This window comes from Streptomyces sp. MMS24-W38, from assembly GCF_059889265.1.
In genome coordinates this window covers 4,847,576-5,304,341 of record NZ_JCBCPP010000001.1, presented here as the reverse complement: position 1 = coordinate 5,304,341, position 456,766 = coordinate 4,847,576, and the positions used below count along the sequence as shown (strand labels likewise).

393 protein-coding genes, 1 tRNA gene, 11 pseudogenes and 3 riboswitches (1 of these 408 only partly in view) are annotated in these 456,766 nt (G+C 71.6%); of the genes and pseudogenes, 176 read left to right on the top strand and 229 right to left on the bottom strand.

Annotated features, from left to right (window positions below; genetic code table 11):
* Positions 1 to 67: 67 nt before the first annotated feature.
* The gene (locus AC6F7H_RS23105; RefSeq protein WP_109380062.1) at positions 68 to 562 is read right to left on the bottom strand and encodes an Asp23/Gls24 family envelope stress response protein; all 495 of its coding nucleotides are present in this window, start codon (positions 560 to 562) and stop codon (positions 68 to 70) included.
* An 88-nt stretch (positions 563 to 650) separates the two neighbouring features.
* Between AC6F7H_RS23105 and AC6F7H_RS23100 the strand changes: the two genes are divergently transcribed.
* Positions 651 to 1,415, top strand: a complete 765-nt coding sequence (locus AC6F7H_RS23100; RefSeq protein ID WP_500758820.1) for a nucleopolyhedrovirus P10 family protein — start codon at positions 651 to 653, stop codon at positions 1,413 to 1,415.
* 68 nt (positions 1,416 to 1,483) lie between these two features.
* Here AC6F7H_RS23100 and AC6F7H_RS23095 read toward each other — a convergent pair whose 3' ends face one another.
* The 3 genes from AC6F7H_RS23095 to abc-f form a co-directional block, all read right to left on the bottom strand.
* On the bottom strand, positions 1,484 to 2,287 hold the full coding sequence (locus AC6F7H_RS23095; RefSeq protein ID WP_500758819.1) for an enoyl-CoA hydratase/isomerase family protein: 804 nt from the start codon (positions 2,285 to 2,287) through the stop codon (positions 1,484 to 1,486).
* A 150-nt stretch (positions 2,288 to 2,437) separates the two neighbouring features.
* A complete protein-coding gene (locus AC6F7H_RS23090) occupies positions 2,438 to 2,659 on the bottom strand; it encodes a helix-turn-helix domain-containing protein (RefSeq protein WP_029385158.1) in 222 nt (73 codons plus the stop codon).
* A gap of 397 nt (positions 2,660 to 3,056) precedes the next feature.
* Positions 3,057 to 4,655, bottom strand: coding sequence for a ribosomal protection-like ABC-F family protein (abc-f, locus tag AC6F7H_RS23085; RefSeq protein ID WP_500758818.1), 1,599 nt, complete (start codon positions 4,653 to 4,655; stop codon positions 3,057 to 3,059).
* Positions 4,656 to 4,941: 286 nt separating this feature from the next.
* Between abc-f and AC6F7H_RS23080 the strand changes: the two genes are divergently transcribed.
* Positions 4,942 to 5,355, top strand: a complete 414-nt coding sequence (locus AC6F7H_RS23080; RefSeq protein WP_500758817.1) for a VOC family protein — start codon at positions 4,942 to 4,944, stop codon at positions 5,353 to 5,355.
* Positions 5,356 to 5,440: 85 nt separating this feature from the next.
* On the opposite strand, the gene AC6F7H_RS23075 is transcribed toward AC6F7H_RS23080, so the two are convergent.
* The 3 genes from AC6F7H_RS23075 to AC6F7H_RS23065 form a co-directional block, all read right to left on the bottom strand.
* On the bottom strand, positions 5,441 to 6,865 hold the full coding sequence (locus AC6F7H_RS23075; RefSeq protein ID WP_500758816.1) for a hypothetical protein: 1,425 nt from the start codon (positions 6,863 to 6,865) through the stop codon (positions 5,441 to 5,443).
* 192 nt (positions 6,866 to 7,057) lie between these two features.
* On the bottom strand, positions 7,058 to 8,185 hold the full coding sequence (locus AC6F7H_RS23070) for an alpha/beta hydrolase (protein WP_500758815.1): 1,128 nt from the start codon (positions 8,183 to 8,185) through the stop codon (positions 7,058 to 7,060).
* Between the two features lie 61 nt (positions 8,186 to 8,246).
* Positions 8,247 to 8,915 carry a class II aldolase/adducin family protein gene (locus AC6F7H_RS23065; protein ID WP_500758814.1) on the bottom strand — a complete coding sequence of 223 codons (669 nt, stop codon included), beginning with the start codon at positions 8,913 to 8,915 and terminating at the stop codon, positions 8,247 to 8,249.
* A 241-nt stretch (positions 8,916 to 9,156) separates the two neighbouring features.
* Here AC6F7H_RS23065 and AC6F7H_RS23060 point away from each other — a divergent pair, with 241 nt between their 5' ends.
* The 15 genes from AC6F7H_RS23060 (at position 9,157) to cobC (ending at position 28,527) form a co-directional block, all read left to right on the top strand.
* Positions 9,157 to 10,419 carry an inorganic phosphate transporter gene (locus tag AC6F7H_RS23060; protein ID WP_500758813.1) on the top strand — a complete coding sequence of 421 codons (1,263 nt, stop codon included), beginning with the start codon at positions 9,157 to 9,159 and terminating at the stop codon, positions 10,417 to 10,419.
* Between the two features lie 31 nt (positions 10,420 to 10,450).
* The gene (locus AC6F7H_RS23055) at positions 10,451 to 10,672 is read left to right on the top strand and encodes a hypothetical protein (protein WP_363035146.1); all 222 of its coding nucleotides are present in this window, start codon (positions 10,451 to 10,453) and stop codon (positions 10,670 to 10,672) included.
* Between the two features lie 151 nt (positions 10,673 to 10,823).
* Positions 10,824 to 10,962: riboswitch (cobalamin riboswitch) on the top strand.
* Positions 10,963 to 11,087: 125 nt separating this feature from the next.
* Complete coding sequence (locus tag AC6F7H_RS23050; protein ID WP_500758812.1) at positions 11,088 to 12,044, top strand: cobalamin biosynthesis protein; 957 nt, start codon at positions 11,088 to 11,090, stop codon at positions 12,042 to 12,044.
* A complete protein-coding gene (locus AC6F7H_RS23045; protein WP_500758811.1) occupies positions 12,041 to 13,576 on the top strand; it encodes a cobyric acid synthase in 1,536 nt (511 codons plus the stop codon). Before AC6F7H_RS23050 ends, AC6F7H_RS23045 begins: the two co-directional genes overlap by 4 nt.
* Complete coding sequence (cobN, locus tag AC6F7H_RS23040) at positions 13,573 to 17,241, top strand: cobaltochelatase subunit CobN (RefSeq protein ID WP_500758810.1); 3,669 nt, start codon at positions 13,573 to 13,575, stop codon at positions 17,239 to 17,241. Before AC6F7H_RS23045 ends, cobN begins: the two co-directional genes overlap by 4 nt.
* Before the next feature lie 169 nt (positions 17,242 to 17,410).
* Entirely contained in the window at positions 17,411 to 19,420 is a 2,010-nt protein-coding gene (locus AC6F7H_RS23035; RefSeq protein ID WP_500758809.1) for a putative cobaltochelatase, read from the top strand.
* Positions 19,420 to 20,019, top strand: coding sequence for a cob(I)yrinic acid a,c-diamide adenosyltransferase (cobO, locus tag AC6F7H_RS23030; RefSeq protein ID WP_363035156.1), 600 nt, complete (start codon positions 19,420 to 19,422; stop codon positions 20,017 to 20,019). The genes AC6F7H_RS23035 and cobO overlap by 1 nt, the downstream gene beginning before the upstream one ends.
* Positions 20,013 to 21,389, top strand: coding sequence for a cobyrinic acid a,c-diamide synthase CobB (locus AC6F7H_RS23025; RefSeq protein ID WP_500758808.1), 1,377 nt, complete (start codon positions 20,013 to 20,015; stop codon positions 21,387 to 21,389). The genes cobO and AC6F7H_RS23025 overlap by 7 nt, the downstream gene beginning before the upstream one ends.
* Positions 21,386 to 22,135, top strand: coding sequence for a precorrin-2 C(20)-methyltransferase (gene cobI / locus AC6F7H_RS23020; RefSeq protein WP_500758807.1), 750 nt, complete (start codon positions 21,386 to 21,388; stop codon positions 22,133 to 22,135). The genes AC6F7H_RS23025 and cobI overlap by 4 nt, the downstream gene beginning before the upstream one ends.
* A gap of 89 nt (positions 22,136 to 22,224) precedes the next feature.
* Positions 22,225 to 23,043, top strand: coding sequence for a precorrin-4 C(11)-methyltransferase (gene cobM / locus AC6F7H_RS23015; protein ID WP_500758806.1), 819 nt, complete (start codon positions 22,225 to 22,227; stop codon positions 23,041 to 23,043).
* A complete protein-coding gene (gene cbiE, locus AC6F7H_RS23010) occupies positions 23,040 to 24,287 on the top strand; it encodes a precorrin-6y C5,15-methyltransferase (decarboxylating) subunit CbiE (RefSeq protein WP_500758805.1) in 1,248 nt (415 codons plus the stop codon). Before cobM ends, cbiE begins: the two co-directional genes overlap by 4 nt.
* The gene (gene cobJ / locus AC6F7H_RS23005) at positions 24,284 to 25,975 is read left to right on the top strand and encodes a precorrin-3B C(17)-methyltransferase (RefSeq protein ID WP_500758804.1); all 1,692 of its coding nucleotides are present in this window, start codon (positions 24,284 to 24,286) and stop codon (positions 25,973 to 25,975) included. Before cbiE ends, cobJ begins: the two co-directional genes overlap by 4 nt.
* Positions 25,972 to 26,559 (top strand): precorrin-8X methylmutase, encoded by a 588-nt coding sequence (locus tag AC6F7H_RS23000; protein WP_500758802.1) that lies wholly within the window; start codon positions 25,972 to 25,974, stop codon positions 26,557 to 26,559. The genes cobJ and AC6F7H_RS23000 overlap by 4 nt, the downstream gene beginning before the upstream one ends.
* Positions 26,556 to 27,470: a sirohydrochlorin chelatase gene (locus AC6F7H_RS22995; protein WP_500758801.1), complete on the top strand. Its 915-nt coding sequence runs from the start codon at positions 26,556 to 26,558 to the stop codon at positions 27,468 to 27,470. Before AC6F7H_RS23000 ends, AC6F7H_RS22995 begins: the two co-directional genes overlap by 4 nt.
* Complete coding sequence (cobC, locus tag AC6F7H_RS22990; protein ID WP_500758800.1) at positions 27,460 to 28,527, top strand: Rv2231c family histidinol phosphate aminotransferase CobC; 1,068 nt, start codon at positions 27,460 to 27,462, stop codon at positions 28,525 to 28,527. Before AC6F7H_RS22995 ends, cobC begins: the two co-directional genes overlap by 11 nt.
* Positions 28,528 to 28,658: 131 nt before the next feature.
* On the opposite strand, the gene AC6F7H_RS22985 is transcribed toward cobC, so the two are convergent.
* Both AC6F7H_RS22985 and AC6F7H_RS22980 read right to left on the bottom strand, forming a co-directional pair.
* Positions 28,659 to 29,633 (bottom strand): SCO1860 family LAETG-anchored protein, encoded by a 975-nt coding sequence (locus AC6F7H_RS22985; protein ID WP_500758798.1) that lies wholly within the window; start codon positions 29,631 to 29,633, stop codon positions 28,659 to 28,661.
* Between the two features lie 196 nt (positions 29,634 to 29,829).
* The gene (locus AC6F7H_RS22980) at positions 29,830 to 30,927 is read right to left on the bottom strand and encodes an amidohydrolase family protein (protein WP_500758797.1); all 1,098 of its coding nucleotides are present in this window, start codon (positions 30,925 to 30,927) and stop codon (positions 29,830 to 29,832) included.
* A gap of 159 nt (positions 30,928 to 31,086) precedes the next feature.
* On the opposite strand from AC6F7H_RS22980, the gene AC6F7H_RS22975 reads away from it, so the two are divergent.
* The 5 genes from AC6F7H_RS22975 (at position 31,087) to thpD (ending at position 35,920) form a co-directional block, all read left to right on the top strand.
* Complete coding sequence (locus AC6F7H_RS22975) at positions 31,087 to 32,190, top strand: pyridoxal-phosphate-dependent aminotransferase family protein (RefSeq protein WP_500758796.1); 1,104 nt, start codon at positions 31,087 to 31,089, stop codon at positions 32,188 to 32,190.
* A gap of 448 nt (positions 32,191 to 32,638) precedes the next feature.
* Positions 32,639 to 33,145, top strand: a complete 507-nt coding sequence (gene ectA / locus AC6F7H_RS22970; RefSeq protein WP_500758795.1) for a diaminobutyrate acetyltransferase — start codon at positions 32,639 to 32,641, stop codon at positions 33,143 to 33,145.
* Positions 33,146 to 33,233: 88 nt separating this feature from the next.
* The gene (gene ectB / locus AC6F7H_RS22965) at positions 33,234 to 34,505 is read left to right on the top strand and encodes a diaminobutyrate--2-oxoglutarate transaminase (protein WP_500758794.1); all 1,272 of its coding nucleotides are present in this window, start codon (positions 33,234 to 33,236) and stop codon (positions 34,503 to 34,505) included.
* Between the two features lie 98 nt (positions 34,506 to 34,603).
* The gene (locus tag AC6F7H_RS22960) at positions 34,604 to 35,002 is read left to right on the top strand and encodes an ectoine synthase (protein WP_279336742.1); all 399 of its coding nucleotides are present in this window, start codon (positions 34,604 to 34,606) and stop codon (positions 35,000 to 35,002) included.
* A gap of 6 nt (positions 35,003 to 35,008) precedes the next feature.
* Positions 35,009 to 35,920 (top strand): ectoine hydroxylase, encoded by a 912-nt coding sequence (gene thpD, locus AC6F7H_RS22955; protein ID WP_500758793.1) that lies wholly within the window; start codon positions 35,009 to 35,011, stop codon positions 35,918 to 35,920.
* 136 nt (positions 35,921 to 36,056) lie between these two features.
* Here the strand turns inward: thpD and AC6F7H_RS22950 are convergent, their stop codons facing one another.
* From AC6F7H_RS22950 to AC6F7H_RS22935, 4 genes are all read right to left on the bottom strand, one after another.
* Positions 36,057 to 37,109 (bottom strand): aminotransferase class V-fold PLP-dependent enzyme, encoded by a 1,053-nt coding sequence (locus AC6F7H_RS22950; protein ID WP_500758792.1) that lies wholly within the window; start codon positions 37,107 to 37,109, stop codon positions 36,057 to 36,059.
* A gap of 283 nt (positions 37,110 to 37,392) precedes the next feature.
* A complete protein-coding gene (locus tag AC6F7H_RS22945) occupies positions 37,393 to 38,103 on the bottom strand; it encodes a DsbA family oxidoreductase (RefSeq protein ID WP_500758790.1) in 711 nt (236 codons plus the stop codon).
* Positions 38,104 to 38,178: 75 nt separating this feature from the next.
* Positions 38,179 to 38,685: a GNAT family N-acetyltransferase gene (locus AC6F7H_RS22940; RefSeq protein ID WP_500758789.1), complete on the bottom strand. Its 507-nt coding sequence runs from the start codon at positions 38,683 to 38,685 to the stop codon at positions 38,179 to 38,181.
* A 118-nt stretch (positions 38,686 to 38,803) separates the two neighbouring features.
* Positions 38,804 to 40,333 carry an aldehyde dehydrogenase (NADP(+)) gene (locus AC6F7H_RS22935; protein WP_500758788.1) on the bottom strand — a complete coding sequence of 510 codons (1,530 nt, stop codon included), beginning with the start codon at positions 40,331 to 40,333 and terminating at the stop codon, positions 38,804 to 38,806.
* A gap of 150 nt (positions 40,334 to 40,483) precedes the next feature.
* Between AC6F7H_RS22935 and AC6F7H_RS22930 the strand changes: the two genes are divergently transcribed.
* The 3 genes from AC6F7H_RS22930 (at position 40,484) to AC6F7H_RS22920 (ending at position 42,792) form a co-directional block, all read left to right on the top strand.
* The gene (locus AC6F7H_RS22930; RefSeq protein WP_109379962.1) at positions 40,484 to 41,257 is read left to right on the top strand and encodes an IclR family transcriptional regulator; all 774 of its coding nucleotides are present in this window, start codon (positions 40,484 to 40,486) and stop codon (positions 41,255 to 41,257) included.
* Positions 41,258 to 41,461: 204 nt separating this feature from the next.
* Complete coding sequence (locus AC6F7H_RS22925; protein WP_500758787.1) at positions 41,462 to 42,040, top strand: SigE family RNA polymerase sigma factor; 579 nt, start codon at positions 41,462 to 41,464, stop codon at positions 42,038 to 42,040.
* Entirely contained in the window at positions 42,037 to 42,792 is a 756-nt protein-coding gene (locus tag AC6F7H_RS22920) for a hypothetical protein (RefSeq protein ID WP_500758786.1), read from the top strand. The genes AC6F7H_RS22925 and AC6F7H_RS22920 overlap by 4 nt, the downstream gene beginning before the upstream one ends.
* Positions 42,793 to 42,846: 54 nt before the next feature.
* Here the strand turns inward: AC6F7H_RS22920 and AC6F7H_RS22915 are convergent, their stop codons facing one another.
* From AC6F7H_RS22915 to AC6F7H_RS22850, 14 genes and pseudogenes are all read right to left on the bottom strand, one after another.
* Positions 42,847 to 43,920: a dienelactone hydrolase family protein gene (locus AC6F7H_RS22915; RefSeq protein ID WP_500758785.1), complete on the bottom strand. Its 1,074-nt coding sequence runs from the start codon at positions 43,918 to 43,920 to the stop codon at positions 42,847 to 42,849.
* Positions 43,917 to 45,044 (bottom strand): pectinesterase family protein, encoded by a 1,128-nt coding sequence (locus AC6F7H_RS22910; protein WP_500758783.1) that lies wholly within the window; start codon positions 45,042 to 45,044, stop codon positions 43,917 to 43,919. Before AC6F7H_RS22910 ends, AC6F7H_RS22915 begins: the two co-directional genes overlap by 4 nt.
* 102 nt (positions 45,045 to 45,146) lie before the next feature.
* On the bottom strand, positions 45,147 to 46,487 hold the full coding sequence (locus AC6F7H_RS22905; RefSeq protein ID WP_500758781.1) for a pectate lyase family protein: 1,341 nt from the start codon (positions 46,485 to 46,487) through the stop codon (positions 45,147 to 45,149).
* Between the two features lie 350 nt (positions 46,488 to 46,837).
* Positions 46,838 to 47,644 (bottom strand): rhamnogalacturonan acetylesterase, encoded by an 807-nt coding sequence (locus AC6F7H_RS22900; RefSeq protein WP_500758780.1) that lies wholly within the window; start codon positions 47,642 to 47,644, stop codon positions 46,838 to 46,840.
* Positions 47,645 to 47,787: 143 nt separating this feature from the next.
* A complete protein-coding gene (locus AC6F7H_RS22895; RefSeq protein ID WP_500758778.1) occupies positions 47,788 to 49,149 on the bottom strand; it encodes an ABC transporter substrate-binding protein in 1,362 nt (453 codons plus the stop codon).
* A gap of 156 nt (positions 49,150 to 49,305) precedes the next feature.
* Positions 49,306 to 49,560 (bottom strand): annotated as a pseudogene (locus AC6F7H_RS22890) (beta-xylosidase family glycoside hydrolase); the annotation flags it as partial.
* 62 nt (positions 49,561 to 49,622) lie between these two features.
* Positions 49,623 to 50,468: a DUF6807 domain-containing protein gene (locus tag AC6F7H_RS22885; RefSeq protein ID WP_500758776.1), complete on the bottom strand. Its 846-nt coding sequence runs from the start codon at positions 50,466 to 50,468 to the stop codon at positions 49,623 to 49,625.
* Positions 50,465 to 51,691, bottom strand: coding sequence for a Gfo/Idh/MocA family protein (locus AC6F7H_RS22880; protein ID WP_500758774.1), 1,227 nt, complete (start codon positions 51,689 to 51,691; stop codon positions 50,465 to 50,467). Before AC6F7H_RS22880 ends, AC6F7H_RS22885 begins: the two co-directional genes overlap by 4 nt.
* A complete protein-coding gene (locus AC6F7H_RS22875; RefSeq protein ID WP_500758773.1) occupies positions 51,688 to 52,590 on the bottom strand; it encodes a carbohydrate ABC transporter permease in 903 nt (300 codons plus the stop codon). The genes AC6F7H_RS22880 and AC6F7H_RS22875 overlap by 4 nt, the downstream gene beginning before the upstream one ends.
* Entirely contained in the window at positions 52,587 to 53,522 is a 936-nt protein-coding gene (locus AC6F7H_RS22870; RefSeq protein ID WP_500758772.1) for a carbohydrate ABC transporter permease, read from the bottom strand. Before AC6F7H_RS22870 ends, AC6F7H_RS22875 begins: the two co-directional genes overlap by 4 nt.
* Before the next feature lie 135 nt (positions 53,523 to 53,657).
* Positions 53,658 to 55,415, bottom strand: coding sequence for an L-arabinonate dehydratase (araD, locus tag AC6F7H_RS22865; RefSeq protein ID WP_500758771.1), 1,758 nt, complete (start codon positions 55,413 to 55,415; stop codon positions 53,658 to 53,660).
* Positions 55,412 to 56,320, bottom strand: a complete 909-nt coding sequence (locus tag AC6F7H_RS22860; RefSeq protein ID WP_500758770.1) for a dihydrodipicolinate synthase family protein — start codon at positions 56,318 to 56,320, stop codon at positions 55,412 to 55,414. Before AC6F7H_RS22860 ends, araD begins: the two co-directional genes overlap by 4 nt.
* On the bottom strand, positions 56,317 to 57,051 hold the full coding sequence (locus tag AC6F7H_RS22855; protein ID WP_500758769.1) for a GntR family transcriptional regulator: 735 nt from the start codon (positions 57,049 to 57,051) through the stop codon (positions 56,317 to 56,319). Before AC6F7H_RS22855 ends, AC6F7H_RS22860 begins: the two co-directional genes overlap by 4 nt.
* A gap of 289 nt (positions 57,052 to 57,340) precedes the next feature.
* Positions 57,341 to 57,940: a TIGR03086 family metal-binding protein gene (locus tag AC6F7H_RS22850; protein ID WP_500758768.1), complete on the bottom strand. Its 600-nt coding sequence runs from the start codon at positions 57,938 to 57,940 to the stop codon at positions 57,341 to 57,343.
* 142 nt (positions 57,941 to 58,082) lie between these two features.
* Here AC6F7H_RS22850 and AC6F7H_RS22845 point away from each other — a divergent pair, with 142 nt between their 5' ends.
* On the top strand, positions 58,083 to 59,348 hold the full coding sequence (locus AC6F7H_RS22845) for an MFS transporter (protein WP_500758767.1): 1,266 nt from the start codon (positions 58,083 to 58,085) through the stop codon (positions 59,346 to 59,348).
* On the opposite strand, the gene AC6F7H_RS22840 is transcribed toward AC6F7H_RS22845, so the two are convergent.
* Together AC6F7H_RS22840 and AC6F7H_RS22835 are read right to left on the bottom strand one after the other, a co-directional pair.
* Complete coding sequence (locus AC6F7H_RS22840; RefSeq protein ID WP_500758766.1) at positions 59,285 to 60,451, bottom strand: hypothetical protein; 1,167 nt, start codon at positions 60,449 to 60,451, stop codon at positions 59,285 to 59,287. The two genes, AC6F7H_RS22845 and AC6F7H_RS22840, sit on opposite strands and share 64 nt — an antisense overlap.
* Positions 60,448 to 61,389, bottom strand: a complete 942-nt coding sequence (locus tag AC6F7H_RS22835; RefSeq protein ID WP_500758765.1) for a 5-dehydro-4-deoxyglucarate dehydratase — start codon at positions 61,387 to 61,389, stop codon at positions 60,448 to 60,450. Before AC6F7H_RS22835 ends, AC6F7H_RS22840 begins: the two co-directional genes overlap by 4 nt.
* Positions 61,390 to 61,622: 233 nt before the next feature.
* Here AC6F7H_RS22835 and AC6F7H_RS22830 point away from each other — a divergent pair, with 233 nt between their 5' ends.
* The 8 genes from AC6F7H_RS22830 (at position 61,623) to AC6F7H_RS22795 (ending at position 69,672) form a co-directional block, all read left to right on the top strand.
* Positions 61,623 to 62,432 (top strand): NAD-dependent epimerase/dehydratase family protein, encoded by an 810-nt coding sequence (locus tag AC6F7H_RS22830; RefSeq protein WP_500758764.1) that lies wholly within the window; start codon positions 61,623 to 61,625, stop codon positions 62,430 to 62,432.
* Positions 62,433 to 62,777: 345 nt separating this feature from the next.
* A complete protein-coding gene (locus AC6F7H_RS22825; protein ID WP_500758763.1) occupies positions 62,778 to 63,548 on the top strand; it encodes a DeoR/GlpR family DNA-binding transcription regulator in 771 nt (256 codons plus the stop codon).
* Positions 63,549 to 63,716: 168 nt separating this feature from the next.
* Positions 63,717 to 65,090, top strand: coding sequence for an ABC transporter substrate-binding protein (locus AC6F7H_RS22820; protein WP_500758762.1), 1,374 nt, complete (start codon positions 63,717 to 63,719; stop codon positions 65,088 to 65,090).
* A complete protein-coding gene (locus AC6F7H_RS22815) occupies positions 65,087 to 66,028 on the top strand; it encodes a carbohydrate ABC transporter permease (RefSeq protein ID WP_500758761.1) in 942 nt (313 codons plus the stop codon). The genes AC6F7H_RS22820 and AC6F7H_RS22815 overlap by 4 nt, the downstream gene beginning before the upstream one ends.
* On the top strand, positions 66,025 to 66,876 hold the full coding sequence (locus AC6F7H_RS22810; protein ID WP_500758759.1) for a carbohydrate ABC transporter permease: 852 nt from the start codon (positions 66,025 to 66,027) through the stop codon (positions 66,874 to 66,876). Before AC6F7H_RS22815 ends, AC6F7H_RS22810 begins: the two co-directional genes overlap by 4 nt.
* Positions 66,873 to 67,862, top strand: a complete 990-nt coding sequence (locus tag AC6F7H_RS22805; RefSeq protein ID WP_500758758.1) for a zinc-dependent alcohol dehydrogenase family protein — start codon at positions 66,873 to 66,875, stop codon at positions 67,860 to 67,862. Before AC6F7H_RS22810 ends, AC6F7H_RS22805 begins: the two co-directional genes overlap by 4 nt.
* 302 nt (positions 67,863 to 68,164) lie before the next feature.
* Positions 68,165 to 68,386 (top strand): hypothetical protein, encoded by a 222-nt coding sequence (locus AC6F7H_RS22800; protein ID WP_500758757.1) that lies wholly within the window; start codon positions 68,165 to 68,167, stop codon positions 68,384 to 68,386.
* Positions 68,387 to 68,460: 74 nt separating this feature from the next.
* A complete protein-coding gene (locus AC6F7H_RS22795) occupies positions 68,461 to 69,672 on the top strand; it encodes a TerD family protein (protein ID WP_500762002.1) in 1,212 nt (403 codons plus the stop codon).
* A 161-nt stretch (positions 69,673 to 69,833) separates the two neighbouring features.
* Here the strand turns inward: AC6F7H_RS22795 and AC6F7H_RS22790 are convergent, their stop codons facing one another.
* Both AC6F7H_RS22790 and AC6F7H_RS22785 read right to left on the bottom strand, forming a co-directional pair.
* On the bottom strand, positions 69,834 to 71,291 hold the full coding sequence (locus AC6F7H_RS22790) for an alkaline phosphatase PhoX (RefSeq protein WP_500758756.1): 1,458 nt from the start codon (positions 71,289 to 71,291) through the stop codon (positions 69,834 to 69,836).
* Between the two features lie 177 nt (positions 71,292 to 71,468).
* The gene (locus tag AC6F7H_RS22785; protein ID WP_500758755.1) at positions 71,469 to 72,917 is read right to left on the bottom strand and encodes a hypothetical protein; all 1,449 of its coding nucleotides are present in this window, start codon (positions 72,915 to 72,917) and stop codon (positions 71,469 to 71,471) included.
* Positions 72,918 to 73,211: 294 nt separating this feature from the next.
* Between AC6F7H_RS22785 and AC6F7H_RS22780 the strand changes: the two genes are divergently transcribed.
* Positions 73,212 to 75,038 (top strand): DUF8508 domain-containing protein, encoded by a 1,827-nt coding sequence (locus AC6F7H_RS22780; protein WP_500758754.1) that lies wholly within the window; start codon positions 73,212 to 73,214, stop codon positions 75,036 to 75,038.
* Between the two features lie 85 nt (positions 75,039 to 75,123).
* Here the strand turns inward: AC6F7H_RS22780 and AC6F7H_RS22775 are convergent, their stop codons facing one another.
* From AC6F7H_RS22775 to AC6F7H_RS22760, 4 genes are all read right to left on the bottom strand, one after another.
* Positions 75,124 to 75,525, bottom strand: coding sequence for a DUF3618 domain-containing protein (locus AC6F7H_RS22775; RefSeq protein WP_500758753.1), 402 nt, complete (start codon positions 75,523 to 75,525; stop codon positions 75,124 to 75,126).
* Complete coding sequence (locus AC6F7H_RS22770) at positions 75,522 to 75,953, bottom strand: phage holin family protein (protein ID WP_500758752.1); 432 nt, start codon at positions 75,951 to 75,953, stop codon at positions 75,522 to 75,524. Before AC6F7H_RS22770 ends, AC6F7H_RS22775 begins: the two co-directional genes overlap by 4 nt.
* A gap of 218 nt (positions 75,954 to 76,171) precedes the next feature.
* Positions 76,172 to 77,629, bottom strand: coding sequence for an IS607 family element RNA-guided endonuclease TnpB (tnpB, locus tag AC6F7H_RS22765; protein WP_500758751.1), 1,458 nt, complete (start codon positions 77,627 to 77,629; stop codon positions 76,172 to 76,174).
* On the bottom strand, positions 77,626 to 78,204 hold the full coding sequence (locus AC6F7H_RS22760) for an IS607 family transposase (RefSeq protein ID WP_500758750.1): 579 nt from the start codon (positions 78,202 to 78,204) through the stop codon (positions 77,626 to 77,628). Before AC6F7H_RS22760 ends, tnpB begins: the two co-directional genes overlap by 4 nt.
* 64 nt (positions 78,205 to 78,268) lie before the next feature.
* On the opposite strand from AC6F7H_RS22760, the pseudogene AC6F7H_RS22755 reads away from it, so the two are divergent.
* Positions 78,269 to 78,571 (top strand): annotated as a pseudogene (locus AC6F7H_RS22755) (dihydrodipicolinate synthase family protein); the annotation flags it as partial.
* Positions 78,572 to 78,602: 31 nt separating this feature from the next.
* Here AC6F7H_RS22755 and AC6F7H_RS22750 read toward each other — a convergent pair.
* Positions 78,603 to 79,340, bottom strand: a complete 738-nt coding sequence (locus AC6F7H_RS22750; RefSeq protein ID WP_500758749.1) for an SAM-dependent methyltransferase — start codon at positions 79,338 to 79,340, stop codon at positions 78,603 to 78,605.
* A 211-nt stretch (positions 79,341 to 79,551) separates the two neighbouring features.
* Positions 79,552 to 80,526 (bottom strand): helix-turn-helix transcriptional regulator, encoded by a 975-nt coding sequence (locus AC6F7H_RS22745; RefSeq protein ID WP_500758748.1) that lies wholly within the window; start codon positions 80,524 to 80,526, stop codon positions 79,552 to 79,554.
* A 79-nt stretch (positions 80,527 to 80,605) separates the two neighbouring features.
* Here AC6F7H_RS22745 and AC6F7H_RS22740 point away from each other — a divergent pair, with 79 nt between their 5' ends.
* Entirely contained in the window at positions 80,606 to 81,340 is a 735-nt protein-coding gene (locus AC6F7H_RS22740) for an alpha/beta fold hydrolase (protein WP_500758747.1), read from the top strand.
* 1,021 nt (positions 81,341 to 82,361) lie between these two features.
* Here the strand turns inward: AC6F7H_RS22740 and AC6F7H_RS22735 are convergent.
* Positions 82,362 to 82,871 (bottom strand): annotated as a pseudogene (locus tag AC6F7H_RS22735) (DUF4158 domain-containing protein); the annotation flags it as partial.
* A 45-nt stretch (positions 82,872 to 82,916) separates the two neighbouring features.
* Positions 82,917 to 83,492, bottom strand: a complete 576-nt coding sequence (locus AC6F7H_RS22730) for a M15 family metallopeptidase (protein WP_500758746.1) — start codon at positions 83,490 to 83,492, stop codon at positions 82,917 to 82,919.
* Positions 83,493 to 83,854: 362 nt separating this feature from the next.
* On the opposite strand from AC6F7H_RS22730, the gene AC6F7H_RS22725 reads away from it, so the two are divergent.
* Positions 83,855 to 84,196 (top strand): DUF6980 family protein, encoded by a 342-nt coding sequence (locus AC6F7H_RS22725; RefSeq protein WP_500758745.1) that lies wholly within the window; start codon positions 83,855 to 83,857, stop codon positions 84,194 to 84,196.
* A gap of 173 nt (positions 84,197 to 84,369) precedes the next feature.
* On the opposite strand, the pseudogene AC6F7H_RS22720 reads toward AC6F7H_RS22725, so the two are convergent.
* From AC6F7H_RS22720 to AC6F7H_RS22665, 12 genes and pseudogenes are all read right to left on the bottom strand, one after another.
* Positions 84,370 to 84,669, bottom strand: a pseudogene (locus AC6F7H_RS22720) (septum formation family protein); the annotation flags it as partial.
* Positions 84,670 to 84,780: 111 nt separating this feature from the next.
* Positions 84,781 to 85,770, bottom strand: a complete 990-nt coding sequence (dapD, locus tag AC6F7H_RS22715) for a 2,3,4,5-tetrahydropyridine-2,6-dicarboxylate N-succinyltransferase (protein ID WP_500758744.1) — start codon at positions 85,768 to 85,770, stop codon at positions 84,781 to 84,783.
* 53 nt (positions 85,771 to 85,823) lie between these two features.
* A complete protein-coding gene (locus AC6F7H_RS22710) occupies positions 85,824 to 86,366 on the bottom strand; it encodes a TetR/AcrR family transcriptional regulator (RefSeq protein WP_500758743.1) in 543 nt (180 codons plus the stop codon).
* Positions 86,366 to 86,686, bottom strand: a complete 321-nt coding sequence (locus tag AC6F7H_RS22705; protein WP_500758742.1) for a DMT family transporter — start codon at positions 86,684 to 86,686, stop codon at positions 86,366 to 86,368. Before AC6F7H_RS22705 ends, AC6F7H_RS22710 begins: the two co-directional genes overlap by 1 nt.
* 131 nt (positions 86,687 to 86,817) lie before the next feature.
* Positions 86,818 to 87,150, bottom strand: a complete 333-nt coding sequence (locus AC6F7H_RS22700) for a metal-sulfur cluster assembly factor (RefSeq protein ID WP_109380001.1) — start codon at positions 87,148 to 87,150, stop codon at positions 86,818 to 86,820.
* The gene (gene sufU / locus AC6F7H_RS22695) at positions 87,147 to 87,611 is read right to left on the bottom strand and encodes a Fe-S cluster assembly sulfur transfer protein SufU (protein WP_109380002.1); all 465 of its coding nucleotides are present in this window, start codon (positions 87,609 to 87,611) and stop codon (positions 87,147 to 87,149) included. Before sufU ends, AC6F7H_RS22700 begins: the two co-directional genes overlap by 4 nt.
* A gap of 17 nt (positions 87,612 to 87,628) precedes the next feature.
* Complete coding sequence (locus AC6F7H_RS22690) at positions 87,629 to 88,885, bottom strand: cysteine desulfurase (RefSeq protein WP_500758741.1); 1,257 nt, start codon at positions 88,883 to 88,885, stop codon at positions 87,629 to 87,631.
* Positions 88,882 to 89,646, bottom strand: a complete 765-nt coding sequence (sufC, locus tag AC6F7H_RS22685) for a Fe-S cluster assembly ATPase SufC (protein ID WP_363035289.1) — start codon at positions 89,644 to 89,646, stop codon at positions 88,882 to 88,884. Before sufC ends, AC6F7H_RS22690 begins: the two co-directional genes overlap by 4 nt.
* Before the next feature lie 7 nt (positions 89,647 to 89,653).
* Positions 89,654 to 89,983 carry a non-heme iron oxygenase ferredoxin subunit gene (locus AC6F7H_RS22680; RefSeq protein ID WP_109380005.1) on the bottom strand — a complete coding sequence of 110 codons (330 nt, stop codon included), beginning with the start codon at positions 89,981 to 89,983 and terminating at the stop codon, positions 89,654 to 89,656.
* Positions 89,980 to 91,161, bottom strand: a complete 1,182-nt coding sequence (gene sufD / locus AC6F7H_RS22675; RefSeq protein WP_500758740.1) for a Fe-S cluster assembly protein SufD — start codon at positions 91,159 to 91,161, stop codon at positions 89,980 to 89,982. Before sufD ends, AC6F7H_RS22680 begins: the two co-directional genes overlap by 4 nt.
* A gap of 58 nt (positions 91,162 to 91,219) precedes the next feature.
* Positions 91,220 to 92,641, bottom strand: a complete 1,422-nt coding sequence (gene sufB, locus AC6F7H_RS22670) for a Fe-S cluster assembly protein SufB (protein ID WP_500758739.1) — start codon at positions 92,639 to 92,641, stop codon at positions 91,220 to 91,222.
* Entirely contained in the window at positions 92,638 to 93,450 is an 813-nt protein-coding gene (locus tag AC6F7H_RS22665; RefSeq protein ID WP_500758738.1) for a helix-turn-helix transcriptional regulator, read from the bottom strand. Before AC6F7H_RS22665 ends, sufB begins: the two co-directional genes overlap by 4 nt.
* A 217-nt stretch (positions 93,451 to 93,667) precedes the next feature.
* Here AC6F7H_RS22665 and AC6F7H_RS22660 point away from each other — a divergent pair, with 217 nt between their 5' ends.
* The 3 genes from AC6F7H_RS22660 to AC6F7H_RS22650 all read left to right on the top strand — a co-directional run bounded on the left by AC6F7H_RS22660 (position 93,668) and on the right by AC6F7H_RS22650 (position 96,577).
* Entirely contained in the window at positions 93,668 to 94,591 is a 924-nt protein-coding gene (locus AC6F7H_RS22660; RefSeq protein WP_500758737.1) for an ABC transporter ATP-binding protein, read from the top strand.
* A gap of 182 nt (positions 94,592 to 94,773) precedes the next feature.
* Positions 94,774 to 95,490, top strand: coding sequence for an ABC transporter permease (locus tag AC6F7H_RS22655; RefSeq protein WP_363035316.1), 717 nt, complete (start codon positions 94,774 to 94,776; stop codon positions 95,488 to 95,490).
* 70 nt (positions 95,491 to 95,560) lie between these two features.
* On the top strand, positions 95,561 to 96,577 hold the full coding sequence (locus AC6F7H_RS22650; protein ID WP_500758736.1) for a COX15/CtaA family protein: 1,017 nt from the start codon (positions 95,561 to 95,563) through the stop codon (positions 96,575 to 96,577).
* Between the two features lie 70 nt (positions 96,578 to 96,647).
* Here the strand turns inward: AC6F7H_RS22650 and AC6F7H_RS22645 are convergent, their stop codons facing one another.
* The 3 genes from AC6F7H_RS22645 to AC6F7H_RS22635 form a co-directional block, all read right to left on the bottom strand.
* Positions 96,648 to 97,757: an amidohydrolase family protein gene (locus tag AC6F7H_RS22645; protein WP_500758735.1), complete on the bottom strand. Its 1,110-nt coding sequence runs from the start codon at positions 97,755 to 97,757 to the stop codon at positions 96,648 to 96,650.
* A gap of 141 nt (positions 97,758 to 97,898) precedes the next feature.
* Entirely contained in the window at positions 97,899 to 98,279 is a 381-nt protein-coding gene (locus tag AC6F7H_RS22640; RefSeq protein WP_500758734.1) for a hypothetical protein, read from the bottom strand.
* Between the two features lie 106 nt (positions 98,280 to 98,385).
* Entirely contained in the window at positions 98,386 to 99,339 is a 954-nt protein-coding gene (locus tag AC6F7H_RS22635; protein WP_500758733.1) for a heme o synthase, read from the bottom strand.
* 342 nt (positions 99,340 to 99,681) lie between these two features.
* Here AC6F7H_RS22635 and tkt point away from each other — a divergent pair, with 342 nt between their 5' ends.
* The 5 genes from tkt to pgl are packed head-to-tail and all read left to right on the top strand — an operon-like array spanning position 99,682 to position 106,425.
* Positions 99,682 to 101,784 carry a transketolase gene (tkt, locus tag AC6F7H_RS22630; RefSeq protein ID WP_500758732.1) on the top strand — a complete coding sequence of 701 codons (2,103 nt, stop codon included), beginning with the start codon at positions 99,682 to 99,684 and terminating at the stop codon, positions 101,782 to 101,784.
* Positions 101,785 to 101,821: 37 nt separating this feature from the next.
* Positions 101,822 to 102,940: a transaldolase gene (tal, locus tag AC6F7H_RS22625; protein ID WP_500758731.1), complete on the top strand. Its 1,119-nt coding sequence runs from the start codon at positions 101,822 to 101,824 to the stop codon at positions 102,938 to 102,940.
* A 4-nt stretch (positions 102,941 to 102,944) separates the two neighbouring features.
* Positions 102,945 to 104,468 carry a glucose-6-phosphate dehydrogenase gene (gene zwf, locus AC6F7H_RS22620; protein ID WP_500758730.1) on the top strand — a complete coding sequence of 508 codons (1,524 nt, stop codon included), beginning with the start codon at positions 102,945 to 102,947 and terminating at the stop codon, positions 104,466 to 104,468.
* Complete coding sequence (gene opcA, locus AC6F7H_RS22615) at positions 104,465 to 105,643, top strand: glucose-6-phosphate dehydrogenase assembly protein OpcA (RefSeq protein ID WP_500758729.1); 1,179 nt, start codon at positions 104,465 to 104,467, stop codon at positions 105,641 to 105,643. Before zwf ends, opcA begins: the two co-directional genes overlap by 4 nt.
* A complete protein-coding gene (gene pgl / locus AC6F7H_RS22610; protein ID WP_500758728.1) occupies positions 105,640 to 106,425 on the top strand; it encodes a 6-phosphogluconolactonase in 786 nt (261 codons plus the stop codon). The genes opcA and pgl overlap by 4 nt, the downstream gene beginning before the upstream one ends.
* Positions 106,426 to 106,499: 74 nt before the next feature.
* On the opposite strand, the gene AC6F7H_RS22605 is transcribed toward pgl, so the two are convergent.
* The 5 genes from AC6F7H_RS22605 to AC6F7H_RS22585 form a co-directional block, all read right to left on the bottom strand.
* A complete protein-coding gene (locus AC6F7H_RS22605; protein ID WP_065003010.1) occupies positions 106,500 to 107,339 on the bottom strand; it encodes a carbohydrate ABC transporter permease in 840 nt (279 codons plus the stop codon).
* Entirely contained in the window at positions 107,336 to 108,706 is a 1,371-nt protein-coding gene (locus AC6F7H_RS22600) for an ABC transporter permease (RefSeq protein ID WP_500758727.1), read from the bottom strand. The genes AC6F7H_RS22605 and AC6F7H_RS22600 overlap by 4 nt, the downstream gene beginning before the upstream one ends.
* 5 nt (positions 108,707 to 108,711) lie before the next feature.
* Positions 108,712 to 110,040, bottom strand: a complete 1,329-nt coding sequence (locus AC6F7H_RS22595) for an ABC transporter substrate-binding protein (RefSeq protein WP_500758726.1) — start codon at positions 110,038 to 110,040, stop codon at positions 108,712 to 108,714.
* An 86-nt stretch (positions 110,041 to 110,126) separates the two neighbouring features.
* The gene (locus AC6F7H_RS22590) at positions 110,127 to 111,749 is read right to left on the bottom strand and encodes a glycoside hydrolase family 13 protein (protein ID WP_500762000.1); all 1,623 of its coding nucleotides are present in this window, start codon (positions 111,747 to 111,749) and stop codon (positions 110,127 to 110,129) included.
* 359 nt (positions 111,750 to 112,108) lie between these two features.
* Positions 112,109 to 113,383: an ABC transporter substrate-binding protein gene (locus tag AC6F7H_RS22585; RefSeq protein ID WP_500758725.1), complete on the bottom strand. Its 1,275-nt coding sequence runs from the start codon at positions 113,381 to 113,383 to the stop codon at positions 112,109 to 112,111.
* A 184-nt stretch (positions 113,384 to 113,567) separates the two neighbouring features.
* Here AC6F7H_RS22585 and AC6F7H_RS22580 point away from each other — a divergent pair, with 184 nt between their 5' ends.
* Genes AC6F7H_RS22580 through AC6F7H_RS22570 form a run of 3 tightly spaced genes read left to right on the top strand, consistent with a single transcriptional unit; the run spans position 113,568 to position 117,166 of the window.
* Positions 113,568 to 114,083 (top strand): PadR family transcriptional regulator, encoded by a 516-nt coding sequence (locus AC6F7H_RS22580; RefSeq protein WP_500758724.1) that lies wholly within the window; start codon positions 113,568 to 113,570, stop codon positions 114,081 to 114,083.
* Positions 114,080 to 114,829 carry an ABC transporter ATP-binding protein gene (locus AC6F7H_RS22575; RefSeq protein ID WP_109380022.1) on the top strand — a complete coding sequence of 250 codons (750 nt, stop codon included), beginning with the start codon at positions 114,080 to 114,082 and terminating at the stop codon, positions 114,827 to 114,829. The genes AC6F7H_RS22580 and AC6F7H_RS22575 overlap by 4 nt, the downstream gene beginning before the upstream one ends.
* 54 nt (positions 114,830 to 114,883) lie before the next feature.
* Positions 114,884 to 117,166, top strand: coding sequence for an ABC transporter permease (locus tag AC6F7H_RS22570; protein ID WP_500758723.1), 2,283 nt, complete (start codon positions 114,884 to 114,886; stop codon positions 117,164 to 117,166).
* A 26-nt stretch (positions 117,167 to 117,192) separates the two neighbouring features.
* Here AC6F7H_RS22570 and AC6F7H_RS22565 read toward each other — a convergent pair whose 3' ends face one another.
* The 11 genes from AC6F7H_RS22565 to uvrC all read right to left on the bottom strand — a co-directional run bounded on the left by AC6F7H_RS22565 (position 117,193) and on the right by uvrC (position 129,969).
* On the bottom strand, positions 117,193 to 118,137 hold the full coding sequence (locus tag AC6F7H_RS22565; protein WP_500758722.1) for a hypothetical protein: 945 nt from the start codon (positions 118,135 to 118,137) through the stop codon (positions 117,193 to 117,195).
* Positions 118,138 to 118,226: 89 nt separating this feature from the next.
* Positions 118,227 to 119,882, bottom strand: coding sequence for a glucose-6-phosphate isomerase (pgi, locus tag AC6F7H_RS22560; RefSeq protein WP_500758721.1), 1,656 nt, complete (start codon positions 119,880 to 119,882; stop codon positions 118,227 to 118,229).
* A gap of 504 nt (positions 119,883 to 120,386) precedes the next feature.
* Positions 120,387 to 120,722, bottom strand: coding sequence for an RNA polymerase-binding protein RbpA (locus AC6F7H_RS22555; RefSeq protein WP_078649359.1), 336 nt, complete (start codon positions 120,720 to 120,722; stop codon positions 120,387 to 120,389).
* A gap of 221 nt (positions 120,723 to 120,943) precedes the next feature.
* Positions 120,944 to 121,174: a preprotein translocase subunit SecG gene (gene secG / locus AC6F7H_RS22550; protein ID WP_181383631.1), complete on the bottom strand. Its 231-nt coding sequence runs from the start codon at positions 121,172 to 121,174 to the stop codon at positions 120,944 to 120,946.
* A gap of 113 nt (positions 121,175 to 121,287) precedes the next feature.
* Positions 121,288 to 122,043 carry a triose-phosphate isomerase gene (tpiA, locus tag AC6F7H_RS22545; protein ID WP_219933638.1) on the bottom strand — a complete coding sequence of 252 codons (756 nt, stop codon included), beginning with the start codon at positions 122,041 to 122,043 and terminating at the stop codon, positions 121,288 to 121,290.
* 39 nt (positions 122,044 to 122,082) lie between these two features.
* Positions 122,083 to 123,294: a phosphoglycerate kinase gene (locus AC6F7H_RS22540; protein WP_500758720.1), complete on the bottom strand. Its 1,212-nt coding sequence runs from the start codon at positions 123,292 to 123,294 to the stop codon at positions 122,083 to 122,085.
* A gap of 158 nt (positions 123,295 to 123,452) precedes the next feature.
* Complete coding sequence (gap, locus tag AC6F7H_RS22535) at positions 123,453 to 124,460, bottom strand: type I glyceraldehyde-3-phosphate dehydrogenase (RefSeq protein ID WP_500758719.1); 1,008 nt, start codon at positions 124,458 to 124,460, stop codon at positions 123,453 to 123,455.
* Between the two features lie 298 nt (positions 124,461 to 124,758).
* Positions 124,759 to 125,748, bottom strand: a complete 990-nt coding sequence (whiA, locus tag AC6F7H_RS22530) for a DNA-binding protein WhiA (RefSeq protein WP_279336663.1) — start codon at positions 125,746 to 125,748, stop codon at positions 124,759 to 124,761.
* The gene (locus tag AC6F7H_RS22525) at positions 125,739 to 126,809 is read right to left on the bottom strand and encodes a gluconeogenesis factor YvcK family protein (RefSeq protein WP_500758718.1); all 1,071 of its coding nucleotides are present in this window, start codon (positions 126,807 to 126,809) and stop codon (positions 125,739 to 125,741) included. The genes whiA and AC6F7H_RS22525 overlap by 10 nt, the downstream gene beginning before the upstream one ends.
* Positions 126,806 to 127,816, bottom strand: coding sequence for an RNase adapter RapZ (gene rapZ, locus AC6F7H_RS22520; RefSeq protein WP_500758717.1), 1,011 nt, complete (start codon positions 127,814 to 127,816; stop codon positions 126,806 to 126,808). Before rapZ ends, AC6F7H_RS22525 begins: the two co-directional genes overlap by 4 nt.
* Positions 127,813 to 129,969: an excinuclease ABC subunit UvrC gene (gene uvrC / locus AC6F7H_RS22515; protein WP_500758716.1), complete on the bottom strand. Its 2,157-nt coding sequence runs from the start codon at positions 129,967 to 129,969 to the stop codon at positions 127,813 to 127,815. The genes rapZ and uvrC overlap by 4 nt, the downstream gene beginning before the upstream one ends.
* 164 nt (positions 129,970 to 130,133) lie before the next feature.
* On the opposite strand from uvrC, the gene AC6F7H_RS22510 reads away from it, so the two are divergent.
* Both AC6F7H_RS22510 and AC6F7H_RS22505 read left to right on the top strand, forming a co-directional pair.
* Positions 130,134 to 130,340: a hypothetical protein gene (locus tag AC6F7H_RS22510; RefSeq protein WP_500758715.1), complete on the top strand. Its 207-nt coding sequence runs from the start codon at positions 130,134 to 130,136 to the stop codon at positions 130,338 to 130,340.
* Between the two features lie 285 nt (positions 130,341 to 130,625).
* Positions 130,626 to 131,573, top strand: coding sequence for a hypothetical protein (locus tag AC6F7H_RS22505; RefSeq protein WP_500758714.1), 948 nt, complete (start codon positions 130,626 to 130,628; stop codon positions 131,571 to 131,573).
* A 43-nt stretch (positions 131,574 to 131,616) separates the two neighbouring features.
* On the opposite strand, the gene AC6F7H_RS22500 is transcribed toward AC6F7H_RS22505, so the two are convergent.
* Positions 131,617 to 132,036 carry a Rieske (2Fe-2S) protein gene (locus AC6F7H_RS22500; RefSeq protein WP_500758713.1) on the bottom strand — a complete coding sequence of 140 codons (420 nt, stop codon included), beginning with the start codon at positions 132,034 to 132,036 and terminating at the stop codon, positions 131,617 to 131,619.
* A gap of 228 nt (positions 132,037 to 132,264) precedes the next feature.
* On the opposite strand from AC6F7H_RS22500, the gene AC6F7H_RS22495 reads away from it, so the two are divergent.
* Together AC6F7H_RS22495 and AC6F7H_RS22490 are read left to right on the top strand one after the other, a co-directional pair.
* A complete protein-coding gene (locus AC6F7H_RS22495) occupies positions 132,265 to 133,386 on the top strand; it encodes a LacI family DNA-binding transcriptional regulator (RefSeq protein ID WP_500758712.1) in 1,122 nt (373 codons plus the stop codon).
* On the top strand, positions 133,383 to 134,291 hold the full coding sequence (locus AC6F7H_RS22490; protein WP_500758711.1) for a carbohydrate kinase family protein: 909 nt from the start codon (positions 133,383 to 133,385) through the stop codon (positions 134,289 to 134,291). The genes AC6F7H_RS22495 and AC6F7H_RS22490 overlap by 4 nt, the downstream gene beginning before the upstream one ends.
* Before the next feature lie 88 nt (positions 134,292 to 134,379).
* Here AC6F7H_RS22490 and uvrA read toward each other — a convergent pair whose 3' ends face one another.
* Entirely contained in the window at positions 134,380 to 137,373 is a 2,994-nt protein-coding gene (gene uvrA, locus AC6F7H_RS22485) for an excinuclease ABC subunit UvrA (protein WP_500758710.1), read from the bottom strand.
* Positions 137,374 to 137,595: 222 nt separating this feature from the next.
* On the opposite strand from uvrA, the gene AC6F7H_RS22480 reads away from it, so the two are divergent.
* Complete coding sequence (locus AC6F7H_RS22480) at positions 137,596 to 138,291, top strand: maleylpyruvate isomerase family mycothiol-dependent enzyme (protein ID WP_500758709.1); 696 nt, start codon at positions 137,596 to 137,598, stop codon at positions 138,289 to 138,291.
* Between the two features lie 10 nt (positions 138,292 to 138,301).
* Entirely contained in the window at positions 138,302 to 138,955 is a 654-nt protein-coding gene (locus AC6F7H_RS22475; RefSeq protein ID WP_500758708.1) for an MBL fold metallo-hydrolase, read from the top strand.
* Between the two features lie 82 nt (positions 138,956 to 139,037).
* On the opposite strand, the gene aroQ is transcribed toward AC6F7H_RS22475, so the two are convergent.
* The 7 genes from aroQ to AC6F7H_RS22440 form a co-directional block, all read right to left on the bottom strand.
* Positions 139,038 to 139,511 carry a type II 3-dehydroquinate dehydratase gene (gene aroQ / locus AC6F7H_RS22470; RefSeq protein ID WP_500758707.1) on the bottom strand — a complete coding sequence of 158 codons (474 nt, stop codon included), beginning with the start codon at positions 139,509 to 139,511 and terminating at the stop codon, positions 139,038 to 139,040.
* A gap of 267 nt (positions 139,512 to 139,778) precedes the next feature.
* A complete protein-coding gene (locus tag AC6F7H_RS22465) occupies positions 139,779 to 140,900 on the bottom strand; it encodes a calcium:cation antiporter (protein WP_500758706.1) in 1,122 nt (373 codons plus the stop codon).
* Between the two features lie 370 nt (positions 140,901 to 141,270).
* Entirely contained in the window at positions 141,271 to 142,254 is a 984-nt protein-coding gene (locus tag AC6F7H_RS22460; protein ID WP_500758705.1) for a TerC family protein, read from the bottom strand.
* Between the two features lie 317 nt (positions 142,255 to 142,571).
* A complete protein-coding gene (locus AC6F7H_RS22455) occupies positions 142,572 to 144,578 on the bottom strand; it encodes a TerD family protein (RefSeq protein WP_500758704.1) in 2,007 nt (668 codons plus the stop codon).
* A gap of 34 nt (positions 144,579 to 144,612) precedes the next feature.
* Positions 144,613 to 145,191 (bottom strand): TerD family protein, encoded by a 579-nt coding sequence (locus AC6F7H_RS22450; protein ID WP_109380045.1) that lies wholly within the window; start codon positions 145,189 to 145,191, stop codon positions 144,613 to 144,615.
* A 158-nt stretch (positions 145,192 to 145,349) separates the two neighbouring features.
* The gene (uvrB, locus tag AC6F7H_RS22445; protein ID WP_500758703.1) at positions 145,350 to 147,485 is read right to left on the bottom strand and encodes an excinuclease ABC subunit UvrB; all 2,136 of its coding nucleotides are present in this window, start codon (positions 147,483 to 147,485) and stop codon (positions 145,350 to 145,352) included.
* Between the two features lie 62 nt (positions 147,486 to 147,547).
* A complete protein-coding gene (locus AC6F7H_RS22440) occupies positions 147,548 to 148,426 on the bottom strand; it encodes an MHYT domain-containing protein (protein WP_500758702.1) in 879 nt (292 codons plus the stop codon).
* A gap of 326 nt (positions 148,427 to 148,752) precedes the next feature.
* On the opposite strand from AC6F7H_RS22440, the gene AC6F7H_RS22435 reads away from it, so the two are divergent.
* Complete coding sequence (locus AC6F7H_RS22435; RefSeq protein WP_500758701.1) at positions 148,753 to 149,625, top strand: glycerophosphodiester phosphodiesterase; 873 nt, start codon at positions 148,753 to 148,755, stop codon at positions 149,623 to 149,625.
* A 90-nt stretch (positions 149,626 to 149,715) separates the two neighbouring features.
* A complete protein-coding gene (locus AC6F7H_RS22430) occupies positions 149,716 to 150,279 on the top strand; it encodes a methylated-DNA--[protein]-cysteine S-methyltransferase (RefSeq protein ID WP_500758700.1) in 564 nt (187 codons plus the stop codon).
* An 18-nt stretch (positions 150,280 to 150,297) separates the two neighbouring features.
* On the opposite strand, the gene AC6F7H_RS22425 is transcribed toward AC6F7H_RS22430, so the two are convergent.
* Positions 150,298 to 150,726: a VOC family protein gene (locus tag AC6F7H_RS22425; RefSeq protein WP_109380050.1), complete on the bottom strand. Its 429-nt coding sequence runs from the start codon at positions 150,724 to 150,726 to the stop codon at positions 150,298 to 150,300.
* Between the two features lie 108 nt (positions 150,727 to 150,834).
* On the opposite strand from AC6F7H_RS22425, the pseudogene AC6F7H_RS22420 reads away from it, so the two are divergent.
* Positions 150,835 to 151,203: pseudogene (locus tag AC6F7H_RS22420) on the top strand (pseudouridine-5'-phosphate glycosidase); the annotation flags it as partial.
* Between the two features lie 4 nt (positions 151,204 to 151,207).
* On the opposite strand, the gene AC6F7H_RS22415 reads toward AC6F7H_RS22420, so the two are convergent.
* Together AC6F7H_RS22415 and AC6F7H_RS22410 are read right to left on the bottom strand one after the other, a co-directional pair.
* Positions 151,208 to 151,636 carry a CBS domain-containing protein gene (locus AC6F7H_RS22415; RefSeq protein WP_500758699.1) on the bottom strand — a complete coding sequence of 143 codons (429 nt, stop codon included), beginning with the start codon at positions 151,634 to 151,636 and terminating at the stop codon, positions 151,208 to 151,210.
* Positions 151,637 to 151,810: 174 nt separating this feature from the next.
* Positions 151,811 to 152,443 carry a nucleoside/nucleotide kinase family protein gene (locus tag AC6F7H_RS22410; protein ID WP_500758698.1) on the bottom strand — a complete coding sequence of 211 codons (633 nt, stop codon included), beginning with the start codon at positions 152,441 to 152,443 and terminating at the stop codon, positions 151,811 to 151,813.
* Positions 152,444 to 152,634: 191 nt separating this feature from the next.
* Here AC6F7H_RS22410 and AC6F7H_RS22405 point away from each other — a divergent pair, with 191 nt between their 5' ends.
* Together AC6F7H_RS22405 and AC6F7H_RS22400 are read left to right on the top strand one after the other, a co-directional pair.
* On the top strand, positions 152,635 to 153,123 hold the full coding sequence (locus AC6F7H_RS22405; protein ID WP_500758696.1) for an anthrone oxygenase family protein: 489 nt from the start codon (positions 152,635 to 152,637) through the stop codon (positions 153,121 to 153,123).
* A 167-nt stretch (positions 153,124 to 153,290) separates the two neighbouring features.
* Complete coding sequence (locus AC6F7H_RS22400; RefSeq protein WP_500758695.1) at positions 153,291 to 154,814, top strand: glutamate synthase subunit beta; 1,524 nt, start codon at positions 153,291 to 153,293, stop codon at positions 154,812 to 154,814.
* A 74-nt stretch (positions 154,815 to 154,888) separates the two neighbouring features.
* Here AC6F7H_RS22400 and AC6F7H_RS22395 read toward each other — a convergent pair whose 3' ends face one another.
* The 3 genes from AC6F7H_RS22395 to AC6F7H_RS22385 all read right to left on the bottom strand — a co-directional run bounded on the left by AC6F7H_RS22395 (position 154,889) and on the right by AC6F7H_RS22385 (position 156,985).
* A complete protein-coding gene (locus AC6F7H_RS22395) occupies positions 154,889 to 155,692 on the bottom strand; it encodes an SAM-dependent methyltransferase (protein WP_500758694.1) in 804 nt (267 codons plus the stop codon).
* 120 nt (positions 155,693 to 155,812) lie between these two features.
* Positions 155,813 to 156,094: a DUF397 domain-containing protein gene (locus tag AC6F7H_RS22390; protein ID WP_202278730.1), complete on the bottom strand. Its 282-nt coding sequence runs from the start codon at positions 156,092 to 156,094 to the stop codon at positions 155,813 to 155,815.
* Between the two features lie 30 nt (positions 156,095 to 156,124).
* Positions 156,125 to 156,985 (bottom strand): Sco1979 family transcriptional regulator, encoded by an 861-nt coding sequence (locus tag AC6F7H_RS22385; RefSeq protein ID WP_363035887.1) that lies wholly within the window; start codon positions 156,983 to 156,985, stop codon positions 156,125 to 156,127.
* Positions 156,986 to 157,209: 224 nt separating this feature from the next.
* Between AC6F7H_RS22385 and AC6F7H_RS22380 the strand changes: the two genes are divergently transcribed.
* Entirely contained in the window at positions 157,210 to 157,929 is a 720-nt protein-coding gene (locus AC6F7H_RS22380) for an ATP-binding protein (RefSeq protein WP_500758693.1), read from the top strand.
* Between the two features lie 14 nt (positions 157,930 to 157,943).
* Positions 157,944 to 158,354, top strand: coding sequence for a hypothetical protein (locus AC6F7H_RS22375; RefSeq protein WP_500758692.1), 411 nt, complete (start codon positions 157,944 to 157,946; stop codon positions 158,352 to 158,354).
* On the opposite strand, the gene AC6F7H_RS22370 is transcribed toward AC6F7H_RS22375, so the two are convergent.
* On the bottom strand, positions 158,344 to 158,550 hold the full coding sequence (locus AC6F7H_RS22370) for a DUF8839 family protein (protein WP_500758691.1): 207 nt from the start codon (positions 158,548 to 158,550) through the stop codon (positions 158,344 to 158,346). The genes AC6F7H_RS22375 and AC6F7H_RS22370 overlap by 11 nt on opposite strands.
* A gap of 147 nt (positions 158,551 to 158,697) precedes the next feature.
* The gene (locus AC6F7H_RS22365; protein ID WP_500758690.1) at positions 158,698 to 160,581 is read right to left on the bottom strand and encodes an FUSC family protein; all 1,884 of its coding nucleotides are present in this window, start codon (positions 160,579 to 160,581) and stop codon (positions 158,698 to 158,700) included.
* A 647-nt stretch (positions 160,582 to 161,228) separates the two neighbouring features.
* Here AC6F7H_RS22365 and AC6F7H_RS22360 point away from each other — a divergent pair.
* A complete protein-coding gene (locus tag AC6F7H_RS22360) occupies positions 161,229 to 161,693 on the top strand; it encodes a DUF3592 domain-containing protein (protein ID WP_500758689.1) in 465 nt (154 codons plus the stop codon).
* 90 nt (positions 161,694 to 161,783) lie between these two features.
* On the opposite strand, the gene AC6F7H_RS22355 is transcribed toward AC6F7H_RS22360, so the two are convergent.
* The 4 genes from AC6F7H_RS22355 to AC6F7H_RS22340 all read right to left on the bottom strand — a co-directional run bounded on the left by AC6F7H_RS22355 (position 161,784) and on the right by AC6F7H_RS22340 (position 165,077).
* Entirely contained in the window at positions 161,784 to 162,587 is an 804-nt protein-coding gene (locus AC6F7H_RS22355) for a hypothetical protein (RefSeq protein WP_500758688.1), read from the bottom strand.
* A gap of 507 nt (positions 162,588 to 163,094) precedes the next feature.
* Positions 163,095 to 163,559, bottom strand: a complete 465-nt coding sequence (locus AC6F7H_RS22350; protein WP_500758687.1) for a hypothetical protein — start codon at positions 163,557 to 163,559, stop codon at positions 163,095 to 163,097.
* A gap of 215 nt (positions 163,560 to 163,774) precedes the next feature.
* Positions 163,775 to 164,245, bottom strand: a complete 471-nt coding sequence (locus AC6F7H_RS22345; RefSeq protein WP_500758686.1) for a hypothetical protein — start codon at positions 164,243 to 164,245, stop codon at positions 163,775 to 163,777.
* Between the two features lie 19 nt (positions 164,246 to 164,264).
* Positions 164,265 to 165,077, bottom strand: coding sequence for a hypothetical protein (locus AC6F7H_RS22340; protein ID WP_500758685.1), 813 nt, complete (start codon positions 165,075 to 165,077; stop codon positions 164,265 to 164,267).
* 209 nt (positions 165,078 to 165,286) lie between these two features.
* Between AC6F7H_RS22340 and AC6F7H_RS22335 the strand changes: the two genes are divergently transcribed.
* Both AC6F7H_RS22335 and AC6F7H_RS22330 read left to right on the top strand, forming a co-directional pair.
* Positions 165,287 to 166,402 carry an ISAs1 family transposase gene (locus AC6F7H_RS22335; protein ID WP_500758684.1) on the top strand — a complete coding sequence of 372 codons (1,116 nt, stop codon included), beginning with the start codon at positions 165,287 to 165,289 and terminating at the stop codon, positions 166,400 to 166,402.
* A gap of 285 nt (positions 166,403 to 166,687) precedes the next feature.
* Positions 166,688 to 166,992, top strand: a pseudogene (locus AC6F7H_RS22330) (UvrD-helicase domain-containing protein); the annotation flags it as partial.
* Between the two features lie 3 nt (positions 166,993 to 166,995).
* Here the strand turns inward: AC6F7H_RS22330 and AC6F7H_RS22325 are convergent.
* Positions 166,996 to 167,784: a nucleotidyltransferase family protein gene (locus AC6F7H_RS22325; RefSeq protein ID WP_500758683.1), complete on the bottom strand. Its 789-nt coding sequence runs from the start codon at positions 167,782 to 167,784 to the stop codon at positions 166,996 to 166,998.
* 381 nt (positions 167,785 to 168,165) lie between these two features.
* Here AC6F7H_RS22325 and AC6F7H_RS22320 point away from each other — a divergent pair, with 381 nt between their 5' ends.
* The 3 genes from AC6F7H_RS22320 to AC6F7H_RS22310 all read left to right on the top strand — a co-directional run bounded on the left by AC6F7H_RS22320 (position 168,166) and on the right by AC6F7H_RS22310 (position 172,840).
* Positions 168,166 to 171,726 (top strand): S8 family serine peptidase, encoded by a 3,561-nt coding sequence (locus AC6F7H_RS22320; protein WP_500758682.1) that lies wholly within the window; start codon positions 168,166 to 168,168, stop codon positions 171,724 to 171,726.
* A 221-nt stretch (positions 171,727 to 171,947) separates the two neighbouring features.
* Positions 171,948 to 172,367, top strand: a complete 420-nt coding sequence (locus AC6F7H_RS22315) for a RidA family protein (protein WP_500758681.1) — start codon at positions 171,948 to 171,950, stop codon at positions 172,365 to 172,367.
* Positions 172,367 to 172,840, top strand: a complete 474-nt coding sequence (locus tag AC6F7H_RS22310; protein ID WP_500758680.1) for a GNAT family N-acetyltransferase — start codon at positions 172,367 to 172,369, stop codon at positions 172,838 to 172,840. The genes AC6F7H_RS22315 and AC6F7H_RS22310 overlap by 1 nt, the downstream gene beginning before the upstream one ends.
* A gap of 9 nt (positions 172,841 to 172,849) precedes the next feature.
* On the opposite strand, the gene pip is transcribed toward AC6F7H_RS22310, so the two are convergent.
* Genes pip through AC6F7H_RS22295 form a run of 3 tightly spaced genes read right to left on the bottom strand, consistent with a single transcriptional unit; the run spans position 172,850 to position 174,772 of the window.
* A complete protein-coding gene (gene pip, locus AC6F7H_RS22305) occupies positions 172,850 to 173,815 on the bottom strand; it encodes a prolyl aminopeptidase (protein WP_500758679.1) in 966 nt (321 codons plus the stop codon).
* A 37-nt stretch (positions 173,816 to 173,852) separates the two neighbouring features.
* Positions 173,853 to 174,605: a uracil-DNA glycosylase gene (locus AC6F7H_RS22300; RefSeq protein WP_500758678.1), complete on the bottom strand. Its 753-nt coding sequence runs from the start codon at positions 174,603 to 174,605 to the stop codon at positions 173,853 to 173,855.
* 35 nt (positions 174,606 to 174,640) lie between these two features.
* Positions 174,641 to 174,772 carry a hypothetical protein gene (locus AC6F7H_RS22295; protein WP_500758677.1) on the bottom strand — a complete coding sequence of 44 codons (132 nt, stop codon included), beginning with the start codon at positions 174,770 to 174,772 and terminating at the stop codon, positions 174,641 to 174,643.
* Positions 174,773 to 174,984: 212 nt separating this feature from the next.
* Here AC6F7H_RS22295 and AC6F7H_RS22290 point away from each other — a divergent pair, with 212 nt between their 5' ends.
* Positions 174,985 to 175,452: an RNA-binding S4 domain-containing protein gene (locus AC6F7H_RS22290; RefSeq protein WP_500758676.1), complete on the top strand. Its 468-nt coding sequence runs from the start codon at positions 174,985 to 174,987 to the stop codon at positions 175,450 to 175,452.
* A 47-nt stretch (positions 175,453 to 175,499) separates the two neighbouring features.
* Here the strand turns inward: AC6F7H_RS22290 and AC6F7H_RS22285 are convergent, their stop codons facing one another.
* A complete protein-coding gene (locus AC6F7H_RS22285) occupies positions 175,500 to 176,198 on the bottom strand; it encodes a class I SAM-dependent methyltransferase (protein WP_500758675.1) in 699 nt (232 codons plus the stop codon).
* 120 nt (positions 176,199 to 176,318) lie between these two features.
* Here AC6F7H_RS22285 and AC6F7H_RS22280 point away from each other — a divergent pair, with 120 nt between their 5' ends.
* Positions 176,319 to 176,582, top strand: coding sequence for a DUF6343 family protein (locus AC6F7H_RS22280; RefSeq protein WP_500758674.1), 264 nt, complete (start codon positions 176,319 to 176,321; stop codon positions 176,580 to 176,582).
* A gap of 31 nt (positions 176,583 to 176,613) precedes the next feature.
* Here the strand turns inward: AC6F7H_RS22280 and AC6F7H_RS22275 are convergent, their stop codons facing one another.
* The 4 genes from AC6F7H_RS22275 to rpsA all read right to left on the bottom strand — a co-directional run bounded on the left by AC6F7H_RS22275 (position 176,614) and on the right by rpsA (position 180,389).
* Entirely contained in the window at positions 176,614 to 176,994 is a 381-nt protein-coding gene (locus AC6F7H_RS22275) for a tetratricopeptide repeat protein (RefSeq protein ID WP_109380614.1), read from the bottom strand.
* Between the two features lie 50 nt (positions 176,995 to 177,044).
* Positions 177,045 to 177,665, bottom strand: a complete 621-nt coding sequence (gene coaE / locus AC6F7H_RS22270; protein ID WP_500758673.1) for a dephospho-CoA kinase — start codon at positions 177,663 to 177,665, stop codon at positions 177,045 to 177,047.
* Positions 177,666 to 177,714: 49 nt separating this feature from the next.
* Complete coding sequence (locus AC6F7H_RS22265) at positions 177,715 to 178,653, bottom strand: PAC2 family protein (protein WP_500758672.1); 939 nt, start codon at positions 178,651 to 178,653, stop codon at positions 177,715 to 177,717.
* Positions 178,654 to 178,889: 236 nt separating this feature from the next.
* Entirely contained in the window at positions 178,890 to 180,389 is a 1,500-nt protein-coding gene (gene rpsA / locus AC6F7H_RS22260; protein WP_109380611.1) for a 30S ribosomal protein S1, read from the bottom strand.
* Positions 180,390 to 180,804: 415 nt separating this feature from the next.
* Between rpsA and AC6F7H_RS22255 the strand changes: the two genes are divergently transcribed.
* Together AC6F7H_RS22255 and hrpB are read left to right on the top strand one after the other, a co-directional pair.
* Positions 180,805 to 181,626 carry a class I SAM-dependent methyltransferase gene (locus tag AC6F7H_RS22255; RefSeq protein ID WP_500758671.1) on the top strand — a complete coding sequence of 274 codons (822 nt, stop codon included), beginning with the start codon at positions 180,805 to 180,807 and terminating at the stop codon, positions 181,624 to 181,626.
* Positions 181,627 to 181,630: 4 nt separating this feature from the next.
* A complete protein-coding gene (hrpB, locus tag AC6F7H_RS22250; protein ID WP_500758670.1) occupies positions 181,631 to 184,180 on the top strand; it encodes an ATP-dependent helicase HrpB in 2,550 nt (849 codons plus the stop codon).
* Positions 184,181 to 184,188: 8 nt separating this feature from the next.
* Here hrpB and AC6F7H_RS22245 read toward each other — a convergent pair whose 3' ends face one another.
* A complete protein-coding gene (locus AC6F7H_RS22245) occupies positions 184,189 to 186,006 on the bottom strand; it encodes a lytic transglycosylase domain-containing protein (RefSeq protein WP_500758669.1) in 1,818 nt (605 codons plus the stop codon).
* A gap of 274 nt (positions 186,007 to 186,280) precedes the next feature.
* Between AC6F7H_RS22245 and AC6F7H_RS22240 the strand changes: the two genes are divergently transcribed.
* The gene (locus tag AC6F7H_RS22240) at positions 186,281 to 187,141 is read left to right on the top strand and encodes a DUF4184 family protein (protein ID WP_500758668.1); all 861 of its coding nucleotides are present in this window, start codon (positions 186,281 to 186,283) and stop codon (positions 187,139 to 187,141) included.
* A gap of 798 nt (positions 187,142 to 187,939) precedes the next feature.
* Here AC6F7H_RS22240 and polA read toward each other — a convergent pair.
* Positions 187,940 to 190,663 (bottom strand): DNA polymerase I, encoded by a 2,724-nt coding sequence (gene polA, locus AC6F7H_RS22235; RefSeq protein ID WP_500758667.1) that lies wholly within the window; start codon positions 190,661 to 190,663, stop codon positions 187,940 to 187,942.
* 186 nt (positions 190,664 to 190,849) lie between these two features.
* Here polA and AC6F7H_RS22230 point away from each other — a divergent pair, with 186 nt between their 5' ends.
* From AC6F7H_RS22230 to AC6F7H_RS22195, 8 genes are all read left to right on the top strand, one after another.
* Positions 190,850 to 193,147, top strand: a complete 2,298-nt coding sequence (locus tag AC6F7H_RS22230) for an FdhF/YdeP family oxidoreductase (protein ID WP_500758666.1) — start codon at positions 190,850 to 190,852, stop codon at positions 193,145 to 193,147.
* An 86-nt stretch (positions 193,148 to 193,233) separates the two neighbouring features.
* Positions 193,234 to 193,737, top strand: coding sequence for a PaaI family thioesterase (locus AC6F7H_RS22225; protein WP_500758665.1), 504 nt, complete (start codon positions 193,234 to 193,236; stop codon positions 193,735 to 193,737).
* A 301-nt stretch (positions 193,738 to 194,038) separates the two neighbouring features.
* On the top strand, positions 194,039 to 194,278 hold the full coding sequence (locus tag AC6F7H_RS22220) for a hypothetical protein (protein WP_500758664.1): 240 nt from the start codon (positions 194,039 to 194,041) through the stop codon (positions 194,276 to 194,278).
* A 700-nt stretch (positions 194,279 to 194,978) separates the two neighbouring features.
* Positions 194,979 to 196,211, top strand: a complete 1,233-nt coding sequence (locus AC6F7H_RS22215) for a branched-chain amino acid ABC transporter substrate-binding protein (RefSeq protein WP_500758663.1) — start codon at positions 194,979 to 194,981, stop codon at positions 196,209 to 196,211.
* 108 nt (positions 196,212 to 196,319) lie between these two features.
* A complete protein-coding gene (locus AC6F7H_RS22210) occupies positions 196,320 to 197,252 on the top strand; it encodes a branched-chain amino acid ABC transporter permease (RefSeq protein ID WP_500758662.1) in 933 nt (310 codons plus the stop codon).
* Between the two features lie 5 nt (positions 197,253 to 197,257).
* Complete coding sequence (locus tag AC6F7H_RS22205) at positions 197,258 to 199,081, top strand: branched-chain amino acid ABC transporter permease (protein WP_500758661.1); 1,824 nt, start codon at positions 197,258 to 197,260, stop codon at positions 199,079 to 199,081.
* A gap of 5 nt (positions 199,082 to 199,086) precedes the next feature.
* Positions 199,087 to 199,986, top strand: coding sequence for an ABC transporter ATP-binding protein (locus tag AC6F7H_RS22200; RefSeq protein ID WP_500758660.1), 900 nt, complete (start codon positions 199,087 to 199,089; stop codon positions 199,984 to 199,986).
* On the top strand, positions 199,983 to 200,699 hold the full coding sequence (locus AC6F7H_RS22195) for an ABC transporter ATP-binding protein (protein ID WP_500758659.1): 717 nt from the start codon (positions 199,983 to 199,985) through the stop codon (positions 200,697 to 200,699). The genes AC6F7H_RS22200 and AC6F7H_RS22195 overlap by 4 nt, the downstream gene beginning before the upstream one ends.
* A gap of 76 nt (positions 200,700 to 200,775) precedes the next feature.
* On the opposite strand, the gene AC6F7H_RS22190 is transcribed toward AC6F7H_RS22195, so the two are convergent.
* Positions 200,776 to 201,432, bottom strand: a complete 657-nt coding sequence (locus AC6F7H_RS22190; RefSeq protein WP_361450721.1) for an ANTAR domain-containing response regulator — start codon at positions 201,430 to 201,432, stop codon at positions 200,776 to 200,778.
* Between the two features lie 104 nt (positions 201,433 to 201,536).
* On the opposite strand from AC6F7H_RS22190, the gene AC6F7H_RS22185 reads away from it, so the two are divergent.
* Positions 201,537 to 201,611: transfer RNA gene (locus AC6F7H_RS22185), tRNA-Leu, on the top strand.
* A 105-nt stretch (positions 201,612 to 201,716) separates the two neighbouring features.
* Positions 201,717 to 202,472, top strand: a complete 756-nt coding sequence (locus tag AC6F7H_RS22180; protein ID WP_500758658.1) for a helix-turn-helix domain-containing protein — start codon at positions 201,717 to 201,719, stop codon at positions 202,470 to 202,472.
* 18 nt (positions 202,473 to 202,490) lie between these two features.
* Here the strand turns inward: AC6F7H_RS22180 and pyk are convergent, their stop codons facing one another.
* The 3 genes from pyk to AC6F7H_RS22165 form a co-directional block, all read right to left on the bottom strand.
* Positions 202,491 to 203,927, bottom strand: coding sequence for a pyruvate kinase (pyk, locus tag AC6F7H_RS22175; protein ID WP_500758657.1), 1,437 nt, complete (start codon positions 203,925 to 203,927; stop codon positions 202,491 to 202,493).
* Positions 203,928 to 204,146: 219 nt separating this feature from the next.
* Positions 204,147 to 206,660 (bottom strand): aminopeptidase N, encoded by a 2,514-nt coding sequence (gene pepN, locus AC6F7H_RS22170; protein ID WP_500761996.1) that lies wholly within the window; start codon positions 206,658 to 206,660, stop codon positions 204,147 to 204,149.
* 104 nt (positions 206,661 to 206,764) lie between these two features.
* Positions 206,765 to 207,127 carry a chorismate mutase gene (locus tag AC6F7H_RS22165; RefSeq protein ID WP_500758656.1) on the bottom strand — a complete coding sequence of 121 codons (363 nt, stop codon included), beginning with the start codon at positions 207,125 to 207,127 and terminating at the stop codon, positions 206,765 to 206,767.
* Between the two features lie 139 nt (positions 207,128 to 207,266).
* Between AC6F7H_RS22165 and AC6F7H_RS22160 the strand changes: the two genes are divergently transcribed.
* The 3 genes from AC6F7H_RS22160 (at position 207,267) to AC6F7H_RS22150 (ending at position 210,195) form a co-directional block, all read left to right on the top strand.
* The gene (locus AC6F7H_RS22160) at positions 207,267 to 208,184 is read left to right on the top strand and encodes a hypothetical protein (protein WP_500758655.1); all 918 of its coding nucleotides are present in this window, start codon (positions 207,267 to 207,269) and stop codon (positions 208,182 to 208,184) included.
* A 179-nt stretch (positions 208,185 to 208,363) separates the two neighbouring features.
* Entirely contained in the window at positions 208,364 to 209,293 is a 930-nt protein-coding gene (locus AC6F7H_RS22155) for a rhomboid family intramembrane serine protease (RefSeq protein WP_500758654.1), read from the top strand.
* 59 nt (positions 209,294 to 209,352) lie between these two features.
* A complete protein-coding gene (locus tag AC6F7H_RS22150) occupies positions 209,353 to 210,195 on the top strand; it encodes a chitosanase (protein WP_500761994.1) in 843 nt (280 codons plus the stop codon).
* Between the two features lie 160 nt (positions 210,196 to 210,355).
* Here AC6F7H_RS22150 and AC6F7H_RS22145 read toward each other — a convergent pair whose 3' ends face one another.
* The 3 genes from AC6F7H_RS22145 to AC6F7H_RS22135 form a co-directional block, all read right to left on the bottom strand.
* A complete protein-coding gene (locus tag AC6F7H_RS22145; RefSeq protein WP_500758653.1) occupies positions 210,356 to 211,819 on the bottom strand; it encodes a glutamate synthase subunit beta in 1,464 nt (487 codons plus the stop codon).
* Positions 211,812 to 216,431, bottom strand: coding sequence for a glutamate synthase large subunit (gltB, locus tag AC6F7H_RS22140; protein ID WP_500758652.1), 4,620 nt, complete (start codon positions 216,429 to 216,431; stop codon positions 211,812 to 211,814). The genes AC6F7H_RS22145 and gltB overlap by 8 nt, the downstream gene beginning before the upstream one ends.
* Before the next feature lie 468 nt (positions 216,432 to 216,899).
* On the bottom strand, positions 216,900 to 217,631 hold the full coding sequence (locus AC6F7H_RS22135; RefSeq protein ID WP_500761992.1) for a VIT1/CCC1 transporter family protein: 732 nt from the start codon (positions 217,629 to 217,631) through the stop codon (positions 216,900 to 216,902).
* A 283-nt stretch (positions 217,632 to 217,914) separates the two neighbouring features.
* Here AC6F7H_RS22135 and AC6F7H_RS22130 point away from each other — a divergent pair, with 283 nt between their 5' ends.
* Genes AC6F7H_RS22130 through AC6F7H_RS22115 form a run of 4 tightly spaced genes read left to right on the top strand, consistent with a single transcriptional unit; the run spans position 217,915 to position 222,677 of the window.
* A complete protein-coding gene (locus AC6F7H_RS22130; RefSeq protein WP_500758651.1) occupies positions 217,915 to 218,952 on the top strand; it encodes an ADP-ribosylglycohydrolase family protein in 1,038 nt (345 codons plus the stop codon).
* Positions 218,949 to 220,088, top strand: a complete 1,140-nt coding sequence (locus AC6F7H_RS22125; RefSeq protein WP_500758650.1) for an ADP-ribosylglycohydrolase family protein — start codon at positions 218,949 to 218,951, stop codon at positions 220,086 to 220,088. The genes AC6F7H_RS22130 and AC6F7H_RS22125 overlap by 4 nt, the downstream gene beginning before the upstream one ends.
* A gap of 7 nt (positions 220,089 to 220,095) precedes the next feature.
* A complete protein-coding gene (locus AC6F7H_RS22120; protein WP_500758649.1) occupies positions 220,096 to 221,277 on the top strand; it encodes an ADP-ribosylglycohydrolase family protein in 1,182 nt (393 codons plus the stop codon).
* Positions 221,265 to 222,677 carry an ADP-ribosylglycohydrolase family protein gene (locus AC6F7H_RS22115; RefSeq protein WP_500758648.1) on the top strand — a complete coding sequence of 471 codons (1,413 nt, stop codon included), beginning with the start codon at positions 221,265 to 221,267 and terminating at the stop codon, positions 222,675 to 222,677. Before AC6F7H_RS22120 ends, AC6F7H_RS22115 begins: the two co-directional genes overlap by 13 nt.
* A gap of 130 nt (positions 222,678 to 222,807) precedes the next feature.
* Here the strand turns inward: AC6F7H_RS22115 and lgt are convergent, their stop codons facing one another.
* From lgt to hisI, 11 genes are all read right to left on the bottom strand, one after another.
* Positions 222,808 to 223,908, bottom strand: coding sequence for a prolipoprotein diacylglyceryl transferase (lgt, locus tag AC6F7H_RS22110; protein ID WP_500758647.1), 1,101 nt, complete (start codon positions 223,906 to 223,908; stop codon positions 222,808 to 222,810).
* Positions 223,909 to 223,985: 77 nt separating this feature from the next.
* Positions 223,986 to 224,765: a DsbA family protein gene (locus AC6F7H_RS22105; protein WP_500758646.1), complete on the bottom strand. Its 780-nt coding sequence runs from the start codon at positions 224,763 to 224,765 to the stop codon at positions 223,986 to 223,988.
* A gap of 158 nt (positions 224,766 to 224,923) precedes the next feature.
* A complete protein-coding gene (trpA, locus tag AC6F7H_RS22100; protein WP_500758645.1) occupies positions 224,924 to 225,742 on the bottom strand; it encodes a tryptophan synthase subunit alpha in 819 nt (272 codons plus the stop codon).
* Positions 225,739 to 227,061 (bottom strand): tryptophan synthase subunit beta, encoded by a 1,323-nt coding sequence (gene trpB, locus AC6F7H_RS22095; RefSeq protein WP_500758644.1) that lies wholly within the window; start codon positions 227,059 to 227,061, stop codon positions 225,739 to 225,741. The genes trpA and trpB overlap by 4 nt, the downstream gene beginning before the upstream one ends.
* A gap of 59 nt (positions 227,062 to 227,120) precedes the next feature.
* Entirely contained in the window at positions 227,121 to 227,372 is a 252-nt protein-coding gene (gene trpM / locus AC6F7H_RS22090) for a tryptophan biosynthesis modulator TrpM (RefSeq protein ID WP_500758643.1), read from the bottom strand.
* Between the two features lie 22 nt (positions 227,373 to 227,394).
* The gene (trpC, locus tag AC6F7H_RS22085; protein WP_500758642.1) at positions 227,395 to 228,204 is read right to left on the bottom strand and encodes an indole-3-glycerol phosphate synthase TrpC; all 810 of its coding nucleotides are present in this window, start codon (positions 228,202 to 228,204) and stop codon (positions 227,395 to 227,397) included.
* Positions 228,205 to 228,384: 180 nt separating this feature from the next.
* Complete coding sequence (locus tag AC6F7H_RS22080) at positions 228,385 to 228,837, bottom strand: DUF2752 domain-containing protein (protein ID WP_500758641.1); 453 nt, start codon at positions 228,835 to 228,837, stop codon at positions 228,385 to 228,387.
* Between the two features lie 78 nt (positions 228,838 to 228,915).
* Complete coding sequence (locus AC6F7H_RS22075; RefSeq protein ID WP_500758640.1) at positions 228,916 to 229,164, bottom strand: HGxxPAAW family protein; 249 nt, start codon at positions 229,162 to 229,164, stop codon at positions 228,916 to 228,918.
* A 145-nt stretch (positions 229,165 to 229,309) separates the two neighbouring features.
* Positions 229,310 to 229,957 carry a TIGR02234 family membrane protein gene (locus AC6F7H_RS22070; RefSeq protein WP_500758639.1) on the bottom strand — a complete coding sequence of 216 codons (648 nt, stop codon included), beginning with the start codon at positions 229,955 to 229,957 and terminating at the stop codon, positions 229,310 to 229,312.
* A 74-nt stretch (positions 229,958 to 230,031) separates the two neighbouring features.
* Complete coding sequence (locus tag AC6F7H_RS22065; protein WP_500758638.1) at positions 230,032 to 231,540, bottom strand: anthranilate synthase component I; 1,509 nt, start codon at positions 231,538 to 231,540, stop codon at positions 230,032 to 230,034.
* Positions 231,541 to 231,551: 11 nt separating this feature from the next.
* A complete protein-coding gene (gene hisI / locus AC6F7H_RS22060) occupies positions 231,552 to 231,959 on the bottom strand; it encodes a phosphoribosyl-AMP cyclohydrolase (RefSeq protein ID WP_500758637.1) in 408 nt (135 codons plus the stop codon).
* Between the two features lie 225 nt (positions 231,960 to 232,184).
* Here hisI and AC6F7H_RS22055 point away from each other — a divergent pair, with 225 nt between their 5' ends.
* Entirely contained in the window at positions 232,185 to 232,820 is a 636-nt protein-coding gene (locus AC6F7H_RS22055; RefSeq protein ID WP_500758636.1) for a TIGR03085 family metal-binding protein, read from the top strand.
* A gap of 63 nt (positions 232,821 to 232,883) precedes the next feature.
* Positions 232,884 to 233,282 carry a VOC family protein gene (locus tag AC6F7H_RS22050; RefSeq protein WP_363036000.1) on the top strand — a complete coding sequence of 133 codons (399 nt, stop codon included), beginning with the start codon at positions 232,884 to 232,886 and terminating at the stop codon, positions 233,280 to 233,282.
* A gap of 87 nt (positions 233,283 to 233,369) precedes the next feature.
* Here the strand turns inward: AC6F7H_RS22050 and hisF are convergent, their stop codons facing one another.
* The 8 genes from hisF to hisD are packed head-to-tail and all read right to left on the bottom strand — an operon-like array spanning position 233,370 to position 239,198.
* Complete coding sequence (hisF, locus tag AC6F7H_RS22045) at positions 233,370 to 234,146, bottom strand: imidazole glycerol phosphate synthase subunit HisF (protein ID WP_109380572.1); 777 nt, start codon at positions 234,144 to 234,146, stop codon at positions 233,370 to 233,372.
* Positions 234,143 to 234,574, bottom strand: coding sequence for a Rid family hydrolase (locus AC6F7H_RS22040; protein ID WP_109380571.1), 432 nt, complete (start codon positions 234,572 to 234,574; stop codon positions 234,143 to 234,145). Before AC6F7H_RS22040 ends, hisF begins: the two co-directional genes overlap by 4 nt.
* Before the next feature lie 16 nt (positions 234,575 to 234,590).
* The gene (gene priA, locus AC6F7H_RS22035; protein WP_500758635.1) at positions 234,591 to 235,313 is read right to left on the bottom strand and encodes a bifunctional 1-(5-phosphoribosyl)-5-((5-phosphoribosylamino)methylideneamino)imidazole-4-carboxamide isomerase/phosphoribosylanthranilate isomerase PriA; all 723 of its coding nucleotides are present in this window, start codon (positions 235,311 to 235,313) and stop codon (positions 234,591 to 234,593) included.
* Positions 235,314 to 235,317: 4 nt separating this feature from the next.
* Positions 235,318 to 235,959: an imidazole glycerol phosphate synthase subunit HisH gene (gene hisH, locus AC6F7H_RS22030; RefSeq protein ID WP_202280713.1), complete on the bottom strand. Its 642-nt coding sequence runs from the start codon at positions 235,957 to 235,959 to the stop codon at positions 235,318 to 235,320.
* 2 nt (positions 235,960 to 235,961) lie between these two features.
* Positions 235,962 to 236,120, bottom strand: coding sequence for a CG2302 family histidine operon protein (locus AC6F7H_RS22025; RefSeq protein ID WP_500758634.1), 159 nt, complete (start codon positions 236,118 to 236,120; stop codon positions 235,962 to 235,964).
* Between the two features lie 2 nt (positions 236,121 to 236,122).
* Positions 236,123 to 236,716 carry an imidazoleglycerol-phosphate dehydratase HisB gene (gene hisB, locus AC6F7H_RS22020; protein WP_109380568.1) on the bottom strand — a complete coding sequence of 198 codons (594 nt, stop codon included), beginning with the start codon at positions 236,714 to 236,716 and terminating at the stop codon, positions 236,123 to 236,125.
* A complete protein-coding gene (locus AC6F7H_RS22015; RefSeq protein ID WP_500758633.1) occupies positions 236,713 to 237,861 on the bottom strand; it encodes a histidinol-phosphate transaminase in 1,149 nt (382 codons plus the stop codon). The genes hisB and AC6F7H_RS22015 overlap by 4 nt, the downstream gene beginning before the upstream one ends.
* The gene (gene hisD / locus AC6F7H_RS22010; protein ID WP_307825179.1) at positions 237,858 to 239,198 is read right to left on the bottom strand and encodes a histidinol dehydrogenase; all 1,341 of its coding nucleotides are present in this window, start codon (positions 239,196 to 239,198) and stop codon (positions 237,858 to 237,860) included. Before hisD ends, AC6F7H_RS22015 begins: the two co-directional genes overlap by 4 nt.
* 249 nt (positions 239,199 to 239,447) lie before the next feature.
* Here hisD and AC6F7H_RS22005 point away from each other — a divergent pair, with 249 nt between their 5' ends.
* The 4 genes from AC6F7H_RS22005 to ybaK all read left to right on the top strand — a co-directional run bounded on the left by AC6F7H_RS22005 (position 239,448) and on the right by ybaK (position 243,544).
* Positions 239,448 to 241,025 carry an oxidoreductase gene (locus AC6F7H_RS22005; protein WP_500758632.1) on the top strand — a complete coding sequence of 526 codons (1,578 nt, stop codon included), beginning with the start codon at positions 239,448 to 239,450 and terminating at the stop codon, positions 241,023 to 241,025.
* Between the two features lie 152 nt (positions 241,026 to 241,177).
* A complete protein-coding gene (locus tag AC6F7H_RS22000) occupies positions 241,178 to 242,251 on the top strand; it encodes a hypothetical protein (RefSeq protein WP_500758631.1) in 1,074 nt (357 codons plus the stop codon).
* A gap of 11 nt (positions 242,252 to 242,262) precedes the next feature.
* On the top strand, positions 242,263 to 243,003 hold the full coding sequence (locus tag AC6F7H_RS21995; protein WP_500758630.1) for an LON peptidase substrate-binding domain-containing protein: 741 nt from the start codon (positions 242,263 to 242,265) through the stop codon (positions 243,001 to 243,003).
* 40 nt (positions 243,004 to 243,043) lie between these two features.
* The gene (ybaK, locus tag AC6F7H_RS21990; RefSeq protein ID WP_500758629.1) at positions 243,044 to 243,544 is read left to right on the top strand and encodes a Cys-tRNA(Pro) deacylase; all 501 of its coding nucleotides are present in this window, start codon (positions 243,044 to 243,046) and stop codon (positions 243,542 to 243,544) included.
* 354 nt (positions 243,545 to 243,898) lie between these two features.
* On the opposite strand, the gene AC6F7H_RS21985 is transcribed toward ybaK, so the two are convergent.
* From AC6F7H_RS21985 to AC6F7H_RS21970, 4 genes are all read right to left on the bottom strand, one after another.
* Positions 243,899 to 244,654, bottom strand: a complete 756-nt coding sequence (locus AC6F7H_RS21985) for an AAA family ATPase (protein ID WP_500758628.1) — start codon at positions 244,652 to 244,654, stop codon at positions 243,899 to 243,901.
* 34 nt (positions 244,655 to 244,688) lie between these two features.
* Positions 244,689 to 245,510: an ABC transporter permease gene (locus tag AC6F7H_RS21980; protein ID WP_500758627.1), complete on the bottom strand. Its 822-nt coding sequence runs from the start codon at positions 245,508 to 245,510 to the stop codon at positions 244,689 to 244,691.
* A 134-nt stretch (positions 245,511 to 245,644) separates the two neighbouring features.
* Positions 245,645 to 246,619, bottom strand: coding sequence for an ABC transporter ATP-binding protein (locus AC6F7H_RS21975; protein WP_109380650.1), 975 nt, complete (start codon positions 246,617 to 246,619; stop codon positions 245,645 to 245,647).
* A gap of 200 nt (positions 246,620 to 246,819) precedes the next feature.
* Positions 246,820 to 248,022 carry an NYN domain-containing protein gene (locus tag AC6F7H_RS21970; protein WP_500758626.1) on the bottom strand — a complete coding sequence of 401 codons (1,203 nt, stop codon included), beginning with the start codon at positions 248,020 to 248,022 and terminating at the stop codon, positions 246,820 to 246,822.
* Positions 248,023 to 248,244: 222 nt separating this feature from the next.
* Here AC6F7H_RS21970 and AC6F7H_RS21965 point away from each other — a divergent pair, with 222 nt between their 5' ends.
* A complete protein-coding gene (locus AC6F7H_RS21965; RefSeq protein ID WP_500758625.1) occupies positions 248,245 to 248,409 on the top strand; it encodes a hypothetical protein in 165 nt (54 codons plus the stop codon).
* 159 nt (positions 248,410 to 248,568) lie between these two features.
* Here the strand turns inward: AC6F7H_RS21965 and dnaE are convergent, their stop codons facing one another.
* Positions 248,569 to 252,108, bottom strand: a complete 3,540-nt coding sequence (dnaE, locus tag AC6F7H_RS21960; protein ID WP_500758624.1) for a DNA polymerase III subunit alpha — start codon at positions 252,106 to 252,108, stop codon at positions 248,569 to 248,571.
* 206 nt (positions 252,109 to 252,314) lie between these two features.
* Here dnaE and AC6F7H_RS21955 point away from each other — a divergent pair, with 206 nt between their 5' ends.
* From AC6F7H_RS21955 to AC6F7H_RS21940, 4 genes are all read left to right on the top strand, one after another.
* A complete protein-coding gene (locus AC6F7H_RS21955) occupies positions 252,315 to 253,640 on the top strand; it encodes a DUF2252 domain-containing protein (protein ID WP_500758623.1) in 1,326 nt (441 codons plus the stop codon).
* A gap of 101 nt (positions 253,641 to 253,741) precedes the next feature.
* Complete coding sequence (locus tag AC6F7H_RS21950; protein ID WP_500758622.1) at positions 253,742 to 254,449, top strand: hypothetical protein; 708 nt, start codon at positions 253,742 to 253,744, stop codon at positions 254,447 to 254,449.
* Between the two features lie 97 nt (positions 254,450 to 254,546).
* Complete coding sequence (locus tag AC6F7H_RS21945) at positions 254,547 to 255,359, top strand: DsbA family protein (protein WP_500758621.1); 813 nt, start codon at positions 254,547 to 254,549, stop codon at positions 255,357 to 255,359.
* Between the two features lie 90 nt (positions 255,360 to 255,449).
* Positions 255,450 to 257,135: an alkaline phosphatase D family protein gene (locus tag AC6F7H_RS21940; protein WP_500758620.1), complete on the top strand. Its 1,686-nt coding sequence runs from the start codon at positions 255,450 to 255,452 to the stop codon at positions 257,133 to 257,135.
* Between the two features lie 10 nt (positions 257,136 to 257,145).
* Here AC6F7H_RS21940 and AC6F7H_RS21935 read toward each other — a convergent pair whose 3' ends face one another.
* Positions 257,146 to 257,721 (bottom strand): dienelactone hydrolase family protein, encoded by a 576-nt coding sequence (locus tag AC6F7H_RS21935; protein WP_109380649.1) that lies wholly within the window; start codon positions 257,719 to 257,721, stop codon positions 257,146 to 257,148.
* Positions 257,722 to 257,872: 151 nt separating this feature from the next.
* Between AC6F7H_RS21935 and AC6F7H_RS21930 the strand changes: the two genes are divergently transcribed.
* A complete protein-coding gene (locus AC6F7H_RS21930) occupies positions 257,873 to 259,066 on the top strand; it encodes a mechanosensitive ion channel family protein (protein ID WP_500758619.1) in 1,194 nt (397 codons plus the stop codon).
* 17 nt (positions 259,067 to 259,083) lie between these two features.
* On the opposite strand, the gene AC6F7H_RS21925 is transcribed toward AC6F7H_RS21930, so the two are convergent.
* The 6 genes from AC6F7H_RS21925 to AC6F7H_RS21900 form a co-directional block, all read right to left on the bottom strand.
* A complete protein-coding gene (locus tag AC6F7H_RS21925; protein ID WP_500758618.1) occupies positions 259,084 to 259,830 on the bottom strand; it encodes an SDR family NAD(P)-dependent oxidoreductase in 747 nt (248 codons plus the stop codon).
* A 41-nt stretch (positions 259,831 to 259,871) separates the two neighbouring features.
* A complete protein-coding gene (locus AC6F7H_RS21920; RefSeq protein ID WP_500758617.1) occupies positions 259,872 to 261,458 on the bottom strand; it encodes a Na+/H+ antiporter in 1,587 nt (528 codons plus the stop codon).
* A gap of 87 nt (positions 261,459 to 261,545) precedes the next feature.
* Entirely contained in the window at positions 261,546 to 262,025 is a 480-nt protein-coding gene (locus AC6F7H_RS21915; protein ID WP_500758616.1) for a GNAT family N-acetyltransferase, read from the bottom strand.
* Positions 262,022 to 262,966 (bottom strand): RluA family pseudouridine synthase, encoded by a 945-nt coding sequence (locus AC6F7H_RS21910; RefSeq protein WP_500758615.1) that lies wholly within the window; start codon positions 262,964 to 262,966, stop codon positions 262,022 to 262,024. The genes AC6F7H_RS21915 and AC6F7H_RS21910 overlap by 4 nt, the downstream gene beginning before the upstream one ends.
* 55 nt (positions 262,967 to 263,021) lie before the next feature.
* The gene (gene lspA / locus AC6F7H_RS21905) at positions 263,022 to 263,642 is read right to left on the bottom strand and encodes a signal peptidase II (RefSeq protein ID WP_500758614.1); all 621 of its coding nucleotides are present in this window, start codon (positions 263,640 to 263,642) and stop codon (positions 263,022 to 263,024) included.
* Positions 263,643 to 263,730: 88 nt separating this feature from the next.
* Complete coding sequence (locus AC6F7H_RS21900) at positions 263,731 to 264,666, bottom strand: TraR/DksA family transcriptional regulator (RefSeq protein WP_500758613.1); 936 nt, start codon at positions 264,664 to 264,666, stop codon at positions 263,731 to 263,733.
* Between the two features lie 642 nt (positions 264,667 to 265,308).
* On the opposite strand from AC6F7H_RS21900, the gene ileS reads away from it, so the two are divergent.
* Positions 265,309 to 268,485, top strand: coding sequence for an isoleucine--tRNA ligase (gene ileS, locus AC6F7H_RS21895; RefSeq protein ID WP_500758612.1), 3,177 nt, complete (start codon positions 265,309 to 265,311; stop codon positions 268,483 to 268,485).
* A gap of 256 nt (positions 268,486 to 268,741) precedes the next feature.
* On the opposite strand, the gene AC6F7H_RS21890 is transcribed toward ileS, so the two are convergent.
* From AC6F7H_RS21890 to rsmH, 16 genes are all read right to left on the bottom strand, one after another.
* Entirely contained in the window at positions 268,742 to 269,944 is a 1,203-nt protein-coding gene (locus tag AC6F7H_RS21890) for a DivIVA domain-containing protein (RefSeq protein ID WP_500758611.1), read from the bottom strand.
* A 52-nt stretch (positions 269,945 to 269,996) separates the two neighbouring features.
* Positions 269,997 to 270,287, bottom strand: coding sequence for a YggT family protein (locus AC6F7H_RS21885; RefSeq protein ID WP_109383520.1), 291 nt, complete (start codon positions 270,285 to 270,287; stop codon positions 269,997 to 269,999).
* Between the two features lie 50 nt (positions 270,288 to 270,337).
* Positions 270,338 to 270,979, bottom strand: coding sequence for a cell division protein SepF (locus AC6F7H_RS21880; RefSeq protein ID WP_109383519.1), 642 nt, complete (start codon positions 270,977 to 270,979; stop codon positions 270,338 to 270,340).
* A gap of 127 nt (positions 270,980 to 271,106) precedes the next feature.
* Complete coding sequence (locus AC6F7H_RS21875) at positions 271,107 to 271,838, bottom strand: YggS family pyridoxal phosphate-dependent enzyme (protein WP_500758610.1); 732 nt, start codon at positions 271,836 to 271,838, stop codon at positions 271,107 to 271,109.
* Between the two features lie 6 nt (positions 271,839 to 271,844).
* On the bottom strand, positions 271,845 to 272,552 hold the full coding sequence (gene pgeF, locus AC6F7H_RS21870) for a peptidoglycan editing factor PgeF (RefSeq protein ID WP_500758609.1): 708 nt from the start codon (positions 272,550 to 272,552) through the stop codon (positions 271,845 to 271,847).
* Between the two features lie 17 nt (positions 272,553 to 272,569).
* Positions 272,570 to 273,763, bottom strand: a complete 1,194-nt coding sequence (ftsZ, locus tag AC6F7H_RS21865; protein ID WP_500758608.1) for a cell division protein FtsZ — start codon at positions 273,761 to 273,763, stop codon at positions 272,570 to 272,572.
* Positions 273,764 to 274,042: 279 nt separating this feature from the next.
* Positions 274,043 to 274,837 carry a cell division protein FtsQ/DivIB gene (locus tag AC6F7H_RS21860; RefSeq protein ID WP_500758607.1) on the bottom strand — a complete coding sequence of 265 codons (795 nt, stop codon included), beginning with the start codon at positions 274,835 to 274,837 and terminating at the stop codon, positions 274,043 to 274,045.
* Between the two features lie 49 nt (positions 274,838 to 274,886).
* Entirely contained in the window at positions 274,887 to 275,981 is a 1,095-nt protein-coding gene (gene murG / locus AC6F7H_RS21855) for an undecaprenyldiphospho-muramoylpentapeptide beta-N-acetylglucosaminyltransferase (protein ID WP_500758606.1), read from the bottom strand.
* Between the two features lie 6 nt (positions 275,982 to 275,987).
* A complete protein-coding gene (gene ftsW, locus AC6F7H_RS21850) occupies positions 275,988 to 277,340 on the bottom strand; it encodes a putative lipid II flippase FtsW (protein WP_500758605.1) in 1,353 nt (450 codons plus the stop codon).
* An 80-nt stretch (positions 277,341 to 277,420) separates the two neighbouring features.
* Complete coding sequence (gene murD / locus AC6F7H_RS21845) at positions 277,421 to 278,848, bottom strand: UDP-N-acetylmuramoyl-L-alanine--D-glutamate ligase (protein ID WP_500758604.1); 1,428 nt, start codon at positions 278,846 to 278,848, stop codon at positions 277,421 to 277,423.
* Positions 278,830 to 279,921 (bottom strand): phospho-N-acetylmuramoyl-pentapeptide-transferase, encoded by a 1,092-nt coding sequence (gene mraY / locus AC6F7H_RS21840; protein ID WP_109383523.1) that lies wholly within the window; start codon positions 279,919 to 279,921, stop codon positions 278,830 to 278,832. The genes murD and mraY overlap by 19 nt, the downstream gene beginning before the upstream one ends.
* Positions 279,921 to 281,351, bottom strand: a complete 1,431-nt coding sequence (locus tag AC6F7H_RS21835) for a UDP-N-acetylmuramoyl-tripeptide--D-alanyl-D-alanine ligase (RefSeq protein WP_500758603.1) — start codon at positions 281,349 to 281,351, stop codon at positions 279,921 to 279,923. Before AC6F7H_RS21835 ends, mraY begins: the two co-directional genes overlap by 1 nt.
* Positions 281,352 to 281,355: 4 nt before the next feature.
* The gene (locus tag AC6F7H_RS21830; RefSeq protein WP_500758602.1) at positions 281,356 to 282,876 is read right to left on the bottom strand and encodes a UDP-N-acetylmuramoyl-L-alanyl-D-glutamate--2,6-diaminopimelate ligase; all 1,521 of its coding nucleotides are present in this window, start codon (positions 282,874 to 282,876) and stop codon (positions 281,356 to 281,358) included.
* 254 nt (positions 282,877 to 283,130) lie between these two features.
* On the bottom strand, positions 283,131 to 285,107 hold the full coding sequence (locus AC6F7H_RS21825; protein WP_500758601.1) for a peptidoglycan D,D-transpeptidase FtsI family protein: 1,977 nt from the start codon (positions 285,105 to 285,107) through the stop codon (positions 283,131 to 283,133).
* The gene (gene ftsL / locus AC6F7H_RS21820; protein ID WP_109377873.1) at positions 285,104 to 285,607 is read right to left on the bottom strand and encodes a cell division protein FtsL; all 504 of its coding nucleotides are present in this window, start codon (positions 285,605 to 285,607) and stop codon (positions 285,104 to 285,106) included. Before ftsL ends, AC6F7H_RS21825 begins: the two co-directional genes overlap by 4 nt.
* Positions 285,608 to 285,710: 103 nt before the next feature.
* Complete coding sequence (gene rsmH, locus AC6F7H_RS21815; protein WP_500758600.1) at positions 285,711 to 286,694, bottom strand: 16S rRNA (cytosine(1402)-N(4))-methyltransferase RsmH; 984 nt, start codon at positions 286,692 to 286,694, stop codon at positions 285,711 to 285,713.
* 434 nt (positions 286,695 to 287,128) lie between these two features.
* Here rsmH and AC6F7H_RS21810 point away from each other — a divergent pair, with 434 nt between their 5' ends.
* The 4 genes from AC6F7H_RS21810 (at position 287,129) to AC6F7H_RS21795 (ending at position 292,757) form a co-directional block, all read left to right on the top strand.
* Positions 287,129 to 287,677 (top strand): beta-class carbonic anhydrase, encoded by a 549-nt coding sequence (locus AC6F7H_RS21810; RefSeq protein WP_500758599.1) that lies wholly within the window; start codon positions 287,129 to 287,131, stop codon positions 287,675 to 287,677.
* A 255-nt stretch (positions 287,678 to 287,932) separates the two neighbouring features.
* A complete protein-coding gene (locus tag AC6F7H_RS21805) occupies positions 287,933 to 289,006 on the top strand; it encodes an AAA family ATPase (protein ID WP_500758598.1) in 1,074 nt (357 codons plus the stop codon).
* Positions 289,006 to 290,370, top strand: a complete 1,365-nt coding sequence (locus tag AC6F7H_RS21800; RefSeq protein ID WP_500758597.1) for a DUF58 domain-containing protein — start codon at positions 289,006 to 289,008, stop codon at positions 290,368 to 290,370. Before AC6F7H_RS21805 ends, AC6F7H_RS21800 begins: the two co-directional genes overlap by 1 nt.
* Positions 290,367 to 292,757, top strand: a complete 2,391-nt coding sequence (locus AC6F7H_RS21795) for a transglutaminase TgpA family protein (protein WP_500758596.1) — start codon at positions 290,367 to 290,369, stop codon at positions 292,755 to 292,757. Before AC6F7H_RS21800 ends, AC6F7H_RS21795 begins: the two co-directional genes overlap by 4 nt.
* Before the next feature lie 198 nt (positions 292,758 to 292,955).
* On the opposite strand, the gene AC6F7H_RS21790 is transcribed toward AC6F7H_RS21795, so the two are convergent.
* The 3 genes from AC6F7H_RS21790 to AC6F7H_RS21780 form a co-directional block, all read right to left on the bottom strand.
* Complete coding sequence (locus AC6F7H_RS21790; RefSeq protein ID WP_500758595.1) at positions 292,956 to 293,369, bottom strand: SCO2097 family morphological protein; 414 nt, start codon at positions 293,367 to 293,369, stop codon at positions 292,956 to 292,958.
* A gap of 293 nt (positions 293,370 to 293,662) precedes the next feature.
* Positions 293,663 to 294,433, bottom strand: coding sequence for a methyltransferase (locus AC6F7H_RS21785; protein WP_500758594.1), 771 nt, complete (start codon positions 294,431 to 294,433; stop codon positions 293,663 to 293,665).
* 195 nt (positions 294,434 to 294,628) lie between these two features.
* A complete protein-coding gene (locus tag AC6F7H_RS21780; protein ID WP_500758593.1) occupies positions 294,629 to 295,231 on the bottom strand; it encodes an SAV_6107 family HEPN domain-containing protein in 603 nt (200 codons plus the stop codon).
* A 192-nt stretch (positions 295,232 to 295,423) separates the two neighbouring features.
* On the opposite strand from AC6F7H_RS21780, the gene AC6F7H_RS21775 reads away from it, so the two are divergent.
* Both AC6F7H_RS21775 and AC6F7H_RS21770 read left to right on the top strand, forming a co-directional pair.
* On the top strand, positions 295,424 to 296,053 hold the full coding sequence (locus tag AC6F7H_RS21775) for a TetR/AcrR family transcriptional regulator (protein ID WP_500758592.1): 630 nt from the start codon (positions 295,424 to 295,426) through the stop codon (positions 296,051 to 296,053).
* A gap of 436 nt (positions 296,054 to 296,489) precedes the next feature.
* Positions 296,490 to 298,022 carry a phytoene desaturase family protein gene (locus tag AC6F7H_RS21770; RefSeq protein ID WP_500758591.1) on the top strand — a complete coding sequence of 511 codons (1,533 nt, stop codon included), beginning with the start codon at positions 296,490 to 296,492 and terminating at the stop codon, positions 298,020 to 298,022.
* Positions 298,023 to 298,062: 40 nt separating this feature from the next.
* On the opposite strand, the gene AC6F7H_RS21765 is transcribed toward AC6F7H_RS21770, so the two are convergent.
* The 6 genes from AC6F7H_RS21765 to AC6F7H_RS21740 all read right to left on the bottom strand — a co-directional run bounded on the left by AC6F7H_RS21765 (position 298,063) and on the right by AC6F7H_RS21740 (position 303,191).
* Entirely contained in the window at positions 298,063 to 299,082 is a 1,020-nt protein-coding gene (locus AC6F7H_RS21765; RefSeq protein WP_500758590.1) for an SCO2102 family sporulation regulator, read from the bottom strand.
* A 56-nt stretch (positions 299,083 to 299,138) separates the two neighbouring features.
* A complete protein-coding gene (gene metF / locus AC6F7H_RS21760) occupies positions 299,139 to 300,062 on the bottom strand; it encodes a methylenetetrahydrofolate reductase [NAD(P)H] (protein WP_500758589.1) in 924 nt (307 codons plus the stop codon).
* 106 nt (positions 300,063 to 300,168) lie between these two features.
* Entirely contained in the window at positions 300,169 to 300,867 is a 699-nt protein-coding gene (gene thiE / locus AC6F7H_RS21755) for a thiamine phosphate synthase (protein ID WP_500758588.1), read from the bottom strand.
* Between the two features lie 216 nt (positions 300,868 to 301,083).
* The gene (locus AC6F7H_RS21750) at positions 301,084 to 301,449 is read right to left on the bottom strand and encodes an Rv2175c family DNA-binding protein (RefSeq protein ID WP_109377886.1); all 366 of its coding nucleotides are present in this window, start codon (positions 301,447 to 301,449) and stop codon (positions 301,084 to 301,086) included.
* A 117-nt stretch (positions 301,450 to 301,566) separates the two neighbouring features.
* Complete coding sequence (locus AC6F7H_RS21745; RefSeq protein WP_500758587.1) at positions 301,567 to 302,808, bottom strand: NAD(P)/FAD-dependent oxidoreductase; 1,242 nt, start codon at positions 302,806 to 302,808, stop codon at positions 301,567 to 301,569.
* Positions 302,805 to 303,191, bottom strand: coding sequence for an avidin-fold protein (locus AC6F7H_RS21740; RefSeq protein ID WP_500758586.1), 387 nt, complete (start codon positions 303,189 to 303,191; stop codon positions 302,805 to 302,807). Before AC6F7H_RS21740 ends, AC6F7H_RS21745 begins: the two co-directional genes overlap by 4 nt.
* A gap of 49 nt (positions 303,192 to 303,240) precedes the next feature.
* Positions 303,241 to 303,352, top strand: a riboswitch (TPP riboswitch).
* On the opposite strand from AC6F7H_RS21740, the gene thiO reads away from it, so the two are divergent.
* The 5 genes from thiO (at position 303,350) to AC6F7H_RS21715 (ending at position 308,776) form a co-directional block, all read left to right on the top strand.
* On the top strand, positions 303,350 to 304,534 hold the full coding sequence (thiO, locus tag AC6F7H_RS21735) for a glycine oxidase ThiO (protein WP_500758585.1): 1,185 nt from the start codon (positions 303,350 to 303,352) through the stop codon (positions 304,532 to 304,534). Its footprint overlaps the riboswitch before it by 3 nt.
* Complete coding sequence (thiS, locus tag AC6F7H_RS21730) at positions 304,531 to 304,779, top strand: sulfur carrier protein ThiS (RefSeq protein WP_500758584.1); 249 nt, start codon at positions 304,531 to 304,533, stop codon at positions 304,777 to 304,779. The genes thiO and thiS overlap by 4 nt, the downstream gene beginning before the upstream one ends.
* Before the next feature lie 2 nt (positions 304,780 to 304,781).
* Positions 304,782 to 305,576: a thiazole synthase gene (locus tag AC6F7H_RS21725; RefSeq protein ID WP_363041641.1), complete on the top strand. Its 795-nt coding sequence runs from the start codon at positions 304,782 to 304,784 to the stop codon at positions 305,574 to 305,576.
* Positions 305,577 to 305,926: 350 nt separating this feature from the next.
* A complete protein-coding gene (pknB, locus tag AC6F7H_RS21720; protein ID WP_500758583.1) occupies positions 305,927 to 307,843 on the top strand; it encodes a Stk1 family PASTA domain-containing Ser/Thr kinase in 1,917 nt (638 codons plus the stop codon).
* Between the two features lie 48 nt (positions 307,844 to 307,891).
* Complete coding sequence (locus AC6F7H_RS21715) at positions 307,892 to 308,776, top strand: deoxyribonuclease IV (RefSeq protein ID WP_500758582.1); 885 nt, start codon at positions 307,892 to 307,894, stop codon at positions 308,774 to 308,776.
* A 34-nt stretch (positions 308,777 to 308,810) separates the two neighbouring features.
* Here the strand turns inward: AC6F7H_RS21715 and AC6F7H_RS21710 are convergent, their stop codons facing one another.
* A complete protein-coding gene (locus AC6F7H_RS21710) occupies positions 308,811 to 309,458 on the bottom strand; it encodes a sulfite oxidase-like oxidoreductase (protein WP_500758581.1) in 648 nt (215 codons plus the stop codon).
* Positions 309,459 to 309,642: 184 nt separating this feature from the next.
* On the opposite strand from AC6F7H_RS21710, the gene bfr reads away from it, so the two are divergent.
* A complete protein-coding gene (gene bfr / locus AC6F7H_RS21705) occupies positions 309,643 to 310,161 on the top strand; it encodes a bacterioferritin (RefSeq protein WP_109377894.1) in 519 nt (172 codons plus the stop codon).
* A gap of 11 nt (positions 310,162 to 310,172) precedes the next feature.
* On the opposite strand, the gene AC6F7H_RS21700 is transcribed toward bfr, so the two are convergent.
* Both AC6F7H_RS21700 and AC6F7H_RS21695 read right to left on the bottom strand, forming a co-directional pair.
* Positions 310,173 to 310,400 carry a (2Fe-2S)-binding protein gene (locus AC6F7H_RS21700; RefSeq protein ID WP_500758580.1) on the bottom strand — a complete coding sequence of 76 codons (228 nt, stop codon included), beginning with the start codon at positions 310,398 to 310,400 and terminating at the stop codon, positions 310,173 to 310,175.
* A 162-nt stretch (positions 310,401 to 310,562) separates the two neighbouring features.
* Entirely contained in the window at positions 310,563 to 311,915 is a 1,353-nt protein-coding gene (locus AC6F7H_RS21695) for a class II 3-deoxy-7-phosphoheptulonate synthase (RefSeq protein WP_500758579.1), read from the bottom strand.
* 118 nt (positions 311,916 to 312,033) lie between these two features.
* Between AC6F7H_RS21695 and AC6F7H_RS21690 the strand changes: the two genes are divergently transcribed.
* Together AC6F7H_RS21690 and AC6F7H_RS21685 are read left to right on the top strand one after the other, a co-directional pair.
* Positions 312,034 to 312,120: a trp operon leader peptide gene (locus AC6F7H_RS21690; protein ID WP_500761989.1), complete on the top strand. Its 87-nt coding sequence runs from the start codon at positions 312,034 to 312,036 to the stop codon at positions 312,118 to 312,120.
* Positions 312,121 to 312,231: 111 nt separating this feature from the next.
* On the top strand, positions 312,232 to 314,175 hold the full coding sequence (locus AC6F7H_RS21685; RefSeq protein WP_500758578.1) for an anthranilate synthase family protein: 1,944 nt from the start codon (positions 312,232 to 312,234) through the stop codon (positions 314,173 to 314,175).
* On the opposite strand, the gene AC6F7H_RS21680 is transcribed toward AC6F7H_RS21685, so the two are convergent.
* From AC6F7H_RS21680 to AC6F7H_RS21665, 4 genes are all read right to left on the bottom strand, one after another.
* The gene (locus AC6F7H_RS21680; protein ID WP_500758577.1) at positions 314,127 to 315,122 is read right to left on the bottom strand and encodes a 2-hydroxyacid dehydrogenase; all 996 of its coding nucleotides are present in this window, start codon (positions 315,120 to 315,122) and stop codon (positions 314,127 to 314,129) included. The genes AC6F7H_RS21685 and AC6F7H_RS21680 overlap by 49 nt on opposite strands.
* An 88-nt stretch (positions 315,123 to 315,210) precedes the next feature.
* Complete coding sequence (locus AC6F7H_RS21675) at positions 315,211 to 315,909, bottom strand: response regulator (protein ID WP_500758576.1); 699 nt, start codon at positions 315,907 to 315,909, stop codon at positions 315,211 to 315,213.
* The gene (macS, locus tag AC6F7H_RS21670) at positions 315,906 to 317,147 is read right to left on the bottom strand and encodes a MacS family sensor histidine kinase (RefSeq protein WP_500758575.1); all 1,242 of its coding nucleotides are present in this window, start codon (positions 317,145 to 317,147) and stop codon (positions 315,906 to 315,908) included. Before macS ends, AC6F7H_RS21675 begins: the two co-directional genes overlap by 4 nt.
* Before the next feature lie 36 nt (positions 317,148 to 317,183).
* Positions 317,184 to 317,957 carry a lysophospholipid acyltransferase family protein gene (locus tag AC6F7H_RS21665; RefSeq protein ID WP_500758574.1) on the bottom strand — a complete coding sequence of 258 codons (774 nt, stop codon included), beginning with the start codon at positions 317,955 to 317,957 and terminating at the stop codon, positions 317,184 to 317,186.
* 230 nt (positions 317,958 to 318,187) lie between these two features.
* On the opposite strand from AC6F7H_RS21665, the gene AC6F7H_RS21660 reads away from it, so the two are divergent.
* The gene (locus AC6F7H_RS21660; RefSeq protein ID WP_500758573.1) at positions 318,188 to 318,985 is read left to right on the top strand and encodes an alpha/beta hydrolase; all 798 of its coding nucleotides are present in this window, start codon (positions 318,188 to 318,190) and stop codon (positions 318,983 to 318,985) included.
* The gene (locus AC6F7H_RS21655) at positions 318,978 to 319,610 is read left to right on the top strand and encodes a hypothetical protein (RefSeq protein ID WP_500758572.1); all 633 of its coding nucleotides are present in this window, start codon (positions 318,978 to 318,980) and stop codon (positions 319,608 to 319,610) included. Before AC6F7H_RS21660 ends, AC6F7H_RS21655 begins: the two co-directional genes overlap by 8 nt.
* A gap of 24 nt (positions 319,611 to 319,634) precedes the next feature.
* Here AC6F7H_RS21655 and AC6F7H_RS21650 read toward each other — a convergent pair whose 3' ends face one another.
* The 7 genes and pseudogenes from AC6F7H_RS21650 to AC6F7H_RS21620 form a co-directional block, all read right to left on the bottom strand.
* Positions 319,635 to 320,393: an endonuclease/exonuclease/phosphatase family protein gene (locus tag AC6F7H_RS21650; RefSeq protein ID WP_500758571.1), complete on the bottom strand. Its 759-nt coding sequence runs from the start codon at positions 320,391 to 320,393 to the stop codon at positions 319,635 to 319,637.
* 310 nt (positions 320,394 to 320,703) lie between these two features.
* Positions 320,704 to 321,234 (bottom strand): annotated as a pseudogene (locus AC6F7H_RS21645) (VOC family protein).
* A 186-nt stretch (positions 321,235 to 321,420) separates the two neighbouring features.
* Positions 321,421 to 322,374, bottom strand: a complete 954-nt coding sequence (locus AC6F7H_RS21640; protein WP_500758570.1) for an ROK family glucokinase — start codon at positions 322,372 to 322,374, stop codon at positions 321,421 to 321,423.
* A gap of 102 nt (positions 322,375 to 322,476) precedes the next feature.
* A complete protein-coding gene (locus AC6F7H_RS21635) occupies positions 322,477 to 323,037 on the bottom strand; it encodes a DUF5304 domain-containing protein (RefSeq protein ID WP_500758569.1) in 561 nt (186 codons plus the stop codon).
* A 57-nt stretch (positions 323,038 to 323,094) separates the two neighbouring features.
* A complete protein-coding gene (locus AC6F7H_RS21630; RefSeq protein WP_500758568.1) occupies positions 323,095 to 324,309 on the bottom strand; it encodes an ArsA family ATPase in 1,215 nt (404 codons plus the stop codon).
* Between the two features lie 57 nt (positions 324,310 to 324,366).
* Positions 324,367 to 324,846, bottom strand: coding sequence for an SRPBCC family protein (locus AC6F7H_RS21625; protein ID WP_500758567.1), 480 nt, complete (start codon positions 324,844 to 324,846; stop codon positions 324,367 to 324,369).
* Between the two features lie 146 nt (positions 324,847 to 324,992).
* Positions 324,993 to 325,790: a metallophosphoesterase family protein gene (locus AC6F7H_RS21620; RefSeq protein ID WP_500758566.1), complete on the bottom strand. Its 798-nt coding sequence runs from the start codon at positions 325,788 to 325,790 to the stop codon at positions 324,993 to 324,995.
* Positions 325,791 to 326,088: 298 nt separating this feature from the next.
* On the opposite strand from AC6F7H_RS21620, the gene AC6F7H_RS21615 reads away from it, so the two are divergent.
* Complete coding sequence (locus tag AC6F7H_RS21615; protein WP_500758565.1) at positions 326,089 to 327,912, top strand: AMP-dependent synthetase/ligase; 1,824 nt, start codon at positions 326,089 to 326,091, stop codon at positions 327,910 to 327,912.
* A 134-nt stretch (positions 327,913 to 328,046) separates the two neighbouring features.
* Here the strand turns inward: AC6F7H_RS21615 and AC6F7H_RS21610 are convergent, their stop codons facing one another.
* Positions 328,047 to 329,189, bottom strand: a complete 1,143-nt coding sequence (locus AC6F7H_RS21610) for a glycosyltransferase family 4 protein (protein ID WP_500758564.1) — start codon at positions 329,187 to 329,189, stop codon at positions 328,047 to 328,049.
* A 409-nt stretch (positions 329,190 to 329,598) separates the two neighbouring features.
* On the opposite strand from AC6F7H_RS21610, the gene AC6F7H_RS21605 reads away from it, so the two are divergent.
* Positions 329,599 to 330,837, top strand: a complete 1,239-nt coding sequence (locus tag AC6F7H_RS21605) for a glycosyltransferase 87 family protein (protein WP_500758563.1) — start codon at positions 329,599 to 329,601, stop codon at positions 330,835 to 330,837.
* A 34-nt stretch (positions 330,838 to 330,871) separates the two neighbouring features.
* Here the strand turns inward: AC6F7H_RS21605 and AC6F7H_RS21600 are convergent, their stop codons facing one another.
* The 5 genes from AC6F7H_RS21600 to AC6F7H_RS21580 all read right to left on the bottom strand — a co-directional run bounded on the left by AC6F7H_RS21600 (position 330,872) and on the right by AC6F7H_RS21580 (position 336,438).
* Positions 330,872 to 332,062: a hypothetical protein gene (locus AC6F7H_RS21600; protein WP_500758562.1), complete on the bottom strand. Its 1,191-nt coding sequence runs from the start codon at positions 332,060 to 332,062 to the stop codon at positions 330,872 to 330,874.
* A gap of 33 nt (positions 332,063 to 332,095) precedes the next feature.
* Positions 332,096 to 333,112 (bottom strand): C40 family peptidase, encoded by a 1,017-nt coding sequence (locus tag AC6F7H_RS21595; protein ID WP_500758561.1) that lies wholly within the window; start codon positions 333,110 to 333,112, stop codon positions 332,096 to 332,098.
* A gap of 220 nt (positions 333,113 to 333,332) precedes the next feature.
* Positions 333,333 to 334,418 carry a C40 family peptidase gene (locus AC6F7H_RS21590; protein WP_500758560.1) on the bottom strand — a complete coding sequence of 362 codons (1,086 nt, stop codon included), beginning with the start codon at positions 334,416 to 334,418 and terminating at the stop codon, positions 333,333 to 333,335.
* Between the two features lie 365 nt (positions 334,419 to 334,783).
* The gene (locus tag AC6F7H_RS21585; protein WP_500758559.1) at positions 334,784 to 336,133 is read right to left on the bottom strand and encodes an NYN domain-containing protein; all 1,350 of its coding nucleotides are present in this window, start codon (positions 336,131 to 336,133) and stop codon (positions 334,784 to 334,786) included.
* 65 nt (positions 336,134 to 336,198) lie between these two features.
* A complete protein-coding gene (locus AC6F7H_RS21580) occupies positions 336,199 to 336,438 on the bottom strand; it encodes a hypothetical protein (protein WP_109377913.1) in 240 nt (79 codons plus the stop codon).
* A 157-nt stretch (positions 336,439 to 336,595) separates the two neighbouring features.
* Between AC6F7H_RS21580 and AC6F7H_RS21575 the strand changes: the two genes are divergently transcribed.
* The 4 genes and pseudogenes from AC6F7H_RS21575 to AC6F7H_RS21560 all read left to right on the top strand — a co-directional run.
* On the top strand, positions 336,596 to 337,330 hold the full coding sequence (locus tag AC6F7H_RS21575; RefSeq protein WP_500758558.1) for a rhomboid family intramembrane serine protease: 735 nt from the start codon (positions 336,596 to 336,598) through the stop codon (positions 337,328 to 337,330).
* Positions 337,327 to 337,608 carry an Lrp/AsnC family transcriptional regulator gene (locus AC6F7H_RS21570; protein ID WP_500758557.1) on the top strand — a complete coding sequence of 94 codons (282 nt, stop codon included), beginning with the start codon at positions 337,327 to 337,329 and terminating at the stop codon, positions 337,606 to 337,608. Before AC6F7H_RS21575 ends, AC6F7H_RS21570 begins: the two co-directional genes overlap by 4 nt.
* A gap of 99 nt (positions 337,609 to 337,707) precedes the next feature.
* A pseudogene (locus AC6F7H_RS21565) lies at positions 337,708 to 338,177 on the top strand (SLC13 family permease); the annotation flags it as partial.
* Positions 338,150 to 338,320 (top strand): annotated as a pseudogene (locus AC6F7H_RS21560) (glycerate kinase); the annotation flags it as partial. The pseudogenes AC6F7H_RS21565 and AC6F7H_RS21560, both read left to right, overlap by 28 nt.
* On the opposite strand, the gene AC6F7H_RS21555 reads toward AC6F7H_RS21560, so the two are convergent.
* The 6 genes from AC6F7H_RS21555 to ctaE all read right to left on the bottom strand — a co-directional run bounded on the left by AC6F7H_RS21555 (position 338,275) and on the right by ctaE (position 345,634).
* Positions 338,275 to 339,759: an aminotransferase class V-fold PLP-dependent enzyme gene (locus AC6F7H_RS21555; protein ID WP_500758556.1), complete on the bottom strand. Its 1,485-nt coding sequence runs from the start codon at positions 339,757 to 339,759 to the stop codon at positions 338,275 to 338,277. The pseudogene AC6F7H_RS21560 and the gene AC6F7H_RS21555 overlap by 46 nt on opposite strands.
* A 201-nt stretch (positions 339,760 to 339,960) precedes the next feature.
* A riboswitch (SAM riboswitch) is annotated at positions 339,961 to 340,077 on the bottom strand.
* 135 nt (positions 340,078 to 340,212) lie between these two features.
* Positions 340,213 to 341,277 (bottom strand): anthranilate phosphoribosyltransferase, encoded by a 1,065-nt coding sequence (gene trpD / locus AC6F7H_RS21550; protein WP_500758555.1) that lies wholly within the window; start codon positions 341,275 to 341,277, stop codon positions 340,213 to 340,215.
* Positions 341,278 to 341,426: 149 nt separating this feature from the next.
* The gene (gene qcrB / locus AC6F7H_RS21545; RefSeq protein ID WP_500758554.1) at positions 341,427 to 343,079 is read right to left on the bottom strand and encodes a cytochrome bc1 complex cytochrome b subunit; all 1,653 of its coding nucleotides are present in this window, start codon (positions 343,077 to 343,079) and stop codon (positions 341,427 to 341,429) included.
* The gene (qcrA, locus tag AC6F7H_RS21540) at positions 343,076 to 344,134 is read right to left on the bottom strand and encodes a cytochrome bc1 complex Rieske iron-sulfur subunit (RefSeq protein ID WP_500758553.1); all 1,059 of its coding nucleotides are present in this window, start codon (positions 344,132 to 344,134) and stop codon (positions 343,076 to 343,078) included. Before qcrA ends, qcrB begins: the two co-directional genes overlap by 4 nt.
* Complete coding sequence (gene qcrC, locus AC6F7H_RS21535) at positions 344,131 to 344,943, bottom strand: cytochrome bc1 complex diheme cytochrome c subunit (RefSeq protein WP_500758552.1); 813 nt, start codon at positions 344,941 to 344,943, stop codon at positions 344,131 to 344,133. Before qcrC ends, qcrA begins: the two co-directional genes overlap by 4 nt.
* A gap of 79 nt (positions 344,944 to 345,022) precedes the next feature.
* On the bottom strand, positions 345,023 to 345,634 hold the full coding sequence (gene ctaE, locus AC6F7H_RS21530; RefSeq protein WP_109377921.1) for an aa3-type cytochrome oxidase subunit III: 612 nt from the start codon (positions 345,632 to 345,634) through the stop codon (positions 345,023 to 345,025).
* 200 nt (positions 345,635 to 345,834) lie between these two features.
* Between ctaE and AC6F7H_RS21525 the strand changes: the two genes are divergently transcribed.
* A complete protein-coding gene (locus AC6F7H_RS21525; RefSeq protein WP_500758551.1) occupies positions 345,835 to 346,236 on the top strand; it encodes a response regulator in 402 nt (133 codons plus the stop codon).
* Between the two features lie 37 nt (positions 346,237 to 346,273).
* On the opposite strand, the gene AC6F7H_RS21520 is transcribed toward AC6F7H_RS21525, so the two are convergent.
* The 4 genes from AC6F7H_RS21520 to ctaC form a co-directional block, all read right to left on the bottom strand.
* Positions 346,274 to 347,533, bottom strand: coding sequence for a L,D-transpeptidase (locus AC6F7H_RS21520; protein ID WP_500758550.1), 1,260 nt, complete (start codon positions 347,531 to 347,533; stop codon positions 346,274 to 346,276).
* Positions 347,534 to 347,662: 129 nt separating this feature from the next.
* Entirely contained in the window at positions 347,663 to 348,061 is a 399-nt protein-coding gene (locus AC6F7H_RS21515) for a cytochrome c oxidase subunit 4 (protein WP_109377924.1), read from the bottom strand.
* Positions 348,058 to 349,794, bottom strand: coding sequence for an aa3-type cytochrome oxidase subunit I (gene ctaD, locus AC6F7H_RS21510; RefSeq protein WP_500758549.1), 1,737 nt, complete (start codon positions 349,792 to 349,794; stop codon positions 348,058 to 348,060). Before ctaD ends, AC6F7H_RS21515 begins: the two co-directional genes overlap by 4 nt.
* Positions 349,791 to 350,780, bottom strand: a complete 990-nt coding sequence (ctaC, locus tag AC6F7H_RS21505) for an aa3-type cytochrome oxidase subunit II (RefSeq protein ID WP_500758548.1) — start codon at positions 350,778 to 350,780, stop codon at positions 349,791 to 349,793. The genes ctaD and ctaC overlap by 4 nt, the downstream gene beginning before the upstream one ends.
* A 363-nt stretch (positions 350,781 to 351,143) precedes the next feature.
* On the opposite strand from ctaC, the gene AC6F7H_RS21500 reads away from it, so the two are divergent.
* Positions 351,144 to 352,544: a cysteine desulfurase/sulfurtransferase TusA family protein gene (locus AC6F7H_RS21500; RefSeq protein WP_500758547.1), complete on the top strand. Its 1,401-nt coding sequence runs from the start codon at positions 351,144 to 351,146 to the stop codon at positions 352,542 to 352,544.
* A 39-nt stretch (positions 352,545 to 352,583) separates the two neighbouring features.
* On the opposite strand, the gene AC6F7H_RS21495 is transcribed toward AC6F7H_RS21500, so the two are convergent.
* Entirely contained in the window at positions 352,584 to 353,558 is a 975-nt protein-coding gene (locus AC6F7H_RS21495) for a carbohydrate kinase family protein (protein ID WP_109377463.1), read from the bottom strand.
* Between the two features lie 131 nt (positions 353,559 to 353,689).
* On the opposite strand from AC6F7H_RS21495, the gene AC6F7H_RS21490 reads away from it, so the two are divergent.
* Together AC6F7H_RS21490 and AC6F7H_RS21485 are read left to right on the top strand one after the other, a co-directional pair.
* On the top strand, positions 353,690 to 353,899 hold the full coding sequence (locus AC6F7H_RS21490; RefSeq protein ID WP_109377462.1) for a hypothetical protein: 210 nt from the start codon (positions 353,690 to 353,692) through the stop codon (positions 353,897 to 353,899).
* A 179-nt stretch (positions 353,900 to 354,078) separates the two neighbouring features.
* On the top strand, positions 354,079 to 356,406 hold the full coding sequence (locus tag AC6F7H_RS21485; RefSeq protein ID WP_500758546.1) for a hypothetical protein: 2,328 nt from the start codon (positions 354,079 to 354,081) through the stop codon (positions 356,404 to 356,406).
* A 116-nt stretch (positions 356,407 to 356,522) separates the two neighbouring features.
* Here the strand turns inward: AC6F7H_RS21485 and AC6F7H_RS21480 are convergent, their stop codons facing one another.
* Entirely contained in the window at positions 356,523 to 356,879 is a 357-nt protein-coding gene (locus tag AC6F7H_RS21480; RefSeq protein ID WP_109377461.1) for a HesB/IscA family protein, read from the bottom strand.
* Positions 356,880 to 357,239: 360 nt separating this feature from the next.
* On the opposite strand from AC6F7H_RS21480, the gene nadA reads away from it, so the two are divergent.
* A complete protein-coding gene (nadA, locus tag AC6F7H_RS21475) occupies positions 357,240 to 358,424 on the top strand; it encodes a quinolinate synthase NadA (protein ID WP_500758545.1) in 1,185 nt (394 codons plus the stop codon).
* Positions 358,425 to 358,513: 89 nt separating this feature from the next.
* Here the strand turns inward: nadA and AC6F7H_RS21470 are convergent, their stop codons facing one another.
* Together AC6F7H_RS21470 and AC6F7H_RS21465 are read right to left on the bottom strand one after the other, a co-directional pair.
* Complete coding sequence (locus AC6F7H_RS21470; protein ID WP_500758544.1) at positions 358,514 to 359,626, bottom strand: DMT family transporter; 1,113 nt, start codon at positions 359,624 to 359,626, stop codon at positions 358,514 to 358,516.
* Positions 359,623 to 360,213 carry a TetR/AcrR family transcriptional regulator gene (locus tag AC6F7H_RS21465; RefSeq protein ID WP_500758543.1) on the bottom strand — a complete coding sequence of 197 codons (591 nt, stop codon included), beginning with the start codon at positions 360,211 to 360,213 and terminating at the stop codon, positions 359,623 to 359,625. The genes AC6F7H_RS21470 and AC6F7H_RS21465 overlap by 4 nt, the downstream gene beginning before the upstream one ends.
* Before the next feature lie 231 nt (positions 360,214 to 360,444).
* Here AC6F7H_RS21465 and AC6F7H_RS21460 point away from each other — a divergent pair, with 231 nt between their 5' ends.
* Both AC6F7H_RS21460 and AC6F7H_RS21455 read left to right on the top strand, forming a co-directional pair.
* Entirely contained in the window at positions 360,445 to 361,857 is a 1,413-nt protein-coding gene (locus tag AC6F7H_RS21460) for an amino acid permease (protein ID WP_500758542.1), read from the top strand.
* A gap of 58 nt (positions 361,858 to 361,915) precedes the next feature.
* Positions 361,916 to 362,113: a DUF397 domain-containing protein gene (locus tag AC6F7H_RS21455; protein ID WP_500758541.1), complete on the top strand. Its 198-nt coding sequence runs from the start codon at positions 361,916 to 361,918 to the stop codon at positions 362,111 to 362,113.
* Between the two features lie 63 nt (positions 362,114 to 362,176).
* Here the strand turns inward: AC6F7H_RS21455 and AC6F7H_RS21450 are convergent, their stop codons facing one another.
* From AC6F7H_RS21450 to AC6F7H_RS21430, 5 genes are all read right to left on the bottom strand, one after another.
* Positions 362,177 to 365,293: an efflux RND transporter permease subunit gene (locus AC6F7H_RS21450; protein WP_500758540.1), complete on the bottom strand. Its 3,117-nt coding sequence runs from the start codon at positions 365,291 to 365,293 to the stop codon at positions 362,177 to 362,179.
* Between the two features lie 179 nt (positions 365,294 to 365,472).
* Positions 365,473 to 366,159: a response regulator gene (locus AC6F7H_RS21445; RefSeq protein ID WP_500758539.1), complete on the bottom strand. Its 687-nt coding sequence runs from the start codon at positions 366,157 to 366,159 to the stop codon at positions 365,473 to 365,475.
* A gap of 25 nt (positions 366,160 to 366,184) precedes the next feature.
* Positions 366,185 to 367,423: a sensor histidine kinase gene (locus AC6F7H_RS21440; protein WP_500758538.1), complete on the bottom strand. Its 1,239-nt coding sequence runs from the start codon at positions 367,421 to 367,423 to the stop codon at positions 366,185 to 366,187.
* Between the two features lie 91 nt (positions 367,424 to 367,514).
* Complete coding sequence (gene pspAA, locus AC6F7H_RS21435) at positions 367,515 to 367,796, bottom strand: PspA-associated protein PspAA (protein WP_500761987.1); 282 nt, start codon at positions 367,794 to 367,796, stop codon at positions 367,515 to 367,517.
* A gap of 59 nt (positions 367,797 to 367,855) precedes the next feature.
* Positions 367,856 to 368,653, bottom strand: a complete 798-nt coding sequence (locus AC6F7H_RS21430) for a PspA/IM30 family protein (protein ID WP_500758537.1) — start codon at positions 368,651 to 368,653, stop codon at positions 367,856 to 367,858.
* Between the two features lie 255 nt (positions 368,654 to 368,908).
* Here AC6F7H_RS21430 and AC6F7H_RS21425 point away from each other — a divergent pair, with 255 nt between their 5' ends.
* Both AC6F7H_RS21425 and AC6F7H_RS21420 read left to right on the top strand, forming a co-directional pair.
* A complete protein-coding gene (locus AC6F7H_RS21425; protein ID WP_500761985.1) occupies positions 368,909 to 369,544 on the top strand; it encodes a DUF3043 domain-containing protein in 636 nt (211 codons plus the stop codon).
* Between the two features lie 140 nt (positions 369,545 to 369,684).
* A complete protein-coding gene (locus AC6F7H_RS21420; RefSeq protein ID WP_500758536.1) occupies positions 369,685 to 370,398 on the top strand; it encodes a class I SAM-dependent methyltransferase in 714 nt (237 codons plus the stop codon).
* A gap of 51 nt (positions 370,399 to 370,449) precedes the next feature.
* Here AC6F7H_RS21420 and AC6F7H_RS21415 read toward each other — a convergent pair whose 3' ends face one another.
* Positions 370,450 to 370,674: a hypothetical protein gene (locus AC6F7H_RS21415; RefSeq protein ID WP_109377633.1), complete on the bottom strand. Its 225-nt coding sequence runs from the start codon at positions 370,672 to 370,674 to the stop codon at positions 370,450 to 370,452.
* 378 nt (positions 370,675 to 371,052) lie between these two features.
* Between AC6F7H_RS21415 and AC6F7H_RS21410 the strand changes: the two genes are divergently transcribed.
* A complete protein-coding gene (locus AC6F7H_RS21410; protein ID WP_363043973.1) occupies positions 371,053 to 372,252 on the top strand; it encodes a bifunctional adenosylcobinamide kinase/adenosylcobinamide-phosphate guanylyltransferase in 1,200 nt (399 codons plus the stop codon).
* A gap of 13 nt (positions 372,253 to 372,265) precedes the next feature.
* Here the strand turns inward: AC6F7H_RS21410 and AC6F7H_RS21405 are convergent, their stop codons facing one another.
* Complete coding sequence (locus AC6F7H_RS21405; RefSeq protein ID WP_500758535.1) at positions 372,266 to 373,384, bottom strand: class I SAM-dependent methyltransferase; 1,119 nt, start codon at positions 373,382 to 373,384, stop codon at positions 372,266 to 372,268.
* A 240-nt stretch (positions 373,385 to 373,624) separates the two neighbouring features.
* On the opposite strand from AC6F7H_RS21405, the gene cobT reads away from it, so the two are divergent.
* On the top strand, positions 373,625 to 374,674 hold the full coding sequence (cobT, locus tag AC6F7H_RS21400; protein ID WP_500758534.1) for a nicotinate-nucleotide--dimethylbenzimidazole phosphoribosyltransferase: 1,050 nt from the start codon (positions 373,625 to 373,627) through the stop codon (positions 374,672 to 374,674).
* 201 nt (positions 374,675 to 374,875) lie between these two features.
* On the opposite strand, the gene AC6F7H_RS21395 is transcribed toward cobT, so the two are convergent.
* The gene (locus AC6F7H_RS21395) at positions 374,876 to 375,622 is read right to left on the bottom strand and encodes a hypothetical protein (protein ID WP_500758533.1); all 747 of its coding nucleotides are present in this window, start codon (positions 375,620 to 375,622) and stop codon (positions 374,876 to 374,878) included.
* A 60-nt stretch (positions 375,623 to 375,682) separates the two neighbouring features.
* On the opposite strand from AC6F7H_RS21395, the gene AC6F7H_RS21390 reads away from it, so the two are divergent.
* The 11 genes from AC6F7H_RS21390 (at position 375,683) to AC6F7H_RS21340 (ending at position 393,203) form a co-directional block, all read left to right on the top strand.
* Positions 375,683 to 376,474, top strand: coding sequence for an adenosylcobinamide-GDP ribazoletransferase (locus tag AC6F7H_RS21390; protein WP_500758532.1), 792 nt, complete (start codon positions 375,683 to 375,685; stop codon positions 376,472 to 376,474).
* A gap of 385 nt (positions 376,475 to 376,859) precedes the next feature.
* Positions 376,860 to 378,425: a leucyl aminopeptidase gene (locus tag AC6F7H_RS21385; protein WP_500758531.1), complete on the top strand. Its 1,566-nt coding sequence runs from the start codon at positions 376,860 to 376,862 to the stop codon at positions 378,423 to 378,425.
* A 320-nt stretch (positions 378,426 to 378,745) separates the two neighbouring features.
* Positions 378,746 to 380,134, top strand: a complete 1,389-nt coding sequence (gene lpdA / locus AC6F7H_RS21380) for a dihydrolipoyl dehydrogenase (RefSeq protein WP_500758530.1) — start codon at positions 378,746 to 378,748, stop codon at positions 380,132 to 380,134.
* 61 nt (positions 380,135 to 380,195) lie between these two features.
* Positions 380,196 to 381,947, top strand: a complete 1,752-nt coding sequence (gene sucB, locus AC6F7H_RS21375) for a 2-oxoglutarate dehydrogenase, E2 component, dihydrolipoamide succinyltransferase (RefSeq protein WP_500758529.1) — start codon at positions 380,196 to 380,198, stop codon at positions 381,945 to 381,947.
* A 319-nt stretch (positions 381,948 to 382,266) separates the two neighbouring features.
* Positions 382,267 to 382,905: a GntR family transcriptional regulator gene (locus AC6F7H_RS21370; RefSeq protein WP_500758528.1), complete on the top strand. Its 639-nt coding sequence runs from the start codon at positions 382,267 to 382,269 to the stop codon at positions 382,903 to 382,905.
* 230 nt (positions 382,906 to 383,135) lie between these two features.
* The gene (locus tag AC6F7H_RS21365; protein WP_500758527.1) at positions 383,136 to 387,722 is read left to right on the top strand and encodes a cation-translocating P-type ATPase; all 4,587 of its coding nucleotides are present in this window, start codon (positions 383,136 to 383,138) and stop codon (positions 387,720 to 387,722) included.
* Between the two features lie 57 nt (positions 387,723 to 387,779).
* Positions 387,780 to 387,911 (top strand): hypothetical protein, encoded by a 132-nt coding sequence (locus tag AC6F7H_RS21360; protein WP_500758526.1) that lies wholly within the window; start codon positions 387,780 to 387,782, stop codon positions 387,909 to 387,911.
* Positions 387,912 to 388,047: 136 nt separating this feature from the next.
* Positions 388,048 to 388,443, top strand: a complete 396-nt coding sequence (locus tag AC6F7H_RS21355) for a hypothetical protein (protein ID WP_500758525.1) — start codon at positions 388,048 to 388,050, stop codon at positions 388,441 to 388,443.
* Between the two features lie 347 nt (positions 388,444 to 388,790).
* The gene (gene aceE / locus AC6F7H_RS21350) at positions 388,791 to 391,493 is read left to right on the top strand and encodes a pyruvate dehydrogenase (acetyl-transferring), homodimeric type (protein WP_500758524.1); all 2,703 of its coding nucleotides are present in this window, start codon (positions 388,791 to 388,793) and stop codon (positions 391,491 to 391,493) included.
* A 73-nt stretch (positions 391,494 to 391,566) separates the two neighbouring features.
* Positions 391,567 to 392,637: a helix-turn-helix transcriptional regulator gene (locus AC6F7H_RS21345; protein ID WP_500758523.1), complete on the top strand. Its 1,071-nt coding sequence runs from the start codon at positions 391,567 to 391,569 to the stop codon at positions 392,635 to 392,637.
* 47 nt (positions 392,638 to 392,684) lie between these two features.
* Positions 392,685 to 393,203, top strand: a complete 519-nt coding sequence (locus tag AC6F7H_RS21340; protein WP_500761983.1) for a DUF4240 domain-containing protein — start codon at positions 392,685 to 392,687, stop codon at positions 393,201 to 393,203.
* Here AC6F7H_RS21340 and AC6F7H_RS21335 read toward each other — a convergent pair.
* Entirely contained in the window at positions 393,170 to 394,057 is an 888-nt protein-coding gene (locus AC6F7H_RS21335; RefSeq protein WP_500758522.1) for a peptidoglycan recognition protein family protein, read from the bottom strand. The genes AC6F7H_RS21340 and AC6F7H_RS21335 overlap by 34 nt on opposite strands.
* 285 nt (positions 394,058 to 394,342) lie before the next feature.
* On the opposite strand from AC6F7H_RS21335, the gene AC6F7H_RS21330 reads away from it, so the two are divergent.
* Complete coding sequence (locus tag AC6F7H_RS21330) at positions 394,343 to 395,527, top strand: MarP family serine protease (protein WP_500758521.1); 1,185 nt, start codon at positions 394,343 to 394,345, stop codon at positions 395,525 to 395,527.
* Between the two features lie 25 nt (positions 395,528 to 395,552).
* Here the strand turns inward: AC6F7H_RS21330 and AC6F7H_RS21325 are convergent, their stop codons facing one another.
* Positions 395,553 to 396,044: a GNAT family N-acetyltransferase gene (locus tag AC6F7H_RS21325; RefSeq protein ID WP_500758520.1), complete on the bottom strand. Its 492-nt coding sequence runs from the start codon at positions 396,042 to 396,044 to the stop codon at positions 395,553 to 395,555.
* A 70-nt stretch (positions 396,045 to 396,114) separates the two neighbouring features.
* Here AC6F7H_RS21325 and AC6F7H_RS21320 point away from each other — a divergent pair, with 70 nt between their 5' ends.
* Both AC6F7H_RS21320 and AC6F7H_RS21315 read left to right on the top strand, forming a co-directional pair.
* Positions 396,115 to 397,059: a TIGR01777 family oxidoreductase gene (locus AC6F7H_RS21320; protein ID WP_500758519.1), complete on the top strand. Its 945-nt coding sequence runs from the start codon at positions 396,115 to 396,117 to the stop codon at positions 397,057 to 397,059.
* A 274-nt stretch (positions 397,060 to 397,333) separates the two neighbouring features.
* Positions 397,334 to 398,728, top strand: coding sequence for an NAD(P)/FAD-dependent oxidoreductase (locus tag AC6F7H_RS21315; protein WP_500758518.1), 1,395 nt, complete (start codon positions 397,334 to 397,336; stop codon positions 398,726 to 398,728).
* A 102-nt stretch (positions 398,729 to 398,830) separates the two neighbouring features.
* Here AC6F7H_RS21315 and AC6F7H_RS21310 read toward each other — a convergent pair whose 3' ends face one another.
* Positions 398,831 to 400,291: an NsdA family TPR-like regulatory protein gene (locus tag AC6F7H_RS21310; protein WP_500758517.1), complete on the bottom strand. Its 1,461-nt coding sequence runs from the start codon at positions 400,289 to 400,291 to the stop codon at positions 398,831 to 398,833.
* Between the two features lie 383 nt (positions 400,292 to 400,674).
* Between AC6F7H_RS21310 and lipB the strand changes: the two genes are divergently transcribed.
* The 4 genes from lipB (at position 400,675) to AC6F7H_RS21290 (ending at position 403,885) form a co-directional block, all read left to right on the top strand.
* Positions 400,675 to 401,472 carry a lipoyl(octanoyl) transferase LipB gene (gene lipB, locus AC6F7H_RS21305; RefSeq protein ID WP_500758516.1) on the top strand — a complete coding sequence of 266 codons (798 nt, stop codon included), beginning with the start codon at positions 400,675 to 400,677 and terminating at the stop codon, positions 401,470 to 401,472.
* A gap of 128 nt (positions 401,473 to 401,600) precedes the next feature.
* Entirely contained in the window at positions 401,601 to 402,566 is a 966-nt protein-coding gene (lipA, locus tag AC6F7H_RS21300; RefSeq protein ID WP_457458106.1) for a lipoyl synthase, read from the top strand.
* A gap of 355 nt (positions 402,567 to 402,921) precedes the next feature.
* Positions 402,922 to 403,125 (top strand): SCO2195 family GlnR-regulated protein, encoded by a 204-nt coding sequence (locus AC6F7H_RS21295; RefSeq protein ID WP_202279534.1) that lies wholly within the window; start codon positions 402,922 to 402,924, stop codon positions 403,123 to 403,125.
* A gap of 55 nt (positions 403,126 to 403,180) precedes the next feature.
* On the top strand, positions 403,181 to 403,885 hold the full coding sequence (locus AC6F7H_RS21290; protein ID WP_500758515.1) for a DUF4191 domain-containing protein: 705 nt from the start codon (positions 403,181 to 403,183) through the stop codon (positions 403,883 to 403,885).
* A gap of 131 nt (positions 403,886 to 404,016) precedes the next feature.
* On the opposite strand, the gene AC6F7H_RS21285 is transcribed toward AC6F7H_RS21290, so the two are convergent.
* Entirely contained in the window at positions 404,017 to 404,487 is a 471-nt protein-coding gene (locus AC6F7H_RS21285; RefSeq protein ID WP_500758514.1) for an RDD family protein, read from the bottom strand.
* Between the two features lie 235 nt (positions 404,488 to 404,722).
* Between AC6F7H_RS21285 and glnA the strand changes: the two genes are divergently transcribed.
* Positions 404,723 to 406,132, top strand: a complete 1,410-nt coding sequence (gene glnA / locus AC6F7H_RS21280) for a type I glutamate--ammonia ligase (RefSeq protein ID WP_500758513.1) — start codon at positions 404,723 to 404,725, stop codon at positions 406,130 to 406,132.
* A gap of 154 nt (positions 406,133 to 406,286) precedes the next feature.
* Positions 406,287 to 406,559, top strand: a complete 273-nt coding sequence (locus tag AC6F7H_RS21275) for an SCO2583/SCO2584 N-terminal domain-containing protein (RefSeq protein WP_361448630.1) — start codon at positions 406,287 to 406,289, stop codon at positions 406,557 to 406,559.
* 47 nt (positions 406,560 to 406,606) lie between these two features.
* On the opposite strand, the gene AC6F7H_RS21270 is transcribed toward AC6F7H_RS21275, so the two are convergent.
* Positions 406,607 to 406,921, bottom strand: coding sequence for a hypothetical protein (locus AC6F7H_RS21270; protein ID WP_109381839.1), 315 nt, complete (start codon positions 406,919 to 406,921; stop codon positions 406,607 to 406,609).
* A gap of 240 nt (positions 406,922 to 407,161) precedes the next feature.
* Between AC6F7H_RS21270 and AC6F7H_RS21265 the strand changes: the two genes are divergently transcribed.
* The 7 genes from AC6F7H_RS21265 to AC6F7H_RS21235 all read left to right on the top strand — a co-directional run bounded on the left by AC6F7H_RS21265 (position 407,162) and on the right by AC6F7H_RS21235 (position 414,506).
* Positions 407,162 to 407,536, top strand: a complete 375-nt coding sequence (locus tag AC6F7H_RS21265) for an ArsC/Spx/MgsR family protein (protein ID WP_500761981.1) — start codon at positions 407,162 to 407,164, stop codon at positions 407,534 to 407,536.
* 114 nt (positions 407,537 to 407,650) lie between these two features.
* Positions 407,651 to 408,340, top strand: coding sequence for an SCO2207 family protein (locus tag AC6F7H_RS21260; RefSeq protein ID WP_500758512.1), 690 nt, complete (start codon positions 407,651 to 407,653; stop codon positions 408,338 to 408,340).
* A gap of 482 nt (positions 408,341 to 408,822) precedes the next feature.
* On the top strand, positions 408,823 to 409,509 hold the full coding sequence (locus AC6F7H_RS21255) for a winged helix-turn-helix domain-containing protein (RefSeq protein ID WP_500758511.1): 687 nt from the start codon (positions 408,823 to 408,825) through the stop codon (positions 409,507 to 409,509).
* Positions 409,510 to 409,589: 80 nt separating this feature from the next.
* The gene (locus AC6F7H_RS21250; protein ID WP_500758510.1) at positions 409,590 to 410,609 is read left to right on the top strand and encodes an NAD-dependent epimerase/dehydratase family protein; all 1,020 of its coding nucleotides are present in this window, start codon (positions 409,590 to 409,592) and stop codon (positions 410,607 to 410,609) included.
* Positions 410,610 to 410,706: 97 nt separating this feature from the next.
* Positions 410,707 to 411,966 carry a sensor histidine kinase gene (locus AC6F7H_RS21245; protein WP_500758509.1) on the top strand — a complete coding sequence of 420 codons (1,260 nt, stop codon included), beginning with the start codon at positions 410,707 to 410,709 and terminating at the stop codon, positions 411,964 to 411,966.
* Positions 411,951 to 412,604: a LuxR C-terminal-related transcriptional regulator gene (locus AC6F7H_RS21240; protein ID WP_500758508.1), complete on the top strand. Its 654-nt coding sequence runs from the start codon at positions 411,951 to 411,953 to the stop codon at positions 412,602 to 412,604. Before AC6F7H_RS21245 ends, AC6F7H_RS21240 begins: the two co-directional genes overlap by 16 nt.
* A 348-nt stretch (positions 412,605 to 412,952) precedes the next feature.
* Entirely contained in the window at positions 412,953 to 414,506 is a 1,554-nt protein-coding gene (locus tag AC6F7H_RS21235) for a DUF1996 domain-containing protein (RefSeq protein ID WP_500758507.1), read from the top strand.
* A 95-nt stretch (positions 414,507 to 414,601) separates the two neighbouring features.
* Here the strand turns inward: AC6F7H_RS21235 and AC6F7H_RS21230 are convergent, their stop codons facing one another.
* On the bottom strand, positions 414,602 to 415,045 hold the full coding sequence (locus AC6F7H_RS21230) for a hypothetical protein (protein WP_500758506.1): 444 nt from the start codon (positions 415,043 to 415,045) through the stop codon (positions 414,602 to 414,604).
* A 169-nt stretch (positions 415,046 to 415,214) separates the two neighbouring features.
* On the opposite strand from AC6F7H_RS21230, the gene AC6F7H_RS21225 reads away from it, so the two are divergent.
* Positions 415,215 to 417,179, top strand: coding sequence for a hypothetical protein (locus AC6F7H_RS21225; protein ID WP_500758505.1), 1,965 nt, complete (start codon positions 415,215 to 415,217; stop codon positions 417,177 to 417,179).
* A gap of 64 nt (positions 417,180 to 417,243) precedes the next feature.
* Complete coding sequence (locus tag AC6F7H_RS21220; RefSeq protein ID WP_500758504.1) at positions 417,244 to 417,939, top strand: TetR/AcrR family transcriptional regulator; 696 nt, start codon at positions 417,244 to 417,246, stop codon at positions 417,937 to 417,939.
* Between the two features lie 31 nt (positions 417,940 to 417,970).
* Here AC6F7H_RS21220 and AC6F7H_RS21215 read toward each other — a convergent pair whose 3' ends face one another.
* The 3 genes from AC6F7H_RS21215 to AC6F7H_RS21205 all read right to left on the bottom strand — a co-directional run bounded on the left by AC6F7H_RS21215 (position 417,971) and on the right by AC6F7H_RS21205 (position 425,379).
* Positions 417,971 to 418,333 (bottom strand): 5-carboxymethyl-2-hydroxymuconate Delta-isomerase, encoded by a 363-nt coding sequence (locus AC6F7H_RS21215; RefSeq protein WP_500758503.1) that lies wholly within the window; start codon positions 418,331 to 418,333, stop codon positions 417,971 to 417,973.
* A 53-nt stretch (positions 418,334 to 418,386) separates the two neighbouring features.
* On the bottom strand, positions 418,387 to 423,801 hold the full coding sequence (gene pulA / locus AC6F7H_RS21210) for a pullulanase-type alpha-1,6-glucosidase (RefSeq protein WP_500758502.1): 5,415 nt from the start codon (positions 423,799 to 423,801) through the stop codon (positions 418,387 to 418,389).
* A 204-nt stretch (positions 423,802 to 424,005) separates the two neighbouring features.
* Entirely contained in the window at positions 424,006 to 425,379 is a 1,374-nt protein-coding gene (locus tag AC6F7H_RS21205; protein ID WP_500758501.1) for an alpha-amylase, read from the bottom strand.
* Positions 425,380 to 426,513: 1,134 nt separating this feature from the next.
* On the opposite strand from AC6F7H_RS21205, the gene AC6F7H_RS21200 reads away from it, so the two are divergent.
* The 3 genes from AC6F7H_RS21200 (at position 426,514) to AC6F7H_RS21190 (ending at position 427,996) form a co-directional block, all read left to right on the top strand.
* Positions 426,514 to 426,942: a hypothetical protein gene (locus tag AC6F7H_RS21200; RefSeq protein WP_500758500.1), complete on the top strand. Its 429-nt coding sequence runs from the start codon at positions 426,514 to 426,516 to the stop codon at positions 426,940 to 426,942.
* Entirely contained in the window at positions 426,942 to 427,334 is a 393-nt protein-coding gene (locus AC6F7H_RS21195; protein WP_500758499.1) for a hypothetical protein, read from the top strand. Before AC6F7H_RS21200 ends, AC6F7H_RS21195 begins: the two co-directional genes overlap by 1 nt.
* Before the next feature lie 116 nt (positions 427,335 to 427,450).
* A complete protein-coding gene (locus tag AC6F7H_RS21190) occupies positions 427,451 to 427,996 on the top strand; it encodes a hypothetical protein (RefSeq protein ID WP_500758498.1) in 546 nt (181 codons plus the stop codon).
* A gap of 284 nt (positions 427,997 to 428,280) precedes the next feature.
* Here AC6F7H_RS21190 and AC6F7H_RS21185 read toward each other — a convergent pair whose 3' ends face one another.
* On the bottom strand, positions 428,281 to 428,490 hold the full coding sequence (locus tag AC6F7H_RS21185) for a DUF397 domain-containing protein (protein ID WP_500758497.1): 210 nt from the start codon (positions 428,488 to 428,490) through the stop codon (positions 428,281 to 428,283).
* Complete coding sequence (locus AC6F7H_RS21180; RefSeq protein ID WP_500758496.1) at positions 428,466 to 429,314, bottom strand: Scr1 family TA system antitoxin-like transcriptional regulator; 849 nt, start codon at positions 429,312 to 429,314, stop codon at positions 428,466 to 428,468. Before AC6F7H_RS21180 ends, AC6F7H_RS21185 begins: the two co-directional genes overlap by 25 nt.
* Before the next feature lie 119 nt (positions 429,315 to 429,433).
* Between AC6F7H_RS21180 and AC6F7H_RS21175 the strand changes: the two genes are divergently transcribed.
* Positions 429,434 to 429,718, top strand: coding sequence for a hypothetical protein (locus AC6F7H_RS21175; RefSeq protein WP_500758495.1), 285 nt, complete (start codon positions 429,434 to 429,436; stop codon positions 429,716 to 429,718).
* A 73-nt stretch (positions 429,719 to 429,791) separates the two neighbouring features.
* Here the strand turns inward: AC6F7H_RS21175 and AC6F7H_RS21170 are convergent, their stop codons facing one another.
* Complete coding sequence (locus AC6F7H_RS21170) at positions 429,792 to 431,474, bottom strand: glycoside hydrolase family 13 protein (RefSeq protein ID WP_500758494.1); 1,683 nt, start codon at positions 431,472 to 431,474, stop codon at positions 429,792 to 429,794.
* 152 nt (positions 431,475 to 431,626) lie between these two features.
* On the opposite strand from AC6F7H_RS21170, the pseudogene AC6F7H_RS21165 reads away from it, so the two are divergent.
* Positions 431,627 to 432,823, top strand: a pseudogene (locus AC6F7H_RS21165) (RNA-guided endonuclease InsQ/TnpB family protein).
* A 160-nt stretch (positions 432,824 to 432,983) separates the two neighbouring features.
* On the opposite strand, the gene AC6F7H_RS21160 reads toward AC6F7H_RS21165, so the two are convergent.
* The 3 genes from AC6F7H_RS21160 to AC6F7H_RS21150 all read right to left on the bottom strand — a co-directional run bounded on the left by AC6F7H_RS21160 (position 432,984) and on the right by AC6F7H_RS21150 (position 436,280).
* Complete coding sequence (locus AC6F7H_RS21160; RefSeq protein WP_500758493.1) at positions 432,984 to 433,895, bottom strand: sugar ABC transporter permease; 912 nt, start codon at positions 433,893 to 433,895, stop codon at positions 432,984 to 432,986.
* A 13-nt stretch (positions 433,896 to 433,908) separates the two neighbouring features.
* The gene (locus AC6F7H_RS21155; RefSeq protein WP_500758492.1) at positions 433,909 to 434,913 is read right to left on the bottom strand and encodes a carbohydrate ABC transporter permease; all 1,005 of its coding nucleotides are present in this window, start codon (positions 434,911 to 434,913) and stop codon (positions 433,909 to 433,911) included.
* A 95-nt stretch (positions 434,914 to 435,008) separates the two neighbouring features.
* Positions 435,009 to 436,280 carry an extracellular solute-binding protein gene (locus tag AC6F7H_RS21150; RefSeq protein ID WP_500758491.1) on the bottom strand — a complete coding sequence of 424 codons (1,272 nt, stop codon included), beginning with the start codon at positions 436,278 to 436,280 and terminating at the stop codon, positions 435,009 to 435,011.
* A 470-nt stretch (positions 436,281 to 436,750) separates the two neighbouring features.
* Between AC6F7H_RS21150 and AC6F7H_RS21145 the strand changes: the two genes are divergently transcribed.
* Positions 436,751 to 437,785 (top strand): LacI family DNA-binding transcriptional regulator, encoded by a 1,035-nt coding sequence (locus AC6F7H_RS21145; RefSeq protein ID WP_109381824.1) that lies wholly within the window; start codon positions 436,751 to 436,753, stop codon positions 437,783 to 437,785.
* A 130-nt stretch (positions 437,786 to 437,915) separates the two neighbouring features.
* On the top strand, positions 437,916 to 438,932 hold the full coding sequence (locus tag AC6F7H_RS21140) for a phosphatase PAP2 family protein (protein WP_500758490.1): 1,017 nt from the start codon (positions 437,916 to 437,918) through the stop codon (positions 438,930 to 438,932).
* Here AC6F7H_RS21140 and AC6F7H_RS21135 read toward each other — a convergent pair.
* The 4 genes from AC6F7H_RS21135 to AC6F7H_RS21120 all read right to left on the bottom strand — a co-directional run bounded on the left by AC6F7H_RS21135 (position 438,929) and on the right by AC6F7H_RS21120 (position 447,145).
* The gene (locus AC6F7H_RS21135) at positions 438,929 to 441,940 is read right to left on the bottom strand and encodes a bifunctional [glutamine synthetase] adenylyltransferase/[glutamine synthetase]-adenylyl-L-tyrosine phosphorylase (RefSeq protein WP_500758489.1); all 3,012 of its coding nucleotides are present in this window, start codon (positions 441,938 to 441,940) and stop codon (positions 438,929 to 438,931) included. The genes AC6F7H_RS21140 and AC6F7H_RS21135 overlap by 4 nt on opposite strands.
* A 389-nt stretch (positions 441,941 to 442,329) precedes the next feature.
* Complete coding sequence (locus AC6F7H_RS21130; protein WP_500758488.1) at positions 442,330 to 443,076, bottom strand: response regulator transcription factor; 747 nt, start codon at positions 443,074 to 443,076, stop codon at positions 442,330 to 442,332.
* Positions 443,077 to 443,134: 58 nt separating this feature from the next.
* Positions 443,135 to 443,977 carry a helix-turn-helix transcriptional regulator gene (locus AC6F7H_RS21125; RefSeq protein WP_500758487.1) on the bottom strand — a complete coding sequence of 281 codons (843 nt, stop codon included), beginning with the start codon at positions 443,975 to 443,977 and terminating at the stop codon, positions 443,135 to 443,137.
* Positions 443,978 to 444,346: 369 nt separating this feature from the next.
* Positions 444,347 to 447,145 (bottom strand): helix-turn-helix transcriptional regulator, encoded by a 2,799-nt coding sequence (locus AC6F7H_RS21120; protein ID WP_500758486.1) that lies wholly within the window; start codon positions 447,143 to 447,145, stop codon positions 444,347 to 444,349.
* 350 nt (positions 447,146 to 447,495) lie between these two features.
* Here AC6F7H_RS21120 and AC6F7H_RS21115 point away from each other — a divergent pair, with 350 nt between their 5' ends.
* Together AC6F7H_RS21115 and AC6F7H_RS21110 are read left to right on the top strand one after the other, a co-directional pair.
* Positions 447,496 to 449,988, top strand: coding sequence for a helix-turn-helix transcriptional regulator (locus AC6F7H_RS21115; protein WP_500758485.1), 2,493 nt, complete (start codon positions 447,496 to 447,498; stop codon positions 449,986 to 449,988).
* Positions 449,985 to 452,570, top strand: coding sequence for a LuxR C-terminal-related transcriptional regulator (locus AC6F7H_RS21110; RefSeq protein WP_500758484.1), 2,586 nt, complete (start codon positions 449,985 to 449,987; stop codon positions 452,568 to 452,570). The genes AC6F7H_RS21115 and AC6F7H_RS21110 overlap by 4 nt, the downstream gene beginning before the upstream one ends.
* A gap of 4 nt (positions 452,571 to 452,574) precedes the next feature.
* On the opposite strand, the gene AC6F7H_RS21105 is transcribed toward AC6F7H_RS21110, so the two are convergent.
* Complete coding sequence (locus AC6F7H_RS21105; RefSeq protein ID WP_500758483.1) at positions 452,575 to 453,300, bottom strand: helix-turn-helix transcriptional regulator; 726 nt, start codon at positions 453,298 to 453,300, stop codon at positions 452,575 to 452,577.
* A gap of 862 nt (positions 453,301 to 454,162) precedes the next feature.
* Here AC6F7H_RS21105 and AC6F7H_RS21100 point away from each other — a divergent pair.
* A complete protein-coding gene (locus AC6F7H_RS21100) occupies positions 454,163 to 455,101 on the top strand; it encodes a TauD/TfdA dioxygenase family protein (RefSeq protein ID WP_500758482.1) in 939 nt (312 codons plus the stop codon).
* A gap of 144 nt (positions 455,102 to 455,245) precedes the next feature.
* On the opposite strand, the gene AC6F7H_RS21095 is transcribed toward AC6F7H_RS21100, so the two are convergent.
* Together AC6F7H_RS21095 and AC6F7H_RS21090 are read right to left on the bottom strand one after the other, a co-directional pair.
* Positions 455,246 to 455,614 (bottom strand): helix-turn-helix domain-containing protein, encoded by a 369-nt coding sequence (locus AC6F7H_RS21095; RefSeq protein WP_500758481.1) that lies wholly within the window; start codon positions 455,612 to 455,614, stop codon positions 455,246 to 455,248.
* Positions 455,611 to 456,009, bottom strand: a pseudogene (locus AC6F7H_RS21090) (type II toxin-antitoxin system RelE/ParE family toxin). Before AC6F7H_RS21090 ends, AC6F7H_RS21095 begins: the two are co-directional and overlap by 4 nt.
* Positions 456,010 to 456,298: 289 nt before the next feature.
* On the opposite strand from AC6F7H_RS21090, the gene AC6F7H_RS21085 reads away from it, so the two are divergent.
* Positions 456,299 to 456,766: the 5' portion of a DUF5753 domain-containing protein gene (locus tag AC6F7H_RS21085; RefSeq protein ID WP_500758480.1), read on the top strand. 408 nt of this gene lie beyond the right edge of the window; the window shows 468 of its 876 coding nt (coding positions 1-468); it begins with the start codon at positions 456,299 to 456,301; its stop codon lies off the right edge, out of view.

Genomic DNA, 456,766 nt, shown 5'->3' with positions numbered 1-456,766 from the left:
CGACTCCCCGACCCCTCGATCCCTCGCCTCATCGACTCATCGACTCATCGACTCATCGAGGGTTGCCTCACTGGAGACGGGTCTCCGACTCCTCTTCCTCCTCCTCCGGCAGCTTCACGTCGCTCACCGCGATGTTGACCTCCACCACCTCGAGGCCGGTCATCCGCTCGACCGCCGCGACGACGTTCTCCCGCACGTCCCTGGCGACATCGCTGATGGACACGCCGTATTCGACGACGATCTCCAGATCCAGCGCGGTCTGTACCTCGCCGACCTCGGCCTTCACTCCACGGGTCACCGATTTCGACCCGCCCGGTACCCGGTCGCGCACGGCCCCGAAGGTCCGGGACAGGCCGCTGCCCATGGTGTGCACGCCGAGCACGTCCCGCGCGGCGAGACCGGCGATCTTCTCCACGACGCCGTCGGCGATCGTGGTGCGGCCACGGGTGGCGGGTTCGCCTCCGCCGCGCCGGGTGCCCGGCCCCTTGCGCGTGGAGGTGTCCGGCACGGTCTTCTCGATGTCGGTGGCCCTCGTCGAGCCGCCCTCCGTCATGTCGGTCATCGGCGCACGCCCCTTCCGGTCGTCGTCCACGTGCCCACCGTATGCGCGGTTGCGTGATAGCGCGCCGTGGATGCGGCAGGCTGGAGGAATGACGGCGGACCGGTGGGCTCGGACAGTGCGACAGCAGTTGGGGCTGGGCAGACTTCTGCCCCTGGGCGGAGCACGGGACGGCGCGTGGATCTCCGAAGCGGCCGCCGGGGACGCCCTGCGGCGTGCGGTGGAGCGGGACGAACCGGGCGTTCGTGTGGACGGACTGCGGATCGCGCTCGCCGACCCCCAGGAGACCGGTGAACCGGTGGTACCGCCCCCGCCGAGCGCCCTGCCACCGGGCGCGCTGCGGGTGGCGGCCCGGTTCGCGGCCACGGCGGCAGAGCCGCTGCCGGTGACGGCGGACCGTCTGCGGGCGGTGCTGTCGCGGGCCGCGGCGGAGCGGATCGGGCTGGTGGTGGCGGAGGTGGACCTGCGGGTGACCGAACTGCTGGACCCGCAGGCCGGGCCGCCTCCGGGTCCGGTGTCAGGTGCGGGGTCGGCGGGCGGGTCCGCGGACGGATCGGCCGACGCCTCGCCGTTCGGCGCGCCGGAGCCCGGTGACTCCGACGGGAGCCGGGTGGCCGCCGCGGCGCTCGCCGTCCCGGGGGTGTCCCGGCTGACGGGCACCCTGGGCCGCCCGGTGCACCTGACGGCTCACCAGCAGCCCGGCGGAGCCTCCCTGGCCCGCCGCCACGCGCGCGTGGACCTCGCCGCCCTGGCGGACCACCGGACGGTGGACGTGGCCCGAGCGGTCCGCTCGGCGGTGTCGGCCGCCCTGCCGGATCATCCGACGGTGGCGGTACTGGTCACGGCGCTCGACTGACACTCCCCCGCGACTCCCCGCGCCCCACCGGCGCCTCACCGGTTCTTCATCGGTGAGGCGCCGGCTCCTCACTCGCCGAGACCGGCCAGATCCCGCAGCCTGCGGCCCTGGGCCGCGCGCTCGGCGATCCGCTGCTCCTCGTACGTACGCTCCTGGGCGCCGCTCAGGAGCGCCTTCGTCTCGATCACGGCGTCGCGGGGCGCGGCCAGCAGCGCCGCCGCGAGGTCGCGCACCGCCGAGTCCAGTTCGTCGCCCGGCACGGCGAGGTTGGCCAGTCCGGTGCTCACGGCCTCCTCGGCCGTGACGAACCGCCCGGTCACGCAGATCTCCAGCGCGCGGGCGTACCCGACGAGCCCGACCAGCGGATGCGTGCCGGTCAGGTCCGGCACCAGCCCCAGGCTGGTCTCGCGCATGGCGAACTGGACGTCGTCCGCGACGATCCGCAGGTCGCAGGCGAGGGCCAGCTGGAAACCGGCCCCGATGGCGTGCCCCTGCACGGCCGCGACGGACACGAGGTCGCTGCGCCGCCACCAGGTGAACGCCTCCTGGTACCCGGCGATGGTCGCGTCGAGCTCGGCCTCCCCGCCGCGCGCGAGGTCGACGAACGAGGTCTCGCCCTCGATTCCCTCGGGCGTGAGCATCCGCCGGTCGAGCCCGGCGGAGAAGGACTTGCCCTCACCCCGGAGCACCACGACCCGGACGGAGCCCGGCAGCAGCCGGCCCGCCTCGGTCAGCGCGCGCCACAGAGCGGGGCTCTGCGCGTTGCGCTTGGCCGGGTTGGTCAGCGTCACCGTGGCGATCGCGCCGTCGACGGTGAGCCGTACGCCGTCCTTGTCGAGTACCGGACCGAGGTCCTGGGCGGACGAAGCCATGGAGCGCCTCCGATGAGTGCGGTCGTCTTCCGCGCCGCACGACGGCGTCGAGCCGTCCTGCGGCACAGCCAAGTGACTGCACAGTAACCACCCGGCCGGTCAGTCGGCCGACCGGGTGGCCACCATCGGGTCGAGAGGCGGCGCCCGGAATCAGGCCGAAGGGGCCTTCTTGCCTCGCGTCGCCCCGCCACGCCCTCGGAGCGTGACACCCGACTCGCTGAGCATGCGGTGCACAAAGCCATACGAGCGGCCGGTTTCCTCGGCCAACGCCCGGATGCTCGCACCGGCGTCGTACTTCTTCTTCAGGTCTGCCGCGAGCTTGTCGCGCGCGGCGCCGGTCACCCGGCTGCCCTTCTTCAGAGTCTCGGCCACCCGTGCCTCCTCATGGGAAGTGCGCTCTGGTCTCCTCATGATCACCCCTCTCGGGCCCGATGGCCACCCATTCGGCAAGGTCCGTACGACAAGGTTGTGACGACAGGAGCGCATCCCCACAAACGGAGTCAAGGATTCCATCGGATGCCGACGACACCACCGCACGGGTTGTCCCGCGAATTCCCAGGTCAGAAAGGCGTCGCGGCCGAGCCCCGGTGGATCAGGGACTCGGCCGCGAAACACGTGGAGAACACACTTCGGTACGAGGAGATCTCACACGAATGATGGATCACCGATGGGCCGAATGATCCATGCGCGGTGGATCACGCCGCCGGCCATGTCAGGAGTCACTCCCGCGGTCGCACCTGCTGTCACGCGCGCGGCGGCCCGAGGCCGCTCAGGCGAGGGCGACGAGGTCCGCGTAGTCGGCGCCCCACAGGTCCTCGACGCCGTCCGGCAGCAGGATGATCCGCTCCGGCTGGAGCGCCTCGACGGCGCCCTCGTCGTGGGTGACCAGGACGACCGCGCCCTTGTAGGTGCGCAGCGCGCCGAGGATCTCCTCGCGGCTGGCCGGGTCGAGGTTGTTGGTGGGTTCGTCGAGGAGGAGCACGTTCGCCGAGGAGACCACGAGGGTCGCGAGCGCGAGACGGGTCTTCTCGCCGCCGGAGAGGACACCGGCGGGCTTGTCGACGTCGTCGCCGGAGAACAGGAACGAGCCGAGCACCTTGCGGACCTCGACGAGGTCCATGTCGGGCGCGGCGGAGCGCATGTTCTCCAGCACCGTGCGGTCCTGGTCGAGGGTCTCGTGCTCCTGGGCGTAGTAGCCGACCTTGAGCCCGTGGCCGGGCACGACCATGCCGGTGTCGGGCTGTTCCACTCCGGCGAGGAGGCGCAGCAGGGTGGTCTTGCCCGCACCGTTGAGACCGAGGATGACGACCCGGGAGCCCTTGTCGATGGCCAGGCCGACGTCGGTGAAGATCTCCAGGGAGCCGTACGACTTCGACAGGCCCTCGGCGGTCAGCGGGGTCTTGCCGCAGGGTGCCGGGGCGGGGAAGCGCAGCTTGGCGACCTTGTCCGACTGGCGGACGTCCTCGAGACCGGACAGCAGGCGCTCCGCGCGGCGGGCCATGTTCTGCGCGGCGACCGTCTTGGTGGCCTTGGCCCGCATCTTGTCGGCCTGGGCGTTGAGGGCCGCGGCCTTCTTCTCGGCGTTCTGCCGCTCGCGCCTGCGGCGCTTCTCGTCGGCCTCGCGCTGCTGCTGGTAGAGCTTCCAGCCCATGTTGTAGATGTCGATGGTGGAGCGGTTGGCGTCCAGGTAGAACACCTTGTTGACGACCGTCTCGACCAGGTCGACGTCGTGGGAGATGACGATGAAGCCGCCGCGGTAGGTCTTGAGGTAGTCGCGCAGCCAGACGATCGAGTCGGCGTCGAGGTGGTTGGTCGGCTCGTCGAGCAGCAGGGTGTCCGCGTCGGAGAACAGGATGCGGGCCAGTTCGACACGGCGGCGCTGACCGCCGGAGAGCGTGTGCAGCGGCTGGCCCAGGACCCGGTCGGGCAGGTTCAGCGCGGCGGCGATGGTGGCGGCCTCGGCCTCGGCGGCGTATCCGCCCTTGGTGAGGAACTCCGTCTCCTGGCGCTCGTACTGCCTGAGTGCCTTCTCGCGGGTGGCGCCCTGGCCGTTCGCGATGCGCTGCTCGTTCTCGCGCATCTTGCGGATCAGGACGTCCAGACCGCGGGCGGAGAGCACGCGGTCGCGGGCGAGCACGTCGAGGTCGCCGGTGCGGGGGTCCTGGGGGAGGTAGCCGACCTCGCCGGAGCGGGTGACGTTGCCGGCGGCGGGGATGCCCTGGCCGGCGAGGACTTTGGTGAGCGTGGTCTTGCCGGCGCCGTTGCGGCCGACCAGGCCGATGCGGTCGCCCTTGGTGACGCGGAAGGTGGCGCTTTCGATGAGGACACGGGCACCGGCACGCAGCTCGATGCCGGAGGCGGAGATCACGGGTCAGACTCCAGGCGTTGGGGTCCCCTGCTCGAACGGAGCCCGGGGGAAGTCGGCGGTGGTCGGCTGAGGGCGTTCCCGCCGTCTAATGCACAAGGAGAATGGCCATGCGAGCCATTCTAACGGGGCCGCGCAACCACTTTTCCGGTGTGCGGGTGTGCGATGCCCCGCACCCGGCCGGGTCACGGGGCGTTGTCAGTGGTCGGTGCCAGACTGGCGGAAGGTCGATTTTCCGGCGATTTTCCCGTTGCGGGGCTTCCGGCTGCGGGAGGTGAGGAGTGGGGCCATGGCGGGTACGGGTGGCGGGCGTCCCAGCATCTTCCCGACGCTTCTGTACGGGGACGCGAAGGCGGCGATCCGGCAGCTCACGGAAGCCTTCGGCTTCACGGAGCTGTCGGTGTACGAGGGCGAGGACGGCTCGGTGATGCACGCCGAGCTGGTGCAGGGAAACGGCTCGGTGATGCTGGGGTCCCAGGGCCGCGGCGGCGTGTTCGACACCGCGATGAAGGATGCGGGGCCGACCGGGGTGTACGTCGTCGTGGACGACGTCGACGCACACCACCGGCGGGCGGTGGAACAGGGCGCGGAGATCCTGATGCCCCCGGCGGACCAGGACCACGGCTCGCGGGACTACCTGGCCCGGGACCTCGAGGGCAACATCTGGAGCTTCGGCACGTACGCGCCCGAGACCGGGGCCTGAGCCCGGTCCCGGGCCGCGGAGCCGGGATGCCGCCCTCGCGGGCCGTTGGGACCTCGCGGGACTCTGCGGGACGGCGGCGGTGGTGTCAGCCTCCGGTGTGCACCTGGAAGGCAGCCCGCCGGACGGCCTTGGCCAGGGCCGGGTCGGGGTGCGCGGCGGCGAGCGCGACCAGTACCTGCACGGTGCGCGGGTGTCCGACCGCGCGCACCTCGTTCAGCAGCGCGGGCACGGTCGGCTGGACCGCGGACTCCAGGTGTCGTACCAGCAGCGGGGCCTCACCGTGGTCGGCGACCGCGGCGGCGGTGTCCACCCACAGCCAGGTGGCCTCGTCCCGGGTGAGGACCTGGTGGGCGTCCTCGGGGTCGGCGCCGTCGTACTCGGCGAGCCACAGCAGGGCGTAGGGCCGCAGCGTCGGCTCGTCGTGCACGGCGCGGACCTCGGGTTCGGCGGGAGCGCCGACCACGCGCAGCGCCTCGAAGGCGAGGCCGCGCAGCAGGGCGTCCTCGCCCCGGGCGGCGTCGAGCAGTTCGGTGACGGCGCCGGCGACCGGCCGGGCGGCGAGCCAGGCGCGGTACTCGGCGCGGGCCGCGTTGGGGCGCAGCTGGGCGCAGCCGCGGAGCATGTCCTCGGCGCTCTGCTCGATGTTCCCGGCGGGGCTCTGCGCGGCGACGCAGATCTGCTCCAGCTTGACCCAGACCGCCCAGCTGCCGAGCGGGGTGAGCGTGGCCTGTCCCTCGCCGTAGGTGAGGGCGCCCACCGCGGCGAGGGCGCGCAGGGCCCATTCGAGGAGCGGGGCGAGCGGGGCGTCGGCGGCGCCCGGCTCGACGGGCGCGGGCGCGGGGCCGGGGCGGACCGTGCCGGCGGGGTGGGGCGCGTAGTCGACCTCGCAGCGCTCCGTGCGCAGTTCGGTGACCCGTTGCTGCAGGAGGTCGAGGAGCTGGGGCACGGGGACGGACCCGGCCGAGAGCTGGAGGAAGGAGAGCACCTGCGGCATGGCCGAGACGACCTCGCCGACGGTGGCGGGTTCGTGGCCCTCGGGTTCCGGGTGGGCCAGCGACCAGGCGTCGAAGAGGGCGACCCAGCCCCGCAGCACGGCACTGTCGTCGCGGTCCCAGGCGCGCAGCCGCCAGCCGGGACGGGCCGTGCCGCCGTGCACCTCGACCAGACCGGCGAGCCGGGCCGTGTCCCAGTCGGCCCGGATCTGAGCCGGGGTCAGGCCCAGATCCTCGGCCGCCCATTCGGCGGTCGCGGCGGAGAGGATCGCCTTGCCGGCGGCGGTGGCGCTGCCCCGGCCGGGGCCGAGGGCGGCGTCGGCCCAGCGGGCGACGCGGGCCGCGCCGGCCAGACCGGAGCGTGCCATCCTGGCCAGCTCCGCGGGGGCCGGTGTGCCTTCCGGAGGGCGCGGCGCAGGGCGGCGCGAGCGCTGCTGGTTCATTGCCCTGGGGGCGGCGGCCAGGGGTCGCGGGCGGACAAGTCGGAGCCTGGAGTCGCGCGGGATACGGGACGTCACGGGTGCAGTCTTGCGGTTGACGGTCCGAAAACCCAAACGGAATGTCACGGGCGGCGACGGAGAGGGCCAACGCACCGGGTCGCGCGGGCGGTCGAGGGGCGGGAACAAGCCGGTGCCACGACCCCGAGCGGAATCCCCGACGAGGCCCCGCGCCGCCGACCGCCCGGCGGGGCGCCCGGCGGGGTACGGCGGTCACACGAGAGGGGTGAGGAAGCGGCGCAGGGCCTCTTCGTAGGTGTCCTGGTCGGCGTTCCACATGGCGCCGTGCGGAGCGTCATCGACCGTGAGCAGGGTGACCATGTTGGGCTGGGCGGCGGCCAGGCGGCGGGAGAGCCCCCAGGGGGCCACCACGTCGCCGGGGCCGTGGATGATCAGGGTGGGGACGTCTACGCGTTCCGCCCCCGCGGTGCCGGGGTGGCGGTCACCGTGGCGGCCGGTGCGCCCCTGGGCGGCGCGGACCGCCAGTGGCAGCAGCGCGCCCGGGGTGTGGCGGGCGGCGGCGAGGGCGCGCAGGGTCGATTCCCAGCTGAGCACCGGGGAGTCGAGGACGAGCCCGGCGATGCGGTCGCGCAGGGTGGAACGGGCTGCGGCACGCAGCGCCATGGTCGCGCCGGTGGACCAGCCGAGCAGGACGACCTGCCGGGCGCCGGCGTCCAGCGCGTGGCGGATCGCCGCGTCGAGGTCGCGCCACTCGGTCTCGCCGAAGTGGTTGAGGCCGTCGGGCGAGCGCGGCGCGCCCGGATCGCCCCGGTACGAGGGGGCGAGTACCGGGAAGTAGCGGCGGTGCAGGAACTCCATGACGTTCATGGGGTGTTCCCGGGTGGTGCCGAGGCCGTGCACCGCGAGTACCCAGGTGTCCCGGACGCCCGGCAGGAACCAGGCGGGAAGGGGGCCGAGTTCGCCGGGGACGTCGACGTCGGTGTGGTCCAGGCCCAGTGCGGTGCCCGGGTCTCCCACGTACAGGTTCGGGGTGAGCCACGCCCGGTCGCCGGGCTTCAGGTTGCCCCGCACGACGCGTTCGAGACGGCGTACGACGGTGTCGGCGGAGTCCGACAGGCCTTCCAGCACGGGGCCGACGACCGCGTGGGAATCGTCACCGGTGAGGCCGTAGCGGCCGGGGCGCAGCGTGGCGAGATCCCGGGTGAGGCTGACCTGGCCGGCGGCGGTGGCGTGCACGGTGAGCCGGGGCTCGGTGGGCAGCGGTCTGCCCGGCGGCGCCTTGAGGGCCGCGTCGCTGGCGAGCCGGCCGGCCGCCACCGCGGCGGCTCCGGCACCTATCACGGCGGTGACGGCAGCGGCCGTCGCTCTGACAGTGCGCACGGAACCCAGTGTCCCGGCGGAGCGGTCACCCGGCCAGTGGACGTCCCGCCCGAAGTGAGACTCAGTCGCGCTGCCCGTAGCCCCGCAGGCGGTCCGCGACCTCCGCCAGCTGGTCGGGCGACAGGAGGGCCGGGGAGCGGCCCGGGACGGACGAGGCGGTCAGCCAGAGCCTGCACATCCACTCCAGCTGGGCGGTGCGGTCATAGGCCTGGTCGAGGGTGGTGCCGTGGGTGAGGGTGCCGTGGTTCTGAAGGAGGCAGCCGGTGCGGCCGTCGAGGGCGCGCAGCATGTGCTCGGCCAACTCGTCGGTGCCGTACGTCGCGTACGGGGCGACCCGGACGGGCCCGCCGAGCGCGGCGGCCATGTAGTGGACGAGCGGGAGTTCGTCGACGAGCGTGGAGACCGCCGTCGCGTGCACGGCGTGCGTGTGCACCACGGCGCGGGCTCCGGTCGTGCGGTACACCGCGAGATGCATGGGCAGCTCGCTGGTCGGGACCAGGGTGCCGAGGACCTGCCGGCCGGTGAGGTCGACACCGGTCACGTCGTGCGGGGTCAGCCGGTCGTAGGGCACTCCCGACGGTGTGACCAGCACGGTCGAGCCGACCCGCACCGAGACGTTTCCGGAGGTGCCGACGACGAGCCCGTCGGAGACGGTCCGGCGGGCGGCCTCGACGAGGCCGGTCCAGGCGCGCGTCTCCTCGTCACTCACGTCCCGTCGCTGCTCGGTCATGCCGTGATCCTGCCGGGTGACGAAGGTCTCTTCAACGGCTCCGCGGTCGGCCGCGAACGCCCGTCGACGGAGCACGGCCCTTCAGCCGCACCGCCACGGGCGGGCCGTGGTGGACGTACGACCGTCCGACGGAGCGGCCACACCCATCACGGTCATCCCGACGCCCATCCCAGTTCATCTTCCGTTCACTCAGGTTACCTACGTTCAACGCGCCAATGACTTCGAACGATTGCCTGGGTAAATGGAAAGCTTCTCGCTGATCCTCGCGATTGTGGTGGTAACCGCACTCGCGTTCGATTTCACGAACGGTTTCCACGACACCGCGAACGCGATGGCGACAACCATTTCGACCGGTGCCCTCAAGCCCAAGGTCGCGGTGGCCATGTCCGCCGCACTGAACCTGGTGGGCGCCTTCCTCTCCGTGGAGGTCGCCAACACGATCTCCAAAGGCCTCGTCGACGAGGCCGGCATCCGTCCCGAGGTCATCTTCGCCGCACTGGTCGGCGCGATCCTCTGGAACCTCCTGACCTGGCTGGTCGGTCTGCCGTCCAGCTCCTCGCACGCCCTGATGGGCGGTCTGATCGGCGCCACCGTCGCCTCGGCGGGCTTCGGCGCGGTGCACGGTGACGCCCTGGTCACCAAGGTGCTGATCCCCGCGATCGCCGCGCCGCTGGTCGCCGGCCTCGCCGCGATGTTCGCGACGCGGCTGACCTACCGTCTGGGCAAGAAGGCCGACGGCAAGGCGTCCGAGAAGGGCTACCGGGCGGGTCAGATCGCCTCCGCCGGCCTCGTCTCGCTGGCCCACGGCACCAACGACGCGCAGAAGACGATGGGCATCATCACCCTGGCCCTGGTCGCCGGCGGCACCCTCGCCCCGGACTCCGACCCGCCCCTGTGGGTCATCGTGTCCGCGGGCGTCGCCATCGCGCTCGGCACCTACCTCGGCGGCTGGCGCATCATCCGCACGATGGGCAAGGGCCTGACGGACCTCCAGCCGCAGCAGGGCTTCGCCGCCCAGACCAGCGCCGCGACGGTCATCCTGGCCTCCTCCCACCTCGGTTTCTCCCTCTCCACCACGCACTCGGTCTCCGGTGCCGTGATGGGTGCGGGCCTGGGCCGCACGGGCGGTGTCGTCCGCTGGTCGACGGCCACCCGGATGTTCGTCGCCTGGGGCCTGACGCTGCCGGCGGCGGCCCTGGTCGGGGCCATCGCCGAGCTGGTCTGCCGGGCCGGCAGCTGGGGCACCGCCGTCGTCGCCGTCTTCCTGGTCGCCTCCAGCGCGGCGATCTGGAAGATCTCCCGGCGGGAGGTCGTCGACCACACCAACGTCAACGACCACGATGCCGCCGACGGTTCGGCCGCCACCGCCGAGGAGCCGGCCGGCGTGGTGACCGCCGCCATGGCCGCGGTGACCCCGCCCCCGGCCGGCAGCCCGGCCGAAGACCTCTCGGCCACCATCCCGGCCCCGGCCGCCACCGACCCGGCCGCCAAGACCACCGTCTGACCGCGCCCCGGTACGAAGGAAGAAGAGCACCATGAAGATCGACTGGGCGGCCCTCGGTTCCGTCTTCGGCGTCAGCCTCGTGGTCACCGTGGCCCTGGTGGCCCTGTTCACCCTCGGCATCGTCGGCCTGTCCCGCCACGAGCGGGCCGCGGCCCAGGGCCGGTCCGCGGCCCTGGCGGTCACCGGCGCCTACGCCTGCTTCGCGGCCTGCACGGCGGCAGTGGCGTACGGGATCTATCTGATCATGGCCTGATCCTGACCTGATCACGGCCTGATCAGAGCCGTCTCCGTCCGACGGGCGGTGCGGGGCTTCGCGCCCCGCACCGCCCGTTCGCGTTCCCCCACCGGAACCCCTCTGTGGGCCTCAGCACACTTCAGCCTCGCAGGTCAAAGGCAGGTTGACGGTTCTTCCGGACCGTGGTGGACTGCCCGATGCCAATGCGGCGGCAGGAGAGGAAGCCGGTGGAAGTCCGGCGCGGTCCCGCCACTGTCACCGGGGTGAACACCCCGGGAGCCAGGAACTCTCACCGCCGGTCTCGTCGAACCAGGGCGCGGACACCCTGAGTGAGGACATATCGCCATGCCCGGCTGCCCGTCGAGGTCGACCAGCGACGCCCCACCCCGGCTCGGGGCGGACGTTTCCACCGGATCCCCCACCGGCTGAACCCATGGGTGCCGATCGCGAGTTCGCGTACGGCGCCGCCGCCGGCCTCCTCGGCGACCTGCTCCTCGGCGATCCCCGCCAGGGACATCCGGTCGCCGCTTTCGGGCGGGCCGCGGCTGCCGTGGAACGGATGCTGTGGCGGGACGACCGCGGCCGGGGCGCGTTGCACACCGCCGTCTGCGTCGGCGGGGCCGTCGCCCTGGGGAGCCTTGCCACCCGGTGCGTACGGTCCTCCCCCGCCGCCTCGGTCGCCCTGACCGGCGCCGCCACCTGGGCCGTCGTCGGCGGGACGTCGCTGGCGGCCGAGGCCCGCACCATCGGGCAGGCCCTTCAGGCCGGGGACCTCGATGCGGCGCGGGCGCGGCTGCCGCACCTGTGCGGGCGGGACCCGCAGGCGCTGGACGCCGACGGGATCGCCCGCGCGGTGGTGGAGTCCGTCGCCGAGAACACCTCCGACGCCGTGGTGGGCGCCCTGGTGTGGGGCGCCGTCGCCGGGGTGCCGGGACTGCTCGGGTTCCGGGCCGTCAACACCCTGGACGCCATGGTCGGCCACAAGTCCCCCCGGTACCGGCGCTACGGCTGGGCCTCCGCCCGCCTCGACGACGTCACCGGGTGGCCCGGGGCGCGGCTGACCGCCGTACTCGCCGCGGTCGCCGGGCCGGACCCGCGGGGCGCCGTCCGGGCGTGGCGTGCGGATGCCGCGAAGCACCCCAGCCCCAACGCCGGCCCCGTGGAGGCGTCCTTCGCGGGCGCGCTCGGCGTGCGGCTCGGCGGAACGCTGTCCTACGCCGGGCGGGTCGAACACCGGCCCGTCCTGGGCGGCGCCGGCCGTCCCGTGGCCGTGGCGGACATCGAAAGGGCGGTACGGCTCTCGCGGCGCGTCGGCTGGCTGGCGCTCGGCGTCGGTGCCGCCGCGCGGATCGTCGCCGCGCGGATCGTCGGGAAGGGGCGCAGGTCATGAGTGGTGGGGGGCTGCTGGTCGCCGGTACCACCTCGGACGCCGGCAAGAGCGTCGTGACCGCCGGGATCTGCCGGTGGCTGGTACGGCAGGGCGTCAAGGTCGCGCCGTTCAAGGCGCAGAACATGTCGCTGAACTCGTTCGTGACGCGCGAGGGCGCCGAGATCGGGCGGGCGCAGGCCATGCAGGCCCAGGCCTGCCGGGTCGAGCCGACCGCACTGATGAACCCCGTGCTGCTCAAGCCGGGCGGCGAGCGGAGCAGCCAGGTGGTGCTGCTGGGCAAGCCGGTCGGCGAGCTGAGCGCGCGCGGCTACCACGGCGGACGGCAACAGCAGTTGCTGGGCACGGTGCTGGACTGCCTCGCACAGTTGCGGGGCACGTATGACGCGGTGGTCTGTGAGGGGGCCGGGAGCCCGGCCGAGATCAACCTGCGGCGCACCGACATCGTGAACATGGGGATCGCCAGGAACGCCGGGCTCCCCGTCCTCGTCGTCGGCGACATCGACCGCGGCGGGGTCTTCGCCTCCTTCTTCGGCACCGTCGCCCTGCTCTCCCCCGAGGACCAGGCGCTGGTCGCCGGGTTCCTGGTGAACAAGTTCCGGGGCGACGTGACGCTGCTGGAGCCGGGCCTCGACATGCTGCACGGCCTGACCGGGCGGCACACGTACGGCGTACTGCCCTTCCGGCACGGGCTCGGCATCGACGAGGAGGACGGGCTGGCCGTGTCCCTGCGCGGCGCCGTGCGGGAGTCGGCCGTCGCCCCGCCGGTCGGTGAGGACGTGCTGCGGGTCGCCGTGTGCGCGGTGCCGCTGATGTCCAACTTCACGGACGTGGACGCGCTGGCCGCCGAACCGGGCGTCGTCGTGCGGTTCGTGGACCGGCCCGAGGAACTGGCAGACGCCGACCTCGTCGTCCTGCCGGGGACCCGCGGAACCGTGCGGGCCCTTCAGTGGCTGCGCGAGCGGGGGCTGGCGGACGCCCTGAAACGGCGGGCTGCCGAGGGTCGGCCCGTACTGGGGATCTGCGGGGGCTACCAGATCCTCGGCGAGCACATCGAGGACGAGGTCGAAAGCCGCGCCGGGCACGTCGACGGGCTCGGACTGCTGCCCGTGCGGGTGCGGTTCGCGCGGGAGAAGACGCTGACCCGTCCCGTCGGACAAGCCCTCGGGGAGCCCGTCGAGGGGTACGAGATCCATCACGGGGTCGCCGACGTACAGGGAGGCACGGCGTTCATCTCTGACGACAGTGGACACAGCCTGGACGGCTGCCGGGTCGGCCAGACCTGGGGCACGCACTGGCACGGCTCGCTGGAGTCGGACGGTTTCCGCCGGGCCTTCCTGCGCGAGGTGGCCGCCGCCGCGGGTCGCCGTTTCGTGCCGGCCCCCGACACCTCGTTCGCCGCGCTGCGCGAGGAGCAGCTCGACCGGCTCGGCGACCTGATCGAACAGCACGCGGACACGGACGCGCTCTGGCGGCTCATCGAGTCGGGCGCGCCGCAAGGACTGCCTTTCATTCCACCGGGAGCGCCCGCATGAGCACAGTGTTGTTGTTGTCGACCGCCGACACGGATCTGCTGGCGGCCCGCGCCGCCACCGGCGTCTCCTACCGGATCGGCAACCCGACCCGCGTGGACGTGGCGGCCGAACTGCCCGCGCTGCTCGACGGCGCGGACCTCGCCGTCGTACGGCTGCTGGGCGGCAAGCGCGCCTGGGAGGACGGGCTCGCGGCGCTGAGGGCGTCCGGCGTCCCGACGGTGCTGCTCGGCGGCGAGGCGGTGCCGGACGCGGAGCTGATGGCCGAGTCGTCGGTGCCCGCGGGTGTCGTGGCGGAGGCACTGAAGTACCTGGTGGAGGGTGGCCCGGACAACCTGGCCGAGCTGGCCCGGTTCCTGTCCGACACCGTGCTGCTCACCGGCGAGGGCTTCGAGGAACCGCGCAGGATGCCGGAGTACGGGGTGCACGGCTCCCGTACCGTGTCGCCGGACCGTCCGACCGTCGGCGTGCTCTTCTACCGCGCCCACGAACTGAGCGGCAACACCGCCTTCGTGGACACGCTCTGCGAGGCGATCGAGGCACACGGCGCCAACGCCCTGCCGGTGTACTGCGGTTCGCTGCGCGGCGCCGACCCCGGGCTGTACGAGATCCTCGGCCGGGCGGACACCCTGGTCGCCACCGTGCTCGCGGCCGGCGGCACGCACGCCTCGCAGGCGTCGGCCGGCGGCGACGAGGAGGCCTGGGACATCGGGGCCCTCGCCGACCTGGACGTCCCGGTGCTGCAGGGGCTGTGCCTGACCTCGTCACGCGCCGCCTGGGAGGAGTCGGACGCCGCCCTCTCCCCCATGGACGCGGCGATGCAGGTCGCCATCCCGGAGTTCGACGGACGGCTGATCACGGTCCCGTTCTCCTTCAAGGAGCAGGGTCCCGACGACGTCCCGGTCTACGTCGCCGACCCCGGGCGGGCCGCGCGCGTCGCCGGGATCGCCGTACGGCACGCCCGGCTGAAGCACCTGGGCAACGCGGAGAAGAAGCTCGCGCTGGTCTTCACCGCCTACCCGACCAAGCACTCCCGCGTCGGCAACGCGGTGGGGCTCGACACCCCCGCCTCGGCGGTGCGGGTGCTGGACGCGCTGCGGGACGCGGGGTACGGGGTGCACGGGTACCCGGACAACGGCGACGAGTTGATCCACCGGCTCATCGAGGCGGGCGGCCACGACGTGGAGTGGCTGACGGAGGACCAGTTGGCCGCCGCGCCCGCACGGGTGCCGCTCGCGGACTACCGGGCCTGGTTCGAGAAGCTGGACCCGGCGCTGCGGGACGCGATGACCGAGGCGTGGGGCGAGCCGCCGGGCTCGCTGTACGTCGACGGCGACGACATCGTGCTGGCCTCCCTCCAGTTCGGGAACGTCGTGGTCATGATCCAGCCGCCGCGCGGCTTCGGCGAGAACCCCATCGCCATCTACCACGACCCCGACATGCCGCCGTCGCACCACTACATGGCCGCCTACCGGTGGCTGGAGGCTGCGACATCGGAGGGGGGTTTCGGCGCCGACGCGATCGTGCACATGGGCAAGCACGGCACCATGGAGTGGCTGCCCGGCAAGGGCCTCGGGCTGAGCGCGGGCTGCGCGCCGGACGCCGTCCTCGGCGACCTCCCGCTGATCTACCCGTTCATCGTCAACGACCCCGGTGAGGGCACCCAGGCCAAGCGGCGCGGGCACGCGACGGTGGTCGACCACCTCGTCCCGCCGATGGCCCGCGCCGACACCTACGGCGACCTGGCGAAGCTGGAGCAGCTCCTCGACGAGTACGCCCTGGTCTCCGACCTGGACCCGGACAAGGCCCCGGCGGTACGGGCGCAGATCTGGACGCTGGTGAAGGCGGCCGAACTCCACCACGACCTGCACGTGGACGACCAGCCGGACGACGACGACTTCGACTCGTTCGTCATGCACATCGACGGCTATCTGTGCGAGATCAAGGACGTGCAGATCCGCGACGGCCTGCACGTTCTCGGCGGCGGTCCGGTCGGTGAGCCGCGCGTCAACCTGGTGCTCGCGGTGCTGCGCGCCTCACAGGTGTGGGGCGGACAGGCGAACGCGCTGCCGGGCCTGCGGGCCTCGCTGGCCGAGCACTTCGGGCTGGTGGAGAAGGAACTGCTGGCCGAGCCCGGTGCCCCGCTGAAGGTGCCGGCCGAGCTGACGGACCTGGTGGACGGTCCGGCGCGGTCGGCCTCCGACGCGATCGACCTGCTGGAGCAGCTGTGCCGGCGGATCGCGGAGGGCATGGAGGAGCGCGGCTGGGCGGTCGAGCAGAGCGCGCCGCTGGTGCGCGAGGTGCTGGGCGTCGAACTCCCGGACGCGGTGGCCGTGGTGGAGTTCGCCTGCGCCGAGGTCGTCCCCCGGCTCGCCCGGACCACGGACGAGATCGGACACATCCTGCGGGCATTGAACGGCGGTTACGTCCCGGCGGGCCCGTCGGGTTCACCGACGCGCGGGCTGGTCAACGTGCTCCCGACCGGCCGGAACTTCTACTCCGTCGACCCCAAGGCGATCCCGTCCCGGCTGAGTTGGGAGGTCGGGCAGTCGCTGGCGGACTCCCTGGTGCAGCGGTACCTGCAGGACACGGGTGAGTATCCGAAGTCCGTCGGCCTGACGGTGTGGGGTACCTCCGCGATGCGCACCCAGGGCGACGACATCGCCGAGATCCTGGCACTGCTGGGCTGCCGTCCGGTGTGGGACGACGCCTCACGCCGGGTGACCGGCTTCGAGGTGGTCGGGCTGGAGGAGCTGGGCCGGCCGCGCATCGACGTGACGGTGCGCATCTCGGGCTTCTTCCGGGACGCGTTCCCGCACGTCGTCGGGCTGATCGACGACGCGGTACGGGCGGTGGCGGAACTGGACGAGCCCGCCGAGCAGAACTACGTCCGTGCCCACGCCGACGAGGACACCGCCGAGCACGGCGACCGGCGCCGGGCCACGGCCCGCATCTTCGGCTCCAAGCCGGGCGCGTACGGCGCCGGTCTGCTGCCGCTGATCGACGCGCGCAACTGGAGAAGCGACGCGGACCTGGCCGAGGTGTACGCGGTGTGGGGCGGCTACGCCTACGGGCGCGGGCTCGACGGGCGGGCGGCGCGCGGCGACATGGAGACGGCGTTCCGGCGGATCGCGGTGGCGGCGAAAAATGTCGACACGCGTGAGCACGACCTCGTCGACGCGGACGATTATTTCCAGTACCACGGCGGCATGGTCGCCATGGTGCGGCACCTGACGGGGGCCAGCCCGGAGGCGTACGTCGGGGACTCGGCGACACCGGACCAGGTGAAGACGAGGACCTTGGGCGAGGAGACGCACAGGGTGTTCCGGGCGCGAGTGGTCAACCCCCGCTGGATGGCCGCGATGCGCAGGCACGGCTACAAGGGCGCTTTCGAGATGGCGGCGACCGTCGACTACCTGTTCGGGTACGACGCCACGGCCGGGGTCGTGGACGACTGGATGTACGAGAAGCTCAGCGCGGAGTACGTCTTCAATGCCGAGAACCAGGATTTCATGCGGAAGTCGAACCCCTGGGCCCTGAGAGGCATCACCGAACGCTTGCTGGAGGCGGCGGACCGAGGCCTCTGGGCGGAGCCGGACCAGGAGACCCTGGACCGGCTCCGGGCGACCTACCTCGAGCTCGAGGGCGATCTGGAGGGAGACGGGTGATCTCCCTGGATATCCCCGCGAGTGCGGGGAGCACAGGAGCTGCGGTCGCAGCTCTCCTTCGTCCGGCGGACCATCCCCGCGTCGGCGGGGAACAGGCGTCCACCATCGCTGACCGCCATGTGAGTCGCGCGCGTTTCTCGACTGAGCCATCCGAAGGAGTGATCACCGCGTGAACCGGCCCTATCCGTTCACTGCAGTCGTCGGACAGGACGACTTGCGTCTGGCGCTGCTCCTCAACGCCGTGAGCCCAACCGTCGGTGGCGTCCTTGTGCGTGGCGAGAAGGGGACCGCGAAGAGCACCGCCGTGCGTGCCCTGGCGGCCCTGCTGCCGGAGGTGGACGTCGTCTCCGGGTGCCGGTTCTCCTGCGACCCGGCTGCCCCCGACCCGACCTGCCCCGACGGCCCGCACGAACCGGGCGCTGCCGCGTCGCGTCCCGCCCGCATGGTCGAGCTGCCCGTCGGTGCCTCCGAGGACCGGCTCATCGGAGCGCTGGACATCGAGCGTGCCCTCTCTGAGGGTGTCAAAGCATTTGAACCCGGTCTCCTGGCCTCCGCGAACCGGGGCATTCTCTACGTCGATGAAGTCAACCTGCTTCATGACCACCTCATTGACGTCCTGTTGGACGCCGCAGCCATGGGCGCCTCCTACGTCGAGCGCGAGGGTGTCTCCGTGCGGCACGCGGCGCGCTTCCTGCTCGTCGGGACCATGAATCCTGAGGAAGGCGAATTGCGTCCCCAACTGTTGGACCGCTTCGGCCTCACCGTTGAGGTCGCTGCCTCCCGCGATCCCGAGCAGCGCGTCGAAGTCGTCAAGCGGCGTCTGTCCTATGAGGACAACCCCGAACAGTTCGCCGCGCGCTGGGCCGACGAGGAGGCCGCCGTGCGGGCGCGGATCGTGGCGGCACGGGAGCTGTTGCCGTCGGTGCGCCTCGGTGACGGGGCGCTGCGGCAGATCGCGGCGACCTGTGCCGCCTTCGAGGTGGACGGCATGCGGGCCGACATCGTGATGGCGCGTACCGCGACCGCGCTGGCGGCCTGGGCCGGGCGCACCGACGTGCTTGCCGAGGACGTGCGGCAGGCCGCGCTGCTGGCGCTGCCGCACCGCAGGCGTCGTTCGCCGTTCGACGCGCCCGGACTCGACGAGGACAAGCTCGACGAGACGCTGGAGGAGTTCGGCGGCCCTGGTGAGGACGGGGGCGAGGACGATCCCGACCCGGGACCCGGCGGTGGCCCGGGCGGGCAGCCGGCGCCCGATGAGGGCCCTCAGGTCGATGGTGACACCGCGGCCCGGCCCGAGGCCGGTGAGGGCGGGGAGCCTCAGGCGGGGCCCGGTGCCGGGGAGCAGTCCGCCGTACGGGCCGGGGAGCCGTTCCGGACGAAGGTGCTGAACGTGCCGGGCATCGGCCAGGGCGCCGCCGGGCGGCGTTCCCGTGCCCGGACCGAGCAGGGGCGGACCACCGGGGCACGGCGGCCGCAAGGGACGCTGACCAAATTGCACCTCTCGGCGACCGTGCAGGCGGCGGCCCCGCATCAGCGGGCCCGGGGGCGCAGTGGCCCGGGGCTGGTGGTCAGGCGGGACGATCTCAGGCAAGCGGCGCGAGAGGGCCGCGAGTCCAATCTGGTGCTGTTCGTGGTCGACGCCTCCGGGTCGATGGCGGCGCGGCAGCGGATGAGCGCCGTGAAGGGTGCCGTGCTGTCGCTGCTGCTGGATGCCTACCAGCGGCGGGACAAGGTGGGGCTGGTCACCTTCCGGGGATCGGCAGCCGACGTCGCCCTGCCGCCCACGTCGTCGGTGGACGCGGCGGCGGCCCGGCTGGAGTCGCTGCCGACGGGTGGGCGTACGCCGCTGGCGGCCGGGCTGCTCAAGGCGCACGACGTGCTGCGGGTGGAGCGGTTGCGGGACCCGGCGCGGCGGCCGCTGGTGGTCGTGGTGACGGACGGCCGGGCCACCGGCGGACCGGAACCGGTCGCCCTCGCCGGGCGGGCGGCGCGGCTGTTCGCCGCCGACGGGACCGCGTCCGTGGTCGTGGACTGCGAGTCGGGGCCGGTGCGGCTGGGGCTCGCCGGGCAGCTCGCGGGTGAGCTGGGCGGTACGGCGGTGACGCTGGACGAACTGCGGGCGGACTCGATCGCCGGGCTGGTCAGGGATGTACAGGGGACTTCGAGGAGGGCCGCGTAATGCCGAAGGGGCAGCCGAGTGTCGTACCGGACGACGGGCTGACGACGCGTCAGCGGCGCAACCGGCCGCTGGTCGTGGTGCACACGGGCATCGGCAAGGGCAAGTCGACCGCCGCGTTCGGGCTGGCGCTGCGGGCCTGGAACCAGGGGTGGCCGATCGGGGTGTTCCAGTTCGTCAAGTCGGCGAAGTGGAAGGTCGGCGAGGAGAACGCGCTGCGGGTGCTCGGTGCCTCCGGCGAGGGCGGCAGCGTCGACTGGCACAAGATGGGCGAGGGCTGGTCCTGGGTCCAGCGGGACGCGCAGATGGACAACGAGGAGAAGGCCCGCGAGGGCTGGGAACAGGTCAAGCGCGACCTGGCCGCCGAGACGTACAAGCTGTACGTGCTCGACGAGTTCGCGTACCCGATGCACTGGGGGTGGATCGACACCGACGAGGTCGTGTCGGTGCTGCGGGACCGGCCGGGGACGCAGCATGTCGTGATCACCGGGCGGAACGCGCCCGACAAGCTCGTGGAGTTCGCCGACCTGGTGACCGACATGTCCAAGGTCAAGCACCCCATGGACGCCGGGCAGAAGGGGCAGAGGGGCATCGAGTGGTGACCTCCGTACCCCGGTTGGTGATTGCCGCGCCCGCTTCGGGCAGCGGCAAGACCACCGTCGCCACGGGATTGATGGCCGCGCTCACCGCGCGGGGGCTCTCGGTGTCCCCGCACAAGGTCGGGCCGGACTACATCGACCCCGGGTACCACGCGCTGGCCACGGGACGGGTGGGGCGCAACCTCGACGCGTACCTGTGCGGTCCGGAGCTGGTCGGTCCCCTGTTCGCGCACGGTGCGCGCGGGTGCGAGATCGCGGTGGTCGAGGGCGTGATGGGGCTGTACGACGGGGCCGCAGGGGAAGGGGAGTTGGCGTCCACGGCCCATGTGGCGAAGCTGCTGCGGGCGCCGGTGGTCCTGGTCGTCGACGCCTCGTCGCAGTCGCGGTCGGTGGCGGCGCTGGTGCACGGCTTCGTGACGTGGGATCCGGAGGTGCGGGTCGGGGGCGTGATCCTGAACAAGGTCGCGTCGGACCGGCACGAGACGTTGCTGCGGGAGGCGCTGGACGCCGTCGGCGTGCCCGTGCTGGGTGTGCTGCGGCGGACCGCGCAGGTCGAGACGCCGTCGCGGCATCTGGGGCTGGTGCCGGTCGCCGAGCGGGGGGCCGCGGCGGTCGGGGCGGTTGCGGCCATGGCCGCGCAGGTGGAGGCGGGGTGCGATCTGGAGGGGCTGGTCGCGCTGGCGCGGGGTGCGGGTGCGTTGTCGTGTGCCGCGTGGGATGCGGCCGAGGTCCTGGGTTCCTCGCCCCGGGGGGCTGCGCCTGCGGACCCGCTGATCCGGGTCGCCGTCGCCGGTGGGGCCGCGTTCACGTTTTCCTACGCCGAGCACTCCGAGTTGCTCGCCGCCGCCGGAGCCGAGGTCGTCGTCTTCGATCCGCTGCGGGACGAGGAACTGCCCGCCGGAACCGGCGGGTTGGTGATCGGCGGCGGGTTTCCCGAGGTGTACGCCTCCGAGCTGTCGGCCAACGAGGCGTTGCGCAAGGCCGTTGCCGAACTGGCGCTGAGCGGTGCGCCGGTCGCCGCCGAGTGTGCGGGACTGCTGTATCTGTGCCGGGAGTTGGACGGGCTGCCCATGTGCGGGGTGCTGGACGCCTCCGCGCGGATGGGCGAGCGGCTGACCCTGGGCTACCGGGACGCCGTGGCCGTGACCGACAGTGCGCTGGCCGCCGCCGGGACGCGGATGCGGGGGCACGAGTTCCACCGGACGGTCGTGGAGCCGGGGGCGGGGGCCGCTCCCGCGTGGGGGATGCGTGCGCCCGAGCGGCGCGTCGAGGGTTTTGTACAGCGAGGTGTGCACGCGAGCTTTCTGCACACGCACTGGGCGTCCGAGCCCGGTGTCGCCCGTCGGTTCGTGGAGAGGTGCCGGACGTCATGAGCAGCAGGCTGATCGGAGTCGGGGTGGGCCCCGGGGACCCCGAGCTGGTGACCGTCAAGGGTGTCAACGCCCTGCGCGCCGCGGACGTCGTCGTCGTACCGGTGATGGCCTCACCCGATGGGAAGGACGGCGGGGAGCCGGGGCGGGCCGAGGCGACCGTGCTGCACTACGTGTCCGAGGAGAAGGTCGTCCGGGTGGTGTTCGCGTTGAACGAGCGCACCGACCGGGCGCGGCGCGAGGCGGCCTGGGACGCTGCCGGTGAGCGGGTGGCCGGGTTGCTGCGGGAGCGGGGCCATGTCGCGTTCGCGACCATCGGCGACCCCAACGTGTACTCGACGTTCACGTATCTCGCCCAGACCGTCGCGGAGTCGGTGCCGGGGACGGTGGTCGAGACCGTGCCGGGGATCACCGCGATGCAGGATCTGGCGGCGCGTTCCGGGGCCGTGCTCACCGAGGGGACCGAACCGCTCACCCTGGTGCCGGTGACCGCCGGGGCCGCCGTGCTCAAGGAAGCGCTGGCCGGGCCCGGCACGGTCGTCGCCTACAAGTTCGGGCGCCGGGCGGGCGAGGTGGCCGAGGCGCTGCGGGAGAGCGGGCGGCTCGGTGACGCCGTGTGGGGGTCGGCGCTCGGGCTGCCGGAGGAGTTCGTCCGGCCGGCCGCCGAGTTGGACGGGTCGCCCCTGCCCTATCTGTCGACGCTCATCGCGCCGCCCCGGCGTGACGGCGGGCGGGGCGGCAAGCTGTGAGCGGGCAGCCGGGCGAGGGCGTCCGGCCGCCCGGCCCCTCCGTAGACATCACACGAACCGCAGGAACCGCAGGAGAGGATCGTTTCCCCATGGCCGATGCCCCCACCGGCAAGGTGACCTTCGTCGGTGCCGGCCCCGGCGCCGCCGATCTGCTGACGTTGCGCGCCGCGCGCGCGATCGCCGAGGCCGACATCGTGATCTGGGCCGCCAGCCTGGTCCAGGCAGAGGTCCTCGAGCACGCTCGGGAGGGCGCCGAGATCCTCGACTCGGCGACGATGTCGCTGGAGGACGTCGTGGCCGTGTACGAGCGGGCCCGCGCTCGGGGGCTGAGGGTGGCCAGGATCCATTCCGGGGACCCGGCGCTCTGGGGCGGCACGCAGGAGCAGCTCGACCGGTGCGTGGAGCTCGGCATCGCGACCGAGATCGTGCCGGGTGTGTCGTCCTTCTCCGCCGTCGCTGCGCTGGCACAGCGGGAGTTGACCATTCCCGAGGTGGCGCAGTCCGTGGTGCTGACCCGGCTCGGCGGCGGCAAGACGCCGATGCCGCCCGGGGAGGAGGTCCGCGAGTTCGCGCGGCACGGCACCACCATGGCGATCTTCCTGTCGGCCGCGCGCAGCGGGCAGCTGGTGCGGGAGCTGCTGGAGGGCGGCTATCCGACGAGCACGCCGGTGGTGGTCGCGTACCAGGCGACCTGGCCGGAGGAGCTGGTCGTGAAGTGCACGATCGGCACGCTGGAGGAGACGGTCAAGGAGCACAAGCTCTGGAAGCACACGCTGTTCCTGGTCGGCCCCGCCCTCGACGCGCGCGGCACCCGTTCGCACCTGTATCACCCCGGTCACTTCCACGGCTACCGCAAGGCCGACCCTCAGGCCCGCAGGGCGCTGCGCACCCGGGGTGCGAGCACGTGATCACGGTCGTCGGTACGGGGACCGGGGCGCCGGTCGAGGAGGCCGTGCTCGCCGGGGCGGAGCTCGTCGTGGGCGGGCGGCGGCACCTGGACTCCGTTCGGCTGCCCGAGGGAGCCGAACGGGTCGTCCTCGGGGCGCTGGCTCCCGCGCTGGACACCGTCGGGAAGTACGTCGCCGAGGAGCGTCCGGTCGTCGTGCTGGCCTCCGGTGACCCGGGGTTCTTCGGGATCGTACGGGCGCTGGCCGAGCGGTTCGGGTCCGAGCGGCTGGACGTGCGGCCGGGCGTCTCCTCCGTCGCCACCGCCTTCGCGCGGGTCGGGTTGCCCTGGGACGACGCCGTGGTGGTCAGTGCGCACGGCCGGGATCCGCGGACGGCCGTCAACCTGTGCCGGGCCCACCCCAAGGTCGCCGTGCTGACGGGGCCGGGGGCCGGTCCGGCGGAGCTGGGGGCGGCGCTGGCCCGGCACTCCCCCGGCCGGGTCCTGGTCGTGGCCTCCGCGCTGGGCGATCCCGGGCGGGAGCGGGTGGAGCGGGTCACGCCCGCCGCCGCGGCGGCACGGGACTGGGGTCCGGCGGTCAGTGTCGTGCTGTGTCTGGACGAGGCGCGGGGTCTCGGTCCCGTACGGACCGTCGCGGGCGCCTGTGCGCCGCCCGCCGGCTGGGCGCTGGACGAGGCCGGGTTCGCCCACCGGGATTCGATGATCACCAAGTTCGAGGTGCGGGCGCTGGCCCTGGCCCGGCTCGGGCCGCGCCCCGGCGAACTGGTGTGGGACGTCGGCGCGGGTTCGGGGTCCGTGGCCGTGGAGTGCGCCCGGCTGGGCGCCGCCGTCACCGCGGTGGAGAAGACCGCGGACGGGGTGGGGCGGATCCGCGCCAACGCCCTCGCGCACGGGGTGGACGTACGCGTGGTGCACGGGGCGGCGCCGACCGTGCTGTCCGATCTCGACGACCCCGACGCCGTGTTCGTCGGCGGGGGCGGGCGGGAGCTGCCCGCCGTCGTCACCGCGTGCGCGCGGCGGGCGCGGCGCACGGTCGTCGTCGCCCTGGCCGCCCTGGACCGGGTGCCGGCCGTGCGCGAGGCGCTGGCCGGTGCCGACTTCACCTGCGACGGGGTGCTGTTGCAGTCGTCGCGGCTGGCGCCGCTGCCCGGGGACGTGACCCGGCTGGCGGCGACCAATCCCGTTTTCCTGCTGTGGGGTTCCAGACCCCCGGCACGTACCGACATCGAAGGAGCCGCCCTGTGATCGGCCTCATCTCCGCCACCGCGGCGGGAGCCGCCGCGCGGGACCGACTGGCCGCCGCGTGGCCGGACCGTACGCGGGTGTACGAGGGTCCCGTCGGGGACGCCGTGCGGGCCGCGTTCGCGCAGTGCGAACAGCTCGTGTGCTTCCTGGCCACGGGTGCCGTGGTGCGGCTGGTGGCACCGTTGCTGGACGACAAGGCGAGCGACCCGGGCGTGGTCTGCGTCGACGAGGGCGGCCGGTTCGCGGTCTCCCTGGTGGGCGGGCACGGCGGCGGGGCGAACGATCTCGCACGGGAGGTCGCCGAGGTGCTGGGCGCCGAACCGGTGGTGACCACGGCGACCGATGCTGCGGGGCTGCCCGGTCTGGACACGCTGGGCCTCCCGGTGGAGGGTGACGTGGCCGCCGTGTCGCGCGCCCTGCTGGACGGTGAGCCGGTGGCGCTGCGCACCGATGTGGCCTGGCCGTTGCCCCCGCTGCCGGTCGCGGACGAGGGTGCGTACACGATCCGTCTCACGGACCGGCTGGTCGAGGCGGGGCAGCGGGAGGCCGTCCTCCGGCCGCCCACCCTCGTGGTCGGGGTGGGTGCCTCGAAGGGCGCCTCCGTCGACGAGGTCCTCGCGCTGGTCGAGGGCACCCTGCGGGAGGCCGGGCTGTCGGCCGCGTCGCTCGCCGAACTGGCCACCGTGGACGCGAAGTCCGACGAGCCCGGCATCGTGGAGGCGGCCCGGCGCCTGGACGTGCCGCTGGTGGCGTACACCGCCGGGGAGCTGGCGCGCGTCGAGGTGCCGAACCCCTCCGACGCGCCGCTCGCCGCCGTGGGCACCCCGTCGGTCGCGGAGGCCGCGGCGCTGGTGCGCGGGGGCGAACTCCTCGTGCCCAAACGGAAGTCGCAGCGTGCGGACGGGCAGCCGGCGATGGCGACCTGTGCCGTCGTGCGGCGGCCGGGGCGCGGAAGGCTCGCGGTGGTCGGACTCGGGCCGGGTGCCCGGGACCTGCTCACCCCGCGGGCGAAGGCGGAACTGCGGCGCGCCTCCGTGCTGGTGGGGCTCGACCAGTACGTCGACCAGATCCGCGATCTGCTGCGGCCCGGCACCCGGATCCTGGAGTCCGGGCTCGGTGCGGAGGAGGAGCGGGCGCGCACGGCCGTCGAGGAGGCCCGCCGGGGACAGGCGGTCGCGCTGATCGGAAGTGGGGACGCGGGCGTGTACGCCATGGCCTCCCCGGCACTCGCCGAGGCGTCCGACGACATCGACGTGGTCGGGGTGCCCGGGGTGACGGCGGCACTGGCGGCCGGGGCGATCCTGGGCGCGCCGCTGGGCCACGACCACGTGTCGATCAGTCTGTCCGACCTGCACACGCCGTGGGAGGTCATCGAGCGGCGGGTGCGGGCGGCGGCCGAGGCGGACATCGTGGTGACGTTCTACAACCCGCGCAGCCGGGGCCGTGACTGGCAACTGCCGAAGGCGCTGGCGATCCTCGCCGAGCACCGGGAGCCGACGACGCCGGTGGGTGTCGTACGGAACGCGTCCCGCGCCGACGAGTCCAGTCGCCTGAGCACGCTCGCCGCGCTCGACCCGGCGACGGTCGACATGATGACCGTCGTGACCGTGGGCAATACGGCCACCCGTGAGATCGCGGGGCGCATGGTCACCCCGCGCGGCTACCGCTGGCAGGAGGAGTCCCGGTGAAGCGTGTGGTCCATCCCATCGAGCAGGAGTCCTTCCGCCGGTTGCGCGCCCGTCTGGACACCGGGCACTTCCCGCCGCTGACCCGGGCGGTCGTGGAGCGGGTCATCCACTCCTCGGCCGATCTGGCGTACGCGGACGACCTCGTCATGGACGAGGGCGAGCTGGCGAAGGCGCACACGGTGCTGCACGCCGGGGCGCCCGTCGTGGTGGACGTGGAGATGGTCGCGGCCGGGATCACCCGGCGCGGGACCGTCTGCCGTCTCAAGGATGCCGAGGCCGGGCCCGAGCTCACGCGTTCGGCGCACGCGATGCGCCTGGCGTACGAGGAGGTCGGCCCCGGGGCGCTGTGGGTGATCGGCTGCGCGCCGACCGCCCTGGAGGAGTTGCTGACCCTGGACGCCTCCCCCGCGCTCGTCATCGGGCTGCCCGTCGGTTTCGTCGGAGCGGCCGAGTCCAAGGCCGCGTTGCGCGAGAGCGGGTTGCCCGCGGTGAGCAACGTGTCCGAGAAGGGCGGTTCGGCGGTCGCCGCGGCCGCGCTCAACGCCCTGCTCTACCACCCCATTTCGCTTGAGGAGACCCTGTGACCACCCCGCCCGCCCTGCTCATCGCCGGACACGGCACCCGGGACGAAGCCGGAGCGCAGGCGTTCCGCGACTTCGTAGGGGAGTTGGGGCGCCGTCACCCCGAACTGCCCGTCGCGGGCGGCTTCATCGAGCTGTCCCCGCCGCCGCTGGGCGAGGCCGTCGCCGAGCTGGTCGGCCAGGGGGTGCGGCGGTTCGCCGCCGTGCCGCTGATGCTGGTGTCCGCCGGGCACGCCAAGGGCGACATCCCGGCGGCGCTGGCCCGTGAGAAGGAGCGCCACCCCGGGATCTCGTACACCTACGGCCGTCCGCTGGGCCCGCACCCCGCCCTGCTGAGCGTGCTGGAGCGGCGGCTTCAGCAGGCGGCGGATCCGTCCTGGGACCCCGCCGAGGTGACGGTGCTGCTGGTGGGGCGCGGTTCGACGGACCCGGACGCCAACGCCGAGGTGTTCAAGGCGGCGCGGCTGCTGTGGGAGGGGCGCGGCTACGGGGCCGTGGAGACGGCGTTCGTGTCGCTGGCGGCGCCGGACGTGCCGAGCGGGCTCGACCGGTGTGCGCGGCTCGGCGCCCGGCGGATCGTCGTCCTGCCGTACTTCCTGTTCACCGGCATCCTGCCGGACCGGGTGCGGCACCAGACCGAGCAGTGGGCGGCGGCGCACCCGGAGACGGAGGTGCGGTCGGCGGACGTCATCGGGCCGGAGCCGGAGCTGCTGGACCTGGTGATGGAGCGGTACACGGAGGCGGTGCGGGGCGATCTGCGGATGAACTGCGACAGCTGCGTGTACCGGATCGCGCTGCCGGGCTTCGAGGACAAGGTCGGGGCGCCGCAGCAGCCGCACTTCCACCCGGACGACGACGGCCACCACCATCACGGCCACCACGGGCACGGTCACGCGCATTCCCATGCGCACTGAACCGGAGGCCGGCGCGCACGACCTGCGGCACCACGGGGACGCCGAGGTCCGTGACGACGGCGCCGCTCTGGTCGACCTCGCCGTGAACGTCCGCGCGGACACGCCCCCGGCGTGGCTGCGGGAGCGCATCGCCGCGTCGCTCACCGGCCTCGCCGCCTACCCGGACGGGCGGGCGGCGCGGGCGGCGGTGGCGGCGCGGCACGGGCTGCCGGTGGAGCGGGTGCTGCTGACGGCGGGGGCGGCGGAGGCGTTCGTGCTGCTGGCGCGGGCGTTGACGGTGCGCCGGCCGGTGGTGGTGCATCCGCAGTTCACGGAGCCGGAGGCGGCGCTGCGGGACGCGGGGCACACCGTCGAGCGGGTGCTGCTCCGCGCGGAGGACGGTTTCCGGCTGGACCCCGCGGCGGTCCCCGAGGACGCGGACCTGGTGGTGATCGGCAACCCGACGAACCCGACGTCGGTGCTGCACCCGGCCGCGGCGATCGCCCGACTGGCCCGTCCCGGGCGGACGTTGGTCGTGGACGAGGCGTTCCTGGACGCGGTGCCGGACGAGCGGGAGGCGCTGGCCGGCCGGACGGACGTACCGGGCCTGGTGGTCCTGCGCAGCCTCACCAAGACGTGGGGGCTGGCGGGGCTGCGCATCGGTTACGTCCTGGCCGCGCCGGAGACCGTCACGGTGCTGGAGCGGGCACAGCCCCTGTGGCCGGTGTCCACCCCCGCGCTGGCGGCGGCCGAGGCGTGCGTGGGGGTCAGGGCGCTGGCGGAGGCGGCCGGGGCGGCCCACCGCATCGCAGCGGACCGTGACCATCTGCTCGCGGGGCTGGAGAAGTTCGCCGCGCGCGGTCTGAGTGTCGTGCGTCCCGCCGAGGCCCCGTTCGTCCTGCTCCGGCTGGAGCACGCGACCGCCGTACGCCGCCGGCTCCGCGACCTCGGCTTCGCGGTGCGCCGCGGAGACACCTTCCCGGGGCTGGACGAGCGGTGGCTGCGCCTCGCGGTACGCGACCGGCAGACGACCGACGCGTTCCTGGGGGCCCTGGAACGGGTACTGGACGCAGACTGACCTGCCCTGCCCTGCGCGCCCGCGGGGAGGGGCCGGCCGTCGGTGTGCCGACGGGTACGACGGGGACCGGCGGTGGGAGCGCCGGTCCCCGTCGATGTGGTCGATACGGTCGATGTACCCGGTGTACAGCGTCAGTTGCGGCGGCCCCGGCGGGAGAGGGCGACTCCCGCGCCGCCCGCCGCGAGGAGCGCGACGGCGGCGCCCGCGATGTACGGGGTCCGCGAGTCGCCGCCCGTCTCGGCCAGGTCCGCCCCGGCCGGCTGCTCGGCGGGGGCCGCCTGCTCGGCCCGCGCGCCCTGGGGCTGCACGTCGGCGGTCCTGGGCTCCTCGGACTCCGCCGGATCCGCCTGCTCCTCGGCCGGGGCGGCGGGCTGCTCGGCCGGAGCGGCGGGGGCCTCGCACTTCGCTTCGGCCAGGGTGACGGTGCCGTTGACCTCGGCGACGTTCAGCTTCGACGGGTTGACGGCGACCTTGAGCCGGAGCGCGGTGGCGGCGGCGGTGCGGGACGTGGTCTCCGTCCTGGACAGGTCCAGGCGGACCTCGCCGACGCCCGGCACCGTGACCTCGGTGGTGCCCTCGGAGGTCAGCGTGACGCGTTTGCCGAGCACGGTCACCGAGCCGGGCAGGGTGGCCGAGGCGAGCGGGGTCCGGCCGGTCTCGCAGACGGCCTTGGAGGTGACCTTCTCGAGCTCGATCAGCGACAGCAGCGGCAGTCCGGGCACATGGACCCGGGCCTTGGCCAGGGTCGTGGAGGACTCGGCCCGCTCCCCCTCCACCGTCGCCTTCGCGTCTGCCACCTCCGCGCGCAGCACGCTGAAGGGACGGCCCTTGTCGACGCCCTCCAGGTCCGCGGTGAGGGCGGTCTTCTGCGCGCTCTGCGGCGCGTGGACCTCGTTGAGGGAGACGGTGAGCGGGGCGTTCACGCTCTTGTCGAGCAGGGCCACGTCGAGCCCGGTGCGCAGGACGGCCGCGCTCGCGCTGCCGTGTTCCCCGGTGGCCTGCGCGGCGCCCGCTCCGGCCAGCGCCGCGGGACCTGCGGCGAGGGCGGTGGCCGCGGCGACGACGGCCAGACGGCGTACGGGCATGCGGAAGTTGGTGCTGTTCAAGGTGGTGGGACCCCCATGAGACTTGAGTGGGACCCGGAAAGAATGACCGCCCCGGGAGACGACCGTCAGCGATCCGAGGACACTTCACTCCTTCGTGGCAGGCCCGCCGACACATTCGAATCTCGGGGCACTACTGTTCCCCACCGCCACCCACGCGTCACCCGGTAGGCGGGTTTCGCCCGCCGGGCAGCGGTCCCTAGCCGACCACGCGCCCGTTCAGTACCACCCGGCGCGGGTCGGTGAGCACCCGTACGTCCGCGCGCGGGTCGGACGCGTAGACCACGAGGTCGGCCGGGGCGCCCTCCTCCAGGCCGGGCCGCCCGAGCCAGGCCCGGGCGGCCCAGGTGCCGGCCGCGAGGGCGTCGACGGGCGGGATGCCGGCGGTGACCAGTTCGGCGACCTCGGCCGCCGCCAGGCCGTGCGGGAGGGTGCCTCCCGCGTCCGTACCGACGAAGACGGGGATGCCGGCGTCGTAGGCGGAGCGCACGGTGTCGTAGCGGCGTTCGTGGAGCCGGCGCATATGGGCCGACCAGCGCGGGAACCTGGACTCGCCGCCGTCGGCCAGTTCGGGGAAGGTGGCGATGTTGACGAGGGTCGGGACGATCGCCACGCCCCGTTCGGCGAACAGCGGGATGGTGTCGTCGGTCAGGCCCGTCGCGTGCTCGACGCAGTCGATGCCGGCCTCGACCAGGTCCCGCAGGGAGTCCTCGGCGAAGCAGTGCGCGGTGACACGGGCGCCCAGCCGGTGCGCCTCGGCGATCGCCGCCTCGACGGCGCCGCGCGGCCAGCAGGCCGACAGGTCGCCCAGGTCGCGGTCGATCCAGTCACCGACGAGTTTGACCCAGCCGTCGCCGTGCCGGGCCTCCTGGGCGACGTGGGCGACGAGGTCGCCGGGTTCGACCTCCCAGGCGTAGCCCCGGATGTAGCGGCGGGTGCGGGCGATGTGCCGGCCGGCCCGGATGATCTTCGGGAGGTCGTCGCGGTCGTCGATCCAGCGGGTGTCGGAGGGTGAGCCCGCGTCCCGCAGCAGCAGGGCGCCGGCGTCCCGGTCGGTGAGCGCCTGCTTCTCCGCGACCTCGGCGGGGACCGCGCCGTGCCGGTCGAGGCCCACGTGGCAGTGGGCGTCGACCAGGCCGGGCAGCACCCAGCCCTCGACGGTCCGGACGTCACGGGCGGTGCCGGGGCGGTCGTAGGAGATCCGCCCGTCGACCACCCACAGCTCGTCGCGGACCTGGTCCTCGTCCGGTCCGACGAGGATCCGGCCCTTCACGTGCAGCACCGCGCGTTCGCTCATACACCGCACCCTAGTGAGCCGCCACCCGGACGGGCCTACCCGGTCCGGGGTCCCCGCCTCCCCGTCCGGCCTGGGAATCCGGCGTCGGACGGGCTCCCGTACGCTCGCACCTGTACCCCCCACGACCTCGTGAAGCCGCGATCTGGAGAGAGCACCGCCGTGAGCACCCACCCCTTCCTCGGTCTGGCCCCGCTGAGCGCCACGCACTTCGCCTCGATCGAGGACCGCGTGGCACGGCTGCTGCGCACCACGCAGGACGTCGTGATCATGCAGGGTGAGGCGCTGCTTCCGCTGGAGGGCGCGATCCGCGCGGTCGCGGGCCCCGGCACGACCGCCCTGAACGTCGTCACGGGCCCTTACGGACAGACCTTCGGGGACTGGCTGCGGGACTGCGGCGCCACGGTGATCGATCTGTCGGTGCCGTTCCACACGGCGGTGACGGCCGGGCAGATCCGCGAGGCCTTCGCCGGGCATCCGGAGATCGACTTCGTCTCCCTGGTGCACGCGGAGGCGGCCACCGGGAACACCAACCCGGTCGCGGAGATCGGCGAGGCGGTGCGGGAGCACGGGGCGCTGTTCTATCTGGACGCGGTGGCGTCGATCGGGGCGGAGCCGGTGCTGCCGGACACGTGGGGCGTGGACCTGTGCGTGATCGGGGCGCAGAAGGCGATGGGCGGTCCGGCGGGCGTGTCTGCGGTGTCGGTGAGCGAGCGGGCGTGGGCCCGGATGGCGGCGAACCCGCGGGCGCCGCGCCGCTCGTACCTGTCGCTGCTGGACTGGAAGGAGCGCTGGATCGACGGGGGCCGTACGGCGCTGCCGCACGCGCCGGCGCAGTTGGAGATGCTGGCGCTTCAGGCGTGCGTGGAGCGTATCGAGGCGGTGGGCCTGGACACGGTGACGGCGCGGCACGCGGCGGCCGCCGCGGCGACGCGGGCGGGGGCGCTCGCGCTGGGCGGCGGCCTGGTGCCGTACGTCCACGAGGCGTCCGAGGCGGCTCCGGTCGCCACGACCTTGCGGGCCCCGTCGGGCACGGTGGCCGCGGAGCTGGTGGCCCACGCCCTGACCGTGGACCCGGCGCTCCCGCTGGCCGCGGGGGGCGGGGCACTGGCCAAGGAGATGATCCGCGTCAACCACTACGGCTCCGACGCGACCCGGGGCGCGGTACGGGCGAGCCTGGCGGCCCTGGGCACCGCGCTGGCGGAGCAGGGCCTGACGGTGGACGTGCGAGGCGCCCTGAGCGCGGCCGACGACGCCTGGCGGTAAGCCCGCGCGAGGCGGCTCCGAAGCCGAGCGGGAGTGCGTCGACGGCGCGACGGGGACACGAGCGGCCGCCCGGCCACGGGCGACCGAAATCATGAATTCCATAGGCTTACCGGAAGCAATCGGGGGCATTCTCACCCGGCATTCTCCCGCTTATTTTAATACAACCTTCCAGAGCAGCTTCCCACTTCCTTCTGCCCTCTTTCTTCGAACCTAAACGCAACGATTCAGCGGGGCGGGAAGCGGCACATCCAGGGCCCTCTCGCGGGAGTTACACACTTGTGACCGATCCCACAACGCGACCGATTTGCGCCTTGTATTCACTGCAAAACGGGGCATCCCGCCCACCTTCCGCTTGCGGCTTCACGCCCGCGCGATAACATAGTTCAAGCCACCAGGTAACCCCGGCAGCCGATGCAATTTCGTATTTACCTGGGTAAGTTCAATTCACATGAGTGCCGCTCAAGCAGACCCGCAAATGGATCGCCCCGCCCCGGCGGACGGAGCCGCGCTGTGGCGGATAGCGAGGGACTCGAAAACCCTCGACCTGAACTCGTCGTACAGCTATCTCCTGTGGTGCCGGGACTTCGCCGCCACATCGGCCGTCGCACGCGACGCCGGCGGGGAGCCGATCGGCTTCGTCACCGGCTACGTACGGCCGGACAGCCCGCACACCCTGCTCGTCTGGCAGGTCGCGGTGGACGAGGCGCACCGCGGCCGAGGTCTGGCCGCCGCTCTGCTCGACGGTCTGGCCGCACGGACCACCGCGGAACACGGAGTGACCACCGTGGAGACCACCATCACCCCGGGGAACACCGCCTCCGAGCGCCTGTTCACCGCGTTCGCCGAACGCCACGGCGCCCGGCTGGAGCGCGAGGTGCTGTTCGCGACCGACCAGTTCCCCGACGGACCGCACGACCCCGAGGTCCTGTACCGCATCGGTCCCCTCGCCCCCTGACCTTCGGTCCCCCGCGCACGCAGAAGTACGTCACTGCGCCGATCCCCGACTCCCTCCGACCTCCCACGCCAACGAGGAGCGATTCGTCGTGACCATCACCCAGCCCGATCTGAGCGTCTTCGAGACCCTTGAGTCCGAGGTGCGCAGCTACTGCCGTGGCTGGCCCACCGTCTTCGACCGCGCGCACGGCAGCCGCATGTACGACGAGGACGGCCACGAGTACCTCGACTTCTTCGCCGGAGCCGGTTCACTCAACTACGGCCACAACAACCCCGTACTGAAACGGGCGCTGATCGACTATCTGGAGCGGGACGGCGTCACCCACGGGCTCGACATGTCGACGACGGCCAAACGCGCGTTCCTGGAGTCCTTCCAGAACTGGATCCTGCGCCCGCGCGACCTGCCGTACAAGGTCATGTTCCCGGGCCCGACGGGCACCAACGCCGTCGAGTCGGCGCTGAAGCTGGCGCGGAAGGTGAAGGGTCGCGAGTCGATCGTGTCGTTCACCAACGCCTTCCACGGCATGTCGCTGGGCTCGCTCGCCGTGACCGGCAACGCCTTCAAGCGGGCCGGGGCCGGCATCCCGCTGGTGCACGGCACGCCCATGCCGTTCGACAACTACTTCGACGGCACGGTCGAGGACTTCCTCTGGTTCGAGCGGCTGTTGGAGGACCAGGGCTCCGGCCTCAACAAGCCGGCCGCCGTGATCGTCGAGACCGTGCAGGGCGAGGGCGGCATCAACGTCGCCCGGCCCCAGTGGCTGCGTGCCCTGTCCGAGCTGTGCGAACGTCAGGACATGCTGCTCATCGTCGACGACATCCAGATGGGCTGCGGCCGTACCGGTGCCTTCTTCTCCTTCGAGGAGGCGGGCATCACCCCGGACATCGTCACCGTCTCCAAGTCGATCAGCGGCTACGGCCTGCCCATGGCGCTGACCCTGTTCAAGCCCGAGCTGGACGTCTGGGAGCCGGGTGAGCACAACGGCACCTTCCGCGGCAACAACCCGGCCTTCGTCACGGCGACCGCCACCCTGGAGGCCTACTGGGCCGACGGGTCGGCGATGGAGAAGCAGACCCGTTCGCGCGGCGAGCAGGTCGAGCAGTCGCTGATCGCCATCGCCGAGGAGAACCTCGCCGACGTGAAGGAGTACCGCGGTCGCGGGCTGGTGTGGGGCCTGGAGTTCCACGACAAGGAGCGCGCGGGGCGGATCGCCGAACGCGCCTTCCAGCTCGGGCTGCTGATCGAGACCTCCGGCCCCGAGAGCGAGGTCGTCAAACTCCTCCCGGCACTGACCATCACCCCGGACGAGCTGGACGAGGGGCTGAGGACGCTGGCCCGCGCCGTCCGCGAGACCACCTGAACCACCTGCTGAACCGTCCGGGCCCCCGGCTTCGGCCCCGGGGCCCGGACGGCCCGCAGGCGCCATCACCGCCATCACCAAGGAGGCATCGCAGCACCGTGATTGTCCGTTCCTTCAAGGAGCTCGAGGGCACCGACCGGCATGTGAAGTCCGCGTCGGGCACCTGGGAGAGCAAGCGCATCGTCCTCGCCAAGGAGAACGTCGGGTTCTCCCTGCACGAGACCGTCCTGTACACCGGTACGGAGACGTCGATGTGGTACGCCAACCACATCGAGGCCGTCGTCTGCGTGGAGGGAGAGGCAGAGCTCACCGACCACGACTCCGGGCTGACGCACACGATCACGCCCGGGACCATGTACCTCCTCGACGGGCACGAGAAGCACACGCTGCGGGTGAAGAAGGACTTCCGCTGCATCTGCGTCTTCAACCCGCCCGTGACCGGACGGGAGGACCACGACGAGAACGGCGTATACCCGCTGCTCACCGAGGAGGTGTGAGGTTCCATGACCACCGTGATCCCCAGCACCGGGACTCACGTCCCCGACCTCTATCCGACCCGCGGCTCCGCCGAGGTCGTCACCCCGCGACAGGACCCGGTCGTCTGGGGCGCCCCGGACGCGCCCGGCCCGATCTCGCCTGCCGACCTCGGGGCGTTCGAGCGTGACGGCTTCCTCGCCGTCGATCAGTTGATCACCGAGGACGAGGTCGCCGTCTACCGGGACGAACTGAACCGGCTGGTCGCCGACCCGGCGATCCGGGCCGACGAGCGGTCGATCGTCGAACCGCGGTCCAAGGAGATCCGCTCGGTCTTCGAGGTCCACCGGATCAGTGAGGTGTTCGCGCGGCTGGTGCGTGACGAGCGGGTGGTCGGCCGGGCCCGGCAGATCCTCGGCTCGGACGTGTACGTCCACCAGTCCCGGATCAACGTCAAGCCGGGCTTCGGGGCCAGTGGCTTCTACTGGCACTCGGACTTCGAGACCTGGCACGCCGAGGACGGTCTGCCGCGGATGCGGACGGTGTCCGTGTCGATCGCGCTGACCGAGAACTTCGACACCAACGGCGGACTCATGATCATGCCGGGGTCGCACAAGACGTTCCTCGGGTGTGCGGGGGCCACACCGAAGGACAACTACAAGAAGTCGCTGCAGATGCAGGACGCGGGCACGCCCTCCGACGAGGGGCTGACCGCGCTGGCGTCCGAGCACGGCATCAGGCTGTTCACCGGCGCGGCCGGCTCGGCGACGTGGTTCGACTGCAACGCCATGCACGGCTCCGGGGACAACATCACACCGTTCCCGCGCAGCAACGTGTTCATCGTGTTCAACAGTGTCGACAACACGGCCGTCGAGCCGTTCGCGGCGCCGGTCCGGCGTCCCGAGTACATCGGGGCACGGGACTTCACACCGGTGATGTGAGCGCGGTACCCGGAACGGGTGCCGCGAACGCGTGACGTGCGCGCGACGGTGACTGCGGGCCGGGCCTCCTCGTGTGGGACGGGAGGCCCGGCCCGCTGCCGTGCGCGTGACCGGGCCGGCGTGGGTCCCGGCCTCCTCAGCCGGACAGGGCGTCCAGCAACCGGTCCACGTCGGACGGTGTGTTGTAGAGGTGGAAGGACGCCCGCAGATGGCCGGCCCGGTTGGACAGAGCGAGGCCGGCCCGGCCCAACTCGGGCTGGACACGGTCCAGTTCCGGCACGGAGACGATGGCCGAGCCGGGTGCGGGCACGGGCTCGTGGCCCAGTGTGGCAAGCCCCGCCCGGAAGCGGTCGGCGAGGGCGAGGTCATGGGCGTGGATCGTCTCCACACCGATCTCCTCGACGAGTTCGAGGGAGGCGCGCAGTCCCGCGTAGGTGAACAGGGCAGGACTCACGTCGAACCTGCGGGCCGAGTGGGCGAGTTCGGTGACGGGTCCGTAGCAGCTGTCCCAGGGCCTCTCCCCCGCGACCCACCCCGCCTGCACCGGGGTCAGTCCGCCGAAGTCCTCCGGCACCACGAGGAAGGCCGCCCCGTGCGGGCCGAGCAGCCACTTGTAGGTGATGGCGACGGAGTAGTCGTGGGCGCCGGCGTCGACCGGCAGCCAGCCGGCCGCCTGGGAGAAGTCGACGTAGGTACGAGCACCGTGCTCCCCGGCCGCCTCCCGCAGCGCGGGCAGATCGGCGATCCGGCCGTCGGCGGACTGCACGGCGCTCACGGCGACCAGGGCGGTGTCCGGACGGACGGACTCGGCGAGCCGCTCCAGGGGCACGGCCCGCACCTTGAGGTCGCCGCGTACGTGGAACGGGTTGAGCACCGAGGTGAAGTCGCCCTCGACGGTGAGGACTTCGGCGCCCGGCGGCAGTGCGGCCGCGATCAGGGCGGTGCAGAGAGCGGCGGTGGCACCGGCCGCCACGCGCCCGACGGGGACGCCGGCCAGCCGGGCGTAGGCGGCCCGGCACGCCTCGACATCGTCGAAGAGCGGATCCAGCGGGCCGCCCTCGGCCCTCAGCCGCACGGCCTCCTCGAGGGCGGTCACCGTACGCGCGGGCAGCAGGCCACTGCTCGCGGTGTTGAGGAAGGTGTTCTTCGGGGTGAACTCGGCACGGACGAGACTTGCGAAGATCTCCATCAGTCTCCTCGCGAGGGGACCCTCGGCTTCAGGCGGAGGGAGTCGCTTGCCCAGCCATGGTAGTTTCCGTCCACTCCGAAAGGGGTCGGTTCGGGCTGGACCGCAGCCTTCGGGTTGGAAGCCCGCCGCCTTCAGCGGTGGATGGAGTCACGGGACCACTCTGCGGCCGGGCTCGGGGAACTCCCGTCTGTCGCCGCATTCTGCGTGGTACTACCTGGGAGAACACCCATGCACCCCCACTGACCTGCGAGCTTGCAGGCCGGCGGGGGTGGGCGCGGACGGTTCAGCTCTGCGGGACCGCGCAGCCGTCGGGGCCGCAGGCCTCCGCGTCGCCGTCGACGATCTCCAGCGGCGACCGCTCGCCCCACGCCTGGGTCAGCGCCTGGGTGAACACCTCGGCGGGCTGGGCGCCGGAGACGCCGTACTTGCGGTCGAGGACGAAGAAGGGCACGCCCCGCGCGCCGAGTTCCGCGGCTTCCCGCTGGTCCTCGCGCACCTCGGCAGCGTACGCGTCCGGGTCGGCCAGGACCGCGCGGGCGGCGTCGGTGTCGAGGCCGGCGGCGGTGGCGAGTCCGAGGAGGCGTTCGTCGTCGCCGAAGACGGACCGCTCCTCGGCGAAGTTCGCCTTGTAGAGGAGGTCCAGCAGCTCCACCTGGCGGCCCTGGGCGCGGGCGAAGTGCAGCAGTCGGTGCATGTCGAAGGTGGCGCCGTGGTCACGGCCCCGGGTGCGGTACGGCAGCCCCTCGGCCGCGGCCTGGGCGCCGAGGTTGTCCTCACCGGCCTCGGCCTGTGCCTGGCTCATGCCGTACTTCTTGGTCAGCATCGTGAGCACGGGCTGGATGTCGTCCTTGGCCCGGCCGGGGTCCAGCTCGAAGGAGCGGTGCACCACCTCGACGTCGTCACGGTGCGGGAACTCGCCGAGCGCCTTCTCGAACCGCGCTTTGCCGACATAACACCAGGGGCACGCGATGTCCGACCAGATTTCGACACGCATCGTTCAGGCACTCTCCCGGTCGTGGGGACACGGAGACTCCCTCCGCTGTGTGCGTGAACGTTCAACCAGTGAGGTTCATTCCCCCGGCACGGCGAAGCGCAGGTGGAGGTGGTGGTCGTCCTCGGCGGGCGGATGTCCCGGGTCCGGGATCCAGCCGTGGCGGGCGTAGAAGGCCTGGGCCCCCCGGTTGCCGGCGTGCACCTCGAGCACGGCGGTCCGTCGGCCGTTCGCCCGCCACTCCTCGACGCAGGCGGTGTGCAGGGCCGTGCCGACGCCGGCGCGCCAGTGCCCCGGGTCGACGTGGAACTGGAACAGCTTGACCGTGTCGGCGGGGGCGCCCGGCGGGGTGCGGAACGAGGCGATGCCGGCCAGGTGGCCGTCCCGCACCGCGCACAGCACCTGCACCTCGGGGTGTTCGACGGCCTCCCGCCAACGCGCCCGCCAGTCGGTGCCGTCGTCGGGGAGGCCGTCCGGGTAGTACGTGGACCGGGCGCGCAGGTGCAGTGCGGCGATGTCCGCGACCTCGGCCGCCAGGGCGGTCCTGATCACTAAGGAGTCCATGGTCCGGTGCGATTCGATCATGCGCTGCAGGACGTTCCCCGGCGGGCGGTGGTTCCCGGTGTGCCGGCTTCCGTCGCGCGGGGCCCGTCCGGCGAATCGTGCCGAACGGGCCCCGCGTGCCGTGCGGTGCCGGGCGTGCTCAGCGCTCCAGGCCGCCGTTGAAGCGGCGCGGCAGTTTCTGCGGGTTGTCGTCGCGCAGTTCCGGCGGCAGGAGGGCGGCCGGGCTGTTCTGGTAGGCGACGGGACGCAGCCAGCGCTCGATGGCGGTGCCGCCGACCGAGGTGGAGGTGGAGGTGGTCGCCGGGTACGGGCCGCCGTGGTGCTGGGCCGGGGCGACCGCGACACCGGTCGGCCAGGCGTTGACGAGTACCCGGCCGGCGAGCGGGGTCAGTTCGGCGAGGATCTCCGCACCCCGGCCCTGGCCGGCGCCCTCCTCCTCGGACAGGTGAACGGTGGCGGTGAGGTTGCCGGGCAGGCGGGTCAGGACGGAGCGGACCTCGGTGTCGTCCTCGTAGCGGGCCACGACGGTGACCGGGCCGAAGCACTCCTCCAGCAGCAGGTCGTGCTCGCCGTCCGTGGTGAGTCTGCTCGCCGGGACGGTGAGGAAGCCGGCGCTGACCGTGTGCTCGCCGCCCGAGCCCGGGGTCACCGGGGATCCCACATCGGGCAGTCGGGCGCGCTCGGCGACTCCGGCGACGAAGTTGTCGCGCATGCGGTGGTCGAGCAGGACACCGGCGTCGGTGTCGCTGACGGCGTCGGTCAGGGACTTGACGAGGCGGTCGCCGGCCGCGCCCGCCGGGGCGAGGACGAGGCCCGGCTTCACACAGAACTGGCCGACGCCCAGCGTCATCGAACCGGCGAGACCGGCGCCGATCGCCTCGGCGCGCTCGGCGGCGGCGGCCTCGGTGACGAGGACCGGGTTCAGCGAGCCCAGCTCGCCGTGGAACGGGATCGGGACCGGGCGGGCGGCCGCCGCGTCGAAGAGGGCGCGTCCGCCGCGCACCGAGCCGGTGAAGCCGGCCGCCGCGACCAGCGGGTGCCGGACCAGTTCGACGCCGGCCTCGAAGCCGTGCACCAGGCCGAGCACGCCCTCGGGGATGTCGTGCCGGGCCGCCGCGCGGCGCAGCACCCTGGCGACCAGCTCGGACAGGCCCGGGTGGTCGGGGTGGGCCTTGACGACCACCGGGCAGCCGGCCGCCAGCGCGCTCGCGGTGTCGCCGCCGGGGACGGAGAAGGCGAAGGGGAAGTTGGAGGCCGAGTAGACGGCGACGACGCCCAGCGGGACCTTGTAACGGCGCAGGTCCGGGACGGGCGGGGTGGCAGTGTCGTCGGGGTGGTTGATGACGACGTCGAGGAAGGCGCCCTCGTCGACGATGTCGGCGAAGGCCCGCAGCTGGTAGCAGGTGCGGGCGAGTTCGCCGGTCAGCCGGACCGGGCCGAGGGCGGTCTCGGCGTCGGCGGCCTCGACGAGCCGGTCCCCGGCCGCCTCGAGCTCGTCGGCGGCGGACCGCAGGAAGGCCGCACGGGCGGTGCGGTCGGCCAGGGCGCCCCGCGCGTCGTGCGCGGCCCGGACGGCGGCGTCCACCTCCTGGGCCGTGGCCTCCACCGCAACCTGTTCCCGCTGCTTCCCGGTTCGGGGGTCGACGCTCCAGACTGGTGCTGCTGCCACCGCGAGTCCCTCCACTTGACTGCCGCCCTCAATGCCGCAGTATGTACGTCACCCATCGGCGGCGTTCGATATACTGAACACTGTCTCTGATGATGAATGTGCTGCTGGAGACTATAACTTCAGCTTCTCGTCGAACGAAGGGCCAAGGGGATGTCGGCTGGCGAGACGGGCGGCGGCGCGCAGGTCAAGTCCGCGGTGCGGACCGTTGAACTGCTCGAGTACTTCGCCGGGCGCCCCGGTATGCACTCCCTGGCGGCGGTCCAGGAGGCCGTCGGCTACCCCAAGTCCAGTCTCTACATGCTGCTGCGCACCCTTGTCGACCTCGGCTGGGTGGAGACGGACGCGACGGGCACGCGGTACGGCATCGGTGTGCGGGCGCTGCTCGTGGGCACGTCCTACATCGACGGCGACGAGGTGGTGGCGGCGGCCCGTCCCACCCTGGACCGGCTCTCGGACGACACCACGGAGACCATCCACCTGGCCCGGCTCGACGGCACCAACGTCGTCTATCTGGCCACCCGGCAGTCGCAGCACTACCTGCGCCCCTTCACCCGGGTCGGCCGCCGGCTGCCCGCGCACTCGACGTCGCTCGGCAAGGCGCTGCTGAGCACGTACACGGACGAGCAGGTGCGCAAGATGCTCCCGCAGACCCTGCCCGCCCTCACCGAGCACACCATCACGGACCGGGAGAAGCTCATCGAGGAGCTGCACCAGGTGCGCGAGCAGGGCTTCGCCGTGGACCGCGAGGAGAACACGCTCGGGCTGCGCTGCTTCGGGGTGGCGATCCCCTACCGCACGCCCGCACGGGACGCGATCAGCTGCTCGGTGCCGGTCGCCCGGCTCACCCCCGCGCACGAACAGATGGTCAAGGACGCCCTGTTCGACGCACGCGACCGGCTGACCCTGGCCACCCGGAGGCTCTGACCGCGCAGACCGCCCCGCGCGCGGTGCCGTACGACGGCGGCCCGTCTCCCCGCCCGCCACGCCTCGTTCGGGTGCGCCTCGTGTTCCGGATCCGGGTGACGACCGGTCGTGCGCCGTTCGGCCGGCCGTGCGAACTGACGGGTGCTCACTGCTACGCTCCGGGGCTCGCGGGGCCCCCGACACCGCTGCGAGGGGAGGTGGCCCGTGGGTGCGCTCGTCGACGACGCCGCCTCCGCGGAGTTCCACGCCTTCTTCGAGCGTCACTATGCCGGACTGTCCCGTCTCGCCTGGCTGCTGACGGGTGAGGCGGACGCCGCCGACGACCTGGCCGCGGACGCGCTGCTGGCGTTGTGGCACCGCTGGGACCGGGTACGCGCCGCCGAGCATCCGGTGGCGTACGCGCGGGGCGTGGTCGCCAACATGGCGCGTACCCGCATCCGCGGCGCGGTGCGCGAGCGGCGCCGGATCGCCCTGTTCTGGTCGCAGCGTGAGGAGCGGGTCGAGAATCCGGACGTCGCGGGTGTGGTGGATGTGCAGGAGGCGCTGCGCAGGCTGCCGTTCCGCAAGCGGGCGTGTGTGGTGCTGCGGCACGCCTTCGACCTGTCGGAGAAGGAGACCGCGCTGGCCCTGGGCGTCTCGGTGGGCACGGTGAAGAGCCAGACCTCGAAGGGGATGGCCGAACTGCAGCGGCTGCTGGGCACGGCGGAGGTGCCCCGAAGGGTGCACGCCGCGGCGGGGCGCCCGGGGAAGCCCGCCGGCGAGGACGCGGGAAGGGACCGATGACCATGCGGCGGGACGTGCACGACGAGCTGCGCGCCCGGCTGCACGAGGCGGCCGGGGAGCACGAGCCCGACCGGGAACGCGTCCTGGCCCGGGTCGAACGCGGCATGGCCGGAACGGTCCGTCCGCTCCGGCCGGCCTCGCGTCCACCGGTGCCGGGCTGGGTGCGGGTGGCGGGCGCGACGGCCGCGGTGGCCGGTGTGCTCGCGGTGGGCGGTCACACGGTGACATCAGCGGTGCGGGGCGACGAGGCGCCCCCGCAGCGACAGGTGGCCGTCTCCCCGGCGCCCGCACCGACGCCGGCACCGGACGCGCCCGGCACGGTGGGGCCGCCCGCCGGTGTCGAGGACGGTCCCCTGCGGTCGGACGGCGCGGTGAACCCGCACAGCAACGAGTTCTGGGCGCAGAGCGACGTCACCCTGCGGACGAGCGAGCCGCTGGCCGCGCTGACCGTGCGGCTGCGGATCGCGCAGACCGGCGGGGTCTCCTCGACGGGGGCCTGGCGGTCGCTGCCCGAGGAGGACTTCGCGCTCACAGTGGACGAGCGGGACGGTCACCTCGTCTACATCTGGACGCTGAAGGGGGGCCGCACGGTCCCGCCGGGCGAGTGGGTGTTCGCCGGGCAGTACAACCATGCCCGCGGCGGCCGGGACGCGCGGAGCGACACCTATGCGGCGACCGCCGCCGGGGGGTCCGGACGGCTCTCCGTGGGCGGCGGCTTCGCGGCCGACGACGGTGCGCGACGGACTTCGTGACGGGCTTCGCGACGGGTTTCCCCGATCAGGTCGAAAGGGCGGGGCGGGTGGTCCTCACAGGACGGAGCCGAGCCAGGCGTACACCTCGTCCTGCATCGCGTCGTCGAAGACGTGGCCCCTGTCCGGCCACGTCTTCAGCCGCAGCCGGTCCTCGGCGCCCTGTGAACGCCAGACGGCACGCAGCTTGTCGTGGGCGGTACGCACCCCGTCGGCGGGGAACAGGACGTCGAGCCCGCCGTGGAAGAACAGCATCGGCCGGGGTGCGGCGATGCTCGCCACGTCGGGGATGTCCAGGTGCCGGGCGAGCCCGGGGTGGAGCATGTGGAACGCCGACTGCCCGCGCAGCGTGTTGTTCCCGGGCACCATCATCTCCTTCAGCCCGGTCATCCAGCACACGCTCGCCGCCGCCGCGACGTGGTCGCTGAGCGCGGCCACCTGCCAGGCCCGGTAGCCGCCCATGGAGAAGCCGAGGGCGGCGACCCGGCGCGCGTCCACCCGGTCGAGGCCGGCCAGGAAGGCGGCGGCCCGCTGGTCCTCGCGGGCGTGGAGTCCGGCGAGTGAGGAGCCGAGGTGGAAGAGGTTGCTCGCCAGTTCCTGCTGCCGCTCGTGGACCAGCGGCCCCCGCTCCCCCCAGCCGAGGGCGTCCGGGCAGAGCACCACATGGCCGCGCCGGGCGAGTTCGTCGCCGACGAAGCGCCCGGCGAAGTACCGCTCGGCCCACTGTTCGGCGGAGGCGAGCCGGGTGTCGTCGTCCCAGGGCCGGACGCCTTTCTCCCTGCCGATGTCGAAGCGGGAACCGTGGTCGTGCAGGAGCAGCACGGCCGGGAAGGACCCGGTGCCCCGCGGGGTGAGCAGGGCGCCGCGGACCCTGCCGTACCGGGTGAGCGAGAGCTCCACGCGCTCGCGGGTGTAGCCGTCCCCGGGAGGGCCCGCGGTGAACTCGGGCGCGTACGGTGTGCCGTCCTGGTCCGCCACGACGAGCAGTTCCCCGACCTTGTCCCGGGCCGCCCGCCGCCATGCCGGGAAGTCCCGGACGGGTGAGGTGCCCCAGGCCAGCGGGAACGTCAGGTCGTCCTTGAGCGCCGGATGGAGGCCGGGCGGGCCGGGCAGGTCCGGGGCGGGGGTCACGTGCCGGTCCGGGGGTGCCAGTCGCCGAGGTGGCTCTCGCGGGTGTGGGCGGCGGCCTGGGCTCCGGTGAGCTGGGGCCGGTTCTCGGGGACGGTGACCACGGCGCCGGGACCGGAGTTGCGGTACTCGGCGAAGCGCTGGTCCTGCCAGGGGTGGCCGCTCGCCATGTCGGTGTACGGCGCGACGGCGTCGATGCCGGGGCCGAGGTGGGTGTCGCGGACGGTGAGCATCGGGCGGGCGGTGGGGTCGGAGCCGGGCACCCAGGGGCGGGCCAGTTTGTAGTGGCCGTCGGGTGCCTCGCTGCTGATCCTGCTCCTCGTGACGAGGTAGCCGCGCGGGTTGGCGCCGGCCGTGGAGGGCGCGAAGACGAAGCCGTGCGGGGGGCCGGTCAGGTCCGGGCGGATCAGGGTGCGGAAGTGGCAGTGCTCGAAGACGGCGGTCGCCCGGCCGAACACGAAGTCGACGTCGCCCTCGGCGTAGCAGTGGGAGAAGTACTGGCGGGCGAAGGTGCCGAGCGCCGTGGAGTCGGCGTACAGGGTGTCCTGGTGGCCAAGGAACCGGCAGTGGGTGAAGGCGCTGCGGTCGCCCTGCACCTTGAGGGCGACGGCCTGGGTGCCGCTGGTGCCGGGGAGGTCGGTGCGCAGCCAGTCGTTGGCGAAGGTGATCCAGCGGGCGGTGAAGCCGTCGGGGCGCACGGTGGTGGTGGCGGAGCCGGAGGTGCCGTGGTTTCCGGAGCCGTCCGGTTTCGGGGTGCCCGCCGCGTTGTCGTACACGATCACGACGTCACGGGGGTTCCGCGAGGCGCCGATCCAGGTCATGTCGGTGCGGTCGGCGGCCACGGACACCGTCTCCCGGTAGGTGCCCGGGGCCAGGACGAGAACGCGTCCGGTGCCGGTCGCGGCGGTCACGGCCGCCTGGACGGAGGTGAAGTCACCGGCGCCGCCGGGGTGGACGTACAGGGTCCCGGGGGTCAGGCGGTCGGCCGGCGAACCGTACCGGCCGAAGGGGCGGCGCGGGTGGTGGGCCGCCCGGGCGGGTGCCTCGGCCGCCAGGGCGAGCGCGGTGGCGGCCGAGGCACCCGCCAGCAGCAGACCCCTTCTGGACACGGGCAGCGAGGAGGGCATGCGGGGCTCCTTCGGTACGGGGAGGACCGGGGCGGGCGCGCGCCGCAGTGGGGGTGGAGCGCGCCCGCCCCGGCGAACGGGGGTGCGGGGGTGTCAGGGGTGTCAGCGGACGCGGCCCGCTCCCGCGCCGTGCTCGACCAGTGCCGGGACCGCCTGCGCCGGGTGCACGGCGGTGCGCAGGGCGGGGGTCCAGCCGGCGCCGGAGCGGAGGGTTCCCTCGGGGTTCTCCGCGTTGTGCACGGCGATCAGGTCGACCCGCTTGCCGTTGACGCGGTTGTCCCGGGCGGTGAGCGGCGAGTCGTTCCACCGCTTGAGGACCTTCGCCGGGCTGACGCCCTTGGCCAGCGTGAACGCGTTGTGCTCGGCGACGAGCTGGGACTCCTTGCCGACGCCGAAGCTGTAGCCGTAGCCCTGGCTGGCCACGAAGTGGTTGTTGTAGACGTCGACCTGTCCGAAGCGGACGCGCGGCGCGCGCTCGACCAGCTTCGAGAACAGGTTGTGGTGGAAGGTCACCTTCAGCCTGCCCCGGTCGCCGACGGCCGTGGACTCGCTGTCGCTGTTGCCGATCAGGATCGTCTTGTCGTGCTCGGTGAAGACGTTCCAGGAGGCGGTGACGTGGTCGGCGCCCCGGACGATGTCCAGCTCGCCGTCGTGCTGCTGGTACAGCATCCCGAAGTGGGTGGGGGCCTCGCTGTCGGGGTGGTCGCCGTCGGTGAAGGTGTTGTGGTCCAGCCAGACATGGGTGGAGCCGTACACGACGGCGGTGTCGTACTCGGAGTTCCAGTTGCCCCGGTCGCCGTCGGTCGGGTCCCACTGCGGGAAGCAGTCCACCGGGCTCTCGAGGGTGAGGTTGCGGACGATGACGTTGTCCACGCCCTTGATCTGCAGGCTGGCGCCCTTGAACCCGGCGTCGCGGCCGATGCCGATGATCGTGGTGTTGGGTGGGATGCTCGCCTTGATGACGGTGTCCTGGTTGGCGGCCGAAACCCTGCGCAGGCCCTCGGGGCTGTCGTCGGGCTCGTCGGTCAGGTCCTGTTCCAGGCCCCAGGTCTCGGGCGCGTACTTCGCGAGGTAGTCGTCGAAGTCGTAGCCGGGGGCGGCGAGCGCGTCGCAGCCGTCGGAGACCGCGTTGATCGTCCCCCGCACCTTGATGATCTTCGGGGCGCTGCCGCCGTCCGCCAGGGCCGCCTTGAATCCGGCCCAGTCGCTGACGGTGCGGACGTGCTCGGCGGTGGCGTCGGCGCCTCCGGTGGTGCCGGTTCCGTGGGACGCCCAGCCGTCGTTCGCGCCGAGCGTCTGCCGGGCGACGTCGCGGGGGTGGCCGGGGTGATGGCCGGAGTGGGCCTGGACGCCGGTGCCGGTCAGGACCAGCACGAGAGCGGTGCAGCCGGCCAGCGAGGCGGCTCTCATCATGGCATGACCCTGCCATATTGGTCTGTTCATCAGGTCTCTCCGTACAGGGGGAGTCGGGTGGATTGAGTGGTGGAGTCGGCTTCGCCCGGCTGGTGAAAACCAAGTCAGTCGGGCCTACCGCCGGGCTGGCGGGATGTCAGGTCCGTGGAGCCGGCGCAAGACCGATGGCTGGTACACCAGCCCCTGCCGTTTGTTCGGGTCGGCTGCTGTCGATGAAGCAGAAAGCTCAACCCGCGAGGGCTGAATCCCCCTGCTTCAGCTGGGAGAGATGTCGAGGTGCGGCTCTCCCTTGTTTCTCGTTTTTCTCGTTTTTCTCGTGGTCCTCGTGGTCCTCGTGGTCCTCGTGGTCCTCGTGGTCCTCGTGGTCCTCGTCAGACCGGTCAGCCGGCGGTGGCGGCGTCCGGCCAGGTGATCCAGGACTCGGGGATCGCCTCGTCCAGCCGGCGCACGTCCCGCGGCGCGAGCACCCGGGTGCGCAGCAGCTCCCGGGCGACCAGCCGGGCCACGGCGATCGCGCCGGGCGGGTTGAAGTGCGTGTTGTCCTGCTCGGTCGCCGTCCAGTTGAAGTACTTCTTGGTCTCCTCGACGCCCAGCTCCTGCCACAGCGCCAGCGACAGGGCCTGGATGTCGAGCAGCGCGACCCGCTCCTCGTCGGCCAGCGCCCGCATCGCCGCCGGGTACGCGCCGTGGCTCGGCACGGCGTCGCCGGCCGTGTCGAACCTCCGGCGCTCCACGGCGGTGGCCAGCACGGGTCGCGCCCCGCGGGCCCTGGCCCCGGCGACGTACAGCCGCAGGTACTCCCGGTACGTCGTCCAGGGCTCGGTGTAGCGGCTCGGGTCGGTGGCCTTCTCGTCGTTGTGCGCGAACTGGATCAGCAGGAGGTCACCGGGCCGGATGGCGCCGAGGACGGCGTCGAGCCGCCCCTCGTCGACGAAGCTCTTCGAACTCCGCCCGTTCACGGCGTGGTTGGCGACCACGAGGTCACGGCGGAGCAGGAAGGGGAGCGCCATGCCCCACCCGGTCTCCGGTGCCGCGTCGGCGTACTTCTGGGCCGCGGTGGAGTCCCCGGCGATGTGAAGGGTGCGGGGCCGGGGCCGCCGGGGCGCGGCCCGGGCGGTGCCGGTCACCGTGAGGGCGAGGGGGAGACCGAGACCGGCGGCGGAAACCTGTCTGCGAGTGAGCGACACAAGCCTGTGCCTTTCAGCAAGGGTCCGGGAAAGCGCCTCGCGGGGCGCGGGACTGTACCTGTGTGCGGGCGGCCACGGCGCGGGGACGGCCGCGCCCGGAGCGAACGGGCCGGCGGCCACCCCGCGGTGACACCGGGAACCGCTCAGGCCATCTGCTCCTGCCACTCGGCCTGGGCCTCGTTCAGCTGCTCGGCCAGGTTGTCGAGGAAGTCCTTCGCGCTCATGTCCCCGAGCAGCACCTTCTGGAAGTTCGGCTCGTTGTCGGCCTTGGAGACGGTGTTCCAGTCCGGCAGGTAGTACGGCAGCTGGACGATGGTCGTCGACCCGTCGCTCAGCGCGTCCGCGGCCAGCTTGGTCGGCTCCGCCTCGGCGATCCAGTCGTCCTTGGCGGCGTCCAGGTTCGAGGGCACCTGGCCGGCGGACTCGTTGAACTTCGAGTTCGCCTCGGCCGAGACGGCGTACTCGATGAACTTCCAGGCGGCGTCCTTGTTCTTGGAGCTCTGGAACACGCCGAGGCCGTCGACCGGGTTGGAGACCTGGACCCGGCCGCCGTCGGGGCCGGTGGGCTGCGGGATGCCCCGGAACTTGTCGGCGCCGAGCGCCTTCACGTGGTCCTGGTACGACCCGAGGTTGTGGTTGAGCATGCCGATCGTGCCGGAGTCCCACTGCGCGACCATCTTGGTGAAGTCGTTGTTCAGGTCGGCGGCGGGGGTGACCTTCTTGAACAGGCCCGCGTACTTCTCGAGGGCGTCGACGTTCTTCGGGTCGTTGACCGTGGTCTCCTCACCGGTGGAGTCCCAGAACGTGGTGATGCCGGACTGGCCGTACATCGCGTCCAGGGCCTGGGCGATGGAGCCGGCGCCACCGCGGATGGTGTAGCCGAACTCGTTCTTGCCCTTGTCGCTGAGCTTCTCCGCGGCCTTGAAGAAGCGCTCCCAGCTGGTCGGTTCCTCGAGACCCGCCTTCTCGAACAGGTCGGTGCGGTAGTAGAGGACGCCGTTGTTCGCGGAGGTCGGGACCGAGTACAGCTGGTCGTCACCGCCGCCGGCGGCGCGCAGCGACTCGATCATGTCCTTGTTGAGCTTGCCGTCGAGGGACGACCTGCCCAGCCGGTCGTCCAGCGGGGCGAGCGCCTTCTGGGCGGAGAAGCCCGCGAGCATCGACGCGCTGATCCCGCCGACGTCCGGCAGGCCGCCGCCCTGGATGGCGGTGTCGACCTTGGACTGGTACTCGGTGGCGGCGATCCCGACGTACTCGACGTCGATCTCCGGGTTGGCCTTCTCGAAGTCGGCGATGATCTCCTTCCAGATCGCGGTGCGGACACCGCCGTTGTTGTCCCAGAAGGTGATCTTGCCCGTGCCGCTGCCCTCGGCACCCTTGTCCCCGCCGGCTCCGCTGCCGTCGTCGCCGCAGGCGGTGACGGTCAGCGCGAGCACGGCGCCCAGGGCGACGGCGGCCGACGTCCGGCGCCTGCCTGTGCTGCTTCTGCGATTGCTGATCTTCATGGTCGGCTCTCTTCTTCTGGTTCCGACGGGATGTGCGGGTATGGGTGCGTCTCGCGGTCGTCCGGTGGCGCTCAGCCACGTGGGGGCGGTGTCGGCAAGCGCTTGCCGTGGAGGTGCGTCATTGCGGCTCCCGACAGGCTTGACGGAGAAGGGTGGTTACGCGGCGCTGATCCTGAACTGCGTGAAGGTCGCCGTCCCGGCGTGCCCCCGGCCCGTCGGGGTGAGGGCGACCAGGCCGAGCAGGGCGCCGACCCAGCGCCACGGAGTGGCGGCGAGGACCTGTCCAAAGGAGCGGAAGCCGTCCCCGGTGTCGTACGAGAAGCGGCAGCGGGCTCCGGCACCGGCCTCGATCCGCAGCCTCACCCGGCCCTCGGGGGCGAGCCGCGGGTGGTCGGCGTCCCGTTCCTTCTCGGGGTCGGACCAGTCGGCGTCCAGGACCGGGTTCCGGTAGGTGGTGTCCGCCGGCGCGGCGCTCATGGGCTCACCGCCTTGCGGACCAGGGCGGCGGCGTCGTCCCGGCCGAGCCGGCCGTCGGCGACGACGGTGACGACACGGCGGACCACCGTCTCCCCGGGCGGGATCGGCAGCCGTTCGTCGTGGGCGAGGGAGGAGCCGACGCCGGGGTACTCGGCGGTGCGCACGAACCAGGGGTCGCGGCGGGTCGGTCCGGTGGCCCCGGCGAAGACCAGCGTCCAGCGGGCGCCGGCCAGGGCGAGCCAGTCGGCCCGCCGGCCGTGCGCCGCGGCCTCTCCCTCGGTGGAGGCGGTGAAGACGTCCGGCGCCGTCGCCTCCTTGCGGGCCCGCCAGAAGAAGCCGCCGTAGGCCGCGCCGGGGCGGCCGTTGGTGGCCGGACTGCCGATGGAGAGCGGCAGCCCGGTGGCGTTGGTGAGGGAGAAGGTGAAGTCCAGCGCCCAGGCGGTGTCGGTGAGTTCGGTGGCGGTGACCGTACGGCGCTCCCGCAGCAGCTCGCCCGGAGCGGCGATCCAGCGCAGTTCCTCCACGAAGCCGTCGGGGTCCCGCAGTTGGAAGGAGGCGTGCCTCTGGGAGCCGTGGTTGTCCAGTTCGGTCGGGCCCCGGTCGCGGACGTAGGTGCGTCCGCCCCAGAAGTTGTGCCCCTCGACGTCGGGAACGGCGACACCGACGCCGAGGTGGTGGGTGTGGTCCGCGGGGGACAGTTCGGTGACCGCCGTGCCGGCCAGGGTGGTGACGGGGTGCAGATAGGGGCGCGGGGAGAGCCTGCGGGGCAGCTCGGGCCGGGAGACGTACCGGCCGACCGGCCGCCCGGCGACGCGCAGGACCGTGGAGTCGTCTCTGGTCATCGGGTGTTCACCTCTTTCGGCGGGTGCTGTGCGGAACGCTGGGCGGGCGGCGCCCAGGGGGCGCCGAGTTCGGAGTAGAGGGACAGGGCCTCGGCGGCGGCCTCGACGAGCCGGTCGATGCCGGGTACGACACGGCGGTTCTCGCCGGGAACGCGGTGCCAGGCGCCGTCGGGCAGCGGAGCGGGGTCGGGCGCCTGCCGGATCGCCTCGACGACCTTCATGAAGGCGCCGGTCGCCTCCGGGGGGACCAGCAGGGGGGTGCGGGTGGTGAGGTGCTCGACGAGGTTCTCCAGCAGGTCGGTGCGGCCGAAGTGGAGTTCCTCGGGGCCGTGGCCCGCGCGCTGGACCAGGACGCGGTCCTGCTTGTACCAGAAGGTGATCCGGCCGCTGGTGCCGTGCACCATGACGTACGGCTCGTCGGCCCGCTCCGCGCACAGGGTCGCGGCGACGGTGACCGGCCGGCCCTGTGCGGTGGTGACCCGGACGCAGGAGGTGTCGTCGGACTCGATGTCGTTGGCGCGCAGCAGTTCGGTCTCGATGCCGGTGACGTCCTCGGCGCGGGTGCTGTCGCCCAGCGCCAGCGCGGTGGCGACGGCGTGGGCGAGCGGGTTGGTCAGCGCCCCGTCGACCACGTCGACGCCGTTCAGCCGGCGCCGGCCCGCCCAGGGCGCCCGCCGGAAGTAGTCCTCGGCGCGCACCCAGGCCCCGGCGCCGCCGATCCCGGTGACCCGGCCGATCGCACCCTCGGCGACCAGTTCGCGGATCGCGGGCACGGCGTGCGAGCCCAGCGACTGAAAACCGATCTGGCAGGCGACACCGGCCGCGGCGACCCCGTCGGCCATCCGGCGGAACTCGGCGTAGGACGGCGCGGGCGGCTTCTCCAGCAGGAGGTGCGCGCCCCGTTCGGCGGCGGCGAGGGCGAGGTCGGTGTGGGTGGGGATCGGGGTGCAGACGACGGCGATCCGGGCTCCGGTGGACTCCAGCAGGGCGCCGAAGTCTGCGGACTGCTCGGGCGGTTCGCCCCCAAAATCGCCCTCGAACTCGTCCTCGGTGAGCGGGGTGAGCTCGCAGACGCCGGCCAGCCGGACGAGTCCCGCCTCCTGGAGCCGGCGGATGTTCGCCAGGTGCCAGCGGCCGTGGCCGCGGGCACCGGCGAGCACGACGGGGATCGGCCGGGACACGGACCGGGGCGTGGACCGAGGCGTGGACCGGGACGCGGTCATCCCTTCACCGCCCCCGCGCTGAAGCCGGTGATCAGCCACTTCTGGATGAAGGCGAACACGATCACGACGGGCACGGCCGCGATGATGCCGCCCGCGGCGAGGGCGCCGAGGTCGACGCTGTCCGCGCTCATCAGGGTGTTGAGGCCGACCGGGATGGTCTGCTTCTCCTGGTTGTTGAGGAACATCAGGGCGAACAGGAAGTGGTTCCAGGAGTGGACGAAGGCGAACGAGCCGACGGCGATCAGACCGGGCCGCAGCAGCGGCAGGACGACCACCCGGAACGCCCGCATCCTGCTGCACCCGTCGACCCAGGCGGCCTCCTCCAGGGAGTACGGCACGTTCTTGATGAAGTTGCTGATGAGGATGATCGACAGCGGCAGCTGGAAGACCGTCTCGGCGATGATGACGCTGCCCAGCGAGTTGATCATCTGCAGCCCGGCGAAGATCTCGAACAGCGGGACCAGGAGCAGCGCGCCGGGCACGAACTGGGAGCACAGCAGGGCGAGCATGAAGACCCGCTTGACGCGGAAGTCGAACCGGGCGAGCGCGTAGCCGCCGGCCAGCGCGACGAGCGTCGTCGCGAGCAGGGTGGCGACGCCCACGAGCACGCTGTTCTGGAAGAAGGTGCCGAAGGCGCGGTCCGTCCAGACCTTCTCGAAGTGGACCGTGGTCATCGGCCAGGGCACCAGCGAGGTCGAGCCGGCCGGGCGCAGGGCGAAGAGCAGGATCCAGTAGAAGGGGATGAGCGTGAACAGCAGGTAGATGCCCAGCGGGAGGTAGATGTGCCAGCGGGGCACCTCGTCCCAGGCGCGGTGCTTCTTCCTCGCGGGGCGGCTCGGCGGCTCGGCGGCGGAGCGCGCGGGGGCGGGGGCGGCCGGGGCCGCCTCTTCGGTGATCACTTGCTTTCGCCTCCGAACTTGCTCAGCCGCAGGTAGACGATCGAGCAGAAGAGCAGAATCACGAACGCGACCGTGGTGAGCGCCGAGGCGTAACCGAAGTCGTGGGCGTCGACGCTGGTGTTGGCGATGTAGAGCGGGAGCGTCGTGGTCACGCCGGCCGGTCCGCCGCCGGTCAGGGTGTAGAGCAGGTCGACGTTGTTGAACTCCCACACCGCGCGCAGCAGCGTGGACAGGATGATGGCGTCCTTGAGGTGGGGCAGGGTGATGTGCGTGAACTGCTGGAAGCGGCTGGCCCCGTCGACCTCGGCGGCCTCGTACAGCTCCTTGGAGACGGACTGGAGGTCGGCCAGGATGAGGATGGCGAAGAAGGGGACACCGCGCCACAGGTCGGCGACGACCACCGCCGAGAAGACGGTGGAGGTGTCCGACAGCCAGCTGGTGCCGTAGTCGCCGATGCCCATGTCGGCGAGGTAACGGGTGATGCCGGTCTGGGAGTTGTAGAGGAGCACCCAGATCGCCGAGGTCAGTACGCCGGAGACGGCCCACGGGGAGAAGACCAGGGCGCGGCCGATGCCCCGGCCGACGAAGGTCTGGTTGACGATGAGGGCCAGCGCGAGCCCGAACATCAGCTGCAGGCCGACCTCGACGAAGACCCACTTGGCGCTGAAGACCAGCGTGTCCCAGAACAGCGGGTCCTCGGTGAAGAGGTGGACGAAGTTGTCGAAGCCCGCGAATCCGTTCCGCCACGGCTTGGTCGGGTTGTAGTGCTGCAGGCTGTAGTAGAAGACGCTGATGACGGGATAGGCGATGAAGCCCAGCATGAGCAGCCCCGCCGGGGCGATCAGCAGGTACGGCAGCCTGCGCGGCGTGGCGGAGGCACGGCGCCGCCTCGGTGGCGTGGGCGGTTTCGCCACGGCTGCGGCTCGGGCCATGACTGTTCTCCGTTTCTCGGTACGTCGTGCTGTGCGGTGCGTTCTCGGGGCGGCGCGTTCCCGGTGCGGTGCGTTCTCGCTGCGGGGTGAAGCGCTTTCTACATGGGTGTGCGGACAGGCCCGCGGCCCGGCGGATCAGCCCGCGTAGGGGTCCTGCACCGCGCCCGGCCGGGCGAGGAACTCGAAGTCGCAGCCGGTGTCGGCCTGGGTGATCTGCTCGTTGTAGAGCGCGCCGTAACCGCGCTCACAGCGCACCGGCGGCGGCGTCCACTCGGCCCTGCGCCGCGCCAACTCATCTTCGTCCACGTTGAGTTGCAGCTTCCGCTGCTCGACGTCGAGGGTGATCGAGTCACCGGTGCGTACCAGCGCCAGCGGCCCGCCGACGTACGACTCGGGGGCGACGTGCAGCACGCAGGTGCCGTAACTCGTGCCGCTCATCCGGGCGTCGGAGATCCGCACCATGTCCCGCACCCCCTGCTTGAGCAGGTGGTCGGGGAGGGGCAGCATGCCGTACTCGGGCATCCCGGGCCCGCCCTTGGGACCGGAGTTGCGCAGCACCAGCACATGGTCGGCGGTGATGTCCAGCGCCGGGTCGTTGATGGTGCGCTGCATGGTCCGGTAGTCGTCGAAGACGACCGCGGGTCCGGTGTGCCGCAGCAGGTGCGGCTCGGCGGCGATGTGCTTGATGACGGCGCCGTCCGGGCAGAGGTTGCCGCGCAGTACGGCGAGCCCGCCCTCCTCGGCGACCGGCTTGTCCCGGGGCCGGATGACGTCGTCGTGGTGCACCTGCGCGCCGGCGATCTGTTCGCGCAGGGTGTCGTGACAGACGGTGGGCCGGTCCAGGTGGAGCAGGTCCGGTATCCGGGAGAGGAAGCCGGGCAGACCGCCCGCGAAGTGGAAGTCCTCCATCAGGTGCGTCCGGCCGCCGGGCCGTACGTTGGCCAGCACCGGGACGGTGCGGGCGATGCGGTCGAAGTCGTCGAGGGTGAGTCCGACGCCCGCGCGGCCGGCCATCGCGATCAGATGGATCACGGCGTTGGTGGAGCCGCCCAGGCCCAGGACGGTCGTCACCGCGTCCTCGAAGGCCTCCGCGGTGAGGATGTCGCTCAGCTTCCGGTCCCGGTGGACCAGTTCGACGACGCGCAGGCCGGCCGCGGCGGCCATCCTGTCGTGCCCGGAGTCGACGGCGGGGATGCTGGAGGCGCCCGGGACCGTGACGCCGAGGGCCTCGGCGGCGGCGGTCAGCGTGGAGGCCGTCCCCATGGTCATGCAGTGACCGGGCGAGCGGGCCAGGCCGCTCTCGATCTCCTGCATCTCGCAGTCGCCGATGACGCCGGCCCGCTTGTCGTCCCAGTACTTCCACATGTCGGTGCCGGAACCGAGCACCTCGCCGCGCCAGTGGCCCGGCAACATGGGCCCGGCCGGGACGAAGACCGTCGGCAGGTCGGCGCTGGCCGCGCCCATGAGCAGGGCGGGCGTGGACTTGTCGCAGCCGCCCATCAACACGGCGCCGTCGACCGGGTAGGAGCGCAGCAGTTCCTCGGTCTCCAGGGCGAGGAGGTTGCGGTAGAGCATCGGGGTCGGCTTCTGGAAGGTCTCGCTGAGCGTGGAGACCGGGAACTCGAGCGGGAAGCCGCCGGCCTGCCAGACACCCCTTTTGACCGCCTGCGCGCGGTCGCGCAGGTGGCTGTGGCAGGGGTTGATGTCGGACCAGGTGTTGAGCACGGCGATGACGGGCTTGCCCAGGTGCTCCTCGGGCAGGTAGCCGAGCTGGCGGGTGCGGGCGCGGTGACTGAAGGAGCGCAGCCCGTCCGTGCCGTACCACTGGTGGCTGCGCAGTTCCTCGGGCCGCTTCCTCGGGGCGTTCCTCGAGGTGTTCACCGGTGTGCTCATACGGCCCACCCCGCGGCTATCGCGGCGACCTCGGCCCGCTCGTGCTCGGCCAGCTGTCTGCTCGGCGGGCGGACCTCGCGGCGGCACAGGCCGAGGGAGGCGAGGGCCTCCTTGACGACGGTGACGTTGTCGGCGGAGCCGTTGGCGCCGCGCAGTTCCTCGAAGCGGCGGATCTGCTCCCAGACCTTCATGGCGGTCGCGTAGTCACCCGACCGCAGCGCCCCGATCATGTTCAGCGACACCGACGGGGCGACGTTGACCAGTCCGGAGGTGAAGCCGGTGGCGCCCGCAGAGAAGTAGGAGGGGGCGTACGGCTCGGCCAGCCCGGCGACCCACACGAACCGCTCGATGCCCGCGTCCCGCGCGAAGGCGGCGAACTTCGCCGCGTCCGGCACGGAGTACTTCACGCCGATGACGTTGGGGCAGGTGTCGGCGAGTTCGGCGAGGCGGGCGCCGGTGAGCCGGGCGTTGCGGATGTAGGGGACGACGCCCAGTTCCGGCACGGCCTCGGCGACGGCGCGGTGGTAGTCGACCCAGCCGCTCTGGGAGACGTAGGGGTGGACGGGCTGGTGCACCATCACCATCCGCGCGCCGAGGTCGCGGGCGTGCCGTGCGGAGGCGACCGCGGTCGGTACGTCGTGACCCACGCCGACCAGGACGGACGAGCCGTCACCGGTCTCCTGCATGGTCAGCTCGGCGACGGTGCGCCGCTCCTCGGGCGTCAGGGCGTAGAACTCGCCGGTGTTGCCGTTGGGCGTCAGGGTGGTGATGCCGGCGTCGAGGAGGCGGCGCAGCAGGGCCCGGTAGCCGGCCGGGTCGACGGAGCCGTCCTCGGCGAACGGGGTCACCGGGATCGCCACCACGTCGGCCAGGGCCGCCCGTTGGGCCTCGAACGTCGTCGTCATGCCTGACCGTCCTCGCTCTTCTGGTTCTGGGCTTCCGGCACTTCCTGCGGTTCCTGGGCTGCCCGGGGTGCCTGGGTCTCGAGGTCCGCGTCGAGGTCCGCGTCGGGAAAGGCCCGGCGCACGAAGGACGCGATGTGCGCGTGCAGGGCGCGTGCCGCGCCGTCCGCGTCCTTGTCGAGGGCGAGCCGCAGGATCTCGCGGTGCTCGCTCGCCTCCCGCTCCCAGGAGGGGTCGGCGGCCCAGGCCACGGCGGAGACGAGTGCCGCCTGGTCGCGGACCTCGTCGAGCATCCGGCCGAGCAGCGGGTTGCCGCACGGCATGTACAGCGCGCGGTGGAACTCGCGGTTGCTCAGGGAGCGCTCGGCGGTGTCGGTGGCCTCGTCGGCCCGGGCCAGCGCGTCGCGCGCGGCGTCCAGGGAGGCACCGCGCCGGACGGTGCGCCGGAGCGCCTCGGGTTCGAGGAGGAGGCGCACGTCCTGGACCTCGCGCGCCATGTCCGCGTCGACCATGCGCACCGTGACGCCCTTGTACTGGCTCATCACGACCAGCCCGGTACCGGCCAGGGTCTTGAGGGCCTCGCGCACCGGGGTCTTGGACACCCCGAACTGCGCGGCGAGGTCGGTCTCGACCAGGGCCTGGCCCGGTGTCAGCCGGCCGGTGAGGATGCGTCGTTTGATCTCCTCCAGCACGTACTGCGTGCGGGAGGGGATCGGCGTGGGCACAGAGGTCATGCGCGCCTCTCGGATCTCACATATCGCGTCTCATATATGACGTACGAAGTACGACGCGATGAAACTAGAAGCGGCCCGGGGTTTCGTCAATGCTTCCGACAAAGGAAGTTCTGGTGGCCGTTCCCGCACTCCGGGAAGGGCTGTCCACGCCGCTCCCGGCCTCCCCGTGGCCGGATTCACGGCCGGGCCCGTGTGCTTGCGCAACCTCGCGAACGCGGCGCGGCCGGGTGCCCGTCGCTCGGAGGTGACGGGCACCCGGCCGCTCGGAGGGTCCCTGGGGCTTCCCTGGTCAGGCCTTTCGCGTCCACTCCGGATCGCGGCCGCTCAGTCCCACGGTCCGGTCCAGCAGCGGGGCGTCGGACGGCACCGGCACCACGGGGCCGAAGATGCCCCCGCCGCCGTCCCGGCCGGGTTCCGCCGCGGCGGCGAGGAGGAAGGCGTGCGCGGCATCGAGGGCGGCGGGGTCGGGGGCGTAGTCCTGGCCGGTGGCACGGGCCAGGTCCCAGCCGTGGATCACCAGTTCGTCGACTGCCACGGCTCCGGCCACCTCGCCCGGCAGCTCCACTCCCCCGGCCCTGGTCATGCCGGTCCAGGCCCCGGGGTCCCGCCAGGCGCCGGCGAGTTCGCCGAGCACCCGGGGCAGCTCCTCGCGCCAGCCGGGTTCGAGGTCCGGCACGGCGGCGTCCGGGCCGGTGTCGGTGGTGGCGCCGAGGTCCTTGCGCCCGGCGTCGCGGAAGGCGACGGCCAGTCCCACGAGGTGGCCCAGGATGTCGCGCACCGCGTACCGCGGACAGGGCGTTCCGTCCGCGAGCTGCGCCTCGGCGACCCCCTCGGCGAGTCGCGCCACGACCCGCGCCTGCGGTCCGAGGTCGAGGATCGGGTCGGTCATGGGCTGCTCCTCCGTGGTCGTGGTGGGTGTGCCTCCTGGGAAGCAGACCTATGCCGCACCCGGAACTCATCGCTCCTCCCTCCCCGTTCTACGGCACCTGCCCGATCCCCACGGCCGGTCCTCAGCCCCACGATGACCGGGTATGACGACGAACGGGACGACGGGCGAACCGCCGAACGGCACGACGTGGGCACTGGTGCGCGTGCTCCGGGACCCCGATGCCGGGCTCCTTCTCGCCGGGGTCGTGGTCTCCGGCTTCGGCACCTCCGCGCTGTGGCTCGCCTCCGGGATCTGGGTCAAGGACCTCACCGGCTCGGACGGCCTCGCCGCCCTGTGCCTGCTGGCCATGTGGGCGCCCACCCTGGCCGGCCCGCTGCTGGGCACACTCGCCGACCGGGTCCGCCGCAAGCCCCTGCTGATCGGCACGAGTCTGCTGATGGCCGCGCTCCTGCTCACCCTCGTCACCGTCGACTCGCCGCAGGCCCTGTGGCTCCTCTTCGCCGTCCTGTTCGTGTACGGCGCGGCAGGCGTCGTGAACGACGCGGCCGAGTCGGCGCTGGCCGCCACCGCTGTGGACCGGTCGCTCCTCGGTGACCTGGGCGGACTGCGCATGACCGCCACCGAGGGCATGAAACTGCTGGCCCCCCTGGCGGGCGCGGGCCTCTACACGGCCCACGGCGGACCGGGAGTCGCCTTTCTGGACGCGGTCACGTTCGCCGTCGCGGCGGTGCTGTACCTGTTTCTGCACGTCCGCGAGAAGCGTCCCGCGCCGCCGACCGCCGGCCAACGTGGCCGGACCGCCGAGGGCGTCCGCTTCCTCCGCGCGCACCCTGTCCTGTGGCCCCTGGTCCTGGCGGGTGGCGCCACGATGCTGTGCGCGGGGCTGAACGGTGCGCTGGTCTACGCCGTCGTCGACGGCCTCGGCCGCTCCCCCGCGTACTCCGGTGTGCTGTACGCCGTCCAGGGCGCCGGGTCGGTGGCCCTCGGCCTGTGCGCGGGGCCCGCCCTGCGCCGTCTGGGCGAGCGGCGGTTCGCGGCGTACGGCATCGTCCTGCTGGCCGGTGGGGTGGCGCTGCGGGCGGTGCCGTCCGATCCGGTGGCGTGGGCGTGCAGCGCGGCGATCGGTGCGGGGCTGCCCGCCCTGCTGATCGCCGCGCTGACCGCCGTGCAGCGCGAGACCCCGGGCCCGCTGCTGGGCCGGGTCACCGCCACCGCCAACACGTTGGTGTTCACCCCGAACGTGATCGGGCTGGCGGTCGGCGCGGCACTGGTGGAACTGATCGACCACCGGCCCGTACTGGCCGTCCTCGGACTCGCCCTGCTGGTGCCGGCGGCGGGGCTGTTTCAGAGCGCGGCGAGCGCCGCGCGTATCGCCTCCAGGTCGCCGTCCGATGCCAACCCGGCGTGATAGAGCCGTAGTTCCGTCGCGCCGAGTCGGCGGGCCTCGGTCGCGTCCGCGGTGAGGGTGCCGGGGCTGCCGCCCATGCCGGAGACCACGGTGAAGTTGGCGGCGAGGACGCCGCCCGGGTGGTTCTCCTGTGCGAACGGCGTCAGCAGGCCGGGGCCCCCGGTACAGGGGACGACCACGCCGTCGGCGACGGAGAGGATGTGCGCGGGGTCGACGCCGGCGTTGGCGCCGCAGTGGTACGACACCGGGTCCGCGTGCAGCAGGACCTGGAAGCCCTCGGGCGCCGCGTCGCGTACCGCCCGGACCGCCGCCTCCTGGAGCGTGCGGGCCGTTTCCTCGCGCCACGCGCGCGTGGCGGCCGCCGTCTTCGCGCCGAGGAGCTTCTCGACGCCCGTCCAGCCTCCCCCGCCGGAGGCCGCCCCCCGCCACACCGGCTCCAGCGCGGTCCGCACGGACGCGGCGAGTTCGCCGGCGCCCAGGCCCTGGGCCCCGTAGCCCTCGCGGCAGGACGGGCAGAAGCACAGGGACATCAGGTACTGCCCCGCGTCCCCGAGGCCGACCCCTGCGGTCTTGTCGTGGGCGTGCAGATGGGCCAGCCCGTACCAGCCGAGGGACTCCAGTTCGGTGCCGCGCGCTCCGGGCCGCACCGCCGCCTCGGCGGCCAGGTCGGTCAGGTAAGCGCGCGTGGCGGGCTGCGCGATGCACGGTGCCCAGGGGTAGCGGTCGCCGTAGGCGTTGACGACCGAGGTGTCGGGGTGTTCGGCGCCGAGTCGCGAGTTGTGCGCGAGCACGACCCAGGTGTGCACCTCCAGGCCCGCCTCCGCGAGCGCCGTCGCGGCCTCGCCGTAGGCGTCGCCGGGGGCCCAGTACCCGGCCGGGTGGGGGCGCGGGGTGCGGCCCGACCAGTGGGCGCCGGCCGGGTAGAGCACGGCCGCGTGCTCGGCGGTGACGACGCGGTGGCGCGGGTGGCGGGGGGTCAGCGCGCGGGTGGAGTGGTAGGCGGAGGCGAGCGTCACCTGCGCCACGCCGAGCGCGGCGATCCGCGCGGGGGCCTCCGGGTCCCCGTTGACGTCCCAGGGGTAGACGAACGCCGATGCCTTCATTTGGCCTCCTTGAGCAGCGCGAGCCCTCGCTCGATCAGCCGAGCGAGTTGTTCGACATGATCCCCGGACGGCTCGTTCAGCGGCGGCCGCACCTCGCCCACATCGAGCCCGCGCAGCCGCACCCCGGCCTTGACCAGGGAGACGGCGTACCCGGGGCCCTGGTCGCGCAGTTCGACGAAGGGCCGGTAGAAGCCGTCCAGCAGGCGGTCCACGGTGGCCCGGTCGCCGGTGCGCAGGGCCTGGTGGCAGGCGAGGGCGACCTCGGGCAGGAAACAGAACACCGCGGACGAGTAGAGGGTGACGCCGATGCCCCGGTAGGCGAGCTGGGTCAGTTCGGCGGTGGGCAGCCCGTTGAAGTAGAGGAAGCCGCCGGGAGCCTCGGTGCGTACGGCGCTGACGGTCCGCTGCAGGAGGTCGAGGTCGCCGTGGCCGTCCTTGAGGCCGATGATCCCGTCGGTGCGGGCCAGTTCGACCACGCTCGCGGGGGTGAACACGGCGTTGTCGCGCTGGTAGACGATCAACGGCAGGGCGGTCGCCGCGGCGAGCTCCCGGTAGTGCCGCAGCAGCCCCTCCTGGCCGGCCCGCACCAGGTAGGGCGGCATGGCGAGCAGCCCGTCCGCCCCTGCGCGTCGGGCGAGTTCGGCCCAGTGCACCGCGAGCCTGGTGCCGTAGCCGGCGCCCGCGACGACCGGGACGCGCCCCTCGGCCGCTTCGACGGCGGCCCGCACACAGGTCTCGAACTCCTCGGGCGTCAGGGCGTGGAACTCCCCGGTCCCACAGCAGGCGAAGACGGCGGCGGCCCCGGCCTCGACCCCGCGTCGTACATGGAGCCGGTAGGTGTCGAGGTCGATGGAGCCGTCGGTTCCGTAGGCGGTGACCGGGAAGAACAGCGGTCCGCTGGGGTTGCCGAGTCGGGTGGCGAGAGGGGCTGGCGTCACAAGCTCTCCCTGGTCCATATTCGTGATCAATGTCTACATCCCTGAATCGTGTCACGCTAAGGCGCCCCGGGGACGCCGGTCAAGCGCGCGAACCCGGCAGGCACCAGCCGATTCCCCCGTTCCACGGGAAGACGCGGGATACTTGACGGGTCACGGCCCACCTCCTTAGCGTGTCCACGAATATGAATGCCGTGCGCACATATGCACGGCCGGTGATGCAAGGAGATCCCTGGATGCCCGCTCCCCGCACCGTTCTGCTCACCGGCGCCGCCGGCGGCCTCGGCACCCTGATGCGGGGCCTGCTCCCGGACTACGGCTACCGGTTGCGCCTGCTCGACCTGCACCCGGTCGAGGGCGAGCCGGACGCGATCGTCGCGGACCTGGCCGACAAGGAGGCCGTGCGCGAGGCGGTCCGCGGTGTCGACGCGATCATCCACCTCGCGGGCATCTCCCTCGAGGCCTCCTTCGAGAAGATCCTCGCGGCGAACATCGAGGGCACCTACCACCTGTACGAGGCCGCACGCGAGGAGGGCGTCGGGCGCATCGTCTTCGCCTCCTCCAACCACGCCGTCGGCTACACACCCCGCCCTCCGGCCGACGACCCGCTCATCCCCGTCGACACCCCGCACCGCCCGGACACCTTCTACGGCCTGTCCAAGTGCTTCGGCGAGGACCTCGCCCAGCTCTACTGGGACAAGCACGGCCTGGAGACCGTCTCCGTACGCATCGGATCCTGTTTTCCCGAGCCGACCAGTGTGCGGATGCTCTCGATCTGGATGAGCCCCGCCGACGGCGCCCGCCTCCTGCACGCGGCCCTGACCGCCGAGCACGTCGGACACACGGTCGTCCACGGCTCGTCCGCCAACACACGCCTGTGGTGGGACCTCACCTCCGCGCGTGCGCTCGGTTACGACCCGCAGGACGACTCCGAGCCGTTCGCCGCGAAGCTCGTCGCCGAGCAGGGCGAACTGGATCCGGACAACGAGGCGCACGCGCGCATCGGCGGCCACTTCGTGACCGACCCGCCGATCTGGCCGTACTGAGACCACGGGCCCGACGCGCCGCCGAAGCCGCGGGCTCGGCACCGGCACCGGCACATCGACGGCACGCGCGTGCGTGGCCGCGGCGGAAATCCGACGCCCCACCGGCGGGCGGGCACCGAACGGGCCCGCCCGCCGCCGCATTCGGGCACGCGCGACGCCCGTTTCCGCACCCCGGTCCGTCCCCGTGCAGGTCCGAGCCGGACACGGCCGGAGGCGAACGGGCGGAAACGGGCAGTACCGGTTCCACAACAGGCCTGGTCAGCCGCGCGGACCACCTGTACAACTGCCTGCAAGGACCCCACAGGGCCCGAACGGGCAGCGAGATCAGGAAGCAGGTGTTCGGCCATGCGCGACAGAACGGCCGAAGAGCGCCAGCGGGAGATCGTCCGGGTGGCGCGCGCCACCGGCTCGGTCGACGTCACGGCGCTCGCCACCGATCTGGGCGTGGCCAAGGAGACCGTGCGACGGGACCTGCGCGCCCTGGAGGACCACGGCCTGGTGCGCCGCACCCATGGCGGCGCCTATCCCGTGGAGAGCGCCGCCTTCGAGACCACGCTCGCCTTCCGCGCCACCAGCCATGTGGCCGAGAAGCGCAGGGTCGCGAACGCCGCGGCCGAGTTGCTCGGCGACGCGGAGACGGTCTTCGTCGACGAGGGCTTCACCCCGCAGCTCATCGCCGAGGCACTGCCCCGGGACCGGCCGCTCACCGTGGTCACCGCCTCCCTTCCGGTCGCGGGCGCGCTCGCCGAGACCGGCACCGTGTCCGTGCTGCTGCTCGGCGGCCGGGTCCGCTCCGGCACCCTCGCCACCGTCGACCACTGGACGACGAAGATGCTCTCCGGCTTCGTCGTCGACCTGGCGTTCATCGGCGCCAACGGCATCTCCCGCGAACACGGTCTGACCACGCCCGACCCGGCGGTCAGCGAGGTCAAGACGCAGGCGGTCCGGGCCGCGCGCCGGGTGGTGTTCGCGGGCGTCCACACCAAGTTCGGGGCGGTCAGCTTCTGCCGGTTCGCCGAGGTCGGCGCATTGGAGGCGATCGTCACCAGCACGCTGCTCCCGGCGTCCGAGGCCCATCGCTACTCCCTGCTGGGGCCCCAGGTCATCCGGGTCTGACCCGGTAAAACCGCACCACGGCACACCCCCGCGCGCCCCCGCACCACGGCGTACCACGACGCACCGCGCGCCGTTCCCACCCCACACCGTTCCACTCCCCCGCGGGCCGAGCCGTCCAAGCAACGTCTGATACCCCCCTGAACCTCCCTATACGTGCAGGAGCGATCCATGCGAACCCAGAGCCGACGGAGGCCGCCGCGAGCCGCACTCGCCGCGGCCGCCGCAGGGACGCTGCTCGCCCCGCTGCTCTCCGGCTGCTGGGTCGGAGCGGGCGGGGCCGGATCCGGCGGTGGCGCCGTCAACGTCCTGATGGTCAACAACCCGCAGATGGTGACGCTGCAGAAGCTGACCGCCGCGCACTTCACCAAGGACACCGGCATCAAGGTGAACTTCACCGTGCTGCCGGAGAACGACGTCCGCGACAAGATCAGCCAGGACTTCGCCAACCAGGCCGGCCAGTACGACGTCGCCACCCTGTCCAACTACGAGATCCCGATCTACGCCCGCAACGGCTGGCTCCGGGAGATGGACTCCTACGTCGACGAGGACACCGCCTACGACGAACAGGACATCCTGGGGCCGATGCGCCGGTCCCTCACCGGGGACGACGGCAAGCTCTACGGCCAGCCCTTCTACGGCGAGTCCTCGTTCCTGATGTACCGCAAGGACATCCTCGAGCGGGAGGGCCTGACGATGCCGGCCGCCCCCACCTGGGAGCAGGTGGCCGACATCGCCGCGCAACTCGACGGGGCCGAGCCCGGCATGAAGGGCATCTGCCTGCGCGGTCTGCCCGGCTGGGGCGAGGTCATGGCCCCGCTGACGACCGTGGTGAACACCTTCGGCGGCACCTGGTTCGACGAGGACTGGAACGCCCGCCTCGACTCCCCCGAGTGGCAGCGGGCGACGAAGTTCTACGTCGACCTGGTCCGCGAGCACGGCCAGGCAGGCGCCGCCCAGTCCGGCTTCGCCGAGTGCCTGAACAACACCACTCAGGGCAAGACCGCCATGTGGTACGACGCCACCTCCGCGGCCGGCTCCCTGGAGTCCGCCGACTCTCCCGTCAAGGGCAAGATGGGCTACGCCCCCGCCCCCGTCGAGAAGACGGAGTCGGCCGGCTGGCTCTACACCTGGGCCTGGGGCATCCAGAACGCCTCCCGGAACCCGGACAACGCCTGGAAGTTCGTCTCGTGGGCCTCCGGCAAGGAGTACGAGCAACTGGTCGGCGACGAGATCGGCTGGTCCGACGTCCCGGCCGGCAAGCGCGCCTCCACTTATGCCGACCCGGACTACCGCGCGCAGGCCGCGGCCTTCCAGGAGATGACCAGGAAGGCCATCGAGCAGGCCCGCCCGGACGACCCGGGTGTGCAGCCGCGGCCCGCGCCCGGCATCCAGTTCGTCGGCATCCCCGAGTTCACGGACCTCGGCACCCAGGTCTCCCAGGAGATCAGCGCGGCCATCGCCAAACGCCAGTCCGTCGAGTCGGCCCTGAAGAAGTCCCAGCGGCTCGCCGAAGAGATCTCCGAGGAGTACGAGGGACGATGACCGCCACGACGACGGCCCCCGTGGCCGCCCCGGACATCCGCCCGAGCGGTGGCCTGCGCTCCGACCGGCTGCGCGGCTGGGCCACCAGGGCCCCGCTGCTGCCCGCCCTGATCTTCATGATCGCGGTCACCCAGCTGCCCTTCGTGGCCACGCTGGTGATCTCCTTCTTCGACTGGAACTCCCTCTACCCCGACGCCCGGAAGTTCGCCGGCTTCGAGAACTACGGAGAGGTCCTCGGCGACCCCGACCTTCGCCGGTCGGTCTGGACGACGATCCTGCTGACGGTGGCGGTCGTCCTCACCAGCCTGGTCCTCGGGCTGCTGCTCGCCCTGCTGCTCGACCGGAGGTTCCGCGGCCGGGGCATCGTCCGCACCCTGCTCATCGCACCGTTCCTGGTGGTGCCGGTGGCGGCGGCCCTGCTGTGGAAACACGTCCTCTACAACCCCGAGTACGGCCTGCTCAACGGCCTGCTGCGCTACGTCGGCGGCCCGCAACCGGACTGGATCTCGGGCGCCCCGCTCCTGGCGGTTCAGGCCGCGCTGGTGTGGCAGTGGACACCGTTCATGATGCTGATCCTGCTCGCCGGGCTGCAGAGCCGGGACCAGGAGCAGATCGAGGCGGCCCGGGTCGACGGCGCGGGCGACTGGCAGATCTTCCGCCACCTCACGCTGCCCCACCTGCGCCGCTACCTCGAACTGGGCGCCCTGCTCGGCTCGATCTACATCGTGCAGAACTTCGACGCGGTCTTCACGATCACGTCCGGCGGCCTGGGCACCGCCAACCTCCCCTACACCGTCTACCAGACCTTCTACCAGGCCCATGAGAACGGCCTGGCCTCGGCCGCCGGCGTCCTGGTCGTCATCGGCTCGATCATCATCGCGACCTTCGCCCTGCGCGTCGTGTCGTCCCTGTTCCGCGAGGAGGTGTCCCGCGCATGAGCACCGTCGCCGTACGCACCCGCGGCCGGATCCGCAAGGGAGCGGGTCTCGGCCTGGTGGCCTGGCTGGCCGGGATCGTCTTCTTCCTGCCCATCGCCTGGATGGCGCTGACGTCCTTCCACTCCGAGCAGGACGCGGCCACCAACCCGCCGTCCTTCACCGCCGCCCTCACTCTGGACGGCTACCGCGAGTTCTTCGGCGCGGGCGGCGGCGCGAGCCCCTGGCCGTCCCTGATCAACTCGACGGTGGCGTCCGTGGCCTCGGTGGTCCTGGTCCTGCTGCTCGCACTCCCGGCGGCGTACGCCCTGTCCATCCGTCCGGTGAAGCGGTGGACGGACGTCCTGTTCTTCTTCCTCTCCACCAAGATGCTGCCGGTCGTGGCCGGCCTGCTGCCGATCTACCTGTTCGCCAAGAACGCCGGGATGCTCGACAACGTCTGGCTGCTGGTCCTGCTCCACACCTCCATGAACCTGCCGATCGCCGTGTGGATGATGCACTCCTTCCTCTCGGAGATCCCGGTCGCGGTGATCGAGGCCGCCCAGATCGACGGGGCCCGGCTGCCGACGGTGCTGGCGCGCGTGGTCGCCCCGATGGCGCTGCCCGGCATCGCGGCGACGGCCCTGATCTGCTTCATCTTCAGCTGGAACGAGCTGCTGTTCGCCCGGGTGCTGACGGGTGTGGTCGCCGAGACCGCCCCCGTCTTCCTGACCGGCTTCATCACCAGCCAGGGCCTCTTCCTGGCCAAGGTGTGCGCCGCGTCGCTCGTCATCTCCCTGCCGGTGCTCGCCGCGGGGTTCGCCGCTCAGGACAAACTCGTCCAGGGCCTGTCGTTGGGAGCCGTGAAATGAAGGCCGCCGTCATCGAGTCCGTGGGCCGCGCAGTCGTCGCCGAGGTCCCGGACCCGACGCCAGGGCCCCGCGAGGTCGTCGTCGAGGTCGCGGCCTGCGGGCTGTGCGGGACGGACCTGCACATCCTCCAGGGCGAGTTCGCGCCGAAGCTGCCCATCGTCCCCGGCCACGAGTTCGCGGGCGAGGTCGTCGGCGTCGGCTCCCAGGTCACCGAGGTGTCGCTCGGCGACCGGGTCGCCGTGGACCCCTCCCTGTACTGCTACGAGTGCCGCCACTGCCGCACCGGCCACAACAACCTGTGCGAACGCTGGGCCGCGATCGGCGTCACCACGGCGGGCGGGGCGGCCCAGTACGCGGTGGCCCCGGTGGCGAACTGCGTCAAGCTGCCCGAGCACGTCCGCACCCAGGACGCCGCCCTGATCGAGCCGCTCTCCTGCGCGGTGCGCGGCTACGACGTCCTGCGGTCCCGCCTCGGCGCGCACGTCCTCATCTACGGCTCCGGAACCATGGGCCTGATGATGCTGGAACTGGCCAAGCGGACCGGCGCGGCAAGCGTGGACGTCGTCGACATCAACGCCGACCGCCTCGCCACCGCCCACCAGCTCGGCGTCTCCGCCTCGGCGACCGACGCGGACGAGCTGGACCGGCCGCAGGGCTGGGACCTCGTCGTCGACGCCACGGGCAACGCGGCGGCGATCCAGGACGGGCTGGAGCGGGTCGCCAAGGCCGGCACCTTCCTGCAGTTCGGCGTCGCCGACTACGCGACCCGCGTGACGATCGACCCCTACCGCATCTACAACCAGGAGATCACCATCACCGGCTCCATGGCCGTCCTGCACAGCTACGAGCGCGCGGCCGAACTCTTCGCGACGGGCGTCCTGGACCCGGACGTCTTCATCAGCGACCGCATCCCGCTCGACCGCTACCCGGAGGCACTGGAGCAGTTCGCCCGGGGGGTGGGGAGGAAGACCGTGGTGGTTCCGTAGGTTTTCCCCGCCCCCGCCGCCCCTGCCCGTTCCCGTCCCCCGGGGCTGCGCCCCCAGCCCCCCTTCGGCCCTGCGGGCCTCGTCCTCAAACGCCGGAGGGGCTGAAAACAGCCCCTCCGGCGTTTGAGGACGAGGTCTGGGGCGGAGCCCCGGGGTCGATGGGGGTCCCTCCTGCTCATGGGGTCCCCCCTGTTCGAGCGGAGCCGAGAACTCGGGGGAGAAGCCGAGAGCTTGGGGGAGGGAAGGGCGGCGGGGGCGAAATCCCCTGGGCCGCCCCACCTCTGCCGCCGTAGCATCCGCGCATGCCCCGACCCCACGGCTTCGCCTACGAGGCCCACCCCAACGGCACCGTGCACATCACCCACCACAACCGCCCCGCGACCACCCTGAACGGTGACCGCGCCGCCCGTTTCCTCACCGAGGTCACCAGCAGCGACCCCCAGCTCGTCATGGCCCGCTGGACCGGGAACTACAAGCGCGGCAACGAGCGCACCGCCCGCAACCACCCCCGCAACCGACGCTGAGAGCCACTGCCCCATTCGGGCCACAGGTAAGGGAACGGTAAATCGCCTCCGCTCGTTCACCCGGCATGACAGCTATGACCCCCGGCTCGAACATCTCCCTCCCCACCGCCCGTGTGACGGTGGACGTCGCCGCCCCGGTGCGGCTCGACGTATCGGGCCTGCTGCTCACCTCCGACGGCAAGGTGCGCTCCGACGACGACTTCATCTTCTACAACCAGCCCGCGGGTCCCGGTGTGACCTACCGTTCCGGCGGCGGCACGGCCCCCGACGCCATCACCGTCGACACCGCGGCGGTCCCGCCCGGCATCGAGAAGATCGTCGTCACCGCGAGCCCCGACGCCCAGGGCCAGACGTTCCAGGGCATCGAACCGACGGCCACCATCCGGAGCGCCGACGACAACGCGGTCCTGGCCACCTTCACGCCCCCGCGCCTCGGCACCGAGACCGCCCTGGTGGTCGTCGAGATCTACCTGCGCAACGGCGCCTGGAAGGCCCGCGCGGTCGGCCAGGGCTACGCCAACGGCCTGGCCGGCATCGCCACCGACTTCGGAGTCACGGTCGAGGAACCGGCCGCTCCCGCCCAGCCGGCCGCCCCCGCCCAGCCGGCCACTCCGCCCCCGCCCGCCACGCAGCCGCCGGTGAGCCCGCCGGCCCCGCCGATGTCCGCCCCGCAGGCCCCGCCGGCGCCCGCCGCCGCGCCCGGCACCGGGAAGATCAACCTGGACAAGGGCCGGGTCAGCCTCCAGAAGAACCAGACCGTCTCCCTGATGAAGGGCGGCCGCCCGCTGCTCTCGCGGGTCCGGATGGGCCTCGGCTGGGAGCCCGCGTACCGGGGCAAGGACATCGACCTCGACGCCTCGGTCATCGCCTACGGCCCGCAGCGCAACCACGTCGACAGCTGCTACTTCGGCAAGCTCCAGATCGTGGGCGGCGCGATCCAGCACTCCGGCGACAACCTCACGGGCGAGGGCGCCGGGGACGACGAGACGATCACGGTGGACCTCGGCCGCCTCCCCCAGGACGTCACCGGTCTGGTCTTCACGGTCAACTCGTTCTCCGGCCAGAAGTTCACCCAGGTGGCCAAGGCGTACTGCCGTCTCCTGGACGCCGGCACCGGTGAGGAACTGGTCCGCTTCGACCTCACCTCCGCCGAGCCGCAGACGGGCGTGATGATGGCGAAGCTGATCCGCCAGTTCTCCGGCGAGTGGGAGATGACCGCGATGGGCGAGTTCGTGAAGTCCCGCACGGTACGGGGCATGGTCAAGCCGGCCGCCCAGTCCCTCTGACCGCGCGGGCGGACCCGGGGGCGCCCCTGTCCGCAGGGGCGCCCCCGAGCACCCGGCCCCGGACCGGAGGGCTACGGCCGCAGTCCTCCCTCAGCAATCCCGGACACCGGCGCGGGCGCTGCCCTCACCACCGTGATGGCGGGTGGCCCCGGTAGGCTGGTTCAGCCGCGCTTCTGGCGCTTCCAGGGGCCGGTGACGGCGAGCATGATGCCCGGTTCCTGGATGTTGGCGTACAGGGTCTTTCCGTCGGGCGAGAAGGTGACGCCGGTGAACTCGCTGAACTCCGGCTCCTGTTCGGTACCGATGTTCAGCTCGTTGCGGGCGATGGGGTAGGTGCGTCCGCTGTCGGTGGCGCCGAACAGGTGCTGCACGCCGTCGCCGTCCTCGGCGATGACCAGCCCGCCGTACGGGGAGACGGTGATGTTGTCGGGGCCGTCGAGGGCGCCGTCCTTGGAAGGGTCGGGGTTCACGCCGAGCAGGACCTTGAGGGTCACCGTGCGGCGCCGGGGGTCGTAGAACCAGACCTGGCCGTCGTGCCGGCCGGGGCTCTCCTCACGGGCGTACGAGGAGACGAAGTACGCCCCGCCGTCGCCCCACCACATGCCCTCCAGCTTGCGGCCACGGGTGATCTCGCCGGGTCCGAACTGCTCGCGCACGGAGACGGTCCGCGCGTCGCGGTCCGGTACGTCGACCCAGTCGACGCCGTACACCGTACCGGTCCTCGTGGCGCGGGAGAGGTCGTCGACGAACCGGCCGCCGGAGTCGTAGCACTTGGGCGCCTGGAGGACGCCCGCGTCGTCGGCGAGGACGCGGAACCTGCCGGGGCCGTGGCGGAAGTCCTTCGGCGGGGTCCAGCGGAAGAACAGGCCGTTGGGCTCGTCGGCGTCCTCGGTGAGGTAGGCGTGGCCGCGCCCCGGATCGATGACGACGGCCTCGTGGTCGTAACGGCCGAAGAACTTCAGCGGCTTGGGGTCCCGGTTGGCGCGCCGGTCGGCCGGGTCGACCTCGAAGACGTAGCCGTGGTCCTTGGTCATGCCGTTCTCGCCGGCCCGGTCGGAGTTCTCCTCACAGGTGAGCCAGGTGCCCCAGGGGGTGCTGCCGCCCGCGCAGTTGTCGGCGGTGCCGGCGATGCCGACCCACTCGGCGACGCTGCCGTCGGGACGCACCTCGACGACCGTGCAGCCGCCGGGGGCGCCCGGGTCGTAGACGAGGCCCTCGGCGAGCGGGACCGGGTGCTCCGCCTCGTCGCGCGGGCCGTCGATCTCGTGGTTGTTGACCAGGAGGGTGGTGCCGCGGGGGCCCTCGAAGGCGGCGGTGCCGTCGTGGTCGGACGGGGTGAACTCGCCGGACTCGAGCCTGGTCCTGCCCGTGTACGTGAGGATGCGGTACGAGAAGCCGGCGGGCAGGGCGAGGATGCCGTCGGGGTCGGGGACCAGGGGGCCGTAGCCGACCGCGGGGTGGCGGTGCCGGTCCTGTTCCCGCTCTTCCTCCGCGCTCTCGGCGTCGTGGGACGCGAGGGCGTTGGGTGCGGAGGCGAGGGCGCCGACACTGCCGACCAGTGCGACACCGGCACCGGCGACCGCGGATGTTCTGGCGAAGTCCCTGCGGGTGAGCGACATGGAGTCTCCTGTGGCGGTGAGTTGCCGTGGGGCCGACCTCGTACGTCGCCACGCTTCCGCCCACGCCTGAACGCCGGTTGAACTCCGCGGGGCACCCCGGCGGCCGCTTCGGTGAACCGCACGGGGCCACCCGGCCCCGTGCGTGCCGCACGGCCTGCCCCGAGCGGGGAGGACTCCTCAACCTCCGTGCTGCGACCGGGCCTTGAAGGCCGCCTTGCGGGCCTCCTTGGCGATCTTCTTGTCCGGGTGCAGCCGGCCCATCGCCTCCAGCACGTCCGCCGTGGCCGGGTGCTCCACCCGCCAGGCCGTGGCGAAGAAGCCGCTGTGCTGGCGGGCCAGTCCCTCCACCAGGGCCCGCAGTTCCTCGGAGTTGCCCTCGGCGGCGAGCTGCGCGGCGACCGTGTCGACGGTCAGCCAGAAGATCATCGCCTCGGAGGGCGGCGGGACGTCGGTGGCCCCGTGCTCGGTCAGCCACACCCGGGCCAGCCCGCCGAGTTCCGCGTCGTCGAGCACCTCCCGCAGGGCGGGCTCGGCCGAGAGGCCGACCAGCGACAGCGCCTGCTGGCACTGCAGCCGCCGCAGCGGGGCACTCTTGTCGCTCCCGCGCGCCGCGTCCAGCAACTCCCTTGCCGCGGCGAGGGGTTCACGCCGGGCGAGCCACTGCTCGGTCTCCGCGTGGGCCGCCGCCGGCGGGAACACGGCCGTGCCGTCGAGCAGCGCGTCGGCGCCCTTGTCCGCGAGGTCCCCGACCGCCGGTGCCTCGAACCCGGCCTCCAGCAGCCGGGCGCGCAGCCCGTACAGCCCGAGCGGGGTCAGCCGCACCACGCCGTAGCGGGAGACGTCGGTGTCGTCCTGCGGCTCCGCGGGCTCCTCGTCGCTTTCGACGTCCCCTTCGACCAGCAGCGCCTCGTCGACCGGCTGGTACTCCACGAGTCCGACCGGCGCCAGCATGCGGAACTGGTCGTCCAGTCGCATCATCGCGTCGGACACCTGCCGCAGGACGTCGTCGGTGGGCTCCGGCATGTCGTCGGGGACGAGCACGGACGCGGCCAGCGCGGGCAGCGGCACCGGTGCCCCGGCGGGGCCTTCCTCGCCGACGGTCAGCAGGTAGAGGTTGCGGAGCACCCCGTCCAGGAACTCCGCCTCGGCCTCGGGGTCCCAGTCGAGCGAGGAGAGGTCGAGTTCGCCGGATCCGTCCCCGGCGGCGATGGCGTCGACGAGCCCCTCCAGGTCGGGCACGCTCGCGTCGGCGAGCACCGTCTCCAGGGCGGCGAGCCAGACCGTGAGGACGTCCTGCGGCGAGCCTCCGGTGAGCAGCGCGAGGTCTGCACCCGCGGTGACGGTGCCCTCCTCCTCGTCGACCACGTCGACGAGGCCGGCGTCCACCGCGACACGCCATGCCTCACCGGCGTCGGCGGCGGCCTCCTCCCCGCTCAGGCCGAGCGCCTCGGCTGCCGCGGGCAGCTGCTCGTCGACGAGCCCGCCGCCGGCGTCGACCCGGGTCGCGGGTCCGGCCCAGCGGGCGAGCCGGACCGCCCGGAACAGCAACGGCGTGGACAGTGCTTCACGCGCCAGCTCCGCGTCGGGGTGCAGCCGCGCCGGCGGCAGGGGAGAGCTGTCTGACATCGGCTGTTTCTCCTAGGTGCTGTCCTCGGCGCCTCTTGCGACTCAACCGCTCAGCCTAGACGGATTCCCACCCAAGCCGCCCGCTTCACCTCTCCTTCAGCCGCCGTACATGGCCGAAACCTTGACAAGTGGCCTGGCCAGGCTGGAGATTGACGCGCGTAGAAAACGGCGGACGGCCGCGCACCGGGCCTGCACGCCCCGTACACCCCGCACGCCCCGCACGCCCCGCACGCCCCGCACGTCACACCTGCCACCCTCGCCCCGGCACTCATCACGTTTCCCGGAGGGAATCCGTTGCCGAGCAAGTCGTCCACGCGCCTCGCCGCGCTCACCGTCGCCGCCGTGTGCGCGGCGACCACCGTCACCCTCGCTTCGCCCGCGCACGCGGGGTCCGTGCGCATCCATGACATCCAGGGCGACACCCGGATATCGCCGTACGCCGGACAGCAGGTCACCGACGTGACCGGAATCGTCACCGGCATCCGCACCTACGGCTCGTCCCGCGGCTTCTGGATCCAGGACCCGAACCCGGACACCGACCCGGCCACCAGTGAGGGCGTCTTCGTCTTCACCGGTTCGACCCCCCAGGGGGTCGCCGTCGGCGACGCCGTCACGGTGTCCGGCACGGTCACGGAGTTCGTCCCCGGCGGTACGGCCTCCGGCAACCAGTCGCTGACGGAGATCACCCGCCCCACGGTCAGCGTCGTCTCCCGCGGCAACCCGGTCCCGGCCGCCACCAGGATCGACGCACGGTCCGTCCCCGCCGCCTACGCCCCGGCCGGCGACCCCGCCGCGAACGGCTCGGTCAACGCGCTCCCGCTGCGTCCCGACCGGTACGCCCTGGACCTCTACGAGTCCCTGGAGGGCATGAACGTCCAGGTCTCCGACGCCCGGGTGGTCGGCGCCACCGACCCGTACACCGAACTCTGGGTCACCGTGAAGCCGTGGGAGAACCGCAACCTGCGCGGCGGCACGGTCTACGGCTCCTACGACGCCCAGAACACCGGCCGCCTGCAGATCCAGTCCCTGGGCCGGGCCGCGGACTTCCCCGACGCGAACGTCGGCGACACCCTCGCCGGCCCCACCGCGGGCCCGCTGGACTTCAACCAGTTCGGCGGCTACACGCTCGTGGCGGGCGAACTCGGCACGCTGAAGAGCAAGGACCAGCGGCGCGAGTCCACCCGCCGGCAGCACACCGGTGAACTGGCGATCGCCACCTACAACGTGGAGAACCTCGACCCGTCCGACGACACCTTCGCCGCGCACGCCGACGCGATCGTGCGCAACCTGAAGTCGCCCGACATCGTGTCCCTGGAGGAGATCCAGGACAACAACGGCTCCACCGACGACGGCACGGTCGCCGCCGACGAGACGATGGCCGAGCTGATCGACGCGATCGAGGCGGCCGGCGGCCCGCGCTACGACTGGCGCTCCGTCGACCCGGCGGACAAGGCCGACGGCGGCGAACCGGGCGGCAACATCCGTCAGGTGTTCCTCTTCGACCCGCAGCGGGTCTCCTTCACCGACCGTGCGGGCGGCGACGCCACCACGGCCGTCGGCGTCACCAAGGTGCGCGGCAAGGCGGCCCTGACGCACTCCCCCGGCCGGATCGACCCGATGTCGAAGGCCTTCGAGAACAGCCGCAAGCCGCTGGCCGGCGAGTTCGTCTTCCGCGGCCGCACGGTCATCGTGATCGCCAACCACTTCGCCTCCAAGGGCGGCGACCAGAGCCTGACCTCGCAGAACCAGCCGCCGTCGCGCAGCTCCGAGACCCAGCGCCACCTCCAGGCGAAGGCGGTCCACGACTTCACCGCGAAGATCCTCAAGACGCAGAAGAACGCGGACGTCATCGCCCTGGGCGACATCAACGACTTCGAGTTCTCCCGGACGACGAAGATCCTCGAGGGCGACGGCACCCTCTGGTCGGCCGTCAAGTCCCTGCCGAAGAGCGAGCGCTACTCCTACGTCTACCAGGGCAACAGCCAGGTCCTCGACCAGATCCTGGTCAGCCCGTCGATCCGCCGCGGCGGCGCGTTCTCGTACGACAGCGTGCACATCAACGCCGAGTTCCACGACCAGATCAGCGACCACGACCCGCAGATCCTGCGCTTCCGCCCGTAGGGCGTGCACCGCCGCACCGAGGGTCGGCCGGACATCCCGTCCGGCCGACCCTCGGCCGCACCCGCCCGGCCCGCTCGGTCGGCTCTCAGTGCGTCCCGCGCCGCCGCAGCACCTCCATCCCGGCTGTCGCCGCCAGCCCGGCCACCGCCCCGCCTGCGATCATCACCGGCCACGGCTTCCGCGTCCCCACCCGACGGGCCTGCGTGGCGCTGCTCCGCAGCTGTACGGTCATCGCCCCGGCCCGGTCCCGCAGCTCCTCCACGCGGGCCCTCGCCTGCCCCTTGACGTCCATCTTCCCGGCCAACTGCTCCACCGTGTCCCCGAGTTCGTGACGGGTCCGTTCGATCTCCTGCCGCAGCTCGTCCGGCCCCTTGACCCCGCGGGCGGCATCCTGACGGCCCCCGGGCTCGATGTGGGACCCGGAACCGGTTGCTCCGGACCCCTCCACCTGTGCAGGCGCGCTCACGCCCTTCACGTCCCGCGTCATCGGTGCGCCCTTCCCTTGATCTCCTCCACGTCGGCCTTCACGCTGTCCAGCGTCCGCTCCGGCGTCGCGGGTACGGCCTTCCGCAGCTGTCCCCGGCCGAGCACGGCCAGCACGCCGGCGATCACGAACAGCACGGCCGTGATGATCAGCGCCCCCGCCCACACCGGCAGAACCAGCGCGAGCGCCGCCGCACCGGTGGCGGCCGCCCCGAGCAGTCCCGCGTACGCGAAGGCGCCCGCGGCGCCCAGCATGCCGCCGCCGCGCCCGGCACGGCGGCCCTTCTCGGCCAGCTCCACCTTGGCCAGGGCCACTTCCTGCCGTACCAGCCGGGAGACCTGCTCGGTGGCCTGCCCGACGAGCTCGCCCACACTGTGCTCGTCACGGCTTTCCGTGGCGCGGACCGGCCGTCGCTCGATGGTTGCGGTCACGGTGCTCCGCCTCCTCTCGGTCGGGAACACCCAAGTACCCACCCCGCACGACGGCTATCAAGCTCACCCATCCATCACCGATACTTAACAGTGGTCTGTAACAATTTTAAGTAGTGCTACACGATTGCTCAGGCGGACACTACCGCCATGACCGTTGCTTTGATCGTCAAGTGATCTCAGCAATCCCGGCGTTTCCGCCGGAATGGTCCGTAACGGTCTCACCCGAGCGCGAGTTGCGCGCCGGTGCCCTGTTGACGGTCTCCCGTTTCCGCCCCGGCCCGGGGGCCGGGGATTGCGCCACCTGCCCGCCCCGCCCCGGCCTCGCGGCGCGGTCGGGTGCTGCGGGTCTTCCGGTCGGCTCCACGGGGCTTCGACTCCGCCTTGGCGGGGTCCAGGTCTCCGGCCACTCCGGTACCTGCGGTGCGGGCCGCGAGAGCGACCAGGTTGCGTCCGGCGTTCGCATCCCGGTCGATGACCAGTCCGCAGTTGTCGCACTCGAAGACACGCATGCCGAGGGGCAGCTTGGCTTTCACCACACCGCAGCGGGAGCAGGTCTTCGAGGAGGGGAACCAGCGGTCGGCGACGACAAGTCGCGTGCCGCGCCGACGGGTCTTGTAGGCGAGCTGGCGTCGGATCTCACCGAACGCGGCATCCGCGACGCGGCGGGACAGGCGCCGGTTGCGGCCCATGCCGACGATGTTGAGGTCTTCGACGACGATCGTGCCGTACTCGCGGGCGAGACGGGTCGTCATCTTGTGGAGGGTGTCCTCGCGGAGGTTCGCGACCCGGTGGTGGATCTTGTTCCGCGCCCGGTTGGCCTTCTCCCAGCGCTTCGACGCCTGCTGCCCGGTGCGCCGGTCGGGGCCCTGCCGGCAGGAGACGACGCGGCTGGCGCGGCGCAGCTGCTTCTGCGCGCGGTCGAGGTGGCGTGGGTTGGGTTCTGCAGCGAGGACACCGTCGCTGCCCGCGAGGACGGCCAGGGTCTTGATGCCGAGGTCGATACCGACCGCCGCGTCCGGACCGGCGACCTTCACCAGCCGGTGCTTCTCCTCCACCTGCAACGACACGAACCAGCGGCCCCGGTCCAGACGCACCGTCGCGGACAGGATCCGCATCTGCCCGGCATCGACGAGGGCCCGCAGGCGAAAGGCACTCTCATGGAGGCGGACGCGGCCGATCCTGGGCAGGGTGATGTGTCGTCCGTCAGGCTCGATACGGATCGTTCCGGTGGTGAACCGGCAGGTCAGGCGCGCTTTCCGCTTCGACTTGAAGCGGGGGACGCCCATCTTGCGGCCCTTGCGCCTGCCGCTCTTCGACTTCGCGTAGTTGTCGAACGCCGCCGACGCGCCTGCCAGGCCGGTGTTGTATGCCTCCTTGGAGTTCTCCTCCCACCAGCCGGCGAAGCGCAGGCTGGTGCGCTTGTCCTCGTTGAACGCCTTGCGCAGCGAGGGCAGCGACCACGACCGCCACGGTGTCAACTCGTCCTCGGCAATGCCGTACGACTGCTCGGCCCTGCGCTGCCACCACACGGCGGTGATGTACGCGACCGCCCAGTTGTACGCTGCCCTCGCGGCACCCGCGTGCGAGTGCAGGCGACGGCCGGCGGTGGCGTTCGGGTCCAGCGCGAGCTTGTGCGCGAGGACGGTGAAGCCCGGTTGCGGCTTGAACTTCTTCATCCGGCCACCTGCGGGCCGATGGCGACGGCGACGGCCCGGGCGGCACGGTTCTTCGCCAAGCGCCGGCTGTACATGCGTGCGCACATCAAGGTCAGGACCTCGGTCATGTCCCGTACGAGGTCGTCGGCGGTCCCCGCCGGGTCAAGGACGAGCAGACGCCGCCCCGAGGCCGAGAGGGCGGCCTCCAGGTGCTCGACACCGAACCGGGCGAGACGGTCACGGTGCTCAACCACGATCGTCCCCACATCCGGGTCGGCGAGCAGCCGGTGCAGCTTGCGCCGGCGCCCGTCCACGCCGGAGCCGACCTCCGTCACCACGTCGGCGACCACCAGACCCCGGGACGTTGCGCCCTGAACGGTCCGGGCGACCTGGCGCTCCAGGTCAGCTTTCTGGTCACCGGACGCGACACGGCAGTACGCCACGACTCGCCCGGCGGCCTGCGGCACGGACTCGGTCACGAGCCATGTACCCGACGGCGTCTGGACGACCGGGACCGGCATACGACCCTCCCTCGCCCAGGTCCACGCGGTCTGGTAATGCACGCCGTTGCGCGCCGCCCACTCGGAAAGCTTCACAACATCAGGATATTCCCTGATGATGACTGATATCCACTGAAAGAAATAGGAACTGCCGTTCACCCTGTACGCGGTCGGCGGCTCGGAATACGTCAGTACGGTCGCGAACGTGGTCCCGGGCCACCTGCGCGGCATCCTGGACGCGTTCGACGCGGGCGACACGGCCCGCGCAGCCGACCTCCAGCAACGGGCCACCCACCTCATCGAGGCGATGATGGCGAACGGCCTCCCCGGCACGGTCACCACCAAGGCCCTCCTCACCACCCTGAACCTCCCCGCAGGCCCGGTCCGCCCACCCCTGCGCCCCGCGCCCCCCGAGACGACCGCCACCCTCAGGTCCCTCTACGAGGCCCTCGCGACAGACTGACCACCACCACAGGCGCAGCCCCGCCCAGAGTTCAGTCCCGCGTCGGACGCAGGACGAGGCAGACGAAGCCCAGCACGTCCCGGTAGACGCGCAACCACTGGTCGCGGTGGGTGGTGGCTGCCTCGAGCGCCTGGGTGCTGTCCGGATCGTCGGGATGGTCCAGGGCCCATGAGGCCAGCGACCCCGTCCAGGCCCACTCGTAGGCGTCGAGTTCCTGACGGGTGCTGATATGCCCCTGGACAGGCGTCCACCCGTCCGCGGCGATCCGGTCCAGCGTGATCGGCAGGTCGGCGAGGTCCCCGAACAGCTCGACGGCCTCGGGAGAAGGCTCACGGTCCCAGAATCCGTCACCGACCAGAACGCACCCCCCGGGGGCCAGGTGCTCACGCGCCGCCGCAAGAGTGGGGAGCAGGCCGCCGAAAGCGTGCGTGGCTCCCACGCAGAGCACCAGGTCGAAGGCGTGGGAGGCGGCGAAACGCGCAGCGTCCTGATGGTGGAGGGCCAGGCGGTCGTCCACGCCGAGCCGACTCGCGGCCTGACGCGCGTGTGCCAGCGAGCTCTCGGAGATGTCGACGCCCTCGGCCCGCAGCCGCGGATGCACGGCCAGGGCCCGCAGGAGCCACTCTCCGCCGCCGCAGCCGAGGTCGAGTACGCGCTCGGCACCACGTGAGAGACCACGTTCCAGCAGTCGGCGCACCGAGTCGTCATCGAGTGGGGCTGCGATCGGATGGTCCGCATGAGCATGCCTGGAGATCTGTTCCCGGTCCACGGGCGGAGCGTGACATGCCGGCGATGCACACGCACCTGATTTCCGCCCGCCCACCGGACCGGAAGCGGGATTCGACCATCCTCACACCGTTCTCCACGAGCGAGGTCATCGTGACGGAGCGTCAGGAGTCCGGCGATGACCCATCGGGCTCTGGCACCTTCACCTGCCGCGCCGTCTGCCGGTGTGGGCTCTGCCGCAGTAAATCCGGCATTTACTGCGGTAGTTCTTCCGGTCTCCGCTGGGCGGCTGCGGTGAGCTGGGCGGCCAGATCCTTGAGCGCCTGCCGTAGTTCGTCGGGATGGTGGATGGTGAAGGGCCACTCCAGGGAGGCGAGCATGTGGGCCATGCCGTCCAGCCGTTCTGCCCGTGCGTGCATGAGAACGCCGGTGGGCTGGGCGGTGAGGGTCACCGCTGAGCGAGGCAGCCGGCGAGCGATCTCATCGAGGGGGCCATGGATCGTCACCTCGACCTGCCAGCGGTAGGGCCCCTGAGCGAGGGTCGAGGTCAGGTGGGCCACGGGGTCGAAGCCGTCGGGTGCGGTGAAGCTGTCGGCTCGGGAGGTGACGGAGGCGATGCGGTCGATGCGGAAGGTACGCAGGCTGTCGCGGAGGTGGTCGTGGCCGACGACGTACCAGCGGCCGGTGTGGAAGACCACGCCGTATGGGTCGATGTCGCGTTCGGTGTGTTCCTGGCGCCAGGACTGGTGGCTGATACCGACGGTCGTGTGGGCGCGGGAGGCCTGGGCCAGTGCCAGCAGAACGCCGGTTCCGGGTGCCTGCCCGATCACGGCGTTGGCGGTGAAGGACAGGGTCTCCCGCATGGCGGCGAGCGGTTCGCGCAGGGCGTGCGGAAGCACCCGCTCGATCTTGGCCAAGGCACCGGCACTGGCCGGCGCGGCAGTGCCCATGCCCAGACGTTCTGCCGCGAGCAGGCCAAGAACGACGGCGAGGGCCTCGTCATTGGTGAGGACCAGAGGTGGCATGCGGTAGCCGCGGGCCAGTCGGTAGCCGCCGTAGCGGCCGCGTTCGGCCTCCACGGGGATGCCCAAGTCGCGAAGGTGGGCCGTGTAGCGGCGCACGGTGCGGACGTCGGTCTCCAGGCGGTCTGCCAGCTCCGCCCCGGTGAGCCGGACGTTGGACTGGAGGAGTTCCAGCAGGGTCAGCACGCGGGTGAGGGGATGCGACATGGATCACTCGGCATTTCAGGGCGGATTCTGTCCTGTATCGACCTTACGCTCCCCGCAGCACCTACTTCTGGGAGATCACATGACCACCTTCGTACTCGTTCCCGGTGCCTGGCTCGGGGCGTGGGCCTGGGAAGACACCGCCCGCGCTCTGCGCGAGCGCGGCCACGCGGCGCTGCCGCTGACACTGACGGGCCTGGCCGAGCACGCAGACCAGGGCGGACCCGAGACGGACCTGGACACGCACATCGCGGACATCACCGGCTTCGTCGAGCGGAACGATCTGCGCGGCGTCACGCTGGTCGCCCACAGCTATGCGGCTGCTCCGGTGACCGGGGCAGCCGGACGTCTCGACGACCGGCTGGAGCGCGTGGTCTATGTGGACAGCGCCCCGTTCGCCGCGGGCATGTGCATGCTGGACCTCATGCCACCGCAGGCAGCGGACCAGCTGCGTCACCAGGTCTCCGCTTCCGGTGACGGGTGGCGGCTGCCGATGCCGCCGTTTGAGGTCCTGGGCTTGTCCAGCAGCCTCGACGGGCTCGATGAGGGCCGGCGGGACGCTCTGCGCTCGCGTGCCACCCCTCAGCCGTTCGGCACCTACGCCCAGCGTCTTACCGGCCCGGCCGAGCCCGGTCCCGGTGTGGACCGTGTCCTGGTCGCGTGCCATGACTTCACGGGGCTGCTGGATGCCGGGGTGCCGATGCTGGCCTACCTGAACCAGCCGCCGTGGCGGCGCTTCGACCTGCCCACCGGGCACTGGCCGATGCTGTCCGCACCCACCGAACTCGCCGACATCCTCGACAAGGCCGTCTCCTGACCGCGCTGGCTGAGAGGCACAGCCCGATGCTTGACCACGAGAACGTCCGCCGGCTGCGGGCCCACGCCCAGGCCCTGGCCGGCGGAGCACGGGAGGACTCTGCCGAGGCGGTCGTCCAACGGGTCTTCGCCATCCAGGCCCAGGACGCCACAGCCTCCGACCTGGGCATCCGCGTACGCGGCCGGGACATCACCGCCCGGTCCCGGCCGATCTGCCCGTACAGCAGCACTTCCCAGAAGTTGCCGTGGTGGGCAGAGACCTTCTCAATCTGCTCGTACTGCTTCGTGAATCCACCGAAGCCCTCCACCGCGCGGGTGACCGCACCGAACCCGCCGGCCTGCACCACCTGGGCCTTCACCAGGGCGAGGACCGCCGGGGAGACCCTGCCCTCCAGCCGCGTCGCGACCTCGTCCACCGACGCCTCCTCGTCCAGGCCATCCAGGGCCCGGCGGACCTCGGCGGTCATGACCGCGGCCCTCGTGAGCGCCTCCTGGGCCGGGCCGCCCTCGTCGATGTGCTTGAGCACGGTGCGGTAGTTCCCGATCAGGGCCTCGACGATCTCCCGCTCCGCGAGCCGAATCTCCTCCAGCTCCGCCTTGGCCTTCTTGATCTTCGTCGCCACACGCTTGCAGAACATCGTCGCCAGGTCGTCCCGCACCCGCACCCGCACCTTGTGCGTCAGGCCCGCGACCAGCGCGATGCGCTTGACAGGGACGAAGTCCCGCAGCTCCGAGGCGTCCGCCTCTCCGGCGAAGTCGGTGACCTTCCCCGCGGCGACACCCTCCATCCACACATCGGTGTCGCCCAGCTCGTCCAGCCATTCCAAACGCCTGCTCAGGTTCTTGAAGTGCGACCAGGTCGGGCCCTTGGCGGGCTTCTTCAGCCGGTTGAACAGCGTCGTCCCGTTGCTGTCACGGTCCTCCAGCAGCCGCATGGGCCCCGCCCGCTGAGCAGCGCTCATGCGATCGTGGATGCCTGCGCAGATCGAGGCGTTCACCTCGGTGCGGATCTTCGAGGCCATCTTGTCGAAGGTCGAGAACCCCGGCAGCTCCAGACCGGCCTCCACCACCTTCTCCAGCGCGATGTTGATCAGGTCCGCCGGGCGATTCTTCGCCGCGGCCTCCTTGCGGATCGACTGCTCGATGATCCCCCGGGCCTTGGCCTGGTCGTACGTCACGCCGGCCTGCTTGCGGACCAGGCCCCGGTGGTGCTTGGCGGTCCGTTGCGCCCGGTACACCGGCAGCGTGCCCTCCGGCAGCTCCACCGCCCGCCGGACGAAGTCCACCACCATCTCCGGGACGTCCTCCAGCGCTGGGAAGCACCCCATACGCCGGTATGACTTCAGCATCAGCAGCAGGGCCAGCAGATGCTCATCGCAGTCCGTGGCATTGGCCGCCCACTCCAACTCATCGCGACTCGGGGAGAAGAACAGATGCAGCTCATGCGCGGTGATGAGCCGCTTGAACCGGGGATACGCGGTCCGTTCAATCGATGTCACAACCCACCCCAGGCCCCAGACGACGCTCAACATCACCACCAACGACACTGAGCCGAATGGGTGATGGTCGACTGGCGCTCAGGGCTTCAAGATCATCCCGTTGCCCCTTTGACGCGTATCTCGGTCACACCCCAGCACCCGCCGGTTGGCCCGCGCCTCGGAGCCGACTCCGCCGGCGTCCGTGTAACAGGCGCCGTCACTCTCCTCCGGGCTGGCGTTCACCCGGGTTCCCATGTCGAGTCCACGCCCGTCGGCGGAGATCAAAGTGAGGTCTACTGCGGCGCCGGCGCTGTGCGGCGCGATCTCCGGTGGCGAAACGTACCGGCTCGCGGCCTCTCGAACCTGCGTCGGTGACCAGTCCGGATTGCCGGCTCGCAGATGGTCGGCGTACCGCTCGAAGTAGAAGCGCTGCAGCGCGGGCGGCCTGTACCCCTCGACGAACAGCAGACGCACGCCGTCCGGAAGCAGTTCCTGTGCCTTGAGAAGACGGGTCAGAACTCCTTCCCGAAGATGCGCGAACGCCCCTGATTGATCGGCCTTACGGGAGTCGACGGCGAGGGATTCCTGGAGCCGGACGTCGACAAGCGGTTCACCGCAGTCGACCACCGGGATCGCCGCGATCTTCGGATCGGACATGAGCACGATCTCGTTCATGCGCTGATCATTGCCGCTCACCCCGCTCAACGGTGGTGCTCCTGCTCACCCTTGGCCAGAAGCCGTCGGCCCGTCCCCTCATGACGGCCTTCGCTACGCCATGTCTCGGACGACGCTGCACTACTCGTCCACCGACCCGGCTCTGAGGGTGGCCACAGGTCATCACCCAGCAATGGACGATCGTGGTTCATCGCGTGAGGGGATCTCACGGACGAAGGCCGGCCGGGCTTCTCCCCCCTTCGGCAACAGCCCCTTCAGCACCGCCCATTGCGCGTCTGTCAGTTCTCCACGTGCCACCCGGTGATCACCACAGACCGTGATCTACTTCTGGTCACGATGCCGATCGACGAGAAGCCGAGGTCATGACCGATCACTGCTGCGAGGCGATGGCCAGCCACGTGAACGTGTGCTGCGACCGGCACGACGACCCCTTCGCCTGCCCGGACACGCTGGTTGACTTCAGCGCCAAGTTCCAGGAGTACGGGCTGATCATCCATGACGGCGGCACGTCGAGCATCACGATCGACTTCTGTCCCTGGTGCGGACGACGCCTCCCCGAGTCGCAGCGGGACCGATGGTTTGACGAGCTGGAGCGCCACGGGATCGATCCTTGGGAGGACGAGGTCCCTCTGAATTCCAGGACGACCGCTGGCTCGCCCCTCTGCGGCAGGAGTAACGAACCAGCGGCCTCGGGCCGCTGCTGAAAACCGCCCCGGCCTTTCCGGCAAACCATGCCGCACACGAGGGGGCCGGCACACCCTCCCCAAGTTCTTCGAGCAGGGGACCTCCATCGCCCTGCTCGCCCGCGCTGATGAGGCACCGCCGATTTTCTGCGACCTGATCCGCCGAACAGGCCCTGGGCAGCGGGGCGGCAGCTTGCCCAGACCTCGGCCTCGTCCGCCGGGACGGTGGTGGCCAGGCCCAGTTCCTTGCGGGCGGCGACCGACTCGTTCGGGTCGATGTCGGTGAACGCCGGGTCGTAGGCGGTGTGGAACGCGTCGACGCCGGCGGCGTTCGCGGCCTTCGTCCAGTTCCCGGCCGCCTTCGTCAGCGTCGCGCGGAGCTTGCCGACCTCGGTGCCCTCGATGCCGCCCAGGCCCTCGACGTGCGCGTCGAGGGCGGCCGCGACGGCCTTGGCCTGCGCCTTGTGGCCGGCCAGGTCGTCCTCGACGGTGGGAGCCCGGCCCCTGTCCGCACACGAGCGCCCTCCCGGGCCGTTCTGGGGCCGTGGGAGGGCACTCGGTGCTGACCCGGTGCGGGACTGGTCAGGTGGGCTGGCTGCCGGTGGTCAGTTGTGGTTGTGCAGGACGTCGTTGAGGCCGCCCCAGACCGCGTTGTTCGGGCGGGCCTCGACCGTGCCGGTGAGCGAGTTGCGGCGGAAGAGGATGTTGGAGGCGCCGGACAGCGCGCGGGCCTTGACGACCTCGCCGTCGGGCATGGTCACGCGGGTGCCCGCGGTGACGTACAGGCCTGCCTCGACCACGCACTCGTCGCCGAGCGGGATGCCCACACCCGCCTCGGCGCCGATCAGGCAGCGCTCTCCGATGGAGATGATCACGTTGCCGCCGCCGGACAGCGTGCCCATGGTGGAGGCGCCGCCGCCGATGTCCGAGCCGTCGCCGATGACGACGCCCGCGGAGATGCGGCCCTCGATCATCGAGGTGCCGAGGGTACCCGCGTTGAAGTTGACGAAGCCCTCGTGCATGACCGTGGTGCCCTCGGCGAGGTGGGCGCCCAGGCGGACCCGGTCCGCGTCGGCGATGCGGACGCCCTTGGGGGTGACGTAGTCCGTCATCCGGGGGAACTTGTCGATGGACGTCACGGCCAGGTGCAGGCCCTCGGCACGGGCGTTCAGCCGCACCTTCTCGACGTCGTCGACGGCGACCGGGCCGAGCGAGGTCCAGGCGACGTTGGCGAGGAAGCCGAAGATGCCCTCCAGGTTCTGGCCGTGCGGCTTCACCAGGCGGTGCGAGAGCAGGTGGAGGCGCAGGTAGGCGTCGTGGGCGTCGACCGGCTTCGCGTCGAGCGAGGAGATGACCGTGCGGACCGCGACCACCTCGACGCCCCGGCGGGCGTCCGGCCCGATCGCCGCGGTCGCGCCGCCGCCGAGCAGCTCGGCGGCGCGCTCGGCGGACAGCCGCTCGGTGCCGGACGGGCCGGGCGCGTCGGAGAGTTCGGGGGCGGGGAACCAGGTGTCGAGGACGGTGCCGTCGGCGGCGAGGGTGGCGAGGCCGGCGGCCACCGCGCCGGTGGTGCTCTGAGCAGTCGTGTCGGTCATGAGGGCAACCTAACCAGGGAGGGCCCGGCGATGCGAACCGGCGTCGTGCCGTCTCAGGTACCGGAAATGACCCGGTCCAGCATCTCCCGCGCGTACGCCTCGTCGTACGGCGTGTCGGTCAGCAGTACCTGGAGGCAGATGCCGTCCATCAGGGCGACCAGGGCGCGGGCCGTGACCGGGTCCGTGCGGCGGGACAGCAGCACGGTGACGTCCTCGCACCACTCGGCCGCCACGGGGCGCAGCGCGGGCCGGCGCAGGGCGGCCAGATACAGCTCGTACTCCAGCTCGACGCCGGTGCGCTCACCGGCGAGCCATTCGCCGAGCAGTCCGGCGAGTTCGGTCGCCAGGTCGGTGCGCGTGTCCTCCAGGCCGCCGCGTGAGGCGACGGCCTTGGCGAAGCCCTCGTTCGCCTGGCGCAGCGCGGCGACCATCAGCTCGTCGAGGGTCTTGAAGTGGTACGTCGTGGAGCCGAGCGGCACGTCGGCCTCGGCGGCGACGCTGCGGTGGCTGAGCCCCGCGATGCCGCTCCTGCCGACCACCCGGATCGCCGCATCGATGATCCGCCGGCGCCGCTCGGGGTCGTACCGCCGTGCCATCAGTGCGCGCCGCCGAGGTTGAGCACGACCACGCCCACGATGATCAGCGCGATGCCGAGGGCCTTGACCGCGGTGAGCCCCTCCCCCATGAACAGGACGCCGATCGCGGCGATGGCGGCGGTGCCCACCCCGGCCCAGATGGCGTACGCCGTGCCGATGGAGAGGGTGCGCAGTGTCTGGGCGAGCAGGCTGAAGGAGACCACGTAGCCGAGCAGGGTCAGCAGCGAGGGCCAGAGTCTGCTGAAGCCGTCGCTGTACTTCATGGCGGTGGTGGCGCCCACCTCCGCGGCGATCGCCCCGGCGAGCAGCAGGTATCCCATGTGTACGAGCGTACACAGCGGACGGCCGCACAAGCACGGAGAAAGAAAAAGAGGAACGGCGGGTGATCCCCACAGGGGGATCACCCGCCGTTCCTCCGACGTGCGTGCGGCCGGGTCGGCCGTGTGTCGTCTCAGACGTTGAAGCCGAGCGCCCTCAGCTGCTCACGGCCGTCGTCCGTGATCTTGTCGGGGCCCCACGGGGGCATCCAGACCCAGTTGATGCGCAGCTCGTTGACCAGGCCGTCCGTCGCGGACTTGGCCTGGTCCTCGATGACGTCCGTCAGCGGGCAGGCCGCGGACGTGAGGGTCATGTCGACGGTCGCCACATTGCCGTCGTCGACGTGGACGCCGTAGATCAGGCCGAGATTGACGACGTCGATGCCCAGTTCGGGGTCGACGACGTCCATCAGGGCCTCGCGGACCTCCTCCTCGGAGGCCGGTTTCATCTCCACGGTCTCGCTCATGCCGTTGTCCTTTCGGCGTCGGTGCCCAGCGCCTGGGCCGTCGCGTCCTTCCACGCCATCCAGCTGAGGAGGGCGCACTTGACCCGGGCCGGGTACTTGGAGACCCCGGCGAACGCGACCGCGTCCTCCAGGATCTCCTCCATCGCGTCGTCGGGCTCGATCTTCCCCTTGGACTGCATCAGTTCCAGGAAGGTCTCCTGGATCGTCTGCGCCCTGGCGAGCTCTTCTCCGACCAGCAGCTCGTTCAGCACGGAGGCGGAGGCCTGGCTGATGGAGCAGCCCTGCCCCTCGTAGGAGACGTCTCTGATCGTCGTGCCGTCGTACTTCACGCGCAGCGTGATCTCGTCGCCGCACGTCGGGTTGACGTGGTGCACCTCGGCGTCGCCATCCCGCAAGCCCCGCCCGTGCGGGTTCTTGTAGTGGTCCAGGATGACTTCCTGGTACATCGAATCCAGCTTCATGCGATCGCGCCAGCCCCTCAGCCGAAGAAGTTCCGTACGTGCTCCAGTCCGTCGACCAGAGCGTCGATCTCGGCCGGCGTGGAGTACAGATAGAACGACGCTCGCGTGGTTGCGGGAATTCCGTACCGGAGGCAGACCGGCCGCGCGCAGTGGTGGCCGACCCGGACCGCGATGCCCTGCTCGTCGAGGACCTGGCCCACGTCGTGCGGGTGGATGTCCCCCAGCGTGAAGGAGATCGCGGCGCCGCGCTCCTCGGCCGTGGCGGGGCCGATGATGCGCAGGTCCGGGACCTCGGACAGGCGCTTGACGGCGTACTCGGTGATGGCGTGCTCGTGGGCGAGGATCTTGTCCATGCCGATGGCGCTCAGGTAGTCGATCGCCGCACCCATGCCGACCGCCTGCGCGACCGGCGGGGTGCCCGCCTCGAACTTGTGCGGGGCCGGGGCGTACGTCGACGAGCTCATCGACACGGTCTCGATCATCTCGCCGCCGCCGAGGAACGGCGGCAGGTCCTCGAGCAGTTCCTGGCGGCCCCACAGGACGCCGATGCCGGTCGGAGCGCACATCTTGTGGCCGGTGAAGGCCACGAAGTCGGCCTGGAGGGCCTGGACGTCCAGCGGCATGTGCGGCGCGGCCTGGGAGGCGTCGATGCACACCAGGGCACCGACCTCCTGGGCGCGGCGCACGATCGCCTCGACCGGGTTGATCGTGCCCAGGATGTTGGACACCAGCACGAAGGAGACGACCTTCGTCCTCTCGGTGATGACCTCGTCGATGTTGGACAGGTCGAGCCGGCCGTCGTCGGTGAGGCCGAACCACTTCAGCTTGGCGCCGGTGCGCTGCGCGAGCAGCTGCCACGGCACGATGTTGGAGTGGTGCTCCATCTCCGTGATGACGATCTCGGTCTCGTGGTCCACCCGGTAGGGCTCGTCGGCCCAGCCGAGCATGTTCGCCACGAGGTTGAGCGACTCGGAGGCGTTCTTGGTGAAGATCACCTCGTCGCGGCTGGGCGCGTTGATGAACGCGGCGACCTTGTCGCGCGCGCCCTCGTACAGCGCCGTGGCCTCCTCGGCGAGGACGTGCACGCCACGATGGACGTTGGCGTTGTGGCGCTCGTAGTACTCGCTGAGCGCGTCCAGTACCTGACGGGGTTTCTGGCTGGTCGCCGCGTTGTCCAGGTAGACCAGTTTCCGCCCGTCGTGGAGCTGGCGGTCCAGGATCGGGAAGTCCTTGCGGATCGCCTCGGTGTCGAGGAGGCCCGGCAGCTGTGTCACTCGGATGCGCCACCCTTCACGTAAGCCTCGTAGCCCTCGTTCTCCAGCTTGTCCGCGAGCTCGGCGCCGCCGGACTCGGCGATCCGGCCGTCGGCGAACACGTGGACGTAGTCGGGCTTGATGTAGCGCAGGATGCGCGTGTAGTGCGTGATCAGCAGGGTGCCGACCTCACCGGACTCGCGGACCCGGTTGACGCCCTCGGAGACGATGCGCAGCGCGTCGACGTCCAGGCCGGAGTCGGTCTCGTCGAGGATCGCGACCTTGGGCTTGAGCAGCTCCAGCTGGAGGATCTCGTGGCGCTTCTTCTCACCGCCGGAGAAGCCCTCGTTGACGTTGCGCTCGGCGAAGGCGGGGTCCATGTGGAGGCGCTCCATGGTCTCCTTGACCTCCTTCACCCAGTGGCGCAGCTTGGGCGCCTCACCGCGGATGGCGGTGGCGGAGGTGCGCAGGAAGTTGGAGACGGAGACACCGGGGACCTCGACCGGGTACTGCATGGCGAGGAACAGTCCGGCGCGGGCGCGCTCGTCGACGGACATCTCCAGGACGTCCTCGCCGTCGAGGGTGACGCTGCCGCCGGAGACGGTGTACTTGGGGTGACCGGCCAGGGCGTAGGCGAGGGTCGACTTGCCGGAGCCGTTGGGGCCCATGATGGCGTGCGTCTCGCCCTGCTTCACGGTGAGGTCGACGCCCTTGAGGATCTCCTTCGTGGCGTTGTCGGCCTCGACGGTGACGTGCAGGTCTCGGATTTCAAGCGTTGCCATGGGTGCCTCAGGACTCCTGGGTGAGGGAGGCGCGTACGTCAACAAGGACGCTGCCCCCTTCGATCTTTACGGGGTATACGGGGACGGGGCGCGTGGCCGGAAGACTGTCGGGCTTGCCCGAACGGAGGTCGAAGCGCGAGCCGTGCAGCCAGCACTCGATGTGGCAGTCGTCGACCTCGCCCTCCGAGAGGGAGACGTTGGCGTGCGAGCAGATGTCGTTGATCGCGAACACCTCGCCCTCGGTGTGCACGATGGAGACCGGCGTGCCGTCGAGTTCCACCCTTTTCGGGGTGTCCTCCTCCAGCTCGCTCAGCCCGCAGGCGCGTTGGAAGGTCATGCGACCGCCGCCTCCAGCTCCTCCTCGATCTTGGCGATCAGGCGCTCCTCGATGTCCGGGACGCCGATCTGCTGGACGAGCTCGGCGAAGAAGCCGCGGACCACCAGACGGCGGGCGTCCTTCTCGTGGATGCCGCGGGCCATCAGGTAGAAGAGCTGCTCGTCGTCGAAGCGGCCGGTCGCGGAGGCGTGGCCGGCGCCGACGATCTCACCGGTCTCGATCTCCAGGTTGGGCACGGAGTCGACGCGGGCGCCGTCGGTCAGCACCAGGTTGCGGTTCATCTCGTAGGTGTCGGTGCCCTCGGCCTTGGCCTCGATGAGCACGTCACCGATCCACACGGCGTGCGCGTCGTCGCCCTGGAGCGCGCCCTTGTAGGCGACGTTCGACTTGCAGTGCGGAACGTTGTGGTCGACCAGGAGGCGGTGCTCCTGGTGCTGGCCGGCGTCGGTGAAGTACAGGCCGAACAGCTCGGCCTCGCCGCCGGTGCCCGCGTAGGCCACCCGGGGGTGCAGCCGGACCAGGTCGCCGCCGAAGGTGACGACGACCGACTTGAAGGAGGCGTCGCGGCCGACGAGGGCGTTGTGCTGGGCGACGTGCACGGCCTTCTCGTCCCAGTCCTGGATGGAGACGACGGTGAGCTTGGCGCCGTCGCCGAGGACGTACTCGACGTTCGCGGCGAGCACCGCGTCACCGGTGTGGTCGATGACGACGACCGCCTCGGCGAAGGCGCCGAGCTCGATCACCTGGTGTCCGTAGGCGGCGCCGCCCTCGCCGTGCACCGCGATGCGGATCGGCTCGGTGAGGACGGTCTCCTTCGGCACGGTCACGACCGAGGCCTGCTCGAAGGCGGAGTACGCCTGGGCGGCGACGCGGTCGACCGGCTTGCCCGCCCGGCCGAGCCGCGCGTCGTCGCGGCCGACGGTCTCGACGCGGACGCCCTCGGGCACGTCGATGGCGACCTTGACGCCTTCGCCGGTGGCGGCGGTGCCGTCGTGCAGACCGCGCAGCCGCTCCAGCGGGGTGAACCGCCACTCCTCCTCACGGCCGTGGGGGACGGGGAAGTCCGCCACGTCGAAGGACGGGGGCGCGCTCATGCGGGTGGCGACGGTCGACTCGGCGGCCACCGCGATCGAGCCGGCGGTGGTGGAACCCACCGGGATGTTCTGAGCCTCAGCCATGGCTGTCGTAGTGCTCGCTTTCCTTTGCGTAAGGGGCTTGACGGAACGGCGTGGGGTGTTAGCCGACCGCGCCTTCCATCTGCAGCTCGATCAGCCGGTTGAGCTCGAGCGCGTACTCCATGGGCAGTTCCTTGGCGATCGGCTCGACGAAGCCGCGCACGATCATCGCCATCGCCTCGAACTCGGACATACCGCGGCTCATCAGGTAGAAGAGCTGGTCCTCGGAGACCTTGGAGACGGTCGCCTCGTGGCCCATGGACACGTCGTCCTCGCGGACGTCGACGTAGGGGTAGGTGTCGGAGCGGGAGATGGTGTCCACGAGCAGCGCGTCGCACAGCACGTTGGACTTGGCGCCGGGAGCGCCCTCACCGATCTCGATCAGACCGCGGTAGGAGGTACGGCCGCCGCCGCGCGCCACCGACTTGGAGACGATGTTCGACGAGGTGTTCGGGGCCATGTGGACCATCTTGGCGCCGGCGTCCTGGTGCTGGCCCTCGCCGGCGAAGGCGATGGACAGGGTCTCGCCCTTGGCGTGCTCGCCCATGAGGTAGACGGCCGGGTACTTCATCGTCACCTTGGAGCCGATGTTGCCGTCGACCCACTCCATGGTCGCGCCCTCGTAGGCCACGGCGCGCTTGGTGACCAGGTTGTAGACGTTGTTCGACCAGTTCTGGATCGTCGTGTAGCGGCAGCGGCCGCCCTTCTTGACGATGATCTCGACGACGGCGCTGTGCAGCGAGTCCGAGGTGTAGATCGGGGCGGTGCAGCCCTCGACGTAGTGGACGTAGGCGTCCTCGTCGACGATGATCAGCGTCCGCTCGAACTGGCCCATGTTCTCCGTGTTGATGCGGAAGTAGGCCTGCAGCGGGATGTCCACGTGGACGCCCTTGGGGACGTAGATGAACGACCCGCCGGACCACACGGCCGAGTTCAGCGACGCGAACTTGTTGTCGCCGACCGGGATGACGGTGCCGAAGTACTCCTGGAAGAGCTCCGGGTGCTCCTTCAGCGCGGTGTCGGTGTCGAGGAAGATGACGCCCTGCTCCTCCAGGTCCTCGCGGATCTGGTGGTAGACGACCTCGGACTCGTACTGCGCGGCGACACCGGCGACCAGGCGCTGCTTCTCCGCCTCGGGGATGCCGAGCCGGTCGTAGGTGTTCTTGATGTCCTCGGGCAGGTCCTCCCAGGAGGCCGCCTGCTGCTCGGTGGAGCGCACGAAGTACTTGATGTTGTCGAAGTCGATGCCCGACAGGTCCGAGCCCCAGTTCGGCATGGGCTTCTTGTCGAACAGCCGCAGACCCTTCAGCCGCAGCTTCAGCATCCACTCAGGCTCGTTCTTCTTCGCGGAGATGTCGCGGACGACGTTCTCGTTCAGACCGCGCTTGGCCGCGGCGCCTGCCTCGTCGGAGTCGGCCCAGCCGAATTCGTACTTACCCAGGCCCTCGAGTTCGGGGTGGGCAGTCTCCGTGGGGAGAGTCATGCGGGGTTCCTCCCGGCCGTGCTTGCAGATGCGTTGTGGGTGTGCGGCGAAGTCTTCTTCGCAGAAGTCTTCGAAGTCTGTGAGGTGCGTGCGGTCCTGGCGGACCGCGGCGCGGGCGTCGCCGCCTGCGAACCCTTCGGGATGAAGGTGGTGCAGACACCGTCACCGTGCGCGATGGTGGCCAGCCGCTGCACATGGGTACCGAGCAGCTCGGCGAAGAATTCCGTCTCCGCCTCGCACAGCTGCGGGAACCGCTCGGCCGCGTGGGCGACCGGGCAGTGGTGCTGGCACAGCTGCTCGCCCTGCTGCGGGTCGGGGGCGCTGCGCGCCATGGCAGCGTACCCGTCCGCGCTGAGCGCCTTGGCCAGCGCCCGGGTCCGCTCCTCGGGGTCCGCGGCCTCGACCGCCTCGCGGTACGCGCCCGCCTGGGCGGCGATCCGAGCGCGGGCGAACGCCGCGATCGCCTCGTCGCCGCCCCCCTGCTCGCCGATCCAGCGCAGGGCGTCCACGGCCAGTTTGTCGTACGACTGGTCGAAGGCGTCCCGCCCGCAGTCCGTGAGGGCGAAGACCTTGGCCGGGCGCCCGCGGGTGCGTGCCCCGTAGACCCGCCGTTCGCGTGCCTCCACGATTCCGTCGGTGGCCAGGGCGTCGAGGTGGCGGCGGACGGCCGCCTGGGTCAGCCCGAGCCGCTCGGCGAGTTCGGAGACGGTCGACGGGCCGTGGTCCAGCACGGACCGAGCGACCCGGTTGCGGGTGGACCGCTCACCGGTCGCAAGTTCCTCCTGGGGAGCCTCGCCAACCTTTTTCACAACGCCATTGTTGCGTAATTCATCAGGGCCGGGCAAGCCGCGTCCGATCACCCCCCGGGTGCACTGCATCACTTAGGTGAACCTAATCCGACCTGCGGAAACGATCTTTGACCGATCGGATCAGTGACTTCCGGTGCCGCTTCCGGCACCCTCCCGGGCATGCCCGCACCCTCCCCCGGCGTCCGGGGGCCCCGGCGCGTCCCTAGACTCGTGACCCATGCGAAGTGAGCCCGTGGTCCAGGTGCAGGCCCTGGTGAAGCGGTACGGCACGAAGACCGCGGTGGACGGCCTCGACCTGGTGGCACGGCAGGGCGTGACGGCCGTGCTCGGACCCAACGGGGCGGGCAAGACGACCACGGTCGAGACCTGCGAGGGATACCGGCGGCCGGACTCCGGCACGGTGCGCGTCCTGGGCCTGGACCCGGTCCGGCAGTCGGCCGCGCTCCGGCCCCGGGTCGGCGTGATGCTCCAGTCCGGCGGCGTCTACTCGGGCGCGCGGGCCGACGAGATGCTCCGCCACACGGCGAAACTGCACGCCCACCCCCTGGACGTGGACGCGCTGATCGAACGCCTCGGGCTCGGCTCCTGCGGCCGTACGACGTACCGGCGGCTCTCCGGCGGCCAGCAGCAGCGGCTCGCGCTGGCGATGGCCGTGGTCGGGCGCCCGGAGCTGGTGTTCCTGGACGAGCCGACCGCCGGGCTCGACCCGCAGGCCCGCCGCGCCACCTGGGACCTCGTACGGGATCTGCGCGCCGACGGGGTCTCCGTCATCCTCACCACGCACCACATGGACGAGGCCGAGCAGCTCGCCGACGACGTCGCGATCATCGACGCCGGGCGGGTGGTGGTCCAGGGCAGCCCCGAGGAGCTGTGCCGGGGCGGCGCCGAGAACACCCTGCGCTTCTCGGGCCGGCCGGGACTGGACGTGGCCTCCCTGCTCAAGGCCCTGCCGCCCGACTCCCAGGCCGCCGAAACGACCCCCGGCTCGTACCGGGTCGTCGGCGAGGTGGACCCGCAGCTGCTCGCCACGGTCACGTCCTGGTGCGCACAGCACGGCGTGCTGCCGGACCGGATCTCGGTCGAACGGCACACCCTCGAGGATGTCTTCCTGGAGCTGACGGGCAAGGAGCTGCGTTCGTGAATCGGGCATACACCAGGACCGGCCGGGGGTCCGGGGGTCGCCCCCCCGGGACGGCACAGCCTGGAGCTGACGGGCAAGGAGCTGCGTTCGTGAATCCGGTGAATCAGGCCGATCAGGTGAATCAGGCGGCCACGGGGACCGGCGCCCACGCGCCACGGCCGGGCGCGGCGCCGCTCCCCCGCATGATCGCGGCGCAGGCCCTGCTCGAGACGAAGATGCTGCTGCGCAACGGCGAGCAGCTGCTGCTCACCGTGGTCATCCCCACACTGCTGCTGGTGCTGTTCAGCACCGTGGACATCGTGGACACCGGCGAGGGCGAGGCCGTGGACTTCCTCGCTCCCGGGGTCCTCGCCCTGGCGGTGATGTCGACGGCGTTCACCGGGCAGGCCATCGCCACCGGCTTCGAGCGCCGGTACGGGGTGCTCAAGCGGCTGGCGTCCTCACCGCTGCCGCGGTGGGCGCTGATGACCGCGAAGACCCTGTCGGTGCTGGTCACCGAGGTGCTCCAGATCGTCCTGCTCACGGTGATCGCGTTCGCGCTGGGCTGGTCGCCGCAGGGCAACCCGCTCGCCGTGCTTCTGCTGCTGGTGCTGGGCACGGCCGCCTTCTCGGGGCTCGGCCTGCTGATGGCGGGCACCCTGAAGGCCGAGGCGACGCTCGCCGCCGCCAACCTGGTGTTCCTGCTGCTGCTCGTCGGCGGCGGGGTCGTCGTGCCGCTGGACACCTTCCCCGAGTCCGCGCAGAACGTCCTCGGCCTGCTGCCCATCGCGGCCCTGTCGGAGGGCCTGCGGGACGTGCTCCAGCACGGGGCGGGGCTGCCCTGGGGCGACCTGGGGATCCTCGCCGTGTGGGCGGTGGCGGGGCTCGCGGCGGCGGGCCGCTTCTTCCGCTGGGAGTGAGGAGGCTCCCCGGTACTGCCGGCCTGCCGACCGGGACCCTCGTGAAAGCGTGCACAAGCGGCGCCCTACGATGGGACACGTGCCAAACGTGACCCGCGCCGACGCCCAGGCGGCCCTGCGCAACCCGCTCGCCTTCATCGCCGCACGCTGGACCCCGGACCCCCGGACGGTCCGGCGGGCGGCCCTCGCCGCACTCGTCATGGCGGTGGTCATCGTGGTCACCGGTGGAGCCGTCCGGCTGACCGGCTCCGGCCTGGGCTGCCCCACCTGGCCCAAGTGCACCGACGACTCGCTCGTCTCCACCCGGGAGATGGGCCTGCACGGGGTCATCGAGTTCGGCAACCGCCTGCTGACGTACGTGCTGTGCGCAGCCGTCGGCTGGGCGATCATCGCCGTGCGCTCCCAGAAGCCGTACCGGCGCAGCCTGACCCGGCTGGGCTGGGCGCAGTTCTGGATCGTGATGGGCAACGCGATCCTCGGCGGCATCGTGGTCCTCGTCGGCCTCAACCCGTACACGGTCGCGGCGCACTTCCTGCTCTCCTCGGCGCTGATCGCGGTGGCCACGGTGATGTGGCAGCGCGTCCGCGAGGGCGACGGGGAGCCCCGGCCGCTGGTCGGCGCAGCCGTGCGGCAGTTGGTGTGGTTCCTGGTGCTGGCGTCCGTCCTGGTCATCGCGGTCGGCACGGTGGTGACCGGCTCGGGACCGCACGCGGGTGACTCCAGCGAGGTCCCGCGGATGCCGCTGGACTGGGAGATGGTCAGCAAACTGCACGCCGTGCTGGCGTGGATCGTGGTGACGCTGACGTTCGCCCTGTGGTTCGTCCTGAAGGCGGTCGACGCGCCCGCGGGTCCGCTGCACCGCACCCGCGGGCTGTTCCTGATCCTGCTCGCGCAGGGGGCGGTGGGTTACGTCCAGTACTTCACCGACCTCCCCGAGGTCCTGGTCGGTCTGCACATGTTCCTCTCCTGCGTCATGTGGATCTGGGTGGTGCGGGTGCTGCTGTCCCTGCGTGAGCGGCCCGAGGCCGGGGCCGCTCTGCCGGGTCCGGCGGATGCGGCGGCCGAGACGAAGCTGACGACCGCCTGAGCCGCGGGGCCGTGGCCGCGGGGCCCCGCCCCTTGGTCCGGCCCGTGGTCGCCACTCCGGCCCGTGGTCGTCAGTCCAGCCCGTACACCCGGCCCGCGTTCCCCGACGCGATCATCCCGGCCACCCGCTGCGCGTCCTCCGGGGACCATGCCCCCTCGGCCACCCAGGCGCCGAGCACCCGGCCGAGCGCCTCACGGAACAGCCGGGCGCCCACGACATGCAGTTCGGGCAGGCCCTGGGCGCCGCTGGAGAAAAGGATCTTGCCGAAGGGGGCGAGTTCCAGGACCTCCTGGAGGACGGTCGCCGCGCGGGCGCCGGTGCGGGCCAGGGCGGCGCCGGAGTCGACGTAGACGTGCGGGTGGACGCCGGCCAGGTGGGCGGCGTGGCGGTGGTCCGGGTAGCCGTGCAGCAGGACGAGGTCGGTGCCGAGCCCGGCGGTGGCCCGGACGAACCCGTCGAGGAACCCCGGGTCGGTGCCCTGTGCCCGGGAGCTGCCGGGCGCGCCGAGCCCCGCGTGCAGTTGCAGGGGCCGGCCCGAGGCGACGGCGCTCCACAGCAGGTGCCGCAGCAGCACCGGGTCGCTCGGCTCGTCCCCGACCCGGCGTGCGGCCAGCCACCGCGCGGCCGCGCCGCGCACCTGGCCGGGCCCCGGCGGCTCGGGCGCGAGCACCGTCCCGTGCCGTGTGCCGGCGACGGAGGTGAAGGCGACGGTGTGCGCGGCGGCTCCGTGCACGGACTCGGCGAGGTTGGTGAGGAAGGACTTCACGGTGCCGGAGGTGTCGGCGACCTGCTGGGCCAGCTGTTCCAGGCGCACGATCTCGTGGGCCTCGGCGGCGCCGGCCGTGGCCAGCTCGGCCGTGCCGGTGAGGTCGCCGGGCAGTCCGGTGTCGACCAGGTAGGTGGTGATGCCGCTGGCCCGCAGCAGTCGGCGGGCCGCCTCGGCCACGCCCAGTTCACGGCGCCGGGCGAGGTAGCGGGCGGGCGGACAGTGCGGCTCCAGGCCGAGCAGGGGCGGGCACCAGCGGCGTACGGCGAAGCCGGTCTGGGTGTCGAACAGGGTGGTCCCCGGGGCGGGCGGGCCCTCGGTGCGGACCAGCTGGGCCTCGAAGGTGCCGAGGCCCAGCTCGGTGCGCAGGACGCCGTGGCAGTACTGGTCCACGAGGGACGGCATGTCGATCATCCGGGCTCCCCGCGAAGGACGCTGTGCCTGCTTCCACAGGTACCTAACGGGTGAACCGGGGTCGAGGTGTTGCGACACGCCCGACGCGGTGCCTGCCGCGGACGGTCGGTGGACGGGGACGCCGGGCGGGCAGGCCCCCGGTCAGCCGTTGGCCGGGCCGCCGATCTGGCTGCCCGCCATCCGGGTCCACTCGTACGGGCCGGTCCTGACCTTGGCCGCGAACTCGCCGTCGAAGTCCTCGTGGAGGGTGATGCCCGCCCTCTCGACCGCCTTCTCGGCGATCGCGTAGGAATGGGCGACCAGGTCGCCCCAGTTGCCGTCCTCGCCGACGAGCACGATCCGGGCGCCGCGCTGTCCCAGGTAGGCGATCTGCCCCTCGGCGCCGCCGTGGGCCGTGGCGAAGCCGTTGATCCGCTTGGTGAGCCGGGCCACCTTCCGCTCGGCCTTGCGTTCTGCCTTCTGTTCGGCCCGCTGCCCGCTGTTCTGCTCGGCCGCCGGGTCCGCCTGCTGCTTGTCTGCCATGAACAGGATGCTACCGACGGGTAGATCGAACGGCGACGGGCGGGGTCCGTGGCCTTGGCCACGGACCCCGCCCGTCGGAATGTCTCTGAGGCCGCCTACCGCGGGCCTACCGCAGGAAGGGATCCACCGCGACGGCCACGAAGAGCAGCGACACATAGGTGATGGACCAGTGGAACAGGCGCATCTCCTTGAGCTTGCCGCCGGTCACCTCGGACTTGGCTCGGTTGAGGAGCGCGTGCGCCTCCCACAGCCACCAGCCGCCCGCGGCCAGCGCCACCGCGGTGTAGAACCAGCCGGTGTAGCCGAGCGGGGTGAGCAGCAGGGAGACCGCGACCATGACCCAGCTGTAGAGCACGATCTGCTTGGCGACGACCTTGTTGCCGGCGATCACCGGGAGCATCGGCACGCCCACGCGCGCGTAGTCCTCCTTCACCTTCATGGACAGCGGCCAGTAGTGCGGCGGCGTCCAGAAGAAGATGACGAGGAAGAGGATGACCGGTGCCCAGGACATCGAGTTGGTGACCGCGGACCAGCCGATCAGCACCGGCATGCAGCCGGCGATGCCGCCCCACACGATGTTCTGCGCCGTACGCCGCTTGAGGATCATCGTGTAGACGACGACGTAGAAGAGGAGCGCCCCGAGGGAGAGCCAGGCGGACAGCCAGTTGACGGTGAGGCCGAACAGCAGCGTCGAGACGACGGCCAGGGTGATGCCGAAGGCCAGGCACTCGCGCGGGCTGACCATGCCGGTGACCAGGGGGCGCTGCGAGGTGCGGTCCATCAGCGCGTCGATGTCGCGGTCGAGGTACATGTTGAGCGCGTTGGCGCCGCCCGCCGACAGGTAGCCGCCGAAGCAGGTCAGCAGCACCAGTCCCAGGTCGGGCACACCCCGCTGCGCCAGGAACATCACCGGGACCGTGGTGATGAGCAGCAGTTCGATGATCCGTGGCTTGGTCAGCGCCACGAACGCCCCGACACGGGCCCCGAACGGCCGGTGACTCGGGCTCTGGCTGGTCCCGACAATCCCCGCAGGACGGGATTCAACGGCCGTCACTCGCACCCCTGACAGAGTTCCCAGCAAGCCCTCCCGTATGAGGTGTCGGTAAAGGCTCGCGCGTACCACGCCACCTTAGACGTTGCCCAGACCCGGACAATCGCGGGGGTCCGGTCGTGTTGGCGGCGACCGCTCACAACGGAGTTCCGAGCTCGATTGAGCAACCGGATGAGCGGCTCCGTATTCATCTGCCGAACAGGAAGACTTCCCGGTCAGGAGGCGGATCGCCGGGACTCCCGGCACTCTGGAACGGCTCGGGGGATGCACGTCCTACGGGGGTAGGCTCGACCTCGCCGGTGAGTACTCATCCGGCATCCGAAAACATGTGGAGAGGAGCCCTGACTCAGGGTGAGCACCAAGCCGACCACCACAGACCTCGAGTGGACCGAACTGGACCAGCGGGCCGTGGACACCGCCCGCGTCCTGGCCGCCGATGCCGTACAGAAGGTCGGCAACGGCCATCCCGGTACGGCGATGAGCCTGGCACCCGCCGCGTACACCCTCTTCCAGAAGGTGATGCGGCACGACCCCGCGGACGCCGACTGGGTCGGGCGGGACCGTTTCGTCCTGTCCGCCGGCCATTCGTCCCTGACTCTCTACACCCAGCTGTACCTGGCCGGTTTCGGCCTGGAGCTGGACGACCTGAAGGCGTTCCGCACCTGGGGTTCGAAGACACCGGGCCACCCGGAGTACGGGCACACCACCGGCGTGGAGACGACGACCGGGCCGCTGGGCCAGGGCGTCGCCAACGCGGTCGGCATGGCCATGGCCGCCCGCTACGAGCGCGGGCTGTTCGACCCGGAGGCCGCCCCGGGCGAGTCCCCGTTCGACCACTTCGTCTACTGCATCGCCGGTGACGGCTGCCTGCAGGAGGGCATCTCCGCGGAGGCGTCCTCGCTGGCCGGCCACCAGAAGCTCGGCAACCTGGTCCTGCTGTGGGACGACAACCACATCTCGATCGAGGGCGACACCGAGACGGCCGTCTCCGAGGACGTCACCAAGCGGTACGAGGCCTACGGCTGGCACGTGCAGCGGGTGGCCCCGAAGCCGGACGGCGACCTGGACCCGAACGCGATCTACGACGCCGTCCAGGAAGCCAAGAAGGTCACCGACCGGCCGTCGTTCATCGCGATGCGCTCGATCATCGCCTGGCCGGCCCCGAACGCGCAGAACACCGAGGCCTCCCACGGTTCGGCGCTCGGCGACGAGGAGGTGGCGGCCACCAAGCGGGTGCTGGGCTTCGACCCGGAGCAGACCTTCGAGGTGACCGACGAGGTCCTCGGCCACACCCGTGGCGCGCTGGAGCGCGGCAAGCAGGCGCGGGCCGAGTGGGAGAAGTCGTTCCAGGAGTGGCGGAGCAACAACGCGGAGCGCGCGGCCGAGTTCGACCGGATCGCGGCCGGTGAGCTGCCCAAGGGCTGGGAGGACACGCTTCCCGTCTTCGAGCCGGGCAAGGCGGTCGCCACCCGTGCCGCCTCCGGCAAGGTGCTCCAGGCGCTCGGCGCGGTCGTCCCGGAGCTGTGGGGCGGCTCGGCCGACCTGGCGGGCTCCAACAACACGACGATCGACAAGACGTCCTCGTTCCTCCCGGTCGGCAACCCGCTGCCCGAGGCGAACCCGTACGGCCGCACCATCCACTTCGGTATCCGCGAGCACGCCATGGCCGCGGAGATGAACGGCATCGCGCTGCACGGCAACACCCGGATCTACGGCGGCACCTTCCTGGTGTTCTCCGACTACATGCGCAACGCGGTACGGCTGTCTGCCCTGATGCACCTGCCGGTGACGTACGTGTGGACGCACGACTCCATCGGTCTGGGCGAGGACGGCCCGACCCACCAGCCGGTCGAGCACCTGGCCTCGCTGCGCGCCATCCCCGGTCTGAACGTCGTCCGCCCGGCGGACGCCAACGAGACCGCGATCGCCTGGCGGGAGATCCTCAAGCGCTGGACCAAGGAGTTCGGCAAGGGCCAGCCGCACGGCCTGGCCCTCACCCGGCAGGGCGTACCGACGTACGAGCCCGACGAGGACGCGGCGCGCGGCGGCTACGTGCTGTTCGAGGCGGAAGAGGCCTCCGGACAGAGCACGGAGCCGCAGGTCGTGCTGATCGCCACCGGTTCCGAGGTGCACGTCGCCGTCGAGGCCCGTGAGCGGCTCCAGGCCGACGGGGTGCCGACGCGCGTGGTGTCCATGCCGTCGGTGGAGTGGTTCGAGGAGCAGGACCAGGGGTACCGGGACAGCGTCCTGCCGCCCTCCGTGAAGGCGCGCGTCGCGGTGGAGGCCGGTATCGGTCTGACGTGGCACAAGTACGTCGGGGACGCCGGGCGCATCGTGTCCCTGGAGCACTTCGGCGCGTCCGCCGACGGCAAGGTGCTGTTCAAGGAGTTCGGCTTCACCGCCGAGAACGTGGCGGCCGCGGCCCGGGACTCACTCGCCGCAGCCCAGCGCTGACGCTCACATACGACACGTAGTAGGAGATGGAATTTCCATGACAGACGCACTGAAGCGCCTTTCCGACGAGGGCGTCGCGATCTGGCTGGACGACCTGTCGCGCAAGCGGATCACGTCCGGCAACCTCGCCGAGCTGATCGACCAGCAGCACGTCGTGGGCGTCACCACCAACCCGTCGATCTTCCAGAAGGCGATCTCCGAGGGCGACGGCTACGAGCAGCAGCTCGCCGACCTCGCCGCCCGCGGGGTCACGGTCGAAGAGGCCATCCGGATGATCACCACGGCGGACGTCCGGGACGCCGCCGACATCCTGCGCCCGGTCTTCGACGCCACCGACGGCAAGGACGGCCGGGTCTCCATCGAGGTCGACCCGCGTCTGGCGCACGAGACGCGCGCCACCGTCGCCGAGGCCAAGCAGCTGGCCTGGCTGGTGGACCGGCCCAACACCCTGATCAAGATCCCGGCGACCGAGGCCGGCATCCCGGCGATCGCCGAGGTCATCGGCCTGGGCATCAGCGTCAACGTCACGCTGATCTTCTCCCTGGAGCGGTACCGCAAGGTCATGGACGCGTTCCTGACCGGCCTGGAGAAGGCCAAGGAGCGCGGCCTGGACCTGTCGAAGATCCACTCGGTGGCGTCGTTCTTCGTGTCCCGCGTGGACACCGAGATCGACAAGCGGATCGACGCGCTCGGCACCGACGAGGCGAAGGCGGTGCGCGGCAAGGCCGCCGTCGCCAACGCGCGCCTGGCCTACCAGGCGTACGAGGAGGTCTTCGCCACCGACCGCTGGAGCGCGCTGGAGCGGGAGGGCGCCAACCGGCAGCGTCCGCTGTGGGCCTCCACCGGTGTGAAGGACAAGGCGTACAAGGCCACGATGTACGTCGACGACCTGGTGGCGCCGAACACGGTGAACACCATGCCGGAGGCGACGCTGTTCGCCACCGAGGAGCAGGGCGAGATCAAGGGCAACGCCGTCGCCGGCACCTACGAGCAGGCCCGCGCCGACCTCGACGCCGTGGAGCGGCTGGGGATCTCGTACGACGACGTGGTGCAGCTGCTGGAGGAGGAGGGCGTCGAGAAGTTCGAGGCGTCCTGGAACGACCTGCTGAAGTCGACCGAGGCGGAGCTCGCGCGCCTCGCCCCTTCGGAGGGCTGACACCTTGTCGAGCAGCAACCCGCTGCGTGACCCCGCGGACCGACGGCTCCCGCGTATCGCGGGGCCGTCGGGCCTGGTCATCTTCGGCGTCACGGGCGACCTCTCCCGCAAGAAGCTGATGCCGGCCGTGTACGACCTCGCCAACCGGGGTCTGCTGCCGCCGGGCTTCTCGCTGGTCGGGTTCGCCCGCCGCGAGTGGGCGAACGAGGACTTCGCGCAGGAAGTGCACGACGCGGTCAGGGAGCACGCCCGCACTCCGTTCCGCGAGGAGGTCTGGCAGCAGCTCATCCAGGGCATGCGCTTCGTCCAGGGCACCTTCGACGACGACGAGTCCTTCGAGCGGCTGCGCGGCACCATCGAGGAACTGGACAAGGCACAGGGCACGGGCGGCAACTTCGCGTTCTACCTGTCGGTGCCGCCGCGGTCCTTCCCGGTGGTCATCCAGCAGCTGAAGAAGCACGGGCTGGCCGACCAGAGCAGCGGTTCCTGGCGGCGCGCGGTGATCGAGAAGCCCTTCGGCCACGACCTGAAGTCGGCCGAGGAGCTCAACGCGCTCGTCCACGAGGTGTTCGCCCCGGACCAGGTCTTCCGGATCGACCACTACCTGGGCAAGGAGACCGTCCAGAACATCCTGGCGCTCCGCTTCGCCAACACGATGTTCGAGCCGATCTGGAACCGGTCCTTCGTGGACCACGTGCAGATCACCATGGCCGAGGACATCGGCATCGGCGGCCGGGCCGGCTACTACGACGGCATCGGCGCCGCCCGTGACGTCATCCAGAACCACCTGCTCCAGCTGATGGCGCTCACCGCCATGGAGGAGCCGGCCTCCTTCGACGCGGACGCGCTGGCCGCGGAGAAGACCAAGGTGCTCGGCGCCGTGCGGCTGCCGAAGGACCTGGGCCGGGACACCGTGCGCGGGCAGTACGCGGCGGGCTGGCAGGGCGGCGCGAAGGCGGTCGGGTATCTGGAGGAGGAGGGCATCGACGCCTCCTCCAGGACCGACACGTACGCCGCGATCAAGCTGGGGGTCGACAACCGCCGCTGGGCGGGTGTCCCCTTCTACCTGCGCACCGGAAAGCGGCTGGGCCGCCGGGTCACCGAGATCGCGGTGGTGTTCCAGCGGGCGCCGCACTCGCCGTTCGACACGACGGCCACCGAGGAACTGGGCTCCAACGCGATCGTGATCCGCGTCCAGCCGGACGAGGGTGTCACGGTGCGGTTCGGCTCCAAGGTGCCGGGCACGTCGATGGAGATCCGGGACGTGTCGATGGACTTCGCCTACGGCGAGTCGTTCACCGAGTCCAGCCCGGAGGCGTACGAGCGGCTCATCCTGGATGTCCTGCTCGGTGACTCCAATCTCTTCCCGCGCACCGAGGAGGTCGAGCTGTCCTGGAAGATCCTCGACCCGATCGAGGAGTACTGGGACAACCACGGCCGGCCGGCCCAGTACCCGGCCGGCACCTGGGGGCCCGTGGAGGCGGACCACATGCTCGAGCGAGACGGACGGAGCTGGCGCCGGCCATGAAGATAGACCTCACGGACACCACGGCCGGAGAGATCAACAAGTCGCTGGTGCGGGCCCGGCGGGCCATCGGCACTCCGGCGGTCGGCATGGTGCTCGCCCTGGTCATCGTGACCGACGAGGAGAACGCCTACGACGCCCTGAAGTCCGCCGGCGACGCCTCGCGCGAGCATCCCTCGCGCACCCTGGTCGTCATCAAGCGGGTGTCCCGCTCCCCCCGCGACCGTACGCAGTCCCGGCTGGACGCCGAGGTGCGGGTCGGCGCGGACGCGGGCACCGGCGAGACGGTGGTGCTCCGGCTGTACGGCGAGGTCGCCGACCACGCCCAGTCGGTGGTGCTGCCGCTGCTGCTGCCGGACGCCCCGGTGGTGGTCTGGTGGCCGGTCAACGCCCCGCTGAACCCGGCCGGCGACCCGCTGGGCGCGCTGGCCCAGCGCCGGGTGACCGACACCTACGCCTGCGAGCAGCCGGTGCGGGAGCTCGCGACCCGCGCCGAGGCCTACGCCCCGGGCGACACGGACCTGTCCTGGACCCGGATCACGCCCTGGCGTTCGATGCTGGCCGCGGCTCTGGACCAGGTGTCCTGCGAGGTGCAGGGCGTGGAGGTCGAGGGCGAGGAGTTCAACCCGAGCTGCGAGCTGCTGGCCATGTGGCTCGCGGACCGGCTGGGCGTGCCCGTGAAGCGTTCGCTGTCGAGCGGCCCGGGACTCACCGCGGTCCGGCTGTCGACCGACTGCGGCCCGATCGTGCTGGACCGTGCCGACGGTTCGCTCGCGACGCTGTCCATCCAGGGCCAGCCGAAGCGGGCGGTGGCGCTCAAGCGCCGGGACACCGCGGAGCTGATCGCGGAGGAGCTGCGCCGGCTGGACCCGGACGACACGTACGCGTCGGCCCTGCGGTACGGGGTCGAGCGGCTGAGGAGTCCGGCGACGGGGGCGGGCGCGACGAAGGCGTCGTCCGGTGCGCTGGACGAGGTGTCGCGCGGGCTGACCGAGGCGACGACCGCGCTCGACGAGGTGTCGCGTGCGCTGGACGAGGCGTCGGGCGGCTCCGGGAAACCGGCGGGTGAGTCGCCGGCCAAAGGAGCGTCGGGCACCGCTGCCGGCGGACCGGCTGCGAAAGGTTCCGCGGTCGAGGCACCGGCGCAGGCACCGCTGAGGAAGGTGGAGGCGAAGTGAGTACGGCACCGCAGCTGGTCGTGCACCGCGACAAGGAGCTGATGGCGCAGGCCGCGGCGGCCCGGCTGATCACCAGGGTCGTGGACGCGCAGGCCTCGCGGGGTTCGGCGTCCGTGGTGCTGACCGGCGGCCGCAACGGCAACGGTCTGCTGGCCGCGCTCGCGGCCGCGCCCGCCCGGGACGCGGTCGACTGGAGCCGGATCGACCTGTGGTGGGGCGACGAGCGGTTCCTGCCGGACGGCGACCCGGAGCGCAATGTCACCCAGGCCCGTGAGGCGCTGCTCGACGCGGTGCCGCTGGACCCGAAGCGCGTGCACGCCATGCCCGCGTCCGACGGACCGCACGGCGCCGACGTGGACGCGGCGGCGGCCGCGTACGCCGAGGAGCTGGCCCGTGCCGCGGGCCCGACGGACCACGGCGCGGTGCCGACGTTCGACGTGCTGATGCTGGGTGTCGGCCCGGACACGCATGTGGCGTCCCTCTTCCCGGAGTTGCCCGCGGTGCGGGAGACGGAGCGCACGGTGGTCGGCGTCCACGGGGCGCCCAAGCCGCCGCCGACCCGGGTGACGCTCACCCTCCCGGCGATCCGTGCGGCCCGGGAGGTGTGGCTGCTGGCGGCCGGCGAGGACAAGGCGGAGGCCGCGGCGATCGCCCTGTCGGGCGCGGGCGAGATCCAGGCCCCGGCGGCGGGCGCGTACGGCAGGGCCCGCACCCTGTGGCTCCTGGACGCGGCGGCGGCCTCGCAGCTGCCGCGGGCGCTGTATCCGCCTGCTTCCGCGTGACCGCGTGAACACGCACGGACCCCCGCCTCGTGAGGAGGCGGGGGTCCGTGCGTTTCCGGGTGAGACGGTGGCCGTTACTTCACCGACCCCGCCATCACCCCCTGCACGAAGTGCCGCTGGAAGGCGAAGAACACGGCCACCGGCACCACCAGCGACAGGAACGCCCCCGGCGCGAGCACGTCGATGTTGCTGCCGAACTGGCGGATCTGCGACTGGAGTTCCACCGTCAGCGGCTGCGAGGAGCTGTCCGCGAACAACAGCGCCACCAGCATGTCGTTCCAGACCCACAGGAACTGGAAGATGGCCAGGCTGGCGATCGCCGGCCGCCCGACGGGCAGGATCAGCCGGGTGAAGATGCGCCACTCGCTGCCGCCGTCCATGCGGGCGGCCTCCAGCATCTCCTTGGGCATCTCGGCGAAGTAGTTCCGCAGCAGGAACACCGCGAACGGCAGTCCGTACGCCACGTGGAACAGCACGACCCCGGGGATGGTGCCGAACAGGCCCAGCTGGCCGAAGAGTTTGGCCACCGGCAGCAGCCCGATCTGCACGGGCACCACCAGCAGGGCGACCACGACGAGGAAGATCGTGTCCCGACCGGGGAAGTCCAGCCAGGCGAAGGCGTATCCGGCGAGCGCCGCGACGATCACCACCAGCACCGTGGTCGGCACCGAGATCAGCACGGTGTTCCAGAACGCCTGGGTCATCCCCGAGTTCTTCAGCAGGGCCGCGTAGTTGTCGAACGACAGCTGCCCGGGGCTGGTGAACACCGTCCACCAGCCGCCCTTGGCCGTGTCCTCGGCGGAGCGCATCGAGGACAGGAACAGGCCGGCCAGAGGGGTCATCCACACCAGCCCGATCACGACCAGGAAGGCCTGCACGACCGCGTTGCCCAGGCCGCGCCGGATCGCGTTCATCGCTGGCTCCTTCTGAAACGGCGGACGTTGAAGGCCATGGCGGGGACGACCAGCAGCAGGAGCAGCACACCGAGCGCGCTGCCCAGTCCCTGGTCGTTGCCGCCGCCGAACGACACCAGCCACATCTGGGTCGCGAGCACGGTCGCGTCCTCCTGCACGGGGCCGGGCGCGATGATGTAGACGAGGTCGAAGACCTTCATCACGTTGATCACCAGGGTCACGAAGACGACGGTGAGGACCGGTGCGAGCAGCGGGACGGTGATCCGGCGGAAGATCTGCCACTCGTTCGCGCCGTCCATCCGCGCCGCCTCCAGCGCGTCCCGCGGCAGGGCCGAGAGTCCCGCGCCGATCAGCACCATCGCGAACCCGGTCCAGATCCACAGGTAGGCCCCGATGATGGCCGGGGTGACGAGCGTCGGTCCGAGCCAGGAGATGCCCTGGTAGGGGGGCGCGAAGTTCTCGGCGGGCAGTTTCAGCGCGTAGGGGCCGTCGTCCAGGCCGGTGAAGCGGAACGAGCCGTCGGACCCGGTCGTCGTGCTCGCGACCGTGCGTCCGTCGCGGAGCGCCTCGACCTTCATCCCGGGCAGTCCGCTCTCCCCCTCGTCGACCCGGCCCGGCTCTCCTCCCCCGCCGGGGGTGAAGTCCAGGTACACCACGCCGCCGACCTCGTCGGAGGCCGCCTCGCGGGAGGCCGCCGGGGAGGCGGGTGCCGCCTTTCCGGGCAGGTCCTTGGGTGCCACGCCGACCAGGCCCAGCGCCGCCGTGCTGCCCGGCGACACGTCCGTCCCGGTCACGTACGAGCCGTCCGCCTCCTTGGTCAGGCCCGCCCCGTCGCCCTCGCGGCCACGGGCCGTCGGGTAGGAGGAGCTGCCCTTGAAGGTGTCGTGGACCGAGACGACGGCCGCGTTCAGCACGCCCTTGTCCGGGTCCTCGTCGTAGGCGAGCCGGAAGACGATGCCGGCCGCCAGGAAGGAGACCGCCATCGGCATGAACAGCAGCAGTTTGAAGGCGGTGGCCCAGCGGATCTTCTCCACCAGCACGGCCAGGATCAGGCCCAGGCCGGTGAGCAGGGTGGGGGCGATGACGACCCAGATCGCGGTGTTCCGGACGGCCTTGAGGGTGACCGGGTCGCGGAACATCTCGAGGTAGTTCTCGCCGCCCACGAACCGGGTGCCGGAGGCGTCGAAGAGGCTGCGTCCGACGGAGAACAGCACCGGGTAGACGACCAGCGCGCCCAGCAGGAGCAGGGCGGGCAGCACGAACAGCACGGCGACGATCCGCCCCCGCCGGCGCAGGCGCCGGCGGCGGGCACGATCGTGGTGCGAGGGAGCCGGAGGGCTCGCCTCTTTCACCAGGGTGGCGGTCATGACCGTCAGTTCCCGTAAGCCTTGGCCGCCGCGTTCTCCAGCTCGGCCGCGGTCTTCTTCGGGTCGGACGGGTCACGCAGGAAGTCCTGGAGGATCTTCCACTCGCCCTTGCCCTGGGTGCCGCCGAAGGCCGCCGGGGCCTGGTCCGACATGTCGAAGCGGACCGAGTCGCCGGCCTCGATCAGGGACTTGGCGGTGGCGCGGGTGACGTCGTCGCCGTAGGAGGAGAGGTCCAGCCCCTTGTTCGGGGAGAGGAAGCCTCCGGCCTCGGCCCACACGGCGGCGGCCTCCGGCGTGGCGAGGTACTCGAGGAGCGCCATGCCGGCCTCGGCGTTCTTGCCGTCCTTGAGCACCACGGCCGCGTCGCCGCCGCTGACCACCGGGGCCTCGCCGTCGCCGACCGGCGGGAACGGGAAGAAGTTCGCGTCGGTGCCGATGTTCTTGCCGAACTGGTCCTTGGCGACGCCGGCCACGAAGTCGCCCTCGTAGACCATGGCGGCGTCCGGCTCGGGGCCGAAGACCTTCTCCACCGAACCGGGGAAGTCGGTGTTCAGGGCTTCCTTCTGGCCGCCCGAGACGAGCTGCTTGTCCTTGAAGAGTTCACCGAGCGTGGTGAGCGCCTCGACCACCGTCGGGTCGGTCCACTTGATCTCGTGCGCGGCGAGGGCGTCGTACTTCTCGGGCCCGGCCTGGGAGAGGTAGACGTTCTCGAACCAGTCGGTCAGCGTCCAGCCGTCCTGTCCGGCGACCGAGAAGGCGGCGAGGCCGGAGTCGGAGATCGTGCGTCCGTCCTTCAGCATCGCGTCGTAGGTCTTCGGCGGGGTGATGCCCGCCTGCTCCAGGGCCTCGGGGCTGTACCAGACGGTCGACTTGTGGGCGGCCTTGAAGTAGAGGCCGTACAGCGTGTCGTCGACGCTGCCGTAGTTCTGCCACACCTCGGCGAAGTTGTTCTCCACGGTGCCCTGGACCTTCTTGTCCAGCGGCTTGAGCCAGCCCGCCTCGGCGAACTGCTTCAGCACGCCGACCTGGGGGACCATCACGACGTCGGGGGCGTTGCCGCCCTCGATCTTGCTGCCGACGACGGTGGAGACGTTGTCGCCGGTGGACACGAACTCCGTCTTGGCGCCGGTCTTCTCGGTGAAGGCGTCCAGCACCTTCTGGAAGTTCTTCTGCTCGCTGCCGGACCAGACCCCGGCGACGGAGACGGTCTGGCCGCCGAGCGCCTTGTCACCGCCGCCGGCCGAGACGGGCTCGCCGGAGCCGCAGGCGGTGGCGCCGAGGGCGAGCACGAGGGCGGTGCAGCCGGTGAGCAGGGTGGTACGTCGTCGCATCATCGTTGATGTCCCTTCAGAAGCGTTCGAGATTACGTTCGGAAGACTTTCGGGTGCGTGAAGTGTCGGGTGCGTGAAGTGAGCGGGTCTCAGGAGCCGTCGATCCACCAGGCGGCCGTGGAACCGGGGAGGACTCCGTCCGGACACGGGCCGCTGGCCAGCAGCGGGGTGCCGGAGACCGGCGCGGGTACGGGGGTGGTGCCGAAGTTGACGGCGCACACCAGGTCGTCGGCGCGGGCGAAGGCCAGGACGTCCGGCTCGGTCTCCAGCCAGCGCAGTGTGCCCTCACCCAACTGGGGCAGCGCGGCGCGCAGTTGCAGACCGTCGCGGTAAAGGTGCCAGAAGGAGCGGGTGTCGGCGAGGGCACGGTCGGTGGCGTGTTCGGCGAACCAGTCGGGCTGCGGCAGCCAGGGTTCGGCCCCCTCGGCACCGGAGGTGAAGCCGAACGGGGAGGCCTGCCCCGACCAGGGCAGCGGCACCCGGCAGCCGTCGCGGATCCGGGCCCGGCTGCCGGTGCGGCGGAAGATCGGGTCGGTGAGCACGTCGTCGGGGAGGTCGACGACCTCGGGCAGGCCCAGCTCCTCGCCCTGGTAGACGTACGCGGCGCCGGGCAGCGCCAGCATCAGCAGCGCGGCGGCGCGGGCCCGGGCGGCGCCGAGGCCGCTGCCCTGGGGCGCGGGTTCGCCGTAGCGGGTGACGGTGCGGACCTGGTCGTGGTTGTTGAGGACCCAGGTGACGGTCGATCCGGTGCCGGCGATGTCCTGCATGGCCTCGGAGATGACCTTGCGGAAGGCGTCGGCGTCCCAGGGGGCGCCGAGCAGGTCGAAGAAGAAGGCCTGGTGGAGCTCGTCGGGGCGGACGTAGCGGGCGTGTTCGCGGGCGGTCGGCACGGAGACCTCGCCGACCAGGAGCCGTTCGCGGCCGTCGCGGGCGGTGTACTCCTCGCACACCGCGCGCCAGTGCCGCCACACGTCGTGCACCTCGGGCTGGTTCCAGGCCAGCGGGTTGACCGAGTCCCGGGTGCGGGCGTCGGCCTCCGGGTCCGGGGAGTCGGGCAGTTCCGGGTGTTTGAACAGGCCGGCGGCGACATCGATGCGGAAGCCGTCGACGCCCCGGTCCAGCCAGAACCGCAGGGTCCGGTCGAAGTCGACGGCGATCTCGGGGTTGCGCCAGTTCCAGTCGGGCTGTTCGGGCGTGAACATGTGCAGGTACCACTGGCCGGGCCGGCCGTCCGGCTCGGTGACGCGGCTCCAGGCGGGCCCGCCGAACATGGCGTGCCAGTTGTTGGGCGGCTCGGCGCCGTCGGGACCGCGGCCGTCGGTGAAGTGGAAGCGGGCGCGCTGCGGGCTGCCGGGGGCCGCGGCGAGTGCCTCGCGGAACCAGGGGTGTTCGCTGGAGCAGTGGTTGGGGACGACGTCCAGCAGCACCTTGATCCCGAGCCGCCGGGCGGCCCCGATCAGCAGGTCGAACTCGGCGAGGTCGCCGAAGACCGGGTCGACGTCGCGGTAGTCGGCCACGTCGTAGCCGTGGTCGTGCTGCGGCGAGGGGTAGAAGGGGCTCAACCAGATCCCGTCCACACCGAGCTTCTTCAGGTAGGGCAGGCCCGCCCTGACCCCGGCGAGATCGCCGATGCCGTCACCGGTGCTGTCCAGGAAGCTGCGGATGTACACCTGGTAGATCACTGCGTCGCGCCACCAGCGGTGGGTGTCGATGCGCTTGAGACTCACCCCGTCGACCCGTCTGTGCGTGCGGAGACCCGGGACTCCCGGGCCGGCGGTACCGTCCGCCGTTATGTATGCATGTTAGGTAGAGGTGTCGCAAGGGTGTCAATGAACGAACGCAACCTGCCGGGCAGTTACCGTGAATGAACACCCCCTTAACCGCCCACATCGGGCACAGTTGAGACATCCGCGTTACCTAACATGTAACTAGAGACGTCCAGCTGGGGTGCGCGGTCTGGAGAACCCCCGACCGGAGAGAGGTCCCGAAGCCGCCCTCCGGGTCACGGCCCGGAGAGCGGTCCGGGCTTCGGTCCGGAGGGCGGCACGGGGAGAGGAGCCCCGGCCGCCTGCTAACGCGCGGAGACGGCGGCGAGTTCGCGCGCCAGCCGCCGCACCGCCGCACCGGGCGTCTGCCGCCCGGCCATCGCGTCGTGCACCACCGCCTGCACGACCAGGCTCACCTGGTCGTAGTGCGGGCTCTTGGGGCGCGGGGCGGCGGCGAGCACGCTCTCGCGCAGCGTCGGCAGATAGGGGAACCGCCGGATCAGTTCCGGATCGTCGTACAGCGCGGCCCGCACGGGCGGCAGCGCGCCCCGGGTGAGGACCTGGCGCTGGACGCTCTCGCTGGTGAGGTACGCGATCAGCCGTGCGGCGGAGTCGGGGTGCCGCGCATGGGTGGCGACGGCGAGGTTGGAGCCTCCGAGGACGCTCGTCCCCGGCCCGTCCGGTCCCGGCAGCGGTACGGCGCCGACCTTCCCGGCGACCGCGGAGTCCTCGGCGGACGCGGCGACGTAGGCGTAGGGCCAGTTGCGCAGGAAGAGCAGCCGGCCGTCCTGGAAGGCCTGCTTGGACTCCTCCTCCTTGTACGTCAGCGCCTCCTTCGGGATCCAGCCCTCGCGGACCCCGCGGGCGAGGAAGCCGATGCCCTCGCGGGCCGCCCGGGAGTTCACCGTGACGCGCTCGCCCTCGTCGCCGAGGATGGTGCCGCCCGCCGAGTAGACGGCCTCGGCGGCGTTGACGGTCAGGCCCTCGTAGGGCAGGAACTGGCCCGCGTAGCCGCCGAGGCCGTGCCGCGGGGCGAGGGTCTTCGCGGCCAGCTCCAGTTCGGCCCAGGTACGCGGAGGCGCCACGCCCTCCGCGTCGAGGACGTCCTCGCGGTACAGCAGCAGACCGGCGTTGGTCACGTACGGGACGGCGTACAGCCGGTCGTCGTAGGTCGCGGTGTCCACCACTCCCGGAAGGAACGTGTCCAGCGGGAAGCGGTCGCGCGGCAGCGGGCGGATCCAGCCGGCCGCGGCGAACTCCGAGGTCCAGCTGACGTCGATGTTGAGCACGTCGAAGCGGCCGCGGCCGGCGCCGCGCAGCTCGGTGATCATCTGCGCGCGGGTCTCGTCGGCCGAGTCGGGCAGTTCGACGAGGGTGACCTCCTCGCCGGGGTGGGTGCGGTTCCAGCCCTCGAGCAGCGGGCCGAGATAGCCGGTGAGGTCCCCGGCGGTGGCCAGGGTGAGCGGACCGCGACCGCCGGCGGGAGCGGCCTGTTCGGCCCGCGCGCCGGAGGCCACACCCACGGTCAGGAGCACGGCGAGGACGAGGAGGCCCCTACCCGCGGCACGGATCCACCGCATAGGTTCCTCCCTGTGCACCGGCACCCGGGCACCCTTGCCGGGGTCAGAGGCCATGTATACCTGTTAGGTATGGGCGATACTAGGGTCCGCGACACATTGCGTCGGGTGAGACATCTCGTCGGGCGGGACGCCCGGCATCAGGCACGTGGCACACGGCACGAAGGACGCGGGGAGGAGAGCACGAGTGCGGCAGTCCCTCCTGGCCCTGCTCGCCCGCGGCCCGGCCCACGGCTACGAGCTCAAGCAGGACCTTGAGCAACTGCTGGGCTCCGCGTACCCTCAGCCGAACGTCGGCCAGATCTACGTCACCCTGGGCCGCCTCGAGAAGTCGGGGCTGATCGAGGGCGAGGACGTCGAGCAGGCCGGTCGGCCCAACAAGAAGGTCTACCACCTCACCGACGCCGGGCGGGAGGCGCTGCGCGCCTGGTTCGAGGAGACCGCGGACGAACCGCGGGTGCGGGACGAGTTCTTCATGAAGCTGGCCCTCGCACCGCAGAGCGGGCTCGCCGACCAGATCGCCCTGATCAACCGGCAGCGGCGCCAGTACCTGAACACCATGCGGCAGTTGTCGAAGCTGGCCGCCGCCGAAGACCGGGACAACCGGGTCGCCCAGCTGCTGATCGAGGGCGCGATGCTGCACCTGCAGGCCGACCTCGACTGGCTGGAGCGGTGCCAGGAGGAGCTGGAGGAGCTGGAGTGAGCGAGAGTACCGCTCCCGTGCTGCGCGCCGAAGGCCTCGTCAAGACGCACCACGGAGAGGGAGCCCCGGCGCACGCGGTGCGCGGGGTCGACCTGCGGGTGACGCGCGGCGAGTTCGTGGCGGTGACCGGGCCGTCCGGCGCCGGCAAGTCGACCCTGCTGCATCTGCTCGGCGGGCTCCAGCGGCCCGACTCCGGCAGCATCTGGCTGGACGGCGAGCGCACCGACGCCTACAGCGAGGCACGCTGGGCGGTGGAGCGCAGGAAGCGCATCGGGATCGTCTTCCAGTTCTTCAACCTCGTCTCCGACCTGTCGGTCGCCGACAACGTGGAGCTGCCGGCCCTGCTCGCCGGGACACCGCCGAAAAAGGCCCGCGCCGAGCGGGAGGAACTGCTGGCCGAGCTGGGCCTGACCGGCAAGGAGCGGAGCATGCCGGGCGAGCTGTCCGGCGGTGAGCAGCAGCGGGTCGCGTTGGCCCGTGCCCTGGTCAACCATCCGCCGCTGCTGCTCGCCGACGAACCCGCGGGCAGCCTGGACAGCAAGGGCACCCGCGAGGTGATGCGGCTGCTGTCCCGCTTCCACCGGCGAGGCCAGACGATCCTGCTGGTCACCCATGACGCCCGGCTGGCGAGCGCCGCCGACCGGGTGATCAGTTTCTTCGACGGGCGGATCGCCGACGACGCGGAACTCGACGGAGCGCCCTCACGCGGCCGGGGCATCTCCGGGGTGCTGGAGCTCAAGGACTGACATGCGGATGTACGACGGTCCGGGCGTCCGGCGTGAGCGAAGGGGCTGACACCGGTGCGAGCGACCCTGCGCTGGGCGCACTCCGATCTGCGCACGCACCGCGGTGAGGCGCTGTTCCTGGTCCTCGCCACCGCGGGCGTCGTCGCCTCCCTGCTGCTGGCCACGGCCCTGTTCGGGTACGCGACCAACCCCTGGCAGCGGATCTTCACCCAGGCGCGCGGCGCCCACGTCACGCTGCACACCACCGCCCCGGCCGACGCCGCGAAGCTGGCCGGCCTGGACGGCGTGGAGTCCGTCGCCGGCCCCTACCCCACCGCCGCCGTCACCCTCGCCGCCCGCGGCAGCCGTGCCTCCGCCGAACTGCGCGGCACCGCCGAACAGCCCGGCACCGGCCGCCCGCTGATCACCTCGGGGCGCTGGCTGGACCTCGGCACCCCCGACGGCGTGGTCCTGGAGAGCAGTCTCGCCCGTGCCCTGCTCACCACGCCGGGCGACACCCTCACCGTGCCCGGCACCGCGCGGACCCTGACCGTGGTGGGCGTGGCCGACAGCGCCGAGCCGCGCTACCGGCCGGGGGAACAGCCCGGCCTGGCGTGGGCGCTGCCGTCGGCCGTGACCGACCCCGACGGGCAGGTGACCGCGCTGCGGCTGACCGACCCCGCCGACACCGGGTACGCGGTGCAGCGGGCGGTGACGGTACTGGGCGCGGGCGCCATCGGCGAGGTATCCACCTGGCAGCAGGCACGGGCCGAGGCGCAGGGCGACAACCGGCTGCTCGGCCAGGTGCTGGGGCTGTTCGGTCTGGGCGCGCTGGTCGCCGCCGGTTTCGCCGTGCACGGGGCGATCAGCACCCGGATCCGGGGGCATCTGCGGGACATCTCCGTCCTCAAGGCGATCGGCTTCACCCCGGGACAGGTCGTCCGCGTCTTCCTGCTCCAGCATCTCGGCTACGCCCTGCTGGGTGCCGTGGCCGCCGCCGCGCTGACCGAGGCGCTGGGCAGCGGCATACCGGGGCGGCTCGGGGAAGCGGTCGGCGTGTGGCAGGGGCTGCCCGGACACACCCTGGCGCTGTTCGTGGTGCCCGTGGGGGCGGTGCTGTTCATCGGCGCCACCACCGGGCTCGCGGCGTGGCGGGCGGGCCGGGTGCCGCCGGTGCCGGTGCCGAGGCCGGCCGCGCCCGAGGCCGGCGGGCTGACGGGCGTGGCGCGGCGGGCGCTCGGGGCGCGGGTGCCGCCCGCACTGGTCCTCGGCTGGCACAAGGCGTTCACCCGCCGCCGGCGTGCGCTGGGCACGGTGGCCAGGCTGACCCTGCCGCTGCTGCTGATCGTGGTGGCGCTGAGCGCGTGGACCACCATCGACCGCTTCCAGGGCAGCCCGGAGCGGATGGGGCTGCCCACCGCGCTCAGTGTCCGTGCGGACGCCTCGCTCGGTGACGGGGAGGCCCGCGCCCTGCTGGAGCGTGATCCGCAGGTCGCCGCCGCCCACCCGGGCGTCGAGGTGGCCGCCCTGGTGCCCGGCCAGACCGCCACGATCGCCCTGCGCGGCTACGGCACCCACCAGGAGCCGTACCCGTTCGCCCTGGCCGAGGGCCGCGCGGCGCGCGGACCCGACGAGGCGGTGGCCGGGCAGGGGCTGCTCGACCTGCTGCACGTCCAGGTCGGCGACTGGGTGCGCGTGACCGTCGGCGACCGGCCGCAGATCCTGCACATCGTCGGCCGCAGCATCGAACCGGAGAACGCCGGCCGGACCATCTCCACCTCGCTCGACACCCTCCGCGGCAACGACCCCGACCTGCGGCCGACCCTCTACCAGCTCCGGCTGGACCCCGGCGCGGACCCGCGGGCCGTCGCCGACCGGCTGACCGGGGCCGGGGCCGGCCTGCTCGACGTGCACACCGTGGCCAACCCGGCCGACGGGCTGTCCCCGTTGCGCGCGGTCGTCCTCGGTCTGATCGCCGTACTCGCCCTGATCGGGCTGATCGAACTGCTCACCGCGATCGGCGGCACGGTCCGCGAGGGCGAACGGGACCTGCTCGCGCTCAAGGCCATCGGTCTCTCCCCGCGGCAGATCACCGCGATCACGGTCACCGCCACCGCCGGTACGGCGCTGGCCGCCGTGCTCGTCGCCCTGGCCCTGGGGCTGCCGCTGGCGCACTGGCTGATCGACGAACAGGGGAGGTCGAGCGGCATCGGCGCCGGAATCGCCCAGGGGCCCTCCCCCGCGCTCCTGCTGCTGCTGGGCGCCGCCGCCGTGCTGGGCGCCGCCGCCCTGGCCGCCCTCCCCGCCGCCCGCGCGGCCCGCCGCCGCCTCGCGGACACGCTGAGCGCGGTGGCCTGACGCCGACGCCGGGGCGCCCCGGCCGGTCAGCCTCCGTAGGGGTGACGCCGCGGGGGGTACGGCGGCTGCGGGGGCGGCGGGGCGTACGGGTGCCGCGGGCCGGGCGCGTACGGGTTGCCGCCCGGCGCGGGCGGGTGCGGGTGGCTGTAGGGGTTCCCCTGCGGCGGTACGTGCGGCAGCCCGGCCGGCGGCGTCGGCGGCATCGGCGGGGTGGTGCCGGGGGCGGGCGGAAGGCTTGCCGGATGGGTGCCGAGCCGGATGCCGTAGTGCCGCCTGAGCCGGCTCGTCTCCAGCAGCGCGATGGCCGTGACGGTGACCGGGGCGCCCAGGATGAAGACGACGCCCATGGTGAGGCTGAGCCCGTGCAGATCACCGGTGACCAGGTCGGGGACGGCCATCAGCCAGCTGGTGACGGTGGCGAGCAGGGCCGGCAGCGAACGGTGCACGGCGGCCGTGCCGAAGAAGTTGCCGGAGACCCGCACGGCTCCCCAGACCACGAAGACGACCATCCACAGCAGCACCCCGGCGGTGACCAGGGACAGCAGCACGCCCCCCGGCGTGCCCGACCTCTGCGTCAGCAGGACCAGCGCCATCACGCAGCCGATGAACAGCAGGAGCAGCTTGAGGGAGTCGAGCAGCGGGGCCCGCAACTGCCGCACGGTACCGGTGCGCCGCCAGACGAGGAGCATCACGCCGACCGTGAGCGGGGTGAGGATCAGCAGGACCGCGGAGGCGGTCATCGTGTTCTCCAGCAGCTCCGTGAAGTCGAAACCGCCCTGGACGAAGGTGTAGACACCGAGTGACGCGACCACCCCGGCGACGACCCGCATGCGTTTGAGCCGCTCGATGGACGGATCGAGCGAAGCCGGTATCCAGGCGGGGTGGAACACCACCCTTGCGACCTTCCAGGGCCTCAGAAAGGACGAGGCCGTGAAATCGCCGCCTGTCCAACTTCCTCGCGTACGTGGCACTTCGTGTTCCCCCGAGCGTTCGCCTGCATGATCGCCGGGGATTCTACGGGAAGCGGACGGCGCCCTGCCGTCCGCTTCCCGCACCGTGCTCACCGCCGTCCGCGCAACTCCCGGTAGGTGGCGACCAGGGCCTGGGTGGAGGCGTCCAGGCCCGGAACGCCGGCGCCCTCGGTGAGCGCGGGCTCGACACGCTTGGCGAGCACCTTGCCCAGTTCGACGCCCCACTGGTCGAAGGAGTCGATGTTCCAGATCGCGCCCTGCACGAACACCTTGTGCTCGTAGAGGGCGACGAGCTGACCGAGGACGGACGGCGTCAGCTCACGCGCGAGGATGGTGGTCGTGGGGTGGTCGCCCTTGAAGGTCTTGTGCGGCACCAGTTCCTCGGGCACGCCCTCGCTCCGCACCTCGTTTGGGGTCTTGCCGAACGCCAGGGCCTGCGTCTGGGCGAAGAAGTTGGCCATCAGCAGGTCGTGCTGCGCCTTCAGGTCGTCGCTCAGCTCGGCGACCGGCTCGGCGAAGCCGATGAAGTCCGCCGGGATCAGCTTCGTGCCCTGGTGGATCAGCTGGTAGTAGGCGTGCTGCCCGTTGGTGCCGGGCGTGCCCCAGACGACGGGGCCGGTCTGCCACCGGACCTCGTGCCCGTCCCGGCCGACGTACTTGCCGTTGGACTCCATGTCGAGCTGCTGGAGATAGGCGGTGAACTTCGACAGGTAGTGCGAGTACGGCAGCACCGCGTGCGACTGGGCGCCCAGGAAGTTGCCGTACCAGACCCCCAACAGGCCCAGCAGGAGGGGCACGTTGGACTCGGCGGGAGCCGTCCGGAAGTGCTCGTCGACGAGCCGGAACCCGTCGAGCATCTCCCGGAAGCGGTCCGGTCCGATGGCGATCATCAGGGACAGGCCAATCGCCGAGTCGTACGAGTAGCGCCCGCCGACCCAGTCCCAGAACTCGAACATGTTGGCCGTGTCGATGCCGAAGTCGGCGACCTTCTCCGCGTTCGTCGACAGGGCGACGAAGTGCTTGGCGACGGCGGCCTCGTCCCCGCCCAGCGCGTTCAGCAGCCAGGTCCGGGCGGAGGTGGCGTTGGTGACCGTCTCGATGGTGGTGAAGGTCTTGGACGCGATGATGAACAGCGTCTCGGCCGGGTCCAGGTCGCGGGTGGCCTCGTGCAGGTCGGCGCCGTCCACGTTGGACACGAAGCGGACCGTGAGGTCGCGGTCGGTGTAGACGCGCAGCGCCTCGTACGCCATCGCGGGGCCGAGGTCCGAGCCGCCGATGCCGATGTTGACCACGGTGCGGATCCGCTTGCCGGTGTGGCCGGTCCACTGCCCGGAGCGGACCCGGTCCGCGAAGTCGGCCATCTTGTCGAGGACCTCGTGCACACCCGGTACGACGTTCTCCCCGTCGACCTCGATCACCGCGTCCCGCGGCGCCCGGAGCGCGGTGTGCAGCACGGCCCGGTCCTCGGTGGTGTTGATCCGCTCACCGCGGAACATGGCGTCGCGCAGTCCGAACACATCGGTGGCCGAGGCCAGTTCGCGCAACAGCCGGAGGGTCTCGTCGGTGACGAGGTGCTTGGAGTAGTCGATGTACAGGTCACCGACCCGGAGGGTGTACGCGGTGCCGCGGTCGGGACCGGCGGCGAACACCTCGCGCAACCGCACGTCCCCGAGCTGCTCCCGGTGCTTGGCCAGTGCGGTCCACTCGGGGGTCTGGTCGAGCCTGGTACGGCCGTCTGCGTTCATCTCGGACTCAGCCTTCTTCCTTGCTGCCTGTGCTGCGTATCCGCCCCGTTACCGGTTCCAACCTAATGGAGCAGCGGTGGACGTGACCTGTCGTGCCGCCGTCACGGGGCACGACAACAGATACGGCCGTCCGGCCTCCGGGTATCAGCACGGCGACGGGCGGGACGGCGGGCGGAGCTGCGGGCAGGAGGAAGAAGCCGGCCGTGAACGGCGCGACCGACCGTCGGTGCGACTGCGGCGACTACCGCAACTGCTGGGGCCTGTCCGGCGGATCAGGTCGCAGGAAAATGACGGTGCCTTGTCGGCGCGGGTGAGCGGGGGCTGTGCGGTCAGCTGCAAGGCGGAGGAGGGAGTCGACGCGATGGGGGTCCCCCTGCTCGAGCTCGTCGAGAGCTCGGGGGAGTCGGCCGAGTGACGACAACGCCGCTGGGGTCCCCCTGCTCGAAGAGCTCGGGGAATGGCGTGCCGGCCCCCGCGTCTGCGGCATGATCCGCCGGACAGGCCCTAGATCTCGCCCCGCAGTTTGGCGAGCGCCTCGGCGAGGATCGCCTCACCGTCCGCGTCGCTGCGCCGCTCGCGCACATAGGCGAGGTGCGTCTTGTACGGCTCGGTGCGGGGCGGGTCCGGGGGGTTCTCACGGTCCTGACCGGCCGGAAAGCCACAGCGGGGGCAGTCCCAGGTGTCGGGCACCTGCGCGTCGCTCGCGAAGCTCGGCTGGGTCTCGTGCCCGTTGGAGCACCAGAAGGAGATGCGCAGCCGCGGCGCGGACTCGCCGCGTTCGGCCTCGCCCATCGGCCCCGCCCCGACCCGGCTTCCCCGGATCGCGTTGCCACTTGCCACGGTCGTAACTCCCTGCGTGATGGTGCGGCGAAACGAGTCGGCGTTCCGCTTCGCTGCGAGCGCCTCAGTCTACGTAAGGCCCAACGCGCGTCCAGTCATTGGAGTTACCGCTCCCCCATCCAGACGCAAGCCCCATGATAGGCGGCGCTGTGCTGCGCGTACCGGACATGGGGCCTTACGTATGGAATGCGTACCCGATGCGTACGAATTGTTCTCCCGGGTCAGCTGTTCGTCTTCATCATGATGCCCAGCACGATGATGCACGCGACCCAGAGCAGACCCACCACGAGGGTGATCCGGTCGAGGTTGCGCTCGGCGACCGAGGAGCCGCCGACGGAGGACTGCATGCCGCCACCGAACATGTCGGAGAGGCCGCCGCCCTTTCCCTTGTGCATCAGCACCAGCAGCATCAGCAACAGGCTGAAGACGATCAGGGCGATCGAGAACCCCAGAACCACGGCTGGACCAACTTCCTCGGATTCGGATGGACGACGCGGGGTCCAGTACAGGACCGGACCCCGCAAGAGTACGACGGATCGCCGCTAGCGCATACTCACTGCTCGGCTCACTGGTCGCGGAACCGGACGATCTTGACGAACTCGTCCGCGTCCAGCGAGGCACCGCCGACCAGGGCGCCGTCGATGTCGGCCTGCGCCATGATCTCGGCGACGTTGCCGGACTTGACCGAGCCGCCGTACTGGATGCGGACCTGGTCGGCGACGTCCTGCGAGTACAGCTCGGCGAGCTTGCCGCGGATGGCGGCGCAGACCTCCTGGGCGTCCCCGGCTCCGCAGACCTTGCCGGTGCCGATGGCCCAGACGGGCTCGTAGGCGATCACGACGGACTCGGCCTGCTCGGCGGGGAGGTCCTTCAGACCGCCCTCGACCTGGGCGAGGGTGTGGGCGACGTGGTTGCCGGCCTCGCGGACGGACAGTTCCTCGCCGACGCACAGGATCGGGGTGATGCCGTGCTTGAACGCGGCCTTGACCTTGGCGTTCACCAGTTCGTCGGTCTCGCCGTGGTACTGCCTGCGCTCGGAGTGCCCGACCGCCACGTACGTGCACTTCAGCTTGGACAGCATCGGGCCGGAGATCTCGCCGGTGTAGGCACCGCCGTCGTGCGCCGAGATGTCCTGGGCGCCGTACTTGATCTTCAGCTTGTCGCCGTCGACGAGGGTCTGGACGGAGCGCAGGTCGGTGAAGGGCGGCAGGACGGCGACCTCGACGGCCTCGTAGTCCGTGTCGGCCAGGGCGAAGGCGAGCTTCTGGACGTGGGCGATGGCCTCGAGGTGGTTGAGGTTCATCTTCCAGTTGCCCGCCATCAGCGGCGTGCGGCCTTTTTCAGCAGCGGTCATTGAGGGTCAGTCCTCCAGTGCGGCGAGGCCGGGGAGCGTCTTGCCCTCGAGGTATTCGAGGGAGGCGCCGCCTCCGGTCGAGATGTGGCCGAATGCCTTTTCGTCGAAACCCAGGATGCGTACGGCCGCGGCGGAGTCGCCGCCGCCGACCACGGTGAAGCCCGGGGAGTCGAGAAGGGCCTGGGCGACCGCCTTGGTGCCCTCGGCGTAGTCGGGGTGCTCGAAGACGCCCATGGGGCCGTTCCAGAAGACGGTGGCCGCGTCGGCGAGCTTCGAGGCGTACAGGGTGCGGGTCTCGGGGCCGATGTCCAGGCCCTCCTGGTCGGCCGGGATGGCGTCCGCGGCGACGGTGGCGGGGTGTGCCGGCGCCTTGGTCTTCAGGTCCGGGAACTCCCCGGCGACCAGCGTGTCGACCGGCAGGACCAGCTCGACGCCGGTCTTCTCGGCGCGCTCCAGGTACTCCCGGACGGCCGGGATCTGGTCCTCCTGCAGCAGCGACTTGCCGATCTCGTGGCCCTTGGCCTTGAGGAAGGTGTACGCCATGCCGCCGCCGATGAGGATGCGGTCGGCCTTGCCGAGCAGTTCGTCGATGACGGCGAGCTTGTCGGAGACCTTGGCGCCGCCGAGGGCCACCACATAGGGCCGCTCGACCTCGTCGGTGAGCTTCTTCAGGACGCCGACCTCGGTGGCGATGAGGAAGCCCGCGGCGTGCGGCAGGCGCGCCGGGAGGTCGTACACGGACGCGTGCTTGCGGTGCACCGCGCCGAAGCCGTCGCCCACGTAGAGGTCGGCGAGCGCGGCGAGCCGGTCGGCGAAGGCCCCGCGCTCGGCGTCGTCCTTGGCGGTCTCGCCGGCGTTGAAGCGCAGGTTCTCGAGGACCGCGACCTGTCCGTCGGCGAGGCCCGCGACGGTGGCGGTGGCGGAGTCGCCGACCGTGTCCGTCGCGAACGCCACGTCGGCACCGAGGAGTTCACCTAGGCGCGCGGCGGCCGGGGCGAGCGAGAAGGCGGGGTCCGGGGCGCCCTTGGGGCGGCCCAGGTGCGAGGCGACGACCACGCGGGCGCCCGCGTCGGCGAGTGCCTCGACGGTGGGCAGCACGGCGCGGATGCGACCGTCGTCGGTGATGGTGGTGCCGTCCAGCGGCACGTTGAGGTCGGCGCGGACGAAGACCCGCCTGCCCGCGACCCCTGCGGAGAGGAGTTCGTCGATCGTCTTCATGAGGGGACTCCTGGAGAAGAGCTGAAGAGAGCTTGTGTTCGCTCGTGATCGCTCGTGATCGGAAGAGGTCGACCGCTCCGATACGTGCGTCAGGGCTCGGACAGCGCTGTGGCGCGCCGGCCGAGCCCTGCACTCATATCAGGCGGTCTGCTCCACGATCAGAGCTGGTTGCCGACGAAGACCGTGAGGTCGACGAGGCGGTTGGAGTAGCCCCACTCGTTGTCGTACCAGCCGATGATCTTCACGCTCTTGCCGTCCTGGACCATGGTCAGGGACGAGTCGAAGGTGCAGGACACCGGGGCGTTGACGATGTCGGAGGAGACGATCGGGTCCTCGGTGTACTCGAGGAGGCCCTTGAGCTCGCCCTCCGCGGCCTTCTGGAAGGCGGCGTTGACCTCTTCCTTGGTGACCTCGCGGCTGAGCTCGACGACCAGGTCGGTGACCGAGCCGGTCGGGACCGGGACGCGCATCGCGATGCCGTCCAGCTTGCCCTTGAGCTGCGGCAGCACCAGGGCGGTGGCCTTCGCGGCGCCGGTGGTCGTCGGGATGATGTTCTCGGCGGCGGCACGGGCGCGGCGCAGGTCCTTGTGCGGGAAGTCCAGGATGCGCTGGTCGTTCGTGTACGCGTGCACCGTCGTCATCAGGCCCTTGACGATGCCGAAGTTCTCGTCGAGCACCTTCGCCATCGGCGCCACACAGTTGGTGGTGCAGGAGGCGTTGGAGATGACGTGGTGGTTCGCCGGGTCGTACTGGTCCTGGTTGACGCCCATCACGATGGTGACGTCCTCGTCCTTGGCCGGAGCCGAGATGATGACCTTCTTGGCGCCACCGGCGATGTGCTTCTCGGCGTCCGCCTTCTTGGTGAAGATGCCGGTCGACTCGATGACGACGTCGACGCCCAGCTCGCCCCACGGGATGTCCGCGGGGTTGCGCTCCGAGAGCACCTTGATCGTCTTGCCGTCCACGGTGATCGTGTCGGCGGTGTGGGAGACCTCCTGCTTGAGGCGCCCCAGGATGGTGTCGTACTTCAGCAGGTGGGCAGTGGTCGCGGTGTCACCCAGGTCATTGACCGCCACGATCTCGATGTCTGCGCCCTGCTCGAGCAATGCGCGGAAGTAGTTCCGACCGATGCGGCCAAACCCGTTGATGCCTACGCGGATCGTCACGAACCGATCTCCTCGTTGGTGCGCCGGCTCAAGTCGCCGGCGAGCTGTATGGGATGTCCCCGACCACCCCCGACCCTACCTCTCCGGGGCCCCGGTCGTGACATTGAGTCCACACATACCCGGCACGACACCCTTTACCCGTCAGTAGTGCACGGACCGCCCAGCCCGATGCGCCTCGTCGGACCCGCTACCGGGGCCCCGCGGCCCCTTCCGGCTCGACCGGAAACCTCCGGGCCCCCTTGACGACCGCCGACCGGCCGTGCACACGTCCGTCGTCGGTCGATCGGTCGGGGGGGGGTCAGCCGACGAGGTTGTCGGCGAGCTCCTCGCCGATGTTGGCCTCCGTGCCCGGGATGCCGAGGTCGGCGGCGCGCTTGTCGGCCATGGCGAGCAGCCGGCGGATCCGCCCGGCGACGGCGTCCTTGGTCAGCGGCGGGTCGGCGAGCGCGCCCAGTTCCTCCAGGGAGGCCTGCTTGTGCTCCATGCGCAGCCGGCCGGCCGCGGCAAGGTGCTCCGGGACGTCGTCGGCGAGGATCTCCAGGGCGCGCTGCACCCGGGCACCGGCGGCGACGGCCGCGCGGGCCGAGCGGCGCAGGTTGGCGTCGTCGAAGTTGGCCAGCCGGTTCGCCGTGGCGCGCACCTCGCGGCGCATCCGGCGCTCCTCCCAGGCCAGCACCGAGTCGTGGGCGCCGAGCCGGGTGAGCAGGGCACCGATCGCGTCGCCGTCACGGACGACGACCCGGTCCACGCCACGCACCTCGCGGGCCTTGGCGCCGATCGACAGCCGGCGGGCGGCGCCGACCAGGGCGAGCGCCGCCTCGGGGCCGGGGCAGGTCACCTCCAGGGAGGAGGAGCGGCCCGGCTCGGTGAGGGAGCCGTGCGCCAGGAAGGCCCCGCGCCAGGCCGCCTCGGCGTCGCAGGTGGCCCCCGAGACCACCTGCGGAGGCAGGCCGCGGATCGGGCGGCCCCGGCCGTCCACCAGACCGGTCTGGCGGGCCAGCTGGTCGCCGCCCGCGACCACCCGGACGACGTAGCGCGAACCGCGGCGCAGCCCGCCCGGTGCCATCACGATCAGTTCGGAGCTGTGGCCGAAGATCTCCAGGACGTCCCGCTTGAGGCGGCGGGCGGCCATCGCCGTGTCCAGCTCCGCCTCGATCACGATGCGCCCGCTCACCAGGTGGAGGCCGCCGGCGAACCGCAGCATGGCGGAGACCTCCGCCTTCCTGCAGCAGGTCCGGGTGACGGGGAGCCGGGAAACCTCGTCCTTCACCGCTGCCGTCATCGCCATGGGCCGATCCTTCCATGCATCCGAAAAATACGGTCGTACGCGGCGGCCAGCAGCTCCGGGTCGTGCCTGGGGCTTCCGTCGGGCCGGGCCACCGGTGCCAGCTCGACCGCGGCGCCGCCGAACCCCTTCGCGGCCTCGGTCAGCACATCGCGGTCGGGTACGGCGGCCTCGTCGGCCAACACCACGTCCAGGGCGAGTTTAGGGGCGTGTCGCCCCAAAACCTCCAAATGACGCTGCGGGGAGAAGCCCTCGGTTTCTCCGGGCTGCGGGGCGAGGTTCAGGGAGAGCACCCGGCGCGCCTTCGTCTCGACGAGCGCCTCCAGCAGTTCGGGCACCAGGAGGTGCGGGATGACCGAGGAGAACCAGGAACCGGGGCCGAGCACCACCCAGTCGGCGTCGAGGACCGCCGCGACCGCCTCGGGGACGGCGGGCGGGTCGTTCGGCACGAGGTGCACGGACTGCACCTCGCCGGGGGTGAGGGCGACGGTCGCCTGGCCCCGGACGGTGTCCACGGCGTCCGGACGCTCGGGGTCGTGCCCCTTGACCAGCGCCTGGAGCTCCAGCGGCACGGCGGACATGGGCAGCACGCGCCCGTGCGCGCCGAGCAGCCGGCCGACCAGGTCCAGGGCCTGGACGTGGTCGCCGAGCTGCTCCCACAGGGCGACGATCAGCAGGTTGCCGACCGCGTGCTCGTGCAGGTCGCCCTTGGACTGGAAGCGGTGCTGGATGACCCGGGCCCAGGTCTGGCCCCAGTCGTCGTCGCCGCACAGCGCGGCCAGCGCCTTGCGCAGATCGCCGGGCGGCAGCACGCCCAGTTCGTCGCGCAGCCGCCCGCTGGATCCGCCGTCGTCGGCCACGGTGACGACGGCGGTGAGGTCGCCGGTGATCCGGCGCAGCGCGGCGAGCGAGGCGGACAGCCCCATGCCGCCGCCGAGGGCCACCACCTTGGGCTGGGTGCCACGGCGTCGCGGCTTGGCCCCACGCGCCTCGACCGGCCGGCCGAGGCGACCTTCGGGCTGCGCCCGGCGCAGCCGGTGCAGCCGCGGAGTACGTGCTGTCATTCCCGGCCCATGTCCCGGTGGACGACCACCGTCTCCACACCCTCCGCGGCGAGGCGGGCGGCGAGCTTCTCCGACATGGCGACCGACCGGTGCTTGCCACCGGTGCAACCGACGGCGATGGTCACATAGCGCTTGCCCTCACGGCGGTAGCCCGCGGCGATCAGCCGCAGCAGCTCGGCGTACCGGTCGAGGAACTCCTTGGCGCCGGGCTGGTTGAAGACGTACGCGGCCACCTCCTCGTTCCGGCCCGTGAAGGGGCGCAGCTCGGGGACCCAGTGCGGGTTGGGCAGGAACCGCATGTCCACCACCAGGTCGGCGTCGACCGGGAGGCCGTACTTGAAGCCGAAGGACATCACGGTGGCCCGCAGCTCGGGCTCCTCGTCACCGGCGAACTGGGCGTCCATCTTGGCGCGCAGCTCGTGCACGTTGAGGCTGGAGGTGTCGATCACCAGGTCGGCGTCGCCGCGCAGTTCGCGCAGCAGTTCCCGCTCGGCGGCGATGCCGTCGACGATGCGGCCGTCGCCCTGGAGGGGGTGCGGGCGGCGCACCGACTCGAAGCGGCGCACCAGGGCTTCCTCGGAGGACTCCAGGAACACGATCCGCCGGGTGACGCCCCGGGTGTCGAGGTCGGCGAGCGACTCGCGGAGGTTGTCGAAGAAGCGCCGGCCGCGGACGTCGACGACGACCGCGATCCGGGCCACATTGCCCTGGGAGCGGGCGCCGAGCTCCACCATGGTGGGGATCAGCGCGGGCGGGAGGTTGTCGACGACGAACCAGCCCAGGTCCTCCAGGCACTTCGCGGCCGTGGAACGGCCGGCCCCGGACATGCCGGAGATGATCACCAGCTCGGGGATCGCCGTCTCGGAGGCCCCGGCCTTTTCCTTGCCCGTACTCACCTGTGCTCCGTCGTCCTGACGCGTCTCGTCGTGTGTGCCCCGGCCCGCGTCCTGTGCGGCGTCACGGGGTGTGTCATGGTCTGTGTTCCGGCGTGTCTCGTGCTCGGTCATCTCTCCAGCCCCCGTCGGTCGTCCGGGGCACCCGCGGACACGGGCTCCCCGGGGGAACCCGGCGTCTCCCCGGGTTCCTCCACGTCATCCATGATCTCGCCCGTCGCCGTGTTCACGGCGGGGGCGGCCGGGGCCGCCCCGGCGAGGGCCGCGGCGATCACCTCGGCTGTTTTGCGACCTATACCCGGAACTTCGCAGATCTGCTCGATCGTCGCCGAGCGAAGCTTCTTCACCGACCCGAAGTGCTTGATCAGTGCCTGCTTGCGGGTGTCGCCGAGGCCCGGCATATCGTCCAGCGGACCTGACCGGAAGCGTTTGGCCCGCTTGACTCGCTGATAACTGATGGCGAAGCGGTGGGCCTCGTCACGGACGCGCTGGAGCAGGTAGAGGCCCTCACTGGTGCGGGGCAGCACCACCGGGTCGTCGTCGTCCGGCAGCCACACCTCCTCCAGCCGCTTGGCGAGGCCGCACACCGCGATGTCGTCGATGCCGAGCTCGTCCAGGGCTCTGCGGGCCGCCGCCACCTGGGGGGCGCCGCCGTCGACGACCACGAGCTGGGGCGGGTAGGCGAAGCGCTTGGGGCGGCCGTCGTCCTCGGTGAGCGTGCTCGCGGACGGTTCACCGGGACCGGCGGCGGGGGTGCCGTCCCCTCCGGCGGTCACGCCGGTGGCCGCCCCGGTGCCGTCGGTGATCCCGGTGCCGTCGGTCATGCCGGCGGTCGCCTCGGTGCCGTCGGTCCACTCGCCGGTCCTCTCCTTGTCGGCGAGGTAGCGCCGGAAGCGGCGGGTGATCACCTCGTGCATGGAGCGGACGTCGTCCTGGCCGGCGAAGCTCTTGATCTGGAAGCGGCGGTACTCGCTCTTGCGGGCCAGCCCGTCCTCGAAGACGACCATGGAGGCCACGACGTCGTCGCCCTGGAGGTGCGAGATGTCGTAGCACTCGATCCGCAGCGGGGCACTGTCCAGGCCGAGGGCGTCGGCGATCTCCTCCAGCGCGCGCGAGCGCGTGGTGAGGTCGGAGGCGCGCCTGGTCTTGTGCAGGGCGAGAGCCTGCTGGGCGTTGCGCTGCACGGTCTCCATCAGGGCCCGCTTGTCCCCGCGCTGCGGGATCCGCAGGGAGACGCCCGACCCGCGCCGCCCGGTGAGCCACTCCTGGACCGGCTCCACCGGGTCGGGCAGCGCGGGAACCAGGACCTCCCTCGGCACGGCGTCGCCGGTCTCCTCGCCGTACAGCTGCTGCAGGGCGTGTTCCACGAGGGCACCGGTGGTGATCTCCTCCACCTTGTCGGTGACCCAGCCGCGCTGGCCGCGCACGCGTCCGCCGCGGACGTGGAAGATCTGGACGGCCGCCTCCAGCTCGTCCTCGGCGACCGCGATCAGGTCGGCGTCGGTCGCGTCGGCGAGCACGACGGCGCTCTTCTCCATGGCCTTCTTCAGGGCGCCGATGTCGTCACGCAGCCGGGCGGCCCGCTCGTACTCCATGTCCTCGGCCGCCTCGGTCATCCGCTGCTCCAGGCGGCGCAGATGGGTGCCGGTGCGGCCGGCCATGAAGTCGCAGAACTCCCTGGCGAGCTCGCGGTGCTCCTCGGCGGAGACCCGGTCCACGCAGGGCGCCGAGCACTTGCCGATGTAGCCGAGCAGGCAGGGGCGGCCGGTGCGGGCGGCGTTCCTGAACACACCGGCCGAGCAGGTACGCACCGGGAAGACCCGCAGCAGCAGGTCCACGGTGTCACGGATCGCCCACGCGTGCCCGTACGGACCGAAGTACCTGACGCCCTTCTTCTTGTGACCCCGCATCACCTGCACGCGCGGGAACTCCTCGTTCATCGTCACCGCGAGGTACGGGTAGCTCTTGTCGTCGCGGTACTTGACGTTGAACCGGGGGTCGTACTCCTTGATCCAGGAGTACTCCAGCTGGAGCGCCTCGACCTCCGTGGACACCACCGTCCACTCCACGGAGGCGGCCGTGGTGACCATGGTGCGGGTGCGCGGGTGGAGTCCGGCGAGGTCCTGGAAGTAGTTCGCCAGGCGCTGGCGCAGGCTCTTCGCCTTTCCGACGTAGATCACCCGGCGGTGCTCGTCGCGGAACCGGTAGACCCCCGGCGAGTCGGGGATCTCACCCGGTTCGGGGCGGTAGCTGGAGGGGTCGGCCATGTCTCACACCCTACTGGCGGAGACCGACACCGGGGCGGGGCCGCGGAACCACCGGCCGGGCGTCGCTCCGGAAGGTTACGGCCGCCGGGAAGCGGGAAGGGGGGAGGTCCGGCCTGATGACAGGCCGCAGGACGGGACGCGGTCACGAGTCGGAGGCTGGTCGAATGCGACAGACGCGGCAGACACAGATCGAGAAACGACGGCTGCCGGCCCGCGCGCGCCGGTACGCGGACGAGACGGCTCCATTTCTTGATTCCTTCGACTCCTTCGACTCCCTCGGCCCCTTCGACCCGCGCGATCCCGCCGTCGTGCGCGCCAAGCGCCTGCGCGCGCGCCTTGCGGACGACCACGGACGAACCGGCCGCTCCTAGGGGGCTCGGCCGCGGCAGAGCCGCAGCCCAGGGGCCGTACCGACCTTCGGGTCCGGTACGGCCCCTGAGCTGTGTGCTCCGCGCGTACATACCGTGCGGGTGCGCCTCTGTTGGGCATCAGGTGTTGTCGGGAATTGGTCAACGCGCTTCAATGCGGGGGAACTCGGGGCCCTGAACGACGGCGTACGGATGTGAACGCTCCGCCGCGCCGACGGGGGCGGACCCGGGGTGCCCCGAGCGAACGGTCTGACCAGCCGTTGTGGACATTCAGAGAAAGGCCCCTGCATGCCGCACGCCACACCGCACACGGACACCACCACCGCGGAACTGGACTCGGTCCTGCGTGGCGGGCCCTTCCATGCCGCCCTGCGGGCCGCGATAGCCGCCCGCGGACTGCCACTGCAACGTGTGCAGCACCATCTGTCGCGCCACGGCGTGAAGGTGGGCGTCACCAGCCTCAGCTACTGGCAGCAGGGCGCCCGCCGCCCGCAGCGCCCCGAATCGCTGCGCGCCGTACGAGCCCTGGAGGAGATTCTGCAGTTGCCGGAGGAGTCGCTGATCCGCCTGCTCGCGGATTCCGGCGACCAGGCGGCGGACCGCGGCCCGGCGGGCCGCTCCTACCGCTCGCTGGTGGAGGCCTCGGGCGTCCTGGCGGGGCTGCTGGCCGAGCTCGGCGTCACGCGGGACAACGGGCTGCACACCCTGGCGCACCACGAGCGGATCCTGATCGGGGCACACCGCGAGCTCACGGAGCGCGAGTCGCACCACATCGTGCGCGCCCACCGGGACGGCGTCGACCGCTTCGTGGCCGTCCACCACGGCGACCCCGGTTCCGCGCCGGCCCGGATGACCGTGCACGCCCTGGAGAACTGCCGCACCGGCCGGATCCGCCTCCAGCAGGACACCGGCGTGCTCGCGGCCGAGCTGCTCTTCGACACCCGGCTGCGGGCCGGTGACACGTTCCTCTTCCGCTACGCCGTCGAGGACGGCACGGCCGGCGTCTCACGGGAGTACGTGCACGGGGCGGACTCCCCCGGCGGCCAGTACGCGCTCCAGGTGTGCTTCGACGCCGGGGTGCTGCCCGCGCGCTGCCACCGGTTCACCCAGCACTCCGCGGCGGCACCGCGCGGCGGTCACCAGGAGCTGGCGGTGAGCGGCCTGCACCGTTCGGTGCACCTGGTCGAACCGCGGCTGCGGTCGGGGTACGTGGGGATCGGCTGGGACTGGGACTGAGACTGGGGCCGGGCGGGTGCCGGGACCGGGCCGGGCGGCTCGGTCAGGTCTGCGGGCCGGCGACGATCGTGCCGTTCCGCACGTCCACGGAGAGCGGTGTCAGCGGCGCCACCGCGGGCTCGCGCAGCACCTTGCCGGTGGTGGCGTCGAACTCGCTGCCGTGGCAGGGGCAGATCAGCTTCGTCCCCTCCAGCTTGCCGATGGCGCAACTCGCGTGCGTGCAGACGGTGCTGTAGGCCGTGAAGGAGTCGTCCGCGCCCCGGCTGACGACGATGTTGTGGTCCCGGAACAGCTTGGTGCTACCCGGAGCGATCTCGCTCTCCGCGCCGAGCTCGACGGGCCCGGTCGGCGGCGCGGGCCTCTCCTCGGGGGCCCCGCAGGCGGTGAGGCCGAGTCCGGCGACTGAAGTGAGGGCCACGCCTCTGAGAACGGTACGACGGCTCGCGGCGGGTCGGCCGGGCATGGGAACTCCACTGGTCGGACGGTTGTACGAGGCCGACCATACCGGGGGCAGTCGTTCCGGTTTCCGGGCGGGAGCGGGTGAGCCGCCCGGCGGGCGGGCTCCCGCCGCCGGACGTAAACGCTTGCGCAAACGTTTACGTCCGCCGCCGGATGGGATACCTTCCTCGTCACGGCGGAGCGGGGACGGACGGCAGCCGGTACACGGAACGGAAACGGAAAGGGGCGGGCGATGGCGACCATGACGGACGTGGCGCGGAGCGCCGGTGTCTCGGTCGCGACCGTCTCGCACGTCCTGAACGGCACCCGGCCGGTGCTCCCGCACACGCGCCAGGCGGTCCTGGACGCCGTGGAGGAGCTCGGCTACACCCCGAACACCCTGGCCCGCTCGCTGGTCACCTCCCGCACCCGCTCGATCGGGCTCGCGGTGTCGGCGATCAGCAACCCGTATTTCACCGAGATCCTCCAGGGTGTCGAGGCGGCCGTCCTGGAGCACGGCTACAGCCTGCTCATCGCCGACCCGCACGACGACCCGGAGCACGAGCGCAAGGTCGTCCAGCTGCTGCACGAGCGCCGGGTGGAGGGCATGATCGTCGCGCCTTCCGCGCATCCGCGCGAACTCCTCGCCTACCTCGGGCGTCACCGGGTGCCGGCCGTGTTCCTCGACCGGGTGGTCGAGGGCCCGGGGGACGGCGGTCCGCGCTTCGACCAGGTCTGCGCCGAGAGCGCGGAGCCCGTGGCCCGTCTGGTCACGCACCTCGCCGGGCTCGGCCACCGCCGGATCGCCCTGGTGGCGGGGCTGCCGGGGCTCAGCACCACGGCCGAGCGGATCACCGGGTACCGGCACGGCCTCGCAGGCGCGGGGCTGCCGTTCGACGAACGGCTCCTGGTGCACGGCGACTCCGAGTCGGACGGCGCCGAACGGGCCACCGGTGCCCTCCTGTCCCTCGACGCTCCCCCGACCGCGCTGGTCACCGCCAACAACGCCATGACGATCGGCACGCTGCGCGCCCTGCGCGCCCACGGTCTCTCGGTGCCCGAGGACATCGCGCTGTGCTGCTTCGACGACTTCGCCTGGGCAGACCTGTTCTCACCCCGGCTCACCGCCATCGCCCAGCCCAGCAGGGAGATCGGCGCCCGGGCCGTCCAGGTGCTCCTGGACCGTCTCGCCGCGCCGGACCGACCCGCGCGGACGGTACGGCTGCCCTGCGCCTTCGTGCACCGCACCTCCTGCGGCTGCCCGGACCGGCCCAGGCAGCGCGCACGGCCCCCGCGGCCGCCACGGACACGGCGGCCCGAGCAGAAGACCCAGCAGCCCGAGAACCAGCGGCCCGAGAAAGGGAGCCCCTCGTGATCGTCGTAGCCGGTGAGGCACTGATCGACCTGGTACCGCGGGGCGCGGGCGCGCTCGCGGCACTGACCCCGGCGCTCGGCGGCGGCCCCTTCAACACGGCGGTGGCGCTGGGCCGTCTCGGCTCCCCCGCCGCGTTCTGCTCCCGGGTGTCCCGCGACGCCTTCGGCGAGGCGCTGCTGGACCGGCTGCGCGAAACCGGCGTGGCGGTCTCGGCGGTGCAGCGGGGCGACGAACCGACGACACTCGCCGTCGCCGCGGTCGGCGCGGACGGCTCCGCGGCCTACTCGTTCTACGTGGAGGGGACCGCGGACCGGCTGTTCACGACGGACCGGGCGTTGCCGCCCGGTACCCGCGCGGTGTCCTTCGGCACCTGCTCGCTCGTGCTGGAGCCGGGGGCGAGCGCGTACGAGGAGCTGATGAGCGCCGCTCACGCGCGCGGCGTGTTCACGACGCTGGATCCCAACATCCGGCCGGGGCTGATCCCGGACGCCGACGCCTACCGGGCCCGGTTCAGGAGGTGGCTGCCGTCGGTGTCGCTGCTGAAGCTGTCGGAGGAGGACGCCCGGTGGCTCGGCGGCACTCCCGAGGAGTGGCTGGCGGCCGGTCCGGCGGCGGTCGTGGTCACCCGGGGCGGTGACGGGCTGACCGCCTTCACCCGGGACGGCGGCGAGTACTCCGTGCCGGGTGAGCCGGTCGAGGTGGTGGACACGATCGGCGCGGGCGACACGGTCAACGCGGCGCTGCTGCACGGCCTGGCGACCCGGGACGCGCTCAGCGAGCGGGGGACGTCCGCTCTGGGCGCGGGCGGATGGAAGGACGTGCTCGGTTTCGCGGCCCGCGCGGCGGCGATCACCTGCTCACGCGCGGGCGCGGAACCCCCGTACGCCCACGAGCTGGCGGGCTGAGCGCACCGTCCGAGCCGTCGGTCCGAGCCTTCGCGTGGTGCCCCGCGGGACGTTCCCGCCGGGCACCGCGCGGGAACGTCCCGCGGGGTCAGGCCTTGGCCGCCCGGGGCGTTCCCTTGGCTCCGGCTTTGGCGGTCGCCGCGCTCTTCCGGGTGGTGGCCTTGGCGGCGGCCGTCTTCTTCGCCGCGGTCTTCGCCGTCGTCTTGCGAGGGGCGGGCACCGAGGCGGCGTCGCTGGTCCTCTCCGCTCCCAGGACCTCGCGGAGGAACTTGCCGGTGTGACTGGTCGAGACGGCCGCGACCTGCTCGGGGGTGCCCTCCGCGACGACCAGGCCGCCACCGGCACCGCCCTCGGGGCCCATGTCGACGACCCAGTCGGCGGTCTTGATCACGTCGAGGTTGTGCTCGATGACGATGACTGTGTTGCCCTTGTCGACCAGACCGGAGAGGACCAGCAGCAGCTTGCTGATGTCCTCGAAGTGCAGGCCCGTGGTCGGCTCGTCCAGGACGTAGACCGTGCGGCCGGTGGAGCGCTTCTGCAGTTCGCTCGCGAGCTTCACCCGCTGCGCCTCACCGCCGGACAGGGTGGTGGCGGCCTGGCCCAGCCGGACGTACCCGAGTCCGACGTCGTGGAGCGTCTTCATGTGGCGGGAGATCGCCGGGACGGCCTCGAAGAAGTGCATGGCCTCTTCGATCGGCATGTTCAGGACGTCGGCGATGGACTTGCCCTTGTAGTGGACCTCCAGGGTCTCCCGGTTGTAGCGGGCTCCGTGGCAGACCTCGCACGGGACGTACACGTCCGGGAGGAAGTTCATCTCGATCTTGATGGTGCCGTCGCCCGCGCAGTTCTCGCAGCGTCCGCCCTTGACGTTGAAGGAGAAGCGGCCGGGCAGGTAGCCGCGGACCTTGGCCTCGGTCGTCTCGGCGAACAGCTTGCGGACGTGGTCGAAGACGCCGGTGTACGTCGCCGGGTTGGAACGCGGGGTGCGGCCGATGGGCGACTGGTCGACATGCACGACCTTGTCGACGAGATCGTCGCCGTCCACCCGCGTGTGCCGGCCGGGGACGCTGCGGGCGCCGTTCAGCTCGCGGGCCAGATGGGTGTACAGGATGTCGTTGACCAGGGTGGACTTGCCGGAGCCGGAGACTCCGGTGACCGCGGTGAACACCCCCAGCGGGAAGGACACGTCGATGTCCTGGAGGTTGTTCTCGCGGGCGCCGTGCACCGTGAGCCGGCGTGCCGGGTCGTGCGGGCGGCGGACGTCCGGCAGCGGGATGGCCTTCTTGCCGGACAGGTACTGGCCGGTCTGCGACTCCGCGTTGTCCAGCAGCTCCTTCAGGCCGCCGCTGTGCACGACCTTGCCGCCGTGCTCACCGGCGCCCGGGCCGATGTCTACGATCCAGTCGGCGACCTTGATGGTGTCCTCGTCGTGCTCGACGACGATGAGCGTGTTACCCATGTCGCGCAGCCTGACCAGGGTCTCGATCAGCCGGTGGTTGTCGCGCTGGTGCAGGCCGATGGACGGCTCGTCGAGGACGTACAGGACGCCCACCAGGCCGGAGCCGATCTGGGTGGCCAGGCGGATGCGCTGGGCCTCGCCACCGGAGAGCGTGCCCGCGGCGCGGTTCAGCGAGAGGTAGTCGAGGCCGACGTCGACCAGGAAGCGCAGCCGCTCGTTGACCTCCTTCAGCACGCGCTCGGCGATCTTCTTGTCGCGGGCGGTGAGCTTCAGGGCGCCGAGGAAGTTCGCGCACTCGCTGATCGACATGGCCGAGACGTCGGCGATCGACTTCTCCATGACGGTGACGGCGAGAACGATGGGCTTGAGGCGGGTGCCCGCACAGGAGGGGCAGGCCACCTCGCGCATGTAGCCCTCGAAGCGCTCGCGGCTGGAGTCGCTCTCGGCCTCGCTGTGCCGGCGCTTGACGAAGGGGACGGCGCCCTCGAAGGCCGTCGTGTACCGGCGCTCCCTCCCGTACCGGTTGCGGTAGCGGACCTCGACCTGGGTCTTGTGGCCGTTGAGCAGGGCCTTCTTCGCGCGCTGCGGCAGACCGGCGAAGGGGATGTCCGTACGGAAGCCCAGCGCGTCGGCGAGGGCGCCGATCAGACGGGCGAAGTAGTCCTTGGTGTGGCCGTGCGACCAGGGGTGGATGGCGCCCTCGTCGAGGCTCTTCTCCTCGTCGGGGACGATCAGCTCCGGGTCGACCTCCATGCGCGTGCCGATGCCGGTGCACTCGGGGCAGGCGCCGAAGGGCGAGTTGAAGGAGAAGGAGCGGGGCTCCAGCTCCTCGAAGGACAGGTCGTCGTACGGGCAGTACAGGTGCTCGGAGAACATGCGCTCGCGCTCGGGGTCGTCCTCCGGGAGGTCGACGAAGTCGAGCACGACCATGCCGCCGGACAGGCCGAGCGCGGTCTCGACGGAGTCGGTGAGACGGCGCTTGGCGCTGTCCTTCACCGTGAGGCGGTCGACGACCACCTCGATGGTGTGCTTCTCCTGCTTCTTCAGCGTGGGCGGGTGGGAGAGCTGGACGGTCTCGCCGTCCACCCGCGCGCGGGAGTAGCCCTTGGTCTGGAGGTCGACGAAGAGGTCGACGAACTCGCCCTTGCGCTCGCGCACCAGCGGGGAGAGCACCTGGAAGCGGCTGCCCTCCGGCAGCTCCAGCACCCGGTCGACGATGGCCTGCGGCGACTGGCGCGAGATGGGCCGGGCGCACTCGGGGCAGTGCGGCTTGCCGATGCGCGCGAAGAGCAGCCGCAGGTAGTCGTAGACCTCGGTGATGGTGCCGACCGTGGAGCGCGGGTTGCGCGAGGTCGACTTCTGGTCGATGGAGACCGCCGGGGACAGGCCCTCGATGAAGTCGACGTCCGGCTTGTCCATCTGGCCGAGGAACTGCCGGGCGTACGAGGAGAGCGACTCCACGTAGCGCCGCTGGCCCTCGGCGAAGATCGTGTCGAAGGCCAGCGAGGACTTGCCCGACCCCGACAGACCCGTGAAGACGATGAGCGAGTCGCGGGGGAGGTCGAGCGAGACGTTCTTGAGGTTGTGCTCGCGCGCTCCACGGACGATGAGACGGTCGGCCACGCCGGTCCGCACCTTTCTTGAGAGAAGTGACAGGGGCGGGACCCCGTGCTTTCTCACACCAGGGCGAGCCACTGACAACGCCGGTCGGATTCACGGGTTGACAACAATTCCCGGCTCTCCAGCATGCCCGACGCCAGACACGACCTTATAGCACGTGCATTCGATTTACGGTCCTTCTCCGCCACCTTCACCCGAAGGTGTGGCGGGACTAGGGTCGGCCCCATGACCGATCACGCTCATGACCTGGCGTCTGTACATGACGCGACCGAACGGCTGCTCAACGCGGTCGGCGCACTGGACAACGCCGCTGTGACCCAGTCGTCACGGCTTCCCGGCTGGACGCGTGGACATGTGCTGGCTCACCTGGCCCGCAACGCGGACGCCCTCGTGAACGTCCTGGAGGGGCGTCCGATGTACCCCTCCGCCGAAGCCCGGGAGGCCGACATCGAGCGGGACGCCCAGCGCCCCCTCGACGTCCAGCTGACAGACCTGCGGGACACCGGCGCCCGCTTCCAGGAGGCGGGCGCGGCGCCTGCGGACTGGTCCCGCACCGTGGCACTGCGCAACGGGGTCACGGACCGGGCGGCCCGGGTGCCGTTCCGGCGCCTGGTCGAGGTGGAACTGCACCACGTGGACCTCGGCATCGGCTACGAGCTGGAGGATCTTTCGGCGGAGTTCACCGAACGGGAGATCCGCTTCCTGGTGGCGCGGTTCAAGGGCCACCGGGACGTGCCCACGACGCGGCTGACCACGAGTGACGGCGGGACCTGGACCACCGGCGGCGGGGCGCCGGACGGCCCGGTCGAGATCGAGGTGGAAGGCCCGGCCACCGACCTGCTCGGCTGGCTCGCCGGACGCCGCGACGGCTCCGGACTGACGGTGAAGAACGGCCCGCTGCCCGCCCTTCCTCCGATATAGGCTGGCCGACATGACCTACAGCGGGCAGGTGACGGTCGGCGGGCCGGCCGACGTGCACGAACTCAAGGACCTGATGATCACCAAGGTCGCGGTCGGGCCCATGGACAACAACGCCTATCTGCTGCGTTGCCGGGCCACCGACGAGCAGTTGCTGATCGACGCGGCCAACGACGCGGACACCCTGCTGGGCTCGATCGGTGACGACGGCATCGCGTCCGTCGTCACCACCCACCGGCACGGCGACCACTGGCAGGCGCTCGCCCAGGTCGTGGCGGCCACCGGCGCACGCACCCACGCGGGCCGGGACGACGCCGAGGGCATCCCGGTGCCGACGGACGTCCTGGTCGACGACGGCGACACGATCCGGGTGGGGCGGGTGGAGCTCACCGCGCGCCATCTCGTCGGCCACACGCCCGGCTCGATCGCCCTCGTCTACGACGATCCGCACGGGCACCCCCATGTGTTCACGGGGGACTGCCTGTTCCCGGGCGGTCCTGGGAGGACAACACGCCCCGAGGACTTCCAGTCTCTGATGTCGGGCCTGGAGACCAAGGTCTTCGATGTCCTCCCGGACGAGACCTGGGTCTATCCCGGGCATGGCAACGACACCACCCTGGGCGCGGAACGCCCGCATCTGCCGGAGTGGCGCGCCCGGGGCTGGTGAGCGCCACCGGGCGACGCGGCGGACGGGCGGTACGGGTTGCGGGGCCGGCGCGGGTGAGGGACGCCCTCCGGGCGATCGGGGCCTACGCCGGTGCCCTGCCCGGGCCGGCCAGCGCAGCGATGCGCTCCACGGCGAACACGTAGCCCTGCACCCCGCACCCCGCGATGACCCCGTCGGCCCGCAGCGAGACGTAGGAGTGGTGCCGGAAGGACTCGCGCCGGTGGATGTTGGAGATGTGGACCTCCACCACGGGCAGGCCGTCACAGGTGTTGAGTGCGTCGAGGATCGCGACGGAGGTGTGCGAGTAGGCACCGGGGTTGATCACGATGCCGCAGTGGTTCAGCCGCGCCTCGTGGATCCAGTCCACCAACTGACCCTCGTGATTGGACTGCCGCAGGTCCACCGTGCCCCCGTGCGCGCCCGCCGCCTCGACGCACAGCGCCTCGACCTCGGTGAGCGTCTCGGAGCCGTAGATCTCCGGCTGACGCTGCCCCAGCAGGTTCAGATTGGGGCCGTTGAGAATCATGATCGGGGCATCGGCCAGGTTGCGGCGCACAGTTCCTCCGGTCCGTTCGGAAGGTTCGCGATGAAACGGGCAAGAAATATTCATGAAACGACATGAACCGGCGTGAAGCCGGTCGCAGCTGCCGGTCGTCGCCGGAATGCTGCTCGGACCGGTCTATCACGGTGCCCCGGGCGCATGCCGGGCCCCCGGGGGTGCCGACGGAACCGCCTCCGGGTGGGGGTGCGCCCGCGTGTGTGCCGCGGGGCGCACACCCGCCCGGAGGCGGTTCTGCGATCGGTGTCACGGGTTGGATCGGTGTTACGGGTTGAGCGCCAGTTCGAGATAGGCGGCCAGGATCACCAGGTGCACCCCGCCCTGGAGCGGTGTGGCCCGGCCGGGGCGTACGGTCAGGACGCCGACCATCACGGTCAGGGCGAGCAGCACCATATGGGTGTTGCCGAGGCCCAGAACGAGCGGACCGGAGAGCCAGAAGGACGCGATCGCGACCGCGGGGATGCTCAGTCCGATACTGGCCATCGCCGAACCGAGTGCGAGATTGACACTGGTCTGCACTCGATTGCGCCGCGCGGCCCGCACGGCCGCGATGGTCTCGGGAAGCAGGACCAGCAGCGCGATGATCACACCGACGACGGCATGGGGCAGCCCGGCAGCCGATACGCCGGACTCGATGGCGGGCGAGACTCCTTTGGCGAGGCCGACCACTCCGACCAGGGCCAGGCCGAGCAGACCGAGGCTGATCAGCGCGGTGCGGTTGGAGGGCGCGACGGCGTGCTCGTCCTCGTCCTCGACCTTCGTGACCGGCATGCCCTGCTTGCCCAGCTTCTGTACGGGCAGGAAGTAGTCACGATGTCGAATGGTCTGGGTGGCGACGAACAAGCCGTAGAGGATCAGTGAGGTGACCGCGGCGAAGGTGAGTTGCACTGCGGAGAATTCCGGCCCGGGCTTGCTGGTGGTGAACGTCGGCAGCACGAGGGTGAGCCCCGCCAGCGTCGCCACCGTGGCGAGCGCCGCGCTGGCGCCTTCCGGGTTGAAGACGGCCGTGCCGTGACGCAGTGAGCCGACCAGAAGGCTCAGGCCGAGAATGCCGTTACAGGTGATCATCACGGCTGCGAAGACGGTGTCCCTGGCCAGGGACGCGGTCTCGGGCCCCCCGTCGATCATCAAGGTGACGATCAGCGCGACCTCGATGATCGTGACGGCGATCGCGAGGACCAGCGAACCGAAGGGTTCACCGACCCGGTGGGCCACCACCTCCGCATGGTGCACGGCGGCCAGCACCGCTGCCGCCAGCACGACGACCGCCACGGCGACGACCGCTCCGGGCAGTTCGCGTCCCCAGGTGAGCAGCAGGAGCACCACGGCGAGCACCGGCACCACGGTCGTCCACCGGTCCGTCAGCCCTTTGCCCCACCTGCTCATGAAGCAAGGCTCTCGGAGATGAACGAGCGTCGCATTCCGGTCTCTCCGAACTCTGACGGCCCGCTCGTCACACGGGCTGCTTCGACGTCCGTGCTGCCGGCGGGTCTCGGGCAGTACGGCCGGCCTCGCCGGTGTCCGGCGAGGCCCGTCGCTTCCGCGTTCCTCGTCGTTCTGGGGTGGTCGTTGTCGCGCATGATCTCCTCTACTGCTGGAGGGATGGTCGGTGACGGGCGGCAGCGAGTGTGGCCGCGATCCCTTCCGCTGAGGTCTTCTGTCGTGATCCGGCGGGAGACAGGCAGACACCGGGAGCGGTGCTCGACTGTGGGCCGCGCCCCGCTCCCGGAGATTTCCTGTCCGGTTACGGACTGGGTCAGACGTCGATGCTGTTCTTGTCGGCGGAGCCCTCGGCCTGGGCCTGCTTCTTGGAGGCCCGCAGGCTGGTGATCGTGGTGACGACCAGGACGGAGCAGATCACGCCCAGCGACACCGGGATACTGATCTCGGGAACGTTCACCCCGGACTCGTGCAGCGCGTGCAGCACCAGCTTCACGCCGATGAAGCCGAGGATGATCGACAGGCCGTAGGACAGGTGGACCAGCTTCCTCAGCAGGCCGCCGAGGAGGAAGTACAGCTGCCTGAGGCCCATCAGGGCGAACGCGTTCGCGGTGAACACGATGTACGGGTCCTGGGTCAGGCCGAAGATCGCGGGGATCGAGTCGAGCGCGAAGAGCACGTCGGTGGTGCCGATGGCGAGCATCACGACCAGCATCGGGGTCATGACCCGCTTGCCGTTCTGCTCGATCCACAGCTTGGTGCCGTGGTAGCGGTCGGCCACGCCGAACCGGCGCTCGGCGGCCTTGAGGAGCTTGTTCTCCTCGAACTCCTCCTCCTCTTCGTCGGCGCGAGCCTCCTTGATGAGCTTCCACGCGGTCCAGACGAGGAAGGCGCCGAAGATGTAGAAGACCCACGAGAAGCTGGCGATGATCGCAGCGCCCGCGGCGATGAAGATGGCCCGCAGCACCAACGCTATGACGATACCGACGCCGAGCACCCGCTGCTGGTACTGCGACGGCACCGCGAACTTCGCCATGATCAGGACGAAGACGAAGAGGTTGTCGACGCTCAGCGACTTCTCGGTGATGAAGCCGGCGAAGAACTCACCGGCGGGCTGGCTCCCGGCGAAGACCCACAGGCCGATTCCGAAGAGCGCGGCCAGGGTGACCCAGACAATGGACCAGATCCCGGCTTCCTTGATCGATACGTCATGCGGCTTCCGGCCGATGAAGAAGTCGATCGCGATGAGGGCGGCAAGGCCCAAGATTGTCAGGACCCACAGGGTCAGGGAAACATCCACTACGCCTCCGGCAGATACGTCTCACGGCAAAAGTCAGCGTCGTCGCTGCCGGAGGTCTCTTCCACCCGGGTTCCGGCGTTCGAAAGCAGTGCCGGACAGCACCTCGGGCCGACGCCCCGGGATCAGGCCTGATCCGTATTGACGGGGTCGCCGCACAGACAGGGAGTACTCCCCTCCGTGCGGAAAACTTTACCCCCATGCCCAAGGATTGGTAAAGAGGTAGGTAAAAGAAAGACCAAAGTGCCAGATGAGACGTGGTGCCATGGGCACTCGTTCCAAGGGGCGGGACACGCCCGGTCGGGCGGACCGGGGCGCGGTCAGGGCCCCCAGGCGCGGCGGGCCTGGGCGACCCGGGTGAGCACCTGCTGGAGGACCTGGCTGCCGGGCGGCACCGACGGGGGCTCGTACGTCCAGGCGTGCCCGACCCAGGGGTCGGCCAGATGGCTGTCGGCGACCGGTGTCAGCCGCAGCAGCGCACGCCACAGCGGGTCGAGCAGCGGGCCGTGGCCGGCGGACTCCTCACGGTCGGCGACCATCATCAGGTGGACGCCGACGGTCGGGCCCTCGTCGGCGAGGTACCGCAGCTGGTTCACGGCACGGTCGTCGAAGCCGTGCGGGAAGTCGTTGACGATCAGCAGTTGCTGGGAGGTGTCGAAGCCGGGCGGCAGCGAGTCGGCCGCTCCGCCGCGCAGTGCCATCTGCACCAGGTCGACCCGCTGGGTGAGCCGGCCCAGGACCTCCGTGACGCCCGCGGCGCCCCGGGCGGGCGGGGCCGCCAGCACACCCGCCCGGGTCAGCGGTGCCAGCGGCTGCGCGCCCGATCCGGCCGGGTCGATGACGTGCACGGTGAACTCGCCCGCCGGATGGACGGCGAGCAGCCGGGCCGCGTGGGAAACGGCCGTCTCCACGGCGAGACGTCGCATGTCGTGGGGGTCGGTGAACGACTCGGCCGGCGCGTCGGCCCGTCCGCTGTCGATCCACAGACCGCGTTCCAGCGGCAGCCGGAGCAGCATCGGGATGCGGAGGCGGTCGGCCTCGGGCAGCCGGAGGTCGCCCAGGCGCAGCGCCATGGGGATCTCCATCGGCACCCGGTAGGCGTGCCAGACGGGGTTGTCCCAGCGCGCGTAGGCCGGCGGGAGGGCGGGCTCGACGACCTCGGCCTCGGCGACGAGCTGGGCGAGGTCCCGGTCGAAGACCTCCCTCGCCTGGTCGACGAGCTGGGCCTGCCGTGCCCTGGCCGCCTCGCGCGCGGCGTCGCCCTGGCTCCCGATCCGGCTGCGCGGGTCGGACAGGACCTGTTCCAGCTCCTTGTCCATGCGTGACTCGGCGAAGTCGACGGCGCTGCGGTAGGCGGCGGTGGTGCGGGCCAGGTCCTCGAACATGCCCCAGACCTGGTTGTAGAGGCGCTCGTCCATGGACCAGCCGGTCGCGTCACCGGCGACGGGCCGGGCGGGCTGTCCCGGCTGGGCCGGGGGCGCGGCCGACGGGGGCGGCGGAGCGGCGTTCCGCCGTCGGGGGTGGCTGTAGTCGATCGGGCCGCCGGTGGTCGCCGTGGGCGGATCGGCGGCTCCCCCGGGGTACGCCGGCTGCGGTCCGCCCTGTCCCGGCAGGCCGGCCGGCTGACCGCCGTACGCGGGCGGCACGGGGTCGGGGGTGCCCTGTGGTGTGGTGCCGGCGCCCTGGTCGGGATGGCGGGCCGGGGCGGCCGTCTGCCGGGAACGGTCGCCGTCGGACGGACGGGACGGGGGTGCCTGGACGGAGCGGGCGAGGCCCCGCGCGACCGCTTCGTCGATGTCGCCCGCGAGCTGCCGCGCCTGGGGCAGGCCCTGGTCGGTGAAGAGTTCGGTCAGGCCCCCGGCGTAGCCCTGGCCGACCGCACGGACCTTCCAGGCGCCCTGGCGCCGGTAGAGCTCCAGGGCGACGACGGCCGACTCGGTGTCCAGGCCGGTGACGGTGTAGCTGGCCACTTCGGTGCCGTCCGGCCCGGTGACCGCGACGAAGGGGGCGGCGACGGCGCCGAAGCGGGCGGGGCCCCGGCCGTCGGCCGCGGCGGGCAGGGCAAGCAGCACGCTGACGCGGTGGACCGCGTCCGCCAGCGCGTCCAGGTCCACCGCGAGCCGGTGGTCGGCCGCGGCCTGCCGCGACACCTCCAGGCCGGGCCGGGTGGGCGCGCCCGGGTGGGCCACCCACTCCACTCCGTGGATCCGGCCGCTCTCGTCGCCGAGCGCGGCCGCGGTCACGATCGGCGTACCGGCCGAGACCCGGATCTCGAGACGGGACCGGGAGAGCGGGTGGTTCTGCCCCCGCACCAGCTCAGCCGTCATTGCCCTCGTCCCCCTGTGTCGCGTGCGGTGCTGGTCAGAGCACCGGCAGGATCGCCGGCATCAGGTCCTGGAAGGTGCGGCCGTTGGCCGGGTTGCCGAGGGCCGTCATCGTCCAGCCCGTGCCCGAGCGGTGCACCTTGGCCATGAGCTGGGCCGTGTAGGCGCCGCCGCCGGCCAGCGTGTAGCGGGCCAGTTCCTGGCCGTTGGTCTCGTCGACAAGCCGGCAGAACGCGTTCTGCACCTCCTGGAAGGTCTGGCCCGTGAAGGAGTTCACGGTGAAGACGATCTGGTCGATGTGGACCGGGACACGGGACAGGTCGACGAGGATGGCCTCGTCGTCGCCGCCCTGGCCGACGCCGCCGACGAGGTTGTCGCCGGTGTGGCGCACGGAGCCGTCGTCGCTCACCAGGTGGCGGAAGAAGACGACGTCGACCGGCTGCTTGTCGGCGAACAGGACGGCGGAGGCGTCCAGGTCGATCTCCCGGGTACGCGAGCCGAACAGGCCGCGGCGGGGGGCCGCCTGCCAGCCGAGACCCATACGAACCGCGGTCAGGCTGCCGCCGTCGTTCTTCTGCAGACTGATGGCCTGGCCCTTGGTCATGTTGACGGTCACGCGCTGATTCCCCTCTCGGACTTCCCCTGTTGCCGCGGAACCGCGGTTGCCCAGAACCCTACGCAGGGGCACTGACGGTGACGCACCCCGGTCCGCACTTTGTGTCGGTCTTGCAACACAGTCCGTGCGGGGCGGAGAACCGCACGGGCCCGGCGCCGTCAGGACAGGCCGGCCTCTCGCATCTGGCGCAGTTCCTTCTTCATCTCGGAGACCTCGTCGCGCAGCCGGGCCGCGATCTCGAACTGGAGGTCGGCGGCGGCTGCCCGCATCCGCGAGGTCAGCTCCTCGATCTGCTCGGCGAGTTCGGCCGCGGGGCGGTCGGTGGGCACCGGCTCGGCGCCCTTGGCCCTGCCCTTCGCACCCTTGGCGCCCTTGCCGAGCGCGGACACGGGGGCCTTGGCCGCGCCGCCGTCCTTCTTGGCCTTGCGGTAACCGGAGTCGAGCAGCTGATCGGTGTCGATGTCCTCGCGGGCGATCTGCGCGACGATGTCGTTGATCTTCTTGCGGAGCGGCTGGGGGTCGATGCCGTTGGCCTGGTTGTAGGCGACCTGCTTCTCCCGGCGGCGGTTGGTCTCGTCGATGGCCTTCTCCATCGCCGGGGTGATCTTGTCGGCGTACATGTGGACCTGGCCGGAGACATTGCGCGCGGCCCGGCCGATGGTCTGGATCAGGGATGTGCCGGAGCGCAGGAAGCCCTCCTTGTCGGCGTCGAGGATCGCCACCAGGGACACCTCGGGCAGGTCGAGGCCCTCCCGCAGCAGGTTGATGCCGACGAGGACGTCGTACTCGCCGCTGCGCAGCTCCCGCAGCAGCTCGACCCGGCGCAGGGTGTCGACGTCGCTGTGGAGATAGCGCACCTGGATGCCGAGTTCGAGGAAGTAGTCGGTGAGGTCCTCGGCCATCTTCTTGGTGAGCGTGGTGACCAGGACGCGTTCGTCCTTCTCCACGCGGGCTCGGATCTCGTGCACCAGGTCGTCGATCTGGCCCTCGGTGGGCTTGACGACGACCTCCGGGTCGACCAGGCCGGTGGGGCGGATGATCTGCTCGACGACCCCGTCCGAGCGGGAGAGCTCGTACGGGCCGGGAGTGGCCGACAGGTACACGGCCTGGCCGATGCGCTCCTGGAACTCCTCCCACTTCAGCGGGCGGTTGTCCAGGGCGGAGGGGAGCCGGAAGCCGTGGTCGACGAGGGTGCGCTTGCGCGAGGCGTCCCCCTCGTACATGGCGCCGATCTGCGGCACGGTGACATGCGACTCGTCGATGACCAGGAGGAAGTCCTCCGGGAAGTAGTCCATCAGGGTGTTCGGCGGGGAGCCGGGGAGACGGCCGTCGAAGTGCATCGAGTAGTTCTCGACGCCGGAACAGCTGCCGATCTGGCGGAGCATCTCGAGGTCGTAGGTGGTGCGCATGCGCAAACGCTGGGCCTCCAGGAGCTTGCCCTGCTTCTCCAGCTCGGCCAGGCGCTCGGTGAGTTCCTTTTCGATGCCGCCCACGGCCCGCTCCATGCGCTCGGGACCGGCGACGTAGTGGGAGGCGGGGAAGACGTACAGCTGCTGGTCGTCGCTGATGATCTCGCCGGTGACCGGGTGGAGCGTGGAGAGCGCCTCGATCTCGTCGCCGAACATCTCGATGCGGACGGCGAGCTCCTCGTAGACCGGGAAGATCTCGATGGTGTCGCCGCGGACGCGGAAGGTGCCGCGGGTGAAGGCCAGGTCGTTGCGCGTGTACTGGATGTCCACGAAGCGGCGCAGCAGCTCGTCCCGGTCGAACTCCTCGCCGACGCGGAGCGGCACCATGCGGTCGACGTACTCCTGCGGGGTGCCGAGGCCGTAGATGCAGGAGACGGAGGCGACCACGACGACGTCGCGGCGGGTGAGCAGGGAGTTGGTGGCGGAGTGGCGCAGCCGCTCGACCTCCTCGTTGATCGAGGAGTCCTTCTCGATGTAGGTGTCCGACTGCGGGACGTACGCCTCGGGCTGGTAGTAGTCGTAGTACGAGACGAAGTACTCGACCGCGTTGTTCGGGAGCAGTTCGCGGAACTCGTTGGCCAGCTGGGCGGCCAACGTCTTGTTCGGCGCCATCACCAGGGTGGGGCGCTGGAGCTTCTCGATCATCCACGCGGTGGTGGCGGACTTGCCGGTGCCGGTCGCGCCCAGGAGGACGACGTCCTTCTCACCGGCTTCGATGCGCCGGGCGAGGTCGGCGATGGCCGCCGGCTGGTCGCCGCTGGGCTGGTAGGGGCTGACGACCTCGAAGGGCGCCACCGTGCGTTCGATCTGGGAAACGGGCCGCATGCCACCCACCGTACGACCCGTCACTGACAACGGGTGCCGGTCAGCCCGGCAGAGGGCTGCGGTCAGCGCTTCTGTGAGGTGCGGGAGCGGTGCTCGACGGGGCCGCGGGTGCGCGGCCGAAGACGGGTCGGGAAGGAGGAGGCGGAGGAGGAGTGGTGCCGGTGGTGGGCGGGGACGCCGGGCTTGTGCTCGGCGGGGGCCGGGCTGCGCCGCCCCATGATCAGCAGCGGGTCGAAGATCACCACGGCGCCGGCCAGGACGAGGAGGACGAGCGGGCCGAGCATCATGGGCGCGAGCAGGGAGGCCGCGGACTCTCCCTCGGCGGGGGCGGCCGTTCCGTGGACGTGGACCTCCAGGGCGGCCATGCCGGTGTAGTGCATGCCGGTGACCGCGAGGCCCATGACGAGACTCGCGCCCACGCTCCACAGGAAGCCTTTGGCCTGTCCGGCCGCCCACAGGGCGGCGGTGGCGGCGACCATGGCGATGGCGACGGAGGCGGCGACGGTGAGCGTGTCGTACTCCAGCGTTCCGTCGAGGCTCATGCTGGCCATGCCCAGGTAGTGCATGGAGGCGATACCGAGGCCGGTGATGGTGCCCCCGGTGAACAGCGGCGTCCCGGTCGCGCCCCGGTAGCCGACGATGAAGATCCCGATGCCGACCATGACGAGGGCGACGCCCAGGCTGGCGAGCGTCATCACTCGGTCGTAGTGGATGGGCGTTCCCTCGATCGTGAAGCCCATCATCGCGATGAAGTGCATCGTCCATATGCCGGAGGCGATGGCCGCCGCGCCCAGGGCCAGCCAGCCGGGGCGCCAGGACCGGGCCACGACGAGGGGCCTGGTGGCGCACCGCAAGCCCAGGGCACCACCGAGGCAGGCCATGAGGAAGGCCACCACCGGTGTGACCATGCCGTAGCTGAATCCGTCGACCGTGCTCTGCATGCGCGGCTGCCCTTTCCCGCCGTTTGCGTCCCGGAATCGTGTGTCGTGAACCCCCCTCCCAGGACCGCTCGGCGGTCAGGGTTGACGCAGAGAGTATGACCGCCACCGGAACGGCCGAACGACTGTCCGGGCAAAGAAACACACCCTTGCCTCACTTGTGCGGCTCCAGTGTGCGGAGTTGGGACAAGGCCGTTCAATTCGTGGTCATCCTGCACCCGTCCCGCGTTGACCTTCTGCTGTCAGAGTTGAACTGTCCGTGTTGCTTGAGATGTCCGAAATATCTGAAATGACCGGAACGTCCTGACCGCTCGACGCGAGGAGTCCGCATGCACATGCGCGCCGTTGTCGCCTCGACCACCGCGCTCCTGGGAACCACCGCCCTCCTGCTTCCCCTCTCCCCCGCGCGTGCCGCCGGCAGCGGCACACCGCCCGTGGTGGTCGCCCACCGGGGCGCCTCCGGATACGCGCCCGAGAACACACTGGCAGCCGTCGACGAGGCCGCCGCACTCGACATCGAATGGGTGGAGAACGACGTCCAGCGCACCAAGGACGGTGAACTCGTCGTCCTGCACGACGACAGCCTGGCGCGCACCACGAACGTCGAGACGGTCTTCCCCGGCCGGTCGCCGTGGAAGGTGAAGGACTTCACCGCCGCGGAGATCGCCCGCCTCGACGCGGGCAGCTGGTTCGACCCCGTGTACGCGGGCACGCGCGTGCCGACGCTGGAGCAGTTCGTGCGGCGCGTGGAGCAGCACGACCAGAAGCTGCTGCTGGAGCTCAAGAGCCCGGAGCTGTATCCCGGCATCGAGCAGGAGACCTTGAAGGTCCTGAGTAACGAGGGGTGGCTCGACCGCGCGCATCTGAGCGACCGGCTGGTCGTGCAGAGCTTCAGCGCGGACAGCGTGCGGACCGTCCATGAGCTGAAGCCCGGGGTGAAGACCGGTTTCATCGGTGCGCCCCCGATGAGCGACCTGCCCGCGTACGCGGACTTCGCCGACCAGATCAACCCCCCGCACACCTCGCTGTCCGGCGCCTACGTCGCGGCGGTCCAGGCCTTCCACGGACCGCACGACAAGCCGCTGGAGGTCCTCACCTGGACCGTGAACGACGCGGCGGCGGCCCGGCGGGTCGCGGGATTCGGGGTCGACGGGATCATCAGCAACAAGCCCGACGTGGTGCGGGACGCGGTGGACGACTGATGGCTGACGGCCCACCGCACGGTGCCCTTCGCGGTTCTTCGCGGTTCTTCGCGCCCGGCGTTGTCAGTGGCGGGTCGTACGGTGGGGCGCATGGACAGCCATGGGCAGTACGAGCAGCGGGTCGTGTGGGCGGTCGTCGGCACCGGCATCGGCCCGCTGCTGCTGGCCGCGACCCGTGAGGGCCTGGTCAACGTCGTGTTCCACGCCACCGACGAGGTGCGCGACGGCGCGCTGGAGCGGCTGGCGTCCCGGCTCGGCACCGAGCCCGTCGAGGACCCCGGCTCCCCGCTGCTGACCGAGGCGATACGCCAGGTCGAGGCGTACTTCGCGGGCGAGCTCCACGACTTCGACCTGCCGCTGGACTGGTCGCTGGTCTCGGGGAACTCGGGCTTCAACCGCGAGGTCCTGCGGGAGCTGGCCTCCGGTGTTCCGTACGGCACGGTCGTCGGGTACGGCGATCTGGCCGGGCGGGCCGGTCAGCCCGGCGGCGCCCAGGCCGTCGGCATGGCGATGGGCGCCAATCCGCTGCCGGTGGTCGTGCCCTGCCACCGGGTGGTGGAGAGCGACGGCGGCATCGGCGGGTTCGGGGGCGGGGTGGAGACCAAGCGCCGGCTGCTCGCGCTGGAGGGTGTGCTGCCCGAGCCGCTCTTCTGACGGGCTCGTCAGTCCGCGTCAGTCGTAGTGGCGCGCTTCGAGCACGTTGCCGTCGGGGTCGCGGAAGTAGAAGCTGCGCCTGGCCGGGCCGCGCGCCCCGAAGGAGTCGTGCGAGAAGTCCGTCACCGGTACGGAGCGTTCCGCGAGGCGGCCGCGCAGTGCCTCGAAGTCGTCGGCGGGCAGGGACAGGCAGACGTGGTTGACGGGGTGGCCGGAGCTGTCGGCCGCGCCGGGGAGCATCGTCATCCGTTCCGCCATGGTGAGCGGCATGAGGTCGAGGAGGGTCTCCTCGTTGACCCGTACCGAGGGGAAGGGCACCTCGCCCGCGGCGAAGTCGGTGAGCCTGACCGGTTCCAGGCCGACCGCCTCCTCGTAGAAGCCGGTGGCGGCGATCGGGTCGCGCACCCAGAGGACGACGTGGTCGAGACGTGCCGTGCTGTCCGTCATGGGTCCCAGGCTCCGTGACGTGCGTGGCGGGGCGCAAGAGGTTTGTCCCGGCGCCCGGCCCGCCAGGATGGGGGAGGAGCGACAGACGGGAGACGGCGCGTGACCCTGATGGTGTCCGAAGAGGTACGGGAGGCCATCGCCGCGCGTCGGCCGGTGGTGGCCCTGGAGTCCACGATCATCGCGCACGGGCTGCCCCGGCCGCGCAACCTCCGGGTGGCGACGGAGCTGGAGGCGGCGGTGCGGCAGGGGGGTGACCTACCCGCCACGATCGCGGTGCTGGACGGGTGGCCCCGGATCGGCCTGGACATGGAGCAGCTGGAGCGGATCGCCAATGAGAACGGCATCCGCAAGCTCGGCCATCGTGATCTGCCGCTCGCGGTGGCCTCCGGGGCGAGCGGCGCCACCACGGTGTCGGCCACCGCCCTGCTCGCGGCGCCGGCGGGCGTACGGGTCTTCGCGACCGGCGGGCTCGGCGGGGGGATCAGCCGGTCGCGGTCCTGGCGTAGACGTTCTCGGCCCAGGTGGCGAGCTGGTCGTCCGTCAGGTTCCGGGCGAGGTCGGCTTCGCTGATCATGCCGACCAGGCGCTTGTCGTCGATGACGGGAAGCCGGCGGATCCGGTGCGTCTCCATCTCCTGGAGGACCTCGCTGATGTCGGCGTCCGCCTCGATCCAGCGCGGTGTCCCCTTGGCCATCTCGCCCGCGGTGGTCCTGGCCGGGTCGTGGCCCATGGCGACGCAGCCGACGACGATGTCGCGGTCGGTGAGAATGCCGCAGAGCCGCTCGTTCTCGTCGCTGATGGGCAGCGCGCCGACGTTCAGGTCGCGCATCAACTGGGCTGCGCGGTCGAGCGTCTCGTGGGCGGGGATCCACTGGGCGCCGCGGTGCATGATGTCTCCGGCGGTGGTCATGAGGTGCCTCCCGATACCGGACGGCCGGCGCGGCACGGGACGCACCGCGAGTACCGGCGCTCTCCATTGTCCGCCGCACCACCCGGGCCCCGCACTTCCGCCCGGCCCCGGCCCCGGCCCCGGCGCGTGTGCGCACGACGCCCCGATCCGCGACGTCCCGGCCACCGCCAAGTCTCAACCGTGCCAGGCCGGATGGCGGGGGTCGTCGGCGCGCACCAGGACGTCGGCGGTACCGGCCGGGTCGGTCTCCTGTTCGTAGCGCTCGAAGGCGGGCAGGATCCAGTGCCCGGTCTCCGGGGTGCGACGGCGCAGGGCGCCCGGGGAGAGCGAGACGTGGACGCTCAGGTCGAAGGGGAACCAGTGCCGCAGGAGGAGCGGGCCGTGCAGCAGCAGTACGCCGCCGGGCGGCAGCGGGACACGGGGGCTGCGGGTGGCGCGGTCGGTGACCGGGTCCCACAGGTCGGGCAGGACCCGCCCGCTCCCGTCCGGTTCGAGGGGTCCGAAGACCTCACGCCAGAGGGCTCCGGTGTCGTACCAGCCGTCGTAGTAGGACTCCGGGTCCTGACGGCCGTGCTCCAGCCGGACCGAGGCGGGACGCAGGAAACCGTCCGCGCTCACGACGAGGGAGGGGCGCCCGAGGACGCGCAGGGACGCGGCGACGCGTTCGGCGAGATCTCCGGGCCGGCCGGCCGGGGCGCCGTCGAGGGCGACGCGCGGCCAGGGGCTGCCGTCGGCCGTCCGCAGCGTCGTCAGGCGCTCGGCGAGGAGGTCGCCGAGCCGGTCCCAGGTGATCGCTTCGAATCGCACACGGCCATGATGCGCCGTCCGACGGCGACGACACCCACCTGCTCCGGGTTCTCCGCCGGAGGCGCGCTGGACGTCCGCGTATGGTCCCGCGACGCTCGGCCATGGGCACCGGGCCCGTGTCCGGCTTCACTGGTGGTGGCGGTGGGCGGCGGGGAAGGATCCCGACCGCCGGACGGGCGGGAGTCGACGACGTGATCGAGGGACCATCCTCCGGGCTGACGGTGCTGACGGTGCTGGGGGTGCTCGGAACCGGGCTGGTGGCGGGGGTCTTCTGCGCCTTCTCGGCGTTCGTGATGAGAGGGCTCGCGACGTTGCCGCCCGCGCGGGGCGTGGCCGCGATGCAGTCGGTCAACGTGGCCGCGGTGCGGGCGCCCTTCATGCTGGTGTTCCTCGGCTCGGCACTGCTGTGCGCGGCGATCGCCGTGGTGGCCTCGGTGAAGTGGCCGGACGAGGGCGCGGTCGGGCTGCTGGTCGGCAGCGCGCTGTATCTGTTCGGCGGGTTCGGGGTCACCGTGGCCGCGAACGTGCCGCGCAACGACGTGCTGGCCGGGCTGGCCCCGGGCACCGCCGAGGCCTCCGCGTACTGGGCCGCCTACGTGCGCGAGTGGACGCTGTGGAACCACGTGCGCACGGCCGCCTCGGCGGGTGCCGCGCTGTCCTACGTACTGGCCCTCATCTGACGGAGGCGAGAAGCACTGCCCGCAGGCCTGCGTGCGCGCATGAGCAGTCGTATCGTGGCCAAGGAGCAGAGCGCCGGGGAGAGCGCACCCGAGGGGTGCCGCCCCACCGCCGAGGAGCGCCGCCCCACGACGCCTGGCCCGTCACCGCGTACGCAAGGAAGACGGCCATGGCCGATCCCAAGGGTTTCCTGACCACGCCGCGCCAGGACCGGCCGCGCCGACCCGTCGAGGAGCGGGTCCACGACTGGGACGAGGTCTACGTCCCCGGCGCGCTGCTGCCCATCGTCAGCAAGCAGGCCGACCGCTGCATGGACTGTGGCGTCCCCTTCTGCCACGAGGCGTGCCCGCTGGGCAATCTGATCCCCGAGTGGAACGACCTGGTCTCGCGCGAGGACTGGCGGGCCGCGGCGGAGCGGCTGCACGCCACGAACAACTTCCCCGAGTTCACCGGCAGGCTCTGCCCGGCGCCCTGCGAGGCGGGATGTGTGCTGGCCATCAACCAGCCCGCCGTCACCATCAAGGACGTCGAGTGCGCCATCGCCGACCGCGCCTGGGCGGAGGGCTTCGCCGCACCGGCCCCGCCGGACCGGCTCTCCGACCGGACGGTGGCGGTGATCGGCTCGGGTCCCACCGGTCTGGCCGCGGCCCAGCAGCTGACCCGGGCCGGTCACACGGTCGCCGTGTACGAGCGGGACGACCGGATCGGCGGGCTGATGCGGTACGGCATCCCCGAGTTCAAGATGGAGAAGCGTCATCTGGAGCGGCGTATCGAGCAGATGCGGGCCGAGGGGACGAAGTTCCGTACGTCCACGACGGTCGGGCGCGATGTCGACGCCGCCGAGCTGCGGGCGCGTTACGACGCCGTGGTGATCGCCACCGGGGCGACCGCGTGGCGTGAACTGACCGTACCGGGGCGGGAACTGACCGGTGTTCACCAGGCCATGGAGTACCTGCCGCTCGCCAACCGGGTCTGTGCGGGGGACCTGGAGAAGTCCCCGCTGTCCGCCGCGGGCAGGGATGTCGTCATCGTCGGGGGCGGCGACACGGGCGCCGACTGTCTGGGCACGGCCGTGCGGGAGGGAGCGGCGTCCGTGACCCAGCTGGACATCTACGAGCGGCCGGGCGCCGTTCGCGACGAGGGCACCGAGCCCTGGCCGACGTACCCGAAGCTCTACCGGCTGTCCCCCGCGCACGAGGAGGCCCGCGCCCTGCGGACGGCACCTGCGGTCGCTGAGAACGCTGGGAACACTGGGAACGCAGAGAACTCCGACGTGCGGCTGTTCGCGGCGTCCACGCTGCGCCTCACCGGCGACGCGGACGGGCGGGTCCGGGCGGTGCACCTGGTCGAGGTGGACGCGGAACGCCGCCCCGTACCGGGCACCGAACGCGTCCTCCCGGCCGACCTCGTCCTCCTCGCGCTCGGCTTCTCCGGACCGGACCGGTCGGACGGGCTGGTCAGCGGGCTCGGTCTGGAGCTGGAGCCGCGCGGCACGATCGCGCGCGACGCCGGCTTCGCCACGAACGTGCCGGGCGTGTTCGCGGCGGGGGACGCCGCCCGTGGGCAGTCGCTGATCGTGTGGGCGATCGCCGAGGGCCGGGCGGTGGCGGCGGCCGTCGACCGTCACCTGACGGACGGCACCACCCGTCTCCCGGCTCCCATCGGCCCGTACGACCGCCCGATGAGGGCATGAAGCGCCGACGGGAACCGCCCCGGACAACCGGCGACCGACGACCCGCGCGAGCTGCGGGCCCCGCGGCCCCCGGCCTACGCCTTGCGCCCCACCGCCCCGTACCCCGGGATCACCCCGTCGTCCTGGCCGGGAACGGGCTCGCCCAGCTCGGGGTGCCACAGGTGGGGCACCTGGACACCGGGTTCGACCAGTTCGAGGCCGTCGAAGAAGCGGGTGAACTCCTCGCGGGAGCGCAGGGCCAGGGTGACGCCCGCGGCCTTGAGCTTCTCGGTGGCCGCCTTCGACTCCTCGGGGGTGAAGTCGGAGGTCGCGTGGGAGATCACCAGGTGGCTGCCGGAGGGCAGGTCGGCCAGGAGCCGGCCGACCAGCTCGTGGGCGCCGTCCTCGTCGGAGACGAAGTGCAGCAGCGCGATGAGGGAGAGCGCGACCGGCTGATCGAAGTCGAGGATCTTCCGCGCACCCTCCAGGATGGCTTCCGGCTCGCGCACGTCGGCCTGGATGTACTCGGTCACCCCCTCGTCGGTGCCGCGCAGCAGCGCCCCGGCGTGGGCCAGCACGATCGGGTCGTTGTCGCAGTAGACGACGCGCGCCTCGGGTGCGATCTCCTGGGCGACCTGGTGGAGGTTGGGCTCGGTGGGGATGCCGGTGCCGATGTCGAGGAACTGGCGTATGCCCCGGCCGGCCAGCCAGCGCGTGGCGCGCTGCATGAAGGCGCGGTTCACCCGGGCCATCACCGGCACTCTCGGGTCGAGGGCGAGCATCTGCCGGCCCATGGCCTCGTCGACCGGGTAGTTGTCCTTCCCGCCGAGGTACCAGTCGTACATCCGCGCGGTGTGCGGCTTGCTCGTGTCGATCTCGACGGGGGGCTGCCCGGTCATGACGAACTCCGTAAGTGTCTGCAACTGTTAGTGATCAATTTCAGGGCCGAACCAGGGTGCGGGGGGGGCAAGCAACATCGGCTGTACGCCGGGAGGCAACAGTAGAACGGTCAACAAGCGTCAGGACAGCAGGAAATCCGCCTCTCCCGCCTTCGCCCCCTCGATGAAGGCCGTCATCTCGGCCGATGTGTAGATGAGCGCCGGTCCGTCCGGGTCGGTGGACTGCCGTACCGCGATCCGGCCGTCGTCGAGCTTCATCGCCTCCAGGCAGTTGCCGCCGTTGCCGCCGCTCCACGGCTTGTGCCAGCCCTCGCTGCCCAGCTCCCGCGCGGGCATGCCGTTGTAGATCCGTTCGGTGCGCACCCGCGGCCGGGGCAGCGGGAGGGAGGAGCCCAGTGCCATGGACAGGGACAGGGACGTGAGGTGGTTCATTCACAGCTCCTTGCGGAGATCCCTGAGGATCACCTTCGTGCGATGTGCTGAGGCGGCCTGCGCCGCCATGCGGTCCATGACCTCGAGGTGGGTCGCCACCTCGGTGCGCGCGTCCAGGTAGACGGCGCCGGTCAGGTACTCGCTGTAGACCATGTCCGGCAGTTCCGGCATGCCGAACCGGAACAGCACGAACGGCCCGTACGTGCCGGGGTGCGGGCCGCCGGCGAACGGGGCGACCTGCAGCGTCACGTTGGACATCTTCGTGGCGTCGAGAAGTCTGTCGACCTGGGCACGCATCACCTCCGGGCCGCCGACCGGGCGGCGCAACGCCGTCTCGTCCATGACGACCCACAGCCGGGGCGCGTCGTCACGGGTGAGCAGTTCCTGCCGTCGCATGCGCAGGGCCACGTGGCCCTCGATGTCCTCGGGACTGGTCTGCCCGATGGCACCCGAGCGCAGCACGGCACGCGCGTAGTCCTCGGTCTGGAGCAGTCCGGGGACGAAGTGGGGCTCGTAGCTGCGGATGAGGGTGGCCGCGCCCTCCAGGCTGACGTACATCGAGAACCAGCCGGGCAGGATCTCGTGGAAGCGCTGCCACCAGCCGGGCCGGTTGGCGTCCTCGGCCAGTCGCACGAAGGCGTCGGTCTCCTCGTCGGAGACGCCGTACGCCTTCAGCAGCAGCTGGAGGTACGGGATCTTGAGCGCGACCTCGGCCGTCTCCATGCGGCGGATCGTGGCGGGAGCGACGTGAAGGACGCGGGCGGCCTCCTCGCGCTTGAGGCCGGCGCTTTCCCGCAGATCCAGCAGCCGCCGGCCGAGGACGACCTGGCCGACCGTCGGCGCGGACCGCGGTTCACTCACGCTCCACCTCCACGAAAAGGACTCCTGACAGCCCGGCGGCGCCAATCCGAGAGCTCCTCGAAGATCCGGCCACTCATTGGAACGTTTCTTCGTCAGCCTCAACTGGCGCCGTGCGGGATGCTGTTGCGAGCAGTGTGCCATGGCCGTCCAGACCGTCACACAGCACTCTGGATTTTTCAGAGTGATGCTTGCCAAGTGTGCACGGCGGGGCGATAGTGGCAAGCGTGATTCCGCCCGCGCCCTTAGAAACAGACGCCGCTGCGAGCCTCTCCGGCCCCGGCCCCGCCCCGGGAGCCGCCGACGCCGCGGGGGCTGCCGCCCAGCGCCGGTTCCGTTTCGAACTGGCCGCCCATCCGGGTTCTCCCGCGCAGGCCAGACGCCTGACGAGGGCCCGGCTGACCGGCTGGTCGGTCGGCGCGGACACCTGCGACACGGCGGCCCTGGTCGTCTCCGAGCTCGTCACCAACGCCATCGTGCACACGGCCGGCAGCCACATAGTCTGCGAGCTGCACGACGGCGACGACCTGGTGCGCATAGCCGTGCGGGACGAGGGCTGCGGCCCCGACCAGCCCCGGGCGAACACCCGGCAACAGCCGGAGGACGAGCACGGCAGGGGCCTGCTCCTCGTCGACGCCGTGTCCCACGCCTGGGGCGTCCGTGAACACGGTCCCGGTCTGCTGGTCTGGGCCGACCTGCCCCGCAAGGTGGACAAGGCGCGCCCTCCCGACGAACCGCACAACGACCTCGGCTGGGGCGAGCGGCCCAAGCCGGACCCCGCCGGCGGCCCGGACGGCGGCCCGGACGTCGAGGAGTCCCAGCAGCGGCACCACGCCGAGGCGGCCCCGAGGCCCGCGGCGGCCGCGATGTCGACGGCAGCCCCGCACACACATCAGCGCGAGTACGTCCCCGCGCGTCGGCACGGCCTCGACGGAGGACGGATGTGACGGGCGCTCGCACCATGAGCCTGAACACGCTGGTCCGCCTCCAGCGCGGGCGGCACGCCCCAGCCGTACCGCCCCGGCGGCTGCCCGTCCCCGACGGGATGACGGCGCCGATGGGCTGCGACGCGGTGGCGGTACCGGCCCGCTTCGGACCACTGGTCATGCCCCGGCTGCCCCGGGTGGGGTGCGTCTACGCCGACGAGGCGCACTGGTGGTGGCTGGTTCCGTCCGATTCCGACTACGCCCTGGAGTGGCCCGCACCCTCGCGCTACGACACCGGCGCCCTCGTGCCGGACGCCCCGCACCTCCCCGACCTGATCCACCGCCCCGACTGCACGCTCCCGTACACCCCGCCGATACCGCTTTACCTGGCGGTGTGCCGCCTGACGGACACCACCCCGAGCTGGTCCCGCCCGATCACGGCCTAGGCACCGGGTCCCACGCGGCCGCGTGGGCGCCGCCGTCGCCGCTGCGGACGATCACCAGGAACATGTCGGTCGTGAGGTCCATGACGACCTCGGCGGGCAGGCCCTCCAGACGCCTGGCCCGCGCGAACTCCTCCGCCGGCCAGGACCCCCGCGGCCCGCCCGCGGGAAAGCGTTCAAGCACCGTTCTCCCGTTCACCTGCTGCCTCCCGTTCGGCGTCGCACTCGTAGAGTCAAACGCCGACGACAGGGGGAACGCCTCGCCCGGTGACGCCACTGAGACCTACTCGTCACCCGTTCACCGTCAGAAGCGGGCGACCTCGGTGCGCCGGGGGTCGCCGGCCGCTCACGGCCGCACGGACCGTGCCCCGTCATCGGCTCGCCCGGCGACGGGCGGCTCCGGCAGCCGGACCCCGACGCGCTCGCGGCGCCGGTCGAGGGCGTCCCGGAGTTCGGCGAGCTGCTCGGCGTGACGGGCGTCGAGCCGTCCCGTGTCGTCGAGGTGGACGGCGCAGGCGGTGGTGGTGTCGACGAGCCGTTCGAGGAGTGCGGCGAACTCGTCCGCGCCGTCGGCGTGCCGGGCGAGCGCGGGCAGCTCCGCGGAGGCGAGCGCGATGGCGCCGCGGGCCTCGGCGAGGGCTCGGTAGGCCTCACGGCGCAGGACCCAGCGGGCCGCGCGGTCGCCGGACCCGTCCAGCACATGGGCGAGGTACGCGTGCGCGGCCTCCCCCGCTTCCGTGAGCCGGACCCGGATGGCGCCGCCGCGCCGCACGGGCATCGGCAGGTGTCCGACGACGAGCACGATGCCACAGGCCAGCAGCGTCTCGCCGATCCGTGCCACGGAGGCCTGCGGTTCACCGCCCACCATCACCAGGGCGAGCACGAGCACGGTGATGACGGTGGTCTGCGCGGCGAAGTGCCGGGCGGCGACCGGGATGAGCGCCCCGCTGACCGCCACCAGCGCGATGAGTCCTTCCGGCCGGGGCAGCACGGCGGCGAACCCGGCGAACAGGAGCGCCCCGAGCACGGTTCCGGCAGCCCGGTTCAGCACCCGCGAGGCGAGCGGTCCGAGGTCGGGCTTGACGAGGAAGACGGCGGTGACGGGCAGCCAGTACCAGTACTCGTGTTGTCCGTACCAGCCGTGGTACAGGGCCTGGGCGACGGCGACGCTCACGCCGAAGCAGAGGGCGACCCGCAGGCCGTACTCCTGTCCCCGGGGGCCGAGGAGGGTACGGGTGAGAGCGGCGCGGGACCGGCGGCGCGTGTGCAGGTCGCCGCCGTCGGCCCGGTCGAAGGCCACGGCGGCGCGCAGGAGGGCGTCGTCGAGGGCGCGCAGCGCGGGGACGGACCGGGAGGGTGCGGGCAGCGGCCCGCAGGGGACGCCGCCGCGTACGGCGACGGCGAGCCGCCGGGGCCCTTCGGACGCGCGAGCCGGTACGCCCTCCCCCGCCCAGGCCAGCGCGGTCGCGGCCTCCGCCAGCGGCAGCGCGGCGGCGTACTGCGCGTGCAGTCGCCGTTCGGCCGCGGAACCGGCGTACCGCCGCAGCCGGGGTCCGGCGAGCGCGTCCTGCGCGTGGTCGAGGGCGGCGGTGAGTGCGGCGCGCCGCGCGGTGGCGGCGGGTGAGCCAGCGGCGTCGAGCAGCGCGGCGACGGCCTCGTACACGCCGGCCACGGCATGCCGCTCGCCGTCGAACCGGAAGTCTCCCGCGAGGGACCCCGGAGCGGGCAGCGCCAGCCGCAGCAGGAGCAGCCACGCGGCTCCGGCGAGGAAGGCGAGCGCCCGCTGCCCTCCGGGTTCGGGCAGGGGCATTCCGGCGCCGACGGCGGCCCCGACGAGCAACTGGATCCCGGCGGCGGAGCCGGTGGGACTCAGCGCGCTGACTGCGCCGGCGACCAGCCCGCACCCGGTCAGGGTCAGCGTCAGCGGTACGGCCGGGAGGTGGTCCCCCGCGTACGTCCCGACGAGGAGTCCGGCCGCCCCGGCGAGCGCGGGCGCTCCGATCCGGCTGACGGAGGCGCGTCGGCTGCCCGGCCGGTCGTTGAGCCCGGCGAACATGGCGCCGATGGCGGCGACGACGCCGAGGGTGGGCCGCCCGGCGAGGACGGCGGCGACCAGCAGGGGCCCGCCGCCCAGTACTCCCCGCGTGACCGCGCTCCACGGGACCGGTCCGCGCTGGGCTCGCAGGGCATGGGCGAGCCAGAGGGGTACGGCGGGCGTGGTGCGGGACACGGTGCTCCAGTCGTCTCGTCGGGGGCGGGGCGGGCTCGCGGGCGACGGTGACCGGGCTGGGGACGTGGTGTCCACCGTAAACGGGATTGTCAAAGGGAAGGGAACAGTCTCGTTTCCGGGATGTGACGATGCGAGCGAAAGGGGTGTTCCCGAAGGAACACGGTCCGCGATGTGCTTGTTCCGTGGGATTCCCGCAGGACCGGGGTCACTCCTCCGTCGTGTGCTCGGTCATGTACTTTCCTCCAGTGCTGCCAGGATCGGCGGGTGGATCGTGCCGACGGAAATGAAGCGGCCCGCGGCATTCTTCGGACAGTGACCAGCGCCCCGAACGGGAACCACCACACCCCGCCTCGGGGCACCACCGCCAGTCGTCCGGTCGGCAGTCACCGTCGGCTGCCGCCGGCCGTTTTCCCGTCGGTCACCATGGAAGGCACGTGAGGGTCCGCCGCTGACACGGGGGTGACACGGGCATCGGGTTTCACTGTCGTGAGGCGATGGGTCCCCGGGTGGTCCGCCGGCATGAAGCCGAGAGAGCGCACCTCTCCGTCCCGGTTCGGGGATCTTCCGTGTGACACTTCTACGGGCGCCGTGACCAGGCGCCCACCGTGCAGGTCGTCCCGGCGCGGACGGGACCGGTGGGGGAACTCATGGAAGCTTTTTTCTACGTCATACCCGTCATCGTGATCGTCGGCGTGTCCGTCATGGCCGCCAGGACCATCAGCCGCAGCAGACAGGTCAGCGGCGCCTGGAACCACGGCCTCACGGCCGAGGGGAGATGTCTGCGGACCTACACCAGGACCAGAGACGGCGCGGGGGACACCGGCGTGCGCACCACCCTGCACCACGTCTACGAGTTCACGACCCGAGAGGGGCGCGTCATCCGCTTCGACGAGGCGAACGGCCCGTCGACGGTCGTCGAGGGCGACCACGTCACCGTGTACTACCTCGCCGACAGCCCGGAGCGTGCCACGGCGCACGCCCCGGCCCGCGGGAAGCTCGCCGCGGGGACGGGTTGCGTGCTCGCCTTCCTCGGTGTGGTCGTCGCCGTGTGCGTGGGCTTCATGATGATCGCCCACACCGTGTTCACGGAGGCGGACGGTCTCCTGCCGTAGGACTCCTCCCGCACGACGTGCCGCCCCGCCCCACCGGCCCCGACAAGACCGTACGGGCGGAGTGCGCACCCCTGCCGGAACCGCCCACGCCTACCCCATACCTACGAGGGACACGAGCGCCTTCCCCCACGCTCCGGCCGGCCCCGGCCAGTCAAGAGGCGTGAAGAAGGCCGTGACAAAGAGGAGTAGGGCCACCACGAACATGCATCCAAGGCTACTTTCACTGGCCTTCTGTTCCGAGGCCCTGTCCAACAAGGCAACGCCTACGATTCCCGCGAAAAGCGCGGCCATCACGCACACGCACGCGCCTGTGATCACCGCGACAGTGGTGAACGACGCCAGTTGCCAGAATGTCGCCTCGGTCGCGTAGGCCGCCCGGTTGGCTGTGACGACGAGCATCGGCACCCACGGCGGCAGCATGCAGACCACCCACGCCACGCCGGTCCGTAGCCGCCGGGGCGGGCCGGGCGCATACCCACTCCTGCGCTTGGCAGCAGTCCTCGTCGCCGGGCCCCCCGTGGCGGGGGCACCCGGGGACGAGGAGACGATCGGCTCGGCAGTGACCACTTCCTCCACCGGCGCGGACCGCCGCACCCACTGGCCCTCGATGACCCGCGGTTCGGTTACTCCACCGCCCTGCCCGCAGATCTCCTCACCGAGCTGCCGCAGTTCCTCGCGCACCGCGCCGAGTTCGGCCTCCGCCCGCTCCAGGAGGTCGGAGAACTGCCCGGCGTCCTGCTCGTCCTGCGACAGACCAGAGTGAGCGGGGAAGAAGGCGGCCTGCCGCTCCCGTTCGGCGTCCCGTTCCGCCTGTCGGCGCCGACGGGCCAGCTCCTCCTGCGCCTGGGCCAGCAGCGCCTCGGCCTTGGCGCGTTCCTCCTCGGCCTGCCGCATCGTCGACCGGGCGCCGGGACACCGGCCCCGGACGGCGAGTCGGGCCGGGGCTTACTCCTGGTGGACGCCCTCGCGGACGGCTGGGGCGTCCTGCCCCGCCCCACCGGCCCCGGCAAGACCGTATGGGCGGAGTTCCGCCCACCATCGGAACCACCTGCGCCAACCCGGGCCCACCCAGGACACGACACCCCGCCCCCACGCCCCGGCAGGACCTGGCCGGTCGAGGGGCGTGAAGAACGCGTTCGGGAAGAGCACCAGCAGCGCCGGCGGGGAGACGGCCATCCCGGCGGTGCTGAGACCCGTCTTCGAACCCCTCGGCAAGAGCACGTCATGGACAAGTGCCACTCGACGTCACACCGGCCGGAGCCACGTCGTCCCGGGGCCGGGGTCTCTCGGCGAACTGCAGCTGGAGTACCGAGCCGTGGCCGGCCCGCTCCCCACCATGGGCCACGCCGGGTTCCGTCCCCTGTGGACGGGCGATGGGTCCGGAACCCGGCAGCTGACGGGTCAGTGTGCGGTCCGTCTTTCGAAAGCACGTGCCGCACGGCGTCGCGCCGGAGCGAAGGCATCGATCGAACCGGCTCCCCGGCCTGGGGTCAGGTCCCACATGCGGAGCTTCTTCGCCACGTTCCTGACCTTGGGATGCGAGGGACCGAGAGCCATGTGGAAGTGGGACTCCATCGGCACCTCCTCGTCTCCTCCCCAGGCGACCGTGCCGTCGAGTTCGGCGAGTACGTCACGGATGACGACGAGTTCGTGGGGGTAGAAGCCGCCCCGCGCTCCCATCGGGTACGAACCGGGGCGGATCGCGATCGCCGTGCCGGACAGGTAGTTCGACTGGTACTCCTGCACGATCTCGCGGTTGGTCGTGTGCCCCGTGACGTCCTTCTCCCGCAACGTGTCGATCTCGTAGTGGAAGCGACGGACGACGTGCAGAAGTATGGGGGTCGCGTCCCCACCGGCCACTGACACGGGTACACCACTGCCCTCGGCGCGCTGCACAGGGGCTTTCCCGATGACCGGCCACCCGTTCGCGGAGGTCGCACGGCTCCATGTCGTCGTCTCCGTCTCCGGGTTCTCCGGGGCCTTCGGGGCCGCCACGGCAGGTACCGGCCGCCCCGACTCCCCACAGCGCCGCGCCACCGGCGCAGCCCGCCGTGACTCCGACGAACCGCCGACGAGACAGATCACTTGTAAGGCTGTTCATTCCCTTTACTCCCTCTCTTCGAGCCCGAGATCGACGACATGTCCCGCACACGCGCCACACCCGTCACAACGGCCATGCCGGCACCGGCCGCAGTGAGGAAGGCCAGGGAGGACACGGTGGGGTTGACCCAGGCCGGGACGAGGTCGAATTCCGCATTGCACTTGTTGTGCAGCGGGAACCAGCGATTGGCCTCGTCGGCGTGCCGGGCCCGGTAGTCGTCGTCGTACTTCTGACCGTGCACGATCTGGCAGGTCTCACCGAGTTCAGGTCCGCCGAAAGCGGTGAACAACCCGCAGAGGTAGGCGACAGCCGTGAGGACGGTGCCCAGGGAGGCCAGGGCGCACCATGGTCCGGGCGCCTTCCAGTGTCCCGCCCGACCGGCCCTCACCGCCTTCGTGAGTAGCCAGACGAGACAGACCGCACCCACGGCCAGGTAAAGCAAAATCCACACAGCTGTGCCGCTCCTCTCCCTACTTTCCGTTCGCCGCCCTGAAGGCCCGGGCCCTCGCGTTTTCCTGCCCCATGATCCTCTGGAACGTGTCCGCGTATCCCGAGAGGAATGGGTCGAGCTTGTCCTGCGACAGTTCGGACGGTGCGAGGATTCCCTTTCCGTACTTGACGAAGACGGCATTCCTCAGACCGTTGAGAAGGACCTCCACATCGCCCTCCAGCATCGCGCCGGCGGCCCTCTTGACCATGTCCATTTTGCCGTCGTACCGCTGGTCGTAGAAATCCTTGAAACGGCTGAGGTGGCCCGCTGTGATCGTGGAATTGTAGTGGCGGTGGAAGGTTTCCCTGATGCTGGTGTCGTTCCTGGCCACCGTTCCCATCAGGTAACCGTCCACGTCCTCGATGAGGTCGCCGAAGCTGAACGAGGACGGCACCGAGATGCCCGCCAGGCGATCCTGGCAGAACAGGTAGCCGGAGGCGTACGAGTCGGCGTTCACCCGCCATTCTGAGTAGAAGGTGCACAGGTCGCCGCCCCAGCCGGCGAAGTCGCCGCGGTTGGCCTCCCCTCCACCCGAGTTGCTTCCCTTCCTGACGACCGGGTTGGCGCACGCAGCGAGATGGTCCAGATTGAGGGTGACTCCGTAGGACGGGTCCTTGAAGCTCTTCACCCGCCGTCCGACCTTGCCGTCGGCGAAGGTGATCCAGTCGGGGTCGACGTTGTACAGCAGGTGCTGCCAGCCGCTCGTGAGCCCGTTGTACTGGCGGTATCTCAGGTACTCGCAGACCCTCTCGTCCGCGTTTCCTCCGTACTGCAGGGCCAGGGTCCGTTGCATGATCGGTTCTGTCTGGAACGTCGGGTTGGTTCACAGTCGGGGCGGGGCGCCCCGGCCCGGGCGGAGGGCGAACGCAGTGCAGGCACGGTCTCAGTGATCATGTGAGTGTCGAAGTCCCATGAACACTTGGTGAGTCCGTGCCTGCTCCTCCATCTTCTCTCATGCCCTCCGCGCTGGATCAACTGGCTCAGGCCACTGCACCGGCCCCGTTGACGGACGCACTGTGTCTGTCGCAGTTCCTGGAGGCGATGCCCGACCCGCGAGGTCTTCGTGGACGCCGCTACCTGCTGTCCGCTCTGCTCGCAGCGGCCGCGGCGAGTGTCCTGGCCGGCGCCCGCTCACTGACCGCGATCACGGAGTGGGTCACGGATGCCCCGGCCTGGGCCTGCCGGGCCCTCGGTTTCCCCGTCGACCGGCTGACCGGCACCGTGTCGGTCCCGCATCCCCACACCCTGCGCCGCCTCCTGGTCCAGCTCGACGGCGACGCCCTGGACCGGGCGATCGGCGCCTTCCTCGCCGCCCGGGCCACCCCGACCGAGCCCGGACTGCGGGCCATCGCCGTCGACGGCAAGGCCCTGCGCGGCTCGCGCACCGCCACGGCCACGCACGTCACCCTGCTCGCCGCGATGGACCACAGCGGCAGCGTTCTCGCCCAGTGTCAGATCGCCGACAAGAGCAACGAAATCCCCGCCTTCCAGCCCCTGTTGGACACCATCGATCTCACCGACAGCGTGGTCACCGCCGATGCCCTGCACACCCAGCACGCCCACGGCACCTACCTCCGCACCCGCGGCGCCCACTACATCGCCCAGGTCAAGGCCAACCACCCCGGCCTGTTCGACCGCGTCCGCCGCCTGCCCTGGCAGGAGATCACCCTCGACCATTACGAGCGCACCCGCGCCCACCACCGCCACGAGATCCGGCGCCTGAAGACCGCTGCCTTCGCTCACCTGGACTACCTCGACGCTCAGCAGGCCCTCCAAGTCGTGTGCTGGAGGCAGGATTTCACCACCGGCAAGCTCACCATCGAACGCGTCTACCTGATCACCAGCCTGCCGCCCGGCGCCGTGAGCGGCGCCCAGCTCGCCGCCTGGATCCGCGGCCACTGGAAGATCGAAAATCTTCTGCACCACGTCCGGGACCGCACCTTCCGCGAGGACGACTCCAAGATCCGCACCGGCCGGCTCCCGCGCGTCATGGCCGGCCTGCGCAACCTCGCCATCGGCGTCCATCGCCAGGACGGCCACACCAACATCGCCGCCGCCCTCCGCCGGGCCGCTCGCGACTACCACCGCCCCCTGGCCTCCCTCGGCCTCACCGGATGAACCCGATCATGCAAAGGACCCTGCGCCACGAGGTAGCCGATCCGGTCGGCGCACGGCGGTGTCGAGCCGCGAGTACGCCTGCCAGGCGCCCGGCGTGCGGGCAGGACCAAAACGTAGACCGGATCGGCGGCCATCGCGACTCCCCCTCGCCCCGCTGCGTCGCCGTATCGCCCCTGGTCGCAGGGTGAACGCGGATGTTCAGGGACGAAAGTGAGCGTTTCCGGCCAGACCGCCGTCCGGGCGATCCAGGAATGCGGGCGGACCATGTCGGATGTCCGCTATCCGATTGACCCGGACGGACCACGCGGCGACGAAGGCGTGCACATCGGCACGATGTTCCGCTTCAGGGGCCTCAAGTACCAGCGCGTGATCATCGCCGGCGCGGCGGAAGGCCTCATACCGCGCGCGGACGTGATCCGCATGCGGCACACCGACGCGCTCCGCCACCGCCGTGAGTTCCAGCGGGCCCGCTCCCTGCTCTTCGTCGCTCTTCGTCGCTCTTCGTCGCGGCCACCCGCTCCCGCGACGCCCTGGCCGTCTTCCGGCACGGCACGCCCAGCAGATTCCTCGCACCGCTGCTCGTCGGCTGATGCTCAGCCGGAGCGCTGCCGGGCCGCCTCCACGGCCCGGTCGAACAGTGTCTCCGCAGCCGTGACCGCGTGGACGAGATCGTCCGGGCCTGCCGTCAGCGACTCCAGCAGGGCGTCGGCTTCGGTCAGTTCCGCCCGGTGGATCAGGCCCTTCTCGTTGGTGACCCACTCCCCGCGCGCCGCGAGTACCGCGTGGGCGGTGTGGGTCGCGGCGACGGCGATGCTCCCGGCGACCTGGGTGAGGGCGCCCTTGGGGGCGTGGCCGGCCTTGGCGTAGGCGAGGGTGGCGGTGGCCGTGCCGTACCAGCGGGGCGGGGCGCTCTCGCGCAGGGCCCGCGGGTAGGCGGCGGGGCGGGGGAGGTCGCCGCGCAGCACCTCGTTGATCGCGAGCTCCGCGACGAGCAGGTACGTCGGGATGCCGGCGAGGTGGAACATCAGCGGCTCGACGCGGAAACGGCCGTGCTCCGCCTCGGTCAGCTCGTGCTCGACGACGTCGAGGTCCCGGTAGTGGACGTCGACGCGGCGTCCGTCGACGGTCAGCCAGGCGCCGCCGTTGAAAACGCCGCCGCCCCAGCCGCCGATCTCGGAGACCTCGCCCTCCCAGCCGACCGCGCGCAGGTCGTCCGGGTCGAAGGCTCCCCGGTAGTAGACCGCCAAGTCCCAGTCACTGTCCGGCCGTTCGGTGCCCTGGGCGCGTGAGCCGCCGAGCGTGACGGCCCGGACGCCGTGGAGGGCTGCGAGCCGGTCGGCGGTCGTGTCGAGGAAAGCCCGGTCGGACGCAGAGGGCGACACGGTGGCGGCTCCTGACGGTCGGCGGGGCGACGGACGGCACGGGGGTGACCCGCGGGAAGAGTACGGGGACGGCTGCGCCGGGTCGAACGGTATTCGGCGCGGCGCCGTGTCGCGGCGTGCGTGCAGGCCGATGCGTCCGGCCGAACGCGAGCCAGGGCACGCGGTCGTGACGCCGCGTCGCATCCACATGCTCGGCGTATTCACATCCGACCCCTCCGCCCTCTTGTCATGCTCGATGCAACATAGTCATCATAAGTCGCCGTCACTTTCCGCACCCGTCCCCTCACCCACAGGTGATGGATCGCTTCGGACGGCACGACGTTCCGCGAAAGCCCTTGCCCTCCCGGGTGGGCGAACCCCACCCCCCGATCAAGGAGACCCGTGGCATCCTCTCGAAGATCTCCACGTCGAGTCGCTCTGGCTTCCCTGGCAGCCCTGGTGTTGCTGCCCTGGGGTGCCGGAGTCGCGGCGGCCGCCGAGCCGAGCGCGCCCCCGGCACAAGAGCTGCTGAGCGCCAAGGCCGAGCAGAAACTGCTCAAGCAGTTGGACGAGAAGGACAAGACGACCTTCTGGGTCGTCATGAAGAAGGAAGCCGACCTTTCCGTCGCCGAGCGCGCCGAGGGCAAGACGGCGAAGGCCAAGGCCGTGCTCACGGCCAAGAAGAAGGTCGCGCAGGACACCCAGTCAGGTGTCCTCAAGGCGGCCAGGGCGGCCGGATCGGACGCCGTCTCGTTCTGGATCGACAACTCCGTCAAGGTCGTCGGCGACATCGAACTCGCCACGAAGATCGCCGAGTTGCCCGAGGTGCAGGCGATCGAGGCCGACCAGACGATCAAGCTCGACACACCGGTCAAGGGCAGCAGTGAGCCGACCGTCGACGGCGTCGAGTGGGGTGTCGACCGGATCAACGCCCCGCAGGTGTGGAGCACGTACGGCGTCCGCGGTGAGGGCGTCGTCATCGCCAACATCGACAGCGGCGTCCAGTACGACCACCCGGCGCTCAAGAACCAGTACCGGGGCCGCAACGCCGACGGCTCCTTCTCCCACGACTACAACTGGTTCGACCCGGCAGACGTCTGCGCGGGCGACAGCCCGTGCGACAACAACGGCCACGGCACCCACACCATGGGCACCATGGTCGGCGACGACGGCAACGCCAACCAGATCGGTGTCGCGCCCGGCGCCACCTGGATCGCCGCCAAGGGCTGCGAGAGCAGCAGCTGCTCCCGCGACTCCCTGCTCGCCTCCGGACAGTGGGTGGTCGCGCCGACCGACGCGAACGGCGCCGACCCCCGGCCCGACCTGGCTCCCGACATCGTGAACAACTCCTGGGGCTCGAGCGTCCAGGACCCCTGGTACCAGGATGTGGTGGACTCCTGGCGGACCGCGGGCATCTTCCCCGCCTTCTCCAACGGCAACAGCGGCCCCGGCTGCAACACGGCGGGCTCCCCCGGCTCCTACATCGCCAGCTACGCGAGCGGCGCGTTCGACAGCGACAACGCCATCGCGAGCTTCTCCTCGCGCGGAACGGGCGAGAACGGCACCATCAAGCCGAACCTGGCCGCGCCCGGCGTCAACGTCCGCTCCGCCTACACGGGCGGCGGCTACAGCGCGCTGAGCGGTACGTCGATGGCGTCCCCGCACACCGCCGGCGCCGTCGCCCTGGTCTGGTCCGCGTCGGCCTCCCTGCACGGCGACGTCGCGGCCACCGAGGTGCTCCTCGACGACACCGCGATCGACGTGTCCGCCCTGACCTGCGGCGGTACCGCGGAGGACAACAACGTCTTCGGTGAGGGCCGGCTCGACGCCTACGCCGCGGTGAGCGACGCCCCGCGCGGCGCGACCGGTTCCCTGACCGGCACCGTCACCGCCGGGGGCAACGCCGTCGCGGGCGCCCAGGTCGTCGCCGACGGGCCGATCGACCGCACGGTCGTCACCGACGCCGAGGGCGACTACACCTTCCCCGCCCTGTCGGTGGGCGACTACGACCTGACGGTCAAGAAGTTCGGCCACACCGACGCGACCGGCACGGCCGCCGTCGGCGACGGCCGGAACACGGTGCGGGACTTCTCCCTCACCGCCGCTCCGTCCGCCAAGGTGTCCGGCACTGTCACCTCCTCGGCGGGCCCCGCAGGCGGCGCCGAGCTGTCCTTCGCCGGCACGCCGGTGACCGCCACCGCGGACGCCCGGGGCCGCTACGAGGCGACCCTGCCGCACGGCACGTACACGCTGAACGCCACGCACGACTCGCGCTGTGTGGCGCCGGGGAGCGCACAGGTGTCGGTGTCCGGTGACACGGTCGCCGACGTGCGCCTGCCCGACCGCCTCGACGCCTTCGGCACGGCGTGCGCCTCCGGAGCCGAGTCCTGGGTGTCGGGCACCGACAAGCTGAACGTGACCGGCGACTCCGGCAACGTCAAGATCGACCTGCCGTTCCCGGTCCCGTTCTACGGCAGGACCTACCAGTCGGCCTGGGTCAGCACCAACGGGTACCTGAACTTCCTCGCGGCCAACTCCAGCAACTCCAACAGCGCGCTGCCCGGTACGGCGGCCCCGAACGCGGCTCTCTACCCGTTCTGGGACGACCTGCTGGTCCGCGCCGACGCCGGCGGCGTCTACACCGCGGTCCGGGGCGAGTACCCGAACCGGTCGCTGGTCGTCGAGTGGCGGTCCATCGTGAACTGGTACGACCAGGGCGTCCCCTTCTCCTTCTCCGCCGAGATCGGCGAGGACGGCTCCGTCACCTACCGGTACAAGGACATCGCCGACACCCCCGGCGGCTACTCCACCGGCAGGAGCGCCACCGTCGGCGTCGAGAACGCCACCGGTACGGACGCCCTGCAGTACTCCTTCAACACCGAGGCGATCTCCGACGGCCTCAGCGTCGCCTTCCGCACGACGAAGTCCGGTGTCGTGCTCGGCACGGTCACGGACGGCAACGACGACAAACCGGTGTCCGGCGTCGAGGTGACCACGGGCTCGACGAACACCACGACGGACTCCAACGGCAGGTACGCGCTGCAGCTGGGCACCGGCGAGCACACGCTGGCGTTCTCGGCCACGGGGTACGCCGGCGAGGAGAAGACCGTCACCGTGGAGCCGGGCCGCGCCGCCGACGCGAGTGCCTCCCTGGCCACCGGACGGGTCGCGCTCGACCAGAAGCAGGTCACGGTCGTCGCCCCCGCCGGCCAGACGCGGGAGCGGTCGGTGACCCTGTCCAACACCGGTTCCGCGACCCCGTACACGATCGTCGAAGCCGTCGACGGCGCGGCGCGGGACGTACCGTGGCTCACGGTCTCGCCCGCCCGGGGCGACCTGGCGAAGGGCGCCGAGCAGACGGCGAAGCTCGGCTTCGACACCACGGGCCACAAGCCCGGTGACGTGCTCTCGGCGGACCTGCTGGTGCGTTCCGACAGCGGGCGCACCCCGGAGATCAAGGTTCCGGTGCAGTTGGTCGTCCCCGGCTACCAGCAGGCGCTCGACAGCGGCGCCGGCTCCTCGTCGACGGACGCCCGCGGCGACGGCTGGCAGCCGGACCGGGCGCACGCCAAGGGGTCCTTCGGATACCTCGGCACCACGAAGACGACGTCCACCAAGAAGGGGATCAACGGCACCCAGGACCCCCAGCGGTTCATGACGGCCCGTGAGGGCATGCACGAGTACCGCTTCGACAACGTTCCGAACGGCGTCTACACCGTGGAGCTGGACTTCGCGGAGCTGTCGTCGACGAAGCCGACCGCCCGGGTCTTCGACGTGATCGCGGAGGGCAAGGAGGTCGAGCCGAGTCTGGACATCGCCCTGGAGGCCGGCACCTACACGGCCCTGCAGCGCACCTACACGGTGACGGTCACCGACGGAGTGCTGAACGTCCGCTTCGTCTCGAACTCGGGCAAGACACTGGTGAACGCCATCCGCGTCACCGAACGGCCCGACCTTTCGTGAGCCGTACGCGGCACTGAGCACCACGGCCCGTCCCGCGCCCACCGCGGGACGGGCCCCGTTCCTGCTCCTCTTCTCGTCTTCTCGGACTCCGCTCACGCCTGTACCGGCCCTCGGGGTTCGGTACAGGCGTGAGCGGAGCGAAATACGGATGCGGCGGCGCGTCATGTGCCCCCATGCTCGGTGGGTCGTCCGCCCCGTCCCTTTCGAAGACCGGAGCCCCTGTGATCCAGCGCGTCACCGTCCCGAGTCTCTTCCCGCCCCCCGCCTACTCCCACGCCTCCGTCGTCGAGGCGGGCACCAGACTGGCGTTCCTGGCCGGGTCCGTTCCGCTCGACGCCGACGGGAAGCTCGTCGGGAAGGGCGATCCGGTGCGGCAGGCCGAGCGGGTGGTGGCCAACCTCGAGGAACAACTGCGCGCGGTGGGCAGCGACTTGCGGCATGTCGTGGGGACGGACGTGTACGTCGTGAGCAGCGAGCCCGCGGTGCTCTCCGCCGTGTGGGACGTGGTGGAGGCGTCCGGGCTGAGCGCCGGACCCCATTCGTCGACCCTGATCGGTGTGGCCTGCCTCGGCTACCCCGGGCAGCTCGTCGAGATCACCGCGACGGCCGTCGTCCCGGACACGACGGCGGCGGTCTCCTGATGGCCGACGAGCGGACCGTGGTGCTGCGCCGAGCCGTTTCACCCGAAGACGCCGACGCCGCGGCCGGCGTCTGGCTGCGGTCCTTCGCCGCCGCGCTGCCGAGCGTGGTCCGGCCGCGGACCGACGACGAGGTGTACGGCTACTTCCATCACGTCCTCGTGCCGCTGCACGAGACATGGGTGGCGGAGACGGAAGCGGAGGGTGGTGGCGTCGTCGTCGGGGTGATGGTGCTGGAGGGTGAGGAGCTGGCGCAGTTGTACCTCGCCCCCGAGTGGCGCGGGCGCGGGCTCGGTGACCGGTTCGTCGCGCTGGCCAAGGAGCGCGGCCCCGAGGGGCTTTCCCTGTGGACCTTCCAGGTCAACGCGCCCGCGCACCGCTTCTACGAGCGGCACGGCTTCGAGGCCGTGGAGTGGACGGACGGCGGCGGGAACGAGGAGCGGGAACCGGACGTGCGGTACGTGTGGCGGCCGTAGGGCGGATCGTCAGCCGTGGGGGCGCGCGTACCGGTCGGTCGCCGCCACCAGTACGTCGTTCCCGGTCGCACCGGCGTCGTGCCCGGCCTCGTCCACCATCACCAGCTCGCTGTCCGGCCAGGCGTGGTGGAGGCGCCAGACGGTGCCGAGGAGGTTGCCGAAGTCGAGGCTGCCCTGGACCAGGGTGCCGGGGATGCCCTTCAGCAGGTGCGCGTCGCGGAGGACCACACCCTCGTCATTGCCCTCACCCAGGAAGTGGTCATGGCCCCAGTAGTGGGTGACGGTGCGGGCGAAGCCCCTGCGGAACTCCGGGTCCTCGAACCGCGCGACCGAGCCGGGCGGGGCGGGGATCGTCGCCGTCTCCCAGTCGGTCCAGGCCCGCGCGGCCCGGTCCCTCACCTCCGGGTCGGGGGACTCCAGCAGCCTGCTGTACGCGGCGGCCGGGTTGCCGTCGCGCTCGTCGGCGGGCAGTTCGGCGAGGAAGCGGGCGAAGGCCTCCGGGAAGATCTTTCCCACTCCTCGGGTCAGCAGGGCCACTTCGGGATCAGAACCGGTGGCCACTGCCGTCAGCACCAGCTCGGACACCACCCCGGGGTGCGTCTGCGCGTACCGCAGTCCCAGCACCGACCCCCATGACGCGCCCCACACCAGCCACCGCTCGATGCCCAGGTGGGTGCGCAGCCGCTCCAGGTCGGCCATGAGGTGTGCGGTCGTGTTGACGCCCATGTCGGTGGCGGGGTCGGCGGCGTGCGGGGTCGAACGTCCGGCGCCGCGCTGGTCGAGCAGCACGATGCGGTACGCGGCCGGGTCGAAGTAGCGCCGGAGGGTGGGGCTCGCGCCGCTTCCCGGTCCGCCGTGCAGCACCAGCGCGGGCTTGCCGTGCGGATTCCCGCAGGTCTCCCAGTACACGCGGTTGCCGTCGCCGACGTCGAGCATGCCGTGGTCGTACGGTTCGATCTCCGGATACAGAGCCATCGCCGCACCCTAGCGGGGCGTGCCGTGCGGGCTCACCTCATTTCCGCGTGGGCAGCCCCGCAGCCTCGGCTGCCGTGCGCAGCACCTCCCGGAGCATCTCGGGGGTGAGTCTGCCGGTGAAGGTGTTGCGCTGGCTCACGTGGAAGCAGCCGTACAGGTGCAGGTCGTCGCCGTCCGGGGCGGGGAGCGTGACGTGGGTGCCGTGGGCGAAGGCCGGGCGGGGGCGGGGCACGGTCCAGCCCGCCTCGGTGAGCGCGGGCAGCGCGGCCTGCCAGCCGAAGGCGCCGAGGACGAGCACGGCCCGCAGCGTCGGCCGCAGCAGCCGCAGTTCCCGGACCAGCCAGGGCCGGCAGGTGTCCCGTTCCCCGGGGGTCGGCCTGTTGGCGGGCGGGGCGCAGTGCACGGGTGCGGTGATGCGTACGCCGTACGGTTCCAGGCCGTCCCCGGCGTGCGTGGAGGTCGGCTGCGAGGCGAGTCCGACGTCGTACAGCGCCTCGTACAGCACGTCGCCGGAGCGGTCCCCGGTGAACATCCGGCCGGTGCGGTTTCCGCCGTGCGCGGCGGGTGCCAGTCCGACGATCAGCAGCCGGGCGTCCGGCGGCCCGAATCCCGGCACCGGCCGGCCCCAGTACGTCCAGTCGGCGAACGCGGCGCGCTTGGTACGGGCGACCTCCTCCCTCCAGTCCACCAGCCGCGGGCAGGCGCGACAGTCGGCGATGCGCCGGTCGAGGTCGAAAAGGCCCGGGAGGCCGTCGATGCCGGCCGGGCCGGAAAGGCCGCTGGGATCCACGGCTCCACAGTAGGACGGGCCGCCCGTCCGCGGGTTCACGGCGCCGACCGGGTGGTGCCGCGCGCCGCCGCCGGCACGGCGGGCCGGTCGGGCTCGCGCAGCCACGGAAGAGTCCCCGCGAGCAGCACGGCCGCCGTCAGCAGCCAGAGCAGCGGCCCGGGGCTCATGGCTCCCACACCACACCGGTGAGCGCGCCGACCGGCTGCCGGGCGAGGGACCCGACGGACGGCGCGATGACCCGGCCGGTGGGAAACACGCTGGTGGAGCAGGTCGTTCCCGTTCGGGCCCGCCACGCCGAACCCGAGGTGGACCCGTCCGAAGCCGGGCCTCGGCGAAATCACTTCCCGCCCGGCCGTCCCGGACGGCTAAGGTCGGGACCATGGCTTCCGAGGACCCGAAGACCGCCGCCGCTGTGGCCGCTGCCGAGGCTGCCGGACCGCAGGTCGGCGAGACCGTTCGCACCGACAGCTGGATCTGGTCCGTGCGCCTGCTCAAGACGCGTTCCCTCGCTTCCACCGCCTGTCGGGGCGGCCATGTGCGGGTGAACGGCGAGCGGGTGAAGCCCGCGCACTCCCTGCGCGTCGGTGACGAGGTGCGGCTGCGGCACGAGGGCCGGGAGCGGGTCGTCGTCGTCAAGCGGCTGATCCGCAAGCGGGTGGGCGCCCCGGTGGCCGTCCAGTGCTATGTCGACAACTCCCCGCCGCCCCCGCCCCGCGACGCCGTCGCCCCCGCCGGTGTCCGGGACCGCGGTGCGGGCCGCCCGACCAAGCGCGACCGCCGCGAGCTGGAACGCCTGCGAGGCCTGGGAGGTCCCGGCGCCCCCGGCGGCACGGCGCCGCGCCCCTGAACGAACGGCGCCGGTCCGGGGCGGGCCCACGATCAGGACGAGCGGTGTCACCGCGCCTTCGGCGCCACCGCTCTCACCCATGCCCCGTTCTTTGTCAGGTACCGGTCCACTGCCAGGCCCGCCTCCTCCAGCGCCTCCTCGAACTGCTCCCTCGTCAACCGCCGCGACCGGAACGTCTGCGTCCATACCGCGTCCGGGAACACGTACTCCGCGTGCACGGAGTCGACCCCGTCGCCGACCGGTTCGGCCGACACGATCCGCACGGTGAAGCCGGCCGGGTCCACCCGCTCGCGCGGCAGATTCGTGTGGTAGTCCTCGCCCTCCCGCTGGATCAGTACGCACCCTCCCTTCGCCAGATGCCGCGCACAGGTACGCAGCAGCCCCCGCCGCACCTCCGGGTCGCCCGCGTGCACCAGGAACGACGCGAGGAGCACCACGTCGAACGTCTCGTCCAGCCGCAGCTCCTCTATGGGGCCGCACACGGTCCGGGCCCCGCGGACGCGCTCCAGCATCTCGGCGGACTCGTCCACCGCGGTGACCTCGAATCCGCGCTCCAGCAGTGCGTGGGTCATCCGCCCCACTCCGCTGCCCAGCTCCAGGATGCGCGCGCCCGCCGGAACGGCGGCGGCGATGACGTCCGGCTCGTCACCGACGGGCAGTCGTGAGTACAGCTCCACCGCACAGCCGTCCGGGGTGATCGCCCCGGGGCCCGTCCCCTTGTATCCCTCACGCGTTTTCAGCTCCATGCCCGTCCAACGGACCGGATCCGCAAGCCCGTTCCCCTCCTCCCCCGACTCACTCGATCGAGTGAAAACGCCGTCCTCGTCGTCCTGGCGTACGGTGAAGTCGGGAGGGGTGGTGACGAGATGCGCACGGGCAGTGAGCCGAGGACCGCACGCAGTGCGTTGCGCGCGCGGCTCTGGCTGAGTGTCTGGGGCGAGGTGTGGACGGTCTCCGGGACGGTGGCGTTCGCGCTCTTCGGCCATCCGGGCTGGGCGCTCCTGTGCGGGGTGCTGTGGCTGGTCGTCACGACCGATCTGATCGTGGTCGTCCGGCACCTCCGTCAGGGGCCGCACTACCAGCCGGGCCGCGACGTCCCCCCGTACGAACCGCCCCGGGGCCCGTGGTGACCGTGTGACCGGGGGCAGCGCGGGCGGCCCCTCAGGTGTCGAAGCTCGCGGCCTTCAGGTACTCCGGGTTCGGGTCCAGCGCGGCGGCCAGCCGGAAGTGGCGCCTGGCCGGTTCGGGGCGGCTCTGCCGCTGGTAGGTACGGGCGAGCGCGAAGTGCGCGAAGGCGTTGTCCGGCTCGCGCTCCAGGACGATGGAGAACTCGAGCTCGGCCGGCCTCAGCTGGGCCGCCGCGAAGAACGCACGCGCGCGCAGCAACCGCGCCGCGGTGTTCTCCGGGTACGCGTCGATGACCCCGTCGAGCAGCTTCACCGCACCCCGCGGGTCCCGCGAGGCGAGCAGCTGCTCGGCGGCACGGAAGTCGATGACATGTGTCTCCGGCGTACGTCCGGTCGAACCACTGAGCTCGGGCACAGCCGCATCCTTCCCTCGTCGAACCGGTTCAACGCCCCGGGCGGGGATCCCTATTCCTGCGCGGGCCGGCGGGCCGCCCGCTCCCTGCGCACGAGTTCGGCCCATACGTCCTTCACCCGCCGTGCCAGCTCCTCCAGGGGGACGTCGTTGTCGATGACGACGTCCGCGATCTCCCGGCGCTGCTCGCGCGTCGCCTGGGCGGCCATCCGCGCGCGCGCGTCCTGCTCGCTCATGCCGCGGCGGCCCACGAGACGGTCGAGCTGGGTCTCGGCGCTCGCGTCGACCACGATCACCAGGTCGTAGAGGGAAGCGAGGCCGTTCTCCGTGAGCAGGGGTACGTCGTGGACGACGACGGCGTCCTCGGCGGCGGCTTTCTCCAGCTCACGGGAGCGGGCGCCCACCAGGGGGTGGACGATCGAGTTGAGGACGGCGAGCTTCTCCGGGTCGGCGAAGACGATCGATCCCAGTCTCGGCCGGTCCAGGCCGCCGTCCTCGGCGAGGACGCCCTCGCCGAAGGACTCCACGACCGCCGCGAGTCCGGGTGTCCCCGGCGCGACGACCTCGCGCGCGATGCGGTCCGCGTCGATCAGTACGGCCCCGCACTCGACGAGCAGCCGCGACACCTCGCTCTTGCCGGCTCCGATCCCGCCGGTCAGGCCCACCGTCAGCATGACCCGAAGCTTAGGGCCTGCCACCGACGGCGACGGTGGCGGCCCTGCCTCAGTTGTCGCCTTCGCGCTCCGCGAGGAACCGCTCGAACTCGAGCCCGATCTCGTCCGCCGACGGGATCTCCACCGGCTCGGCGAGCATGTTGCCCCTGGTCTCGGCGCCCGCGGCGGCGTCGTACTGGTGCTCGAGGCCTTGGATGAGGGCCGTGAGCTCGTCGTCGCCCTCCCGGACCTGGCGGTCGATCTCGGTCTGCGTGCGGTGGGCGTCGGTGCGCAGGGAGTGCGCCACACCCGGCAGGACCAGGCCGGTCGCGGCCGTGATGGCCTCCAGGGCGGTCAGCGCCGCGTCCGGGTAAGCGGAGCGGGCGATGTAGTGCGGCACGTGCGCGGCGACACCCAGCACGTCGTGCCCGGCCTGCATGAGCCGGTACTCGACGAGTCCCTCGGCGCTGCCGGGCACCTGCGCCTCCTCGAAGGGGCCGGTGCGTCCCGGGACGAGGTCGGTGCGGTTGCCGTGCGGGGTGATGCCCACCGGTCGCGTGTGCGGGACGCCCATCGGGATGCCGTGGAAGTTCACCGAGAGGCGGACGCCGAGCCGCTCCACGATCTGCCGCACCGCGGCGGCGAACCTCTCCCACTCGACGTCCGGTTCGGGCCCGGACAGCAGCAGGAACGGCGCCCCGGTGGCGTCCTGGACCAGCCGCACCTCGAGGGCGGGCACCTCGTAGTCGGTCCAGCGGTCGCGGGTGAAGGTCAGCAGCGGGCGCCGGGCCCGGTAGTCGACGAGCCGGTCGTGGTCGAACCGGGCGACCACCTGGTGGGGCAGCGAGTCGAGCAGCCGCTCGGCGATCTGGTCGCCGGCCTCGCCCGCGTCGATGTACCCGTCGAAGTGGTAGAGCATGACAAGTCCGGCCGATTCCTGGGCGAGCGCCATGTCGACGACGGCCAGCCCCTTCGGCTCCCATGCGTACAAACCCTGCGGATCAAGCACCGTGACCGCTCCTCCTCGTGTTCCCAGTGGACAACGTGACGCGCGGCACCGGCATTCCCGGGTGAGGACAACTCCCCGGGGAGCGCGGGGCCGTGTCGACATGCGGCCCCGCCGCGCGGGCGCGACGAGCTCCCACCGGCCCGCGGGCGACGCCCGACCCCGAAGCGCAGCACTGAGGGGCCGCACCTCGAAAGGTGCGGCCCCTCAGTTACCGGCTAGAGCTCAGCGGCCGGATTTCAGCTCTGGCCGCCGGCCAGCTTCTCGCGCAGCGCGGCCAGCGCCTCGTCCGAGGCCAGGGCGCCGGAGTTGTCGCCGCCCTCGGAGGAGTACGAGCCGCCACCGGAAGCGGCCGGAGCCGCACCCGCGGTGTCGCCACCCTCGGCAGCGGCCTTCTCGTCCGCCTCGCGGGACTTGATGACCTGCGCCTGGTGCTGCTCGAAGCGGGACTGCGCCTCGGCGTACTGGGTCTCCCACGCCTCGCGCTGAGCCTCGTAGCCCTCGAGCCAGTCGTTGGTCTCGGGGTCGAAGCCCTCGGGGTAGATGTAGTTGCCCTGGTCGTCGTAGGACGCGGCCATGCCGTACAGGGTCGGGTCGAACTCGACCGCCGTCGGGTCGGCGCCGAAGGCCTCGTTGGCCTGCTTCAGCGAGAGGCTGATGCGACGGCGCTCGAGGTCGATGTCGATGACCTTGACGAAGATCTCGTCGTTGACCTGGACGACCTGCTCCGGGATCTCCACGTGGCGCTCGGCCAGCTCGGAGATGTGGACCAGACCCTCGATGCCCTCGTCCACGCGGACGAACGCACCGAACGGAACCAGCTTCGTGACCTTGCCGGGCACGACCTGGCCGATCTGGTGGGTGCGGGCGAACTGCTGCCACGGGTCTTCCTGGGTCGCCTTCAGCGACAGGGAGACACGCTCGCGGTCCATGTCGACGTCGAGCACCTCGACGGTGACTTCCTGACCGACCTCGACGACCTCGGAGGGGTGGTCGATGTGCTTCCAGGACAGCTCGGAGACGTGCACCAGGCCGTCGACGCCACCCAGGTCCACGAAGGCACCGAAGTTGACGATCGAGGAGACGACGCCGGAACGGACCTGACCCTTCTGGAGGGTGGTGAGGAACGTCTGGCGGACCTCGGACTGGGTCTGCTCCAGCCAGGCACGGCGGGACAGGACCACGTTGTTGCGGTTCTTGTCCAGCTCGATGATCTTCGCCTCGAGCTCCTTGCCCACGTAGGGCTGGAGGTCGCGGACGCGGCGCATCTCGACCAGGGAGGCCGGGAGGAAGCCGCGGAGGCCGATGTCGAGGATGAGACCACCCTTGACGACCTCGATGACGGTACCGGTGACGATGCCGTCCTCTTCCTTGATCTTCTCGATGGTGCCCCAGGCACGCTCGTACTGGGCGCGCTTCTTCGAGAGGATCAGGCGGCCTTCCTTGTCCTCCTTCTGGAGAACGAGGGCTTCGATCTCGTCACCGACGGCGACGACCTCGTTGGGGTCGACATCGTGCTTGATCGAGAGCTCGCGGCTCGGGATGACACCTTCGGTCTTGTAACCGATGTCGAGCAGGACCTCGTCCCGGTCGACCTTCACGATGACGCCGTCGACGATGTCGCCGTCGTTGAAGTACTTGATCGTCTCGTCGATCGCGGCGAGGAAGGCTTCCTCGTTACCGATGTCGTTGACCGCAACCTGCGGGGTGGTGGCGGTGGTCTCGGTGCTGCTCGTCATGTGGGAAAGGGCTCCGGTACGGACAGTGAGTCGTAGGTACTGCTACGCCGGAGCCCGTTTCGCTCTGCAGAAGCCGGACAGCAAAAGAAGCGCCGTTCCGACACCGGGTGCCCCGGTGGCGCCTCGAGAACCGAGGGGACATACAACAGATGCGAGCGCAGCCTGCTATGTCTGAGGTGCGCAGGCCCGCAGCGCAACTTGTAGCATACGGGGGCAGCCGGGCAGGGTCAATGCGCGAAGCCCCCCACCCGGGGCGGATCGCCGCATAACCGGCACAATTCCCCCTTCTGGGGGTAGCGCCGCACGTCAGACGCCGCCTCGAGGCCGACCGAGACCCGCGCCGGATCCGCGCCACGCAGGACCCCGCGCGCCCCCTGTGGCGACAGCCGGGGCGACTTGACGGAAGAGTACGACGATGGAGCCGATCATCCAAGAGCCCGAAGCGTCCGAACCCGAGGCGACCCGACGGAACGCCGGCGTCACCGAGAGCTCCCGCGCCAACCGGGGCTGGTGGGACCGCAACGCGGACGAGTACCAGGTCGAGCACGGCACGTTCCTCGGCGACGACCGCTTCGTGTGGTGCCCCGAGGGGCTGGACGAGGTGGAGGCCGAACTGCTCGGCCCGCCGGAGGACCTGAAGGACCGCGACATCCTGGAGCTCGGCGCCGGCGCGGCCCAGTGCTCACGCTGGCTGGCCGCGCAGGGCGCGCGCCCGGTGGCCCTGGACATCTCGCACCGGCAGCTGCAGCACGCGCTGCGCATCGGGGGCCCGTTCCCGCTGGTGTGCGCCGACGCGGGCGCCCTGCCGTTCGCGGACGGCTCCTTCGACCTGGCCTGCTCGGCGTACGGGGCGCTGCCCTTCGTCGCCGACCCGCGGCTGGTGCTGCGCGAGGTGCGCCGGGTGCTGCGGCCCGGGGGCCGGCTCGTCTTCTCCGTCACGCATCCGGTCCGCTGGGCGTTCCCGGACGAGCCCGGCCCGGAGGGACTGAGCGTCTCCGGGTCCTACTTCGACCGCACGCCCTACGTCGAGCAGGACGAGCAGGGCCGCGCGGTGTACGTCGAGCACCACAGGACGCTGGGCGACCGCGTCCGCGACATCACCGCCTCGGGCTTTCGCCTGGTGGACCTGGTGGAACCGGAGTGGCCGGAGTGGAACACCTCCGAGTGGGGCGGCTGGTCCCCGCTGCGCGGACACCTGATCCCGGGCACGGCGATCTTCGTGTGCGTACGGGACTGAGTGCGTGGTCCGTCACGACGCTCTCGACGCCCTCCCGGTGCGCGAGGCCCTTCCGGCGCTGACCGACGCCCTGGAGACGCACGGCACCGCCGTTCTCGTCGCACCGCCCGGCACCGGCAAGACGACCCTCGTACCGCTGGTGCTGGCCGGGCTGGTCGGTGGCGGGCCCGCGCGGCGGGTCGTGGTCGCCGAGCCCCGGCGGATCGCGGCGCGGGCGGCGGCCCGGCGGATGGCCTGGCTGCTGGGCGAGAGGGCCGGCGGGTCCGTGGGTTTCACGGTGCGCGGGGAGCGGGTGGTCGGGCACCGCACGCGCGTGGAGGTCGTCACGACCGGCGTGCTCCTGCAGCGGCTGCAGCGGGACCAGGAACTGACCGGGGTGGACGCGGTGGTGCTCGACGAGTGCCACGAGCGGCATCTGGACGCGGACACGGCGGCGGCGTTCCTGTGGGACGTGCGCGAGACCCTGCGGCCGGAGCTGCGCCTGGTGGCCGCGTCGGCGACGACCGACGCGGCGGGCTGGGCCCGGCTGCTGGGCGACGCGCCCGTGGTCGAGGCGCGCGGCACGGCCCATCCGGTGGAGGTGGTGTGGGCCCCTCCCGCGCGTCCGGTACGGCCGCCGCACGGCATGCGGGTCGACCCGGCGCTGCTGACGCATGTGGCGTCGGTGGTGCGGCGGGCGCTGGCCGAACGGGACGGTGACGTCCTGGTGTTCCTGCCCGGCGTGGGCGAGATCGCCCGGGTCGCCGCACATCTGGGGCGGCTGGCAGAGGCCGAGGTGCTCCAGGTCCACGGGCGGGCGCCGGCATCGGTGCAGGACGCGGTGCTGGCCCCCGGACAGCGGCGCCGGGTGGTGCTGGCGACCTCGGTGGCGGAGTCGTCGCTGACGGTTCCGGGGGTCCGGGTGGTCGTGGACGCGGGACTCGCGCGTGAGCCCCGCGTCGACCACGCGCGCGGGCTGAGCGCGCTGACGACGGTACGGGCCTCGCAGGCGGCGGGCAGGCAGCGGGCGGGGCGGGCCGGACGTGAGGCGCCGGGCGCGGTGTACCGGTGCTGGGCGGAGACCGAGGACGCGCGGCTGCCCCGGTTCCCCTCCCCCGAGATCAAGGTGGCCGACCTGACGGCGTTCGCGCTGCAGGCGGCCTGCTGGGGCGAGCCGGACGCCTCCGGGCTCGCGCTGCTCGATCCGCCGCCGCGCGGGGCGATGGCGGCGGCCGGGGCCGTCCTGACGGCGATCGGAGCCGTCGGCGCCGACGGGCGGGCCACGGAGCGGGGCACGCGGCTGGCCCGGCTGGGCCTGCACCCCCGGCTGGGGCGGGCGCTGCTGGACGCGGCACCGGCCGTGGGCCGGGCGCTCGCCGCCGACGTGGTCGCGCTGATCGGCGAGGAGGCGCCGCGCGGCTACGGGGACGACCTCGCGGAGGCGCTGCGCGCCGCGCGGCGCGGGGACGGCGCCTATGCGCAGCGGTGGCGGACGGAGGCGCGCCGGCTGCGGTCGCTCGCCTCGGAGGTCTCCCCGGAAGCGGTCCACACCGCGCCGCCCGTGCCGACGGGCCCGGTGGGCGGGGAGGGCTGGAAAGGCGGGGAGGGCGCCCGTGTCGGACTGGTGGCCGCGCTCGCGTTTCCCGAGCGGATCGCCCGCGCGGAGGGCGGTTCGTATCTGATGGTGTCCGGGACGCGTGCCGAGGCCGGCGAGGACACCGGGCTGCGGGGCGCTCCCTGGATCGCGGTCGCCGCCGCCGACCGGCCGGTGGGGCGGGGGCACGCGCGCGTGCGGCTCGGCGCGGCCGTCGACGAGCAGACCGCGCGGTGGGCGGCCGGGACCCTGCTGGAGACACGCGAGGAGGTGCGCTGGGCCGACGGCGATGTCGTCGCCCGCCGGGTCGAGCGGCTGGGTGCGGTGGAACTGGCGGTACGGCCCCGCACCGACGCGGAGCCCGCCCTGGTGCGGGCCGCGCTGCTGGACGGGCTGCGGCAGGAGGGGTTCGGGCTGCTGCGGTGGCCGACGGGAGCAACCGTGCTGCGGCAGCGGCTGGCCTTCCTGCACGGCCGGCTCGGCGCCCCCTGGCCCGATGTGTCCGACGACGCGCTCCACGCACGCGTGGAGGAGTGGCTGGAGCCCGAGCTGAGCCGCGCCCGGCGCCGGGCCGACCTGGCGCGGATCGACGCCGGACAGGCCCTCGGCCGGCTGCTGCCGTGGGCGTCCGGGCAGGCCGCCCGGCTGGACGAGCTGGCCCCCGAGCGGATCACCGTACCCAGCGGGTCCGCGATCCGGATCGACTACTCCGACGCCGGGCAGCCGGTGCTCGCGGTGAAACTCCAGGAGATGTTCGGGCTCCAGGAGTCACCGCGGGTGGCCGGGGTGCCCCTGCTGGTGCATCTGCTCTCCCCGGCCGGGCGGCCCGCCGCCGTCACCTCCGACCTCGCCTCCTTCTGGAAGGACGGGTACAAGGGCGTACGGGCCGAGCTGCGCGGTCGTTACCCCCGGCATCCGTGGCCCGAGGATCCGGCCGCCGCCGAGCCGACCCGGCACACCAACGCGCGGCTCGGACGGTGACCCTGCTCCTATGAGTCGGTGGCGGGGTCAGGGGACGCCGACGGGCCGGGGGACTCCGTCTCGGCGGCGGCCACGGTCAGTTCGACCGTGAGGGTCGCGCCGCCCGCGGTGGTGACGCGGAGCAGGAAGGTGCCGGTGGTGTCGTCCGCGTAGAGCTGCGGCAGCGTCAGGAGACCGTCCGCGTCCGTCTCCAGGCCGCTCAGGGTGCGGACGGCCTTGCCGTCGCCGTCCTCGAAGTAGGGCCCCTCGTCGTTGACGGCCGGGTCGTCGGCCGACGCGATCAGCGTGGCGGTGGCCGCGACCTTGCCGGCCGGGGCGCCGCCGCGGGTGGCCCGTACCTCGACCCGGTGGGCGAACTCGCCGCCCGGGATGCAGGTCAGCGCCTCGTCCCCGGTGCGCACGACGGTGTCGGCGGTGCGCTCGGTGACGGTGGCCCGGTAGGCGAGGCCCGGGACGGCGCGGCCGACGACGGTGGCGCGGACGGCGACGTCGCCCGTCTTCTCGCCCGCCCGGAGCGCGGGCGCCACGGCGACACCGGCGCTGTCGGTGACGACGGTGGCCACGCTCTCGCCGCCGGTGAAGGTGGTGTCGGTGTCGCCGAGGACGGTGAAGCGGATCCGCACCTTCGCGACGGCCTTGCCCTCGTCCGTCTCCGCGCGGGCGCGGATCCTCTCGGTGAACGCGTCGCCCGCCATCGCGGTGAGCTTGCCCGTGCCGGCGTTCTCCAGGTGGTCCACCGTGTCGGTGGGCGTGGAGGGCCTGCCGGGCGGCGGTGTCGTCGGAGGCTGTGTACTCGGCGGTGTACTCGGCGATGTGCTCGGCGGTGTGCTCGGCGTGCCCGGGGAGGCCGGCGGCTTGGGGCCGGTGCTGCTGCCGCCACCCGGCTTGTCGGGGCCGGTGCTGGGCTTCGGCGACGTGCCCGGGGCCGACGGGGTGGTGCCCGGCTGCGTCGACGGCGTCGACGCTGCCGGGGTGGGGCGCGTGGTGTGGTCGTCGCTGCGGTCGCCGGGCAGCGCGCCGGTGCCGTCCGGGATCTCGTGCGTGCCCTTGCGGTAGTACTCCAGCCACGACAGGACGGTGTTCAGGTAGTCCCTCGACGGGTTGTAGCTGAGGATCGCCTTGTCGAGGTCCGCCCGGTCGGACAGGTCCCAGCCGAAGCGGCACAGGTAGTGGCCGGCGGCCAGGGCGGCGTCGTAGATGTTGTTGGGGTCCTTGCGGCCGTCGCCGTTGCCGTCGCGGCCCGCCCACGCCCAGGTGGACGGGATGAACTGCATGGGGCCGACGGCGTTGTCGTAGGAGCTGTTGCCGTCGTACACGCCGTTGTCGGTGTCCCGGATGAGCGCGAAGCCGTTGCCGTCGAGCTGCGGGCCGATGATCGGGGAGAGGGTGGTGCCTTCGGCGTCGACGCGCCCGCCGCGGGCCTGGCCGGACTCCACCTTGCCGATGGCGGCGAGCAGTTGCCAGGGCAGGTTGCAGCCGGGCTTGGACTCGCGCAGCGCCGCCTCGGCCTTCTTGTAGGCGTCGAGGACGGTCGCGGGTATGCCCGCCTCGGAAGCGCCCGACGTGAGCGGGTCGGTGCCCGCGGACGGGGAGGGGTTGGGGCTGTTGAGCGGCGGCAGGTCCGTGTAGTAGGGCGAGTTGCCGGTCGCGCCGGGGCCGTCGGTGCTCCCCTCGGGCGCCGAGGTGGCGTCCGGGGCGGCCCGGCCCGCCGGGTCGTCGATCGTCGCACCCGGAGCCTGGGACGCGGACAGGGCCGCCACCGCGGCCGCCGCCACGGCGGTGGTTGCCGCTCCCTTGCGCAGCCTCCTGCCGAAATGCGCCGCCATAGAGTGAACCCCTCCCCTCGGACGCCGGAGCATCCGTCAACGTCTGCCACACTCGCCCAGTTGTGACGATTCAGCCCGCCCGCCGGTTGCACCTGGCACGGCGACTCTCGCGACCCTACGGCAACATCCTTTGCCCGCACACCCGTTCATGCCCGGTATTCACCGGTTGGTCACAGTCGTCCCCGCACGAGCACGGACGGGGTGTCGCGCATACTGGGGTCCGCCGAGCGCCGGGACCGACCAGCCCGGTCAACGAACCTTCCGGGGAGCCGAGTTGCCCTTCACATTGAGCCATGCGGCAGCGGTCCTGCCCGCCGTACGAACCGACGGGACCGGCCGGGGCCCCCTGGTGCCGGCCGTTCTCGTGGCGGGCAGTCTCGCCCCGGACCTGACCTACTACGCGGCCAGTGTCCTGTCCGGAGCGATGGAGTTCGGAGACTTCACCCACTCGTTCCCGGGCGTCCTCACCGTGGATGTGTGCATCGCCTGGTCGCTGGTGGGTCTGTGGCTCCTGATCCGCGAACCGCTCGTGGCGCTGCTGCCGCGGCCCCGGCAGGGGCGGACGGCCGCCCTGCTGCGCTGCGGCACGCCCCCCGCGCGCGTGCGGGCGTCCCTGGTGGCACGCTGGTACGTCTCGGCCGTGCTCGGTGCGCTGACGCATGTGGTGTGGGACGCGTTCACGCACCTCGACCGGTGGGGGATGCGGGTCTTTCCCGTCCTGGGACGGGAGATCGCGGGCTCACCGCTGTACTGGTACCTGCAGTACGGCGGTTCGGCGGTGGCCACGGTGGTGGTCGTCGTGTTCCTGGCGCGGGCGCTGAAGCGGGCGGCGCCCCGGTCCGCGCCGGCGGGGGTGCCGTCGCTGTCCGCGGCCGACCGGTGGGCGGCCGCCGCGCTGCTCGGCGGCTGTGCGCTGGTGGGGGCCGTGCATCGGGCCTCGCGGTGGTGGGACTACTGGGGTGCGACCGCGAAGCCCTGGGAGTTGATCCCCACGGTGTGCTTCGGGGCGGGCGCCGGGCTCGTGGTCGCGCTGCCGCTGTACGCCGTGGCGGTCAGGGCGCTGCGTCCGGCCCCGGCCACCGGGGACCTCGACGACGCCGGTACGGGGCGGCCGAGCCGTACGGCCGCACGCTGAGGGTCTCCCCGGCCGCCACGAACACGGTGACGGTACGGACGGGGCGGGTGCGTGGCAACAGGGTGAGGGCGAGCGCCAGATAGCCGCGGGTCAGCTCGGCCCACAGCCGCCACGGGGGCGGCTCGACGCCGGGTGACGGGGCGGGCGGTGCGGCGGTGGCCCCGCGGCCGGTGCACCGTCGGCCGGCACGGCGCAACGCGGTCGCGAGGGGGGCGGGAGTACGGGCGGTACTTGCGGTGGCCGCGAAGACCGGAACCGGCGAAAACGCCTCGAGGGTGGGTCCGTCGGCGTCGGTCGGCGGGGGCCCCGCTCTGCGGTGAAGCATGCGTATACCCATGCCCCGCATCCTGGCGCCCGCCCCCCGCGACGGCCCGCCCGCGAGGTCCACGCGAGTGAGACCGTTCCTGGGGACTGAGCAGGAGTCATCCCACTCGGCCGCACGCCCCGAACGGTCTTGAACGCACTGGTCCCCGGCGTACTCGGCTCCGGGGCGGCGACACGCATCCGGTGCGTGGTCCGGTACCGGGAGGCCCCGAACCATCACTCCGGTGGAGCAGGGGCCCCGCTCACTGGCGCCGTACCCGGCGTCCCGGACCGCACGCTCACGCCAGCCCAACCGGCCCAGGGCACCACAAGCTCACGAACGAACCATCACACGATCGAGCTGACGCGGCCCCGTGCGCACTCCCCGGCGAGCAGTCACCAACCCCTCAGGGGAACGGAAACGAGGACGGAGCCATGACGGAGGGCACCCGTCGAGCGCCCTCCATAACGGCCCGCCGCCTCCGCCCCGCAGGGCTAGTGCGCCGCCGACTCCCAGTCCGGGCCCGCGCCGACCGAGACGCCCAGGGGGACGCGGAGCCGGACCGCGGCGGCCATCTCCCGGCGGATCAGCTCTTCCGCGGCCGGGCGCTCGCCGGGGGCGATCTCCAGGACGATTTCGTCGTGGACCTGGAGGAGCATCCGGGACTTGAGGTCCGCCTCGCGCAGCGCCCGGTCCACGTTCAGCATGGCGATCTTGACGATGTCCGCCGCAGTGCCCTGGATCGGCGCGTTCAGAGCCATCCGCTCGGCCGCCTCGCGGCGCTGGCGGTTGTCGCTGCTGAGGTCGGGCAGGTACCGCCGGCGGCCGAAGAGCGTCGCCGTGTAGCCCGTCGCCCGAGCCTCCTCGACCACACGGCGCAGATAGTCCCGTACCCCGCCGAACCGCTCGAAGTACGCGTCCATCAGGGCGCGGGCCTCGGCCGCCTCGATGTTCAGCTGCTGGGAGAGGCCGAAGGCGGACAGCCCGTACGCGAGGCCGTACGACATCGCCTTGATCTTGCGGCGCATCTCCGCGTCGACCGCGGCCTGCTCGACCGCGAACACCTGCGAGGCGGCGGTGGTGTGCAGGTCCTCGCCGGAGGTGAACGCCTCGATGAGGCCGGCGTCCTCGGAGAGGTGGGCCATCACCCGCAGTTCGATCTGGCTGTAGTCCGCCGTCATCAGCGACTCGAAGCCTTCCCCGACGACGAACCCGCGACGGATCGCGCGGCCCTCGTCGGTACGGACCGGGATGTTCTGCAGGTTCGGGTCGGTCGACGACAGGCGTCCGGTGGCGGCGACCGTCTGGTTGAACGTGGTGTGGATGCGGCCGTCCGCGGCGATGGTCTTGATCAGCCCCTCGACGGTGACGCGCAGCTTCGCCTGCTCACGGTGCCGGAGCATGATCACCGGCAGCTCGTTGTCGGTCCGGCCCGCCAGCCAGGCCAGGGCGTCGGCGTCGGTGGTGTACCCGGTCTTGGTCTTCTTCGTCTTCGGCAGGCCGAGTTCACCGAAGAGGACTTCCTGGAGCTGCTTGGGCGAGCCCAGGTTGAACTCGTGCCCCGCCGCCGCGTGCGCCTCCTTCACGGCCTGCTGCACGGCGCCCGCGAACATCTGCTCCATGCCCTGGAGGTGGGCCCGGTCCGCCGCGATGCCGTACCGCTCCATGCGGGCCAGCAGGACGGACGTCGGCAGTTCCACGTCCCGCAGCAGATCCGCGGCGCCCACGTCCTGGAGGCGGCCCTCGAAGGCCTCGCCCAGGTCGAGGACCGCGCGGGCCTGCACCATCAGCGCCTCGGCCTCAGCGGTGTCGTCCGCGCCGAAGGCCAGCTGGCCGTCGGCGGCGGCGGGCGCCAGCTCGCGGTGCAGGTACTCCAGGGACAGCGCGTCCAGGTCGAAGGAGCGGCGGCCCGGCTTGACCAGGTAGGCGGCGAGCGCGGTGTCCATGGAGACGCCCCGGATGCTCCAGCCGTGCTCGGCGAAGACCCGCATCGCGCCCTTGACGTTGTGGAACACCTTGGGCCGGTCCTCGTCGGCGAGCCATGCGGCGAACGCCCGCTCGTCGCCCTCGTCCAGCTCGGCCGGGTCGAACCAGGCGGCCGGCCCCGCGGCCGCGGCCAGGGCGATCTCGGCGACCGAGCCGGTCCCCAGCGCCCAGGTGTCGACCGTGGCGACGCCGAGGGGCGCGGTGCCGTGCTCGGCGAGCCAGCCGGCCAGCTCGCCCGCGCCCAGGACGGCGCCGTCCAGGTCCACCCCGTCCGCGACGACCGGGGCGGCCTCGGACTCCTGCGCGCCCGGGTCGACGGCGAAGAGCCGCTCACGCAGCGACGGGTTCCTGATCTCCAGGGTGTCCAGGATCATCGCGACGGCCTTGCGGTCGTAGGCGGTCCGCTCCAGGTCGGCGACGTCCCTGCCCAGCTCGACCTGCCGCTCCAGCTCGGTGAGGCGGCGGTTGAGCTTGACCGACTCCAGGTGGTCGCGCAGGTTCTGCCCGGCCTTGCCCTTGACCTCGTCGACGCGCTCGACGAGGTCCGCGAAGGAACCGAACTGGTTGATCCACTTCGCGGCCGTCTTCTCGCCGACGCCGGGAATGCCGGGCAGGTTGTCGGACGGGTCGCCGCGCAGCGCCGCGAAGTCCGGGTACTGCGCGGGCGTCAGCCCGTACTTCTCGACCACCTTCTCCGGGGTGAACCGGGTCAGCTCGGAGACGCCCTTGGTCGGGTACAGCACCGTGGTGCGCTCGGAGACCAGCTGGAAGGAGTCCCGGTCGCCGGTGACGATCAGCACGTCGAAGCCCTCGGCCTCGGCGCGGGTGGCGAGCGTGGCGATGACGTCGTCCGCCTCGAAGCCCTCGACGGCGAAGCGCGGGGCGCGCATCGCGTCGAGCAGCTCACCGATCAGCTCGACCTGCCCCTTGAACTCGTCCGGCGTCTTGGAGCGGTTCGCCTTGTACTCGGGGAACTCCGCCGACCGCCAGGTCTTGCGGGAGACGTCGAAGGCCACCGCGAAGTGAGTGGGCGCCTCGTCGCGCAGCGTGTTCGCCAGCATCGACGCGAAACCGTAGATCGCGTTCGTCGGCTGGCCCGTCGCGGTCGTGAAGTTCTCCGCGGGCAACGCGAAGAACGCGCGGTAGGCCAGCGAATGCCCGTCCATGAGCATCAGTCGCGGACGGGCCTCGCCGGAGGTCTGGTCGGTCTTCTTCGCTGCTGTCTCTGCCACGCCCCCGATCCTGCCACGCGCCACTGACACTCGGCCCCGCCCCCGCGCTCAGGGCCGCCCCGCGGCACCGGGAGCGCCCTGACCGGCCCCCGAATCCTCCGGCCTCCGCCCGGCCCTCTTCGTCGTCACCGCCGCGTGCGAGGATCGGAGGCGTACGTCACACGTGTACGCGAAGAGGAGTGCGCGATGGCCACCAAGCCGCCCAAGGGTGATCCGGTCCAGGACGCGCCGCAGGTCACCGAGCCGAAACACGCGGCCGCGGGCCTCACGGCGATCGGCCACAGCCTGCGTATGGCGCACCGGCAGATGGGCGTGAAGCGGACGGCGCTGACCCTGCTCAACGTCAACCAGAAGGACGGCTTCGACTGTCCGGGCTGCGCGTGGCCGGAGCCGGAGCACCGGCACACCGCGGAGTTCTGCGAGAACGGCGCGAAGGCCGTGGCCGAGGAGGCCACCCTGCGCCGGGTCACCCCCGAGTTCTTCGCCGCGCACCCCGTCGCCGACCTGGCCGGCCGCAGCGGCTACTGGCTGGGCCAGCAGGGCCGCCTGACCCACCCCGTGTACCTCCCCGAGGGCGGCGACCGCTACGAACCCGTCACCTGGGAGCGCGCCTTCGACATCGTCGCCGAGGAGATCGCCGCCCTCGGCTCCCCCGACGAGGCCCTCTTCTACACCTCCGGCCGCACCAGCAACGAGGCCGCCTTCCTCTACCAGCTCTTCGCGCGTGAGCTCGGCACCAACAACCTGCCCGACTGCTCGAACATGTGCCACGAGTCCTCCGGCTCCGCCCTGTCCGAGACGATCGGCGTCGGCAAGGGCAGCGTCCTGCTGGAGGACCTCTACAAGTCCGACCTGATCATCGTCGCCGGACAGAACCCCGGCACCAACCACCCCCGCATGCTGTCCGCCCTGGAGAAGGCCAAGGCGAACGGCGCGCGGATCATCACCGTCAACCCGCTGCCCGAGGCGGGCCTGGAGCGCTTCAAGAACCCGCAGACCCCCAAGGGCCTCACCACCGGCGCCGCCCTGACCGACCTGTTCCTGCAGATCCGCCTCGGCGGCGACCAGGCCCTCTTCCGCATCCTCAACAAGCTGATCGTCGACACGCCCGGCGCCGTCGACGAGGACTTCGTCCGCGAACACACGCACGGCTACGAGGAGTTCGCCGAGGCCGCCCGCGCCGCCGACTGGGACACGACGCTCACCGCGACCGGCCTCACCCGCGGCGACATCGAGCAGTGCCTGCGCATGGTCCTCGAATCGAAGCGCGTCATCGTGTGCTGGGCGATGGGCCTCACCCAGCACAAGCACTCCGTGCCCATGATCCGCGAGATCGTCAACTTCCTGCTGCTGCGCGGCAACATCGGTCGCCCCGGCGCGGGCGTCTGCCCGGTGCGCGGCCACTCCAACGTGCAGGGCGACCGCACCATGGGCATCTTCGAGAGACCCGCACCGGAGTTCCTGGACGCCCTGGAGAAGGAGTTCGGCTTCGCGCCCCCGCGCGAGCACGGCTACGACGTCGTACGGGCCATCCGCGCGTTGCGCGACGGGCGGGCGAAGGTGTTCTTCGCCATGGGCGGCAACTTCGTCTCCGCCTCCCCCGACACGGAGGTCACCGAGGCCGCGATGCGCCGGGCCCGGCTGACCGTGCACGTGTCGACCAAGCTGAACCGCTCGCACGCCGTCACCGGCGCGCGCGCCCTGATCCTGCCGACCCTGGGCCGCACCGAACGCGATCTGCAGGACAGCGGCGAGCAGTTCGTCACGGTCGAGGACTCCATGGGCATGGTGCACGCCTCCCGCGGCCGCCTCGAACCGGCGAGCAAGCACCTGCTGTCCGAACCGGCCATCGTGTGCCGGCTGGCCCGCCGGGTCCTCGGCGCGGACAGCAAGGTCCCGTGGGAGGAGTTCGAGAAGGACTACGCCACGATCCGCGACCGCATCGCGCGCGTGATCCCCGGCTTCGGGGACTTCAACGCGCGCGTGGCGCACCCCGGAGGGTTCGCCCTCCCCCACGCCCCGCGCGACGAACGACGCTTCCCCACGGCCACCGGCAAGGCCAACTTCACCGCCGCGCCGGTGGAGTACCCCGAACTGCCCGAGGGGCGGCTGCTGTTGCAGACGCTGCGCTCGCACGACCAGTACAACACCACGATCTACGGCCTGGACGACCGCTACCGGGGCATCAGGAACGGCCGCCGCGTGGTGCTCGTCAACCCGCAGGACGCACGGGAACTGCGGCTCGCGGACGGCTCGTACGTCGACCTGGTCGGCGAGTGGAAGGACAGCAACAACGGCGACGACATCGTGGAGCGCAGGGCGCCCGGTTTCCGCGTCGTGCACTACCCGACGGCCCGCGGCTGCGCCGCCGCGTACTACCCGGAGACCAACGTCCTGGTGCCGCTGGACGCGACCGCGGACACCAGCAACACCCCGGCCAGCAAGTCCGTCGTGGTCCGTCTGGAACAATCGGCGACCGACTGAGCGTTTGCTCAGTGGCCACCGCCGCGGTCGCGGCGGCGCCGCAGTGCCGTATGCCGTAGTGATCACGACGAACGGAGCCGGGCCCCATGGGAGAGCAGCAGCACGTGAAGTTCCCGCAAGAGGTCATCGACGAGTACGCCGCGCTCGGCGTGGATCTGCAGGCACTCTTCTCCGCGGGCCATCTCGGTACGCGCATGGGCGTGCAGATACTGGAGGCCTCGGCCGAGCGGGTCGTCGGGACGATGCCGGTGGAGGGCAACACCCAGCCCTACGGACTGCTGCACGGCGGCGCCTCCGCCGTACTGGCCGAGACCCTGGGCTCGGTGGGGTCGATGCTGCACGGCGGCAGCTCCAAGATCGCCGTGGGCGTCGACCTCAACTGCACCCACCACCGGGGCGCCCGCTCCGGCCTGGTCACCGGCGTCGCCACCCCGGTGCACCGGGGGCGGTCCACGGCGACGTACGAGATCGTCATCAGCGACGAGGCGGACAAGCGGGTGTGCACCGCGCGGCTGACCTGTCTGCTGCGGGACGTGAACCCGGGCGACAACCCGGGCGACACGGAGCGGGCGGCCGACGCCACGAACTGACCGGTGCGTGAGGGTGCGGGGGCGGCCGTGCGGCCGCCCCGCACCCGTTTCCCGGCACGGCCCGGCGTCATCACGGCCCCGCACCACCGTCGCCCGCGGGCGGCGGACGCCCTGCCGTTTCGGACATGAGAGCGGGAAGAAGGGTCCTTCGGCCCGCCGGGCGGGCTCTCACCCCCTGCTCAGTTCCTGACGGTCGTCCTGGCCGCCGACTGCGGGCCCGTCCGGAGCCGGCCACACCGGCACCCCGTCCCCGCCCACACCCCCGCCGTCACCCTCGGCAACCTCCGCCGAGGACGTCTGCGTGCGCCTCGTCGCCCACCGGTCCCGCGAGGTGCTGGAGGGCACCGCCTACGACGACCACCGGTCGATGGGCCTGTCCAACGGCCGGTACGGCACCCCGCGCGCAGCGGTGGACGCCGCACGCCCCGTCAGAGAACGCCAAGGTCCCCAGGCCGCACATGCGGTGATCGGCCGTCAGGTACACGAGGCCCGCACCGAGCGGTACCGCACCGGCGCACCGGGCCCGGATCCCCGGCGATGAGCGGGGCGGCCCCGCGGAACCACGCCCACCACTCCCCGCTGCCCGCTGAAACCGCAGGTCACACCCCTCGAAACAGGGAACCGGAACCTCGTATTCAATACCGGACTCCGGGCGGAATCCGGCACTAAGACCACTGTTACGGTGATATCCCGGCGGTACACGGCCTTTCCGCGATCCCCACCCCACGCAACCCCCTTTTCGGACAAAGAATCGGCCCTCTTCCACAAGATCACCATCAGGCCTGCGCACCGCGGAGGGCAGAAACGTTTCACCGAACGTCGAACTCCCCTTCCCGGCCGTAACTCTACGTATTACGTGTGCAATACAGGCATTCCGCTTCGCCTCCGGATCACGCCATGCGCAGGACTTCCCCCAGGCCACACAGGTCGCCCGCAGCAACGAATTCGAGTAATCACCAAAACGGCTGATACACCTGAACGCCCCCCACCGGGTCCTGCGGTTTCTCATGATGCGGACGGGGCAAAACGGCGAGAATTCAGCCGTTCCCCCCACCGAGTACCGCTCTGCAATACGTCGTGTCATAACAAGAGAGTCACAGCATTGGCCAGACCCTCCTCCATATTCCCCACGCCCGCTTAGAGTCACGGCCAGTCACCGCGCCGCCTGATTGTCACTTCGGCCCAGCGCTCGACTCGGCCGTTTCCACCGGGAAACGGCCGTCAGGGGAAAGGACTGGATCGTGCGTCAACGTTCGCTCATCGCCATCACCGCCACACTGGCGGCGGGAGCACTCACCCTCACCGCCTGCGGCTCACGCGACGACAACGGCGGCAGCTCGGGCTCCGGCAGCGGTGGCACCACCGTGGTCATCGGCGTCGACGCGCCACTGACCGGCGACCTGTCCGCGCTGGGCCTCGGAATCAAGAACTCCGTGGACCTCGCCGCCAAGATCGCCAACAAGGAGAAGCTCGTCGACGGCATCACCTTCAAGGTCGAAGCCCTCGACGACCAGGCACAGCCCTCCTCCGGCCAGCAGAACGCCACCAAGTTCGTCGCCAACGACGAAGTCCTCGGTGTCGTCGGCCCGCTGAACTCCTCCGTCGCCGAGTCCATGCAGAAGGTCTTCGACGACGCCAAGCTCGTCCAGGTCTCACCCGCCAACACCAACCCCGCCCTCTCCCAGGGCACCGACTGGCAGAAGACCCAGACCCGCCCGTACAAGTCGTACTTCCGCACCGCGACCACGGACGCCATCCAGGGCCCGTTCGCCGCCCAGTACCTGTACAACGACTCCAAGAAGCGCAAGGTCTTCGTCATCGACGACAAGAAGACCTACGGCGCCGGCCTCGCCGCCACCTTCACCGCCGAGTTCAAGAAGCTCGGCGGCAAGGTCGTCGGCACCGAGCACATCGACCCCGAGACCAAGGACTTCTCCGCGGTCGCCACCAAGGTCAAGTCCTCCGGCGCCGACGTCGTCTACTACGGTGGCGAATACCCGCAGGCCGGCCCGCTCAGCAAGCAGATCAAGGCCGCCGGCGCCAAGATCCCGCTCGTCGGCGGCGACGGCATCTACAGCGCCGACTTCATCAAGCTCGCCGGCGCCAGCGGCACCGGCGACCTCGCCACCTCCGTCGGCGCCCCCGTCGAAGAACTCCCCTCCGCCAAGGAGTTCGTCGCCAACTACAAGGACGCGGGCTACAAGGAGGCCTACGAGGCCTACGGCGGCTACAGCTACGACTCCGGCTGGGCCATCATCGAGGCCGTCAAGAAGGTCGTCGAGGACAACGACGGCAAGCTGCCCGACGACGCCCGCGAAAAGGTCACCGCCGCCATGCAGGACGTCTCCTTCGACGGAGTCACCGGCAAGGTCTCCTTCGACGAGTACGGCGACGCCACCAACAAGCAGCTCACCGTCTACGCCGTCGAGAACAACGACTGGAACGACGTCAAGTCCGGCACCTACACCGGCTGACCCAGCCGCACCCACCGAGCCGCGCGGGGCGCCGCACCACAGGCGCCCCGCGCGCACTCACATCCGGCACCATCCATCGAACTTTCCGAACGTCTCGGAGGACATGCGGTGAACGAACTGCCGCAGCAGCTGGTCAACGGCCTGCTACTGGGATCCATGTACGGGCTGGTCGCCCTCGGCTACACAATGGTCTACGGCATTGTCCAGCTCATCAACTTCGCCCACGGCGAGATCTTCATGACCGGCGCCTTCGGCGCACTCACGGTCTACGTCTACATCCTGCCCGACGGCACCTCCATGCTGATCGCCCTGCCGCTCATGCTGATCGGCGCCATGATCGTCTCCACCACCGTGGCCGTAGGGGCGGAACGGTTCGCCTACCGGCCCCTGCGCGGCGGCCCCCGCCTCGCCCCCCTCATCACCGCCATCGGCCTCTCCCTCGCCCTCCAGCAAGCCGTATGGGCCTGGTACCCCGAAGCGAAATCCGCCCGCACCTTCCCCGGCATCCCCGGCGGACCCTTCGAAATCGGCAACGTCACCATCCAGACCGGCGACATCTTCGTCCTCTGCGCCGCCCCCCTCAGCATGGCCATCCTCGGCTACTTCGTCATGCGCACCCGCACCGGACGCGGCATGCAGGCCACCGCCCAGGACCCCGACACCGCCAAGCTCATGGGCATCAACACCGACCGCATCATCGTCGTCGCCTTCGCCCTCGGCGCCGTCTTCGCCGCCGTCGGCGGCGTCGCCTACGGCCTCAAATACGGCCAGATCGACTTCCGCATGGGCTTCATCCTCGGACTCAAGGCCTTCACCGCCGCCGTCCTCGGCGGAATCGGCAACATCTACGGAGCCATGCTCGGCGGCCTCGTCCTCGGCATCGCCGAAGCCCTGTCCACCGCCTACATCTCCGACATCCCCGGCATGCAGCAGTTCGGCAGCCAGTCCTGGGCAAACGTCTGGGCCTTCGTACTCCTCATCCTCGTGCTCCTCTTCAGGCCCCAAGGCCTCCTCGGCGAGCGCGTCGCGGACAGGGCGTGACACCGATGACCACACAAACCACCACGCAGACCCCCGGCTCCCCCACCGCCGAACCCCCCAAGGGCCTCATCGGCATCCCGGAGAACACCGGCCGCGCCCTCGCCACCGCCGGCGGCGCCCTCACCGTCATCTCCACCTTCCTCGCCTGGACCTGGACCTCCGCGTTCCCCGGCGACCTCACCGTCTACGGCTACCCCGGCGGCCTCCAGGTCCTCGTCCTCATCGGCGGCTCCCTCACCACCCTCCTCGGCCTCGCCTCCCACAACACCAAGGGCCTGCGCTGGCTCACCCCCGCAGGAGCCGACAGCGCCATCAAACTCGCCGCCACCGGCACCTTCGCCACCGCCTGGTACACGATCATCGCCATCAGCGCCACCCTCGGCGGAGTCGTCCACCTCGAACCCGGCGCCTGGATCGCGGCCGTCGCCACCCTCACCGCACTCCTCGGCGCCCTCGCCCTCCCCTTCGAACGACCCGAACCCGACCCCCACGACCCCGACGACACCGGCTGGGAACAGTTCCGCCACCACACGCGGCACTCCTTCACCACCCTGCGCGCAGCCGTCGCGAGCGGCCGCACCCGGCCCGCCCGCCCCCTGCCCGCCTACGCCGAGACCCTCATCATCGTCGCCGCCCTCGCCGTCGGCCTGCTGGTCTTCACCTACGGCATCGGCACCTCCTACGACGAACTCTTCGTCGGCTTCCTCATCACCGCCGGCTTCGGCTTCGCCGCCCTCGCCAAAGCAGGACTGATCAACCGCGTCTCCGCGCTCACCGCCAAACACCGCAACGTCACCCTGGTCGGCGCCTTCGTCGCCGCCGCCGCCTTCCCCTTCACCCAGTCCGACGACCAGTACGCCACCATCGGCGTCTACATCCTCATCTTCGCCACCGTCGCCCTGGGCCTCAACATCGTCGTCGGCCTCGCCGGCCTCCTCGACCTCGGATACGTCGCCTTCCTCGGCGTCGGCGCCTACACCGCCGCCATGGTCTCCGGAAGCCCCTCCAGCCCCTTCGACATCCAACTCCCCTTCTGGGCCAGCGCCCTCCTCGGCGCAGCCGTCGCCATGGTCTTCGGCGTCCTCATCGGAGCCCCCACCCTCCGCCTCCGCGGCGACTACCTCGCCATCGTCACCCTCGGCTTCGGCGAAATCTTCCGCCTCGCCGTCCTCAACACCGACGGCACCTCCGGACCCGACATCACCAACGGCTCCAACGGCATCTCCTCCATCCCCAACATCAACATCCTCGGCTTCGACTTCGGCCAGGAACACACCATCGCCGGCTTCACCATCGCCCGGTTCGCCAACTACTTCCTGCTGATGCTCCTCATCACGCTGATCGTCGTCGTCGTCTTCCGACGCAGCAGCGACTCCCGCATCGGCCGCGCCTGGGTCGCCATCCGCGAAGACGAAACCGCCGCCCGCGCCATGGGCATCAACGGTTTCCGCGTCAAACTCATCGCCTTCGCCCTCGGCGCCACACTCGCCGGCCTCGCCGGCACCGTCCAGGCCCACGTCACCTACACCGTCACCCCCGAGCAGTACATGTTCGCCCACGTCGTCCCGCCCAACAGCGCCTTCCTCCTCGCCGCAGTCGTCCTCGGCGGCATGGGCACCATCAGCGGACCCCTCGTCGGCGCCGCCCTGCTCTACCTCATCCCCGCCAAACTCCAATTCCTCGGCGACTACCAGCTCATCGCCTTCGGCCTCGCCCTCGTCCTCCTCATGCGCTTCCGGCCCGAAGGCCTCATCCCCAACCGGCGTCGCCAGCTCGAATTCCACGCAGAGGCCGAAACACCCACAGTCCTCAGCAAGGCAGGGGCCTGACCACCATGACCACCACCGACACCACCACCCAGAACGCCCCCACCGGCGAAACCATCCTCGACGCCCGAGGCGTCACCATGCGCTTCGGCGGCCTCACCGCCGTCCGCGACGTCGACCTCACCGTCAACAGCGGCGAAATCGTCGGCCTCATCGGACCCAACGGCGCCGGCAAGACCACCTTCTTCAACTGCCTCACCGGTCTCTACATCCCCACCGAAGGCGAAGTCCGCTACAAGGACAAGGTCCTGCCCCCCAAGTCCTTCAAGGTCACCGCCGCCGGCATCGCCCGCACCTTCCAGAACATCCGCCTCTTCAGCAACATGACGGTCCTCGAAAACGTCCTCGTCGGCCGCCACACCCGCACCAAAGAAGGCCTCTGGTCCGCCCTCCTGCGCGGCCCCGGCTTCCACAAGGCCGAAGCCGCCTCCCGCGAACGCGCCATGGAACTCCTCGAGTTCGTCGGCCTCGCCGACAAGGCCGAACACCTCTCCCGCAACCTCCCCTACGGCGAACAACGCCGACTCGAAATCGCCCGCGCCCTCGCCAGCGAACCCGGACTCCTCCTCCTCGACGAGCCCACCGCCGGCATGAACCCCCAAGAAACCCGCGACACCGAACAACTCGTCTTCGCCATCCGCGACAAGGGCATCGCCGTCCTCGTCATCGAGCACGACATGCGGTTCATCTTCAACCTCTGCGACCGCGTCGCCGTCCTCGTCCAAGGACAAAAACTCGTCGAAGGCGACGCAGCCACCGTCCAGGCCGACGAACGCGTCATCGCCGCCTACATCGGAGAACCCATCGCGAACGACCCCGGCGCCGAAGAAGCAGCCGAAGTCGAAGCCGCGGAAGCAGCCGCCGAGGCCACCACGGACGCCGCGCCCGGCAAGGAGAACGACCGATGACCGCACTGCTCGAAGTCGAAGACCTCAAAGTCGCCTACGGCAAGATCCAAGCCGTCAAGGGAATCTCCTTCAAGGTCGAAGCCGGCCAAGTCGTCACCCTCATCGGCACCAACGGCGCAGGCAAAACCACCACCCTGCGCACCCTCTCCGGCCTCCTCAAGCCCATCGGCGGCCAGATCAAATTCAACGGCAAATCCCTCAAGAAGATCCCGGCGCACGACATCGTCGCCCAGGGCCTCGCCCACTCCCCCGAAGGCCGGCACATCTTCCCCCGCATGACCATCGAGGACAACCTCCGCCTCGGCGCCTTCCTCCGCAGCGACAAGGCAGGCATCGAGAAAGACATCCAGCGCTCCTACGACCTCTTCCCCATCCTCGGAGAACGCCGCAAGCAGGCCGCAGGAACCCTCTCCGGCGGAGAACAGCAAATGCTCGCCATGGGCAGAGCACTCATGTCCCAGCCCAAACTCCTCATGCTCGACGAACCCTCCATGGGCCTCTCACCGATCATGATGCAGAAAATCATGGCCACCATCGCCGAGCTGAAATCCCAGGGCACCACCATCCTGCTCGTCGAACAGAACGCCCAGGCCGCCCTCTCCCTCGCCGACCACGGCCACGTCATGGAAGTCGGCAACATCGTCCTCTCCGGAACCGGACAGAAACTCCTCCACGACGAATCCGTCCGCAAGGCCTACCTCGGCGTCGACTGACCCCCACCCACCCCAGAAAACCCCGAGGCCCGCGCCCCACCAAGGGACGCGGGCCTCACCCATACCGATCTCTTCTCTAACCCTTCGCCGCCTTCTTCTCCGCCGCGTCGTCGATGACCGCCTGCGCCACCTGCTGCATCGACATCCGACGGTCCATCGACGTCTTCTGGATCCACCGGAACGCCGCCGGCTCCGACAACCCGTACACCGTCTGCAACACCGACTTCGCCCGGTCCACCAGCTTCCGCGTCTCCAGCCGCAGACTCAGATCCGCGACCTCACGCTCCAGCTCCCGCAACTCCGTGAACCGCGACACCGCCATCTCGATCGCCGGCACCACATCACTCTTCGAGAACGGCTTCACCAGATACGCCATCGCCCCCGCGTCCCGCGCCCGCTCCACCAGATCACGCTGCGAGAACGCCGTCAGCATCAACACCGGCGCGATACTCTCCTCGGCGATCTTCTCCGCCGCCGAGATACCGTCCAGCTTCGGCATCTTCACATCGAGGATCACCAGATCCGGCCGGTGCTCCCGCGCCAGCTCCACCGCCCGCTCACCGTCACCGGCCTCACCGACGACGGTGTACCCCTCCTCCTCCAGCATCTCCTTGAGATCGAGCCGGATCAGCGCCTCGTCCTCGGCGATCACGACACGGGTCGTCATCGGAGGCACGTGCGACTTGTCGTCGTCGGACGCGTCTACTGGCTGGGGCGACTCGGGGACGCTCACGTGAGGGCTCCTTGGTGCGGGGCAGACCGGTACTGCTGACAAGAGCGTACCCAGCTGCGGTAAGGTGGGGGCACGGCGGGTGACCGCCAGCCTTCGTTTCACAGGCCCCCGTAGCCCAATTGGCAGCAGGCAATGGATTCAAAACCCATACAGTGTCGGTTCGAGTCCGACCGGGGGCACTTTTCCTTCGATTACAAGATTTCCACCCCAAGCGGATGTCCACGTTCTCGTGAACATCCGCCTTTTGCTGCGTGTCACTGTGATCGCTGGCACACGGTGTGCACATGTACGGCATCAGCACCCGCAAGCAAGCACTCGCATTGGTGGCTCAGGGCCGCAGCCTCAATTCAGTGAGTCGTGAGACGGGCATCTCGCGCGCCGCCCTCCGATCCTGGCAGCGGCGCCTGGAGCCCTCCCCGCGCATGGCGGCCCCAGATCCGGGGCCCCCTGCTGATGCGCCTGCGTACGCCTATCTCCTCGGCCTCTACCTCGGCGATGGGTGCATCAGCGCGCATCCTCGTTCCGGCTACTACCTGCGGATCGTCTGCGCGGACGCGTGGCCAGGGTTGATCGAACAGTGCCGTGAAGCCATTCTTCGAGTCCGCCCCGGCATCGGCGTCTACGTCCAACCGAAGCAGGGATGCGTGGCGGTCACCAGCTACTCCCCCTACTGGCCACGGCTCTTCCCCCAGCACGGCCCCGGCAAGAAGCATGAGCGGCTGATCGTCCTCGAGCCCTGGCAGCAGGCGATCGTCGACGCTCACCCGTGGGAGTTCGTCCGCGGTCTCGTTCACTCCGACGGGTGCCGGATCACCAACTGGACCACCCGCGTGGTCGGCGGTGAGCGGAAGCGCTACGAGTACCCCCGGTACTTCTTCACCAACAAGTCGGACGACATCCGGAGGCTGTACACCGACGCCCTGGACCGGCTCGGTGTCGAGTGGACGCACTGCACCCGGGGCGGCGCCCCCTTCAACGTCTCCGTCGCCAAGAAGGCCTCCGTGGCCCTGCTGGACCGCCACGTGGGCCCCAAGTACTGAACCGGGGCCCTGCGAAGGCTACTTGGGACTGTCGTCCTCGCCGATGTGGTGGACGCGGACGAGGTTGGTCGAGCCGGGGACGCCGGGTGGGGAGCCGGCCGTGATGACGACCGTGTCGCCCTTCTCGCAGCGGGCGTACCGCAGGAGGAGTTCGTCGACCTGGTCGACCATGGCGTCGGTGGTGCCGACGTGGGGGCCGAGGAAGGTTTCGACGCCCCAGGTGAGGCTGAGTTGGGAGCGGGTGGCGGGGTCGGTGGTGAAGGCGAGGAGGGGGATGGGTGAGCGGTAGCGGGAGAGGCGGCGGGCGGTGTCGCCGGAGCGGGTGAAGGCGACGAGGAACTTGGCGCCGAGGAAGTCGCCGATTTCCGCTGCCGCGCGGGCCACGGCGCCGCCTTGGGTGCGGGGTTTGTTGCGTTCAGTGAGGGGTGGGAGGCCTTTGGCGAGGAGGTCTTCTTCGGCTGCTTCGACGATGCGGGCCATGGTGCGGACGGTGTGGATGGCGTGTTTGCCGACGCTGGTTTCGCCGGAGAGCATGACGGCGTCGGTGCCGTCGATGACGGCGTTGGCGACGTCGGAGGCTTCGGCGCGGGTGGGGCGGGCGTTGTCGATCATCGAGTCGAGCATTTGGGTGGCGACGATGACCGGTTTGGCATTGCGTTTGGCGAGTTTGATGGCGCGTTTTTGAACGATGGGGACTTGTTCGAGTGGCATTTCGACGCCGAGGTCTCCTCGGGCGATCATGACGGCGTCGAATGCGGCGACGATGTCGTCGATGTTCTCGACGGCTTGGGGTTTTTCGATTTTGGCGATGACGGGGAGGTGGCGGCCTTCTTCTTCCATGATGCGGTGGACGTCCTTGATGTCGCGTCCGCTGCGTACGAAGGAGAGGGCGATGGTGTCGAAGCCTGTGCGCAGGGCCCAGCGGAGGTCGTCCTCGTCCTTTTTGGAGAGGGCGGGGACGGAGACGGCGACTCCGGGGAGGTTGAGGCCTTTGTGGTCGGAGACCATGCCGCCTTCGATGACGGTGGTGTGGACGCGGGGGCCGTCGATGCCGGTGACTTCGAGGGTGACTTTGCCGTCGTCGATGAGGATGCGTTCGCCGGGGGTGACGTCGTCTGCGAGGCCGGCGTGGGTGGTGCCGCTGGTGTGGCGGTCGCCCTGGGTGCCGTCTTCGACGGTGATGGTGAAGGTGTCGCCGTGTTCGAGGAGTACGGGGCCTTCGGTGAAGTGGCCGAGTCTGATTTTCGGGCCTTGGAGGTCGGCGAGGAGACCGACACTGCGGCCGGTTTCGTCGGCGGCTTTTCGTACGCGGTGGTAGCGCTCCTCATGCTCGGCGTGGGTGCCGTGGCTGAGGTTGAATCGGGCGACGTCCATTCCGGCGTCGACCAAGTCTTTGATCTGGTCGTATGTGTCGGTGGCGGGCCCCAGCGTGCAGACGATTTTTGCTCGGCGCATGGTGTTGAGCCTAGGGCTTACCGATGGGTAGCGATGAGGTCGCATGTGACCGTTCGGCGGACTGCGTATGAATGGTTATGGACAAGAGTTGAATTGTGCGACCGGGTGCTCGTGTGAGCATTCATGACTGCCGTTCACATGTCGGTCATGAGTTCGCATTGTCGGGGGTGCCGTGAGGTGTGGCGCCCCCGACGGTAAAGCGTCCGTTTCGTTCGCGGGTTATGCCTGGCGTACGCGCAGTGCCCGGGCCAGGTCGTCGAGCTGGTCGACGAGTTTGCGGCGGAGGGCGGGGGTCGGGTCGGCCTTGCGGAGGCATTTCTCGCCGAGGCGGAGGTTTTCGGGGTCGACGGCGTGGGCGGGGAAGGCCCAGCGGCCGGCGGCTTCGGCGAGGGCGGGGCCGCGGCGGGCGGCGAGGGCGACGGCGTCCTTGTAGTAGCGGGCGACGTAGGGGCTTACGAGGTCGGCTTGTTCGGGTTGCCAGAAGCCCTGGGCGGTGGCGGTGAACAGGTAGTTGGACAGGTCGTCGGTGTGGAACATGGCGTCCCAGGCGCGGGCCTTGGCGTCTTCGTGGGGCAGGGCGGCGCGGCAGCGGGCGGCGCCTTCCTGGCCGGTGGCGCTGGGGTCGCGGGCGAGTTCGGCGGCGATGGCGGTTTCGTCGGTGGCGTCGAGGGCGGCGAGGCGGGTGAGGATGCGCCAGCGGAGTTCGGGGTCGAGTTCGGGGCCGCCGGGGACGGTGCCGTCGGCGAGCCAGGCGGCGATGGTGTGGGGGTGGGCGGCGGTGTCGATGCGGTGGCGTACGGCGATGAGGCGCAGGTCGGGGTGGTCGCCGTCCTCGGTGCGGCGGATGAGGTCGCGGCACAGGTCGGTGAGGGTGGTGAGGGCGGCGGGCCGTTGTTCGGGGGTGACGTAGCGGTCGGCGATGTGGGTGGTGGCGAAGGCGAGGGCGCCTTGGACGAGGGCGAGGTCGGTTTCGTGCGGGAGGTGGGTGCGGGCGATGTCCAGGTAGGTGGTGGCGGGGAGGTCGCCGTCGCGGACGGCGTCGCGCAGGGCGTTCCAGATGACGGCGCGGGTGAGGGGGTCGGGCAGTCCGGACAGGCGGGTTCGGATGGTCCGGAAGGATTCGTCGTCGAAGCGGATCTTGGCGTAGGTGAGGTCTCCGTCGTTGAGGACGAGGAGGGCGGGGCGTGGGCCCGGGGCGCTGATGGTGGTGTCGCCGTGGGTGGGGAGGTCGGCTTCCAGGCGGGTGCGGGGGGTGAGGGCGCGGGTGTCGTCGAGGTCGTGGTCGTAGAGGCCGAGGGTGATGCGGTGGGGGCGGTTGTCGCCGTCCGCGTGGTGGATGGTGAGGTGCCAGTGTCCGTTGTCGGTGTGGAGTTGGGGGGTGAGGGTGTCGACGCCGGTGGTGCGGAGCCAGACGTTGGCCCAGGCGTGGACGTCGCGGTCGGTGGCGGAGGCGAGGGAGTCGATGAAGTCGGCGAGGGTGGCGTTGGCGAATTTATGCCGGTCGATGTGGGTGTTGATGCCGGCGAGGAAGTCCTTTTCGCCGAGCCAGGCGACGAGTTGGCGTAGTGCGGAGGCGCCCTTGGCATAGGAGATGCCGTCGAAGTTGAGGAGGGCGGAGGCGGTGTCCTGGACGTTTTCGGGGGCGACGGGGTGGGTGGAGGGGCGTTGGTCGGCGTCGTAGCCCCAGGGTTTGCGGGTGATGCCGAAGTCGGTCCAGGTGTCGGTGAAGCGGGTGGCTTCGGCGGTGGTCTGGTAGCCCATGTATTCGGCGAAGGACTCGTTGAGCCAGATGTCGTCCCACCAGGTGAGGGTGACGAGGTCGCCGAACCACATGTGGGCCATTTCGTGGGCGATGACCATGGCGCGGGTCTGGCGTTGGGTGTCGGTGACGGCGGAGCGGAAGACGAATTCGTCGCGGAAGGTGACGAGTCCGGGGTTCTCCATGGCGCCGGCGTTGAATTCGGGGACGAATGCCTGGTCGTAGGAGTCGAAGGGGTAGGGTTCCTGGAATTTTTCGTGGTAGCGGTCGAAGCAGGAGCGGGTGATGTCGAGGAGTTCGTCGGCGTCGGTGTCGAGGTGGGGTGCGAGGGAGCGGCGGCAGTGGAGGGCGAAGGGCAGGCCGCGGTGTTCGGTGCGTACGGTGTGCCAGGGGCCTGCGGCGACGGCGACGAGGTAGGTGGAGATGAGGGGGGTGGGGGCTGCTTTCCAGCGGCCTTGGCCGAGGTGTTCGGTGATGCTGTTGGCGAGGACCGTCCAGTTGTGGGGGGCGGTGACGGTCATCTCGAAGACGGCTTTGAGGTCGGGCTGGTCGAAGGCGGCGAAGACGCGTTGGACGTCGGCCATGAAGAGCTGGGTGTAGGTGTAGGTCTCGCCGTCGGCGGGGTCGGTGAAGCGGTGCATGCCTTCGCCGGTGCGGGAGTAGTGCATGGTGGCGTCGACGCGTAGTTCGTGTTCGCCGGGGGTGAGGCCCTTGAGCGGCAGTCGGTTGCCGTGGAGGGTGCCGGGGTCGAGGGGGTGTCCGTCGAGGGTGACGGAGCGCAGCTCGGCGGGCTTGACTTCGACGAAGGTGTCCGTGTCGTCCTGGTCGGTGAGGACGGTGAAGCGGATCAGGGTGTGGGAGTCGAAGGTGTCGTCACCGGTGGTGAGATCGAGTTCGATCGTGTAGCGGTGGACGTCGAGGAGCTGTGCTCGGTTGTGCGCTTCGTCGCGCGTCAGTACGGACATGCAGGCCATGCTGCCCGATGCCGCCGGTGGGGCACAGAGGCGGATCGGTACGTGGTCCATGTCCGGTGTTGTGGGGGCTCCCCGATGCGCGCCTCTGCGGGTTTTCGGGGGTGTCAGTCGGTGGTGGGTGTGGAGTTGCCGGTGGTGTTCCTGGTGGTGGTGTCGGCGATGTGTTCGTGGTGGCGGATGACCTCGGCGATGATGAAGTTGAGGAATTTCTCGGCGAAGGCCGGGTCGAGTTTGGCGTTCTCGGCGAGGGTGCGCAGTCGGGTGATCTGTCGGCTTTCGCGGGCGGGGTCGGCGGGTGGCAGTTGGTGGTGGGCCTTGAGGCGGCCGACCTGCTGGGTGCATTTGAAGCGTTCGGCGAGCATGTGGACGACGGCGGCGTCGATGTTGTCGATGCTGTCGCGCAACCGGGCGAGTTCCTCGCGGACTGCGGGGTCGATGTCTCCGGTACCGGTGTTGCTGGTGGTCATGGGGTGGCAGCCTACGGGGCGGTGGTGGGTGGGGGGTGTGGTGTTCGGGGTGTGGACGGTCGGGGGTGGCCGGTCGGGGGCGGTTGTCGGGGCGGGGCCGTAGGGTGGAATCGGTTTCTGGGCGTCCTGGGGGTGAGGCGTGGCGAACGGCGGGCCGGTGGAGCACGGCTTTCCGCATCTGGAGACGGTGCGGTCGGCTCTCACGGCGGTGTACCGGCGTTTGTCGTACGACACGGTGCGGTCGTTCTCGACCAGTGTGGCTCCGGTGGATGTGGCGTTCGGCGATATGGACGATCTTCATCTGGGGGCGCAGCGGGTGGCGCGGGAGCTGGTGCGGCACTACCGGTTGCCGGATGCGCGGTTGATCGTCGGTTTTCGTGAGATGCGGCATGCGGCGAATGTCGAGCTCGCGGCCGGTCCGGAGTACTTCGTGGAGCTGAATGATCGGTTCCGGACGCATCGGCGGGATATCGGGGCGGCGCTGGCGCATGAGGTGATGCATGTGTATCTGCATCGTCTGGGGTTGTCGTTTCCCGGTACGCGGGACAACGAGATCCTGACGGACACGGCGGCGACGTATCTGGGGGCGGGGTGGCTGCTGCTGGACGCGTTCCGGGAGGACGGGGTGTCGTCGCAGAAGCTGGGGTATCTCACGCCGGAGGAGTTCGGGTATGTGCTGGCGAAGCGGTCGCTGGTGTTCGGTGAGGATCCGTCGGTGTGGTTCACCAGTGCGCAGGCTTATACGGCGTATGTGAAGGGGATGGAGTTGGCGCGGCGGGACGGGCAGCAGCCGCCGTTGGCGGCGGCCGGCTGGGTGGGGCGTCGGCGGTACGCGCGGGACCGCCGGCAGGCTCGGGAGTGGCGGCAGGGTCTCGTCGCGGTTCCGTCGGGGTCGGGGGGTGTGCCGTACAGCTTCACGTCCGGCGGTGACGGGGAGGGGGCGTTGCGGGTGTCGTTCCCGTGTCCGACCTGTCATCAGCGGATCAGGGTCGCGGTGCGGGGGCGGGTGCGAGTGCGGTGCGGGTTGTGCCGGACGGTGCTGGAGTGCAACACGTAGGGGCGGGTGTCCGGGGCGGGTGTCCGGGGTGGGTGTCCACGGCTCCCCGGGGTGCGGACCGTGGCACGCGGTCCGGGCACTTCGACCCCGCTTCCGCGTGACTGCACCGGTGTTCGATACTTTTGTTCGCCGCCGTCCCCGCCGGCTCGTCCGTCCCGTCCCTCACAAGGAGCCGGCTCGTGGATTCCGAGTCCACCGTCACCACCTGTTACCGCCATCCCAAGGTGGAGTGTCACGTCAGCTGTGTGCGCTGCGAGCGGTACATCTGTCCGGACTGCATGCGGGAGGCGGCCGTGGGCCACCAGTGTCCCGAGTGCGTGAAGGAGGGCGTGCGGTCGATGCGGCAGGCCCGCACCGTGGTGGGTGGCCGGGTCTCGGCGGTGCCGGTGGTGACGTACGCGCTGATCGTCGTCAATGTGCTGGCCTATCTGGCGGAGGTGGCGCTGCCGGAGGTCGTGGACCGGTTCGCGATGCTGGGTGCGGGGCTGGTCGGGCCGGACGGCGGGCATTACGTGTGGGTCGAGGGCGGGTACTTCGGGGACTTCCGTCCGGAGGGTGTGGCGGGCGGGGAGTGGTACCGGCTGCTGACCGGCGCGTTCCTGCATCTGCCGCCCACCGGGGGGACGTTCGGCGTCCTGCACATCGTGATGAACATGGTGGTGCTGTGGAATCTGGGGCGGGCCGTCGAGCCGATGCTGGGCCGCGTCCACCATCTCGCCCTGTATCTGCTGTCGGCGCTGGGTGGTTCGGTGCTGGTGCTGCTGCTCGCGCCGCAGGACATCGTGGTCGGGGCGTCCGGTGCGATCTTCGGTCTGGGGGCCGCGTACTACGTCATGGCGCGTCGGATCGGTGCCGACATGAGCGGGGTCAACCGGTTCATGGCGGGGCTGCTGCTGTGGCTGGTGGTCTCCGCGGTGTTCACGTCGTGGGAGGGGCACCTGGGCGGGCTGCTGGCGGGCGGTGCGGTGGCTGTGGCCTTCGCGTACGTGCCCAGGGGCAGGCACCGTGCGTTGTTGCAGGCGGGGGCGTGTCTGGCGTTGTTCGCGCTGCTCGTCGTCCTGGCGGGGGTCAAGGTGGCGGATCTGACCGGTGGAGGTGTTTTCCAGTGAGGCGTCCAGCGCTGCTGATCGCAGCCGTGCCCGTGGTGGCGACGGCCGTGTACATGCTGATGCCCGGGGGGTCGGACGGTTCGGCCGCCGGCGACGGTCCGGCCGTGTCCGCCTCGTCGAACGCGCGTGAGCAGGCCAAGGAGCGTGCCGAGTCGGAGTCGGCCAAGGACGACGCGCTGGTGGCGAGCCGGCCGCCGGGCCTGGCCGACCCGGTGAAGAAGGAGCTCGCCCAGCAGCTCGTGGCGAGTGCCGAGAACTCGACGCTGCGTTGGCGTGAGACCTACGGCACCATCGAGGACGTCGGGGACGGTGTCGGCTACACGGCCGGCATCGTCGGCTTCACCACCGGCACCCACGATCTGCTCGCCCTCGTGGAGGGCTACACGAAGGACCACCCGGACAACGGGCTGGCGGAGTTCCTGCCCGCGCTGCGTGAGGTGGACGGCACGGACTCGCACGAGGGTCTGGACCCGGGCTTCACGGAGGCCTGGCGGGCGGAGTCGGAGAAGTCCGCGTTCCGCACGGCCCAGGAGGCCGAGCGCGACCGGGTCTACTTCGATCCGGCGGTGCGCATGGCCAAGCTGGACGGTCTCGGCACGCTCGGCCAGTTCGTGTACTACGACGCGATGGTCCGGCGTGGCCCCGACACCGGCCCGGACGGTTTCTACGGCATACGGGAGCGGGCCGTGCGCAAGGCGGAGACGCCGGGGCAGGGCGGCGACGAGAAAACGTTTCTGGAGGCGTTCCTCGATGTGCGCCGCGCGGCCATGCTCGCGAGGAAGCCGGACGCCGACACGTCCCGGGTGGACACCGCCCAGCGCCGGTTCCTACGGGAGGGGAACCTGGATCTGGCGACGCCGCTGACGTGGCAGGTGAACGGGAGCACCTTCCGGATCCCCTGACCGGGATGCGGCGGCGCCTGCCCGGTTTCGTCCTGGTCGGGGACGGCTGGCAGGCGCCACCTGGTGTTCCGTACGCCGTTGTACGGGACCTCTGTGGGGGACCGTCAGGTCCCTCGTGCGGTGCGGTCCGCCACCGGGTGGTGGCGGACGGGGCGGTCCGTCACACCATCAGTGAGCGGTCCGTGGGGCGGATCGGTGCGGGCAGGTCGCTCGCGCCGGTGAGGTGGCGGTCGCAGCCGCGCGCGGCGGAGCGGCCCTCGGCGATCGCCCACACGATGAGGGACTGGCCACGGCCGGCGTCACCGGCGACGAAGACACCCGGCACGCTGGTCTGGAAATCTGCGTCGCGGGCGATGTTACCGCGTTCGTCGAGGTCCAGGCCGAACTGCTCGACGAGGCCGTTGTCCCGGTCGGTGCCGGTGAAGCCCATGGCGAGGGTGACCAGCTGGGCCGGGATCGCCCGCTCGGTGCCGGGCTTGTGGGTGAGCTTGCCGTCGACGAATTCGACCTCGGTCAGGTGCAGCCGCTGCACGTTGCCGTCCGCGTCGCCCTCGAAGCGGGTGGTGGAGACGGAGTAGACCCGCTCGCCGCCCTCCTCGTGCGCGGAGGTGACCTTGTAGAGCATGGGGAAGGTCGGCCACGGCTGGGAGAGCGGGTCCCGTTCCTCGCCCGGGCGGGGCATGATCTCCAGCTGGGTGACGGAGGCGGCGCCCTGGCGGTGGGCGGTGCCCACGCAGTCGGCGCCGGTGTCGCCGCCGCCGATGACGACGACGTGCTTGCCCTCGGCCGAGATCGGCGGGGTGACGTAGTCGCCCTCCTGCACCTTGTTGGCCAGCGGCAGGTATTCCATGGCCTGGTGGATGCCGCCCAGTTCGCGGCCCGGTACCGGCAGGTCGCGTGCCGTGGTCGCGCCGACGGCGAGGACGACGGCGTCGTACCGCTTGCGCAGTGCGGTGGCCGGCGTGTCACGGCCGATCTCGATGCCCGTGCGGAACTTGGTGCCTTCCGCACGCATCTGCTCGATACGGCGGTTGATGTGCCGCTTCTCCATCTTGAACTCGGGGATGCCGTAGCGCAGGAGGCCGCCGATGCGGTCGGCCCGTTCGTACACGGCGACGGTGTGGCCGGCCCGGGTCAGCTGCTGGGCGGCGGCCAGGCCGGCGGGGCCGGAGCCGACGACCGCGACGGTCTTGCCGGAGTGGCGTTCGGGGACGCGCGGGGCGACGTCGCCGGTCTCCCACGCCTTGTCGATGATCGAGACCTCGACGTTCTTGATGGTGACGGGCGGCTGGCTGATGCCGAGGACGCACGCCGATTCGCACGGGGCGGGGCACAGGCGGCCGGTGAACTCCGGGAAGTTGTTGGTGGCGTGCAGGCGCTCGGAGGCCGCCTGCCAGTCCTCGCGGTAGGCGTAGTCGTTCCACTCGGGGATGAGGTTGCCCAGCGGGCAGCCGTTGTGGCAGAACGGGATGCCGCAGTCCATGCAGCGGCCGGCCTGCTTGCTGATGATCGGCAGCAGGGAGCCGGGGACGTGGACCTCGTTCCAGTCCTTGACGCGTTCGGTGACCGGGCGGGAGGTGGCGACCTCGCGCCCGTGGTTCAAGAAGCCCTTCGGGTCAGCCATGGGCCGCCGCCTCCATCATCTTCTGGTGGGTGTCGGACTCGGAGAGTCCGGCTCGCTCGGCGGCTTCCTTGGCGGCGAGCACTGCCTGGTACGTACGGGGGATGATCTTGCTGAAGCGGGCAGCGGCGGCCTTCTCGCCGACAGGGCTGTCCCACTCGGCGAGCAGCTTGGCGGCGACGGTGGAGCCCGTCTCCTCCTGGTGCCGGCGCACCACGTCGTGCAGCCAGGAGCGGTCGGTGTCGTCGAGTTCGTGGACGGCGTCCAGGTTGCCGGCGTTGACGTTGTCCCGGTCGAGGTCGATGACGTAGGCGACGCCGCCGGACATGCCGGCCGCGAAGTTGCGGCCGGTCTCGCCGAGGACGACCGCGTGGCCGCCGGTCATGTATTCGCAGCCGTGGTCGCCCACGCCCTCGGAGACGACCAGCGCGCCGGAGTTGCGGACGCAGAACCGTTCGCCGACCTTGCCGCGCAGGAACATCTCGCCGCCGGTGGCGCCGTAGGCGAGGGTGTTGCCGGCGATGACGCTGTACTCGGCGAGGTGGTCGGCGCTCCGGTCGGGGCGGACGACGAGGCGGCCGCCGGAGAGGCCCTTGCCGACGTAGTCGTTGGCGTCGCCCTCCAGGCGCAGTGTGATGCCGCGGGGGACGAAGGCGCCGAAGGACTGGCCGGCGGAGCCGGTGAAGGTGATGTCGATGGTGTCGTCGGGCAGGCCGGCGCCGCCGAACTTCTTCGTCACCTCGTGGCCGAGCATGGTGCCGACGGTGCGGTTGATGTTGCGGATGGCGACCTGGGCGCGGACCGGCTGGGCGTCGGGGGCGCCGTCGGCGGCGAGCGCGTCGGCGGCGAGCTTGATCAGCTCGTTGTCGAGGGCCTTCGCCAGTCCGTGCTCCTGGGGGACGGCCTGGTGGCGGACGGCGCCGTCGGGCAGGTCCGGGACGTGGAGCAGCGGGGCCAGTTCCAGGCCCTGCGCCTTCCAGTGGTCGACGGCGCGGGTCACGTCGAGGACCTCGGTGTGGCCGACGGCTTCCTCGAGGGAGCGGAAGCCGAGTCCGGCGAGGAGTTCGCGGACCTCTTCGGCGATGAACCGGAAGAAGTTCACGACGTGCTCGGCCTTGCCGGCGAACCGCTCGCGCAGCACCGGGTTCTGGGTGGCGATGCCGACCGGACAGGTGTCCAGGTGGCAGACGCGCATCATGACGCAGCCGGAGACGACCAGGGGCGCGGTGGCGAAGCCGAACTCCTCGGCGCCGAGGAGGGCGGCGACGACGACGTCGCGGCCGGTCTTGAGCTGGCCGTCGGTCTGGACGACGATCCGGTCGCGCAGGCCGTTGAGGAGGAGTGTCTGCTGGGTCTCGGCGAGGCCGAGTTCCCAGGGGCCGCCGGCGTGCTTGAGCGAGGTCAGCGGAGAGGCGCCGGTGCCGCCGTCGTGGCCGGAGACGAGCACGACGTCGGCGTGGGCCTTGGAGACGCCCGCGGCGACGGTGCCGACGCCTACCTCGGAGACCAGCTTGACGTGGATGCGCGCCTGGGGGTTGGCGTTCTTCAGGTCGTGGATGAGCTGGGCGAGGTCCTCGATGGAGTAGATGTCGTGGTGCGGCGGCGGGGAGATGAGGCCCACGCCGGGTGTCGAGTGCCGGGTCTTCGCGATCCACGGGTAGACCTTGGGGCCGGGCAGCTGGCCGCCCTCGCCGGGTTTGGCTCCCTGGGCCATCTTGATCTGGATGTCGTCGGCGTTGACCAGGTATTCGGAGGTCACGCCGAAGCGGCCGGAGGCGACCTGCTTGATGGAGGAGCGGCGGGCCGGGTCGTACAGGCGCTCGGGGTCCTCGCCGCCCTCGCCGGTGTTGGACTTGCCACCGAGCTGGTTCATGGCGACGGCGAGGGTCTCGTGCGCCTCCTGGGAGATGGAGCCGTACGACATGGCGCCGGTGGAGAACCGCTTGACGATCTCGGAGGCCGGCTCGACCTCGTCGAGGGGGATCGGCTTCCGGTCGGTGGTGAAGCCGAACAGGCCGCGCAGCGTCATCAGGCGTTCGGACTGCTCGTTGACGCGGTCGGTGTACTGCTTGAAGACGTCGTAGCGGCCGGAGCGCGTGGAGTGCTGGAGGCGGAAGACGGTCTCCGGGTCGAACAGGTGCGGTTCGCCCTCGCGGCGCCACTGGTACTCGCCGCCGATGTCGAGGGTGCGGTGGGCGGGGGCGATACCGGAGGTGGGGTACGCCTTGGCGTGGCGGGCGGCGACCTCCCGGGCGACGACGTCGATGCCGATGCCGCCGATCTTGGTGGCGGTGCCGTGGAAGTACTTCTCGACGAACCGCTCGTCGAGGCCGACGGCTTCGAAGACCTGGGCGCCGCGGTAGGAGGCGACGGTGGAGATGCCCATCTTGGACATGACCTTCAGTACGCCCTTGCCGAGAGCGTGGATGAGGTTGCGGATGGCCTTCTCGGGCTCGCCGTCGACGGCCTGCAGGAAGGTGCCCGCGCGGACGAGGTCCTCGACGGACTCCATCGCCAGGTACGGGTTGACGGCGGCGGCGCCGAAGCCGATGAGGAGGGCCACGTGGTGGACCTCGCGGACGTCTCCGGCCTCGACGAGGAGGCCCACCCGGGTGCGCTGCCTGGTGCGGATGAGGTGGTGGTGGACGGCCGCGGTGAGCAGCAGCGACGGGATCGGCGCGTGCTCGGCGTCGGAGTGCCGGTCGGACAGGACGATCAGGCGGGCGCCGTTGCCGATGGCGGCGTCGGCCTCGGCGCAGATCTCCTCGATGCGGGCGGCGAGGGTGTCGCCGCCGCCGGAGACCCGGTAGAGGCCGGAGAGGGTGGCGGCCTTGAAGCCGGGCAGGTCGCCGTCGGCGTTGACGTGGATGAGCTTGGCCAGCTCGTCGTTGTCGATGACCGGGAAGGGCAGGACGACGGAGCGGCAGGACGCGGCCGTCGGCTCGAGCAGGTTGCCCTGGGGGCCCAGGGAGCTGCGCAGGGAGGTGACCAGTTCTTCGCGGATCGCGTCCAGCGGCGGGTTGGTGACCTGCGCGAACAGCTGGGTGAAGTAGTCGAAGAGCAGCCGGGGGCGGTCGGAGAGCGCGGCGATCGGCGAGTCGGTGCCCATGGAGCCGATCGGCTCGGCGCCGGTCTTGGCCATCGGGGCGAGCAGGACGCGCAGTTCCTCCTCGGTGTAGCCGAAGGTCTGCTGGCGTCGGGTGACCGAGGCGTGGGTGTGCACGATGTGCTCGCGCTCGGGCAGGTCGGACAGTTCGATCTCGCCGGCTTCCAGCCACTGGGCGTAGGGGCGCTCGGCGGCGAGGGCGGCCTTGATCTCGTCGTCCTCGATGACGCGGTGCTCGGCGGTGTCCACCAGGAACATGCGGCCGGGCTGCAGGCGGCCCTTGCGGACGACCTTCGCCGGGTCGATGTCGAGGACGCCGACCTCGGAGCCGAGGACGACCAGGCCGTCGTCGGTGACCCAGTAGCGGCCGGGGCGCAGGCCGTTGCGGTCGAGTACGGCGCCGACCTGGGTGCCGTCGGTGAAGGTGACGCAGGCGGGGCCGTCCCAGGGCTCCATCATCGTGGAGTGGTACTGGTAGAAGGCGCGCCTGGCCGGCTCCATCGAGGCGTGGTTCTCCCATGCCTCCGGGATCATCATCAGCACGGAGTGCGGCAGCGAACGCCCGCCGAGGTGCAGCAGTTCGAGGACCTCGTCGAAGGAGGCGGAGTCGGAGGCGTCGGGGGTGCACACCGGGAAGATGCGCTCGAGGTCCTTCTCGGGATCGAACAGGTCGGAGACCAGCTGGGACTCGCGGGCGCGCATCCAGTTGCGGTTGCCCTTGACGGTGTTGATCTCACCGTTGTGGGCGACGAAGCGGTAGGGGTGCGCGAGCGGCCACGACGGGAAGGTGTTCGTGGAGAACCGGGAGTGCACGAGCGCGATCGCGGAGCCGAAGCGGCGGTCCGACAGGTCCGGGAAGAAGGGCTCCAGCTGGCCGGTGGTGAGCATGCCCTTGTAGACGACGGTCCGCGCGGACAGCGACGGGAAGTAGACGCCGGCCTCGCGCTCGGCGCGCTTGCGCAGCGCGAAGGCCGTGCGGTCGAGGTCGATGCCGGTCGACGCGTGGTCCGTGACGAAGATCTGGCGGAAGGCGGGCATCGTGGAGCGGGCGGTGGCGCCGAGCAGCTCGGGTGCTATGGGCACGTCGCGCCAGCCGAGGACGGTCAGGCCCTCGTCGCGGGCGATCTCCTCGATGCGGGCGGCGGCCTCGTCGGCCGCGTCGAGGGGGAGGAAGGCGGTGCCGACGGCGTAGGCGCCGGCCGCGGGCAGTGCGAAGCCGGCCACCTCGCGGAAGAAGGCGTCCGGGATCTGGGAGAGGATGCCCGCGCCGTCGCCGGAGTCGGGCTCGGAGCCGGTGGCGCCGCGGTGCTCCAGGTTGCGCAGGACGGTGAGTGCCTGCTCCACCAGGGTGTGGGAGGCCTCGCCGGTGAGGGTGGCGACGAAGCCCACGCCGCAGGCGTCGTGCTCGTCGCGGGGGTCGTACAGGCCCTGGGGGGCGGGGCGGGCGTCCATGGAGGACCGGTTCTGGCCTTGCGCGGAATGCTGGCACGGCTGACGCGGCATACGCATCGGCTCTCCTCGTCGTCGTCATGTGGCGTGCGGCAAGTGCCGAGGGACGACGCTGGCCCTCTGCGTGACTGCGAAATTTCGTGCAGATTACACGATGGGCGAGGTCCCGGAAAGGGGGATTTTTCATCCCATTGTGCAGACACCTTGCAGGTCACGGCAGGGTTCCGCGCCTGGCGGTGGAGGCTGTGGAGACCGGGGCGGACAGATCGGTGTCCGCCGGTCCGAAGGCGGGGGCAGGGCGTCCTCGCCCCTCCTCGCGGGTGCGTCACGGGCTTCATTACCCGCAGCGCTTTCGGCTCATGCCCCGTCGTCACGCGGTCGAAACCAACGAGTAACAGCTACTTGTGCGGTCCGTCGCACGAAAGCGGAGCCGGATCACCGGACGGCCCGGCCGGATCAAGCGAGCCGCGTGATCCGAACCGGGCCGTCCGAACCGGGCCGGGTGGAGCCGGCCCGGGTGGAGCCGGGTCATCCGACGGCGGTTCCGAACAGCGCCCCCAGGGCGTAGGTCACGCCGGCCGCCGCGCCGCCGAGGGCGAGCTGCCGCAGCCCGCTGAACCACCAGGTCCGCGCGGTCACCTTGGCCACCAGCGCGCCACACAGGAAGAGCCCCAGCAGGGCCACCAGCACGGCCGGCCACAGGCTGCTCGCGCCGAGCAGGTAGGGCAGCACGGGAAGCAGCGCGCCCAGCGCGAAGGCGCCGAAGCTGGAGACTGCGGCCACGGTGGGCGAGGGCAGGTCGCCGGGGTCGATCCCCAGTTCCTCGCGGGCGTGGATCTCCAGTGCCTGCTCGGGGTCCTTCGACAGCTGCCGGGCCACCTCGCGGGCCAGCTCCGGCTCGACCCCGCGGGACTCGTAGAGGGCGGCGAGTTCGGCCTCCTCGTCCTGGGGGTGCTTGCGCAGTTCGCGCCGCTCGACGTCCAGTTCGGCCTCGACGAGGTCGCGCTGGGAGGCGACGGATGTGTACTCGCCGGCCGCCATGGAGAAGGCGCCGGCCGCCAGGCCCGCGAGGCCGGTGATGACGATGGTCTGCTGACCGACCGAGCCGCCGGCGACACCGGTCATCAGCGCGAGGTTGGAGACCAGTCCGTCCATCGCTCCGAACACGGCGGGGCGCAGCCAGCCGCCGTTCACGTCCCGGTGGGTGTGGTTGTCGCGGTGCGCCTCGTGCAGCGCCGCCTCGGTCTCGATGATCGCCATGCAGTCCCCCAGGGAGTTCACGAAAGCGTCTGCGAGCAGACGCAACTTTAGACACGTTCTATTTTTTTACAACGCTCAAGATACTCCCCCCGATTCCCCTCCGCCAGCAAGGAAAGGCTGAGCTAACCTGCGGTTTTACGGTTTCTGCACGTCTGTGCGGAGGGCCGCGCAGATGTCGACCGGGTGACGCTGAGGCGTGTGAGGCTGCGCCGCACACCTCACCGGGGACAGTTCCGCAAAGGGCTTCGCGCCTCTCGGGGCGCCCCTGAGAGGAGAGCCGCGTATGGCATCGACCGCCTGCATCCCCTCCGCCCCGGCGCCCGAAGGCTCCGCCGGACTCCGCGAGCGGGCACGCGGCGCGCTGCTCGGCCTGGCCGTCGGCGACGCGCTGGGCGCCCCGGCCGAGAACATGCGGCCCTCCGAGATCCGCGCCCGGTGGGGCCGTATCACCGGGTACGTCGCGGAGCACCCCGCGGGCACGGACGACACCGAGTACGCGATCCTCACCGGCCTGCTACTGGCCCGGCACGGCTCCGCGCTCACCCCGGAGCAGGTGGGGGCGGCCTGGCACGAGTGGATCGCGGACCGCTCCGAGGGGTCCTTCCGCGGCGCGGGCTTCAGCGAACGCGGCACCCTGGAGAACCTCCGCCGGGGACTGGCCGCCCCCCTCTCCGCCCAGCACCGCCACCCCTGGAGCGACGGGCTGGCGATGCGGGCGGCACCACACGGCGTCTTCGCGGCCGGCCGTCCCGCCGAGGCAGCCCGGCTGGCGGCCGTCGACGGCTCGGTCAGTCACGACGGCGAGGGCATCTACGGCGGCCAGGCGGTCGCGGCGGGCGTGGCGGCGGCGATGACGGGAGCACCGGTGGTCACCGTCGTCGCCTCCGCGCTGGCCCTGGTGCCGGAGGACTCCTGGACCGCCCGTTCCCTGCGCCGCGCCGTGACCGCCGCCCACCTGGGCGAACGCGCGGTCCGCTCCGCCGTCGTGGTCGGTGGCTACCCCTGGACCGATCTGGCCCCCGAAGCCGTCGCCCTCGCCTTCGGCGCGTACGCGGCGGCGGACGGCGACTTCGGACAAGCGGTGCTGACGGCCGTCAACATGGGCCGCGACGCCGACACCACGGCGGCCGTGGCGGGCGCCCTCGCGGGGGCGACCCGGGGCGTTCACGCGATCCCGGAGGCCTGGGCCGCAGCCATCGGCCCGGCCCGCGGCAGCTGCCTCCCCGCGATGGCCGGCCACCACGTCCTGGACATCGCGGACCTGCTCGTACCAGGCACTTTCGTCCTGGCAGCGGACAACGCCATGGAGGCCCCGGCATGACCCCACCTCCCGCCCCGCCGCCGCGGGCGCGCATCGAGGGCCTGCTCCTCGGCCTCGCCGCCGGTGACGCCGCCGGCTGGCCCGCCGCACGGCACCGGGCCGCCCGGATGCCCGAGTGGACCCGGCGGCTCACCCGGGAGCTGGACGCCTTCGCCGAGCAGAACGCGACCACCACCCTCCCCGTACCGATCGCCCTCAACCAGTCCCCGGAGCCCTTGCGGCTCGGCCCCTCCGACGACGCCGAGTGGGCGGCGTTCGCGGCCGAGGCCGTCCTGCTGGCCGGCCACGACAGCGTCCTGGGGGACCTGAGCCGGGAACGCCGTACCCGGGCCGCCATCGACCTGACCTGGAACGTCGTGGCCGGCGAGGTCGCCGCGGCGGCCGCCCGCGCCCCCGAGATCGAGTCGGCCGTGCTCCCCTTGCGCGCCCGTATCTCCGTACGGGCCGGGCTCGGCAACCTCGCCACGGGTCTGCGTCCGCCCGCCACCGGCCACGACAACCCGCACTACTTCGACGACGCGGCCTGTGTACGGGCCTGTGTCCTGGCCGTCGCCCACGCCGAGGACCCCGGACGCGCCGCGGCGCTCGCCGAGTTCGACGCCCGCTACACCCAGGACGGCGACGGGGTGCACGGCGCCCGCGCGATGGCCGCCGCCGTCGCCCTCGCGCTGGCCGGAGCGGACGTGGCGGCGTGTGTGGCCGCCGCGGTCGCCGAGCTGCCCGAGGAGACGGAGATCGGCCGCAACGCCCGGCACGCCCTGCGGCTCGCCGCGGACACCGACGGTGCCTTCGCCCTCGTACCACTCCTGGAACACCAGATCGTCGACCACGTCTACAGCTACGGTGTCGCCGCCGCCGAAACCGTCCCCGTCGCCCTCGCCCTCGCCACCGCCGCCCGCGGCCGGATCGCGGAGGCGGTCCCCGCCGCGGCCTGCCTGTCCCGGGTCGCGGACTCCGCCCCCGCCCTCGTGGGCGCTCTGACCGGTGCGCTGGGCGGCGGCGAGGCGATCCCCCGATCGTGGCGGGAGAGCTGCCGCATCCTCTCCGGCTGCGCGCTCCCCCGGTTCACCGGCACCGACCTGGTGGAACTCGCCGGACTGCTGGAAGCCGCGCAACCACCCCCACCAGGGGGATGATTCGGACATGACGCTCACAGAGGACGACAAGCGGGGCCGGGGTGCGCCCCTGGACGAGCGGATCACCGGCGCGCTGGTGGGAGCCGCCGTCGGCGACGCGCTCGGCGGCCCCGTCGAGGGGTACTCCCCCGAGCAGATCGCCGAACGCCACGGTGGCCGCGTCCACGGTGTCGTCGGCCCCTGGAACGGCGACGCCTGGCGCACCGCGCGGCCCATCGCCCCATACCACAAGGGCGACGGACACGTCACCGACGACACCCTCATGACGCACGCCCTGGTCCGGGTGTACGCGCGGGTCCGGGACCATCTGGACGCCCATGCCGTCGCCGACCACCTGGTGCCGGACCTGATGGGCACCCCGCGCTGGATCCCGGAACTGGAGGCGGAGGCGCTCCCGCTCCAACGGATCTTCCTCGCGGAGAAGTGGCTGGTGGCCCGGATCCACTACGGCCATGTCGACCCGCGTGAGGCGGGCGTCGGCAACATCGTCAACTGCGGTGCCGCGATGTACATGGCCCCCGTCGGCCTGGTCAACGCGGCCAACCCGGCGGGCGCGTACGCCGAGGCACTGGATGTCGCGGGGGCCCACCAGTCGTCGTACGGCCGGGAGGCGGCGGGGGTGCTCGCCGCAGCCGTGGCGGCGGCGAGCGCGCCGGGGGCGAGTGCGGACTCGGTCGTCGACACCTGCCTGTCGCTGGCGAAGGACGGCACCCGGGAGGCGATCGAACGGGTCTGCGAAGAGGCCTCCCGGCACCCGGACTTCGAGTCCGCGCTGCGCCCGCTGCGGGAGGCGGTGGCCCCGTACGACACCGTGGGTCCCGACTACCGCTCCCCCTCGCTGGGCGCCCGTCGGCCGTCCCGGCTGCACGCCGTCGAGGAACTCCCCATCGCGCTGGGCATGGTGGTGGTGTCCCGCGGCGACTTCCGGCAGGCGGTGCTGGGCGCGGTGAACTACGGCCGGGACTGCGACTCCATCGCCACGATGGCCGGGGCGGTGACCGGCGCCCTCGGCTCGCCGGTCCCCGAGGACTGGGCGAAGACCGTGGCGGACGCCAGTCGTCTCGACCTCTGGGCACCCGCGGCCGCGCTGACCGCGGTGACCTGCGAGGTCTTCGCGCGCGACGTCTCCCGACGCCGAGCCCACGAACGGGCGTTCGCCGAGTTGGGAGGCCCGGCATGCTCCGACTGACCTGGGTCCAGCCGGAGGACCTGATCGGCCACGAGCTGCGCCAGGCGGCCCAGGACGGCAGGACGCCCTCGGCCGTCGCGGCCCGCTGGCGCGCGGCGGGCGGCCCCGAGGCCCCGCTCCGCGCCGGCGCCTCCCCGCGTCCGGCGTCCCACTACCTCAGGCTGCTGGCCGGAGACCTCCTGGACGAACTGGCCGACCTGCCCAGCAGCCTGGCGGACGACGAGCCGACGGGCCTCGCCGCGATCAAGTCCCTGTGCCCCGACTGGCCCTCCCCCGCCGGCACCGGTCCGACGGCTCCCGACCGCGTCGACGCGGACCACCGCCGTACCGACCGCCTCGAAGCCGCCTGGCTCGGCCGGGCCGTCGGCTGCCTGCTCGGCAAGCCCGTGGAGAAGCTCCCCCTCGACGGCATCCGCCGGCTCGCCCGGGCCACCGGGAACTGGCCCTTGAACGACTACTTCACCGCCCGCGGAGTCCCCGCGGAACTGGCCGCCCGGTACCCCTGGAACCGTCGCTCCGCGGCCACGTCCCTCGCCGAGAACATCGACGGCATGCCCGAGGACGACGACCTCGACTACCCCCTCCTCAACCTGCTGCTGCTCCAGCGGTACGGCAGGGACTTCACCACCGCGGACGTGGCCCGGCTCTGGCTGGACGAACTCCCGGCGGGCCGCGCCTTCACCGCCGAACGCATCGCCTACCGCAACCTCCTGAGCGGCCTGGAGCCCCCGCGCACCGCCCGGCACCGCAATCCGTTCCGCGAGTGGATCGGCGCCCTGATCCGCGCCGACGTGCACGGCTGGACCAACCCCGGAGACCCGGCGGGCGCGGCGGAACAGGCCCATCGCGACGCGACCCTCACCCACACGGCCAACGGCGTCTACGCCGCGATGTTCGCCTCGGCCGTCATCGCCACCGCCGCCGCGGACCAGACCGTCGGCAGCGGCAGCGGCGGCCAGGACGTCCACGCCTGTCTGCAGGCCGGTCTCGCCGTCGTGCCGCCCCGCTCCCGACTCGCCCGCGCCGTGCGCCACGCCGTGCGACTGGCGCACGAGCACGATGACTTCGCCACCGTCGTCGACGCGATCCACACCCGGCACGCGGACGTCCACTGGGTGCACGCCGTGCCCAACACCGCGCTGATCGCCGCCGCCCTCACCCACGCGGACGGCGACTTCACCGGCGCGATCTGCCGCGCCGTGTCCGGTGGCCTCGACACCGACTCGAACGGCGCGACCGCCGGCGGCGTCGCCGCTCTCCTCGCCGGCTCCCCCGCCGCACTCCCCGAACGCTGGACGGCCCCGCTGAAGAACCGGCTGGCCACTTCCATCGGCACCTTCGACGGCATCGGCTTCGACACCCTGGCCCGTCTGACCCACCTGGAGGCCTCCCGCCCGTGACCCGGCCCACCGCCGGCCGGCCTGCGCGTCCTGTCCCTGGCCCGCCGGGTCTGAGGGCCACACACGCCGTGGGGCGCCCGGAATCTCCGGGCGCCCCACGGCGTCGTTGTCGCAGAAGTCCGGCAGGCCGTCAGCTCTTCTTCGCCGAGCCGGCCCCGTCCTTGGAGCGGGCGTCCCCGGAATCCGCCCCGGCGTCCTCCTCGGCCTCGGCGTCGTCCCCGGCCTCGGCGTCTTCCTTGCTCTTGGCGCTCTTGGCGTCTTCGCTCTTGGCGTCGTCCCCGGCCTTGGCGTCTTCGCCCGCCTCGGTGCCCTTCGCCGGCTCGGCGTCGTCCTTCGCCTCCGGGGAGTCCGCCTTGCCCTTCTCGCCGGTCCCGGTCCCACCGGAGGCCTCGGCCGCACCACCGGAGACAGCGGCCGCGCCCGGTTCCACCACGGCCTCGCGTCCCGGCCGCTTCTTCGCCGACACCACGATGTAGACCACCGCGAGCACGAACACGATCATCGCGGTCCAGTTGTTCAACCGCAGGCCCAGGATGTCGTGGGCCTCGTCGACCCGCATGTACTCGATCCAGAACCGGCCCGCGCAGTACGCCGCGACGTACAGTGCGAACGCCCGCCCGTGCCCGAGCTTGAAGCGACGGTCCGCCCAGATGACCAGCAGGGCGACACCGACGCACCACAGCGACTCGTACAGGAACGTCGGGTGGTAGTACCCGGGCACCCGGCCGCCCGCCGTGGACGTGATGTGCAGGGCCCAGGGAAGGTCCGTCTCCCGCCCGTACAGCTCCTGGTTGAACCAGTTGCCCCAGCGTCCGATCGCCTGCGCCAGCGCCAGCCCGGGGGCCACGGCGTCGGCGTACGGCGGCAGGGCGATGCCCCGACGCCGGCAGCCGATCCAGGCACCCAGGGCGCCCAGGGCGACGGCTCCCCAGATACCCAGGCCGCCCTCCCAGATCTTGAAGGCGTCGACCCAGTCGCGGCCCTCTCCGAAGTAGAGCTGGTAGTCGGTGACGACGTGGTAGAGACGACCACCGACCAGACCGAACGGGATCGCCCAGAACGCGATGTCCCAGGCGGTGCCCTTCTGGCCACCGCGCGCCACCCACCGGCGGTCGACGATCCAGAGGGCGACGAAGAGGCCGACGAGGATACTGAAGGCATAGCCGCGCAGCGGGATGGGGCCCAGGTGCAGCACCCCGCTCGACGGGCTGGGAATGTAGGCAAGTTCCATGGCAGGGTCGACGCTACCGTGCCGGACCGGTCCCACGTCGGGCGGCCCGGCTACGGCTCCATAACGGGAGGGCACGCCTACTGCTCCTGGTTGGCCTTCCGGACCATCTCCTTCAGTTTCGCCGGCGTCATCGTCTTGTCCTGGTAGATGTTCTTGTCGCCGAGCAGGACGGTCGGTGTGCCCGAGAAGCCGCCCTTCTGGAAGGCCTCCTGGGACTTTCCGACCCAGCTGTTGTGCGTGCCGTCCTCCACACAGCCGCGGAAGGCGGGTGTGTCGAGACCGTCGACCTTGCCTGCCAGCTCGAAGAGCTTGCCGTTGTCGGCGAAGGCGTCGTCCGTCTCCTGGGGCTGGTTGTCGAACAGCACGTCGTGGTACTCGGCGAACTTGCCGGCGTCCTGGGCGCAGGCCGCCGCGTTGGCGGAGTTGCGGGAGCCGGTGCCGCCCATGTTGCCGTCGATGAGCGTGACCAGGTGGTACTCGATCTTCAGCTGGCCGGACCGGGTCAGCTCGTGCAGGGTCGGGCGGTACGCCAGCTCGAAGGACTTGCAGGCGGGGCAGCGGAAGTCCTCCCACACGGTGAGCGTGGACTTGGCGTTCTCCTTGCCGACCGGGATGGCGAGGCCGTCCTTGCCGAGGGCCCCCGAGGGCGCCACCACCGGGCCGGCCTCTTCACTTCCGTCGTCCTTCCCGGCGTTGGCGGCGACGACTCCGATCACCGCCGCGAGCGCCAGGACACAGAGCACGCTCGCACCCACGATCAGGGTGCGGCGGCGCCTGTCCGCCGTCTTCTGCTTCTCGCGCTCGACCGCCAGCCGCTCCCGGGCGGTGCGCTTTCCCTCACGATTCTTCTCGCTCACACCCCGCAGAACGAACCGGGGAGGCGCACCGCGCCTCCCCGGCCCCAGGTCCACCCGTACGAGGGACCCGTATGACTGTCTGCTGACGGTCTGCGGATGACCGGCCGCCCGCGGTTCCCGGGCCGGAAACCGCGGTGTCCGGCCCGGGAACGGCGTGGTCACGCCTGTCCGCGCACGCCCTTGGCGAGTTCACCGGCGAGTGCCCGCACGGCCTGGACCCCGGCGGCCGGATCGGGGGCGTCCAGCATCCGCTTGACGAAGGCGGAGCCGACGATCACACCATCGGCGAAGTGGGCGACCTCGGCGGCCTGGGTGGCGTCGGAGACGCCGATCCCGACGCACACCGGCAGGTCGGCGCGGCTCGCCCGGGTGCGTGCCACGAGTTCCTCGGCCTGCGTGCCGACCGACTCGCGGGTGCCGGTGACCCCCATGAGGGACGCGGCGTAGACGAAGCCGCTGCCCGCCGCGGTGATCTCGGCGAGCCGCTCGTCCTTGCTGCTGGGCGCGACGACGAAGACGGTGGCGAGGCCGTGCTTGTCGGCGTGTTCCCGCCACAGCGCCGACTCCTGGACGGGCAGGTCGGGCAGGATGCACCCGGCGCCGCCCGCCTCGGCGAGTTCGGTGGCGAACCGCTCGACGCCGTAGCGGTCGACGGGGTTCCAGTACGTCATGACCAGGATCGGCTTCCCGGTCGCCCGGTGCGCCTCCCGGACCGTGCGCAGCACGTCGGCGATCCGGACGCCGCCGCGCAGGGCGATGTCGTCGGCGGTCTGGATGACGGGCCCGTCGAGGACGGGGTCGCTGTGCGGCAGGCCCACCTCCACGACGTCGGCGCCGCCGTCGATGACGGCCTTGACGGCGTCGATGCCGCCGTCGACGGTCGGGAACCCGGCCGGGAGGTAGGCGATGAGGGCGGCCCGGCCCTCGGACCTGGCCGCGGCGAGGGTGTCGCTCAGCAGCTGTACGTTCCCGCTCACTTGGCGTCCCTCTCGATCTCGGCGGTGTCGGTGTCCGCGTCGGCGGCGACGGTCTTGTCCGTGGTGGCGGTGCCGGCTGTGGCGTCGGTGGCAGCGGTGTCGTACAGCCCGAAGTAGCGGGCGGCGGTGTCCATGTCCTTGTCGCCCCGGCCGGACAGGTTGACCAGGATCAGCCCGTCCTCGCCGAGTTCCCTGCCGACCTCCAGGGCACCGGCCAGCGCGTGGGCGCTCTCGATGGCCGGGATGATGCCCTCGGTGCGCGACAGCAGCCGCAGCGCCTGCATGGCGGCGTCGTCGGTGACCGCGCGGTACTCGCCGCGGCCGGAGTCCTTGAGGTAGGCGTGCTCGGGTCCGATGCCCGGGTAGTCGAGCCCGGCCGAGATGGAGTACGGCTCGGTGATCTGGCCCTCGTCGTCCTGGAGGACGTAGGAACGCGAGCCGTGCAGGATGCCGGGCTCGCCCGCGGTGAGGGTGGCCGCGTGCTCGCCGCTCTCGATGCCGTGGCCCGCGGGTTCGCAGCCGATCAGCCGTACCGAGGCGTCCGGGATGAAGGCGTGGAAGAGTCCGATGGCGTTGGAGCCGCCGCCGACGCAGGCGATGGCGGCGTCGGGCAGCCGTCCGGCGCGCTCCAGGAGCTGACGGCGGGCCTCGACGCCGATGACGCGGTGGAAGTCGCGCACCAGGCCGGGGAAGGGGTGGGGTCCGGCGACGGTGCCGAAGAGGTAGTGCGTGGTGTCGACGTTGGCGACCCAGTCGCGGAACGCCTCGTTGATGGCGTCCTTGAGTGTGCGGCTGCCGGACTTCACGGCGATGACCTCGGCGCCGAGCATGCGCATCCGGGCCACGTTGAGGGCCTGGCGCCGGGTGTCGATCTCGCCCATGTAGACGGTGCAGTCGAGGCCGAACAGGGCGCAGGCGGTGGCGGTGGCGACGCCGTGCTGGCCGGCGCCGGTCTCGGCGATGACCCGGGTCTTGCCCATGCGCCGGGTGAGCAGCGCCTGGCCCAGCACGTTGTTGATCTTGTGGGAGCCGGTGTGGTTGAGGTCCTCACGCTTGAGGAAGACCCGGGCGCCACCGGCGTGTTCGGCGAAGCGCGGCACCTCGGTGAGGGCGCTCGGGCGGCCGGTGTAGTTCACCAGCAGGTCGTCGAGTTCGCGGGCGAACTCCGGGTCGGCCTTGGCCTTGTCGTACTCGACGGCGACCTCGTCCACGGCGGCGACGAGCGCCTCCGGGATGAACTTGCCGCCGAACGCCCCGAAGTAGCCTTCGGCGCTGGGGGTCCGACCCTCCGGGTCGGGGATGAAGAACTGGCTGGGCATGCGAAAACCTCACGGTGAGCGTTGTTCTCGGTCACTGATCGCCGTGGGGGGCGGGGGTGTCAGGCCACTGCGGGCCGTGGGCGGCTCGTCGCGTCCGCGCGACGGAGCCGCACGTGGTCAGGCACAGTCCCGCGCCCCTGGAAGGGGCGCTGCCATCGCATGCCGTTGACCTGACCCGGCTCGTCACCGATCACGTACCGGACCCGGCGCCCGTGGACCCGGCGCGCGGGCGCGCGGCAGCCGCGCGGGCGGCAGCCGCGGGCGAGGCGCGCGTACGGGTCCCTGGCGGTCAGGGTGATCGGGAGTGTCATCGGAGCCAAGCCTACCGGGGGGTCAGCCGCGACCGTGCCGCAGCGCCGGGTGCTCGCCCGCCGCCACCAGGTCGGCGACCGCCGTCTTCGGGTCGCGGCCGGTGACCAGGGACTCGCCGACCAGGACGGCGTCGGCGCCGGCGTTGGCGTAGGCGATCAGGTCGTGCGGGCCCCGGACGCCGGACTCGGCGACCTTGACGAGGTGGTCCGGGAGCTCGGGGGCGATCCGCTCGAAGGTGCCGCGGTCGACCTCGAGGGTCTTGAGGTTGCGCGCGTTGATGCCGATGACCTTGGCGCCCGCGTCGATCGCGCGCTCGGCCTCCTCCTCGTCGTGCGCCTCGACCAGCGGGGTGAGCCCGATGGACTCGGCGCGCTCGATCAGCGACTCCAGGGCCGGCTGGTCGAGGGCGGCGACGATGAGCAGCGCGAGGTCGGCGCCGTGCGCCCGCGCCTCCCAGAGTTGGTACGAGGTGACGATGAAGTCCTTGCGCAGGATGGGGATGTCCACGCGCGCGCGGACCGCCTCCAGGTCGGCCAGCGAGCCGCCGAAGCGGCGCTGTTCGGTGAGGACGGAGATGACGGCCGCGCCGCCCGCCTCGTAGTCGGCGGCGAGTCCGGCCGGGTCGGCGATCGCGGCGAGCGCGCCCTTGGACGGGCTGGAGCGCTTGACCTCGCAGATCACCTTGACGCCCTCGCCCCGCAGGGCGGCCGCGCCGTCCTTGGCAGGGGGTGCCTTGGCCACGCGCTCCTTGAGCTCGTCGAGGCTCACCCGCGCCTGCCGCTCCGCGAGGTCGGCACGGACTCCGTCGATGATCTCGTCGAGCACACTCACGCGAGAGGCCCCCTTCCAGACGGTCCGTCTTCAGTGCGTTCGCTTCCGTCCCGGGGCGTCCCCGCCCTCATGGTCGGGTCGCCGGACGAAACCGGTGGTCATTGCGATGGTATCCGTAATGGGGCGTACCCCTCGCATCCGGTGGATGCCGGTCCCACTGGCTGGACGTTCACCAGTTGGTCAAGGGTGTAGCCAGCCGCCGAACGGCAGGTTCCGGACAACCGTGAAGACCAGCACCAACACCCCCAGGAACCACAGGAGTGCGGGTGGCAGGTCGATGCGCAGGGGCTTGCCACGCGCCGCGCGGGCCACCCATGCGGTCCAGAGCACGGCGAGGGCCGCGTAGCCGAGGACGGCGGGCGCGTTGGCCTGGAGGGCCGCCAGGAGGTCGCCGTGGACGACGGCGTGGGCGCTGCGCAGCCCGCCGCAGCCGGGGCAGTACAGGCCGGTGAAGCGCAGCAGCGGGCAGACGGGGTAGTGGCCGGGTTCGTTGGGGTCCACCGCTCCGACGTAGGCGAAGGCTCCGGCGACGGCGGCGAGCACTCCGGCGGGGAGGGCCAGTCGTGCGGCCCTGCCGCGGGGTGCACGGGACTCACGGGGCGTGCGGGGGCTGACGGCGTTCACAGGGGGCATTGTGCCCCGCGCGCACGCGTCAGGGGCGGTCGCGGCACCCGTGTGCCGACCGCCCCTGTTCCGGAGTGCTCCCGGCGTTCAGCTCTGGGCGCGGGCCGGCTCGCGGTCGCCGGCCTGGTTCAGGGGGTGGACGTGCTTCGGCTTGCCCATGCCCATCTTGCTCATGATCCCGCCGACGGCCCCGCCGAGCAGCGCGATGCCGATGCCCGCCCAGAAGCCGACCGGCGAGCTCACCACCATGAACAGGCTCGCGACGCAGAAACCGATGAAGGCGATGATGACACCGGTCCAGGCGGCCGGGGTGTGACCGTGGCTGCTGCCCGCCATTGCTTGCTCCTCGTTGCCGTGTACTTGTCTGAGCAGGATGCTCGGACTCATTGTCCCGCACCCGCGCGCGTGCCGTCAGCGGGGGTGCTCCTCCGCGCGGCACACACGCCTTCCGGCGCTCGACCGGGCCGCGGTGCGGCCCGGTTCAGGTCCCGGTCGGGTCCTCCCCGCGGTCGAGGGCCTTCCACAGTTCCTCAGGCCGGTCGGGATCGGCGGCGGCCGCGCGGCGTGGCCGGGGGGCACCGCCGCGCTCGTAGCGGCCGGACATCGCGGGCCACAGCCTGCCGTAGCGCAGGGCGAGCGCGCCGGCCAGCAGGAGCAGCAGACCGCCCACGGCCGCGACGTAGGGCCAGGCCGTGTGGCTGAGGGCCGCCACCGTGGCGGAGGTGTCGCCGGAGACCTCGGCGGCCTTGTCGTCGAGCGCGGAGCTGTCGGAGGCACCGAGCAGGGCGGCTGTGACGATGCCCGCCCCGGACAGGGCGAGCAGCGCGGCGACGGCGAGGCGTCCGGTCCGCCGGACGGCGAAGACGGCGACGAGCGCGGCCAGGCCCACCACGGCGAGGGCGGCGGGGACGCCGGTGACGTCACTGCCGTTGGCGGTCAGGGGAAAGGCGCCGCCGGCCACCGTGGCGGTGCCCTGGGACCACTGCTGCCGGGTGGCGAGCAGGGCCACGGCAGCGCCCAGGGCCCCGCACAGCAGGGCGACGGCGAGACTGAGGCGGCCGGCGCGGGCGGAACCAGCAGCCTCAGAACGAGGGGAACGGGGGGGAGGTACAGCAGTCACGTACTCCACTATCGCGTGAACCGGGCGTGAACCGTCACCCGGGGCTCATCCCGGGGCTCATGCCGGGTCCGTCCCGCACCGTCTCACACCATGCCCAGCCGGTTCGCCGTGTGCACGGCGCGCAGCACCGCGGCCGCCTTGTTGCGGCACTCGACGTCCTCGGCCACCGGGTCGGAGTCGGCGACGATTCCGGCGCCCGCCTGGACGTACGCGGTGCCCCCGCGCAGCAGTGCGGTGCGGATCGCGATGGCGGTGTCGGAGTCGCCCGCGAAGTCCAGATAGCCGACGCAGCCGCCGTACAGCCCGCGCCGGAACGGCTCGAGTTCGTCGATGATCTGCATGGCCCGGGGCTTGGGCGCACCGGAGAGGGTGCCTGCCGGGAAGCAGGCGGTGAGCACGTCGAAGGCGGAACGGCCGGCCGCGACCCGGCCGGTGACCGTCGAGACGATGTGCATGACGTGCGAGTACCGCTCGACGGACATGAAGTCGACGACCTCGACGGAACCGGGCTCGCAGACCCGTCCGAGGTCGTTGCGGCCCAGGTCGACGAGCATGAGGTGCTCGGCGCGTTCCTTGGGGTCGGCGAGCAGTTCCTCCGCGAGGGCCTGGTCCTCCCGCGGGGTGGCGCCGCGGGGCCGGGTGCCGGCGATGGGGTGGACCATCGCCTGCCCGTCGTCGACCTTCACGAGTGCTTCGGGGGACGATCCGACCACGTCGAAGGCCTCGCCGTCCCCGTGGGGGAACCGGAACAGGTACATGTAGGGCGAGGGGTTGGTGGCCCGCAGCACCCGGTAGACGTCCAGGGCACTCGCCGTGCACGGGGTCTCGAACCGCTGGGAGGGGACGACCTGGAAGGCCTCCCCCGCGCGGATGCGTTCCTTGATGTCCTCGACGGCCGCACGGAAGTCGGGGCCGCCCCACAGCGCGGTGTGGTCGGGGAGCTCGGAGGGCGGGAGGACGGCCGGGGGCTGGGCCACCGCGCGGGTGAGGTCGGCCTCCATGGCGTCCAGGCGGGCCACGGCGTCGGCGTGGGCCTCGTCGACGCCGGTGTCCAGGTCGTTGTGGTTGATCGCGTTGGCGATCAGCCAGACGGAGCCCTCCCAGTGGTCCATGACGGCGAGGTCGCTGGTGAGCAGCATGGTCAGTTCGGGCAGTCGCAGATCGTCCCGCTCGCCGGGGCCGATCTTCTCCAGCCTGCGCACGATGTCGTAGCCGAGGTAGCCGACCATGCCGCCGGTGAAGGGCGGCAGGCCGAGATCGTGGGCGAGGTCGCGCGGGGTGTGCAGGGTTTCGAGCGTGGCGCGCAGCGCGGCGAGCGGGTCGCCCTCGGCCGGCACTCCGACGGGCGGGGTGCCCTCCCAGTGCGCCTGTCCGGCGCGCTCGGTGAGGGTGGCGGCGCTGCGGACGCCGACGAAGGAGTACCGGGACCAGGAGCGTCCGTTCTCGGCGGACTCGAGCAGGAAGGTGCCGGGGCGCTCTGCGGCGAGCTTGCGGTAGAGGCCGACGGGGGTGTCGCCGTCGGCGAGGAGCTTGCGGGTGACCGGGATGACCCGGCGGTCGGTGGCGAGCTTGCGGAACGTCTCGAGGTCCATGCCGGCCGACCCTACTGATCCGAGACGGGCACGCCGGCACCGGCGCCGTCCGGGCGGGTGTCGGTGAGCAGCACGTCGTCGTCGAAGCAGGTGCGGGCGCCGGTGTGGCAGGCGGCGCCGACCTGGTCGACCTTGACCAGGAGGGTGTCGGCGTCGCAGTCCAGAGCGACGGACTTCACGTGCTGGACGTGTCCGGAGGTGTCCCCCTTGACCCAGTACTCCTGGCGGCTGCGCGACCAGTAGGTGCAGCGGCCGGTGGTCAGCGTGCGGTGCAGCGCCTCGTCGTCCATCCAGCCCAGCATCAGCACCTCCTGGGTGTCGTACTGCTGGGCGATGGCGGGCAGGAGGCCGTCGGGGCTGCGCTTGAGCCGTGCGGCGATCCGCGGGTCGAGGCGGCCGGGCCGGGACGTACTGGTCATGGGAACCATTGTGCCGCGCGGGACGGGCGCGCCCGGGTCCCGTCCACCGACTGGAAAGGGGGTGGTGGTCGGGTGACGGGCCGAAGAAGGGGCGGCGCTGTGCGCCTCGTTGGGGGGTGGTGGTCGGGTGACGGGCCGAAGAAGGGGCGGCGCTGTGCGCCTCGTTGGGGGGTGGTGGTCGGGTGACGGGTGGGCGGACCGGGCGGGTCACCGTAGGCTGACCCCATGTCGACCCATGCCAAGCGTGAACGACTTCTCCTGGCCGACCTGCTGGAGACGGCGGGCCCGGAGGCCCCCACTCTCTGCGAGGGCTGGCGCGCCCGTGATCTCGCCGCGCACGTGGTGGTGCGCGAGCGCCGCCCCGACGCCGCCGGCGGCATCCTGGTCAAGCAGCTCGCGCCGCGTCTGGAGCGGGTGATGGCGGAGTTCACCGCCAAGCCGTACGAGGAGCTGATCCAGCTGATCCGTACCGGCCCGCCGCGCTTCTCGCCCTTCAACCTCAAGCAGGTCGACGAGCTGTCGAACATCGTCGAGTTCTACGTCCATACGGAGGACCTGCGCCGCGCCCAGCCCGACTGGACGCCACGTGAGCTGGACCCGGTGTTCCAGGACGCCCTGTGGTCCCGGCTGGAGCGCAGCGCCCGGCTGATGGGCCGCGGCGTCCCCACGGGCCTGGTGCTGCGCCGTCCGGACGGCCAGACCGCGGTGGCCCACCGCGGCACACCCGTGGTCACGGTGACCGGCGAGCCGTCGGAGCTGGTGCTGTTCGCCTACGGGCGGCACGGCGCCGCCAAGGTCGAGCTGGAGGGCGACGCGGACGCGATCACGAAGCTGAACGAGTCCAAGCAGCTCGGGATCTGAGACTTCGTTCCCCCGGAGATCTGGTAGATCTGAGGCACCTGAGAGATCGGAAGAAGAAGTCCCATGATCAAGGTCGCCATGACCAGCGTGTATGTCGACGACGTCGCGAAGGCGCACGCGTTCTACACCGATGTGCTCGGCTTCGAGACCCGTACCCGGATGGACCTGGGCGGCGGCACGCTGTTCATCACGGTCGGGGCTCCCGAGGGCGCCCAGCGGGACCTGGAGCTGCTGCTGGAGCCCGGCCAGGGGCCCATCGCGGAGCCGTACCGCAGGGCGGTGCGTGAGGCGGGCCTGCCCGCCATGGTGTTCTCCGTGGCGGACCTCCGCGCGGAGTACGAGCGGCTGCGCGGCGAGGGCGTGATCTTCGTGCAGGAGCCGCAGGAGCAGGGCCCGGTGATCACCGCCCTCCTGGACGACACGGTGGGCAACCTGATCCAGCTCTCCCAGCCCAAGGACTGAGCGCCGGCGGCGCATGCGTCCGCCCCGTACGGCGGTCGGCCCGGCCCTCTCGAGAGGGCCGGGCCGACCGCCGTACGGGGCGGGGTGTCACCGGACCGGGTGGCCCGCTTCCCGCAGGGTCTGCTTCACCTGGCCGATGCGCAGGTCGCCGAAGTGGAACACCGAGGCGGCGAGGACCGCGTCGGCGCCCGCGGCGACCGCGGGCGGGAAGTCGGTGAGCCGGCCGGCGCCGCCCGAGGCGATCACCGGGACGGTGACGTGCTTGCGGACGGCGGCGATCATCTCCAGGTCGTAGCCGTCCTTGGTGCCGTCCGCGTCCATGGAGTTGAGCAGGATCTCGCCCGCGCCCAGCTCCGCGGCCCGGTGCGCCCACTCCACGGCGTCGATGCCGGTGCCCCGGCGGCCGCCGTGCGTGGTGACCTCGAAGGAACCGCCGGACTCACCGGACTCGGTGGACCCGGTGCGGCGGGCGTCGACCGACAGGACGAGGACCTGGCGCCCGAAGCGTTCGGCGATCTCCCGGATGAGGTCCGGGCGGGCGATCGCCGCGGTGTTGACGCCGACCTTGTCGGCGCCCGCCCGCAGCAGCTTGTCCACGTCCTCTACGGTGCGGACGCCGCCGCCCACGGTCAGCGGGATGAACACCTGCTCGGCGGTGCGGCGCACCACGTCGTAGGTCGTCTCGCGGTTGCCCGACGAGGCGGTGATGTCCAGGAACGTCAGTTCGTCGGCGCCCTCGGTGTCGTACACCTTGGCCATCTCGACGGGGTCGCCCGCGTCCCGCAGGTTCTGGAAGTTGACGCCCTTGACGACCCGGCCGCCGTCCACGTCCAGGCAGGGGATGACTCGGACCGCCAGGGTCATGAACCGTGCTCCTCTATGTCCGCCGAGTGTCTCTGGTGTCCTCGGAATGCTTCCACTTCGACCGACACCAGTACGCGCGAGTCCATGAAGCCCTCCACCACCAGGAGGCTGGTCACCGGGCGCACCGGGTCGAACAGCTCTTTGTGGGCGCGGCCCACCGCGTCGATGTCCCGCGAGTGCGCGATGTGCACGCGCGTGCGGATCACGGAGTCGACGCCGAGCCCGAACTCGGCGATCGCCTCCAGGGCGGTGCCGAAGGCGACCCTGGCCTGTTCGTACGGGTCGCCCTCCCCGTACAGCACGTCGCCCTTGAACGCGGTGGTGCCGCCCACCAGGACGCGGTCGCCCGCCGCGACGGCGCGTGCGCAGCCGAAGGAGTCCTCCCAGGGGCTCTCGCCCCGCACGCGCCGTACGGCTTCGGCCGTCATCGCACCGCGTCCTTCTTCACGATGTGGCCTCCAGGGCCTCTTCCAGGGTGAACGCCTTCGCGTACAGGGCCTTGCCCACGATGGAGCCCTCGACGCCGAGCGGGACGAGTTCGGCGATGGCCCGCAGGTCGTCCAGCGAGGACACACCGCCGGAGGCCACCACGGGGCGGTCGGTGGCGGCGCAGACGTTCTTCAGCAGCTCCAGGTTCGGGCCCTGGAGGGTGCCGTCCTTGGCGATGTCGGTGACGACGTACCGCGCGCAGCCCTCCTTGTTGAGGCGCTCCAGCGTCTCGTAGAGGTCGCCGCCGTCCCGGGTCCAGCCGCGTCCGCGGAGGGTGGTGCCGCGCACGTCGAGGCCGACGGCGATCTTGTCGCCGTGCTCGGCGATGACCTTGGCGACCCAGTCGGGGGTCTCCAGGGCGGCGGTGCCGAGGTTCACGCGGGTGCAGCCGGTGGCCAGGGCGGCGGCCAGGGAGGCGTCGTCGCGGATGCCGCCGGACAGTTCCACCTTGATGTCCATGGCGCGGGCGACCTCGGCGATCAGCTCGCGGTTGTCGCCGGTGCCGAACGCGGCGTCCAGGTCGACCAGGTGCAGCCACTCGGCACCCGAGCGCTGCCAGGCGAGCGCGGCCTCCAGGGGGGATCCGTAGGAGGTCTCGGTGCCGGACTCGCCGTGCACGAGGCGGACGGCCTGGCCGTCGCGGACGTCGACGGCGGGGAGGAGTTCGAGCTTGGCCATGTCGCTACAGGGTTCCGATCCAGTTGGTGAGGAGCTGGGCGCCGGCGTCGCCGGACTTCTCGGGGTGGAACTGCGTCGCCCACAGGGCACCGTTCTCCACCGCGGCGACGAACGGTTTGCCGTGCGTGGACCAGGTGACCGTCGGCGCCCGCATCACCGGGTTGTCCGCCGGGAGGGTCCAGTCGTGGACGGCGTAGGAGTGCACGAAGTAGAAGCGGGCGTCCGCGTCCAGGCCGGCGAACAGCTCGGAGCCGGCCGGCACGTCCACGGTGTTCCAGCCCATGTGGGGCACGATGTCGGCCCGCAGCGGCTCGACCGAGCCGGGCCACTCGTCCATGCCCTCGGTCTCGACGCCGTGCTCGATGCCCCGCGCGAACAGGATCTGCATGCCGACGCAGATGCCCATCACGGGCCGGCCGCCGGACAGCCGACGGTCGATGATCCAGTCGCCCCTGGCCTCCCTGAGGCCCTTCATGCAGGCGGCGAAGGCGCCGACACCGGGGACGAGCAGGCCGTCGGCGTTCATCGCCGTGTCGAAGTCGCGGGTGATCTCCACGTCGGCGCCCGCACGTGCGAGGGCGCGTTCGGCGGAGCGGACGTTGCCGAAGCCGTAGTCGAAGACCACGACCCGCTTGGTGGCGCTCACGGTCACACCTCCAGCCTGAGGACGCCGGCGGTCAGACACATCGCGGCGCCGATCGCGAGCACCACGACGACACTCCTGGGCATCTTCTGCCTGATGAACGAGACGACCCCGCCGACGAAGAACAGGCCGACGACGATCAGGGCGGTGGACAGGCCGTTCATGCTTACAGGGCGCCCTTCGTGGAGGGCAGGATGCCCGCCGCGCGGGGGTCGCGTTCGGACGCGTACCGCAGGGCTCGGGCCAGCGCCTTGAACTGGCACTCCACGATGTGGTGCGCGTTGCGCCCGTAGGGCACGTGCACGTGCAGGGCGACCTGGGCCTGGGCGACGAAGGACTCCAGGATGTGCCGGGTCATCGTGGTGTCGTACTCGCCGATCATCGGCGCCATCTTCTCGGGCTCGGTGTGCACGAGGTAGGGGCGGCCGGACAGGTCGACGGTGACCTGGGCGAGGGACTCGTCCAGGGGGACCGTGCAGTTGCCGAAGCGGTAGATGCCCGTCTTGTCGCCGAGCGCCTGCTTGAAGGCGGCACCGAGGGCGAGGGCGGTGTCCTCGATGGTGTGGTGGGAGTCGATGTGCAGGTCGCCCTCGGTCTTCACGGTCAGGTCGAACAGACCGTGCCGGCCGATCTGGTCGAGCATGTGGTCGTAGAAGCCGACCCCGGTGGAGATCTCCGTCTTTCCGGTGCCGTCGAGGTCGATCTCGACGAGGACCGACGTCTCCTTCGTCGTCCGCTGCACGCGTCCTACGCGGCTCATGCGCTCTGCTCCTTAGGGGGTGTGGGGGTGGCCCCCACGTAACTGACCAGTTCACGGACCGCGTCGAGGAACGCGTCGTTCTCGGCCGGGGTGCCCGCGGTGACCCGCAGCCGTCCCGGTACGCCGTTGTCCCGGACCAGGACGCCCCGGTCGAGGATCTTCTGCCAGACCACGTGGGCGTCCGCGAACGTGCCGAACTGGACGAAGTTCGCGTCGGACGCGGTCACGTCGTAGCCGAGGCCGCGCAGTTCGGTGACCAGCCGGTCCCGCTCCCGCTTCAGCTGCTCGACGTACTTCAGCAGCGTGTCGGTGTGCTCCAGGGCGGCCAGCGCGGTCGCCTGGGTGATCGCCGACAGGTGGTAGGGCAGCCGGACGAGCTGCACGGCGTCCACGACCGCCGGATGCGCGGCGAGGTAGCCCAGACGCAGGCCCGCCGCGCCGAACGCCTTCGACATGGTGCGGGAGACGACGAGGTTCGGGCGTCCCTCGAGCAGTGGCAGCAGCGATTCGCCGTGGCTGAACTCGACGTACGCCTCGTCCACGACCACCATCGACGGCTTGGCCGCCTGGGCGGCCTCGTACAGCGCGAGGACCGTCTCGGCCGGGACCGCGTTGCCGGTGGGGTTGTTGGGGGTGGTGACGAAGACGACGTCCGGGCGGTGCTCGGCGATCGCCTTCTCGGCGGCGGGCACGTCGACGGCGAAGTCGTCGCCCCGGGGGCCGGAGATCCATTCGGTGCCGGTGCCGCGCGCGATGAGCCCGTGCATCGAGTACGACGGCTCGAAGCCGATCGCCCTGCGGCCGGGCCCGCCAAAGGTCTGCAGCAGTTGCTGGATGACCTCGTTGGAGCCGTTGGCCGCCCAGACGTTCTGGACGTCGACGGGGTGCGAGCCGGTCTTCGTCAGGTACTCGGCCAGCCTGGTGCGCAGCTCGACCGCGTCCCGGTCGGGGTAGCGGTTGAGGTGCCGGGCGGCCTCGCGGACCCGCTCGGCGATCCGCTCGACGAGCGGCTCGGGCAGCGGGTAGGGGTTCTCGTTGGTGTTCAGCCGTACGGGGACGTCCAGTTGGGGCGCGCCGTAGGGGGACTTGCCGCGCAGCTCGTCCCGTACGGGGAGGTCGTCGATGGTGACGTTCGTTTCGTTCACTTGCTCTCGGGCACCTTCCAGCCGAACCTCGCCTTGATCGCCGCGCCGTGCGCGGGCAGGTCCTCCGCCTCGGCCAGCGTGACCACGTGGTGCGCGACGTCGGCCAGCGCGTCCTCGGTGTAGTCGACGATGTGGATGCCGCGCAGGAAGGACTGGACGGACAGGCCCGAGGAGTGGCAGGCGCAGCCGCCGGTGGGCAGGACGTGGTTGGAGCCGGCCGCGTAGTCGCCCAAGGAGACGGGGGACCAGGGGCCGACGAAGATCGCGCCGGCGTTGCGCACCCGGTCGGCGAGCGCGGCGGCGTCGGCGGTCTGGATCTCCAGGTGCTCGGCGCCGTAGGCGTCGACCACGCGCAGGCCCTCGTCGAGGCCGTCGACCAGCACGATCGCGGACTGCCGGCCGGCGAGCGCCGGGACGATCCGGTCCTCGATGTGCTTGGTGGCCTTGACCTGCGGCTCCAGTTCCTTCTCCACCGCGTCCGCGAGGTCCGCGGAGTCGGTGACGAGGACGGCGGCGGCCAGCGGGTCGTGCTCGGCCTGGCTGATCAGGTCGGAGGCGACGTGCACCGGGTCGGCCGTGGCGTCGGCGAGGATCGCGATCTCGGTCGGGCCGGCCTCGGCGTCGATGCCGATCTTGCCGGTGAAGTAGCGCTTGGCGGCGGCGACCCAGATGTTGCCGGGGCCGGTGACCATGGTGGCGGGCGGGCAGGACTCGGTGCCATGGGCGAACATCGCGACGGCGGTGGCACCGCCCGCGGCGTACACCTCGTCGACGCCGAGCAGCGCGCACGCGGCGAGGATCGTCGGGTGCGGCAGGCCGCCGAACTCCTTCTGGGCCGGCGAGGCCAGCGCGATCGACTCGACGCCGGCCTCCTGGGCCGGGACGGCGTTCATGATCACGGAGGACGGGTAGACGGACCGGCCGCCGGGCGCGTACAGGCCCACGCGGTCGACGGGCACCCACTTCTCGGTGACCGTGCCGCCGGGCACGACCTGGGTGGTGTGGGTGGTGCGGCGCTGTGCGCGGTGGACGAGGCGGGCGCGGCGGATGGACTCCTCGAGGGCCGCGCGCACGGCAGGGTCCAGCTGTTCCAGCGCGTCGGCGAGGGCCCGCGCCGGTACCCGGACGGACTCCAGACGCACGCCGTCGAACCGCTCGGCGAAGTCGATCAGCGCCGCGTCGCCCCGATGATGCACGTCCTCGCAGATGGGCCGCACCTTCTCCAGGGCGGCCGCGACGTCGAAGTCGGCTCGGGGCAGCAGGGCGCGCAGGGCGGGGCCCTCGGGGAGGGCGTCGCCGCGCAGATCGATTCGGGCCAGGAAGGAATCTTGCAGCACGGGGTCAATTCTCTCAGACCCGCGCCGGACACCGTGCGAGCGTTCCAGTGGCTGATACGAACCCCCCGCGGTGACGCACTGTGCACACCGGAAAGATCCTCTTTACTTTCTGTGTTCGAAAGGTCACCCGGTGGGCATGACCTGTTGTACGAGTTGTGCGAAGAGACGAACTCGCAAGTATCCGAGGAAAGAGTCCGAGGAGAGATCCGAGGAGACACCCGAGGAAATACTCGAGAAAGGGTGAAGGACGTGACCGAGGGGGCGGGGCCGCGCGCCGGGGAGCCGCCGGACGACCTGACCGCCGTGGAGGCGGGCATGTGGCAGGCCTTCCGCAACGGCAGCGTGTATGACCTGAGCAGCGGGGACGGCGTCGTCGACGATCCGCACGGAGGGCACCCGTGGGGGCCCGAGCGGACCGTGCGGGCCCGCGTCGTGTGCTGGCTCCTGCTGGACGGACCGCCCCCGCTGGCCGGGCGGGTCTCCTCACTGAAGCTGGTCGGAGTGCGGATCAGCGGTGTGCTGGACCTCGCGGGCGGCACGGTGGCGCCGTACGTCGAGATGCGCGACTGCCGCTTCGAGCGGGACGTGCTGCTGCCGGAGGCCCGGTTCACCACGATGCGGCTGGTGGACTGCTCGGTGCCGCGTCTGGAGGCGGCCCGGCTGCAGACGGAGGGCGATCTGCATCTGCCGCGCTGCCGGTTCCCGGGCGGCATACGGCTGACCGACGCCCAGATCGGTACGGATCTGCTGCTCAACCAGGCGATCGTGCACCGCGACCGCAGCGGCCGCTCGATCGCCGCGGACGGCATGACCGTCGGCCAGGACCTCCAGGCCGAGCTGCTGGAGTCGCACGGCGAACTGAGCCTGCGGACCGCGCAGATAGGTGTCTCGCTGAGTCTGCGCGGGGCCCTGCTGGACAATCCGTCCGCCCGGCTCGCGCTGAACGCGCCCCAGCTGACCGTCCAGCGGTCGCTGTATCTGACGCCCGCCGGGGTCGGTTCCCAGGCGAGGAGCGGGATGACACCGGCGCGCGGTACGCGGATACAGCGGTTCGAGTGCCGGGGCGGGGTGCGGCTGGACGACGGGCGGTTCGGGGACGCGGTCGACTTCGAGCGGGCCCGGTTCACCCTGACCGACGACCAGGAGCTGTCGCTGCGCCGGGTGCAGACGCCGGAGCTGCGGTTCCTCGGGGAACGGCCGGCCCGCGGGCGGGTGACGCTGTCGGGAGCGCGGGTGGTCAATCTGGTGGACCGGGCGGACAGCTGGCCGGGGCCCGGTCGGCTGCACATGGGCGGCTTCGCCTACGAGACCCTCGTGCCGCGCGGGCCGTTCTCGCTGGCGGAGCGGCTGGAGTGGGTGGCCGCGGCGAGCGCCGAGTACACCCCGGAGCCGTACGAGCGGCTGGCCGCCGTGCTGCGGGCGGGCGGCGAGGACGAGGACGCCCGCGAGGTGCTGCTCGCCAAGCAGCGCAGGCGCCGCGAGAGCCTGCCGGTGGCGGCCAAGCTGTGGGGCTACGCGCAGGACTGGACGGTCGCCTACGGCTACCGGCCGGGGCGGGCCGCGGTGTGGATGGCGGTGCTGTGGGCGGGTGGCTCACTGGCGTTCGCACACGCGCACCATCCGCCCATCAAGGACGGCGAGCATCCGACGTGGAATCCCGCCCTTTTCGCCCTGGACCTGCTGCTGCCGGTGATCGACCTGGGTCAGGTGGGGTTCTGGCGGCTGCGCGGCGGCTGGCAGTGGCTCGCGGCGGCGTTCATCCTGCTGGGCTGGATCCTCGCCACCACGGTGGCGGCGGGGGCCACCCGAACCCTGCGCCGCCTCTGACCGCATCTGACCGGCCCAGTCCCGACAGCACTTCCCGCGACTCCGGCAGTCCCGGCGAGCCCGGGGCTTTTTACCCGGCCTTGACCGGTTGACGTACAACTTTCCGCGACTTCCGTGAAGGCTCTGGCGCTGCTGTGACCTGCGGTCTTTCAATGGTCGACACCATGGCTCTGCTGTATGCGTTCACCCGCGCGTCCCGGGTGCGAGGAAAAACGGGCACCGTCTCGCCCATCACCCCTGCGCTGCCCGCCGACGACGAGGTGCTCCTCGACGCGCCCGACGAGGAGCTGGGTCCGGCACTGGTCGGGGCCGCCGCCGGCGATCCCACGCCCGCCGCCGAACTACTCGCCGCCACCCGGCACAGAGGGGCCTGGGAGCACCGCGACCAGAAGGTGCGGAAGCTCGCGGCCTTCGCGCTCTCGCGCCCCGAGTGGCTGGACACCTGGCGTGCCCTCGACCCGCACGACCCCGACGGGCTGCTCGTGGACGCCCAGCGGGCGGTGCACCGCGCCTGGGACTCACCGGCCCGTGCCGAAGCGCTGCGCGAGGTGAGCCCGCTGATCACGGCAGCCGCCCTGGCCGACCACCGCGACCCCGTGCCGTGGCGGCTAGCCCTGGACCACGCCCGCGGCGCACGCGCCGGACACCGGTACTTCCAGGAACTGTGGGAGGCGGCGGTCCGCCGCGCCCCACACCACTACGGCTGCCATGTGGCGGCCCTGCGCTACCTGGTGTCCTCCTGGCACGGCGCGCACCGCGAGTGCTTCGACTTCGCCGACCAGGCCGCGCAGGACGCGCCGGAGGGCTCGCTCACGCAGGCGCTGCCGCTGCGGGCGGCCTTCGGTTACCTCACCGACGGCTGCGGTCCCGAGGTGCCGCGCGCCCGGCTCGAGGCGGCGGCCGACCGCGCCGCGTCCCTGTCCGCCCGGCTCCCGGCGTCCCACCCCCGGTCGGCCGAGCTGCGCAACCTGCTGGTCTACGTCCTCCTGCGCCTGGAGCGATGGCCGGACGCCCTGGAGCAACTGCGCCTCACCGGCCCGTACGCCACCTCCTCGCCCTGGGACCGGGACACGGACGATCCCCTCGGCCGGTTCCTGGAGGTGCGCCGGGACGTGTACGCGGCGGTGGCCGCCGGTCCCGCCGCCACCCCCTCCGGCGCCTTCACACCGGGCTCCGGGCATCCACGGAGTGAACGTGGCGGCCGGGTCCGCTTCGGCGACCATTAGGCTTTTGCGTCGTGACCACCGTCCGGCTCCCACTCTTCCCCCTGAACTCGGTGCTGTTCCCGGGGCTCGTGCTTCCGCTCAACATCTTCGAGGAGCGCTATCGCGCCATGATGCGCGAGCTTCTGAAGACTCCCGAGGACGAGCCGCGCCGGTTCGTCGTCGTGACGATCCGCGACGGCCACGAGGTCGCCCCGAGCGCCCCCGGCATGCCCGACCCGACGGCCGTACCCGAGCGGGGCCCGGCGGCGGGCTTCGGTCCGGACCCGCTGCGGGCCTTCCACAAGGTGGGCTGTGTGGCCGACGCGGCCACGATCCGGGAGCGGTCCGACGGCACCTTCGAGGTGCTGGCGACGGGGACGACCCGGGTGCGCCTGCTGTCGGTCGACGCCTCCGGGCCGTTCCTGACGGCCGAGCTGGAACCGGTGGCCGAGGAGCCCGGCGAAGAGGCGGGGGCGCTCGCGGAGGGGGTGCTGCGGGCGTTCCGCCAGTACCAGAAGCGGCTGGCGGGGGCGCGGGAGCGATCGCTGGCGACCGGCGCGGAACTGCCGGACGAGCCGGGGGTGGTGTCGTATCTGGTCGCCGCCGCGATGATGCTCGACACACCGACGAAGCAGCGTCTGCTGCAGGCACCGGACACGGCGTCCCGGCTCCGCGACGAGCTGAGGCTCCTTCGCACGGAGACGGCCATCATCCGCCACCTGCCGTCGTTGCCCGCGGCGGAACTGACCCGCGGACCGACGAATCTCAACTGAGGCAACAGAGGCAGCGGCAGGGGCAGGGGCAGGGGCAGGAATGGCAAAGAAGTCCAAGAAGCAGCAGCCGGGCGGTACGCCCGCGACGGTGGCACTCACCGCGGCGGGGGTGCCGTTCACGGTCCACTCCTACGACCACGACCCCGCGCACCCGTCCTATGGCGAGGAGGCGGCCGAGGCGATGGGCGTCTCCCCGGACCGCGTCTTCAAGACACTGGTGGCGGACGTCGACGGCGCGCTGACGGTGGCGGTGGTCCCGGTGGCGGGGCAGCTGGACCTGAAGGGCCTGGCGGCGGCGGTCGGCGGCAAGCGGGCCGCGATGGCCGACCCCGCCCTGGCGGAACGCACCACGGGCTACGTCCGCGGCGGCATCTCGCCCCTGGGACAGCGCAAGAGGCTCCGTACGGTGCTGGACGACTCGGTCGGCCTGCACGAGACGATCTGTGTCTCGGCCGGTCGCCGCGGCCTGGAGGTCGAACTCGCCCCGGGCGACCTGGCCGAGCTGACCGCGGCGGTACTCGCCCCGATCGGGCGTGTCTGAGCCCTCGACGAGCCCCACCTCTTCGGTTGGTCAGAAGAGGTGGGGCGGGGCATGCCAAAGAGCACCCGCAAACGCAAGTGGCGCACCAGAAAAGGCCGCGCGAACCACGGCAGGCGCCCCGCCTGAACCGAACCCCCGCACGCCCCGCCCCGGCCCACCGGGGAGCCAGTGCCCCGGCAGGCGACGTCCGCCCGTCAAGGAGCGACGTCATGGGGGTGCCCCCTGCTCATGGGGGTCCCCCTGTTCGAGCGGAGCCGAGAACTCGGGAGAGGAGCCGAGAACTCGGAGGAGAAGCCGAGAACTCGGAGGCGCGTGCCGGACGTCGCGACGGGGCGAACGTTGCCTGTCGGGGCACTACGCCCCCGGGGCGCCGCCGTCCGGCCGCTGTGGGACGTAGGGGTCCACCGGCGGGAAGGGGTCGGGGTCGCGGGGGCCGAAGAGCGCGGTCAGGCCCAGGTGGACGACCAGACCGGCGAGCGGCCAGGCCAGCAGCGCTCCTTTGGCGTTCAGCTTCAGCGGCGCGTCGAACGTCACCCCTTTGCCCACGTCCTTCGCGTGGGCGACGACGTCCTGCGCGGGCCCGAGCCACACCCCGAGCCGCCACGCCAGCAACGACCCGAGCAGCCCGCCGACCCCGAGCGCCACCACCAGCGGCACGCCCCCGCGCCGCCGCACCAGGAACACGGCGAGCGCGCTCACCGCGCCGAGCCCCAGGGCGAGCAGTGTGAACGTCCCGTCCACCCCGATGGCCTGCTCACCCTCGGTGTCCTTGAGGTAGACGACCCAGTTGTCGCCCACGACGTCGCCCGTCAGCGGCACGCGCGGCGCCAGCCACCACCACAGCACGCCGAGCAGCACCCCGCCGAGCGCCACCGCCACCGCGGTCACGGCGGCCTCGCGCAGTTCCGTCCTCATCCCGGGGCCGTCCTGTTCGTACCAGCCGTAGCCGGTGTGGCCACCGTGATTGGTGGACCCGGCGGACCCGGTATGGCCGGGGCCGGCGGACCCGTCCGCGGACGCTGCGGCCACCTGGCCGGCGGACGGCGGCTGCCACCCGCCGTGCGGGAAACGTTCATGCGGAGGCGGTGGTGGTGTCAGAGGTGCGCTCACCCTGACATCGTGCCAGGCCCGGCTGTGCGGCGCGTCACCGGACAGCGGCCCTGCGGTACGCCCAGGTCGCCACGGCCAGCGAGAGCACACCGACCACCCCGCACACGGCGAGATCGCCCAGGACCAGGGCCCAGTCGGGATGCGGCGCGAAGGTCCGCGCGAGGGCCTCGACGCCGTACGTCGACGGCAGCAGATCCCGGGCCAGGCGTACCGCCTCCGGCATCCGCTCCGCCGGCAGCACGCCCAGCAGCAGTGCCGCCGACATGCCCAGCTGGCCGAGGAGCGTGGCGAACTCGGCCCGCGGCGCGAGCAGCCCCAGCGCGGCCCCCAGCCCGGCGAGCGCGGCTCCCGAGAGCGGGATCACCGCGGCCAGCACCCACAGATGCGTCAGCGGCAGCCCGAACAGCACACATCCGAAGGCCGCGGTCACCACGGTCCCCGGCACGGTGAACGAGGCGTAGGCGCCGGCGGCCCCCAGCACCACCGCCGCCGGCGGGACGGGCAGGGTCGCGTAGTGGTCGAGGCCGCCGCCGGCCCGCAGCTGCCCGAAGTACTGCGCGAGCAGGTTGAGCGCGACGAAGGCGACGACCAGGACGGACGATCCGGCGACCACCGCCCGCGCCTCACCGCCGCCGTCCACGACCCCGCGCATCAGGATCATGATCCCGACGGACTGGAAGGTCGCCACGAACAGCAGCGGGATCCGCGCCACCCGCGCCCGGGACAGCTGCGCCCGGTACACGGCCGCCAGTGAGGGCCACAGGCGCGCCCGCGGCCCGAGTGCGGCCGGCTCCGACACGGCCTCCTCCGCGGCCAGGGCACCGCCCGGCAGGACATCGGCGGGTACGACACTCACGTCGCGCTGCTCCCCTTCCCATTCCAACGGAGGTTCCCCCGGAGGTTCGGCCGGAGATCCACTCGCACCCACTCCGGCAGTCGCCCTGTTCCGTACGGATACGGCGCCCGGTGCGCTCAGCGCCCCGCCGTCGCTCACGCCTTCACCAGTCCCTGCCGCACGGCACCGCCCAGCGCCAGGTACACGTCCTCCAGACTGGGCGTGGCGAGCGTGAAGTCGTCCAGCGCGGCGAAGGCGGCGCCGCCGGTGACGGTGGCGACGACCGTACGGGCCTCCTCGGGCGCGAGCCGCAGCGTCCAGCGGCGGCCCGACTCGACGGCGCGGTCCACGAGCGCGGCCACCTCGGGCACGTGCAGCGGGGCCGCCTCGCGCCACACCAGGTCGACCCGTACCTCGCCCGCGACCCGCTCCTTCAGCCCGGCCGGGCTGTCGCAGGCGATCACCCGGCCCCGGTCGAGGACGGCGACCCGGTCGAGGACGGTCTCGGCCTCGATGACGTTGTGGGTGACCAGCAGCACGGTGGTGCCGTGCTCGACCCGGCGCCGGTCGACGGCGGACCACACGGCGCGCCGCGCCACCGGGTCCATCCCGGAGGTGGGTTCGTCGAGCACGAGCAGCGGCCGCTCCCCCACCAGCGCGGTGGCGAAGCAGGCCAGCCGGCGCTGACCGCCGGACAGCTTCTTCAGGGGGCGCCCGGCGATCGGGGTGAGCCCCAGTTCGTCGAGGACGGCGTCCCGGTCCGTACGAGCCCGCTTCGCGTCGAGGCCGCGCAGCCGCGCGGTGGTCTCGACGGCGAGTGAGACCGTCAGCTCGTCGAGCGCGGTGGACTCCTGTCCGAGGTAGGCGAGGATCCGCGCGGCGCGCTCGGGGTGGCGCACGATGTCGTGGCCGAGGATCCGCACGCTGCCGTGGTCGGGCCGCATCAGACCGGTGAGCTGCCGTACCAGGGTGGACTTGCCGGCCCCGTTCGGCCCGAGCAGCCCGAAGATCTCACCGCGCCGGACGTCGAGCGTCACGTCGTCGGTGGCCCGGACCTCGGGGGTCGCCGGGACTCCGCGGCGCCCGCGGGCCGCCGGATACGTCTTGGTCAGCCCGCGCACCGCGCACACGATGTCGCCATCGTGCCGGAATGCGTGTACCGCGCGCGTGCTCACAAGGGACGAGACTACGGGGTCCGCGGCCCGGGTCCGCTTCCGGGTCGGCCGGCCGCCCCAAAACCACCGGTAGAACAACAAACCCGCCGCATCCGCCGGACCCGCCTCGAAGGGCCGCCGTCGCGCGGCGGCGCGGACACCGGGCGGGCCCTCGGTCACTCCGCGGCCGCGGCTCGCTCCGTCCCCGTGCGCAGGTCCAGCTCGCGCCAGAAGCCCGCGCGGATGGCGTACCGGTCACGTTCGTCGATCTGGTCGTCCTTGTGGGCGAGCAGGCCGAAGCGGGCGGCGTAGCGCAGCAGCTCGCCGTCGACGCGGTGCGGGATGCGGGGGTACATGGCGGACAGTCGCTGGATGCCGCTCTGGTCCCCGAGCCGGTCCACCCAGCGGCGGGCGAAGACCTGCCCCACCTCGAAGGGGTCCCCGCCGACCGTGGTGATGTCCTCCTCGCGGTCGGCCCACCGCTGCTCCGCGGAGGTCAGCTGGGCGAGCGTCGGCAACGAGGCGGCGTCGCCGGGCTCGGTGACGGAGCGGTCGACCCAGCCCTTGTCGGAGGACCAGCGCAGGGTGGCGGACTGCGGCTGGTGGGGGGGCGGGGCACTGGGGCCGCGGAGGGCCGCCAGGTCCTTGGGGGTGGGTACGCCTTTGGTGGCGGGCGACCGCTCGCCGGTGCCGTTGTGCCCGGCGCCGACCGGATGCGGGGGTTCCTGCTCGGGCTGCTCGGCGGCCGGCGCGGACTCCGGCAGCGGGGCGGAGAGGATCGCGGCGATGTCGGGACGGGCGGGGGGCGGCGGGGCGCACACCCCGGAGAAGTCCTTGGCCCGCACCGCCTTGGTGATCCACGCGCGGTCCAGCACCCGGCGTTCGTCGGCCTCGGCGACCAGGTCCTCGGACTGGTTGTAGTCGCCGTCGGCAGCCTGTACGGCCCACAGGTGGACGGCGACGCCGTGCTCCTTGGCCGCCATCATGCCGGGCAGCAGGTCGCCGTCACCGGTGACCAGGACGATGTCGGAACAGGCGCGGTTGCGGGCCAGCTCGGTCAACTCGGCGTGCATGGCGGCGTCCACGCCCTTCTGCGCCCAACGACCGTCACTGCGGGTGAGGGCTCCGAGCCGAACGGTGACCCTGGGCATCACCCGCAGCCGGCGGTGCTCGGGCTGCGGCACGCGGTCGGGGGCGCCGTCGAACCAGTAGATCCGCAGCAGGGGCTGACTCGTGTCGGACTCGGCACGGTCGCGCAGCCCCTGGATGAGAGCGGCGTGATCGACGGTGATGCGGGACCGCGAGGGCTCCCCGGCGAGGAGACTGGCGGCGGCCCCCAGCAGATACCCGGCGTCCACCAGGACGATGCAGCGGTCCACGCGATCCACCCTCTTTCCGGGAGGTTTGCTTCGGGCTTGCTTCGAGTCTGCCCGACCGTGCCGGGGTTAACGGTCCGAACTCGATCTTCGGCGTGGCGTTTCCACACTTCCTTCGCCCACTCACCCTGTCACACACGGTAATTGTCCGACATGCGACCATCATTCGGCTATGTGAGTCTGGTCCCGGCCCTGGCCCCTAGATCCCCCACAGGAGGCATCACCATGGCCAAGAACAAGAACCGTGAACGGAAGCAGCAGCCGGCCGCGCGCACCCAGCAGGCGACCCAGCCGGCCGCTGCGGAGCCGCAGACCGAGCAGCACGGCCCGCAGATCACTCCCGACGACGTCGCCCGCAAGGGCCGGCAGAAGCGCTTCGGCCACAACTGACACCCGCGTGGGGGCCGTTGAGGGCCCCGCGCAGGGTACATGCAGAGGGGTGCGCCCGTCACCGGGCGCACCCCCTCTTACGTCTTGGGCATCTCTTCACACATGTCGGCCGACCGCCCCGGCGCGCACCGGCACTGAGGTCCCTCGGGGTACTGGCCCCTAGCCCGCCAGGCAGGACGGGCCGAGGAGGACCTTGAGGTCGCCGAACAGGGCGGGGTCCGGCTTGACGCGGTGCCGGTCCAGGCGCAGCACCGTCGTCTTCGTCGGCCCCTGGAGCCTGATGCGGACCTCGCTGTCGCCCTTGTGGTGGCCGAGGATCTCGCCGAGGCGGCTGACCATCGGCGGGGTGACCCTGGTGGCCGGGATGGTGAGCACGACGGGCGCGTTGGTGCCCGCGTTGGACAGGTCGGGCACCTGGAGTTCCATGGCGACCAGGCGCGGCACGTCCTCACGCTTGTCGAGGCGACCCTTGACGAACACCACGGCGTCCTCGACGAGTTGGGTCGAGACGAGCTGGTAGGTCGCGGGGAAGAACATGCACTCGAGGGAGCCGGCGAGGTCCTCCACGGTGGCGATCGCCCAGGCATTGCCCTGCTTGGTCATCTTGCGCTGGAGGCCCGAGATGATGCCGCCGATGGTGACCACCGCGCCGTCGCCGAAGTCGCCGCCGGTGAGCTGGGAGATGCCCGCGTCGGCCTTGTCGGACAGGACGTGCTCCAGTCCGAACAGCGGGTGGTCGGAGACGTACAGGCCGAGCATCTCCCGCTCCTGCGCGAGCAGGTAGGTCTTGTCCCACTCGTCGTCGGTGAAGGTGACGTCGAGGCCGAAGCCGGGCTCGCTGGTCTCCTGCTCGCCCATGCCGCCGAAGAGGTCGAACTGTCCCTCGGCCTCCTTGCGCTTGACCGCGACCACGTTGTCGATCATCGGTTCGTACTGGGCGGTGAGGCCCTTGCGGGTGTGCCCCATGGAGTCGAAGGCGCCCGCCTTGATCAGTGACTCCGTGGTCCGCTTGTTGCAGACGACCGCCTCGACCTTGTCGAGGTAGTCCGGGAACGAGGTGTACTTCCCCTTGGCCTTGCGGCTCTTGATGATCGACTCGACGACGTTGGTGCCGACGTTGCGGACCGCGGACAGGCCGAAGAGGATCACGTCGTCGCCCTGCGCGGCGAAGTTCGACTCGGACTCGTTGACGTTCGGTGGGAGCACCTTGATGCCCATGCGGCGGCACTCGTTGAGGTAGACGGCCGACTTGTCCTTGTCGTCCTTGACCGAGGTGAGCAGCGCGGCCATGTACTCGGCCGGGTAGTTCGCCTTGAGGTACCCGGTCCAGTACGACACCAGGCCGTACGCGGCGGAGTGGGCCTTGTTGAACGCGTAGCCGGCGAAGGGGACCAGCACGTCCCACAGGGCCTGGATCGCCTCGTCGCTGTAGCCGTTCTTGCGGGCGCCCGCCTGGAAGAGGACGAAGTTCTTCGCCAGTTCCTCGGGCTTCTTCTTGCCCATCACGCGGCGGAGGATGTCGGCCTCGCCGAGCGAGTAGCCCGCGATGATCTGGGCGGCCTTCTGCACCTGCTCCTGATAGACGATCAGGCCGTAGGTGACCGACAGCACCTCCTGGAGCGGCTCCTCCAGTTCCTTGTGGATCGGTGTGATCTCCTGACGGCCGTTCTTGCGCTCCGCGTAGTTGATGTGCGAGTTCATGCCCATCGGGCCCGGCCGGTAGAGGGCCGAGACGGCGGAGATGTCCTCGAAGTTGTCGGGCTGCATCTGGCGGAGCAGCGAGCGCATCGGGCCGCCGTCGAACTGGAAGACGCCGAGGGTGTCACCGCGGCAGAGCAGTTCGAAGGTCTTGGGGTCGTCCAGCGGCAGGGCGAGCATCTCCAGGTCGACGCCCTTGTTGGCCTTCACCATCTTGATGGCGTCGTCCATGATGGTGAGGTTGCGCAGGCCCAGGAAGTCCATCTTCAGGAGGCCGAGCGACTCGCACTGGGGGTAGTCCCACTGTGTGATGGTCACGCCGTCGGTGTGCCGCACCCAGATCGGGGCGTGGTCGACGATGGGTTCGCTGGACATGATCACGCCGGCCGCGTGCACGCCCATCTGCCGGACCAGGCCCTCGACGCCCTTGGCGGTGTCGATGACCTTCTTCACGTCCGGCTCGTTCTCGTACATCGCGCGGATCTCGCCGGCCTCGTTGTACCGCGGGTGCGAGGGGTTGGTGATGCCGTCGAGGTCGATGCCCTTGCCGAGGACGTCGGCGGGCATGGCCTTGGTGAGCCGGTCGCCCATGGCGTACGGGTAGCCCAGCACGCGCGCGGAGTCCTTGATGGCGTTCTTCGCCTTGATCTTGCCGTAGGTGCCGATCATGGCGACCTTGTCGGCGCCGTACTTCTCCGTCACGTACCGGATCACTTCGACGCGCCTGCGCTCGTCGAAGTCGATGTCGACGTCGGGCATGGAGACGCGCTCGGGGTTGAGGAACCGCTCGAAGATCAGGCCGTGCGGGATCGGGTCGAGGTCGGTGATGCCGAGGGCGTAGGCGACGATCGAGCCGGCGGCGGAGCCACGGCCGGGGCCGACCGCGATGCCCTGCTTCTTGGCCCACATGATGAAGTCGGCGACGACGAGGAAGTAACCGGGGAAGCCCATCGAGATGATGGTGTCCATCTCGTACTCGACCTGCTTCATGCGGTCGTCCGGGATGCCGCCCGGGAAGCGGCGCTCCATGCCGCGCATGGTCTCCTCGCGGAACCAGCTGACCTCGGTGTACCCCTCCGGAATGTCGAACTTGGGCATCAGGTCGCGCTTCTCGAACATGCCCGTGGTGTCGACCATCTCGGCGATCAGCCTGGTGTTGTCGCAGCCCTGCTGCCAGGCGTCGGAGGAGTCGACGGCGTACATCTCCTCGGTGGACTTGAGGTAGTAGCCGGTGCCGTCGAACCTGAAGCGGTCGGGGTCGGAGAGGTTCTTGCCGGTCTGGATGCACAGCAGCGCGTCGTGGGCGGTCGCCTCGTGCGCGTACGTGTAGTGCGAGTCGTTGGTGACCAGGGGCGGGATGCCGAGCTTCTTGCCGATCTCCAGGAGGCCGTCGCGGACCCGGTGCTCGATGTCGATGCCGTGGTCCATCAGCTCCAGGAAGTACCGGTCCTTGCCGAAGATGTCCTGGTAGTCGGCGGCCGCCTTGAGCGCCTCGTCGAAGTGGCCGAGGCGCAGCCGGGTCTGGACCTCACCGGAGGGGCAGCCGGTGGAGGCGACGAGCCCGGTGGACCACTGGGCGATGCTCTCCTTGTCCATCCGGGGCCACTTCTGCAGCCAGCCCTCGGCGTACGCGTCGGAGGAGAGCCGGAAGAGGTTGTGCAGGCCCGTGCTGTCGACCGCCCAGATGGTCTTGTGGGTGTAACCGCCGGAACCGGAGACGTCGTCCCGCTTCTGGTGCGGCTGGCCCCACTGGATCTTGCGCTTGGTGCGCCGCGACTCGGGCGCGACATACGCCTCGATCCCGATGATCGGGGTGACTCCGGCCTTCTGCGCACTGTGGAAGAAATCGTACGCACCGTGCAGGTTGCCGTGGTCGGACATGGCGATGTGGCTCATGCCCATCTCGTTGCAGGCGTCGAACATGTCCTTCAGCCGCGCGGCGCCGTCCAGCAGCGAGTACTGGGTGTGGACGTGCAGGTGCGTGAAGGGCGACTTCGGCACGGTGCGGCCTCCAAGGAGAACGTGGGGTGACGGGCAGGTGGGCGGTCCGGTGGTCAACGTCGAAGTCTATGCTCCGGCACTGACACTCGAGGGCCCCGCCGTCGTACCTTCTGGCGAGTGGCGCGGGCACTCCCGTGACGCGCCGCGCGTTAGGCAGGGGATGGATCAGCCGTCCCCGGACGTCCCGTACCAGGAGGCACTCAGCGATGTCGGTCCCGCAGCTCGACGACGAGCACCGCGGCGAGGAGATCCTCGCCGTTCTCGACACCGCCTTCGGCGAGCTCCTGGCCGCCGACCCGGCCGCGTTCCGCGTGAAGTTCCGGAAGATGGCGGCCTCGGCGTTCGCGTTCTACCGGGGTACGGCGTGCCTCTTCTATCATGATCATGACGCGGAAAAGCGTGGTGGTCCCTATCTGGACGACCGGACGTCCCGGGTGTGGATCCACGGCGATCTGCACGCGGAGAACTTCGGCACGTACATGGACTCCAACGGCCGTCTGGTCTTCAACGTCAACGACTTCGACGAGGCCTACGTCGGTCCCTTCACCTGGGACCTCAAGCGCTTCGCCGCCTCCATGGCGCTGATCGGCTACGCGAAGGCGCTCAGCGACGAGCAGATCACCGAGCTGGTGCGGATCTACACGGCCGCGTACCGGGAGCGCGTCCACGCGCTGGCGACCGGAGCGAAGAGCGACGAGGTGCCGCCGTTCACGCTGGACACCGCGCAGGGTCCGCTGCTCGACGCGCTGCGCGACGCCCGCTCGCTGACCCGTTTCGGGCTGCTGGACTCGATGACCGTCATCCGTGACTTCGAGCGCCGCTTCGCCTCCGGCGGCGGCGCGGTCGAGCTCGACGCCGCCACGCGCTACAAGGTCCTCGCCGCCTTCGACGGCTATCTGGAGACGCTGCCGGACGCCTCGCTGGCCCGCCCGGACTCCTACCGCGTGAAGGACGTCGTGGGCCGCCGCGGCATCGGCATCGGCTCGGCCGGGCTGCCCTCGTACAACATCCTGCTGGAGGGGCACAGCGACGCGCTGGAGAACGACGTCGTGATCTACATCAAGCAGGCCCAGACCCCGGCCGTCTCCCGGCACATCACCGATCAGGTGATCCGGGACTACTTCCGGCACGAGGGCCACCGCACGGTGATCTCCCAGCGCGCCCTGCAGGCGCACGCCGACCCGTGGCTGGGCTGGACCGAGCTGGACGGCGCGGGTCAGCTGGTCGCCGAGGTCTCGCCGTACGCCGTGGACCTGGACTGGGGCGACATCGACGAGCCGGAGGAGATGGCCCAGGTCGTCGCCGACCTCGGCCGGGCCACGGCCACGATGCACGCGGCCGCGGACGACACCTCCGGCGAGTCCCTGGTGCCGTTCTCCACCGAGCGCGCCATCGACGCGGCGATCGCGGCCGACGAGGAGGGGCTGGAACCCCTGCTGGTCGACTTCGCGCACACCTACGGCGCACGCGCGCGCCGTGACCATCAGATCTTCCTGGACCTGTTCCGCAACGGCAGGATCCCGGGACTGTGACCCTCCTCCCGCCCGGGGAGGCACAGCTCGCCGGGGAGACACAGCCCACAGGCACCCTTTAGGGATCCCTTACCGGAGCACGTGACACACTCGTTCCCATCATGGACATACCCGGGGCCCCGCTCAGAGCCTTGCGCGCGGCGCTGTTCACGACCATGGTCGTGACCCTCAGCGCCGCGTCGCACGTGCTGCTGTCCGGAGCCCCGCTGCCGCTGAACACGGTGACGGTGATCGCCGCCGCCGTGTTCGTCCTGGCCTACGCGCTCGCGGGCCGGGCAGGCTCCTTCGGGCGGATCGCCGCCCTGCTGATCCCGCTGGAGCTGGCCGCCGACACCGTGTTCACCACCGGGCAGCACCTCTGTTACGGACAGATGGGCGGCCCGGTCGCGGGTCCGCTGCGCTCGGTCGGCTTCGACCTGCTGTGCGGCGACGGCGGCAGTGTGGGCACCCCGCTGGCCCGGGTGGCCGGCACCGCGGCCGACGGCGGTGACCGGTTCGTCGGCCTGCTCGCCCAGGCCGGCCCCGCCACCGCCTGGCTGCTGCTCGGCACGCACATCGGCGTCGGCCTGTTCGCCGCCGCCTGGCTGCACCGCGGCGAGCGTGCGCTGGCCCAGCTGCTGGGCGCGATGGCGGCGAGCACGTTCCGGCCGCTGCTGCTGGCGGTCACCGCGGTGACCGTGCGCCGGGCCCCGAAGGCTCGCCGGCCACATCGCCCGGCCCTCCGGACCACCACGGCCGTGGACCGGTTCCTCGTGCACTCCCTGGGACGACGCGGACCGCCGTGCTCCGCCGCCCTCGCCCGAGGCTGAGGCGACCTCCGCCTCCGGCGACACGCAGTTCGAGCACCTGTAGTCCCCCATACATATCCCGCACACACTGTGCGCGTCCCCTGTGGAGAGCATCACCATGAGCAAGCGGAACAGCCAGGTGGCGAAGACGGCGGCCCGTGAGCGTCTGCGCGTCGAGCGCGAGCGCGAGGCCAAGAAGGCCAAGGTCAAGCGCCAGCTCATCGTCGCCGGCTCGATCGTCGGTGTCCTGGCGATAGCCGGCGGCATCGGCTACGCCGTCGTCCAGGCCAACCAGCCCAGCGCGTGGGAGGCCGCGGAGGACGCCAAGCTCGTCAAGCCGGCCAACAGCAGCGGCGAGAACGGCACGACCGTCGTCGTCGGCAAGGCCGACGCGAAGAAGACCCTGGAGCTGTACGAGGACCCGCGCTGCCCGATCTGCGCCACGTTCGAGCAGGGCGTCGGCAAGACGATCGAGAAGGACGTCGCGGACGGCAAGTACAAGGTCCAGTTCATCGGCGCCTCGTTCCTGGACCGCAACCTGACCGGCGAGGGCTCCAAGAACGCCCTGAGCGCCCTGGGTGCCGCGCTGAACGTCAGCCCCGAGGCGTTCCTCGCCTACAAGGCCGCGCTCTACTCGGCCGAGTTCCACCCCGAGGAGAGCCAGGACAAGTTCAAGGACGACTCCTACCTGATCAAGGTGGCGAACTCCGTCGAGGAGCTGAAGGACAACAAGGAGTTCCAGACGGCCGTGGAGAACGGCACCTACGACAGGTGGGCGCTGGAGATGTCCAAGAAGTTCGACGACAGCGACGTCAAGGGCACCCCGACGCTGATGATGGACGGCAAGAAGGTCGCCGGGGCCGACGGGCAGAGCACGCCCATGACGGCCCCCGAGTTCACCGAGGCGATCGACAAGGCCCTCAAGGCCTGACCCCCGGCCGGCTGACTCCGCACTGAAGAGCGGGCGAACTTTTGCGAGTTCGCCCGCTCTCACGTGTACCTGTCAGTAACCTGATCGGCTGTGACCAGTCGACACAGATCATCCGAGAGCACCGTCTCCGCCACCACGGACGCCGACTCCCTTGCTCCGCGCCGCCGTACGGTCGTCAAGGCGGCCGCCGCCGGCGCGGTCCTGGCGGGGCCGCTCGCCGCCGCGCCGCCCGCCCGCGCCGCCACCGCCCAGGCCCCCGCCTTCCTGCACGGGGTGGCCTCCGGCGACCCGCTGCCGGACGGCGTCCTGCTGTGGACGCGGGTGACACCGGTGCCGGAGGCGATACCCGGCTCCGGCCTCGGCCCGGACACCGAGGTCAGCTGGACCGTCGCCCTGGACAAGGCGTTCGGCACCGTCGTCGCGAAGGGCTCGACCCGCGCCACCGCCACCTCCGACCACACTGTCAAGGCCGACATCCGCGGCCTGGCGCCGGCCACCGACTACTGGTTCCGCTTCTCCGCCGGCGGCACCGACTCCCCCGTCGCCCGCACCCGCACCGCCCCGGCCGCCGACGCCGCGGTGACCGGTCTGCGCTTCGGCGTGGTCTCCTGCTCCAACTGGGAGGCCGGGCACTTCTCGGCGTACCGCCATCTCGCGGCCCGCGGCGACCTGGACGCCTGGCTGCACCTCGGTGACTACATCTACGAGTACGGCACCGGCGAGTACGGCACCCGCGGCAGGACCGTCCGCCCGCACGCACCCGCCCACGAGATCGTCACCCTCGCCGACTACCGCGTCCGGCACGCGACGTACAAGACCGACCCCGACCTCCAGGCGCTGCACGCCAAGGCGCCGGTCGTGGCGATCTGGGACGACCACGAGTTCGCCAACGACGCCTGGTCGGGCGGCGCCGAGAACCACACCGAAGGCGCGGAGGGCACCTGGGCCGCGCGTCAGGCCGCGGCCAAGCAGGCCTACTTCGAGTGGATGCCGGTGCGTCCCGCGCTGGCCGGCACCACCTACCGCCGACTGCGCTTCGGCAGGCTCGCCGACCTCTCACTGCTGGACCTGCGTTCCTTCCGCTCCCAGCAGGTCTCGTCCGGCGACAGCGAGGTCGACGACCCGGACCGCACGCTCACCGGCCGCGCCCAGCTCGACTGGCTGAAGGCGGGACTGTCGGCGTCCGACACCACCTGGCGGCTGGTCGGCACCTCGGTGATGATCTCGCCGCTCGCCCTCGGCGCGCTCCCCGCCAGTCTGCTGAAGCCGCTCGCCGAGCTGCTGGACCTGCCGCAGGAGGGCCTCGCCCTCAACACCGACCAGTGGGACGGCTACACCGCCGACCGCCGCGAACTCCTCGCCCATCTGCGGACCAACGCGATCGGCAACACGGTCTTCCTCACCGGCGACATCCACATGGCGTGGGCCAACGACGTACCGGTGAACGCGGGCACCTATCCGCTGTCCCCGTCGGCGGCCACCGAGTTCGTCGTCACCTCGGTCACCTCCGACAACCTCGACGACATCGTCAAGGTCCCCGAGGGCACCGTCTCCACGGTCGCCTCACCGCTGATCAGGACCACCAACCGGCATGTCCACTGGGTAGACACCGACCGCCACGGGTACGGCGTGCTGGACGTCACCGCCGAGCGGGCGCAGATGGACTACTACGTGCTGTCCGGCCGCACCGACCCGGCCGCCACGTCCGCGTGGGCCCGCTCGTACCGGACCCGCAGCGGCACGCAGCGGATCGAGCGCGCCCACGCCCCGGTCTGACGTCCCCGGATCAGTCCTCCAGCGAGTCGAGGAAGCCGAGCGCCACCCGCCAGGTGGCCTCGGCGGCCTCCTCGTCGTGGTCCGGCAGGTCGGGGTCGGTGTAGAGGTGACCGGCCCCGGCGTACCGGTACACCTCGACGTCGGCTCCGGCGCGGCCCATCTGCAGGTACCAGGCGCTCAGCCAGTCGTCGGTCTCGAACGGGTCCGGCTCGGCGACGTGCAGCTGCACCGGGAGGTCGTCCACCTCGGCGTTCGCCGCGATGTCCGAGGTGCCGTGCAGAAGCAGCAGCCCGCGCGCCTTGCCGTCGCCGAGGGCCAGCGTCTGGGCGACCGAGGCGCCGAAGGAGAAACCGGCGTACACCAGCCCCCGCTCCGAGTAGGGCGCGGCAGCGAGGACGGCCCGTCTCAGCAACTCGTCCCTGCCGATCGACTCCTGGTGGGCCATGCCCTCCTCGACCGTGTCGAACGTACGGCCCTCGAAGAGGTCGGGCGTCCACACCTCGTGTCCGGCGCCGCGCAGCCGGTCCGCGGCCCGGGCCACCGCGGGCCGCAGGCCGTAGGTCGAGTGAAACAGCATGATGTTCATGACGCCCATGGTGCCAGCCGGGTGTGACAGCCGGTGCGGGCCCGGTCGGCCGGGCCGGTGCACCCGGCGGGCCGACCGGGCCGGGGGCCGTACCCACGACGGCGCGAACCTCACATGTTCACTCCGCGCGAAGCCGGTTACGTTCGAGGGCATGGAAGACGTGCTCCGCCCATTGATCGTGGTCGGCGGCTCGGTCGTGCTCACCCTGGTGCTCGGCTGGGCCACCGACCGACTGCTGCGCAAGGCCGACGAACAACACCCCGAGACCCCGCTGTGGGAGCTGCTCCGCCGCGCCCGCATCCCCTACCAGCTGCTGATCTGCGCGGCCCTGCTGAGAGGGTCGTACGACCAGGCCCGGCTGTTCGAGGACCACAGGGAAGGCATCGGGCGGATCCTGACGCTGGTGCTGATCGGATCGGTCGCCTGGATGGTGATCCGGATCGCGGCGGCCGTCGTGGAGACCTCGTACACCCGGTACGCCAACGTGCACCGCGAACGCTCCCCGGCCAGGGTCCGCCGGGTGCGCACCCAGGTGACGCTGATCAGGCGGGTGGTCTCGGCGATCGTCGGGGTGGTGGCGGCGGCCGCGATGCTGCTGACCTTCCCCGCGATGCGCACGGCCGGCGCCTCACTGCTGGCCTCGGCCGGTGTCCTCGGCATCGTCGCCGGTGTCGCCGCCCAGTCCACGCTCGGCAACCTGTTCGCCGGACTGCAGATCGCCTTCGGCGACATGGTGCGCATCGGCGACACGGTCGTGGTGGACGGCGAGTGGGGCACGGTCGAGGAGATCACCCTGACCTTCCTGACCGTGCGCACCTGGGACGAGCGCCGGATCACCATGCCGGTGTCGTACTTCACGTCCAAGCCGTTCGAGAACTGGTCGCGCGGCACACCGCAGATGACCGGCACCGTCTTCTGGCACCTCGACCACTCGGCCCCGCTGGAGGCGATGCGGGGCAGGCTCCGCGACATCCTGCGGGAGTGCCCGGCCTGGGACGGCCGCGCCTACAACCTGACCGTGACGGACAGCACGCCCAGCACCATGGAGGTGCGGGCCCTGGTGACGGCCAGGGACGCGGACGACATATGGACGGTACGGGTCACGGTCCGCGAGCAGATGATCCGCTGGCTGGCCGAGGAGCACCCCTACGCCCTGCCCCGGGTCAGCACGGCCGCCGCGGAACTGCCGCCGGGCCCGGCGCCGGAGCTCGACGGCCACCGTCGCTCCCCCGGCACCGTACCCGCGGCCCGCGGCCCGCACGAGAGCACCGGGAAGCGGGAAACGCCCGCAAGCCCGACGAGCGCAACGAACACGACAAGCACAACAAGCGCTGACAAGCGCTGACAAGCGCTGACGGCGTCTCAGTGGCCGCGTTCCGCGCCGCCGTTGACCTGGATGATCTGCGAGGTGATGTGCGCGGCGCCCGGGGAGGCCAGCCAGTGCAGGGTGGCGGCCACGTCCCCGGGCCTCCCGGCCCGGCCGTCGGACGTCTCGGCGACCAGCCGCGCCCGCCGCTCGTCGTCGAGGCCGTCGCCGAAGAAGGCGGTGTCCTCGATGTAGCCGGGCGCGACCACGTTGACCGTGATGCCGTGCGGCCCCAGCTTCCGGGCGAGGCCGTGGGCGTACGGGTGCAGTCCGGCCTTGGCCGCCGCGTACGCGAGCTGCCCGGACCCCCGGTAGGCGGCGATGGAGCTGAGGAACAGCACCCGCCCGCCGGGCTCGGCGAGCCGGTCCTCCAGGGCCTCCGTGAGCAGGACGGCGGTCAGCAGGTTGAGCCGGAAGTTGACCGTCCAGTGGCGGGCGACGGCGTCGAGCGGGTCGTCGCCCCCGGCAGGGGGCTCGAGGAGACCGTTGCCCCCGGCGCTGTGGATCAGCACGTCGACGGCCCCGAACTCCCGGCCCACGAAGCCGCTGACACCGCGCACGGCGACCGGGTCGGCGAGGTCGGCGGCGTACACCGACGCCCCCGGCACCCCGGCCCCGGCCCGTTCCAGCACGTCCCCGCGCCGCCCGAGCAGCAGCACCCGGTCCCCGTCCGCGGCGAACATCCGTGCCGCCGCCAGCCCGATCCCCGTACCGCCCCCGCTGATCACCACGTTTCTCGTCATGCCCCGACCCTACGAACAGAAGGCCGCACCGGGGGACGAACTCACCGCATGCTCCGCACATCCAGATGTCGCAGCACCCGGTCCACCACCCCGGGGTCGGCCCCCGCCTCACTGCGTGCCGCCAGCACCTCGTGCCGGGCGGCACTCAGCATCTCGCTCCGGATCCGCCGTACCCGCTTCGCCCGCCGGGTCCGCTGCCGGTGGGACTCCCTCCGCTCGTCGCCCGCCATGTCCGGGTTGATCTGCATCCCGATCTCGAAGGCGCTCCGCAGCATCTGCTCGGACAGCTCCTCCGGCAGCTCCTCGACCTCCTCGATCTCCCGCAGCCGCCGCTTGGCCGCCCGTGCCGCCCGTACCGCGAGATCCCGCTCGTACTCCTTCTCCCGCCCGGCGTCGGCCTCCACTCCCAGCCGCTTCACCAGCCACGGCAGGGTCATCCCCTGGACCAGCAGCGTCGCCATGATCACGCCGAACGCGATGAAGACGATCTCGCCGCGGACGGGAAAGGCGTCCCCGGCATCGGTCTGCAGCGGGATCGCCAGCGCCAGCGCCACGGAGGCCACCCCGCGCATCCCGGACCACCACATCACCACGGTCTCGCGCCAGCCGAGCGGGACCTCCTCGTCGAGGTCCCGCGCGGAGTGCAGCCGCTTCGTCAGCCAGGCCGCCGGCAGCAGCCACAGCAGCCGGACGAGGACGACCACCCCCACGATCGCCGCCGCCCAGCGGAGCAGCTCGCCCCAGTGGCCGGCCGCGGTCCTGAGCGCGATGTGCAGCTCGAGGCCGACCAGCCCGAACGCGACACCGGTGACGAGCGTGTCGACGATGTCCCAGAAGGCGTGCCCGGCGAGCCGGGTCATGACCTCGTCGGCGTCGGTGGCGTACTCCACCAGGAACAGCGCGGTGGTGAGTACGGCGAGCACCCCCGAGCCGTGCAGTTCCTCGGCCAGGGCGTAGGCGGCGAACGGCACCAGCAGGCTCATCGCGATCTGCAGGGTCGCGTCCCCGAGCAGGCCCATCAGCCGGTTGGCCCCCCAGCCCAGCGCGAGGCCGACCGCGACCGCCACCACCGCCGACAGCACCAGGTCCAGCCCCGCCCGCCAGGGCGAGAAGGTTCCGCTCACGGCGGCGGCGATCGCCACGTGGTACAGCACGATCGCCGTCACGTCGTTGAACAGGCCCTCGCCCTCCAGGATCGACACCAGCCGGCGCGGCAGCCCCAGCTTCCCGGCGACGGCGGTCGCCGCGACCGGGTCGGGCGGCGCGACCAGTGCGCCGAGGGCCACGGCGGCGGCCAGCGGCAGACCCGGCACGATCGCGTGCGCCACGACGGCCACACACAGCGTGGTGACGAACACCAGCGCCACGGCCAGCAGGAGGATCGGTCTGACGTTCGCGGCGAACTGGCGCCAGGACGTCCGGCGGACGGCGGCGTAGAGCAGGGGCGGCAACAGCAGCGGCAGGATCAGGTCCGGCGGAATGTCGACGTTCGGGACGAACGGCAACAGCGCCAGGGCGATCCCGAAGACCGTCATCAGCACCGGCGCCGGCAGCCCCAGTCGGTCCCCGACCGGGACGCTCACCACGGCCCCGAGCAACACGGTGAACAGCAAGGCCAACTGATCCACGGTCAGCGCTCCGGGCGGGTCGACGGTCGGGCAGCAGGCTTCCAGCCTGTCACGCCCCTGCCCTCAGCAGGTCGTTCGATGCCCCGGTCACAGAACGCGCCGCATGGCCCGGTGCGGCATGCCCGCGTCCGGGAACTCCGGCCCGTACGCCTCGTACCCCAGCCGCTCGTAGAACCCCAGGGCATGGGTCTGCGCGTGCAGGTCGACGGCGGTGAGCCCGCGCGCGCGGGCCGCCTCCTCGATGCCCCGCACCAGCGCCGCCCCGACGCCGAGCCCGCGCGCCCGGCGGGTCACCGCGAGCCGCCCCAGGGAACCGCGCGTCTGTTGCACGGCGAGGCCGCCACCGTTCTTCGCTGCGGCGGCCTCGCCGTGCAGCAGACGCCCGGTGCCGAGCGCCGTGCCGTCCTCGCCGAGCGCCAGCACGTGCACGGCACCGGAGTCGTACGCGTCGTACTCGATTTCCTCCGGCACGCCCTGCTCGGCGACGAAGACCTCCTTGCGGACCGCGAAGCACGCCTCCCGGTCGCCGGGCTCCACCGCCTCGCGGACCACGTACGGGGTGCTCACGCGTACGTCTCCTCCCGGACCTGGTCCAGCGCCTGCTGCAGGTCCTCGGGGTAGTCGCTGCTGAACTCCGCCCACCGGCCGTCCCCCGGGTGTTCGAAGCCGAGCCGTACGGCGTGCAGCCACTGGCGGGTCAGGCGGAGCCGCTTGGCGAGCGTGGGATCGGCGCCGTACGTCAGGTCGCCCACGCAGGGGTGCCGGTGGGCGGCCATGTGGACGCGGATCTGGTGGGTGCGGCCGGTCTCCAGCTTGATGTCGAGGAGGGAGGCGGCGCGGAAGGCCTCGACGAGGTCGTAGTGCGTGACGGAGGGCTTGCCCTCGGCGATGACCGCCCACTTGTAGTCGTGGTTCGGATGGCGGCCGATGGGCGCGTCGATGGTGCCGCTGGTCGGGTCGGGGTGGCCCTGGACCAGCGTGTGGTAGCGCTTGTCGACCGTGCGCTCCTTGAACTGGCGCTTCAGCGACGTGTACGCGTACTCGGACTTGGCGACCACCATGAGGCCGGAGGTGCCGACGTCCAGGCGGTGCACGATGCCCTGGCGCTCGGCGGCGCCGGAGGTCGAGATGCGGTACCCGGCGGCGGCGAGACCGCCGATCACGGTCGGTCCGGTCCAGCCGGGCGAGGGGTGGGCGGCGACCCCGACCGGCTTGACGACGACGACCACGTCGTCGTCGTCGTGCACGATCTCCATGCCCTCGACGGGCTCGGCGACCACCTGGACCGGCGCGGGCGCCTGCGGCATCTCCACCTCGAGCCAGGCACCGCCGCTGACCCGCTCCGACTTGCCGACCACCGATCCGTCGACCGTGACCTTTCCCGCGGCGGCGAGCTCGGCCGCCTTGGTCCGGGAGAAGCCGAGCATGCGGGAGATGGCGGCGTCGACGCGCTCGCCCTCCAGGCCGTCGGGCACGGGCAGGGTACGGATCTCGGGAATGGTGCTCACCCGTCGAGTATGCCGGACCGGTCGGACAACCCCGTACGCGCGTTCAGCGGGCCGGTCAGTCCTTGTGGACGGTTCCGTCCGGGTCGAGGCCCCGGAAGGACAGCAGGACGATCAGGATGCCGCCGCAGACGATCGCCGAGTCCGCCAGGTTGAAGACGGCGAAGTGCTTGGGCGCGATGAAGTCCACGACCGCGCCCTGGAAGACGCCCGGGGAGCGGAAGATCCTGTCCGTGAGGTTGCCGAGGGCACCGCCGAGCAGCAGCCCCAGCGCGATCGCCCAGGGCAGGCTGTACAGCTTGCGGGCGAGCCGGACGATCACCACGATCACCGTCGCCGCGATCACCGTGAAGATCACGGTGAAGGCCTCGCCGAAACCGAAGGCCGCGCCCGCGTTGCGGATGGCCTCGAACCTCAGCCAGTCCCCGATGATCTCGATGGGCGCGTGGTGCTCCAGCTTGGCGACCACGATCATCTTGCTGATCAGATCGAGGGCGTAGGCGACGGCGGCGACGGCGAACAGCACGGCCACCCGCCGCTTGCCGCGGGGTGTCCCAGCCGCTGTGTCCGGGGCATCGGCCCGAGCCCCCTCGGCCCGGTCGTGCTCGGCACGGTCCTGCCCGTCCCGGTCCGCGTCCGGGGTCTCCGGCGTACCGATGATGCGCTCCGCCTCTGCCACGTGAGTCCCTCAACCTAGGTACCTGACTGAGGACGAGGGTACGACACACCCCGCACGGCCCTCGTGCTCAGGAGGCATGTGGAGATGATCAGTAGCGGCGCTCCTGCTTCTGCTTGCACTCGACGCACAGCGTGGCCCGGGGGAAGGCCTGCATACGGGCCTTCCCGATGGGGTTGCCGCAGTTCTCGCACAGGCCGTAGGTACCGGCGTCCAGGCGCTGCGTGGCGCGCTCGTACTGGGTGAGCATCTCGCGCGCGTTGGCGGCGAGCGCCAGTTCGTGCTCCCGCGTGATGTTCTTCGTACCGGTGTCGGCCTGGTCGTCGCCCGCGCCGTCACCGGAGTCCCGCATCAGGCCGGCCAGCGATCGCTCGGACGAGCTGATCTCCTCGCTCAGCCGCAGCACCTCGGTCATCAGTTCGGCCCGCGCGTCCTCGACCTCCTCCGGCGTCCAGGGATCCTCGCCCGGGCGCACCGCGAGATCGCCGGGCTCCACCGCCACGATCCGCGCCTTGGGCACGGCGGTCTCCGCCGCCGTCGCCGTACCCGGAGTCTTCTTAGCGCCCACCGTGGTCGCTCCCGTCTGCGTCGCGGTCCCGGCCGCGCCCGCGTCAGTGGCCGTGCCGCGCCCGGCCATGTCCTGTGTGCCCCCGCTGGTCCTGGTGGTGCCCTTGCGTGCGGCGCCCCGGCCGGCCTGCTCCCCGGCGCCCTGCGAAACACCGGCCCGCCCGACGCCGGCCCCCGCTCCGGCCGCTTTCCCGCCCGAGCCGTCAGCCGCCGCTGCTGCTGCGGAGACCTCCTTCTTCGCGGCCGCCTTCTTCCCCGCCGCCCCTTCCGCGGCCTTTCCCGCCGCCTTCTTCGCGGCCGCCTTCCGCGTGGCCGCTCCCTTCCCGGCCGCCTTCTCCGCCGTCGCCTTCCCGCCCCCCCGGGTGCTCCTCCTGCCGTCCTCCCCCTCGGCTCCGCCGCCGGAAGCGGGCGCGGCCCTGCTGGACACCGACTTCTCGTCGGCGGTCTTCTTCGCCACCATGGCCGCGGCCCCTTCACATACCGTGATCTTGCGCGCGAATCGTGCTGGGACGATAAATCGACTCGGGTCCCGCGGCAACGGGGCGCACCGCCCGATCCGCCCACCCCGCCGACGCCGCGCGGCGGACCTGCATGCGTTGTGCCCAGCTCCCCGTCGGGTATGCCATCAAGCCGGACGTCCGCGAATCCGAACGCCCGTACCACTCCATTCGGGCGTATGTCACCCCATGGGGGTCTCCGTGACGCCCGCGCGGTCCTCGCCTGCCGCCCGCCCGGAAACCGGTCGGCCGCTGTCGCCTCCGCGCCGTACACTGGGCGCAGCGAGAAGCGTGGATGGGGACGAGTAGCGGCGTACGCAGCCCAGAGCGACCCGGGGACGGTGTGAGCCCGGGGGCGAGCCCGACGTGAAGATCACCCCGGAGCCGCCGGAGGAAAGTCCTGGACAGTGGGCCCGGCCCACAGGCCCACCCGGGCGAGTAGAACCGGCATCGCGACCCCAATGAGGGGGCTCACCGGAGCACACGACGCACCGGGGGGCCAAGGAGGGTGGTACCGCGGGAGCGCGCCGACGGCGGCGCAGGGATCGACACAGCTCTCGTCCCTCCGGACGGAAGGCAGCAAGTCCGCCGGAGGAAGCCCGCTGATGACAACGCCGACGTACCGACAGGTGCCAGCCCAGGTCGACCTGCCCGCCCTCGAGCACGCCGTGCTCGACTTCTGGCGGGAACAAAAGATCTTCGCCAAGAGCCTCGAGCAGTCCGAGGGCCGCCCCGAGTGGGTGTTCTACGAGGGCCCGCCCACCGCCAACGGCATGCCGGGCGCCCACCACATCGAGGCGCGCGTCTTCAAGGACGTCTTCCCCCGCTTCCGGACCATGCAGGGCTACCACGTGGGCCGCAAGGCCGGCTGGGACTGCCACGGCCTCCCGGTGGAGCTGGCGGTGGAGAAGGAGCTCGGCTTCTCCGGAAAGCAGGACATCGAGGCGTACGGCATCGCCGAGTTCAACGCCAAGTGCCGCGAGTCGGTGACCCGCCACACCGACGCCTTCGAAGAGCTCACGACCCGTATGGGCTACTGGGCCGACCTCAACGACCCCTACCGCACCATGGACCCGGAGTACATCGAGTCCGTCTGGTGGTCGCTGAAGGAGATCTTCAACAAGGGGCTGCTGGTCCAGGACCACCGTGTCGCCCCCTGGTGCCCGCGCTGCGGCACCGGCCTGTCCGACCACGAGCTGGCGCAGGGCTACGAGACGGTCGTCGACCCGTCCGTCTACGTCCGCTTCCCGCTCACCTCCGGCCCGCTGGCCGGCGAGGCCTCGCTCCTGGTGTGGACGACCACCCCCTGGACCCTGGTCTCCAACACCGCGGTCGCCGCGCACCCCGAGGTGACCTACGTGGTCGCCACTGATGGCGAAGAGAAGCTGGTCGTCGCCGAGCCGCTGGTCGCGGGGGCCCTCGGCGAGGGCTGGGAGCCCACCGGGCAGACCTTCACCGGCGCCGAGATGGAGCGCTGGACGTACCGGCGTCCCTTCGAGCTCGTCGAGTTCCCGAGCGCAGGCGAGGGAACCAACGGGCACAGCTCCGAGCCGGCCCACTACGTGGTGAACGCCGACTACGTCACCACCGAGGACGGCACGGGTCTGGTCCACCAGTCCCCCGCCTTCGGTGAGGACGACCTCAAGGTCTGCCGCGCCTACGGTCTGCCGGTGGTGAACCCGGTCCGCCCGGACGGCACCTTCGAGGAGGACGTCCCGCTGGTCGGCGGCGTCTTCTTCAAGAAGGCCGACGAGAGGCTGACGGAGGACCTGGACAGCCGCGGCCTGCTCTTCCGGCACACCCCGTACGAGCACAGCTACCCGCACTGCTGGCGCTGCCACACCGCGCTGCTGTACTACGCGCAGCCGTCCTGGTACATCCGGACCACGGCCGTCAAGGACCGGCTGCTCGAGGAGAACGAGAACACCAACTGGTTCCCGGACTCGGTCAAGCACGGCCGGTACGGCGACTGGCTGAACAACAACATCGACTGGGCGCTGTCCCGCAACCGCTACTGGGGCACCCCGCTGCCGATCTGGCGCTGCGAGGACGACCACCTCACCTGCGTCGGCTCGCTCACCGAGCTGACCGGGCTGACCGGCACCGACCAGTCGGGCCTCGACCCGCACCGCCCGTACATCGACGAGGTCACCTTCGCCTGCCCGCAGGAGGGCTGCGCGAAGACCGCCACGCGCGTGCCGGAGGTCATCGACGCCTGGTACGACTCCGGTTCGATGCCGTTCGCGCAGTGGGGCTACCCGTACAAGAACAAGGAGCTGTTCGAGGCCCGCTACCCGGCGCAGTTCATCTGCGAGGCCATCGACCAGACCCGCGGCTGGTTCTACACGTTGATGGCGGTCGGCACGCTGGTCTTCGACAAGTCGTCCTACGAGAACGTCGTCTGCCTCGGCCACATCCTCGCCGAGGACGGCCGCAAGATGTCCAAGCACCTGGGCAACATCCTGCAGCCGATCCCGCTGATGGACCGGCACGGCGCGGACGCGGTCCGCTGGTTCATGGCGGCCGGCGGCTCCCCGTGGGCGGCCCGCCGGGTGGGGCACGGCACCATCCAGGAGGTCGTCCGCAAGACGCTCCTGACGTACTGGAACACGGTCGCCTTCCAGGCGCTGTACGCGCGCACCTCCGGCTGGGCCCCGTCCGAGGCCGACCCGGCGCCCGCCGACCGTCCGCTGCTGGACCGCTGGCTGCTCTCCGAACTGCACGCGCTCACCGACCAGGTGACCCGGGCGCTGGAGGGCTTCGACACCCAGCGGGCCGGCAAACTGCTGTCCGCGTTCGTCGACGACCTGTCCAACTGGTACGTCCGCCGCTCCCGGCGCCGCTTCTGGCAGGGCGACAAGGCCGCGCTGCGCACCCTGCACGAGGTCGTGGAGACGGTCACCAAGCTGATGGCCCCGCTGACCCCGTTCATCACCGAGCGGGTCTGGCAGGACCTGGTCGTGCCGGTCACCCCGGACGCCCCCGAGTCGGTCCATCTGTCCTCCTGGCCCGAGGCGGACCTGACGGCGATCGACCCGGAGCTGTCCACCCAGATGGTGCTGGTGCGCCGCCTGGTGGAGCTGGGACGGGCCACCCGCGCGGAGTCGGGGGTCAAGACCCGCCAGCCGCTGAGGCGCGCCCTGATCGCGGCGAGCGGCTTCGGCGCCCTCCACCCCGAGCTGCACACGCAGATCACCGAGGAGCTGAACGTCGAGTCCCTGGCGTCCCTCTCCGAGGTGGGCGGCTCACTGGTGGACACGACGGCGAAGGCCAACTTCCGCGCGCTGGGCAAGCGGTTCGGCAAGCGGGTCCAGGACGTGGCCCGGGCCGTCGCGGACGCGGACGCCGCCGCGCTGTCCCTGGCACTGCGTGAGGGCACCGCCGCGGTGGAGGTCGACGGTGAGACGATCACCCTCTCCCCGGACGAGGTGATCATCACGGAAACCCCGCGCGAGGGCTGGTCGGTGGCCTCCGACTCGGGTGCCACGGTCGCGCTGGACCTGGAGATCACCGAGGAGCTGCGCCGCGCGGGCCTGGCCCGGGACGCGATCCGGCTGATCCAGGAGGCCCGCAAGAACAGCGGCCTCGACGTGGCCGACCGGATCGCCCTGCGCTGGACGGCCACGGAGGCCGCCACCATCGCGGCCCTGACCGAGCACTCCGCTCTGATCGCCGAAGAGGTCCTGGCGACGGACTTCGCCCAGGGAGAGGCGGACGACTCCTACGGGCAGGCGTTCGCGGACGAGGGCCTGTCCCTGACGTTCCGGCTGCGCAAGGCGTAACGCTCCGAGTGCGCCCCTCGGGGCGCGGGGCCGTGTCGACATGCGGCGCCTCCGCGCCGAAGGTCCGGACTCACCAAGATTTTCGGTGAGCCCGGACCTTCGGCGTTGTGTACGTCGGACACCGCACCCAAGCCTGAACAAACACTGCAAACTCCGTGAACGCGCGTAGCGAAAGGGCGGGGTCCCGGGTTGTCGAACCCGGGACCCCGCCCTGAACGCCGTCGGCCGTCAGGCCGTACTCATGGCCGTGAGGCCGTCAGTTGTCGTCCTCGTCGATCAGGAACCCGCGCATCGGCGAGGGCGCCTGGCCCATCGGCGACGGCCCCTGCGGGCGCACAGGCGCCATGGGCTGGGTCATCGCCGGCTGCATCTGCTGCTGGCTGCCGTAGGACGGGCCGGGCTGGGTGCCCGGACCGCCGCCCATCGGCTGGCTGCCGCCGTAGGACGGCGCACCGGCACCGGCCGGAGCCATCGAGGGCGCCGGGGACGGCGGCAGCGACGCGGCGGCCGGTTGACGCGGCGGGGCGAGCGAGTCGTCCGCCTGGGTCTCCAGCTGACGCAGCTGCGACTCCAGGTAGGACTTCAGCCGCGTGCGGTACTCGCGCTCGAAGCCGCGCAGGTCCTCGACCTTGCGCTCCAGCGTGGCGCGGGCGGACTCCAGGGAGCCCATCGCGACGCGGTGCTTCTCCTGCGCGTCCCGCTCCAGGGCGTCCGCCTTGGCGCGGGCGTCCCGCTCGAGACCCTCGGCACGCGAACGCGCCTCGCCGACGATCTTGTTGGCCTCGGAACGGGCCTCGGCGATCGCCTGGTCGGCGGTCTGCTGGGCCAGCGAGAGCACGCGGGCCGCGCTGTCACCACCGGGGCCGCCCTGCTGGCCGGGGAGGCCGGGAGGACCGCCCATGGGGCCGCCGGGGCCGCCCATCGGGCCGCCGGGGCCCATCTGGCCCGGCATCTGGCCCTGCATCGGACCGCCCTGGCCCATCTGCCCCTGCATCGGGCCGCCCTGGCCCATCGGCCCGGGACCCTGACCCATGGGGCCGGGACCCTGCGGGCCGCCCTGTCCACCGGGGCCGGCGGGCAACTGCGGCGCACCGCTCGGCAGCTGGGGCGGACCACCCATGGGGCCACCCATCTGCTGCTGCGGCGGGCCCGATATGCCGGCGGGCACCGGTCCGCCGGGACCTCGCATGCCCTGCTGGGGCATGCCCTGGGGAGGCGGCCCCTGCTGCCCCTGCTGGTCCTGTGGTTCAGGGGGCTTGCGCATGTTCTGCTGGTTCTGGGCAGCAGCGCGCGTGGCCGCGGCCAGTTTGGCGCGCAGGTCCTCGTTCTCTCGGAGCAGGCGCGTCAGTTCGGCTTCGACCTCGTCGAGGAAGGCATCGACCTCGTCCTCGTCATAGCCTTCTCGGAGGCGGACGGTCGTGAACTGCTTGTTCCGCACGTCCTCGGGGGTCAACGGCATCTCTTCACCTCAACGTAGTCATCGGCAGTCGGCAGGCCCATGTCGTCCACAGTCACCTCAGCGCACTGCCCACGAGGGAGATCAGGATGTAGACAATGATCATCAGTACGAAGAAGGACAGGTCGAGCGCCACGCCCCCGAGACGCAGCGGCGGGATGAACCGCCGCAGAAGCTTCAGCGGTGGATCGGTGACAGTGTAGGTGGCCTCCAGGACGACCACCATCGCCTTGCCGGGTTGCCACGAGCGGGCGAACTGGAAGACGTAGTCCATGACCAGACGGAAGATGAGCACGATGAGGAACACCATCAGCGCGATGTAGATCACCTGCGCGAACACGCTCATGGCCTGTCGGTCCCTCTCCCCTGCGTCCTGCTTCTGTCCGGTCCTGCGTCTCAGCTCTGGTTGAAGAACCCGCCCTCTGCGATACGGGCCTTGTCCTCCGCCGTGACATCGACGTTAGCAGGAGACAGCAGGAACACCTTCTGCGTCACCCGCTCGATACTGCCGTGAAGACCAAACACCAGACCGGCCGCAAAGTCGACAAGTCGCTTCGCGTCCGTGTCGTCCATCTCCGTGAGATTCATGATCACCGGGGTGCCCTCACGGAAGTGTTCCCCGATGGTACGGGCCTCGTTGTAGGTCCGCGGGTGAAGCGTGGTGATCCGGTAAGGCTCTCGTTCCGACACGACCTTGGGCATGATCACCGGTGCGTTCTTCTCCAGGTTCGCGCGTTCTTGTGTGATGGATGCCACGGGCGCGATGCGCGCCGGGCGTGCCGATTCAGCGGGAAGCGAAGCGGACCGGGCGACCGGCTCGCGAGGCGGAGGCGGTTGCACGACTCGCACCTCTTCGTCCCTTTGGAGTTGATGTGCCCCATGCAACTGGTGCGACGGTTCGTGCCGCCGGTGGTCCCGCTCGGGCTCCGGGTCGAGTTCGGGCTCGAAGTCGTCGTCTGGGTCAAATCCGCGGCCGTCGTACCCATCGTCCTCCACGAGGCCGAGGTAGACCGCCATCTTGCGCATCGCGCCGGCCATGCTCCGAGTCCTCCTCTGTGGTGGATCCGCTGACGACCGCCAAGTGCCCGCGATCCACAAGGTCCTCAAGTCCGCCCATCAGCGGCAATGACCATATTTTCTACTGTGGTCCGACTTCCTGGCGACGTTACCCGAGCCCGGGGCGGACTCCGAGTACCGCACTGCCGACGCGCACATGTGTCGCTCCGGCCGCAACGGCCTGTTCGAGATCCGTACTCATCCCCGCAGAAACCATTTTCGCAGCCGGATGAGACGTGCGCAGGTCGGTCGACAAATCCATCAAGCGCTCGAACGCCGCCTGTTGCCGCCCGGCGTACTTCCCGGCGAGCGGGGCGACGGTCATCAGCCCCTCCAGCCGCAGCCCTTCGGACACGGCGATCAGATCGGCCAACTCCGCGACGCCGCCCGGCGCGACACCGCCGCGCTCGCCCCGGCCCCCACCCGCCGCGGGCTCATCGGCGTCGAGCGCGACCTGGACGAGGCAGCCGAGTTCGCGTCCGGCCCGCACGGCTTCCCTGGCGAGGGCCGTGACAAGTCGGGCACGGTCGACGGACTGCACGAAATCCGCGTAACCGACCACGGATCGCACCTTGTTGGTCTGAAGCTGTCCGACGAAGTGCCAAGAAAGGGGCAGATCAGAGCATTCGGCCGCTTTAGGGGCGGCGTCCTGGTCACGGTTCTCGGCGACATGACGTACACCGAGTTCCGACAGGATCCGCACATCACTGGCGGGGAAGGTCTTGGTGACCACGATCAGGGTCACCTCGTCGCGCCCGCGTCCGGCGGCCGCGCACGCGGCGGCGATCCGTCGCTCCACATCCGCGAGGTTCGCGGCGAGTTCGTCCCTACGTTCCGTCATGCCCCATCAGTCCAGCCACACATAGCCCGCGAGCCGCCCGGTGGAGCGGTCGCGCCGGTACGAGAAGTGATCGTCCGACTCCAGAGTGCACACCTGCGACCGCTCGCGGTCGCGCACCCCGAGCCGTTCGAGCTGAGCGTGCACGCCCCCGGCCACATCGACCGCCGGCGTACCCCAGCTCGTCTCGGCGTGCGCCGCCGGTTCGACGGCGGCCACGTCGGCGCGCATCCCCTCCGGTACCTCGTAGCACCGGCCGCAGACGGCGGGCCCGGTGCGGGCGACGATCCGGGCCGGGTCGGCGCCGAGTTCGGTCATGGCCCGCACGGCGGCGGGGACCACCCCCGCGACCAGTCCGGGCCGTCCCGCGTGGGCCGCCGCGGCCACGCCGGCGACGGGGTCGGCGAGCAGCACCGGCACGCAGTCGGCGGTGAGCACGGCGAGGGCGAGGCCCCGTCGCGCGGTGACGACCGCGTCGGCCTCGGGGACCGGACGGTCGCCCCACGGCGCGTCGACCACCTTCGCGTCGGCGCCGTGCACCTGGTTCATCCACACCACCCGGGCCGGGTCGAGGCCCAGGGACTTCGCGGCCAGCTCGCGGTTGACGCGTACGGCGCCGGGATCGTCGCCGACCGCCCCACCGAGGTTGAGCTCCGCATACGGAGCGGCGCTCACCCCGCCCCACCGGTCGGTGAAGGCGAAGTGCGCGCCGCGCACGCTCTCGTGCCGCCTTATCACTTGAGGAAGTCCGGGACGTCCAGTTCCTCGGCCACGCTGTCCGAGTAGGCCCTCGTCGGCTGGACCGGTGGCTGGGCCACCGGGATGTCACTGACCGGCTCGGGGGCCGGCCCCGGCTCCTCCCTGGGCGTGACGCTGCCGAGCGAGCCGAAGGACGGCCGACTCTCGGGCTGCCGCGCGGGGGCGGGCTCCTCGCGCTTGGCCGAGGAGGAGCCGAGGACGTTGTCCCGCTTCGCCGGCGGCTGGCCGCCGTCGAAGCCGGCCGCGATCACGGTGACCCGGACCTCGTCGCCCAGGGCGTCGTCGATGACCGCGCCGAAGATGATGTTGGCCTCCGGGTGGGCGGCCTCGCTGACCAGCTGGGCGGCCTCGTTGATCTCGAACAGGCCGAGGTCGGAGCCGCCGGAGATGGAGAGCAGCACGCCCCGGGCGCCGTCGATGGAGGCTTCCAGCAGCGGTGAGGAGATCGCCATCTCGGCCGCCGCCACCGCGCGGTCGTCACCGCGGGCCGAGCCGATGCCCATGAGGGCCGAACCGGCCTCGGACATGACCGACTTCACGTCGGCGAAGTCGAGGTTGATGAGGCCGGGTGTGGTGATGAGGTCGGTGATGCCCTGGACACCGGAGAGCAGGACCTGGTCCGCCGACTTGAAGGCGTCCAGGACCGAGACCTGGCGGTCCGAGATGGACAGCAGCCGGTCGTTGGGGATGACGATGAGGGTGTCGACCTCTTCGCGGAGCTCGGCGATGCCGTCCTCCGCCTGGTTGGCGCGGCGCCGGCCCTCGAAGGTGAACGGGCGGGTGACCACGCCGATGGTGAGAGCGCCGAGCGAGCGGGCGATGTTGGCCACGACGGGGGCGCCGCCGGTGCCGGTGCCGCCGCCCTCACCGGCCGTCACGAAGACCATGTCGGCCCCCTTGAGGACCTCCTCGATCTCCTCGCGGTGGTCCTCGGCCGCCTTGCGGCCGACAGCCGGGTTGGCTCCGGCGCCGAGTCCGCGGGTGAGTTCACGGCCGACGTCGAGCTTGACGTCGGCGTCGCTCATCAACAGGGCTTGCGCGTCGGTGTTGATGGCGATGAACTCGACGCCCTTGAGACCGACCTCGATCATCCGGTTGATGGCATTGACACCACCGCCGCCGACACCGATGACTTTGATGACTGCGAGGTAGTTCTGCGGTGCTGCCACGTCGAAGGCCTCTCGCCTCGAGTTACGTGTCGCCGTCTCACGGCCTTGCCGAGGTCCGACGACTGATGCCGATGGGGACGGTCCGTATCACCGACCCGAACCCTAACGTTGAAGTTTAGGGTTACCAGTGTGTCTGCTCCCTGGAGTCTTCTGAACAGGACACTAAGTCGACAAGTGGCGCGCGTTCAACGAACACGCCGAACCTCCCGTTTTTCTTTTCACCCTATGTGATCAGCCGTGGCACCGCCCAACCAGGGGGTTGACCTGCACTGATGTACGTCAACCCCCTGATGACGCCGGGGCGGTGGGAACACTCACGTCGAAGTGCCTTGCGTCCGGCGCCACTTTCAGCAGAGCGGCGAGGGTGCGGGCCTTCGCGGCACCCTTCTCGACGCTCCCCCAGACGACCTCCCTGCCGTCCGTCAACTTCAGTGAGATGTCGTCGTGGGTACGGACGTTGACGCTCCGGGTGACCCGGGCGACGGAGTCCGGGACGTCGCGGACGACCCGGACCGCCTCCCGCACCAGCCGCGCCTCGCCGAAGCGGCGCAGGCTCGCGGCCGTGGTGCCGCTTCGGCGGACGGTCAGCTCCAGCCGGGGAACGTCTCGGGGGGCCTTCGAAACCGTGGCGTACCGGACACCCTCGGCGTCGATCTCGATGAACTCCCCGCCCTTTTCCATCAGAAGAACCGGGGTGCGCTCGGTGATTTCCAACCCGATTTCGTGCGGCCAGGAGCGAATCACGTCAACCGTGCTGATTCGGGGCATTTCCTGGCGGAGTCGCGATGCGATCGCCTCGGTGTCCACCATGGCCAGCGGGTCCCCGAGGGGAACGTCGGCGACCTCGCGCACCTGCTCGGGAGTCAGAACACGGGTCCCGGACACGGAGACCCGCTCCACCCTGGCCAGATCGGAGCCGTACAGCAGCCAGAACGTCCCGCTCCCGAGGAACACCAGGGCCATCGCCAGGATGATGATCAGACGAAGGCGCCTCCGCCTCAACCGCCTGACGGGCGGCGGGCCGGACGACTCCCGCTGGCGTCCACCGCGCTCGGCGGTCGTCGATCCGGCCACGAATCCTGCCTCCCGTCATCCGCGTTCACCTACGCGTCCAGGGCCTGTCCTAGTGCCGTGCACGGGCGGCGATCGCCTCGTACACCATGCTGACGAGCAGGTCGTCGGCGTCCCGGCGACCGAACTCGGCGGCGGCGCGGGACATCTCGTACAGCCGGTGCGGGTCGGACAGCACCGGCAGCACGCTCTGCCGCACCCACTCCGGCGTCAGCTCCGCATCGTCGACCAGCAGGCCGCCGCCGGCCTTGACCACCGGCTGGGCGTTCAGCCGCTGCTCGCCGTTGCCGATCGGCAGCGGAACGTAGGCGGCCGGGAGCCCGACGGCGGAGAGTTCGGCGACGGTCATCGCGCCCGCGCGGCAGAGCATCATGTCGGCCGCGGCGTACGCGAGGTCCATCCGGTCCAGGTAACTTACCGGGATGTAGGGGGGCATTCCCGGCATCTGCTGCACCTGGGGCAGTTCGTTCTTCGGGCCGACCGCGTGCAGGATCTGGATCCCGGCCTGCTGCAGCCACGGCGCGACCTGCTGGACGACCTCGTTCAGCCGGCGGGCGCCCTGCGAGCCGCCGGAGACCAGCAGCGTGGGCAGGTTGGGGTCGAGCCCGAACGCGGCGCGGGCCTCGGGGCGCACGGCGGCCCGGTCCAGGGTGGCCACGGAGCGGCGCAGCGGGATCCCGATGTAGCGGGCGTCGCGCAACTTGCTGTCCGGGGTGGAGACGGCGACCTGGGCCGCGTACCGGGAGCCGATCTTGTTGGCCAGGCCGGGGCGGGCGTTGGCCTCGTGGACGACGATCGGCACACCGAGCCGCTTGGCGGCGAGGTAGCCCGGCAGGGCGACGTAGCCGCCGAAGCCGACCACGGCGTCCGCCTTGGTGCGTTCCAGGATCTGCTCCGTCGCCTTGATGGTGCCGCGCAGCCGGCCCGGGACGGTGATCAGCTCCGGGGTGGGCCTGCGCGGCAGCGGTACGGCGGGGATCAGCGCCAGTTCGTACCCGCGCTCGGGTACCAGACGTGTCTCGAGACCGCGTTCCGTGCCCAGGGCCGTGATGCCCACGGTCGGATCCTGCCTGCGCAGGGCATCCGCGAGGGCGAGCGCGGGCTCGATGTGGCCCGCGGTTCCTCCGCCGGCGAGTACGACATGCACCGAAATTCACCGCTCTCCGGACGAACGTGCCGCCGTGGCGCGCCGTCGCATCGTGTTCCATCTCCGGGGCTGCTGAGAACCCCCGGCCCGCTTTCTACCAAAGCGAGGTTGCCGCATCGCAAGCGCCGCCCGCGCAGCGGGTTCGTCACGCGCGAAGGCGATCAGCAGCCCGATGGCGAACATGGTCGGCAACAGGGCGGAGCCCCCGTAGGAGAACAGCGGGAGCGGGACACCGGCGATCGGCAGCAGTCCGAGGACCGCACCGATGTTGATCACGGCCTGCGCCATGATCCAGGTGGTCACGCCTCCCGCGGCATACCTCACGAAGGGGTCCTCCGTGCGTCCGGCCACGCGGATACCCGCATAGCCTAGAGCCGCAAACAGGGCGAGTACCGACAGCGTCCCCGCCAGGCCCAGTTCCTCACCGGTGACGGCGAAGATGAAGTCGGTGTGGGCTTCAGGTAGTTGGCCCCATTTCTCCACACTCGCACCCAGTCCGGAACCGAAGATCCCACCGGACGCGAGGGCGTAGATCCCGTGCACGGCCTGCCAGCAGTCGACGGGGCCCTCCTGGGGTTCGGTGGCGCCGAGGCAGGCGAGCCGCGCCATGCGGTTCGGGCTGCTCCTGATGAAGAACGCGCCGATCAGCGCGGCGACGGCCAGCACACCGGCGAACAGCCGGGTGGGGGCCCCCGCCAGCCAGAGCAGGCCGAACAGGATCGCCGTCAGGATGATCGCCGTGCCCATGTCGCCGCCCAGCATGATCAGTCCGAGCAGCAGCAAGGCGGCCGGTACGAGCGGCACCAGCATGTGCTTCCACTGGGCCAGCAGCCGTTTCTCCTGCTTGCGGGCGAGCAGATCGGCGCCCCACAGCACCAGGGCGAGCTTGCCGAACTCACTGGGCTGGATCTGGAAGGAGCCGCCGAGTTCGATCCAGTTCTGGTTCCCGTTGACCGCCACCCCTATCCCCGGCACCTGCACCAGGACCATCAGGAAGACGGAGCCCGCGAGAATGGGGTAGGCCAGCGCCCGGTGCAGCTTCACCGGCATCCGGGCGGCCGCGAGCAGCAGCACGACCCCGATGCCGGCGGCCAGGAGCTGCTTGCGGAAGAAGTACGAGCCCGGCAGCGACTTCTGCAGCGCGGTGATCTGGGAGGCCGAGTAGACCATCACCAGGCCGAGCACGATGATCAGCGCGCTGCCGCCGAGGATCACGTAGTAGGCGGTCAGTGGCCGGTCCCAGGCCCTGCGCACCCGTGTGTGGAGGGTGCGGACGGTGTTCCGGCGGGCGGGCCGGGTCGCGGCGGGCGGACGGGGCGCCCGCGGCGCGGGCGGCCGTCCGGTGCGGCTACTGGGCACGGCGGCCTCCGCTGTGCGCCCCACGGTGCCTCGACGGTCCCACAGGTCCCTCCCAAGGTCGCCCGGCGCAGGCGGCCGGGTCAGGCACCGAGTTCGCGCACCGCCTGTGCGAACGCCTCACCGCGCCTGTTGTAGTTGGCGAACATGTCCATCGAGGCGCAGGCCGGGGCCAGCAGCACCGTGTCGCCGGGCCGTGCGAGCCGCTTCGCCTCCTGGACAGCCTGGAGCATCGCCCCAGTGTCGGTCCGGCCGAGGTCGACCACGGGTACCTCCGGGGCGTGTCGCGCCAGGGCTTCGCGGATCAGCTCGCGGTCCCGGCCGATCAGGACGGCGCCGCGGAGCCGCTTCGCCGCCCCCGCGACCAGTTCGTCGAAGGTGGCGCCCTTGGCGAGTCCGCCGGCGATCCACACGATCGACTCGTAGGCCGCCAACGACGCCTGTGCCGCATGGGTGTTGGTCGCCTTGGAGTCGTCGACATAGGCGACCCCGTCCACGTCGGCGACGTGCGCGATGCGGTGGGCGTCCGGGGTGAAGGCCCGCAGCCCGTCCCGTACGGCCGCCGCCGGCACCCCGAAGGCGCGCGCGAGGGCTGCCGCGGCAAGGGCGTTGGCGATGTTGTGCGGGGCGGGCGGGTCGACGTCGGTGACCTCGGCGAGTTCCTGGGCGCTGCGGTACCGGTCCTCGACGAAGGCGCGGTCGACCAGGATGCCCTCGACGACGCCGAGTTGGGAGGGTCCGGGGGCGTTGAGGGTGAAGCCGACGGCGCGGCAGCCCTCCTCGACGTCGGCCGCGCGGACCAGGTCCTCGGTGGACGGCTTGTCGGTGGCGTCGGCGTTGTAGACGCAGGCGACCCGATTGCCCTCGTAGACACGGCCCTTGTCGGCGGCGTACGCCTCCATGGAGCCGTGCCAGTCGAGGTGGTCGGGGGCGAGGTTCAGCACCGCCGCCGAGTGGGCGCGCAGGGACGGCGCCCAGTGGAGCTGGTAGCTGGACAGCTCCACGGCGAGCACGTCGTACTGCTCCTCGCCGGTGACGACGTCGAGCAGGGAGACGCCGATGTTGCCGACGGCGGCCGTGCGCAGGCCCGCGGCGCTCAGGATCGACGCGAGCATCTGGACGGTCGTGGTCTTGCCGTTGGTGCCGGTGACCGCGAGCCAGGGCGCCGCGTCGGGCTTCCTGAGCCGCCAGGCGAGTTCGACGTCGCCCCACACCGGCACCCCGGCCTTCTCCGCCGCCGCGAACAGCGGCTTGTCCGGCTTCCAGCCGGGGGCGGTGACGATCAACTCGGTGCCGTCGGGCAGGGTCGCACCGTCACCGAGGCGCACGGCGATGCCGAGCGCCTCCAGTTCGGCGGCCTGCTCGCGGGCGCGTGCGTCGTCACCGTCGTTGACGACAGTGACCCTCGCGCCGAGCCCGTGCAGCACCTTCGCCGCCGGGACACCGGAGACGCCGAGCCCGGCTACGGTGACGTGCTTGCCCTGCCAGTCGGTCACTTGTCCGCTGCCCATCCCGCGTAGAAGATGCCGAGTCCGACGATCACACAGATGCCCTGGATGATCCAGAAGCGGACCACCACAAGGACTTCGGACCACCCCTTGAGTTCGAAGTGGTGCTGGAGTGGCGCCATCCGGAAGACGCGTTTCCCGGTGAGCTTGAAGGAGCCGACCTGGATGACCACCGACATGGTGATGAGGACGAACAGGCCGCCCAGGATGGCGAGCAGCAGCTCGGTGCGGGAGCAGATCGCGAGGCCCGCGAGGACGCCGCCGAGCGCCAGCGAACCGGTGTCACCCATGAAGATCTTGGCCGGCGAGGTGTTCCACCACAGGAAGCCGAGGCAGGAACCCATCAGCGCGGAGGCGACCACCGCGAGGTCGAGGGGGTCTCTCACCTCGTAGCAGGCACCCGGGTTGGTCAGGGTCGTCGCGTTGGCGCAGGACTCCTGGAACTGCCAGACGCCGATGAAGGTGTAGGCACCGAAGACGAGGACGGAGGCGCCGGTGGCCAGACCGTCCAGACCGTCGGTCAGGTTCACGCCGTTCGACATCGCGAGGATCATGAACAGCGCCCAGACGACGAACAGCACCGGGCCGATGGTCCAGCCGAAGTCCGTGATGAACGACAGCTTCGTGGAGGCCGGGGTCTGGCCGCGGGAGTCCGCGAACTGCAGGGAGAGCACCGCGAAGGCGATGCCGACGATCAGCTGGCCGGCCATCTTCGCCTTGGCCCGCAGGCCCAGCGAACGCCGCTTGACGATCTTGATGTAGTCGTCCAGGAAGCCGACCAGGCCCATGCCCACCATCAGACCGAGCACCAGCAGACCCGAGAAGGTCGGCGACGTGTCGGCCTCGGGGTCCAGGGAGCTCGTGATCAGCTTGGCCAGGAAGTACGCGGCGACCGTCGCCAGGATGAAGGCGATGCCGCCCATGGTCGGCGTACCGCGCTTGCTGGCGTGCTCGCGCGGGCCGTCGTCACGGATGTACTGCCCGTACCCCTTGCGTGCGAGCAGCTTGATCAGCAGCGGGGTGCCGACCAGTGTCAGGAAGAGGCCAATGACTCCTGCGAACAGGATCTGCTTCATCATCGGGTGACGACCTCACCCTCGGTACCGGTCGCGAGCAGCGCCTGCGCCACGCTCTCGAGACCGACCGAACGGGACGCCTTCACGAGAACGACGTCTCCCTGGCGCAATTCGCTGCGCAACAGGTCGACTGCCGCCTGTGCGTCGGACACGTGCACCGACTCCTCACCCCACGAACCCTCGTTATATGCGCCCAGTTGCAGCCAGGCGGCTTCCCTGCCCCCGACCGCGACGAGCTTGCTGACGTTGAGCCGGACGGCGAGCCGTCCGACCGCGTCGTGCTCGGCGAGCGCCTCGTCCCCGAGCTCGGCCATCTTGCCGAGCACCGCCCACGTACGGCCCCCCTTCGCCTGTGAGGCTTTGCCCATGGCCGCGAGCGCGCGCAGGGCGGCTCGCATGGACTCGGGGTTCGCGTTGTAGGCGTCGTTGACGACCGTCACGCCGTCCGGGCGCTCGGTGACCTCCATCCGCCAGCGGGAGAGGGAGCCCGCCTCGGAGAGCGCGAGTGCGATCTCTTCTGCGGACATGCCCAACTCGTGGGCGACGGCGGCCGCGGCGAGCGCGTTCGACACGTGATGCTCACCGTACAGGCGCATGGTCACATCGCTTGCACCGGAGGGTGTGTGAAGCCTGAACGAGGGCTGTCCGCTGTCCGTGAGTCGCACGTTCTCGGCCCGAACGTCCGCTTCGTCGGTCTCTCCGAAAAGAAGCACCTTCGCCTTCGTACGGGACTCCATGGCGCGTACGAGCGGGTCGTCCGCGTTGAGGATCGCGGTGCCGCCCTCCTCGGCCGACGGCAGGGCCTCCACCATCTCGCCCTTGGCCTGGGCGATCTGCTCCCGGCCGCCGAACTCGCCGATGTGGGAGGTGCCGACATTGAGGACGAGGCCGACCTTCGGGGGCGTCAGGCCGGTGAGGTACCGGATGTGGCCGATCCCGCGGGCGCCCATCTCCAGCACGAGGAACTTCGTCTCCTCGGTGGCGGTGAGCGCGGTCAGCGGCAGCCCGATCTCGTTGTTGAGCGATCCGGGGGTGAAGACGGTGGGCGCCTTGCGCCGCAGCACCTGCGCGATGAGGTCCTTGGTGCTGGTCTTGCCGGACGAGCCGGTAAGCGCGACGAGGGTCGCGCCGAGGCGCTGCACGACGTGCCGGGCGAGGGCGCCCAGCGCTCTTGGGACGTCGTCGACGACGATCGCGGGCACGCCCACGGGGCGGGAGGCGAGCACGGCGGCCGCGCCCGCCTCCACGACCGCGGCCGCGAAGTCGTGGCCGTCCACGCGTTCGCCGACGAAGGCGACGAAGAGGCTGCCCGGGCCCGCCTCCCGCGAGTCCCGGACGACACCCCCGGTGACCTGGACGGACGGATCCGGTATGTCGTGCGTCTGCCCGCCGACGACTTCGGCGATCTCGGCGAGGGAGAGGGCGATCACAAGTTCATCCCTGGGTCTGCTGGATAGCTGCGCGAAGCACCTGGCGGTCGTCGAAGGGACGCACCACCCCGGCGATGTCCTGCCCCTGCTCGTGGCCCTTGCCCGCGACCAGCACGGCGTCGCCGGGCTGCGCGCGGGCGACGGCCGCGGCGATCGCCGCGGCCCGGTCCTCGAAGACCTGCACCTCACCGCGCTCGTGGGCGGGCACGGAGGCCGCGCCCTGGAGCATGGCGGCGAGGATGGCGAGGGGGTCCTCGGAGCGGGGGTTGTCGGAGGTCAGTACGGCGGTGTCGGCGAGCCGGGCCGCCGCGGCGCCCATCGGCTCGCGCTTGGTGACGTCCCGGTCACCGCCGCAGCCGAGCACCACGTGCACCTTGCCCTCGGTGACCCTGCGCAGGGCGCGCAGCACCGACTCGACGGCGTCGGTCTTGTGGGCGTAGTCGACCACCGCGAGGTACGGCTGGCCCTCGTCCACCCGCTCCAGCCGGCCGGGCACGCCGGGGACGGCGGCGACACCGTCGGCGGCGGCCTGCGGGTCGAGTCCGGTGGCGGCGAGGGCGACGATCGCGGCGAGGGTGTTGGCCACGTTGAACGGGCCCGGCAGCGGCGACCGGGCGGTGATCCGCTCGTTCTCGGGCCCGATCACGGTGAACGTCGAGTCGGTCGGGCCGACCTCGACGTCCTCGGCGCGCCAGTCGGCGTCGGGGTGCCCCTCCGCGGAGTAGGTGATGACGGGGACGCCGGCCTCCTTGGTGAGACGGCGGCCGTACTCGTCGTCGGCGTTGACCACGGCGAGCCGGCTGCGCTGCGGGGTGAACAGCTGCGCCTTGGCCCTGAAGTAGTCCTCCATGTCGGAGTGGAACTCCATGTGTTCCGGGCTGAGGTTGGTGAAGACGGCGATGTCGAAGACACAGGCGTCCACCCGGCCCAGCACCAGGGCATGGCTGGAGACCTCCATGGCGACCGCGTCGACCCCGCGTTCGCGCATGACGGCGAACAGGGCCTGGAGGTCGGTGGCTTCCGGCGTGGTGCGCTCGGACTTGATGCGCTCGTCCCCCACGCGCATCTCGACGGTGCCGATCAGCCCCGTGCTGTGGACAGACCTGAGGCCCCCCTCGACGAGATAGGCGGTGGTGGTCTTGCCGGAGGTGCCGGTGATGCCGATCTGGAGCAGCTCGCGGCCCGGGTGGCCGTAGATCGTGGCCGCCAGTTCGCCCATCTCCCCGCGGGGGTCGTCGACCACCAGCGCGGGCAGCCCGGCCGCGGCGGCGCGTTCGGCACCGCTCGGGTCGGTGAGCACGGCGACCGCGCCGAGACCCGCGGCCTGGGTGACGAAGTCGGCACCGTGCGCGCGGGCGCCGGGGAGGGCGGCGTACAGGTCGCCGGGACGTACGGCGCGCGAGTCATGGGTGATGCCCGTGACGTCGGCGGTCCGGGACGGTGCGGTGGCACCCAGTTGACCGGCGAGTTCCGCGAGGGGTGTGGCGGACACCCGCGCCGGCCGGGGCGGCCCGGGAAATGTCACGGGTTGGCCCTTCTGAGTGATTTGCGACTGATCAGCGTGTGGCACGGCGGTGAGCGTACCGGGCACACCCGTCGCGGAGCCAAAGCGGGGCTCGCCCGCGGTCCCGTCCGGCGGGGGCGACGGGGGGAGCGGTGTGGACGAGGGGTCCGGTACACGGCGGGGGGTGTCCCGGTTCCCGGGATCGGGGGTGATCGTTGTCACGGGCTGTTCCTGGGTGGTTCCGTGCCGGCCGGACGCGAGGGGTTCGCGGCCGGTCAGCGTTTGAAGGTGACCGGGAGGTTGGCCGGTTCGGCACCGGTCGGCGGTACCTGGAGGGTCTTGAGGGCGAACTCCATGACCTTCTTGTAGACGGGTCCGCAGATCTGGCCGCCGAAGTAACTGCCCTCGGTGGCGTTCTGGATGGCGCAGTAGACGGTGATCCGGGGCTTGTCCGCGGGCGCGAACCCGGCGAAGGAGGAGGTGTAGCCGTGGTACTTGCCGGTGGCCGGATCCACGCGGTTGGCCGTACCCGTCTTCCCCGCGACCCGGTAGCCGGGGATGCGCGCCTTGGTGCCGGTGCCCTCCTCGTCGTCCACGACCGACTCCAGCATCCGGGCGAGGGTCTTCGCCGTCTTCTCGCTGACCACCCGTGACTTCTCGGGCTCCGGGGCGGGGGTGAAGCGTCCGTCGGGTCCCTTGGTGCCGCGTACGAGCGTGGGTTCGACGCGTACGCCGCCGTTGGCGATGGTCGAGTAGACGGACGCGGCCTGCATGGCGTTGACGGAAACGCCCTGGCCGAAAGGAATCGTGTACTGCTGCGAGGTCGACCAGGCGTCGGGCGGGGCGAGGATGCCCCTGGTCTCGCCGGGGAAGCCGAGTCCGGTGTGGTTGCCGAGGCCGAACTTGCGCAGGTAGTCGTAGAGGACCTTGTTGGCCTGGGCCTGGGTCTTGCCGAGCTGGCCGGTGGCCAGGATGGTGCCGATGTTGCTGGACTTGGCGAGCACCCCGTTGAGCGTCAGGTACCAGGTCGGGTGGTCGACGTCGTCCTTGAACAGCCGGTCGCCGCGGTGCAGCCGGTTGGGCACGACGACGTGCGTCTGCGGGGTGGCCGCCTCCTCCTCCAGCACGGCCGCCATCGACATGACCTTGGCGGTGGAGCCGGGCTCGAAGGCGTCCTGGAGGGCCGCGTTGCCGAGCGCCGCCGGGTCGGCCTCGGAGAGGTCGCCCGGATCGAACCCGGGCGCGTTGGCCATGGCGAGGACCTCACCGGTGCGGGTGTCCTGGACGATGACGTAGCCGCGATCGGCCGCGGACTGATCGACCTGCTCGCCGATGGCGTTCTGCGCGGCCCACTGGATGTCCCGGTCGATGGTGAGCTCGACGTCGCTGCCGGGCACGGCCGGTGTCTCGCTGGACCCCGCGGTCGGCACCAGACGGCCGCCGGACTGGACGAAGTGGATGCTGCCGTCCTCACCGGCCAGCCGCTTGTCCAGCTGGAGTTCGATGCCGCCGCCGCCCTTGCCCTCGGCGTTGACCCAGCCCAGTATCCCGGCGGCGAGTTCGTTGTTCGGGTAGACCCGCTTGCTGGTGGGCACGGACAGGACGCCCGCGAGGACGTTGACGGAGGACGTGTCGGTCTCCGCCTTCTTCGCCAGCGCGGCCTTCAGATCCTTGATCTGCTTCCAGACCTGCGGGGTCTGGCGGCTCGCGAGTTTGACGTAGCGCAGGGCCTTGTTGTCCGGCCGCAGCTTCTCGACCAGCTTGTCCTGGTCCTGGCCGAGGATCGGGGCGAGGAGGGCGGCGGCCTGTTCGGGGCCGTCGGCGATCTCCAACTGGTCGGGGGCGAACATCGTGGGGTCGGCGGTGATGTCGTAGGCGTCCTCGCTGGTCGCCAGGGCGACGCCGTTGCGGTCGGTGATCTCGCCGCGCTCGGCGCCCAGCACCTGGCCGACCTGGAGGTTCTGTCCGGCCTTCGCCGCATAGGTGTCGGCCTCGACGGCCTGCACCTGGAGCAGGCGCACGACGAAGACGCCCAGGACGAGGGTCAGGGCCAGGCCGACCATGCGCAGGCGGGGGCGCGGGCTGCCCAGCCGGAGGGCCTTCGGGGCCGCCGGGCGGGGCGGGGCGGGGCGGCGGGCCGGGCGGTGGCCGGGTCCGGGGCGCTGCCGGGCGCTCGGGCGGGCGGGCCCGGGCACACGGCGGCGCGGCGGTTGCCCGGATGCGTTGTCGGGGTTGTCGGCCACTTCCGTCACCTGCCGGGGGTCGATGCGGGCGTGGGCGTGACCGCGGTGGTCGGGGGGACGGCTGCGATGCTCGGTACCGCGTAGGGGGGCGGGGCCGTCGCGGTGGCCAGTGCCTCCGGGGGGATCACCAGGGGGGCGCGGGCGGCGGAGGCGGGGGTCGGGGCGCCCTTGACCTTGCCGTCGGGGCTCAGGAAGACGGGGTCGCCGCCGGGCACCATGCCGAGTTCGCGTGCGCGGCGCTGCAGGGCGTCGGGGGCGGAGTAGGCGTCGATGTCCCGTTGCAGGGCCTGTTCCTCGTCGGTGAGGTTCTTCGTCTCCCGCTTGAGGTCGTCGAGTTCGAACGCGCCCTCGCTGAGGGCCGAGTTCAGCACCAGGAGTCCGATCAGGCCACCGCCCAGGAGAAGGACGACGAGCAGCACGAAGGGGGTGCGGGCCGCCTGGGCCCGTCCCGTGGGGAGGAGCCTCGCGAGACGGGCCGCCCTCCCCTTCAGTTCGGGTTTCCTGCTCACTCACGCTCCCCTGGGTTCGCCCGCCTTCCGCCCCCGCATGCCCTGCACGGCGCCGGGCTCACGTGTCGTGACCGCCTCACGTGCCCCCTCCACCTCACACGTCTCATTCAAGGTGCTCCCTGATCCGCTGGGCGCCCCGCAGCCGCGCGGGTGCGGCCCGCCGGTTCTCGGCGATCTCCTCCTCGGTGGGAAGTTCGGCACCGCGCGTGAGCAGCTTGAGCCGGGGCTGGTAGCGCTCGGGGACGACGGGCAGCCCGGCGGGCGCGGTGGTGGCGGCGCCCGCCGCGAACACCTGCTTGACCAGCCGGTCCTCCAGGGAGTGGTACGACAGCACGGCGATCCGGCCACCGACGTCGAGCGCCTTCACCGCGGCCGGGACGGCCCGCTCCAGTACGGAGAGTTCGCCGTTGACCTCGATGCGCAGGGCCTGGAAGGTGCGCTTCGCCGGATTGCCGCCGGTGCGCTTGGCGGCCTGCGGAAGCGCGTCCCGGATCAGCTCGACCAGGCGTGCGCTGGTGGTGAACGGCTCCTTCTCCCGCTCGCGCACCACCGCGGCCACGATCCGCTTGGCCTGCTTCTCCTCGCCGTAGGCGCGCAGGATGCGGACGAGTTCACCGGGCGGGTAGGTGTTGAGGACGTCGGCGGCGCTGACGCCGGTCGTCTGGTCCATGCGCATGTCGAGCGGGGCGTCCTGGGCGTAGGCGAAGCCCCGGTCGGCCTCGTCGAGCTGCATGGAGGAAACCCCCAGGTCGAACAGGACGCCTTGTACGCGCGCGATGCCGAGCCGGTCGAGCACCTCGGGGAGTTCGTCGTAGACGGCGTGCACCAGGGTGGCGCGCTCGCCGAACGGGGCGAGCCGCTCGCCGGACAGGCGCAGGGCCTCCTTGTCCCGGTCCAGGGCGACCAGCCGCACCTCGGGGAACCGCGTCAGCAGGGCCTCGCTGTGGCCACCGAGACCGAGGGTGCAGTCGACGACCACCGCTCCCGGCTGCTCCAGGGCGGGCGCCAGCAGGTCCAGGCACCGCTGGAGCATCACCGGAACGTGCCGACTCTGCCCGCCCGTGTTCGCAAACGCTTCGCGCCCCATTGGATCTGGGCCCTCTCAAGGTCCGGCGCGGCCGTGACGCACCGCCGGGTCCCCGCCCCTCCCCCGGTGTGGACGGGGCGGTCTGCCGGCGCCGGAGGCGTCAGCCGGCCGGGAACGGGAGGAGGCCGAGCCGTACGTACGCGCAGCGCACGCGGGGAGATCTCCGGGACGCTGCCCGGGTCTCCGGGGGAAATCAGTACAGCGGGGAGTCTCGCCTCCCCGCTGCGCGTCACTTTAGTCCACGGTTTCGCCCGGTCAATCAACCGGCCTGTGCGGCGCGGCCCTCGGCTCGACGACACCCCGCGTCGAGGGAAACCACCCGTACGAGGAGGATCACGCCACCCTTGTGGGTCATCTCACTCCAAAGCATGATGAGGTTCTTTGTCCTGTCTCACAGCAGGACCGGGGAGCACGTGGCCAGTACCGTCATGGCTATGACGACTTCTGCATCGGTTCCCGCGAGCTCCGGAAGTGCGACGGTCGGCCACGGCACGGTCACCGACCGTCTGGTCGACGCCAACGAGCAGTACGCCGGCGCCTTCACCGACCCCGGGATGGACGCGCGCCCCGTTCTGCGCGTCGCCGTGGTGGCCTGCATGGACGCCCGGCTCGACCTGCACGCCGCGCTCGGTCTCGAACTCGGCGACTGCCACACCGTCCGCAACGCGGGCGGTGTGGTCACCGACGACGTGATCCGGTCGCTGACCATCAGCCAGCGCGCGCTGGGCACCCGCAGCGTGGTGCTCATCCACCACACCAACTGCGGCCTGGAGTCCATCACCGAGGAGTTCCGGCACGACCTGGAGATGGAGGTCGGTCAGCGTCCGGCCTGGGCCGTGGAGTCCTTCCGCGACGTCGACCAGGACGTGCGGCAGTCGATGCAGCGGGTGCGCACCTCACCGTTCCTTCTGCACACCGACGACGTACGTGGGTTCGTCTTCGACGTGAAGACCGGCCTGCTGCGCGAGATCGACCCCGCCTGACCTGCTGCCCCGCCCCGAGGACGCCCGGCCTCCGGCCCCACAAAGGTCGCATGACCTGACATATCGCCGCCGGTTGTCCACAGGCGAGTGACACGAATCGGTAACGGCGGCAAGAATGCGGGAGTGGTGCCGCGCGGAGCTTTTCCCGCGCGGTGTCCGTGATTCGGGGTGAGCCGGGCCGCACAGCAAGGTGTCGGCCCGGACATTTGGGGCCCTTGTTCCTTGGGAGCGGGGGGAAAGGCCGAGGAGGGCCGGGTGCCGACCTATGACGATCGAGCGAGCCTTGGGGGTTCCCCCACGCGAGCGCGGCCCAGCGTGGGGGATGATCTGACCGCCGTGGTCGAGCGGGTGCGGGATTCGGTGGAGAGCGTGATCGAGGGCAAGCCCGAGGTCGTACGGCTCTCGCTGACCGTGCTGCTCGCCGAGGGGCATCTGCTCATCGAGGACGTTCCGGGAGTCGGCAAGACGATGCTGGCCAAGGCGCTGGCACGGTCCATCGACTGCTCGGTGCGGCGCATCCAGTTCACACCGGACCTGCTGCCGTCGGACATCACCGGTGTGTCCATCTGGGACCAGCAGCGTCAGGACTTCGAGTTCAAGCCGGGCGCCATCTTCGCGCAGGTGGTGATCGGTGACGAGATCAACCGCGCGTCGCCGAAGACGCAGTCCGCGCTCCTGGAGTCGATGGAGGAGCGCCAGGTCACCATCGACGGCAGGACCTACGAGCTGCCCAGCCCCTTCATGGTGGTGGCGACGCAGAACCCGGTCGAGATGGAGGGCACCTATCCGCTGCCGGAGGCCCAGCGCGACCGGTTCATGGCCCGGGTCTCGGTCGGCTACCCGAGCGCGGAGGCCGAACTGCAGATGCTGGACGTGCACGGCGGGGTCTCCCCGCTGGAGGACCTCCAGCCGGTGGCCCACGCGCACGAGATCCTGAAGCTGATCGAGACGGTGCGCGCCGTTCATGTCGCCGAGCCGATACGCCGGTACGTGGTGGAGCTGGTCGCCGCCACCCGCACGCACCCCGACCTCAGACTCGGCGCCTCGCCGCGCGCGACACTGCACCTGCTGCGCGCGGCGAAGGCGTCCGCGGCGCTGAACGGCCGGGATTACACCCTGCCGGACGACGTGCAGGCGCTCGCCGTGGCCGTGCTGGCCCACCGGCTGCTGCCCACCGCCCAGGCCCAGCTCAACCGCCGCACCGCGGAGCAGGTGGTCCAGGAGATCCTGCAGCGCACCCCGATGCCCTCCGCCGCCCCGCAGCAGGCCGGCATCGGCCTGGGCCGGGGCGGTCTCGGGTACGGCCGGCAACAGCCGCGGAGGCTGTGATGAGCACCGCGGGGTCGGCCCGCGCGGAGGGCGACCGCGGTGACAGGAGCGGCCTGCGCACGGCTCTGGCCGGGCTGACCACCCGCGGGCGCTCCTTCCTGGCCGCCGGTGTGGCCGCCACGGTCTGCGCCTACGTGCTCGGGCAGAGCGATCTGCTGCGGGTGGGGCTGCTGCTGGCGGTGCTGCCGCTGATGTGCGCGGGCGTGCTCTACCGCACCCGCTACCGGGTCGCGGGCAGCCGCCGGCTGTCCCCCGCGCGGGTGCCCGCCGGCTCCGAGGCGCGGGTGCATCTGCGGATGGACAACGTCTCCCGCATGCCCACGGGTCTGCTGATGCTCCAGGACCGGGTGCCCTACGTGCTCGGGCCGCGTCCCCGGTTCGTGCTGGACCGGGTGGAGGCGGGCGGCCGCCGCGAGGTGTCCTACCGGGTCCGCTCCGACCTGCGCGGCCGCTATCCGCTCGGCCCGCTGCAGCTGCGCCTGTCCGACCCGTTCGGAATGTGCGAGCTGACCCGGTCCTTCTCGACGTACGACACGCTGACGGTGATCCCGCGCGTGGAGCCGCTGCCGCCGGTGCGGCTGAGCGGTGAGGCGAAGGGGTACGGCGACGGACGGCAGCGTTCGTTGGCGCTGGCCGGCGAGGACGACGTGATCCCGCGCGGCTACCGCTACGGCGACGATCTGCGCCGGGTGCACTGGCGTTCCACCGCGCGCTACGGCGAGCTGATGGTGCGCCGCGAGGAGCAGCCGCAGCGGGCCCGCTGCACGGTGCTGCTGGACACCCGTGCCATCGCCTACGACGGCGCGGGGCCCGACTCGGCGTTCGAGTGGGCGGTGTCGGGCGCGGCCTCCGTCCTGGTGCACCTGCTGGAGCGGGGCTTCTCGGTGCGGCTGCTGACCGACACCGGCAACTCGGTGCCGGGGGAGGGCTCCGACGGGTTCGCGGGCGCGAGCCAGGAGTCGGCGGACGCGGCCGGGCTGATGATGGACACCCTCGCCGTGGTCGACCACTCCGACGGGTCGGGCCTGTCCCGGGCGTACGACATGGTCCGCGGGGGGAACGAGGGGCTGCTGGTGGCCTTCCTCGGCGATCTCGACGAGGAGCAGGCGGCGGTGCTCGCCCGGATGCGGCAGCGCAGCGGGGGCGCCGTCGCCTTCGTGCTGGACAGCGGGACCTGGCTGCGGGAACCGTCGGACGTGTCCGGCCCGTCGGACGGGGGCGGGGAGCGGCTGCGGATGCTGCGCGAAGCGGGCTGGACGGCCGTGAGCGTGCCGCGGGGTGCCTCCCTGGAGGAGCAGTGGCGGCTGGCCGACCGGGAGCGGTTCGGTCTGGTGGCGGCGCGCGGTGGGGAGGGAGCAGGGTGAGCGGACGACTACGGCTGACGCTGGCCTCGTGGGCGGCCACGCTACTGGCCTCGTGCGCGCTGCTGCCCCTGGTCAGGCCGGCCTCCTGGATCGTGCAGGCGGCCTTTCTCCTGGCCGTGCAGTCCGGCGCGGGCGCGCTGGCCCGGCGGGTACCGCTGGCCCGCCCGCTGACCGTGGCCGTGCAGGCGCTGGTCGCGCTCGTGCTGCTGACGCTGGTGTTCGCGCGTGAGCACGCGTTCGCCGGCCTGGTTCCGGGACCTGACGCCTTCCGCTTCTTCGCCGAGCTGCTCGAACAGGGCGGCGCCGACGTCGGCCGTTACGCGATACCGGCGCCGTTGTCCGACGGCATCCGGCTGATGCTGATCGGCGGGGTCCTGCTGATCGGGCTGCTGGTGGACACCCTCGCGGTGACCTTCCGCAGCGCGGCCCCGGCCGGGCTTCCGCTGCTCGCGCTGTACTCGGTGGCCGCGGGACTGTCCGACGGCGGCGCCGGCTGGCTGTGGTTCCTGCTGGCGGCGGTCGGCTATCTGACGCTGCTCCTCGCGGAGGGGCGTGACCGGCTCTCCCAGTGGGGGCGGGTGTTCGGCGGAGCGGCGCGGGGCCCCGCCACCGAGTCGACCGGAGCCTCCGCCCCGGTACGCACCGGTCGGCGGATCGGGCTGCTGGCGGTGGGCATCGCCCTGGTGGCGCCGCTCGCCCTGCCCACGATGAACGGCGGCCTGCTGGACCCTGCGGGTTCGGGCGTCGGCACGGGCTCCGGCGGGGGCGGCACGATCTCCGCGGTGAACCCGCTGGTGTCGCTGCGCGACTCGTTGAACGTGGACGAGGACCGCCAGGTCATGTCCGTGCGCACCGAGATGGAGGACGTCTCGGACCTGTATCTGCGGATCGTCTCCCTGGACGACTTCGACGGCACCACCTGGAAGCCGTCCAAGCGGTCCATCACCACCGTGCCCGACAGCGCCTTCCCGACTCCGGCCGGCCTCGGCCCGGACGTCGAGCGCGCGGAGATCTCCACGACGGTCTCGACCGCCGACTGGTACGGGCAGGACTGGCTGCCGATGCCGTATCCGCCGAGCGGTGTGGACATCAGGGGAAACTGGCGCTACGAGCCCGTCGGGATGACGCTGGTCGGCGACCACGGCCAGAACACCCGGGGACTGACGTACGGCGTGCGCAGCCTCGACATACGGCCCACGGCGGAGCAGCTGGCCGACGCGTCGGCGCCGCCGGCCGCCCTGAAGCGGGACTACACCGAGCTGCCGGACTCACTGCCCACGCTGGTGTCCCGGACCGCCCGCCAGGTCACCGAGGGGGCGAGGAACGACTACGACCGGGCGGTCAAGCTCCAGGAGTACTTCGCCTCGACCGGCGGCTTCAAGTACGACACCGAGGTCGCCGTCGGCAGCGGCTCGCAGGCGATCGCCCGCTTCCTGAGGGACAAGGAGGGCTTCTGCGTCCACTTCTCCTTCGCCATGGCGTCGATGGCCCGGTCGCTGGACATACCCGCCCGGGTCGCGGTGGGCTTCGCGCCCGGCACCCCGCAGGCGGACGGCTCGGTCTCGGTGGGACTGCGGGACGCGCACGCCTGGCCGGAGCTGTACTTCGAGGGCGTGGGCTGGACCCGCTTCGAGCCGACCCCCACCCGTGGTTCGGCGCCCTCCTACACCGTGCCGGACACCTCGGACAGCACGGTGACCGTCCCGGCCCAGCCGTCCGAGGCCGCCTCCTCGGAGCCCTCGACCGCCCCGTCGTCGCGCGAGGGCTGCACGCTGGAGCAGCGCAGGCTGGACGGTGGCTGCGAGAGCGAGGCGCCGTCGGCGGCGCTGCCCACGGACGGCGACGGGCCCCAGTGGTACACGGTGCTGGCGTGGGCGTCGGCGGGTCTCGCCGTCCTGGTGCTGCCGCTGACTCCGATGTTGTGGCGGCTGCGGACCCGGGCGGCGCGCCTGGGCGCGCACGGCCGTTCGGGGGCGGGCCCGGCCGCGCACGTCCTGACCGTCTGGGACGAGCTGACCGACACCGCGTGGGACTTCGGCATCTCCCCGGACGAGTCACTGACCCCGCGCAAGGCGGCGGCCCGGATCGTCCGGCTCGGTCGGCTCGACCCGGATGCCGCGGCTTCGGTGCACCGGGTGGCGGACGCCGTGGAGCAGGTCCTCTACGCGCCGCGGCCGCGCCCCGCGGTGGGACCGGCGGACGACGTGCGCCGGGTGACGGCCGGTCTGCGGTCCATGGTCGGCCGTGGCACTCGGCTGCGCGCGCTGTTCGCCCCGCGCTCGACGGTGCGGGTGGTGTGGGCGGTGTCGGCCCGGTGGGCCGGCCTCCGGGAACGCGCTCTCGCGCTGCGGCCGACGTGGCGGTCCACGTGGCGGCGGTCCACGTAGCGGAAGCCGCCGCGGGAGCCCTCGCGGCGGCAGGGGGGAAGCGGGAGTGAAGCAGGCGGGGTGAGACGGAGGCCGAGCGGAGCTGTGCGGCCCTCGCCTCCGGGCCCCGGTGCGGACATGGATCAGGGGGTGGCCACCGGGCCGGTGGCCACCCCCTGATCCATGTCGTCAGATGTCCTGGAGGGCTGTCTGCGGAAGTTACTGCCCGCCGCCCTGTTCGTCGCGGCGGCGCTGCCAGCGCTCCTCTATGCGATTCATCACGGAGCGCCGCTGCCTGCCCTGACGGCCGGACTGCGGCGGGCCCGCGGCGCCCTCGGCTCCGACGGCCTGCTCACCGGGCTTGGGGGCCTTGCGCCAGCCCGTCACGGCGAGAACCGCGCAGCCCAGCATGACGAGGAAGCCCACCACACTGAGCCAGACCTGCTGTGCGACCATTCCGGCCATGAGGAGCGCAATACCTACGAGGAAGCCCGCGACCGCCTGGTAGACCCGCCGACGGGTGTACGTACGGAGGCCACTTCCCTCGAGCGCCGACGCGAACTTGGGATCTTCGGCGTACAGCGCTCGCTCCATTTGCTCGAGCATGCGCTGCTCGTGCTCCGAGAGCGGCACGGCGTCCTCCTCATCGTGCAAGTCGCCGGGGCGACCCGGGGGGGTCCCTTCAGGATAGGCAGGGAATCGACCCCGTGAAACCCGCCCCTCTGCGCCAATTGGCCGACCAGAACCCGCCATGCGCGTCCCGGGCCGCTCGAGACTTCTCATTCCCCGATGGCCGAGCCGTCATGCCGGACGGTCTCCCTCGATCATACGGTGCCCCGCCGCCATTCGGGGGGCCTGTGGCGCACTCCATGCGCAGGCAGGCCGACGGACGCGTCGCTGATCAGCGACGCGTCACAGGTGATCGCTCAGGCCCCGGTGCTCCCCCGCGCTTCACCGAGCACATGGAGTTGGGTGGCCACGGAGTGGAAGGCGTCGAGTTCCGCCGCCGCGGCCTCCAGCTTCAGCAGCGCGTCCAGGGCTCCGGGCTCGGTGTCCACGAGCACGCCGGGGACGAGATCGGCGAAGACCCGCACCCCGTGCACGGCGCCGACCCGCAGTCCCGCGTCCTCGACCAGACCGGTGAGCTGGTCGACGGTGAAGCGGCGCGGTACGGGATCGCCCGTGCCCCATCGGCCGTTCGGGTCATCGAGCGCCTGCCGGGCCTCCTTGAAGTGACCGGCGAGGGCACGGGCTAGCACGGCGCCGCCGAGGCCGGCGGCGAGCAGGCTGAGAACACCTTCGGGGCGCAGGGCCGCCACCGTGTTGCGCACGCCCTCGGCCGGGTCGTCGACGTACTCCAGGACGCCGTGGCACAGCACCGCGTCGTAGCCGCCGCGCTCGACCACGTCGAAGAGGCCGTGCACGTCGCCCTGGACGCCCCTGACCCGGTCGGCGACCTCCTCCTCGACGGCGCGGCGCTCCAGGGCGAACAGCGCGTCGGGACTGGGGTCGACGACGGTGACCCGGTGACCGAGACGGGCCAGGGGCACCGCGAAGTTGCCGCTGCCGCCTCCGGTGTCGAGGACGTCCAGCGCCGACCGGCCGGTCGCCTCGGTCCGGCGCTGCAGGGCGTCCTGAAGGATCTCCCAGACCACGGCGGTACGGAGAGCGGCGCGGGGGCGCAGGGTGTCCGACACGGCAGTTGACTCCTCGGCGCGGCACCGCCTCATTCACGGCGGAGCGATCGGGCTGCCTCCCCGGTCCGGACACGCGTGAGGACGGCGGAGGCTTCAGGCGTCTTCCACCCTATTGCCTGCGGCACGCTCCCCCGCCACCGCGGGGCGGTGCCCCGGGCCGCCCCGCGGCGGCGGGCGCCGGTGCGCCCGCGCCGGTCAGCCGGCGTCGGGCATGTCCCGGCCCGTGCCGCCGCCGGGGTCGTGGCCGGCGGGGCGGGTGGTGTGGGCGGTGCGGTTCGGGTGCTCCGCGTCGCTGCGGGGCTGCGGGAGGACCGGCTGGAGGACGAGCATCCGCTCCACCAGGCGCAGGAACATCGCCACGTCCCGTATCAGGTCGTCGGCGTCCCGGCCGCTCGCCGCGTCCCGGATGCCCGCCTCGGCCCGCGCGCGACGCCGGGCGCCCGAAGCGAACAGGGCGCTCCACTCGGTGAGTTCGGGCGCGATCTCGGGGAGCACTTCCCAGGCGCTGCGGATCCTGCTCCGGGCCCGGGGCGAGGTCTCGGGCCGTCCCCGCGCGGCGAGCACGGCGGCGGCGGTGCGCAGGGCGGCGAGGTGAGCCGTCGCATAGCGCTCGTTGGGTGTGTCGAGGACGGCGGCCTCGTCGAGTCCGGCACGGGCCTGGGCGAGCAGGTCGAGGGCGGCGGGCGGGGCGGTGGCACGGCGCAGCACGGGGTGGACGTCGTCCGCCGGGCCGGTCAGTGAGGGGGCAGGGCCGGATGCGCGGCGCCGACGGGCGGCCGCTGCGGAGGAGTGGGCCATGACGAACCTCCTGTCGTCTTCGTGACGGCATCCCCTGCTACCGGGTGCCGTATGCGCTCATCGTGCGGTATGGCACTGACAATCCGTTCCGACCTGGGCTTTCGCCTCGATCGACAGTTCGAGCCCGGACCGGCCGCCCCCTGGGCCGAGCCTGTGGAGGGGCGGGGCGGCGGTCCTGTGACAATCAGGGCCATGGAACGCAGCAGCACCGCCTCGGGCGGCAGCACCCGCCGCGAGGCCACCCGGCAGAAGCTCTACGAGGCAGCCGTCACCCTCATCGCCGAACAGGGTTTCTCCGCCACCACGGTGGACGAGATCGCCGAGCGGGCAGGGGTCGCGAAGGGCACGGTCTACTACAACTTCGCGAGCAAGTCGGTCCTCTTCGAGGAGCTGCTGCGGTACGGGGTCGGGCTCCTCGCCACCTCGCTGCGGGAGGCGGCCGACCGGACGGCCCTCCAGGGCGGCGGCAGGGTCGACGCCCTGGACGCGATGATCCGCGCGGGGCTCGTCTTCGTCGACCGCTACCCGGCCTTCACCCAGTTGTACGTGGCCGAACTGTGGCGCACCAACCGGGCCTGGCAGTCCACGCTGCTGGTGGTCCGGCAGCAGGCCGTGGCGGTCGTCGAGGACGTGCTGCGCGAGGGCGTGGAGAGCGGCGAGTTCAGTGCGGAGACCGACGTTCCGCCGACGGCGGCGGCGCTGGTCGGCATGGTGCTGGTGGCCGCGCTGGACCGGCAGTCCTTCCAGACGGGGCGCTCCCTGGACGAGGTGCACGCAGCGCTGTCCCGGCTGCTGCAGGGACACGTGGGCGGCCGCCACTGAGCCGGCCGGTCGGGCGCCCCGGCGCACACGAAAGCGCCGGTCCGGCGGTGGCTGGGTCCCCCCGCGAGCCACCGCCGGACCGGTACCTTCCTGCTCCCCCCGTGGTTCCCCCTGTGCGCCCCCGTTGCGGTCGTCCCCCGGGACCCCCCGTGCCTCGCTCCCGCCGACGACGCCGGCGGAAGGAGCGGATCGCGGGCCGGTCCGTTTCCGGCGCCCCGTGTCGCCGGTTCCGGAGCCGTGCCCCCTCTCCGTGCTCTCCACTTTCTCGTTTCCGCAGGTCGTGGCCCATCCGCACGCGTACTCATCTCGGGAACTAGGTACGGATACTCAGTCCTGCGCACCCGCCCCCACGACGCCGTGCCGTCGGCTGGTCACCGGAGCGGGGGCTCCGGTACTCGGGGCCGGGGTGTCAGCGGGGGCGGATAAAGTCCCTGGCATGGCACGGATTGCGGTGATCGGCGCCGGGATGGGCGCGATGGCGGCCGCTGCCCGGCTGGCCGTCGCGGGCCACCGGGTGGCGGTGTACGAGCGGACGGACACGTACGGCGGCGCGCTGCGCCGGCTGGAGCGGGACGGCTTCGCGTTCGACACCGGCCCCGGGCTGCTCCCGCTGCCCGCGGTCTACCGCGATCTGTTCGTCAAGACCGGCAAGGAGCCGTTGGACGCCTGCGTCGACCTGGTCCAGGTCGACCCGTCGTCCCACCACGTGTTCGCGGACGGTACGCGTGTCTCGCTGCCGAACGCGTCCCGCGCGGGCGTCGTCTCCGCCCTGCAGGAGGCCCTCGGCCTCACTGCCGGACAGCGCTGGGGCGACTTCCTGGTGCGCGCCCGCGAGGCCTGGGACAGGACCCGCAGACCGCTCCTGGAGGAGCCGCTGTGGCCCAACTGGCGGGTGCTCGCCGACCGCGAGCCCTACCCGGCCGTCCCCCACAAGAAGCTGCTGCGCACGCGCACCGCGGGCACGCTCGCCGAAATCGGTGCCTGGGAGCTGCGCGATCCCCGGCTGGTCGCCCTGCTGGGGAGTTACGCGCTCGAGCACGGCCTCGACCCCCGGTCCACCCCGGCGAGCGCGGCGGTGCTGCCGTACATGGAGCACGCCTTCGGCACCTGGTACGTACGCGGCGGCATGCGGGAACTGGCCCGCGCGGTGTACGAGCGGTGTGTGGCCCGCAGGGTGGAGTTCCACTTCGGCGCCGAGGTCACCGGCGTGCTGGAGAAGGACGGCCGGGTGGCGGGCGTGGAGTTCACCGGGGGCCCCTCCCCGGCCTCCGGGGTCGGAAGCGGGGGCGGAACGGTCGCCGAGGCGGACCACGTGGTCGCCGGGGTGACGCCCGCGGTGCTGGACCGGCTGACCCGGGGGACACCGGTGCGCGGTGACGGCGAGGTTCCGGGCAGGACCGGGGCGGCGAGCCGGCTGACGGTGCTGCTGGCGCTGCGCGGGGGGCGTCCGGAGGGGACACCGCACCGGACGGTCGTGCACACGGAGGACCGGGAGGCCGAACTGGAGTCCCTGACCGGCTCCTCCGCGAGCCTGCCCGCACACCCCACGGTCACGGTCCTGCGGCCCGACGACCCGGCGCTGGTCCCCGACGGCGCCCATGAGGCGGTCACCCTCACCTCGGTGGTGCCCCCGGGCGCCGGGCCGGGCCTGGACGAGCACGCGCAGCGCATGATCACCGCCGCCGAGCGGGCGGTACCCGGCCTGCGCGACCGTCTGATCCGGTACGAGGTGCGCACCCCGGCAGACATCGCGGAGGCGACGGGCGCGGAGGGCGGAGCGGTGCCCGTACCGGCGCTCGCCGCGGCGGGCGGACGGCTGCTCCACCCGTCCAACGGCACCCGCCTGCCGGGGCTGTTCACGGTCGGCGGCTGGTCGCACCCCGGCGGAGGGCTGCCGCACGCCGGGATGTCGGGCGCGCTGGTCGCCGGCCTGATCGTGGAGGGTCCGGAGTTCCGCGGCTCCCAGTGAACGGCGGGGACGCTTTCGGCTCCGGGTTGCTCCGGGCGTATCAGTAGCGGTACTGCTGCTCGTCGTACCCGTTGCCGTTCCCGGGCGCCTGGCCCGTCTGGCCGTCGCCCTGGTACGGGTACGGCTGCTCCTGCGGGAGTTCACCGCCGTACAGGTCGTCGGCGTTGCGCTGCTGCGGGACCCACAGGCCGCCGGCCGGGGTCTCGCCGCCGTAGGTGCCGCCGTACTGGTCCTGGCCGTAGCCCTGTTGGCCGTACTGCTGCGGGTCGGTGTAACCGGTGCCGTACGAGGCGTCGCCATAGCTCGAGTTGCCGATGTACGGGTCGGAGTAGGCGGCGTACTGCTGCTGTTGACCCGTGCTGTCGTAGGCGGCCTGCTGCTGGCCGTAACCGGAGTAGTCGTAGGCGTAGTTCTGGTCGGTGGCATAGCCCTGGTCGGGGCTCTGGACGGTCGCCGCGTACTGGTCCTGGGCCGGGGTGCCGTACCCGTTGTCACCGTTGTCGCCGCTGTCGCCGCTGTCGCCGTAGACGCCGTACGAGCCGGTGTCGTCGGGCATGGGCTGCGGCTCGTAGACGGCGGTGGTCTCGGCGGCCGTCGACTGCTCGGTGCGTGCCGGCGTGAACACGTCGTCGCGGTCGTAGTCGTCCGCGGCGTAGGCGTTCCGGTCGGTGCGGTAGGCGGCGGCCTCGTCGCCATAGCCGTCCCCGCCGCCGTAGCCGTCGCCGGTGGCCTCCAGGCCGGAGACCTCCAGGGTCGGTTCCTGCCGCCCGCGGTCAGCCCGGCCGCCCTTGACGGCGGCCAGCGCCGGGGCGTTGACCGCCCAGCCGGCCGCGAAGCCGCGGCGGAACGAGAGGGTGACGTAGGTCTGGCCGATCGCGAAGGCCGCAGCACCCAGTCCGATGACGAGGACGGCCTGGATCAGCACACCGAGCACGACGCCCAGGAAGCCGGCGAAGGCGAGCAGCCGCCAGCGCAGGCGTGCCTTGTACTGCAGCAACACCTCGCCGAGCAGCCACAACGCGACCACTCCGAACGCGATGTAGAGGACCGTCCAGCCCATGTACGCCCCTCTCCCAGCGGTCGCTACGCAGTGTGTCGTACACCGGTGCGACCGGTCTAGGCCCGCAGCGGGTGGTGCAGGCCCAGGTTCTCGTAGATTTCCAGCGTCGCCGTGGAGTTGTTGAGCGTGATGAAGTGCAGTCCGGGCACTCCCTCGGCCAGCAGCCGCGCGCAGAACTCCGTGGCGAACTCGATGCCAATGGAGCGTACCGTCGCCGGATCGTCCGCCGCTGCGAGGATCCGCTCTTTCAGGGCATCCGGGAACGACGCGTTACTGAGCTGCGGCAACCTCTCCAGCATCTTCACACTGGTCACCGGCATGACCTCGGGGATCACCGGCGTCTCGCAACCCGCCGCGTCGACCCGGTCACGCAGGCGCAGGTACGACTCGGGGTGGAAGAACATCTGGGTGATCGCGTAGTCGGCGCCCGCCCGGCACTTGTCGACGAAGTGCGCGACGTCCGTGTCCCACTCGGCCGACCTCGGGTGCATCTCCGGGAAGGCGGCGACGCCGACGCAGAAGTCTCCCGACTCCTTGATGAGCCGGACGAGTTCGGCGGCGTAGGTCAGCCCCTGCGGGTGCGGGATCCAGTCGGCCATCGGGTCGCCGGGCGGGTCACCCCGCACGGCGAGCATGTTGCGGATCCCGGCGTCGGCGTACTGGCCGATGATGTTGCGCAGTTCGGCGACGGAGTGGTTGACCGCGGTGAGGTGGGCGACCGGGGTGAGCGTGGTGTCCGCGACGATCTGCTCGGTCTCGTGGACCGTGCCCGCGCGGGTGGAGCCCCCGGCACCGTAGGTGACGGAGACGAAGTCCGGGGCGACCGCCTCGACCCTGCGCAGCGCACTCCAGAGGTTCCGCTGGCCCTTGGGGGTCTTCGGCGCCGAGAACTCGAACGAGTACGTCGTCTTTCCGGCGGCGAGCATGTCGCGCACGGTGCGTGCGCGATCAGTCCTGGTCGATGCGGTTCCGATGGCCATACCGGCAGGTTAGCCAGGGGACGGCGACCCCCCAACCGAATGAGGGTTATTTGCCCGATTAGCCGCTTTCTTGTCCACCCTTTGGACAAACCTGAGACGAACCCGGTCACCGGGCGCCGGACGCCGCCCGCAGCCGCTTCGCGAACTCGGCCGCCGCCGCGCCCGGGTCGTCCGCCTCGGTGATGGCCCGTACGACGACGACCCGGCGGGCTCCGGCCTCCAGCACCTCGTCGAGGTTGCCGAGGTCGATGCCGCCGATGGCGAACCAGGGGCGGTCGGTGCCGAGGGCGGCGGCGTACCGGACCAGGTCGAGGCCGGGGGCGTGGCGGCCGGGCTTGGTGGGGGTGGGCCAGCAGGGGCCGGTGCAGAAGTAGTCCACGCCCTCCTGCACGGCCGCCGCGGCCGCCTCGGACTCGGCGTGCGTGGAGCGGCCGATCAGGACGTCCTCGCCGAGGACGGCTCGGGCCGCGGGGACGGGAAGGTCGCCCTGGCCGAGGTGCAGTACGTCGGCGCCGGCGGCGTGGGCGACGTCCGCGCGGTCGTTCACCGCGAGCAGCCTGCCGTGCCGGGCGCAGGCGTCCGCGAGGACCCCCAGGTGCTCCAGCTCCTCGCCGGCCTCCATGCCCTTGTCCCTCAGCTGCACGATGTCGACGCCGCCGGCCAGGACCGCGTCCAGGAACTCCGCGAGATCGCCCTGCCTCTTGCGGGCGTCGGTGCAGAGATAGACCAGGGCGTCGGAGAGCCGGGCGCGCGCGGCGGTGCTTGCGGCAGTGCTTGTGGCAGTGCCTGCGGCAGTAACTGGCATGCGGGTGTCCCCCCGTGTGTCGGTGGCGGCCGGACCGGGGCGGACCCGGGGCCGGGTGGAGCGCGGCCCACGGCGGACTCCGGCACGGGGTGCCGGACGGTCGCGGGCCCGGGCCCGGCGCCCTGGGACAGCGGCGCCGGGCGACGGTTCACAGCCGGATGCGGGTTCCCGCCCCGATGCGGGTCCGGGCCCGGGTCCGGGTGTTTCGTCGCGGGCTCAGACGGCGAGCGCCTGGGCGCGGCGCTTCACCTCCGTGCCGCGGTTCTCGCTCAGCGCCTGCGCGGGCGTGCCCGGCAGGCTCTCGTCGGGGGTGAAGAGCCATTCCAGCATCTCTTCGTCCGTGAAACCGTCGTCCCGCAGGAGCGTCAGGGTGCCGGAGAGGCCCTTGACGACCTTGTCCTCGTCGATGAAGGCGGCGGGGACGTGCAGTGCGCGGTTCTCACCTCGGCGTACGGCGATGAGCTGGCCCTCCTTGACCAGCTGCCGGACGCGCGTCACCTCGACGCCGAGCATCTCGGCGATGTCGGGCAGGGTGAGCCAGGCGGGGACGAGAGCATCGATCTTTGCGTCAATCTCGGTCACGGGACAAGCGTGCCATCTGGCACTGACAGTCGGAAGCCGAGCCCCTCCGCCGGGGGTCCGTCCGGCGGATCACCTTGCACGGACGTGTCGGTCGGACGGACACCGGGAGGCCGGGGTTCATCCCTTCGCCGACTTCAGCGGCCTCGCCGGGTCGGCCAGCAGCTCCGCGTCCAGCACCGTGCCCGCCTCGATCAGCCGGCGCCCCTGGGCCAGGTCGCGGGGGCGGCCCACCGCGAGCAGCGCGACCAGCCGGGACGCGCGGAGCCAGCAGACCGTCCAGGCCGGCCCGTCGGCGTCCCCGCGCCACACCGTCCGGTCGGCGTCCGCGTGATACCCGGCGTACTGGACGAAGCGGCCGAACTGCTCGGACCAGAAGTACGGCACCGGGTCGTACACCGCCGGAGGTTCGCCGGTGGCCGCCCCGAGGATGTTCGCCGCGACCGTGCGCGGGCCCTGCAGGGCGTTGTCCCAGTGGTGCACCAGCAGGCGTTCGCCGTACCGCCCCGAGGCGAAGGACGCGCAGTCGCCGACCGCGTACACGTCCGGGACGGAGGTCATCAGGTGCGGGTCGGCGACCACGTCACCGCGCTCGCCGAGTTCGACCCCGGAGCCGGCCAGCCAGGCGGTGGCGGGGCGGGCCCCGATCCCGACGACGACGGCGCCCGCGGACAGTCGCGAGCCGTCGTCCAGCACCACTGCGCCGGGCTCGACGCGCGCCACGCGCGCGTGCGTGCGCAGCACCGCCCCCGCGTCGCCGTACCAGGCGGTCATCGGGGCGGCCACCTCGGCGGGCAGCGCCTCGGCCAACGGCCGGTCGGCCGCCTCCACGACGGTGACCGCGCAGCCCGCCTCGCGCGCCGCCGTGGCGAACTCCGCGCCGATCCAGCCGGCGCCGACGACCACGATGTCCTGGCGGCCCGCGAGCACCGGCCGCAGCCGTTCGACGTCGTCCAGGGTGCGCAGCAGATGGACGCCCGGGACCCCGTCCGCGCCCGGCAGCCGGACCGGTTCGGCACCGGTCGCGACGACCAGGACGTCGTAGGGGACCGGCCCGGCCTCCGTGTCCAGTTCGTGGTCGGCGGGACGCAGCCCGAGCACCTCGCAGCCGAGCCGCAGTTCGATGCCGAGCGCCTCGAAGTCGACGTCGAAGGCGGAGCCCTCCGCCTTGCCGAGCAGCACCGCCTTGGACAGGGGAGGCCGGTCGTACGGCTGGTGGGGTTCGGCGCCGAGCAGCGTCACGGTGCCGGTGAATCCCTGTTCCCGGAGGGCGACGGCGGTCTGCACGCCGGCCATTCCGGCCCCCGTCACCACCACGCGCCGCGGCTCGGACGGTCCCCGTTCCTGTGTCTGCTCGCTCACCTGATCACCATAGACGCCTGACCATCGGTCAGTCGGTCTCCGGATCCCGTGAGCTGCTCCACGACACTGGTCCCGCTGCCCGGCTGCGACTCCCACTCCCAGGCCTCCTCCAGCCGCACCCGCCCGTCAGGCAGCTCCACGACCGTCGACACACAGTGCCCCGAGGACGTGCTGCCGTCCTGCTTGAGCTGCACGTACCGGAAGTCCAGCCGGTCCCCCTCCCGGGTGCCCACCAGGTACCCGCGGACGACGTCACCACCCGCGTACTCGGCCCAGATCCCGCCGTCCCGCTCGTGGTACGCGAACCGGGTGCGGGTGCCGACCTGGCCCGGCGCCTGGTCGGCGACGGGGGCGAGGACGAGACCGTCGAGCGAACCAGCCATGCGAAGGCTCCCTACACGTTCGTTGATCCGGAGGCTAGGGTGGCCAACGTAAGACACTCGCGGGAGCCCGGACGCACCGGGCTGAGAGGGAGGCTGGCGGCCTCCGACCGTATGCACCTGATCCGGGTCATGCCGGCGAAGGGAGGGGCTGGACGCCCATGTCGCCCACACACACCTCGCAGCGCTCCCCCGACGTCCTCGTCGTCGGGGGCGGCGTCATCGGTCTGGTCACGGCCTGGCGGTCCGCGCAGCGCGGGCTGGCCACCACCGTGCTGGACCCCGAGCCGGGCGGCGGCGCCGCCCAGGTGGCCGCCGGGATGCTGGCCGCCGTCACGGAACTGCACTACGGCGAGCAGACCCTGCTCGGCCTGAACCTCGCCTCCGCGCTCCGCTACCCCGACTTCGCGGCCGAGCTCACCGAGGCCACCGGCCACGATCTCGGCTACCGCCGGTGCGGCACCCTCGCGGTCGCGCTGGACGCCGACGACCGCGCCCATCTGCGCGAACTGCACGCACTGCAACAGCAGTCGGGGCTCGACGCACAGTGGCTGTCGGGGCGGGAGTGCCGGCGCCTGGAGCCGATGCTCGCCCCCGGTGTGCGCGGCGGGCTGCGGGTGGACGGCGACCACCAGATCGACCCCCGGCGGCTGGCGGCGGCGCTGGTGACCGCCTGCGAGCGGGCGGGCGTGGTCCTGCACCGCGCGTGGGCCGACCGGCTCACCGTCTCCGGGGAGCGGGCCGCGGGCGTGGTCACCGCCGACGGCACCGGGCTGGCCGCCGGGCAGGTGGTGCTGGCCGGAGGCAGTCTCAGCGGACGGCTCGCGGGCGTCCCCGCGGACCTGCGGCCTCCCGTGCGTCCCGTGAAGGGGCAGGTGCTCCGGCTGGCGATGCCCGACCGGTTCGGTCCGTTCCTGAGCCGGACGGTGCGTGCGGTGGTGCGGGGCAGCCAGGTGTACCTGGTGCCGCGCGAGAACGGGGAGCTGGTGATCGGGGCGACCAGCGAGGAGCAGGGCTGGGACACGACCGTCACCGCGGGCGGGGTGTACGAACTGCTGCGCGACGCCCACGAACTGGTCCCCGGCATCACCGAGCTGCCGCTCACCGAGACCCGGGCCGGGCTGCGCCCCGGCACCCCCGACAACGCGCCCCTGCTCGGCCCGTCCGGGCTCGAGGGGCTGGTCCTGGCGACCGGGCACCACCGCAACGGCGTGCTGCTCACTCCGGTCACCGGCGACGCCCTGGCGGAGTTCCTGGCCACCGGTGAACTCCCGGCGGAGGCCCGCCCCTTCACTCCCCGGCGGTTCACCGCGACCGCCGCCGCACTCACGGAGCAGCCCGTATGAACACTCCTGTGGACACGTCGACGAACGCTCCCGCGCACGCCCCGGTCATGGTCTCGGTCAACGGGGAGCCTCGCGAGGTGGCTCCCGGCACGGCGCTCGATGCGCTGGTCGGCACGCTCACCGAGGCGCACTCCGGGGTGGCCGCCGCCCTCAACGAAACGGTCGTCCCGCGCGCGCAGTGGCCGCTCACGCCCCTCGCCGAGGGGGACCGGGTGGAAGTCCTGACCGCCGTGCAGGGAGGCTGATCATGGCCGACGATCCGTTCGTCCTCGGCGGTACGTCCTTCACGTCCCGTCTGATCATGGGCACCGGCGGGGCTCCCAGCCTCGAGGTGCTGGAGCGGGCGCTGGTGGCGTCCGGGACCGAGCTGACGACCGTCGCGATGCGGCGGGTGAACCCCTCGGTGCACGGCTCGGTACTCTCGGTGCTGGACAGGCTGGGCATCCGGGTGCTGCCGAACACGGCCGGCTGTTTCACCGCCGGGGAGGCGGTGCTCACCGCCCGTCTCGCACGGGAGGCACTCGGCACCGACCTGGTCAAGCTGGAGGTCATCGCCGACGAGCGCACCCTGCTGCCGGACCCCGTCGAACTGCTGGAGGCGGCCGAGACCCTGGTCGACGACGGGTTCACGGTGCTGCCGTACACCAACGACGATCCCGTGCTGGCGCGGAAGCTGGAGGACGCCGGCTGTGCGGCGGTCATGCCGCTCGGTTCGCCGATCGGGTCGGGGCTCGGCATCCGCAACCCGCACAACTTCGAGCTGATCACGCAGCACGCGCGCGTGCCGGTGATCCTGGACGCGGGTGCCGGTACGGCGTCGGACGCGGCACTGGCGATGGAACTGGGCTGCGCGGGCGTGATGCTCGCCTCGGCGGTGACGCGGGCGCAGGAGCCGGTGCTGATGGCCGCCGCCATGCGGAGCGCGGTCGAGGCGGGGCGGCTGGCGCGGCGGGCGGGGCGGATCCCTCGGCGGCACTTCGCCGAGGCGTCCTCTCCTGCGGAGGGGCTTGCCGTGCTGGATCCGGAGCGGCCGGCGTTCTGAGGGGTCCTCCCACCCGCGCACCGCCCGTTTCCAGTCGGTCGAGAGGTGAAGGCTCCTCATGGGGCAGGCACCGTCGGTGGTCGCGAGGCACCCGGCACCGTCAGCGGCTGCGGGGGCCGGCGCCGTCGGCGGTCGTGGGGGCAGGCACCGTCGGTGGTCGCGAGGCACCCGGCACCGTCAGCGGCTGCGGGGGCCGGCGCCGTCGGCGGTCGTGGGGGCAGGCACCGTCGGTGGTCGTGGGGCGTCCCTTCGTGGGGTGCGTCACAGGTCGGCTGCAGTCGCGCCCCGATCCGGGACCGTTCCGGACCGAACCGGCCGGCTCCGTCGGCGGCTCCTCGTAGACTCCCAGCGTGGACACGACCCTTCAGGACCCTCTGGTCGGGCAGCTGCTCGACGGCCGGTACCGCGTCGAGGCGCGGATCGCGGTCGGCGGGATGGCCACGGTCTACCGGGCCGTGGACACCCGCCTGGACCGTGTGCTCGCGCTCAAGGTGATGCACCCGGCGCTCGCCGCCGACGGCTCCTTCGTCGAGCGGTTCATCCGCGAGGCGAAGTCGGTCGCCCGGTTGGCCCATCCGAACGTGGTCCAGGTCTTCGACCAGGGCACCGACGGGGCGTACGTCTACCTGGCGATGGAGTACATCGCCGGCTGCACCCTGCGTGACGTGCTGCGCGAGCGCGGTGCGCTGCAGCCGCGGGCCGCGCTGGACATCCTGGAGCCGATGCTGGCCGCGCTCGGCGCCGCGCACCGGGCCGGGTTCGTGCACCGGGACATGAAGCCGGAGAACGTGCTGATAGGGGACGACGGCCGGGTCAAGGTCGCCGACTTCGGGCTGGTCCGGGCCGTGGACACGGTGACGAACACCACCGGCACCGTGCTGGGCACGGTCTCGTACCTGGCGCCGGAGCAGATCGAGAGCGGCAGCGCCGACCCCCGCGTGGACGTGTACGCGTGCGGCATCCTGCTGTACGAGATGCTGACCGGTGAGAAGCCGCACGACGGCGACTCCCCCGCGATCGTGCTCTACAAGCACCTGCACGACGACGTGCCGCCGCCGTCGGCCGCCGTACCCGGCATGGCGTACGCGCTGGACGAACTGGTCGCCTCGGCGACCGCGCGCACCCCGGAGGTCCGCCCGTACGACGCGGTGGCGCTCCTCGCACAGGTCCGCGAGGCGCGCGGCGGGCTCGACGACGAGCAGCTGGACGCGATGCCGCCGCAGGCGCTGACGCCGGAGGAACAGCACGCCCGGGGCGCGGAGAACCGTACGAGCGTCATCCCGCGCGCACTGACAGTGCCCCGCCCCCTGCCCGTCGACGAGGACCGCCGCACCAGCCGCCTCCAGTCCCCGGCGCCGCCGCCCCAGCGCGGTGTGTCGCTGCTGCGGCGCGGCCCGATGGCGGTCGTCGTCGCCGTGCTGCTGGTACTGGGCGCCGGGGCAGGCGTGTGGTACATCAACTCCGGCCAGTTCACGCAGGTCCCGCCGCTGCTGGCGAAGACCGAGAAGGAGGCCCGGGAGCGGCTGGCGGACGCCGGGCTGGGCGTCGGCCGGGTCGAGGAGGCGTACAGCGACACCGTGGAGCGGGGCACGGTGATCAGCACGGATCCCAAGGCGGGTGCTCGTATCCGCGGCACCGACTCGGTCTCGCTCACCCTGTCCAAGGGGCCGCAGACCGTGCGGGTGCCCGATGTCGACGGCTACCGGCTGGACAAGGCGCGGTCCGTGCTGGAGGACGCGGGCCTGGAACCGGGCATGGTCACCCGGGAGTTCAGCGAGGACGTGGCCAAGGGCTTCGTGGTCTCCACCGGGCCGGGCAAGGGCACGCAGGTCCGTGCGGGCTCGGCGGTGGCGCTCACCGTGAGCAAGGGCAGCCCGGTGGACGTCCCCGAGGTGATCGGCCAGGACCTGGACGACGCGCGCGCCGAGCTGGAGGAGGCCGGCCTCAAGGTGAGCATCGCCGCCGAGCGGGTCACCTCCGAGCACGACGCGGGCCGGGTGGCCCGGCAGAGCCCGGAGGCCGGCCGTGAGGCCGCCGAGGGGGACAGCGTGACACTGACGCTGTCCAAGGGGCCCGAGATGGTCCCGGTCCCGGACGTGGTCGGCGACAGCGTGGACGAGGCCACCGGGAAGCTGGAGGGTGCCGGGTTCCGGGTCAAGGAGGACCGCGGGCTGCTCGGTCTGTTCGGCGACACCGTCAAGGCCCAGTCCGTGTCCGGCGGGGACACCGCGCCCAAGGGCTCGACGATCACCCTCAAGATCCGCTGACGTGGGGCTCAGGGGCTTCGGCGCCCCGGGGCATGACACCCTGGAAGGGTGAAGAGTCACCTGTCCGGCCCCGCCCGCAACCCGGTCGGCGGCCATGTCCCCGTGGCCGGCGGTCTGCACTCCGTCGGCCTGTCCTACGCCCGTGAGCTGCGCGCGGAGGCCGTGCAGGTCTTCGTCGCCAACCCGCGCGGCTGGGCGACGCCGACCGGCAACCCGAAGCAGGACGCGGCGTTCCGCGAGGCGTGTGCGGCCGGGTCGATCCCGGCGTACGTGCACGCTCCGTACCTGATCAACTTCGGGTCCCACACCGAGGCGACCGTCGAACGGTCCGCCGAGTCGCTGCGCCACTCGCTGCGGCGCGGGCGCGAGATCGGGGCGCTGGGTGTGGTGGTGCACACCGGCAGCGCGACCGGCGGACGGGAGCGGCCGGTGGCGCTGAGGCAGGTACGGGAGCACCTGCTGCCGCTGCTCGACGAGCTCACCCACGACGACGACCCGTTCCTGCTGCTGGAGTCGACGGCCGGCCAGGGCTCCTCCCTGTGCTCCCTGATTCGGGACTTCGGTCCGTACTTCGAGGTGCTGGACGCCCATCCGAAGCTGGGTGTCTGCCTGGACACCTGCCATGTCTTCGCGGCCGGCCACGACCTGACCGGGCCGAGCGGGATGCACCGGACACTGGATCTGCTGGTGGACACGGTCGGCGAGGGGCGGCTGAAGCTCATCCACGCCAATGACTCCATGGACGTGGTCGGCGCGCACAAGGACCGTCACGCGAACATCGGCGCAGGCCACATAGGCGAGGACCCGTTCCGCGCGCTGATGACGCACCCGGCGACCGAGGGCGTGCCCCTGGTCATCGAGACCCCCGGCGGCAAGGAGGGGCATGCGGCGGACGTGGAGCGGCTGAAGAAACTCCGGGATCAGGACCACTGATCCGCAGTTCAGGGGTCCGGGAGCCCGGCCCCGCTCAGAGTTCGGGGCCGTCCCCGGGCTCTTCCTGGTAGGAGTAGCGCTGTTCCTTCCAGGGGTCGCCGATGTTGTGATAGCCGCGCTCCTCCCAGAAGCCGCGGCGGTCGGCGGTCATGTACTCCACGCCGCGGACCCACTTCGGCCCCTTCCAGGCGTAGAGGTGGGGGACGATCAGACGGAGCGGAAACCCGTGCTCGGCGGTCAGCAGTTCGCCGTCCTTGTGCGTGGCGAAGAGGGCCCGCTCGGACGAGAAGTCCGCCAGCCGCAGGTTGGAGCTGTATCCGTACTCGGCCCACACCATCACATGGGTGACGTCGGGCGCGGGCGGGGCGAGCTCCAGGAGGGTACGGGCCGGAATCCCGCCCCATTCGGCGCCGAGCATGCTGAACTTCGTGACACAGTGCAGGTCGGCCACGACGCTGCGGTACGGCAGGGACGTGAACTCCTCGTGGTTCCAGCAGTGCTTGTCGCCGTCGGCGGTGGCGCCGAACACCCTGAACTCCCAGCGCTCGGGCCGGAACCTGGGGACGGGCCCGTAGTGCGTGACCGGCCAGCCCTTCTGCAGTCGCTGCCCCGGCGGAAGCTCGAACCGCGCCGCTCCCTCTGCTGTGCGCTCCCCCGATTCGCGTTCCGCCGGCTGACCCATGCTTCCATCCTGACAGACCCGGTGCGACGCATCGGACCGGGGCCCAATGAAGTCGGACAATATCCGCCAAATAACCGCGAGTGCACCCTTACTCAGTAAGCATGTACTTACTGGACGATCTTCTCAGCCGATGGAATCATGCGGCGCATCTGGCCCGTTCATCCGTGTGGAAGGAGCCGCTGCGATGCAGGGCGATCCCGAGGTCATCGAATTCCTCAACGAGCAGCTGACCGCCGAGCTGACCGCGATCAACCAGTACTTCCTGCACTCGAAGCTGCAGGACCACAAAGGCTGGACCAAGCTCGCCGAGTACACGCGCGCGGAGTCCTTCGACGAGATGCGGCACGCGGAGGTCCTCACCGACCGCATCCTGCTGCTCGACGGCCTGCCCAACTACCAGCGGCTCTTCCACGTCCAGGTCGGGCAGACGGTGACGGAGATGTTCCAGGCCGACCGGCAGATCGAGGTCGAGGCCATCGACCGCCTGCGCCGCGGCGTGGAGGTCATGCGCAACAAGAACGACATCACGTCCGCCAACATCTTCGAGGCGATCCTCGCCGACGAGGAGCACCACATCGACTACCTGGACACCCAGCTGGAGCTCATCGAGAAGCTGGGCGAGGCGCTGTACCTGTCGACGGTGATCGAGCAGTCGCAGCCGGACTCCTCGGGCCCGGGGACGAGCGGGTTCTCGACCCACTAGGACGACCGGGCCTACGCGGCTTCGGGAAGCTCCGCCGTGAGGGGCGGCCGGCCCTGGCCGGCCTGCTGCCGACGGGGGCAGGCGCCACGCCCGAGCAGCGCCTGGATGCGTCGCACGCAGCCGCCGCAGTCGGTGCCCGCCTTGCAGGCGGAGGCGATCTGCCGGGGAGTGCAGGCCCCGGCGTCCGCGTGACTCCTCACCTGTTCCTCGGTCACTCCGAAGCAGCTGCAGACGAACACGCGGTCCTCCTCCCGAGGTAGTGCTGGGTCGTGCCGTACCGACCCCTGATCGGTGAGGCTAACCTAACCTTACCTGCCGTCCGGGTGGCACAAAAGTGGGGTGGGGCGCCGATCCTGTGTGATCCGTGCCCCACCCCTCGCCGTTTCGGCAGGTGAGCGGTGTTACTGGTCCCGGTACATCTCGGCGACGAGGAACGCCAGGTCCAGCGACTGGCTGCGGTTCAGCCGGGGGTCGCAGGCGGTCTCGTAGCGCTGGTGCAGATCGTCGACGAAGATCTCGTCGCCACCGCCCACGCACTCGGTGACGTCGTCACCGGTGAGTTCCACGTGGATGCCGCCCGGGTGGGTGCCGAGCCCCTTGTGGACCTCGAAGAAGCCCTTCACCTCGTCGAGCACGTCGTCGAAGCGGCGGGTCTTGTGCCCGGAGGCCGCCTCGAAGGTGTTGCCGTGCATCGGGTCGGTCACCCAGGCCACGGTGGCACCGGAGGCGGTGACCTTCTCGACCAGCTCGGGAAGCCTGTCGCGGATCTTGTCCGCGCCCATCCGGACGATGAAGGTCAGCCGGCCCGGCTCACGCTCGGGGTCGAGCCGCTCGATGTACTGCAGCGCGTCCTCGGCGGTGGTGGTCGGGCCGAGCTTGATGCCGATCGGATTGCGGATCTTCGAGGCGAACTCGATGTGCGCGTGGTCCAGCTGCCGGGTGCGCTCACCGATCCACACCATGTGCGCGGAGACGTCGTACAGCCGGCCGGTGCGCGAGTCCACGCGGGTCAGCGCCGACTCGTAGTCCAGCAGCAGCGCCTCGTGCGACGAGAAGAACTCGACGGTCTTGAACTCCTCCGGCTCGACCCCGCAGGCCTGCATGAAGTTCAGCGCCTGGTCGATCTCGCGGGCGAGCTGCTCGTAACGCTGGCCGGACGGGGACGACTTCACGAAGTCCTGGTTCCAGGCGTGCACCTGGCGCAGGTCGGCGTAGCCGCCGGTGGTGAAGGCACGCACCAGGTTCAGCGTGGAGGCCGAGGCGTTGTACATCCGCTTCAGCCGCTCGGGGTCCGGGACGCGGGCCTCTTCGGTGAAGTCGAAGCCGTTGACGGAGTCGCCGCGGTAGGTGGGCAGGGTCACGCCGTCGCGGGTCTCGGTCGACTTGGAGCGCGGCTTGGAGTACTGGCCGGCGATCCGGCCCACCTTCACGACGGGCACGGACGCGGCGTACGTCAGTACGGCACCCATCTGGAGCAGTGTCTTCAGCTTGGCCCTGATGTGGTCGGCGGACACCGCGTCGAAGGACTCGGCGCAGTCGCCGCCCTGGAGGAGGAACGCCTCTCCCTTGGCGACGGCCGCCATCCGGGCGCGCAGCTGGTCACACTCGCCCGCGAAGACGAGCGGTGGATACGACTCGAGGTCCGCGATCACTGCGCGCAGAGCCTCGGTGTCGGGGTACTCGGGCTGCTGCGCCGCGGGCAGGTCTCGCCAGGTGTTGCCAGCACTCGGGCTGGTCTTAGCGTTCACGGTCACGCCTCAACATTACGGGGTGGGATGGCGCCTTCCAGGCCCATGCCCAGCAAATGAGACGGGGAATGCTCTCCGTGGACACGTGAGGACCACGTGAAGGACATGCGCTAGGGTGCGTCGCATGTTCGCGCTTTCGACCCGGAACGGTTCGGTTCAGAACCCTTCCGCCCAGAACTGGTGGTGGACCGCTTCTCCGGCGGCCCACTGACCTCATCGCGCGTACACAAGACTCCGCGAAGGCCGCCCGAGGGGCGGCCTTCGGCGTTCGCGGCCCGCGCGGCGCCCCGGCCGGCCCTCCGTCACCGAGGGACCACGACCGATGAACCTGCTCGACCTGCTGGACGATCCCCGTCCGTTCGCCCTGCTGCGCCGCCGCACCCCCGGCCACGACGACACCGTGGTGGAGCTGCTGCTCGGCCCCGTCAGCCCCCGTGACCGGCTGGCCGACCTGCCCGACGAGGGGCTGGCGCTCGTCCCCTTCCGGCAGATCCGGGAGCGCGGCTTCGACGTGCACGACGACGGCACCCCGCTGCTGGTGCTGACTCCCGAGGAGCGCCACGAGATCCCGCTCACCGCCGCCCTGGAACAGCTGCCCGCGCACGACGTCCGGGTGGAGGGCGGCGGCTTCGACGTCGACGACGACGCGTACGCCGGGATCGTCGGGCGGGTGCTGCGGGAGGAGATCGGGCGGGGCGAGGGCGCCAACTTCGTGATCCGGCGGACCTACGAGGGTGAGATCCCCGGGTTCGGGCGGGCCGACGCGCTGGCGCTGTTCCGGCGGCTGCTGGAGGGCGAGCGGGGCGCGTACTGGACGTTCGTGGTGTGCACCGGGCAGGAGGCGGGCGGGCGGACGCTGGTCGGCGCGAGCCCCGAAGTACATGTGCGGGCGTCCGGCGGGACCGTCGTGATGAACCCGATCAGCGGCACGTACCGCTACCCGGCCGGGGGACCGACCCCCGAGCACCTGCTGGACTTCCTCGCCGACGGCAAGGAGATCGAGGAGCTGTCGATGGTCGTCGACGAGGAGCTCAAGATGATGTGCACCGTCGGTGACATGGGCGGGGTCGTGGTCGGTCCCCGGCTGAAGGAGATGGCGCATCTCGCCCACACCGAGTACGAGCTGCGCGGCCGGTCCTCGCTGGACGTGCGGGAGGTGCTGAAGGAGACCATGTTCGCCGCGACCGTCACCGGGTCGCCGGTCCAGAACGCCTGCCGGGTGATCCGACGGCACGAGCCCGCCGGGCGGGACGGTGCCGGGCGCGGGTACTACGCGGGGGCGCTGGCGCTGATCGGCCGGGATGCGGGAGGGGCGCAGAGCCTCGACTCCCCCATCCTCATCCGCACCGCCGACATCGACGCGGCGGGACGGCTGCGGGTGCAGGTCGGCGCCACGCTGGTGCGGGGCTCCGACCCGGCGGGCGAGGTCGCCGAGACCCATGCGAAGGCGGCCGGGGTGCTGGCCGCGCTGGGGGTGCGCCCGGGACGGCCGCGCGAGGAGTCCGTACGGCCGCGGCTGGCCGACGATCCGCGGGTGCGGGCGGCGCTGGACGGGCGGCGGGCCTCGCTGGCCCCGTTCTGGCTGCGGATGCGGGAGCCGTCGGCCGCGCCGGCGGGACGGGAAGGGCTGGAGGGGCTGGAGGGGCTGGAGGGACACGCCCTGGTCGTCGACGGGGAGGACACCTTCACGGCGATGCTCGCGCATGTGCTGCGCTCCTCGGGGCTCGCGGTCACCGTCCGGCGGTACGACGAACCGGGGCTGCGGGAGACGGTGCTCGGGCACGAGGGGCCCGTGGTGCTGGGGCCCGGCCCCGGTGACCCGTCCGACCCGGCCGACGCGAAGATGCGGTTCCTGCGCGGCCTGGCCGCCGCGGTGATCAGGGACCACCGGCACGGCGTCCTCGGCGTCTGCCTCGGCCACGAACTGATCGCGGCCGAGCTGGGGCTCGACACGGTCCGCAAGGAGGTGCCGTACCAGGGGGCGCAGACCGAGATCGACCTGTTCGGGCGGCCGGAGACGGTCGGCTTCTACAACAGCTTCGTCGCCCGGTGCGACGACGAGGCGGCGGCGGAACTGGCCGCGCACGGCATCGAGGTGAGCCGCGCGGCGAACGGCGAGGTGCACGCCCTGCGCGGGCCCGGCTTCGCTTCGCTGCAGTTCCACCCCGAGTCGGTGCTCACCCTGAACGGCGCGGCGCTCGTCGCGCAGCTGATGGGTCAGCTGCGCGGTACGAGGACGTTCTCCGAGCGGCGGCCCTCGGTGTAGTCGAGGACGTTGCGCACCGTGGTCTCGATGATCTGGCTGACGGCGTCCACGGTGTAGTACGCCTGGTGGGACGTCACCAGGACGTTGGGGAAGGTGACGAGGCGGGCCAGGGTGTCGTCCTCGACGGCCTCCAGGGACTTGTCGAGGAAGAACAGGCCCGCCTCCGCCTCGTACACGTCCAGTCCGACGCCGGTGAAGCGGCCCGCGCGCAGTTCGGCGACGAGGGCGGCGGTGTCGACGAGTCCGCCGCGGCTGGAGTTCACCAGGATCGCGTCGTCCCGCATCGTCCTCAGGGCGGGCCCGTCGATCAGCCGGTGGGTCTCCGGCACGAGCGGAACGTGCAGGGTGACCAGGTCGGACTCGGCGAGCAGCTGCTCCTTGGGGACGTAGGTCATGCCGAGCTCCCGGCAGGCGGGGTTCTCGGCGACGTCCCAGCCGAGCAGCCGCATGCCGAAGCCGTGCGCGATCCGGGCGAACGCCTCGCCGATCTTGCCGGTGCCGAGGACGCCGGCGGTGCGGCCGTGCATGTCGCGGCCCATCAGGCCGTCGAGGCGGAAGTCGAAGTCGCGGGTGCGGGTGGAGGCGCGGACGACACGGCGGTTGACCGCCATGGCGAGGGTCCAGGCGAACTCCGCGACCGAGTGGGGCGAGTAGTACGACACCCGGGCGACCGTCAGGCCGAGCCGCTCGGCCGTCTTCAGGTCGACGTTGTTGAAGCCGGTGGACCGCTGGGCGATCATCCGGGTGCCGCCGGCCGCCAGGTTCTCCAGGACCCCGGCGCCGAGGTCGCAGTTGACGCTGGTGGAGATCACCTCGTGGCCGGTCGCGATGAGGGCGGTGTCCTCGTCGAGGAAGACGTCCAGGCCATGTACCTCGTAATGACCTTGGAACGCCTGTTCGATCATGGGCTTCTCGTCGGACTGCACACCGAACGCGAGGATCTCCACGGGGTCCCTCCGGGGGTCGTGCCGGGATTGCTGCCGCATGCGTGAATATACGGGTCCGGAAAGGAATCCCGCTGGGGCCGGACGGGCCCTACTCGTCGTCGAGGCCGCGTTCTATGGCGTAGCGGACGAGTTCCACGCGGTTGTGCAACTGGAGCTTGCCGAGGGTGTTCTGGACGTGGTTCTGCACCGTGCGGTGGGAGATGACGAGCCGTTCGGCGATCTGCTTGTAGCTGAGGCCCTTGGCGACCAGACGCAGCACCTCGGTCTCCCGGTCGGTCAGCCGGGGCGCCTTGGTTCCACCGCTCTCCGGAACGGGTGCCGGATCGGAGGCCAGACGGCGGTACTCGCCGAGCACCAGCCCGGCCAGGCCCGGGGTGAACACCGGGTCGCCGGCCGCCGTACGGCGCACCGCGCCCTGGAGCTCCTGGGTCGAGGCCGACTTCAGCAGATAGCCGGTGGCACCCGACTTCACCGCTTCCAGGACGTCGGCGTGCTCACCGCTCGCCGAGAGCACCAGCACGCGCAGGGCGGGGTTCGCGGCGACGACCTCCTTGCAGACCTGGACGCCGGGCTTGCCGGGCAGGTTCAGGTCGAGGACGAGGACGTCGGGGGCGGCGGCCCTGGCTCGGCGCACGGCCTGGTCGCCGTCACCGGCGGTGGCCACCACCTCGAAGCCGGACTCGGACAGGTCGCGCGCGACGGCGTCGCGCCACATGGGGTGGTCGTCGACCACCATCACCTTGACCGGGCCCTGGTCGGCTTCCCGTTCGGCTGCCGTGTCCGTCATCGCTGCTCCGCCTTCCCCCGCGGGTCGTCCGCTTCCCTCGTGTCCTTGGGCACCTTCAGCTCGACCTCCGTGCCCTGACCCGGCACCGAGATCAGTTCCGCGCTGCCGCCGAGGTCGCGCAGCCGTCCGCGGATCGACAGGGCCACCCCGAGTCGTCCCTCGCCCTCGGCCTGGGCGAGCCGGCCCTCGGGGATGCCGGGCCCGTCGTCGCGGACGGTGACGATCACCTCGTCCGGTTCGTCCTCGACCAGGATCCAGGCCCGGGCGTCAGGCCCGGCGTGCTCGCGTACGTTGTCCAGGGCCGCCCCGACGGCGGCGGCGACCTCCCGCGCGGCGGCCGGTGCGAGCGGCACCGGCGCCCCGGGTTCGGCGAGGTTGACCAGGGCACCGGCGTACGGGGCGAGCAGGGCACGCAGGTCGACGGGGCCGCCCCCGGCCTCACCGGCGGTGTCGTCCACGGCGCGTACGGCCTCTCCCCCTGCCGTGTCCCGCGAGGCCCTGGGCACGGGCACCAGGCCGCCGGAGACCAGGGTGCGCAGCGCCACCTCCTGCTCGCCGGCCATCCGGCCCAGTTCGGCCGCCTCGCCGCCGATCACCGCCCCGCGCCGCTGCACCATCGCGAGCACCTGGAGCACGCCGTCGTGGATGTCCCGCGCGAGCCGCTCCCGTTCCCTCGTCGCGGCCTCGATCTCCAGGGCGCGGGCGAGGGTGCGCTCGGAGGCACGGGCGACCTCGACGACGTAGCCGATGGCGATGGAGGCGACCCAGACGAGGATCACGTTGTGCACGGTGTCGCGGGCGGGGCTGCCGCGCTCGACCAGGTTGGCGACGGCCACCAGGGTGGAGGCGAGGGCCGCCCAGCGCCAGCCGCCCTTGATGGCGAAGGCCAGCACCGAACCGGCGGTCCAGATCGACGGCATGGTCGGGCCGCCCGCCTGGACCCGCTCGTGGGCGTCGGCGACGGGGGTGAGCAGGATGCCGACGAGCGCGATGGTCAGGTCGGTGGTGAGGAAGCGTCTGGTGCAGCGGGCGGCGTTCGCGACCAGGGGCAGGGTGGCCAGGGTCCATACGGCCAGCACTGTGAAGTAGGCCACGGCGAGCCAGGGGCGCTCGAACTCGTCGTAGGCGGTGACGAACAGGCCGACCGCGTAGACCATGGTCAGGACCCGGTAGCCGGTGAGCGCGCGCCACAGCGGCTGCTCGACCGACATCCTCATGACTTCCCCACCCCTGGGCATGTCCTCCCCCACTCCCGCCCCGCACCCGCTGACGGACTACTGGGGATCGGACCGCCGCTGCTCGGCGGCCTCCTCCCGCTGTGCTTTCTTCTCGGCCTTCTCGGCCTTCTCGGCTTTCTCCGCTTCCTTGTCGGCCTTGGCCGCCTCCGCGAGCTGCCGCTTCATGGCGGTCGCGTAGATGTCGACGTACTCCTGGCCGGAGAGCTGCATGATTTTGTACATGACCTCGTCGGTCACCGCACGGAGCACGAAACGGTCGTGCTCCATACCGTGGTAGCGGCTGAAGTCCAACGGCCTGCCTATGCGGATACCCGGCCGGATCAGCTTCGGGACGACCTTCCCGGGCGGCTGGACCTTCTCCGTGTCGATCATGGCGACGGGTATCACCGGCGCGCCGGTGGCCAGCGCCACGCGCGCGAGACCGCCGGGCTTGCCCCGGTAGAGACGCCCGTCGGGCGAGCGGGTGCCCTCGGGGTAGATGCCGAACAGCTCACCCCGCTCGACGACCTCTATACCGCTCCTGATCGCCGCCTCGCCCGCGCCGCGCGCGCCGGAGCGGTCGACCGGGAGCTGACCCACACCTTTGAAGAAGGCGGCCGTGAGCCGGCCTTTGACACCCGGGCTGGTGAAGTACTCGGCCTTGGCGATGAAGGTGACCTTGCGGTCGAGCACGGCCGGCAGGAAGAAGGAGTCGCAGAACGACAGGTGGTTGCTGGCCAGAATGGCCGGGCCCTCGGCGGGTACGTTCTCCAGGCCGTCCACCCAGGGCCTGAAGGCGAGCTTCAGCGACCCTCCGACGGTGAACTTCATCGCGCCGTAAAACAACCGAGTGCCTTCCTGTGCGTGTGGGTCAGACCCTATCCCGGGGCGCCGTCAATGGCTCCGACGGCCCTGGTCGGTGTCAGTGCGGTCGCGTACGGTGAAGGTCCTGCAACTCATGTGCGGGCGCGACCCATGACACCCGTGCCATGACCGTCATGGCGTACGGCCCCTCTGTACGAATGCTATGACTCATACGACTTTCAGACCGGGAGGCCAAGGTGCCGCTCCTGACCGGAGCCGAGCCGTATCGCCATGAGGGCGGGGAGACCGCGGTCCTCCTCTGCCACGGCTTCACCGGTTCACCGCAGTCGCTGCGCCCCTGGGCGGAGCATCTCGCCGAGCACGGCCTGACCGTCTCGCTGCCCCTGCTCCCCGGGCACGGCACCCGCTGGCAGGACCTGCGGCTGACCGGCTGGCAGGACTGGTACGCGGAGGTGGACCACGAGTTGCGGCTGCTGCGGGACCGGTGCGCGCGGGTGTTCGTGGCCGGCCTGTCCATGGGCGGCGCGCTCGCCCTGCGGCTGGCCGCGCGGCACGGCGACGCGGTGAGCGGCGTCATGGTCGTCAACCCGGCGAACAAGGTGCACGGACCGGCCGCGCACGCGCTGCCCGTGGCCCGCCATCTGATCCCCACGACGAAGGGGATCGCGAGCGACATCGCGAACCCGTCGGTCACGGAGCTGGGGTACGACCGGGTACCGCTGCACGCGGCCCACTCCCTGCGCACCTTCCTGCGCCTGCTCGACGGCGAACTGCCCCAGGTCACCCAGCCGCTGCTGCTTCTGCGCAGCCCGCAGGACCATGTGGTGCCGCCCGCGGACTCGGCCCGGATCCTCGGCCGGGTCTCGTCGCTCGACGTCACGGAGATCCTGCTGGAACAGAGCTACCACGTGGCGACGTTGGACTACGACGCGGAGCGGATCTTCCAGGAGAGCACCGCGTTCATCGGCCGGCTCGCACCCGGCTCCGTCGACGAGCCCGGTCTCGGCAAGGAAGGGACGACCACAGGTGGCTGAGCACGACTCGGACCGCGAGGACCGCGAAGGGCGTGAGGACCGGGAGGCACGCGAGGTCGGCCGGGACCGTGACGGCCGGGGTCCGGAGGAACAGGCCGTTCCCTTCGACGAGGACGCCGCGTGGGCGGCGATCGTCGCCGGGTACGGGGACGAGCCGCCGGACCCGGCGGGCGCCAAGCCGTTCAAGTCTGTGGAGGACCTGGCGTTGCTGGAGTCCGAGACCAATGACGAGGGGTCGGCGCAGGCCGAGGCCCCGGCGAAGACCGGGGAGAAGCCGGCCAAGCCGCTGGGCGGCTCCATCGCCTTCGCGCCGGGCGTGGGCCCGCGCGACTACAGCGTGTCCGAGCCCTCGGAGGACGACTTCGACGACGGCGACGAGGGCCACTTCGTCCCGCCGGAGCCGCCGCCGCTGCCCGAGTCCGACCTCACCTCCAAGCTCGCCTGGCTGGGGGTGCTGGGCGGTCCGGTGCTGCTCCTGCTGGCGATACTGCTCGGCTGGGAGATGACCTGGTGGCTGACCACGCTCTGCATCGGCGGCTTTCTGGGCGGCTTCGCCACCCTGGTGATGCGGATGCGCACCGGCGACGAGGACGACGACGATCCCGGCCGTGGCGCGGTGGTCTGAGAACGGGCCCCTCACCCACGTGGTCTACGCGACCGCCGGCACTCTGAGGGCGGCCAGGACCGGCAGGTGGTCGGTGGCCGCCCTCAGGTCCGCCTCGCTCACCCCCGGCTGGCCGAGCGGGACACCGCAGCCCAGGACCTCGACGCCCTTCGTGGCGAACAGGGCGTCGATGCGCTGTTGCGGCTCGATGGGCGTCGAGGTGTACTCACCGCCCCAGGGCGCGGCCGCCCAGCAGTCCGTGAGGGAGTCGCCCAGCCGCCGGAAGGTGCGGCCGTCCGGCCGCTCGTTGACGTCACCGCCCGCGACCGCGTGCTCCACGCCCATCCCGGCGAGCCGGTCCAGGAGCATGCCGCCCTGCTCGTACCGCTCGTCCTTCGCCAGCGACAGGTGACAGCTCAGCACCCCGAGCCGGGCACCGCCGAACCGTACGACGGCGGTGGCGAAGCCGCGCCGGTGCAGCCCCGGGGTGAGCGGTAGCAGCACGTCCTCGGTGCGCTCGACGGTCGCCCGCAGGGAACACAGGACGGCGGGCCCGGCGGCCGTGGCACCTCCGGACAGCGTGACCAGTCCGGAGGCGGAGGCGAGCCGTGCCAGCTTCTTGCGCCACCGGAAGAACCGCGGCGCCTCCTGCACGAGCACCAGATCGGGCGCACACGCCCCGATCACCCGGGCCAGCGCGTCGGTGTCATCACGCATCGAACGGATGTTGTAACTCAGCACCCGGACCACGGCCGAACCGTCCGGCTCGGTACGGGAGTCCGGCAGCAGCGGAGTCGTCGCCATGGGGATCAAGATACGCCGACCCGCACCGTCAAGAGTGTCGTGCGGACCGACGTCGACGTGAAACCGACCAGGGCAGCACCTCACCCGCCCGACGAGGTCACGCCCCGTGGGCGAGAAGACCGCGCACCACGGGCCGTCCCGCGCCTTCGAGTCGTGCACGCGCACGGCACCGGGCGCAAGGGCCGCTTCCACCCGGCTGTCGCCCTCGGTGCCACTGCTGCGACGTCCCGGCAGCCGGGCGGGGACGCGTTCGCGGCCCGGCACCGGCCCGTACAAGCCGCCCTGTACGGGCCGGTGAGCCCGCCACGGGTCAGCCGGTCGTCCTGACCGGGGCGCTGCTGTGCCCGTGGCCTCGACCACTGAGCTCGGCGTCGAGCGTCTCCTGGGCCACGCGCGTCGTCTCGGCGTACACGGGGTCCTGCAGCCGCCTCCACGTCTCGTCCTCGGAGAGGTCCTCGACGTGGCCGGTCACCCGCCAGATGTCGCCGAAGGGGCACTTGACACGCCCTCCGTGCTGCCCGAAGGCGCCGTCGGCCACCGGAGTGACGACCCGGCCGCCGGCCGCGACGGCCCGCGCACGCCTGGTCCGCGTCGGCGGCGAACACGGTCAGCAGGCTCGGCAGGGCGGGCCGGTCCGGACGCCGGTCGAACGCCGACACGACGGTGTCCCCGACTCGGATCTCACCGTGCCCGATGGAGCCGTCCCCGGTCCGCACCCTGCCGCGCTCCTCGCCCCCGAACGCCCGGATGACGAGGTCGGGAAGGCCCCCGTGTCGTCGGTGACGGCCCAGGGCGCGACGGTGGTACGGCCCTTCGGTGCGGCGTCGGTCCGCTGGGACATCGCGGTCCCTTCGCTGAAGTCGGCGGTCGACAGCGGCGGTAGGCGGAGAACAGGCCTGCGGCCGTCCTGTACAGCCTGCGGCCGTCCTGTACAGAAGGCCGCGGCACGTACGGCGCGGAAACGGCGGCGCCCGCCCGGTCCCCTCGGGGACCGGGCGGGCGCCGCCGTGCGCGTAGGGAGGGGAGATCACATGATGGGGTCGGGTTGCCGGGCCAGGTCGGCTGCGCCCACCAGGCCGGCCTTGTTGCCGAGTTCGGCGGCGCGGACCTCGGCCACCGGGCGCCAGTTGCCGCCGACCAGCCAGCGCTTGTAGGACTTGCGAATCGGGTCGAGGACCAGCTCGCCCTCCTCGGAGAGACCGCCGCCGACGATGAACGCGGACGGGTCGAAGAGAGAGGCCAGGTCCGCGAGGCCCGCGCCGACCCAGCGGGCCAGCTCGCGGTAGGAGTCGACGGCCACCGGGTCGCCCTGGCGGGCGGCCATGGAGACGTGCTTGCCCTCGATGCCCTCGGGGGTGCCGTCGCCCAGGGAGAGCAGCGTCTCCGCGTTCTCGGGGGTCGCGTTGGCGCGCTGGGTGGCGTACCGGACGAGGGCGCGGCCGGAGGCGTACTGCTCCCAGCAGCCCTGCGAGCCGCAGCCGCACAGCAGGCCGTCCGGCACCATCCGGATGTGCCCGAACTCGGCGGCCACGCCGAAGTGGCCCCGGCGCAGCTTGTTGCCGATGATGACGCCACCGCCCAGGCCGGTGCCGAGCGTGATGCAGATGACGTTGCGGTGGCCCTTGCCGGCGCCGAACTTGTACTCGCCCCAGGCCGCGGCGTTGGCGTCGTTCTCCACGACGACGGGAAGACCCGTGCGGGCCTCGACCTTCTCCTTGAGCGGCTCGTTGCGCCAGTAGATGTTGGGGGCGAAGTACACCGCCGAGCGCTGGCGGTTGACGTATCCGGCCGCACCGATGCCCACGCCGACGATCTCGTGGCCCGCGCGTGCTCCCTCCACCGCGGAGGCGATGGCGTCCACGATGCCGTCGGGCGTGCCCGGGGTCGGCACCTTGTGGACCGAGAGGATGTTGCCTTCCTCGTCGACCACGCCGGCCGCGATCTTGGTGCCGCCGATGTCGACGCCGATGGTGAGTCCCATGAATCCCTCAGTTCCGGTCGAGCCCCGCTACCGCCCACGGTACCCGAGGCCCTGCCGCCGGGTTCCCGGCACCGGCGGGACCGCTCACCGGCTTCGGGGCCCTCAGTCCAGGTCGATGCGTTCCCCGCCGGTACCCGGCTCGTCGCCCCGGTCCCGGCCCGGGTCGCCCTTGCCGCCCTCGTCCCGGGCCTCGTCGGGGTTCCAGGCGCGGGTGTCCCGGGTCGTCCAGCGGCGTTCCTGGTTTTGGACCGCGGAACGGTAGGCGGCGAGCAGTTCGTTGCCCGCGGCGGCGAGGTGGTCGAAGACATCCGGGTTGCGCTCGACGACCGGTTCCACGACTGCCCTGGCCTGCTGGACGACCTGGCGCACCACCTGCTGCGCGGCCGGCCCGGCGACCGCTCCGAACAGGGGGGCCTGGAGGCCTCCGGTGAGCTGGTCGAACTTCTCGGCGACCGCGTCGACGAGTTTCTTCAGCTCCTCGGCGGCCGACCCGGGCGGCGGCCCGTACTGGGCGCGGCGGCGGGCCTTCTCCGCCTCGAGGTCCTCGGCGCACGCCGTCGCCCAGGCATCCGCGTCGGGGGCGGTGCGCGCCTCGTCCGCGGCGCGTACGTCGTCCACGGGTTCGTCCCCGGCGGCGTCGGGCGGGGGGAGCTGATCGCTCATGACGGACTCCTGATTATGGTGGGCCCCTCCGACGTTACCCGAACGGCCGCACCGGCTTCACGGGGTGCGCGGCCACAGCCGCGGATCCGGCCGGAACCGGATGCGCAGCTCGCCCTCGCGCAGGGCCGCGCCGTCCACGGTGCAGCGGCGCAGCGCGGAGGGCAGCGGGACGGTCCGCCGGAACGGCCCGGCGGTGACGGTGAGTTCGTCGCCGCGCCGGATCAGGTCCAGTTCCTCGCGCCGGGCGCCGGGCAGGGGGATGTGCCAGACCAGTACGTCGTCGTCGGCGGTGGAGGGCTCCCGGCTCGAGGAGAGCCGGGAGTGGGGAAGGCCGGTGACGGGCCACTCGACCCCGGCCTGTGTCCCCTCGGCGGCCGGCACGCCGGGTACGGCGAGCGCGGCGAGGTCGTCCGGGCCCCGCGGGTCGCGTCCCAGGTGGGCGACCGGGTGGACGTCGTACGTCTCGCGCCATTCGTCCAGGGTCTTGCGCTGCTGGGCGACCAGGTCGGCGAGCCGGCCGTCCTCGACGTCCTCGGGCAGGAGGCGCCCGGCGACCAGCTCGTCGGTGCGCAGTCCGCGCAGGGCGAGGCCCAGGCCCGCGGCGCGTACCGCGTCGGCGCCGGCCGGTCCGGGTTCGGCGACCAGCCGTACGGCGGTGTCCCGGTCGGCGAGGACGGCCTCGACCGCGGCCAGTTCGGTGTCCCAGCGGGCGGCCGTCTCGTACAGCCACTCCGCGGGCATCGGGACCCCGGCGAGGCGGCCGAGCACGGGGCGCAGGGCGCGGGCGGCCTGGCGTTCCGGCGGGAGAAGGCGGCGCAGGCAGCGGCGGAGCTCCTCGGGGAGGGCGAGGAGGGCGAGGGCCTGCGGGGTGGGCGGGAGATCGACGACGAGCAGGTCGTACGCCTGTGACAGCGCCGCGTCCCGCAGGGCACGCAGCACGGAGAGCTCCTCGGCGCCGGGCAGTGGGCCGAGCTCCTCGGGGTCGAGTCGGGACGCGCCGAACAGGTCGAGCGCCGTGGCGGCCCGGTCCTGCAGGGCGGCCAGGTCGGTGCGGAAGTCCGCGTCGGCGTCGACCCGCCGGGCGGTGAGCCCCTGCTCGACCTCGACGGGCTCGGCGCCCAGGGGCGTCCCCAGGACGGCGCCCAGCGTGTCCACCCGGTCGGTGCCCAGCACCAGGACGCGGGTGCCCGCACGGGCTGCGGCGAGCGCGGTGGCCGCAGCGACGGTGGTACGTCCGTTGCCGCCGGGGCCCGTGATCAGGAGGGTACGCATGAGGGTGAACGGTACCCGGGCCCGTGCCCGACCGGCGCCGCTCCCTCCCGGCCGGTGCTACTCCGCGGCCGGCTTCCCGCCGGACCCGGCGGCCGGCTCCTCACCCGACTCCACCCGCTTCTTCAGTCCCGCCAGGGCCCGGTCGATGATGACCTTCTCGGCCTTGCGCTTGATCATGCCGAGCATCGGGATCTTGACGTCGACGGTGAGCCGGTAGGTGACCTCGGTGGTGCCCGCGCCGGTCGGCGTCAGGAGGTAGGAGCCGTCCAGGGAGCGCAGCATCTGGGACTTCACCAGCGTCCAGGAGACCTCGTGCTCACCGGTCCAGGTGTACGCGAGGGTCTGGTCGTCCTTGATCGCTCCGGCGTCCATGACGAGGCGCACCTGCTCGGCCCGGCCCCGGTCGTCGGACTTGAGGACCTCGGCCTCCTTCACCTCGCCGGTCCAGTCCGGGTAGCGGGCGAAGTCGGCGATCACCCCCATGACATCGGCCGGTGCCGCCTCGATCGTGATGCTCGAGCTGGTGTGTTCCGCCATCGCCGTGGCTCCTCCAGGTGCGGGCCGGTGGTTCGGATCGCCGTGCGCGGCCCACGCGCACGCCCGTGCAGCGGAAGGCTATCGCGCACCCGGCGGGCGCCACTCATCCGACCGCGGCTCGTCCGGCCGCAACTCGGCGGACGTCCTCACCACTCGAGGGCCCAGGGCCGGCCGCCGGCCGCGAAGTGCCCCACGTTCACGCACTCGGTGGCCCCGATCCGCATGCGCCGGACCAGCGGCTGGTGCACATGCCCGAACAGCGCGTACCGCGGCCTGGTGCGGTGGATGGCGTCCAGCAGGGCCCGGCTGCCGCGCTCGAAGCGGCGCGCCACGGTGTCGTACACCAGCTCCGGGACCTCCGGCGGGATGTGCGTGCACAGCACGTCGACCTCGCCGACGGCCTCGATCTTCGCCGCGTACTCCTCGTCGCTGATCTCGTACGGCGTTCTCATGGGCGTACGCAGTCCGCCGCCGACGAAGCCGAAGGTCCGGCCGCCGATTTCCACCCGTTCGCCGTCGAGGACGGTGGTGCCGGGGCCCGCGTACTCCTGCCACAGGGCCGGCATGTCGACATTGCCGTAGGTGGCGTACGTGGGTGCGGGGAAGGCGGCGAACATCTCGGCGTACTGCTTGCGCACCGCCTTCTCGATCGCCCCGGCGCGGTCCTCGCCGATGCCCGCCCACAGCCGGGACTGGAACACGCGGGCCTCCTCGAAGCGGCGGGCGGTGCGCAGTTCCACGATCCGGTCGGCGTTCTCCACACCGAACAGGTCGGGGAAGATGCCGCGGGAGTGGTCGGCGTAGTCGAGGAAGAGCACCAGGTCGCCCAGGCAGATCAGAGCGTCCGCGCCGTCGCCGGCGCGGGCCAGGTCACGGGCGTTGCCGTGCACGTCGCTGACCACATGGACGCGCGTGCGCCGGTCCCCGTCTGGTGTGGAAGCCATGGCGATCAAGGGTAGGCGGGTACGTCCCGTGTGAACAGTGGTGACCGGACCTGCGGTAACTGGCTCGACGGTGCGGCAGTGGAATACTGTGCGTGATGAACCACCCAGCTGTGTGACGCAGCGAACATCTCTCCGGGCCCCCTGTCGTAGTACCCGTACCGGCGGGTAACGTCCGGGCAGTCCACTCGTGCTCGGGTTTTCAACGGCTGAATCCTCGAGTACCCGCCCAAGCCCTGGACCGCACCTTCGTCGCGTCGCACAACGTCGTGGCGCCGGCGCCCTAAGAGGAGCAGCAGTCTTGCGCGAGTTCAGCCTTCCGGCTCTGTACGAGGTCCCTGCGGACGGCAATCTGACCGACATCATCCGCAGAAACGCCGCGCAGCACCCCGACGTCGCCGTCATCGCCCGCAAGGTCGACGGCGCGTGGCAGGACGTGACGGCGACCGCCTTCCTCGACGAGGTGCGGGCTGCCGCCAAGGGGCTCATCGCCTCCGGTGTCCGGCCCGGCGACCGGGTGGGGCTGATGTCCCGCACCCGCTACGAGTGGACCCTGCTGGACTTCGCGATCTGGAGCGCCGGCGCGGTCACCGTGCCGGTGTACGAGACCAGTTCGCCGGAGCAGGTGGCCTGGATCCTCGGCGACTCCGGCGCCACCGCCTGTGTGGTGGAGAGCGACGGCCACGCGGCCGCGGTGGAGTCGCTGCGCGACCGGCTGCCCACGCTGAAACACGTGTGGCAGATCGACGGCGCGATCGCGGGCGGCGCACTCGCCGGCGGTGCGATCGCCGAGCTGGGACGGCTCGGTCGGGACGTCACCGACGAGACGGTCGAGGAGCGCAGCTCCGTCGCCAGGGCCGACGACCCGGCGACCATCGTCTACACCTCCGGCACCACCGGCCGCCCCAAGGGCTGTGTGCTCACCCACCGCAGCTTCTTCGCCGAGTGCGGCAACATCGTGGAGCGGCTGCGCCCGCTGTTCCGCACCGGCGAGTGCTCGGTCCTGCTCTTCCTCCCGCTCGCGCACGTCTTCGGCCGACTGGTGCAGATCGCGCCGATGATGGCGCCGATCAAGCTGGGCTGCGTCCCGGACATCAAGCAGCTCACCGACGAACTGGCCGCGTTCCGGCCGACGTTGATCCTGGGCGTGCCGCGGGTCTTCGAGAAGGTCTACAACTCGGCGCGGGCCAAGGCACAGGCCGACGGCAAGGGCCGGATCTTCGACCAGGCGGCGGACACCGCCATCGTGTACAGCAAGGCGCTGGACACGCCGTCGGGCCCGTCCCTCGGTCTGCGGATCAAGCACAAGGTCTTCGACCGGCTCGTGTACGGCAAGCTGCGCGCGGTGCTCGGCGGGCGCGGCGAGGCCGCCATCTCCGGCGGCGCGCCGCTGGGCGAGCGCCTCGGCCACTTCTTCCGTGGCATCGGCTTCACGGTGCTGGAGGGGTACGGGCTCACCGAGTCCTGCGCGGCCACCACGTTCAACCCCTGGGACCGGCCGAAGATCGGCACGGTCGGACAGCCGCTGCCCGGCTCGGTGGTCCGCATAGCCGACGACGGCGAGGTGCTGCTGCACGGCGAACATCTGTTCAAGGAGTACTGGAACAACCCGGGCGCGACGGAGGAGGCGCTGGCCGACGGCTGGTTCCACACCGGCGACATCGGCACCCTCGACGAGGACGGGTACCTGAGCATCACCGGGCGCAAGAAGGAGATCCTCGTGACCGCGGGCGGCAAGAACGTGGCGCCGGCCGTGCTCGAGGACCGGATCCGCGCGCACGCGCTGGTCGCGGAGTGCATGGTGGTCGGCGACGGGCGGCCGTTCGTGGGCGCGCTGGTCACCGTCGACGAGGAGTTCCTGGTCCGCTGGGCGGCGGAGCACGGCAAGCCGGAGGGGGCCACGGCGGCGTCGCTGAGCGAGGACCCCGATCTGATCGCCGCGATCCAGACGGCGATCGACGACGGGAACGCGGCGGTCTCCAAGGCGGAGTCGGTGCGGAAGTTCCGGGTGCTGCCTGCTCAGTTCACGGAGGAGTCGGGGCATTTGACCCCGTCGTTGAAGCTGAAGCGGAATGTGGTGGCGAAGGACTACGCGCACGAGATCGAGGCGATCTACGCGAAGTAGGCGTTTTTCGCCCACGCACCCACCGCCCCTTCCCGTCCCCGGGGGCTCTGCCACCCGGACCCCCGCTCCTCGAGCGCCGGAGGGGCAGAGTCGAGGCCGGAGGGGTCGGCTTGCGGCCGGGGGCCGAGTTGGGATCAGAGCAGGGTCCTCAGTTTGTCCGCCAGGAGGTCCCAGCGCCATTTCTCCTCGACCCAGGCCCGGCCCCGCTCGCCCATCCTGCGGCGGAGTTCCCCGTCGGCGAGGAGGGTGATGATGCGGTCGGCGGACTCGGCGGGGGTGTCGCCCCGGACGACCCAGCCGGTCTCGCCGTCGAGGACCGCGTCGGGGGCGCCACCCGAGTCACCGGCGACGACGGGCAGGCCGGTCGCGGAGGCCTCCAGGTAGACGATGCCGAGCCCCTCCACGTCCAGTCCGCCGCGCCGGGTGCGGCAGGGCATCGCGAAGACGTCCCCGGCGCCGTAGTGGGCGGGCAGCTCGGACCAGGGCACGGCGCCGGTGAAGCGGACGGAGCCGGCCACCCCGGTGTCCTGGGCGAGCCGGCGCAGGTCCTTCTCGTAGGGCCCACCGCCGACGATCAGCAGTACGGCGTCCGGCTCGGCGGCCAGGATCGCGGGCATGGCGCGGATCAGCGTGTCCTGCCCCTTGCGCGGCACCAGCCGGGAGACGCAGACGACCACCGGGCGGTCGGTCAGGCCGAGCCGGGCCCGGACCTCGTCGCCGCCGGAGCCGGGGTGGAAGGTCTTCTCGTCGACCCCGGGCGGAAGCCGCACCATCCGCGAGGCCGCGCCGGGCGTGAGCGCCCCCGCGATCCGCGAGCGCGTGTACTCGCCGAGGTAGGTGATCGTGTCCGTGGACTCGCCGATCCGGCGCAGCAGTTGCCGGGCGGCGGGGAGCTGGGCCCAGCCCGCCTCGTGGCCGTGGGTGGTGGCCACGATCCGCTCGGCACCCGCCCGGCGCAGCGCCGGCGCCATCAGTCCGAGCGGCGCCGCCGCCCCGAACCACACCGAGGTGCACCCGTGTTCGCGCAGCAGGGCGACGGCCTGCCGGGTCGCCTGCGGGGTCGGCAGCAGCATCGTCGTACGGGCGCGTACGACGGTGAAGGGCTGCTCGGCGTCGAAGGCGGCGGTAGCCAGGGCGCCCTCCCGGGAACGCTTCCAGGTGGAGGCGTGGACGACGAGGCGCTCGGGGTCGAGCCGCAGCGCCATGTTGTGCAGGAATGCCTGGATGCCGCCGGGCCGGGGCGGGAAGTCGTTGGTCACGATCAGGGTCTTGTGCATCGTCGCCGACCCTACCGAACCGCCGGCACCCGGCACCGAACCGGCCGGGAGGGCTGATTCGGCGCCGGGTCCCGGCGGGCCGCTGTGGCACGCTCACCGGGGTCCACGACATCATGGCCCCTCGGGACCGCACACGGACGGGCAGGAATCACTTGAACCCTCCCCCAGCTCAAGCGGGGGGATTCCTGGCTCAGGAAGCCCCCCAGGTCGGCGACCTGCAAGGTCCTACTCCCTCGACACCGGCCGGGACGGAACCTGCCCGGTTCGTCGAGCAAAGCCCGGGTGTGCCGTCCTGGCTCCCGATCGGCACGGTGTGCGCGCTTGGTTCTCGCAACGCACGGCAGGCGCTCCACCCGGTCACGTACCCCCACCCCGGCCTGAAGGCCTGGGCGTCCTCGAAGGAGATCACGTGAACACGATGGGCTCGCGCGGGTCCCCGGCCCGGCTGCTCGCACTCTGGGGGCTGACGAGGACCGTCCTGCTGTTGTGGGTCCTGAAGGTGGTCGTCTTCCCCGGCCCGGATGTCACCAGCGACGTGTCCGGGATCTACCGGGGCTGGTACGACGTCCTGCGCACCGGAACGTTCCCGCTGGACGACGTGACCTGGCAGTACCCGCCCGCGGCGGCGCTGGCGATCCTCTCCCCCGGCCTGCTGCCGTTCCTGGGCTACGCCACGGCGTTCTTCGTCCTGGTGTTCCTCGCCGACCTGGCCACCCTGGCACTGCTGCTGTACGCGGGCGGACGGCCGGGCCTGAGCCGTCGCGGCGCCTGGGTGTGGGTGGCGGGCGTGCCGCTGCTCGGGCCGACGGTGTACGCCCGCTACGACGTGATGGTGACCGCGGTGGCGGTGGCCGCGCTGCTGGCCGGTACCCGGCGTCCCCGGCTGCTGGGGGCGCTGGCGGCCTTCGGCGCGTTGCTGAAGGTGTGGCCGGTGATGCTGCTGCTCGGTGTCCGCCGGCGTTCCGCATGGGTGTCGGCCGTGGTGACCGGTGTCGCGGTGGCGGGCGTGTTCGCGGTGTTCATGCCGGGCGCGTTCGCGTTCCTGGGCTTTCAGCGCGACCGGGGCACGGAGGTGGAGTCGCTGGGCGCGCTGGTCCTCCATGTCGCCCGGCACTACGGCTGGGACGGCCAGGTGCTGCTCAACTACGGCTCGGTGGAGTTCCTCGGCCCGTATGTGACCTGGGTGAGCACGGGCGCCATGTTGCTGACCGGGGCGGCCCTGGCCTGGCTGGTGCTGTGGCGGCTGCTGGCCACCCGCTTCGAGCCGCACACCCTCGCCGACGCCGCGTTCGTGGCCGTGCTGATGTTCACCACCACCAGCCGGGTGATCAGCCCGCAGTACATGGTGTGGCTGGTCGGGCTCGCCGCGGTCTGCCTGTGCCACCGTGAAAGCCGGATGCGGCTGCCGGTGGCCCTGGTGCTGGTCGCGTCGTTCGTGACGGTGCTGGAGTTCCCGCTGTGGTTCGCGCACGTCGTGGCCAGTGACCCGCTCGGCATCGCCCTGCTGTTCCTCCGCAACGGCCTGCTGGTGGCCGCCACCTTCCTCGCCGCCCGCACCCTGTGGCGCGCGACGGTCCCCCGAGGGCTCCCGCCCACGGCTCCCGCTCCCCACCACCGAAGCGCCACGAGAACACCGGTCTCCTCCTGACCGGTCTCCCAGTGCGGCGAACGTCCGGGCCGGGTCAGTCGAGTTGCTCGCGCAGGTAGTCCTGCCAGGAGAAGGTGAAGGCCTCCGGTGTGGTGCCGAGGACTCGGCGCATCGCGTCCTCGACCGCGCCGTCCCGCCGCGCGTGCGCGCCCACGGCACGATAGAACGCGCCGAGGCGTTCCTCGCCCCAGCGCTCCGCGATGAGGCGGCAGGCCATCCAGCCGCTCTCATAGGCGCGGGCGAGGCCGTCGGCGTCGCCGGAGAAGCCGAAGTCGTCGTCGTCCGGCAGCCCGGAGGGCACCTCTCCGTGCCTCACCGCACGGGCGAGTTCCGGTGCCGCGTCGGCCGGGAGGCGGTCGCCGCCCCGGTAGCCGACCCAGTCGGCGAAGCCCTCGGACAGCCACAGCGGGGTCGAGGCGGTGGTGTGGGCGCGGGTGGCGACGTGGGTGGTCTCGTGGGTGACCACGACCTGCCGGCCCGAGTCGCCGAGCATTCCGAAGGCGTCCGGGTTGACGATGACCCGGTCCGCGGGTGACTTCGCGCCGGCACCGGTCTCGCCGGTGGTGACGGCCGCGATCCCCCGGTAGGAGGAGGCGGGCGAGCCCAGCAGCCCCGCCATCTCCTCCAGGGAGCCCGGGACCAGGACGACGACGCGCCGTTCCCACCGCGGGCCCCACGCGTCCGACACCGACGGCACCGCGCGGTCGGCCAGTTCGGCGTAGTCGCGCAGTTTCCCCTCGGGCTGTCCGACACCGAGCACCAGGCTCCGTTCCCCGTGCACGGCACGCACCGCGCCCTGGTCCCACAGCTGCCGGCCGGCCTTCTCGGCCGGCCGGTCGGAGTCGACGGACCACCGGCCGTCGTCGTGCCGGGTCAGGCGCAGGGTGCGGGCGGTGGTGACCGGGGCCCGGTCGTAGCCCGCGACGCGGTAGCCGAGGTCGGCGTCGACGGTGGCGGTGCCGCCCGTTCGGCGCACCGCGGTCACGCGGTAGGTCCAGTCGGCCAGCGGCACCTCCCGCAGGCTGTCGTACCCGGCCCGGGTGCCGGTGCGGGCGTAGGCGGCGGCGTCGTGACCGAGGACGGCCCCGGCCCGCCGGTCGAGCAGTGCCTGCACCTCGGCGTGTGCGCCGTCGACGGCCGGCCGGTCGCCGCAGCCGGCCAGGGAGACGAGCAGCAGACACAGCGCCATCACCGGCGCACCCGACACCCGCCTTCGACCAGCCATCCTTGTGAGGGTACGGGCGCCGGGCCGCTCCGGTCAGACCCTGGTGACGGACGAGACCGGCATCATCCCGACCGGGTCGTAGCGCACGGGAGCGCCGGGGTGGGGCGCGTGGATCACCTGACCGTTGCCCGCGTACATCCCGACATGGCTGGCGTCGGACCGGTAGAGCACCAGGTCGCCGGGCCGGGCCTGGGAGAGCGGGACCTGCCGGCCGGCGTGCCGCTGGGCCTGCGAGGTGCGTGGCAGGGCCACCCCGGCCTGCGCGTACGACCATTGCATCAGGCCGGAACAGTCGAACCCGGAGGGCCCGTTGGCGCCCCAGACGTAGGGCGAGCCGAGCGCGGAGCGGGCGGCGGCGACGGCGGCGGCCGCGCGGCCGGAGGCGGCCGCGGCGCCGACCGGGCCGGGCAGGCCGGAGAGGCCGGATCGAGCAGTCCGCTCGTAGGCGGCGCGTTCGGCGTCGGGGAGCGCGTCGAGCAGCCGCCGGGCCTCGGCGAGTTTGCGCTCCACGGTCTTCTTGTGGGCGGCGGCCGCCTTGCGGCTCCGCTCCAGCTCTTCCAGCTTGTGGGAGGCCTTCGCGCGGTTCTGGTCCAGGGCGCGCCCGGCCTTCTGGAGTTCCTTCAGCCGGCCGGCCTGGCGGGCGGTGAGCCGGTCGAGCACCGAGGCCCGTTCGAGGTAGTCCTCCGGGTCGTCGGAGAGGAGCAGGGTGAGGGAGGGGTCGAGCCCGCCGGAGCGGTACTGCGCGCCGGCCAGCGAACCGAGCGACTCCCGCAGGGTGTTGACACGCTCCTGCTGCCGGGCGATCTCGTCCTGGACGGTGTTGATCCGCCCCCGCAGGGCGTCCGCGCGGGAGTCGGCCTCGTTGTACGCCTCGGTCGCCCGCTCGGCCTCCTCGTAGAGGCGGTCCACGTCGGCCGCCGGGTCGTCGTGCGGGGCGGCCGTCGCCGGTACGGCGCCCAGGGCGGCTGCCGCCGCGGACAGGAGGCCTAAGGCGACGGTGGTGCCCCGGTCGAGACCGGGGGAGGGTGCAAGGCGTCGATGGGACCCCACGGGGACCGCGCTCCTTCCGCTGACGGACGGGGAAACGCGGCAGACAGTAACCCCGAGGCGGGCGGCCGACCAACGACCCGGGTGGCCACACACGGTGACGCCCCGCCTCTGACCGCAGGTCACAGGCGGGGCGTGGGGTCGGACGGCGGGCCACGATTCCCCCGAACGGAGGTACGCGACCCCGCCGCGGCCGACAGGATTAACGGGGGTCCGACCGTTCCTAGACGCGGACGCCGAACATGAACGGGCCGCCGATGGTGTTCATCGACTCGTAGCGGACGACGGTGCCGCTGCGCGGGGCGTGGATGATCTGGCCGTTGCCCGCGTAAAGACCGACGTGGTGCAGGTCGTTGAAGAAGAAGACCAGGTCGCCGACCTGGAGCTGGCTGGCCGAGTAGATCCTGGTGCCCGCGCCGGTCTGCGCCTCGGAGGTGCGCGGGAGACCGACGCCTGCCTGGGCGTACGCCCAGGAGGTGAGGCCCGAGCAGTCGAAGGAGGACGGGCCGGTGGCGCCGTAGACGTAAGGGGTGCCGAGCTTGCTCTGGGCGGCGGCGAAGGCGGCGCCGGCGCGGCCGGAGCCGCTCGAGACCGGGGCGGAGGTGCCGGTTCCGGCGGCGGTGCCGGCGTCGGAACCGGAAGCCTTGAGGACCTCCCGCTCGCTGGCGCGGGTGGCGCGTGCCTCCTCCTCGGCGAGCTTCGCCTTCTCCTCCGCGGTCAGGCTGTTGAGCAGCTTCTGCGCGGCGCCCAGCTTGCCCTGGACTTCCTTCTTCTTCTTGCCCAGTTCGGTGCGGGTGGAGGCGAGGTCCTCGAGCTTGCCGGAGGCCTCGGAGCGCTGCTGGGCGAGCTCGCGCTGCTTCTCCTGGATCTTCTTCAGCGCGTCGACCTGCTGGGTGCTGAGCTGGTCGAGGGTGGCCGCCTTGTCGAGGTAGTCGTCCGGGTCGGCGGAGAGGAAGAGCTGGAGCGAGGGGTCCAGGCCGCCGCTGCGGTACTGGGCGCTGGCCATCGAACCGAGGCCGTCGCGCAGCTCGTTGAGCTCCTGCTGGCCCTTGGCGACGTTGTCCTGGATGGTGGAGATCTCCTTCTGGAGCTTCTCCTGCTTCTCCTTGGCGCCGTTGTACTTCTCGGTGGCCTGCTCCGCCTGCTGGTAGAGCTTGTCGACCTTGGCCTTCACCTCGTCCTTGCTCGGCTTCTCGCTGGGGGCCGCGTTGGCGGCCTGCGAGCTCAGGACGACGGCAGCTGCGGCAGCGGTGGTGAGCACAGTGACACGTGCCCGGTTCGGCTGCTTGGGACGACGGTGGGACGCCACGGAGGCGAGCTCCTTCTTCCTCCAGCCGCCTACCGACACGCCGGCGGGCGGGACCTCCGTCGTCGCCACCCCATGTGAACGATCACCCGAGCGGAGGTTCGATGCCTGACCCTAGTGATTCTCTTGTGATCAGTTCAAATCCTCGGGCACAAAATCTATGTCACAGTGCGTTTCTCTGCCCTCAACTCACGTGCAGTGATATCGGCTTGACGCTACGTTGCGTGAATACCGCGCCAATTCGGTCAATCGGCAGGTACGTTGCGGTTGGGGCTTACGTTCCGGATGGTACGTACCGCGCCGCCGCCGCTACCGGGCTTCGTGTTCTGCGCCCTGCGTCCTGTGCTCTGCGTCCTGTGCTCTGCGTCCTACGCCCGGGAGAAGCGCTTCAGCAGGACCGCCGACGCGACCGGGCGGGCACCCGCGCGGGCGACTCCGTCGGCGACCTCGCGGTCGGTGGAGACGACGATGACCGGCCGCCCCGGCGGCTCGGCCCGGACCAGCTGGCGGATCAGCTCGTCGGCGGTGACACCGGGCTTGGAGAACAGCACCCGCACCCCGCGCGGCGGCGCCAGCAGCACGGGAGCGGCCAGTTCGGCCCCGTCGAAGACGCAGGTCACCTCGGCGCCGGTCTGCGCGGCGAGCTGGGCGAGCTGGCCGAGCACCCGCAGGCGCTGCTTCTCCAGCGGCATCTGGGGATAGCCGGTCTTGGTGACGTTGTAGCCGTCGACGACGAGATGCGCCTGCGGCAGCGCCAGCAGCTGGTCGAGGACGGCCGGGTCGTCCTCGGACAGCGCGCGGGCCGCGATGTCCTTGGGGGACATGCGCCCCGGCTCGACGGCGTCCACGGTCTCGGCGGGCCGGACGGACACGGGGGGCAGCGCGAGCTCGCGCCGGAGCCCCTGGGCGGCGTCCAGCACGGTGTCCAGGAGCAGCCGTGCCCGCATGTCCTCGACGCTGCGGCCCTCCCGGGCGGCCCGGCGGGCGGCCTCCAGGGCGGCCTCAGACTCGCCGAGGCGCGCCTTGAGCCGCCGGCTCTCGCTCTCGGCGGCGGAGACCTGCGTCTGCCCGTCGGCGCGGACGGCGTCCAGCTCCCCCTGCAGTTTGCGCAGCGCGGCCGCGCCGCGCTTGACGTCACTGAGCGCGGACCGCAGCTTGCGGTGCAGGGAGTCCGCTTCTTTCCTGGCCGAGTCCAGGTCGCCGCGCAGCCGCTCGGTCTCGGACCTGGCGTGCTCGCGGGCGCGGGCGAGTTCGGCGCGCAGCCGCTCCACCTCGGCCCGGTTCTCCTCGTCGGCGCGCTCGGCGTCGGCCCGCTGGGCCTCCTCGCCCGCGGCGGTCACCAGCTTCACCCAGCCGGGCGGCCGCATGACGTAGGCCGCGGCCGCCACGTCCAGCGGATCGGCGGCCGGGGGCGGGGAGCCCGACTCGAGGGCGCCGGACAGTTCCGGCTGGGCCTCTTTCAGCCGCTCCGCGATGCGCTGGCGGAACAGCGGTTCGCTCTCCAGCGCGGCGGCCATGGCGTTGCCGGCGAACTTGGCGCGGCGGTTCGGGGTGAACCGGGCGTACTGCCTGAGCTGGGCGGGCAGCTCGGTGACCGTCAGTCCGCCGAAGCCGTCGGAGACGATCTGGACGACCCGGCGGCGCACGCCGTCGGGCAGCGGACGGTCGAGCACCTCAGCGGCGCCGTCCTGCGGCCTCCCGCCCGCGGTCTCCACCATCCGTCACACCCCAATGCCTGTGCGTGACCCCGCGTACGGGGTCTTCTGAGCGGGGCCCGCTCCACTCAGGAGCCGGCACCCGGCCTGTCGACGAGTTCCACCTGGTCCACGGCGTTGCACCAGCGGCACCGCACCGACTCGATCGTCTCACCGAGGACCTCGCGCTCCTCGACCTTCGGCTCCCCCGCCAGGTCGAGGTGGACGTACTCGACGACCTTGGAGGAGCGGGTCACGTCGAACCGGGTGAGGTTGCCGCAGAGGGTGCAGCGCCACCGTGTCGAGGCAGTCGGCTGGGGGACCGTCATCGTGGCTCTTCGCCTTTCTTCCAGTGTCCGTGACGTGCCGGGCACCCCGGCGCGTGTGGCACGTAACCCTACGGCCTGGCGGGTCCTCGCCGCCCGCCCGTCCACGGCGGCGAGGCGGTCTGTGCGGTTGCATCCCCTTACGTCATGCTCTGTGTTCATGATCCGTGACTGGGGGACGTCGGCCGCCGGAGCGCTGAGGCGCCCGTCGGCACCGGTGACCCACACCCTCATCGTCCTGTGCTGCGCGGTCTTCCTCATGGGGCCGGCCTCGGGGCTCGATCCGGCGTACGGGTCCGGGGAGGAGTTGCCGGCCGCGCAGCGGAGCTACTTCCGCCGCTGGGGCGTGATCCCCGCAGAACTGTTCGAGGGCTCCCCCGGCGCCGCCCTCACCCCCGCCACGGCGCTGTTCGTCCACGGCGGCTGGGTGCATCTGCTCGGCAACATGCTCTTCCTCCATGTCTTCGGGACGATGGCCGAGGCACGGATGGGCCGCCTGCAGTTCCTCCTGTTCTACGTCGGCTGCGGCTACCTGGCCCTGCTCGGGTACGCCGCCGTCCACATGGGCTCCGGGCAGCCCGTGGTGGGGGCCTCGGGAGCGATCTCGGCGGTCCTCGGCGCGTTCCTCTTCCTGTTCCCCCGGGCGCGGGTGACCAGTCTGCTGCCGTTCCTGTTCTTCCTGCCGGTGCGCTTCCCCGCGTGGGTCGTGCTGCCGTTCTGGGCGGTGTCGCAGTGTCTGGCGGCGATGCCCGCCTCCGACGGGCCCGGGGTGGCGTATCTGGCGCACCTGGTGGGCTTCGGGCTGGGCTTCTGCTGCGCGTGGGCGCGTTTCCAAGGGGCGACTACAGTGAGAGCCGCCCCAGCTCCGGCCCCCGAGGGAGAGAACCAGCCGTGATCACCGCGATCGTCCTCATCAAGACCAGCGTGGACCGGATCCCCGAGATCGCGGAGCAGATCGCCGCGCTGGACAGCGTCAGCGAGGTCTTCTCCGTCACCGGTACCTACGACCTGATCGCCATCGTGCGGGTCAGGCAGCACGAGGACCTGGCGGAGGTCATCCCGGGCCGGATCAGCAAGATCCCGGGCGTGGAGGGGACCGACACGCACGTGGCGTTCCGCACGTACTCGCAGCACGACCTGGAGGCCGCGTTCGCGATCGGCCTGGACAGCTGAGGCGGCCGGCACGGCCGGGCGGCCCGGGCCGACGCCGAGCGACGAGGTCGTGGACCGGCTCTCGGTGACCGACAGCCCTGCGAGTGACGACGCTGACGCAGCGACCGCCCGGTCACCGGCCCCTGGACGCAGGCCGAGAAGCGCTGCGCCCTGCTGCTCGGCGCGGTGGTGGCCCTGTGGTGCAGCGAACCACTGCACCGGGTGCCGTCCGCCGTGGTCGCGTTGATCGGCTCGGTCGTCGCCGCCTCGCCAGCCTGCCCGCCCTGGGCACCGTACGGCTGAAGGACGCGCTGAAGACGGTGCCCTGGCCGCTGCTGCTGCTCATTGCGGCGACGACGGCGACGGGCGTCGCGCTCTCCGAGTCGGGGTCGGCGAAGTGGCTGGTCGGCGGGCTTCCCACGGCCCTGACCCCGATGCTGTTCCTGGCCGTGGTCGTCGTGGCCGGTACGGCGGCCCATCTGGTCCTGCAGTCCCCTTCCGCCCGTTCCTCGGTCCTGGTGCCACTGGTGGTCGCGGCCTCCGTGGGCGTCGGGGTGAGCCCGGTCGCGGCGCCGAACTCCTCACCGGCGCCACGGAACGCGCCCTGCGCATGATCGTCCTGGGCACCCGGCTGCCCGGTCCCGCCTCCGCCGGGCTCCGGCCCGCCGCCGCCCCGGGCGGCCCGGCTCAGGCGGACGTGTCCGGTACGCAGCGGCCGTCGACCGTGCGGTAGCTCCACCGGGCGCCGTCCCGCACGAGCTCCCTGACGGCGCGGACGAAGCGCTCCACGTGTTCGTCCGGTGTGCCCGCGCCGAAGCTGACGCGGATCGCGTCGAGGGGCCTCTCGCCGGACGCCGCCTCGGGGGCACCGCACTCGCCCGGGGTCCGCGGGTCACCGCCGAGCAGGGCGCGCAGCAGCGGGTGGGCGCAGAACAGCCCGTCCCGGACGCCGATGCCGTACTCGGCGGACAGGGCCGCGGCGAAGTGGGAGCTGTTCCAGCCGTCGACGACGAAGGAGAGCACGCCGACGCGCGGCGCGTCGTCCCCGAACAGGGACAGGAACCGCACCTCGGGCACGTCCGCGAGCCCGTCCCGTACCGTGCGGATCAGCCGCTCCTCGCGGGCGGCCAGCGCGTCGAAACCGGCCTCACGGAGCGCCTCGCAGGCCGAGGCGATGGCGTGGGCTCCGATGACGTTGGGCGAGCCCGCCTCGTGCCGGGCCGCGCCGTCGTGCCACCGGACGTCCAGCGAACCGTCCTCGCGCCGGGTGACGGTGCGGCTGGCGCCGCCGCCCGCGAGGTAGGGCTCGGCCTGGCGCAGCCAGTCGGCCCGGCCGGCCAGGACACCGGAGCCGAACGGCGCGTACAGCTTGTGCCCGGAGAAGGCCACCCAGTCGACGTCCAGGTCACGCACGCTCACCGCGCGGTGCGGGGCGAGCTGGGCGGCGTCCAGGACGATCCGGGCGCCGTGCGCGTGGGCGGCGGCGGCCAGCTCCCGTACGGGCCACAGCTCGCCGGTGACGTTGGAGGCACCGGTGACGCAGACCAGGGCCGGGCCGTGCGGCTCACGGTCGGCGAGGGCGTGCTCCAGGGACCGCACGGCCTGCTCCGGACTGTCCGGGGCGTCGAGGAGGGTGACGCGGGAACCGCCGCGCCAGGGCAGCAGCGAGGCGTGGTGCTCGGTCTCGAAGACGAAGACCCGGCAGTCGTCCGGGAGGGCGGCGGCGAGCAGGTTGAGCGAGTCGGTGGTGGACCGGGTGAAGACGACCTGATCGCCCTCCCGCCGCCCACCACCGCCCTTGCCGGACCGGGCTTCGCCCGGGCTGTCCTCGATGCGGCAGTCGAGGAACTCGGCGACGGTCCGGCGGGCGTTCTCGAAGAGGTCGGTGGAGAGCCGGGAGAGATGTCCCGCGCCCCGGTGGACGCTGCCGTAGTACGGCGCGTACGCGGCCACGTCGTCCCACACACGCTGGAGTGCGGGGGCGCTGGCGGCGTAGTCGAGCGCGGCGTGGCCGATCTCGCCGCCGGTGACGAGCGGGACGGCGACGTCGCGCCCCAGGACCGGCAGCAGCGCACCGCCGAACCGGTCGCCGGCGACGGCGGGGGCGGGGGCGGGGGTGACAGCGGAGACAGCAGAGACGGCTGGGACAGTGGCGACGGCGGAGACGGACATGGGTGAACTCCCGTGGAGGCAGGCGGAATCACCACGCGAGCGCACACGGCTCGAGCGTGGGAGAGGCGAAAAGGGGTGCGGAGGCGGGGCTCTGCGGCCTCTTCCGGGCCGTCAGAAACGCCCTAGCGCATTCGCTGTTTCACTGGGAGGCTCCCTCGAACGACCAGGACCCCTGGTGTGTCCACTCGATCGAGTGCGAGGGGTCCGCGCTTGCCGCGAGCCCTGCTGCTCGCGGCCTGGTCCTCACCCGGGGCACCCCGCCACGGACGGAGGGTTGCCGGACAGCCGGCCGGGGCCTGATGGCTGTCACTCGTGACCTGGTCCCAGATCCTGCCACACGGTCCGCGACGCGCGAGGCGCGGTCCGGATCCTGGACGGTTCCGGACCGCGCCCTGTCGCGTCGGATGCGGCCGGGCGGCGGCCGAACGGGGGCCGGCCCGCCGCGGCGGCGGTTCACGCGTTGCTGACCGCCACCCAGTGCTCCAGGACTCGCTTGGCGGCTCCCGAGTCGATGGACTCGGCGGCCTCGGCCATCCCCGCCCGGATCTGCTCCGCCAGGGCCCCGGCGCCCGGCTTCAGCGCCACCAGCGCCGCCGCCGAGTTCAGCAGCACCGCGTCCCGCACCGGGCCCCGCTCGCCGTCCAGCAGCCGCCTGGCGACCTCGGCGTTGTACGAGGCGTCGGCGCCGCGCAGCGCCTCCAGCGGCACGGGCTCGATGCCGACGTCCCGCGGGTCGAAGTGCTCCTCGGTCACCTTGCCGTCCCGGACCACCCACACCCGCGAGGTGCCGGTGGTCGTCAGCTCGTCGAGGCCGTCGTCACCGCGGAACACCAGCGAGGAGTGGCCGCGGTCGGCGAACACACCGGCCATGATCGGCGCCATCCTCGGGTCGGCGACCCCGACGGCCTGGGCCCGGACCCGGGCCGGGTTGGCCAGCGGGCCCAGGAAGTTGAACACCGTACGGATGCCCAGCTGTCCTCGCGCGGCGGCCACATGGCGCAGCGCCGGGTGGAACTTCACCGCGAAGCAGAAGGTGATCCCGGCCTGCTCGGCGACCTCGGCGACTCGCTGCGGGGTCAGCTCCAGGTTGACGCCGAGCTTCTCCAGGACGTCGGAGGCACCGGACGCGGAGGAGGCGGCCCGGCTCCCGTGCTTGACGACCTTCGCCCCGGTGCCCGCGACGACGATCGAGGACATCGTGGAGATGTTCACCGTCTTGGCGCCGTCGCCACCGGTGCCGACGATGTCGACGGTCTCCCCCGGCACCTCGATCGCGATGGCGTGGTCGTACATCGCCCGGACGCAGCCGACGATCTCGTCGACCGTCTCGCCCTTGGCCCGCAGGGACACGGCGAACCCGGCGATCTGCGCGTCGGTGGCCTCACCGCGCATGATCAGGTCCATCGCCCAGGCGGTGTCGTCGGCGGACAGGTCGTGTCCGTCCAGCAGTCCGTTCAGCAGGACGGGCCAGGAGCGGTCCGCCGCGGTATTGCCTCCTGCGGGGGTCACAGCGCTCATCTGCCGCTCCTGGGTCATAGACAGGTGTAAAGGGGTTTCACCCCCCACCTTATCCAGCCCGGAGCACGGCGAAGGGCCCCCGTCCGGTCTGCGGACGGGGGCCCTTCGCCGTCGTGTGGCGACTTGGATGTCGTACGAGGTTCAGGTGATCAGTGGTGGCCGTGGCCGCTCGTGATCTCCCTGTACTCCTCGACGGTCGGCTTCGGGATCTGGGACCCCTCGCCGTAGTACTCCTTGCTGAGCTTGGCGCGCAGCCTCTCGGCCGGCTTCACCTTGCGTTCGACGCCGTTCTCGTCGACCAGCGGGCCGATCTCGACCGGCTCGTACTGGTGGTGCGCCGTGAGGGTGTGCAGCTGTTCCTGGCTGAGCGGCTCGTGGACCTCGATGAACTCACCGTGCGGCAGGCGCTTGATGATGCCCGACTCGCGGCCGTGCAGCACCTTGTCCTTGTCCCGGCGCTGCAGGCCGAGGCAGATCCGCCTGGTGACGATGAACGCGACGACCGGTCCCAGGAAGAACCCGATGCGGACGAACCAGGTGACCGCGTTGATCGAGAGGTTGAAGTGCGTGGCGACGATGTCGTTGCCACCACCGATCAACATGATCATGTACGCGGTGACCCAGGCGACACCGAAGGCCGTGCGGGTCGGGGCGTTGCGCGGCCGGTCCAGGATGTGGTGCTCGCGCTTGTCCCCGGTGATCCAGGACTCGATGAACGGGTAGAGCGCGATCATCGCGAGGAAGACGCCGAACAGCGCCAGCGGGATGAAGACGCCCAGAACCAGCGTGTGACCCCAGAAGTTGACTTCCCAGCCGGGCATGGCACGGACCAGGCCCTCGGCGAAGCCCATGTACCAGTCGGGCTGAGCCCCGGTGGAGACCATGTCCGGCCGGTAGGGACCGATGTTCCAGATCGCGTTGATCGACACGGTCGCCGAGATGACGGCCAGTACACCGAAGACCAGGAAGAAGAAGCCTCCGGCCTTGGCGATGTACACCGGCAGGAGCGGCATGCCCACGACGTTCTTGTTGGTCTTGCCGGGACCCGCGAACTGCGTGTGCTTGTGGTAGAAGACCAGGATCAGGTGCGCCACCACGAGGCCGAGCATGATGCCCGGCAGCAGCAGGATGTGGATCGAGTAGAACCGGGCGACGAAGTCCGTCCCCGGGAACTCCCCGCCGAACAGGAACATCGAGATGTACGTGCCGACGATCGGCACGGACAGGATCGCGCCCTGCGTGAAGCGGACACCGGTGCCGGAGAGCAGGTCGTCCGGGAGCGAGTAACCGGTGAAACCGGTGAACATGCCCAGGACGAACAGCAGGAAGCCGAACACCCAGTTGATCTCACGCGGCTTGCGGAACGCGCCGGTGAAGAACACGCGCATCATGTGCACGAACATGCCGGCGAGGAAGACGATCGCCGCCCAGTGGTGGATCTGCCGGATCAGCAGACCACCGCGGATGTCGAAGCTGATGTCGAGCGTCGACTTGTACGCCTCACTCATCAGCTGTCCCTGCATCGGGACGTAACTGCCGTGGTACACCACCTCGTTCATCGACGGGTGGAAGAACAGCGTCAGATACACACCCGTGAGGATGATGATGATGAAACTGTAGAGGCAGACCTCACCCAGCATGAACGACCAGTGGTCCGGGAAGATCTTGCGCATGTTGGCCTTGGCCAGGGAGTAGATCCCCAGCCGGCTGTCCGCCCAGTCGGCGACCCGTTCGCCGGCCGGCGTCTTCCCGCGGGAGCGGCCCGCGCCCGATGGGTTCGTGCTGCTGGTCGTGGTACTCATCCGCGCTCCCAGAATGCAGGACCGACGGGCTCGTCGAAGTCGCCGAGCGCTTCGAGGTAGCCCTCGTTGTTCACACCGATGCGCAGCTGCGGCAGGGCGTGTCCGGCGGGACCGAAGATGACCCGGGCGCCGTCGGCAAGGTCGAAGGTGGACTGGTGGCAGGGGCACAGCGCATGGTGCGTCTGCTGCTCGTACAGGGAGATCGGGCAACCGACATGGGTACAGATCTTCGAGTACGCGAGGATGCCCTGGTGCGACCACTCGAGCGACTGCTTGTCCTTGATGTCGTCCGGCTGGATGCGGACGAGCATCAGGGCGGCCTTGGCGATCTCGTTCATGAACTCGTGCTGGTCCTCCTCCAGGCCCTGGGGCTTGGCGAAGGTCAGCGAGCCCACGGCGATGTCGGACGGCCGCATGGGCTCGTTCGTGTTCATGTTGATGAGCAGCTTGCCCTTGGACCACAGGGTGTTGCGCAGCTTGTCCTCGGGCAGCGGCCCGAGGTCACGCAGCAGCACCACTCCGGAGAGCGGGAACAGGGCGAGCGCGCCGAACATCGTGTTGCGGATCAGCTTGCGCCGTCCGAGCGCCGACTCCTTGGCGCCCTGGCGGAAGTCGTCCATGACCTTCTCGCGGACCTCGGGCGAGGCCGTGATCGGGTGCCGCTCGTCGGTGAGCTCCTGGTCCGACATCAGCGTGCGGGCCCAGTGGACCGCGCCGACGCCGATGGTGAACAGGGCGATGCCGAGGGTCGTACCGAGCGCGAAGTTCAGCGCGCCGATCCGACCGAGCGGGAAGATGAAGACGGACTTGTCGATCGGGATCGCCACGTACGCGGCGATGAAGGCGACGGTGGCCAGCATCGACACCGTGAACAGGAGGGCGACCGTACGCTCGGACCGCTTGGCGGCCCGCTCGTCGACGTCCTGGATCCGGGGCTCGTGCGGAGGCAGCCCGGGGTCGGCGAACGGGTTCTTCTCGTCCGCGACGCGGATCGCGCCGTGCGCGGCGCCCTGCTCCGCGGGCAGCTTCTCGTCGGGAGTCTCTTGGCTACTCATGACTTCCTGGCCTTTGCGGTCCGAGCGGCGACCCAGGCGGCGATCACGATCAGCCCGCCGAGTCCGAAGATCCATGCGAACAGACCTTCGGCGACCGGGCCGAGCCCGCCGAGCGCCAGGCCGCCGGGGCTGTCGGTCTCCTTGCCGTTGACCGCGTTCACGTAGGCGATGACGTCCTTCTTGTTCTGCTCCGACAGTGAACCGTCGGGGAAGGAGGGCATGTTCTGCGGGCCGGTCAGCATGGCCTCGTAGATGTGCTTGGGGTCCACGTTGTCAAGGCTCGGGGCGTACTTGCCGTGCGTGAGCGCACCGCCCTTGCCGGTGAAGTTGTGGCACTGCGCGCAGTTGTTGCGGAACAGCTCACCGCCCTTGGCGATGTCGGCGCCCTCGGGGCCGTACTGCTCCTCGGTGGGAACGGCCGGGCCGGCACCCAGGGAGGCGATGTACGCCGCCAGCTGGTCGATCTCGGCCTGGTTGTAGACGGCCTTCTTCCGCGGGAGCTGCGCGCTCTGCGAGGTGGCGGCCGGCATCCGGCCGGTGGCCACCTGGAAGTCAACGGCCGCGGCACCCACGCCGACCAGGCTGGGGCCGTCGGTGCTGCCCTGACCGCCGGTGCCGTGGCAGCTGGCGCAGCCGACGGCGTAGAGCTTCTTGCCCTCCTCGATGGCGAGGGACTGGGCGGTTTCGTCGGCCTGCGCCTTGCTCGCGGGTGCGAACACGGCGTACAGCCCCCCGGTGCATGCCAGCGCGAGGAGCAGAACGACGAGCGCCGCCAACGGGTGGCGTCGTCGTGCGGAGAGCTTTTTCACGGATTACCCCGGTGTCAGGATCTTCTGCGTCGATGCTTCTGGATAGGTGCGCTCTTCGAGCGCGCGGATTCGAGCCCGCCTACTTGATCATGTAGATCGTGGCGAAAAGGCCGATCCAGACGACATCGACGAAATGCCAGTAGTAGGACACGACGATGGCCGCCGTCGCCTGGTCATGGGTGAACCTCCGAGCCGCGTAGGTCCGGCCGAGGACCAGCAGGAAGGCGAACAGGCCGCCCAGAACGTGCAGGCCGTGGAAGCCGGTGGTCAGATAGAAGACCGAGCCGTACGGGTCGGAGGAGATGGTCAGACCGTAGTGCTTGACCAACTCGGTGTATTCCAGGACCTGACCGCCGATGAAGACCGAGCCCATGATGAACGTGACGATGAACCACGCCCGGAGCTTCTTCACGTCACCGCGCTCGGCTGCGAACACGCCGAGCTGGCAGGTGAGTGAGGAGAGCACCAGGACCGTGGTGTTCGTCGCCGAGAACGGGAAGTTCAGGGTGTCGGCCTGCTTCGACCAGAAGTCGGGTCCGGTCACCGATCGCAGGGTGAAGTACATCGCGAAGAGGGCCGCGAAGAACATCAGCTCGGAACTCAGCCAGATGATGGTTCCGACGCTGGTGAGGTTCGGTCGGTTGACCGACGGGAGCGCGTGCCCGGTGTCTACTGTCGTTGCTGTCGCCACGCCGACATTATGTCGGTCGCTTATCCCGCCCTCACCCCGGGGGGTGCCGTTCGGTGTGTTCGCCCCTCCTGTAGTGCCCGGATGGCCCATCGAAGTGACGTCCGAACCAGTGTTGACAAGCTGTCGGAAGGGGTAGCATCCGCGCCATCGGCACGCGCGGTACCGACGATGCCGAGCCCCCTCAGAAGCGTGGAGGAACAATGCAGGCGACCGCCACGGTGCTGGTCTACAGCGACAACGCCAACACCCGGGAGCAGGTGCGGCTCGCCACCGGTCGGCGGCCGGCCCCGGACACGCCCGTCGTGGAGTTCCTGGAGTGCGCGACCGTCCCGGCCGTCCTCGAGGAGCTGGACCGGGGCGGCATCGACGTCTGCGTCCTGGACGGCGAGGCCACACCCATGGGCGGCATGGGCGTGTGCCGGCAGATCAAGGACGAGATCTTCGAGTGTCCGCCGGTGCTGCTGCTCATGGGCCGTCCCCAGGACGCCTGGCTGGCCACCTGGAGCCGTGCGGAGGCGGCTGTGACGCTGCCGGTGGAGCCGGTGGAGTTCGCCTCGGCCCTCGCCTCCCTGCTGCGGCAGAAAAGCGCCCTGAACGTCTGACGCACGGTCCTCACCGGCGCGGCGCCCGCGGTGACTCTCAGGTCGGCTGCGGGCGCAGGCGCGCCTTCTCCTCCGGGGCGGGACCTCCCGCGGCGCCGCCCGTCAGGGCGCTGCCCGCGCGCCAGTCGGTCCAGCTGAGGTTCCAGTCGCCGAAGCCGTTGCCGAACGGATCCATGTCGGCGCCGCCCGAGTTCACGACCGTGACCAGGTCGCCCCTGCGAATGGTGTTGTAGAACCACTCTGCCTCGCCGGTGCTCATGCCGACGCAGCCGTGGCTGACGTTGGCGTAGCCCTGGGAGCCGACGGACCAGGGGGCGGCGTGCACGTACTCGCCGCTCCAGGTCACCCGGGTGGCGAAGTGGACGGGCATGTCGTACGACTCGGCGGAGCCCTCGGCTATGCCGATGGTGCTGCTGCGCATCTGTACGGTGCGCTCCTTGCCGAGGACCACCTTGACGCCGTTGCGTGTCTCGAACCCGGGTTTGCCGGCGGTGACGGGGATCGTCTTGATCTGCTTGTCGCCCTTGTAGACCGTCAGCCGGTGTGACGCGACGTCGGTGACGGCTATGACGCGGTCGCCGGTCCTGATCGTCAGCGGTTCGCTCCTGCCACCCCGGAGACGGTCGTCGATCCTGACGCCCTCCAGGGTGCTGCGCACCCGGACGGTGGCGTTCTCGGGCCAGTAGTCCTTCGGGCGGAAGTGGAGCTTCTTGTCGTCCACCCAGTGCCAGGAGCCCTCCACCGAGGGCGTGGAGGACACCTTCAGGCCGCGCTCCACGACGGCGCGCTGCGCGGGGTCCTCGACCGGCTCGGTCAGCTCGGCGGTGAGCGGCTGGCCGACGCCGTAGGTGCCCGCCTCGGGGCCGAAGGCGACGCCCAGGCTCTTGGTGGCGGACTTGCCGGTGGTGAGGGCGAGGACCTTGCGGCCGGGAGCCCCGTCCACGCCCTCGGTGCTCACCCGGATCGTGTAGCTCGCGTCGGCGACGAGCGGGGAGGTGCTGTGCCAGCGGCTGCCGTCGGCGGCGAGTTCACCCGCCACGTGGCGGCCCTTGGTGTCCACGGCCGTGACGTCCGTGATGCGCCCGTCGGAGTCCTCGGCGACGACCTCCAGAGGTGTGTCCGGGTCGGCCGTCGCGCCCTCGGCGGTGGGGCCGTTGAAGGAGATCTGGTCCGCCGCGTCGTAGGGCTCGGCGGACAGCGGGTCGCCGACGGCGGAGCAACCGGCAACGCCCGCACCAAGGGCGATCACCAGCAGCGTGCAGCCGACGACGGTGCGGTTGCGCGGATCACGTCTCATGACCTCACGCTAGGGAGCCCCGTCAACTCCGGCGCGCCGGGCGACTCGAACGAGTGATGTTCGGTGTGGCAGACGCAGGGCCCGGACGCTCCTGGCGGAGTGTCCGGGCCCTGCGTCGCGCGACATGTGCTACTGGGTGCGGTTCTCACCGTGGTAGTACTCGAAGGTCCAGCCCCAGATGCTGGCCAGGATCACCGGCATCGCGAAGAACATCAGCCACCAGCCGATGGCGATGGACAGGAAGGCGAGGGCACCGCCGATGCCCAGGAAGAGTGGCTGCCAGCTGTGCGGGCTGAAGAACCCGACCTCACCGGCGTCGTCGGCGACGTCCGCCTCCTTGTTGTCCTGCGCGCCCACGTCGACCCGCCGGGCGGTGAAGCCCAGGTAGAAGCCGACCATGATGCTCAGGCCGAAGGCCAGGAAGAGGGCCGTGGTGCCGGCCGGCTCCTTCGACCACACGCCGTAGACAACCGCCACGACGAGCAGGAAGAGGCTCAGCCACATGAACATCTTGCCCTGGATCTTCACTTGCCGGCCTCCTTGCCGCCGGAGAGGACCTTCTCACCGTGACCGGCGTTCTCGAGCTGGTCGAGGGCGGCGATCTCCGGGTGGTGCAGGTCGAAGGCCGGGGATTCAGAGCGGATCCGCGGCAGGGTGAGGAAGTTGTGCCGCGGCGGCGGGCACGAGGTGGCCCACTCCAGGGAACGGCCGTAGCCCCACGGGTCGTCGACCTCGATCTTCTCGCCGTACTTGGCCGTCTTCCAGATGTTGTAGAAGAACGGCAGCAGCGACATGCCGAGCAGGAACGAGGCGATGGTGGAGACCGTGTTCAGCGCGGTGAAGCCGTCGGCCGCCAGGTAGTCCGAGTACCGGCGCGGCATGCCCTCGGCGCCCAGCCAGTGCTGGATCAGGAAGGTGCCGTGGAAGCCGATGAACAGCGTCCAGAAGGTGACCTTGCCGAGCCGCTCGTCGAGCATCTTGCCGGTGAACTTCGGCCACCAGAAGTGGAATCCGGCGAACATCGCGAAGACGACGGTGCCGAACACCACGTAGTGGAAGTGCGCCACGACGAAGTACGAGTCGGTGACGTGGAAGTCCAGCGGCGGCGAGGCCAGGATGACGCCGGTCAGACCGCCGAACAGGAAGGTCACCAGGAAGCCGATGGACCAGAGCATCGGCGTCTCGAAGCTCAGCGACCCCTTCCACATGGTGCCGACCCAGTTGAAGAACTTCACCCCGGTCGGGACCGCGATCAGGAAGGTCATGAAGGAGAAGAACGGCAGCAGCACGCCGCCGGTGGCGTACATGTGGTGCGCCCACACGGTCACCGACAGACCCGCGATGGCGATCGTCGCGCCGACCAGACCCATGTAGCCGAAGATCGGCTTGCGTGAGAAGACCGGGACGATCTCGGAGACGATGCCGAAGAACGGCAGCGCGATGATGTAGACCTCGGGGTGGCCGAAGAACCAGAACAGGTGCTGCCACAGCAGCGCCCCGCCGTTGGTCGCGTCGAAGATGTGCGCCCCGAACTTGCGGTCGTACTCGAGCGCGAACAGCGCGGCGGCCAGCACCGGGAAGGCGAGCAGGACCAGGACACCGGTCAGCAGCACGTTCCAGGTGAAGATCGGCAGGCGGAACATGGTCATGCCCGGCGCGCGCATGCAGATGATCGTGGTGATGAAGTTGACCGAGCCCAGGATGGTGCCGAAGCCCTGCAGGGTCAGACCCATGATCCACATGTCGGAGCCGGCGCCCACCGAGCGGACCGCGTCGGACAGCGGTGCGTAGCCGGTCCAGCCGAAGCTGGCGGCCCCGTCCGGGGTGAGGAAGCCGCCGATCGCGATCAGCGAGCCGAACAGGTAGAGCCAGTAGGCGAACATGTTCAGCCGCGGGAAGGCGACGTCGGGGGCGCCGATCTGCAGCGGCATGATCCAGTTCGCGAAGCCGACGAACAGCGGCGTCGCGAACATCAGCAGCATGATCGTGCCGTGCATCGTGAACGCCTGGTTGAACTGCTCGTTCGACATGATCTGCAGACCGGGCCGGGCGAGTTCCGCGCGCATGACCAGCGCCAGGACGCCACCGACGCAGAAGAACACGAACGACGTCACCAGGTACATGGTGCCGATCGTCTTGTGGTCCGTGGTCGTCAGCCACTTGACCACGATGTTGCCGGGCTGCTTGCGCCGTACCGGCAGCTCGTTCTCATAGGAGGCCACAGCTGCCGCGGCACCCTGGGATTCGTTGAGGATGCTCACAGCTTGCTCGTCTCCCGGTTCTTCTCGTGGCTCGTCTGCGCGATGCCGGCGGGAACGTAACCGGTCTGTCCCTTCTCCGCGAGCTCCTTGAGGTGCGCCTCGTAGCGCTCGGGGGAGACGACCTTCACGTTGAACAGCATCCGGGCGTGGTCGACACCGCAGAGCTCGGCGCACTTGCCGAGGAAGGTGCCCTCACGGTTGGGGACCACCTCGAAGGCGTTGGTGTGGCCCGGGATGACGTCCTGCTTCATCAGGAACGGCACCACCCAGAAGGAGTGGATGACGTCCCGCGAGGTCAGGACGAACCGGACCCGCTTGCCCTCGGGCAGCCACAGGGTGGGGCCCGGGTTGTTCGTCTGCGGGTTCCGCGTGGAGGGGGTGCCGCAGTCGTTGACACCGCCGGCGTTGGCCGGGAAGGCGTCCTTGTAGCGGTCCGGGATCGCGTCGAGTTCCTTGGAGGTCTTCGCGTCGCCGGAGGAACCCTCGACGTTCTCGATGTAGTTGAAGCACCAGCTCCACTGGAAGCCGACGACGTTGACGGTGACGTCGGGCTTGTCGAGCTTCATCAGCTCGGACTCGTCCCGGGCCGTGAAGTAGAAGAAGACCGAGACGATGATGAGCGGAACCACGGTGTACAGCGCCTCGATGGGCATGTTGTACCGGGTCTGCGGAGGTACCTCGACCTTGGTGCGGCTGCGCCGGTGGAAGAAAACACTCCACAGGATCAGGCCCCACACGAGCCCGCCGACGGCGAGCGCGGCCGCCCACGAACCCTGCCACAGGGAGAGGATTCGCTCCGCCTGCTCTGAGGTGGGGGTGGGCATACCAAGGCGAGGGAAGTCCTCCCATGTGCAACCGGTGGCGGTCGCCAGGACCAGGCCCGCGGTCAGTGCCTGCAGCAGCTTCCGCTGCATCGGGCGCCGCGGCTTGGGGGTACCACCCACGCCCTTCAGGCCGTGGGGGAGGTCGGAGCCGTTGGGACTCACGTAGCGCCTTCCCGAGAGTCTCGCCCGCGCTGTACGGCTGCGGCCTGTCCTTCTCACCGGTCGGTCGCCGCCCTGCGTCGGGCAGGGGTTTGGATGTTTATGCGGACCAAACCCTAGCCGACGCCTTCCGGGGGGTCGCGGGGAGGGGGGCATACGCGCCGCCCGTCACCCCGAAGGGAGGGAGAGGGGATGCCCCGTCGCCCGAAAGTACCGCTCGCACGGGGGACTCGGCAGGCGGACGGGTGTGCGGTGAGGCCGCGGTGGGTATGGAGGGCCCGGCCGTTCGCCCCTCCCCGTGGCGGAACCGCCGAGGGGCACGGCCCCCGGCCGCTCGGCGGCCGGGCCACGCCTTAACGTTGCCGTATGGCCTACTTTGACGCCGCGTCCGCCGCCCCGCTCCACCCCGTCGGCCGTCAGGCCCTGCTGGCCGCACTGGACGAGGGGTGGGCGGATCCCGCACGGCTGTACCGGGAGGGCAGGCGGGCCCGGCTGCTGCTGGACGCGGCGCGCGAGGCGGCCGCCGAGGCGGTGGAATGCCGCCCGGACGAGCTGGTGTTCACCCCGTCCGGCACCCGGGCGGCGCACATCGGGATCGAGGGGGCGCTGGCCGGGCGGCGACGCGTCGGATCGCACCTGATCGTGTCCGCGGTCGAACACTCGTCGGTCCTCCATATGGCGGAAGCGCACGAGGCCGGGGGCGGTTCGGTCACCGAGGTCGCGGTGGACCGTACGGGCGCCGTGGATCCCGCGGCGTACGCGGAAGCCCTGCGGCCGGACACCGCGCTGGCCTGCCTCCAGTCGGCCAACCACGAGGTGGGGACCGTGCAGCCGGTGGCCGAGGTGGCCGAGGCGTGCCGGGCGGCGGGCGTACCGCTGCTGGTGGACGCGGCCCAGTCGCTGGGCTGGGGGCCGGTGGCGGGTGACTGGTCGCTGCTCACGGCGAGCGCCCACAAGTGGGGCGGCCCCTCGGGGGTCGGGCTGCTCGTGGTGCGCAAGGGGGTGCGGTTCGCTCCCCAGGGGCCGCTGGACGAACGGGAGTCGGGGCGGGCGGCCGGGTTCGAGAACATCCCGGCGGTGGTGGCCGCGGCGGCGTCGCTGCGGGCGGTGCGTGCCGAGGCGGCCGAGGCGGCGGCCCGGCTGCGGGATCTGACGGAGCGGATCCGGACGCGGGTGCCGGCCCTGGTGCCGGACGTGGAGGTGGTCGGCGATCCGCGGCGGCGGCTGCCGGGGATCGTCACCTTCTCGTGTCTCTTCGTCGACGGGGAGACGGTGCTGCACGAGCTGGACCGCGCGGGTTTCTCCGTGTCGTCCGGTTCCTCGTGCACCAGCAGCACGCTCACCCCGAGCCATGTGCTGAGGGCGATGGGGGTGCTCAGCGAGGGCAACGTCCGCGTCTCGCTGCCGCCGGGGACGGACTTTGAGGACGTCGAGCGGTTCCTGACCGTCCTGCCCCGGGTGGTGGCGGAGGTGCGGGAGAGGCTGGGGGCTCCGGTGGCGGCGGGGACCGCGGAAGCTGCCGAGCACACCGCCGGGGGAGGCGGCGCCCTGGTGGTGGACGCGCTGGGCCGGCGCTGCCCGATCCCGGTGATCGAGCTGGCCAAGGTGATCGGCGACGTGCCGGTGGGCGGCACGGTGCGGGTCCTCGCGGACGACGAGGCGGCCCGGCTGGACATCCCGGCGTGGTGCGAGATGCGCGGGCAGGAGTACGTGGGCGAGGAGCCGGCGGACCACGGCTCAGCCTATGTGGTCCGCCGGCTCTCCTGAGCGGGCGCTCGCTCCGGGCCGGGGAGCCCGGAGGGGGCGTCAGGCCAGGTGCTTCTGCACCTCGGCCGCGGGCTCGTCGCCGTAGGCCTGCGCGAAGCGCTCCATGAAGTGGGCGCGGCGCAGCTGGTACTCCTGGGTGCCGACGGTCTCGATGACCAGGGTGGCGAGCATGCAGCCGACCTGCGCGGCGCGCTCCAGTGAGACGCCCCAGGCCAGTCCGGACAGGAACCCGGCGCGGAAGGCGTCGCCCACGCCGGTCGGGTCCGTCTTGCGCTCCTCCTGGGCGCAGCCGACCTCGACGGGGTCCTCACCGGCGCGTTCGATGCGTACGCCCCGGGCGCCGAGGGTGGTGACGCGATGGCCGACCCTGGCGAGGATCTCGGCGTCGGTCCAGCCCGTCTTGGTTTCGATGAGCCCCTTCTCGTACTCGTTGGAGAAGAGATAGGTCGCCCCGTCCAGCAGTATGCGGATCTCCTCCCCGTCCATCCGGGCGATCTGCTGGGAGAAGTCGGCGGCGAACGGGATGCCCCGCGAGCGGCACTCCTCGGTGTGCCGGAGCATGCCCTCCGGGTCGTCGGCGCCGATGAGGACCAGGTCGAGGCCGCCCACCCGGTCGGCGACGGTCTTCAGCTCGATCAGCCGGGCCTCGCTCATCGCGCCCGTGTAGAAGGAGCCGATCTGGTTGTGCTCGGCGTCCGTGGTGCACACGAAGCGGGCGGTGTGCAGCGTCTCCGAGATGCGGACGGACGCGGTGTCGACGCCGTGCCGGTCCAGCCAGGCCCGGTACTCGTCGAAGTCGGAGCCCGCGGCGCCTACGAGGATCGGCCGGGTGCCGAGCTGGCCCATGCCGAAGGCGATGTTCGCGCCCACTCCGCCCCGGCGCACGTCGAGCTGGTCGACCAGGAAGGACAGCGAGACCGTGTGCAACTGGTCCGCGACGAGTTGGTCGGAGAAGCGCCCGGGGAACGTCATGAGGTGGTCGGTGGCGATGGAGCCGGTGACTGCGATGCGCACGGCGTGGACTCTCCTGAGGGAGGGGGGATTGTCACCCCACGCTACCGGGTGCGAGCCGCCCACTTGAAGCCGACAAAACTACCCGATAGTAGATCTTTCTTCGTGACCTTCGGCATGCCTACGGTGCCGCTATGACGAACCTCAAGGTCCACGCCCCCACGCAGGCCGACCTCGAAGGCGACCTGGAGTCGCTGCGCGGCGACTGCGCCCGGATGGCCTCCCGCTGGACGGCGCCGGACCGCGGCGACACCCGCCCGGTGCCTCCGTCCCTGATCCACGGCGTTTCCGTGCCGTCGTCCTCGGCGCGGCTGCTGGACGCGATGTCGGATTACGGCGACTGAGTCGGGCCCTCGCCGGCCAGGATCACGGCTCCCGGGGAAACCGGACGGGAACCGTGCGCTCCCCCGCTGCGTCCCATCGCCGTCCCCCGTAAAGGGGATACGGGATACGACCCACCAGCAGTCCCGGTGCGACCGGGAAGGGTCTTCCGGGACAGCTGTGCAGCCGAAGGAGCGATGCGGTGAACACCGAGCGGCCCGACAACGACGACGCCGAGGCGAGGGCCTCCGGCAGCGCGCGCGACACCGGGGGCGCTTCGGCCGACGGCGCGACGAAGGACGCCCCGGAGCAGCAGGCTCCGGACCGAACCCCCGTATCCGGCTCCGCCATGCCCGAGGCCTCCGTCGAGGCCGACGCCGGGAAGGCGCCGGAGCCCTCGGCGGACGGCCCGGAGACCACCTCGGCAGGGGAAGCCGCCGCCCCGCAGACCGACGGCGGCGAGGGCCCGGAGACCGACCCCGCGCAGCCCCCCCGACCCCAGTCCGGACAGCCGGAGCCCGAAGGCCCGGACTCCGGCGACGCGAAGGCCGACGCCACGCGGGCCGAGGCCGCCGAGCCGTCGACGCCGGAACCCGAGGGCACAAAGCCCCCGGAAGGCGAGCCCGAGGCGCCCTCGGCGGACGGCACGGACCGCCCGGCACCGGAAACCGCAGCCGCGGAGGCGGGCAGCAGCACGGACCGGACCCCGAAGAGCAAGCCCTCGACGGCCGACCAGGATCAGGGTGAGATCCCGCAGACCGGGGTCCCGGAGAACGGCGACGCGAAGGCCGACGCCACGCGGGCCGAGGCCGCCGAGCCGTCGACGCCGGAACCCGTGGACGCGAAGGCCCCGGAAGACGAGCCCGAGGCGCCCGGGAGCGAACCCGGGCAGACCCCTCCGGACCGGGACGGGCAGCCGGAAACCGTGAGCGGCGAGGCCGATGTGCCGGAGGGCGACGCGGGAGCATCCGAGCCCGCCCCTGAGGCCGGCGCCCCGCAGGCGGCCGTCCGCCCGGAGCCCGGGGGCGCCGGTCGTGACGGAGACGGCGGCGAGGACGGTCGCGGTGGGGCCGGGTGGCGGCGGTCGCCGCTGCTGGTCGCGTCGGTGGCCGCGGTCGTGCTGCTGGTGGGGGGCGGCGGAGCCTACCTCGCCGCCAGTGCCGCCGCCGGGTCGGGCGGCGGTACGACTCCGGGGGCGAACGGGGACGCCACTCCCCCGCCGCTCACCCTCGACGCCTACGCCGAGGGCGGACCGCACGGCATCGCGCCCGGTGAGCCCAACCCGTACGGCGCCACCTACCGCGCCGACGGCGCTCTCCCAGACGCCCCCGACTCGGCGCCGGTCTACCACGCCCGGGGGCAGATCACCGAGGCGCAGGTGGTCAGGCTGGCGAAGGCACTCGACGTCGACGGCAAGCCGGTGGCGGAGGGCGACTCCTGGCGGATCGGCGGCAAGGACGGCAGCGGGCCCACCCTGCGGGTGGACCGGGACGCCCCCGGCACCTGGACGTTCAGCCGTTACATGCCGGGTACCGACGACTGCAAGGGCGAGACGTGCCGGACGCCCTCGGCCGACGACGCCCCGGCGGCGACCGAGGAGGCCGCGCGGAAGGCCGCCGCGCCCGTGCTGAAGGCACTCGGCCAGGACGACGCGAAGCTCGACGCGAGCCAGGTCATGGGCGTCAAGCGGGTGGTGAACGCGGAACCCGAGGTCGGCGGGCTGCCGACGCACGGCTGGACGACCGGTGTGGTCGTCGGCGCCGGAGGCGAGATCGTCGGCGGCAGCGGCCGGCTGTCGACGCCGGTGAAGGGCGACGCGTACCCCGTGGTGAGCGCCGAGAAGGCGCTGGAGCTGATGAACACGGCACCGGGCGCCGGCGACCGTGCGAAGATCGGCGGCTGCGCCACCCCCGTACCGCTGGAGGGTGAGCAGCAGGAGCAGTCGGAGCCGTGTGTCACGGCGACGCCCCTGCCGGCCGAGGACACGGTCACCGTCGACGAGGCGGTGTTCGGGCTGGCCGCGCACTCGGTGGACGGGAGGCAGACGCTCGTACCGTCCTGGCTGTTCGAGACGCGGCCGACGGCCTCGCAGGACGGCGGCACGGTGACCTACCCGGCGGTCGATCCGGAGTACCTCACCTCCGGGATGCGGTCCGGGGAGCCCGGCACGGGGCGGCCCGCCGAGCCGGGCGACGGCGACGGGCCGACCTCGGCGCCGTCCACGCGCGAGGTCGGGGTCGAGGGCTACACCGCCGAGGGCAGCGAGTTGACGGTGTCCTTCACGGGCGGGGTGTGCGCCGACTACGAGGCGAAGGCGAGCGAGCACGGGGGCCGGGTCGCCGTCACCGTGACCGAGACGTCCCGGCCGGACAAGGTGTGCATCCTGATCGCCAGGCAGTACCAGCAGACGGTGCGGCTCGACGCGCCGCTGGGCACCCGTGAGGTGGTGGACGCCGACGGCGAGCCGGTGCCGCTGCACAAGGACGGCGCGCGACTGCCCACGGCGCCCTCCTCCGGCCAGACGCGATGAAGAGCTGAGGACGTCCGGACAGCACGAAGGCGGCGGCCCCGTCGGAGGGGGCCGCCGCCTTCGTCATGCGTCGTGCCGTTCCGTCCGGGAGGGGCCCCGGGCGGGAAGGGCCCGGCTCAGCTGAAGGAGTCGCCGCAGGCGCAGGAGCCGGTGGCGTTCGGGTTGTCGATGGTGAAGCCCTGCTTCTCGATGGTGTCGACGAAGTCGATGGTGGCGCCGCCCAGGTACGGGGCGCTCATCCGGTCGGTGACGACCTTCACCCCGTCGAAGTCCTTCTCCACGTCGCCGTCGAGGGAACGCTCGTCGAAGAAGAGCTGGTAGCGCAGGCCGGAGCAGCCACCGGGCTGGACGGCGACGCGCAGCGCGAGGTCGTCACGGCCTTCCTGGTCGAGCAGCGCCTTGACCTTCGCCGCGGCGGCGTCGGTCACGATGATGCCGTCGGTGGCGGTGGTGGTCTCGTCCGATACGGACATCTACATCTCTCCCGGGTTGTACGGAGACTGCTTGCCGACGGTTGCAACCGGCGGGGGCGCGGATTCATTCCGGGCCGGGAGCTTGTCCTCTCGGCTCCGTCTTCATGCTCGCACACGCCCCGTCGGGCGGAAAACGGTCCATGCGCCCCCCTTCGGAATCGTTCCGGCGGGGCTTCGGGAATGAACAGCGGGGCGCCGGGATTCACGTCACATGGACGCTATGGCCGTCGTCAAAGTGACGTGAACCGGATATGATAGATAGCGTCAATTCGACGAGAAGTCGTCGAACCGGTGTCCCGCTTGTCCCGCCGGGCCGTTCCTCACGGCTCGGCGAGCCGCAGAACAGAAAGGGTGCGTGTCGTGACCACCGCCCAGACCCAGGAGCTCGACGTACAGCCGACGCCCCTCGCCCTGTTGCTTCTCGGCCGGGAGGCCGACCCGAGGAGCGAGCGCGGTGTGGAGTGTCCCGGCGACCTGCCCTCGCCGTCCGACCCGGACCTGGTGGAACGCGCCCGCGCCGCCAAGGAGAAGCTCGGCGACAAGGTCTTCGTGCTCGGCCACCACTACCAGCGCGACGAGGTCATCCAGTTCGCCGACGTCACGGGCGACTCGTTCAAGCTGGCGCGGGAGGCCGCCGCGCGCCCGCAGGCCGAGTACATCGTGTTCTGCGGCGTGCACTTCATGGCCGAGTCCGCTGACATCCTCACCGGCGACGACCAGAAGGTCGTCCTGCCGGACCTCGCGGCCGGCTGCTCCATGGCGGACATGGCCACCGCCGAGCAGGTCGCGGAGTGCTGGGACGTGCTGACCGAGGCCGGCATAGCCGACCGGGTCGTGCCCGTCTCGTACATGAACTCCTCCGCCGACATCAAGGCCTTCACCGGCAGGCACGGCGGCACCATCTGCACCTCCTCCAACGCGAAGCGCGCCCTCGACTGGGCCTTCGAGCAGGGCGAGCAGGTCCTCTTCCTCCCCGACCAGCACCTCGGCCGCAACACCGCGGTGCGGGACATGGGGATGTCCCTGGAGGACTGCGTCGTCTACAACCCGCACAAGCCGAACGGCGGGCTGACGGCGGACGAGCTGCGGGCCGCGAAGATGATCCTGTGGCGGGGCCACTGCTCGGTGCACGGCCGCTTCAGCCTGGACTCGGTCAACGACGTGCGCGAGCGCATCCCGGGCGTGAACGTCCTGGTCCACCCCGAGTGCCGGCACGAGGTCGTGGCCGCAGCTGATCACGTCGGGTCGACCGAGTACATCATCCAGGCGCTGGAGGCGGCCCCGGCCGGTTCCAAGTGGGCCATCGGCACGGAGCTGAACCTGGTCCGCCGGCTGGCGAACCGTTTCGCTCCCGAGGGCAAGGAGGTCGTCTTCCTCGACAAGACGGTCTGCTTCTGCTCCACCATGAACCGCATCGACCTCCCCCACCTGGTCTGGGCCCTGGAGTCCCTCGCCGAGGGCACCCTGGTCAACCGCATCGAGGTCGACAAGGAGACCGAGGAGTACGCCAAGCTGGCCCTGGAGCGGATGCTGGCGCTGCCTTGATGTGCTCCCCGGCCTGAATCCGGGAGCACCGGCCCGGGTCTGCCGACACTTCCCGGGGCTTCCTGCTTCACCGCGCCGTGCCGGGACTTTCACCCTGGTCCCCCCCGGCGCCCTGCGAGGCGTTCGGCGTCGCCGCCGGTCCGGCGGCGACGCCACGGCGCTTTCGCGAGGGCTGCATCGGCCGCATCGGCCACCTCGAGGACAGCGACCCCGACCGGGACCTGCGTCCCTTCCGGGCCTCCCCCGCCGTCGTGGCCCGCGGTGTTTCGCGACTGTCCGCGTGAGCGGCGGCGGGAGGGGGTGGTGAGGACGGCGAGGCAGGCGATGACGAGGGCGACGCCCGTCCAGCCGGTGGCGGGGAGGCGTTCGCCGACGACGAGGACGGCGAGGACGGCCGCGACGGCCGGTTCGAGCAACGACAGGGTGGTGGCGGTGCTGGCGGGCACGTGGGTGAGCCCCCGGCCGAACAGGACGTACCCGGCGAACATGGGGACGATCGCCATGTAGGTGCCGACGGCGGCGTTGGTCCAGGAGGCGACGAGCGGGGCGCCGGTGGCCAGCAGGACGGGCAGGAGGAGCAGTCCGCCGATCCCGAAGACGGTGCCCATCGCCGCCCGGGAGGAGATCTCGCGGGTGATGAGCCGGTGCGCGGCCCAGGAGTAGAGGGCGTAGGTCGCGGCGGCGACGAGGCCGAGGGCGATGCCGAGCAGGGTGGTCGCCACGGACGTCCGCCCCGTGCCGTCGGCGGCGCGGGCGGCTTCGGCGACACAGAGCAGGACGGTGCCGAGCAGGCCGAGGGTGGCCGCGAGCGTCCAGCGGCGGGTGAGCCGGCGGCCGTCCACGACACGCTCGATCACGGCCGAGGCCAGTGGCGCGGTGCCGAGGGACACGACGGTGCCGACGGCGACTCCGGCCAGGCGCATGGAGCTGTAGAACGCCAGGGGATAGAACGCCACCGAGACGGCGCCGAGCAGGACCGTGCCGCGCCGGTCGCGCAGCCGGGCTGCCTGCCGGGCGATCTGCGGAGCGGCGAGAAGGGCCTGGAGCAGTCCGCCGAGGCCCATCGCGACGGCGCCGATCGCGAGCGGGCCCACGCCGGGGGCGAAGGTGGCGGCCGTGCCCGTCGTCCCCCACAGCACGGAGGCGGCGAGCACGCACAGGGCCCCGATGCCCGCGGACCGGCCGCGGTCGACGCGGCTCACAGCCGGTCCAGCAGGGCGGCGGCCATCGAGCGGGCGTGCCGGACCCGCTCGCCGTCCCCCTCCAGGCCGGCCCGCGCCATCGCCCCCTCCAGGAGGAAGGACAGGTGCTCGGCCATCGCCCGGGCCTCGTCGGACCGGTCGGGCAGCAACTGCTCCAGGTGGCCGACGATCAGGCGCTCGACCTCCTCCTTGTGCGCGCGGACGACAGCCCGGCCCTCGTCCCCGACCGGGAGCTCGGCCGCGGCGTTGAGCAGGCCGCAGCCGCGGAAGCCGTGCTCATAGGCGAAGGCCGCGTGATCGGCATATGCGTCGAAGACGGCCAGCACCCCCTCGCACGGCCCCTCGGCCTGCTCCAACCGGGCTCGATAGAGGCCGAACCACTCCTCGTGCCGGGCGTCCAGGTAGGCCCTTACGAGGTCGGCCTTGGAGGCGAAGTTGTTGTAGAGGCTCATCTTCGCCACGCCAGCCTCGGCGGTGATCGCGTCGATACCGGTCGCGACCACACCATCGGCGTAGAAGCGGCGGCCCGCCGCCTCCAGGAGCCGTTCCCGGGCGGGACGCCGCCGTCCGCTCCCTGCTGTGCCCACGTCGCTCACCACAACCCGAACTAGGTAGGTAGGTCTACCCAGAATAAGTCGAGGGGCGGGAATCACGGAAGCCGAGCAGGCCCGCCGCCTGACCATCGGCTCGGTCGCGAGCGCCCGGTGAAGGCGGCACGATGGCCGGTGAAGGCGGTGCCGTGGGCAGGGTCCGGACCGGCAGCACCGCGTCGGCGTCATCCGCCGTCAAGCCGTTGCCGGGGCGAAGAGGTGAGGCACATGGCCGGACTCCGGTCGGGCGAGGGCATCCTGCGCCGTAAACCCATCGAACACATCGAGGAGACGGAAGCCGGCGAGGGACCGCGGCTGGAGCGGTCGCTGGGGCTGTGGCAGCTGACCGCGATCGGTGTGGGCGGCATCATCGGCGCGGGCATCTTCACCCTCGCCGGCACGGTGGCCAACGGCACGGCGGGCCCCGCGGTGCTGGTGTCCTTCCTCATCGCGGGCTTGGCCAGCGCGGCGGCGGCCCTGTCGTACGCCGAGTTCGCGGGCCTGATCCCGAAGGCGGGTTCGGCCTACACCTACGGCTACGCGGTGCTCGGCGAGTTCGCCGGCTGGTTCATCGGCTGGGACCTGCTGCTCGAGTACACGGCGATCGTGGCGGTGGTCGCGATCGGCATCTCCGGCTACTTCAGCTTCCTGGTCGAGGACATGGGCGCGCGTCTGCCCGCCTGGATGCTGGGCGCGCCCGGCACCGGTGCCGGGCACAAGGTGGATCTGTTCGCGGCGATCCTGTGCCTGCTCATCGCCTGGCTGCTGAACCTCGGCATCCGCAGCGCGGCCCGCTTCGAGACGATCGTGGTGGGGCTGAAGGTGGTGGTCGTGCTGGTGGTGATCGGGGTCGGTGTCTTCCACATCAACACCGCCAACTACCACCCGTTCTTCCCCTACGGGATCAGCGGGGCGTTCACCGGTGCGGCGACCGTGTTCTTCGCGGTCTTCGGCTACGACGCGATGTCGACGGCGGCCGAGGAGTCCAGGGACGCGCGGCGGCACATGCCGAAGGCGATCATCTACTCGCTGGCGATCGCGATGGTGCTGTACGCGGCGGCCTGTCTGGTGCTGACCGGTATGCAGAACTACAAGGACATCAACAAGGAGAGCGGCTTCTCGTCCGCCTTCCAGTCGGTGGGGCTGAACCGGCTGGCGGACGTGATCGCGGTGGGCGCGATCATCGGCATCCTCACCGTGATGTTCACGTTCATGCTGGGTGTGACCCGGGTGTGGTTCTCCATGTCCCGGGACGGGCTGCTGCCCAAGTGGTTCGCGAAGACGCACCCCACGCGGCACGTGCCGACGCGCGTGACGTGGATCGTCGGGGTGGCGTCGGCCGGCATCGCCGGCTTCCTGCCGATCGCGGAGGCGGCCGAACTGACCAACATCGGCATCCTGCTGGCGTTCGTGGTGGTGTGCACGGCGGTGATCGTGCTGCGCTACCGGCAGCCGGACCTGCCGCGCGGCTTCCGTACACCGTGGATGCCGTTCGTGCCGGCGCTGGGTGTGGTCTTCTCCCTCTGGCTGATCACGTTCCTGCAGTGGCAGACCTGGGTGCGGTTCGTCGTGTGGTTCCTGATCGGGTGCGGGATCTACTTCGGGTACTCGTACAAGCGCTCGGAGCTGGCCAAGCGTTAGGCCAGGCGCCGGCGGGGCGGGCGCCGGGCATCAGCGGGGCGGGAGCGCGCGGCCGTCGATGCCGCGGTGCTCTCCGGCCGCGGAGCGACGGCGGCGCGGGCCGCCCCGTGCACGGCTCCAGCAAGCGGGCACCGCGACTCGCCGCGATCCGGAGTGCGCCCGCGCCCCCGTCCACGACGGCAAGACCCCCGACGGCCCCGTCATGGTCGTCCCGGCCGCCGCCCGGGACGTCTTCGTCGACTCGCTCAAGGCGTAGGCACGCATGGGGAAGGGGCGCTCCGTGAGTTCACGGGGCGCCCCTTCGGCGTGCGGACGGGCGTCAGACCTGGGCCGGCTCCGGCTCCTCCGAAACCTCCGGCTGCGCGGGCACACCCTTCTTCGCCGCGCGCTTCTTCGCCCGGCGCTCCTTGCGGAGTTCCAGCGTCGCGTAGAGGGTCGGGACCAGGAGCAGGGTGAGCAGGGTCGACGTGATCAGGCCGCCGATCACCACCACCGCGAGCGGCTGGGCGATGAAGCCGCCCTCGCCGGTGACGCCGAGCGCCATCGGGAGCAGGGCGAAGATCGTCGCCAGGGCCGTCATCAGGATCGGGCGCAGCCGGTGACGGCCGCCCTCCAGCACGGCCTCGACGACGCCGTAGCCGCGGTCGCGGTACTGGTTGATCAGGTCGATCAGCACGATCGCGTTGGTCACCACGATGCCGATCAGCATCAGCATGCCGATCATCGCCGGGACGCCCATCGGGGTGCCGGTGACGAGCAGCAGGCCGAGCGCGCCGGTCGCCGCGAACGGGATGGACACCAGCAGGATCAGCGGCTGGGCGAGCGACCGGAAGGTGCCGACCAGCAGCATGAAGACGATCGCGATCGCGGCCAGCATCGCCAGGAGCAGGTTGCCGAAGGCCTCGTCCTGGTCGGCGGTCACGCCGCCGATCTCGGCCGTCGCGCCCGCCGGGAGCTTCAGCGCGTTGATCTCGGCCTGGAGTTTTGCGCTGACCGCGCCGGTGTTGTCGCCGGTCGGCCGGGCGGTGACGGTGGCCGAGCGCTGGCCGTCGATCCGGGTCATGGACACCGGGCCGTCCACCAGCTCGACGGTGGCGATGTCACCCAGCTTCACCGGGCCGAGCGGCAGCTTCTTCAGCTCGGCCAGGGTCGTGGCCGGCCGGTCCGAGCGGATGACGACGTTCCGTTCGGTGTCGTCCAGCACCACCTTGGCGGCCGGGGTGCCCCGTACCGCCTGGGTAACGGCCGCGCCGAGCGTCCGGTCGTCGAAACCGGCCGCGGCGGCACGGGAGTCGGCCTTGACCGAGATGCGCGGCACGCTCTGCGACAGGTCGCTGGTGACGTCGGTGACGTCGTCCAGGGAGGCCACGGCCTTCTGCACCTGGTCGGCCGCCTTGCGCAGCACCTGCGGGTCGGCCGCCTTGACGACGACGCTCAGGTTCTGGTTGCCGAAGCCGTCGCCGGCCGCGACGGTGGTGGTGCCGATGCCGTCGAGGTCGGCGAGGCCCTTCTCGATGCTGTCCCGCACGTCCTCGTGGGAGGCCGAGTCCTCCAGCATCACCTGGTACGTCGCCTGGTTGGTGTCCGTACCGCCGCCGAAGGCCGCCATGAAGCCGGACGAGCCGATCGTGACCTGGTGGTCCTTGATGCCCTCGGTCTCGCCGAGCAGCTTCTCGACCTTCTCGGCCTGGGCGTCGGTGGCCGCGAGGCTGGTGCCCGGCTCCAGCTCCTGACGGAGGGTGAGGACCTTCTGCTCGCCCTGGTCGAAGAAGTTGGTCTTGAGCAGCGGCGTCATGCCGAGCGTGGCGATCAGGACGACGACCGCGATGGCCAGACTGGCCAGCCTGCGCCGGGTGGCGAAGCGCAGCACGGAGATGTAGCCGCGCTGGAGGCGGCTCCTCGCCTCCTTCTCCTCGGCCAGCCGACGGGCCTCCTCGGCGTCCTCGGGGGTGCCCTTCGGGGGCCGCAGGAACCAGTACGACAGGACGGGGACGACCGTCAGCGACACCAGCAGGGACGCCAGCAGCGCGGCGGTGACGGTGAGGCTGAAGGAGCCGAACAGCTCACCGACCATGCCGCCGACCAGGCCGATCGGCAGGAAGACGGCGACGGTGGTGAGCGTCGCGGAGGTCACCGCGCCGGCCACCTCCCGCACCGCCTTCATGATCGCCTCGTGGCGCTCCTCGCCGTAGCCGAGGTGCCGCTTGATGTTCTCCAGGACGACGATGGAGTCGTCCACGACCCGGCCGATCGCGATGGTCAGCGCGCCCAGGGTCAGCATGTTCAGCGACAGGTCGCGCGTCCACAGCACGATCAGGGCGAGGACCACGGAGAGCGGGATGGAGACCGCGGTGACCAGCGTCGAGCGGATCGACGCGAGGAAGACCAGGATCACCAGGACCGCGAAGACGAGGCCGAGCGCGCCCTCGGTGGTCAGACCCTCGATGGCCTGGGACACCGCCGGGCCCTGGTCGCTGACGACGGTGAGCTCGGCGCCCGAGCCGAGGTCCTCGCGCAGGCCGGGCAGCAGGTCCTCGACGGCGTTCGAGATGGTGACCGCGCTGCCGTCGTGGTCCATGGTGACCACCACGGCGAGGCTGGGGCTGCCGTTGGTGCGGGTGAGGGAGTTGGCCGTGGCCTCCTGCTGTTCTACGTCGGCCACCGAACCGAGGCGGACCGGCTTGCCCTTGCCGGACTCGCCGGTGACCATCAGGTCCTCGATCTGCTGGATCGAGGTGTAGCCGCCGCCCACCTGGACGGTGCGGTTGGCGCCGTCCTCGTCGAAGGAGCCGGCCGGGACGGTCGCGCCGCCCGCCTGCAGGGCCTGGAGCAGTGCCTGGGGCGTGAGACCGGCCTTGGCCAGCTTCGCGTCGTCGGGGGTGACGGTGACCTGGAGGTCCCGTACGCCGTCCACCATGACCTGACCGACACCGTCGATGTCCTTCAGCGCGGGCACCACGGTCCGGTCGAGCTGGTCGGCGAGGGCCTGCTGGTCCTTGTCGGAGGTGACGGCGAGGACCACGGTCGGCATGTCGTCGGTGGAACCGGCGACGACCTGCGGGTCCACGGTGTCGGGCAGCATCGCGCGGGCCCGGTTGACGGCCTGCTGGACGTCGGCGACGAGCTGCTCGGTGTCGTTGCCGAAGTCGAAGGACGCCATGATCACGGCGTTGCCCTCGCTGGCCTTCGAGGTGACGCCGGAGATGCCGTCGACGGCCTCCAGGTTGGCCTCGATGGGCTCGACGACCTGCTTCTCCACCACGTCGGGGGACGCGCCCTGGTACGGGGCCACCACGGAGACCATGGGCAGTTCGATGGTGGGCAGCAGTTGCTGCTTGAGCTGAGGGATCGCGATCGCCCCGAACACGAGCGCGATGATCGACATCAGTCCGATCAGCGCCCGTTGTGCGAGGCTGAATCTGGCCAGCCAGGACATGGGTTACGGGTCTCTCTTCTGTGAGCGGTCAGGGGTACGGGACGTACCCGGAGGGGGCAGGGGCGGGCGCGGAGGGGCGTCCGTTCTCCACACTGGGGCATCGGCGAGGGCCGATCCGTAGGCCCGAGGTCCTGTTCCTCGAACGGCGGCTACTCCCGCCGCAGTACGCGTGGCGGCGTTCACTCCACCCTCGGACGGACCAGCCCCGACTCGTAGGCGGTCACCACCAGCTGGGCCCGGTCGCGGGCGCCGAGCTTGGCCATGGCCCGGTTGACGTGGGTCTTCACGGTCAGCGGGCTGACCTCCAGGCGTTCGGCGATCTCGTCGTTCGAGTGGCCGCCGGCGACCAGGACCAGCACTTCGCGTTCCCGCACGGTCAGCGAGTCGAGCCGCTGCGCGCGGGCCGGGTCGCGGTCGGCGTCGTCGGCGGTGCCCTCCTGGGCGAGGAAGCGGGCGATCAGGCCTTTGGTGGCGGCCGGGGACAGCAGTGCCTCCCCCTCGGCGGCGATCCGGATGGCGTTCAGCAGTTCTCCGGGTTCGGAACCCTTGCCGAGGAAGCCGGAGGCGCCGGCCCGCAGTGACCGCACCACGTAGTCGTCGACCTCGAAGGTCGTCAGTATGACCACGCGGACCCCGTCGAGCTCGGGGTCGGCGCTGATCAGGCGGGTGGCCGCGAGGCCGTCGGTGCCGGGCATCCGGATGTCCATGAGGACCACGTCGGCGCACTGTTCACGGGCGAGGCGGACCGCCTCGGCGCCGTCGGACGCCTCGCCCACCACCTCCATGTCCGGCTCGGAGTCGACGAGCACGCGGAACGCGCTGCGCAGCAGCGCCTGGTCGTCGGCGAGCAGGACGCGGATCGTCATACGGGTTCCCCCCGGGGGGTGCTGGTCACGGGCCGTCCTGGGCTGTGGACGTGCGGGGCTCGACGGGCAGGATCGCATGGACGCGGAACCCGCCGCCGAAGCGGGGGCCGGTGGTGAGGGTGCCGCGCAGGGCGGTGACGCGTTCCCGCATGCCGAGCAGGCCGTGCCCGCCGCCGTGACCGGTGCCCTGCCTGCCGTCACCGTGGCCGTCGGCGCCGGGGCCGTCGTCGAGGACGGTGATCTCGATGTGGGGGCCCACCCTGACGACGCTGACCTCCGCGTTCGCTTCGCTGCCGGCGTGTTTCTGGACGTTGGTGAGGGCCTCCTGGATGACCCGGTAGGCGGCCAGGTCGACGGCGGCGGGCAGCGCGGGGCCCTGGTCCTCGCGGGCGACCAGGACCCGCAGGCCGGCGCTGCGGAAGGTACCGGCGAGTTCGTCGAGGCGGTCCAGGCCGGAGGTGGGCTCGGTGGGTGCCTCGGGGTCGTCGGACTGACGCAACAGGCCGACGGTGGCGCGCAGTTCGCCCAGCGCCGAGCGGCTGGCCTCCCGTACGTGGGCGAGGGCCTCCTTGGCCTGGTCGGGCCGCTTGTCCATGACATGGGCGGCGACCCCGGCCTGGACGTTGACCAGGGCGATGTGGTGGGCGACCACGTCGTGCAGGTCGCGGGCGATGCGCAGGCGTTCCTCGGCGACGCGGCGGCGGGCCTCCTCCTCACGGGTGCGTTCGGCCCGCTCGGCGCGTTCCCGGATGGCCTGGACGAAGGCGCGGCGGCTGCGGACGGCGTCCCCGGCGGTGGCGCCGATCCCGGTCCAGGCGAGGAGCCCCAGGTTCTCCTGGGCGTACCACGGCAGCGGGCCGGCGATCATGGCGGTGCCGGTGAGGACGGTCATGGTGAGCAGGCCGACCCGCCAGGTGGTGGGGCGGTCGGTGGTGGAGGCGACGGTGTAGAGCGCGACGACCACGCACATCGCGACGGGGGCTCGGGGGTCGCCGGTGACGGACTCGACCACGGAGGCGGCGCCGGTGAGGGCGAGGACCGCGCGGGGGGCCCGGCGCCGGAGGACCAGCGCGGCGGCGCCGAGGGCCATGAGGGCCAGGCTGAGCGGGTCGGGGGTGCTCAGCTCCCAGGTGACGCCGTGCGGGCCGTGCGGGTCCACGAAGGATCCTGCCACCATGCACACCAGGACGCCCGCGGCCAGGGCGGCGTCCAGGGCGAAGGGATGTGCGCGCAGCCGGCACCGGGCTCGCTGGATGGTGCTCACGACCGTTCACCGTACGGCGTCCCCGGCGCCGCCGTGACATCCGGTGCGCGGGCCGGTCGTGGACCCGTGGAAGACCCGGCAGGCCCGGGTGTCACGGGCCCGGGATCAGTCCCTCGTCGCTGAGCAGCTCCCGGACCTCCTCGATGGTGGCGTCCGGGGAGGGCAGGATGAGGTCGGAGGGTTCCAGCGCGTCGTCCGGCAGCGGTTCGCCGAGCTCGTGGACCCTGGACAGCAGGGCGGTGAGGGTGCGGCGGAAACCGGGGCCGTCACCGGTCTCCATCTCGGTGAGGAGTTCCTCGTCCAGTTTGTTCAACTCGGCGAGGTGGCTCTCGGCCAGAGCCACCTGCCCCTCCCCCATGATCCGTACGATCATGTCGGCCTCCTGGGTCCCGGCGAGGACCTCGGTCGTCGGCACGGCTTCCCGTGCGGCGGTCACTGCTTGTCGAACCGCGGGGTGTCCTGCGGCTGCTGCTGGGCCCGGGACTGCTCGCTGCCGCCTTCGATGGCCTGCTGCGCGGCGGAGGGGCCTCCCGCCAGCTCGGCCTTCATGCGCTGCAGCTCCAGTTCCACGTCCGTACCACCCGAGAGCCGGTCCAGCTCGGCCTGGATGTCGTCCTTGTGCATGCCGGACTGGTCGTCCAGGGCGCCGGAGGCGAGCAGCTCGTCGATGGCACCGGCCCGCGCCTGGAGCTGGGCGGTCTTGTCCTCGGCGCGCTGGATCGCCAGCCCGACGTCGCCCATCTCCTCGGAGATGCCGGAGAAGGCCTCGCCGATCCGGGTCTGCGCCTGCGCCGCCGTGTACGTGGCCTTGATGGTCTCCTTCTTCGTGCGGAAGGCGTCGACCTTGGCCTGGAGCCGCTGCGCCGCGAGGGTGAGCTTCTCCTCCTCGCCCTGGAGCGTGGCGTGCTGCGTCTCCAGATCGGTCACCTGCTGCTGGAGGGCGGCGCGGCGGGAGAGCGCCTCGCGGGCCAGGTCCTCCCGGCCCAGCGCGAGCGCCTTGCGCCCCTGGTCCTCCAGCTTGCCCGACTGGGACTGGAGCTGGTTGAGCTGGAGCTCCAGGCGCTTGCGGCTGGTCGCCACGTCGGCGACACCGCGCCGGACCTTCTGGAGCAGTTCCAGCTGCTTCTGGTACGAGTAATCGAGGGTCTCGCGCGGATCCTCGGCCCGGTCAAGGGCCTTGTTCGCCTTCGCGCGGAAGATCATCCCCATACGCTTCATGACACCGCTCATGGGCTTCGCGCGCCCCCTTCTGACGGACTCCGGCTCACAGCTCTGCGACAGAACCCACAGTACGGGCCCTGCATCCATTACCGCACTGTTCGGGGACCGATGCTCTCATCCCCAAGGACGACTGAGTGGCTGCCCGCTCCGGCCCAGGAAGTAGGTGACCCCCGGGGCGGACGGGACAACACACCCCAAGAGGTGCGCAACGCCCCCTCTGTCCTTCTACAGACGACTGGTGTTGCCGGATCGTTCCCCCCGGGACTGGGGTCCAACCCCGCGGACCCCGTACCCTTGGGTTTTGTGTTCCGTAGCCGTGCCAAGGAAGAGAAGGCCCTCGCCGACAAGGCGGCGGTGACCGACTCCAAGCAGACCCGCCACCCGGAGGCCCCCAAGGGCCGCCCCACACCCAAGCGCAGCGTGGCCCAGTCCCAGCGCCGCAGCGTGGCCAACACGTCGATGACGCGCAAGGAGGCCGCCAAGCGGCAGCGTGACGAGCGCCGCGCCGCGATGGAGCGTCAGCGCCAGGCGCTGGCCAGCGGCGACGAGCGTTACCTGCCCGCCCGTGACAAGGGGCCGGTGCGCCGCTTCGCGCGCGACTTCGTCGACTCGCGGTTCCACATCGCGGAGTACTTCCTGCCGATGGCCGTGGTCATCCTGGTGCTGAGCATGGTCCGGGTCCCCCAGCTGCAGAACATCGCGCTGCTGCTGTGGCTGCTCGTGATCGTGACGATCGTGCTCGACTCCGTCGTGACCGGCTTCCGGCTGAGGAAGCGGCTGGCCGAGCGCTTTCCCGATGCCAACCGGCGCGGCGCCGTCGCCTACGCCCTGATGCGTTCGCTCCAGATGCGCCGGCTGCGGCTGCCCAAGCCCCAGGTCAAGCGCGGAGAGCAGCCCTGAGCACCCTGCCGTTCGTCGAGGGCGAGGCGCCCTCGACGAGCCCGGCGGCCGGTCCGGCACAGCCCGCGGTACCCGCGCCGGTCGGGACCGGCGGACCGGACGGGCCCGGTGGCCTGCGGGAGGTCGTACGGCTGGAGCTGGTGGCCCGTCAGTTGGACGAGCAGATAGTGGGGCGGTTCCCGGTCGGGCGGCGGCTGCGCGTGCTCGACGTCGGCATGGGTCGGGGCTCACAGGCGCTGCGGCTGGCGCGGGCCGGTCACTCGGTGACCGGCCTCGAGCGGGACGCGGAGATGCTCGCCGCCGCACGTGCGGCGCTCGCCCGGGAGCCGGAGGGCATCCGGGAGCGGATGCGGGTCGTCGAGGGCGACGGCCGGGACACCGGTGTGCACTTCCTGCCGGGCAGCTTCGACGTGGTGCTCTGCCACGGCGTGCTCATGTACGGGGCGGAGCCGGACCCGCTGGTGGCGGGGCTGGCCCGGATGCTCGCCCCCGGTGGACTGCTGTCGCTGCTGGTGCGCAACGGTGACGCGCCCGCGATGCGGTCCGGCCTGCGCGGCGACTGGGCCGGCGCGCTGACCGCGTTCGACGCGACCTGCCACATGGACGAGGAGTCGGGGCTCGGGACACGGGCCGACCGGCTGGAGAAACTGACGGCGACACTCGCCGGGCTCGGGGCGCCGCTGCACACCTGGTACGGCGTGCGGGTCTTCACGGACACGGCGGCCGGCGGCACGCACGCCCCCGGCGTCCCGGACGACCTGGCGACCCTCCTGGAGGTCGAGGAGCGGGCCGGGCGGACGGACCCCTACCGCGGGGTGGCGTCGCTGCTGCACCTGTGCGGCGTACGGGGCTGACACCGGCGCGGAGTGGGCGAGGGCCAAGGCCCTCGCCCATGAATCCAGGCCTCAGGCCTCGGTGCTCGCCTGGTCCGCGTGGAGGCTCATCGGCCCGTAGATCTCCGTGGTGTCCTCCAGCAGCCGCACCTGGTCGGCACCACCCTCCAGCAGGGCCTTCCAGTTCTCCCCGATCCAGGACTCGGCGTCCCCCTGCGTGGTGAACTCCTCCGGTTGCACCGCGGGCTCGACCTGCGTCCCGTCGGCCTTCTCGAACCGCCACGTCCATGCCGCCATGTACGCCTCCGTGGGTGTCAGCACACTGCACAACAAGAGCCGGATCTTGGTCCGGCTCCTGCAAGAGCCTAGGGCCTGTCCGGCGGATCAGGTCGCAGTAAATCGGCGGCGCCCCGTCAGCGCGGGTGAGCGGGGGCCGGTGCGTGCAGCTGCAAGGCGGAGGAGGGAGCCATGGCGGAGCCATGGCGACCGACGACAACGCCGCTGGGGGTCCCCCTGCTCGAAGAGCTCGGGGGAGGGCGTGCCGGCCCCTGCGTCTGCGGCGTGATCCGCCGGGCAGGCCCTGGGGCCAGGACATGGCGTCTGTGCGGTGGATCATGTGGGGTGGCCGCCCGGTCGGGCGCGCAGGAGCCGTGGGGACGGGTGAAAATCGGGTCCGTGGAACTCACTCTGCTCGGTACCGGTGCCCCGGCGGGGCTGCCCCGCCCCGACTGTCCCTGCGCCGCCTGCGCGTCCGCCGCCGGCCCGCACGCGCGCGCGGCGACCTCGCTGCTGGTGGACGGCTCGCTGCTGCTCGACCTCATGCCGGGCGTGGCGTTCGCGGCGGCCCGCGCGGGGCACTCGCTCGGCGGTGTGCGCCAGGTGTTGCTCTCCCATCCGCACGACGGGCCCGCGGTCGAGGTGCCGGCCGGCCTGCCGCAGCCCGGCCGGGTGCCGGACGGGCGGGAGCTGGCGCTGCTGACCGGCCACAGGGTGCGGGCGGTGGCGCTGGACTCGCCGGGCACCGGGTACGCGGTGACCGGCCCGGACGGGCAGCGGCTGCTGTACCTGCCGCCGGGCGCGGCGCCGGCCGGTCTCGAGGAGCCGGCCGAACCGTACGCCATGGTGCTGCTGGACGTCGTGGGGCGCCCGGACGCGCTGGCGCGGTTGCGGGCGGTGGGCGCGGTCGGGCCGACGACGGACGTCGTCGCCGTGCACCTGGACCACGACGTGCCGCCCGGTGCTGAGGCGCGCCGTCGGCTCGCGGCGGCCGGGGCGCGCGCCGTGCCGGACGGGACCACGCTGGAGGTGGGCGCCTACGAGGACGTCCCCGACCTGCCGCGGCGGACGCTGGTGCTGGGAGGGGCCCGGTCGGGCAAGTCGGTGGAGGCCGAGCGCCGCCTGGAGACGCTCCCGGAGGTGCTGTACGTGGCGACCGGCGGGTCCCGCAACGGGGACACCGAGTGGGCGGCCCGGGTGTCGGCCCATCAGGAGCGGCGGCCCGGGTCGTGGCGGACCGTCGAGACCTGCGATCTGGTGCCGCTGCTGGAGGACGACGGGCCGCCGCTGCTGGTGGACTGTCTGTCGCTGTGGCTGACGGACGCGATGGACTCCGTCGGGGCGTGGGACGACGCCCAGTGGGCCGACGGCGGGGAACGGGCGCTCAGGGAACGGGTGCGTGAGCTGACGGACGCGGTGCGCGCGACCCGGCGGACCGTGGTCGCGGTGTCCAACGAGGTGGGCTCGGGCATCGTGCCCGCCACCGCGTCCGGCCGCCGTTACCGGGACGAACTCGGGCGGCTGAACGCGGCGTTCGCGCAGGAGTGCGAGCAGGTACTGCTGGTGGTGGCGGGGCAGGCGCTGGTGCTGAAGGGGTGAGCGGCGGGCCGGGTCAGCCCGTCGGCTTCCTCGCGATGATCCGGTACGCGTTGGCGAACGGGGTGTGCCGCAGCAGCGGGGCCAGCGCGAGGTCCGTGAGCGCCGCGGCGGCCACCACCGGGATACCCGCGCGCAGCAGGACGGTGCGCGCATGCCGCTGGAACGGGGTCGGCGGGATGGCGCGCCAGGGGGCGTCCGGGGCGGGCAGGGCGTGGGAGAGGGCCAGCGCGGTGGCACCGGCCAGGTCGTACGGAACGTGCACCGCGCGGTACCCGGAGCCGGATCCGAACGGGGCTTTGGACCTGGTGGTGACGATCTCGCAGCCGAGCCGCTCCAGTTCGGCGCGGAGGTTGCGCGGCGGGAGCAGGTGCAGTCGGCGGGGCTGGTCGTAGGAGAGCCACCACCGGCCGAACAGGGCGGCGAACGCGCTGCGGGGGTCCAGGGTCTCGATGAGCAGATGGCCGCCGGGGCGCAGGGCGTCGAGGGCGGCGTGGAGTTCCGCCCTCGGGTCGGTGGTGTGTTCGAGGTGGTGCAGCATGCTGACCACGTCGTAGCGACCCGCCACCCGGGCCCGCAGCCGTGGGGACGTCAGCGGGCCGATGTGGGCCTCCTCGACCCGGCCGAGGACGCGGGCACGTTCGACTCGCGGGGTGAGGTCGGTGCCGTCGAACGCGGTGTACGGGAACAACTCCCGTGCGGTGTCCGGGAAGCGGGCGTGGCCGGTGCCGACGTCCAGCCAGCTCTCCGGTTCGCCGAAGCGCAGCATCGTGCGGGCCGTGGCACGGCGGCGGCGCGGGGCGGCGCGCAGCGCGAGGACGGCGTCGGTGACGGCGTCCCGGGGGGCACCGCGCAGCACCCGCCGGTGGAAGGCGAGGCCCTCGGCGGTGAGGCGGGGGTTCTGGAAGGTGTGTCCGCAGTCCCGGCACGCGTCGACGGTGAACCGGCCCGGCCGGTGCCGCCGCAGGTCGCCGGTGCGCAGCCGGTTGCGCAGCCGTGCCGAGCCGCACCAGGGGCAGTCGGCGCGGCGCGGCTCGTGCACCCGCGCGGAGGCCTGCTGGGCAGGTACGACAACGACGTCGGCGCCAGGCACGGCGGCCGACGGGGAGGCGATGGGTGCGTCGGGCACGGACATGGGCGGCTCCCGGTGGGTCGGGCGGGCGGAGGGGCAGGGAACGCAGGGGAACGCAGGGGGACGCAGGGGCGGGCGAGCGGAACGTCGGCACGTGCGGATGACATTCCACTGCAAAACGTTACGGATCGGATGGCCGTCCGAGGCGTAACGACGTCGGGGTGGCGTCACCCGGCGGGCGGGAAATCGGCTACGGGACCTGGGACTCCGTGGTGTTCGAGCCGGGCCGGTACTGTTCGGCGAATGAGCTCGCTTAATCTCGACGACTTCACCGATCTGATCGAGCGTCCGGACGGCGGGGTGCGCCGTGACGCGGAGGCGCACCGCGAGCGCCGGGTCGTACCGCCCGGGTCGCTGGGCCGCCTCGACGAACTGGGCGAGTGGCTGGCCGCCGCGCAGTCCGCGGTGCCGGTGCGGCCGGTCGAACGGCCGCGGGTCGTCCTCTTCGCCGGTGACCACAAGATCGCCGAACTGGGCGTCTCGGCGCGGGCCGCGGGCAGCGCCGGGGAGCTGGTGCGCGAGGTGCTGGAGGGCGGCCGTCCGGTCTCCGTGCTGGCCCGGCGGCTCGGGGTGCCGGTGCGGGTGGTCGACATGGCCCTGGACTGCGATCCGGAGACCCTGCCCGAGGACGTCGTACGGCACAGGGTGCGGCGCGGCGGCGGGCGCATCGACATCGAGGACGCGCTGACCCTCGAGGAGGCCGAGGCGGCGTTCCGGGCCGGGGTCGCGCTGGCCGACGAGGAGGTCGACTCCGGTACGGATCTGGTGGTGCTCGGCGATGTGAGCGTGGGCGGCACCACGGCGGCGGGTGTGCTGGTGGGCGCGCTGTGCGGGACGGACGCGTCCGTGGTCACCGGGCGCGGCGGGCTGGCCATCGACGACCTGGCCTGGATGCGCAAGTGCGCGGCGATCCGCGACGCGCTGCGACGGGCCCGGCCCGTGCTCGGCGACCAGTTGCAGCTGCTGGCGACGGTGGGCGGGGCCGATCTCACCGCGATGACGGGCTTCCTGCTGCAGGCCGCCGTGCGGAAGATGCCGGTCGTGCTCGACGGCGTCGTGACGGCGGCGTGCGCGCTGGTGGGGCAGCGGATCGCGTTCCGGGCGCCGGACTGGTGGCTGGCCGCGCACGACAGCGGGGAGCCGGGGCAGGCGAAGGCACTGGACCGGATGGCGCTGGAGCCGCTCCTCGCCCACGGTGTCACCGTGGGCGAGGGCACGGGGGGCCTGCTGGCCCTCCCCCTGGTGCAGGCGGCGGCGGCGCTGGCGGCGGAGCTCCCGGAGAAGCCGGAGTGACCCAGGGCGTCCGCCCTTTTCCTCGCCCCCGCCGCCCTTTCCCTCCCCCAGGCTCTCGGCTTCTCCCCCGAGTTCTCAGCTCCGTTCGAACAGGGGGACCCCCATGAGCAGGGGGACCCCCGTCGTCCTCGAGGGGCGCCGCCCCTGTGACCCCGACGTGCGGGTCGGCGGGTGGTTGCTCGCGCGGTTCCCCGCGCCCCTTCAGGGGCGGGGTGGGTCCGGTTTGCCGCCGATCCAGTCGTCGAAGGCCCGGCGGGGGCCGGACCAGCGGCGGTCGTGGCGGTAGGCCCGCAGGAGGGCCTTGGCTCGGGCGCGGTGCCTGTGCCGGTAGAAGCGCCTGGCCCACGGGGAGCCGGGGCGGGCCAGGCGCAGCGAGCCGATCAGGGCGACGAGGGGCACGATCACGCCGAAGACGGCGGTCCTGGCCTTGCCCTTGCTCAGGGCGATCAGGGAGAAGAGGAAGTTGACCGCCACGTCCAGGGCGACGCCCACGCGGCCCTGGAGTTCGCCCGGGGAGACGCCGTTGACGCCGAACGGCGAGAACCCGGCCAGCAGCAGTCCGACCAGGGAGGCGGTGATGACGACCACCTCGACGCTCTGGCGGCCGGCCTCGGTCCAGTAGACGTCCTGGAGGTGCAGGATCAGCGCGAACTCGTCCAGGACCAGGCCTGCGCCGATACCGAAGACGACCGCGCTGAGCGCCGCACCGAAGCCGTGCCGGCCGCTCGCCACCGCGCCGAAGCCGCCGACGACGGTGAGGATCACGCCGGGCACGACGTGGTGGATGTGCACACCGCCCGCCTCGACGTTGCCGAAGGGGCCCTTGCCGGCCCGGATCAGCCGGGTGACGACCCGGGTGATCACGAAGGTGAGGACGAAGGCGGTGAGGGCGAGGAGCAGCGGCAGCTTGCCCGGTTCGATGATGTTCCGCTGCAGCCAATGCCCCATGAGCGCACTTTATCCACGGCCGCCGGGTGCGCCCTGCTGACCGCCGGGTAATCTGCGCCGGTGCCCGCGCCCTTCCCGACCTCCGTGGCCGACGGCCTCCGCTTCGCCTTCGGCACCCTCACCGTGTTCCCCGTCGAGGTGACCCGTTGGGACCGCCCGGCCGCACGCGGCGGCATGCTGTGCGCCCCGCTGGCCGGACTGGCGGTCGGTGCCGTGGCCGCCGCCTGCGGACTGCTGCTGCTGTTCCTCGGGGCGGGCGCGCCGCTCGCCGCCGTCGCCACCGTCGCCGTGCCCGCCGCGCTCACGCGCGGGCTGCATCTCGACGGGCTCGCCGACGTCGCGGACGGGCTCGGCAGCGGAAAGCCGGCCGAGGACGCGCTGCGGATCATGAAGCAGTCGGACATCGGTCCGTTCGGCGTGCTCACCCTCGTCCTCGTGCTGCTGGCGCAGGTGGCCGCGCTGGCCCAGGCATACGGCGACTCCTGGACCCGGGGTGCGCTCGCCGCCGTGGTCGCGGCGGTCACGGGCCGGCTCGTCCTCACCCTCGCCGCCCGAGCCGGGGTGCCGCCCGCCCGGCCCGGGGGGCTGGGGGCCGCCGTCGCCGGGGCCGTCCCGCCGGCGGGTGCGGTGGGCGTCGCCCTCGCGGTGGCCGGGGCGGCGGCCGCCGGGGGCGCCCTGCTCGGGGCGGACGGTGCCGTCCGTGCCGTCCTCGCGGTGCTGCTGTCCGTCGCGGCCGCGGAGCTGCTCCTGCGGCACTGCGTCCGCCGCTTCGGCGGGGTCACCGGCGACGTGTTCGGCTCGCTCGCGGAGACCGCGGCGACGACCGCGTTCGTCGTCGCGGCACTGGGCTGAGGGAACGGCGGCCCGCCCCCTCCTCCCCCGGGCTCCCCGGGCCCCGGACCCGCGGCCGTGCAGGCCGCGGGCAGCAGGGCGAGCAGTGCCGGCACCGCGGCGAGCAGGCCGTCGTGTCGTCCTGCGGGTCGTCTCATGCGCGTCCCGCCGGGTGGCCTTCGAGGGGGGCGGGGCCCGGAAGGTGTCCGTCACGTCACCGAACGGTGAAGACCGCGCGAGGGAGCGCACGGGCAGACGCGCGTAGGCTCGTCCGCAGTGTGCGCCGTACCGGGGCAGGCCCCGCCGAGACCGTACCGCCAGGTCGTCGTTAGGGTCGGCGCCGGGCCCGGTCGACCCACGCTTTTCGGCCACAGCAACTTCACATCGGAAGCGAGAATTCACCACCGTGACTGCTCTCACTCTCAGCACCGCCGCGATCCCCGGCCTGAAGGCCGACGCGATCGTGATCGGTGTCGCCAAGGGCACTGCGTCCGGGGCCGGGGGCCTGGTCGTCGCACCGGGCGCCGAAGCCGTGGACAAGGCCTACGACGGCAGGCTCACCGGCGTCCTGGAGACCCTCGGCGCGTCCGGCGCCGAGGGCGAGGTGACGAAGCTCCCCGCGCCGGCCGGCTTCAAGACGCCGCTCCTGGTCGCGGTGGGCCTGGGCACCCAGCCCGAGAAGGACGCCGCTCCCGACCCCGAGGCACTGCGCAAGGCCGCCGGTGTGGCCGCCCGCGCCCTCACCGGGTCCAAGAAGGCCGCGTTCGCCCTCCCCCTGACCGACGCGGCCGACGCCGGCGCGGTCGCCGAGGGCGTGCTGCTCGGCGCCTACTCCTTCGACGCCTACAAGAACAAGGACACCTCCAAGGACAAGGGTGCGGGCGGCGGCAAGGACAAGAAGAAGGACGCGAAGGCGCCCCTCGCCGGGGCCGTGCTGCTCTGTGACAAGTCGGGCGACAAGGCGTACAAGGCGGCCGTGGAGCGCGCCGTCACGGTGTCCGAGGAGCTCAACCGGGCCCGCGACCTGATCAACACCCCGCCCAACGACCTCGACCCCGAGGCGTTCGCCGCCGTCGCCCAGGCCGCGGCCAAGGAGCACGGCATCAAGGTGCAGGTGCTCGACGAGAAGGCTCTGGCCAAGGGCGGCCACGGCGGCATCCTCGGCGTCGGCGCCGGCTCGGCGTCGGGTCCGCGGCTGGTGAAGCTGTCGTACACCTCCGCCAAGGCGAAGAAGCACCTCGCCTTCGTCGGCAAGGGCATCACCTACGACTCGGGCGGCATCTCGCTGAAGCCGGCCGGGCACAACGAGACGATGAAGTGCGACATGAGCGGTGCCGCCGCCGTGTTCGCCGCGGTCGTCGCCGCCGCCCGCCTCGGTCTCGAGGTCAACGTCACCGGCTGGCTGGCCCTGGCCGAGAACATGCCCTCCGGTTCCGCCACCCGCCCGGGTGACGTGCTGCGCATGTACAGCGGCAAGACGGTGGAGGTGCTCAACACCGACGCCGAGGGCCGGCTCGTCCTCGCCGACGCGCTGTGGGCGGCCTCGGAGGAGAAGCCGGACGCGATCGTGGACGTCGCGACCCTGACCGGCGCGATGATGCTGGCGCTGGGCAACCGCACGTTCGGGATCATGGCCAACGACGACGCCTTCCGTACGGCGGTGCACGAGGCCGCCGAGGAGGTCGGCGAGCCCGCCTGGCCGATGCCGCTGCCGGAGCACCTGCGCAAGGGCATGGACTCGTCCACGGCCGACATCGCGAACATGGGCGAGCGGATGGGCGGCGGGCTCGTCGCCGGGCTCTTCCTGCGCGAGTTCGTCGGCGAGGGCATCACCTGGGCCCACCTCGACATCGCCGGTCCGGCCTTCAACGAGGGCAGCCCCTTCGGGTACACGCCCAAGGGCGGTACGGGCTCGGCGGTACGGACGCTGGTCCGCCTCGCGGAGCAGACCGCGGCCGGCGACCTGGGCTGAGCCGACCGGTCGCCGACGGGGCCCCGTGCACGGGCAGGACGGGGCCCCGCCGGCCGGCGCGTCATGCGGATCCGCCTCGGGTGTCGGCACGTGTGCCGGGGGCATGCGGTCCCGGAAGTCCTCGCGCGTGTGGCGGTCGGACGTTCGAACGTGGGACGTGTCACACCCCCGCCCCACGTCTCGTTCGGCTCGGACAAGTGCGAGGATAGGGCTCGGCAGGACAGGGCCCCACCGAAGGGCCGACGGCAAAAGCGGCCGGACACCAGCCGCCGACCGGTCATCTGGAGACCGGCGTGGCGCACATGCATGGAGGACGTGACGTGGCGAACGACGCCAGCACTGTTTTCGACCTAGTGATCCTCGGCGGTGGCAGCGGTGGTTACGCCGCGGCCCTGCGCGGGGCGCAGCTGGGCCTGGACGTCGCCCTGATCGAGAAGGACAAGGTCGGCGGTACCTGCCTGCACAACGGCTGCATCCCCACCAAGGCCCTGCTGCACGCGGGCGAGATCGCCGACCAGGCCCGCGAGAGCGAGCAGTTCGGTGTGAAGGCCACCTTCGAGGGCATCGACATGGCGGCCGTCAACAAGTACAAGGACGACGTGATCTCGGGCCTGTACAAGGGCCTGCAGGGTCTGATCGCCTCGCGCAAGGTGACCTACATCGAGGGTGAGGGCCGGCTGTCGTCGCCGACCTCCGTCGATGTGGACGGTCAGCGGATCCAGGGCCGCCACGTCCTGCTGGCGACCGGCTCCGTGCCGAAGTCGCTGCCGGGCCTGGAGATCGACGGCAACCGGATCATCTCCTCGGACCACGCCCTCGTCCTGGACCGCGTGCCGAAGTCCGCGATCGTGCTGGGCGGCGGCGTCATCGGCGTCGAGTTCGCCTCCGTGTGGAAGTCCTTCGGCACCGACGTCACGATCGTCGAGGGCCTCAAGCACCTCGTCCCGGTCGAGGACGAGAACAGCTCGAAGCTGCTGGAGCGCGCCTTCCGCAAGCGGGGCATCAAGTTCAACCTGGGCACCTTCTTCCAGAAGGCCGAGTACACCCAGGACGGCGTCAAGGTCACCCTCGCCGACGGCAAGGAGTTCGAGGCCGAGGTCCTCCTCGTCGCCATCGGCCGCGGCCCGGTCTCGCAGGGCCTGGGCTACGAGGAGGCCGGGGTCGCCATGGACCGCGGCTACGTCCTCGTCGACGAGTACATGCGCACCAACGTCCCGACCATCTCCGCCGTCGGTGACCTCGTCCCGACGCTCCAGCTGGCGCACGTCGGCTTCGCCGAGGGCATCCTGGTGGCGGAGCGGCTGGCCGGTCTGAAGACCGTCCCGGTCGACTACGACGGCGTGCCGCGGGTGACGTACTGCCACCCGGAGGTCGCCTCCGTCGGCATCACCGAGGCCAAGGCCAAGGAGATCTACGGTGCGGACAAGGTCGTCGCCCTGAAGTACAACCTGGCGGGCAACGGCAAGAGCAAGATCCTCAAGACCGCCGGCGAGATCAAGCTCGTCCAGGTCAAGGACGGTGCCGTGGTCGGCGTCCACATGGTCGGTGACCGCATGGGCGAGCAGGTCGGCGAAGCCCAGCTGATCTACAACTGGGAGGCGCTGCCCGCCGAGGTCGCGCAGCTGATCCACGCCCACCCGACGCAGAACGAGGCGCTCGGCGAGGCCCACCTGGCCCTCGCGGGCAAGCCCCTCCACTCCCACGACTGACGCCTTCGGTCACGGGCACGACGACACAGACTTCCGCACTTTTAAAGGAGCAACCGAAACCATGGCGGTTTCCGTAACCCTTCCGGCGCTCGGTGAGAGCGTCACCGAGGGCACTGTCACCCGCTGGCTGAAGGCCGAGGGCGAGCGCGTCGAGGCCGACGAGCCGCTGCTCGAGGTCTCCACCGACAAGGTCGACACCGAGATCCCCGCTCCGGCCTCCGGCGTGCTGTCCTCCATCAAGGTCGCCGAGGACGAGACCGTCGAGGTCGGTGCCGAGCTGGCCCTGATCGACGACGGCAGCGGTGCCCAGGCCGAGGCTCCGGCCCCCGCCGCCGAGCAGCCCGCCGCCCCGGCCCCCGAGCCGGCCGCCGCGGCCCCCTCCACCGAGCAGGCCGCCCCGGCGCCCGCTCCCACCGCCGAGGCCGCCGTCGGCGGCGGCACCGCCGAGGGCACGGACGTGGTCCTGCCCGCGCTCGGCGAGTCCGTCACCGAGGGCACCGTCACCCGCTGGCTGAAGTCGGTCGGCGACAGCGTCGAGGCCGACGAGCCGCTGCTCGAGGTCTCCACCGACAAGGTCGACACCGAGATCCCCGCTCCGGCCTCCGGCGTGCTGCTGGAGATCACGGTCGACGAGGACGAGACCGCCGAGGTGGGCGCGAAGCTCGCCGTCATCGGCGCTCCGGGTGCCGCCCCGGCGGCCGCTCCGGCACCGGCGGCTCCGGCCGCCCCGGCGCAGCCCGCACCCGCCCCGGCTCCGCAGGCCGCTCCGGCTCCCGCGCCGGCCGCCCCGGCCCCGGCTCCCGCCCCGGCCCCGGCTGCCGCCCCGGTCCCGGCTCCTGCTGCCCCGCAGGCCGCCCCGGCCCCGGCTGCCGCGCAGCCGACCGACGAGGGCGCCTACGTCACCCCGCTGGTGCGCAAGCTCGCCGCCGAGCACGGCGTCGACCTGTCCACCGTCAAGGGCACCGGCGTCGGTGGCCGTATCCGCAAGCAGGACGTCGTCGCCGCGGCGGAGGCCGCGAAGGCCGCCCCCGCCGCGGCTCCGGCCGCCGCTCCGGTCACGGCGAAGCGGACCCCGGTCCTCGAGGCCTCGCCGCTGCGCGGCCAGACCGTGAAGATGCCGCGGATCCGCAAGGTCATCGGCGACAACATGGTCAAGGCGCTGCGGGAGCAGGCGCAGCTGTCCTCGGTCGTCGAGGTCGACGTCACCCGGCTGATGAGGCTGCGGGCGCGGGCCAAGGAGTCGTTCGCGGCTCGCGAGGGCGTCAAGCTCTCCCCGATGCCGTTCTTCGTCAAGGCCGCCGCCCAGGCGCTGAAGGCCCACCCGGCCGTCAACGCCCGGATCAACGAGGCCGAGGGGACCATCACGTACTTCGACACCGAGCACATCGGTATCGCGGTGGACTCCGAGAAGGGTCTGATGACCCCGGTCATCAAGAACGCCGGTGACCTCAACATCGCCGGTATCTCCAAGGCCACGGCCGAGTTGGCGGGCAAGGTCCGGGCCAGCAAGATCACCCCGGACGAGCTGTCCGGCGGGACCTTCACGATCAGCAACACCGGTTCGCGCGGCGCGCTGTTCGACACGATCATCGTGCCTCCGGGCCAGGTCGCGATCCTCGGTATCGGTGCCACGGTCAAGCGTCCGGCCGTCATCGAGACGGAGGAGGGCACGGTCATCGGCGTCCGCGACATGACCTACCTGACCCTCTCCTACGACCACCGGCTGGTGGACGGTGCCGACGCGGCCCGTTACCTGAACTCGGTCAAGGCGATCCTGGAGGCGGGCGAGTTCGAGGTCGAGCTCGGCCTGTGACCCCCGGCCGCTGATCCACGGCCTTGATCCACGGCCGCTGATCCCGGTCACCGGTGCCCCCGTCCGGAGCTTCCCAGGCTCCCGGGCGGGGGCACTGTCGTGGGCACGGCGTGAGCTGCGCCGTATGCGCCGTATGCGCCGTGTAAGCCTCGTCTCACCTGGGCGAAAGCACCCCGTGCGCCCCTACGGGACGGTGTGTCAGCCGTATTGTCTAAGGGTCGATCGCCCTCAAGGGTCCTGTCCGTCGTCCGTCCGCCGCCCCCGACGGGGCCTTTCGGTCGGCTGCCCCGGATTCACGAGCCCTGTCCAAGGAGCACTCATGACCGCGCCCGTCGTCCACTCGCTGCGCGAACAGATCCGCGAGCACATCCTGGAAGGGATCATCAGCGGGCGCTGGCAGCCGGGCGAGCGGATCGTGGAGCGGCGGATCGCGACCGAGCTGGAGGTCAGCCAGACACCGGTGCGGGAGGCGCTGCGCGAGCTGGAGTCGCTGCGGCTGATCGAGTCGGCGCCCAACAAGGGCGTGCGGGTGCGGAACCTGTCGGCCGCCGACCTGGAGGAGAGCTACCCCGTACGTGCGGGTCTCGAGGCGATCGCCGCCGAGTTGGCGGCGGAGCGGCTGGCGGAGGACTGCTCGGCACTGGAGCCGCATGTCGCCGCGCTGTACGAGGCCGACCGCACGGCCGACGGCACGGCCCAGGTGCGGCACACGGTCGCCTTCCACCGTGAACTGGTCCGCGCGGCCGGCAACTCGGTGCTGCTGCACACCTGGGAGGGCCTGGGCATCGAGGTCTTCACGGCCCTGTCCATCCGCTGGCTGGGCACGGTCCAGCAGTCCTACGCCGAGGAGCACGAAGAGCTGGTCGCGGCGTTCCGGCGGCGGGATCCGGACATCGGCCGCCTGGTGAAGGAGCACGTGCTGGGCTGCGCGCCGCACGCCGCCGACACCCCCGCCTGATCTCCCGTCCCCACCCGTTCCGGTCCCGGCACCGTCCGTCCGGTCCACTCCTCCTCTCCGCACCGGGCGAAGCTGTCGAAACGCGCCGATACTGGTGAGAACCGCGTCGTTCTCCAGGGTGGCGAGCAACGCCCCCGTCGGCCGGTGGTGGAGGCCGTGTGATCCCGCCACAGCTGTCCTCCGTGGTCCCAGGGTCCGCCGGGTCCGTCCTGTCCTTGACGCGCAGCGCCGTGACCGCGACGGTGTCGGCGGTGCGGTCCCTCTCGCAGGGTCTGGCCGCCGTCCCGGCGGCGCTCGCCTCGACCGGGCCGGTGCCGCAGCCGGGTGTGCCCGGCCTCTGGCGAACCTCGGGAGGCGTGCAGATCGCGGTCCGGCGGCTGGGGCGGCCCGGTACGGCAGCGGCGGCGCGCGGGCTGGAGGCCACGCTGCGCCGGGTGCCGGGGGTGAGCCGCGCGGAGGTGAACGGCACGCTGGGGTGCGTGTACGTGGGCTGCGGGCCGAAGACCGACCTCGCGGCCGTCGCCGACGTCGTCGCGGCCGCCGACGCCGCCGCCGGGGAGGTCCCGCGGGCCGGGGCGACGGAGCGGGAACGGCGCCCGGTCGGCTACCCCGGGGCCGCGCGGGCACGGGTCGGCGCGGCCGTCCGGCTCGGCGCCGGCCTGGTGGCCGTGGGGGTGGCGTCGGTGGGCGACGCGCTCAGGCTGCCGGGGCTGCACCCGGCGGTGATGTCGGTGATCCAGTTCGCGGAGTCCGCGCCACCGCTGCGCGACGGCATCGCCCGCCGGATCGGCGAGAGCGCCACGGAACGCGGGTTCGCCGGGGCGAACCTGCTGTCGGGCACGCTGTCCTTCCGGCCGCTGGGCGTCACGGTGACCACCGTGCTGGCCGCCGCCCGGTACGCGGAGGTGCAGGCGCGCCGTGGGGCATGGGCGGACTGGGCGCGCAGGCTGGGCGGGCACGAGGGTACGTACCGCCACGACGCGGTACCGGGTCACGAGCGCCCGGCGCCGCTGCCGCCGGGGCCTGGCGAGCGGTACGCCAACGTGGCGGCACCAGTGGCGCTCGCGGCCTACGGTCTGACGTCGGTCGGCACGTTCGGCCAGGACCGTGCGCTGTCGCTGCTGATCGCGGGGACACCGCGCGGCCCCCGGTTCGGACGGGAGGCGTTCGCCTGCGCGGCGGGCCGGGCCCTTTCCGAGCGGGGGGCGCTGGTGCTGCGGCCGGAGGTGCTGCGCCGCCTGGACCGGATCGACACGGTGGTCCTCGACGCCCGCCTGCTGGCCGGCCGCGACTGGACGATCGAGGGCGTACTGCGCCTGCCGCCGCCCGGCAGCCGGCCGGAGGGCGCCGGCCCGGCGGACGACGGGCCGGACGACGACGAGATCCACGTACGGATCCACGAGCTGATCGAGCCGGACGGTCCGGTCGAAAGGCGTCGCCGGCACGGCGCCGGCCCCCTGGCGCCGAAGCGGCGGGACGGCTGGGAGCTACGGCCGTTCCCCGGCCCGGAGACCGGCTCCGACGACACCCTCGGCGGCCTCGTCCCCGCAAAGACGGCCGCGCGGGCCCGGCGGTGGGCCGAGGAGGGTGCGCAGGTCGTGCTCGTCCTGCGGGCGGGCACGCCGGTGGCCGCAGCCGCACTGGTCCCCCAACTGCACCCGCTCGCCCACCACTTGGTGCGCGCTGCCCGGGCGTGCGGTGAGGTGCGGCTGGTGGGCGGGCCGCCCGGGCTGCACCTCCGGTTCGGGCTCGAGGAGGCCGTGCCCACCGGGCACCGGCGTACGGCCGCCCTGGTGCGCTCCCTCCAGGCGGAGGGGCACGGGGTCACGGTGGTCTCGGCACGGACCCGCCGTGCCCTCGCCCGCGCGGACCTGGGCATCGGGTCGGTCGGCGACGTCGGCGTCCCGCGGCACGTGCCGTGGGACGCCGACGTCGCCGCCCCGCCCGATGTCGTCCACCTGCTGCTGACCGCCCTGCCGGAGGCCCGGCGGATCAGCCGGCTGTGTGTCCGGCTGGAGGGCGCCGGCGCGGCGGCGGGCTCGGCGCTCGCCCTGCTCGTGCCCCGCCCGGGGGCCTGGGCGCGGGCCCGCCTGGTGGCCGACGGGGTGAGCATCGCCTCGGTCGCCGCGGGCTTCTGGGCGGGGTGGCGGCTGCGCGGGCGTCCGGCCCCGGCGGCCGCCGAACGCACACCCTGGCATGCCATGGCGGTACGCCAGGTGATGTCCCGGGTCGGCACCTCGTCCCGGGGGCTGGACGAGGCCGAGGCCGCCCGGCGCGGACAGTTCGAGGGCCGTGACCGGCACGAGGGCGCCGGCACCCTGGTCGGCCGGGTCGTGGAGGAGCTGGCCAATCCGCTCACGCCCGTCCTGGCGATCGGCGGCGGTGTCTCGGCGGCGCTCGGCTCCGTGCTGGACGCCGTGCTGATCGGCGGGGTGCTCGGCGTGGACGCGCTGGTCGGCGGGGTGCAGCGGCAGCAGGCCGACAACGCGGCCGAGCGGCTGGTCGAGGCCACCTCGGTGCGGGTGCGGGTGCGCCGCCCCGGACAGGCGGAGCCGGTGGAGACGGCCGGCGAGCACCTGGTGCGCGGGGACCTGATCGAGCTGCGGGCCGGGGACTCGGTCCCGGCGGACTGCCGGGTGGTGCGGGCGCAGGGTCTGGAGGTGGACGAGTCCAGCCTCACCGGCGAATCGCTGCCCGTCGTCAAGAGCGCGGCGCCGACCGCGGCCCGGGCGGTCGCGGACCGCACCTCGATGCTCTACGAGGGCACGACGGTGGCCGCCGGCCACGCGCTGGGCGTGGTCGTCGCCACCGGAACCGCCACCGAGGCGGGCAGCGCGGCCGAGGCGGGCCCCGAGGGCGGGCCGCCGGAGAGCGGGGTGGAACGGCGGCTGAAGGCGCTGGGCCGGTGGTTCCTGCCGCTGTCCGTCGCCGCGGGGGTCGTCCTCTTCGCCGTCGACCTGCTGCGCAGACGACCCCTGGGAGCCGCCCTGGGGGCCGCGGTCAGCCTGTGCGTGGCGGCCGTACCGGAGGGGTTGCCGTTCGTCGCCACGGTCGCGGAGCTGGCCGCGGCCCGCCGGCTGTCCGCACGCGACACCCTGGTCCGCAGCGCCTCCACCATCGAGGCGCTGGGCCGCACCGACGTGCTGTGCTTCGACAAGACCGGCACGCTCACCGAGGGCCGGATCAGCCTCCAGCAGGTCTCCGACGGCCTGCGGCGCGAGGGTCTCGACCGGCTCACCCCGGCGCTGCGCCGGATCGTCGCCACGGCCGCCCTGGCCGGTCCGCCGGGCGCGGCCGCGACGCTCGCCCATCCCACCGACCGGGCCATCGCCGGCGGGGCCGAGTCGCTCGGCGCCGCCCCGGCCCGGGCCGCCGGGCTCGGTACGGACGTCTGGGAGCGGCTGGCCGAGCTGCCGTTCGAGCCGGGGCGCGGCTACCACGCCGTGCTGGGGCGGTCCGACAGCGAGGCGCGGATCGTGGTCAAGGGCGCGCCGGAGGTCGTCCTGGCCCGCTGCGGCCGGGTCCGCCGGGACGACACCACCGAGCCGTTCGACGAGCGGTTGCGCGCGGAGAGGGAGGCGGAGATCGACCGGCTGGCCCGGCGCGGCCTCAGGGTGCTCGCGGTCGCCGAGCGTGTCCTGCCCGCGGGTGCGCCGCAGGACGAAACCGCCCCCGCCGGTCCGGGGGACCTCGGCGACGAGGTCGTCGACGGGCTGTGTCTGCTGGGCCTGCTGGGCCTCGCGGACCCGGTGCGGCCCACCGCCGCGCAGAGCGTGGGCCGGCTGTCGCGGGCCGGGGTGCGCATCGTCATGCTCACCGGCGACCACCCCAGCACCGCCGCCGCGATCGCCCGGGAGCTGCGGCCCGAGGAGGAGCCGCGCCTGATGACCGGGGCGGAGCTGGACGCCCTCGACGACGCGGCGCTCGCCGGGACGCTGCCGGACATCACGGTGTTCGCCCGGGTCACCCCGGCGCACAAGGTCCGTATCGTCACCGCGCTGCGTTCGGCCGGCCGTACCGTCGCCGTCACGGGCGACGGCGCCAACGACGCGCCCGCCATCCGGATCGCCGACGTCGGCATCGCCCTCGGCTCCCGGGCCACGCCGGCGGCCCGCGCCGCCGCCGACATGGTCGTCACCGACGACCGGATCGAGACCATCGTCGACGCCTTCGTCGAGGGCCGGGCCATGTGGGGCTCGGTGCGCAGGGCGCTGGGCATCCTGCTCGGCGGCAATCTGGGGGAGATCGCCTTCACGCTGGCGACCACGCTGTTCACCGGGCGCAGTGCGCTCAACGCCCGCCAGCTGCTCCTGGTCAACCTGCTCACGGACATGCTGCCCGCCATGGCCATCGCCGCCCGGCCGCCCGCCGACCACCCCGACCGGCTGCTCGCGGAGGGCCCGGAGGCCTCGCTCGGCAAGGCCCTGATCCGCCACATCCGGCTGCGTGCCGCCGTCACCACGGCGGCGGCCGCGGCCGCCTGGATCGTCGCCCGGGCCACCGGCACCCGGGGGCGTGCCGACACGGTCGCCCTGGTCGCCCTGGTGACCTCCCAGCTGTTCCAGACGCTCCAGGACGCGGGCCGGGACCCGGTGGTGGCCGCGGCCGCGGTGGGGTCCCTGGTGGTGCTGGGCGTGGTGGTGAGCGTGCCGGGGCTCAGCCACTTCTTCGGCAGCCGGCCCCTGGGCCCCGCGGCCTGGACGATCGCGCTGGCGTCGGCGGCGGGCTCGGTGCTGGTGCCCCTCGCGGTCCGGGGTGCCACCGGTACGCTGAAAAAAGTTCACCTGCAGAACACCCGTGTGCAGCCTGCTGGATGACATGAGGGCCGACAAAGGAGTCGTACCCGGCACGACACACACGAAAGGCGGCGGACCATGCCGCACATCCTCACCACGATCCTGACCCAGGTGGCGGTCGCCCTGCTCGAGGCCGCCGTGGTCCGAGTGGCCGTCCAGCTCTGGAAGACCTTCGGCACGAGCGGGCACCCGGCGGCCGCACACGCCTGAGCGGCCGCACGCGCCTGAGCGCCCCCGAACCAGCCTGCCCGAATTATCCGTTCAGACGGGTTTATTCGCGTGCATTGATGGAAGGCGGCCAGGAAGACCCCTCGCCACTCATGCCTCACGGCAGGAGAGGACGGAGATGACTTCCCCAGAAGCACAGACCCAGCCACCGCAACAGCAGGCCCCGACGGAGCGCCCGGAGGAGAAGCGGACGGGCGGCAAGCTGCTGCACCTGCACACGGCACACGCCCGGGTTCCGATCCCCTACGTGACCCCGGGGGACATGTTCTCCAACCCCCGCAAGACCGCGCCCGCGTCCACGGCCACATCCCTGCTCCCCTCGCCCCGCAAGCTGGCCCTCTACGGCATCCTCGGCGGCATGACCGTCGCCGGAGCCATCGGCTGGCCGGTCGCTGTCGCGGTCGGCGCCGCCACCGAGGTGATCACCCGCGAGCAGGCGGCACGGCAGCGCCAGGGGCACGAACGCGCCGAGCGGACGGAGACCGCGACACAGCCGCAGCCGGCGACGGCATGACGATCCCGCCCGGACGCCGGTGGGGTCGAACGCCCGGATGACCTCCGGGCGTTCGACCCCACCGGCGTTCAGCACGTCCGAGCCGGCCCGCGCCCGCCCGAACCGGCCGGTCACCCCTCGGATGAGCAGGGAAAACGCGGCACCGCGTGCCTGATTCTCCGGCACAGGATGCCAATTTCTTGATATCGAGACTTTTTGGCCCACTATCTTTGATCGATCATCGATCAGCGGGTTATTGTCGCCAGCGGGGTCTCCACCAGAGCCCCAGCCCTGTCCTGCCAAAGACCAAGGGCACCCCCGAACCCTTACCGATGAGGGAACCCCCTTCGACTGAGGAAGGCGGCGACATGACCGACCCCAAGGCCATCCAGCCGAGCGAGCTGGACCAGCTCCCGGACCGCGACCCCGAGGAGACCGCCGAATGGCAGGCCTCCCTCGACGCCGTCACCGAGGCCGCCGGGCCGCACCGTGCCGCGTACCTGATGCGCCGCACGCTGGAGCGCGCCGAGGAGGCCGGCGTCGCACTGCCGAAGCTCCTCGAGACCGACTACATCAACACCATCCCCACCTCCGCCGAGCCCGCGGTGGACGGCGACGAGGCGATGGAGTCCCGCATCACCGCGTGGAACCGCTGGAACGCGGCCGCGATGGTGACCCGCGGCAGCAAGTACGGCGTCGGCGGCCACATCGCCACCTTCGCCTCCGCGGCCTGGCTCTACGAGACGGGCTTCAACCACTTCTTCCGCGGCAAGGAGGCCGACGGCTCCGGCGACCAGCTCTACATCCAGGGCCACGCCTCCCCCGGCATCTACGCCCGCGCCTTCCTCGACGGCCGGCTCGGCGAGCGGCACCTGGACAACTTCCGCCGTGAGGCGGGCGGTGACGGCCTCCCCTCGTACCCGCACCCGCGGCGGCTGCCCTGGCTGTGGGAGTTCCCCACGGTGTCGATGGGCCTCGGCCCGATCTCCGCGGTCTACCAGGCGCGGTTCAACCGCTATCTGACCAGCCGCGGCATCAAGGACCTGACCAACTCCCACGTGTGGGCGTTCCTCGGCGACGGCGAGATGGACGAGCCGGAGTCCACCGCCGCCCTGACGCTCGCCTCCCGGGAGGGTCTGGACAACCTGACCTTCGTCATCAACTGCAACCTGCAGCGCCTCGACGGTCCGGTCCGCGCCAACTTCAAGATCGTGCAGGAGCTGGAGGCCCTGTTCCGCGGCTCCGGCTGGAACGTGGTCAAGAGCCTGTGGGGCACCGCCTGGGACGAGCTGTTCCAGCTGGACACCACCGGCGCGCTCGTACGCCGCCTGCGCGAGGTACCTGACGCGCAGGTCCAGACGTACCAGACCCGCGACGCGGCCTACATCCGCGAGGACTTCTTCGGCAAGGACCCGGCGCTCGTCGAGATGGCGAAGCTGCTGAGCGACGACAAGATCCTCGAGTGCTTCCACCTCTCGCGCGGCGGCCACGAGTCCCGCAAGGTCTACGCCGCCTACCGTGCCGCGCTCGCCCACAAGGGCGCGCCGACCGTGATCCTGGCCCAGACGGTCAAGGGCCACACGCTCGGCGAGGGCTTCGCCTCGAAGAACGCCAACCACCAGATGAAGAAGCTCTCGGTGGACGAGTTCAAGGCGATGCGCGACCGCCTCGACCTGCCGATCAAGGACAGCGACTTCGTCGACGGCGTGGTCCCCTACGGCCACCCGGGCGCCGACTCCCCCGAGGTCCGTTACCTCCAGGAGCGCCGCGCCGCTCTCGGCGGTCCGGCCCCGGCCCGCCGCGTCCACCCCGTCGCACCGCTGCCGGCCCCGGCCGACAAGGCGTTCAGCGCCTTCGACAAGGGTTCGGGCTCGCAGAACGTGGCGACCACCATGGCGTTCGTCCGCCTGGTCAAGGACCTGGTCCGCGACAAGGAGACCGGCAAGCGCTGGGTGCCGATCGTCCCCGACGAGGCGCGCACCTTCGGCATGGAGTCGCTCTTCCCCTCGCTCGGCATCTACTCGCCCAAGGGCCAGACGTACGAGCCGGTCGACCGCGACCAGCTGATGTACTACAAGGAGGCCAAGAACGGCCAGATCCTCAACGAGGGGATCACCGAGGCCGGTTCCATGGCCGAGTTCATCGCCGCCTCGACGTCGTACGCGACGCACGGCGAGCCGGTGATCCCGTTCTACATCTACTACTCGATGTTCGGCTGGCAGCGCACGGCCGACCAGATGTGGCAGCTCGGCGACCAGCTCGGCCGCGGCTTCCTCGTCGGCGCCACCGCCGGCCGCACCACGCTCACCGGTGAGGGCCTCCAGCACGCCGACGGACACTCCCCGGTCATCGCCGCGACCAACCCGGCCGCGCTGACGTACGACCCGGCATTCGCGTACGAGATCGCCGTCATCGTCAAGGAGGGTCTGCGCCGGATGTACGGCGCGGCGGCCCCGGACGAGGACCAGAACGTCTTCTACTACATGACGGTCTACAACGAGCCGCTGCGGCAGCCCGCCAAGCCCGCGGCCCCCGGGGTCGACGAGGGCATCCTCAAGGGCCTGTACCGCTTCAACACGGCGGAGTCGGCGGGGCTGACGGCGCCCGCGAACGCCCCGCGGATCCAGCTGCTCGGTTCCGGTACGGCGATCCACTGGGCGCTGAAGGCGCAGCAGCTGCTCGCCGAGGAGTGGGGCGTGGCGGCCGACGTGTGGTCGGCGACGTCGTGGACCGAGCTGCGCCGGGACGCCATGGAGGCGGACGAGGCGCTGCTGCGCGGCGAGGAGCGGGTGCCGTTCGTCCGGCAGGCGCTCCAGGGCGCCGAGGGTCCGGTGCTGGCGGTCTCGGACTACATGCGTCAGGTTCCCGACCAGATCGCGCAGTGGGTCGAGCAGGACTACACCTCGCTGGGCGCCGACGGTTTCGGCCTGTCGGAGACCCGCGAGGCGGCCCGCCGCTACTTCGGTGTCGACGCCGAGTCCATCGTCGTCGCTGCCCTGGCGCAGCTCGCCCGGCGCGGCGAGGTGCAGGTGACGGCCGTGAAGGAAGCGCGCGAGAAGTACGGTCTGTAAGCACCCGGGTGCTACGGATGTGAGGCAGGAGGCCCCCGCTGCGGCGGGGGCCTCCTGCTGCATGATGGGCCGTATGCGCGCTGCCCGGCTGATCAAGATGGTGCTGCTGCTCCAGTCCCGGCCGTCCATGACCGCCGCCGAGCTGGCGCGGGAGCTGGAGGTGTCGGAGCGGACGGTCACCCGGGACGCGCGGGCGCTGTCCGAGGCCGGGGTGCCGGTGTACGCGGACCGGGGACGGGCCGGGGGCTACCGGCTGGTCGGTGGGTACCGGACGAGGCTGACCGGGCTGGCCCGGGGCGAGGCGGAGGCGCTGTTCCTGTCCGGGGTACCGGGGGCGCTGCGGGAGATGGGGCTCGAGGACGCGGCCTCCGCGGCCCGGCTGAAGGTGTCGGCGGCGCTGCTGCCCTCCCTGCGGGACGCGTCGCAAACGGCCGCGCAGCGCTTCCATCTGGACGCCCCGGGCTGGTTCCGTGAGCCGGTGACGCCCGAGCTGCTGCCGGCCGTGGCGGACGCGGTGTGGGACGACCGCCGGGTCACCGCCCGCTATCTGCGCGGGGAGGGGGAGCACCGGCGGGAGGTCGTGCGGGAGCTGGAGCCCTACGGGCTCGTGCTCAAGGCGGGCGTCTGGTACCTGTGTGCGCGGGTGCCGGGGCACGGGGCGTTCCGGGTGTACCGGGTCGACCGGTTCACGGCGGTGGAGCCGGTCGACCCGGCACACCCCGCACGCTTCGAACGCGACCGGGAGTTCGAGCTGCCCGCGTTCTGGGAGGAGCGGGCGGAGCAGTTCGCGCGCTCGATCCTGCGGACGGAAGTGGTGGTGCGGCTGTCGCCCGAGGGGGTACGCGCGCTGCCGCGCTCCGTCGAGGCGTCGGCCGCGGCGGCCGCACGGGAGGCACTGGCCCAGGCGGCCGGGGCGGCCGGGGAGTTCGACGGGGACGGCTGCGGGTGGGTGACGGTGACCCTGCCGGTGGAGTCCGAGGAGGTCGCCCACACCCAGCTGACGGCGCTGGGCCCGGAGGTGGAGGTGCTGGCGCCCGCGTCGTTGCGGGAGCGGTTCGCCGACCAGGCCATGCGGCTGGCCCGGCTGTACGGGAGGGAGGCCCCCGACGCCGTCCCCGGCCCCGCCCCTGAGCGATCCGGGTGACACTCCGGGGTGCGCCCCCCGGTTCCAGGGCCGATGCTTGACGCGTGATGGACGAGACGGAGTTCTGGGAGCTGGTCGACACCGCCCGCGAGGACGCCGGGGGCGACCCGGAGGACCAAGCCGACCTGCTCGTGGAACGGCTCGCGCGGCTGGACCCGGAATCAATCCTGGACTTCGCCCGGCACTTCGAGTCCCGCTATCACCGCGCCTACCGCTGGGACTTGTGGGGCGCCGCCTGGGTGCTGCTGGACGGGGCGAGCGACGACGCCTTCGACTTCTTCCGGTGCTGGCTGATCGGCCAGGGCCGTGAGGTCTTCGAGGGCGCGCTGCACGATCCGGACGCCCTGGCCGGCCTGCTGAAGGACTTCGACGAGGAGGTCGACGGCGACGCCGAGGACCTCGGCTACGCGGCGGACGAGGCGTACGAGCAGCTCACCGGCACGGTGGCGCCCGATCTGGACCTCCCGCCGGCCCCCGCGGAACCCGAGGGCACGCCGGTCGACTTCGAGAACGAGTCCCGGCTCTCCGAGAGCTACCCCCGGCTCTGGGAACGGTTCCGGTCCTGATCCCCGTGCTGCTCCCCGCCCTGACTCCCGTGCTGCTTCCCGCCCTGTTTCCCGCTCCGTCCCTCGTCCCGCTCCCCGGAGGACCCCGCGATCCGGCTGTCCTCCTGCCGCCGGGCACCCGGTCGGCGGCCCTGCAGTTCCGCGGCCCGTTGCCTGATCGCCGGGAGGCGGGCCTCCAGGGCGGCGCCCGGGCAGCTGGTCATGTAGCCGTCGCTGTGGCCCGCGAGGGCGGGCAGCACGGCCGTGGTGCCGGCCGCGTACCGGCTGGCGCCGTTGCTGGAGACCAGCCGGACGTCGGAGCGCGGGTCGGTGCCGGACAGGCCGAGCTTCCAGGCGGCCAGCTCGGCGATCGCGCGCTCCATCGCGGGCGGCACCGGCACCCCGGCGGTGAAGGTGCCGAGGGCGGCGATCCCCGCGGTGCGGTGGTTGAAGCCCTGGGTGTGGGCGCCGGTGACGGGCCGGTCGGTCCCGCCCGCGCGGCCCTCGTAGATGGTGCCGCAGCGGTCGACGACGAAGTTGTAGCCGATGTCGTCCCAGTCCCGGCCGGAGGTCTGGCCCTCGTAGACGTTGCGGATGTTGGCCGGGGTCTCGGCGCAGTCGTAGTCGTTGGGCGAGTCGGTGTGGTGGATGAAGACGGCGACGACCTCGTCGTCGTAGCGCGGGGGCGGCTGGTCGTGGGCGGCTCCGGCCGTCCAGGCCGCTCTGGACACGATGGGCGGCTTGGGCGCCGTGTACGCGGCCGCCTCCCGGGTGGTGCTGGGGGCGGCCGAGGACTCCGCGGCCCGCTCGACACCGTACGCGCACAGCACCAGCGCGACGGCCGCGGCGATGCCCGGCAGACAGCAGAGCAGCACCTTGACGCCTCTGGGCAGGCCCGTGAGGCCCGGGTGATGGGGTGTCCGGGAAGCAGGGCGCCGCCGCGCTCCCCGCGGCCTCATGAGGACACGCATGGTTTCACTGTCGGTCGGATCCACCCCGTCCGCGACGTGTGCTGTGCCGACCGGTGGAACCATCTCCCTGGTCCGCCGCGTTCTTCCGAGTGCACGCGCGCGTGACCGCTTCCGTGGTCCCACGCGCGCGTGGCTGATCACCGGGCCCCTCCCCCACGTATGAGGGGGTCCGAAAGAAAGGCGGCGTGCGTGGACCTGCTCGACATTCTGCTGCTGCTGCTCGTCCTGGCCTACGCGGCGTCCGGCTACCGGCGCGGTCTGCTGGCCGGCTGTGTCTCGCTGACCGGTTTCGTGGGCGGTGCGGTCGTCGGCGTGTGGATTCTGCCCTGGGTGATGGATCTGGTGGACCCGGGGACGACCGCGGCGACGGTGACGGCCGTGTTCACGGTGCTGCTGCCGGCCGCGGTGGGCCACGAACTGGCGGGCCGGCTGGCACTGCGGTTGCGGCGGGAGCTGGACCGGGGGCCGCTGCGGGTGGCGGACGGGGTCGGCGGGGCCGCGGCCAACTCGGCGGCCGTGCTGATCGTGGCCTGGGTGGTCGCGTCCGTGCTGGGCGCCTCCTCGTCCCCGCTGGTCACCTCCGCGATCCGCGACTCGAGGTTGCTCGGCGCGGTCCACGAGGTGATGCCGGACACCACGCCGGCCTGGTTCTCGCGGGCCACCGCGGCGCTGACCGAGGCGGGCTTCCCGCAGGTCTTCAACCCGTTCGAGAACGAGTCGACCGCCGAGGTCGCCGAGCCCTCCGGCGACAGTGTCACCGCGGTCGCCACCCGGGCCGCCCAGCGGAGCACGGTGAAGGTCGAGGGCGTCGCGGGCGTCCAGGGCCGCGAGGGCAGCGGCTTCGTGTACGCGACGGAGCGCGTGATGACCAACGCCCATGTGGTGGCCGGGATCGACGAGCCGACCGTGCGGGTCGGCGGCGTCGGGCGGGCGTACGAGGCACGGGTGGTGCTGTTCGACCCGCAGAAGGACGTGGCCGTGCTGTACGTCCCCGAACTGCGGGCGCCCGTCCTCCGCTTCGACGACGACGCCGTCCGCGGCGACTCGGCGGTCGTCGCGGGCTATCCGCAGGACGGCGATCTGGACCTGCGGGCGGCGACGGTCGCCACCCGGGTGCAGGCGAAGGGGCAGAACATCTACGGCGACCGGGCGGTCGTCCGCGAGATCTACTCGATCCGTTCCCTCGTGCGCCCCGGCAACTCCGGCGGCCCGCTGCTGACCACCGACGGCCGGGTGTACGGCGTGGTGTTCGCCCGTTCCACCTCGGACACGGAGACCGGCTACGTACTGACGGCGGACGAGGTCGCCGACGACGCGCGGCGCGCGGCGACCGCCACGGCGCCGGTGGACACGGGCGACCTGACGGCGTCGTAGGAGCACGCCCGAGCGGGGCCGGAGGTCAGAGCAGGGACTGCCCCATCAGCACGTCGTCGACGTACGTGCCGTCGAGGCAGAACTCCTCCGGCTGGACGCCCTCGACGACGAAGCCCTCGGACGCGTAGAGCGCGCGGGCGGCGGAGTTGTGGCCGAGGACGCGCAGGGTGATGCGGCGCGCGCCACGCTCCCGGGCCTCCCGGACGGCCGCCCGCACCAGGGCCCGGCCCACGCCCGTGCCGCGGGCCGCCTCGGCGACGGCGAGGCCGCGGATCTGCTGGACGTGCGCGTTCGAGGGCAGTTCCGTGGGGAAGCCGAGGCGCACATAGCCGACGACGCGGTCCGCGTGCTCGGCGACGAGGTGGTCGCGGGGGCCGGACCGCTCGCTGAAGAAGGAGTCGTACGGTGGCTGCGGCGGCGGGGTGACGGCGTGCAGGACGGACCAGGTCTCCCGGTCCAGCAGGGCCAGTTCCCCCTCGTCGGCGGGGCGGGCGGCGCGTATCAACGGTTCGGGCATGAGGGTCACTTTACGACCGCTCGCGCGGTGCGCCCGCGGTGTCGCCCGGGCTGCGGGCAGGATGGTCGCCATGAGCTCCGCATCCTCTGGATCCTCCGCGTCCTCCCGGTCTTCCCGGTCCTCCCGCATCGCGGTGGCCGGTGCCTCCGGTCTCATCGGCGGCGCGCTCGTACGGTCCCTGACCGCCGACGGGCACACGGTGGTACGCCTGGTGCGGGCCGAGCCGCGCGCGGCGGACGAGGTCCGGTGGGACCCGGAGCGCGGGTCCGTGGACGCGGCCGGTCTCGCCGGGTGCGACGCCGTGGTCAACCTCGCCGGTGCCGGGGTGGGCGACCGGCGCTGGACACCCGCGTACAAGGAGCGGATCCGCACCGGCCGGGTGCGGGGCACGGCGGCGCTCGCCGAGGCCCTCTCCGGGCTCGCACGGGACGTACGGCCCCGGGTGTTCGTCAACGGCAGCGCGATCGGCTACTACGGCGAGACCGGTGAGCGGACCGTCGACGAGAGCGCGCCGGCGGGCACGGGCTTCCTGCCGGAGCTGTGCGTCGAGTGGGAGGCCGCGGCAGCGCCGGCGCGGGAGGCGGGCGTGCGGACGGCGTTCGCCCGAACCGGCCTTGTGGTGGCCCGCGAGGGCGGGGCGTGGGCCAGGCTCTTCCCCCTGTTCCGGGCCGGACTGGGCGGGCGGCTGGGCGACGGGCGCCAGTACTGGTCGTTCGTCGCGCTGCACGACGAGGTGGCCGCCCTGCGTCATCTCCTCGACACCGACGGGCTGTCGGGGCCGTTCAACCTGACCGCGCCGCATCCGGTGACCAACCGTGAGATCACCGGGGCGATGGCGCGCGTGCTGCACCGGCCGGCGGTGTTCGCGGTGCCCGCGCCGGTGCTGCGGACCGTGCTCGGCGAGATGGCCGGGGATGTGCTGGGCAGTGCCCGGGTGCTCCCGACCCGACTGCTGGAGTCGGGGTTCCGCTTCGCGTTCCCGGAGATCGACGGCGCGATCCGCGCGGCCCTGTGACCCGCCGTCAGGAAACCTGAACCACGGTCCTCCCGCCCGCCCCGAGGGGCGGGAGGCCGGGGGTGTGGGGGCTGGTGGCCGAAGCCGGTGCGCCCCCGGGGGCCGTGCGGTGGCCGTCCGGCGTGCGTGTGCGACCGCCGTGCGCCCGTGCCCCTGCCGATGCGCGACACCACGCGATCCGTCACGGACCTAACCTCGACCAGAACTCGGGTATTCCTGGGGTCTGTTGGGGGCATGACGTCTCCAGCGTCCGCGCAACCTCGAGGAGGGGCACGTGCTTGAGCCCACGTACCAGGCGGACGTCGTCGTCGTGGGAGCCGGGGTCGCCGGACTCTCCGCGGCGCGACGCCTGACCAGCGCTGGAGTCACCACCGTGGTCCTTGAGGCCGCCCACGCGGTGGGCGGCCGGATGGCGACCGACAAGGTCGACGGCTTCCGGCTCGACAGAATCGGGCAGTTGCTGTCCACCGCGTATCCCGAACTGCGGCCGGCCGCCGACTGCGACGGGCTCGCCCTGCGCACGTTCGCACCCGGCGTTCTGCTGCACAGCGGCGGACGCCACCACCGGGCCGGCGTACCGGCCGGTGCGAGGGGCGCAAGGGGCGCACTCCACACGGTGCGCGCCCTCGCGAGCGCCCCCCGGGCGGGGGCCGCGCCCAGGAGGCCGGCGGCCGTTCCCGGACGGCAGGTGTCCACGCCCCGGAGCCGGACCGGCGCCCCGCTGGGCACGGCCGTCGACCAGGCCCGCCTGGGCGCCGCGTTCACCCGGCTGGCCGGCACTCCGGCGGAACGGCTGCTGGCCCGGCCCGAGTCGACCGCCGCCGAGGCACTCACCGCCCGGGGCCTGCCGGCCCGCACCGTCGACGGCTTCCTCCGCCCGCTGCTCGCCGCCCTGCTGTGCGACCCGGACCTCACCACGTCGAGCCGGTGCGCGGATCTCGCGCTGCGCGCCTTCGCGGCCGGGCGCCTGTGTGTGCCGGAGGGCGGCGCGGAGGCGTTGCCGGAACTGCTGGCGCGGGGGCTGCCGCCGGGCACCGTGCACACGGGCGTCCGGGTCACCTCCGTCTCCACGACATCGGTGACCACCGCCGAGCACGGCGAGTTCCGCTGCCGCGCGGTGCTGATCGCGACGGACGCGCGGGCCGCCGCCCAGCTGCTGCCGGGACTGCGGGTGCCGGACTTCCACCCGGTGACGGTGGTGCACCACGCCACCGACGAGCCCCCGGAGACCGGCGCCCGGCTGCTCCTGGACGCCGACCGGGGCGGACCGGTGGCGCACACGGCGGTGGTCAGCCGGATCGACCCGTCCCGGGCCCCGGCCGGCCGCGCGCTGGTCTCGTCCACGGTCCTGGGCCCGCCCGGCGCCCAGGTCGACACCGGTGTGCGCATGCATCTGGCCAGGCTGTACGGCACGTCGACGGCACGCTGGGAGACGCTCGGGGTGTATCACACCGCGGACGCCGTCCCGTCCATGCGGCCGCCGCACGACCTGCGGCGGCCGGTTCGGCTGCTGGCGGGCCTGTACGTGTGCGGCGACCACCGGGACACCAGCACCGTGCAGGGCGCCCTGCACTCGGGCCGCCGCGCCTCGGCCGCGATCCTCACGGACCTCGGCGCGGGCCGCCCGATGCACACGGCGGACCCCCTCCCCACGGCCCGAGCGGCCTGACCGGCCGCTCCCCTCAGCCGCCCCGCGTCCCTTCGGTGACCACCCCCGGAGGGACGTGGTGGCCCCAACCACGCGCCACCGAGGTGGCGCCGCCTCGGTGGCTCAGCAGTACGCCGCGGTCCTGTCGCGGTAGACGCGCACCGGTGCCGTGTCGCGGTAGGGCTCCAGCCTGCGTTCGAAGTCCCGGACGTACTCCACGGCCCGTACCGAGCGCATCTCGGACGCCTGGCCGGCCGCCTCGGCGGCGAGCAGGCAGGCCTGGTCGAGTTCGCCGAGGCCGAGGCGTGCGGTGGCGAGGACGACCCGGCAGAACAGGCGGCTGCGGGCGTAGCCGGGGGCGCGCAGCTGCAGCGAGCGCTCCGCGTGCTGGGCCGCGGCGCGGAACTGCTGAAGGTCGCGGTGGCAGTGACCGAACTCGTCGGCGAGCTGGGCCTCGTCGAAGAACCGCACCCAGTGCGGGACCTCGTCGCCGGGCCGGGCGTTCCCCAGGGCGCGTTCGGCGCGCACCAGGGCCGCGGTGCAGGCCCGGACCTCGCCGAGCACGCCGTGCCCTCGTGCCTCGACCGCGTGCAGCAGGGCCTGCACGGCGGGCGGGGCGGAGCCGCCCGCGCCCTGCTGGGCCACTCGCGCGAGCTGCACCGCCTCCCGCCCGTGGCCGAGGTAGACGGCCTGCCGGCTCATGGTGACCAGCACGTACGCGCCGTAGGTCCGGTCCGCGGCGGCCTGCGCGAGGCGGAGCGCCTGCACGAAGTAGCGCTGGGCGAGTCCGTGCGCGCCGATGTCGTACGACGTCCAGCCGGCCAGCCGGGTCAGGTCGGCGACGGCGGCGAACAGACGGCGGCCGGTCTGCTCACCGTAGGTGCCGCGCAGCATCGGCTCGCACTCGTGCTCCAGGTAGCGCACCAGGGCCTGGCGGGCGTGGCCGCCGCCGTAGGCGTCGTCGAGGGTGCGGAACAGCTCGCCGACCGAGCGCAGCGCGGCGATGTCGCCGCCGGTGACCCGCTGGCCGGGGCCGCGTTCGGCCGCCTGGCGGCGGGTGCCGAACTCGGGCAGCCCGGCGGGGCGGCCGACCGGGCGGGCCTGGGCGGGGACGCGGACCGGCGGCTCGACGCGGGCCACCTTCTCGTCGGCGCGGCCGATGAGCCAGTCCCGGCTGGGCACGACGAGCCCGGCCGAGGTGAAGGCGATCTTGCGCAGCTCGGCGTGGCTGCCGGAGTCCTTGCGCCACAGCCCGCTGACGATGTCGACGGCCTCGTCGGGGGTGGCGGCGAACTCCAGGCCCGCGTAGACGGGGGCGCAGGCGTCCAGGCCGAGGTCCTGGGCGGTGAGCCGCCGGCCGAGGCGCCGGGTGAAGACCTCGGCGATCAGCGCGGGTGTGGTCCCCCTGGGCTGCTGCCCGCGCAGCCAGCGGGTGACGGAGGTCTTGTCGTATCTCAGGTCGAGCCCGTGTTCGAGACCGAGCTGGTCCACGCGACGGGCGAGTCCCGCGTTGGAGAACCCCGCTTCTGCGATGAGCGCGGCGAGCTGACGGTTGGGGGTGCGCCGCGCGGGTCGTTCCGTCATCTGTGGTGCGGTCTCCTGCCTTCTGGTGAACGTTGATGCCCGGATTACCTGTGAGCAGCCCTTATGGCCTTCTGGACGGCGCGAATGTAGCGGAGAGTAAACGCCTGGTCGCACATTTCGATCCGCATTCATCCGATCGTGTGAGAATTGCCCCTGAGGCTGACGGACAGCGACCGCCACGGGGCCCGCCCAGGCGCCGAACACGCGCTGGACGCGCGCCGGAACTGCCACCGGAGCCGCCCCCGGAAGCGCCGCTGGAGCCGCCGCCGGAACCGCCGCCGGAGGGAAAGCCGGTCGTACGGTCGTACAGTGGCTTGGGCACGTTTCGTGCCTTACTGCGTTCTGGTTTGTTCTGCCTTACTACCTTCCGGGAGGCGCTCGCCGTGAGTGAGTTGCGGTTCGTCCGAATGGGCTTCGGGGCCGAGGCCGTCGACTACCAGGTGGCCTGGGACGAGCAGCGCCGGGTGCACGCGGCACGGTTCGCCGACGAGGTGCCCGACACCGTCATCCTGCTGGAGCACCCCCCGGTCTACACGGCCGGACGGCGCACCCAGGACAGTGAGCGCCCCCTCGACGGCACCCCGGTCATCGACGTGGACCGCGGCGGCAAGATCACCTGGCACGGCCCCGGCCAGCTGGTGGGCTACCCGATCCAGAAGCTGCCCCGCCCGGTGGACGTGGTCGCCCACGTCCGGCGCCTGGAGGAGGCGCTGATCCGCACCTGCGCGGAGTTCGGTGTGGAGACCACCCGCATCGAGGGACGCAGCGGCGTGTGGGTGCTCGGCGACCCGGTCGAGCAGCGCCCGGCGCTCGGCGGGCTCTCCCTGGACTTCGACCCCCGCCTGCACGACGAGGAGTTCGACCCGCGGCTGAACGGCCCCCAGTACGCCCCCTCCAACGCCGGCCAGCGCCGCGAGGACCGCAAGATCGCCGCGATCGGCATCCGGGTGGCCAAGGGCGTCACGATGCACGGCTTCGCACTCAACGTGCAGCCCGACAACAAGTGGTTCGACCGGATCATCCCGTGCGGCATCCGCGACGCGGGCGTCGCCTCCCTCGCGGACGAACTGGGCCGCGACATCACGATCGAGGAGGTGCTCCCCGCGGTGGAGCGGCATCTGCGCGACATCCTGGAGAACGCCGAGCTCAAGCCGCGGGAGACCGTCCGCGCCACCGCCTGACCCGGCGGCGGCGACCGTCCGGCGCGGCGGGAATGGGCCCCGGGTCTCGGAGGTTGGCCTGACCGTCAGGCCCATCAAACACGGGCGTACCCTGGTGTACGCCGAAGAATCGAAGCTAGGGAGCCGACGTGTCCGCAGTCGCACCGGACGGACGCAAGATGCTGCGCCTGGAGGTCCGCAACAGCCAGACCCCGATCGAGCGCAAGCCCGAGTGGATCAAGACCCGGGCGAAAATGGGGCCCGAGTACACGAAGATGCAGAACCTCGTCAAGAGCGAGGGCCTGCACACGGTCTGCCAGGAAGCCGGCTGCCCGAACATCTACGAGTGCTGGGAGGACCGCGAGGCGACCTTCCTCATCGGCGGCGACCAGTGCACCCGGCGCTGCGACTTCTGCCAGATCGACACCGGCAAGCCCGAGGCGCTCGACCGCGACGAGCCGCGTCGCGTGGGCGAGTCCGTGGTCACCATGGACCTGAACTACGCCACCATCACCGGCGTCGCCCGCGACGACCTGGAGGACGGCGGCGCCTGGCTGTACGCCGAGACCGTGCGCCAGATCCACGCGCAGACCGCCGGGCGCGCGGACGGCCGCACCAAGGTCGAGCTGCTGGCCCCCGACTTCAACGCGGTCCCCGAGCAACTGGAGGAGGTCTTCTCCTCCCGTCCCGAGGTGTTCGCGCACAACGTCGAGACGGTGCCCCGCATCTTCAAGCGGATCCGCCCCGGCTTCCGCTACGACCGCTCCCTGAAGGTCATCACCGCCGCCCGGGACTACGGACTGGTCACCAAGTCGAACCTGATCCTCGGCATGGGCGAGACCCGCGAGGAGATCAGCGACGCGCTCCGGCAGCTGCACGACGCCGGCTGCGAGCTGGTCACCATCACGCAGTACCTGCGCCCGTCGGTACGGCACCACCCCGTCGAGCGCTGGGTGAAGCCGCACGAGTTCGTGGAGCTGAAGGAGGAGGCCGAGCAGATCGGCTTCTCCGGTGTGATGTCCGGCCCGCTGGTCCGCTCCTCGTACCGGGCCGGCCGCCTCTACCGGATGGCGGTCGAGAAGCGCGGTACGTACATCGCCGCCCAGGCCGTCTGACACTGCGCCCCCGCGTCTTCGCGTCCCGCACCACGCACGGGACGCGAAGACACCGCGATGCGGTGTGCGGCATGCGTGTGAACTCGCGCACAAGAAACTACCGGTCAGTAATGGCCGAGACGGCGCGGTCCCGGCCGTCCTCGCAGATGAGGGCGTACGCCGGGGCCGCGTCGGCGTTCGCGAGGCTCGAACCGGGGCTTCATGTGCGTTTGACCGGGGGGTCACACCCTGGTAACACCAATCAGTGACCCTGGAATCACGGCACGTGCACCCGCGCTCACAGCCGCACCCACCGTCGTACTCGCAGTCGTACCCGAACCCGTACCCGAAGACGCTTCGAGGAGGGACCTCCACGATGCAGGCCGCGCCGGTCCGCGCCACCGCCATCCCGTCCTTCGGCACCGCGCTGCGCGCCGTCGAGTCACTGCTGATGAGCAGCGGCCAGCGCACCGCCCGTCGCAACGCCTGGACCTCCGTCCTGGAGGACCGCCGTCGCGCCAAGGACCGGGTGGAGGCGGAGCGCGTACTCGACCAGTCCCCGACCGCCACCGGTCTCTGAGCCTCCGAAGGCACTGCCGTCGTCCTCGCTTCCGGGGACACGTAGACTTCGTGACATGGCGAGGAAGGAAACCGCAGCGGACGCTGCGAACCCCGGGCGACTGAAACAGATCGCTCTGACTTACAAGATGACCCGCAGGGTCGACAAGAAGATCGGCCTTGTACTCGCGGCTATCGGAATCGTCACCTTCGGTGTCTTCCTCGCGATCGGCTTCTTGATCGGTCACCCCATCTATCTCGGCATCCTGGGCTTCCTGCTCGCCTTCCTCGCGACGGCGATCGTGTTCGGGCGCCGGGCCGAGCGGGCGGCCTTCGGTCAGATGGAGGGACAGCCGGGCGCCGCCGCGGCCGTGCTGGACAACGTCGGCCGGGGCTGGTCGACGACCCCCGCGGTCGCGATGAACCGCAGCCAGGACGTGGTGCACCGCGCGGTCGGCAAGGCCGGCATCGTGCTGATCGCCGAGGGCAACCCGAACCGGGTGAAGAGCCTGCTCGCCGCCGAGAAGAAGCGGATGAACCGCATCGTCGCGGACGTCCCGGTGCACGACATGATCGTGGGCACGGGCGAGGGTCAGGTCGAGCTGAAGAAGCTGCGCACGACCATGCTCAAGCTGCCCCGTGTCCTCACCGGCCCGCAGGTCACCGCGACCAACGACCGGCTGCGCGCACTGGGCGACCTGATGAGCAACATGCCGCTCCCGAAGGGCCCCATGCCCAAGGGCATGAAGCTCCCGAAGGGCGGCGGCCCGAAGTCCCGCTGAGGCCGCCTTACAGGTTCACGACGAGGGGCGCCCGGAATTTTTCCGGGCGCCCCTCGTCGTGAACGGCGGTCTTGCCTGTTGCTCCGTCGTCGCTGTCCCCGGGGTCCCTCGGGGGGTCCCTCGGGTCCGGCTCAGATCCGGACCTCGACCGTGCGGGCCAGTCGGTCGTGCAGGCCGCGGCCGTCGCGGTCCCAGACCAGGGCGGGGACGGCGAGGCAGAGCAGCGCGGAGCGGACCAGGCCGCGCAGCGGCTGCACCTGGCCGCTGTCCACGGCGACGACGCGCAGGCGGAACAGGCGCTTGCCGGGAGTGAACCCGAGCGTGCCGACGGTGAGGACGCTCAGCACGAAGAACACCAGCAGTGTCCAGTTGCTGGTCGTCTGCCCGTCGAAGCCGTTGGTGATCAGGCCGGATGCGACCAGCGCGCACAGGCCCCAGTCGACGGCCAGGGCACCCAGCCTTCGGCCCGGACGAGCGATGGAGCCCGGCCCGTCCTCCGGCAGCCCGAGCTGCTCACCCCGGTATCCGAGGTCGGCGCCGGCTTCTTCCAGGGCCGCGCGCGGCCCGGAAAGCCACGATCCGATTACCTGCCTGTTGTCCACCCCTACACGGTACTGCGCCCGAATACGGCCGGGGGACAGCAGGGCGCGGGACGAGGCACGACGACGACGTGTGTTCGGACCACCGTGGGGAATGCGCTGGTTAACTTGTGCGAAACAAATGGGTCACGCCGGAGAAATGCCCCGTCCCTAGGGTCGAGTACAACGCGGGCCACCTGCACCGGCCGCACGAACGATCTACCACCCCGGCGGGACGGTCGGGAGTAGGAGGAGCTGGATGTTCCAGAACGCCGACGAGGCCAAGAAGTTCATCGCGGACGAGGACGTCAAGTTCATCGACGTCCGCTTCTGCGACCTCCCGGGTGTGATGCAGCACGTCACGGTGCCCGCCGAAGCGTTCGACCCGGACGAGGAGCTGGCCTTCGACGGATCCTCGATCCGTGGTTTCCAGGCCATCCACGAGTCGGACATGTCGCTGCACGCGGACCTCTCGACCGCGAGGCTCGACGCGTTCCGCCGCGACAAGACGCTGAACATCAACTTCTTCATCCACGACCCGATCACGGGCGAGCAGTACTCCCGCGACCCGCGCAACGTGGCCAGGAAGGCCGAGGCGTACCTGGCCTCCACGGGGATCGCGGACACCGCGTTCTTCGGCGCCGAGGCCGAGTTCTACGTCTTCGACAGCGTGCGCTTCAAGACGTCCGAGAACGAGTCCTTCTACCACATCGACTCCGAGGCGGGCGCCTGGAACACCGGCGCACTGGAGGACAACCGCGGCTACAAGGTCCGCTACAAGGGCGGCTACTTCCCGGTCCCGCCGGTCGACCACTTCGCCGACCTGCGCGCCGAGATCTCGCTGGAGCTGGCCCGGTCCGGCCTGAAGGTCGAGCGCCAGCACCACGAGGTGGGCACCGCCGGCCAGGCCGAGATCAACTACAAGTTCAACACCCTGCTCGCCGCCGCCGACGACCTGCAGCTCTTCAAGTACATCGTGAAGAACGTCGCCTGGCGCAACGGCAAGACCGCGACCTTCATGCCGAAGCCGATCTTCGGTGACAACGGCTCGGGCATGCACGTCCACCAGTCACTGTGGGCGGGCAGCGAACCGCTGTTCTACGACGAGCAGGGCTACGCCGGCCTGTCGGACATGGCCCGCTACTACATCGGCGGCATCCTCAGGCACGCCCCGTCGCTGCTGGCCTTCACCAACCCGACGGTGAACTCGTACCACCGCCTGGTGCCGGGCTTCGAGGCCCCGGTGAACCTGGTGTACTCGCAGCGCAACCGTTCCGCCGCGATGCGCATCCCGATCACCGGCTCGAACCCGAAGGCCAAGCGCGTCGAGTTCCGCGCCCCGGACGCCTCCGGCAACCCGTACCTGGCGTTCTCGGCCCTGATGCTCGCGGGCCTGGACGGCATCAAGAACAAGATCGAGCCGGCCGAGCCGATCGACAAGGACCTCTACGAGCTGGCTCCCGAGGAGCACGCCAACGTGGCCCAGGTCCCGACCTCCCTCACCGCCGTCCTCGACCACCTCGAGGCCGACCACGAGTTCCTCCTCCAGGGCGACGTCTTCACGACCGACCTGATCGAGACCTGGATCGACCTGAAGCGCACCAGCGAGATCGCCCCCCTGGCCCTCCGCCCGCACCCGCACGAGTTCGAGCTGTACTTCGACGTGTGATCCACTGACGCGCACGCGTCACAGCCGTACGGCGCCCCTGCTCCTGTGCTTCCAGGAGCAGGGGCGTCTCGCGTGTCCGGAACGTGCTTTCCTCGGCGGGCTCGGAGAGGGATGATGGAAAACTGACACCGCTGTTCGGGAGAGGTTCACGGGGATGCCCGAAAGGGACGACGAGGAGCGCGAGTTCGACATCAAGTGGGCGGACGGGGCCGAGCACAAGGAGCCGTCGGCCCGCGCCCGGATGCTCGCCGCGCGCTGGAAGGACAACCCGCCCGGCCCGGTCCCGTTCCGCGGCGAGCCGGAGCACAGGGGGTCCCGACGGTCGTCGCCCCGGGGATCGTCGTCCTGGGTGTCCACGGCCGTGGTCCTCGGCTGCGTCGCCGCGGTGATCGTTTTCCTCGGTTACATCAACTTCCGCCCGTACTGATCACGGGCCCGGGCGCCCCGCGAGGAGCACCCGGACCCGGTACCGCTTCAGCGGTTGCAGCGCATGAAGGAGCGGACCATGCGGCAGGTCGTGTTCGACGGCGGGTGTATGCCGATCAGTTCCGCCGTGCTTCGTATCGTCTCGTCGGGTGCCTGGTCGGGCAGGTAGACGCCGGAGTCGAGCAGGGCGATGGCGAGCCGCATCGCCTTGAGCCGGCGGTTGTGCGTGACGTACCACTCCCGCGGGCGGCCCGGCGGCAGCGGCCGCTTCTCGACGGGCGCGCAGGGCGTTTCGAGCAGGACGGGACGCTTCGCGGTGGACTGGGTGGGCAGGGGCTTCGGCTTCAGTGCGGCAGCGGGCACGGCATCCTCCTGTCGCGGTCAGGGTGCCCTCCGAGATCCACGCCGATCCCGGCAACACCCTCGAACACTGCTTCAAGTTTACTGCCCGGCACTGACATCCGGGGGTCCCGGAGAGGTCACCGAACGCCCAGGTGAGGAAAGGGTTCCGGCTATGGAACGCCTGGTTCGGAAGGTGCCCCCGAGGCGATGGGAAAATTCGAACACGGCCTGGCGGAGCGGAGGGGGCGTACGGTGAGCGGCATGGAGATCTGGATCAATCCGGCCTGTTCCAAGTGCCGCAGCGCCCTCACCCTGCTGGACGCCGAGGGCGCCGACTACACCGTCCGCCGCTATCTGGAGGACGTGCCGAGTCGGGGCGAGATCCGTGAGGTGCTGGAGCGGCTGGGCCTGGAGCCGTGGGACATCACCCGCACCGGGGAGGCGGTCGCCGAGGAACTCGGGCTCGAGGAGTGGCCGCGGGACGCCGGCTCACGGGAGCGCTGGATCGCGGCGCTCGCCGAGCACCCCGAGCTGATCCAGCGTCCGATCCTCACGGCCGAGGACGGCACGGCGGTAGTGGCCCGCAGCGAGGATGCGGTACGGGACGCCCTGTCCCGCCAGACGCCTGACGCCTGAGACCGAGCGGCTGTGACGCAGGCCACTTCGGGGAGTCGGCCGGACCGCTGAGTAACTTCGTTCGGCATCTCGTACATAGCGGCGTACGTTCCCCTACCGCTTCAGGAGGCGCGCATGTCGCGCAGGAGAACTCTCGGCCCCAAGAAGAAGCTCGCGTTGCTGCTGAGCGCCGCGGCGGTGGCCGGTGGCGGTGCCTTCGTCATGGCGACCACGTCGAACGCCTCCCAGACGGCGGCGCCCACCACCAAGTCGGCGGCCGACTCGACGGTCTGCCAGGGTCTCGCCACGGCGCTCGGCAACAACCAGAAGTTCATCGAGGGCCAACGGGCCGATCCCGATGCGCAGTCCGAGGCGCGGATCGCCAACCGCGAAGCGGTCATCGCGGAGATCGAGCTCAAGCAGAGGGCGTCCGGGTGCGCGGTTGGGGAGTCGGCTCAGGACTCCCAGCCGGCACAGCCCGAGCAGCCCGAGCAGCCCGCACAGCCCGCCCCCGGGGAACAGGCCGGCGGGGGCGACGCCGCGCAGAACCCGGGCGGCGACGGCGCGGCGGCCTCCGGCGAGCAGGTGTGCAACGGCTCCACGGTCACCCTCTCCGGTGAGGCCGGCGCCCCGGCGGCGTCCAGCAACCAGTTCCCGGCCGGGACCAAGCTGAAGGTCACCAACCTGGACAACAACAAGTCCACGACGGTGGAGGTCACCGGGGTGTCCGGCAGCTGCGCCCTGCTCAACGACGCGGCCTTCGAGCAGGTCCGGGAGCCCGGCAAGTTCCTGATCCGCCGGGCGCTCATCGAGAAGGTGGGCTGACCCCGGGCCGCCACAAGCCCTCCGGGGCGCGGACCCAGTTCGGGGGGCGGGGCGTGCCACGGTACCGCCCCGACCCGGGTCGCCGCCCCGGGGTGTGACGGGAGCCCTTCCCCGCTCGACCGCCGTCGAGAGCGGGGGAGGGCTCCCCGCGTCCGGGGGGGGGGCGAGAAGCCCGCACCACACAGTCCACGTGGTGAACCGGGGCTCCTGCTGGGAGCCTTGCTCTGCTTCAATGGGGGCATGGACGGTTCCCGGGAGCTCATCGCGACAGGTCGTCAGGACCTCGAGCCCTTCTGGCCCTCCCGTCAGCACGACGACTTCGACCGCGAGTGTTGCCGCGCGACGACCGCGCCGGCCCTCTGACGCCGTACCTCCCGGCCTTCCGCCGGCGCGAACCGCGTACGTCCTCGACCGGCCCGACCACGAAGTCGTGGCGGTCGAGTCCTCTCGACGAACCCTTCGCGCGAAAGAGCTGACCCCTCATGGCGACCACTCGTTCCCTCTCCCCCGCAAATCCCGCGCGTCCCGTGAACCTCGCGAACGCTGCGACCCCCGCGAACTCCGTGCGCGCCGCGAACTCCGTGACCTCGGCGTCCTCCTCACCCGCCGCCCCCGTCGCGCCCCGTACCGTCCCGGCCGACGGCCGTCCCCGCCACCGGCTGCGGGCCGTCGCCCCGGACGAGGTCGTCACGGTCGCGGCCCTGCTCCCTCCGGGGGCCACCTGGCTGCCCGCACCGCAGCACACCCTGCCCGCCCTGCCCGGGCGTCCGCCCATGGTCGGCTACCTGGTGCTGGTCCCCGCCGACCAGCAGCCGCCGTTCCCGGTGGCGGTACCGGACGCCGGCCCGTCGTCCGCTCCCGCCGCGCCCCCTGAGGACGACGAGGCCGACGCGTCGGTCCGCATCGACACCGTGCGGCGCACCGCCGAGGTGGACGGACGGCAACTCGACCTCACCTACCTGGAGTTCGAGCTGCTCGCCCATCTCGTGGCGCACCCGGACCGGGTGCACACCCGCGACCACCTGGTCGCCACCGTGTGGGGCTACGGCCATGTGGGCGACGGCCGAACCGTCGACGTCCACGTCGCCCGGCTGCGCCGCAAGCTGGGCGCCGAGCACCGGGGCAGGATCCAGACCGTGCGCCGGGTCGGCTACAAGTACACGCCCTGAGGGCGGCCTGTCCCCGCTCTGCTCTGCCCTCGGCAGATTCCTGTTCCCTCGGCGCGCCCGACCCGGCAGAGTCGGACGGTATGAGGCTTCTGATGCTGGGCGGTACGGAGTTCGTGGGGCGGGCCGTCGCGGAGGCGGCGCTCGGGCGGGGCTGGGAGGTGACCGTCTTCCACCGGGGGCGGCACGAGGCCCCGCCGGGCGTCCGGTCGCTGCTGGGCGACCGGACCGCCGTGGACGGTCTGGCCGCCCTGGACGAGGCGGCCGGCGAGTGGGACGTCGTCGTCGACACCTGGTCGGCCGCCCCGCGCGCCGTCCGGGACACGGCGCGGCTGCTGCGGGGCCGCGCCGGACGGTACGTGTACGTGTCGAGCTGCTCGGTGCACGAGTGGCCCGCGCCCGCCGGGTACACCGAGCAGGCCCCGGTGGTGGCGGGTGCCCGCGCGGACGCCGACCGCACCGAGTACCCGCAGGACAAGCGGGGCGGCGAGCTGGCCGCCGTGGACGCCTTCGGTGCGGACCGGTCGGTGCTGGTACGGGCGGGGCTGATCCTCGGGCCGTACGAGAACGTCGGCCGGCTGCCCTGGTGGCTGAACCGGATGGCACGCGGCGGACCGGTCCTCGCTCCGGGGCCCCGTGACCTGCCCGTCCAGTACATCGACGTCCGCGACCTCGCCGAGTGGATCCTCGGGGCGGCCGAGCGGGAGCTGAGCGGGCCGTACACCCTGATCGGTCCGCAGGGGCACGCCGCGATCGGCGCGCTGCTAGAGGCGTGCGCGGAGGTGACCGGGGGCGCGGCCGAGCTGCGGTGGACCGCGCCGGAGGTGATCCTTCAGGCCGGCATCGAACCGTGGACGCAGCTGCCGGTGTGGGTGCCGCCGGACAGCGAAGCGCACGGCGCCCTGCACCGCGCGGACGTCTCCCGGGCGGTCGCGACGGGGCTGCGCTGCCGTCCCGTCGCCGAGACCGTGGCCGACACCTGGAGCTGGCTGCGCGCCATCGGCGGAACGGCACCCCACCGTCCGGACCGGCCGTTCAAGGGGCTCGATCCGGAGGTGGAGGCGAAGGTCCTCGCGACGGAGGGGGGTCGGGGCGAGCCGTAGGGCGAGCCGTATGCCCGGCCAGGTGTACATAGCACCACCCCGTGACCGGTGGCTCGGGCCAGTGACCCGGCTGTCGGTGCTCGGACAGACTTGCGTCATGAGCATCGACACGAGAAGCGGCACCAAACGTACGAAGGGCCTCGCGAAGGCCGCACTGCGGGGGTCGGGGCTGGCGCTGGTGTCGCTCCCGCTGTCAGTGCTGTGCCTCACCCTGACCCTGCTGTCGATCGCGCTGATCCCCATCGGGATCGGCATCGTCACGACGCCGTACGTGCTGACCTGGGCGCGCACCTACGCGAACTGGCGACGGGTGCTGGCCGCCGAGTGGGGCGGGGTGCGCATCCCGCCCGCGTACCGGCCGCTGACGAAGGACGCCAACCCGTGGGCGCGTACCTTCGGAATGCTGCGCGACCCGGCGACCCGGCGGGAACTGTGGTGGCTGCCGGTCGACATGACCGCGGGGTTCGTCACCGCGCTGCTGCCGGCCGTGCTGCTGCTGTACCCACTGGAGGGGTTCGCGCTCGCGGCCGGGCTGTGGCGGGTGATGCCGGACCCGTACTGGTACGGCTTCGTCCCGGTCGGCGACCAGGCGTCCGCGCTCGGCGCCGGCGCACTGGCCCTCGGTCTGCTCTTCCTCGCCCACTTCGTCACCCCGTCGGCGCTGAACGCCCATTACCGGCTCACCCGCGCCGTCCTCTCTCCCAGCCAGGGTGAACTGAGCGAACGGGTAAGGGTGTTGACCGAGACGCGGCGTGACGCCGTCGACACGTCCGCGGCCGAGCTGCGGCGCATCGAGCGGGATCTGCACGACGGGGCACAGGCCCGGCTGGTCTCGATGGGCATGGATCTGGGGACCATCGAGGCACTGCTCGACAAGGACCCGGAGCAGGCGAAGGAGTTGATCGCGCAGACCCGCAGGTCCTCGGTGGAGGCACTGTCGGAACTGCGGGAGCTGGTGCGCGGCATCCATCCGCCGGTGCTGGCCGAGCGTGGGCTGGGCGACGCGGTACGGGCGCTGGCACTGCGGCTGCCGGTGGCCACCGAGGTGAACGTGGAGCTGCCGGGCCGGGCCGAGGCGCCGGTGGAGTCGGCCGCGTACTTCGCCGTCGGTGAGGTCCTCACCAACGCGGTGAAGCACGCGGGTGCCGACCGGATCTGGGTCGACCTGCACCATGCCGAGGGCCGTCTGCGGGTGAGCGTCACCGACAACGGCAAGGGCGGCGCGGTGATCGGAGCCGGTTCGGGGCTGACCGGGGTGGAGCGGCGCCTGGGTACATTCGACGGCGTCCTGGCCGTCAGCAGCCCCGCGGGCGGTCCCACCATGGTCACCATGGAGATCCCTTGCGAGTTGTCCTAGCCGAAGACCTGTTCCTGCTGCGCGACGGGCTGGTCCGGCTCCTTCGGGCCCATGACTTCGAGATCGCCGCAGCCGTGGAGTCCGGTCCCGAACTGGCCCGTGCGCTGGCCGAGTCGGAACTGGACGTGGCCGTGGTCGACGTACGGCTGCCGCCGACGCACACCGACGAGGGGCTGCAGTGCGCGCTCGAGGCGCGGCGCCGTCGGCCGGGGCTGCCGGTGCTGGTGCTGTCGCAGCACGTGGAGCAGTTGTACGCACGGGAGTTGCTGGCCGACGGCAGCGGCGCGGTGGGCTATCTGCTGAAGGACCGGGTGTTCGACGCGGGACAGTTCGTGGACGCCGTACGGCGGGTGGCGAACGGAGGTACGGCGATGGATCCGCAGGTGATCCAGCAGTTGCTGGCGCGGCGGTCGGGCGACGACCGGCCGCTGGCGCGGCTGACGCCCCGGGAGCGGGAGGTGCTGGAGCTGATGGCGCAGGGGCGCTCCAACGCGGCGATCGCCGGCAGGCTGGTGGTGACGGAACGGGCCATCGCCAAGCACACCGCGAACATCTTCACCAAACTGGGACTGGAGATCTCGGACGACGACAACCGTCGTGTGCTGGCGGTTCTCGCGTATCTCGACCAGGGCCGGTGAAACCGGACCCGCGCCCTCACCCGACGCCCACGGCTGGCAACTCCCCGTGTTCCAGCGGGTGTTGAAACCAGAGTGCCGTACGAACTTCTCATCAGTTTCCGTGACGGTTGAACACCCCCGGAGCGGCTCCCGTACTCAAGGGAGCCGCTCCGCTTCCGTTGGGCGATTCGATGCCCGTAAGGGGGTGCTCCTCAACAAGGTCAGAGGAGTTCCGTGACTCCACCCACCGCTGAGGCGGCGGGCTTCCAACCCGAAGGTTGCGGTCCAACCCGAACCGACCCCTTTGCGGGGCAAAGCACAAATCACCAGAGCACCGGGAAGGCCGAGAGCCCCCTTGCGAGGAGAATGATGGGACGCAATACAAGAAAACGCCGTATGCCGTTGGCCGCCAAAGCCGTGGCCGGGACGGCGGCCCTGGCGCTCGGTGGGGGCGGGCTGGTCTGGGCGAACTTCTACGCTTCGGCCGGCGAGTCGGGCCCGTCGCAGAGCCGGACGAAGGCGAGCGCGGCGCAGATCGCCACGATCGACTGCCCGGACGTCGGTCAGCAGCTCTCCGACGTGCCGGACCAGGCCCGCGGTGAGGTCGACGGTGAACTGGCCTCGATGGACCAGCAGATCACCGACGCCTACCAGCGCCTGGTCACCACGCGTCAGGCGCAGGCCGGGGACTCGCAGTACGTCCAGAATGCCATTCTGGGTCCGCTCAAGGACCGTCGTAAGGTGCTCCTCGACCGGATCAAGCTGGAGATCAACCGCGCGGGCGGCCAGGCCCCCGGCAACCTGGACGAGCTCGCCTCCTGCTCCGGCCGCCCCGCCGACCAGCCGCAGCCGACCGACGGCCAGAACGGCGACGGTCAGAACGGCGGCGGTCAGGACAACGGCCAGGGCAATGACCAGGGCCAGGGCGACGGTCAGGACCAGGGCGACGGTCAGGGCCAGGGCGAGGGGCAGGCCCCGAACGACAACGGCAACGGTGCCGCGGGTCTGTTCGCCGAGGACTTCATCGACATCAACGACGTCCAGCCGAACTCGCGCAACCTGCCGAACGGTCTGGCCGCCAACGGCAGGTCCGGCTCCAAGGGCAGCTTCACCACGAAGTGCGGTGTCAACGAGAACAAGCTGTACAACAGCGACAACATCATCGTGGCCCCCGGTGTCGCGAACGGCGCGCACCACATGCACGACTACGTCGGCAACCAGAGCAACAGCTCGCTCTCCAGCGACGACGACCTGGTCGCCGCCCAGACCAGCTGCCAGAACCAGGGCGACAAGTCCTCGTACTTCTGGCCGGTGCTGCGCGTGCAGGACGGCACCCAGGAGTTCGACGCGGCCGACCAGGGCGGCGGCGCCGAGGGCAACGTCGGCAGGATCCTGCAGGTCCAGGAGGCCCAGCTCCGGTTCGTCGGCAACAAGCGGAGCAAGGTCGTCGCGATCCCGAAGCTCATGCGCATCATCACCGGTGACGCCAAGGCGTTCACCAACGGTCTCAAGAACGCCAACACCTCGTACAGCTGCACCGGCTTCGAGGACCGGCAGTCCACGGACAAGTACGTGCTGTGCCCCGAGGGCAGCAAGCTCGTGCGCACGTCCAACTTCCAGAGCTGCTGGGACGGACAGAACGCCGACAGCGCCAACCACCGTGACCACGTGGCGTTCGTCCAGGCGGACGGCAGCTGCCCGAACGGCTTCAAGGCCATCCCGCAGCTCCAGGTCCGCCTGGTGTACGACGTTCCCACCCCGACCATCGAGAACGGGCAGGTGAAGAACCCGTACGCCGTGGACAGCTTCCCGGAGCAGCTGCACAAGCCGATCACCGACCACAACGACTTCATCAACGTCATGGACGAGAGCCTGATGAACAAGGTGGTCAAGTGCATCAACAAGGGCAAGAAGTGCACGTAGTCCCCTCGGTCGCCCACTGAGAAGAGAAGAGAGAGGAGGGCCGGTGGCGGGAATCCCGCCACCGGCCCTCCTCTCGTGCGCCCGGTGCCGCTCGTTCAGCCTCCGTGCCCGGCGTGGCCGGACGCGTGCGCACCGCCGCCGTGGTCCATGCTGCTGTGGTCGATGCCCTCCTCCACGTCGCCGCCGAGCCGGCCGCGCAGGTCGTCGAGCACGTTCTCCTCACCGACGGCGACCCACTTGCGCCCGACGAGGTAGTGACCGCCGTAGTCCTTGGCCATGTCGATCCACTCGCGCTGGCCGCGGTCGGTGGCGAAGGTGGCCAGGACGTACTTCTCCTTGCCCTTCTCACAGATGGCCTGGCGGATCGTGTCGGCGTCGGTCTGCATGTCCGGCTTGCACTTCGCCTCGGCGGCCAGGTGTTCCAGACTTCCGGTGGCCGTGGCGGGCGCCTCGCTCTCGGCTCCGCCGGACCCGCAGCCCGCCAGTGCCAGTACCGCCACCGCGCCGGTCAGCGCGAGCATCTGTCGGGTCAGCCTCATGAGTTCCTCCGGTCCTTCCGGCGACATGCCGCACGGAGCCCCGGCAAGGGGCTCTCCGCCTTCGATACGGTTCCGGCACGCGCAGTGCTCAACGCGCGCGCGGCCGAGTCGGGCGACGCCGTCCGGACGGCCCAGTGACCTACCGGCCGGCCGGCTCGTTCTGCTGGGCGTGCAGTCACAGCATGTCGCCCAGCGCCCCCCGCACTCCTCCTCCGACGGTCCGGTCGTCGATGTCGAACAGGCCGAGGCCGCGCTCGCCGAGCACTATCCGCGGCTCGTCCGGCTCGCCTACCTGCTGCTGCCGCCGGGTACCGGCCGGAGCAGGCGGGTGCTGACCGCGCACGCCCTGGCCCAGCGCGCGCTGCCCCGCAGCCGCACCGCGGCGCCCGTGATCCCCGCCCAATCCGCTCAGTCCGCTCAGACCGTCCAGTCCGCCGAGGCCCCGCAGGCCGCCCCGTCCCCCGGGCCAAACGTCGATCCCGGGTACGCGCTGGTCCGGCTGCAGGTGGTGCGCACGGCGCTGCGGGCGGGCGGGCCGCTCAGGCGGGCCCTGCTGTCACCGCCGTTGCCCCGGGTGTGGGGGCTGCGGCTGCACCCGCGGTCCGGTGGCGCCGACGAACTCGCCCTGGACCAGCGGCTGTCCGCCCTGTCCGGACCGGCCCGCGCCGCCTACGTGCTGCGGGGCCTCGAGCGGCTCGCGGACGAGGACGTACGCAAGGTGCTCACCGAGGCGGGGGTCGCCGACGCGACCGCCGCGCTGCGCGAGGCCGACGGGGTGTCGGCCGAGTACCGGCTGCTCGACTCCCCCGAGTTCGACCCCTGCTCCCTCCAGGCCCGGCCCACCGATCTGCTGCGCCGCCGCCGGCACTTGAAGGCCGCGCTGACCGCGGGGTGCGCGCTCGTCGTCTGCGGCGCGCTGCTCGGGCTGCCGGGTGACGGCTGGGGGCCCGACGGTGCCGCCGCGCCGCCGTACGCGCGGAACCCGGCCGCGCAGGCCGCCCTGGACCCGGCGAAGCTGACCCGAGTCTCCCCCGCCGCCTGGAAGACCTCCGCGCGCACCGACTTCTCCGTGTGGCCCGCCCGCGGCGACCTGACCGGTGACACGGACCTGCTGCGCCGCGCCCTCGCCGTGTGGGCCCGGCCCGGCGAGCGGGTCCAGGCGTCGGCGACGCCGGGCACCCCGGCCGGCGGCCCGGCCGGACCGCCCCAGCTGCTGTACGCGGGGACGGTCGACAGCGCGCGCGTGGTGATCCTCCACGACGGTCTGCGCATCGCCAGGTACGCCGAGCCGAAGGGCGGCGCCCGGGGCGCCGTCCTCGACCTCGCCCGGGTCGACGGCGCGGGCAGGGCCGGGGCGAGTGCGGTGGTGCTGAGCCGGGTCGACGGCAACGTCCGTTATCTGACGGCCCCTTGGGTACATGAGGCCCGTCGGCGGGACCTGCGCGAGCCCGACGCCGACGCGACGGACCTCACGCTCGCCGACGGTGTCACCTCGCCGCTGGCCAGCCCGGCGCTGCGGGCCGGCTCGTGCACCTCGTGGAACGTGCTGGAGCTGACCGACGAGACCGGCACCCGGCTGATGACCGACCTCGCCGAGCTGGTCCCGGCCCGACTGACCGCGGGACGGCCCGGGGCCGTCGGCAAGGCATCCGGCGCCAAGGCGTTGCGTGCTGCCTGGGCGCCGTTCGCGTGCTCGCTGGCCTCGGTGCGTTCGGCGGGCGTACGGAGCGTGAACACGTGGGCGTTCGCCGAGCAGCCGCTGCCGGACGGCGGGGCGGGTCCGGCGGACTGGGTGTGCACGCGGGCCGAGACCTGGCGGGGCGGTGGCACCCGCGTGCTGGCGCAGTTCCACACGCCGGGCGGGTCGTTCGGGACGGTGGTGGCCAAGGCCGAGGACGTTCCGCAGTGCGGGGCGCGTGAGCCGCGGGTGCTGGCCGGAGTGCTGTGGAAGTCCCCGGCGGGCACCTGGTACCTGCTGGCCGCCGGCAGTCGCGGTACGACGTCCGTCACCGCGAAGGGCGGTGTCGAGGGCACCGCGCGGGGCAACCTGCTGACCGTCGAGGCCGAACGGGGCGCCCAGGCCGACCTCGTGGGCACCCTGAAGGACGGAGGCTCCCTCACCGGCCTCGGCTGACACGGTGATCATCACCGCCCGGTCCGGACCGTTCGAGTCCGGAACCGATCGGTAGGCTGTGGGTATGACTACCGGGGCACGCCGCAGAATGGGAGTCGAGGAGCGCCGTCAGCAGTTGATCGGCGTCGCCCTCGAACTGTTCAGCCGTCGCTCGCCCGACGACGTCTCCATCGACGAGATCGCGTCGGCGGCCGGTATCTCGCGCCCGCTGGTCTACCACTACTTCCCCGGCAAACTCAGCCTCTACGAGGCCGCGTTGAGGCGTGCCTCGGACGACCTCGCCTCGCGGTTCGTGGAGCCGCACGAGGGCCCGCTGGGAGCTCGGCTGCTGCGCGTGATGGGCCGGTACTTCGACTTCGTCGACGAGCACGGGCCGGGTTTCTCCGCCCTGATGCGCGGCGGCCCGGCGGTCGGCTCCTCGACCACCAACGCGCTGGTCGACTCCGTACGGCAGCGGGCGTACGAACAGATCCTGTCGCACATGGGCGCGGTGGACCCGCCCGCGCAGCTGGATCTGGTGGTGCGTTCCTGGATCTCGCTCGCCGAGTCGACGGCGCTGATCTGGCTGGACGGCCGGCGCATACCGCGGGCCGAGCTGGAGGCCCAGCTGGTGCACGACTTCGCGGCGCTCGCGGCCGTCGCCGCGGCGCACGACGAGGAGCTGAGCAGGCTGCTGCGCGGCCTGCTCAGGGACGAGCCGGGTGACGGGCCGTTCGCCGACCTGGTCACCCGGCTGATCGCGCTGGCGTCCTCGTCCTGACCGGTCGCCCGGCTCCTGCTCCCCTGCTCTTCTACTCTTCGAACTTCCGGTACGAAGCGTCGAGCTCGCGTACCTCCGCGGAGGCGTGCAGGACCGTGCCGTCGAGGGACTTCACGTGCTGCCGCACCAGCTCCAGGACGGCCTCCGTGAGCCGGGCCTTGGTCTCCTCGGTCCGCCCGGGGAGCAGTCCGATGTGGACGTGCACCAGGGCGTGGCCGTCGATCTCGGGACCGACCACGACGTCCTCGGTCCGGCGGAACCGGGTCTTGCACGCCGCCGGCCTCGCCGCCGCGATCTCCACCACGGTGGTGTGCAGGTCCCGTGCGAAGGCGGGCCGGTCGAAGTCGAAGCCGGCCTTCAGCTGATCGGAGTAGTCGACGGTGATCTGCGGCATCGGTGGGCCCTCCAGTTGCAGGTCGGAGGGCCCACCCTAGCCGCAGCCGTCCGTCAGCCGGTCGTGGTGAACACGGCGACCGTGCGGGCCGGGACGGTGAAGGTGCCGGTCTTCGCCGCGTAGGACGAGGTCTTCACCACCGGGTCCGCCCCGGCGGCCTGCACCGGGTGCAGGCGGTGGCCGGTGCCGGCGAGGGCGTCGACGCGCTGCTCCCGCTGCTTCGGCGTGGCGTTGAACACCACGACCAGGTCACCGAGCCGCATCGTGATCACGCCGGGTGTCTCGTCCTTCCCGGACAGCGGGAAGGACAGCCGGGACTGCACCTGCCCGGCGGTGTCGAGGGAGAAGACCGGTTCCGTCGTACGGATCCTCAGCAGGTCCCGGTACGCGGCCGAGGCGCCCTCGATCTGCGGGCAGCCGACCCGCACCGCGCCCAGCAGAGGCTTGGCATAGGACCACTTGTCCGCGTTGTCGGCGGCCGGTGGCAGGCCGCGGCCGAAGCCGTTGCCGGCGGCGCAGTTCCAGTGGATGGCGTTGAACCAGTCGCCGCTGTCGTAGGAGTTGCGGTCCAGGGACTTGGAGCGCAGCAGGTCGGTGCCTGCCTGGGAGAGCGCCGGGCCCTGGGACAGGGTGGCCGTCGCCATGGCGAGGACCTGCGCACGCGCCCGGTCGTCGGCGCTCACGGAGCTCGGCAGCTTGAAGGCGAGCGCGTCGAACAGGGACTCGTTGTCGTGTGCGTCGGCGTAGGCGAGGGCGTCGCCCGGGGCGTGGGCGTACCCGGCCGGGGAGCCGTTGTAGTCGACCTGGGAGCCCTTGACCTCCTTTCCTTCGGTGTCGGTGAAGCGGTACTCGGCGAGGTTGCCGCTCAGACCCACCTTGATCAGGTCCTGGTAGTGCAGGAGCCGGGCCTTCTGCTCGGCCTCGGTGCCGTTGCTCTTCGAGGAGTTCGGGTCGGTGTGGAGGCCGGACGCGAAGCCCTGGACGCCGGGGTCCTCGTCGAAGGGGCCGCCGCCGCGGACGGCGTCACGGGCCCGGTCGGAGAAGGTGGCGATGCCGGTGCCGGCCATGTTCTGCTGCGTGGCCTGCTCGAAGCGGGCGTCGTCGGCGATCTCGCCGAAGTTCCAGCCCTCGCCGTACAGGATGATCTTCTTGCCGTCGACGCCGTCCTTCTTCGGGGTCAGCGCGTCGAGGGCCTTGCGCACGGCGAGCATGTTGGCCTTCGGGTGGTGGCCCATGAGGTCGAAGCGGAAGCCGTCGACCTTGTACTCCTTGGCCCAGGTGACGACCGAGTCGACGACGAGCTTGCCCATCATGGCGTTCTCGGGCGCGGTGTTGGCGCAGCAGGTGCTGTTGGCGACGGAGCCGTCGGCCAGCAGCCGCTGGTAGTAGCCGGGCACGATCCGGTCCAGGACGCTGGTGTCCGCCTGGCCGCTCGCCGCGGTGTGGTTGTAGACGACGTCCAGCACGACGCGCAGGCCGTCCTCGTTGAGCGCCTTGACCATCTTCCGGAACTCGACCGTGCGGGTCGTGCCCTCCGGGTCGGTGGCGTAGGAGCCCTCGGGGACCGTGTAGTGGTACGGGTCGTAGCCCCAGTTGTAGGCGTCCTTGGCGGCGGCCTTCGCCACGCACTCCTGCTGCTTGTCGGAGTCGGCCGGGAAGGAGGCCAGGTCGCAGTCGACGGTGACCTGGTCGGACTTCTTCTCGGGGATGGTGGCGATGTCGAACGCGGGCAGCAGGTGCACGTACGAGGTGCCGGCCTTCGCCAGCTCACGCAGGTGCTTCGAACCGTCGCTGTCCTTGTCGGTGAAGGCGAGGTAGGTGCCGGGCTGCTTCGCCGTGCGGTCCTCGACGGAGAAGTCGCGGATGTGCAGCTCCTGGATCTGGGCGTCCTTCAGCGGTACGGCCTTCGGCTTGGCCAGGTCGGACCAGCCCCCGGGGGCGAGAGCGCGGTCGCCGAGGTCGACGACGAGGCTGCGCGCGGAGTCGGTGGTCAGGGCCAGCGAGTACGGGTCGGTGACCTTGTTGGTGACGACCTCGCGGATGCTGGGCGCCCACACCTTCACGACGTACCGGTAGGGCTTGCCCTTCCAGGACTTCGGACCGGTGACGGACCAGACGCCGGTGGCGTCGTCGCGCTGCATGCGGGCGGTGGAGCCGCCGATCTCCAGCGAGACGTCCTGCGCGGTCGGTGCCCACACGGAGAGCGTGGGCCGGCCGTCACGGAAGACGGGGCCGAGCTGCGCCCTGGTCGCGCCGGCCGCGTACAGGTCGTCGAGGACGCCCGCGGTCTGCACTCCGGTCGCGGCGAGCACAGCGCCGGTGGCGGCCCGCTGGGAGGCGACGACCTGGCCGCGCAGGGCCTCGCGTACGCGGTCCCGGTCGCGCGGGTCGACGGTCCAGGCGGTGCCGTCCTCCAGGTGCGGGAACCTCGCCTTCTGGGCGTCGCTGAGGGACGTTTTCGTCAGGCGGAGCCAGCGTGCGTCGTCGCTCTTCAGCGTGCCGTCCTGCGCCCTGATCGAGCCGGTGCGGGAGGCGAGGAGCTGGGTGGAGGCGGCGGCCTCGGAGCCGTTCCAGACGACGGTGTCCCGGTCGATCCAGACCGCCTTGGCGGTGGTCAGGTCGAGGGCGGCCGCGGAACCGGCGGGCTGCGGCAGCAGGTACTTCTCCTCGCCGCTCACCAGCCACACCTCGTGGCCGTTCGCCTTGAGGTCGAGCGACTGGTCGGACGGCAGGTCCTTCTCGTCGCCCTTGTGGATGATGTAGCTGAGGCTGGTGGCACCCTCGGTGAGCGGCACCTCGAAGACCGCGCCGTACGCGTCGGTCTTCACCGGCTTCAGGGGCTTCGACCAGTCGGTGGGATCGGCGGCGCCGGTCCATGTGTGCAGACCCCAGCTGTCGTAGTTCCCGTCGGCCCGGTGGTAGTGGAGCACCGCCTTGGTCGTGTCCTGCGCCGGGTACTCGGGGCGTTCGGTGGTGACGGTCTCCTCGCCCTGCTCGATCCAGATCTCACCGGTCCTGGTGACGTCGATCGTGCGGTCGGTGGAGACGTCCTTGTTTCCGGCCTTGTCGATGACGAGGAAGCCGATGTCCGAGGCGCCGGGCTTGAGCTTGACGTAGGCGAAGGCGCCGTAGGCGTCGCGGCCGGTGAAGGGATGGCTGTTCGGCCATTCGGTGGCCTCGCCCTCGGCGAGGTCGCCCCAGGCGTACAGGCCCCAGTCGTCGTAGTCGCCGTCGGCGCGCTTGTAGTGGACGATCGCGTGGTCGCGGGAGGCGGCGCTGGGCAGCTCCTCCACGGGTGGGGTGCCGGTGGTGGATGCGGCCGTCGCGCTCGCGGTGCGTCCGGCCGAGTCGATCACGACGGCCTTGTAGCGCAGGGCGGTGCCGGCCGGGACGTCCGCGCCGATGGTGTGGGTGACCTTGTGGGGGGCGTGGTCGGCGGAGCCGAGGGTCTGCCACTTCCCGTTGCCGGTCTGGGCGGCGAAGACGACGCGGTTCAGCTGTCCACCCTCGACGTCGGCGGTGAGCTCGACGGTGCCGGTGGCGCCGGCCTCGGGGGCCTTCAGGGTGACCGTGGGCTTCGCGGCGGGCTGCGCGAGCCTGCCCGCGGCCTTGAGCACGATCGCCGAGCCGGCCGGGACGGTGACGGTGATCTTCCGGTCCGCGCCGCTGGTCACGGAGGCGTCGGTGCCGTGGATGCCGCGGAACGCCATGCGGGCGGAGTCGGTCGCGAAGGTGGCCTTCTTCGCCTCGTCGGCGTTGTTGAAGGCGACGACGTACTCGGTGGTGTCCTTGCCGGTGCCGGTGCGGGAGAAGGCGTGGACGCCGGGGCCGTCGGCCGCGTACCGCTGCTGCTGGACGCCGTCGGTGAGGGCCGGGTGGGCCTTGCGGAGCTCCGCGAGGGCGCTGATCTGCCGGTAGAGCGGGGCCTTCGTGTCGTAGGTGTCCTCGGCGTGGGTGCGGTCGGTGCCGATGAGGTCGTCGTCGAGGTAGTCGGCGGTGCGGGAGGCGAACAGGGTCTGGCGGGCGTCCTTGTCGCCGCCGGCGCCGGTGAAGCCCTGCTCGTCGCCGTAGTAGACGACCGGGTTGCCGCGGCTGAGGAACATCAGCTCGTTGGCCAGCATGGCCTTCTTCAGCAGTTCGGCGTCGGACGCCTTCGGGTCGTCCTGCTTGAGGAACGTCCCGATGCGGCCCATGTCGTGGTTGCCGAGGAAGGTGACCTGCTCGTAGGCGTTGGCCTTGTCGGTCGTGTACTTGTGGTCGTCGCCGAAGACGGCCGCGAGCTTCTGGGCGCTGCCGCCCTGCGAGGCGTACTGGAGGGCCGCCTCCTGGAACGGGAAGTCGAGGGTGGCGTCGAGGCGGCCCTCGGTGACGTACGGGGCGGTGACGTCCGTGTCGGCGGAGTAGACCTCGCCGAACATGAAGAAGTCGTCCCGGCCCTTCTTGGCCGCGTAGGCGTCCAGGGCGGTGGCCCACTGGGTCCAGAACTCCATGTTGACGTGCTTCACGGTGTCGATCCGGAAGCCGTCGATGTCGAAGTCCTTCACCCACCGCTGGTAGATCTTCTCCATGCCGTCGACGACCTCGGGACGCTCGGTCCACAGGTCGTCGAGGCCGGAGAAGTCGCCGTGCTCGCTGGACTCCCCGGCGAAGGTGGAGTCGCCCCGGTTGTGGTACATCGCCGGGTCGTTGAGCCACGCCGGGACCTTGACGTTCTTCTTCGCGGCGGGGACGACCGGGGTGCGCGGGAAGGAACCGGCGTCGACGCGCGGGAACGTGGCCGAGCCGTCGGCGTAGTCGGCGTCGTCGAAGGGCTTGCCGTCCTTGGTCAGGTAGGGAAAGGCGCCCTTGGAGAGGTAGTCGTAGGACTTCTCCTCGTAGTCGACGACGTCGGCGGTGTGGTTGGTGATGACGTCGAAGAAGACCTTCATGCCCTTGGCGTGGGCCTTGTCGATGAGGGTCTCGAGGTCCTTGTTGGTGCCGAAGTGGGGGTCGACCTGGGTGAAGTCGGTGATCCAGTACCCGTGGTAGCCGGCGCTCGCGTCCTTGCCGGTGCCCTGGACGGGCTGGTTCTTGAAGATGGGCGCCATCCAGATGGCGGTGGTGCCGAGCCCCTTGATGTAGTCGAGCCTCTGGGTGAGGCCCTTGAGGTCGCCGCCCTGGTAGAAGCCCTTGTCGGTGGGGTCGTACCCGGTGGTCAGACGCGAACCGGTCAGTCCGCCGCGGTCGTTCTTCGGGTCCCCGTTGGCGAACCGGTCCGGCAGCACGAAGTAGAACTGCTCCCGGGTCAGGTCGTGCCGCGCGGGCTCCTTCGCCAGATGGGCGTCGGAGGGAGGCTTGGGCGGTGCGGGGGCGGCACTGGCCGCCAGGGGCTGCACGAGGGCCGCGGCGAGGGCGGCCGCGGTGACGGCGGCGATCCGCCTCCCCCGCACGGTGCGGCGCCCCGGGGGCGCGGGCCATCTGGGTATCACAGGCGTGAACTCCTTGCGATTACGGCTCATTGGGTCCGACCCCACGCCACGGCGCGGCCTGTTTCGGCCATGTCACCGGGCTCCGGGCGTGACGTTATCTCCGTTGAAAGCTTTACAGCAAGGGTCTTGAAAGTAACGGTAAGGACTTGCACGCGGACGCCGGTCGCACCGCCCCCCGTGAACGACGGCGCGACCGGCGCGCGTTCAGCAGGACGACTTGCCCGCGTACACCGCGAGGGCCGTGTTCGAGCCCAGGGTGGCGGTCAGCTGCCCCGAACCGTTCACGCTCACCTGCGTGTTGTTCTGGACGTTGCAGTAGGTGCCCGCCGGGAGGGATGTCTGGTAGGTGCGGGTCAGGGAGCCGGACTCGTGGTTGACGGCCACGAAGCCCTTGTTGCCCCGGCCGAAGGCGATCGCGTCGTTGCCGTTGTCCCACCAGTTGGTGACGGCCTGGCCGCGCGTGGCGTTGCGGAAGGCGACCATGGACTTGATCTCCGGCCAGGCGTGCTGGCACTTCCAGCCGTTCTGCCAACAGGCGTTCACCTGGCCGCCGTTCGGCGGGCCGGCGTCGTGGTCGGAGAACTCGTAGCCGGAGTTGATGTCCGGGGCACCGTAGGGCCAGGCCAGCATGAAGACGTTGGCCAGGGTGTAGTTGGCGTTGTCCTTGTAGCTGAGCGTGGAGCCGTTGCGCTCGGTGTCGTGGTTGTCGACGAAGACGCCGGAGACGGAGCTGTTCATGTAGCCCCAGCCCTCGCCGTAGTTCTTCAGGTAGGCGAGCTTCTCGTTGTTGAAGACCCGCTTGAGGTCGTAGGCGTAGCGGAACTCCTGGACGTCTCCGTTGCCCGTGTACTCGGTGGGCTGGACTGCCTCGCCGGCGCCGTAGATGGCCTCCTGCTTCCAATAGACGTTGGGGTTGCCCAGCCGGGACTTGATGTTGGCGAGGTCGGCGGCGGGCATGTGCTTGGCCGCGTCGATGCGGAAGCCGTCGACGCCGAGGGAGAGCAGGTCGTTCATGTACCCGGCGATGGTCCTGCGGACGTACTCCTCGCCGGTGTCGAGGTCCGCGAGGCCGACCAGTTCGCAGTTCTGGACGTTCCAGCGGTCCCGGTAGTCGGTGATCTGCGAGGTGCAGGTGTCGAGGTCGTACGAGGAGTACAGGCCCGGGTAGTTGTACTTGGTGTACGCCGAGCCGCCGGTCCCGGTGCCGTTGCCCGCGGACATGTGGTTGATGACCGTGTCGGCGACGACCTTCACACCGGCCGCGTGACAGGTGTTCACCATGTTCCGGAACGCGGTGCGGTCACCGAGCCGGCCGGCGATCTTGTAGCTCACCGGCTGGTACGACGTCCACCACTGCGAGCCCTGTATGTGCTCGGCGGGCGGAGAGACCTGGACGTATCCGTACCCGGCGGGGCCGAGGGTGTTGGTGCACTCGCGGGCGACCGAGTTGAAGTTCCACTCGAACAGGACGGCGGTGACGTCCTTGTTCCCGGGCGGCGCGGCCTCCGCGACGGTCGGGGTCATGACAATCGAGGCGACCGCGAGCGCGGCGACCCCGGCGAGGGTTCTGCGTGCCATGTGGGGTTCCTTCTTCATCGAAGGGTGTGGGGAGCGCGAAGGCTCCTGAAGCTTCTTGCTGAAACCTTCAGAAACCTTGCGTGACGCAGATGTTAAAGCTTCACCCTCCGAAAGAGCAGTAGGCGGCACGAAGTACAGCGCTCGCGAACAAGGCCCATCCCCGCTCCCCCTCTCACGCACCGACTGTCGCGCGGACGACCGCCTGGCGAGAATCCGGCAGGAGGAAAGGATCTGCTCTGCGTGCCCGTGGCAACACGTCGGGGTGCCGCCTACGCCAGGTCCTCAGCGCCAGACTCTCGTACGGGATCGAATCGGCCTCACGATCGAACGGCGCCAGCCAGGCGGCCACCCCTCCCAATCTTCACGACTCCGGAGTACCGCCGCCGGAGGTCTGGACGACCCTCACGAAAGACCGGAGTGACGAAGGTCATATCTTTGGGAGTGGTCACTTTCTGTTCCCGTCGGAGGGGTGAGGATTCGGCGCCTCTCGTCCACTCGGTGCGGCCGACATCCGTGAGCCTGTCGCGGGCCGCGAGGTGCGCTGACGGCGCACCGATTCCTTCTGCGAGAGAGCCCCCTTGCGATCGCCCCGCCCGGGCTCGCCGGAGGCACCGGCCCGTCCGCGGGTGCGTCGACGGCTGGCCGGGAACCGCCGGTCCTATGCGCGGGAACCCATGAGGAAGCCTGTAAGTCATGGATATGGCGCATCAAATGAGGGGAAAGCGAGCGCGGCGAGGGACGCTAGGTGACGACAGCCTTCCGACCTCTTGAGCCTGCAGCCGAAAGTCCTTCTCCGAACTTCGGAAGTCGATCTACGCTCCTGGCAGCCGCGAAGTGTGGGGGCATATACGGACGGGGCATCCGAACCCGGGCCTTCTCCAGTGAGCCCCCGCATGCTCATCGGTTCGAAAGCACACGGTCTGATCCGGCTGGCGAGAACCGGCTCACATGTAAAGGAGCGCAGATGAAGGCTGCGACACGAGTGGGCGTTGTCGCCGTGGCCCTTCTGGGCCTCATCGCGACCGTACCGGCCGCATCGGCGGCCGAGCACCCCGCCCCGAAGGCGAACACGCCTGTCGCGACTGTCGACATCAAGGGGGTCGAGGTCGACAAGGAGGCGTCGGCAAGGTCGGCGTGCTCTCCACGTTCGGTTTTAACGACTTCGTGGAGGACGCCGACGGGTTCCTCCTGGCCGAGAAGATGCGGTCCGACGTGCCCATCACCACGGCCCTGCGCGATCACTATGAGAAGACCGGCGGGATGACCCGGTTCGGGGACTATCTTGCCAAGCGGTTCGGCACCTCGCAGGCGACCGCGGCGGACGCGGCATTCTACATCCTCACATCGATCGATGATCCGCTCATCAATGTCGGACGTATCTTCCTCGAACAGCAGCAGGGGGGAGTCAACATGATCTTTTCCCACCTGCTTCCGGAGGACAGGCTGAGGAATTATTGCCTTGGCTTCGCGGATGCGCTGATCGCTCGCGCCGGGCTGGAGGCCCGCAGCCAGGCGAAGATGAAGTCCAACCACGCCAGGCTGTTCGCGGACAGTTCAGCCTGATGGGTTCCTGGATCCTGGTGGTGCTCTTCGTCGGCTTCGGTCTGGCCTTCGTACGCGTCCAGAAGGGCCGACGGCTCCTCGGCCTGATCAAGGCATCCACCGCCACTGGAACCCTGTGCTACCTGCTCGGCTGGTCTCAAGTCCACTTCGCCTTCCCGTCGCATGCATGTCCCGACTTCTTCGGCAGACGCCCCATCGTCCACTTCGACCGCTACGAGGACAGCACTTTTCCGCTGAACGCCACCTGCTACTGGGACAACGGTGAGCGGAAGGAACTCGTGAGCAGCTGGGTCAATCCACTCCTATTCACCTGTATGGCCATACTGACCGGCTGCCTGGTGACATTGGCGGTCCTTGCCTACCGCCGCTACCGGAAAGGACACACGTGTTGAGCGACACCGCTCACATACTCACCCGCCGTAAAGCTCTGGGCATAACCGCGGGCCTCACCGCAGGAGCCCTCCTCGCAACTGCTCCCACCGCTGCCGCATCCGCTCCTGAACGAAGCATGTGGCGTGGCCGACGGTCACAGAACGGCTGGCCCGTCATCGACGGCAACCACATCGCGCACTTCCGCATCGAAGGAACCAGCGTCAACGTGCCACTGCTGAAGGGCGACGTGGCCACGGTACTGCTCTACGTAGCCCGCCGGTTCGCGTACGAGATCGACATGCTCCGCCCCGACGATGTCCAGGGCCACACCGACCACCGCACCCTCGGAGCCGACTTCGAGTCGAACCACCTGTCCGGTACCGCGATCGCCATCCGCCCGCTCTTCTACCCGCTGGGAGCGCAAAAGGGCACCGGCCTGTCCGCCCTCGAGAAGATCGTCGTCGCGGACATCCTCGCCGAATGCCAGGACGTCATCCGCTGGGGCGGACACGCAAAGCCGGTCAAGGAGTCCCACTTCCAGATCAACGTCCCTCCCGGCGACCCCAGACTTGCCCGTCTCGCTCGCCGAATCCGTGGCGAGGACGCCGGCCACGGATCCGGCGCCGGATCGATCGACCCGTTCCTTCCCAACCGCCGCAGAAAAGCTGCCGCTTACCTCTAATGACTTCGATGCTTGGAGGACTCTCCGATGACGGTCCACCCAGGTGGCGCTGCAATTCCACGTAACACAAGTTGATCTTGTTGTTGGGTGGGGTCACGTCAGCCTCGGCAAGCCCGAGAGAGCCCGCGGCGGACACATCGAAGCTTTGGCTGAAGACGGATGACTCTCCCAGGTCATCTTCACCGGCCGGAGCTTCGATGTGTCGTCGGTTCGCCACTGTCCGCCTGATCAGACCGGACCCCCGCGAGAACGAAGCAGCCCTGCGGTCGCTGTAGTGACCCACATCAGTGCGCGCTGGTTCGTATGCCGTCGAGGAAGGCGGTCCAGGCAGAGGTGCTGAGCAGCAGGATCATGCCGGTGGGGTTCTTGCTGTCGCGGACGGGGACGGTGCCGGGCATGTTGTCGGCGAGTTCCAGGCAGTCGCCGCCACCGCCATCGCTGTACGTGCTCTTGCGCCGCACTGCGGCCGTCAGGTCAGGTCGGGTACTGCGCATGTCTCGTACTCCTTCATGGCCCGCCGGATCAGGGCCATGGATGCCTCTGGTGGCAGGGCTCGGGCATGGACGAGATCGTAACGATGGGAGTGCCGAGCCACCATGGCCCGGTCTTCCACCAACTCACCCAAGTGGCCCGCCTCCAGGTAGGCCACGTCCGGCGCGTTGTCGAATGACAGGAGGGTGAGCGAGCCGCCCATGGCGGAGTGGGCTCCCGCGACGAAGGGCATCACCTGCACCTCGATGCGCGGGGTGCGGGCGGCTCCCAGCACGGAGGCCAACTGCTCCCGCATGACGGCCGGGCCTCCCACCGAGCGCCGGATCACCGACTCGTCGAGCACCACCCACAACAGCGGCGGTTGCGGCTTCCGGAGCAGACTCTGCCGACTCAGCCGCGCCGCCACCTTCTCCTCGATCTCCTCCACCGTGCACCACGGTTGTCCATGGCGCAGCACCTCACGTGCGTAGGCCGCGGTCTGCAGCAGACCCGGGACGCTGTGCGCCATGTACTTGTGCATGGCGTTCGCCCTGGCCTCGTACGTCACGAACTTCCTTGCCCAGTCCGGGATCGGCGTCCGCTTGATGTGGGTCCACAGGTCGACCAGATCGCCGTCGGCCTCCAGGATCTCGTCCAGCCTGGTGTTGACGTCTTCGGGCGGTGTCTCCTTGCCCGGTTCGAACTGGGCGATACGGCTGTGGGCGATGGGGATCAGGTCACCGAGTCCGCGCTGGGTGAACCCGGCGCGGACGCGGAGCTTACGCAACTTCACGCCGTAGAGCGCCGGCAGGGACGCGGAGGGGTCGAGTTCCTTCGGTGCGGGCATCGTCTGTCCCCCGTTTTCGATCCGGTGCAACGAAAACCATCACCCCTGGTGAGAGTGACGTCACGCACCGATGACCGTGGGGAGAGTCGGGATCACCATGGAGGAAGGGCACCACAACCATGGCACCACAGGAACGTACGAGGCGCGCAGCCGCGATCCGGGACGCCGATGAGGCCAGGAACGAACTCTCCCTGGCACTGGAAGACGCCGGCGAGCTCCTGCCCTCGTTGGGGCTCGACACCGTCTCGCTGGCCAGCGGCTATCTGCCACCGCTGGTGGATCTCGGACGCTGTAATCCGGGCATGGCACGCAAGTTGGCGGAAGCGTTGCGGGAGGGTCGCCGCACCACCGATCTCAGCGCCAGGGTGCGTGAGGTGAACCGGCGGAGCGGACAGCGGACTTGAGAGTGCTCGTCATGCGTGGCGAGGGCCCGCCGCTTCCCCGGAGGGAGCGGCGGGCCCTGGGGCGGACGAGTCGTCAGGCTCGTGCCCACCACACCGTCGTGTCGGCCGGCACCTTCGCCTCGTCGCCGGTTTCGGCCACCTCACCGTTGGTGATCAGGACCCTGCCGTAGGACGGCATGGTCACCGTCTGACCCGTGGTGTTCGCGACGCACACGAAATCCCCGCGCCGGAAGGCGAGTACACCCTTCGGTGCCGGCAGCCACTCCACCGTGTCGCCCGCGCCCAGGTCGGCCTGCTCCCGGCGCACGGCGAGTGCGGCGCGGTACAGCTCCAGGGTCGAACCGGCCGTCCCGGTCTGCGCCTCGACGCTCAGCTCGCCCCAGCCCTCCGGCTGCGGCAGCCAGCTGCCGCCGGACCCGAAGCCGTACGACGAACCGGCGCGGGTCCACGGGATCGGCACCCTGCACCCGTCGCGGAAGCCGTCCTGGCCCTCGCCCCGGAAGTACGCCGGGTCCTGGCGCACCTCGTCCGGCAGGTCCACGACGTCCGGCAGGCCCAGTTCCTCGCCCTGGTAGACGTAGGCCGATCCGGGCAGCGCCAGCATCAGCAGGGTCGCCGCGCGGGCCCGGCGCAGTCCCAGCTCCCGGTCGCCGGGCAGCCGGAGCTGGGTGCCGAGGCCGGGCGGGTTGCCGAAGCGGGTGGCGTGCCGGGTGACGTCGTGGTTGGACAGCACCCAGGTGGCGGGGGCGCCGACCGGGCGCATGGAGTCCAGGGTGCGGTCGATGACCTCGCGCAGCTCCTCCGCGTCCCAGTGGGTGCCCAGGTACTGGAAGTTGAAGGCCTGGTGCAGCTCGTCGGGGCGGACGTAGTTGGCGGTGCGCTCGACGGTCGGCGTCCAGGCCTCCGCGACGAAGATGCGCTCGCCGGAGTACTCGTCGAGGATGAGGCGCCACTGCCGGTAGATGTCGTGCACGCCGTCCTGGTCGAAGAACGGCATGACATCGTTGCCCAGCAGCTTCAGTTGCTCGTGCGATCCCAGGTCCGGCAGGCCCTCGGCCTTCACCATGCCGTGGGCGACGTCGATGCGGAAGCCGTCGACGCCCATGTCCAGCCAGAACCGCAGGATGGAGCGGAACTCGTCGCCGACGGCCGGGTGCTCCCAGTTGAAGTCGGGCTGCTCCGGGGCGAAGAGGTGCAGGTACCACTCCCCCAGGGTGCCGTCGGGCTCGGTGACCCGGGTCCAGGCCGGGCCGCCGAAGATCGACTCCCAGTCGTTGGGCGGCAGTTCGCCGTTCGTGCCCTTGCCGGGCCGGAAGTGGTAGCGGTCCCGGGCAGGCGAGCCGGGGCCCTCGGCGAGTGCCCGCTTGAACCACTCGTGCTGGTCGGAGGAGTGGTTGGGCACGATGTCGACGATGATCCGCAGGCCCAGTTCGTGGGCGTCCCGGATCAGTGCGTCCGCGTCGAGCAGGTTGCCGAACATGGGGTCGACGGCACGGTAGTCGGCGACGTCGTAGCCGGCGTCGGCCTGCGGCGAGGCGTAGAAGGGGCTGAGCCACACGGCGTCCACCCCGAGGTCGCGCAAGTACGGCAGGCGGGAGCGGATGCCCTCCAGGTCGCCCATGCCGTCGCCGTTGCTGTCGGCGAAGCTGCGCGGGTACACCTGGTAGATCACCGCTTCGCGCCACCAGTCACGCCGCCTGGCGACGGTGGCGACGGCGGCGGATGCGGCCGGGGATGTGGAGTGCTGCTGGCTCATCGGAATCTCCTTGCGTGGAAACCCCGTCCTTCAGGGCGGGGAGGAAGCGCTTCCTCGGAGTGGAGCCGCGCAGCGGCGAAGCACGCTCCGCCGACCACCCAACGTACTCCACCCACACGGAAGCTGATAAAATGTGAGGTACGTCGCAGCAGGTGAAGCGGGCGTTCAAGTACCGCTTCTATCCCACGAACGAACAGGCAGCGGAGCTGTCCCGCACGTTCGGCTGCGTCCGCCTCGTCTACAACAAGGCACTGGAAGAGCGCACCCGCGCTTGGTACGGGGAGCAGCGCCGCGTCTCCTACGTGTAGTCGTCCGCCACGCTGACGGAGTGGAAGAAGAACGAAGAACTCTCCTTCCTGACCGAGGTGTCCTCCGTACCGCTCCAGCAGGCCCTGCGCCATCTCCAAACCGCGTTCGGGAATTTCTTTGCCAAGCGCGCTCAGTACCCGCGTTTCAAGAGCCGGAAGAAGTCGCGTGCGTCGGCCGAGTACACCCGTTCCGGGTTCACGTGGCGCAACGGGAAGCTGACACTGGCGAAGATGACCGAGCCGCTGGACGTCCGCTGGTCGCGTCCGCTGCCCAAGTGTGCGGAGCCCACGACGGTGACGGTTTCCCGTGGTACTGCGGGGCGCTGGTTCGTGTCCTTGCTGTGTGAGGACACCATCGTGTCGGCTCCGGCCTCGACGGACGCGGTCGGCATCGACGTGGGCCTTACGTCCTTGGTGACCCTGTCGACCGGGGAGAAGGTCGCGAACCCGAAACACGAGCGGCGCGACCGCGCGAGGCTGGCCAGAGCGCAGCGGGAGTTGTCCCGTAAGGTCAAGGGCTCGAACAACCGGGCCAAGGCCCGCCGTCGTGTCGTCCGCGTTCACGCCCGGATCGCCGACCGGCGCCGGGACTTCCTGCACAAGCTCACCACTCGACTCGTCCGCGAGAACCAAACGGTCGTGATCGAGGACCTCACCGTCCGCAACCTGCTGAAGAACGGCAAGCTCGCGCGCGCCATCTCCGATGCGGCCTGGACGGAACTCCGCTCCATGCTGGAGTACAAGTGCGCCTGGTACGGGCGCGAACTCGTCGTGATCGACCACTGGTTCCCGTCCAGCAAGCTGTGCGGGACCTGCGGCGCGGTCCGTGAGAAGCTGCCGTTGAACGTCCGTGAGTGGACGTGCGACTGCGGCACGGTGCATGACCGCGACGTGAATGCGGCACGCAACATCCTGGCGGCCGGGCTGGCCGTGTCTGCCTGTGGAGACGGTGTAAGACCTCAACGGGAGTCCTCCCGGACGGGGCGGTCGTCGGTGAAACAGGAAGCCCCACCTGCGAAGGTGGGAATCCCTCGCCTCTAGGCGGAGGAGAAAGTCAAGTCGTCCTGTTCGTGTCACCGGGGTGGTGCAGTAAACGAGGAGAGAAGGCGGCCGCGGTGGCAGGCGGGGTCGGTTCGGGCCGCCGCGGCCGCCACCCGCGCGCTCGGGGCGCGCGGGAGTCCTCGTACGAGGGGCAGAGCGATCAGCCCTTCGTGCCGCCCGCGGTGAGGCCGGTCACCAGGTTCTTCTGCACGAGGTAGAAGAACGCGGAGACGGGTATCGCGATCAGGACCGCCGTGGCGGCCATGAGGTTGCGCTGGGCGTCGTGCTCGCTGACGAAGCTCTGCAGACCGACGGCGAGCGTGTACTTCGTGTCGTCCAGCATGAACGTCGTGGCGAAGGCGACCTCGCCGAACGCGGTGATGAAGCTGTAGAAGGCCGCGACCGCGAGGCCCGGCTTGGCCAGGGGCAGGATCAGCCGGGCGAACGTGCCGAACGGGGACAGCCCGTCCACCCGGCCCGCCTCGTCGATCTCGAACGGAATGGTGTCGAAATAGCCCTTCATCAGCCAGGCACAGTACGGCACCGCGGTCGAGCAGTAGACGAGGATGAGGCCGAGATAGGTGTCGATCAGCTGAAGGTCGGAAAGGATCTGGTACATCGGGACCATCAGGACGGCCACCGGGAACATCTGGGTGACCAGGAGGGCCCACATGAACTTCTTGTACCCGGGGAACCGCATCCGGGACACGGCGTACCCGGTGGTGGCGGCGACGAGGACGCCGAGGACCGTGGTGCCGAGCGAGACGATCAGCGAGCTCTTCAGCCAGTGGAAGAAGTTCGTGTCCTGCAGCACGAACGCGTAGTTGTCCAGCGTCATCTTGCCCCAGATGCCGCCGGGGCGGAGGTAGTCGTCCTTGTCCGGGCCGAGGGACAGGAAGACCAGCCAGGCGACCGGGAACAGCGCGACGATGCTCGCCACGACCAGGATGCCGTGCGAGGTGAGACTGGCGAGCGGACCGCGTTCCCCGCGCCCCCGCACCTTCACGGGCGGGGTCCTCTCGCCGGCCGGACGGTCCGTCGGAGCCTCGGTCTTGACGGTGGTGGTGCTCATGGGGGCTCCTGCCTCAGATCGCGAGCTGCTGCTCATTGCGGTTCAGCCAGCGGCGGTAGAAGGAGGTGAAGACGATCAGGATGGCCAGCAGCAGCATGCCGTAGGCGGCGGACTGCGCGAAGTCACGCGGCTGCTGCCCGAAGCCGAGCTGGTAGGCCCAGGTCACGAGGATCTGCGCGTCCGGGGCGGTGTTGCCGAACAGCAGGAAGATGATGGCGAACTGGTTGAAGGTCCAGATGACGCCGAGCAGCACGACGGTGGAGCTGACCGACCTGAGGCCCGGCAGGGTGACGTGCCGGAACCGCTGCCAGGCGTTGGCGCCGTCCATCTCTGCCGCCTCGTAGAGGGCGCCGTCGATGGACTGGAGCCCGCCGAGCAGGGAGATCATCATGAACGGCACACCGCACCAGGTGTTGACCATGATCGCGGCGAACCGCTGCCAGAAGGTGTCCTCCAGCCACAGCGGTGTCGGCAGGCCCAGGGACTCCAGGCCCGAGTTGATGATGCCGCTGTCCGCGAGCATGAACCGCCAGCCGAAGACGGTGACGAAGGTCGGCACGGCCCACGGCAGGATCAGGAGCAGCCGGTAGAGGGTGCGGCCCCGCAGCTTCTGGTTGAGCAGCAGGGCCAGGCCCAGGCCGATGGTGTAGTGCAGGACGACACAGGCCATCGTCCATACGATCGTCCAGATGAAGTGCGACCAGAAGCGGTCGTACGCCGTCTCGCCCCACAGGATGTCGGCGTAGTTGTCCAGGCCGATGAACTTGTAGGTGGCCTCGATCTCGTTGACGCCGATGGTGCGGGCCGAGTTGAGGCTGTCGGCGTCGGTGAGGGTGAGGTAGAAGCCGTAGGCCAGGGGGTACAGCACGATGGTGCCGAGCACGACGACCACGGGCACGATCATGGCGTAGGCGTACCAGTGCTTCTGGTAGGCGTGCTTCAGGCGGCCGACCGGGCCGGGGCGGGGCGCGCGGTCACCGCGGCGTTTGCCGGTCGCGCGGTCGATGGCGACTGTCATGGTTCGGCACCTTCTGGATGATCAAGGGGTTCGGCACAGGCCGGTGGCCGCCGGACCCTCCCCTGCTGGAAGCGGATCCGGCGGCCACGAGGGCGTTACTTGCTGAAGTCCGGCACCAGCTTGGCGATGGCGGTCTCCGCGTCGCTCAGCCCCTTGTCCAGGGACTTCTTGCCGCCCGCGATCTGGGGCAGCTCGTCGTCGAGCGGGCCCCACAGCGAGCTGTACTCGGGCAGCGCCGGGCGCGGCTGGGCGGCCTCGAGGACCGTCTGGTAGCCGGCGATGCCCGGGTCGGCCTTGACCTCGTCGGTGTAGGCGTCGTCGCGGGTGGGCAGCGTGGAGTTCTTCAGGGCGATGGTCTCCTGGGCCTTGGCCGAGGTCATGAAGTTGACGAGCTTCAGCGCGGCCTTCTGCTTCGCCTCCTCGGAACCGGCGTAGACCGAGAGGTTGTGGCCGCCGGTCGGGGCGCCCGCCGTGCCGGTGGAGCCGGCCGGGACGGTGGCGATGCCCAGGTTCTCCTTGTCCTTGAAGGCGGAGCCCTTGTAGAAGTTGGTGATCTCCCACGGGCCCTGGATGATCGAGGCGACCTTGCCGTTGATGAACGCGTCCTGGATGTGGGCGTACGCGTCGGCGGTGGTGTCGGCCTTGTGCAGGCCCTTGCCGTCGAAGAGGTCCAGCCAGGTGCCGTAGGCCTTCTTGGCCTCGGCCGACTTGACGGTGATCTTCTTGGCGTCGGCGTCGACGGTGTCGGCGCCCTCGCCGTAGAGGAAGGACTGGGCGTAGTAGGCCTGGGTGGAGCCCCAGTAGCCGTCGACGCCGGTCTTGTCCTTGATGGTGGCGGCGGCCTTCTTCAGGTCGTCCCAGCTCTTGGGGACCTCGACGCCGGCCTTCTCGAACAGTTCCTTGTTGTAGACGAAGGCGAGGGTGTCCGTGACGAACGGGACGCCGTAGACCTTGTCCTCGTACGTGGCCTGCTCGATCAGGTTGGACTTGAACGCGGCCTGGTCCTTCAGCGCCTCGGTGCCGTCCAGCGGCAGGAAGAAGCCCTTCTTGGCGAAGGCGGGGGTCCAGCCGACCTCGGAGCGCAGCACGTCGGGGGCGCCCTTGGAGCCGGCGGCGGTGTCGAACTTGTTCTGCGCCTGGTCGAAGGGGACGTTGACGAAGTTGACCTTGATGTCCTTGTTGGCCGCCTCGAACTCCTTGACCAGGGCCTTGTACGTCGGCGCCTCGTTGGTCGCGTTGGAGGTGTCCCACCAGGTGATGGTGACCGGGCCGTCAGCCTTGTCGCCACTGTCGCTGTCTCCGCCGCAGGCCGTCGCCGTGAGGGCGAGGGACGCCACCAGCGCGGTGGCCGCTATGCCACGCCGCATGAGTTCTCCTTGAGGGTGTGAAGCCCGGGTGTGCAGGGTGCGGCCCCGTCTGCCGCCCTGCCGACTTGCCGGCCGCGCCTATGGGGCCGCCGGGCGACGTGAACGTAACAGCGATGCAACCGATCCGAAAGACCTTGCTGAAAAATTTTGCAAGAAGGCTCGACAGTTACGCCGCCGTGACCTCCCCCCGCCCCGCTCCGGGCGGCTCCCCGACCGCCGCGCGACCCCGGGTTTCCGGTCACAGGACCGGGGTTCGGACTGTTGTGCAAGACTCTGCAAGTACTTGCCATCCGTTTCCGTCGGGGGAATCATCCGTTGCGGTACGGACGCCGATCACGACCTGCCGAGCACGACATGCCACGACAAGAGGGACAGCGATGACCCAGCAGCCCGCAGCGGGCCGTTCGACGGCGCGCACCAGGCGTCCGTCCGGTGTGCAACGAGTGGGCCGGCGGATACAGTCCGGTGCTGTGACCACACGTCTTGCCGACATCGCCGCTCAGGCCGGGGTGAGTGAGGCGACCGTCAGCCGCGTGCTCAACGGCAAGCCGGGCGTCGCCGCCACCACCCGCCAGTCCGTGCTCGCCGCCCTCGACGTCCTGGGCTACGAACGCCCGGTGCGGCTGCGGCAGCGCAGCGAGGGTCTGGTGGGTCTGATCACTCCGGAGCTGGAGAACCCGATATTCCCGGCCCTGGCCCAGGTCATCGGGCAGGCGCTGACCCGTCAGGGCTACACGCCGGTGCTCGCCACCCAGACCCCGGGCGGGTCGACGGAGGACGAGCTGACGGAGATGCTCGTGGACCGGGGGGTGGCCGGCATCATCTACGTCTCCGGGCTGCACGCGGACACCACCGCCGACATGCAGCGCTACGAGCGACTGCGCGCCCAGGGTGTGCCGTTCGTGCTGGTCGACGGCTTCTCCCCGAAGGTGCAGGCGCCATTCATCTCCCCCGACGACCGGGCGGCGATGGCGCTCGCGGTCACGCATCTCGCCTCCCTCGGCCACACCCGCATCGGGCTGGCGCTCGGGCCGAAGCGGTTCGTGCCCGTGCAGCGCAAGATCGAGGGCTTCGTCCGCACCATGCAGGACCAGGTGGGCCTGGACGCCCGGACCGTGGAGACGGAGCTGGTCCAGCACTCCCTGTACACCCTGGAGGGCGGTCAGGCCGCCGCCACGGCGCTCATGGACCGCGGGTGCACGGCGGTGGTGTGCGCCAGCGACATGATGGCGCTGGGTGCGATACGGGCGGCGCGGCAGCGCGGTCTGGACGTGCCGAGGGACATCTCGGTGGTCGGCTTCGACGACTCCCCGCTGATCGCCTTCACCGACCCGCCGCTGACCACGGTCCGCAAGCCGGTCCCGGCGATGGGCCAGGCCGCGGTGCGCACCCTGCTGGAGGAGATCGGCGGGACGCCCGCTCCGCACAGCGAGTTCGTGTTCATGCCGGAGCTGGTGGTGCGCGGTTCGACCGCTTCGGCCCCTGGGGACCGAAACCGCCCCTAGGGCGGAGGGGACGACGTTTCGTCCACTGCCCCGGGAGGAGACCGCGGGCCTCTGCCCGGGGAAGACATGCGGGTCCGTCCCGCCCGGGGGATGATCTGCGGGAAGGGCTTTTCTGGCAGACTCTGTGCCCATGGGTGAAGCGACGGTGAACACGCTGGAGGGCCGGGAGGACCGGGCCGCAGCGCACCCCGTCGGAAACGGGGCGGGGCGGGGCCTCCCGCGTCGCCTGCGCACTCCCCGCCGGCCGCGGTTGTGGTTCGAGATCCTGCTGATCGCGGTGAGTTACTGGACGTACTCACTCGTCCGCAACGCCGTGCCGGAGCAGAAGTCCAAGGCACTGCGCAACGCGGACTGGCTCTGGGACCTGGAGCGGCAGCTCGGTCTCGCCTTCGAGCAGTCGTTCAACCACGCGGTGAACTCGGTGACCTGGCTCGTGGTCGGCATGAACTACTACTACGCGACGCTGCACTTCGTGGTCACGCTGGGTGTCCTGGTGTGGCTCTACCGTAGCCATCCCGGCCGTTACGCGGCGACCCGGCTGGTGCTGTTCTCGACCACGGCCGTCGCCCTGGCCGGCTACTACCTGTTCCCGCTCGCCCCGCCGCGCCTGATGAACGGCGGCGGTTTCATCGACACCGTCGTGGTCCACGAGACGTGGGGGTCGATGGCCTCCGGCGACCTGAAGAACATGTCCAACCAGTACGCCGCGATGCCCTCGATGCACATCGGCTGGTCGGTGTGGTGCGGGCTGACCGTCTTCGCGCTGGCGACCGTCCCGTGGGCTCGGGTCCTGGGGCTGCTGTATCCGGCGGGCACGCTGGTGGTCATCGTCGCCACCGCCAACCACTTCTGGCTGGACGCGGTGGGCGGCCTGCTCTGCCTCGCCCTCGGCTACGCGCTGGCGACGGTCTGGTACGGCAGCCGCCCGTACGTCCTGCCGAGACTCGTGCCGGACCACGGCAGCGGGAACCTCACCGGCACGGGCGGCGGGGGCGGGGGCCTCGAGGACACCGGCGGCGAGGGCCCGGACGGCCCGGACAGCTCCGACGGCAGGGTCCCGGACAGCGGGAAGGCGGGCGTGGTGGCCCCCCGCACACCGGACTCCGCCCTTGCCCCGGGCGGCTCCCGCGCCCCGGACAAGTCCTAGGATCCGCCGTAGAACAGTTCCTCCATCACGCCCCGCGCCCTGCGGGTCGTGCGCCGGTACGCGTCGAGCATGTCGCCGGCGTGGCCCGGACCGTAGCCCAGGTAGCGGCCGACGGCGGCCAGTTCGCGGGGGGCGGCGGGGAAGGTGTCCCCGGCCCGCCCGCGGACCAGCATGACCGCGTTGCGCACGCCGGTGGCCAGCACCCACGCCTCGTCGAGGGTGGCCGCGTCCTGGGCGGAGACGAACCCCGCCGCGTGGGCGGCGGCCAGCGCCTCCCGGGTCCTGGTCGTGCGCAGACCGGGCTCCCGCGCGCCGTACCGCAGCTGCATCAGCTGCACGGTCCACTCCACGTCGGACAGACCGCCCGGACCGAGCTTGGCGTGCAGTTTGGGGTCGGTGCCGCGCGGCAGCCGTTCGGACTCCATCCGGGCCTTCAGACGGCGGATCTCGCGCACCGCCTCCTCGTCGAGCCCGGCGGCCGGGTGGCGCAGCGGTTCGATCAGCTCGATGAAGCGGCGGCCGAGGTCCTCGTCGCCGGCGACGTGCTCGGCGCGCAGCAGCGCGTGCCGCTCCCACACCAGGGACCAGCGGCGGTAGTACGCCTCGTACGACTTCAGGGTGCGCACCAGCGGCCCGGACCTGCCTTCGGGACGCAGGTCGGCGTCGATGAGCAGGGGCGGGTCGGCGCTGGGGAGCTGGAGCAGTCGGCGCATCTCGGCGACGACCTTGCCGGCCGCGTCGGCCGCCTCCCGCTCGTCCACGCCGTCACGCGGTTCGTGGACGAACAGGACGTCCGCGTCGGAGCCGTAGCCCAGTTCGTGGCCGCCGAAGCGGCCCATGCCGATGATCGCGAAGCGGGTGGGGAGGGTGTCCCCCCAGCCCTCCCGGACGACCGCGCGCAGGGTTCCGGCGAGGGTGGCGGCGGTCAGGTCGGACACGGCGCCGCCGACCAGGTCCACCAGGGCGCCCTGGTCGGCCTCGGCGGGCTGGGACTCGGTGCCGTAGGAACCGATGATGTCGGTGGCGGCCGTACGGAACAGCTCGCGGCGGCGCACCCCGCGGGCGGCCGTGACCGCCTGGGCCGCTCCGTCGGCGCGGCGGACCGCGGCGAGGATCTCCTGCTCCAGGTGGGCGCGGGAGCGGGGCCTGAGGCCCCCGGCCTCCCCGTCGCCGAGCAGGGCCACCGCCTCGGGGGCGCGCATCAGCAGGTCGGGGGCGAACCGTCCGGCGGACAGCACCCGGGCCAGGTTCTCGGCGGCGGCGCCCTCGTCCCGCAGCAGCCGCAGGTACCAGGGGGTCTTGCCGAGCGCGTCCGAGACCTTGCGGAAGTTGAGCAGGCCGGCGTCCGGGTCGGCGGAGTCGGCGAACCAGCCGAGCAGCACGGGCAGCAGGGTCCGCTGGATGGCCGCCTTGCGGGTCACGCCGGACGCCAGCGCCTCCAGGTGCCGCAGGGCGGCGCCGGGGTCGGCGTAGCCGAGGGCGACCAGCCGCTCCCGGGCCGCCTCCGCGCTGAGCCGGGCCTCGCCGGGGGCGAGCTGGGCGACCGCGTCGAGCAGCGGCCGGTAGAACAGTTTCTCGTGCAGCCGCCGTACGACGGTGGCGTGCCGTTTCCACTCGCGGGTCAGGCTCGTCACCGGGTCGTTGCGCATGCCCAGGGAGCGGCCGATGCGGCGCAGCTCGGCCTCGTCCTCCGGGACCAGATGGGTGCGGCGCAGCCGGTACAGCTGGATGCGGTGTTCGAGCGAGCGCAGGAAGCGGTAGGCGGCGTCGAGCTGGGCGGTGTCGGCGCGGCCGACGTAGCCGCCGGCGGCGAGGGCCTTCAGCGCGTCGAGGGTGGTGCCGCTGCGCAGGGAGGGGTCGGTGCGGCCGTGCACCAGCTGGAGCAGCTGCACGGCGAACTCGACGTCGCGCAGCCCGCCGGGACCGAGCTTGAGCTGGCGGTCGACCTGGGCGGTGGGGATGTTCTCGACGACCCGGCGTCGCATCTTCTGGACGTCGGCGACGAAGTTCTCCCGCTCGGCGGCCTGCCACACCAGCGGTTGGAGGGCGGCGACGTACTCCTCGCCGAGGGCGAGGTCGCCGGCCACCGGGCGGGCCTTGAGCAACGCCTGGAACTCCCAGGTCTTGGCCCAGCGCTGGTAGTAGGCGCGGTGCGAGGCGAGGGTGCGGACGAGGGGGCCGTTGCGTCCCTCGGGCCGCAGGTTGGCGTCAACGGGCCAGATGGTGCCCTCGACGGTGTTCTCGGAGCAGATCCGCATCATGTGCGAGGCCAGCCGGGTCGCGGCGCGCAGGGCCTTGTCCTCGTCCGCCCCGTCACCCTTCTCGACGGCTTCTCCGACGAAGATGACGTCGACGTCCGACACGTAGTTCAGCTCGTGTCCGCCGCACTTGCCCAGCGCGACCACCGCGAGCCTGCACAGGGCGGTGTCCTCGGGGGCGTCGGCCTCGGCCAGCGCGAGGGCGGCCCGCAGGGTGGCGGTGGCCAGGTCGGCGAGTTCGGCGGCGGTCTCGGACACCTCGGTGGTGCCGCAGACGTCCCGGGCGGCGATGGACAGCAGGCAGCGCCGGTAGGCGACGCGCAGCGACACCGGATCGGTGACGCCGGCGAGGCCGTCCTCGAACTCGGTCAGGCCGGGGTGCAGGTCCCGCGCCTCGTACGTGACGAGCGCCCGCCAGTCGCCGGCGTGCCGGGCGAGGTGGTCGGCCAGGGCCTCGGAGGCGCCGAGCACACCGAGCAGCCGGTCGCGCAGCGGCTTGGCGGCGATCAGTGTGTCGAGCACTTCCTGCCGGTCGGTGGCGGTGGTCTGCGCCTCCAGCAGCCGGACCAGCCCGTGCAGCGCGAGATCGGGGTCGGCGGTCGCGCCGAGCGCGTCCAGCAGCACCGGGTCGTCGCGCACGGGCACCAGCTCGGGTCCGTCCAGCAGCCGCTCGGCGGCGGACGGGTCGGTGAAACCGTGCCGCAGCAGCCGTGTGAAAGTACTGCTCCTGCGCCCCGGCGCCGACGTCATCCCCGGCCTCCCTCGGTCCTCGGATCACGATGGTCGTACTGGCGACGAGCCTATCGGCACCTTCGGGGCCCGGCCCGGGACGGCGTACGACGGGTTCCGGGGGCGCGCGGGGTCCGCCACGGCCCGCGACACGCCGTCGTGTTCCCGGTGGCGCCGCGCACCGCTTTCGGCTTCGGTGAGGGGAAGCCGTTCAGCTGGACGAGGCGGCGGTTCGCATGCTGCCGAAGCCGACGCCCACAAGGCGGCCGGACCGGCACGGGAGCTGTGCCCATGGACATGACCTTGGAAGTGCTCCCGCTGCCCGTCAGTGACATCGACCGGGCCCGGGACTTCCACCGGGACACGGCGGCCTCTCCTCGCCCCCTGCCCGTCCGGGGCGTTCCGATCCGTCAGGCGTACGGTTCGGAGACCGGGAGCCGGTAGCACTCGGCCTCGGGGGACTCGACCAGTCGGGACGGTCCGAGCCGTTCCCTCAGCGAGGCGATCCGGGCCGGCAGGGTGGCGCGCAGCGACGCCCGGTGCGCGCGCAGGATCTCCTCGACGATCTGGTCGGCGCGCAGTGTCCGGCCCGGCCTCCGGGCCAGCGCGGCCAGGATGTCGAATTCGTCGTCCGGCAGTTCGGTCGGGGCACCGTCGACCAGGACGGCCCGCTCCCGCAGGTCGATGCGTACCCGCCCGGCCAGCAGCAGGTCTCCCGGCGGCTCCCCGAAGGGCCCGTCCAGGACGGCCGCGACGGGGGCGGTGTCGGTTCCGAGGTCAACGGTGGCGGGCTCGACGGGTCGGCCGCGGCGCATCACCGCCCTGGTCCGGGCCAGCAGTTCGGCCAGGTTGTAGGGCTTGATGAGGTGGTCGTCCGCGCCCAGGTCGAGCGCTCGCACGCAGGACAGATGGTCCCCGCGCGCGGTGGTCACCAGGATCGGGACCGTACTGGCGGCCCGCATCGCGCCGCACAGCCCGAAGCCGTCGCAGTCGGGGAGGGCGAGGTCGAGCAGGACGACATCCGGGCGGGCCCGGTCCAGCAGCTCGAGCGCGGCCCTGCCGGTGGACGCGCACACCGCTTCCAGACCCTGTTCCTCCAGGGCCGTCCCGAGAGCCGCCGCCACCCGTTCGTTGGCCTCAACGACCAGTAGTTTCACATCGTCCTCGTTAGTTTCACATCGTCCTCGTTCTGGCGTGCTCGGCGTTCTGAAGTGTTCAGCGTCCTGAGGTCTGGCGCTGCCGCGATCGTGCGCGCGTCCCGCCCCATCCGCTCTCCGCTCCCTGCTGGTCCGAGCGGATGTAGTCGGGGAGCACCCTCGGCGGCCAGCTGCCGATGCTGAACATGCCCATCGAGTACGCCCTCGCCGCCAGTGCCGTCCGGTTGGGCACCTGGAACTGCCGCAGCAGCATGCCGACGTGGTACTCGATGCCCTGCCGGCTGAGGAACAGCTTGGCCGCCAGGCGTACGGTCGGATCACCCGCCGCCACGCCCTCCAGGACCTTCGCGCTGAGCGGGGACAACTTCCATTGCGAGCCGTCGTACGCCTCGCGGTCGACGGGCGTTTCCTCCGGCGTGAACTGCACCACGATCATCTCGACCCGGCCCGCGCCGTCGGTCACCGGGAACGCGGTGATCTTGCCGGAGACCGTGTTGCCGTAGACGGACAGGACGACGGAGTGACCGACGAGACGAGTCCGCTGTCCCTGCACGAGCCGGCCGAACTCACGCAGCACGTGCTGTCGCACGCTCGGGTGCAGGAACTCCACGAATTCACGGCCGCGCAGCTCGTCCGCCCGCTGGGCGCACCGGGGCATCACGGGGCTGTTGACGGAACGCACCCGCAGATTCAAGTCGAGAATGGCGAGAGCGATTCCGGAGCGCTCGAAAAGCGAAAGGAACGCATCACGGTACTTTTCGCTCCCGATTTCCGCGTCGAACAGGGAAGAATCTATTTCATGCAGCGCTTCGACGGAAAACTGACTTTTCCCGGTCAGGGTGGCGTGCGCCTCCGCCGCCCGAATGAGCCCGTCCACCGTACTGATCTTCGCGAGGGCCATGTAAGCCTTTCCCTCCCTCTCTCGAATCTTTCACTGGCCGCGAGCCAGTCTACGGAGCACGGGCGTTGACGTGCAATGGAATTCGGAACCCCCACGAAAGACTGTGGTCGCCGTTCCGTGGGTTCGGAGAGACCGTCGCGGCGGGCCCCGGGAAGCAGCGGGAAGCGGCCCGGACACCGCTCGGCAACCTCCGGTCATCCGAGAATTACCGGCATTTTCACCCACATTTTCCATTGCCGGACGGGACCAATCCGGCTTACCGGTGAGTAGCCCGTTCGGTGCACCGATCGGGCACCGCCCCCGGTCACCGGTCCAGGCACCGGCCCTCACCCCGGCATCCCTACCCACGCCGGTACCCCGGCTACCGGGTCACAGTCGCTCCGCGAGCACGCCCGAACCGAAGACCGCCCTTCCGGCCATGCGGCGCACCGCCGGAACCAGCCCGGCCCTGCCGTCCACGTCCAGCCGGTGGTACAGCCTGGTGAGGCTCTTCTCCACGGCCCGCCGGGTGACTCCGAGCGCCTCGGCGGCGTCCTGGTTGGTGTGCCCCAGGGCCACCAGGGAGGCGACCCGCCGCTCGGTGTCGCTGAGCAGCCCGCCGGCCACCGGTGCGCCTCCGCACGGCGGCACACCGTGCGGGGACGACGGCTGCGAGGCGATCCAGCGTCGCAGCACCGCCTCGCCCGTCGCCTCGGCGATCCGGTCCGCCTCGGCGAGGATCTCGTCGGAGCCCGGCCGTCCGGCGGCCCGCAACCGGTTGCCGTACGCCGTCAACGACCGCCCCAGCTCCAGGTGGTTGGAGCTCTCCCTGAGCACGGCGACGGACTCGGCGAGCAGGGACAGGGCGTAGCGGCCGCGCACCACGGTGCCCCACATGCGCAGGGTCCGGCCGAGTGCGGCCGGTGCGCCGAAACGCCGTGCCCGTTCACAGGCGCGGGCGAGGAGTCGGAGCGCGGCCTCCGGGTCGCCGAGGCGGAGCAGCAGCGGCGCGCGCCACACGTCGACCGGGAACAGGGTCCGGTTGCACCAGCCCGCCGCCTCTGCGCGGCGGGCGGCGTCCTGCAAATCGGCTGCGAGGGCGGGCAGTTCACGCTCCGCGGCCAGCGGGATCTGCAGCACCCGCAGGGCGAGCCCGCACACCGGTTGCCCGGCGCCCTGCCCCTGGGCCAGCCGGTCCCGCAGCCGCTCCGCCAGCCAGGTGTCACCCGTCTCGACCGCCACGGACGTCAGGCTGAGCACCGTCAGCCAGTCGTGGTCCCCCAGCGAGTCCCCCGCCGGGTCCCGCGCCGGGTCGGGAGCTGTCGCGCAGGCCTCCCGCGCGTCCGCCCGGGCGTCGGCGGGCCGGCCGGCGTGCACGGCGGTGAGCGCGCGCCAGCTCAGCACGGCCGTGCGCAGCCGCCGGTCGTCGCGCTGCCGCGCCGTCTCGAGCGCCGTGTCCAGCCAGCAGCGCGCCGGTTCACTCGCCTCCGCGACGGCCGCGGAGGCGATCGTCAGTGCGGACGCGGTGTACTCCGAGGCGGCCGACGCCGGTTCGTGCTCCAGCAGCCACCGCGTGCGGGCGGCGACCTCGGTGGCGGGCAGCCGGCCGCCGAGGACGCCCGCGAAGACGAGGACCGCCATGAGTTCCCGCCGGGCCGCGGTGCCGGGACCGGGAACCGGTCCGGGGTCGAGGGCTCGTCCGGGGGCAAGGACTCGTTCGGGATCGAGGACTCGCAGCCGTTGGACGGCGGCGGCCTGGGCCGCCGGGTCCCCCAGCCGCGACAGCCGTACGCGGGCCTCCAGCCGCAGCCCGAGCTCCGACGCCTCCGATGTCTCTGACATCCCTGCTGCCTCCGACGCCTTCGGGGCGGCCCGTGCCATCGGGTCGGCCGTCGGCACCATCGGCCCCGTGCGCCCCGCCCCGGCTTGTTCCAGCATCTCCGACGCCGCGTGCGGGGCGGAGAGGAACAGCGTGAGCGGCACACGGGCCACGACCGCGGCGCGTTCCGGGACCGCGTCCAGCAGGGGAAGCGCCTGGCCGACGTGGCGCAGCATCGCGGAGGTGTCGGCGTTCCGTTCCACGTCGGCGAGGGCGGCCAGCAGGTCGCCGCGCTGAGGGCTGTAGGACGGGAACTCGCGCAGGGCTCGGCGCAGACAGCGGATCGCGAGCGCGTCGTCGCCACCGCGCCACACCTCGCGGGCGGTCTCCCGCATCACCTGTGCGGCCTCGGTCCAGTCACCGGGGCCGACCTCCATGAAATGGGAAACGACCCGCTCGGCCGGTGCGCCCGAGGCATGGAGCAGTTCGGCCGCCCGGCGGTGCAGCCGGTCGCGGTCGGCGAGCGAGATCCCCTCCTCGGCGGCCTCCCGTACGCAGTCCCACAGTACGGGCGGTGTCCAGCGGTCGGCGGCCCAACCGAGTCTGACCAGCGCTCTGGCCGCCGCGTCCCCTTCGGCCGGGTCCAGATCCGCCAGACGGGCGAGGACGTGCGTCTCGGTCTCCCCGCCGAGGAGCGCCGCGCAGGCGGCGAGCCGACCGACGGACTCCGGGTGCCCGGTCAGGGCCGCGGCCACACGGGACCGCAGGCTCCAGGGCGCGGGCTGGGCACGGGCGATGTCGAGCAGGCCTGCGGAGGCACCGCGGCCCGCACGCTCCAACCGCTCCAACCGCTCCAACAGGGAGATGATCAGCGTCGGATTGCCGCCGGTGGCGTGGGTCCAGGCGTGGACCTGGTCGTCGGCGAGCGCGATGCCGCGTTCCCCGAGCAGGGCACGTACTCCCTCCGTGCCGAGCGGCCCCATCCGGATCACCCGGTCGGCGGCCGACAGGATCTCCTGCACCCCCGGCGTCTCGGTGGCGAACTCGCCCTCGCACACGGCGACCGCCATGAGCAGCGGGCCCGGCCCCGGGTCGGCGAGCAACGCGGTCAGCCGGGTCAGGGCCGGCTCCCCCGCCCGCTGCAGGTCGTCGACGAGCAGTGCGACCGGGCGGCCGGTGGTTTCCGGGCGGGCCGGACCAAGGTGGCCGAGGGGCAGGCCCTGTTCCAGTCGGCTGCCTCGGGCTCGTCGTACGACGAAGCCGTGCTGTTCCGCGTGGACCGCGACCACGTCGAGGAAGGCCGAACGTCCCATGCCCGGAGTTCCGGTGACCGCCATGAGCACGGTGTCGCCGGTTTGCACACCGTTCATCTCACATTGGACCGCGTCGAGATCCTTTGTCCGCTCCAGGAGCCGCACGGAGCCTCCATTCACCAACGGAGTCGGGCAAGCATGAGCCATTCTTACCCGGTTGAACCCGCGAGTCGCCTGGACAAGAAGGCCCCGACGTCATCACAAAAAAGCCACAGCACTGTCATATCGTAAGGATCATGAGTTCGAGACGATCAAAGCCGGCACATCCGGTTCCCTCGGTTCCCTCGTTCTCTGCCCCCCGTTCCCACCCGCTCAGAACGGGAACCGCCGCCGTGCCGGCCGTCACGCCACGCGGGCCGTCCGCCTGCCCGATCCGTGGCGAACACCGCGGCGCACGCTGCGTGGTGATGCTGGGCTCCCCCGCCCGTGGCTCGGTGGACGCCATCGCCCGTCATGTCAGCGTCACGTACGGACGCGAGGCGAATGTACGGCGCGTGGGCTGCCTGCGTGAAGCGGCCGGCACGGAGCACGCCGTGCTGCGACGCCTGCTCGGCACCTCGCCGCCGGGTCACGAAATCCGTTACGCGGCAGACTCGTTGGTCTGCGGCCTGCTGGCACGCGGGCCACTCGTCCTCGCCATCGGCGATGCGCAGTGGTGCGACGAGGGCACGCTCCGCTTCATCGACCAGCTGATGCGCGCCACCTACCGACAGCCGCTGACCGTCCTGCTGCACCTGCCCCTTGGACTGCCGGGGCCCGCCGCGGCGGCGTTCCACGAACTGGCGACGCGGGACTACTGCACGGTCGTCGACGCCGCGGGCCTCTGGCCCGCCGACACCACCCGGCCCGCCGCCGAAGACCTGGCCGAACTCGCCCGGCGCGAACCCCGGTTGCTCGAGGTCGCCCGGGCGGCGGCGGCACTCGGCAGCACCGACCCGGACCTCGTCGGCGCCCTGGCCGGACTCCCGTCCAAGGCGACGGGCCGGCTCCTGGAGGGGGCCGAGGCCCGCGGCCTGCTCCCCGGGCCCATACCGGTCCACGGCATCCCCTCGCTGCTGGACACCCTGCCCGAGGCCGAGCGGGAGCGCATGCGCGCCCAGGCCGCCGAGATCCTCAACGACGCGGCCAAACCGGCCGAGCAGGTGGCCGACCTGCTGCTCGAGCAGAGGACGCTGGACCGCTCCTGGATGCGTGCCGTCCTCAAGGAGGCGGCGGCAGCCGCCCGGCACGACCGCCCGGCTGCCGCGGTGTCCTACCTGACGCGGCTCCACGCCGCCGACGCCGACGATGCCGCCGTCCGCATCGACCTCGCCACCGCGCTGGTCGACATCGATCCCCTGGCCGCCCGGGAACACCTCATTCACCTCGCCGGGACACCCCCCGGCAGGGACGATCCACTGGTCCGGACCCACGCCGCCGACCTGCTCCTGCTCACCTCCCTCATGGTGCACGCCTCCCCCGACACTCCCGCCGCGCTCGACGCACTGCTGCGCGAGCTGGGCCCCGGCCGTCAGGACGGCCCGCCGACCGGGCGGGCACAACGGGCTCCGGCCCCCGCCCCCGCAGTCCCCACGACCTCTGCGGTTTCTGCGGCCTCCGCGGTTTCTCCGGTCTCCCCGATGCCTCCCGCTCTCACCTCGCCCACCCCATCCACCGCCCCGGTCTTCACCGACCGCCCCACCGAGCGCCTGGCCCTCGCCGTCCGCGCGCTGCGCACCGCGCTGACCGCCTCCGAGCCGGAGGCGCGGGAGACCGCGGTCGCCGACGCCCGTCAGGTCCTCTGGTCCGGGCAGCCGCACACCGCCTGGGCCAGGGTCGCCGCAGCGCAGGTCCTCGCGCTGGCCGACGACACCGCGACCGCGCTCGACCAGTTGCAGCGGACCGTCGCCGACAGCGCCGAGCGTGAGGAGATGTGGGCCGAGTGCCACGCCGCTTCGGCGCGGGCCCTGGTGCTGCTCGAATCGGGCCAGGCGGCCGAGGCCGCCGAGGCGGCGTCGGCCGCGTCCCGTCTCTCCGAGGGAGAGGGCGCATCGGGGCGGAGCCGGCTGGCGTCGATCGCCCTCGCCCGCGCCCTGGTCGCCCGGGGCGACCTCGACCGGGCACAGGAGGTACTGCTCCGGCTCGACGGCCGCCGGCTCGACGACTGCGTCTGGGAGTACCACCACCATCTGACGGCCCTGGCCCTGGTCGAGCGTGACCGCGGCCGGCCCGAGCAGGCCCTGCGTCTGCTCGAGCGGTGCGGAGCGAGTCTCGCTGCCGCCGGCGTGGACAACCCGGTGTTCACCCTCTGGTGGGTGCACAGCACCGAGCTGCTCATGCGGTTGGGCCGGCCGGGCGTCGCCGCCCAACGGGCCGAGTTCGGCCAGCAGTTGGCCGAGCGATGGCCGACGGCCCGCAGCACGGGGCTGAGTCTGCTGGCCCGGGGCGTGTCCGCCGACCCGGCCGGCTGCGTCGAACTGCTCACCGAGAGCGCCCGGGTCCTGGCCCAAAGCTCCGACCGGCAGTCCCACGCCCTCGCCGAACTCCGCCTCGGCAAGGCCCTGCTGCACCGGTCGGACCGGGGTGCGCACTCCCGTCTGCGCGCGGCGCTGGCGATCGCCGTGCCGTGCGGCCTGACCTCCGTCGCCGAACAGGCACGCTGCGCGCTCCGCTCGGCGGAGGGACGGCACACCCTGGCGGCGCTCAGCCACGCCGAACGTCCCGTGGCGGAACTGGCGGCAGCCGGGAAGTCGAACCGGGTGATCGCGGACGCCCTGTGTCTGACGGTACGCACGGTCGAGTACCACCTGACGAACGTGTACCGGAAGCTCGGCGTCCCCGGCCGGGCCGGCCTCGCGAAGTGGTTCCCGGCGCACGGACCGCGGCCTGCCCAGGCACGAGCGCTCGGCCAGACACGGTGAACCACCTGCTCCGGCCACCGGGTCCACCCGGCGCATCCGACGGGCTCCTGGAACGGACCGAGGAACTGGCCACGCTGGAGCGGGCCGTGCGCCAGGTCGCGAACGGCGGGACGGCGACCGTCGTCGTGCGCGGGCGACCGGGCACCGGACGCAGCGCCTTGCTCGCCGAGGGCGCGGCCCTGGCCCGGCAGTTCGGCCTGCACGTCCTCACGGCACCCGGGCAGGCCGAACTCGCCTCGATCAGCGGCCCGTCGGCCCTGTTCACCGACGACACCCAGGGCACATCGGAGGCGGAACGAGCCAAGTCGCCCACGAGCCGACCGAAACCGCGACCCGCGTTGTGGGTGGTCGTCGAGGGCTCCGAAGACTCCGGCCCGGCGCCGCTCGACGCGCAGGCCGGACCCGGATACGAGCTGTCGCCGCGCCCGCTGACCGAGCACGCCGTACGGACACTGCTCGTACGGGCGTACGGCGAGGAGGCGGCCGACTCGCTCCTGCCGACCGCGACCGCCGCGACCGGCGGCAACCCGGCGGTCCTGTGTGCCGCGCTCCGGCGATGGCCCGGGCCGCCCCCCGACGCCGCCGAATTCGCCGCGCTCGCCGACCAGACGGGCCGGCACCATCTGAGGACCGTACTGGCGCGGGCGTCCGCACGGGCGTCCGCGCTCGTCGCGGCGAGCGCGGTGGCGGCGGGGCACTTCTCGTTCCGCCAGGTCTGCGAGCTGGCCGGGATCTCCGTGCCGGACGGCGAGCAGGCGCGTACGGAGCCGGCCGTCACCGGCCTGCTCGACTCCGCCGTGCGGCCCCGGCTGTACGACCCGCTGGTGGCCGAGCGGGCACTCGGCCTCCTGGACGGCGACCGGCGCCGTGAACTCCACGAGCGTGCCGTGCGGTTGGCGCACCGCGAGGGTCTCCCGCAGGACGTGCTGGGCCGGCTGGCCGCACGGACCTCGCTGGACGAGCCCTGGGTGCCCGGCGCGCTCCACGCTGCGGGCGTGGCCGCGCGCCGGTCCGGCGACGACGACGCGGCGGTGGTGTTACTCGAACGGTCGTTGGACCACGGAGCGGCCGACGGGCTGCGCACGGACGTACTGCTGGAGCTGGCGAAGGCGCAGTCGTCGCGGCGGCCGGCGGCGGCCGAGCGCGGATTCCGGCGGATCCTGAGGGAGACCGACGTCCCGGACCGGTCCGGGGCCCTGCTGTTCGCCGCCGACATGCTGGCGCTGCGCGCCGGGGACGACGCGGCGGAGGCGCTCAGCGCAACGGCGGCGCGGGCCACCTCGGAGGCGGAGCGGCGCACGCTGCGCGGCCTGCGCGAGCTGGCCGCGGAAACCTGCCCGCCCGGACCGGCACCGGCGCCGGACGCCTCGGCCCTCGGCCCTCGGGACGACCGGGAGACGCCGGAGTTCGACGCGACCCGGGCCGCGGTCCGGGCCTGGCGGCACTGCCTGGCCGGGCGGAAGATCGGCGAGGCCCGCCGGCTGGCCGGGACCGTGCTGGTACGGGCGGGAAACGGGTTGTTCACTCCCCGGCTGTTCGCCGCGCGCGTGCTCGCCGTCACCGAGGACGTGGCGCTGGCCCGGTCCGGACTGCAGCGGATCACGGCCGAGGCACGACGGCACAGGGTGAGCCCCGTGGCCGGGCACGCACTGCTGGGGCTTGCCGAACTTTCCTTGCGGACCGGAGAGTTGGAGCAGGCCAGGGAGCGGCTGGCAGAGGCGTTCACCGAGGTGCCCAGGCACCACTGGCATCCGCGGGCGCTGCCGAGACTGACCGCGGTGGAGATGGTCGTCGCCCTGGAGTCCGGACGGACGGACCTGGCGGAGTCGATCCTGGCACGGTCGGCCCGGGCAAAGGCCCCGTCGGACCGCGGCGAGCACGGCCTGGACCATGCCCACCTGCTGTTCGCCCGGGGCGTCCTGTGCCTGCGCACCGGCCGGACCTCCGAGGCGAGGGCGCATCTGCGCGAGTGCGGCCGGATTCTGCGGCCCCTCGGCTGTGTGAACCCCGCCGTCATTCCCTGGCGTTCGCATCTCGCCATGGCGGAGGCGGCCTGCGCGGCCCCGCAGGCGGCGGAGCGCCTGGTGGTCGAGAGCCTCACGGCGGCCCGGACCTGGGGCGCGCCGGGCGCGGTCGGCGCCGTCCACCTCTGGGCCGGGCCGGCCCTCCCCGACCGTACGGCGCTCGGGCATCTACGAACCGCGGTACGTCTGCTCGCCGGCATGCCGACCCGGAGACTGTACGCGCGGGCGATGGTCGCGCTGGCCTCCACCCTGCTCGACACCGGCCGGTCGACGGAGGCGCGGCGCCTGCTCGACGAGGCGGTCAGACGGGGCCGGCCGTTCCCGCTCGCCGAGGAGGTCGCCGCCCGCCTCGCCGCTCAGCCCTCCGCGAACCGGGCACGGCTGAGCCCGGCTCAGCTGCGGGTCGCCCTGCTGGCGGCGGAGGGCCGGTCGAACACGGCGATCTCCGAGGAGCTGTCGGTCGGCGTCCGCACCGTCGAACTCCACCTGACGCACACCTACCGCGCCCTGGGCATCAACGGCCGCTCCGATCTCGCGGTGGTACTGGGGCACCCATAAGGCCCTACGCGCCCAGCGCCTCCCCCAAACCCGTACCCACGAGCCCCTCGCGCAGGGCGACCGCGGCGGCCTGGGTGCGGTTGGGGCAGTCGAGCTTGGCCAGCACGAGCGCGACGGTGCGCTTGGCGACATGCTCGGACACCTCGAGGGCCTGCCCGATCTGCCGGTTGCTGAGCCCCTCGACCAGCAGTTCCAGCACCCGGCTCTCCCGCTCGGTGAGCTGCCTCCTCGGAAACCGGGTCCGCGGCCCGGCGGCGCCCCGGGCGGGCCGGACGGACCGGGGCGCCGCCACCGTCTGCCCGGCCGGCACCGGCGCCGGCCAGACCCCCTCGGTCGGGTTCCGCAGTGCCTCGTCGAGCCCCTCGCTGGTCAGGGCGTCCTGGTCGAGGATTCCGTCACAGGGCACGACCTCGCCGGACGCGGCGCGCCGCACCTCGGCACCGGGCAGCACCAGCAGGACCCGGACCCCGTTGCGGCGGACGACCTCCGCCAGTCCGGCGACCCACGCGTCCTCGCCCTCCCCGGCGCCGTTCACACACCAGAGCACCAGCACGTCGCAGGAGAGGATGAGCAGTTGGACGGCGTCCTCGGGCGACGCCGTCGTGAACTCCTCGGGCCGGAAGACGGTGGTCTGCTTCACGTGGGCCGCTTCCTCCAGCATGGCTGCGAGCCCACTGCGCGCGACAGCGCCCCGCGCCACGACCGCGACCCTGACCGATCCCTGGTTCATCCAGCGCCCCTGTCCATCCGCCGACCGGCTCCCCCACCGAGCCTCCGTCGCACAATGCCAGCGATTATGTCCCGACGGGGTGCGGTTTTTCGCCACCTCGAGGGTTGCAGTAGATCGACGATCCAGTCACCACTCCGCGACATACGGTCATTCCGCCCCCTCCCCCGACCCCCACCCACAAGATCTCGGCCAATCGGTGCACCCGGTGAGGACCAGCAGGGTGACGACGAGGTAGCCACACCGGTCACGGCCCATCACCCGTAGGCGCACCGCTCTTCTCCTTCCCCTCATTCAGCGTTACGTCACTGTTCAGCGTGGGCCGCGTCGCGGTACGGCGTGTACGGCGGAGGGGTGCGGATGTCGGTGGACGGTGAGGCGGCGGTTGAAGCTGCGGCGGGAGTCCGTGGGCGTGCAGACCGCTGAGTTCGCCGGCAGTGGGGGCCGTCGACGATGGCGGTGCCGGCCCTGGTGGACGCGTTCTGCGGCCGGACGGGGGCCGTTGACAGAACGGGGGCAAGATCACACAATCATCGCCATGACCACGTACTGGTTCGTCAGGATGTCGGTGGCGCCGCGCGTCCCGGATCGAACCGGCTGCGAGCGCTCCGGCCGATAGCCGACCGCACCCTCTGATCCGGGCCCGGCCCCTCAACGCCCGGGCCCGCCCCCCGTCTTCCCGGCCGTCGGCCCCGTGCAGCCCCTTTCCCGGGCCGCCCCGACAATCCATCCCGCACACCCGCGTACGGCGGGTGTGCCCCTCGGCGTCCGCGACGCCGGAACGGTCCACGCCCCGAAACAGCCGGCCCGTCCCATCTCCATGACCCGACCCGTTCGAACCCCGTGTGCAGAGGAAGGACGTCCCATGACCGTCACGAACACCGCACCGCCCGCCACCCTGCGTGAGGCACGCATCCCCGGAGACGGCCTCTACGAGGGACGGCGCGTCCTGCGCCGGGTGCCCGAGGGATGGGAGGAACGGCCCTACGAGCTGTTCGAGCTCGAACCGCAGGCGCGCACGATCGGCGCCGAGATCAGAGGAATCGACCTGTCCCGCCCGCTCGGCCCCGAGCTGCGCACCGAACTCCACCGGGCCCTGCTGGAGTGGAAGGTGCTGTTCTTCCGGGGCCAGCACCTCGCCTCCGACCGACAGCGCGCCTTCGCGCGTCACTGGGGCGAGTTGGAGACCAACCCGCTGCTCGCCGCCGGTTCCAGCGAGGACGTCGTCCGCTTCGACAAGGGCAGCGGCTCCACTCCGACGTTCGAGAACGTCTGGCACGCCGACGTCACCTTCCGCGAGCGGCCGGCGCTCGGTGCCGTCCTCCAGTTGCGCGAGGTGCCGCCGGCCGGCGGCGACACCCTGTGGGCCGACATGGCCGCCGCCTACGACAACCTCCCGCAGGACGTGAAGGACCGCATCGACGGCGCCCGCGCCGTGCACGACTTCATCCCCGGTTTCGCGCGGTTCTACGGGCCCGAACGGCTCGTGCCGCACCAGGAGCACTTCCCGCCCGTGGAGCACCCCGTCGTGCGCACCCATCCCGACACCGGGCGGCGCATGCTGTTCGTGAACGTCTCCTTCACCACCCGGATCACCGGCATGCCCCACGAGGAGAGCGACCGACTGCTGCGCTACCTCTTCCAGCAGGCGCACATCCCCGAGTACCAGGTCCGTTTCCGCTGGCAGCCCGGTGACGTGGCGTTCTGGGACAACCGGGCCACCCAGCACTACGCGGTCAACGACTACGGCCCCCACCACCGGGTCGCCGAACGCGTCGCCATCGCGGGCGACCGCCCCTTCTGATCCCCCGGCGCACGGCCGTGCAGGGCCCTGACCCCGCACGGCCGACGGGGGGGCCGGGTAGCCGTCACCGCGAGGGCGTGGAGCAGGTCGGTGGTCCCGGTGAGTTCATCGTCGCCGAGACCGATCTCGCCCTGCGGACGTGGCTCAAGCTCCCGAGTCGCGTCCGTCCGGCGATGCTTCCTCCGGCTGACGGCGTCCGTGCGGGGTAAAGGTGAAAGCCGACGTGTCACGATCCAGGTCGATGGTCAGCGCCGCGTCCAGAGCCTTGGCCAGACGGGTGAGCAGCGGCAGAGTCGGTACGGAGTCTCCGCCCTCGATGTTGGAGATCTGCGGCTGAGTCATCTCCGCCCGCCGCGCCAGCTCGGTCTGCGACAGGCCGAGCGCGGTACGCCGGTCATGGACAGCCTGGCCGAGGGCGAAGGCATACCCGGCTTCGACGTAGGCGGCGGATTCCTCGACCGTCTCTCCCAGAAGCTTCTTGGTCCGGCGGGTCTTCCACTCGGAGTGGTTCATGGGTTCCCTTCCTCCGTTCGGTCGTAGCCGTGCTCGGCGGGACCATGCTCGGCCTCGCACACCTTCTGCACCTGCTGGGCACGCTCGACCTCGCCACTCTCGCGTTGCTTGGCCTTGCGGAACACCGTCAGCAACGCAATGCGCCGGTCGGGAGCGAGCCAGTACGTGATACGGACGGCATTGCCATCCATGGTGAAGCGCAGCTCTCACACCTTGCCTCCGAGGTGACGAGCGTACGACTCCCCCAGAGTGGTCGGCTGGTCCGCGAGCATGTCGACAGCACGTTCAGCCTTGTCGTAATGCGCGTCCGTCAGGAGCTCCAGCCATCGCCGAACCTCCGGTTCGATCTCGATCGACCATCGATCTTCCACGCTCACCACTATACAGAAATCCATATGAGGCGCCGATGGGAGGTGCGCCGTGCAACCTGCGGCACTCCCCCCGCCACCCCACTCCTGGCACAACGATGAGTCACCCCTCGTAGACGGCGGCGACCCGCCACTGTACGGAGCAATCGCCCTTCATTCACCCCTCTCGATCGGCGCCTTCGCGGCCTTGAGCACGGTCTCACCGACCCCCGGATCACTCGTGGGTGTACCGCTCCCCTCTGCTCCTCACCCACCGTCATCGCCACACCTACCGTGAGAGGCCTCGCAACGCGACGCGTACGGCGGAGGGGTGTGGATGTCGGTGGACGGTGAGGCGGTACAGGTCAGGGACGAGACGGACGAGCCTGGCTGGGAGGTCGACCCGGACGACGAGTGGGGAGTGGCCGTCATCACCACGGTGGGGCGGCAGTTGAAGCTGCGGCGGGAGTCCATGGGCATGCGGGTCGCCGACTTCGCGGCGGCGATGGGATACGGGGAGGACCTCGCCTACAAGGTCAAGGCCGGCAACCGCATCCCCCGCCCCGAGTATTCGGAGAAGGCCGACGAGGTCCTGAGCGCGGACGGACTGCTCGCCGCGATGTCGGAGGACGTGGCGAAGGTCCGGTACCCGAAGAAGGTGCGGAACTTGGCGAAGCTGGAGTCCCAGGCGGTGGAGCTGCTGTCGTACGGCAGTCACAACCTTCACGGAGTCCTGCAGACCGAGGAGTACGCACGCGCGCTCCTGAGTACGCGGCGGCCGGTGCTGTCGGAGGACGAGCTGGAC

Bases quoted from the DNA above. Each gene is read 5' to 3' on its own strand.
- AC6F7H_RS23105 (WP_109380062.1), bottom strand. From the start codon at position 562: ATGACCGACATGACGGAGGGCGGCTCGACGAGGGCCACCGACATCGAG.
- AC6F7H_RS23100 (WP_500758820.1), top strand. From the start codon at position 651: ATGACGGCGGACCGGTGGGCTCGGACAGTGCGACAGCAGTTGGGGCTG.
- AC6F7H_RS23095 (WP_500758819.1), bottom strand. From the start codon at position 2,287: ATGGCTTCGTCCGCCCAGGACCTCGGTCCGGTACTCGACAAGGACGGC.
- AC6F7H_RS23080 (WP_500758817.1), top strand. From the start codon at position 4,942: ATGGCGGGTACGGGTGGCGGGCGTCCCAGCATCTTCCCGACGCTTCTG.
- AC6F7H_RS23065 (WP_500758814.1), bottom strand. From the start codon at position 8,915: ATGACCGAGCAGCGACGGGACGTGAGTGACGAGGAGACGCGCGCCTGG.
- AC6F7H_RS23060 (WP_500758813.1), top strand. From the start codon at position 9,157: ATGGAAAGCTTCTCGCTGATCCTCGCGATTGTGGTGGTAACCGCACTC.
- AC6F7H_RS23055 (WP_363035146.1), top strand. From the start codon at position 10,451: ATGAAGATCGACTGGGCGGCCCTCGGTTCCGTCTTCGGCGTCAGCCTC.
- AC6F7H_RS23050 (WP_500758812.1), top strand. From the start codon at position 11,088: ATGGGTGCCGATCGCGAGTTCGCGTACGGCGCCGCCGCCGGCCTCCTC.
- AC6F7H_RS23045 (WP_500758811.1), top strand. From the start codon at position 12,041: ATGAGTGGTGGGGGGCTGCTGGTCGCCGGTACCACCTCGGACGCCGGC.
- cobN (WP_500758810.1), top strand. From the start codon at position 13,573: ATGAGCACAGTGTTGTTGTTGTCGACCGCCGACACGGATCTGCTGGCG.
- cobO (WP_363035156.1), top strand. From the start codon at position 19,420: ATGCCGAAGGGGCAGCCGAGTGTCGTACCGGACGACGGGCTGACGACG.
- cobI (WP_500758807.1), top strand. From the start codon at position 21,386: ATGAGCAGCAGGCTGATCGGAGTCGGGGTGGGCCCCGGGGACCCCGAG.
- cobM (WP_500758806.1), top strand. From the start codon at position 22,225: ATGGCCGATGCCCCCACCGGCAAGGTGACCTTCGTCGGTGCCGGCCCC.
- cobC (WP_500758800.1), top strand. From the start codon at position 27,460: ATGCGCACTGAACCGGAGGCCGGCGCGCACGACCTGCGGCACCACGGG.
- AC6F7H_RS22980 (WP_500758797.1), bottom strand. From the start codon at position 30,927: ATGAGCGAACGCGCGGTGCTGCACGTGAAGGGCCGGATCCTCGTCGGA.
- ectA (WP_500758795.1), top strand. From the start codon at position 32,639: ATGAGTGCCGCTCAAGCAGACCCGCAAATGGATCGCCCCGCCCCGGCG.
- thpD (WP_500758793.1), top strand. From the start codon at position 35,009: ATGACCACCGTGATCCCCAGCACCGGGACTCACGTCCCCGACCTCTAT.
- AC6F7H_RS22950 (WP_500758792.1), bottom strand. From the start codon at position 37,109: ATGGAGATCTTCGCAAGTCTCGTCCGTGCCGAGTTCACCCCGAAGAAC.
- AC6F7H_RS22945 (WP_500758790.1), bottom strand. From the start codon at position 38,103: ATGCGTGTCGAAATCTGGTCGGACATCGCGTGCCCCTGGTGTTATGTC.
- AC6F7H_RS22940 (WP_500758789.1), bottom strand. From the start codon at position 38,685: ATGATCGAATCGCACCGGACCATGGACTCCTTAGTGATCAGGACCGCC.
- AC6F7H_RS22930 (WP_109379962.1), top strand. From the start codon at position 40,484: ATGTCGGCTGGCGAGACGGGCGGCGGCGCGCAGGTCAAGTCCGCGGTG.
- AC6F7H_RS22920 (WP_500758786.1), top strand. From the start codon at position 42,037: ATGACCATGCGGCGGGACGTGCACGACGAGCTGCGCGCCCGGCTGCAC.
- AC6F7H_RS22910 (WP_500758783.1), bottom strand. From the start codon at position 45,044: ATGCCCTCCTCGCTGCCCGTGTCCAGAAGGGGTCTGCTGCTGGCGGGT.
- AC6F7H_RS22905 (WP_500758781.1), bottom strand. From the start codon at position 46,487: ATGAACAGACCAATATGGCAGGGTCATGCCATGATGAGAGCCGCCTCG.
- AC6F7H_RS22895 (WP_500758778.1), bottom strand. From the start codon at position 49,149: ATGAAGATCAGCAATCGCAGAAGCAGCACAGGCAGGCGCCGGACGTCG.
- AC6F7H_RS22885 (WP_500758776.1), bottom strand. From the start codon at position 50,468: ATGACCAGAGACGACTCCACGGTCCTGCGCGTCGCCGGGCGGCCGGTC.
- AC6F7H_RS22880 (WP_500758774.1), bottom strand. From the start codon at position 51,691: ATGACCGCGTCCCGGTCCACGCCTCGGTCCACGCCCCGGTCCGTGTCC.
- AC6F7H_RS22870 (WP_500758772.1), bottom strand. From the start codon at position 53,522: ATGGCCCGAGCCGCAGCCGTGGCGAAACCGCCCACGCCACCGAGGCGG.
- araD (WP_500758771.1), bottom strand. From the start codon at position 55,415: ATGAGCACACCGGTGAACACCTCGAGGAACGCCCCGAGGAAGCGGCCC.
- AC6F7H_RS22860 (WP_500758770.1), bottom strand. From the start codon at position 56,320: ATGACGACGACGTTCGAGGCCCAACGGGCGGCCCTGGCCGACGTGGTG.
- AC6F7H_RS22855 (WP_500758769.1), bottom strand. From the start codon at position 57,051: ATGACCTCTGTGCCCACGCCGATCCCCTCCCGCACGCAGTACGTGCTG.
- AC6F7H_RS22850 (WP_500758768.1), bottom strand. From the start codon at position 57,940: ATGACCGACCCGATCCTCGACCTCGGACCGCAGGCGCGGGTCGTGGCG.
- AC6F7H_RS22845 (WP_500758767.1), top strand. From the start codon at position 58,083: ATGACGACGAACGGGACGACGGGCGAACCGCCGAACGGCACGACGTGG.
- AC6F7H_RS22840 (WP_500758766.1), bottom strand. From the start codon at position 60,451: ATGAAGGCATCGGCGTTCGTCTACCCCTGGGACGTCAACGGGGACCCG.
- AC6F7H_RS22830 (WP_500758764.1), top strand. From the start codon at position 61,623: ATGCCCGCTCCCCGCACCGTTCTGCTCACCGGCGCCGCCGGCGGCCTC.
- AC6F7H_RS22825 (WP_500758763.1), top strand. From the start codon at position 62,778: ATGCGCGACAGAACGGCCGAAGAGCGCCAGCGGGAGATCGTCCGGGTG.
- AC6F7H_RS22820 (WP_500758762.1), top strand. From the start codon at position 63,717: ATGCGAACCCAGAGCCGACGGAGGCCGCCGCGAGCCGCACTCGCCGCG.
- AC6F7H_RS22815 (WP_500758761.1), top strand. From the start codon at position 65,087: ATGACCGCCACGACGACGGCCCCCGTGGCCGCCCCGGACATCCGCCCG.
- AC6F7H_RS22810 (WP_500758759.1), top strand. From the start codon at position 66,025: ATGAGCACCGTCGCCGTACGCACCCGCGGCCGGATCCGCAAGGGAGCG.
- AC6F7H_RS22805 (WP_500758758.1), top strand. From the start codon at position 66,873: ATGAAGGCCGCCGTCATCGAGTCCGTGGGCCGCGCAGTCGTCGCCGAG.
- AC6F7H_RS22800 (WP_500758757.1), top strand. From the start codon at position 68,165: ATGCCCCGACCCCACGGCTTCGCCTACGAGGCCCACCCCAACGGCACC.
- AC6F7H_RS22795 (WP_500762002.1), top strand. From the start codon at position 68,461: ATGACCCCCGGCTCGAACATCTCCCTCCCCACCGCCCGTGTGACGGTG.
- AC6F7H_RS22790 (WP_500758756.1), bottom strand. From the start codon at position 71,291: ATGTCGCTCACCCGCAGGGACTTCGCCAGAACATCCGCGGTCGCCGGT.
- AC6F7H_RS22785 (WP_500758755.1), bottom strand. From the start codon at position 72,917: ATGTCAGACAGCTCTCCCCTGCCGCCGGCGCGGCTGCACCCCGACGCG.
- AC6F7H_RS22775 (WP_500758753.1), bottom strand. From the start codon at position 75,525: ATGACGCGGGACGTGAAGGGCGTGAGCGCGCCTGCACAGGTGGAGGGG.
- tnpB (WP_500758751.1), bottom strand. From the start codon at position 77,629: ATGAAGAAGTTCAAGCCGCAACCGGGCTTCACCGTCCTCGCGCACAAG.
- AC6F7H_RS22745 (WP_500758748.1), bottom strand. From the start codon at position 80,526: ATGTCGCATCCCCTCACCCGCGTGCTGACCCTGCTGGAACTCCTCCAG.
- AC6F7H_RS22740 (WP_500758747.1), top strand. From the start codon at position 80,606: ATGACCACCTTCGTACTCGTTCCCGGTGCCTGGCTCGGGGCGTGGGCC.
- AC6F7H_RS22730 (WP_500758746.1), bottom strand. From the start codon at position 83,492: ATGAACGAGATCGTGCTCATGTCCGATCCGAAGATCGCGGCGATCCCG.
- AC6F7H_RS22725 (WP_500758745.1), top strand. From the start codon at position 83,855: ATGACCGATCACTGCTGCGAGGCGATGGCCAGCCACGTGAACGTGTGC.
- dapD (WP_500758744.1), bottom strand. From the start codon at position 85,770: ATGACCGACACGACTGCTCAGAGCACCACCGGCGCGGTGGCCGCCGGC.
- AC6F7H_RS22710 (WP_500758743.1), bottom strand. From the start codon at position 86,366: ATGGCACGGCGGTACGACCCCGAGCGGCGCCGGCGGATCATCGATGCG.
- AC6F7H_RS22705 (WP_500758742.1), bottom strand. From the start codon at position 86,686: ATGGGATACCTGCTGCTCGCCGGGGCGATCGCCGCGGAGGTGGGCGCC.
- AC6F7H_RS22700 (WP_109380001.1), bottom strand. From the start codon at position 87,150: ATGAGCGAGACCGTGGAGATGAAACCGGCCTCCGAGGAGGAGGTCCGC.
- sufU (WP_109380002.1), bottom strand. From the start codon at position 87,611: ATGAAGCTGGATTCGATGTACCAGGAAGTCATCCTGGACCACTACAAG.
- sufC (WP_363035289.1), bottom strand. From the start codon at position 89,646: ATGGCAACGCTTGAAATCCGAGACCTGCACGTCACCGTCGAGGCCGAC.
- AC6F7H_RS22680 (WP_109380005.1), bottom strand. From the start codon at position 89,983: ATGACCTTCCAACGCGCCTGCGGGCTGAGCGAGCTGGAGGAGGACACC.
- sufD (WP_500758740.1), bottom strand. From the start codon at position 91,161: ATGGCTGAGGCTCAGAACATCCCGGTGGGTTCCACCACCGCCGGCTCG.
- sufB (WP_500758739.1), bottom strand. From the start codon at position 92,641: ATGACTCTCCCCACGGAGACTGCCCACCCCGAACTCGAGGGCCTGGGT.
- AC6F7H_RS22660 (WP_500758737.1), top strand. From the start codon at position 93,668: ATGCGAAGTGAGCCCGTGGTCCAGGTGCAGGCCCTGGTGAAGCGGTAC.
- AC6F7H_RS22655 (WP_363035316.1), top strand. From the start codon at position 94,774: ATGATCGCGGCGCAGGCCCTGCTCGAGACGAAGATGCTGCTGCGCAAC.
- AC6F7H_RS22650 (WP_500758736.1), top strand. From the start codon at position 95,561: ATGGGACACGTGCCAAACGTGACCCGCGCCGACGCCCAGGCGGCCCTG.
- AC6F7H_RS22645 (WP_500758735.1), bottom strand. From the start codon at position 97,757: ATGATCGACATGCCGTCCCTCGTGGACCAGTACTGCCACGGCGTCCTG.
- AC6F7H_RS22640 (WP_500758734.1), bottom strand. From the start codon at position 98,279: ATGGCAGACAAGCAGCAGGCGGACCCGGCGGCCGAGCAGAACAGCGGG.
- tal (WP_500758731.1), top strand. From the start codon at position 101,822: ATGACAGACGCACTGAAGCGCCTTTCCGACGAGGGCGTCGCGATCTGG.
- opcA (WP_500758729.1), top strand. From the start codon at position 104,465: ATGAAGATAGACCTCACGGACACCACGGCCGGAGAGATCAACAAGTCG.
- AC6F7H_RS22605 (WP_065003010.1), bottom strand. From the start codon at position 107,339: ATGAACGCGATCCGGCGCGGCCTGGGCAACGCGGTCGTGCAGGCCTTC.
- AC6F7H_RS22600 (WP_500758727.1), bottom strand. From the start codon at position 108,706: ATGACCGCCACCCTGGTGAAAGAGGCGAGCCCTCCGGCTCCCTCGCAC.
- AC6F7H_RS22595 (WP_500758726.1), bottom strand. From the start codon at position 110,040: ATGATGCGACGACGTACCACCCTGCTCACCGGCTGCACCGCCCTCGTG.
- AC6F7H_RS22585 (WP_500758725.1), bottom strand. From the start codon at position 113,383: ATGCGGTGGATCCGTGCCGCGGGTAGGGGCCTCCTCGTCCTCGCCGTG.
- pgi (WP_500758721.1), bottom strand. From the start codon at position 119,882: ATGAACGCAGACGGCCGTACCAGGCTCGACCAGACCCCCGAGTGGACC.
- tpiA (WP_219933638.1), bottom strand. From the start codon at position 122,043: ATGGCGGGCAACTGGAAGATGAACCTCAACCACCTCGAGGCCATCGCC.
- AC6F7H_RS22540 (WP_500758720.1), bottom strand. From the start codon at position 123,294: ATGAAGACGATCGACGAACTCCTCTCCGCAGGGGTCGCGGGCAGGCGG.
- whiA (WP_279336663.1), bottom strand. From the start codon at position 125,748: ATGGCGATGACGGCAGCGGTGAAGGACGAGGTTTCCCGGCTCCCCGTC.
- AC6F7H_RS22525 (WP_500758718.1), bottom strand. From the start codon at position 126,809: ATGACAGCACGTACTCCGCGGCTGCACCGGCTGCGCCGGGCGCAGCCC.
- rapZ (WP_500758717.1), bottom strand. From the start codon at position 127,816: ATGACCGAGCACGAGACACGCCGGAACACAGACCATGACACACCCCGT.
- uvrC (WP_500758716.1), bottom strand. From the start codon at position 129,969: ATGGCCGACCCCTCCAGCTACCGCCCCGAACCGGGTGAGATCCCCGAC.
- AC6F7H_RS22510 (WP_500758715.1), top strand. From the start codon at position 130,134: ATGCGACAGACGCGGCAGACACAGATCGAGAAACGACGGCTGCCGGCC.
- AC6F7H_RS22505 (WP_500758714.1), top strand. From the start codon at position 130,626: ATGCCGCACGCCACACCGCACACGGACACCACCACCGCGGAACTGGAC.
- AC6F7H_RS22500 (WP_500758713.1), bottom strand. From the start codon at position 132,036: ATGCCCGGCCGACCCGCCGCGAGCCGTCGTACCGTTCTCAGAGGCGTG.
- AC6F7H_RS22495 (WP_500758712.1), top strand. From the start codon at position 132,265: ATGGCGACCATGACGGACGTGGCGCGGAGCGCCGGTGTCTCGGTCGCG.
- AC6F7H_RS22480 (WP_500758709.1), top strand. From the start codon at position 137,596: ATGACCGATCACGCTCATGACCTGGCGTCTGTACATGACGCGACCGAA.
- AC6F7H_RS22475 (WP_500758708.1), top strand. From the start codon at position 138,302: ATGACCTACAGCGGGCAGGTGACGGTCGGCGGGCCGGCCGACGTGCAC.
- AC6F7H_RS22465 (WP_500758706.1), bottom strand. From the start codon at position 140,900: ATGAGCAGGTGGGGCAAAGGGCTGACGGACCGGTGGACGACCGTGGTG.
- AC6F7H_RS22455 (WP_500758704.1), bottom strand. From the start codon at position 144,578: ATGACGGCTGAGCTGGTGCGGGGGCAGAACCACCCGCTCTCCCGGTCC.
- uvrB (WP_500758703.1), bottom strand. From the start codon at position 147,485: ATGCGGCCCGTTTCCCAGATCGAACGCACGGTGGCGCCCTTCGAGGTC.
- AC6F7H_RS22440 (WP_500758702.1), bottom strand. From the start codon at position 148,426: ATGCAGAGCACGGTCGACGGATTCAGCTACGGCATGGTCACACCGGTG.
- AC6F7H_RS22435 (WP_500758701.1), top strand. From the start codon at position 148,753: ATGCACATGCGCGCCGTTGTCGCCTCGACCACCGCGCTCCTGGGAACC.
- AC6F7H_RS22430 (WP_500758700.1), top strand. From the start codon at position 149,716: ATGGACAGCCATGGGCAGTACGAGCAGCGGGTCGTGTGGGCGGTCGTC.
- AC6F7H_RS22425 (WP_109380050.1), bottom strand. From the start codon at position 150,726: ATGACGGACAGCACGGCACGTCTCGACCACGTCGTCCTCTGGGTGCGC.
- AC6F7H_RS22415 (WP_500758699.1), bottom strand. From the start codon at position 151,636: ATGACCACCGCCGGAGACATCATGCACCGCGGCGCCCAGTGGATCCCC.
- AC6F7H_RS22400 (WP_500758695.1), top strand. From the start codon at position 153,291: ATGGCCGATCCCAAGGGTTTCCTGACCACGCCGCGCCAGGACCGGCCG.
- AC6F7H_RS22395 (WP_500758694.1), bottom strand. From the start codon at position 155,692: ATGACCGGGCAGCCCCCCGTCGAGATCGACACGAGCAAGCCGCACACC.
- AC6F7H_RS22390 (WP_202278730.1), bottom strand. From the start codon at position 156,094: ATGGCACTGGGCTCCTCCCTCCCGCTGCCCCGGCCGCGGGTGCGCACC.
- AC6F7H_RS22375 (WP_500758692.1), top strand. From the start codon at position 157,944: ATGAGCCTGAACACGCTGGTCCGCCTCCAGCGCGGGCGGCACGCCCCA.
- AC6F7H_RS22360 (WP_500758689.1), top strand. From the start codon at position 161,229: ATGGAAGCTTTTTTCTACGTCATACCCGTCATCGTGATCGTCGGCGTG.
- AC6F7H_RS22355 (WP_500758688.1), bottom strand. From the start codon at position 162,587: ATGCGGCAGGCCGAGGAGGAACGCGCCAAGGCCGAGGCGCTGCTGGCC.
- AC6F7H_RS22340 (WP_500758685.1), bottom strand. From the start codon at position 165,077: ATGCAACGGACCCTGGCCCTGCAGTACGGAGGAAACGCGGACGAGAGG.
- AC6F7H_RS22310 (WP_500758680.1), top strand. From the start codon at position 172,367: ATGGCCGACGAGCGGACCGTGGTGCTGCGCCGAGCCGTTTCACCCGAA.
- pip (WP_500758679.1), bottom strand. From the start codon at position 173,815: ATGGCTCTGTATCCGGAGATCGAACCGTACGACCACGGCATGCTCGAC.
- AC6F7H_RS22295 (WP_500758677.1), bottom strand. From the start codon at position 174,772: ATGAGCCCCGGGCCGCTGCTCTGGCTGCTGACGGCGGCCGTGCTGCTC.
- AC6F7H_RS22290 (WP_500758676.1), top strand. From the start codon at position 174,985: ATGGCTTCCGAGGACCCGAAGACCGCCGCCGCTGTGGCCGCTGCCGAG.
- AC6F7H_RS22285 (WP_500758675.1), bottom strand. From the start codon at position 176,198: ATGGAGCTGAAAACGCGTGAGGGATACAAGGGGACGGGCCCCGGGGCG.
- AC6F7H_RS22280 (WP_500758674.1), top strand. From the start codon at position 176,319: ATGCGCACGGGCAGTGAGCCGAGGACCGCACGCAGTGCGTTGCGCGCG.
- coaE (WP_500758673.1), bottom strand. From the start codon at position 177,665: ATGCTGACGGTGGGCCTGACCGGCGGGATCGGAGCCGGCAAGAGCGAG.
- rpsA (WP_109380611.1), bottom strand. From the start codon at position 180,389: ATGACGAGCAGCACCGAGACCACCGCCACCACCCCGCAGGTTGCGGTC.
- AC6F7H_RS22255 (WP_500758671.1), top strand. From the start codon at position 180,805: ATGGAGCCGATCATCCAAGAGCCCGAAGCGTCCGAACCCGAGGCGACC.
- AC6F7H_RS22245 (WP_500758669.1), bottom strand. From the start codon at position 186,006: ATGGCGGCGCATTTCGGCAGGAGGCTGCGCAAGGGAGCGGCAACCACC.
- AC6F7H_RS22230 (WP_500758666.1), top strand. From the start codon at position 190,850: ATGGCCACCAAGCCGCCCAAGGGTGATCCGGTCCAGGACGCGCCGCAG.
- AC6F7H_RS22225 (WP_500758665.1), top strand. From the start codon at position 193,234: ATGGGAGAGCAGCAGCACGTGAAGTTCCCGCAAGAGGTCATCGACGAG.
- AC6F7H_RS22205 (WP_500758661.1), top strand. From the start codon at position 197,258: ATGACCACACAAACCACCACGCAGACCCCCGGCTCCCCCACCGCCGAA.
- AC6F7H_RS22200 (WP_500758660.1), top strand. From the start codon at position 199,087: ATGACCACCACCGACACCACCACCCAGAACGCCCCCACCGGCGAAACC.
- AC6F7H_RS22195 (WP_500758659.1), top strand. From the start codon at position 199,983: ATGACCGCACTGCTCGAAGTCGAAGACCTCAAAGTCGCCTACGGCAAG.
- AC6F7H_RS22180 (WP_500758658.1), top strand. From the start codon at position 201,717: ATGTACGGCATCAGCACCCGCAAGCAAGCACTCGCATTGGTGGCTCAG.
- pyk (WP_500758657.1), bottom strand. From the start codon at position 203,927: ATGCGCCGAGCAAAAATCGTCTGCACGCTGGGGCCCGCCACCGACACA.
- pepN (WP_500761996.1), bottom strand. From the start codon at position 206,660: ATGGCCTGCATGTCCGTACTGACGCGCGACGAAGCGCACAACCGAGCA.
- AC6F7H_RS22165 (WP_500758656.1), bottom strand. From the start codon at position 207,127: ATGACCACCAGCAACACCGGTACCGGAGACATCGACCCCGCAGTCCGC.
- AC6F7H_RS22150 (WP_500761994.1), top strand. From the start codon at position 209,353: ATGCCCGGGGGGTCGGACGGTTCGGCCGCCGGCGACGGTCCGGCCGTG.
- AC6F7H_RS22145 (WP_500758653.1), bottom strand. From the start codon at position 211,819: ATGGCTGACCCGAAGGGCTTCTTGAACCACGGGCGCGAGGTCGCCACC.
- gltB (WP_500758652.1), bottom strand. From the start codon at position 216,431: ATGCGTATGCCGCGTCAGCCGTGCCAGCATTCCGCGCAAGGCCAGAAC.
- AC6F7H_RS22135 (WP_500761992.1), bottom strand. From the start codon at position 217,631: ATGGCGATCATCGAGACCGAGGCGGCGCTGCACGAGGCGCACCGCGAC.
- AC6F7H_RS22130 (WP_500758651.1), top strand. From the start codon at position 217,915: ATGGCATCGACCGCCTGCATCCCCTCCGCCCCGGCGCCCGAAGGCTCC.
- AC6F7H_RS22125 (WP_500758650.1), top strand. From the start codon at position 218,949: ATGACCCCACCTCCCGCCCCGCCGCCGCGGGCGCGCATCGAGGGCCTG.
- AC6F7H_RS22120 (WP_500758649.1), top strand. From the start codon at position 220,096: ATGACGCTCACAGAGGACGACAAGCGGGGCCGGGGTGCGCCCCTGGAC.
- AC6F7H_RS22115 (WP_500758648.1), top strand. From the start codon at position 221,265: ATGCTCCGACTGACCTGGGTCCAGCCGGAGGACCTGATCGGCCACGAG.
- lgt (WP_500758647.1), bottom strand. From the start codon at position 223,908: ATGGAACTTGCCTACATTCCCAGCCCGTCGAGCGGGGTGCTGCACCTG.
- trpB (WP_500758644.1), bottom strand. From the start codon at position 227,061: ATGCCCAGCCAGTTCTTCATCCCCGACCCGGAGGGTCGGACCCCCAGC.
- trpM (WP_500758643.1), bottom strand. From the start codon at position 227,372: ATGACACTCCCGATCACCCTGACCGCCAGGGACCCGTACGCGCGCCTC.
- AC6F7H_RS22080 (WP_500758641.1), bottom strand. From the start codon at position 228,837: ATGCCCCCTGTGAACGCCGTCAGCCCCCGCACGCCCCGTGAGTCCCGT.
- AC6F7H_RS22075 (WP_500758640.1), bottom strand. From the start codon at position 229,164: ATGGCGGGCAGCAGCCACGGTCACACCCCGGCCGCCTGGACCGGTGTC.
- AC6F7H_RS22065 (WP_500758638.1), bottom strand. From the start codon at position 231,540: ATGGACCTCGAGACGTTCCGCAAGCTCGCCACCGACCGCCGGGTCATC.
- hisI (WP_500758637.1), bottom strand. From the start codon at position 231,959: ATGACCAGTACGTCCCGGCCCGGCCGCCTCGACCCGCGGATCGCCGCA.
- AC6F7H_RS22055 (WP_500758636.1), top strand. From the start codon at position 232,185: ATGTCGACCCATGCCAAGCGTGAACGACTTCTCCTGGCCGACCTGCTG.
- AC6F7H_RS22050 (WP_363036000.1), top strand. From the start codon at position 232,884: ATGATCAAGGTCGCCATGACCAGCGTGTATGTCGACGACGTCGCGAAG.
- hisF (WP_109380572.1), bottom strand. From the start codon at position 234,146: ATGACCCTGGCGGTCCGAGTCATCCCCTGCCTGGACGTGGACGGCGGC.
- AC6F7H_RS22040 (WP_109380571.1), bottom strand. From the start codon at position 234,574: ATGACGGCCGAAGCCGTACGGCGCGTGCGGGGCGAGAGCCCCTGGGAG.
- priA (WP_500758635.1), bottom strand. From the start codon at position 235,313: ATGGCCAAGCTCGAACTCCTCCCCGCCGTCGACGTCCGCGACGGCCAG.
- AC6F7H_RS22025 (WP_500758634.1), bottom strand. From the start codon at position 236,120: ATGAACGGCCTGTCCACCGCCCTGATCGTCGTCGGCCTGTTCTTCGTC.
- hisB (WP_109380568.1), bottom strand. From the start codon at position 236,716: ATGAGCCGCGTAGGACGCGTGCAGCGGACGACGAAGGAGACGTCGGTC.
- AC6F7H_RS22000 (WP_500758631.1), top strand. From the start codon at position 241,178: ATGGTCGACACCATGGCTCTGCTGTATGCGTTCACCCGCGCGTCCCGG.
- ybaK (WP_500758629.1), top strand. From the start codon at position 243,044: ATGGCAAAGAAGTCCAAGAAGCAGCAGCCGGGCGGTACGCCCGCGACG.
- AC6F7H_RS21965 (WP_500758625.1), top strand. From the start codon at position 248,245: ATGGCCAAGAACAAGAACCGTGAACGGAAGCAGCAGCCGGCCGCGCGC.
- AC6F7H_RS21955 (WP_500758623.1), top strand. From the start codon at position 252,315: ATGTCGGTCCCGCAGCTCGACGACGAGCACCGCGGCGAGGAGATCCTC.
- AC6F7H_RS21950 (WP_500758622.1), top strand. From the start codon at position 253,742: ATGGACATACCCGGGGCCCCGCTCAGAGCCTTGCGCGCGGCGCTGTTC.
- AC6F7H_RS21945 (WP_500758621.1), top strand. From the start codon at position 254,547: ATGAGCAAGCGGAACAGCCAGGTGGCGAAGACGGCGGCCCGTGAGCGT.
- AC6F7H_RS21935 (WP_109380649.1), bottom strand. From the start codon at position 257,721: ATGAACATCATGCTGTTTCACTCGACCTACGGCCTGCGGCCCGCGGTG.
- AC6F7H_RS21930 (WP_500758619.1), top strand. From the start codon at position 257,873: ATGGAAGACGTGCTCCGCCCATTGATCGTGGTCGGCGGCTCGGTCGTG.
- AC6F7H_RS21925 (WP_500758618.1), bottom strand. From the start codon at position 259,830: ATGACGAGAAACGTGGTGATCAGCGGGGGCGGTACGGGGATCGGGCTG.
- AC6F7H_RS21900 (WP_500758613.1), bottom strand. From the start codon at position 264,666: ATGGTGGCGAAGAAGACCGCCGACGAGAAGTCGGTGTCCAGCAGGGCC.
- ileS (WP_500758612.1), top strand. From the start codon at position 265,309: ATGACAACGCCGACGTACCGACAGGTGCCAGCCCAGGTCGACCTGCCC.
- AC6F7H_RS21890 (WP_500758611.1), bottom strand. From the start codon at position 269,944: ATGCCGTTGACCCCCGAGGACGTGCGGAACAAGCAGTTCACGACCGTC.
- AC6F7H_RS21885 (WP_109383520.1), bottom strand. From the start codon at position 270,287: ATGAGCGTGTTCGCGCAGGTGATCTACATCGCGCTGATGGTGTTCCTC.
- AC6F7H_RS21880 (WP_109383519.1), bottom strand. From the start codon at position 270,979: ATGGCCGGCGCGATGCGCAAGATGGCGGTCTACCTCGGCCTCGTGGAG.
- AC6F7H_RS21875 (WP_500758610.1), bottom strand. From the start codon at position 271,838: ATGACGGAACGTAGGGACGAACTCGCCGCGAACCTCGCGGATGTGGAG.
- murD (WP_500758604.1), bottom strand. From the start codon at position 278,848: ATGGGCAGCGGACAAGTGACCGACTGGCAGGGCAAGCACGTCACCGTA.
- mraY (WP_109383523.1), bottom strand. From the start codon at position 279,921: ATGAAGCAGATCCTGTTCGCAGGAGTCATTGGCCTCTTCCTGACACTG.
- rsmH (WP_500758600.1), bottom strand. From the start codon at position 286,694: ATGGGGCGCGAAGCGTTTGCGAACACGGGCGGGCAGAGTCGGCACGTT.
- AC6F7H_RS21810 (WP_500758599.1), top strand. From the start codon at position 287,129: ATGACGACTTCTGCATCGGTTCCCGCGAGCTCCGGAAGTGCGACGGTC.
- AC6F7H_RS21800 (WP_500758597.1), top strand. From the start codon at position 289,006: ATGAGCACCGCGGGGTCGGCCCGCGCGGAGGGCGACCGCGGTGACAGG.
- AC6F7H_RS21780 (WP_500758593.1), bottom strand. From the start codon at position 295,231: ATGGCCCACTCCTCCGCAGCGGCCGCCCGTCGGCGCCGCGCATCCGGC.
- AC6F7H_RS21775 (WP_500758592.1), top strand. From the start codon at position 295,424: ATGGAACGCAGCAGCACCGCCTCGGGCGGCAGCACCCGCCGCGAGGCC.
- AC6F7H_RS21770 (WP_500758591.1), top strand. From the start codon at position 296,490: ATGGCACGGATTGCGGTGATCGGCGCCGGGATGGGCGCGATGGCGGCC.
- AC6F7H_RS21765 (WP_500758590.1), bottom strand. From the start codon at position 299,082: ATGGGCTGGACGGTCCTCTACATCGCGTTCGGAGTGGTCGCGTTGTGG.
- metF (WP_500758589.1), bottom strand. From the start codon at position 300,062: ATGGCCATCGGAACCGCATCGACCAGGACTGATCGCGCACGCACCGTG.
- thiE (WP_500758588.1), bottom strand. From the start codon at position 300,867: ATGCCAGTTACTGCCGCAGGCACTGCCACAAGCACTGCCGCAAGCACC.
- AC6F7H_RS21740 (WP_500758586.1), bottom strand. From the start codon at position 303,191: ATGGCTGGTTCGCTCGACGGTCTCGTCCTCGCCCCCGTCGCCGACCAG.
- thiO (WP_500758585.1), top strand. From the start codon at position 303,350: ATGTCGCCCACACACACCTCGCAGCGCTCCCCCGACGTCCTCGTCGTC.
- thiS (WP_500758584.1), top strand. From the start codon at position 304,531: ATGAACACTCCTGTGGACACGTCGACGAACGCTCCCGCGCACGCCCCG.
- AC6F7H_RS21725 (WP_363041641.1), top strand. From the start codon at position 304,782: ATGGCCGACGATCCGTTCGTCCTCGGCGGTACGTCCTTCACGTCCCGT.
- AC6F7H_RS21710 (WP_500758581.1), bottom strand. From the start codon at position 309,458: ATGGGTCAGCCGGCGGAACGCGAATCGGGGGAGCGCACAGCAGAGGGA.
- bfr (WP_109377894.1), top strand. From the start codon at position 309,643: ATGCAGGGCGATCCCGAGGTCATCGAATTCCTCAACGAGCAGCTGACC.
- AC6F7H_RS21690 (WP_500761989.1), top strand. From the start codon at position 312,034: ATGTTCGCGCTTTCGACCCGGAACGGTTCGGTTCAGAACCCTTCCGCC.
- AC6F7H_RS21685 (WP_500758578.1), top strand. From the start codon at position 312,232: ATGAACCTGCTCGACCTGCTGGACGATCCCCGTCCGTTCGCCCTGCTG.
- AC6F7H_RS21675 (WP_500758576.1), bottom strand. From the start codon at position 315,909: ATGACGGACACGGCAGCCGAACGGGAAGCCGACCAGGGCCCGGTCAAG.
- macS (WP_500758575.1), bottom strand. From the start codon at position 317,147: ATGCCCAGGGGTGGGGAAGTCATGAGGATGTCGGTCGAGCAGCCGCTG.
- AC6F7H_RS21665 (WP_500758574.1), bottom strand. From the start codon at position 317,957: ATGAAGTTCACCGTCGGAGGGTCGCTGAAGCTCGCCTTCAGGCCCTGG.
- AC6F7H_RS21650 (WP_500758571.1), bottom strand. From the start codon at position 320,393: ATGGCGACGACTCCGCTGCTGCCGGACTCCCGTACCGAGCCGGACGGT.
- AC6F7H_RS21640 (WP_500758570.1), bottom strand. From the start codon at position 322,374: ATGGGACTCACCATCGGCGTCGACATCGGCGGCACCAAGATCGCGGCC.
- AC6F7H_RS21635 (WP_500758569.1), bottom strand. From the start codon at position 323,037: ATGAGCGATCAGCTCCCCCCGCCCGACGCCGCCGGGGACGAACCCGTG.
- AC6F7H_RS21630 (WP_500758568.1), bottom strand. From the start codon at position 324,309: ATGCGTACCCTCCTGATCACGGGCCCCGGCGGCAACGGACGTACCACC.
- AC6F7H_RS21625 (WP_500758567.1), bottom strand. From the start codon at position 324,846: ATGGCGGAACACACCAGCTCGAGCATCACGATCGAGGCGGCACCGGCC.
- AC6F7H_RS21620 (WP_500758566.1), bottom strand. From the start codon at position 325,790: ATGGCTTCCACACCAGACGGGGACCGGCGCACGCGCGTCCATGTGGTC.
- AC6F7H_RS21610 (WP_500758564.1), bottom strand. From the start codon at position 329,189: ATGCACAAGACCCTGATCGTGACCAACGACTTCCCGCCCCGGCCCGGC.
- AC6F7H_RS21600 (WP_500758562.1), bottom strand. From the start codon at position 332,062: ATGGCTGGTCGAAGGCGGGTGTCGGGTGCGCCGGTGATGGCGCTGTGT.
- AC6F7H_RS21585 (WP_500758559.1), bottom strand. From the start codon at position 336,133: ATGGTGGAGACCGCGGGCGGGAGGCCGCAGGACGGCGCCGCTGAGGTG.
- AC6F7H_RS21580 (WP_109377913.1), bottom strand. From the start codon at position 336,438: ATGACGGTCCCCCAGCCGACTGCCTCGACACGGTGGCGCTGCACCCTC.
- AC6F7H_RS21575 (WP_500758558.1), top strand. From the start codon at position 336,596: ATGATCCGTGACTGGGGGACGTCGGCCGCCGGAGCGCTGAGGCGCCCG.
- AC6F7H_RS21555 (WP_500758556.1), bottom strand. From the start codon at position 339,759: ATGTCCGTCTCCGCCGTCGCCACTGTCCCAGCCGTCTCTGCTGTCTCC.
- trpD (WP_500758555.1), bottom strand. From the start codon at position 341,277: ATGAGCGCTGTGACCCCCGCAGGAGGCAATACCGCGGCGGACCGCTCC.
- qcrB (WP_500758554.1), bottom strand. From the start codon at position 343,079: ATGAGTACCACGACCAGCAGCACGAACCCATCGGGCGCGGGCCGCTCC.
- qcrA (WP_500758553.1), bottom strand. From the start codon at position 344,134: ATGAGTAGCCAAGAGACTCCCGACGAGAAGCTGCCCGCGGAGCAGGGC.
- AC6F7H_RS21525 (WP_500758551.1), top strand. From the start codon at position 345,835: ATGCAGGCGACCGCCACGGTGCTGGTCTACAGCGACAACGCCAACACC.
- AC6F7H_RS21520 (WP_500758550.1), bottom strand. From the start codon at position 347,533: ATGAGACGTGATCCGCGCAACCGCACCGTCGTCGGCTGCACGCTGCTG.
- AC6F7H_RS21500 (WP_500758547.1), top strand. From the start codon at position 351,144: ATGGCCTACTTTGACGCCGCGTCCGCCGCCCCGCTCCACCCCGTCGGC.
- AC6F7H_RS21490 (WP_109377462.1), top strand. From the start codon at position 353,690: ATGACGAACCTCAAGGTCCACGCCCCCACGCAGGCCGACCTCGAAGGC.
- AC6F7H_RS21480 (WP_109377461.1), bottom strand. From the start codon at position 356,879: ATGTCCGTATCGGACGAGACCACCACCGCCACCGACGGCATCATCGTG.
- AC6F7H_RS21460 (WP_500758542.1), top strand. From the start codon at position 360,445: ATGGCCGGACTCCGGTCGGGCGAGGGCATCCTGCGCCGTAAACCCATC.
- AC6F7H_RS21455 (WP_500758541.1), top strand. From the start codon at position 361,916: ATGCCGCGGTGCTCTCCGGCCGCGGAGCGACGGCGGCGCGGGCCGCCC.
- AC6F7H_RS21450 (WP_500758540.1), bottom strand. From the start codon at position 365,293: ATGTCCTGGCTGGCCAGATTCAGCCTCGCACAACGGGCGCTGATCGGA.
- AC6F7H_RS21445 (WP_500758539.1), bottom strand. From the start codon at position 366,159: ATGACGATCCGCGTCCTGCTCGCCGACGACCAGGCGCTGCTGCGCAGC.
- pspAA (WP_500761987.1), bottom strand. From the start codon at position 367,796: ATGATCGTACGGATCATGGGGGAGGGGCAGGTGGCTCTGGCCGAGAGC.
- AC6F7H_RS21430 (WP_500758537.1), bottom strand. From the start codon at position 368,653: ATGAGCGGTGTCATGAAGCGTATGGGGATGATCTTCCGCGCGAAGGCG.
- AC6F7H_RS21415 (WP_109377633.1), bottom strand. From the start codon at position 370,674: ATGGCGGCATGGACGTGGCGGTTCGAGAAGGCCGACGGGACGCAGGTC.
- AC6F7H_RS21405 (WP_500758535.1), bottom strand. From the start codon at position 373,384: ATGTCCGTGCCCGACGCACCCATCGCCTCCCCGTCGGCCGCCGTGCCT.
- cobT (WP_500758534.1), top strand. From the start codon at position 373,625: ATGAGCTCGCTTAATCTCGACGACTTCACCGATCTGATCGAGCGTCCG.
- AC6F7H_RS21395 (WP_500758533.1), bottom strand. From the start codon at position 375,622: ATGGGGCATTGGCTGCAGCGGAACATCATCGAACCGGGCAAGCTGCCG.
- sucB (WP_500758529.1), top strand. From the start codon at position 380,196: ATGGCGGTTTCCGTAACCCTTCCGGCGCTCGGTGAGAGCGTCACCGAG.
- AC6F7H_RS21370 (WP_500758528.1), top strand. From the start codon at position 382,267: ATGACCGCGCCCGTCGTCCACTCGCTGCGCGAACAGATCCGCGAGCAC.
- AC6F7H_RS21360 (WP_500758526.1), top strand. From the start codon at position 387,780: ATGCCGCACATCCTCACCACGATCCTGACCCAGGTGGCGGTCGCCCTG.
- AC6F7H_RS21355 (WP_500758525.1), top strand. From the start codon at position 388,048: ATGACTTCCCCAGAAGCACAGACCCAGCCACCGCAACAGCAGGCCCCG.
- aceE (WP_500758524.1), top strand. From the start codon at position 388,791: ATGACCGACCCCAAGGCCATCCAGCCGAGCGAGCTGGACCAGCTCCCG.
- AC6F7H_RS21345 (WP_500758523.1), top strand. From the start codon at position 391,567: ATGCGCGCTGCCCGGCTGATCAAGATGGTGCTGCTGCTCCAGTCCCGG.
- AC6F7H_RS21340 (WP_500761983.1), top strand. From the start codon at position 392,685: ATGGACGAGACGGAGTTCTGGGAGCTGGTCGACACCGCCCGCGAGGAC.
- AC6F7H_RS21325 (WP_500758520.1), bottom strand. From the start codon at position 396,044: ATGCCCGAACCGTTGATACGCGCCGCCCGCCCCGCCGACGAGGGGGAA.
- AC6F7H_RS21320 (WP_500758519.1), top strand. From the start codon at position 396,115: ATGAGCTCCGCATCCTCTGGATCCTCCGCGTCCTCCCGGTCTTCCCGG.
- AC6F7H_RS21310 (WP_500758517.1), bottom strand. From the start codon at position 400,291: ATGACGGAACGACCCGCGCGGCGCACCCCCAACCGTCAGCTCGCCGCG.
- AC6F7H_RS21295 (WP_202279534.1), top strand. From the start codon at position 402,922: ATGCAGGCCGCGCCGGTCCGCGCCACCGCCATCCCGTCCTTCGGCACC.
- AC6F7H_RS21290 (WP_500758515.1), top strand. From the start codon at position 403,181: ATGGCGAGGAAGGAAACCGCAGCGGACGCTGCGAACCCCGGGCGACTG.
- glnA (WP_500758513.1), top strand. From the start codon at position 404,723: ATGTTCCAGAACGCCGACGAGGCCAAGAAGTTCATCGCGGACGAGGAC.
- AC6F7H_RS21275 (WP_361448630.1), top strand. From the start codon at position 406,287: ATGCCCGAAAGGGACGACGAGGAGCGCGAGTTCGACATCAAGTGGGCG.
- AC6F7H_RS21265 (WP_500761981.1), top strand. From the start codon at position 407,162: ATGGAGATCTGGATCAATCCGGCCTGTTCCAAGTGCCGCAGCGCCCTC.
- AC6F7H_RS21260 (WP_500758512.1), top strand. From the start codon at position 407,651: ATGTCGCGCAGGAGAACTCTCGGCCCCAAGAAGAAGCTCGCGTTGCTG.
- AC6F7H_RS21255 (WP_500758511.1), top strand. From the start codon at position 408,823: ATGGCGACCACTCGTTCCCTCTCCCCCGCAAATCCCGCGCGTCCCGTG.
- AC6F7H_RS21250 (WP_500758510.1), top strand. From the start codon at position 409,590: ATGAGGCTTCTGATGCTGGGCGGTACGGAGTTCGTGGGGCGGGCCGTC.
- AC6F7H_RS21245 (WP_500758509.1), top strand. From the start codon at position 410,707: ATGAGCATCGACACGAGAAGCGGCACCAAACGTACGAAGGGCCTCGCG.
- AC6F7H_RS21235 (WP_500758507.1), top strand. From the start codon at position 412,953: ATGGGACGCAATACAAGAAAACGCCGTATGCCGTTGGCCGCCAAAGCC.
- AC6F7H_RS21230 (WP_500758506.1), bottom strand. From the start codon at position 415,045: ATGAGGCTGACCCGACAGATGCTCGCGCTGACCGGCGCGGTGGCGGTA.
- AC6F7H_RS21220 (WP_500758504.1), top strand. From the start codon at position 417,244: ATGACTACCGGGGCACGCCGCAGAATGGGAGTCGAGGAGCGCCGTCAG.
- AC6F7H_RS21215 (WP_500758503.1), bottom strand. From the start codon at position 418,333: ATGCCGCAGATCACCGTCGACTACTCCGATCAGCTGAAGGCCGGCTTC.
- AC6F7H_RS21205 (WP_500758501.1), bottom strand. From the start codon at position 425,379: ATGGCACGCAGAACCCTCGCCGGGGTCGCCGCGCTCGCGGTCGCCTCG.
- AC6F7H_RS21195 (WP_500758499.1), top strand. From the start codon at position 426,942: ATGGGTTCCTGGATCCTGGTGGTGCTCTTCGTCGGCTTCGGTCTGGCC.
- AC6F7H_RS21190 (WP_500758498.1), top strand. From the start codon at position 427,451: ATGTGGCGTGGCCGACGGTCACAGAACGGCTGGCCCGTCATCGACGGC.
- AC6F7H_RS21185 (WP_500758497.1), bottom strand. From the start codon at position 428,490: ATGCGCAGTACCCGACCTGACCTGACGGCCGCAGTGCGGCGCAAGAGC.
- AC6F7H_RS21180 (WP_500758496.1), bottom strand. From the start codon at position 429,314: ATGCCCGCACCGAAGGAACTCGACCCCTCCGCGTCCCTGCCGGCGCTC.
- AC6F7H_RS21175 (WP_500758495.1), top strand. From the start codon at position 429,434: ATGGCACCACAGGAACGTACGAGGCGCGCAGCCGCGATCCGGGACGCC.
- AC6F7H_RS21170 (WP_500758494.1), bottom strand. From the start codon at position 431,474: ATGAGCCAGCAGCACTCCACATCCCCGGCCGCATCCGCCGCCGTCGCC.
- AC6F7H_RS21160 (WP_500758493.1), bottom strand. From the start codon at position 433,895: ATGAGCACCACCACCGTCAAGACCGAGGCTCCGACGGACCGTCCGGCC.
- AC6F7H_RS21155 (WP_500758492.1), bottom strand. From the start codon at position 434,913: ATGACAGTCGCCATCGACCGCGCGACCGGCAAACGCCGCGGTGACCGC.
- AC6F7H_RS21150 (WP_500758491.1), bottom strand. From the start codon at position 436,280: ATGCGGCGTGGCATAGCGGCCACCGCGCTGGTGGCGTCCCTCGCCCTC.
- AC6F7H_RS21140 (WP_500758490.1), top strand. From the start codon at position 437,916: ATGGGTGAAGCGACGGTGAACACGCTGGAGGGCCGGGAGGACCGGGCC.
- AC6F7H_RS21135 (WP_500758489.1), bottom strand. From the start codon at position 441,940: ATGACGTCGGCGCCGGGGCGCAGGAGCAGTACTTTCACACGGCTGCTG.
- AC6F7H_RS21125 (WP_500758487.1), bottom strand. From the start codon at position 443,977: ATGGCCCTCGCGAAGATCAGTACGGTGGACGGGCTCATTCGGGCGGCG.
- AC6F7H_RS21120 (WP_500758486.1), bottom strand. From the start codon at position 447,145: ATGAACGGTGTGCAAACCGGCGACACCGTGCTCATGGCGGTCACCGGA.
- AC6F7H_RS21115 (WP_500758485.1), top strand. From the start codon at position 447,496: ATGCTGGGCTCCCCCGCCCGTGGCTCGGTGGACGCCATCGCCCGTCAT.
- AC6F7H_RS21105 (WP_500758483.1), bottom strand. From the start codon at position 453,300: ATGAACCAGGGATCGGTCAGGGTCGCGGTCGTGGCGCGGGGCGCTGTC.
- AC6F7H_RS21100 (WP_500758482.1), top strand. From the start codon at position 454,163: ATGACCGTCACGAACACCGCACCGCCCGCCACCCTGCGTGAGGCACGC.
- AC6F7H_RS21095 (WP_500758481.1), bottom strand. From the start codon at position 455,614: ATGAACCACTCCGAGTGGAAGACCCGCCGGACCAAGAAGCTTCTGGGA.